This window comes from Streptomyces clavifer, from assembly GCF_036345975.1.
Classification (GTDB): Bacteria; Actinomycetota; Actinomycetes; order Streptomycetales; family Streptomycetaceae; genus Streptomyces; species Streptomyces clavifer.
In genome coordinates, this window is record NZ_CP107793.1 from 1,091,532 (window position 1) to 1,547,637 (window position 456,106).

A 456,106-nucleotide genomic window follows, 5' to 3' on the forward strand; every position below is an offset into this window, starting at 1 on the left:
AGGCGTAGAAGGCATCCATGTCCAGATGCAGGATGGTGGGTGCGGCTCTCACCTCACCGATGCTGCCCTATGCCACTGACAACGGGGCCGCCCGGCGCCGTGCGGCGCGGGGCGGCCCCGGTGCTCAGCCGGCTCGGTTGCGCCGCCGGGCGAGCTCGTCGGCGGGGTTGTTGCCGATCAGGGTCTCGCCGGTGTCGACCCGCTCGCCGTGCAGCTGGGACAGGGCCGCGTCCACGTCACGCCAGACGACCCCCACGGCGATGCCGAAGACCCCCTGGCCCCCCTGCAGCAGCTTCACGACCTCGTCGGGCGAGGAACACTCGTAGACCGTCGCCCCGTCGCACATGAGGGTCATCCGCTCGAGATCCGTGAATCCCCGGTCCCTCAGGTGCTGGACCGTGGTGCGGATGTTCTGCAGAGCGACGCCCGTGTCCAGGAACCTCTTGACGATCTTGAGGAGTACCACGTCCCGGAATCCGTAGAGACGCTGCGTCCCGGACCCGTGGGCCGGACGCACACTCGGTTCCACCAGCCCCGTACGCGCCCAGTAGTCGAGCTGCCGGTACGTGATCCCGGCCGCCGCACACGCCGTCGGCCCCCGATAGCCGATGTCATGTGCCTCTGCCCCACCGTCCGCTGCCATCATCGCCGGCTGAACCGGCTGTCTGATGGTGTGGTCGGCCGCACTGCCGTGCTGCCGGTACGGCTCACCCACAGCCGTACCGTCGCCGCTGCTTCTCACGCCGACCTCCGTCCTTGACCTGCCAACTCGAAGGTAGGCAGTCACCAGGGGTGCGTCAACGATCGCCACACTCGGCACGCCGAGTGATAATCACCCTGAGGGTGGTTTCCCGTGACCGGCTTCGGGGAACGGCTTCTCGGATGCGCTGACAGAGGCCCTTGCGGGACGGTCACTGACTGTTGGTACCGAAGTCCTCCGGAGAGATCTGGTCGAGGAACTCGCGGAACTTCTCCACCTCGTCCTCCTGCTCGTCCGGGATCGCGATCCCGGCGTCGTCCAGCACCCCGTCACTTCCGTAGATCGGTGTGCCGGTGCGCAGGGCGAGCGCTATGGCGTCGGACGGCCGCGCGCTCACCTCGACCCCACTGGCGAAGACCAGCTCCGCGTAGAAGACCCCTTCCCTGAGGTCCGTGATACGGACCTCGGTGAGCTCCTGGCCGACGGCCTCGAGCACATCCTTGAAGAGGTCATGGGTCAGCGGCCTGGCCGGAGCCATGCCCTGCTGGGCGAAGGCGATCGCTGTCGCTTCCCCAGGGCCGATCCAAATAGGGAGGTACCGGTCGCCTCCCACTTCACGCAGGAGCACGATCGGTTGGTTGGAGGGCATTTCCACCCGGACACCCACAACGTCGAGCTCGTTCACACAGCAACCCTAGGACGTGCCCGCCATGTTTGGATAGTCGGGCTCCCCCGCGGTCAGTGGAAACGGACCTTGAGCGCGGTCTGGACGAGCGCGGCGTGGAGCCGGACGGACAGCTCCGCGAGCTCCCTCGCAGTGGCCTCCGCATGGGCCCTGGTCTGCGGATTCCGGTGCAACCGCAGGGGCGCGACCACCTGCTCGACGAGACCCGCCTCACGCTCCGCAGCCGCCTTCACCGCCCGCAGGTGCCGAGGTTCCAGGCCGAAGCGCCCCAGATCCGCCACGAGCCGCGCCACGGTCACCGCACCGGACTCGTAGCTGCCCTCCGGAGAGGGCACGATCAGCCCGTACGACTCCCACTCACCGAGCTGGTCCTCGGTGACCTCCGCCGCGGCGAGGAGCTCGGAGCGCCCGATGCGGGCGGCGGTGGCCCGGCCCGGGTCATGGTCCCAGCGGCCGTCCACGAGGGGGCCCTGGCCGCCGTCAGGAGGCAGCGCGGCCTGCTCGCCCCGGCCCAGGGCGTCGAGGTGCTCACGGATGACCTTGAGCGGCAGGTAGTGGTCCCGCTGCATGCGCAGGACCTGGGCCAGCCGCTCGACGTCGGCGGAGCTGAACTTCCGGTACCCGGAAGGAGTCCGCTGCGGCTCGATGAGCCCCTCGGCCTCCAGAAAACGGATCTTGGAGATGGTGACTTCGGGAAACTCGTCGCGCAGCCGCAGAAGCACCGTGCCGATGCTCATGGCTCGCTCGTCCGCGGCGGCGGTGCCGTGTCCGGCACCGCCTGTCGGTGATCGCAGCATGGACCTTCCTGGGGTTCCCCCGGACATGGTCCGGGGGAGGGTCACACGCCCCGCTGGCTGGCGTAGAAGACCAGCCGGTACTTCCCGATCTGGACTTCGTCGCCGTTGGACAGCGCGACGGAATCGATGCGCTCGCGATTGACGTAGGTGCCGTTGAGGCTGCCGACGTCACCCACGGTGAAACTACCGTCCGCGTTCCGGTGGAACTCCACATGACGCCGCGACACGGTCACGTCGTCGAGGAAGATGTCACTCTGCGGGTGACGGCCTGCCGTGGTCAGGTCGCCGTCCAGGAGGAAGCGGCTGCCCGAGTTCGGGCCACGCCGCACCACCAGGAGCGCGGAGCCCGCCGGCAGCGCGTCAACGGCGGCCTGGGCCTCCGGGGAGAGCGAGGGAGAGGAAGTGGCGGTCTGGCCCGTCACCTCGGCCTCGTACGCCTCGATGCCGGAGATCGAGATGGTCGAGGTGGTCTCCGAGGCACGCTCGGGGACCCCGCCCCGCAGCGGCGCGCCGCAGTTGGAGCAGAAACGGCTGGCCTCGGCATTGCGATGCCCGCACCTCGTACAAACCGGCATGGCCGAGCCCTCCGGGGCGGGGGGAAACCCTCCACCCGTACTTGAGGTCGATGGTGCCCCGAAACCTATGCGTCCGGCACCACCATGGTCAACAGACGACGCGCCGGGCACGCCGGGCACCTCATCGCGGAAGAGCGGGCGTTCCGATCCCTGCTCCTCGGCACCCTGCCCCTGACGCGGAGCACGGTGGCGGGCAGCGCTGTTGCTGTCCTCGCGGGCACTCTTTCCGAACAACTTCGCAAACAACTTCACGGGCGTTTCCCCTTGACCGAAATAGACCCGCCCGTGGGGCAGGACGAACCCTGAATGAACACACCTGCCGACCCGGACATCCTCACAACGTCCGTATCCACCCGACAGTTTCCACCACGCGCCATCAATCCGGTGCGCCGACCCCCCGCAACGTCGTCCCCGTGTCCTCCCGGCCCCGTCCGCGTCGCCCTCACTGGGTCGACGACCGAGCGTAGTCAGGCTCCTTCGCCGGTCGCAAGGCGTCCACGACGATGTCCTCGGAGCGTGTCACACCCGCCGTGGCCTGCTCCTTCTCCAGGGTCTGCACCACTCCGCCCGGGATGTTCAGAGCCGGTTCGAGGTCCTGCGGCTTGCCGATGACCTCGAACTCGTACGGGGCCTTGATCCTGCGCCCGTCGACACCGATGTCTCCCCCGTCACCGGAGAAGTACGTATTGGCGACTACGCGCACCCCGTTGACCTCGATGGCCTCGGCACCGGCCGCACGCAGCTCCTGGACGGTGTCCAGGAGCATATCCGCCTCGACGGCGCCGGTCGGGTCGTCGATGGTCAGGGTGATACCGGGGCCGTGAGCCGCGACCGTGCCCGCGAGGATACCGAGCTGCCGTTCCTTCTCCAGGGTCTGCTTACGGGCCTCCTCCGCCTGGTCGGAGCTGTTCTCCAGCTCGGTGCGCTGGTCGTCCAGGCGCTGCTTCTCGTCCTCGAGGCGCTGGGTGCGGTTGTCGAGCTCGTCGAGGATGCGCACCAGGTCCTCCTGGCGGGCACCGCGCAGTGCGCTGTTGTCGCTGTTCGACCTGACCTGGATGGCCAGCCCCAGCCCGAGGACGAACAGGAGGAGTGCCACGATCAGTTGGGCCCTGCTCACCCTGGGGGGCCAGAGACCGGCGAGCAGCCGCTGACGCCCCGAGATCTCCTTGGGCGCGTCAGCCGGGGCCGGGCCCCGGGCCGGCTGGGGGGCTTCGGGAGGCAGTGCGCCGCCGGGCCGACCGCCGGGCGGATTCTGTTCGTTGGTCATCGGCCTCAAGCCCGGAAGACGTGCCGGCGGATGGCCGCGGCATTGGAGAAGATACGGATGCCGAGGACGACCACCACACCCGTCGAGAGCTGCGCGCCGACGCCCAGCTTGTCGCCGAGGAAGACGATCAGTGCGGCCACCACGACGTTCGAGAGGAACGACACCACGAAGACCTTGTCGACGAAGATCCCGTCGAGCATGGCGCGCAGACCTCCGAAGACGGCGTCGAGCGCGGCGACGACGGCGATCGGCAGGTAGGGCTCGACCACCGCCGGCACTTCGGGCCGGACCAACAGTCCGACCACGACTCCGACGACGAGGCCCAGTACGGCGATCACGATGTGCCCTTCCCTGTGTCTGCCGCACCACTGCCCGTGTCTGCGGCCTGAGGCTCTGCTGTTCGTACGATCAGGGTCGGCGCGGCCGGCAGACGCACCTTCTCCTGTTCGGAGATGCTGGTGCGGATGTCGAAGCTCTCGTGCAGCGCCTGCAGATACAGCCCGTCCGCACTGTCGCGGAACGCGTCGGCGAGCTTCTTGCCGTCCCCCACCGCGAGCACGGTGTAAGGCGGCACGAGCGGCCGGTTGTCGACCAGTATGGCGTCGCCCGCCGCGCGGATCGCCGAAAGTGCCGTAAGGCGCTGGCCGTTGATGGCGACAGCCTCGGCGCCGGACTGCCAGAGGCCGTTGACCACCCGCTGCATGTCCCGGTCCCGTACCCGCCCGGTGTCGGCGAAGCCGGTCGACTCGCGCGGACCGCCGCCGCCCTGATCGGTGTCCTTGGCGTCGTCCACGACCAGCTTGATTCCGGGCCCTTCGACGGCAGTCGCTCCGGAGAGGAGCGCGACCAGGCCGCCCTGATCCCCGCCGTGTTGCTCGAGGGCCTTGCGCTGCCGCTCGCCGACGTCCTTGCGCAGTTCGTCGACGTCCGCCTGGAGCGCGTCGGCCGCGCTGGTCTCCGCATTGACGCGGTTGATGAGTTCCTCGCGTTCCTTGGCCACGACCGGAGCCGCGACCTGCGCCTCGGCGGCACCGAGGGTCACCACGACGGCGGCCAGCACCAGGCCCGCCGCGAGCCCCAGTTTCGACTTCAGCGTGCGGGGCATGCCGGCGCTTCCGTCGGCCTCGCGGCGTGCCGAAGCCTCGGCGTAGCCCTCGTCCAGGCTGTGTTCCATCACCGTGGTCAGCAGCGACATGGAGGCGTCGGGGCGGGGAGGCGGCGGGGCGCTACTCCGATCGGGGGGCGGCTGCGACATGCCGCACATCGTCGCACGTCATGGAGGCTGCCGCCGAATGGCCCCACCGGTGACCCGGAAGCCGCCGCGTACCGGCTTCCGGGTCACCCGCTTCGGGGTCAGTCGCCCGCGCTGTCGACGATCGCCGCCCATTCGTCCAGCAGTGCCTGCGCGGAGGCGTCATCCGGGCCCTCGGCCCACAGGTGGGTCACGGCCTCCGAGGGGTCGGGCAGCACCATCACCCAGCGGCCGTCGGTCTCGACCACCCGGACACCGTCGGTGGTGTCCACGCTGCGCTCCCCCGCCGCCTCGACCACGCGTCGCATGACGAGCCCCTTGACCGCCCACGGCGTCGCGAGGTCGCGGCGCAGGACGTGGGCCCGCGGGATGCGGGCGTCGATCTGGCTGAGCGTGAGCTGTGTCCTGGCCACCAGGCCGATGAGGCGGACGAAGGCCGCGGCGCCGTCGAAGACACTGCTGAACTCGGGGATGATGAATCCACCGCGTCCGTCACCACCGAAGATGGTGGTGTCCTCCCGGCCCACCCGCGTCAGGTCGTCGGGGGACGTGGTCGTCCATTCGACCTGTGTGCCGTGGTACGCCGCGACCTGTTCGGCGACACGTGTGGTCGTCACCGGCAGGGCCACGCGCCCGCTCCGCCGCTCGGCCGCCACGAGGTCCAGCATGACCAGCAACGCCCGGTCGTCCTCGATGATGCGGCCCCTCTCGTCGACGAGCGAGAGCCGCTCACCGACGGGGTCGAACCGCACCCCGAACGCTGCCCGGGCGGACGACACGATCTCTCCGAGCCGCACCAGTCCGGCCCGCCGGGCCTCGGCGGTCTCGGTGGGCCGCGACTCGTCGAGCCCCGGGTTGATGGTCAGCGCATCCACGCCGAGCCGTCCGAGCAGGCTGGGCAGGACGAGCCCCGCACTCCCGTTGGACGCGTCCACGACCACCTTGAGCCCCGCATCGGCGATGCCGGCGGTGTCGACGTTGCGCAGGAGGGAGCCCGTGTAGGAGTCGAAGACACTCGACGGGAAGTGCAGGTCGCCGATCTCCCCGGGGAAGGCCCTGCGGTACTCCTGGCGTGCGTAGACCCGGTCCAGCTTGCGCTGGCTGGCCTGGGAGAGGTCGGCTCCCCGCTCGTCGAAGAACATGATGTCGACCGAGTCCGGAACCCCGGGAGAGGTCCGGATCATGATGCCGCCGGCGCTGCCCCGCGCGGTCTGCTGACGGGCGACGGGCAGCGGCACGTTCTCCAGGTCCCGGACGTCGATGGCGCTGGCCTGCAGCGCCGAGATGACCGCTCTCTTGAGAGCTCGCGCACCGCGGGAGTGGTCACGGGCCGTGGTGACCGTCGCGCCCTTCTTCAGCGTCGTCGCGTACGCCCCGGCCAGCCGGACAGCGAGCTCGGGCGTGATCTCGACGTTCAGGATTCCGGAGACACCGCGGGCTCCGAACAGGTGTGCCTGACCCCGCGATTCCCAGATCACCGAGGTGTTGACGAACGCCCCGGCCTCGATGGTCTTGAACGGGTAGACCCGCACATTGCCCTGAATGATCGATTCTTCGCCGACCAGGCACTCGTCACCGATGACGGCGCCGTCCTCGATCCGGGCCGCACGCATGATGTCGGTGTTCTTGCCGATCACGCAGCCGCGCAGATTGCTGTGATCACCGATGTACACGTTGTCGTGCACCACCGCCCGGTGCAGGAACGCGCCGGATTTCACGACGACATTCGACCCGACGACGCTGTGCTCGCGGATCTCGGCACCGGCTTCGATCTTGGCGTAGTCCCCGATGTACAAAGGCCCACGGAGCACTGCGTCCGGGTGGACCTCGGCTCCCTCGGCCACCCACACGCCGGGGGAGATCTCGAATCCGTCGAGCTCGACGTCCACCTTGCGTTCCAGCACGTCGGCCTGGGCCTTGACGTAGCTTTCGTGGGTGCCCACGTCTTCCCAGTAACCCTCGGCGATGTAGCCGAAGATGGGCTTGCCCTCCTTCATGAGCTGCGGAAACACGTCGCCGGACCAGTCCACCGAGGTGTCGGCCTGGACGTAGTCGAAGACCTCGGGCTCCATGACGTAGATGCCCGTGTTCACCGTGTCGGAGAAGACCTGGCCCCAGGTCGGCTTCTCCAGGAAGCGCTCGACCTGTCCCGCTTCGTCGACGATCGTGATGCCGAATTCGAGGGGGTTCGGGACCCTCGTCAGGCATACCGTGACGAGTCCGCCCTTCTCCTTGTGGAAGGCGATGAGGTCCGTGAGGTCGAAGTCGGTGAGGGCGTCTCCGGAAATAACCAGGAACGTGTCGTCCTTCAGAGCTTCTTCGGCGTTCTTGACGCTCCCCGCGGTACCGAGTGGCTTCTCCTCATTGGCATAGGTGAGCTCCATACCGAGCTCTTCGCCGTCGCCGAAATAATTCTTGACGAGGGAGGCGAGGAACTGGACGGTCACCACGGTCTCGTTGAGCCCATGCCGTTTGAGCAGCCGCAGCACATGCTCCATGATCGGCCGATTTGCCACGGGCAGGAGTGGCTTGGGCATGCTTGAGGTCATGGGGCGAAGGCGGGTGCCCTCACCGCCTGCCATCACGACGGCCTTCATGTCGGAAACGTCCTCCTTGAAGAGACGACGGTCAAGCCGACTTCACCCGTCGGGGTAAACACCTGAGCATTCGTTGCGGGCGTGCGACTCTGCACAGCACGCGCCGACGGGCTAATCGGCTACTTCATCCGCCTTGACGAGCCGGCGGACCTGGATCACATACAGAATCCCTGCCCACCAGTAGAGGGTTGTACCCCACCCGGCGAACGCCCATCCGAAAATAGCGCCCGTTGTGGCAAGCCAACCACTTCCGTCGCTGAGCAGCAACAAGGGGAAGGCGTACATGAGGTTGAACGTGGCAGCCTTGCCGAGGAAGTTCACCTGCGGTGGCGGATAGCCGTGCCGGCGAAGGATTCCCACCATGACGAGCAGCATCAGCTCGCGGGCCAGGAGCGCCGCGGTCAGCCAGAGCGGCAGGATCTCGCGCCAGGTGAGGCCGACGAGCGTGGACAGGATGTAGAGGCGGTCGGCAGCCGGGTCCAGGAGTCGCCCGAGACTGCTGATCTGATTCCACCTGCGGGCGAGCTTGCCGTCGAGGTAGTCACTGATACCGCTCAGCATCAGGACCAGCAGCGCCCAGCTGTCACTGTTGGGCCCGCCGAACACGGGGCGGAGGATCAGCCACAGGAAGAGCGGTACGCCGACGAGGCGAGCCATGCTGAGGATGTTGGGGATGGTGAGTACTCGGTCCGTCTGAACTCGAGTCTCCTGGACCTCCACCCGGGGGCCTCCTGTGAAGAACGTGCCAATGATGCCCCTGACCCTACCCTCAGTCGCCGGCAGCCGGTGCACAGGGGTGTGGGAAACGGCTCCGGAACGCAGAAAAGCCCCGTGCCACAAGGGCACGGGGCTTTCCCGGAATAATTGTTCGGCGGCGTCCTACTCTCCCACAGGGTCCCCCCTGCAGTACCATCGGCGCTGAAAGGCTTAGCTTCCGGGTTCGGAATGTAACCGGGCGTTTCCCTAACGCAATGACCACCGAAACACTATGAAATTAACCAACACCGGATGAAAACACGGCCGTTCGTTATTTCAGAACTAACACAGTGGACGCGAGCAACTGAGGACAAGCCCTCGGCCTATTAGTACCAGTCAGCTCCACCCGTTACCGGGCTTCCACATCTGGCCTATCAACCCAGTCGTCTACTGGGAGCCTTAACCACTCAAGGTGGTGGGAATACTCATCTCGAAGCAGGCTTCCCGCTTAGATGCTTTCAGCGGTTATCCTTTCCGAACGTAGCCAACCAGCCATGCCCTTGGCAGGACAACTGGCACACCAGAGGTTCGTCCGTCCCGGTCCTCTCGTACTAGGGACAGCCCTTCTCAATATTCCTACGCGCACAGCGGATAGGGACCGAACTGTCTCACGACGTTCTAAACCCAGCTCGCGTACCGCTTTAATGGGCGAACAGCCCAACCCTTGGGACCGACTCCAGCCCCAGGATGCGACGAGCCGACATCGAGGTGCCAAACCATCCCGTCGATATGGACTCTTGGGGAAGATCAGCCTGTTATCCCCGGGGTACCTTTTATCCGTTGAGCGACAGCGCTTCCACAAGCCACTGCCGGATCACTAGTCCCGACTTTCGTCCCTGCTCGACCCGTCGGTCTCACAGTCAAGCTCCCTTGTGCACTTACACTCAACACCTGATTGCCAACCAGGCTGAGGGAACCTTTGGGCGCCTCCGTTACTCTTTAGGAGGCAACCGCCCCAGTTAAACTACCCATCAGACACTGTCCCTGATCCGGATCACGGACCCAGGTTAGACATCCAGCACGACCAGAGTGGTATTTCAACGACGACTCCACAACCACTGGCGTGGCCGCTTCAAAGTCTCCCACCTATCCTACACAAGCCGAACCGAACACCAATATCAAACTATAGTAAAGGTCCCGGGGTCTTTCCGTCCTGCTGCGCGAAACGAGCATCTTTACTCGTAGTGCAATTTCACCGGGCCTATGGTTGAGACAGTCGAGAAGTCGTTACGCCATTCGTGCAGGTCGGAACTTACCCGACAAGGAATTTCGCTACCTTAGGATGGTTATAGTTACCACCGCCGTTTACTGGCGCTTAAGTTCTCAGCTTCGCACACCCGAAAGTGCACTAACCGGTCCCCTTAACGTTCCAGCACCGGGCAGGCGTCAGTCCGTATACATCGCCTTACGGCTTCGCACGGACCTGTGTTTTTAGTAAACAGTCGCTTCTCGCTGGTCTCTGCGGCCACCCCCAGCTCACCGAGTAAATCGGATCACCAGTGATGGCCCCCCTTCTCCCGAAGTTACGGGGGCATTTTGCCGAGTTCCTTAACCATAGTTCACCCGAACGCCTCGGTATTCTCTACCTGACTACCTGAGTCGGTTTAGGGTACGGGCCGCCATGAAACTCGCTAGAGGCTTTTCTCGACAGCATAGGATCATCCACTTCACCACAATCGGCTCGGCATCAGGTCTCAGCCTTAATGTGTGACGGATTTACCTACCACACGGCCTACACCCTTACCCCGGGACTACCACCGCCCGGGCTGGACTACCTTCCTGCGTCACCCCATCGCTTACCTAGTACAAGTCTGGTTCATCGGCTCCACCACTACCCTCAACTCCGAAGAGATCGGGCCGGCTTCACGGACTTAGCATCGCCTGATTCAGTATTGGGCGTTTCAAAGCGGGTACCGGAATATCAACCGGTTGTCCATCGACTACGCCTGTCGGCCTCGCCTTAGGTCCCGACTTACCCTGGGCAGATCAGCTTGACCCAGGAACCCTTAGTCAATCGGCGCACACGTTTCTCACGTGTGTATCGCTACTCATGCCTGCATTCTCACTCGTGAACCGTCCACAACTCGCTTCCGCGGCTGCTTCACCCGGCACACGACGCTCCCCTACCCATCCATACGGGCGTTGGCCCTATGTGTATGAATGACACGACTTCGGCGGTACGCTTGAGCCCCGCTACATTGTCGGCGCGGAATCACTTGACCAGTGAGCTATTACGCACTCTTTCAAGGGTGGCTGCTTCTAAGCCAACCTCCTGGTTGTCTCTGCGACTCCACATCCTTTCCCACTTAGCGTACGCTTAGGGGCCTTAGTCGATGCTCTGGGCTGTTTCCCTCTCGACCATGGAGCTTATCCCCCACAGTCTCACTGCCGTGCTCTCACTTACCGGCATTCGGAGTTTGGCTAAGGTCAGTAACCCGGTAGGGCCCATCGCCTATCCAGTGCTCTACCTCCGGCAAGAAACACACGACGCTGCACCTAAATGCATTTCGGGGAGAACCAGCTATCACGGAGTTTGATTGGCCTTTCACCCCTAACCACAGGTCATCCCCCAGGTTTTCAACCCTGGTGGGTTCGGTCCTCCACGAAGTCTTACCTCCGCTTCAACCTGCCCATGGCTAGATCACTCCGCTTCGGGTCTAGAGCGTGCAACTCAATCGCCCTATTCGGACTCGCTTTCGCTACGGCTTCCCCACACGGGTTAACCTCGCTACACACCGCTAACTCGCAGGCTCATTCTTCAAAAGGCACGCAGTCACGACTGCATGTTGCGAAGCACATACAGCGACGCTCCCACGGCTTGTAGGCACACGGTTTCAGGTACTATTTCACTCCGCTCCCGCGGTACTTTTCACCATTCCCTCACGGTACTATCCGCTATCGGTCACCAGGGAATATTTAGGCTTAGCGGGTGGTCCCGCCAGATTCACACGGGATTTCTCGGGCCCCGTGCTACTTGGGTGTCTCTTAAACGAGCCGTTGATGTTTCAGCTACGGGGGTCTTACCCTCTACGCCGGACCTTTCGCATGTCCTTCGCCTACACCAACGGTTTCTGACTCGTCTCACAGTCGGCAGACTATGAAAAAGAGATCCCACAACCCCGTATGCGCAACCCCTGCCGGGTATCACACACATACGGTTTGGCCTCATCCGGTTTCGCTCGCCACTACTCCCGGAATCACGGTTGTTTTCTCTTCCTGCGGGTACTGAGATGTTTCACTTCCCCGCGTTCCCTCCACACTGCCTATGTGTTCAGCAGCGGGTGACAGCCCATGACGACTGCCGGGTTTCCCCATTCGGAAACCCCCGGATCAAAGCTTGGTTGACAGCTCCCCGGGGACTATCGTGGCCTCCCACGTCCTTCATCGGTTCCTGGTGCCAAGGCATCCACCGTGCGCCCTTAAAAACTTGGCCACAGATGCTCGCGTCCACTGTGCAGTTCTCAAACAACGACCAGCCACCCATCACCCCGTTCCTGAGAACGAGTTCACTGGGGCCAGCAACCGAAGATCGTGACTCAACGAGCCCGTACCTTCAGATACCCAACAGCGTGCCCGACCCGATCAACCCGTCCCTGTTTTCCACGCCGAAGCAGTACTCACAACAACTTGCTCATCGTGCCGAATAGTCAACGTTCCACCCATGAGCAACCACCGTCGAACATTTGCCGACGTAATGGTCTCTGGATTCCCCGAAGGAAACCTAGATGCTCCTTAGAAAGGAGGTGATCCAGCCGCACCTTCCGGTACGGCTACCTTGTTACGACTTCGTCCCAATCGCCAGTCCCACCTTCGACAGCTCCCTCCCACAAGGGGTTGGGCCACCGGCTTCGGGTGTTACCGACTTTCGTGACGTGACGGGCGGTGTGTACAAGGCCCGGGAACGTATTCACCGCAGCAATGCTGATCTGCGATTACTAGCAACTCCGACTTCATGGGGTCGAGTTGCAGACCCCAATCCGAACTGAGACCGGCTTTTTGAGATTCGCTCCGCCTCGCGGCATCGCAGCTCATTGTACCGGCCATTGTAGCACGTGTGCAGCCCAAGACATAAGGGGCATGATGACTTGACGTCGTCCCCACCTTCCTCCGAGTTGACCCCGGCAGTCTCCTGTGAGTCCCCATCACCCCGAAGGGCATGCTGGCAACACAGAACAAGGGTTGCGCTCGTTGCGGGACTTAACCCAACATCTCACGACACGAGCTGACGACAGCCATGCACCACCTGTATACCGACCACAAGGGGGGCACCATCTCTGATGCTTTCCGGTATATGTCAAGCCTTGGTAAGGTTCTTCGCGTTGCGTCGAATTAAGCCACATGCTCCGCTGCTTGTGCGGGCCCCCGTCAATTCCTTTGAGTTTTAGCCTTGCGGCCGTACTCCCCAGGCGGGGAACTTAATGCGTTAGCTGCGGCACCGACGACGTGGAATGTCGCCAACACCTAGTTCCCAACGTTTACGGCGTGGACTACCAGGGTATCTAATCCTGTTCGCTCCCCACGCTTTCGCTCCTCAGCGTCAGTAATGGCCCAGAGATCCGCCTTCGCCACCGGTGTTCCTCCTGATATCTGCGCATTTCACCGCTACACCAGGAATTCCGATCTCCCCTACCACACTCTAGCTAGCCCGTATCGAATGCAGACTCGGGGTTAAGCCCCGAGCTTTCACATCCGACGTGACAAGCCGCCTACGAGCTCTTTACGCCCAATAATTCCGGACAACGCTCGCACCCTACGTATTACCGCGGCTGCTGGCACGTAGTTAGCCGGTGCTTCTTCTGCAGGTACCGTCACTTGCGCTTCTTCCCTGCTGAAAGAGGTTTACAACCCGAAGGCCGTCATCCCTCACGCGGCGTCGCTGCATCAGGCTTTCGCCCATTGTGCAATATTCCCCACTGCTGCCTCCCGTAGGAGTCTGGGCCGTGTCTCAGTCCCAGTGTGGCCGGTCGCCCTCTCAGGCCGGCTACCCGTCGTCGCCTTGGTAGGCCATTACCCCACCAACAAGCTGATAGGCCGCGGGCTCATCCTTCACCGCCGGAGCTTTTAACCCCGCCCCATGAGGGACAGAGTGTTATCCGGTATTAGACCCCGTTTCCAGGGCTTGTCCCAGAGTGAAGGGCAGATTGCCCACGTGTTACTCACCCGTTCGCCACTAATCCACCCCGAAGGGCTTCATCGTTCGACTTGCATGTGTTAAGCACGCCGCCAGCGTTCGTCCTGAGCCAGGATCAAACTCTCCATGAATGTTTTCCCGTAATCGGGAGAACACCATAGAAGAGCGGGACAACCAACCGGAATAGGGCTGGTCATCCACAGCGTCCTCGCTGATGTTACCTACCCGCCACATGGGCCAGTAGGACTTCAAAGGAACCACCAACCCACCGAAGTGGGCCGGGGTATCAACAAATTTGGCGTTGACTTTTGGCACGCTGTTGAGTTCTCAAGGAACGGACGCTTCCTTCGGTCCCGTTTCACCGGGGCCCTCCGGGCGCTTCCCTTCGTTCTTGCGTTTCCGACTCTATCAGACTCTTTCGTGTCCGATTCCCGGTCGAAGCGGGCCCCCTGCGAGCAGAGGATTTACGCTTTCCAGTTCTTCGCTTTCGCGTTTCCCTTTCCGGCGAGTCCGACTCTACCAGGCCTTTTCCTATTCCCTTGACCACGTCCTGCAGACATACAGGGGCGCAGATCAGAGTTACAGTCTGGGCTTGAGAGTCGCCGCCGACCCCCGACTCAAAGTCGCGTTGGGGCCAGGCAGGAGTACGACAGTACAGGTCGCTGTGAGGCGAGGCAAATCGTTGCCGGTGCACCCCTAGGGCCGCCAACCGGTAGCTCTCGGGCGGAACCGGGACTTCATATGACTTACGCTGCTGATCAGTACGCCGTCCTTCATCAGCCACGGCGGCGACATACGAATCTCCACCCCTGGGAGGCTCCCATGACCACAGTGACGTCCCCTCTTGCCGGCCGCGCCATCGGGCTCACCGCGGTTCCCGACCCGGTGTTCTCCGGCGCGATGGTGGGTCCTGGTACCGCCATCGACCCCGTGCGCGAGCCGTCCGAGGCCGTCTCACCGGTCGACGGCATCATCGTCTCCCTCCACCCCCACGCCTTCGTCGTCGTGGACGACCAGGGACACGGTGTGCTGACCCACCTCGGGATCGACACCGTGCAGCTCAACGGCGAGGGCTTCGAGCTCCTCGTGAACAAGGGGGACACGGTGACCCGCGGTCAGGGCATCGTGCGCTGGAACCCCGCCGCTGTCGAGGCGGCCGGCAAGTCGGCCATCTGTCCGGTCGTGGCCCTCGAAGCCACCGCGGACTCCCTCTCCGACGTACGCGAGGACGGCGACGTGAAGGTCGGTGACGTGCTCTTCGGCTGGCAGTGACAGCCTCCGCGCAGTAGTGGCGCACCAGTAGGGGCACCAGCCAGTCGGGTATCCACCGCGGTGGCACGGCCGCCGCACAATCGGAGACGGGTCAAATGGAGACAACGCTGCGAGGCGTCGGCGTGAGCCACGGAGTGGCGATCGGCGAAGTTCGGCACATGGGTACGGCCGTACTGGAGCCGCCCGCAAAACAGATTCCCGCGGAGGAGGCCGAGCGCGAACAGGGGCGTGCCCGCCAGGCCGTGGAAGCTGTCGCCGCCGACCTGATCGCGCGCGGCAACCTGGCGGGGGGCGAGGCCCAGCACGTCCTCGAGGCACAGGCCATGATGGCGCAGGACCCCGAGCTGATGGCCGATGTGGATCGCCGTATCGCGGTCGGCAGCACCGCGGAGCGTGCCGTGTACGACGCGTTCGCCTCTTACCGGGCCCTGCTGGCCAACGCCGGGGAGTACCTGGCGGGACGCGTCGCCGACCTCGACGACGTGCGCAACCGCATCGTGGCGCGACTGCTCGGCGTTCCGATGCCGGGTGTGCCGGACAGCGATGAGCCGTACGTGCTGATCGCGCGGGACCTGGCCCCGGCCGACACCGCGCTGCTCGACCCGACGCTGGTCCTCGGGTTCGTCACCGAGGAAGGCGGACCGACCAGCCACAGCGCGATCCTGGCGCGGGCGCTCGGAGTACCCGCCGTAGTGGCCCTCCCCGGAGCCGGCGAGATCGCCGAGGGCACCGTCGTCGCGGTCGACGGCAGCACCGGTGAGATCTTCGTCGAGCCGAGCGAGGAGAAGCGCGCCGAGATGGAGAGCGCCGCGGCGGCCCGCAGGGCCGCGCTGTCGGCCACGACCGGTCCCGGTGCCACGTCCGACGGACACAAGGTGCCGCTGCTCGCCAACGTCGGCGGCCCCGCCGACGTGCCCGCGGCTCTGGAGGCCGGCGCCGAGGGTGTCGGGCTGTTCCGTACGGAGTTCCTGTTCCTGGACGACAGCAAGCAGGCGCCGTCCGAGGAGAAGCAGGTCGCGGCGTACCGCGCGGTGCTCGAGGCGTTCCCCGAAGGTCGCGTGGTCGTGCGGGTGCTCGACGCGGGTGCGGACAAGCCGCTGGAGTTCCTGACTCCGGCGGACGAGCCGAACCCGGCCCTGGGTGTCCGCGGGCTGCGCAGCCTGCTGGACCACCCCGATGTGCTGCGGACCCAGCTGACGGCTCTGTCCAGGGCGGTCGAGGGCCTGCCCGTCTACCTCGAGGTCATGGCACCGATGGTGGCCGACCGTGCCGACGCCAAGGCCTTCGCGGACGCCTGCCGTGAGGCGGGCCTGCAGGCCAAGTTCGGTGCGATGGTGGAGATTCCGTCAGCCGCGCTGAGGGCGCGATCGATCCTGCAGGAGGTGGAGTTCCTCTCGCTGGGTACCAACGACCTCGCGCAGTACACCTTCGCCGCCGACCGTCAGGTGGGTGCCGTGTCCCGGCTGCAGGACCCGTGGCAGCCGGCGCTGCTGGACCTCGTCGCGCTGTCGGCGGAGGCCGCGAGGGCCGAGGGGAAGAGCTGTGGTGTCTGCGGTGAGGCTGCTGCGGACCCCCTGCTCGCCTGTGTGCTGACCGGTCTGGGGGTCACCTCGCTGTCGATGGGGGCCGCGTCGATTCCCTACGTGCGCGCGACGCTGGCGAAGCACACGCTCGCTCAGTGCGAGCGTGCGGCCTCCGCCGCGCGTGCGGCGGACTCCGCCGAGGAGGCGCGGGTCGCCGCGCAGGCGGTGCTGTCCGGCGAGTGACGTCTCCGGGCGTGCACGGGCGCGTGTGAGCGGGAGAGGTGCAGGGGGTTCCCGTCGGTTGCGGCCGACGGGAACCCCCTCGCTCTGTCAGTGGTGCGTCTCCGGCTCCTCCGCCCCGATGTCGAAGCCCGCGCGGTACTCGACGCCGGACTCGGGAGAGACGGGTTCGCCCGTGTCGGCGTCGGTGCAGTAGGCGCTGAAGACCTCGCCCGCGGTGAGCGGGACGAGTCCGCCGCGCACCAGGCGCCAGCCGTGCACGCGGTCCGGACCGTCCGGCGCCGTGGTGCGCAGGACGAGGCCGCCCCGGGTCTCGAGGGCGACGCCCACGGCGAGCACGGTGACGAACTCCGTTCCCTCCGACGAGCCGAGCCGGACCGGGCCGTCGGCGTCCCGCTCGGTGTGGACGACGGCGATGAGCTGTTCGTCCTCCGTGGGGGTGCTGCAGACCACGTGGTGCGTGCCCGGTCCCGCCGACTCCAGCAGGCGCGTCAGCAGGTGGGAGGCCCGGTCGAAGGCGGCGCGGCCGACGTCCTGCCCGCAGTCGGCACAGTCCCCGAGGCCGGCGAGGAGCATCGTGGCGTACTCCCAGGTCGCGCGCCGGACGGCTCGGGAGACCAGGAGCGGGATCAGCGAGTCGAGGGGCTGGCCGGTGTACGCCACGGTGGCGCCGGCGGACGCGATGTCCGCGACGAAGCGGCTGCGGCTGGCGAGATCATGCGGATCGAGGCCGGCCTCGGTGCAGAACTCCGCGTAGTCCTCCGGGTCGAAGAGGGCGACCGTGGTGTGCATGCCCTGCGCGGCGAGCGTCCTGAGCAGTCCTTCGATCTGCCGGAGGTAGACGGAGTGGTCGTCGAAGACGAAGCTCCGGTAGTGGCGCATCACCGCGAAGTCCTCGGCGTCGACCAGGAGGCCGACGGTGCTGGACGCTTCGCGGCGCAGTGCGCGCCGCATGGATGTGCCGGAACGGTGCCGGCCGCGCTTCGTCTGCTTGATGTGCGCCATGAGTCCCCCTGTGCCCTGTCGAACAATGCCCACGTCGAACAATGCTCACTCAGAGTAATCAGGGGGACTGACAACGGTGCGCCTGCGGCCGGTCAGCGGCGCTTTCGGGCGAGGTCCTCGTAGAAGTGGAGGAGTTCGAGGTTGTCGACGGAGCCGGGATTGACCGCCTTGGCCAGGGCCGTCCCCTGGAGCAGGCGCTTGACCGGGACCTCGATGCGTTTGCCGGTGAGGGTGTGCGGGACGCCCGGCACTGCGATGACCTCGTCCGGGACGTGGCGTGGGGACAGGTTCTCGCGGATGGTCCGTTTGATGCGGTCGCGGAGGCCGTCGTCGAGCACGGCTCCTTCGGCGAGGTGGACGAAGAGCGGCATCCAGTAGCCGCCGTCGGGTTCCTCGATGCCGATGACGAGGGACTCCCGGATCTCGGGGAGCCGCTCGACCGCCTCGTAGATGTCGGCGGAACCCATCCGTACCCCCTGTCTGTTGAGGGTGGAGTCGGAGCGGCCGTGGATGATGACCGAGCCGTGGTCGGTGAGGGTGATCCAGTCCCCGTGGCGCCAGACGCCGGGATACATGTCGAAGTAGCTGTCGTGGTAGCGGCTGCCGTCGGGGTCGTTCCAGAAGCGGACCGGCATCGAGGGCAGGGGGGCGGTGACGACCAGCTCGCCGACCTCGCCGGTCAGCGGTCTGCCCGCGGGGTCCCATGCCTGGAGGTCGGTGCCGAGGCAGGGGGCCTGCAGTTCGCCGATGTGGACCGGCAGGGTCGGGACCGCGCCGGCGAAGCAGCTGCAGACGTCCGTGCCGCCGCTGACGGAGGCGATCCAGAGGTCCTCGGCGACTTCGTCGTGGAGCCAGCGGAAGCCGTCGGGCGGGAGCGGGGACCCGGTGGTGGCGACGCACTGGACGCGGCTGAGGTCGTGGTCGCGGCCGGGGTGGATGCCCGCCTTGCGGCAGGCCATGACGTAGGCCGCCGAGGTGCCGAAGAGGGTCGCCCCGGTCTGTTCGGCGACACGCCACTGGGCGCTGATGTCCGGGTGGCCGGGGCTGCCGTCGTACAGGACGACCGTGGTGCCGGTGAGCAGGCCGGAGACGAGGAAGTTCCACATCATCCAGCCGGTGGAGGTGTACCAGAAGAAGCGGTCCTCCGGGCCGAGGTCGCAGTGCAGGCCGATCTGCTTGAAGTGCTCCAGGAGGATGCCCCCCTGGGACTGCACGATCGCCTTCGGGAGGCCGGTGGTTCCGGAGGAGTAGAGCACCCAGAGCGGGTGGTCGAAGGGCACCTGCTCGAAGACGGGTTCGGTGTCGGCGGCGGTGAGGGCGGACCATGCGAGGGCGCCCTCGGGCGTGTCGGTGCCGAGCAGCGGGATGTGGACGACCGCGCGCAGGGTGGGGAGTTCGCGGCGGAGTTCGGCCACGGCCGCGGTGCGGTCGTGCTCCTTGCCGCCGTAGCGGTAGCCGTCGACGGTGAACAGGACGACGGGTTCCACCTGCTGGAAGCGGTCGAGGACGCTGCGGGCGCCGAAGTCCGGGGCGCAGGAGGTCCAGACTCCCCCGACCGCCGCGGTCGCGAGGAAGGCGACGACCGCCTGCGGGATGTTGGGGAGGTAACCGCTGACCCGGTCGCCGGGGGTGACGCCGAGCGCGCGGAGTTCGGCGGCCAGCGAACCTACCTGGCGGCGGAGTTCGGACCACCCGACGGGGACCTGCGTATGGGTCTCGTCGACGTACAGCAGGGCCGGGGCTTCCGCGCGCAGGGGGTCTTCCGCGGTGCGCAGGGCGTGTTCGGCGTAGTTGAGGGTGGAGCCGGGGAACCACTGGGTACCGGGCATGGTGCGGTCGCCGATGACGGTCTCGTACGGGGTGGAGAAGCGTACGTCGAACCAGTCGGCGACGGCCTGCCAGAAGGTGTCCAGCTCGTCGACGGACCAGCGGTGCAGCGCCGGGTAGCCGCCGTCGGCGGGTGCTCCGTACCGCTCGGCCGCCCAGCGCTGGAAGCGGGTGACGGCCGCGGCCTCGATGCGTTCGGGGGCGGGCTGCCAGAGGGGGGCTTCGCCGGCTTCTGAGGTCATGGGGGCTCCCTGGCCTTTCGGGTACGCGGGGTGTGCGTGTGTCGCGCGCACGTGCTGGGGTGTGCGCGTGAGCGGCATCCACGGACGATGCCATGTGATCGTCCTTCGCACCAGGGTCGGCCGGACATGGTCGTGTGCGCCGCTGTGTGGTCGGACCACAGGTGAACGGCAGCTGAACGAACCCTGCTCGCGGCCGGGCGGGTGGCAGGGTGGCCTGCATGGATGGTCGTGACCTGGTGCGTTCGGTGAAGATGGTCGGTTCGGTGCAGGGGCTGCGCATGGTGCGTGCGGCCTGGCGACGGCAGCGTGCGGACGCGCGGATACCGGCTCCGCGTGGGGCGGAGCGGGCACGGGTGCCGGGCCTGCTGGTGAGTGCCGAGCCCGGGCCGGGCGGGGGCGTGGTGAAGTTCGCCCGTTCGGAGTTGCTCATCCGTGTGTCCGTCGGCGGTGCGGTGTTCTGGTCGTGGGACGGTGCGGAGCCGCTGCCCTCGTACGCACTGCCGGGCGCCGCGCCCGAGCCGGATCCGCGGGCGGTGCTGGAGCCCGACAAGAACGGCGGATGGCAGGTGGTGTCGGAGCGGCTGACGGTGGTGGTGTCGCGGCACGGGGCGGTGGAACTGCGTACGCCGGGCGGTGTGGTGCTGCGCCGGGAGCTGCCGCCGCGCTGGTGGGAGCCGGTGGGCGGGGGTGCCGCACGGTGGGTGCAGCGGTCCGAGGTGCCGGCTGACGCGCGGTTCTTCGGGCTGGGCGGGCGGGCCGGCGGGCCGCGGCTGCGCGGCGGCACGTACAGGTTGTGGAACACGGATCCGGGCGGGCGTTTCGGTCCCGGGGACGACCCGCTGTACCTGACGATGCCGGTGCAGGTGGTGGTGTCGGACGCGGGGACTCATCTGGCGTTCCACGACAACACGTGGGCGGGGCGGGTGACGCTCCGGGAGGGTGAGGAGGGTGCGGGGTCCGGCCATGACCGGCCGGGGACCTGCGAGGTGCGGATGGAGGGCGGTCCGCTCCGCTGCTGGGTGGTCGCGGGGACGCCGGCCAGGGTGCTGCAGGGCTGGACGGCGCTGAGCGGTGCGCCCGCGCTGCCGCCGTCGTGGGCGTTGGGTCCGCAGCACGCCCGGTGGGGTTTCGGCAGCGAGGCGGAGGTGCGGCGGATCGTGGCGGGGTACCGGGAGCGGGGGCTGCCGCTGTCGGTGCTGCACCTGGACATCGACCACTTCGACGCGCATCGGGTGTTCACCGTGGACCGTGAGCGGTTCCCCGATCTGCCCGGGCTGGCGAAGGAGTTGCGCGAGGACGGGGTGCGGCTGGTGTCGATCGTCGATCCGGCGGTGAAGGCGTCCGCGGGGAACGCGGTGTTCGACAGCGGCCGGGAGGTCGGCGACGCGGGGGCGTTCGTCCGGGATCCGCGGGGCCGCCCGGTGCTCGGTGAGGTGTGGCCGGGCGAGTGCGTCTATCCGGACTTCACCGATCCGCTGGTGCGGGAGTGGTGGGGGGCCCTGTACGAGGAGCGGCTGTCGCAGGGGTTCTCCGGGGTGTGGCACGACATGAACGAGCCCGTGGCGTTCTCGGCGTTCGGCGACCCCTCGCTGCCGCGTTCGGCCCGGCACGCGCTGGAGGGCCGTGGCGGGGACCATCGCGAGGCCCACAACGTATACGGTCTCGCGATGGCACGGGCCGGGTACGAGGGGCTGCTCAGGCTGCGGCCCCAGGAACGACCGTTCCTCTTCTCCCGTTCCGGTTGGGCGGGGATGCAGCGGTACGGGGGCACCTGGTCCGGGGACGTGGCCACGGGGTGGCCGGGGATGCGGGCCTCGCTGGCCCTGGTGCTGGGTCTCGGACTCTGTGGGGTGCCGTACTCGGGTCCGGACGTGGGCGGTTTCGACGGGTTCCCTTCGCCCGAGCTGTATCTGCGCTGGTTCCAGCTGGGTGCCTACCTGCCGTTGTTCCGGACCCATGCGGCCATCGACGCGGGGCGGCGGGAGCCGTGGGAGTTCGGGCCGGAGGTGCTCGCGCACGCGAGGGCGGCGCTGGAGGAGCGGGAGCGGCTGCGGCCGTATTTCGTGACGCTGGCGCAGCTGGCCCGGCTGACGGGTGCTCCGTACGTCCGGCCGATGTGGTGGGGCGCGTCCGCGGACCGGGCGCTGCGGGAGTGCGAGGACGCGTTCCTGTTGGGCGACTCGCTGCTCGTGGCTCCGGTGATGGAGCACGGGGCGGACCGCAGGGCGGTGCGGCTGCCGCGGGGGCGCTGGTACGACACGGCGACCGGGGCGGCGTACGAGGGGCCGGGGCAGGTGCTGATGGATGCGCCGCTGTCCCGGATCCCGGTGCTGGCCCGGGCGGGTGCGGTGATCCCGGTGCGGGGCGCGGACGGGGGTCTCGAGCTGGAGGTGTGGGCTCCGGCGGCCGGCCGCAGCGGGGGCGGGCTCGTCGTGCGGGACGCCGGCGACGGGTGGGCACGGGCGGAGGTCGAGCGGTACACGTCGCGCGTCGCGGACGGGCGCGTGGTGGTCGAGCGGGAGGGCGAGGAGGGGCGGGTGGCGTATCCGGTGCGGGTGCGGGGGCTGCCGGGTCAGCGGTAGCGGCCGGCGAACCAGGAGCGCACGGCCTGGGTGTGCAGGGGGAAGGCGAGTTCGTCCGGGGTGCGCAGTACGGCGTATCCCTCGGTCTCGTCGGTGGGTACGGAGGGCGGGAGGTCTTCTGCGGGGCGGGGCGGCAGGAGGCCGAAGAGGAGGAGGTGGCCGTCCGGGGAGCTCAGGGCCTCGGCGAGACGTACGTCCGTCTCCTCGGCCCTGATGCCGGTCTCCTCGCACAGTTCGCGGACGACCGCGTGGCGCCAGTCCTCGGTGTGGTCGACGTACCCGCCGGGGAGCGCGATACCGCCCGTGCGCGGCGGGACGGTGCGGGTGATGACGACGAGTCCCGTGTCGCCCCCGCCGGTCACGGGCAGCAGGGCGACGGCGACCGGCAGCGGGTTGCGGTAGGCGGTGTGCCCGCAGGAGGCACAGGTGCGCGGCCAGGGTGGGGGTGCGGACGGGACGGCGGAGTACGGGGCTCCGCAGCCGCCGCAGTGGGAGTCCTTCACGGGGCGGACTGTATCCGATCACTCTTCTCCTGCGGCCCCGGAGCTGATAGACGATGTGCCCATGACAGGAATGACTCTCGCGCTCCGCGCCCTGGCCACCGCTGCCGCCGCCCTGCTCGCCGTGACCGCCGTCTCGCCGGCGGCGCGGGCCGAACCCGAACCGAAGGCTCCCCCGGAGTTCGTCGACCTGCGCTCCGTCGATCCGACGATCATCACGGAGATGCGGTACACCACCGCGCACACCTTCATGGGCGAGGCGGTGGACGGGTACCGGCAGCCCGTCTGCATCCTGACCCGCCCCGCGGCCCTCGCGCTGCGTACGGCGCAGCGGGGCCTCCTGCGCCAGGGCTACTCGCTCAAGGTCTACGACTGCTACCGGCCGCAGCGGGCGGTGGACCACTTCGTCCGCTGGGCGAAGGACCTCGACGACCAGACCATGAAGGACGAGTTCTATCCGCTCGTCGACAAGACGCGTCTGTTCGAGGACGGTTACATCGCGGAGAAGTCCGGTCACAGCCGGGGCAGCACCGTGGACCTGACACTGGTGAAGCTGCCCGCGCTGCCCACGAGGCCGTACGTGCCGGGTGAGGACCTGGCTCCGTGCTATGCGCCGAAGGACCAGCGCTTCCCGGACAGTTCGGTGGACATGGGTACGGGTTACGACTGTTTCGACACCCTGTCGCACACGGACGACCCGCGGGTGCAGGGGGTGCAGCGGGCCAACCGGCAGTTCCTCAGGGCGACGCTCACCGGACTCGGTTTCGTGAACCTGGCCGAGGAGTGGTGGCACTTCACCTACAAGCCGGAGCCCTTCCCGGACACCTTCTTCGACTTCCCGGTGGCCAGGCGATCCGTCGCCGGCCACTGACCGCCGGGCGGAACGCCGAACGGGCGACCGGGACCACCCCCGTGGGCTCCGGCCGCCCGTTCTTCTTATCGGACGCGGAACTGCCGTGTCCGGTTGCCGACCGAGCCATTACGGTGCCTCTATGTCTCAGCAGACGTTCGATTCCTACGAAGAGTTCTGGCCCTACTACGTCGCCATGCACTCCAGGGCGGCGACCAGGTGGGTCCATCTGACCGGCACGCTGACGGGTGTCGCGGTCACCGTCTACGGGCTGGCACGCGGCCGGAAGCGGTACGCCGCGGCGTTGCCGCTGATCGGGTACGGGGCGGCCTGGCCGGCGCACTTCCTCATCGAGAAGAACAACCCGGCGACGTTCGGGCACCCCGCCTGGTCGCTGCGCGGCGATGTGCAGATGATCCGGATGATGCTCGCCGGGCGGGACGGGGAGCTGGCCCGGACGGCGGCCGAGTGGCTCGCCGAGAACCCCCGGTGACACGGGGCCGCGCACAGTCTTGACGGTCCGTCACGGCGGGTGAAGACTCCTCCCGCGGCCGTAACCGGTCCGCACCGGACGCGGCCCCTACCCCGGTCGGCGGGGGTACGGGCCGTGTCCGGGCGCTGTCGTCGTCCTCAGGTCCTGGCGGGCTCCGGGCTTAGGCCGGCACGCGCCAGGGCGTGCTCGACGACCGCGACCAGCACATCCCGTACGGACGAGCGGTCGCGTGCGTCGCAGAGCAGCACCGGCACCTCGGGATCGAGGTCGAGCGCCGCCCGGACCGTCTCCGTGGGGAACTGTCCGGCCCCCTCGAAGAGGTTGACGGCGACGGTGAACGGGATACCTCGGCGCTCGAAGTAGTCGACCGCCGCGAAGCAGTCCTCCAGCCTCCGGGTGTCCGCGAGGACCACCGCCCCCAGGGCGCCCTGGGCCAGCTCGTCCCAGAGGAACCAGAAACGGTCCTGGCCGGGTGTCCCGAACAGGTAGAGCACCAGGTCCTCGCGCAGGGTGATCCGCCCGAAGTCCATCGCCACCGTGGTGGTGTCCTTGCCCTCGACTCCGGCGAGGTCGTCCACGGGACGGCCGGCCTCGCTCAGTCGTTCCTCGGTGCGCAGCGGTCTGATCTCGCTGACCGCCCCCACCAGGGTCGTCTTGCCCACACCGAAGCCGCCCGCCACCAGGATTTTCAGGGTAACGGGCTCAACGGGCCGCTTGCTGCGGCTAGAGCGCCCGAAGGCCATTGATCACCTCGCGAAGAATGTTCACGTCCGGCAGCTCGGCCGGCGGAACGGGACGGGTGACATGCACCAGTTCGTCCTCGACGAGGTCACCGACCAGTACGCGGACCACCCCGACGGGGAGGTCAAGTCCTGAGGCGAGCTCGGCGATGGACTGGGGCATGTCGCTGCACAGTTCGACGATCTCCACGTGTTCCGGGGAGAGCGTCTGGTCCCGGCCGGGATCGTCGGCCGCGGGTTCGGGGACGACGATCGCGATCAGGTCGAGTCGGTGGCGGGACGCACTGCTCGTACGTCCCCGGGTCATCGCGTAGGGACGGACCACGGGGCCCGCTTCGGCGTCGTACCAGCGCGAGGAACCCGCGTCGGCGGGAGCGTGGGGTGGTCCGGGAGCGGTGTCCCGGACGGAGTCGGCGCTCATGCCATCCCCTCACCCTCCGGCGGGCATACCGGTCGTCCGGGGGGCGTTGGCCAGGTGGACGCCCACCCGTTTGACCATGAGGGTCATCTCGTACGCCACCTGTCCGACGTCCGAGTCGGAGTCGGCCAGCACGGCGAGACAGCTGCCGTCGCCCGCCGCGGTGACGAAGAGGAAGGCCTCGTCGAGCTCGACGACGGTCTGCCGGACCCGGCCCGCCTTGAAGTGGAGGCCCACGCCCTTGGCGAGACTGTGGAAGCCGGAGGCCACGGCCGCCAGGTGCTCACTGTCCTCGCGGGTCAGGTCCTGGGACGTGCCGGTGGCGAGGCCGTCGCTGGAGAGCACCAGCGCCTTGCGGATGCTCGCGACGCGCTCGACGAGTTCGTCGAGGAGCCAATTGAGTTCGCCGGAGCCCTGGCGTGAGGCGTTGTGTGCTGCGGCGTTCGGTGCGGTCATCGACCGTCCCCTCCCGGAGTGGTTCCTGGTGCTGTCTCGCCGGGGCCGGTCACGTCCTCGGCGTTCTGCCGACGGCCGCGCTGCCAGCCGCGTTGAAGCGAAGCCATGCGATTGCGTACTTCGTCCGCGTCACGTTCGAGGTCATCGGCGCCGTCCGCGGGGACGTGACCGGGAGTCCGCCCTGCGGAGTCCTCCCGGAGCTGTGGGGCGAGGCTGGCCTGCCGGACCCTGCGCGGCAGTCCGCCCACGGTGTCCGGCGCGGAACGCCGGGAGGTGGAGGTGCGCTGCGAGGGAAAGGGCGACGGGGCCCCGGCCGCCGACGCCGCGGGGAATCCGTCCGCGCGCGGGGCCATGGGTACCGGGCCGTCGGGGTCGGCCGCACCGGGGCTCGCGGGGAAGCCTTCGGAGGGCGCGGAGTGGGAACCGCCCACCCCGCCCACCCGGCGGCCCCGGTCGGTGACCAGCGTCGGCGGTTTGCGGCGGGGCAGCGGGACGGGGCCCGCAGGGCGCATCGGGCGGACGTCCGCCGTGCGCCCCTCGGACGGGTCCGAGGCCTGCTGGTGCTGTTCGTTGTCGACGCCCCGGCGCAGGTCGCGGGCCCGGAAGATGCCGCCGCGCTCGCTCTCGGTGTCCTCCAGGTCGGACACGCCGTCGAGGACGGGACCGAGGGCCGGATCGAGGTCCCGGTCGAGCGCCGGGTCGTCGGTGAGTTCGAGTGGCCCCACCGGGCCTTCGATCTCCACCGGACCGTCGAGGACGCCCGGGTCGGTCGGCCCGGTGGGCACCGGGGAGAGCGCGGAGGGCCTCCCCGGGATGTCCGCGATGCCGTCCCTGCGCGCCTTGTCGCTGCCGGGCACGCCGCTGCCCGGCCGGCCGCCGCCGATGGCCTTCTCGGCCCGGCGGTCGAGCCGGAAGCCGGTGCCGTGCGTGTCGGGCGCGTCGGTGAGGAGCTGCGCCGGGATGAAGACGACCGCGGTCGTCCCTCCGTACGGCGAGGTCTGCAGCGACACCCGGACGCTCTGCCGCTGGGCGAGCCGGCTGACGACGAAGAGGCCGAGGCGATCGGTGTCGGAGAGCTCGAAGTCGGGCGTCTCGGCGAGCCGCAGGTTGGCGTCCAGCAGGATCTCCGGCGCCATGCCGAGTCCGCGGTCGTGGATCTCGAGGGTGAATCCGTTGGCCACGCGTTCGCCGTGCACCTGGACGGCGGTGTGCGGGGGCGAGAACACCGTGGCGTTCTCCAGCAGTTCGGCGATCAGGTGGGTGAGGTCGGCCACGGCGGGGCCGCCGACGCCGATCCGGGGCAGCCGGCGCACCTCGATCCGTTCGTAGTCCTCCACCTCGGCGACCGCGGCCCGCACCACGTCCATCAGCTGGATGGGCTTGCGCCACTGCCGGGACGGGGCCGCGCCGGAGAGGATCACGAGGCCTTCCGCGTGGCGCCGCATGCGGGTGGTGAGGTGGTCGAGCCGGAAGAGGTCGGCGAGTTCGTCGCTGTTCTCGGTGCGGCGCTCCATGGTGTCCAGGAGCGTGAGCTGGCGGTGCAGGAGCACCTGGTTGCGGCGGGCGAGGTTGACGAAGACCTCGGAGACACCGCGGCGCATGTCCGCCTGCTTGACCGCGGCCTCGACGGCGGCCCGCTGGAGGGTGTTGAGCGCCTGGCCGACCTGGCCGATCTCGTCCCGCTCGTACTGGAGGTGCGGGGCCTCGGTCTCGACGTCGACCTGTTCCCCGGCGGCCAGCCGCCGCATCACGCTGGGCAGCCGCACGCCGGACACCTCGTGGGCGTCCTTGCGCAGCCGGGAGAGGTCGCGGATGAGCTCGCGCCCGACCCGGACGGAGACGAAGACCGAAACGAGCAGGGCGACAAAACCGAGGACGCCTGCGACGCCGGCCTGGAGCAGGACCCGGTAGCCGGCGGGTTCGGCGCGGTCCTGGAACCGGTTGGACATCTCGGTGCTGTCGTTGGCGAGGTGCTCCAGGACCGGCGGGGCGACCTCCTGCCAGCGTGCCGCGTCGACGGTGCCCGGCTTCTTGAACGGACCGGCGGCGATGAGCTCCTGCTCGGTCGTGCGCAGCGCCTCGGTGTCGGGGCTGTTCCAGTACTGCTCCATGCGCCTGCGCTCGGAGGCCGGCAGGAGCTCCAGGTTGACCTCGTACAGGAGCTTGCGGCTGGCGGCGAGGTCGGAGACGACGCGGAGCTCGGGGGCGCCGAGCCGGCCGGCGATGAGCCCGGAGACGATCAGCGCGTCCTCGCGGGAGAGCATCTCGCGGGCGCGGGAAACACCGACCAGGGCCCGTACCTGTTTGTCCATCGATACGTTCTCCATCGTGTGGAGACCGTTCAGGAAGCGGTAGCAGGGGTCGACGAGTCCGTTGTAGAAGTCGAGCGCCCGGGTCCGGTCGATGGTGCGCTTCTCGACGGAGTCCCGCAGGGCGTCCAGTCCGTCGACCTCGCTGAGGATGGAGTCGAGCTGCGTCTGCGAGTCCGGGCTCAGCGTGTCGCGGACGTCCTTGCGGTCCGCACTGAGCCTGACGCCGGCCACGACCCCGTCGGTGGCGGCGCGCTGACGGCGCAGGACGGGCAGGGCGTCGGAGGCCCGGGGGTCGGCGAGGTAGACGAGTGTCTGGCGGCGTTCGGCCTGCACGGCGCGGATGGTGTCCTCGAGCGGGTGGCCCACCGTCTCCATGATGGCGCTGGCGTCCAGCAGCTGGCTGGCTTCCCGGCCGGTGACGTAGGTGGCGAAGACCCACAGACCCGTGAGAGAGACGAGCGGCACCAGGAGCAACGCCACGATCTTCCTGCGGATGGACTTCCCGCGAAAGCGCATGGCCTCCCCCAGCTCGACCCCGCACCGCGGGGGTGGTTGTGTCGGTGTTGTTCCGGTGTTCCGGTGCCGGTCCACCGAAGGTCCGTCGGCGTTCCGTCAACAAACGGCGCGAGCCTACTACTGACTTACGGACAACTCGAAGGCCTGTCCGGACGTTTTTCGGCCGCCCTTCCCCGAGTTGATCACCTGTTGTCCTGGTATCACCTGCGAAGAAATTCACGAAAGCGACAGAGCGGGCCCGGCACCATGGCGTTCACCCGCACAGGGCAGTTGGCTGGAATTCTCCGTTCCGTGACCTTCCGGGGCTGGTTGAGGTCGTTCGGCGGGAATCTTCGGGGGGCTGCATTCGTCCAGATGTAGGGGGCAGAAAACAGGACGGGGGCGTGCGCGGCAGGGTGAAGGGCTCCGCCCGCGTAGAACGGGCGCAAGCCGGGCAGCCACCCATGAGTCGGACAGTGGTGGGGAGTTGAAGGTCCTTGGAAACGGATGAACGCCGGGGTACGGCGTCGGAGGCTGCCGCCTCGGCGACGGTGCCGGCGGACGAAGTGGCACCCCCTCGGCAGCTGTGGGTGGAGGAACCCGCGGTGCGTCGAAGGATGCCGGATCCGGTGCGGACAGCGGCCGTGCGCGCCGTCCTCATCATGTCGCTGACGGTCATTCAGGCCGTGGTGGCCTTCCTGTGCACGCTCGCGGGATCGTGGCTCGCTTTCCCGATGGTGCTCAGCGGCGTGGCCAGCACGGTGGTCGCCACCTGGTCCGTGCTGGACGTGTGGGTGACCCGGCAGGTGTGGAACCAGCGGAACGGCGTGGTCTCGGTGCCGAGCAGCACGGCGCGCCGGATGCGACGCGAACGGCGCTCGGCGCGCCGTGCGGCCAGGGCACAGGCGCGTAAGGACACCCGGATACGCCGCCGGGGCGCGGGCGGGCTCTCCCGGGCCTGACCACCTGCGCTCCGGCGTGCCCCAGGAACCGGGCGGCCGTCGGGCCGCGGGCCGGGCGGCCGTTGCCCGGCGGGCCGTGGCCGGGCCGGTCGCGTGGCCGAGCGGGTCCGGGACCGGACGGGCCACCTGGCCGAGCAGACCCACGGCCGAGCGGGCCCACGGCCGAGCAGACCCACGGCCGAGCGGGCCCACGGCCGAGCGGGCCCGGGCCCTGCAGATCCGCGGACACCGTCCCGGGGCACGCCGGGTCACGTGGCCCGGCCCGAGCCTCAGCGGAGGGTCGTCTCCCCGCGCATCTCCGGGACCGGCAGCCCGCCCGCAGCGCCGGGTGTCTGCCCGCTCCGCTTGAACATGCGGGTCGCCGTGATCTCGCCGTGGACGGTCTCGCCTTCCGGGTCATGCTGCGGCAGCCCCGGCCTCAGGTGCTCCTCCACGCTGATGTACTTGAGTCCGGCCCGCAGGTCCGCGTCGTTGCGGAGGCGGATGACCAGCGGGAATTCGGCGAGCGCCGTCGTGTCGAACAGCCCGGTCGTGTAGAGCAGCTGGACGCCCAGCGCGTCGGAGACGGCGCGCTGGAGCTCCAGCAGATACGTGGCGTTGGCACGGCCGATGGGGTTGTCGAGGAAGAGCGTGCCCGCGTGGCGGTGCTTGTCGCGGCCCCGGTCGTTGCTGCGCAGGGCCGCCATCGTGCAGTACAGCGCGATCGCCGCGGTGAGCAGCTGGCCGCCGGAGAAGACGTCTCCCATCTGCCCGACCGGGACGCGCTCGGCGCGCAGCACCGCGTCCGGCTTGAGGATCTCCACGGCGATCCCCTTGGGCTGCAGCGCCGCCTGCACGCCGCGCAGCAGGAGGGACATGCCGTCCCTGCGCAGGTCGGAGTTCTTCTTGAGCGCCGCGTGCGTGGCCTCGTCGACGACCTCCCCGAGCCGCTCGGTGAGGGTGGTCTGATCGGGCTCCTCGAAGCGGATCCGGAGGAACTCCTGGCCGGACCACTCGCCGAGTCCTTCGGGGAGCTGGGAGAGCCGCTGGGCGGAGCGGAGGGTGGTGAGGGCGGACTCCACGAGCCCGCGGAGCCGGTCGACGATGGAGTCGCGGTTGCGCTCCAGCTGGGCGAGCTCGTCGGTGAGCACCCGGAGCCTGGGGGCGAACGCCGTGGCCCACTTCTCGGCGTGGTCGGGCAGGGCGGCTGCCGGGAGTTCGCGGATCTGCTGGCGGGCCGGGGTGCGGACCTGTTCGTACCGGTTGGAGTTGGCGTGCCGTACGAGCACGTCGCTCGCCTCCCGTACGGAGCTCTCGGCCGCCGACAGGTCGGTGGCGCAGCCGCGCAGTGAGCGCCGGGCCTCGGCCGCGGACTGCCGGGCCTCGTCGAGGGTGCCGGGGTAAGGGTCGGGGGCCTCGGCCTCGTCGTCCGTGCCGTGGTCCCTGAGCAGGTCGCGCAGGAGTGCGCCGGTCTCCTCGAAGCCGCTCACCGACTCCTCGGCGGTGCGGTGGGCGCGCTGCAGGTCCGCGTGCGCGGACCGGGCGGCGTCCAGGGCGGCGGTGGCGGAGGCCAGTTCGGCCGTCGCCGTGCGGAGCAGGGCCTGGGCCTGCTCGGCGTCGGCCGGGGCCATGTCCGCCGGGAGCTCGGTGTGCCGGGGTTCCTCGTCGGCGGGTGCGAGCCGCTCCGCCTCGCCGCGCAGCCGGCCGAGCTGCTCGCTGGCGGTGGAGGCGCGGGTCTCCAGGAGCTGGACGAGGGACTCGGCGCGGGCCGCCGCGGCCTGACGGGAGGGGCCGTCGGAACCGTCGGTCCCTTCGAGGAGCTGGGCGGCGCGCGTACGGACTTTGTTGGTGAGGCGATCGAGCTCCGCCAGGGCGGCGCTCTCGTCGCTCTCCGCGCGGGCCTGCTCGGCGCGCAGGTCGGCGCCGACGCCCACCTTCTCGTACAGCTGGGACGCCGCCCGGTAGGCCTCGCGCAGGGCGGGCAGGGAGGTGCGGACGGTGTCGGCGGAGGCTTCCGGGAGCGTTTCCGGGGCTCCCGCGATCTCGGCGCGTTCGGCGCGCAGGGCACGGGCCGTGCGGTGGGCGTCGTCGGCGGCCCGCTGGGCGGCCCGGCGGTCCTCGTCCGCGGCGCGGGCCCGGTCCAGGCAGACGGTGGCGCGTGCTTCGGATTCGGCTGCCTCATCGGTCAGTTCACGCAGTCGGGCCTGCCAGGCCGCCCGGTCCCTGAGCCGGTGGGCGAGTCCCGCGAGGGCGTCAGCCGCGCGGCGGGCGCGCTGTGCGGCCTCCTGCCGCTCGTCGCGCACGCGCGCGGCGTCGGCGGCGGCTTCGTCGGCCTCGGCTCGGACGGTGCGGGCCTCGGCGAGTGCGGCCTCGGCCGTCTCGGCGGCGGCGCGGGAGGCACGCGCGGCTTCGCCGAGCTCGGTGAGCATGCCGGGCGGGCAGTCGGCTCGCCAGGACCCGATACGGGCGGCGAGGGAGCGGTCTCCGGCGAGCCGGGCCGCGAGCGTCCTGATGTCCTCGTCCCTCGCGGCGGCGCGGGCCCTGAGTGCCTGCCGTTCCTCGTCGGCGGCGTGTTCGTCGTGCATGGCCGGGTTCGGCGGGACGAGGAAGACGTCGTCGGTGCCGCTGCTGCCCCCGCCGGGTGCGGGGACCGGGGCGAGGAGCGCCGCGGTGGTGCCTACGGCCACGGCGGAGCGGGGCAGCAGGGCGGCGCTGCCGAGGACCTCCCGGGCGCGGGTGTGGGCGTCCGGGTCGGTGATGACGACGCCGTCGACCAGCTCCGGGCGTGCGAGGAGCACGGCGGCGTGGTCGGCGGGGTCGACGGCCTGGGCGAGGTAGCGCCAGCCGGGCAGGGCCGGGATGCCGTGCTCACCGAGGTACTCGACGGTGGCGAGGACGTCCGGGCCGGGTGGCAGCAGTCCTCCGTCGCCGAGCGCCCCGAGGATGCGGGCGTCGTCGGCCGCGGCGGTGCGCAGGTCGAAGAGCCTGCGTTCGGCGGAGGCGATGCCCTGGTCGAGGAGCTCGCGCAGTTCCTCGGCGCTGCTGTCGAACTCCTCGGCGGTGAGGGTCTGTTCGCCGTGGCTGGCGGCGCCGGGTGCGCTGTCGTCCACCCCTGCGGTGGCCCGGCGGGGGCGCGGGACGGCGGCGCCGGACGCCGTGGGGAGCCCCAGGAGGTCGGCCAGGCGGTGTTCGGCGGCGATCGACTCGGCGGCCCTGCGCTCGGCCTCGTAGGACTGCTCGGCGGCCTGTGCGCCGTCGGCGGCGCGGGCCGCCGCGAGATCGGTACGGCTCTCCGCCGCGGCGGCCTCCCGCGCGTGGTCGGCGGTGGTGCGGGCGGCCTCCCGCGCGGTGTCCCAGGCGGCGACCGCCGCCTTCTCGGCGTCGTTCGCGGCGAGGGCGGCGCGGGCCGGGTCGGCGTCCGGCGCGGTGTCGTCGAGCCATCCCGCCCGTACGGCTTCGGCGGTCTCCTGCTCGACCTCGGCGAGGCGCTGGCGCAGGTGGCCGGCCTCGCTGCGGGCGCGCTGGGCCTCGGTGGCAGCGGTGGTGGCGTCACGGTGCGCGGTCTCGCCGGTGGCCTGGAGGGTGGCGGAGCGCTCCTCCTCCTCGTCGGCCACCCGCTCCCCCGCCTCGGCGGCGGTGTGCAGGGCGCGTACGAGATCGGCGGCGGCCGTGGCGCGTGCGGCGAGGGCGGGGGCCGCGTCTCGCTCCGCCTCCCGGATCGCCACGGCGACCCGGGCGGAGCGGTCCGCGGCGGCCCGGTGGCGCAGGACCGCCTCGGCGGCCTGCCAGGCGGCGTGCAGGGTGCGGGCGTCGCCCAGTTCCCGGCGCTGGGCCGCCGCGCCCTTCTCCGCGGCGGTCAGGGCCAGCGAGGCGTGCCGGTAGGCCAGCTCCGCGGCGATCAGGGCTTTCCGCCCGCGCGCGGACTCGGCCTCCGTGACCGTGTCGGCGGTGGCGGTGACCTGCTGGGCGAGCTCCGCGGCGCGGCCACGTTCCTCGGCGGCGCGGGCGGAGAGCCTGCGGGCGAGGGTGCGGGTGCGGCGCTCGGCACCGGCGTGGACGTCGCGGCTGCGCGACCTCGTGGCGGTGGCCTCGACGATCCTGCCGAGCAGGTCGACGGATCCGGCGGTGAAGTCGCGTTCGGCGGTGAGCTCGGCGCGGCGGCCGAGCTTGTTGCCGAAACCGCTGACGAGATCGGCCAGGCCGTCGGTGTCGCGGGTGTCCGTGACGGCCCGCAGCAGCAGGTCGGTGAAGTCGGAGTCCTTCTTGACCGCGAAGAGTCCGGCCGCCTCTCCCTCGTCGGCGTTCATCTCACGCTGGTAGCGGAAGAGTTCGGGATCGAGACCGAGGTCGCCCAGGTGTTCGTTCCACCGGTCGTGGATCTCCTCCCAGTGGACGTCGAGGTGCTGGTAGAACTTCCCGGCGTCCATGAGGGCGTCACGGAAGCCCTTCATGGTGCGGCGCCTTCCCCTGGCGCCCGATACCCCCTCGGTGGGGCGGCCCACCGCGGTGGCTTCGGCGACCGGAAGGCTGTCGAGGCCGAGTCCGGGGCCGGGGCGGAAGGAGTACCAGGCCTCGGCGAACTTGCGGGGGTCGTTGGAGACCTGACGGCCACGCCATTCGCTGACCTTGCCGACCACCACGCACTCACCGGTGAGCGTGTGCTGCCACTCCAGGGCGACGTGCCCGCAGTCGTCGGCGAGCAGGAACTTGCGCAGCACCCCGGAGCTGGCGCCGCCCAGCGTGTTGCGGTGGCCCGGCAGCATCACCGAGAAGATCAGCTTGAGCAGGACGGACTTGCCGCCGCCGTTCTCCAGGAACAGCACGCCCGCGGGCGCCGGACGGCGTGGCGGGCCGACCGGCTCGTCCTCGAAGAACTCCGCCTGGGCCGGGGCCGGCTCGGGCACGGGCTTCCCGACCCCGCGCAGGTCGAGCACGGTGTCGGCGTAGCGCGCACCGGCAGGCCCGATGGAGTAGAGGCGGACCCGGGACAACTCGTACATGGCGGCGGACTCTCGTAGTTCAGGCGGGGGGAGGGCGACGAAGTGGGGTCAGCCGGGCGTGGGCCCGGCGGGGTCAGGAGTGGAAGGGCAGGCCCGCGTCGGCGGCCAGTTCCAGGCTGTCGGGGTCGGGCGGGGGCAGCAGGGTGGCCGAGCCGTCCGTGACCGGGACGACGCCCAGCTCCAGCAGCTCGGCCATGGCGGCGCTGCCCGCCATGTCGCGCACCTGGAGCTGGTAGCGGGCGGTGGTGCGGTAGGTGCCGCCCGCGTCGTCCCCGGTGCGCTGGAGGAAGCCCGAGTCGGTGAGGAAGGCGACGGCCTTGCCGATGATGCCGGTGGTGGACCCGGAGAGCCGGCGGGCGTCCTTGGTCGCCCCGGTGGCGCTGCGCCGGGCGTAGATCCGCCAGCCGGACTCGAGCCCCGGGGCGTCGGTGGCCGGATCGGTGTTGTCGCCCTGTTCCTCGGCCCGCTCCTCCAGGCGGTGGCAGGCCTGGCGGACGAAGGCGTCGACCCCGTTGACCGTGATGCGGCCGATGTAGGCGTCGTCGGCGAGGTCCTCGGGGCGGGGGAACGCCATGGCGGCGACGGCGAGATGGGCGAGGCCGTGCAGGAAGCGGTCGGCGGCGTCGGACGAGGCACGCCGGGCGTAGTCGCCCATGCGTACGGCGAAGACCGAGTCCTCGCCCGCGGTCACGGCCATGCCGGCGCGGGTGGAGACCTCCAGGACGATGAGTCCGAGCCCGGTGGCGACGGCGTCGGCCAGCCGGGCGAAGGCGGACTCCTCCCGGTAGCGGCGGAGCAGTTCCGCGTACCCGGCGTCGCGTGCGGGCAGCAGCTTGGGCTGCAGCCCGAAGGAGACGAGCCGGGCCGCGTCGGCCGCGTCGGCGGGGGTGACAGCGGCGGGAGCGGCCGGCGGCGCGGTGTCGGGCGCGTGGACGGGGTACGGGTCGCCCCACGCGTCGGTGTGCTCGGCGTGCTGCTCGCTCAACTCGGTGACTCCTCGGTGCGGGTGCTGCGCTCTCGGTGGGGCTGGGGTGGCCGGTCGTCCGGGCCGGGGAGGCTCCCGGGTGCGGCCTTCGGCCGCTGGACGCCCAGGAGGTGTCCTCCCGGGAGGGGGATGTTCATGCCTCGGCTTCGCGGTCCGGTCCGCGGGTGGTCATGCGGCGTGCTGCCGAGCGAAGGCGCTCACGACGCGTCCTTCCGGTCCGCGGCCATTCCCGCCGCATCGAGCAGGGCCATGCCCACTATCAGGTCCGCACCGCCGAATTCGTGGTCCTCGAGCGGGGTGCCGTCGTCGACGGCGAACAGCAGCCTGCGCTCGCCCTGACGGTAGGCGGTGCCGACCGGCGGGCTCGCCGCGTGGACCGCGAGCAGCGCGACGAGGTAGGGCAGTTCGGCGTCGCGGAGCCGTGCCTCGGCGAGGAGTCCGGAGAGCCTGCGGGGCGCGTCGTGCTCCAGGTCGAGCAGTTCCATGGCACTGGCGAGCTGCTCCTCGCTGAACCTGCTGTCGTCGGGGGTGGCGATGAGGTCGGGTTCGGGCATCTCCGCGCCGAGGTGCTCCCGCTCCACCGGCGGCATCAGCAGCATGTCGACGAGGTCGCCGACCCGGACCGAGGCGGGGGTGCGCAGCCCGGTGCCCCGCGCGAAGAAGGCGTCGGTGACCCGGGTGGCCTCCTCGACGGGGAGCGGCAGCACGGGTACGACGAGCTGCCCGTACAGGTCGAGGCCCACCCGCGCGGTGGGGGTGGCGAACGCCTGCCGGTCCTGTTCGGCGCGGAAGAGGGGCCCTGCCTCCAGCAGCCTGGACTGCAGCTGGGTGTGGCGGCGGATGCAGTCCTTCACGATGTCGACGAGCTCGGCGGCGCGGCGCTTGTGCTCGGGGTCCTCCGCCTCGTCCCTGGCCTTGCGGATGTTGGTGAGGATCGCGTTCTCGTGGCGGTAGCGGTCGGCGACGTGGTCCAGCGCTTCCGTGATCATGTCGGGTACGGCGTTGAGCCAGTCGACGGCGCGGACGTTGCGCCGGGTCGCCTCCAGAGTCCTGCGGAGCGTCTCGGCGTACTGCACGGTGCGGTAGCGGGCCTGTTCGGCGGCGAGCTGCGCGTCGGCGAGGCGGCCCCGGCTGATGAGGACCTCCAGCTTCACCTCGGCGGCGATCTGTGCGCTGGTGACGTCCGTGTCGAGTGCTCCGACGAGGACGTTGACCGCTTCGTCGGTGGCGCGGAGGTAGACGGTGCCGCCGTGGCCGGGGACCTCTTCGATGAGCTTGAAGTCGTAGTCCCTGCGGACGTAGACCCCGTCGGGGCCGAAGGTGCCGTAGACCGCGCGGAACCCGCGGTCCACGCTGCCCACGTTGATCAGGTTCTCCAGGACCCAGCGCGCGACCCGCTCGTGCTCGGTGACGGGGCGGCGGGGTGCCTGGGCGCCGATCCGCGGAAGGAGTCTGGCCACTATCTGGTCGTGGTCGGCGCCTGTGTCGAAGTCCATGTTCAGCGTGACCAGGTCGATCGCGGCGAGGGCGACCTCGGCCATCGCGTAGACCGTGTACTCGCCGGCCAGATTGGCCTTGCGGACGTCGAGGTCGTGCAGCGGGGCGGTGCAGGCGAGCGCGCGCAGCCGACGCGAGAGCCCCTCGTCGGCGGCCGGGCCCTGGGCGGGCCGCGGTCCCGCGCTGAGCTGGGGCGCAGCGGTTTCGGTGTCGGCGGGCGAAGTCACGCTGAACAGATTAGGTCCTCGCACCGACAACGGTCGAAACGGTGCGGAAGCGACCGGCTACGGAGCCCCGTAGCCGCCCCCGCCCGGGGTGCGCAGCACCAGCACGTCCCCGGTGTCCAGCTCGGTGGTGTCGCAGCCGTTCAGGGGGGTGACGGTCCCGTCGGCCCGCTCGATGTGCTGGCCGCCCAGCGCCCCCGGTCCGCCGCCCGCCATGCCGTACGGCGCCACGCGGCGGTGGCCGGAGAGCAGGGCGACGGTGACGGGCTCGAGGAAGCGGATCCTGCGCTCGGTCCCGCAGCCGCCGTGCCACCGGCCCGTGCCGCCGCTGCCGGCGCGCACCGCGAAGCTCTCCAGCAGCACGGGGTAGCGCCATTCCAGGATCTCGGGGTCGGTGAGCCGGGAGTTGGTCATATGGGTCTGCACGGCGTCGGCTCCGTCGAATCCGTCCCCGGCGCCGGATCCGCTCGCGACGGTCTCGTAGTACTGGACCCGGTCGTTGCCGAACGTGAGGTTGTTCATCGTGCCCGAGCCCTCGGCCTGGACGCCCAGCGCCGCGTAGAGCGCGCCGGTGACGGCCTGGGAGGTCTCCACGTTGCCCGCGACGGTCGCAGCCGGGTGGACGGGCGCCAGCATGGATCCTTCGGGGACGCGTACGTCCAGGGGCTTCAGGCAGCCGCTGTTGAGCGGGATGTCCTCGGCGACGAGTGTCCTGAAGACGTACAGGACGGCGGCCGTCACCACGGACTTCGGGGCGTTGAAGTTGCCGGGCTGCTGCGGTGAGGTGCCGGTGAAGTCCAGGACGGCGCTCCGTGCCGTGCGGTCCACCGTGACGGCCACCTCGATGACCGCGCCGTTGTCGGTCTCGTAGCGGAAGGTGCCGTCGTCGAGCCCGGCCACGATCCTGCGTACGGACTCCTCGGCGTTGTCCTGGACGTGGCCCATGTACGCCTCGACGACGTCCTGTCCGAACTGCGCGGTCACGCGCCTCAGTTCCGCGATGCCCTTCTCCGTGGCCGCGATCTGCGCGCGCAGGTCGGCCAGGTTGGTGTCGGGGTCCCGCGAGGGGTAGGCGGCGGTGGCGAGCAGTTCCCGGGTCTGCGCCTCGCGGAGCCGTCCGTCACGCACCAGCAGCCAGTTGTCGAACAGCACGCCCTCCTCCTGGATGGTGCGGCTGGAGGCGGGCATGGACCCGGGGGTGATGCCGCCGATCTCGGCGTGGTGGCCGCGTGACGCCACCAGGAAGCGCAGCCGGGGCTCCCGCGAGCCCTCCGGCTCATCGAAAACGGGTGTCACGACGGTGACGTCGGGCAGGTGCGTACCGCCGTGGTACGGGTCGTTGACGGCGTAGACGTCCCCGGGTCGCAGGGAGCCGGCGTTGCGGCGCAGCACCTCCTTGATGGACTCCCCCATCGACCCGAGGTGGACGGGGATGTGCGGGGCGTTGGCCACGAGGTCGCCGTCCGCGTCGAACAGCGCGCAGGAGAAGTCGAGCCGCTCCTTGATGTTGACGGAGTGGGCCGTGCTCTCCAGGCGCACGCCCATCTGTTCGGCGATCGACATGAAGAGGCTGTTGAACACCTCCAGCATGACGGGGTCGACCCGGGTGCCGACGGCGGTCCGTCCGGGCCGCGGGCCCACCCGGTGCAGTACGAGGTGTCCGGCGGGCCCCGCGGTGGCCTGCCAGCCGGGGTCGACGACGGTGGTGGCGTCGTCCTCGGCGACGACGGCCGGGCCGTTCACGGTGTCCGAGGGGCGCAGTTCCCCGCGCCGGTACAGCCGGGTGTCCTGCCATCGGCCCCCGGTGTACGTCCTGACGGTGCCGAGGGACCGCGGCGGCGTGCCGTCGCCGGGTGCCTCCGCGACCGGGTGGGGGGCGTGCGGTCCGGCCGTCCCGGTCGCCTCCACGATGACCGCCTCGACCACCAAGGGCTTGTCCATGGTGAATCCGTAGCGGGTCCGGTGGGCGTCCGTGAACGCGTCGCCCATGGCGGCGACGGTGCCGAGGCCGACGGGCAGGCCGGCGTCCGTACCCGCGTAGCGCAGGAGGACCCGTGCCCGGGTGCCGATGGCCGTGTCCGGGATTCCGTCGGCACGGAGTTCGGCGCGGGTACGCGCCGCCAGGTCGTCGCAGAGGCCGCCCACCCGGCTCCTGGTCTCCTCGTCGAGTCCGGCCTCGACGGACTGCTCGCGCATCGCGGTGGCGTCGGCAAGCCCGAGGCCGTACGCGGAGAGGACCCCGGCGAGCGGCGGTACGAGGACGGTGTCGATGCCCAGGGCGTCGGCGACGGCGCAGGCGTGCTGCCCGCCGGCTCCGCCGAAGCTCGTGAGCGCGTAGCGGGTGATGTCGTGGCCGCGCTGGACGGAGATCTTCTTGACGGCGTTCGCCATGTTCAGCACGGCGATGTCCAGGAAGCCCGCGGCGGTCTCCGCCGCGGTGCGGGGCCGTCCGGTGACGGCGGCCACCTCATGGGCCAGCTCCTCGAAGCGCTCGCGTACGACGTCCTCGTCGAGCGGCTGGTCGCCGTCCGGCCCGAAGACCGCCGGGAAGTGGGCGGGGCGGATCCGGCCCAGCATCACGTTGGCGTCGGTGACGGTGAGCGGTCCGCCCCGGCGGTAGCAGGCGGGACCGGGGTCGGCGCCGGCCGAGTCGGGGCCCACCCGGTAGCGCCGTCCGTCGAAGTGCAGGACCGATCCGCCGCCCGCGGCGACGGTGTGGATGCTCATCATGGGGGCGCGCATCCGTACGCCGGCCACCTGCGTGCCGAGCTCCCTCTCGAACTCGCCCGCGTAGTGCGACACGTCGGTGGAGGTGCCGCCCATGTCGAAGCCGATGACCCGGTCGTGGCCCGCCTGTGCGGAGGTGCGCACCATGCCGACGACGCCACCGGCGGGTCCGGAGAGCACCGCGTCCTTGCCCCGGAAGTGCGCGGCCTCCCGGAGTCCGCCGTTGGACTGCATGAACATCAGGCGGATGCCGCTCAGTTCGGAGGCCACCTCCTCGACGTACCGGCGCAGGATCGGCGAGAGGTAGGCGTCGACGACCGTGGTGTCGCCGCGCGGTACGAGCTTGATCAGCGGGCTGACCTCGTGCGAGCAGCTGACCTGGGTGAAGCCCGCTTCCCGGGCTGCCTCGGCGACGGCGCTCTCGTGGCCGGGGTGGCGGTAGCCGTGCATGAGGACGACGGCGGCGCTGCGGATCCCCGCCGCCCTGGCCTCGCCGAGCCGCCGGGCGACGGTGGTGCGGTCGAGGGGTTTCACGGTCCGGCCCCGCGCGTCGATCCTTTCCGGGACCTCGATCACCCGGTCGTAGACGGCTTCGGGGAGCAGGATGCGCCGGTCGAAGAGGCGCGGACGGTTCTGGTACGCGATCCGCAGGGCGTCCCGGAAGCCTTCGGTGATGACGAGGACGGTCGGCTCGCCCCGCCTCTCCAGGAGGGCGTTGGTGGCGACGGTGGTGCCCATCTTCACGCCCGCGACCCGGTCGGCGGGGACAGGGTCGTGGGGGCCGAGGCCGAGCAGCAGCCGGATGCCCGCCACGGCGGCGTCGCGGTAGCGGTCCGGGTCGTGCGAGAGCAGTTTGCGGGTGACCAGGTGCCCCTCCGGGTCGCGTCCCACCACGTCCGTGAAGGTGCCGCCGCGGTCGATCCAGAACTCCCAGCGTCCGGTCATCCCTCCATTCTGGCGTCGGGGACGAACCCGTGCAGAAAGGGCGTGCGGGTGGGGTCGGCCGGCGCCTCCGGGAGTACCTGCTCGGAGCCCCGCCCCATCGGTCCGCCGCCCGCCGCGACCAGGGCCGCAGGCGAGACCCGTGCTGCCGCGGCACGGAGAGCCGTGAGCCGAGCAGCAGCACGTCCTCGCCGCGCGGGTGCCGGACACGCGGCTCCGGCGCGGTTCCTCCAGGAGGCGGCGCAGTCCCCGGCGGCCGGGCGGGACACGGCGGCCGCCGCTCCCCCGCGGGCGGCACCCCGCGCTCTTCGCGCCCATTACCGGCGGGCGCAACCGGTCCGGGCCGCGTGTCCGGCCGGGCGGGGTCAGACGGCGGGCGCGTCGGGCCCGATCCTGCTGCGCACCGCCGTCTGCACCTCGACCTCCTCGGCCGGGTCCGCGGCGAGCCGTCGCAGGCGTTCGGCTACCCGGACGTCCCCGGTCTCCGCGTGGTGGGCGGCCAGCTCGCGGGTGGTCTCCTCGCAGTCCCACAGGCATTCGACGGCGAAGCCGGTGGCGAAGGACGGATCGGTGGCGGCGAGTGCGCTGGCGGCCCGACCGCGCAGGTGGGAGGAGGACGTCTCCCGGTAGACGTGACGCAGCACCGGGGCCGCGCAGACGATGCCGAGGCGGCCGGCGCCGTCGACGAGGGTCCACAGGCGCTGGGCGTCGGGGCCGTCTCCCCGGACGGCCTCACGCAGGGCGGCGAGGACGAGCGGGGCGTCCTGTGCGGCGCCGCGGCCGGCGAGCACGCCGGCCGCCGACGCTCCCAGGGCGTCGGGCCGGTGGGCCCAGCCACGGGCCCGGACCACGGCCTCGTCCCCGCACATGCGCTCGAAGGCGGCCACGGCCACCTCGGCGACGGTGGGGGAAGGGCCCGTGGCGGCCTGTTCGATCAGATCGAGTACGGCGGGGTCCCGGGCCTCGGCGAGATAGTGCAGGGCCGCACAGCGGGCGCCTTCGGGGCCGCTGCGGGCGGCCTCGACGATCGCCGGACGGTCCTCGGCCCCCGCAACGGCGGAGAGGCAGCGGGCGGCCGGCACGTGGAGGGCGCTGCCGCGTTCCAGACCCTGCTGGGCCCAGTCGAAGACGGCCTGGACACTCCAGCCGGGCCGTGGGCCGCCATGCCCCATCTGCCGCTGCCACCGGTCGAAGGAGCCCTGTTCCCGGGCCGCCCTGACCCGGGCGCCCACCGTCTCGCGGGGGTCGTCGGCCCACAGCCGCCAGGGGTGCGGTTCGAAGGCGTCCCGCACGGCGGCCGCCAGCTCGGCGGCGCCCTCCGGGGTCGCGGGGAACCGGCCGAGCACCGGCTCGGCGAGGGAGCGCAGCCCCGCGTCGTCGTCGCGCAGGGCCAGCTCGTCGAGGGCCCAGGCCCAGTTGGCCCCGGTGGCGGCGTACCGCCGCAGGAGCACGAGGGCGTCGTCGCGTCCGTACGAGGCGAGGTGGCCGAGGACCGCGAGGGCCAGGCCGGTGCGTGAGTCCTCGGTGTCGAGGTGGTCCTCGGGGTCCCAGAGGTGCCGCTCGATCTCTTCCGTGCCGCCGTCGAGGTCGAGGTACAGGCGCGCGTAGTAGAGGGAACGGTTCTCGAGCTGCCAGTCGTGACGCGGATCGCTCAGGACGCAGTGGTTGAGGGCCGCGAGGGCCTCGGGGCGCGGTGCGGCGAGTGCGTGGAGCGTGCCGTCGCCGCGGCCCCTCTGCAACAGGCCGAGCAGGGTGCCGCTCGGCGCTATGAACGGATCGAACATGGGGAAAGCCTCACATCAAGCTGTCGACGCAACCGGGACTGTGCTGTTCCGAGTGCCGGGAGGCACTAGGCCGCGCAGCAACATGATCGGCCGACCGCCGTCTTCTGCCTGGTGCTCATCTTCCTCTGCCTCTCGTCCGTGGTCCTGAGCGGACCTGCGACGTCATGATGACCCAGCCATTTCGCCGACGCGACCACATTTACGGCGCACCGGTCAGCGGGCGGCCGGGACGGTGCGTCAGCGCGCGCCGAACAGTTCCAGCAGGTCGTCCTTGCCGAACGCGCCCGCGGTGTCCGTCGCGGACGGTGTTCCGGCCGCCGGGTCGGCGCCCGCGGCGAGCAGTGCGCCGATCACACCGCGCTCGTCCTCGAGGACGGCTCCGGCGAGCGGGATCCACCCCCCGGCCATGGGCGCGGTCCGGGTCGGCGCCGCGTCCGGTGAGGGCGGCGACGGTGGCGGCGTGCCCGTGGTGGGCGGCGATCATGAGCAGACAGTCGCCGCGGTCGTCGGTGAGGTGCGCGGGAGCGCCCGCGTCGAGACGGACGGCGAGCGCTCCGGCCTCACCCCGGCGGGCCGGGCCGGGGAGCTTCGCCGCCGGCTCGATCGCCTCCGGGTCGGGGACCTCGCACATCGGACGGACCGCCTTCCATCGCCGTTGTCGCCGTTTCCGACCTGGTGGGAAGTACGGCGTGGGGCCGTACGAGTGAATCGACAGGGTACTGGTCCGCAGTCGACATGAGCCTGCCCGGAAGCGGCGGAAGATCACCGCACGAGCCGCCCGGACCCGGGCCGTTTCCCGGCACTCCGGGCCCGTCCCACCACTTATCGCCCGCCACTCGAGTGAAAACCCGCGATATTCACTCAATTGCACCTTTTATCGTATAGAAACATCTTGTGATCCTGGAAGTACTCATGGTGACTGTCCCCTTCAACCAGGAGAACCGCTCATGATCCTCTCCATCTCGGGCGTGGTACTGCTCGGCATCATCGCCTTCCTGTTCTTCAAGAAGGACGGGCTCAAGGCATCACACGGCCTCATCTGCGCCCTGTTCGGCTTCTATCTGGCGGGCACCGCCATCGCGCCGAGCATCACGGCGGGCGGGGCCAGCCTCGCCAGCATGCTGGGCGGAATCAAGTTCTGACGCTCCGCGACCCCTCCCACCCACCAGGAGACCGACGTGGCCCGGCGACCACTCCCCCGCATTCTGAGCAGCGGCGGCGCATCGATCACTCGCAGTCGCGAGATCGCGCGCACGGCCGCCGACAACGCCACCGACGTCCTCCATCCGCTGATCACGGTCACCCGTGGTCTGCGGCTGCTGGCGGCAGCAGGACGGCAGAAGTGGGCCGCGACGCCCAGGGACCGGCGCGGGCACGTGCTGTTCCTCGTCGCGGCCTGCGTCCTGGTGGTGGCGCTCATCCCCTACGGGCCCCTGCTGGCCCTGATCGCGGTGATGGGCGCCGCCGCGTGGAGGGGGCGGGAGCGGACACCCGCGAGGACCGGCCCCGACGAGGCGGAGACGGCGCGGCTCCGGGCGCTCTACGAGGCCCTGGTGCCGCACTTCTCCACGGCCGACGACCCCGGGCCGCTGTTCTCCCGCGGCGGTGACTGGGAGGAGGCCTTCGGAACCTCGTACGCGTTCGACGCCGACGGCCGCCTCACCCGGCTCCAGGTGCGCTACCCGGCGTACTTCACGGACGGCGAGCCCGACTGCCGGGCCCGGGTCGAACAGGTGCTCCACGCCAAGTCGGGCCGGGGCCGCGAGTACCACTTCGCCTGGGACGAGGAGAGCAACCACCTCCTCATGACCGTCCTCGCGGCGCTCCCCACCACGATCGCCGCCCAGCGCTTCGTCACCGCCCCCGGGGAGACCGTGCTGGGCTTCACCGACGCCGACGCGGTGCAGCGCACCGTCCCGGTGCGGGACGGCGACGTGACGCGCGACGCCTCGCCGGTGATCTGGCGCACCGGCTCCCGTTCGACGGAGCCGCACCTGCTGGCCGTCGGGCACCCCGGCAGCGGCACCACCACCCTGATGCGTTCCCTCGCCCTGCAGGCGCTCCAGTACGGCGACGTCCTCGTCGTCGAGGGCGGCGGGACCGGGGAGTACGGCTTCCTGACCGGTCGGGACGGTGTGCTCGCCGTGGAGTGCGGGCTGGCCGGAGCCCTCTCGACGCTCGAATGGGCCGCGCACGAGACCGAGCGGAGGCTGATCGCCGCCAACCGGGCACGCCAGTCCGGCCACCCCGAGCCCGAGGACATCAAGCGCCCCCTCTGGATCCTGCTGGACCGCCCGAGCGTCTTCGGACACCTGGCGGCGGCCGACGGCAGGCAGGATCCGCAGGAACTGCTCGAGGTGCCGCTGCGGCACGGCCGCGCCGCCGGGGTGACGGTCGTCGTCGCGGACCAGTTCGACAGCCTGGACACCCTCACGGAGGCCGTGCGGACCCGCACGCGGGCCCGCGCCGTCCTCGGTCCGGCCACCCGCGAAGAGGCAGAGTCGGTCCTGGGCGCCTCGCCGCACACCACGCCGACGCCGGACGTACCCCCGGGCCGGGGCTACGCCCGCCTCGGCACCGGACCGGTCCTGCGGCTCCAGGTGCCCGCCACCCCGGACCCGTACGACGGCGCCACGAGCGAGGCGCACCGGGAGGCCGTGCTCGACCTGCTGCCCGGTGGACCGGCCCCGGCCACCCCGGTGGAATCCGGGGCCGCCGAGCCGAAGCGCCTGGACGCGCTGGTCACCGCGCCGGCCGTCGCCGAGGGATGAGAGCCGGGGACCTCAGGCCACGAACGTCCGTGGCACCTCGGCTCCCGCTCCCGCGCCCGACCCGACCAGCTCGGCGGCCGCGGCGAGCCGCAGTGCGGCCTCCTCCGCGAGCGGGCCGCCCACCGTGAACGGCAGGCGCACATAGCCCTCGAAGGCCCCGTCGACCCCGAAGCGGGGGCCCGAAGGGACCCGTACACCCACCCGCTCACCCGCCACGGCGAGCCGCGAACCGGAGAGCCCACCCGTGCGTACCCAGAGGGTCAGACCCCCGCGCGGCACCTCGAACTCCCAGTCGGGCAGCTCCCGGCGCACCGCCCGGACCAGGTCGTCCCTGTTGTCGCGCGCCTGGTCGCGCCGGACCGCGACGGCCTGCTCCCAGCCGCCGGTGCGCATCAGCCAGTTGATGGCGAGCTGTTCCAGGACGGGCGTGCCCATGTCCGCGTACGCACGGGCCGCCACCAGGCTGCGGATGACGTCCGGCGCCGCCCGGACCCAGCCGATCCGCATGCCGGCCCAGAAGGCCTTGCTCGCGGATCCCACGGTCAGGACCGTGCTGCCCGCCGGGTCGAAGGCGCAGACCCGGCGCGGCATCTCGACGTCGGCGTCCAGGTGCAGCTCGTTCATGGTCTCGTCGACCACCAGGACCGTGCCTGCGGAGCGGGCGGCCTCGACCAGCGCGCGGCGCTGCTGTTCGTCGGCGAGCGCCCCCGTGGGGTTGTGGAAGTCCGCGACGACGTAGGCCAGCCGGGGCGCGGCGTCCCGCAGGACCTGCCGCCACCGGTTCATGTCCCAGCCGCCGAGCCCTTCCTCCATCGCCACGGGCACCAGCCTGGCGCCCGCCTCCCTCATCAGCTGGAGGATGTTGGCGTAGCTCGGGGACTCGACGGCGATGCGCTCGCCGCGCCCGGCGAAGAGGTGGCAGATCGCGTCGATGGCACCCATCGCGCCGGTGGTGACCATGATCTGCTCCGGCATCGTGGGGATGCCGCGTTCGGTGTAGCGGTCGGCGATCATCTGCCGCAGCGCGGGCAGGCCAGCCGGGTAGTCGCCGTGGGTGTGCGCGTACGGCGGCAGCTCCTCCAGGGCACCCTGCACCGCCCTGGTCAGCCACGGCTCCGGGGCCGGCAGGGAGGCGCAGCCCAGGTCGATCATCGAGCCGAGCGCCTCCGGGGGCAGGGGTTCGAGGCCGCGGGCGGGCAGCGGATTGCCCGCCGGCACCGCGGTCCAGCTGCCGGCTCCGCGCCGGGACTCCAGGAAGCCCTCCGCGCGGAGCGCCTCGTAGGCCGCGGCGACGGTGGTCCGGCTGAGCGAGAGGGAGAGGGCGAGTTCCCGTTCGGCGGGGAGCCGGGCGGCGACCGGGACCCTGCCCTCCAGCACGAGCAACCGCACACCGTCGGCCAGGGCGCGGTAGGCGGGCGGCTTGCGGCTGCCGGGCGCCACGGGACGCTGTTGCGCCCGGAGCTGCCGGGCGAGCTGCGCCGCACCGACCGTCGAAGTCCACTGCGCCATGGAAATCAGTCCACCTTCCTCGGATTGGCCATAGTTGGCAGCCAATCCCCTGCCACAGAGTGACACACAGCAGTCCACCACCACACAGGGAGCACCACGTGTCCGACACCACTGCCCGGAGCGGGTCCCGTCTCCCCCGGCGGCTGACCCATCTGTACGTGGGTCTGGCCCTGTACGGGGCCAGCTCGGCGCTCCTGGTCCGTGCCGGGCTCGGCCTCGAACCCTGGGGCGTGCTGCACCAGGGCCTCGCCGAGCGGACCGGCATCTCCATCGGAGTCGTCTCGATCATCGTCGGGGCGGTCGTGCTGCTCCTGTGGATCCCGATCAGGCAGCGACCGGGGCTCGGCACCGTCTCCAACGTCTTCGCCGTCGGCATCGCGATGGACGGCACCCTGGCCCTCGTGCCGGACGTCCACGGGCTCGGCGCGCAGATACCGGTGATGGCGGCGGGCATCGCGCTCAACGGAGTGGCCACGGGGCTGTACATCTCGGCGCGCTTCGGCCCCGGCCCGCGCGACGGGCTGATGACCGGACTGCACCGGCTGACCGGGCGTTCGATCCGGCTGGTGCGCACGGCGATCGAGGTGGCCGTGGTGGCGACCGGCTTCCTGCTCGGCGGTTCGCTCGGCGTGGGCACCGTGCTGTACGCCCTGGCGATCGGCCCGCTCGCCCAGTTCTTCCTGCGCGTCTTCGCCCTCCCCTCGCCGGACGCCGGCACCCCCGACGTCGCCGGCCGGACACCGCGAGGGGCGATACTTCCGCGGTGACCACAGCGCCTTCCGCACGCCACCCCTATCTGGACCACCCGTCGACGATTCCGTTCGCCCACCGCGGCGGGGCGGCGGACGGGGTGGAGAACACGGCAGCCGCCTTCCGGCGGGCCGCCGGGGCGGGCTACCGCTACTTCGAGACCGACGTGCACACCACCGCGGACGGCCGCCTGGTGGCGTTCCACGACGCCACCCTGGACCGGGTGACCGACTCCCGCGGCCGGATGGCCGAGCTCCCCTGGAGCGAGGTGAGCCGGGCGCGGGTGGGGGGCACCGAGCCTCTGGCGCTGTTCGAGGAACTGCTGGAGGAGTTCCCCGACGCCCGCTGGAACGTGGACGTCAAGGCGGAGCCGGCCCTCGTCCCGCTCATCGAGCTGATCCGCAGGACCGCCGCCTGGGACCGGGTGTGCGTGGGGTCGTTCTCCGAGGCCAGGGTGGCCAGGGCGCACCGCCTCGGGGGCCCGCGCCTGGCCACCTCCTACGGGGTGCGCGGTGTGCTCGGCCTGCGCCTGCGCTCCTACGGAATACCGGCGGCGCTCCGCGCGGGAGCCGTGTGCGCACAGGTCCCGGAGACCCAGAACGGCATCAGGGTGGTCGACCGGCGCTTCGTCCGTGCGGCGCACGCACGCGGTCTGCAGGTCCACGTCTGGACGGTCAACGAACCGGACCGGATGGCCGCACTCCTGGACCTCGGGGTGGATGGCATCATGACCGATCACATCGAGACGCTGCGCACGGTGCTGAGCGAGCGGGGGGCCTGGGCCTGACGCCGGGCCCTGCCGCGTCCGCACGGTACGAACGAGGGGACTCGGCGTGAGCACCGGTACCGCAGGAACGGCCGACCCGGCGGAACGGCCCCCCGGGGACGCCGAGCGCAGACGCGAACAACGGGGCTGGTACTTCTACGACTTCGCCTGTTCGGTCTATTCGACCAGTGTCCTCACCGTCTTCCTCGGCCCCTACCTGACGTCGATAGCCAAGGCCGCCGCCGACGCGGAGGGCTTCGTGCACCCGCTGGGGATACCGGTGCGGGCCGGCTCCCTCTTCGCCTACGCCGTCTCGGCGTCGGTCCTGGTGGCGGTGATCGTGATGCCGCTCGCGGGCGCCGCCGCGGACCGCACCGGCCGCAAGAAGCCGCTGCTCGCGGCGGCCGCGTACGTGGGTGCCACGGCGACGGCCTGCATGTTCTTCCTGGACGGGCAGCGCTACCTGCTGGGCGCCTTCCTGCTGATCGTGGCGAACGCGTCGATCTCCGTGTCGATGGTCCTGTACAACGCCTATCTGCCGCAGATCGCCGCGCCGGAGGAACGCGACGCGGTCTCCTCGCGCGGCTGGGCCTTCGGGTACACCTCGGGGGCACTCGTCCTCGTCCTGAACCTGGTCCTCTACACGGGCCACGACTCCTTCGGACTCTCGGAGTCCGACGCGGTCCGGATCTGCCTCGCCTCGGCCGGCGTGTGGTGGGGCGCCTTCACGCTCGTACCGCTGCGACGGCTGCGCGACCGGCGGGTGCCGCCCGGCGGCGAGGGCGCGGTCGGCTCCGGCTGGCGGCAGCTGATCGCGACGTTGCGCGACATGCGCCGCCATCCGCTCACGCTCTCCTTCCTGCTCGCCTACCTCGTGTACAACGACGGCATCCAGACGGTGATCTCGCAGGCCTCGCTGTACGGGTCCGAGGAGCTCGGGCTCGATCAGACGACACTGATCACCGCGGTCCTGCTGGTCCAGGTGCTCGCGGTGGCGGGGGCGCTCGGCATGGGGCGGCTCGCCCGCGTGTACGGCGCGAAGCGCACGATTCTCGCCTCACTGGTCGTCTGGACGCTGATCCTCGCCGCCGCCTACCTGCTGCCCGCCGACGCGCCCGTGTTCTTCTACAGCCTCGCGGCCGCGATCGGTCTGGTGCTGGGCGGCAGCCAGGCGCTCTCGCGCTCGCTGTTCTCGCACCTGGTGCCCCGCGGGAAGGAGGCGGAGTACTTCTCGGCGTACGAGATGAGCGACCGGGGACTCAGCTGGCTGGGGCCCCTGGTCTTCGGTCTGGGCTACCAGCTGACCGGCAGCTACCGGGATGCGATCCTCTCCCTGGTGATCTTCTTCGCCCTGGGTTCGCTGCTGCTCGCGCGGGTCCCGGTCCGGGCTGCCGTGGCCGCCGCGGGCAACCCCGTGCCGGACCGTATTTAGACGCAGAAGTGAAAGGCCGGTAGTGTACGCCTTTGGTCTGCCCGGCGGACCGTTACTGCGAGTGGAAGAAGCCGAACCGTTGGGTGACAACTTCTCCCACAAGTGACAAACCGGGCACCGATGGGTAATCAAACCCAGATACAGCAGCGGCACGACGGGCGACGCATGACCGGCAACGGGAATCTTTGCCGCCGACCGGACGTTGACCGGATGACGACGACAGCGACACCTGTCCTGTGGGCGACAAGCCCGGGAGGCACGATTCATGAGTGAGCGAGCTCTCCGCGGTACGCGACTCGTGGTTACCAGCTACGAGACGGACCGCGGCATCGATCTGGCCCCGCGCCAGGCGGTGGAGTACGCATGCCCGAACGGCCATCGATTTGAGATGCCGTTCTCGGTAGAGGCGGACATTCCGGCGGAATGGGAGTGCAAGGCGTGCGGCGCCACGGCACTCCTGGTGGACGGGGACGGCCCCGAGGAGAAGAAGGGCAAGCCTGCGCGTACGCACTGGGACATGCTCATGGAGCGGCGCACCCGCGAGGAGCTGGAAGAGGTGCTGGCCGAGAGGCTGGCGGTTCTGCGCTCCGGAGCCATGAACATTGCCGTGCACCCGCGGGACAGCAGGAAGTCTGCCTGACCGCGTAACACCGCACAGATCAAGAGCCGCGGGCCGTGACACAGCACATGTGTCACGGCCCGCGGCTCGTTCTGTACGGGTCCCCCGATCCGCGGGTGCCCGGGCTCCGCGCTTCGGAGGAGCGCCGGTTCGGCACGACTCCGGCCCGGCAGGCCACAGCCCCCGAAGCCCGGTTCCTCGGAGGGTCGGGCCTCCGGGGAGCTGTGAGAGGGCTCGGGGTGCTGTCATCGGGAGGGTGTTTCCCCGGGAGCCGGCGCCCGGCAGGCCGAGCCGTCGGTGGCTTCCGCGCTCGGGGGACGGCAGGAGTGAGCGGTCGGTGCGCTCCGCTCAGGGGGTCAGAGGCGGCCGGTGCGCTCCGTGGCCGTCATCGGGACCGGGGTGCTGCCGCGTGCCGTCCTCACGGATGACCTCGCCCTGGACCACCTTTCCGTCCGGCCGGTGCATACGGGCCTGCTGGAAGGCGTCGGAGAGACTGCCCGGCGCCGCGGTGCGCGCGATCCGGCGTTCGAGGGAGCGCTCCGCGTACCGGCTCAGCATCGACCGGACGGGGGGCAGCAGGAGCAGCAGCCCCGCTGCGTCGGAGATCATGCCGGGGATCATCAGGAGCAGGCCGCCCAGCATCAGGAAGCCGTTGCCCCTGCCGCCCGACGGGGCGGCCGCGGGGGCGGCGGGTGCGCCGGGCTGCCCCGGCATCTGCTGCAGGGTCTCGGTGAGGTTGCGGAAGGCCCGCCGCCCCGCCCGCTTGATCACCACGGCTCCGAGCACGGCACCGGCGACCAGGATCAGAAGCACGGTGAACCCGTTCGCCGCGTCGGCGACGACGGTCAGCAGCCAGATCTCCAGCACCAGCCAGGCGGCGAGGCCCAGCGGCAGGACGGTACGGGCGCGTGAGCGCTGTGGACGGTTCGGAGGCGGTGTGCCGGTCGTCATGCACCCAGTGTGCCTGTAAGGGCGTGCAGACGGCGTAAGGGGGTGATCATGAGGCTCCGCCGCACCGGCCCCGGAGGGACCTCAGGAGGACTTGCGGCCCATGACCTTGGAGGCCCGGCTGGAGATGCCCCATCCGGTGACCCGCCACAGCGCCTCGACGAGGATGTCGCGGCTCATCTTGGAGTCGCCGATCTCCCGCTCCATGAAGGTGATCGGTACCTCGACGACGTGGTATCCGGCTTCGACGGCCCGGCGGGCCAGGTCGACCTGGAAGCAGTAGCCCTGCGAGGCGACCTCTTCGAGGCCCAGTCCCTGCAGGGTGGGGGTGCGGAAGGCCCGGTAGCCGCCGGTGACGTCCCGGACCGACAGGCCGAGGAGCATCCGGGAGTAGAGGCTGCCTCCGCGCGAGATCATCTCTCGGTGCCTGGGCCAGTTGACCACCCGGCCGCCGGGCACCCAGCGCGAGCCGAGGACCAGGTCGGCGCCCTTCAGGGCGGTGAGGAGGCGGGGCAGTTCCTCGGGCTGGTGCGAACCGTCCGCGTCCATCTCGACCAGGACGCCGAAGTCGTTGTCGGCTCCCCACTGGAAGCCGGCCAGGTAGGCGGCGCCCAGCCCCTCCTTGCCCTGGCGGTGCAGGACGTGCACCTGGCTGTCGGTGGCCGCGAGTTCGTCGGCGACCTTGCCGGTGCCGTCGGGGCTGTTGTCGTCGGCGACCAGGATGTCCGCTTCCGGAACGGCGGCGCGCACCCGGGCGACGATCAGCTTGACGTTCTCGACCTCGTTGTAGGTCGGAATGATCACCAAGACTCTGCCGAGCGGGCCGAACTGCCTCTGACCGCCGTCGTTCACTACTGCCCCTTAAAGTCCGTACGCAAGGTGCACACCATATCCAGCGTGCCGCTGCCGGGCTCCGACGCGGTCGCGAGGCGACGCGTCACCCGTCCGGCCGGGCCGGACAGAAGCATGGAACTGCGGACAGAACTGCGGATCGGGGCCCGGTGTCCTTCGGGCCGACCTGGGACCCGCTGGCTGCGGGTCGACCGAAAGCCGTTGTCTACTGAACCTCCGGGCCCCACCCGGGTCCCACCTGCCGCCCGGACGAACGCTCCCCTCGCCCCGAGGCGCGGGCGCTGAACCTGGCTGTCAGGGATGGTGCGCCGGTGCGGCACACCGCCCCATGACCCAGCGGCGTTCGACGACTGCGTGGAGGTTTGACCGGTCGGACGTCCAGTGGTGGACCCGGCCGAACCTACCGGCCCCTGGGCGCTCTCTGTCAACAGCCGTGCGACCTGCGGTTTTCTCCGAAAGTCCCTGGTCAGTGCGGCGGGCGGACAGGTCGCGGCGGAGTGCCTGCGCCTACGATCGGCGGTACGGCACGCCCCTACGTCACTCGTTCGGCCTTACGTAGACAGTTTGTCCGAAGACCACCGTGCGGAGGCAGACCGGGAGCGCGGCCCCGGGGGTGAGATCGGGCAGGCCAGGGGTGCCGGAGCGGGGGTCGGTCGACCAGCGGGCGACCCGGTCGTCGGGCGCCTGGACCACCAGTTCGCCGGTACGCCAGACGGCGTAGTCGGCGGGGGCACCGGGCACGAGGACCCCCGCGTCGTCGCGGCCCACGGAACGCCAGCCGCCCCGGGTGTGGGCGGTGAACCCGGCCCGTACGGAGATGCGGTGCTCGGGCGTCCGGTGGAAGGCCGCGGCCCGCACGGTTCCCCACGGGTCCAGCGGTGTGACCGGGCTGTCCGAGCCGAAGGCGAGGGGCACGCCGGCGCGCAGCAGCGCCGCGTACGGGTTGAGCGTGGCGGCCCGCTCCGCGCCCAGCCGGGCTGCGTACATGCCGTCCCGGCCGCCCCAGGCCGCGTCGAAGGCGGGCTGCACGGAGGCGGTGAGCCCCAGCTCGGCGAAGGCGGCGACCGTCTCGGGGGTGAGCATCTCGGCGTGCTCCACCCGGTGCCTGGCGGCGCGGACGCGGGCGAGCCCCAGCTTCTCGGAGGCGGCCCGGACGCCGGCCACGACGGCGGAGACGGCGGCGTCACCGATGGCGTGGAACCCGGCCTGCAGTCCGGCCTCGGTGCAGGCCGTCACGTGTGCGGCGATCTGCGCAGCGTCCAGGTGGGAGGTCCCGGTGTGCGGGGCGTCGGCGTACGGCTCGTGCAGGAAGGCGGTGTGCGAGCCCAGGGAACCGTCGACGAACAGGTCGCCCGCCGCACCGGTGGCCCCGAGTTCGCGGATGCGGCGGGCACCCTCCTCGTCCTCGATCCGCTCGGCCCAGTACCCGAAGACCCGGGGGCCCGGCTCCTGGGAGGCGAGCTCCAGCAGGCCGGTGAAGTCCTCCTCGTCCGAGATCTCGGGACCTGCGCACTCGTGGACGGTGCCGATGCCGAGCGAGGCCGCGTGTGCCAGGGCGGCACGCTGGGCCTCGGCACGTTGCCGCGGCGTGACGGCGCCGTGGGCCGCGGAGCGCACCGCGTGGTGGGCGGCACCGGTCAGCGGGGCGTCGGGGTGGTAGCCGGTCAGCGCCGTGACGCCCGGGACGAGGTCCAGGAGGGCCGTGGTGACGACGGCGGAGTGGACGTCCACCCGGGGCAGGTAGACGGGCCGGCCGCCGGCCGCCTCGTCGAGTTCGGCACGCGAGGGGGGTCGCTGCTCGGGCCAGCGTGCCGCGTCCCAGCCGTGGCCCAGGACGACCCGTTCGCCGGAGTGGGTGCGCGTGTGCGCACGCAGGAGGTCCAGTGCCTCGGCCAGCGTGCGGGCGGCGGAGAGGTCCAGCCCCGTGAGGGCGAGCCCGGCCGATGTGGTGTGGACGTGCGCGTCGGTGAACGCCGGGGTGACCAGGGCCCCTTCCAGGTCGATCACCTCGTCGACGCCGCTCGCGAACGCGTCGGCCGCCCCTTCGGATCCCACCCACGCGACATGGCCGCGTTCGACGACCATCGCGGTGGCGAACGGATCGGCGGGGCTGTGGACGTCTCCACCGCGCAGCAGCACGGTGCGGTGTTCGCTCTGGGGGGCGGTGCTCTCGGTCATGGGACCAGTCTCGCGCCTGCCCGGACCGACTCCACCCGCGCCCCCGCCGACAGGCGGCGGGAACACGTCGGATACGGGTGCGCACCCGCCGCGGGTTCGCCGCGGGCGCGCTCGGAGGCGGGGCGCGCACGCCGAGGGCGCGTGGGGCGTCTCAGATGCGCGGGGGGCGCGCCTCGTACGGTGTGGAGAGGACGACCGTCGTGCGGGTGGAGACACCGGCCAGCGACCGGATCCGGGTGAGCAGGTGCTCCAGCTCGAGCGGGCTGGAGACCCGCACCTTGAGGATGTAGTTCTCGTCGCCGGCGACGCTGTGGCACGCCTCCAGCTCGGGCACGTCCGCGAGGCGTTCGGCGATGTCGTCGGGTGCGCTCGGGTCGAACGGTTTCACCGAGATGAACGCGGTGAGGGGCAGGCCGACGGCCTCGGGGTCGACGACCGCGGCGTAGCCGCGGATCACCCCGCGCTGCTCCAGTCGGCGGACACGCTGATGAACGGCCGAGGTGGACAGGCCCGTGGCCTTGCCCAGGTCGGTGTAGCTCATCCGCCCGTCCTTGACGAGCAATTCCACGATCTGACGGTCCAGCTCCTCCATGCGGATCAACCTATGGCCCCGGGTGCCTCCAGGCACAGTCGTGAGGGCTGCGGAACGGCACGTTCGGGGGGCATGTGACGAATGCCACATGTTTACGCGTCAGTAGCCAACGGCCCCGCGGTTAGGGCCGACTTCCCACGGGAAGTGCTTGCTGTGGCCGAGGCCGTGGCGCCTGGCCGGCCCACCCGAGGGGGGAATATCCCATGCAGAGCCTGAAGCTCACCGGACGTACCGAACCGGAGCCCGTCGATCTCGACGAGGACCTCGCTCCCGACGCGTACGACACATTCGAGATGTACCGGGTGATCTGCCCGGACTGCGCGCAGCCGATCGCCCTGCTGGCGGACGAGGACGTCCTGCCGGAGCACGCACTGTGCCCCACTCCGTGGAATCCGTTCGTCCTGACCGTGTGCGCCGGCACCAACCGCGACGCCTCCCGGGCGCGCCCGGCCGACGAGACGCTCGAGGTCCAGGAGCAGGAGACGGCACTGCTGCTGACGCTGCCTCAGGGGCTCGACTGGCGGATGCAGCCGTTCTCGCACGCCGGGGGTCCGGGCTCGCGGCCGCTGCAGGCACCGCAGTTGCGGCGCCACGCGGCCTGACGTACGGACGCACGTTCCTGCCGCACCACAACGGCTCCCCGCTGTGGTGCCGGCGGATCACCGGTCGGCCGGTGGACGCGGCACCCGAGGAACGGGCGCGCGAATCGGCCGGGCAGTGACCCGGACCCGGGGCCCAGCCGCCCGGTGGGGCTCCGCGGGAGGCCGTGCCGCACTGACCCGCCCGCCCACGTGCGCCGCCGCGCCGGCGGGAGGCTGCGGGACGGACACCGCCGGGCCGCCATGACCAGGAGTGGTACCGGATCATGACGACACACGTGCGGCCGCACCCGCCGGCCCGGTTCAGCGCGTTTCGGGGCCCGCGAGGTGCCGGGCGATGACCATGCGCTGGATCTGATTGGTGCCTTCGACGATCTGCAGCACCTTGGCCTCGCGCATCAGCCGCTCGACCGGGAAGTCGAGGGTGTAGCCGTAGCCCCCGAGCACCTGGACCGCGTCGGTGGTGACCTGCATGGCCGTGTCGGTGCAGAACAGCTTCGCCATCGCCGCCTGCCGCGAGAACGGCAGACCCGCGTCGCGGAGCCGTGCCGCCTCCAGGTAGAGGGCCCGCCCCGCCTCGATCCGGGTGGCCATGTCGGCGAGCATGAAGCGCAGTCCCTGGAAGTCCGCGATGGGCCGGCCGAACTGCTGGCGTCCCGTGGCGTATCCGACGGCCTCGTCCAGGGCCGCCTGGGCCACACCGATGGCACAGGCGGCGATGCCCAGCCGCCCCGAATCGAGCGCCGACAGTGCGATGGCGAAGCCCTGTCCCTCGTCACCGATGCGACGGGCGTCCGGGATCCGTACGCCGTCGAAGTGCAGCTGGGCCGTGGGTGAGCCCTTCATGCCCATCTTCTTCTCGGGCACGGCCGCGTTGAGTCCCCCGACGTCGCCGGGGACCAGGAACGCCGTGATGCCGCGGGGGCCCTCCACCCCGGTGCGGGCCAGGACGGTGTAGAAGTCGGCGATTCCGCCGTGCGTGATCCAGGCCTTGGTGCCGGTGAGGACCCAGTCCCCCCCGCTCGTGCGGGAGGCGCCGCCTCCGTCCCGTACGGCCTTCGTGCGCAGCGAGGCGGCGTCGGAGCCCGAGGACGGCTCGGAGAGGCAGTAGGCGCCCAGCAGGCCGCCGCCGAGCATCGCGGGGAGGTGGGCGGCCCGTTGCTCCTCGGTGCCGTATCCGGCGAGCGCGTGGCAGGCCAGCGAGTGGACGCTGACGCCGAGCCCGACGGTGAGCCGGGCCGCGGCCAGTTCCTCCAGGACCTGGAGGTAGACCTCGTAGGGCTGGCCCCCTCCGCCGTACGCGGAGTCGTACGGCAGTCCGAGCAGTCCGGATTCGGAGAGCAGGGTGAAGACCTCGCGCGGGAAGTGGCCGGATTCCTCCTCCTCGGCCGCCCGGGGAGCGATCTCCTTCGACACCATGTCTCGGACGAGCTCGATGAGCTGCCGGGACTCCTCGGTGGGCAGGCGGCGTTCCACCGGCTGCGGGGCACGGTCGGGCATGACGGCGCTCTCCTCCCTGTCGGGGGTTGCGACGGTCGCGCGCGCGGGGTGTGAGCGGCGCCGCCGGGTGGTCCCGGGCGATGCCCGGAAATCTATGACTCCCCAGCCGATCCTGCCTTCTCGGATCACGAGAGGCGCTGGCCAGCGGCTGTGGCGGGTTGAGTATGCCCGATCGGAGCGCGTGCGTCACCGGGTGCGGGGGCCGGGCGGTCCCGGAAATTGGTCCGCACCATTGACCCAACTGGTCTAGTCCTTCTACGGTCTCCCCCAATGCCTCATCGCGTCCATGCCAATCGATGGAGCGAGGGGCACCCCCACGCCCAAGCCCTCCCCCACGAGGAGCCACAATGACCGGACTTCACCGTCCCCGCGCCCGCCTCAGGGCGCTCGCCGCAACCGCGTGCACCGTCGCGCTCGGCGCCGCTCTCCTCGGCGTCGCGGGTACGTCCTCCGCCGGAGCGGCCCCGGCCGCCGAGCCGGCGTCCGCCGCGGAGGCCGCCCCCACCGCGGCCGGTGACAAGGTGGTCGGATACTTCACCAACTGGGGTGTCTACCAGCGCGATTACCACGTCAAGAACATCGAGACGTCGGGCTCGGCCGACAAGCTCACGCACATCAACTACGCCTTCGGCAACGTCCAGGGCGGCAAGTGCACCATCGGCGACAGCTACGCCGACTACGAGAAGGCCTACACGGCCGACCAGTCGGTGGACGGCGTCGCGGACACCTGGGACCAGGAACTGCGCGGCAACTTCAACCAGCTGCGCAAGCTGAAGAAGCTGCACCCGGATCTGAAGATCGTCTGGTCCTTCGGCGGCTGGAGCTGGTCCGGCGGCTTCGGCGAGGCCGCTCAGAACCCGGCCGCCTTCGCCGAGTCCTGCCACGACCTGGTGGAGGACCCGCGTTGGGCCGATGTCTTCGACGGCATCGACATCGACTGGGAGTACCCGAACGCCTGCGGTCTGACCTGCGACACCAGCGGCCGCGACGCCTACGGCGACCTCCTGTCGGCACTGCGCTCGAAGTTCGGCACCGACAGTCTGATCACCTCGGCGATCACCGCCGACGGGTCGGAAGGCGGCAAGATCGACGCCGTGGACTACGCCGGAGCGGCGCAGTACCTCGACTGGTACAACCCGATGACATACGACTTCTTCGGCGCGTTCGCCGCCCAGGGCCCGACGGCCCCGCACTCCCCGCTGACCTCCTACCCGGGCATCCCCACGGAGGGGTTCAACAGCGACGCGGCGATCTCCAAGCTCAAGGGGCTCGGCATCCCCCCGGAGAAGCTGCTGCTCGGCATCGGCTTCTACGGCCGCGGCTGGACCGGCGTCACGCAGTCGGAGCCGGGCGGCACGGCGACCGGGGCGGCTCCGGGCGCGTACGAGGCGGGCATCGAGGACTACAAGATCCTGAAGGACAGCTGCCCGGTGACGGGCACGGTGGCCGGCACGGCGTACGCCCACTGCGGCACCAACTGGTGGAGCTACGACACCCCGTCCACCATTGCCACGAAGATGGACTACAAGAACCAGCAGGGCCTGGGAGGCACCTTCTTCTGGGAGCTCAGCGGTGACACGACCGACGGCGAGCTGATCAAGGCGATCAACTAGCGCCGACGGGGTACACGCCCGACAGGGCGGGCAGGGGGCGGGGTGCCGGGCGGGCACCCCGCCCCTCTCCGTGCCGGGGCGTCACCCGGGCCTTCCGCTCCACGCGTGAGCGCGTCGCACGGGCCGGGCCCGGACGACGAATACGGCCGGGACGACGACGCACGTCCGGCTCCGGACGCACCGCGGCGGGCTCGGCCCGTTGCCGGCCCGACGGGCACGGCCCTGTTTCTCCGCGGCAGCCGCGGTCGTGGCGCCACTGGTTCGGTGCCCCTGGTTCGGCGCCGTCGGCAGCGGGTGGGGCCCCCGGGGGCCCCACCCGCTCGGGCGTTCCCCAGGACGCGACCGCAGTGCACCCGCACGTACCTCCACGGGCGGGGTTCCAGGCCGCGCGGGCCCTGCCGGGGCACGGGATCCGCGGCGGGACCGCCCCGGCGCGGGGCCGGTCCTCCGTTCCGTGACCCACGGCTCCGCCTGACACCCACGCGGCGGCGGGGCCGCCGGGCGCCGGACATCGGCGTCCTCCGGCCCTTAAGCGGCCGTGGGCGGCGTGGGCCGCCCGCCTCCGGCGGCATCCCACGCCCCGCCCCGGCCCCTTCGCGTCATGGCCGTATCAAGGCTTCGGGCGAATCCGTATGGAGTCCGTCAAAGCGGCTCGGCCCCCGGCCCGGGACGGGATTTGCTCTCTCCAGGCCATGCGGCCGATTCCACCTCGTCACTCAATACATCCAGGAGCTCACGATGGCCGATCCGGCCTTCGTCGTCGTCACCGTCGCGGTATTCGCACTGGTGGCTCTCATCGCCAAGGGGGTGGCCAAGCTGTGACTGCGGACCATGTGGTCGGCCTCGTCGTCGCCCTCTCCCTGCTCGGTTATCTCATTGTCGCGCTTGTGTTCCCGGAGAGGTTCTGAGCACCGATATGAGCCCCGAGATATCTGGTGCGCTCCAGTTCCTCGCCCTGGCGGGGTCGCTCGCGCTGGCCTACCGCCCGCTGGGTGACTGGATGGCCCGCGTCTACTCCTCCGACACGCACTGGCGTCCGGAGAAGTGGATCTACAAGGTCATCGGCGCCCACCCGGAGGCGGAGATGCGCTGGCCCGCCTACCTGCGCGGCGTCCTCGCCTTCTCCGCCGTCGGCGTCCTCTTCCTCTACGCCCTGCAGCGGCTGCAGGGCGTTCTCCCCGGGTCGCTCGGCTTCCGGTCGATCGACCCCGACCAGGCCTTCAACACCGCCGCCTCGTTCGTCTCGAACACGAACTGGCAGTCGTACTACGGCGAGCAGGCCATGGGCCACGTCGTGCAGACCGGCGGCCTGGCCGTGCAGAACTTCGTCTCCGCCGCCGTCGGCATGGCCGTAGCGGTGGCGCTCGTACGGGGCTTCGCCCGTTCCCGGACCGGTGAACTGGGGAACTTCTGGGCCGACCTGGTCCGCGGAACCGTACGGATCCTGCTGCCGGTCTCGGTGGCCGGGGCCCTTGTACTGGTCGCCTGCGGCGCCATCCAGAATTTCTCCGGCATTCACGAGGTCGGCCAGTTCATGGGCGGCACCCAGGAATGGAACGGTGGGGCCGTGGCCTCCCAGGAGGCCATCAAGGAACTGGGGACCAACGGTGGCGGCTATTTCAACGCGAACTCCGCCCACCCCTTCGAGAACCCGAATCCGTTCTCGAATCTCTTCGAGATCTTCCTGATTCTCCTCATCCCGTTCGCGATGACCCGCACGTTCGGGAAGATGGTCGGATCGGTCAGGCAGGGTTACGCGATCCTCGGCGCGATGGTGACCCTGTGGATCGGGTTCACCGGGCTGATGATGTGGACCGAGTTCCACCACGGCGGTCCGGCCTTCGACATCGCCGGCGGTGCGATGGAGGGCAAGGAGACACGCTTCGGGATCGCCGGCTCGTCGATCTTCGCCGTGGCCACCACGCTCACCTCCACGGGTGCCGTCAACTCCTTCCACTCCTCGTACACCGGTCTCGGCGGCGGCATCACCATGCTCGGCATGCAGTTGGGCGAGATCGCGCCGGGCGGTGTCGGCTCCGGCCTCTACGGGATGCTGGTCATGGCGGTCATCGCGGTGTTCCTCGCCGGGCTGATGGTGGGCCGCACACCCGAGTACCTGGGCAGGAAGATCGGCACGCGCGAGATCAAGTTCGCCGCCTGCTACATCCTGATCACCCCCGCGCTGGTGCTCTCCTTCACCGCTGCGGCCCTGGCGCTGCCCACCCCGGCCGACTCGATGACCAACTCCGGTGCGCACGGTTTCTCCGAGATCCTGTACGCCTACACGTCCGCCTCCAACAACAACGGTTCCGCCTTCGCCGGGCTCAACGCCGACACGCAGTGGTTCAACAGCACCCTCGGCATCGCCATGCTGCTCAGCCGTTTCCTGCCGATGGTGTTCGTCCTGGCACTGGCCGGATCGCTCGCCCGGCAGAGTCCGGTCCCCGAGACGGCAGGCACGCTGCGCACCGAGAAGCCCCTGTTCACCGGGCTGCTGGTCGGCACGATCATGATCGTCGCCGGCCTGACCTACTTCCCGGCGCTGGCGCTGGGTCCGCTCGCTGAAGGGCTGGCGTCATGAGCAACGACCTCGCGCGGTACGACGACCCCGCGTCCCTGTCCACCGACGTTCCGCCCCACGCGCCCGGTCGGCACGCGTCCGGTCAGCACGCGTCCGCCGGTGCCTGTCCGGCGGCGGGGCGGGCGGGCGGCGGGCTCTTCGACCCCGGGCAGCTGCTCGCCTCCTTCCCGGACGCCGTCCGAAAGCTCGACCCCCGCCTCATGGCCAGGTCCCCGGTCATGTTCGTGGTCCTGGTCGGCTCCGTGCTGACGACGGTCTTCGCGGTCATGGACCCGGGCAACTGGTTCGGCTGGGCCATAGCGGCGTGGCTCTGGCTGACCACGCTCTTCGCGAACCTCGCGGAAGCGGTGGCCGAGGGCCGCGGCAAGGCGCAGGCGGACAGCCTGCGCAAGGCCAGGACCGGCACCGTGGCCCGCCGGCTCACCGGCACGGACGAGGAGCGGGTTCCGGGCACCGATCTGCGCGTCGGCGACCTCGTGGTCTGCGAGGCCGGCGACATCGTGCCCGGCGACGGAGACGTCGTCGAAGGCGTCGCGTCCGTCGACGAGTCCGCCATCACCGGTGAGTCGGCCCCGGTGATCCGCGAGTCCGGCGGCGACCGGTCCGCGGTCACCGGAGGTACGAAGGTGCTGTCCGACCGCATCGTCATCAGGATCACGACGAAACCCGGCGAGACGTTCATCGACCGGATGATCGGCCTGGTGGAGGGGGCGGCCCGGCAGCGCACGCCCAACGAGATCGCGCTGAACATCCTGCTCGCGTCGCTGACCGTCGTCTTCCTGCTCGCCGTCGTGACCCTGCAGCCGTTCGCCGTCCACGCGGGCGCCGAACAGTCGGTGATCGTCCTGACGGCGCTGCTGGTCTGCCTGATCCCGACGACCATCGGGGCCCTGCTCTCCGCCATCGGCATCGCCGGCATGGACCGGCTCGTGCAGCGCAACGTCCTGGCCATGTCGGGGCGTGCCGTCGAGGCCGCGGGCGACGTCTCGACCCTGCTGCTCGACAAGACCGGCACCATCACCCTCGGCAACCGGCAGGCGGCCGGGTTCACCCCGGTTCCGGGGGTCACGGAGGCCGCACTGGCCGACGCCGCCCGGCTGTCCTCACTGGCCGACGAGACCCCCGAGGGCCGCTCCGTCGTCGCCCTGGCGCGGGAGAGGTACGGGCTGCGCGAGCAGCACGAGGGGGATCTGGCGCACGCCGAGTGGGTGGTGTTCACGGCCCGGACCCGTATGTCGGGTGTCGACGTGGGCGGGCGCAGCGTACGCAAGGGCGCGAGCGCCTCCGTCACCGCCTGGGTCAGGGAGCGGGGCGGCACCGTCCCGCCGGACGCCCAGGTGCTCACCGACCGGATCGCTCAAGCGGGCGGCACGCCGCTGCTGGTGGCTCTGGAGGATGCGGAGGGCGCCCGGGTCCTGGGGGTGGTCCACCTCAAGGACGTCGTGAAGGACGGCATGCGCGAGCGCTTCGAGGAGCTGCGCCGCATGGGCATCAGGACGGTCATGATCACCGGTGACAACCCGCTGACCGCGAAGGCCATCGCCGACGAGGCGGGGGTGGACGACTTCCTGGCCGAGGCGACACCCGAGGACAAGATGGCCCTCATCAAGAGGGAGCAGGCCGGCGGCAGGCTCGTCGCGATGACCGGCGACGGCACCAACGACGCTCCCGCACTGGCCCAGGCGGACGTGGGGGTGGCCATGAACACCGGCACCTCGGCCGCCAAGGAGGCCGGCAACATGGTCGACCTCGACTCCGACCCGACCAAGCTCATCGAGATCGTCGGCATCGGCAAGCAACTGCTCATCACCCGCGGCGCGCTGACGACGTTCTCGATCGCCAACGACGTGGCGAAGTACTTCGCGATCATCCCGGCCATGTTCGCGGTGGTGTACCCCGGCCTGGACAAGCTCAACATCATGGGCCTGACCTCGCCCGAGTCCGCGATCCTGTCGGCCGTCGTCTTCAACGCGCTGATCATCATCGCCCTGGTGCCGCTCGCCCTGCGGGGCGTGCGCTACCGGCCGATGAGCGCGGACCGGATGCTGCGCCGCAACCTGGGCCTGTACGGCCTCGGGGGACTCGTGGCGCCGTTCGTCGGCATCAAGCTCATCGACCTCCTCATCTCCACCATTCCTGGCATCGGGTGACGACATGAACACCTCTGTACGCAATACGGCCCGTCTCCTCGGGGCGGGCCTGCGGGCCCTGCTCGTCCTGACCCTGCTCTGCGGCGTCGTCTATCCGCTCGCCGTCACCGGCGTCGCACAGGCCCTGTTCGACGACCGGGCCGACGGATCCGAGATCACGACGGAGGGCGAGGTCGTGGGCTCGGAGCTGATCGGGCAGAGGTACGACCTGCCGAAAACGGATCCGGCCGACGCGGACGAAGCCCCCCGGCCCGACCTCAGGTGGTTCCAGCCGAGGCCCTCCAACGGCCTCGGCTCCAACAGCGTGAATCCGCAGTACACGCTGATCCTCTCCGGCGCGACCAACCGGTCCGGGGACAACGAGGAGCTCATCCGGTGGGTGACGGACGCCAAGGAGGCCGTGGTCGCGGACAACACGGCGGAGGGCTACCGGCCCCGGCCCTCGGAGGTCCCGGCGGACGCCGTCACCTCCTCCGGCTCCGGACTCGACCCGCACATCTCCCCCGCGTACGCGCGGCTCCAGGTGCACCGGGTGGCCGAGAGGAACCACCTCGAGGTCCACCAGGTCGAGCAACTCGTGAGGGACGGCACCGAGGGCCGGACGCTCGGCTTCATGGGTGAGCCACGCGTCAACGTGCTCAGGCTCAACATCGGTCTGAAGGAGTTGGCCGGGGGCTGACGCCGCGGGTCCGGAGCCGGGGCCGGCGGGACGCCTCACATCCCGCCGGCCCCGGCTCCTCCGGTTCGCCGAGACCCCCGCCCTCCGGCACCCGCCCTCCGGCACCCGGCACCCGGCACCCGGCACCCGGTACCCGGTACCCGGCAGGCTCTCCTGGTCCGGTCGCCGTACGTCGCGGGCCGGGTGCCGCGGCGCACGGTGTGCCCCGGGACGAGGGTGAGGCCCTGCCGCACGTCGGCGGTACGCGCCGGCCCCACGCCGAGCGGGTCACGTCCGAACACGCGGGCCGGAGCGGGCCGGTGGGCAGAACCGGCTGACGGGCCGGAAAGTCCGCACACTCCCCCTGGTGTCCGGGACGGGATGCGAGGATGAGCGCGCCATGACTCCCGGCCGGTGCTGTCGCGCGGTGAGGGCTGTGGTGTTCGCAGCCGCCTGCGTGCTGCTCACCGCCCTCGGCCACATCGTCATGTCCGCGACTGCCGTCCCCTGGTGGGTCCTGGCCGTCGCTGTCGCCGCGACGGCCGCGGCAGCCTGGGTGTTCACCCGCCGGGAGCGCGGACTGCTCTTCGTCGCCTCCGCGGCGGTCGTGGTCCAGGCGGTCCTGCACAGTGCCTTCTCGCTGGCCCAGGCAGCGGTCCGTCCCTCGCTGCCGGACGGTGCCTCGTTCGCTCGGCGGTGGACCCGGTACCTGCTCTGCGAGACGCACGGATCCGCCCCCGCGGGGATGGCCGTACCCGGTGCCGGGGAGATGCACCACCCCGGCCCGGACGGCCTGATGGACCACGCGGTGATGTCCGCCGGACACGACATGGCCGGCCTGTCCCCCACCGGGATGCTCGCCGCCCACCTGCTGGCCGCCCTGTTGTGCGGCCTCTGGCTGGCGTGCGGGGAGCGGGCCGTCTTCCGTCTGCTGCGCGCCTGCGCGGGATGGCTGGTCGCTCCGTTCCGGCTCGTTCTCCATCTGCCCGTGCCAGCCGACCGGCCGCGCGTCCGTGCCCGGCGTTCCCACCGGGCTCATCCGCTGCGCCAGTTGCTGCTCGTCCACATCGTCGGCACCCGGGGTCCGCCGTCCCGGATCGCTGTCATCTGACAGCCGATCCCCGACCGGCGCCCGGGACCGACCCCGGCGCGCCCCGGGCACGGCGCGGCCGCCTCCGGCCGCGTCGTCCACAGCACCGGCCCCGCCCACGTGCGGGACGATCCCGGATTCCCGGACCACCGGAATCCCGGAAGGACATCAGGCGATGACCCCTGCCCTGCCCCCACCCCCGGCCACCGGGAAGAGAACGCCGCGGGACCCGCACGGCGCCGACGAACGGGTCACGTGCCTGGCCCTGGCCGCACGTTCCGGGGACGCGGAGGCCGTGGACCGCTTCATACGCGCCCTGCACCACGACGTACGGCGCTACGTCGCCTTCCTGAGCCCCGACCCCCAGGCGGCGGACGACCTCACCCAGGACACCTTCCTGCGCGCGCTGGGAAGCCTTCACCGGTTCGAGGGGCGCTCCTCGGCACGCACCTGGCTGCTCTCCATCGCCCGGCGCACCGTCGTGGACAGCCTTCGGCATGCCGCCGCCAGGCCCAGACTGGCAGACCGCCACGACTGGCAGTCGGCGGCCGAACGGTCGCAGCCGCGCGGTCTGCCCGGCTTCGACGACGGCATCGCTCTGGCCGATCTCCTGGCGGCGGTCCCCGCCGAGCGACGCGAAGCGTTCGTCCTCACCCAGCTCCTGGGGCTTCGCTACGCGGAGGCCGCCGCGGTCACGGGCACTCCCGTCGGAACCGTGCGTTCACGTGTCGCCCGCGCCCGGTCCGCGCTGGTCGAACTGCTGAGGGAGGCCGAGGCCCCAGCGGCTCGCCCCTCCGGGACGGGCCACGGCGGGACGGGCGGCGCTCCGCGTCCGGTGCCCGAGGCTGCCACGGCGGCCTGAACGCCACCTCCCCGGGGCACCGGCAGGCCCGCCTGCCGGTGCCCCGGAGGTCGCGCGTACGTCCCCACGGTTCACCGCGGGCACCATGAGGGGGGCGTGGCGAACGTCTCGGGCCTGCCATGTTTCCGCCTCGCCGGGGAGACGTACTATCACCTGGTCATCACCGCGACGGGAGACAGGAAGCCGGTGCGATTCCGGCACGGTCCCGCCACTGTAACCGGGGAGTTCCCCTCGAACGGCTGCCGCGCACCGCCGCGGTCAGGCCGGGGGAACGTCGATCCGGGAGTCAGCACACTGGCCTGTCGCGGGCCCATTCCGAGGAGCGCGGACTCCCCAGGAGGCTCTACGTGTACGACGGCATGCCCCGTCCCCTGTTCTCCCCCTCCTCCCGCCCGCGACGCCGTGCGCTGCGCGCCGCGGCGCTGGCCGGGGCACTGTCGGCGACCCTGCTGGCCGGCTGCGGCACGGCCGACGACGGCGCCCGGGACCGGAGGGCTTCGGCGTCGTCCGCGAAGGGCTTCCCGGTCACCGTCGACAACTGCGGTACCCGCACCACGTACGACGGGCCGCCGTCCCGGGTGGTCACCGTTCACCAGCACCCGGCGGAGCTGATGCTGGCCCTCGGGCTCCGTGACCGGATGGTGGGGACCGCCTTCCCGGACTCCGCGGTCCTGCCCGAACTCCGGAAGGACTTCGAGGCGGTTCCCGAACTGGCGGAGAAGGAGCCGTCCTTCGAGACGCTCCTGAACGCCGAGCCCGACTTCGTCTACGGCGGCTACGGCAGCGCGTTCGCCGAGAACGAGGGCCGGTCCCGCAAGGCGTTCGCCGATGCGGGCATCGACACCTACCTCAACCGCGAGTACTGCGGGAAGAAGAGGGTGTCGATGAAGGACGCCTACGACGAGATCCTGACCGTCGGCAGCATCTTCGGTGTGCGGGACCGGGCCGAGAAGCTCGTGGCCGATCTGCGGGAACGCGTCGACGGGACCAGCCGGACGGTGGAGGGCGTCTCCCCGGTGTCCGTCTTCGTGTACGACAGCGGCGACAAGTCGGCGTTCACGGCGGGCGGCAAGGGCCTGGGCACCGAGATCATCGCGCTGGCCGGAGGCCGGAACGTCTTCGCGGACCTCGACGACGTCTTCGGGGACGTCTCCTGGGAACAGGTGGTCGCCCGCGAGCCCGAGGTCATCGCGATCTACGACTACGCGGGTGCGGGCAGCGTGGCGGAGAAGAAGAGGTTCCTGCTCTCGCAGCCCGCCCTCGCCGACGTCCCCGCCGTACGGAACAAGCGGTTCGTGGTGCTTCCGCTGACCGCGACGCTGGTCGGCATCCGCCCGCCGCACGCGGTCGAGGACCTGGCCCGCGGGCTGCATCCCGAGTCCTTCCGGTGACGGTGCCGGCCGAGGCCGGGGCTGCGCCCGCCGTTCGTACGGGCCGCCGGGAGCGTCTGCGCTCACGGGCCTTCGCGCCCACGCTGATCTGCCTCGGCCTGCTGCTCGTGGTCTCCCTGACCGCGGGCCTGGCCATCGGTTCGGTGCACGTGCCGCCGGGCGAGGTCTGGGGCATCGTGACGCACGCGTTCGGCGGTGAACTGGCCGAACCGACCTGGTCCCGGGCGCGCGAGACGATCGTCCTCGACGTGCGGGCGCCCCGGGTGCTGCTCGGCGCGGTGACGGGCGCCGGTCTCGCGGTGGTGGGCACCGCCATGCAGGCACTGGTGCGCAACCCGCTCGCCGAGCCGTATCTGCTGGGCGTCTCCTCCGGAGCCTCGCTGGGCGCCGTCGCCGTGATCGTGTTCGGTGTGAGCCTGGCCGGGCCGGTGCCGCTGTCGGCTGCGGCGTTCGTGGGCGCCCTGCTCACCCTGCTGCTCGTGTACTCGACGGCCCGCGCCGGAGGGCGTATCACCTCGGTCCGGCTGGTGCTGTCGGGAGTGGCGGTGGCGGCGGTGCTCACAGCCGTGACGGACCTGCTGCTCCTGACCGCCGGGCGGGGCAACGAGGCACGGACGGTGCTCGCCTGGACCCTGGGCGGACTGGGCGGCGTGCAGTGGTCCACGCTGTGGCTGCCCGGTACGGCGCTGCTGCTGGGCATCGGCGTCCTGCTGGTGCGGGCCCGGTCGCTGAACCTGCTGCTGACGGGCGAGGAGGCGGCCACGACGATGGGGCTGGACGTGGCCCGCTTCCGGGTCCGGATGTTCGTCGTGCTGTCCCTCGTCACCGGCGTCCTGGTGGCGGCGGCCGGCCCCATCGGCTTCGTCGGACTCATGCTTCCGCACATCGTGCGGCTCTTCGTGGGCGGTGACCACCGCAGGGTGCTGCCGACGGCGGCACTGGCCGGGGCGGTGTTCCTCGTCTGGGCCGACATCGCGGCGCGCACGGTCGCCGCCCCGATGGAGATCCCCGTCGGCGTCCTCACCGCGCTGTGCGGCGGGCCCTTCTTCCTGTGGCTGCTGCGCCGGGACGCCCGACGGAACACCGACCGAGGAGTGGGATGACCGCGGCCGAACTCGCCGTCGAGAACGTCACGCTGACCGCCGGCGCGTACCGGCTGGTGCGCGGGGTGTCCCTGACCGCGCGCCCCGGTGAGGTGGTCGGCCTGGTCGGCCCCAACGGCAGCGGCAAGTCCAGCCTCCTGCGCGCCGTCTACCGCGTCCTGCGTCCCGATTCCGGCCGGGTACGGGTGGACGGGGCCGACGCCTGGTCCCTGCCCGTGCGCCGGCTGGCCCGCACGCTGGCCTCCGTGGTGCAGGAGCCGGGCGCCGACTTCGACCTGACCGTGCGGGAGGTCGTCGCCATGGGGCGTACCCCCCACAAGCGGCTGTTCGACGGCGACACCGCGGAGGACGCGCGCATCATCGACACGGCTCTCGCGTCGGTGGACGCCACCCAGCTGACGACGCGTTCCTTCGACCGGCTCTCCGGAGGTGAGCGCCAGCGCGTGCTCATCGCCCGCGCCCTGGCGCAGCAGCCCGGCCTACTGGTGCTCGACGAGCCGACCAACCACCTGGACATCAGGCACCAGTTGGAGGTCCTGGGTGTGCTCAGGCGGCTGCCGGCCACCGTCCTGGTCGCGCTGCACGACCTGAACCTGGCGGCCTACTACTGCGACCGCCTCTACGTCCTGCGCGAGGGTGAGGTCGTCGCTTCGGGACCGCCGGCGGCGGTGCTCACCCCCGGGCTGCTGGCCGAGGTGTACGGCGTGGCGAGCGAGGTCGCCGTCCATCCGCGGACCGGGGCGCCGCAGGTGACCTTCCTGCCGGGAGAACCCCGAGAATCCGGCCGCGGTGGCGCGACAATGCACTGAGCCTCCGCCAACGTGAAGCCACTGGTCAAAGGGCTGGCGTGACAGTCTTTCGGGGTCTCAGCTGGTCGTGGGCGGCCGCCTATCGTGTAGATCATTTGTCAGCCGTTCGCTTGAGGTCCGTCAGGACGGGGGCGGGCAGGTGGTGGCCGTCGTTCGCTGACCGACGGACTTGGCCAAAGCTCTGCGGGCGCGACCACAGTGTGAGCATCTCGAATTCCGCAACCACCAGGCCGTGAACAGCAGCTTCACGGGGCGCTCTGCGTACTGTTCGTGGAGGAGGCCACTGCGGACCTGCGGGAAGACCGGATCCCGGCGGTCACTGTTGTGCGGCGAACGCGGCTTCGATTTCCTTGATCACGAGGTCGGGACGGTCCGTCGGCACCTCATGGGAAGTGCCCTTGGCGGTAACGAGCGTCCGGTTCGGCGCCTCCTGGGCGAACGCGGCGGCGGCGTCACGCCAGCGCTGGGCGTCCTCGGGAGACCTGGCGAACGGAGTCCTCTCGGAAACCATGACCGTAACCGGCACCGAAGCCGGCCACACCACCTTGTGGAATGCCTGGTGTGCTGCGGCGAAACCCTCCGCGGTGGAGATGAGCTGGCGGTTCTCCGGCTTCTCGGGATCCTTCTTCGCCGCGTCGACCTCCGGCTGAGTCCCGGCTACGAGACGGGGGATCTCCTCGTCCGTGAAGAACTGCGGGAGGTTGGCGTCGACCAGCACTGCACCGGAGAGCATCTCCGGGTTGTCCTGGGCGAGGTAGTTGGCGATCTCACCGGCCTGGGAGTGAGAGACCAGGGTCACGTCCTTGGTGACGCCCAGTTTCTTGAGTCCCGCCTTGAGGTCGCTGACGGCGCTCTCGACCTTCCACGCGCCGGGCACCACGTCGCTCTCGCCGAGACCGGCCCGGTCGTACGTGATGACGGTGGCCCCGGTGGCCGCGTGCACCCTGGGGACGATGTCCTTCCACTGCGAGGAGTCCTCACCGCCGCCCGAGTCCAGGACGATGGTGGAGCCGTTGCCCTGGGTGACGTAAAAGGCCAAACGGTGACCACCGTTGTCGACCATGTGAAGCTTCGCTTCGGCCGCCTTGGCGGAGCCCGGGGTGGCGGACGAGGTGGCGGACGACGAGGCCGTGGGGCTCGGGGCGTTGTCGCTGCAGGCTGTGAGGCCGCCGGCGGCCAAGGCCAGCAAGGCGAGGGATGACAGAACGCGGTACGTGGAACGGCTCATACGGGGGGTGTGGGACACGGCTGATCCTTCGACGGCTTGAGGGCGCTGTGGTACCTGTCCCATCATTCGAAAACCTGCCTGCCCACAGAATCCGGCTGGCACGTCTATAGGTGGTGCGGTTGAGGCCAGGGAGCGTGGTGGGGTTAACCCCGGAGCGCGCCACGGTCGCCGGGCGCTCCGGCGCCGGGCCGGTGGCCGGCCGTGCGCAGCCCGTGGCTGCGCACGATCGTCGAGAACCTCACGCAGAGCACCTCGGCCGACCTCTTCTAGGCGTCTGACAATCGAACAGCGCCAGACTCTCGTGCCTCCCGAAGTGGTCGACATCCGCTGTCCGATCTCGGGGTCTGGCCCAAGTTGTGGGAGCCGACTACTCGTTGTAGCTCTTGGTTTTTGTGGCGGAGGTTCGCAAGTCGCCTTGAGTTCGCTCCTTGTATGGCTGATGTGCTCGACATTCGGTCGCCGCGAACGAAGATCCGTCTCCAGCACAGGAGCCGTTGTTCCCGTCGAACACGAAGGTCGTGATCACGTCCGCCGAGACGGACGGCGAGGCGATACGTATCGAGGCACGATGCACCGCAAGCGACGCTCGTTGCCCGGCCTGCGGAGACTGGTCGGCTCAGATTCACGGCTCCTACCTGCGCTTCCCTGCAGAGCTGGCTTGTGCCGGACGGCCTTGCATACTCGCGTCGACGCGGTCGGCGAAGTCGCCGACCGCAGTGGCGAAGGCGGCGGGCGCCTCCTGCGCGACGAAATGCCCGACGTCCGGGATCGTGACCGCGGTGACGTCGTCGGCGACCTGGCGCATCGTCCGCTCGGTGAAGGGGGCGTTGATGCCGTCGACGGCGAGCACGGGAACGGTCAGCGGCCGCGACTCGGCCAGTGCCCGCATCCGGTCGCCGCCGGTCAGGGAGGAACGGTAGAGCCCTTCGGTGCCGCGCCAGCCGCCCGGCCGCGCGTAGGTGCGGGCGAACTCGTCGAGGTCGGCCTCGGTGACCCCGCCCGGCACCATCGTCATCGCGGAGACGGCCCAGTCGAGTATCACTCGCTCGCGGCCGGCCAGGAACAGCTCCGGAATTCCCGGGGCGGCGAGGAATCCCACGTGCCAGGAGCCGCCGTTCCTGACGTCGGCCAGCATCTCCCAGCCGTACCCCGGAAGGATGGTCTCGACGCCGGTGAAGCTGAGGACGTCGCCGGGGTGCGTGGCCGCGAACGCGAAGACCGGCCCGCCGCTGATGTCCTGGCAGGTCACGTGCACGGGCCCGACGCCGAGGTGCGCGACCAGCCGGTGCAGGTCCTCCGCCATGGTGGCCAAGTCGTGGTCGCCGTCGGCGATGCCGGAGTCGCCGAAGCCGCGCAGGTCGACGGCGAACACCCGGTGGGTGGCGGCGAGCAGCGGGATGACGTCGCGGAAGGCCCACCAGGACTCCGGCCACCCGTGCACCAGCAGGATCGGGGAGCCGGTGTCGCCCGCCGAGACGTAGTGCAACGTGGTGCCGTTGACCTCGGCTGTGTGGTGCGTGACGCCCGCCACGGCGGGCGAGGCGGTCACGAAAGAGCTGGTCATGCGATGACTCCCAAGATAGACAACCAGGTTGACTCCAGTATTGGTCAACCCGGTTGTCCAAGTCAAGGGAGATCTAGACTGTGGTCATGTCCTCACGATCCGGCGCCGATCTCGCCCTGCTGCTCCTGGGCAGCTATCGCAATCTGGTGGACGAAGTGGTCCGGGAGCTGGCGACCCGGGGATACCCCGACGCCCGGCCGTCCCACGAGTACGCGATCCGGGCCATCCGAGCCGGCGCCGACAGCGCCTCGGACCTGGCCCGCAGACTCGCCATCACCAAGCAGGCCGCGGCGAAGACGATCGCCGCGCTCGTCGAACGCGGGTACATCACCACCGAGACCGACCCCGCCGACACCCGCCGCAAGAACATCCGGATCACCGATCACGGGATCGGGCTGATCACCGAGAGCACGGCGATCTTCGACGAGGTGCGGGCCCGCTGGGAAGTCCGTCTGGGCGCCCCCGAACTCGCCGAGCTGGAAACGCAGCTCGCCCAATTCGTCGGCGACTCACCCATCAACCTCGACGCTCCGGGCTGGGCAGCGGGACAGGAACTGCGCTAGCGGTCAGCCGAGAGTCGTGGGCGGCCGGTCGGCGCCGCTTTCGGGGCCGCCGGAGACATCTGCGGGGCCCTCAGCCGGCCCCGGACTCACTGTTGAATCCGGGTCGCGGACAATCTAGGGTTCCGTATATGGCGAATCAGATTGCGGCCGGGCCGGAGCTTCTGGAATATGTCAGGGAATTCTCGCTGAGAGAGGACGGGATTCTGCGCGAGCTGCGCCTGACGACCGCGGAGCTGCCCGGCGGGCAGGCGATGCAGGTCATGGCGGAGGAGGGGCAGTTACTCGCCTTCCTGATCGCGGCGACCGGTGTCGTGGACGTCCTGGAGATCGGCACCTTCACCGGCTACAGCACCTTGTGCATGGCTCGCGCCCTCCCGCCGGGCGGGCGCCTGGTCACCTGTGACATCAGTGGGCGATGGCCTGAGATAGGTGCCGATTACTGGCGGCGGGCAGGTGTTCTCGACCGCATCGAGGTGCGCATCGGCGCGGCGACGGAAACGCTCGAGAAAATGCTCGCCGATGACGGTCCCGGTCAATTCGGTCTCGTATTCATCGATGCCGACAAAGCGAATTATCCGCAGTACTACGAGCTGGCGCTGCGACTCGTGCGGCAGGGCGGCCTGCTGGTGGTGGACAACACGCTCTTCTTCGGGCGGGTCATCGATCCGCTCGCCGACGACGCGGACACCGCCGGTGTCCGCGAGGTCAATGCCCGGATCCGGGACGACCGGCGGGTCGACGTCTGCATGCTCCCGATGGCCGACGGCATCACGCTGGTCCGCCGCAGGTGACCGTCACCCCACTGGGCCCGGACGCCGCGCACGGTCCGGAAGGCCCGCGCCGGCCGGCGCCGGGTCGGTGAGGTCCGGCGCGATCAGCCGTACCGTCGTGGGGGCGTCCCGCCGTCCGGCGACGAGGTGCAGCAGCTGGACGTCCTCGCCGGAACCGCCCGAACCGCCCGAACCGCCGGAGACACCGCCCCGGCAGTCGCAGGGCCGGTCGTCGAGGCCGGCGAACCGGTAGGCGATCTCCATCATCCGGTTGCGGCCCGTGACGCGGAAGTCGGCCAGCAAGTGGACACCGGCCCGGGCGGCCTGGTCGGCCAGCCAGTTCAGCAGGATGGTGCCGACGCCGAACGCCACCACACGGCACGAGGTGGCGAGGAGTCTGAGGTGCCATGCACGTGCGTGCTTCTCCAGCAGCACCACGCCCACGGCGCCGTGCGGGCCGAAGCGGTCCTCGAGCGTGGTGACCAGCACCTCGTGGCCGGGGTGGGCGAGGAGCGCGCGCAGTGCCTCGTCCGGGTAGTGCACTCCGGTCGCGTTCATCTGGCTGGTGCGCAGGGTCAGTTCCTCGACCCGAGTCAGCTCGTCGTCCGTGGCCCGCCCGATGGACATCACCATCTCCAGCGAGCGCAGGAAGTCCTCGTGCGAGCCGGTGTGGCGCGCCTGTTCGTCCGTGCGCCGGAAGCCGGCCTGGTACATCGTCCGGCGCTGTCGTGAGTCGACGGTCACCGACCGGGGGCTGAACTCCGGCAGTCCGAGCAGCTTCACGGCGTCCTCCGCCGGGTAGCAGCGCACCTCCGGGAGGTGGTGGGCGACCTCGGCCCGCTCGGCCGGCTGGTCGTCGATGAAGGCGATGGTGGCGGGAGCGAAGTCCAGTTGCTCGGTGATCCGGCGTACGGCGTCCGACTTGCGCCCCCAGCCGATCTCCGGGACGACGAAGTAGTCGGCGACACCGAGGGCCCGGAGCCGGGCCCAGGCGTGGTCGTGGCTGTTGCGGCTGCACACCGACTGGAGGATGCCCCGCGCGTCCAGACCGACGATCACCTCGCGGACCGCGTCGGGCAGGACGACGTCCTCGTCCTCCAGCAGCGTGCCGCGCCAGAGCGTGTTGTCGAGGTCCCAGACAAGGCACTTCACGGTCGCGGGCGGATCCACCGGGGCGGTGTCGCTCATGTTCGGCTCCTTGTCGTGGGGTGCGTCGGCGGCCGGGGCGCGGTCACCGTCTGCTGAGCGCGTGGTCGGCCAGGATCAGCTGGCACACCTCGTTGCTGCCCTCGATGATCTCCATGAGCTTGGCGTCGCGGTACGCCCGCGCGACGACGTGACCGTCCTGGGCCCCGGCCGACGCGAGCACCTGGACCGCGGCCGCCGCGCCTCTGGCCGCATGCTCCGCACCGACGTACTTCGCCAGCACGATGGCGGTGGCCAGATCGGCGGCGTTGTCGTCCCAGCAGCGGCTGGCGTACTCGCAGGCCCGGGTGACGATCTGCTCGGCGGTCCACAGATCGGCCAGGTGCCGGGCGACGAGCTGGTGCTGCGCCAGCGGCCGGCCGAACTGGTGCCTCGTTCCTGCGTGGCCGGCGGCCGCCGCCACGCAGGCCCGCAGGATCCCCACGCAGCCCCAGGCGACGGAGATCCGGCCGTAGGCGAGGGCCGTCGTCACCAGCAGGGGAAGCGGCTGGCGTCCGCCGCCCAGCAGGCTGCCGAGCGGCAGCCGCACCTCGTCGAACGCGAGGTCCGCGTGTCCGGCGGCCCGACAGCCCAGCGGATCGGCCACCCGCCGCACTCGTACCCCGGGGGCAGTCCGGGGCACCACGACCACGGCGCCGCCCTCTGCCATCCGGGCGACGACGAGGAAGAGGTCGGCGTAGTCGGCGGCGGTCACCCACTTCTTGCGGCCGGTGAGCAGCAGGGAGTCCCCGTCGACGGTGACGGTGGCCTCGATGGCCGACAGGTCGCTGCCGGCCTGCGCTTCGCTGAAGGCGACGGCCGCCAGATCGCCGGAGGCCAGCCGCGGCAGCAGGTCCGCCGCCTGCGCCGGGTCACCGAGCCGTTCGACGGTCCACGCGGCCATGCCCTGCGAGGTCATGACGCTCCGCAGTGAGCTGCACAGGCTGCCGACGTGGGCGGTGAACTCGCCGCTGTCCGCGCTGTTCCACCCCGGCCCGCCGTGGTCGGCCGGGATCTGGGCGGAGAGCTGTCCCGCCGCGGCGAGCTTGCGCACCACGTCCTCGGGCAGCCGGCCCGTCCGGTCCCAGTCGCCCGCCCGGTCGCCGACCAGCTCGGTGACGGCCGAGGCCGCCGCTGCGACGGCTTCACGCACCGGGGCCCCCGGAGGCCGGGGGGCGGAGCCGCTCGACCAGCGCGGCCATCTGCAGCACGGTGCGGAAGTTCTCCATCCGCAGGTCTGCGCCGCGGACGGAGATGCCGTAGGTCCTCTCCAGATGCACCACCAGTTCCATGGCGAAGAGCGAGGAGAGCCCACCGGTGCCGAAGACGTCCGCGTCGGTCGCCCACACCCTCCCCGTGCGCTTCTCCAGGAACCGCAGCAGGTCCGTCTGTACGGTGCCGGGGTCGCCGGTGGATTCCGGCGCCGGCCGGTTGGATGACGTGGTCATGCGTGTTCTCCCTCGTACTCGTAGAAGCCGCGCCCGCTCTTGCGGCCGAGGTGGCCGTCCCGCACCATCGCCAGCAGCAGGCCGCAGGGGCGGCACCCTTCGTCGCCGGTGCGGCTGTGCAGCACCCACAGCGAATCGACCAGGTTGTCCAGCCCGATGAGGTCGGCGGTGCGCAGGGGGCCCGTCGGGTGGCCCAGGCACCCCTGCATGAGGCGGTCGACGGACTCGGCGCTCGCCGTGCCCGCCGCCACCACCCGTACCGCGTCGTTGATCATGGGATGCAGGATCCGGCTGGTGACGAATCCCGGTGCGTCGTCGACCACGATCGGCTCCCGGCGCAGGGCGGTGAGCAGCGTCCGCAGCGCGTCGAGGGTCCCCTCGCCGGTGTGCGTGCCCCGGATGACCTCGACCGTCCGGATCAGGTAGGGCGGATTCATGAAGTGGGTGCCGATCAGGTCCGCCGGCCGGGCCGCCGCGCGGGCCAGTTCGTCAATGGGGATCGCCGACGTGTTGGAGATGACCGGGGTGCCGGGCGCGACCAGTGCGGACACCTCCGCGAGGACCTTCGCCTTGGCGTCGGCGTCCTCGGTGACCGCTTCGATCACCGCGGTGGGAGCCGCGTCGTGGCCCGTCACCAGGTCGGTGAGCGACAGGCCGGTGACGAGCGCGCCGGGGGCGGCCCCGTCGGGCAGCGCGCCCATCAGCCGTGCGGTCCGCACCTGGTGGCCGACCCTCTCGGGGGCGTCGTCCAGCCGGCGCCGGTCCAGGTCGATCAGCGTCACCGCGATCCCGTGCCCGATGGCCAGGGCGGCGATGCCCGACCCCATCACTCCCGCCCCGAGCACAGCCAGTCGCTGTCCGGTGGCGGGCGTACCGCTCTCCGCTGCCATGTCGCCTCTCTTTCGGACCCGGCTCGGCCTGCCTCCCGGGCTACGTCTGAACTCTGAACACGGTGGACGCCGACGGCACCGGGGGCGGTTGGGGAGCCTCCGGGCCGTCTTCGTCGGTCACTCCTCCGAGCGGCTCGCTTCGGTCCGCCGGGGCCGCGGCGGCACGAAGCCGCCCGTCGGTTCCGTGTAGAACTGCTGCGCCCACTGCCGGTAGCGGCCGATCGGACCGTCTCCCTGGGCGAGCTTCGGCTGCTCGACGTGCTCCTGGTGGTGCCACATCAGCAGGTCGGCGCCGGTGTCCACGCCGGCCACCCGCTGGAGGACGGAGCTAAGCAGCCGGGCGACGGGCGTCGCCACCGCGCGCCCGACCGTCGCGGGCACGCCGGGGATGCCGTTCAGCTCCAGCTTCGTGCCGAACCGGAGCTGGATGCGTCCCGGGCCGGTCGGGGTCGCGTGCAGCATCACGTAGAGGTTGCCCGCGTCCCGGGGCAGCACGGACCGGGCGGCGATGGTGCCCAGTCCGATCACCGTGAGCGTGTAGGACTGGCGGAACCCTCGCATGACGGTGCCGCGTGCGGTCGCGGTGACGGTGCTGACCGGTTCCCCGGTCACCGGTGTGCCCTCGATGTCGAGGTCCTTGAGACCGTGCAGCGCCGGCAGGTGACCCCAGTCGAACGCGTTCTCGATGACGTCCTGCGGGTGGCCGGCGATGTCGTAGGTGTCGTGGCTGAAGGGCTGCCGGACGTCCATGGGGAAGTCGGGGACGTCCCACTCCGGGGGCAGGCCGAGGGCGTGCCACCACACGTAGACGGAGCCGTTGGCCTCGCACACCGGGTACTGCGCCAGCGAGGCCCTCGGAGGCGGCTTGTCGTAGCCCGTGCGCACGCAGACGCCGGCCGGGTCGAACGCGAACCGGTGGAAGGGGCAGACGATGTCCTCCCCCTCGACCGATCCGCCGACCCCGAGGTGCGCTCCCAGGTGCGGGCACCGGGGCCGGACCGCCCGCAGCACGCCCGCGGTCGTCCGGTAGACGACGACCTCCGCGCCCGCGAGCGGGCGGGTGAGGACCGATCCGGGTCTCACCTCGTCGGCGAAAGCCAGGCAGAACCACCCGTTCGGATAGGGGCGGGAGGGGGCGTGCAGGGTGTCGGCCGAGGCCGCCCCGCCCAGGTCGGCCGCCCGGGAGCGGAGGAGCTGCTTCACTAGGGGCTTCAGGTGAGGCTTCACGTCATCGCTCCTGATGCTTCACCGGGCAGGTGGCGACGCCCGGCTCCGTGGACGGCCGGGCGGGTGCGGGCGCCTCCGCGTGGGCCCCGTGGCTCTCGGCACCGCCCGCCCACCGCTCGCCGAGCCGCAGGCTCAGCCCGCGCGAACTCAGGCTGGTCTCCACCTTCGGCCGGAACGGCTTGTCGCCGACGGGGGTCAGCTCCCAGCGGGCGACGATGGCGGTGAGGGCCAGGATCGCCTCGGTGAGGGCGAACTGGTCCCCGATGCACTTGCGGGGACCGGCGCCGAACGGAATGTAGGTGGCCCGGTCCGGCTGGGCGTCGAGCCAGCGGTCCGGGTCGAACCGGTCGGGCTCGGTGTAGAGGTCGGGGCGGCGGTGCAGGAGGTACGGGCTGAGCACGAGGGTGCTGCCGGCCTTGAGCCGTACGCCGCCGAGCTCGGCGTCCTGCCGGACGGTGCGGGTCATCATCCAGGCGGGCGGATACAGCCGCAGCGTCTCGGTCACCACCCGGCCGGCCAGTCCGAGCGAGGGCAGGTGAGCGGGATCGAGCTTCTCGCCCTTCAGGACGTTGTCGGTCTCGACCTGGAGGCGGTGCTGGACGTCCGGGTCGGTGGCGAGCAGGTGCAGCGCCCAGGCCAGGGTGATGGCCGTGGTCTCCATCCCGCCGAGGAAGAAGGTCAGCGCCTCGTCGGCCAGTTCACCGTCGCTCAGCTGCTTCCGGCCGTCCTCGCTCTCCTCGTCCACCGCCCCGACCAGTGCCGAGAGCAGGTCGGCGTGGTCGGTCGGATCGGCCCGCCGCTCGGCGATGATCTGCGCGATCGTGTCCGAGAGCCGCTTGCGGGCCCGGTCGTACCGCCGCTTCTGCGGGGTCGGTACCTGGCGCAGCAGGGCCGGGGTCATCATCCGGCGGAAGAACGCGCTCACGATGGTGGCGGTGTCGGCCAGGGCCCGCCGCATGGTCTCCTCGGGCAGCGCCCCGCTGAACATCGTCTGCATGGTGGCGCGCGTCGTGAGCGTCATCATCTCCTGGGTGATGTCGAGGACGTCGCCGTCCCTCCAGGATCGCGCCTTCAGCTCGGCCGCCTGGGCGAACACGGCTCCGTACCCCGGGAGCCGGGTGGGGTGGAACGAGGGCTGGCACAGCCGGCGTTGCCGCCGGTGCAGGGTGTACGAGCAGGTGGACAGGCCGTCGCCGATGACCTCGCGGATCCGGTCGTAGATCGGGCCGCCCTTGTCGAAGACGCGGTCGTTCAGGAACACCTGCCGGGTCAGGTCCGGATCGCAGATCATCACCGCGGAGCTCGGACCCAGCCGGACACGGACCATCGTGCGGTACCCGGACAGGGACATGATGAACGCCAGCGGATCGCGGAGCAGGGGCAGTGCGTGGCCCAGCAGCGGCAGACGCTGCGGGGCGAGCGGGACCGACGCGGTGGTCGCCGTACTCGTGTCTGTCATGGACAGCCTCATTCCTTGGTCATCGACCGGCCGGTGCCGCGGCGGGGTCGCGGGTGACTTCGAGCAGCGCGGTCGTCCAGCGGAAGCCGAGGCCGAAGCTGATGACGAGGATGCGTTCCCCGGCCCGCAGCGAGCCGGAGCGGAACAGCCGGTCTAGAGCGAGCAGGACGTCGCTCGGGCCTGCGTGGCCGAGGTGCCGTCCGAAGGTCCAGCTGGTGTCGCCGGAACGGACGCCGAGCGGTGAGCCGGCGAGCACCATGTCGAGCACGACCGATCCGATCGCGATGGCCACGACGTGCGAGATGTCCGCCGGTTTCGACGCGGTCTCGTCGAGGACGGTCTCGACACAGCGGCGGGTCGAGCGTTGCAGCGCATCGATGTGGGGCATGAGTCCGGTCTCCTCGGCGAGGAACGGCCGGCCGGTGCCGGTGTGTCCCTTCCTGGCCCGGGTCAGGAACTCCAGTCGCGGTTCGGCGGCCTGGGCGGTCGCCGCCAGGCGGGCGAAGCCCGTCCCCCGGGTGACGACGGCGGCGGCGCCGGCGTCTCCGGCCACGTAGCCGGTCTCCCGGACGTGGCCCCACCGCCCGGCCGGGAAGCGGGCACCGGCCGTGACCAGCGCGGCGTTCGCGTGCGGCCTCGCGGTGAGGTGTTCGGCCGCGGTGACGAGTGCGGCGGCACCTCCGTCACTTGCGGCGCCGACCTCGATCCCGGTGGTGTCCGGTCCCCCGAGCACCCGCAGCAGGTAGGGCGCGGGGGTGTAGTGGTCCTCGTCCTGGAAGTGGGCGTGCACGAGAAGGCTGAGGTCGGCGCCGGTGACGTCCGCGTGGCGCAGCGCCTTGAGGCCGGCGCGGGCCGCCATCTGCGTCGCGGTGTGGTCCGTCGAGACGGCGGCCGAGGTGAATCCGTTGAGCGCCGCCATGGAGGGCTCCGCGGTGCCGTCCGACGGTTCGTGCTCGCGCTTGACGGGCGGTATCCACGCACCGGTCCCGGCGATCGTGATGTCCTGCCACAACACTGCTGTCTCCTCGGCTGTCACGAAAGGGGCGGCTGGGGAACGCGGGGGTGGGGCCGGACCAGTTCTCCGCTGTGGTCCAGGGCGTGTGCGCTGACCCCGGTGATCCGGGCCAGCACCCGGCCGTCGCCGGTGGCGGCGGTCAGGGCACCGGTGGCGAAGTCGCAGTGCAGCCGGATCTCCGGGTGGTCCGCGCTGAGCCGGCAGTCGTTGCCCGGCCCGCTGAGATCGACCTCGTCGAGGCCGGCCATGGGCCCGACCAGGGGCGGGCTGTCACCGCGGGGTGGCAGCAGCAGCAGGTGCACCATCGCGTCGAGCAGGATCGTCGGTACGGTCGTCCCGGCCAGGGCCGGAGCCCAGGCCTCGTGGTCGAGACGGAACCTGCCGCTGTTGCCGTCCGGCCCGCGGGCGTAGTCGCCGGTGCCGGCGAACGGGCCGGTGAGGGAGATCGGCGGGTCCGGGGAGTAGACGGGCATCGCGAAGTCGGGCTGGGGTTCGTAGGAGGAGCAGTCGGGCGGTCCGGGGAGTTCGGGGAAGCGGTCCGCCAGTACGACCTTGGTCTCGCACAGCAGGTCGTTGAAGCGCAGCACCTTGCCGTTCCTGCCGATCCGGTGCGCCGTCATCCTGACGGCCACCTCGGCCCGGTCGTGCTTCCGGCTCGTGACCCGGGCCTCCACCGCGACGGTGCGCGGCGGCCCGGCGAGCCTGATCTTGATCGACGCCCGGCAGACGAGCCCGCGGAAACCGGTGACCACGAGGCCGGGGCAGAGCGCCGCGGCCGCGCCGGCCGCGGCCTCCAGGGTGAAGGTGCCGGGCAGCGTGTACTCCCCGTTGACGCGGTGGTGGCGCATCCAGCGCCCGTCCTGCTCGGCCAGGGTGCTCGGGTCCCAGGTCTTGGTGAAGACCGCCCAGTCCGTGCCGCGGTACAGGACGCCGTCGAGCAGCGGCGTGGCCAGATCCGGGTCCGGCGGGGCGGGCGGCGGGGCGTCCGGGGCGGGGACGGACAGCTCGCCGGAGGAACCGTGGGTGCTGATTCCGCGTCGGCCCAGCAGGACCCGTTCCTCCTCCCGGATGAAGAACACCACCCCGCCGGCCGGTGGCCGGGTCACGGCGGAGAGGAACTGCGCCTGTCCTTGCGCGGTGCTGATGTAGGCGTCCATCCCGTTGCGTTTGAGGGTCTCCCGCATGGTGGGGCTGCTGGCGACGCCGACCTCCCGCCAGCCGCTCCAGAGGACCGAGACCTCGTCGTGGCCGTCCGGTGCGTGCCGCTGGGCCCGGGCGCTCGCGTACGCGAGGTACTCGTTGACGGCGCAGTAGTCGATGTCACCGGGTGCGGGAGCGAGCGTCGCGAGGGTGCTGAAGTTGCACCAGATCCGGGGCGCCCGTCCGGCGAGGGCCCGCTTGAGGTTGCGGTAGCCCGTCGCCTTCGTGGCCCGGACCGCCCGGAAATCGGTGAGGGTCTTGGCGTGCAGCGCACGCGAGCGCAGGTCGAGGACGGTGTTGATCAGCAGGTCGATCCGTCCGTGCCGGTCGTGGACCTCGTCGAGGACGGCGGCGGTGCGCTCGGCGTCGAGGACGTCGCACACCCGGTGGTGGACACGGTCCGGGCCGCACAGTTCGGCGAGCCGCCGCACCGTGCCGCGTACCTCCAGGCGTGCCCGGGCCTTCTCGTAGGCGGCACGCAGCTCGGCCACCGACACCTCGGGCCGTCTGCGGCGTTCGGCGGCCATGAACTCGGCCTGCGGCGGTAGTGCGTCACCGGACTCCGGCAGCGGGGTGCGGCCGATGACGTACACGTGGGGCCGGTCGCTGGTGCGGGCTACGGCGTGGAGGAGCTCGGGGGTGATCCCCCGGGCGCCGCCGAAGGCGACCACGACCGCACCGGGTGGCAGGGACGCCTCCCCGGGCGGGGGCGGTACGGCGGGGTCGTCGACGACGGCCGGGGTGAACCAGTCGCCGCCGCGGCAGGCCAGCGTGTGCGTCGGCACCTGGGCGGTGGCCGCCCGCGCGAGCTGGTCCAGGGCCGTCGCGGCGTCCGGTGCGTCGCTGAGCAGGGTCACCCCGCCGCACTGCGGGACCTCGGCCCGGACGGAACGGACGAGGCCGGTGAACAGACCGCTCAGCGGGGCCGGCAGATCGTCCGGCACCTCGCCGAGCAGGACCGCGCCGAGCGAGCCGCCGCTCCTCAGGGCGGGCAGCGCCGCCTGGAGCGTGGTGAACGTGAGGTCCTGGAGCTCTTCCATCCGGGCGGCCCCGGCGTCGTCGTCGTTCCCGTCGTCGTCGACGGGCAGCCGCGACAGGACCCGGATGTGACGCGGGACGAACGGCAGGCCGGTGAGGGCGGCGGGCGCGTCCTCGGGCGGTACGTGGGTGGCGGCGCCGAGGCCCGGCCGCGGTGACCAGACGGCGGTGTCGGGGCCCGTCACCGCCTGGGCGAGGTCCGGGGCGTCGGTGATGACGATGGTGCCCGGCGGGATCGGAGCCCCGGCCGGAGCACCGGGCGGCGGGGGCGTCGGAACGAACCGGAACGTCTGGCGGCGCCCGGTGACGCCCTCATCGGCGTACACCGGCGCGGCCGGGGTGGACCCGACGTGCTCCGCCGCGGCCGGGGCGGGTTCGGTGTGCTCCGGAGCGACCGGGGCGGGTCCGGTGTGCTCCGGGGCGCGTACCGCCTGCTCCGTCTCTTCCCGGCCCGGACCGCGGTGATGCGGGGCGGCCGGCCCGGTGAACCGGATCAGCGGTGATCCGGGGGCGGCGGGCGTCACCACGGTGTCCGTTCGGGTGACGACCGCTTCGACGACCGCCAGCAGCGCGTCCAGGGACAGGTAGGTGTGTCCGGCGCCGGCCAGCGCGGGAAGGGCGTGCGCGGGTGTCGCGGGCTGGGCGGAACCCCGACCGGCGGCCGAGGTGGAGAGGGTCCCGAGGACGGGCAGGCCGTGCTCCAGCGCGGTGGAGCGGCGCGCGACCGCCAGGACGGCGGCGCCTTCCGCGATGGACCGGCCCTCCGGTACGAGTCCGGAGAGGTGGCGGTCCCAGCCGCTGATCGGCCGCTGGGACACGGCACCCACGAGGGCCAGGTCGCAGGCCCGGTGCCGGAGTTGGCGCAGGGCCAGGTCGACGGCGCTGTGCGCGGAGTCCCGCTGGGCGTAGACGCTGGTCCCCATGGCCTGGAAGTCGTAGTAGTTGGCGGCCCGGCCCGACAGGATGCAGGAGACCGCGCCGGTGAAGTCGTCCTCGTTCAGGTCGCCGGGGATGACCCCCTTGGCCTCGGCCATCCCCTTCGCGAGGTAGTCCTTCAGCGTCTGCGCCTGCACGGGGTCGGGCAGGATGTCGAACGTGGTGGCACACTCCGCGGCGTGCACCCGCAGCGCGGCCCGGGTGTTGTGCGTGGTCGGCAGCGTCGCTCCCACCAGCACGGCCGTGGTGGGCCGCAGAGCGGTGCCCGGCTCGCCGAGCTGCTCCAGGAGCGGGCCGAGGGTCTGGAGCACCATCAGGTGGGCGGCGTCCATGTGTCGCATCGTCAGGGGCGGTATACGCACCTCACGCGGGGACGGCAGGGGGTACGGCGTCCCGAAGCCGGCGTCCGGGCGGGGGCCCTCACCACCCAGCCAGGCGGGCACCTGGGCGGTGTCCAGGCCGGGCAGGTGGGTGTTCCAGCCCACGACGACCAGGTCCTCCGTGTCGGCGGACACGTCGCCGCCCCGCCTCTTCGCGGGGACGGCCTGCGGCACGCGGTCGGACAGGACCACGTGCGCGTCCGCTCCTCCGAGGCCGAACGACGACACCCCCACCACACGCGGCCGTGCGTCGCCCGTCGGCCAGGGAGCGTCCTCGACCGGGACGGTCAGCCGCTCGCCGCCGCCCAGCAGCGGGTGCGGATCGGTGACCACGGGCTGGCCGGGGACCGCCCCGCGTTCGAGGGCGACCAGGGCGTGCGCGACCGAGACGAGGCCCGCCAGTACACCGGTGTGCCCGAAGACCTGCTTGTTCGAGGTGAGGAGGCAGGCCCGCTCACGCGGCCCGAGCCGGGAGAGCAGCGAGCGGAGTTCGATCTCGTCGCCCACCGGCGTGCCGGTGCCGTGCGCCACGACCCAGTCCACGTCGTCGGCCTCGACGCCCGCGTCGGCCCAGGCCCGGGAGATCGCCAGTTCCTGTCCGCGCGTGGCGGGAGCGTGGATGCCCTTGCCCCGGCCGTCGGCGGCGAGTCCGGTGCCCCGGATGACGCCGAGCACCCGGTCGCCGTCGGCCACGGCCCGCTCGTAGGACTTGAGGGCCAGCGTGATGGCGCCCTCACCGATCAGGGTCCCGTCGGCCGCCTGGTCGAAGGGGCGGATCCTGCCGCTCATCGAAATGCCCTGGGCGCGGCAGAAGAGGGTGAATCCGATCGGTTCGATCACCGAGGTGCCCCCGACCAGCGCCACGTCGACGGAGCCCTCGCGCAGGGCCTTGACCGCCGCGTCCACGGCGAACAGTCCGCTGGCACAGGCCGCGTCGAGGGTCAGGTGCTGGGCGTCCTCGGGGATCAGCCCGCGCAGCGCGTTGCGGGAGACGGACGCGGGCAGGTAGGCCTGCGGGTCGCCGCCGTCGCCGCCGTAGTGCGCGGTGATCGCGTGGTCGGCGAGCTCGGCCAGCCAGTCGCCGTCCCCGTCGGCGGGGAGTGCCTCACGCACCATGCGCCGGTATTCGTCGCCCAGCACGACGCCTTGGGTGCCGAGCCCCGTCTGGTCGTGGATCCCGGTGGTCGCGGCGAGCCAGCGGTCCGTCGGCCGCCGGTGTACGCCCTCCAGGGCCTGGACGGTGCAGTGCCGCAGCCAGCGCGTGGTCCTCGGCCATCCGGGGTGGTCGGCGTTGCCGTCGGGTTCGGCCACCGAGGCGGGCTCGGGGACGAAGTTCTGGATGTACCCGGCCTCACGGACGTAGAAGGCGTCGGTGTCCTCGCGGGTCGGCGCCCAGAAGTGCTTCAGGTCGAAGGCGGACGGCTCGCTGGAGAGCAGGGCGCCCTCCCGTAACCGGTCCCAGAACTCCGCCGCGTTGTTCGCGCCGGGCAGGGCCAGTCCCAGCCCGACCACGGCGACGGCTCCGGGGTCCGTCTCCGCCGACGGCTCCGGCTCCGGCGCGCGGGGTGCCACCGGAGCGGGTGCGGGCGGGGGCGGAGCGGCTCGTACCTGTGCGGGCTCGGGGGCGGGGGCCTGTGCCGGGTGGGCTGCTGCCGGTGGTTCAGGAGCGGGGCGTTCCGGGGAGAGCGGGCTCGCCCCGGGCGGCGCTGCCACTGCCGCTCCGGCCGCTCCTGCTGCCGACGGGGCCGGCTGGTGACGGGCGGGTACGGTCACCTGGTCCGCCAGCCTGCTGTGCAGCCGCATGCCCTGCATCCCGCCGATGCTGATCCCTCCGTCGGCGACGAGGGTCTGTCCGGTGACGAACCCGAGGTCCTCGTGCAGGAGGTGGACGATCAGCTTGGCCGCATCCGGTGTCGAGAGGGTGCGGCGCATCAGCTCGCCGGTCCCGGCCGGGCCGCCGAGAGCTGTCGCGGGGGCGTCGAGATTGACGACGATCTCGCTGGCGACCGAGCCCAGCAGCACCGTGTTGACCCGGATCTCCTGGTCGGCCAGCTCGAGCGCCAGATAGCGGACCAGCGACTCCAGTGCGGCCTTGGTGACGCCGCCCGGGCCGTATCCCGGGACCGGCTGGTGCGCTCCGACGCTGGACAGGCAGAGGATGCTCGCGCCCTCGCGTCCCGCCATCAGCGTGGCCGCCCGGCGCGAACAGTGGTAGGCCGCCATCACGTTGGTGGACCACGCCCGCTGCCAGTACGTGTCATCGACGTCGAACAGCGGCAGGAACGCCCCGCCCGCGGCGTTGTTGATCAGAATGTCCAGGCCGCCGTGCCTCTCCTGGATCAGGTCGAACATCCGGTCGATCTCACTGGTCTTGGCCACCGAGGCGCGGATGAACTCGCAGCTGTGTCCCGCCTGTTCCAGCTCCGCCTGCAGCGACTGGGCCTGCTCGACCGAGTGGAAGTAGTTGACGATCACGTGCGCACCCCCTCGGGCCAGACGGCGGACGATGTCCGCACCGAGGCTCTTCGCGGCCCCGGTCACGAGGGCGACCCGGCCGTGCAGGCTGTCCGTGGAGGTCATCGCGCGGCAGCCTCCGCCCGGGCCTGCACGACGGTCTCCGCGATCCGGCGCAGTGTGCCCACGGTCAGCAGGGAGGAGTTCGCCCGCAGGTCGGGCAGGTCGAACCGGTCGGACACCCGCCCGAGCAGGACGACCTGTTTGAGCGACTCGACCCCCAGCTCGGACTCCAGACCGTCGTCCTCACCGAGCAGATCCGCCGGGTAGCCGAGGAAGTCACCGTACAGAGTGCGTAATTCGGTCAGCACCGAGTCGTAGTCCAGCCCGGCGGACACGGGCGGGACGGCCGGGGCGACGGCGGCCGGGGCCGCGGCAGCCACGACGACCGCGGCCTCCTGGGCCGGGGCGGCGGGGGCCGCATAGGTGACGGGGGCCGTGTAGGACGCGGGGGTCGTAGCCACCCCGGCCGACGGAGCGGGTGCGGGGGGCGCCGACACCGACGCCGCCCGCACCGGGGCGGGGGCGCTCACCCGCACGGCGGGACCGTGACCGGTACTCGAAGGCGACGGCCGCGACCGGAACCGGCCGACGTCGGCGGACTCGGCGAGCAGCGCACGCACGGCCTCGACCGGATCGCCCTCGCTCAGTGGGACGACGCACTGCACGCCCGGGATCGAGGCCTCGACGAACTTGGTGACGACGGGCCACTCCCCGCACTCCACGAAGGCGTCGGCGCCCGCGGCGTGCAGCTCACGGATCGTGTGCAGCATCCGGACCCGGGCGGTGAGTGCGCCGGCGACCAGGTCGACCGGGTCGTCGTCGCCGATGTCCCGTCCCAGCCAGGGGGAACACACCCGCCAGCGCCCCGAACCGTAGGGGACCCGTGGCGCGGTCGCCCTCAGGTCGCGGGCGGCCTGCGCCATCGCCGGAGTGTGGGTCGGATGCGGGACGTCCAGCGGAAGGCTCGGCCAGCCGAACGCGTCGGCCACCCGCTCCACCTGCTCGATCAACCGTTCGGGGCCACTGATGACACTCTGCCGAGGGGCGTTCTCGCAGGCCAGTACCAGGTCGGGGTGGTTCATCAGCCCGGCCAGCGATTCCGCCCGGCGGCCGTCCACACCGACCGCGAGCATCTTGCCGTCCCAGTTCTGCCGGGTCAGCACCTGGGAGCGGGCCACGGCCAGGCGGGCGGCGTCCTCCACGGACAGGTGCCCCCCGGCGGCCAGGGCCCAGAGTTCCCCGATGCTCTGTCCGACGATCGCGACGGGCTTCACGCCCTCGGCGATCAGCATGTGGTGCGTCGCGATGCTGACCGCGAAGATCTCCAGGTACTGCACCTCGGGCCCGCGGCCGTCGTTCGTCCCGTCGCGCTCGATCAGCCGGGCGCTGATGGGGGGCAGCCCCATCTCCCCGGCTGCCTTGTCGATGCGTGACAGCGCTTCTCGTACGGTCTCGTAGCGGTGGTGCAGCTCGGACAGGACGCCCGCGCGCGGGGCAGCCACCGTACCCGGCATGACAAAGACGGAATCCACCACGTGCATCACCCTCATCTCCGTCCCGACCGGTGGCGACAGTGCATCGGCCGGCCGGGCCCTGATACGCCACAACGGCGCGACGAAATCAACGACTTACGTGCGCTTGCCTCGCTGTACCAGAGGGACGGGTCCGCCCGAATACGGCCCGTCGTGAATGTCGTTCCCTCACACCTGGGACCCCGCGCAGAATTCTTCCTGCCGAACGGGGCCCCGATTGAAGGTAACCGGGCCGCTTCCTGAGGGTCAATGATCTCAAGGTTCTACTTTCAGCCTAAACATAGCGAGTTCATTGTTTACGAAGCAGGTAATGTCAGACGGCAATTGCACTCTTGTCGCTGCGCAAGGTCTCGTGTTAGCCGCAGGCCGACCAATCGCTCCATAGCCGCCCCTAGGGCGCACTTCACCCCAACACGGCCATGGCGCTGGAACATCACTCGTCCGAGCTTTCGAACACAATCCGACGAGCCGCATTGGCCGAGACCCGGCACGGGAACCGGATCACCTGAGGAGCCGGGCCGTGCGCGATACGGGGGACCAGGCGGCCTTGCACGCAGGAGCCGCGATCGTCGCGCACGGGGCACCAACAGCGGACGCGCGGGCATCGGCGCAGGTGCGTACGGTGACTCCCCGGCCAGCCACGCCGAGGAAGGTGCAGTCCCCGCACGGCATCGGCATCGGCGCACAGGCCCTGACGCACCCGCGCACGGGGTCCCCCGCGGCCGACCGCATCTCACCGACCATGGGCCGCCCCGCCCCGCCCGGCGCTGCGGGGAGCGAACCGCCGACGGCACGGGAGGCCCGGGCCCGACCCGTCGGATCGCCGGCCACCTCCCGCCGCCCGGCCCCACTCAACCGCCCGACGGTGAACCGCATTTCCCGCGAACCACCGGCACCAGGACCACGAGAACGCCACGCCGATTGATTCACCACCAGGGCATGGACAGAAAGGAAACATTGCAGCGCACTTCTGGATTTCCGGAAAGAAGAAGGAGTGGCGCAACAGACCGAAACATGCCCGGTATTCCCACCCGCCGAGCAATTCGGGCAGGCAGCGGGCATCGACGCCCGGTTTCCTTCCGCATTTACGGGATCGCACCGTCGAACAGTTCCCGCCGCCCGCATACGATCCGAACAGCCTGCCCCATACCTCGCATCGCGACGGGAGTGCGCGCGCCCGGCCCTCACCCTCCGGGAGCAGTAGCGGAACGGACGGCGCACCGGCTGGTCACCTTGCGCAACCCTTCGGGCTTCCGGGTCCCGGACGTCATCCACGGTGGCGGCGAGGCCGCGCAGCCCGACGAGTGCACGGGCCTCGGCGAGGTGGACGAGTTCCGGCACGGCGGCCATTTGGAGAGTGCCTGGAGCGGAGGCAGCGCTCAGCTGAAACGGTGGCGGACGGCCACCGAGCAGCCACGCTCGCCCTCACGGAGCCCTCGCCCCGCACACCGGCGCACGGGCAGGCTGGACGGCGGCGGTCACACCCACGACAGGACATGCGGGACGGGGCGGTTCCGACCTGCACGCCTCCGGTGGGCAGCGGAGGCGTGCAGGTCGGGCTACGCGGAGCTCCGACACATCCCGACCCGCAGTCGGCCGCGTCTCCCGCGGAACCCACAGGGCACCGGAGGCGGACCGGCGTCACTCCCGGTCTTCTCCGTCCGGGCGGCCGGGCACCCGGACGTCGGCCGGCCGTCTCCGCCGGTCAGGACCACCGCGATGCAGCTCGTGTTGCGCCCGGCCACCGGACAGAGCACCGGAAGCACGGCGCGCAGACCGCCGTTCCGGGTACTAGACGAGGCCGAGCCGGCGGAGAACCGCCCGCTGACGCGCGGAGACCTGCGTCGGCCAGTACACGTAGCAGACCCCGCCCGTACCGCTCCTGACCTTGCCGGTGGCGTCGTAGCGCTTCGTGCGCAGCCAGATGTTCTCCCATTCGCGCCTGCGGTAGACACGGCGCACGGCGTCGTTGTCCGGCGATGCGGGATCGTTGGCGATCACGTCGCCGTCGGCGGTGAAGCCGATGACGGTCATCAGATGGCCGGAGGTCCCGTAGCCCGCGCCGGTCAGTTCCTCCTTGAGGAAGGACTGGGACGTGATGACCGGGATGCCCGCCCCGACCAGCTGCTCGAGGTCCGTCAGTGATCCGAGCCGGGTGACGACCGCGCTCATGTCCTCGTACGTGGCGGCGTACGCGGCGTTGAAGGGCCAGTTGCCACAGCCTTCGTACTGGTAGTCGAAGGTGAAGCGGGCCGCATGGCAGACCTGCGGGTCCGCGATGCCCGGCCTGACCCAGCCGAGGTCCTCCGGGGTGGGCCCGCGCCCCCAGTACTCGATGATCATCTGGGAGGAGGTGGGACTGCACCAGGCCTCGCCCCCGTTGTCGTACTCGGGGTACTGCCCCACGTGGACGTTCTGCGAGTAGCGGGGCACCGCCAGTTCGCGGGCGAGCGCGGGGGTGCCGGCCGGGACGGTGAAGCGGTCCGGGACGTCCGAGGCCATCGCGCCGACGCGGTGGACCGTGGGCGTGAGCCTGCTGCCGGGGGTCCGGTGCAGGGTGAGCCGCAGCCGGTACGAGACCAGGCGCAGTCCGCTCGCCGTGTCGTCCACCGAGAAGGTGTCGGTCCAGACGGTGCTCCGGCCGTCGGTCTGGTCGTCGACGGACGTGCGGCGGATGTCCGTGTCGCCCGAGGCCCAACGACCCATCACGTACCAGGGGGTGTCCGTACCGTCGGTGTAGCGGCCCCGGAGTTCGATCTGGATCCAGGTGCCCGCCGGCGTGTGGGCGTTCCAGGAGGCGATCACCTCGGCCGCCGGGACGGTGGAGCGGTGCACGGGCGAGGTCCAGGTGGCGTACTCCCAGCTGGTGGTCGTGCCGGTGTGCGGGTCGGTGTAGTCGGTGGTCCCGGCGGGGACGGAGAGCACCAGGCCGGGCCGGCGGCCGGCGACGGCGCGGGTCCCTGCGGCGGAACCGCAGCGCCATTCGGTGTACGTGCTCCAGAAGCGGTTGTCCACGAGCGAGGCCGCCGCCGGGGAGGGGGAGGAGGGAGAGGACGGTGAAGCGGTCGCGGGGCCGGCGGAGGCCACCGTGCCCGCCCCGGCCGCTGCCGCGAGAGCAGCGGTGAGGACGGTCCTGCGCGAAGTCGGTCCGGTCATGGGCGAGACCCCCGGTCGTGGGCGGATTGGGACTGCGGGTGGCGATAGGTGCGCCAACTATCGCGGGTCCGGGACGGATCCGGCCAGCGATTCGTCCCGCGCCGCTGAACCAATATTGGTCTGGTCCACTGATGTGACCTGCGACGGATCCGGGCCCGCTCCCCTGTTCTCGTAAGGTGGGGGGATGAACGACCTGGCGGACCGCGCCCGCCGCCTGCGCGCCCTTCCGCCGTCCTGCGGTCCGGTACGGCTGATCGCGGTCGACGGCCACGCGGGATCCGGGAAGACCACCTTCGCGGGGCGGCTGGCCGCGGCACTCGGCGGTGCCCCGGTCCTGCATCTGGACGACCTGGCCACCCACGAGGAGCTCTTCGCCTGGACGGACCGGCTGCGGGCGCAGGTCCTGGACCCGCTGTCGCACGGCGAGCCCGGACGCTACACGCCGTACGACTGGACGGCGCGGCGGTTCGGGCCGGAGCGGACGCTGGACCCGGCCCCCGTGTTGCTGATCGAGGGTGTGGGGGCCGGCCGCGCCGCGGTGCGGCCGTACCTCGCCGGGCTGCTGTGGCTGGAGCTGGATCGCGAGAGGTCCTGGGAGCGGGGCCGGCACCGCGACGGACCCGGGCTCACTGACTTCTGGGACGGGTGGACGGTCGCGGAGCAGCGGCATTTCGCCGACGACCCCTCTTATCCGTTCGCGGGCACGGTGATACGGCAGATGCCTGAGGGATACATGTGGCTTGAAGGGCCTCGTGCGACCGCAGTACCGAGTCGGTTCCTCACGCAGGGTGAAGCCTGAGGGGCACTGTTCGGGACCGTCGGAAACCGCTCCGGAACCAGCTCGAACGCGGCTTGACCGAGCGCCCGTACAGGTCCTACGTTCGATGTGCGGCTCTTCGGAGCCCCTCGGACGCGAAGCCCCCGGTTGTTCCCCCGTGACCGGGGGCTTCGTTCTGCCCCCGCACCCCCTCTTCCACCTCCGGAAAGCCTCTTCCACTCACCCTCGGTGACGGCCCCCGAAGCGCCGGTATCACCCTTAACCGCTCGCCGGGCGCGCGGGTACGATGCATGCCGGTGCGGTCAATTCCCGTCCTGTGAACAGTGATTCAACGCGCTCCGATGGGCATGCTGTGCGGGCGGGACATTCTGGGGGCACGGTTTGTGGGGGACCTGATGGACATCGGCACGCAGGGCGCACAGGCCCCGGCCGACCTTGCCTGGCTGCGTGGCGTGGACGCCTACACGATGGGCGCGTACCCACAGGCCGAAGAGGAGTTCAGAACCGCGGTGCGCTTCGATCCCGGTATGGCGGACGGCTGGCTGGGCCTCCATGCGCTGCGGGTCGACACCACCACGGCACTCTTACGCATGTACCGTCATCGCGACCGCTTCGGCGAGCAGCGGACCCGCCACCGCCGTACCCTCAACTCCTGGTACTGGCTGGGCTGGTGGGTGCAGCCGGTGCTGGAGAGCCCGCGCGATCTGCTCCTCGCGCACGCCTCGCACTGGCTGGACGGCCGCCATGTGCCGGAGCTGGACCGGGCGCTCGCGGGGCTCCCGCCGATAGACGCCGATCCGCAGGTGCGCTTCCTGCACGCCTGCCGCTCCTATCTGGTCAAGGACTGGGAACAGCTCGTACGCACCACCGAGCCGCTGGTCGACGATCCACTGCTCGGCATCGAGGCGGGCCTCTTCGGCGGTATGGCCCGGGTGCGCCTGGAGATGTACGGGCAGGCCGAGCCCCTGCTGTCGGCCTCCCTGATGCGATGTCGCAGCGAGCAGCCGCAGCGCAAGGAGCTGCGCTACTGGCTGGCGCGGGCCCATGAGGGCACCGGCCGCAGTGCGGCGGCCCTGCCGCTGTACCGGGCGGTGCACCGCGTCGACCCGGCCTTCATGGACACCTCGGCCCGGCTTGCCGCGATCTCCGAGGGCGACGGGTACGACGAGGCGGCCGACCTGGCCCCCCTGTCCCTGGCGGGCTTCGGATCGGACGGTACGGGCATGGAGGCCCAGGCGGACGGGGACGCGCTGCTGGGCACGGACCTGGTGGACGGCCGTGAGCCCTGGTCCGGCAGGGAGCCGCAGGTCATGCCGGGAGCCACGGTGCCGCCGCCCCGCACCGGCGGAGTGCGGGAGAGGTCGGGGACGGCTGCCCCGTCGGCCCCCGCGCCGTTCCCGGCGGGGCCCAGCGATCCCGCACTGCTCGCCGAGGCCTTGGCCCAGCTGGAGCGCATGGTCGGACTCGAACCAGTGAAACGCCAGGTCAAAGCCCTGTCAGCACAGCTGAACATGGCGCGGCTGCGAGCCGACCAGGGTCTGCCGGTGCAGCCGCCGAAGCGTCATTTCGTCTTCTCCGGCCCCTCCGGGACGGGCAAGACCACGGTCGCCCGGATCCTCGGCCGGGTGTTCTACGCGCTGGGGCTGCTCGGGGGCGACCATCTCGTGGAGGCCCAGCGCTCCGACCTGGTCGGCGAGTTCCTCGGCCAGACCGCCGTGAAGGCCAATGAGCTGATCGACTCGGCACTCGGCGGGGTGCTCTTCGTCGACGAGGCGTACAGCCTCTCCAACACCGGCTACAGCAAGGGCGACGCGTACGGGGACGAGGCCCTCCAGGTCCTCCTCAAGCGGGCCGAGGACAACAGGGACCGTCTCGTCGTCATCCTCGCGGGCTACCCGGAGGGCATGGACCGGCTGCTCTCCACGAATCCGGGGCTGTCCTCCCGCTTCACCACCCGGGTGGACTTCCCCAGCTACCGTCCGCTGGAACTGACCGCGATCGGCGGAGTACTGGCCGCGGAGAACGGCGATGTGTGGGACGAGGAGTCCCTGGACGAGCTGCGGAGCATCAGCGGGCACGTGGTCGACCAGAGGTGGATCGACGAGCTGGGCAACGGGCGCTTCATCCGCACGCTGTACGAGAAGAGCTGCGCCTACCGTGACCTGCGACTCTCCGGCTACAGGGCCGAGCCGACGCGGGACGATCTGGCCACCCTCCGGCTGCCGGACCTGATGCAGGCGTACGGCGAGGTGCTGTCGGGGCGGGGGCCGGTGGACCGGGGGACGCAGGAGCCGGGGGCGCTGTGACGGCGGCCGGCTGCGGTCGTGGGAGCCGGGTGCCCAGCTGCCGGGCGGACTCTCCCGTGCCCGCCCGGCGCTGGTTCACCCCGTCCTGAGGCGGGTCACCGTGTGAGCCCCATGGGGGCCATGACCTTCGGCACGTCCACCGTGCGGCGGGGGACCGAGACGCGGTGCGCCGGGTCGCGGACCTCGCCGACGAGCATCTCCAGGACGTCCTCCATGGCGACCAGGCCGAGCACCTTGCCGGAGGCGTCGGCGACCTGGGCCAGATGCGTCGCGGCGCGGCGCATCACGGTCAGGGCGTCGTCCAGCGGGAGCTCCGCCCGTACGGTCGCCATCGGACGCCAGACCTGCTGCGGGACGGCCCGTTCGACGTCCTCCAGTTCCAGGACGTCCTTGACGTGCAGGTAGCCCATGAAGGGGCCGCCGCCCTCCGCGCAGACGGGGAAGCGGGAGTACCCGGTCCGTACGGTCAGCTCCTCGATCCTGCGCGGGGTGACGGACGGGTCCACCGTCACCAGGGACGCCCGGTCGAGCAGCACGTCGGTGACGGGCCTGCTGCCCAGTTCCAGTGCGTCCTCCAGCCGCTCCTGCGCCTCCGGCTCCAGGAATCCGGCCTGTCCGGAGTCCTCCACCAGGCGGTTGAGCTGTTCGCTGGTGAAGACGGCCTCGACCTCGTCCTTCGGCTCGACGTTGAAGAGCCGCAGGACGAGCCGGGCGCAGCTTCCGAGAGCCGAGGTGACCGGCCGGCAGAGCCGGGCGAAGCCGACCAGGCCGGGGCTGAGCCACAGCGCGGTCTTCTCGGGGGCGGCCATCGCCAGGTTCTTCGGGACCATCTCGCCGATGACGAGGTGCAGGACGACGACGGAGACGAGCGCCAGGGCGAAGCCGAGCGGGTGGATGAACCCCTCGGGCACGTGTATCGCGTGGAAGACCGGTTCCAGGAGGCGGGCCACGGTCGGTTCGGCGACGGCGCCGAGGGTGAGCGAGCAGACGGTGATGCCGAACTGCGCGGCGGCCATCATCTGCGGCAGGTTCTCCAGGCCGTGGAGCACCTGCCTGGCCCGGGTCGAACCGCTCGCCGCGAGGGGTTCGATCTGACTGCGCCGTACGGAGACGAGCGCGAACTCGGCGCCGACGAAGAAGCCGTTCGCCAGCACGAGGACTCCGGCGAAGAGCAGCTGCACGAGGCTCATCGCACGGCCTCCAGCAGACCGCGGGCGGGCTCCTCGGCCACGGGTCCGGGCAGGTCCGTCAGCCGGACGAACCGGACCTGTTCGGCACGGTAGTGGCCCACCTGGCGGACCGAGATCCGCCAGCCGGGCAGTTCGGCCCGGTCGCCGGGGGCGGGAATGCGTCCCAGCAGGTCGGCGACGAGACCCGCCACGGTCTCGTACGGCCCTTCGGGCACGTCGAGGCCTATCCGGAGCAGGGTCAGGACCCGGCAGCTGCCTTCCACGTCCCAGCCGGGGCGGCCGTCGTCGGCGACGACGGACGTCAGCTCGGGACGGTCGGCACCCTCGGCGTCGTGCTCGTCCCTCACCTCGCCGACGAGCTCCTCGATGATGTCCTCGAGGGTGACGACACCGGCGGTGCCGCCGTACTCGTCGACCACGACGGCGATCGGCTGGTCGTGGCGCAGCTGGCGGAGCAGCTGCTCGACGGGCAGGCTCTCGGGCACCAGCAGCGGCGGTACGGCGATCCGTCCCGCCGGGGTGCGCAGCCGGTCCTGTGCGGGGACGGCGAGGGCGTCCTTGAGGTAGACCATGCCGACGACCTCGTCGATGCGGTCCCGGTAGACGGGGAAGCGGGAGAGGCCGGTGGCCCTGGTGAGGTTGAGGACGTCCGCGGCGGTCGCCGACGACTGCAGTGCGCTGACCTTCACCCGCGGGGTCATGACGTGCTGCGCGCTGAGTCCGGCCAGGGACAGGGTCCGTACGAAGAGGTCGGCGGTGTCCTGTTCGAGGGTGCCGGCCTCGGCGGAGTGCCGGGCGAGCGAGACCAGTTCGCCCGGGGTCCGGGCGGAGGCCAGCTCGGCGGTGGGTTCGACGCCCAGCAGCCGCACCAGCCGGTTGGCGAAGGTGTTCAGCGCGGTGATCACCGGCCGCAGGAACGTGGAGAAGCGGTGCTGTGGTCCGGCGACGAACCGGGCGACCTGGAGCGGCCGGGAGACCGCCCAGTTCTTCGGTACGAGCTCGCCGATCACCATCTGGACGGCGGAGGCGAGCAGCATGCCGATCACGACGCTCACGCCGGGAACGGCCCCCGCGGGCAGTCCGGTGGCGGTGAGCGGTCCGGCGAGCAGCTGGGCGAGTGCCGGTTCGGCGAGCATGCCGACGACCAGTGAGGTGATGGTGATGCCGAGCTGGGTGCCGGAGAGCTGGAAGGAGAGTTCACGCAGAGCCGCGACGACGGTGCGGGCCCGGCGGTCGCCTTCGGCGGCGGCGCGTTCGGCGTCCGGCCGTTCCACCGTGACGAGCCCGAATTCGGCTGCCACGAAGAATCCGTTGGCGAGGATGAGAAGGAATGCCGCGCTGAGCAGCAAGAGGGGGGTGGTCATGCCGCCGCCTCCGGGGAGGGGGCGGCGCAGGTACTACCGGACGATCCGTCCATTGCTGGAGGGAGTCACTCCTTGGGTCGCAGGAATGCCCCGCGGGCCTGGTGGCCCTCTCGTGCGGAGCGGGGCGCGCGTGGCGCCTCCGCCCTACAGAGTAATCAAGACGGGTCGCTGCGGGGCAGGGGGCTCAGCCGTTCTCCGCGGCCTCGTCCACTCCACTGCCGTGGAATTCGACGAGTGCGCGGAGCGTACGGGCGTCACGAATGGCCTGTTCCCTGGCGATTCCGGGCTGGATGCCGAGGGCGGGGTGGCTGGTGCCGTCGCTGAGGTCGAGAAAGACCCACGGGTCACCGGCCCGCAGGTTGACGCGCACGATCTCCGCCCAGGCCAGCCGCCGGGTGCGGGTGATGTTGACCACGGTGATCCCGGTCGCGTCGGCGACGACCCTGGGCCTGCTGAGCAGGGCGAGGACACCGAAGAAGAGCAGCGCGACGAAGACGAAGCTGGTCCGCTCCCCCGGGCTCAGGTGCTCCAGGATCATGGCGATCGCGGTGATCACCACGAACATCATCGCTCCCACGGCCAGCAGGACCACCCGGCTGCGGGTGGGCCGGAAGGTGGCCGGCAGGGCGGGGAGGCCGGTGGGACGGGGCGTGGGGGCGGACATGTCGCGCTGTCGTCCTTGTCCTTGGGCGTTCTCTGCTGCGGGGGTCTCGGGATCCGGTGTCAGAGGCGGCAGGCGTGGATGGCCGTCGTGAGGATGGCGCGCGCCCCGAGCTCGTACAGGTCGTCCATGATCCGCTGGGCTTCCTTGGAAGCGACCATGGAGCGCACGGCGACCCAGCCCTCGTGGTGCAGCGGGGAGATGGTCGGGGACTCGAGGCCCGGGGTGAGGGCCACGGCGCGCTCCAGGTGCTCGACGCGGCAGTCGTAGTCCATCATCACGTAGCTGCGGGCCACCAGGACGCCCTGCAGACGGCGCAGGAACTGCTGCACCTTGGGCTCGTCGTCCGGGGCGCCCTTGCGGCGGATCACGACGGCTTCCGACGTCATGATCGGCTCGCCGACGACTTCGAGGCCGGCGTTGCGCATGCTGGTGCCGGTCTCGACCACATCCGCGATGACCTCGGCGACGCCGAGCTCGATGGCGGTCTCGACGGCACCGTCGAGGTGGACGACGGAGGCGTCGACGCCGATGTCGGCGAGGTGCCTGGCGACGATGCCCTCGTAGGAGGTGGCGATCGTCATGCCGCCGAAGTCCTGCGGGCCGCCGGCCGTGCCCGGCTTGGTGGCGTAGCGGAAGGTGGAGCGGGCGAAGCCGAGCTGGAGGATCTCCTCGGCCTCGGCGCCGGAGTCCAGCAGCAGGTCGCGGCCGGTGATGCCGATGTCCAGGCGGCCCGAGCTGACGTAGATCGCGATGTCGCGCGGCCGCAGGTAGAAGAACTCCACCTCGTTCGTCGGGTCGACGAGGACGAGCTCCTTGGACTCCTTGCGCTGCCGGTAGCCCGCCTCATGGAGCATCGCCATCGCAGGCCCGGAGATTGCACCCTTGTTGGGGACGGCGATGCGCAGCATGAGGTCGGGTTTCCTTTGTGCGGAGGGGGTTCCGGGAACGTGCGGGGGTGTGCTCAGAGGTGGGCGTAGACGTCGTCGAGCGAGATCCCGCGGGCGACCATCATCACCTGGACGTGGTACAGCAGCTGCGAGATCTCCTCGGCGGCGGCTTCCTTGCCCTCGTACTCGGCGGCCATCCAGACCTCGGCGGCCTCCTCGACGACCTTCTTGCCGATGGCATGCACGCCCTTGTCCACCAGCTCGGCGGTGCGGGAGGTGGAGGGGTCGCCGTTGGCGGCCTTGAGCTGCAGCTCGGCGAAGAGCTCTTCGAAGGTTTTGTTCGCCATGATGGTCCTTAGAATACGGGGTCCCGGACCCCCGCTCAGCGCCAGGGTTCGCTGACGGTGCGCAGCGTGGCCGCGGTGGCGACGGCCGCGGTGACCGCTTCGTGCCCCTTGTCCTCGTTGGAACCCTCGAGTCCGGCCCGGTCCAGTGCCTGCTCCTCGGTGTCGCAGGTGAGGACGCCGAAGCCGACGGGCACTCCGGTGTCGACGGTGACCTGGGTGAGTCCGTTGGTGACGCCCTGGGACACGTACTCGAAGTGGGGGGTCCCGCCACGGATGATCACTCCGAGCGCGACGATCGCGTCGTAGCCGCGTCCGGCGAGGACCTTGGCGACCACCGGGAGCTCGAAACTGCCGGGGACCCGGAGGAGCGTCGGCTCGTCGATGCCGAGGTCGTGCAGGGCGCGCAGGGCACCGTCGACGAGCCCGTCCATGACCTTCTCGTGCCACTGGGCCGCGATCACCGCCACCCGCAGGTCACCGCAGTTGCTTACGGACAGCTCGGGTGCGCCCTTGCCGCTCATGTCTCTCCTACCGTTCGTGGGTTCGTTCCGGTTGCCGCGGGCGGCCGTGCGGGCCCGCCCGCGGTGCTCACTGGTTGACGCAGGTCGACGCGGCGGTGGCGTCGAGCCAGGGCAGGTCGTGCCCCATGCGGTCCCGCTTGGTGCGCAGGTACCGCAGGTTGTGCTCACCGGCCTGTACGGGCATGGGTTCGCGTCCGGTGATCCCGAGCCCGTGCCGTACGAGCGCGGCGGTCTTGTCCGGGTTGTTGGTCATGAGACGCACACTGCGCACGCCGAGGTCCTGGAGGATCTGTGCGCCCGCCGCGTAGTCCCGTGCGTCGGCGGGCAGGCCCAGTTCGAGGTTGGCGTCGAGGGTGTCGACACCGCGCTCCTGGAGTTCGTACGCGCGCAGCTTGGACAGCAGTCCGATGCCGCGGCCCTCGTGGCCGCGCAGGTAGACGACGACACCGCGGCCCTCGTCGGTGATGCGTTCCATGGAGGCGTGCAGCTGGGGGCCGCAGTCGCAGCGCTGGGACTGGAAGATGTCGCCGGTCAGGCACTCGGAGTGGACGCGGACGAGGACGTCCTCGCCGTCGCCGATGTCGCCGTGGACGAGTGCGACGTGCTCGACGCCGTCGACGGTGGAGCGGTAGCCGTACGCGGTGAAGGCGCCGAAGGAGGTGGGCAGCCGGACCTCGGCCTCGCGGCGGACGGTCGGCTCGGAGCTGCGGCGGTAGGCGATCAGGTCCTCGATGGAGATGATCGTCAGGCCGTGCTTGCGGGCGAACGGCACGAGTTCGGGCAGCCGGAGCATCACCCCGTCCTCGCCGGCGATCTCGACGATCGCGCCGGCGGGGCGCAGTCCGGCGAGCCGGGCCAGGTCGACGGCGGCCTCGGTGTGGCCGTTGCGGACGAGGACTCCGCCGGACCGGGCGCGGAGCGGGAAGACGTGTCCGGGCCGGACGAAGTCACCGGGGCCCGCCCGGCCGCCCGCCAGCATCCGGAGCGTGGTGGCACGGTCGGCGGCGGAGATCCCGGTGGTCACCCCGTGCTCGGCGGAGGCGTCCACGGACACGGTGAAGGCCGTCTGCATCGACTCGGTGTTGTGGGTGACCATCTGCGGGAGTTCGAGGCGTTCCAGCTCGTCGTTCTCCATGGGCGCGCAGATCAGACCGCGGCACTCGCTCATCATGAAGGCGACGATCTCGGGGGTCGCCTTCTCGGCGGCGATGACGAGGTCGCCCTCGTTCTCCCGGTCCTCGTCGTCGACGACCACGACGGGCCGTCCGGCGGCGATGTCGCGGATCGCCTGTGCCACCGGGTCGAGCGAGAGGTCTTCGAGGGGGCGGTCGTGCAGCCAGGTGGGCTGGGCAGTCATGCCGTGGCTCCTTCCAGAGCGGGTGTCCGCGTACGCAGCCACCAGTCGCGCATGCCCCACAGGACGAGGGCGCCGTAGACGACGTAGATGAGACCGGAGAAGGCGAGTCCGCTGTGGAAGTTCAGCGGCACGCCGACGAGGTCGACGAGCAGCCACGCGAACCAGAACTCGACCATGCCGCGGGCCTGGGCCAGCATGGCGACGAGCGTGCCGGCGAAGATGTACGCGTCCGCCCACGGGCTCCAGGAGAGCGAGGGGAAGGCGGTGAAGAGCCCGCCGACCGCGAGGGTTCCGGCGACGGCGCCGCCCAGCAGGTACCCGCGCTCGCGCCAGGTGGCGAAGCGCACGGCGATGGAACCGTCCTGGGCCTGCTGCCTGCCGCGGGTCCACTGCTGCCAGCCCCAGACGGCGACGGCGACGACGATCACCTGCTTCCCGACGCTGCCCGCCTGCTGCACGGAGACGTTCGCCGCGATCAGGACGACGCCGGACAGGAGTTGGGCGGGCCAGGTCCAGACCGAGCGGAGCCAGCCGAGGGCCAGGGCGACCAGGCCGATCGTGTTGCCGATCATGTCCGACCAGATGATGTGCTGCCCGAAGGCGGTGAACGCCTCCGAATTCAGCCAGTCCAGGGCGTTCATGCGACCGGCTCCCCGGGATCCTGCGCCGCCGCCGTGCCGCCGAGCAGCCGCTCGACGTACTTCGCGATGACGTCCACTTCGAGGTTGACCGGGTCGCCGGGCCCCTTGATGCCGAGCGTGGTCAGCGCGAGGGTGGTCGGGATGAGGCTGATGGTGAAGTGGTCGGTGCCCGCGTCGACGACGGTCAGGCTCACGCCGTCGACCGTGATCGAGCCCTTCTCCACCACGTAGCGGGTCAGTTCGGCGGGCAGGGAGATCTTCACGATCTCCCAGTGCTCGGAGACCGTGCGCTCGATGACGCGGCCCGTGCCGTCGACGTGGCCCTGGACGATGTGCCCGCCGAGCCGGCCGCCGAGGGCCATGGGGCGTTCCAGGTTGACCCGGGAGCCGGCCGCCAGCGCGCCGAGGCTGGAGCGGTTGAGCGTCTCCGCCATCACGTCGGCGGTGAACTCGTGTTCGCCGAGGTCCACGACGGTGAGGCAGACGCCGTTGACGGCGATGGAATCGCCGTGCTTGGCGCCTTCGGTGACCACGGGGCCACGCAGTCGGAAGCGGGAGGCGTCGTCGAGCTTCTCGACGGCCGTGACCTCACCCAGTTCTTCGACAATTCCGGTGAACACTCAGTTTCCCTTCCGAGCAGGGACGGGGACGGCGGTGATGCGCAGATCGGGGCCGATACGGACGGTCCCGGTCACGTCGAGGCGCAACGCCTGGGAGATGGTGGAGATTCCGGCGTCGGCGAGGGCCGCCGGGCCCGCGCCGAGGAGGACCGGGGCGAGATAGCCGACGACGGTGTCGACCGCTCCCGCGGCGACGAAGGAGCCGGCCAGGACCGGACCGCCTTCGAGGAGTACGGAGCGGATGCCCCGCTCGTGCAGGGCGGCGAGCAGAGCCGGGATGTCCAGACCGGGGCCGGCGGCGGCGCGTGGCAGGCGCAGCACGGTGTCCTCGGGGAGGTGTGCGCTGTCGGCGTCGTCGGCGACCGCGATCAGGGTGGGCGCCGTGCCGTCGAGGACCCTGGCTCCGGGGCGGACGGCGGTGGCGCCGGTGTCGACGACCACCCGGAGCGGCTGGGTGGCGCCGTCGATGCCGCGTACGCCCAGCTGGGGGTCGTCCGCGCGGACGGTTCCCGAACCGACGACGACGGCGTCGGCCTCGGCCCGCAGCCGGTGGACGTCGGCACGGGACTCGGGCGAGGTGATCCAGCGGCTGGTGGCGTCGGCGGCTGCGATGCGGCCGTCGAGGGTGGCCGCGTACTTCCACAGGACGTGCGGGCGCCCGAGCCGTACCGAGGTGAGCCAGGCGGTGTTACCCGTCTCGGCCTCGTCGGCGAGGAGGCCCCGCTCCACCTGGACGCCCCCGGCTCGCAGGGTGTCCGCACCACCGGTGGCCTGCGGGTTCGGGTCGCCCACGGCGTACACCACCCGGCGGACGCCGGCGGCCAGGAGTGCCTGGGCGCAGGGGCCGGTGCGTCCCGTGTGGTTACAGGGTTCGAGGGTGACGTAGGCGGTACCGCCACGGGCCCGGTGGCCGGCCGCGCGCAGGGCGTGGATCTCCGCGTGCGGCCCTCCGACGCGCTGGTGGAAGCCCTCACCGGCCTGCTGTCCGGTGGCGTCGAGGATGACGCATCCGACGACCGGATTGGGGCTGGTGGAGCCGAGTCCGCGGGCTGCGAGCGTGATCGCCCGCCGCATGGCGTCCATGTCGGCTGCGGTGGCCACCGGGTCCTCCTGCCTCTTCGGGCACGGACTCCGGGGCCTGTCGATGACGACAGATGAAGCGGAACGCAACAGGGAACGCCGCGACCGAGGACACGGATGCAGCCGTCCCGGGAGATCCCGGAACGCATCCGCCGACGGCGGCGTACCTGTGACGGCCCGCCGCGCACTGCCTCCCATCCGGACTTTAACCGTCGGTCCAGGAATCCCACCTGGTCAACCGGCCGCTGGATGCGGACGGGTCGCGGACTATAACCGCCGGTTCGGAATTACACCGACCCCGGAGTGCGCTGCTACTGGTACAGCACACATTGTGCCACGACAGGGCGTGGGCCGAACGAGGTACTTCTGTAACACCGCTCACAGACCGGGTCGCACGGCCGGTTCCCGCGCACGGATGGCCGACCGGTTCGCACGCACAGCCGCCGAGCCTCCGGCGCGGCGGTCACCGCGGTCACCCCGCGCCCGCCCGTCACGCCGGGGACCTGCCGCCTTCCGCCCGGTCCCGGGATGATCCGCCCGGTGCGAACAGCACGTCCTGTGCGGCCTCACGGGCAGCCAGCAGCGCGCCGCGCAGGACCGCGCCGCCGCCCAGGGTCCCGGCCCTGACCTCCGTGCGCAGCGGCGACATGCGGGCGAGCCGCTCCTCGACCCGGGCGGCGAGCGCGTCGCCGCCGGCGCGGCCGACCTCGCCCGCCAGGACGAGGCAGCCGGGGTCGAGCACTGCCACGACGGAGGCGGCGCCGAGCGCGAGGCGGTCGGCGAGGGCCGACAGGAACGCCTCCGCGTCGGGCCCTCCGTCGGCGAGCGCGGCCCGGACGGCGAAAGCGGCGGCGGGGTCCTGCTCAGCCGCCTCCCCCGGGGGCACGCGGACCTTGATGCCGTGGTCGGCGGCCAGGTCGCACACGGCGACGGAGCCCACCAGCGAGTGGAATCCGCCCTCGCAGTTGAGCGCTGAGGGCACCCCTGCGGTTCCGGGCACCGGCAGGAAGCCGATCTCGCCCGCCCCTCCCGAGGCTCCGCGGCGCAGCTTCCCGTCCAGCATCACGGCGGCGCCGACGCCGTGGCCGAGCCAGAGCAGCACGAAGGTGTCGCGGTCCGGGGCGGCGCCGGCGCGGTGCTCGGCGACGGCGGCGAGGTTGGTCTCGTTCTCCACGAGCACGGTCGCGGGCAGCCGCTGCTGGAGCTCCTTCACCAACCCGCGGTGCCAGGCCGGGAGCCCGGTGGTGTCACGGAGCTCGCCGGACACGGGGTCGATCAGGCCGGGGGCACCGATGCCGACGCTGTGCAGCGGGGCCGTGCCCGCACTGCGGGCGGTGCGTTCCAGGAGCGCGACGGCCGCCTCGACGGCCGACTGCGTCCCGGTGCCACCGCCGATGGGCAGGGTGGCCTCGGCGAGCGTGACGCCGAGCAGGTCGGCGACGACCACGCCGACGCTGTCGGTACGTACGTCGAGGGCGGCCAGGTGCGCCCGGTCGGCGACGATCCCGTAGAGCCGGGCGTTGGGGCCCCGCCGGTCCGAACCGCTCTCGCCGACGACCCGGACCAGCCCGGCCTCCTGGAGCCGGTCCACCAGGTCGGCGACCGTGGGGCGGGACAGCCCGGTCCGGGTCTTCAGCTGCGTGGCCGTCAGCGGGCCGTCCTGCTGGAGCAGTCGCAGGGCGAGCCGGTCGTTGATGGCCCGGGCGGTGCTCGGGGATGCGGGCATGCCGGGATCCTTCCAGATCACTGCGGAACCGCCTTCATGCGCTATTTATCAGGCAGGGTTCCTGATAGTTTACGGCGCGCATCGCGAACACGGACGCCGGAGGCACCGGTGAACCGTCACTTCCAGGGGAGGGCACGGCATATGACGACGAAACCCGAGGTCACGGGCTTCGGCACAGAACAGGTCCGACGGGCGCGCTACGCCGTCGCCGCGGTCTTCGCCGTGCACGGCGCGGTCACAGGAAGCTTCGCGACCCGGGTCCCCTGGATCCAGGACCATGCCTCGGTGAGCGCCGGCCAGCTCGGTCTCGCCCTCGCCTTCCCCGCCATCGGCGCCTCGCTGACCATGCCGCTGGCCGGCCGGGTCAGCCACCGGTTCGGCGCCCGTACGGCCCTGCGCGGTCTGCTCGCCCTGTGGACGCTGGCGCTGATCCTGCCCGCGCTGGCCCCGAACCTGGTGACGCTCTGCGCGGCGCTCTTCGTGTACGGGGCGACCGCCGGGATGTCGGACGTGGCGATGAACGCACTGGGCGTCGAGGTCGAGAACCGGCTCGACAAGTCGATCATGTCCGGGCTGCACGGCATGTGGAGCGTGGGCGCCCTGCTCGGTTCGGCGGCCGGCACGGTCGCGGCCCACCTGGGCACCGACGCGCGGCTGCACCACACGATCGCCGCACTGGTCCTCACCGCGCTGGCCCTGGCCGCCTGCCGGAACGTGCTGGACCTGCGCAGCGAGCCGGACGAGGAGCCGCCGCCGCGCTTCACCCTGCCCCCCAGGTCGGCGCTGGTCATCGGCGCGGTGGGCTTCTGCGCGGTGTTCGCCGAGGGGGCCAGCATGGACTGGTCGGCGGTCTACCTCAGGGACATCATGGGCAGTTCCGCCGGGCTCGCCGCGGCGTCCACCACGGCGTTCGCCCTGATGATGGCCATCGCCCGGATCGCCGGCGACCGGGTCGTCGACCGCTTCGGCGCGGTGCGGACCGTACGGGTCAGCGGTCTCCTGGCCACCGTCGGCGGGCTGCTGGTGGTCCTGGCCCCCGGGCCGGCGGCGGCACTCTGCGGCTTCGGGCTGCTCGGGCTGGGCGTCGCGGTCGTCGTACCGCTGGCGTTCGCCGCGGCCGGGCGCAGCGGGGACAACCCGAGCCGGGCCATCGCGGGCGTCGCCACCATCACGTACACCTCCGGGCTCATCGCCCCGTCCGCCGTCGGCTCCCTCGCCGAGGCGACCTCACTGCTCGCGTCGTTCGGTCTGGTGACGGTGCTGGCGTTCGGACTGGTCCTGGGCGCCGGGGTGCTGCGGGCGAGCGACCGCAAGGTCGCGGCGGGGGGCGTGCCCGCGCCGGCCCCGACCGGCAGCCCCACCGGAGGCTGACGGCCGCCCGGGATCGCGGCCCTGCGGCGGACCGTCGTGGGGCCGCACGCGAGGCCACCGCCGTGCGGCACTAACATGGCGCTGATCTTTTTCCGCGGGTGGACACGCGGGTGGACACATGGGATGCCCCTGCCGACCACCTCCGCGGTGCACACCGCACACAGAACAGGGAGCGACCATGGGCGGCCTCGGCGTGCGCTGGACCTTGCACGGCGACGGGAAGACCCCCGCACCGGGGGCTGTCGTGCGCCCCGACGAACGGCTCTCCTGGCCCCGTACCTTCGGGCTCGGCGCCCAGCACGTGGTGGCGATGTTCGGTGCCTCGTTCGTCGCTCCGGTGCTGATGGGCCTGGACCCGAATCTCGCGATCATGATGTCCGGCGTCGCGACCGCCATCTTCCTGCTGGCGACGCGCGGCCGGGTGCCCAGCTATCTCGGGTGCTCGCTCTCCTTCGTGGGGGTGGCCGCCACGATCCGGGCCAGTGGCGGGAGCAGTGCCACCATCACCGGCGCGGTGCTGGTGGTCGGTGCCGTGCTGTTCCTCGTGGGCCTCCTCGTGCAGCGGTTCGGTGCGCGGATCATCCACGCGGCGATGCCTCCCGTGGTCACCGGAGCCGTCGTCATGCTGATCGGCTTCAACCTGGCGCCGGTCACCGCGTCGACGTACTGGCCGCAGGACCAGTGGACGGCCCTGCTGGTGATGCTGTTCACCGGGCTGGCCGTGGTCTGCCTGCGGGGCTTCTTCTCCCGGATCGCGATCTTCCTCGGGCTGGTCTTCGGATACGTCCTGTCCTGGGTGCTCGACCTGGTCCTCGGGAAGATCCACTCCCCGGCCGGCGGAGCAGAGGCCGTCGACCACTGGCGGCTGGACCTGTCCGCCGTGGCGGACGCCGACTGGATCGGGCTGCCGTCCTTCCATGCCCCGGCCTTCGAGTGGTCGGCGATCCTGGTCGCGCTCCCCGTCGTGATCGCCCTGATCGCCGAGAACGCGGGGCACGTGAAGGCCGTGGGCGAGATGACCGGGGACTCGCTCGACGACAAGCTGGGCACCGCCATCGCGGCCGACGGCGCAGCGTCCATGCTGTCCACGGCCGTGGGCGGGCCGCCCAACACCACGTACTCCGAGAACATCGGCGTGATGGCGGCGACCAGGGTCTACTCCACCGCCGCGTACTGGGCCGCCTCCTGCTTCGCACTGCTCTTCGGCCTCTGCCCCAAGTTCGGCGCGGTCGTCGCGGCGATCCCGGGCGGTGTCCTCGGCGGCATCACGGTCATCCTGTACGGCATGATCGGCCTGCTGGGCGCCCAGATCTGGCTGAACGCGAAGGTCGACCTGCGCAACCCGCTCAACCTCGTACCGGCCGCCGCGGGCATCATCATCGGCGTCGGCGGGGTCAGCCTGAAGATCACCGACAACTTCGAGCTGAGCGGTATCGCGCTCGGCACCCTCGTGGTGATCACCGGCTACCACGCGCTGCGGGCGTTCGCCCCGGCGCACCTCAAGACCCAGGAGCCCCTCCTGGACTCGGGCACCTCGGCGTACGACGACGAGACGCCGACCGGGAAGGCCTGACCCCGGACGTTCCCCGTCCGGCGGCCGGGGCGTAGGCGCTGTCCGGGCTGAACGAGCCGGCCGCACCCGTGCAGCCGTCGGACTCCCCCGGCGGTTCCACCCAGAGGTACGCGTCGCCGGTGTTCCGTCCTGCCTCGTGCGCGTACGCCCAGCACGGTGCTTCACCTCCCCCGGCGCCCGGTGTTCGCCCGTTCCGATGAACGCTCCGGCCCGGCGGCTCCGCGGCGAGCCCAGGGCTGGGAACCTGCCCGCATGTCCCAGATCGAGCAGTTCGCAGATCCGGCCGGTCCGGCCGGCAGGGTGACCGGCGTCGGCGCGGTGATCGAGCGGATGCGTACGTTCCGCTCCGCCTGGCCGACCGGCGACGGGGTCGCGGTCTTCAACCAGGTCTATCTGACGGTCACGGAGGCGGTCGGCGGGCGGATCCCGGACGGTGCGTTACCGGACCGGGAGACCGTGTCCGCGCTGGACGTGCGGTTCGCCGAGCACTACCTGGCGGCGGTCGACACGCACGCTTCGGGCGGGCGGGCACCGGACTGCTGGCGGCCGCTGTTCCAGTTCCGGCACCATCCCGGCGTACGTCCACTGCAGTTCGCGCTCGCCGGTATCAATGCGCACATCGGCCACGATCTCGCCCTGGCGGTGGTGGACACCTGCCGCACGCTCGGCTGCGCTCCGGCGGACCTGGAGGAGGAGTTCGACCGGGTGGGCGACCTCCTCGCGATGCTGGAGGAGCGGATCCGCGATGATCTGATGCCGGGTCCCGACCTGCTGGAGATCACCGATCCGCTCACCCATCTGGCGAGCACCTGGAGCCTGGAGCGGGCTCGTGAGGCGTCGTGGTCGGCGGCGCGGCTGCTGTGGCGGCTGCGCGGGGTGCCGCCGCTGGCCGAGGAGTACCGCACCCGGATGGATGCGGGGATCGGCCTGGTGGGGCGCTTTCTGCTCACCCCGTGCCGCTGATACGTTTCGCCGGCCCGGGGGGTGGGGGCACGGGACGACGGCGGCCCCGGAACCCCGGGAACGGCGGTCCCCCGCGCCCCGTGGGCCGGCGCCGGCCCACGGCTCGGTCCCTCCGGCAGTCCGCGCCGGCCACTGCTCAGTCCTCCGGCAGTTCGACCGGGGCGATCTCGTCGAAGACGTCACCGGGACCGGGGTTGGTCGGATCGGTGCTGCCACCGAACTGGCTCATCACGCCCCACACGGCGTTGAGCGCGGTCTGCACCGCGCCCTCGGCCCAGCCCGCCGTCCACGAGATGTCGTCGCCGGCGAGGAACAGGCCCCGCTTGTCGGCGGGAAGGCGGTCCTGCATGAAGTGGGTGAACAGGCGTCGCTGGTAGCGGTAGTGCCCGGGCAGATTGGCCTTGAACGCCCCCATGAAGTAGGGCTCGTTCTCCCAGGAGACGGTGACCGGATTGCCGATGACGTGCTTGCGGATGTCGACGCCGGGATAGATCTCGCCGAGCGACTTGAGCATGACGTCCATGCGCTCGTTGGGTGAGAGCGGCAGCCACTTCAGGCTGTCGTCGCACCAGGTGTAGGACAGGCAGATGACCGCGGGCCGGTCAGGACCCTCGTCCAGGAGGTACGTGCCCCGGGTCATCCGGTCCGTGAGCGTCATCGACATGGTGTCCCGGCCGGTCACCTCGTCCTTGTCCAGCCAGAACGGCCGGTCGACGGGGACGAACAGCTTGGACGACTCCATGTAGTGGGTGCGCTCCATCGCCGTCCAGTGGTCGATCGGGAAGAGTGCGTCGTCGCAGGCGATCTTGGAGAGCAGCAGCCAGGACTGCCCGGTGAAGACCGCGGCGCGGTAGGTGCGGATGTCCCCGGTGGCGTCGGTGACCGTGATGCGGTTCCCCGCCGTGCGGTCGAGCCGGGTCACGGCGGGGCGGGGCTCCCCGTCGTGCAGCGAGGCGAGGGATGTGCCGAGCGGCCAGTGCACGATCTTCTGCGGTTCGCGGTCCCACAGGCGTAGCGGCAGCTGCTGGCTGCCGCCGACGATGCCGCGGTGGTGGTCGTCGGCCTCGGTGTAGACGACCCGGAGGATCTCCAGGATGGAGTTGGGGAAGTCGGTGTCCCAGCCGCCGGTGCCGAAGCCGACCTGGCCGAAGATCTCGCGGTGCCGGAACGACTTGAAGGACTCGGAGGCGCAGAGGAATCCGTAGAAGGTCTGGTTGTCGAGTTTCTCGACGAGCTCCGCCCAGATCTCCCTGATGCGGGGGACGTCACGCTCGCGCATCGCACGGTTCATGTCGGCGAAGTCGGCGCCCTCCTCCAGACAGGCGTTCCAGGCGTTCATGACATCGCGGTAGACCTGGGGCAGGTCGTCGATGGACGTCGCGTAGTGGGATTCTCCCTTGAGGTCGACGACGGTCGACGGGGTGGCGGCGGAGAGCGGGTTCGGGAACGGCCTGGTCTCCAGCCCCACCAGGTCGATGTAGTGCTGCAGCGCCGTGGACGAGGGCGGGAAGCGCATGGCGCCCATCTCCGCGGTCAGCGTGGGGTCGCAGCCCTCGAAGCCGACGGTGCGCAGCCGGCCGCCGATGCGGTCGGCCTCGTAGACGACGGGCTTCAGGCCCATCTTCATGAGTTCGTACGCGGCGATGATCCCGGAGAGCCCGCCGCCGATGACGGCGACCTCGGATCCGTGTTCGGTTGCGGGTATCTGCCCGATGCCGGCGGGGTGGGCGAGGAAGTCGTCGTAGGCGTAGGGGAAGTCCGGCCCGAACATGGTGATCGGCGGCTGCGCGTCGGTGTGCTGGACGGCATTGGGCACCGTGGACGTCATGGGCTGAGGGCTCCTTGGAGGAAGGCGCGGGAGAGGGGAGGGTGCGGAGGGCTCAGACCAGGGAGCCGTACAGACCGGGGCGGCGGTCGGTCAGATACGGGTTGGCGGCGCGCGAGGCACCGAGGAGGCCCGGGTCCACGTCTCCGACGACGAGTTCCTCGCCGCGTCCGGCGCGGGCCCGGACGGCGCCGTCGGGGCCGGCCAGGCAGCTCAGCCCGGTGAACTCGAACTCGCCCTCCGTTCCGGTCCTGTTGACGTAGGCGATGTACATCTGGCTCTCGAACGCGCGGACCGGTACGACGGATTCGGCGACGAACGGGAAGGGGTGCATCAGCGCGGTCGGCACCAGCAGGAGGTCGGTCCCGGCCAGGGCGTGCGCCCGGACGTTCTCCGGGAATTCCACGTCGTAGCAGATCAGCAGGCCGATCCGGACGCCGTCCAGTTCGGTCTGCACCACGGCCTGCTCGCCCGGGGTGAACCATTCCCGTTCGAAACGGCCGAAGAGGTGGGTCTTGCGGTAGCCGGCGAGCGTCGTCCCGTCCGGGCCGATGAGCTGCGCGGCGTTGAAGACCGCCTCGCCCGCGCGCTCCGGGTAGCCGTAGTGGACGGCGATGCCGTGCCGTACGCAGATCTCGGCGACGGCTCGCGCCCCGGGGCCGTCCGCGGGTTCGGCGAGCCCGGCGACGGCGTCGCCGATGGCGTAGCCGGTGAGGAACAGCTCCGGGCAGACCAGCAGCCGGGCACCCGCGGCGGTGGCCCGCCCGGCGGCCTCGTCGAGCGCCGCGAGGTTCTCGTCCGGGGAGCCGGGGCGTCCGGAGCTCTGGAGCAGGGCGGTACGCAACGACGGCATGGCTGACCTCGGGCGGTGCGGGCGGGGGCGGGGACGTTATGACGGTACGGGGCGCCCGTCGGGCCCGACAAGGCGCGAGTGTTGCGCGTGCACCGTCGATCCGTTGCGTGGGACGGCCCCCGGACGGCGATTCGTTGCGCCGCGTGTCCTCGCAGGTCAGGAGGGTGATCTGGGTCTCGGCCCGATGGCTCGCTCGGTCGGCCGTGCACGGGGGGCGGAGCGCGACCGGTGGTCCCGCTCCGTCAGCCCGGTGTGCCGGACGAGTACCTGCGCAGCAGCGGGGACAGGACGAGGACCGACTTGGTCCGCTCGACGTACGGCTCACCCGCGATCCGTTCGAGCACCTGCTCGAAGTGCCGCATGTCGGCGGCGAAGACCTGCACGATCGCGTCGGCCTCCCCCGTCACCGTGGAGGCCGACGCGACCTCCGGGTAGCGGGCCAGGCCCCGCCTGATCGCTTCGGGGGCGGTGTTGCGGCTGCAGTAGATCTCGATGAAGCCCTCGGTCGCCCAGCCGAGCGCCGCCGGGTCGACCCGCACGGTGAAGCCCGTGATGGCGCCGTCGGCGCGCAGCCGGTCCACCCGGCGCTTCACCGCGGGCGCGGAGAGGCCGATGAGGGCGCCGATGTCGGCGTAGGAGCGGCGGGCGTCCTCGGCGAGGGCGTGGACGATGCGTTCGTCGAGGTCGTTCAGGCGCACGTCTGGTGGATCACTTCTCTGCGACGGACGGATTCGGGGGCGGCGCGGGCCGCCCCCGAAGTAGACCATGACGCCCCGCGGGGCGCGCTCACCGCAGAGGGCGCGGCAGGATCAGAAGGGGAACTGCGAGCGGCCGTGCTGCACCGAGATCCACTTCTGGGTGGTGAAGGCCTCGACGGTCGCTTCGCCGTTCAGCCGTCCGAGGCCCGAGTTCTTCTCCCCGCCGAACGGGACGATGGGCTCGTCGTGGACCGTGCCGTCGTTGATGTGGATCATGCCGGTACGGACGCGCTGCCCCACGCGCACGCCGCGTTCGATGTCGCCGGTGTGGACCGCGCCGCTGAGCCCGTACGGGGTGTCGTTGGCGATCCGGACCGCCTCGTCCTCCCCGTCGAAAGGCACCAGGAGTGCCACGGGGCCGAAGATCTCCTGGTGCAGGACGGGGGAATCGGCGGCAAGGCCGGTCAGCACGGACGGGCTCACCACATTGCCCTCGGCGCGGCCGTGCAGCAGCGCCGTGGCGCCGTCGGCCACGGTCTGGTCGACGAGCTTGGACACCGCGTCGGCCTGCGAGGAGTTGATCAGGGGGCCGATCTGGGTCGAGGGGTCGGCCGGGTCACCGACCCGCAGGGAGGCGACCTTGGCGACGAACTTCTCGGTGAACTCCTTCTCGACCGCGCGGTCGACGAGGATCCGGTTGGCGGCCATGCAGACCTGGCCCTGGTGGACGTAGCGGCTGAAGACGGCCGCGTCGACGGCGTAGTCCACGTCCGCGTCGTCGAGGACGATCAGCGCGCTGTTGCCGCCGAGTTCCAGGACGGTCTGCTTGAGGTTCGCCGCGCACACGGTCGCGACGTGGCGCCCCACCTTGTCCGAACCGGTGAAGGAGATGAGCTGCGGAATGGGGTGCTCCAGCAGTGCGTCGCCGATCTCGGCGATGTCGGTGACCACGACGTTCAGCAGCCCGGCGGGCAGCCCGGCGTCCTCGAACACCTTGGCCAGCAGCGTGCCGCCGCAGACGGGGGTGTTCTGGTGCGGCTTGAGGACCACGGCGTTGCCGAGGGCCAGCGCGGGCGCGACCGACTTGAGCGACAGCAGGAAGGGGAAGTTGAAGGGGCTGATGACGCCCACGACGCCGACCGGCACGCGGTAGACGCGGTTCTCCTTGCCCTCGGTGGGCGACGGAAGGAGCTGGCCGGTGGGCCGCAGGGCGAGCTGGACCGCCTCCCGGAGGAACTCCTTGGCCAGGTGCAGCTCGAAGGCGGCCTTCAGCCGGGTACCGCCCAGCTCCGCCACGATCGCGTCGCCGATCTCGGCCTCGCGCTCCTCGACGATGCGCAGCGCCTTCTCCAGGACGGCGCGGCGGGCGTACGGGTTGGTGTCCGCCCACGCCGGCTGGGCCTGCTCGGCCGCCCGGTAGGCCTGGTCCACCTCGTCGGCCGTGGCGACGGTGATCGACGCGAGCTTCTCCCCGTTGTACGGATTGAAGTCGATGATGTCCCAGGACCCCTTTCCCGGCCTCCACTCGCCGTCGATGTACTGATGGGCCAGGTCGGTGAAGAAGGAGGACATGAGATCCCTTACCGCAGAGAGGCAGGCAGCTGATTGCTGTTCATATTACTTACAGTGCAACCGAGTTGAAGGCGAAAAGAAACGCTCAGCGATTGACTACAAACGAACGCATGCGGCCATCCGCTCTCCCTGCACACGCAGGTGCCCCTCCCGGAGCGAACACCCGGGAGGGGCACCGATGGCCAAGGACCGCGGGGTCAGTTCCAGCTGGCGTGCAGCGGCTTGCCCTCCGCGTACCCTGCGGCGCTCTGCACACCGACGATCGCCTTCTCGGCGAACTCCTCGAGCGAGGCGGCGCCCGCGTAGGTGCAGGAGGAGCGGACACCGGCGATGATCGAGTCGACCAGGTCCTCCACCCCGGGCCGGGCCGGGTCCAGGAACATGCGCGACGTGGAGATGCCCTCCTCGAACAGCCCCTTGCGGGCGCGGTCGTAGGCGGACTCCTCCGACGTGCGGTTCTTCACCGCGCGCGCCGAGGCCATGCCGAAGGACTCCTTGTACCAGCGGCCGTCGGCGGACTGCTGGAGGTCGCCGGGCGACTCGTACGTCCCGGCGAACCAGGATCCGATCATCACGTTCGACGCACCGGCGGCGAGCGCCATGGCGACGTCGCGCGGGTGCCGGACGCCGCCGTCGGCCCAGACGTGCTTGCCGTGCTTCCTCGCCTCGGCGGCGCACTCCAGCACGGCCGAGAACTGGGGCCTGCCGACTCCGGTCATCATCCGGGTGGTGCACATCGCACCGGGGCCGACACCGACCTTGACGATGTCGGCGCCCGCCTCGATCAGGTCGCGCACGCCCTCGGCGGCCACGACGTTGCCCGCGACGACCGGCACCCCGGGGTCGAGCGCCCGTACCGCGGCGACCGCCTTGAGCATGGATTCCTGGTGGCCGTGCGCGGTGTCCACGACGAGGGTGTCGGCGCCCGCGGCGATGAGCTGCGCGGCCTTTCCGGCGACATCGCCGTTGATGCCGACGGCGGCGGCGATGCGCAGCCTGCCGCCGGTGTCCGTCGCCGGGGTGTAGAGGGTGGCGCGCAGTGCGGCCTTCCGGGTGAGGATGCCGACGAGCCGGCCGTCCGCGTCGACCGCGGGGGCGAGCTTGCGGTTGGCGCCGTCGAGCTTGTTGAACGCGTCCCTGGGGTCGATGTCCGCGTCGAGCAGCACCAGGTCCCTGGACATGACCTCGGACAGCTGGGTGAATCGGTCCACGCCGGTCAGGTCGTGGTCGGTGACGACGCCGACGGGCCGGTACTCCGCGTCCACGACGACGCCCGCACCGTGGGCCCGCTTGTGCAGCAGGGACAGGGCGTCGGCGACGGTCTGGCCCGGGGCCAGCACGATCGGCGTGTCCAGCACGAGGTGGCGCGTCTTGACCCAGCCGATGACCTCGGTGACGACCTCGATCGGAATGTCCTGCGGAATGACGACCAGCCCGCCCCGCCGGGCGACGGTTTCAGCCATTCGGCGGCCCGCGATCGCCGTCATGTTGGCGACGACGAGAGGAATAGTGGTCCCGGTGCCGTCGGGCGAGGAGAGATCCACGGCCTGCCGGGAGCCGACTGCGGAACGTCCGGGAACCATGAAGACATCGTCGTACGTGAGGTCGTAGGGGACCGAGGGGGAGGCCGAGTGATGACCAGTGCCGGGCTCAAGAAAACGCATAACACTCATTTTTTCATACGAAACGGTGCAGGTCGTTTCCACGAAGACACAGCAATGGACCCCGGCATTGGTTCGTTCCTCCAAGGAGGAGCTCGGGGTCCGGGCAAGTGGAACCTGCCTTACCTGCAGACCCTACCCGAACAGGATTCAACCATTCACGATCACTATCCCTGGACCGGGTGACGGAGGGTCAGGTAGCTTGAAAATTTGCAGGCCGCCGTGGTATCCCCCACACCACTGATGAGCGCCAGGAACACCCGCAACACGTTCGACCGGAGAGGATCCAGATCCGCCTGTGGAGAGTGAACTGCCGGACATCTACTGCCCGTTCCCGCAACGGAGCAATCCGCATGTGGGGCACACCCGTGAACACCTCACCACGTGGACACGACAGACCGGACTGGTACACCGCGAGTCCGCCAGGGACCGTTTCGAACAGGCCGACTTCGGCGCGTTCGTCGGAATGGTCTATCCGACGGCGAATGCCGAGCACCTCGACCTGGTCGCCGACTGGTTCGTCTGGCTCTTCCTCGTCGACGACCAGCTGGACGACGGGCACCTGGGCCGGAGCCCTGAGCGAATACAGGACGTGGTGGCACGGATGCGCGCCGTCGTGGAGGGCACCGTTCCCGGCCCGTGGCCGGGCGAGGAGCTCCCCACCGCCGTCGTCGCACTGGCCGACCTGTGGGAACGTACGGTTCCCCGGGCCGCCCCGCACTGGCGCACCCGCTTCGCATGGCACCTCATGACGTATCTGACGACTGCCACCACCTGGGAGGCGGGCAACCGGGCCGACGACGTGGTGCCGTCCGAGGCGACGTACATCGCCAAGCGCCGGCACACCGGGGCGATCCATGTGTGCATGGACCTGATCGAGATCGTCGCGGGCATCGAGGCACCGGAGTCGCTGCACAACGACCCCCGGTTCATCACGGCGCTGGAGGCGTCCTGCAACGTCGTGTGCTGGGCCAACGACGTCTACTCCTTCGAGAAGGAGCAGGTGCTCGGGGAGATCCACAACCTCGTGCACCTGGTCCGCCACCACCGCGGCTACGGGGAGCGGCAGGCGCTCGAACACGTCTGTGCCGAGATCGCCGCCGAGACCGAGCGGTTCCTGGGGGCCGAGGCCGAGCTCCTCGGCACGTATCCGCAGCTGTCCGGCATGCTCGCTCCGTACCTCGACGGGATGCGGAGCTGGATGCGCGGCAATCTGGACTGGTCGCGGCAGACGCCCCGCTACAACCCGGCCGACGTCAGCCAGTACGCGCAGCCCGGTGAGTACCTGGAGGAGACGGTCCTCGGCGTGGCCGCCGAGCACGCGGCACCGGCGAAGGACCCGGCCGAGGCGCGCCGGAGCTGAGCACGACGGAGGCCGGGCACCGCGTGCGGTGCCCGGCCTCCGTCGTGTCGTGGTCCGCGCGGTCAGGCGTCGGGGTCCGCCCGCTCCAGCGCCGGGCGCTGTCCGGCGGGGGACTCCGTCAGGAGGTAGTCGGCGGCCGCCGTGTCCGTGACGAGGCTGGTGACGAGACCGGAGCGCAGCACGGCACCGATGGCCGCCGCCTTGCGCTGTCCGCCCGCGATGGCCACCACCTCGGCGATCCGGCGCAGCCGGTCCGCCTCCACGGTGATGCACCGCTCGCCCAGGTCCCGGCCGACCCGCCGCCCGTCGGAGTCGAAGAGGTGTGCGGACATCTCCGCCGCCACGCCGAGCGACGCGTAGTGGGCCCGCTCCTCGTCCGAGAGCATGTCGTGGACGGTGGAGATGCCCGGTTCCCAGGAACCGATCGAGACCGCGGCGACCGTCACCTTGTCGAAGTACTCGAAGGCGCGGGCGATGCCCGTCTGATGCCGCAGTGCCGCCGCCGTCGCCGGATCGGGCAGCAGCATCGGGGCGTAGATCGGGTGCGCCTCGCCGCCCGACACCTGGGCCGCGCGGCGGACCGCCTCGACCGAACCGCGCTCGGCCGTCCCGGCGTCGTAGACCCCGGTCAGCTGCACGACCGTGCAGGGCGGCAGACGGTCGAGCGCCGCCGCCATGTGGATGGTGGACCGGCCCCAGGCCAGGCCCAGCACATCGCCCTCGTTCACCAGCTCGCCGAGCAGGTCGGCCGCGACCTCACCGAGGTTCTCCGGATCGGCGGCGTCGTCCTGCTCCTCCGCCGGGGACTCGACCACGACCGCGTGCCGCAGGCCGTAGCGGGCCCGGAGCGCGTCCGACCGCTCCGCGTCCAGTTCCGCCGGAACCCGGATCTCGATGCGTACGAGATCACGTTCGAGGGCCGTCTCCAGGACCCGGGCCACCTTGAAGCGGCTCACGCCGAACTCCTCGGCGATCTGGATCTTCGACTTTCCCTCGAGGTAGAACCGGCGGGCCATGGCCGCCGCCTGGACCAGCTCCGCGGGTCCCATCCGCATGGCTGACCGACCCGCCGAGATGCCAGACACCGCGATCTCCTCACTGCTGTTCACGCGATCCGTACGCCGACCATCCTGTCAGATGCGGCGATCATTGATCCGGCCCGTCGGGCCGCGTTCATCCGACCTTTGTTCAGTGGCCGCACGCCCAGGGGGCGGCGGCGGTGGCCGCGTCCGCCTGGGCGCGCAGTGCCCGCACCGCCTCGGCCGGGTCCTCGGCCCCGTACACCGCCGATCCGGCGACGAAGACGTCCGCGCCGGCCTCGGCGCACCGCTCGATGGTGGTGGCCGAGACACCGCCGTCGACCTGGAGCCACAGCTCCAGGCCGTGCTTGGAGATCAGCTCACGGGTACGGCGGATCTTCGGCAGCATGATGTCGAGGAACGCCTGGCCGCCGAAGCCGGGCTCCACCGTCATGATCAGCAGCATGTCGAGCTCGGGGAGCAGGTCCTCGTACGGCTCGATGGGGGTGGCGGGCCTGAGCGCCATCGAGGCGCGCGCCCCCTTCGCCCTGATCTCCCTGGCGAGCCGGACGGGCGCCGCCGCGGCCTCCGCGTGGAAGGTGACGGAGCCCGCGCCGGCCTCGACGTACTGCGGTGCCCAGCGGTCCGCGTCCTCGATCATCAGGTGGCAGTCCAGCGGGGTGTCCGTGGCCCTGCTCAGCGCTTCCACGACGGGCACGCCGAGCGTCAGGTTCGGGACGAAGTGGTTGTCCATGACATCGACATGGAGCCAGTCCGCGCCTTCGACGGCCTTCGCCTCCTCGGCGAGACGCGCGAAGTCCGCGGACAGAATGCTGGGGTTGATCTGGGCCATGCACCCAAGCCTGCCATGCCCGGCGCCACTTCCTCGCCCCGGTGCGCCCCAAAGCCTCACGGGATCATTACGGTTCGTGCATTCCCGGCGTTTTCGCCCCGCGATTCCGTCCTCCGGTCCTCGGCCGCTGCCGGGGGCCGGGGCCGGGTCGTCCGGTGTACGGAGTGACCGGCCCTCGTGACGTCCCCACGCGATCCGCAGACGAGCCGGCCCGGCGGGCCCGGCGGGCGGGGGTGCCGGACCCGGCGTGGTGGGCCGGAGGACCCCGGCGGGCGGGGCCACCGGGTCCGGCGCGCCCGCCCGGTCCGTACCAGGGCGCGGACAGCCTCTGGTGCCCGCCCTGAGGCTGTGTTAGAAACTCCCCGTGATCAGCGACCAGTTCCTGAAGGAGCGCCTCAGCATCGATCTCTGCCGTGTGACCAGCTGCTCCTGTTGAGCCTGGCCCGGCAGCGCTGAGCGCTACCAGAACTGTGCGGCGTCGTCCGCCCGCCTTCCGGCCGCCCCTCGGGTGAGCCGGCGGTCTCCCTCCAGAACCCTGTCCGCGAACCGGACCTGACGGTCGCCGTCCGCGTCCGGCCCACCGGCCGCACGTTCTGCGGGGATTCCTCCCCCTCGCCCGCGGACGACTGCCGTCCGCCCGGCGTTCCCCTGCCCGTCCCTGTCCCGGCCCGGTCCGCCCCTCCGGCGGACCGGTGCCGCGGCACCTCCCGACGGAGTCCGCCATGACCACGCCCACCACCACGGAAAAGCGGCCGGCCGACCCGGCGCTCTCCGCCGGACCCGCTCCCGCGCCCCCGCCACGCCGCCGCTCCCCGGAGCGGGCCGCGCGGCTGCGCAGGGTGGGACTGCGGCTGCTCGCGCTGGCCGTGCTGCTCGCCCTGTGGCAGCTCGTCACCGCCCTGCGCCTGTGGTCGCCGTTGCTGGTGCCGCCGCCGTCGGCCGTCTGGGACGCGCTCGTCCAGACGTCCGGCACCCATGACGGGGTGCGCGGCTACCAGGGCCACACCCTGATCGAACATCTGGGCATCAGCCTGCGCCGGATCGCGATCGGTGCGGGCGCCGGTGTCCTCGCCGGGCTGGTGGCCGGGGTGCTGATGGGCACGCTGCCATGGGTGCGGGTGGTGTTCGAACCGGCGGTGGCCTTCCTGCGGACCCTGCCGCCGCTCGCCTACTTCAGTCTGCTGATCATCTGGTTCGGCATCGACGAGGCGCCCAAGCTGTGGCTGCTGGCGATCGCCGCCATGCCGCCCGTGGCCGTGGCCACCGCGTCCGCCGTCGCCTCCGCGCCCGCCTCGCTGGTGGAGGCCGCACGGGCCATCGGGGCGCGCCGTTCGCAGGTGGTGGCCTCCGTCGTCCTGCCGTCCGCGCTGCCGGAGATCCTGGTCGGCGTGCGCCTCGCGTTCGGGATCGCCTACTCCTCGGTGGTCGCCGCCGAGACCGTCAACGGGCTGCCCGGCATCGGCGGCCTGATCCGTGACGCGCAGCGCTACAACCAGTCCGACGTCGTCGTCCTCGGCCTCTTCGCGATCGGCGTCTCCGGACTGCTGATCGACGCGCTGCTGCGGGGCGCCGAGAACCGGCTCGCGCCCTGGCGCCGGCTGTCGTGACCCTTCTGCCCCGCCTCCCCGCCTCCTTTCCGCACTCCCTCCCCAGCGATCAACGAACGAAGGACCATGCCATGTCCGGAACACGCGGTCTGCGCCGCACCTCCCTGCTCGTCGCGGCTCTGGGAGCACTGGTCGTCGTCACCGCCTGCGGTTCCGGCGGTGGCGGGGGCGGTGACGACGGGGGCGACGGGGGCGACGGCAGGACGATCCGGATCGCCTACCAGGCCTTCCCCAGCGGCGACTTGATCGTGAAGGAGAAGGGTCTGCTGGAGAAGGCCCTGCCGGACCACACGATCAAGTGGATCAAATTCGACTCCGGCGCGACCATCAACACCGCCTTCGTCGCGGGCTCGGTCGATCTGGCCGCGATCGGTTCGAGCCCGGTGGCGCGCGGCCTGTCCGAGCCGTTGAACATCCCGTACAAGGTCACGTGGGTGCTGGACGTCGCCGGTGACAACGAGGGGCTGGTGGCCCGTGACGGCTCCGGCGTCGAGGACGTCGAGGACCTGGCCGGCCGCAAGGTCGCCACCCCCTTCAGCTCCACCTCGCACTACAGCCTGCTCGCCGCGCTCGACAGGTCGGGCGTGGACGCGTCGAAGGTGCAGCTGCTCGACCTCGAACCGCAGGACATCGTCGCGGCCTGGTCGCGCGGGGACATCGACGCGGCCTACGTCTGGCTCCCCACGCTCGACGAGCTCGGGAAGACCGGGAAGACCCTGGTCTCCAGCCGGGAACTGGCCGCGGCCGGCAAGCCCACGCTCGACCTGGGGGTGGCGTCCACCGCCTTCATAGAGAAGCAGCCCGAGGTCATCACCGCCTGGCGCAAGGCCCAGGCCCAGGCACTGGACCTGATCCACGACGACCCGTCGGCCGCCGCCGAGGCCGTCGGCAGGCAGCTCGGGATCAGCCCGCAGGACGCCGCCGCCCAGCTGAAGCAGGGCATCTTCCTCAAGCCCGCCGACCAGTCCGACGCCAAGTGGCTGGGCCGCCCGGGCCGGGTCGGCGGTCTGGCGGAGAACCTGCGGAGCGCAGCGGAGTTCCTGGCGGGCCAGAAGCAGATCCCGGCCGCGCCGGAACTCACGGAGCTGGAGAAGGCCGTGTACGTGGAAGGGCTGAGCGATGCCGTCACCGGATGACCGCCGGACAGGTGCCCGGGAAGCCGGTCCGGCCGGGGCCGGGGCCGCTCCGTCGGACGTCACGCCCGCCGTGGCCGTACGCGAGGTGACCCACCGCTACGGTCGCGGCGCGGACGCCGTGACCGCCCTCGGCCCCCTGTCGCTCGACATCCCCGCCGGCGAGTTCCTGGTGCTCGTGGGCCCGTCCGGGAGCGGGAAGAGCACACTCCTGCGGCTGATCGCCGGCTTCGAACACGCCTCCTCCGGCGAAGTCACCGTGCACGGCCGGACGCCGGAACCGGGACGTCAGGCAGGAGTCGTCTTCCAGCAGCCCCGGCTGTTCCCCTGGCGCACGGTCGGAGAGAACATCGCCCTGGCGCTGCGCTACGCCGGAGTCCCCCGGGCCGAACGCCCCGCCCGCGTCGAGGAGCTCCTGGAGCGGGTCGGGCTGGCCGGTACCGCACGCCGCAGGACCTGGCAGATATCGGGGGGCCAGCAGCAGCGGGTGGCCATCGCCCGGGCCCTGGCCGGCGGCAAGGACCTGCTGCTGCTCGACGAGCCGTTCGCCGCCCTGGACGCACTCACGCGTGAACGGCTCCAGGAGGACCTGCGGACGGTCAGCTCCCGGACCGGGATCACCTCGGTCTTCGTCACGCACAGCGTGGACGAGGCCGTCTTCCTCGGCACCCGTGCCGTCGTCCTGAGCGCCGGTCCGGGCACCGTCGCGCTGGACGTCCCCATCCCCCTCCCCCGTACCGGGAGTGAGGACCCGGACGGGCTGCGGGGGCTGCCCGAGTACGCCGCGCTGCGCGCCGAGATCGGCGCGGCGGTACGCGACGCGGCCCGCTGAACCCGACGGGCCGCCCCCGGCGGGCGGCCCGGCACACCCCCACGCAGACAGGAGTTCCCATGTCCCCCACCACGTCCGTCGTCCCCGGTTCCGCGCTGCGCGCGTCCAGGCTTCCTCCGGACGGGCTGTACGAGGGCCCCCGCGAGCTGCGCAGGCTGGCGCCGGGACAGCCCGACCGGCCCTACGCGCTGTTCGGCGTCCGTCCGCTCGGCCCGCTGATCGGGGCCGAGATCGGCGGTGTCGACCTGACCCGTCCGCTCGCTCCCGCCGTGCGCGCGGAGCTCGACCGGGCACTGCTGGAGTGGAAGGTGCTCTTCTTCCGCGGGCAGCACCCCACCTCGGCCGAGCAGCGGGCCTTCGCCCGCAACTGGGGCGAGCTGGAGACCAATCCCCTGCTGGCCGCCGGGGACGATCCGGAGGTGGCGCGCTTCGACCGCTCGTCCGCACCGGCCTTCGAGAACGTGTGGCACACCGATGTGACGTTCCGCGAGCGGCCCGCGCTCGGCGCGGTCCTCCAGCTCCGCGAGGTGCCCCCGTACGGCGGCGACACGATGTGGGCCGACATGGCCGCCGCGTACGACAATCTTCCGCCGCGGGTGAAGGCGCGACTCGAGGGTGCGCGCGCGGTGCACGACTTCGTACCGGGATTCGCCCGGTTCACCCCCGAGGAGCGGCTGATCCCCTTCCAGGACCGGTTCCCGCCGGTCGAACACCCGGTGGTGCGGACGCATCCCGCCACCGGACGCCGGATGCTCTTCGTCAACACCTCGTTCACCACCCGGATCGTGGGCTGGGACCGGGAGGAGAGCGACCGCATGCTGCGCCTGCTGTTCCAGCAGGCGCACGTGCCCGAGTACCAGGTGCGCTTCACCTGGCGCGCGGGGGACGTCGCGTTCTGGGACAACCGGGCCACGCAGCACTACGCGGTGAACGACTACGCCCCGCACCGCAGGGTGGCCGAGCGTGTCGCCGTCGCGGGCGACCGCCCGCGCTGACCGACCGCCCGCGCGGCGCCACAGGGGTCAGCCCGTGCGGCGCAGCAGGGCCAGGTACATCGCGTCGGTGCCGTGGAGGTGGGGCCACAGCTGGACGTCGGGCCCGTCGCCCAGCGCGGGGACTCCGGGCAGCAGCGGCCGGGCGTCGACCCACTCCGCCTCGACCGGTGCTCCGCCGCGTCCCTTGAGCACGTCCTCGACGACGACACGCGTCTCCGCGAGATGCGGTGAGCAGGTCGCGTAGCCGACGACCCCGCCGATCCGCACGGCCTTCAACGCCTCGCGCAGCAGGCCGCGTTGCAGGGGCGCGAAGCTCTCCAGGTCCTCGGCGCGACGCCGCCAGCGGGACTCCGGGCGCCGGCGCAGCGCACCCAGGCCCGAGCACGGGACGTCCATCAGGACCCGGTCGAAGGAGCCGGGCTGCCAGGGCGGCCGGGTGCCGTCGGCGGTGATCACCTGGTAGGGGCCGGGGTTTCCGGCCAGGGCGCGCTCGACGAGCCGGGCGCGGTGCGGCTGCTTCTCGGCGGCGAGCAGGGTCGCGCCGCGTCCGGCGGCGAGCGCGGCGAGCAGGGCTGCCTTGCCTCCCGGGCCCGCGCAGCCGTCCAGCCAGCGGGTGTCCGTGCCTTCGACGGGTGCCAGGGCCAGGGCGGCGGCGACGAGCTGGCTGCCCTCGTCCTGCACGCCGGCGCTGCCGTCCCGGACGGCGGCCAGGGCACCGGGCTCGCCGCCCTCGGCCATGCGCACGGCGTACGGCGACCAGCGGCCGGGGAGGCCGCTCTCCTCGCCGAGGGCGTCCAGCAGCTCGTCGGTGGTCGAGCGGCCGGGGCGGGCGACCAGCGTCACCTCGGGCCGTTCGTTGTCGGCCTCCAGCAGGTCCTCGATCCCGGCGCGTCCACCGCCCAGGGCGTCCCAGAGGGCGGAGACGATCCACCGGGGGTGCGAATGGACGATGGAGAGGTGCGCCTCGGCGTCCTCGTCGTACGAGGGGGCGACACGCTCCACCCAGCCGTCGAGGTCGTGCGCGGTCACCTTGCGCAGCACCGCGTTGACGAACTTGGCACGCCCCTCGCCCAGCACGACTCGGGCCAGCTCCACGCTGGCGGAGACGGCCGCGTGGGTCGGGATGCGGGTGCCGAGCAGCTGGTGGACGCCCATGTTGAGGACGTCGAGCACCGGCGGGTCGACCTCGCGCAACGGCCGGTCGATGCAGGCGGCGACGATCGCGTCGTACGTGCCCTGGCGGCGCAGGGTGCCGTAGACCAGCTCGGTCGCCAGCGCCGCGTCCCGGCTGTCGAAATCGCCCTTGGCGCGTGCCTTCTTCAGCAGCGGGGGCAGGATGAGGTTGGCGTACGCGTCGCGTTCGTCGACGGCCCTGAGCGCCTCGAAGGCGAGGAACCGGACGGGATCCTTCTGCGGGCGGCGGTGCGGCTTGGCGGGACGGCGACGCTGCTGGTCGTTCACGTGAAAGGTGCTCCGCTGAGGGTGAGGGGGCGAACCGGTCCAGCCTACGTCGCCCGCCCCCGCCCCCGCTCCGGACCGCCGGGCCGGCTCAGAGGCCCAGCAGCTCGCCGTGGACGATGCGGACACCGCGCGCCCAGTCGGCGGCCTTCATCGGCTTCTTGCCCTGCGGCTGGACCCAGAGGAGCTCCACCGCGTGGGAGCCGGTGCCGACGTGGACGTTGTTCTTGCCCGCGGACAGCTCCCCCGGTGCGAGATCGGTGCGATCCACGACGGGCGCCGCCTGGACCAGCTTGAGCCGTTCCCCGCGGAACAGGGTCCACGCGCCGGGTGCCGGCGTGCAGCCGCGCACCACGCGGTCGACCCGCAGCGCGGGCGCGGACCACTGCACCTGGGCGTCCTCGACGGTGATCTTGGGCGCCAGGGTGACGCCCTCGGCGGGCTGCGGGACGGCGTGCAGGGTGCCGTCCTCGATGCCGTCCATGGTCGCGGAGAGCAGCCCGGCACCGGCGAAGGCCAGCCGGGTGAGCAGGTCACCGCTCGTGTCGGTGGGCCGCACCTCCTCGGTCAGGACGCCGTAGACCGGGCCGGAGTCCAGCCCCTCCTCGATCAGGAAGGTCGACGCGCCGGTGACCTCGTCCCCGGCCATCACCGCGTGCTGCACGGGTGCGGCGCCGCGCCAGGCGGGGAGCAGGGAGAAGTGCAGGTTGACCCAGCCGCGGGCGGGGACGGCGAGGGCGGCCTTGGGCAGCAGCGCGCCGTACGCGACGACGGGGCAGCAGTCCGGCGCGATCTCCCGCAGCCGCGCCAGGAAGTCCTCGTCCCGGGGCCTGACCGGCTTGAGGACCTCGATCCCCGCCTCCTCGGCGCGGTCGGCCACCGGACTGGCGACCAGCCGGCGCCCCCGGCCCGCGGGTGCGTCGGGCCGGGTGACGACGGCGGCCACCTCGTGGCGGCCTGAGGCGATCAGGGCGTCCAGGGCGGGGACGGCGACCTCGGGGGTGCCTGCGAAGACGAGCTTCATGGGTGGCGGACTGCCTCTCGGGCCGGAACGTACGGTGGCGTGGCGAGCAGCACACCAGTCTAGGCGGTGCCGCGGGACCGCCGCCTGCCGCACCGCGAGGGTGGTCCCGCGACACGGCCCGGTGGCCTCGTGGCCGGGGGGCGTACGCATGTCCGTGCGCTCTGTGCATATGCGCATACGCCCCTACAGCGTGACCACATCGACGGGTGAGGCGTTGGTCAAGTGAGATTGACCGAAGTGGGCCGCCCCCAGCGCGGTCCGATCCTTTCAACTTCCACGCCGGTTCGAGAGGCTTGTTCATGGCCGACCACGCAACCCACGACGCCCAAGCGCGTGCCAGTCTGCACCTGTTGGTGCGGGACATCGAGCGGGTCCGGCGGCAGGTGGACGCGCTGCGCACCCTCACTGCGCAGCTGGGCAACGTCTACCGTCCACGCCGTTCCGGCCCGTCCGCGGGCTTCGTCGTCTACGGCAGGGCACCGGCTCCGACGGTCCGGCTCGCCCAGGAACTGCGGGACAGCGTCGAGACGCTGGTCACGGCGGCGGTGGACTTCGACCGCTCGCTGGGCTTCTCCTGGGACGCGGTGGGTTCGGCGCTCGGGGTCACGAAGCAGGCGGTGCACCGGCGTTACGGCGCGCGCCGCAACACCCCGCCGCCGGAGACCGCCGAGGACCCCGCGGAGAGCGTGGCCCGTCCGCAGCCCGCGCCCGCCTCCTCCCCCGCACTGCCTGTCGTACCCGCGGCCCGCTCCATGCCGCCGCAGCCGTCGGCGGACCGTCCCTCACCGCGCGAGGAGCTGCGTCCCGGAGCCTTCCCGGGTCCGCGCAACGGCTGACGGACGGGCGGGGCGCGGGAGGATTGGGCCGGCCTGATCCGGCCCTTCCGCGTGTCAGCCGATGTCCGGCGGATCGATCCTGATGCGTACCGGATCGCCGGTCCCCCGGGCCGTCCGCGCCGCCTGCGCCGCCTTCAGGGCTGCGGCGAGTGCCGCCCCCCGCCCCGGCGGGACCCTGACCAGTGCCCGCTCCCAGGTTTCGCCGGGCGGGGCGTCACCCTGTCTTCGGGGCCTGCCCGAGGCCGCCCCCGGCAGCGGGACCGGGCCGAGGACCTCCGCCTCGGGCGGCAGTCCGGTGGCGGCGAGGTACGCGGCGATGGCCTCCGGCGGCCCGGTGACCGAGGCCATCCGGGACACCGGCGGGAAGCCCAGCTCGGCCCGCTCCGCGAGCTCGCGGCGGGCGTGGCCGACCGGGTCCCAGCGAACCAGGGCCTGGACGGGGCGCAGGGTCGGCTCGGCCACGATCACCACTGTGCCGCCCTCGGGCTGTCCCCGCACCAGTGCGGCGGCGGCCGTCCAGCGGCGCAGTGCCTCCTCGCCCGCCCGCAGGTCGGGCCGTCCGACCATCGCCCAGCCGTCCAGCAGCAGCGCCGCGGCGTAGCCACCCTCGGCCACGGGCTCCGCCCCGGGGGTGCTGACCACCAGGGCGGGCTGTCCGGGTACGGAGTCCAGCACGTGGTCCCGGCCGGACGTCCGCACCGGAACGGCGGGGAAGGCCCGGCCCAGCTCCTCGGCGGTCCGCCGGGCACCGACGATCTGCGCCCGCAGCCGCACCCCACCGCACGCGGCGCAGCTCCAGGCCGTCTCGGCGCGCCCGCACCAGGCGCAGTTCAGATCCTGCTGGTCCGGGGCCTCGATCGGTCCCGCGCAGTGCCTGCAACGCGCGGGCTCACGGCAGCGCTCGCAGGCGAGCCGGGGCGCGTAGCCGCGGCGCGGCACCTGGACCAGCACCGGGCCGCTGCGCAGCCCTTCGCGTACGGTCTGCCAGGCGAGGCTGGGCAGCCGCGCCGAGCGCGCCGCACCGTCCCGCGCGAGCTCGCCGTCGCCGACGGTGCGCACCAGCGGCGCGGCGATCCGCAGCTGGTCCCGGTCGGCGCGCAGGGGCAGCGCCCAGCCGTTCTCGACGAGCTGGGCGGCCTCCACCGTGCAGCTCGTCGCCCCGAGCAGGAAGGCGCACCGGCCGTGCGCCGCGCGCAGCTCCAGCACCTCGCGGACGTGCGGGAACGGGGCGTTGTCGTCGCTGTGGCTCGAGTCCCCGTCGTCCCAGACGGCCACCAGTCCCAGATCGGGGACGGGTGCGAACATCGCGGCCCTCGTCCCGACCACCGCGCGCACGGAACCGCGCCGGACGGCGAGCCACTCCCTGTACCGCTTCTCGGGCCCTGAGTCCGCCGTCAGGAGTGCGTGGCGCCCCTTGCCCATCACCTCGGTGAGCGCGGCGTCCACCCGCCCCGCGGTCCGCCCGTCCGGTACGACGACGAGCGCGCCGCGGCCCGAGGCCAGGGTCGCGGCGACGGCCCGGGCGATCTCTCCGGGCCAGTGCGGCCCCGGCAGCGCGGTCCACACGGCTCTGGGCGCGCCGCCCTCGGCCAGCGCCCGCAGGAACGCGGGCCCCTGGGCGTACCGCTCCCAGGTCCCGGGGGAGGGGGCGGGCGGTGGCGGCAGGGGCGCGGGCGAGGGCTTGGACTCGGCCCTGCCGTTCCTCGGCGGCACGGCGAGCTGCAGCACATCGGCGAGGCTGCCCGCGTACCGGTCGGCGACGGCCCGGGAGAGCGCCAGCAGCTCGGGGCCGAGCACCGGCTCGGGCGAGACGACGTAGGCGAGGGCCGCCAGGGCCCCCTGGTAGTCCGATTCGGCTCGCCGCTCGATGAGGAATCCGTCGATGAGCCCGCCGCCCTCGCGCCGGCCGCCCCGGACCTGCCGCCCGCCGGCCCCGAACCGCACACGCACCCGGACGCCGGGCTGCGCCTCGGCGTCGAGCTCCTCGGGGACGGCGTAGTCGAAGTACTGATCGAGGTGGAGCGCGCCCTTGTTCACCAGGACGCGGGCCACCGGCAGGTTCTCGGCAAGCGCCGCACCCCGCCAGGTGCGGGGTTTGGCCCGCGGCACCTTGGCCCGGCGCACCGTCTCCCGGATGAGCGCAAGCTGCTCCGGTGCCCCGGCGTCGGGCTCGTCGGACTGCTCGTTGTCGCTGCTCACAGCCAAATTCCTACCAGACGGCACTGACAGCGGTGGCGGCCCCGGCAGCACGGAGGCCGGGGCCCCGACACCGCGTACGGCATCCGGGCCCCGGCCTGCGGGCCGACGACAGCGTGCCTAGAGGCCCGCGGCCTTGCGCAGTGCTTCCACGCGGTCGGTGCGCTCCCAGGTGAAGTCGGGGAGCTCACGGCCGAAGTGGCCGTACGCCGCGGTCTGGGCGTAGATCGGGCGGAGCAGGTCGAGGTCCCGGATGATCGCGGCCGGGCGGAGGTCGAAGACCTCGCCGATGGCGTGCTCGATCTTCTCGGTGTCGACCGTGGCGGTGCCGAACGTCTCGACGAACAGGCCCACCGGCTCGGCCTTGCCGATCGCGTAGGCGACCTGGACCTCGCAGCGGGCGGCGAGGCCGGCCGCGACGACGTTCTTGGCGACCCAGCGCATCGCGTAGGCGGCCGAGCGGTCGACCTTGGACGGGTCCTTGCCGGAGAAGGCACCGCCGCCGTGACGGGCCATGCCGCCGTACGTGTCGATGATGATCTTGCGGCCGGTCAGGCCGGCGTCACCCATCGGGCCGCCGATCTCGAAGCGGCCGGTCGGGTTCACCAGGAGGCGGTAGCCCTCGGTGTCCAGCTTGATGCCGTCCTCGATGAGCTGCCCCAGGACGTGCTCGACGACGAACTCGCGGATGTCGGGTGCGAGCAGCGAGTCCAGGTCGATGTCGGACGCGTGCTGCGAGGAGACGACGACCGTGTCGAGGCGTACGGCCTTGTCCCCGTCGTACTCGATGGTGACCTGGGTCTTGCCGTCGGGGCGCAGGTACGGGATGGTCCCGTTCTTGCGGACCTCGGACAGGCGGCGCGAGAGCCGGTGCGCCACGTGGATCGGGAGCGGCATCAGCTCGGGCGTCTCGTCGCAGGCGTAGCCGAACATCAGGCCCTGGTCGCCGGCGCCCTGCTTGTCGAGCTCGTCCTCGTCGCCCTCGACCCGCTGCTCGTACGCGGTGTCGACACCCTGGGCGATGTCCGGGGACTGCGATCCGATGGAGACCGAGACGCCGCAGGAGGCTCCGTCGAAGCCCTTCTTGGAGGAGTCGTAGCCGATCTCCAGCACCTTGTTGCGCACGAGGTTGGGGATGTCGGCGTAGGCCTTGGTCGTGACCTCACCCGCGACGTGCACCAGTCCAGTGGTGATCAAGGTCTCGACGGCTACGCGCGAAGAGGGGTCCTCGCGCAGGAGCGCGTCGAGAATCGTGTCGCTGATCTGGTCAGCGATCTTGTCGGGGTGGCCCTCGGTGACGGACTCCGAGGTGAAGAGACGGCGGGACACATCGCTCCCTGGGGTTGCAGCGGCTGCTGGCTGATCATTGATGGACCTCCGGGAGCTGCGCCCGGCATGTTCCGTCGACCAGTTTATCGGTCGCTTCCGGCGAATGGGCCACGCGTCTCGCCCCTTGGGAGCTCTGTGACCGGCGGCACTGTTGACGGCGGTACGACAATCCCTCCTTCCAGGGGCGAGGAATGACCGAATATCCTGAGCTTTCTTCCCGCCGGAGCGGCGAATACGCAATCTAGCGGAACCGTGCCGCAACCAGGTCCCAGACCGTGTCGGCAAGTGCCTCTTTGGGCCCGTACGGCACAGCGGTCTCGCCTCCGTCCGCCCCGAGCACCACGGCCTCGTTCTCCTCCGAGCCGAAGGTCTTGCGCTCCCCCACCTCGTTGACCACGAGGAGGTCGCAGCCCTTGCGGCGGAGCTTGTCACGGCCGTTGGCCAGCACGTTGTCGGTCTCGGCGGCGAATCCGACCACGATCTGCCCCGGGCGCGCCCGGTCCGCCGCGACCTCGGCGAGGATGTCGGGATTACGGACGAGGGTGAGGGGGGCGGGCTCCTGTCCGTCCTTCTTCTTGATCTTGCCCGTGGCGTAGTCGGCGGGCCGGAAGTCGGCGACCGCCGCAGCCATCACCACCACGTCGGCGTCGGAGGCCGCCTTCAGCACGGCCTCGCGCAGTTGTACGGCGGTCCCGACGCGCAGGACGTCGGCGCCCGCGGGGTCGGGCAGTCCGGTGTTCGCCTCGATCAGGGTCACCAGGGCGCCGCGGGCGACGGCGGTGCGCGCCAGCGCGTACCCCTGCTTTCCGGAGGAGCGGTTGCCCAGGTACCGGACCGGGTCCAGGGGCTCGCGGGTCCCGCCCGCGCTGATCACCACATGGCGCCCGGTGAGGTCGGGAGCCTCGGCACCGCGGGCCAGCACGCGGCGGCAGACCTCGAAGATCTCCCCGGGATCCGGCAGCCGGCCCTTGCCCGTGTCGGCGCCGGTGAGCCGGCCGACGGCGGGCTCGACGACGACCGCGCCGCGGCGGCGCAGGGTGGCGACGTTCTCCTGGGTGGCCGGGTGCTCCCACATCTCGGTGTGCATCGCCGGCGCGAAGACGATCGGACAGCGGGCGGTGAGGAGCGTGTTGGTGAGGAGGTCGTCGGCGAGGCCGTGGGCGGCCCTGGCCAGCATGTCGGCGGTGGCGGGCGCGACCACGACGAGATCGGCCGCCTGACCGATCCGGACGTGCGGCACCTCGTGCACACCGTCCCAGACCTCGGTCGACACGGGGTGGCCGGAGAGCGCCGACCAGGTCGCGGCCCCCACGAAGTGGAGCGACGCCTCCGTCGGGACGACCCGCACGTCGTGGCCGGACTCCGTCAGCCGGCGCAGCAGTTCGCACGCCTTGTAGGCGGCGATGCCCCCGCTGACCCCCAGGACGACCTTCGGCTTGTCCACTGCGTCTCCCCGCACTCGTCACGCTGCGCCCTCGGCCGGTGCGCAGCCCTCTTCCGTACGCACTCCATGCTGCCTCACCGCACTCCGCGGGCCCCGGCGGGCCCGGCACCGGACACACCACAGGCCCGGCGGATGCTGACCGCCGGGCCTGTGGTGAAGGTGCTTCTCCTGATTACTGCGCGGGGCCCTCGATGGCCTCGGAGGTCAGCAGGCCCGCGTTGATCTCGCGGAGTGCGATCGAGAGCGGCTTCTCGTGCACGTGGGTGTCGACGAGCGGACCGACGTACTCGAGGAGGCCTTCACCGAGCTGCGAGTAGTACGCGTTGATCTGACGCGCGCGCTTGGCGGCGTAGATCACAAGGCTGTACTTCGAGTCGGTGGCCTCGAGGAGCTCATCAATCGGCGGGTTGATGATGCCCTCGGGCGTGGTGATGGAAGAGGACACTCTCTGCCTTCCGAAGGGGATAGAGATCAAAGAGATCTTTGATCATGCTGGTTCCGCAGTGGTGATGCTCTGCGTCCGTGCGAGTCCGGCGAGGTCAGTCGTCGGTGCCACGGAGGCCGGAAGCCTGCAGCATCAACGTTAGCAGCTCACGTGCCACGTCCTCGACGGAGGTGTTGACGAGCGTCGTATCGAACTCCGCCTCGGCGGCCAGTTCGACCTTCGCGGCGGCGAGCCGGCGCTCGATCACGTCGGGCGCCTCCGTCCCGCGGCCGGTGAGCCGGCGCACCAGCTCGTCCCAGGTCGGCGGCGCCAGGAAGACGAGCTGCGCCTCGGGCATCGACTGGCGGACCAGCCGGGCACCCTGCAGATCGATCTCCAGCAGCACCGGCTCGCCCGCCTCCAGGCGGTCCAGCACGGCCCGGCGCGGAGTGCCGTAGCGGTTGCCCGCGAACTCGGCCCACTCCAGCAGCTCGCCGTTGGCGATCAGCTTGTCGAACTCCTCGTTGTCCACGAAGAAGTAGTGGACTCCGTTGCGTTCACCGGGGCGTGGCTTGCGTGTCGTCGCCGACACGGAGAGCCAGACCTCCGGGTGAACCTTGCGCATATGAGCGACGACCGTGCTCTTGCCGACCCCTGAGGGGCCGGAGAGCACGGTCAGCCGCGGACGTACGTCCGGGGGTACGGGGGACGTCCCCCGGGATGTTGCAGCCATGGAGCGATTATCCAGGTTCTCAGGAGTGCCTGAGAACGTCAGGCGGCGCTGCCGCCGAACTCACGCTCCAGAGATGCGATCTGGTTGGAGCCGAGACCCCGGACCCGACGGCTCTCGGAAATGCCGAGCCGCTCCATGATCTGCTTGGCGCGGACCTTGCCCACGCCCGGCAGGGACTCCAGCAGGGCGGAGACCTTCATCTTGCCGATGACGTCGTTCTCCCGTCCGGACTTGATGACCTCGTGGAGGGATGCGCCGGAGTGCTTGAGTCGATTCTTGACCTCGGCCCGCTCCCGGCGAGCCGCGGCGGCCTTTTCGAGCGCGGCTGCGCGCTGTTCAGGGGTAAGGGGCGGAAGAGCCACGCCTACGTCACCTCGGATGTCGATCTGTCGGATACGGACCGATGTGGAACCTGGTGGTCCCACACCTGGTGAGCAACGAACAACCTGTGCTCGTTGGCTCTCGACGGAGACTAGCGGCCTGGGCCGCCTGAGTCAGCGAGAACAGACGAAAAGTCCTGGTCAGCCTGAGCCGACCAGGACATTTCAGTCATAACAACCCGGATTCGTGGTCAGGATTACGTCAACGCGTTGTCACGTGGCATGGTCAGCCGTCCGAGACGGCCGCGCGGACCTCGTCCGCGAACCGTCCGGCGGCTTCGCGCAGCCCCGACGCGTCCGGTCCGTGGCGCAGCACGCCCCGGCTCACGCTGGGCACCACGTTGCCGGCCGAGGCACCGAACACACGGGGCAGATCCGCGGGGGTGGCGCCCTGGGCGCCGATCCCGGGAGCGAGCAGCGGGCCGTTGATCGCGAGGTCGGCCCCCGTGTCCCCGAGCGTGGCGCCCACGACCGCGCCGACGGAGCCGAGCGGGGCGGCCCCCGCGTTCTCGGCGGCCATGTGGTCGAGCATCACCTGGGCCAGCGACCTGCCGTCCGCGACGGTGGCGCGCTGGACCTCGGCACCCTCCGGGTTGGAGGTGAGGGCGAGCACGAAGACACCGGAGCCGGAGGCCGCGGCGGCGTCGAGCGCCGGGCGCAGCGAACCGAAGCCGAGGTACGGCGAGACGGTGACGGCGTCGGAGAAGAGCGGCGAGTCCTTGTCGAGGTAGGTGGCGGCGTAGGCCCCCATCGTGGAGCCGATGTCGCCGCGCTTGGCGTCCATGAGGACGAGTGCCCCGGCGGCCCGCGCCTCCTCGACGGCCCTCTCCAGGACGGCGGTGCCGCGGGAGCCGAACCGCTCGAAGAACGCGGACTGCGGCTTGAGCACGGCGACCCGGTCGGCCAGCGCCTCGACGACCGTGCGGGTGAAGCGCTCCAGGCCCGCGACGTCGTCGTTCAGACCCCAGGAGGTGAGCAGCGAGGCGTGCGGGTCGATCCCCACGCAGAGCGGCCCGCGGGTGTCCATGGCGTGGCGCAGGCGCGCGCCGAAGGGTTCGGGGCTCACTGCGTGGCCTTCCGTGTCTCGGCGCCGACGGCTTCGGCGAGGGTGGCGTACGGGGAGGCGGCCAGGCGGGCGGCCAGACCCTTGTGGATCGCGCGGGCGTAGAACGGGCCCTCGTAGACGAAGGCGCTGTAGCCCTGGACCAGCGTGGCGCCGGCCAGGATGCGCTGCCAGGCGTCCTCGGCGTTCTCGACGCCCCCGACGCCCACCAGGGTGATCCGGGTCCCCACGCGGGCGTACAGGCGGCTCAGGACCTCCAGGGAGCGCTCCTTGAGGGGCGCGCCGGAGAGTCCGCCGGTCTCCTTCACCAGGGACGCCTCGGACTTCAGGCCGAGGGTGTCGCGGGCGATGGTGGTGTTGGTGGCGATGATGCCGTCCAGGCCGAGCTCGACGGCGAGGTCGGCGACCGCGTCGACGTCCTCGTCCGCGAGGTCCGGGGCGATCTTGACGAGGAGCGGGACCCGCCGGTCGGTGACCGTGCGGTCTGCGGCCTCGCGCACCGCGGCGAGCAGCGGGCGGAGCGCCTCGGTGGCCTGGAGGTTGCGCAGCCCGGGGGTGTTGGGCGAGGAGACGTTCACGACGAGGTAGTCGGCGTGGGCGGCGAGGCGCTCGGTGGACTTCACGTAGTCGCCCACGGCTTCGGCCTCGGGGACGGCCTTGGTCTTGCCGATGTTGACGCCCACGGTCGTACGGAAGACCGGGGTGCGGGTGGCGAGGCGCTCCGCCACTGCCGCTGATCCCTCGTTGTTGAAGCCCATGCGGTTGATCAGCGCCCGGTCCGCGACGAGACGGAACAGCCGCTTCTTCGGGTTGCCGGGCTGGGGCTCGCCGGTGACCGTGCCGATCTCGACGTGGTCGAATCCGAGCATCGCCATGCCGTCGATCGCGACGGCGTTCTTGTCGAAGCCGGCGGCGAGCCCGAACGGGCCGTGCATCCGCAGGCCGAGGGCCTCGGTGCGCAGCTCCTCGTGACGGGGGGCGAGCGCCGCGGCGGCGAACGTGCGCAGGACGGGGACGCGGGCCGCGCGACGGATCCAGCGGAAGGCCAGGTGGTGGGCCTGCTCCGGGTCCATCCGCTTGAAGACCAGCTGGAAGAAGAGTTTGTACATCACTGGTGTCCTCATGAAGAGGGGGACACCGTCTCCGGTGTCCCCCTGTGGGCTTCCTAGTCGCGGGCCGCGGTCAGATGTTCCGCGTGTTCCTGGAGGGAACGCACGCCGACGCCGCCGTGGTTGAGCGCGTCGATGCCCTGGACGGCCGCGGCGAGCGCCTGGACCGTGGTGAGGCAGGGCACCGACCGGGCGACGGCCGCGGTGCGGATCTCGTAGCCGTCGAGCCGGCCGCCCGTTCCGTACGGGGTGTTGACGATGAGGTCGACCTGGCCGTCGTGGATCAGCTGGACGATGGTCTTCTCGCCGTTCGGGCCCTCGCCCTCGGACTGCTTGCGCACGACGGTCGCGTTGATGCCGTTCCTCTTGAGCACCTCCGCGGTGCCGGAGGTGGCCATCAGCTCGAAGCCGTGCGCGACGAGCTCGCGGGCCGGGAAGATCATCGAGCGCTTGTCGCGGTTGGCGACGGAGATGAACGCGCGGCCCTTGGTGGGCAGCGGGCCGTACGCTCCGGCCTGCGACTTGGCGTACGCCGTGCCGAAGGCCGCGTCGATGCCCATGACCTCGCCGGTGGAGCGCATCTCGGGGCCGAGGACGGTGTCCACGCCGCGGCCGTGGATGTCGCGGAAGCGCGACCACGGCATGACGGCCTCCTTGACGGAGATCGGCGCGTCGAGCGGCAGGGTGCCGCCGTCGCCGTGCTTCGGCAGCAGGCCCTCCTCACGCAGCTCGGCGACGGTCGCGCCCAGCGAGATGCGGGCGGCGGCCTTCGCGAGCGGGACCGCGGTGGCCTTCGAGGTGAAGGGGACCGTCCGCGAGGCACGCGGGTTCGCCTCGAGGACGTAGAGGATGTCGCCGGAGAGCGCGAACTGGATGTTGATCAGACCGCGTACGCCGACGCCCTTGGCGATGCCCTCGGTGGAGGCCCGCAGCCGCTTGATGTCGTAGCCGCCGAGGGTGATCGGGGGCAGCGCGCAGGCGGAGTCGCCGGAGTGGATGCCGGCCTCCTCGATGTGCTCCATGACACCGCCGAGGTAGAGCTCGGTCCCGTCGTAGAGCGCGTCGACGTCGATCTCGATGGCGTCGTCGAGGAAGCGGTCGACCAGGACCGGCCGGGTGGGGCTGATCTCGGTGGACTCGGCGATGTACGAGGCGAGGCGGGCCTCGTCGTACACGATCTCCATGCCGCGGCCGCCGAGCACGTACGACGGGCGTACGAGGACGGGGTAGCCGATCTCGTCGGCGATGGCCTTTGCCTCGGCGAAGGTGGTGGCGGTGCCGTGCTTCGGGGCCGGCAGTCCGGCCTCGGCGAGGACCCGGCCGAAGGCGCCGCGGTCCTCGGCGGCGTGGATGGCCTCCGGGGAGGTGCCCACGACCGGCACGCCGTTGTCCTTGAGCGCCTGCGCCAGACCGAGCGGGGTCTGCCCGCCGAGCTGGACGATGACTCCGGCGATCGGGCCGGCGAGTGTCTCGGCGTGCACGATCTCCAGGACGTCCTCGAGCGTGAGCGGCTCGAAGTACAGCCGGTCGGAGGTGTCGTAGTCCGTGGAGACGGTCTCCGGGTTGCAGTTGACCATCACGGTCTCGTAGCCGGCGTCGCTCAGCGCGAAGGAGGCGTGGACGCAGGAGTAGTCGAACTCGATGCCCTGGCCGATGCGGTTCGGACCGGATCCGAGGATGATCACCGCGGGCTTGGTGCGGGGCGCTACCTCGCTCTCCTCGTCGTAGGAGGAGTAGAAGTACGGCGTGTTCGCGGCGAACTCCGCGGCACAGGTGTCGACGGTCTTGTAGACCGGGCGGATGCCGAGGGCGTGCCGGACCTCGCGCACGACGTCCTCGCGCAGACCGCGGATCTCGCCGATCTGGGCGTCGGAGAAGCCGTGCCGCTTGGCCTCGGCGAGCAGCTCGGGGTCGAGGCGCTCCGCGGAGGCCAGCTCGTCGGCGATCTCCTTGATCAGGAAGAGCTGGTCGACGAACCAGGGGTCGATCCTCGTGGAGTCGAAGACCTCCTCCTGGGTGGCGCCGGCCCGGATCGCCTGCATGACGGTGTTGATGCGGCCGTCCGTGGGGCGGACCGCCTCGGCGAGGAGCTCGGCCTTGTCGCCCGGGTCGCCGGTGAAGGCGAACTGCGAGCCCTTCTTCTCCAGGGAGCGCAGGGCCTTCTGCAGGGCCTCGGTGAAGTTGCGGCCGATCGCCATGGCCTCGCCCACCGACTTCATGGTGGTGGTGAGGGTGGAGTCGGCGGACGGGAACTTCTCGAAGGCGAAGCGCGGGGCCTTGACGACGACGTAGTCGAGCGTCGGCTCGAAGGAGGCCGGCGTCTTCTCGGTGATGTCGTTGGGGATCTCGTCGAGGGTGTAGCCGACGGCCAGCTTGGCGGCGATCTTGGCGATCGGGAAGCCGGTGGCCTTGGAGGCGAGCGCCGAGGAGCGGGAGACGCGCGGGTTCATCTCGATGACGATGATCCGGCCGTCGGCGGGGTCGATGGCGAACTGGATGTTGCAGCCGCCGGTGTCGACGCCGACCTCGCGGATGATCGCGATGCCGATGTCGCGCAGCCGCTGGTACTCGCGGTCGGTGAGCGTCATCGACGGGGCGACGGTGATCGAGTCACCGGTGTGGACGCCCATCGGGTCGAAGTTCTCGATGGAGCAGACGACCACGACGTTGTCGTTCTTGTCGCGCATCAGCTCCAGTTCGTACTCCTTCCAGCCGAGGATGGACTCCTCCAGGAGCACCTCGGTGGTCGGCGAGAGCGTGAGGCCCTGTCCGGCGATGCGGCGCAGCTCCTCCTCGTCGTGGGCGAAGCCGGAGCCGGCGCCGCCCATGGTGAAGGAGGGGCGGACGACGACGGGGTAGCCGCCGAGGGTGTCGACACCGGCGATGACGTCGTCCATGGTGTGGCAGATGACGGAGCGGGCGGACTCGCCGTAACCGATCTTCGCCTTGACGGCCGCGACGACGCCCTTGAAGAGGTCGCGGTCCTCGCCCTTGTTGATCGCCTCGACGTTGGCGCCGATGAGCTCGACGCCGTACTTCTCCAGGACACCGTTCTCGTGCATGGAGATCGCCGTGTTGAGCGCGGTCTGGCCGCCCAGCGTGGGGAGGAGCGCGTCGGGGCGCTCCTTGGCGATGATCTTCTCGACGAACTCGGGCGTGATCGGCTCGACGTACGTGGCGTCGGCGATCTCCGGGTCGGTCATGATCGTCGCCGGGTTGGAGTTCACCAGGACGACGCGCAGGCCCTCGGCCTTGAGGACACGGCAGGCCTGGGTACCGGAGTAGTCGAATTCGGCGGCCTGGCCGATGACGATCGGACCGGAGCCGATGACCAGGACGGACTGGATATCGGAGCGCTTAGGCACGCTGGCCCTCCATCAGGGATACGAAGCGGTCGAAGAGGTACGCGGCATCGTGCGGGCCGGCGGCCGCTTCGGGGTGGTACTGGACGCTGAAGGCGGGTCGGTCGAGCAGCTGCAGCCCTTCGACGACCTGGTCGTTCAGGCAGACGTGGGACACCTCGGCGCGGCCGAACTCCGTGTCGGAGACCTTGTCGAGGGGTGCGTCGACGGCGAAGCCGTGGTTGTGCGCCGTGACCTCGACCTTGCCGGTGGTGCGGTCCTGCACGGGCTGGTTGATGCCGCGGTGGCCGTACTTCAGCTTGTAGGTGCCGAAGCCGAGGGCGCGGCCCAGGATCTGGTTGCCGAAGCAGATGCCGAAGAGGGGGGTCCCGCGCTCCAGGACGCCGCGCATGAGGGCGACCGGGTGATCGGCGGTGGACGGGTCGCCGGGGCCGTTGGAGAAGAAGACCCCGTCGGGCTCCACCGCGTACACCTCGTCGAGGGTGGCGGTGGCGGGCAGGACGTGTACCTCGATGCCGCGCTCGGCCAGGCGGCGGGGGGTCATGCCCTTGATGCCGAGGTCGATCGCGGCGACGGTGAACTTCCTGGTGCCGACCGCGGGGACGACGTACGCCTCCTTGGTGGCGACCTCGGCGGAGAGGTCGGCGCCGCTCATCTCGGGTGCCTGGCGCACCTTGGCGAGCAGTATGCCCTCGTCCTGGACGGCGTTGCCGGAGAAGATGCCGACGCGCATGGCGCCGCGCTCACGCAGGTGGCGGGTCAGGGCGCGGGTGTCGACGCCGCTGATCCCGACGATGCCCTGGCTGACGAGCTCCTCGTCCAGCGAGCGCCGGGAGCGCCAGTTGGAGGGGGTGCGGGCGGGGTCGCGCACGACGTAGCCGGCGACCCAGATCTGCTTCGACTCGGGGTCCTCGTCGTTCACCCCGGTGTTGCCGACGTGCGGGGCGGTCATGACGACGACCTGGCGGTGGTACGAGGGATCCGTCAGCGTCTCCTGGTAGCCGGTCATGCCGGTGGAGAACACCGCCTCGCCGAAGGTCTCCCCCACGGCCCCGTAGGCGCGGCCGCGGAAGGAGCGGCCGTCCTCCAGGACGAGTACGGCGGGAGCCCTGCCGGCTCCCCGGGTGGAGATCGTCATCGTGCGGTGCCTTCCGTAGTGCTGGTGAGGTGGTTGACGGTGTCGACCCAGGCCTGGTGCTCGGCCGCGTGGTCGGAGCGGAAACCGGAGTCGATCAGCTGGTCGCCGTGCGCCCAGGTGATGACCAGGAGGCCGCCCTCGGGGAGGACCTTGCCCGCGAGGGCCTTGTCGAGCCGGGCCTCGCGGAGTGCGGCGGCCGGCACGAAGAAGTCGGCCGCGCCGGGACGTACGACGTCGAGGCCCTGCCCGGTGAGGGTCAGCTCGACCCGGCTGCGGGTGCCGAGGCCGTGGGCGACGATCCGGTCGAGCCACTGCCCGGCGGTCGTCGACGCGTGGTAGCGGCCGGTCAGCGTCAGCAGCTCCTCGCCGTCCGCGAACCCTTCCGGGGTGGTCGCGAGCTCGGGCAGACCGGACTGGAGGCTGGCCCGCCACTTCCATCCCTGGCGCATCAGCCAGTAGACGAAGGCGACGAAGACGGCCAGTCCGAGGACCCAGCTGATGCGGGCGGACCAGTCCGTCACTTCGGCCGACCTCTGCTCGGCGGCCAGCTGGTACAGGGGGTTGAGTGTTGTCACGCGAGCTTCCCGTCGACGACCGTGGCACGGCCCCGCAGGAAGGTGTGCGTCACTCGGCCCGGCAGCTCACGACCCTCGTAGGGAGTGTTGCGGCTGCGGGAGGCGAAGCCCGCGGGGTCCACGGCTCCACGGTATGCCGGATCGACCAGGGTGAGGTTGGCGGGCTCACCCGCCGAGACGGGCCGGCCGTGTCCTTCGAGCCGGCCGATGGCCGCGGGCCGGAACGACATGCGGTCCGCGACACCCGCCCAGTCGATGAGTCCGGTGTCCACCATCGTCTGCTGGACCACGGAGAGCGCGGTCTCCAGGCCCACCATGCCCATGGCGGCGGCGGCCCACTCGCAGTCCTTGTCCTCGTGCGGGTGCGGGGCGTGGTCGGTGGCGACGCAGTCGATCGTGCCGTCCGCGAGTGCCTCGCGCAGGGCCATGACGTCGGCCTCGGTTCGCAGCGGCGGGTTGACCTTGTAGACGGGGTTGTAGGAACGCACGAGCTCGTCGGTGAGGAGCAGGTGGTGCGGGGTGACCTCGGCGGTGACGTTCCACCCCTTGGACTTGGCCCAGCGGACGATCTCGACGGAGCCGGCGGTCGACAGGTGGCAGATGTGCACCCGGGAGCCGACGTGGGCGGCGAGCAGGACGTCACGGGCGATGATCGACTCCTCGGCGACGGCGGGCCAGCCGCCGAGTCCGAGCTCGGCCGAGACGACGCCCTCGTTCATCTGGGCGCCCTCGGTGAGGCGGGGTTCTTGGGCGTGCTGGGCGACGACACCGTCGAAGGCCTTCACGTACTCCAGGGCGCGGCGCATGATCACGGCGTCGTCGACGCACTTGCCGTCGTCGGAGAAGACCTTCACTCCGGCGGCGGAGTCGTGCATGGCGCCGAGCTCGGCGAGCTGCTTGCCCTCCAGGCCGACGGTGACGGCGCCGACGGGCTGGACGTCGCAGTAGCCGGACTCCTTGCCGAGCCGCCAGACCTGCTCGACGACACCCGCGGTGTCGGCGACGGGGAAGGTGTTGGCCATGGCGTGCACGGCGGTGAAGCCACCGGAGGCGGCGGCCCTGGTGCCGGTGAGGACGGTCTCGGAGTCCTCGCGGCCGGGCTCGCGCAGATGGGTGTGCAGGTCGACGAGGCCGGGCAGCAGGATCTGGCCGGCGGCCTCGACGACGGTGGCGTCGCCGGCCTCGATGCCGGTGCCGACCTCCGCCACGGTCTCGCCGTCGATGAGGACGTCCTGCGGCTCGCCGCCGAGGATCTTCGCGCCGCGAATAAGGATCTTGCTCATGGTTACTTGTTCTCCTCGGTGCGTGCGGCGGAGGGCAGGGCGGTCTCGGAGCCGCCCAGCAGCAGGTACAGGACGGCCATGCGGGTGGAGACCCCGTTCGCGACCTGCTCGACGGCGGTGCACCGGTCGGAGTCGGCGACCTCGGCGGTGATCTCCATGCCGCGGACCATCGGTCCGGGGTGCATGACGATGGCGTGCTCGGGCATCCGCGCCATGCGCAGGCCGTCCAGGCCGTAGCGGCGGGAGTACTCGCGCTCGGTCGGGAAGTACGCGGCGTTCATGCGTTCGCGCTGCACACGGAGCATCATCACCGCGTCGGACTTCGGCAGCACCTCGTCGAGGCCGTAGCTGACGTCGCAGGGCCACTGCTCGACTCCGACCGGCACCAGGGTGGGCGGGGCCACGAGGGTGACGTGCGCGCCGAGCGTGGTCAGCAGGTGGACGTTGGAGCGGGCCACGCGGCTGTGCAGGATGTCGCCGACGATGGTGATCCGGCGGCCCTCGAGGTCCTTGCCGATCCCGGCGTCGGCCCCGACCAGCCTGCGGCGCATCGTGAACGCGTCCAGCAGCGCCTGGGTGGGGTGCTCGTGCGTGCCGTCACCGGCGTTGACGACGGCGCCGTCGATCCAGCCGGACGTGGCGAGGCGGTAGGGGGCGCCGGAGGCACCGTGCCGGATGACGACGGCGTCGGCGCCCATCGCCTCCAGGGTCATGGCGGTGTCCTTGAGGGACTCGCCCTTGGAGACGGACGAGCCCTTCGCGGAGAAGTTGATGACGTCGGCGGAGAGGCGCTTGGCGGCGGCCTCGAAGGAGATGCGGGTTCGCGTCGAGTCCTCGAAGAAGAGGTTGACGACGGTACGGCCGCGCAGGGTGGGCAGCTTCTTGATCGGCCGGTCCGCGACCCGGGCCATCTCCTCGGCGGTGTCGAGGATCAGGACGGCGTCGTCGCGGGTGAGGTCTGCGGCCGAGATGAGGTGGCGGGGGGTCCGGGGGTTCCCACCGGGAAGGCGCAGCATCTGGGAGTTCTCCGTGGATGGTGGAGGAATCAGGCATGGGGGCGTGCAGAAGCGGCCGTACGGCCGACGTGGCGTACGGGACGGGGAAGCAGCTACTGCTCGCCTGCCGGGACGGTCTGCTGGAGGCCGAGCAGCACGGCGTCGCGGCCGTCCTCCTCGGCGAGCTGCACCCTGACCGTCTCCCGCAGCGACGTGGGGAGGTTCTTGCCGACGTAGTCGGCACGGATCGGGAGTTCGCGGTGGCCGCGGTCGACGAGGACCGCGAGCTGCACGGCGCGGGGCCGGCCGATGTCGCCGAGCGCGTCGAGTGCGGCGCGGATCGTGCGGCCGGAGAAGAGCACGTCGTCGACCAGGACGACGAGCCGGCCCTCGATGCCCTCGCCGGGGATCTCGGTACGGGCCAGGGCGCGCGCGGGGCGCATCCTGAGGTCGTCGCGGTACATCGTGATGTCGAGCGATCCGACCGGCGTCTTTCGGCCGGTGATCTCTTCGAACTTTCCGGCGAGCCGACGGGCGAGGAACACCCCTCGCGTCGGGATGCCGAGCAGCACCACGTCGTCGGCACCCTTGGCGCGTTCGACGATCTCGTGGGCGATCCGGGTCAGAACCCGGGCGATGTCGGGAGCCTCGAGAACGGGGCGTGCCGCATTGCCGGTGTGGTCGTGCTGTGCGTCCATAAGAAACGGACCTCCTTCTCCGCCTCACTGGACGGACGTTAAAGGACGTCGGATTTGCGTCGTCCACGTTACCAGGGGTCGAACGGGCCCCGGTCGCACCCCCGGGAGGTGGGAGTACGGAACCTTTCAGCTTGACGCATCCAAGTAACGCTGCGTAACCTCACAGTGAGTTACCAGCCACGCGGCGGAGCCGCAGAATGTTCCAGCGTCCGGGGAGCCTTATGTCCAGCGAATACGCAAAACAGCTCGGGGCCAAGCTCCGCGCCATCCGCACCCAGCAGGGCCTTTCCCTCCACGGCGTGGAGGAGAAGTCCCAGGGCCGCTGGAAGGCCGTCGTGGTCGGTTCGTACGAGCGCGGCGACCGTGCCGTGACCGTGCAGCGCCTTGCCGAGCTGGCGGATTTCTATGGCGTCCCCGTGCAGGAGCTCCTGCCCGGCACGACGCCCGGCGGGGCTGCCGAGCCGCCGCCGAAGCTCGTCCTGGACCTGGAGCGCCTCGCCCACGTCCCGCCGGAGAAGGCCGGACCGCTGCAGCGTTACGCGGCGACGATCCAGAGCCAGCGCGGCGACTACAACGGCAAGGTGCTGTCGATCCGGCAGGACGACCTGCGCACCCTGGCCGTGATCTACGACCAGTCGCCGTCCGTGCTGACGGAACAGCTGATCAGCTGGGGCGTGCTGGACGCCGACGCGCGTCGCGCGGTGGCCCACGACGAGGGCTGACCGCCCCCGAAGAAACGTACCGCCGGGTAGGCGGGGCCTTGAGCCCCGCCGGCCCGGCGTTTTCGTTGCCCGGGGTTCCCCGCGCCCACTGCCCCGCCCGGTGGCCTGGTTGGCGCCGCCCCGTCACCCGCTCGGCGGCAGCGCGCCCGAGCGGGCCGGCCGGGAACACGCGGCTGCGCCGAAGGGCCCACGGTCGCGTCGACCGTGGGCCCTTCGTTCGGCTGAAAGCCGCCGGATCACTGCTCCCGGCGGAGGTTCGGCTTGAGGTCCTTGAACCGGGCCAGCAGGCCGTTCACGAAGGACGGGGAGTCGTCCGTGGAGAACTCCTTGGCGAGCTGGACCGCCTCGTCGATCACCACGGCGTCCGGGGTCGAGTCCATCCAGATCAGCTCGTACGCGCCGAGCCGCAGGATGCTCCGGTCGACGACCGGCATCCGGTCGATCTCCCAGTCCACCGCGTAGGTGACGATGAGGTCGTCGATGCGGTCCGCGTACTGCGCGTACCCCTCGACGAGCTCCATCGTGAATTCGCCGACCGGCGGCTGACGGTCGTCGGTCCGCGAGAGCCGGACCCAGTCCGCGAGGACCGTCTGCACGGACTCACCGCGCTGGTCGGCCTCGAAAAGGATCTGGAAGGCGCGCTTGCGGGCCTTGTTCCGGGCAGCCACGGTTAGCTGTTCACCCGGCCGAGGTAGTCGCCCGTACGGGTGTCGACCTTGATCTTCTCGCCGGTGGTGATGAAGAGCGGCACGCCGATCTCGTAACCGGTCTCCAGCGTGGCGGGCTTGCTGCCGCCGGTGGAGCGGTCACCCTGGACACCGGGGTCGGTGTGCTGGATGGTCAGCTCGACGGCTGCGGGCAGCTCGACGTAGAGCACCTCGCCCTCGTGCTGCGCCACGGAGGCGGTGAAGCCCTCGATCAGGAAGTTGGCCGCGTCGCCGACGGCCTTGCGGTCGACCATGAGCTGGTCGTACGTGTTCATGTCCATGAAGACGAAGTACTCGCCGTCCATGTACGAGAACTGCATGTCCCGGCGGTCGATGGTGGCCGTTTCGACCTTCACACCGGCGTTGAACGTCTTGTCGACGACCTTGCCGGAGAGCACGTTCTTGAGCTTGGTGCGCACGAAGGCGGGGCCCTTGCCGGGCTTGACGTGCTGGAACTCGACGACGGACCAGAGCTGGCCTCCGTCGAGCTTGAGAACCAGGCCGTTCTTGAGGTCGTTCGTGGAAGCCACGGTTGCGGAATCTCCTGGACTGAAGCTGGTGGACGACCGAGGATGCGCGCTAGAGCGCGAGCAGCTCCTTGGTCGTAATGGTGAGTAGCTCGGGTCCGCCGTCCGCCTCGGGGCGCACGACGAGCGTGTCATCGATCCGGACACCGCCCCGGCCCGGGAGGTGGACCCCCGGTTCGACGGTGACCGGCACACAAGCGTCCAGTTTACCCATGGCTGTCGGTGCCAACTGCGGGTCCTCGTCGATTTCGAGCCCGACCCCGTGCCCGGTGCAGGCCTGAAGGCCTTCCGCGTGGCCCGCGGAGTCCAGCAGATGACGGGCCGCGCGGTCCACGTCCCGGTAGGCGGCTCCGGGCACGAGGGCCTCCCTACCGGCCCGCTGAGCGGCGAAAACGAGGTCGTAGAGCTCGATCTGCCACTCCGCGGGAGCGGTCCCGATGACGAAGGTCCGCCCGATCTCGCACCGGTACCCGCGATAGTTCGCGCCGAGGCAGACCGAGAGGAAATCACCTTCCTCGACCCTCCGGTCCGAGGGCCGGTGACGCCCCTGCCCCGAATGGGGCCCCGTCCCCACGGAGGTGGGGAAGGCCGGGCCGTCCGCGCCGTGGTCGACCAGGCGGCGCTCCAGCTCCAGCGCGAGGTGGCGTTCGGTGCGGCCCACCAGGATCGATTCAAGGAGCTCGCCGAGGGCCTGGTCGGTGATCTCGGCGGCGATCCGCAGGCAGGCGATCTCCTCCTCGTCCTTGACGAGGCGCAACTGCTCCACCGTGAAGCCGAGGTCGGCCAGGCGCAGGTGCGGGGCGACGGAGGCCATGGCGCGGTGGCGGGCGACGGTCAGATCGTGTTCCTCTACGGCGAGGGAGTCCGCGTCCAGCGAGCGGACCAGGCCCGCGGCGGCGACGACCGGGTCGCCGTCGGGTGCGGGCAGCACCGTCAGCCGCAGCTGTTCGTCGGGGCGCCCCCGCGCGGGGTCACCGGCCGGGGGGCGGGGGCAGAGCAGGACGTCCTCGCCGGGACCGAGCAGCAGCACGGCACCGGGCGGGGCCGCGCCCGCGAGATAGCGGACGTTGGCGGGGCGGGTGACCAGGGCGGCCGCGGATCCGGCGGCGGAGTACCGGTCTCGCAGCAGCCCGCGTCGGACGGCGTACACCTCTGACATGTTCCGAGCCTACGAGCGCCCGCGGCGGCCCGCCCGGTCAGCGCAGCCGACCGGGGGTCTCGCACCGTGGGCGCTACCAGGCCGGAGGGCTGGCTATGGAGCGGGCCAGCACGTCGTCCAGGACCCGGGCGGTGGTCTCGACGTCGTACGTGGAGTTGTCGATGATCGGCAGGCCGGAGCCGTACCAGCCGGCCATCCGCCCGTGGATCCGGGCGACTTCCTCGTCGGAGAGCCGGCGGTTGCCGCTGCGGGCCGCGTTGCGCTCCAGGACGACCTCCAGGCCGGGCAGGAGGACGACGGGCAGCAGTCCCGGGCCGACATGGCGCTTCCAGCCGCCGAGCCCGATGACGGGCCGGTCCGGGAAGACCGCGTCGTCGAGGATGCAGGAGATGCCGTTGGCCAGGAAATTGCGGGCGGCGAATCCGCAGGTGCGGCGGGCCAGGCGGTACTGGGCCTCGGAGTGGTCGTTCCATCCGGCCTGCGGGTCGGCGAAGCCGGAGCAGACCCACTCGCGGACGTCGTCGAGGGAGACGTGCGCGGTGGGGACCCGGCGGCGGCCGGCCCAGAGCTTGGCGACCGTGGTCTTGCCGGCCCCGGCGGGCCCGATCAGGAGCACGGCGAGGGTCGTGGTGCCGGTGCCGGGTTCGGCCGGCGGCGCGGGCAGCGGGACGGGACCGCCCGGCGGGAGCCGGACGTGTCCGGTGGTCTCCCGTGAGGGTGGCACGGGGGCGTGCTGGGGCGCGGGGCCGGTCCAGCCCTGCCCCTGGGGCGCGGGAGGTATCGGCGGCGGCGGTCCCGGCGGGCCGGGATGGCCTGGGGGCTGGGCCTGGTGCGCCCACGGTCCGTTTCCGGGACCCTGGGGCGGCGGCAGCGGGGCCCCCACTGCGTGCTGCATCCGGTGCCACTCCGTCTCGTACAGGCAACTGACGCTGGTCGACGGCAACCGTACCCTCCCCGGCCGCCCTGCGGTGAACGCCCGGGGAAGGTGCGAAGTGCCGGCTGTCGGCCCGTCAGCTCTCCAGCTCGTCGGCCAGGGCCCGCAGTGCGAGACGGTAGGAGCCGATGCCGAATCCGGCCACGGTGCCGGTGGCCACCGGGGCGACCACGGAGGTGTGGCGGAATTCCTCCCGCGCGTACGGATTCGAGATGTGCACCTCGATCAGCGGCGCGGTGCGCTGGGCCGCCGCGTCACGCATGCCGTACGAGTAGTGCGTGAAGGCGCCCGGGTTGAGAACGACCGGAATCGATCCGTCGGCGGCCTCGTGGAGCCAGCGGATCAGTTCGCCCTCGTCGTTGGTCTCGCGGACGTCGACGTCGAAGCCGAGCTCCTTGCCGAGGGTCCGGCAGGTGTCGACGAGTCCGGCGTAGGACGTCGCCCCGTACACGTCGGGCTCGCGGGAGCCGAGCCGGCCGAGGTTCGGGCCGTTGAGGACGAGGACCCTGCGGGTCGTCATGCGGAGACCTCCCCGTAGGCGGCGAGGAGTACGGCCGGGTCGGGTCCCTCCAGCACGGTGGGCTTGCCGATGCCGTCCAGGACGATGAAGCGCAGCAGGTCGCCGCGTGACTTCTTGTCGACCTTCATGTTCTCCAGGAGCTTGGGCCACTGGTCGCCGCGGTAGGTGAGCGGCAGTCCGACGGACTCCAGGACGGCGCGGTGCCGGTCCGCCGTGGCGTCGTCCAGGCGTCCGGCGAGCCGGCCCAGCTCGGCGGCGAAGACCATGCCGATCGAGACGGCGGCTCCGTGGCGCCACTTGTAGCGCTCGTTCTTCTCGATGGCGTGCGCGAGGGTGTGGCCGTAGTTGAGGATCTCCCGGAGGCCGGACTCCTTCAGGTCGCTGGAGACGACCTCGGCCTTGACCCGGATGGAGCGCTCGATCAGCTCCGCGGTGTGCGGCCCCGCGGGCGTACGGGCGCCCTGCGGGTCGGCCTCGACGAGGTCGAGGATGACCGGGTCGGAGATGAACCCGGCCTTGATGATCTCGGCCATGCCCGACACGTAGTCGTTGACCGGCAGCGAGTCGAGCGCGGCCAGGTCGCAGAGCACTCCGGCGGGCGGGTGGAAGGCACCGACGAGGTTCTTGCCCTCGGCGGTGTTGATGCCGGTCTTGCCGCCGACGGCCGCGTCGACCATGGCGAGGACGGTCGTCGGGACGGCGATCCAGCGCACCCCGCGCAGCCAGGACGCGGCGACGAAGCCGGCCACGTCGGTGGTGGCACCGCCGCCGACGCCGACGATGACGTCGGTGCGGGTGAAGCCGGTCTGGCCGAGCGCCTTCCAGCAGTAGGCGGCGACCTCGACGGTCTTGGCCTCCTCCGCGTTCGGCAGCTGGATCGCGATGGCCTCGTAGCCCTGGGCGGCGAGGTCCTCGCGGACCGCTTCACCGGTCTCGGCGAGCGCCTCGGGGTGCAGGACGGCGACCCGCTTGGCGCGGTCGCCGATGAGCTGCGGCAGCTCGCCGAGGAGCCGGCGGCCGACGAGTACCTCGTACGGGTCGGTGCCTGCCGTACCGGCGATCCGGATGCGGGTGGTGCCCTGCTCGGTCATGGGTGTGTTCTCCCGGCCGGACGGCACGGTCTGGCCCGTGTGCTCCGGCAGTTCCAGTGCGTCGAGGATCGCCCGGGCGACCTCTTCGGGGGTGCGGTCGTCGGTGGCGACGGTCGTGCGGGCCACTTCTTCGTACAGGTGGCGCCTGGCGTCCATCAGCTCGCGCCACTGACGCCGTGGGTTGACGGCGAGCAGCGGGCGGGCGGTGTTCAGCCCGACGCGCCTGACGGCCTCGTCGACGTCCATCGAGAGGTAGACGACCGGCAGGCCGGCGAGCAGGGTGCGGGTCCCCTCGTCGAGCACGGCACCGCCGCCGAGCGAGAGGACGCCCGTGTGCCGGGCGAGGGAGTCCTGCACGGCCTGCCGCTCCAGGTCCCGGAAGCGCTCCTCGCCCTCGTCGAAGAAGATCTCGGAGATCGCCTTGCCCGCGGTGGCCACGACGTCCGCGTCGGTGTCCCGGTAGGTGGTGCCGAGCCGCTCGGCGAGCAGCTCACCCACCGTGGACTTGCCGACCCCCATGGGGCCGACGAGGACGATCAGCGGGCCGCTCACCGGATCTGCAGGTGGGCGAGGTACGACTGCACGTTGCGGTGGGTCTCGGCGACGCTGTCCCCGCCGAACTTCTCCGCGACCGCGTCGGCGAGCACCAGGGCGACCATCGCCTCGGCGACGATCCCGGCGGCCGGGACGGCGCAGACGTCGGAACGCTGGTGGTGGGCCTTGGCGGCCTCGCCGGTGACGACGTCGATCGTGGCGAGGGCGCGGGGCACGGTGGCGATGGGCTTCATCGCGGCGCGGACGCGCAGCAGCTCACCGGTGGTCAGCCCGCCCTCGGTGCCGCCGGAACGGCCTGAGGTGCGCCGGATGCCGTCCGCGGTGGCCACGATCTCGTCGTGCGCCTCGGAGCCGGGCACCCTGGCGAGGTCGAACCCGTCGCCGACCTCGACGCCCTTGATGGCCTGGATGCCCATCAGCGCGGCGGCGAGCCGGGCGTCGAGCCTGCGGTCCCAGTGCACGTGCGAACCGAGACCGACGGGCACGCCGTACGCGAGCACCTCGACGACGCCGCCCAGGGTGTCGCCGTCCTTGTGGGCCTGGTCGATCTCCGCGACCATCGCCTGCGACGCGTCGGCGTCCAGGCAGCGCACCGGGTCGGCGTCGAGCCGCTCGACGTCGGAGGGCTTGGGGTGGACGCCGTAGGGCGCCTTGGCCGCGGCCAGCTCGACGACGTGGGAGACGATCTCGATGCCCGCCGTCTCCTTGAGATAGGAGCGGGCGACGGCACCGAGGGCGACACGGGCCGCGGTCTCCCGGGCGCTGGCGCGCTCCAGGACCGGACGGGCCTCGTCGAAGCCGTACTTCTGCATCCCGGCGAGGTCGGCATGACCGGGCCGGGGACGGGTCAGGGGGGCGTTACGGGCCTGGGCGGCCAGGACGTCGGGGTCGACCGGGTCGGCCGACATGACCTGTTCCCACTTGGGCCATTCGGTGTTGCCCACCATGACGGCGACGGGTGAGCCCATGGTGAGCCCGTGCCGGACGCCGCCGAGGAAGGTGACCTCGTCCCTCTCGAACTTCATCCGCGCGCCGCGCCCGTAACCGAGCCGTCGCCGGGCGAGCGCGTCCGCCACCATCTCCGTGGTGACCGGGATGCCGGCGGGAAGACCCTCCAGCGTCGCCACCAGTGCGGGGCCGTGGGACTCCCCCGCGGTCAGCCAGCGCAACCTGCTCAACGGTGCTCCTCATGCTCGCGCCTGAAAATCCAACGGCGCGACCGGGTGCGCGGCCCTGGCCCGCCGCCCCCGATCCTCCCACGCCCGGGACGCCGATCCGCCGCAGGTCCAGCAGCCGGACGCCGGGCCACGTTCCGCGGGCCCGTCCGCCCCGGCGAGGAGGAGGCACGGCGGACACGTCGGCCGCCAGTTCGCACGCAGGTTCCGGGCGGCGGACAGCGGGACTAGTGCCCGGGTCCCGCCAGGGCCTGCTCGCCCGCCGCCCGCATGACCGCGAGCGGTGCCGCGGCGCACCCCGTCATCTGTTCGACCTGCAGAACGGCTTGGTGCACCAGGAGATCGAGCCCGCCCACCAGTGCGGCACCGGTGGCCGACCAGCGGGAGGCGAGGGCGGTGGGCCACGGCTCGTACAGCACGTCGAACAGCGTGCCGGGCCGGTCGGGTACGGCATCCGCCAGAGCGTCCGTCGCCCCGGCCGGGGTCGTGGCGACGACCAGCGGTGCGTGCAGGGCCTGCGCCCCGTCCGCCCAGTCGGCGATCCGGACGTCGACGCCGAGGCGTTCGCCCCACGCGCGCATCTCCGCGGCCCGTACGGGACTGCGGACGTAGGCGGTCACCGGCCCGGTACAGATCTCCGCCAGGGCGGCCAGGGCGGAGGAGGCGGTGGCGCCGGCGCCGAGGATCGCGGCGGACTCCACCTTCTCGACTCCGCGCTCGTGCAGGGCCGCGACCATTCCGGGGATGTCGGTGTTGTCGCCGAGGAGGCGGCCGTCCTCCGAGAGGACGACGGTGTTGACGGCCTCGACCGAGGCCGCCGTCCCGCTCACCTCGTCCAGGAGCCCAATGACCGCCCGCTTGAGCGGCATGGTCAGAGAGAGCCCGGCCCAGGACGCGTCCAGACCCCCGATGAAGCCGGGGAGCGCCGCCTCGTCCACCTCGAAGCGGTCGTACGACCAGTGATCGAGGCCGAGCTCCGCGTAGGCGGCCCGGTGGAGGACCGGGGAGAGGGAGTGGGCGATGGGCGAGCCGAGGACGGCTGCCCGGCGAGCCTCAGTCGAGGGCATCGAACTTTTCCTTGAGCTTCAGGAACTCGTCGTAGTCCTTGGCGAACTCGGTCTTGTGCTGCCCGTCCGTCGCCACGAAGTAGAGCCAGCCGTCCGCGGTGGGGTTCAGCGCGGCGGCCAGCGCGTCGGCGCCCGGGTTGCTGATGGGACCCGGTGTCAGGCCCGGCTGCGTGTAGGTGTTGTACGGGTCCTTGTTCTTATGAATTTCAGAAACGCCGATATTGATCTCGCTCTGATTCTTAAGATAATTGAACGACGAGTCGAATTGGAGCAACTGATTCGTCTGGGTGTTGGTGGGCTTGAGACGGTTGTAGACGACTTCTGTCATTTTCCGGAAGTCGTCGTGCGTCTTACCCTCGACCTGCACGAGGCTCGCGACGGTGATCACCTGCCAAGGGCCGTCCAGATCGTACTTCTTGGCAGCCTTCTCGAGATCGAGCTTCTCGTACTCGGAATTGGCCCGCGCGACCATTTTCTTGAGGACCACCTCCGGCTTCGTGCCCTTGGAGACCGGGTACGCGGCCGGGTAGAGGAATCCCTCCATCGGGTCCTTGATGAGAGGGTCCTCGTCCGCCCAGTCGGGGAGACCGAGACTGCCCGACTTGGTTTTGGCGACGTCCGCGGTCGTGCCGACCTTGAGGCCCAGCTTCTTGTCGATCATCTCGTAGATGGCGATGTTCCGCATACCCTCGGGAATGACCAGGGCGTTCTGGCTCTTCGGGTCGAGCATCATCGTCAAGGCACTGTCCGCGGACATCTCCTTCTTCAGGAGGTACACACCGGCCTGGAGGGACTTCCCCTTGGGATTCCCGTTCTGGGCCGAGACGAAGGCGTCGGCCGACTTCACGACGCCGGCCTTCTTCAGGATGCTCGCGATCTCGTTCCCGAGTGCACCCGTCGGGATCTCCACCTCGACCGAGCCGCTGCCCCCGCCCGCGTAGTCGGGCGCCGCACCGAACTGGCTCTGGTAGTAGGAGTAGCCGAGGTAGGTGACCCCGCCGAGGCCACCGACGAGGACCGCCGCGACGCCCAGGCAGGCGCAGCCGTTGCGGCTCTTCTTCTTCCCCTTGCCGCGGCGCTCGCCGCCGCCCTGGCGGGATTCGCGCGGGTCGTCGTCGTACTCGTCCTCCAGGGAGTCCCTGTCGTCACGGGAGTCCCTGTCGTCACGGGGGTCCCGGCGCGCGGCCGGCTCGTCCGCACCGGTGAAGAAAGGATGCGTCTCCTCCTGCGGCACGTCCGGATCCCAGTCCGGGTTCTGCTGCTGCGGCTCCGGAGCCTGCTCACGGCGGCCCGGGGGCTGCGGCGGCGGGTAGGCCTCCGGCGTGCCGTAGTGGTCCGCCTGCTCGCCGTAGCCCCCCGGGGCGCTGCCGTACGGAGGCTGGTGCTGGGGCTCGTACGGCATAGCGGCCTGCTGACCGGTGTCCCAGCCGCCGTTGTACTGGGGCTGCTGCTGGGCGTAAGGATCCTGCGGGGCGCCGTAGTGGGGCTGTTGGGGCTGCTGCCCGTACGGGTCCTGCTGCTGTTGCTGGTGCTGCCCGTACGGGTCCTGCTGATGCTGTTGCTGCTGCGCGTACGGGTCCTGCTGCTGCGCGTACGGATCCTGCTGGTGCTGCTGCGCGTACGGGTCCTGCTGCTGGGTATAGGGGTCCTGGGGGTAGGCCTGCTGAGGCTGCTGCTGGGCGTACGGGTCCGGCGCATAGGGCTGCTGCTGGCCTTCGTACGGGCCCTGGCCGTGGGCGGCCTGCCGGCCTTCCCATCCCTGGTCCCCGTACAAGGGGTCCTCGGGATGCCACGGTTCGGAGCCGGGGCCCCGGCCATACTCAGTCATCGATCCCCTAGAGCCGCGAGACGACGTTCCGTCTCTTCGCTTGGCTGTGCGGTGTTTGTTCGAACACCGACGCATCGCGCGGAACGTTACCGTATCGCGATCAGACAACCACTTCGACGCCCTCGCCCGGAGGCCGTCCAGACGCCCGTTCGGACTCCAGAGCGTTCTGAAGGATCACCACAGCGGCAGCCTGGTCGATGACAGACCGGCCCTTCTTGGACTTCACGCCCGAAGCGCGGAGTCCCTGACTGGCCGTCACTGTGGTCATCCTCTCGTCCACCAGTCGCACCGGAAGGGGTGCGACCGAGCGGGCGAGCACCTGGGCGAAGGCCCTCACCTTGGCCGCCGCCGGGCCCTCGCCGCCGCCCAGGGAGCGGGGCAGCCCGACGATGACCTCGATCGGCTCGTACTCCTCGACGATCTGGCCGAGCCGCCGGTGGGCGGCCGGGACATCGCGTCCCGGCACGGTCTCCACCGGCGTGGCGAGGATCCCGTCGGGGTCGCACGAGGCGACCCCGATACGGGCGTCCCCGACGTCGACGGCGAGTCGGCGGCCACGGCGCATCCGCGTCATGCCCGGCGTCACGCCGTCTCGGTGACGAGACGTTCGACAGCTGCGACGGCGTCGCCGATCGCGCCCACGTTCTGGCCACCGCCCTGGGCGACGTCCGGCTTGCCGCCACCGCCGCCGCCGAGGGTCTTGGCGGCGGTGCGGACCAGGTCCCCGGCCTTGAGACCGCGCTCGCGGGCGGCCTCGTTGGTGGCGATCACGGTCAGCGGGCGGCCGTTGGCCGTGGTGAACAGGGCCACGACGGCCGGCCGGCCGCCCTGGATGCGTCCACGCACGTCGAGGACGAGCCTGCGCAGGTCGTCGGCCGAGGTACCGTCCGGAACCTGTCCGGTGACCAGGGCGACGCCCCGTACGTCCTTGGCGGAGTCGACGAGCCCGGCGGCGGCCTGGAGGACCTTCTCCGCGCGGAACTTCTCGATCTCCTTCTCGGCGTCCTTCAGCTTGCCGAGCATGCCCGCGATCTTCTCCGGGAGCTCCTCGGACCGGCCCTTGACCAGCTCCTGGAGCTGGGCGACGACCGTGTGCTCCTTGGCGAGGAAGTTGTACGCGTCCACGCCGACCAGCGCCTCGATACGGCGCACACCGGAACCGATGGACGACTCACCGAGGAGCTTCACCAGGCCCAGCTGGGAGGTGTTGTGGACGTGCGTGCCGCCGCACAGCTCCTTGGAGAAGTCGCCGATGGTGACGACCCGGACGCGCTCGCCGTACTTCTCGCCGAACTCGGCGATGGCGCCCTGCTTCTTGGCCTCGTCGATCGACATGACCTCGGCCTGGACGTCGAGTTCCCGTGAGAGGACCTCGTTGATCCGCTGCTCGACGTCGGTGAGGACCGTGCCGGGTACGGCGGCGGGCGAGCCGAAGTCGAAGCGGAAGCGGCCGGGTGAGTTCTCCGACCCGGCCTGGGCGGCCGTCGGGCCGAGGGCGTCGCGCAGCGCCTGGTGCGTGAGGTGCGTGGCGCTGTGGGCGCGGGCGATGGCCCGGCGCCGCGTGTTGTCGATGGCGGCGTACGCGGAGGCACCGACCGTCACCTCGCCGACCTGGACGACACCCTTGTGCACGTGGACGCCGGGGACCGGCTTCTGTACGTCGCGGACCTCGATGACGGCGCCGGTGTCGAGCCGGATCCGTCCCTGGTCGGCGATCTGGCCGCCGCCCTCGGCGTAGAAGGGCGTGCGGTCCAGGACGACCTCGACCTCGTCGCCCTCGGTGGCGGCCGGCGAGGGCACACCGTCGACGAGGAGGCCGACGATCGTCGACTCGCCTTCGGTCGAGGTGTAACCGGTGAACTCGGTGGCGCCGGAGTTGTCGGCGACCTCGCGGTAGGCGGACAGGTCGGCGTGACCGGTCTTCTTGGCGCGGGCGTCGGCCTTGGCCTTGTCCCGCTGCTCCTGCATCAGGCGGCGGAAGCCCTCCTCGTCGACGGAGAGGCCCTGTTCGGCGGCCATCTCCAGCGTGAGGTCGATCGGGAAGCCCCAGGTGTCGTGGAGCAGGAACGCCTTGTCGCCGGCCAGGACCTTGCCACCGGCGTCCTTGGTCTCGGTGACGGCGGTCTCGAGGATGTTCGTGCCGCCCTTGAGGGCCTTGAGGAAGGCGGCCTCCTCGGCGACGGCGACGACCTCGATGCGCTTGCGGTCGGTGACGAGCTCCGGGTACTGCAGGCCCATCGTGTCGATCACGACGCCCACCAGCTGGTCGGCCACCGGCCCGGTGGCGCCCATGAGCCGCATGTTGCGGATGGCGCGGCGCATGATGCGGCGCAGGACGTAGCCGCGTCCCTCGTTGCCGGGGGTGACACCGTCGCCGATGAGCATCACGGACGTGCGGATGTGGTCGGCGACGACGCGCAGGGAGACGTCCGAGCCCTGCTCGGCGCCGTAGCGCACGCCGGTGAGCTCGGTGGCCTTGTCCATGACGACGCGCAGGGTGTCGGTCTCGTACATGTTCTGTACGCCCTGGAGGATCATGGCGAGGCGCTCGAGGCCGAGACCCGTGTCGATGTTCTGGGACGGCAGGTCCCCGAGGATCGGGAAGTCCTCCTTGCCGTCGCCTGCGCCGCGCTCGTACTGCATGAAGACCAGGTTCCAGATCTCCACGTAGCGCTCGTCGTTGACGGCGGGGCCGCCCTCGGCACCGAACTCGGGGCCGCGGTCGTAGTTGATCTCCGAGCACGGGCCGCAGGGGCCGGGGACGCCCATGGACCAGAAGTTGTCCTTCTTGCCCAGGCGCTGGATGCGCTCGGCGGGGACGCCGATCTTCTCGCGCCAGATCTGCTCGGCCTCGTCGTCGTCGAGGTAGACCGTGATCCACAGGCGCTCGGGGTCGAGGCCGAAGCCGCCGTCCGCCACGGGGCTCGTGAGGGCCTCCCAGGCGAGCTCGATCGCGCCTTCCTTGAAGTAGTCCCCGAAGGAGAAGTTGCCGCACATCTGGAAGAACGTGCCGTGCCGGGTGGTCTTGCCGACCTCTTCGATGTCCGGCGTACGCACGCACTTCTGCACGCTGGTGACGCGCGGGGCGGGCGGCTTGACCTCACCGAGGAAGTACGGCTTGAAGGGGACCATGCCCGCGGGGACCAGCAGCAGAGTCGGGTCGTCCGCGATGAGCGACGCCGAAGGGACGACGGTGTGACCGCGCTCCTCGAAGAAGCTCAGCCAGCGGCGGCGAATTTCAGCCGACTCCATTAGTGGTCCTCATTCCGGTTGTCCGAGTTGTAGGGGAGCGTTCGGTGCGTGGGGGTGCGGCCGGTGCGGGCCGCTTCGACGGCGATGTGGCGGGTGACCGGGAGTTCGGGGTCGACGGGCGTCCGGAGGCCCAGTGCCCCGCCCAGTTCGGCCTCGCGCCGGACCATCCCCTCGCGCACGTCGAGGGCGAAGTCCTTCAGCTTGTGGCCCGCTTCGATCGCCTTGTCGGCGGCCTGCGCCGCGAGGCTCTCGGGGGTCAGCTGCTTGATCTTGCGGTTGACCTTGGTGGTGGCCCAGACACCGGCGGCTGCGCCGGCGGTGAACCAGAACGTACGGCGGAACATCGCTGCGTCAGTCCTTCTGTCCGCGGGAGCTTCGGCCGGTCCGCTTCCTGCGGGCGGACGGCACGGTACGGCCGACGATCACGGTGCGGCGGGGGGTCCGGGGGGCCTGCTCCGGTTCGGGAGCGGTCCGGCGGCCGAGCGCCTGGCGTACCCCGTAGCCGAACGCGGCGACCTTGACCAGCGGCCCGCCGAACGTCGACGCCACCGTGGTGGAGAGCGCGGAGGCGTTGGAGGTGACCTCCTGGACGTCACTCGCGATGGCGTCGACCTTGTCGAGCTGGGTCTGCGCGGAGCGCAGGGTCGCGGAGGCGTCGGCGAGCAGCGGAACGGCCTGCTCGGTCACTTCCGCCACCAGCGCGGTGGTCGCCCTGAGCGTCTGGGCCAGCCTCACCAGCACCACGGCCAGGAAGGAGACCAGGATCGCCCAGAAGACGGCCACCAGGATTCCGGCCACCTCTCCACCGGACACAGTCCACCGCCTCTGCTTGTCGCTCGCCCGCCCCGGCCGGGGCTCGGCCTCTGCCTGTCTCGACCCGGCCGGTGCGTACCGCCACCTCAGCCGATCGTCGTCCCTCGACCCTATCGCGCCGGGTGCCGGGCCCCGTACCGCATTACGGGCGGGCGGAGCGCCCCCGGAGGCACGGAGATTGTACGGAGTGCTCACGTGTCGGTACTCTGCGTGTTTCATGCGACGCCCCCAGTGCCCCTCCCCCACACCCGACGACGCGGATCCCGTGCCCGGTACCGCGGGGCACGCGGCCGACGGAGCGGAACTCGCGGCCGGGTGCGCGGAGCACACGTCCGGAGCCGCGGAAGCGGGGCACGCGCCCTCTCCCGTGCGGGGAAACCTCCCGGCCGAACTGAACGCCTTCGTGGGACGAGAGGACGAGCTCTCCGAGCTGGAGGCGCTTCTGCGGGACTCCAGGCTGGTCACGGTGGTGGGGGTGGCCGGTGTCGGCAAGACCCGCGTGGCCGCCAGGATCGCGGCGCTCATGGAGAAACGGTACTGCGACGGGGTCTGGATCGCCGAGCTGTCGGCCCTCCACGATCCCGGCCTCCTCGAACACGCGTTGGTCGACGCGCTGGGGCTCACCGACCACACCAGCAGGCCGCCCCGCACCACGCTGCTCGCTCACTGCGCCCCGCGCCGACTCCTGCTCGTGATCGACGGGTTCGAGCATCTGATCGACGCGTGTGCCGAGGTCGTACGGGAGTTGCTGCGCCGGGCACCGCAGGTGCGCGTGCTCGCCGCCGGGCGCCGGCCGTTGCGGGTGGACGGCGAGGTCGCCCTCGTGCTGAAGCCGATGGCGGACGACGATGCCGTGGAGCTCTTCGCCCGGCGCGCCGGCGCCGTGCAGCCCGGGTTCCGGCTGACGGACGGCAACAGGGAGACCGCCCGGGAGCTGTGCCGGAGGCTCGACGGCATCCCGCTCGCGCTGGAACTGGCCGCCGGGCGGCTGCGGGCCCTGTCGATGGATCAGGTGCTGCACCGTCTCGACGACCGGTTCCGGCTGCTGACCGGGGGCAGCCGCAGCGCGCTGCCCCGCCACCAGACCCTGCGTACGGCCATCGGCTGGAGCCATGAACTGTGCGCCCCCGAGCAGCGGCTGCTCTGGGCGCGGCTGTCCGTGTTCGCCGGCCAGTTCGACCTGGAGGCCGTCGAGTACATCTGCAGCGGACCCGGCCTGCCCGCCGACGCGGTGCTCGACGCACTCGACGAACTACTGGGGCAGTCCGTCGTGGTGCGTGAGGACTCCCCCACCGGCAGCCGCTACCGCCTGCTGGACACCGTGCGGGAGTACGGCGCCGAGTGGCTGAGCGCGACGGGGGACTCGGAACGGCTGCGCCGCAGGCACCGGGACTGGTATCTGGGGCTCGCGACCTGGTGCGAGCTGGACTGGTTCGGCCCGCGGCAGGCTGAGGCGGCGGCCCGGATCGACAGCGAGCTGCCCAATCTGCGCCGGGCGATGGAGTGTTCGCTGGAGAGCCCCGACGAAGTGCATCTCGCGCAGTACCTGGCGGGCACGCTCTGGTTCTACTGGGCGGGCTGCGGCCGGCTCGCCGAAGGCCGCCACTGGCTCGGCCTCGTGCTGGAGGAGGAGTCCCCGCACGATCCGTCGCGGCTGAAGGCGCTGTGGGTGCTCGGCTACGTCGCCGTACTGCAGGGGGATCCGGTCGCCGCGGTGTCCGCCCTGCAGGAGTGCCGGGAGGAGGGCGAGCGCTCGGGGGACGCGACGGCCGTGGCCTACGCGGTGCACCGCACCGGCTGTCTCGCCCTCGTCACGGACGATCCGGCCCGCGCCGAGGAACTGCTGCGCGAGGCGCTGGGGCGCTACCGCGCGATCGGCGAGCTCAACAGCAACGTACTGATGGCCCAGGTCGAGCTGGGTATGGCCGTGGCGTTCCGCGGGGACCTGGACGGGGCGGCGGAGATCTGCGACGAGGTGCGCGGGATCTGTGAGGACCACGGGGAGCGGTGGGCGCTCGCCTACGCGCTGTACGTCCTGGGCTACGCGGCCCTGCAGTGCGGCGAGGGCGGGCGGGCACGGCGGATGCTTGGGGAGTGCCTCTCGATCGCGTACGCCTTCCACGATCTGCTCGGCACGGTTCTCTCGCTGGAGCTGCTGGCCCTGGTCACGGTGGCCGACGGCGACGCGGCGGAGGCCGCGGTGCTGCAGGGGGCCGCGGCACGGATCTGGCCCTCGGTGGGTCTGCCGCTGTTCGGGTCGGCCCATTACGGCAGGCCGCGCGCCCAGTGCGAGGAGCGGGCCCGGGCGGAGCTCGGCGATGTGCGGTACGAGCAGGAGCGGCGCTCCGGGAGCCGGCTGGACACGGAGGGCGCGGTGGCGCGGGCACTGCGCGAAGGAGCAGGAGGCCAGGGGACGGCGATCCGGGGTGACGCCCCCGGGGACACGCGAAGGCCCGCCGCCTCCCGGACAACAGAGAGGGGCGGGCCCGAGCTCGGACGGTAGCTACGCCTGGATCAGCGGGCGTAGTACTCGACGACGAGCTGCTCGTCGCAGATGACCGGAATTTCCTTGCGGTTCGGGTCACGGTCCAGGCGGAAGGCCAGGGCCTTCAGGTTCACCTGGAGGTAGCGCGGGGTCTCACCGTCGGTGTCGTAACCACCCTCGCGGGCCACCTGGAAGGGGACCTTGGTGCGGCTGCGCTCACGGACCTGGATGACGTCGTCGGGGCGCACGCGGAAGGACGGCTTGTCGACCTTGCCACCGTTGACCTCGATGTGGCCGTGGACGACCATCTGACGGGCCTGGTAGATGGTGCGGGCGATGCCCGAACGCAGGACCAGGGCGTCGAGGCGACGCTCGAGCTCGACGACCAGCGCCTCGCCCGTCTTGCCTTCGGCCTTCTTGGCGCGGTCGTAGGCACGCGCCATCTGGCGCTCGCTGATGTCGTACTGCGCACGCAGGCGCTGCTTCTCCAGCAGACGGACCTTGTAGTCCGAGTTCTGCTTGCGGCCACGGCCGTGCTCGCCCGGCGGGTACGGACGCGCTTCGAAGTACTTGACAGCCTTGGGCGTCAGAGCGATGCCGAGGGCACGCGACTTCTTGACCTTGGGACGCGACTGGTTAGGCACGTTCTCCAGACCTCCGTTGTAGGTTAGGTTAGGCTTACCTTACTCAAGGAGATCGCATGTCTCGCCCTGGGAACACCACTCACGTCACGGACAGCACAGACAGCGGCAGCACACCCATGGGTGCTGCTACGACGGAAGGCCGATCTGATCGTGGTCAGCCGCGTCCCAGCGGGCTTGAAAACACTCGGTTGCCGTCAGCAGCCGAGCGCACACGAACTCTCGTACAGAGTACCTGCTCCGCCGTGCTGCTCGTACCGGGGCTGGTGGTGATCCACCCGGACCAGCTGTTGCCCGCCGCCCGGAGCGTCAGTCCGGAAGGGGATCTGCTCCTCGAATTCCCCGCCGGTTCCCCGGTCGTGCGGGCCGCGACCCGTGCCCGGGGCGACGAGCTGACGGCTGTGCTGGACATCACCGACGTCGCCCCCGTCTCGGTCCCGCACCGGATCCGCGGCCGTGCCCGGATCGCAGGCCGGCTCACGTCCGTGCCCGGCCGGGCGGAGCCCGGCCGGATCGTGCTGGGGCTGGAGATCGTGGAGGTGTCGGTCGACGACCTGTGGGGAGCGGAGGAGGTCGAGCCGGACGCCTTCCGGGACGCCGTCGCGGACCCGCTCGTCGCCCATGAGGCCGAGCTGCTCCAGCATCTGCACGCGGCCCACAGCGAGGAGATGGCCACGCTGTCCGCACTCCTGGGGGACCGGTCCGGGCAGCCGGAGTGCGCCTGCGCCGCCCACCGGCCCGCCGCCGTCCCGGTCGCGCTCGACCGCTTCGGGCTGCGGGTGCGGTTCGTGGAGAGCGGCGGGGACTGCTTCGACGCCCGTTTCGAGTTCCCCGATCCCGTACGCGACATCGGCGGGCTGCGGCGCGCCATGCACACGCTCTTCGAAGCGGCGTCCTGCTGAGCACCGCCGGTCACGACGGTGCCGTACCGCCCGGTTCGCCGCGGCCGAGGCGCTCGCGGACCCGGTCCGCGACGTCCGCGTACCGCGCCTCCGCGCCGTACCGCGTGGGTTCGTAGTAGCGCCTGCCGCGGACGGCGTCCGGGGCGTACTCCTGGGCGGCGATGCCGCCGGGCACGTCGTGCGGGTAGACGTAGCCCTGGGCGTGGCCCAGCTTGGCGGCGCCCTTGTAGTGGCCGTCGCGCAGATGGGCCGGGACCGGGCCCGCGAGGCCCCTGCGCACGTCGTCCTGCGCGGCGGAGATCGCCAGCGTCGCCGCGTTGGACTTGGGGGCCAGCGCCAGTGCGATCGTCGCGTGGCTGAGGGTGAGGGCCGCCTCCGGGAAACCGATCATCGCCACGGCCTGGGCGGCCGCCACCGCGGTGGGCAGCGCCGTCGGGTCGGCGAGTCCGATGTCCTCGCTGGCGGAGATCATCAGCCGCCGGGCGATGAAGCGCGGGTCCTCCCCCGCCTCGATCATCCGGGCCAGGTAGTGCAGGGCCGCGTCCACGTCCGACCCGCGGATCGATTTGATCAGGGCGCTCGCCACGTCGTAGTGCTGGTCGCCGTCACGGTCGTACTTCACGGCCGCGCGGTCGACGGTCTCCTCGAGCGTCGTGAGCGTGATCTCCGCGTCCTGCTTGGCGAGGGCCGCGCCCGCCGCCGCCTCCAGTGCGGTCAGCGCCCGCCGGGCGTCGCCGCCCGCGATCCGCAGCAGATGCCCCTCCGCGCCCTCGGACAGGGTCACGGCGCCGCCCAGTCCCCGCTCGTCGGTCAGCGCCCGGCGCAGCAGTGCGCGCAGGTCCTCGTCGGTGAGCGGCTCCAGGGTGAGCAGCAGGGAGCGGGACAGCAGGGGGGAGATGATCGAGAAGTACGGATTCTCCGTGGTGGCCGCGATGAGCGTCACCCAGCGGTTCTCCACGGCGGGGAGCAGGGAGTCCTGCTGGGCCTTGGAGAAGCGGTGGATCTCGTCGAGGAAGAGGACGGTCTCCTTGCCGAAGCCGCCGGTGGCGCGGCGCGCGCCCTCGATGACGGCCCGGACCTCCTTGACGCCGGCGGTGATCGCGGAGAGCTCGACGAAGCGCTTGTTGGTGGCCTTGCTGACCACGTACGCCAGGGTCGTCTTGCCGGTGCCCGGCGGCCCCCAGAGGATCACCGAGGAGGGGCCCGCGGGGCCACCGCTCCCCTCGCCGACGAGGCGCCGCAGCGGCGAGCCGGGCTTCAGCAGATGCTGCTGGCCGACCACCTCGTCCAGCGTACGGGGGCGCATCCGGACAGCGAGGGGGCTGCTGGACGGATCCTTCTCCTGGCGGTCTTCGGCTGCTGCGGTAAAGAGGTCGGGCTCCACGCTGGAAGCCTATGCCACCCCACCGACAACGCCTCCGGGGCCGCCGGAGGACCGTCAGCTGGTCCAGAAGTCCCACCAGCGGGTCAGGATCAGCATGCCGATGATGCCGATCCAGAGCACCGGCGGCACCCAGTGGAATTCGGTGAGCCCGTTCCGCAGCCAGGCGGGGGCGGGAAGGATCCGGTGCTTGACGTTGTGCGTGGTGACGTAGCAGAACATGAAGATCGTGGCGACCCAGGCCAGGCAGCACCACAGGCAGAGCGAGTTGATGTTGTACAGCGACTGGTACTGCAGCCAGGTGCAGAAGCCGACACCGAACAGCGTGCCCGCGTTGAGGCCGAGCCAGTACCAGCTGCGGAAGCGCGCGCCCGCCAGGAGCGCCATGCCGATGCCGATGACCACCGAGTAGGTGGCGATGCCGAGCATCGGGTTGGGGAAGCCGAAGGCGGCCGCCTGTTCGCTCTTCATGATGTTGCCGCACGCGACCACCGGGTTCAGGCTGCAGCCCGGGGTGAAGCTCGGGTCCTCGAGCAGCTTGAACTTGTCGATCGTGATGACCCAGGCGGCGAGCAGTCCGGCCGCTCCGGTGATCACCAGCAGCAGTGCGAACGCCCGACTGCCGCCGATGGTCCTCTTCCCGCCGTCCTCGTCCTGGTCGGAGGAGGGGTGGTCTACCGCTGCAGTCGTCATATCGCCGTTCCATCACTGAGTGGCCAGCCGGGCACGGTCATTGTGCCGCACCGTGCGCTCGGTCAGCCGTTCTCTCCACATAAAGGTGTGCGCACCGGAGGCCCGGAGCGCGGGGGTCGCCGGGCGCCGGCCGCCGGACCGGAAACTGCGGCGCGAGCCCACGGGTCGCGCACCGGGTGGGGCGGACCGGCCCCGGTGTACCGGCTTCGACCTGGGGTTCCGGCCCGGCGGGCCGCTCGGCGGCCGCGGTCCCCCACGGGCCGGTGACGAGCGCCGCCGCGGATCTTCCCGTGTCCGCCCCGGCTGCGGCGGGGGCACGGTGTCCGCACCCGTGGCCCGCGTCGCCGGTGACGTTCGCGGATCGTGGTCGCCCGGCGGGATGAATCGTCTGCCGCCGCATTGACGGGGGTGGCACGGCCCGGGGGCCTCGGACCGGCGGGCACCGGCCGGTGAACGGACGGTGCCCGCCCGGGCGGACCGGGCGGGCACCGTGCGGGTCGACTGCCGGATCAGGCGGTCCTGGCCCGCACCACGGCCACGAGCTCGTCGAGCGCGACAGCCTGCTGCTCGCCCGATTCCATGTCCTTGAGCTGGACCGTGCCCTCGGCCAGATCACGCTCGCCGGCCACGATCGTGAAGCGGGCGCCGGAGCGGTTCGCGCTCTTCATCGCGCCCTTGAGGCCCCGGCCGCCGAACGCGAAGTCGGTGGCGACACCGGCCCTGCGCAGCTCGGTGACCAGCCCGAAGAGCACGCGTCGGGCCTCCTCGCCGAGCGGGACCGCGTACACGCTGGTGGTGGCGGGGATGTCGAGCTCGACGCCCTCGGCCTCCAGCGCGAGCACCGTACGGTCCACGCCGAGCGCCCAGCCGACGGACGGCAGTGCGGGGCCGCCGATCATTTCGGACAGCCCGTCGTAGCGGCCGCCGCCGCCCACCGCGGACTGGGAGCCCAGACCGTCGTGGACGAACTCGAAGGTCGTGCGCGTGTAGTAGTCGAGTCCGCGGACCAGCTTCTCGTCGTCCTCGTACACCACGCCCGCCGCCGTCAGCAGGTTCCTGACCTCCTCGTGGTACGCCTTGCAGGCGTCGCAGAGGTAGTCGCGCAGCATCGGCGCTCCGCCGAGCTGCTTCTGGACGTCGGCCCGCTTGTCGTCGAGTACCCGGAGCGGGTTGATCTCGATGCGGCGGCGGGTCTCCTCGTCCAGGTCGAGGTCGCGCAGGAACGTCTGGAGCGCCTCCCGGTAGACGGGGCGGCACTCCTTGTCGCCCAGCGAGTTCAGCAGGATGCGGAACCGGGTGAGGCCGAGGGAGCGGTAGGCCTGGTCGGCCAGGATGATCAGCTCGGCGTCCAGTGCCGGGTCCTCGGTGCCGATGGCCTCCGCGCCGACCTGTGAGAAGTGGCGGTAGCGGCCCGCCTGCGGACGCTCGTAGCGGTAGTAGGAGCCGGAGTACCAGAGCTTGACCGGAAGGTTCCCGGCCTTGTGCAGGTTGGCCTCCAGCGCCGCGCGCAGGACGGAGGCGGTGCCCTCGGGGCGCAGGGCGAGCTTGTCGCCGCCCTTGGTCTCGAAGGCGTACATCTCTTTGGAGACGATGTCGGTGGACTCACCGACACCGCGCGCGAACAGGGCGACGTCCTCGAAGCCGGGCGTCTCGATGTAGCCGTAGCCGGAGTTCTTCAGGGGTGCGGAGATCGCCGCGCGGACCGCGAGGAACTTCGCGGAGCGCGGCGGGGTCAGGTCGTACGTGCCCTTGGGGGCCTGGAAGGTACTCACAGGGATTTCTCTCGTCACATTCCTCGGCGGGGCGCGTCCATGCCGTGCAGATACGGGTTGGAGGCGCGCTCGCGGCCGATGGTCGTCTGGGGGCCGTGGCCGGACAGCACCACGGTCGAGTCGTCGAGCGGCAGGCACACGCGGGCCAGCGACGCGAGCAGCTCGGCGTGGTCACCGCCGGGCAGGTCGGTGCGTCCGACGGAGCCGGCGAAGAGCAGGTCGCCCGAGAAGAGAACCTGCGGAACATCCGCGGCCTCGGGCATCCTGAACGTCACCGACCCCTTGGTATGGCCGGGGGCGTGCGCGACGCCGAACTCCAGGCCCGCCAGCTTCAGCAGGGCGCCGTCGGCCAGCTCCTTGACGTCGTCCGGCTCGCCCACGGTGAGCTCTCCCATGAGCGGCATCCCGATGGAGCGGCCCAGGGCCTTCTCCGGATCGCTCATCATGTACCGGTCCTCGGGGTGGATCCAGGCAGGGACGTCATGGGCGCCGCACACGGGGACGACCGAGGCGACGTGGTCGATGTGGCCGTGGGTGAGCACGACGGCGACGGGCTTGAGCCGATGCTTCTTCAGCGTTTCCTCGACGCCCTGGGCGGCCTGGTGGCCCGGGTCGATGATCACGCACTCCTCGCCTGCGGCGGGGGCGACCAGGTAGCAATTGGTCCCCCAGGCCCCGGCGGGGAACCCGGCAATGAGCACGATCGTCCTTAGTGTTCGTCCGACGAGGGAGGGCCGCGCGGAGGGTTGCGGCAGATCAGAGCCTACCGGCGCTCCTCATTCCACAGCTAACCCATATACCGTACGGGGCAACCCAGGCCCGATCACACGACGTACAAGGAGACCAACCGGTGGTCAGCAGCGATCAGCGGCGGCGGCAGCTCGCCCGGGAGAAGTTCGAGCGGCAGCAGCAGCGTCGGGAGGAAGGGCGCCGGAAGACCAGGCGTCTCACGGTGATCATCGCGTCATCGGTGGCCGTGGTGGCGGTCATAGGAGCGGGCGCGTACGTCTCCCTCGACGGCGACGACGCGAAGAAGAAGGACAGCGCGGACGCCGCGGCGAGCCCCTCCGCGTCCCCGTCGGCGAGCGAGAGCGCGGCGCCCGAGCCCGCGATGAAGATCGACAAAGAGGCGAAGTACTCGATGTCGATGAAGACCAGCCAGGGCGACATAGGGATCGCGATGGATGCGGCGAAGACCCCGCACACCACGAATTCCTTCAAGGCGCTCGCGGACAAGGGGTACTTCGACGGTACGAAGTGTCACCGGCTGACCACGGACGGGATCTTCGTCCTGCAGTGCGGTGACCCCAAGGGCGACGGGACGGGCGGTCCCGGCTACACGATCCCGGACGAGAACCTGACCGCGCTGGGCAAGGCGGGCGACGACGGCTCGGTGACGTATCCGGCGGGCACGGTCGCGATGGCGAACACCGGCCAGCCGGGTACCGGCGGCAGCCAGTTCTTCCTCGTCTACAAGGACACCAAGCTGCCGCCCAGTTACACGCCGTTCGGCACCATGGACGATGCCGGCCTGAAGGCGGTCAAGAAGATCGCGGCGGCGGGTGTCACCGGTGGGGCGGCCGACGGTGCGCCGAAGAAGGCGGTCACGGTCGAGAAGGCGGCCGTCGACAAGGCCTGACCGGCCGGGCGGCCGGTCCGCCCCGGGTGCCCGGCACGGACCGGAGAATTTCGGCCGCGCGGAGTGCGGACAGCCGGGTGGCCGGTCGCCTAGATTGGCGTTGTGCAGGGCGGGCGCTGCCCGCCCCAGGAAACTGTGGACGATGCACGGGGGGCGAACCCTCCCGGCATCAGGTGGAGGAGGCGCTGTGAGCAGCGACCCGTGGGGCCGTGTCGATGAGACGGGCACCGTGTACGTGCGTACGGCCGAGGGCGAGCAGGTCGTCGGATCGTGGCAGGCCGGTTCCCCCGAGGAGGCCCTGGCCTATTTCGAGCGCAAGTACGAGGGCCTGGTGGTCGAGATCGGCCTCCTCGAACGGCGGGTGAAGACCACCGATCTGTCCGCCAAGGACGCGACGGCGGCGATCGAGCACCTCCGTCAGCAGGTCGATGAGCACCATGCCGTCGGTGACCTCGCCGCGCTCGGCAAGCGGCTGGACGCGCTCGTCGCGACGGTCGACTCGCGGCGCGAGGAGCGCAAGGTCCAGAAGGCGAAGCAGACCGACGAGGCCAGGCAGGCCAAGGAGGCGCTGGTCGTCGAGGCCGAGGAGCTCGCGCAGAGCGAGCAGTGGCGTTCCGCGGGTGAGCGGCTGCGGGCGCTCGTCGACACGTGGAAGGGGCTTCCGCGCCTCGACCGCAAGTCGGACGACGAGCTGTGGCACCGGTTCTCGCACGCCCGTTCCGCCTTCTCCAAGCGGCGCAAGGCCCACTTCGCCTCGCTGGACGCCCAGCGCGAGGACGCCCGCAAGGTCAAGGAGAGGCTGGTCGCCGAGGCCGAGTCGCTTTCCGGGTCGACGGACTGGGGCACGACCGCTGCCCGTTACCGCGACCTGATGACGGAGTGGAAGGCCGCGGGCCGTGCCCAGCGCGAGTCCGAGGACGACCTGTGGAACCGCTTCCGCGGCGCCCAGGACGTGTTCTTCGCGGCACGCAGCGGTGTTTTCGCGGAGCGTGACGCGGAGCAGGGCGAGAACCTCAAGCTGAAGGAGGAGCTCGCCGTCGAGGCCGAGAAGCTGGCGCCGGTGACGGATCTGAAGGCGGCCCGGGCCGCGTTCCGCACCGTCAACGAGCGCTGGGAGGCCATCGGCCATGTGCCGCGTGACGCCCGCCCGAAGGTCGAGGCCAGGCTGCACGCGGTGGAGCGGGCGCTCCAGGAGGCCGAGGAGTCCGAGTGGCGCCGGACGAACCCGGAGGCGCGGGCCCGCGCCGAGGGTCTGACCGGCCAGCTCCAGGCGGCCGTGGACAAGCTGCGTACGCAGATCGACACGGCACGCGCGTCGGGCAACAACGCCAGGGCCGACAAGCTGTCCCGTGAACTCGAGGGCCGGCAGGCGCTGCTGGACCAGGCGCTGAAGGGCCTGGAGGAGTTCGGCGGCTGACACTCCCCGCCGTGCCCGAGGGGCTTTCCCGCGTTCCGCGCGGGGGAGCCCCTCCCGCATGTCCCGGCGGGCGGCCTCCCGCATGTCCCGGCGGGCGGCCGGACGGAGTCCGCCGTGCCATGGCGGTGCGCCTCCGCGGAACGGCCGGTACGAGGCCGTCGCATGACGGGACGGCGCCCGCCGGCGACGTGGCCCGGGGCCTCGTCGCCGGCGGTGGGGAGCGGCTGTCTACGGCCGGCGGGCCGAGGTGACCCGGTAGACGTCGTAGACGCCCTCCACGCCCCGTACGGCCTTCAGGACGTGTCCGAGGTGCTTGGGGTCACCCATCTCGAAGGTGAAGCGCGAGGTGGCGACCCGGTCGCGGGACGTCTGCACGGCCGCCGACAGGATGTTCACGTGCTGGTCGGACAGGACGCGGGTGACGTCGGAGAGCAGTCGCGAACGGTCCAGTGCCTCGACCTGGATGGCGACGAGGAAGACCGACGACTGGGTGGGAGCCCACTCGACCTCGAGGATCCGCTCGGGCTGCTGCGAGAGCGAGTCGACGTTCACGCAGTCCGCGCGGTGGACCGAGACCCCGCTGCCGCGGGTGACGAATCCGATGATCGGGTCACCGGGAACGGGCGTGCAGCAGCGGGCCAGTTTGACCCACACGTCCTCGACACCCTTGACGACCACGCCGGGATCCGCCTTCGCCCGGCGCTTGTTGCGTCCGTGCGAGGGCGGGGAGCTCTCCGCCAGGTCCTCGTTGGCCGCGTCCTCGCCGCCGAGCGCCTGGACGAGCTTCTGGACGACGCCCGCCGCGGCGACGTGCCCCTCCCCGATCGCCGCGTACAGCGACGAGATGTCGGGGTAGCGCATCTCGTGGGCCAGGGTGACCAGGGAGTCGCCGGTGAGGATCCGCTGGATCGGCAGGTTCTGCTTGCGCATGGCCCGCGCGATGGAGTCCTTGCCCTGCTCGATCGCCTCGTCGCGGCGCTCCTTGGAGAACCAGGCGCGGATCTTGTTGCGCGCCCGGGGCGACTTGACGAACTGGAGCCAGTCCCGTGAGGGCCCGGCGCCGGCCGCCTTGGAGGTGAAGACCTCCACCAGGTCACCGTTGTCGAGCGTGGACTCCAGCGGTACGAGCCGCCCGTTGACCCGGGCTCCTATGGTCCGGTGGCCGACCTCCGTGTGGACCGCGTACGCGAAGTCGACCGGCGTCGCGCCGGCGGGCAGCGCTATCACGTCGCCCTTCGGTGTGAAGACGAAGACCTCGTTGCGCGACAGGTCGAAGCGCAGGGACTCCAGGAACTCGCTGGGGTCCTCGGTCTCCTTCTGCCAGTCCAGGAGCTGGCGCAGCCACGCCATGTCGTTGACGGTGTCCTGGCCGCGGCCACCCGCGTGCTTCGGGACGTCCGTGCGGACCTTGGAGGCGCCCGCGACGGCCTCCTGCTTGTACTTCCAGTGCGCGGCGATGCCGTACTCGGCACGGCGGTGCATGTCGAACGTACGGATCTGGAGTTCGACGGGCTTGCCGCTGGGGCCGATCACCGTGGTGTGCAGCGACTGGTACATGTTGAACTTGGGCATCGCGATGTAGTCCTTGAACCGCCCCGGCACCGGATTCCACCGGGCGTGCACGGTGCCGAGCGCCGCGTAGCAGTCGCGGACGGTGTCGACCAGGACCCGGATGCCCACCAGGTCGTAGATCTCGGCGAAGTCCCGGCCCCGCACGATCATCTTCTGGTACACGCTGTAGTAGTGCTTCGGGCGACCGGTGACGGTGGCCTTGATCCGGGCGGCGCGCAGGTCGGACTGGACCTCGTCGGTCACTATGGCGAGGTATTCGTCGCGCTTGGGCGCACGCTCGGCGACGAGGCGGACGATCTCGTCGTACATCTTGGGGTAGAGGATCGCGAAGGCGAGGTCCTCGAGCTCCCACTTGATGGTGTTCATGCCCAGGCGGTGGGCCAGCGGGGCGTAGATCTCGAGGGTCTCGCGGGCCTTCTTCTCCTGCTTCTCCCGCTTGAGGTAGCGCATGGTGCGCATGTTGTGCAGCCGGTCGGCGAGCTTGATGACCAGGACCCTGGGGTCCTTGGCCATGGCCACGACCATCTTGCGCACGGTCTCCGCCTGGGCGGCCTCGCCGAACTTGACCTTGTCGAGCTTGGTGACCCCGTCGACGAGCAGCGCGACCTGGTCGCCGAAGTCCTTGCGCAGCGTGTCGAGGCCGTACTCGGTGTCCTCGACCGTGTCGTGCAGCAGTCCCGCCATCAGCGTCGCGGGGTCCATGCCGAGCTCGGCGAGGATCGTCGTGACAGCGAGCGGGTGGGTGATGTAGGGGTCGCCGCTCTTGCGCTTCTGCCCACGGTGCCAGCGTTCCGCGACCTGGTAGGCACGCTCGATCTGGCGCAGCGTGGCGGACTCGATCTTGGGGTCGTTGCTGCGGACGGTGCGCAGCAGCGGTTCGAGGACCGGGTTGTACGGGCTGGAGCGCTGCACACCGAGGCGGGCGAGGCGGGCACGGACGCGGTTGGAGGAACCACCGGTGCGGGACGGCGTGGCCGGTGCTGCTGCGGCGGGCCTGGCCGGGGGCTTCGAGACGGGGGCCGGGGGCTTCGGCGCGACAGGCTGCGCGGACGGCGCCGGGCTCACCGGGGCCGCGGATTCCGGCTCGGGCTTCACCGGGGCCGGGGACGCGGGAGTCGGCTTCGCCGGGGCCGGGGATTCGGGAGCGGGCTTCACCGGTTCCGCGGGGGCAGCCTTCGACCCGGGCGGCGGAGCCGGCTTCGCCGGAGCCGGAGCGGCAGCCGGAGTCCCGGTCTCCGCCCCCGCCGCCGGCTCGGAGGCCGGGGTCCGTGCCGGGCCGTCCGCGGACCCGCCCGCCGCGGGCTCACCCGCGTGTGCGGACTGCGCCTTCTCGGGCGTGGCGGCGTCCGCAGCGGGCTCGTCGGGCTGCGGGGCTGCGACTGGCTGGGCCTCGTCTGGCAAGTGCGCTCCTCGTGCGGATCCGGGCTACCCGGAAAGCCCATGGTATCGATCCCCCGGCGCGGCCTCTCCCGGGGACGGTGGACCCCCGACAACGCAGGACGGGCACCCGGATGTTCCCGGGTGCCCGTCCTGTACGGCCGTACGCTGCCGCTGCTGCGGCGCGGCGCAGGTCAGAGGGTGATCAGAGCCTCCAGCGGGGCGCCCCGCAGCGCTGCCTCGAGCCGGGCCCGTCCGGCGAGGAAGCCGAGCTCCATGAGGACCGACACCCCCGCGACCTGGGCTCCGGCCCGCCGGATCAACTGCAGCGAGGCCTCCGCGGTGCCACCGGTGGCCAGGACGTCGTCGATGACCATGATCCGGTCGTCGGCCGACAGGTCCTCGGCGTGGATCTCGATCTCCGCCGTGCCGTACTCCAGCTCGTACGCCTGCCCGAGGGTCGCCCCGGGCAGCTTGCCGGCCTTGCGGACGGGTACGAACCCGAGCCCCGCCCTGACCGCGACGGGCGCCGCCAGGATGAAGCCGCGCGCCTCAAGACCGACGATCTTGGTGGCCCCGTGCCGCACGCACAGCTCCGCGAGGGAGTCCGTGAGCGTGGTGAAGGCGACCGGGTCGGCCAGGAGCGGGGTGATGTCCTTGAACAGCACTCCCGGCTTCGGGTAGTCCTGCACGTCGCGGATGCGGCTGAGCAGGAGTTCCCGGGTGGACTCGGCGGTGCTGTTCATCGGCGGTTCCCCGGCGTGCGGCCGTGGCCCCTCGGCTGCCGGGGCTGACCCACGACGGCTCCGGCGGTCTCACCGTCCTCGGAGTCACGATCGTCGCGCTCGTCCTCGACGGACTCGCCCTTGGCCGCCGCTGCGGCACGCTTGGCGAGGATCCGCTTCTTCAGTGCCTTTATCTGCGGCTCGCGTTCCTTGAGGTCGGCGACCAGCGGGGTGGCGATGAAGATCGAGGAGTACGCACCGGCGGCGAGACCGACGAAGAGCGACAGCGAGATGTCGTTCAGCATGCCCGCGCCGAGCACACCGCCACCGATGAAGAGCAGACCGGCGACCGGCAGCAGCGCCACGACCGTGGTGTTGATGGAGCGCACCAGCGTGCTGTTGATGGAGCGGTTGGCGATCTCGCTGTACGTCCACCGGGTCTGCTTGGTGATCCCCTTCGTGCCCTCCTTGAGGCTGTCGAAGACGACGACCGTGTCGTAGAGGGAGTAACCGAGGATGGTCAGCAGACCGATCACGGTGCCCGGGGTGACCTCGAAGCCGACGAGGGCGTAGACACCGACCGTGATGGTGATGTCGTGGATCAGCGCGATGAGGGCCGCGACGGCCATGCGCAGTTCGAAGGCGATGGCCAGGTAGACCACCACGAGGACCATGAAGATGCCGAGGCCCGTCCAGGCCTTGTTGGCGATCTGCTCACCCCAGCTGGGGCCGACCAGGTCCGCGTTGATCTTCGCCTCGGGGATGCCGAGCTCGTTGGAGAGCTCGGTCTTGATCTCGTCGGCCTTGGCCGTGTCGACCTCGGTGATCTGGATCCGGAGCCCGCCGTTGCCGAGCTCCTGGACGATCGCCTCGTGGCCGGACGCCTCGGCCGCCACCTCCTGGGCCTGGGAGACCGAGATCTTGGCCTTGGTGTCGGTCGTGAAGACCGCGCCGCCCTTGAACTCGATGCCCATGTTGAGCCCGCTGACCACCACGCCGAGGATGGCCGTGATCGTGATCAGGATCGAGACGCCGTACCAGATCTTGCGCTTGCCGATGAAGTCGTAGCCGACCTCGCCTCGGTAGAGCCGGGCGCCGAGATTGCCGAGTCGCGACATCTCACGCCTCCTTCGGGTGGTCGGTGGGGGCGTTGACACGGCGTGAGCGGCGCAGCGGCGGCTTGGCGCCGAGACGCTTCGGGTCCAGACCGGACCACGCGTTGCCGCTCGCGAAGAACTTCGTGCGGGCCATCAGCGTCATGACGGGCTTGGTGAAGAGGAACACCACGACCACGTCGAGCAGGGTCGTGAGACCCAGCGTGAAGGCGAAGCCCTGGACCTTGCCGACCGTGACGAGGAACAGCACGGCCGCGGCGAGGAACGACACGAAGTCGGAGACGAGGATCGTGCGCCGGGCCCTGGGCCAGGCGCGCTCGACGGCCGGACGCAGCGTACGGCCTTCGCGGATCTCGTCCCGGATGCGTTCGAAGTACACGATGAAGGAGTCCGCCGTGATGCCGATCGCCACGATGGCACCGCAGACGGCCGGCAGGTTCAGCGCGAAGCCGATGGCCGGGCCGAGGAGCGCCATGATCGTGTAGGTCAGGATGCCGGAGGCGAGGAGGCTCAGGAGCGCGATGAGCGCCAGTCCCCGGTAGTAGGCCACCAGGTAGATGACGACCAGGGCCAGTCCGATGGCACCGGCGATGAGGCCGGCCTCCAGCTGCTCGCCACCGAGGGCGGCGGTGACGGTGGTGACCGTGTCCTCACTGAAGGACAGCGGGAGCGCACCGTACGAGAGGACGTTGGCCAGGTCCTCGGCGGACTGCTGGGTGAAGCTGCCGGAGATCTCGGCGCTGCCGCTGAGGGTCTCGTTCACCTGGGGTGCGGAGACGACCTCGCCGTCGAGGGAGATCGCGAACTGGTTCTGCGGGGACTGCTGCGCCGACAGCTTCTTGGTGATCGCCTGGAACTTCTTGGAGCCCTTGTCCGTGAACTCCATCGAGACGAGCCAGATGCCGCGCTGCTGGTCGAACTGCCCCTTGGCGTCATCGACGTCCGTACCGGAGACCTCGGCCGGGCCGAGGAGGTACTTGGCGTCACCCTCGGAGCTGCACGCGACCGTGGGGTCCTCGGGCTTGACGCCGTCGCCGGCCTTGGCACGGGCGGCCGCGTCGGTGCAGTCCAGCGCGGTGAACTTCTTCTCCAGCGCGGCGGTGGCCGCGTCGGGCGTCTCGGTGGCCGCGGGGGTCTCCCCGGCGCCGGAGCCGCTGGGGGTGGGCGTCTCGTCCTTCTTCAGGGCGCCGGTGACCGCGCGGCCCTGGGTGGTGGTGCTCGCCGAGGGCTTGCTCTCCCCGTCGGAAGCGGTGTCCGGGCTGCTCGCCTTCGCACTGGGCGTGGCGCTCGGCTCCCCGGAACCGCTCGCGGAGGGACTCGCGGAACCGGTGGGCGTGGGTCCGCCGCCGGTCACGGTGAGCACGGGCCGGAAGTAGAGCTGGGCGGTCGTCCCGACCTGTTCCCGAGCCTGCTTCGAGTTCGTGCCCTTGGGAATGTTGACGATGATGTTGGACGTGCCCTGGGTCTGAACCTCGGCCTCGGAGACACCCAGACCATTGACACGGCGTTCGATGATGCTGACCGCGGTGTTCATGTTGGTCTCGTTGATCGCCTCGGGCTTGCCGGGCTGGCTCTTCGCCTTGAGGGTGATCGACGTGCCACCTGCCAGGTCGATACCAAGCCGGGGCGTGGTGTGACCGGACAGGAACATCCCGCCGGTGAGCGCGACCATGGCAATGAGGATCAGAGCCAGGGCACGGCCCGGCTTGCTCTGTCCACCGGAAGATCCCCGGCCCTTCTTCGGTGCTGCCACCTTTTTGCTTCTCCCTGTCCAACCGCCCCGCGCCGGGTACGCGCCCGAGCGGCCATGAAGTGTAGTGGGGACCCGCCCCCGAGAAGACCGCACGGCCCATGAGACGCCGGACCCCTGTGGGTGTCCGGCGTCTCGTGGATCGTGGAACTACTTGGTGTCGCCCTCGCTGTCGGCCTTGGTGTCCTTGGCCTCTGCGCCCTTCGGCTCGGCGTCGGCCTCGGCCTTCTTGCCCAGGTCGATCTTCGCCACGTCCGCGTCGTCGTCCTTGTCCGCCGGCTCGGCGGCGGTCAGCGAGGAGGCGTCGTCGGGCACGACGGCGTCGCCGACCTCGAGGTCGGCGTCGTCACCGTGGACGATGCGGTTGTACTCCGCGTCGTCCAGGACCGCGCCGATGGCGTTCTTGGCGTAGATGGCGTGGACGCCGGGCGCGACCTCGAGGAGAACCGTGTCTTCCTGAATCTCCTTGACGGTGGCGTACATGCCTCCGATCGTGCGGACGCCGGTGCCCGGCTGCATGTCGTTGCGCATCTGCGCAGCCGCCTGCTGCTTCTTCTTGGCGGACCGGGTCATCAGGAACATGGCCCCGATGAGCACGATGAAGGGGAGGAGGGTCACGAGACTCACGGGACGGAACTTCCTTCGCACGACCGCGCTGCTGTGCGGCCTGGTCTACGGGGGTGGGTACACCGACCTGTACGGGCGGCATCGGCGGAGTCTAAGCGAGTCCGCATCATTGGAACAACGCCCAGCATGGCACCGTGGTTCCCCTGGACGCCAACCTGTGACGCGTCACGCCCCGAACAGGCCCTGTTGTCCCTTTGCGCCGTGCTGCGGCGGTACGAGACCGAGGTGCGCCCACGCCGCGGGCGTGGCGACCCGCCCGCGCGGCGTCCTGGCCAGCAGCCCCTCCCGTACGAGGAAGGGCTCGGCGACCTCCTCGACCGTCTCCCGCTCCTCCCCCACCGCGACCGCCAGGGTCGACAGACCGACGGGGCCGCCGCCGAAGAGCTTCAGCAGGGCGCCGAGCACGGCGCGGTCCAGGCGGTCCAGGCCGCGGGCGTCGACCTCGTACACCCGCAGGGCGGCGGCCGCGATGTCCCGGTCGATCCGTCCCTCGGCCTTGACCTGTGCGTAGTCCCGGACGCGGCGCAGCAGCCGGTTGGCGATGCGGGGCGTGCCCCGGGAGCGTCCGGCGATCTCGGCGGCGCCCTCGGTGTCTATGGCCACGTCGAGGAGGCCGGCGGAGCGGTGGATGACGCGCTCCAACTCGGTGGGGGCGTAGAACTCCATGTGGCCGGTGAAGCCGAAGCGGTCGCGCAGCGGGGGCGGCAGGAGTCCGGCCCTGGTGGTGGCGCCGACCAGGGTGAACGGCGGCAGTTCCAGCGGAATGGCGGTGGCGCCGGGGCCCTTGCCGACGATCACGTCGACGCGGAAGTCCTCCATGGCCATGTAGAGCATCTCCTCGGCGGGCCGGGACATGCGGTGGATCTCGTCGAGGAAGAGGACCTCGCCCTCCTGGAGGGAGGAGAGGATCGCGGCGAGGTCTCCGGCGTGCTGGATCGCGGGGCCGGAGGTGATCCTGATCGGCGCCTCCATCTCGGCCGCGATGATCATGGAGAGGGTGGTCTTGCCGAGCCCGGGGGCTCCGGAGAGCAGGACGTGGTCGGCCGTGGCTCCGCGGGCCCGGGCCGCCTTGAGCACCAGGTCGAGCTGTTCGCGCACCTTCTCCTGGCCGACGAACTCGTGGAGGTCCTTGGGGCGCAGGGCGGCCTCGACGGCCGTGTCCTCGCCGTCGGCGCCGGCGGCGACCAGCCGGTCCTCCAGCCGCTCGTCCTCCAGCTCGCCCGTGTCGGCTCCGGTCTCGTCCCAGTTCATCTCGTCAGTCCCGCCTCGGGTGTTTCGGTGCCGGGCCCTGCGGTGCGCCGGCCGGCGTACGGGGCGTCGTGCCCCTGCGGTCAGCGTGCGCGGTTGAGGGTCTGCAGGGCCGCGCGCAGCAGCTGCGGCACGGGCGGCTGGGCGCCCGCGGCGAGCGCGGCCTCGGCCTGCGGTGCCACGGCGGTCACCGCCTCGTCGGCCTCACGCGTCGCGTAGCCGAGGCCGATCAGGGCGGCCTGCAGCTGGTCGCGCCAGGAGGAGCTGACCGCGGTGCCGATGCCCTGCTGCCCGATGTGCGCCCCGACCGGCTCGCCGAGCCGGTCCTTGAGCTCCAGGAGGAGCTTCTGGGCACCCTTCTTGCCGATGCCGGAGACGGCGGTGAGCGCCTTCTCGTCCCCGGTGGCGACGGCGATGCGCAGGGCGTCCGGACTGTGGGTGGCGAGCATGGCCTGGGCGAGCCGGGGGCCGACGCCGCTGGCGGTCTGGAGGAGCTCGAAGACCTGCCGCTCGTCGTCGTCGGCGAAGCCGTAGAGGGTGAGCGAGTCCTCCCGTACGACGAGGGAGGTGGCCAGCTTGGCCTCCTGGCCGATCCGCAGGCCCGCGAGGGTGCCGGGGGCGCACTGGACGGCCATGCCGATGCCGCCGACCTCGATCACGGCCGTGGTCGGAGCGAGGGCGGCCACCGGGCCGGAGACGAAGGCGATCATGCGGTACGGCCTTTCAGCGTGCGGTGGGCGGCGACGGCCTGCTGCAGTCGGTTCTGAGCGGGCGCGCGCCAGATGTGGCAGATGGCGAGGGCGAGGGCGTCGGCGGCGTCGGCCGGCCTGGGCGGCGCGTCGAGCCGGAGGAGGCGGGTCACCATCGCCCCCACCTGCGCCTTGTCGGCGCGCCCGGATCCGGTGACGGCCGCCTTGACCTCGCTGGGCGTGTGCAGGGCGACCGGGATGCCCCGGCGGGACGCGCAGAGCATGGCGACGGCACTGGCCTGGGCGGTGCCCATCACCGTGCGCACGTTGTGCTGGGCGAACACCCGCTCCACCGCGACGAACTCGGGCCGGTGTTCGTCGAGCCACTCCTCGATGCCCCGCTCGATGGCGACCAGCCGGTGGCCGAGCTCGGCGTCGGCCGGGGTCCGCACGACACCGACTCCGATCATCGTGAGCGGCCTTCCGGCGACGCCCTCGACGACTCCGACACCGCACCGGGTCAGCCCCGGGTCCACGCCCAGCACCCGCATGACAGGGCCCCCTCCACCACTCGGTCAACTGTTCCCGCAGGCTATCGGCTCCCACCGACAATGCGGCGGGCCGACGGGGTGTGTCCCCGTCGGCCCGCCGCGGCCGTGCTGTCCGCCTCAGGCGTCGACCTTCTCCATGACCTCGTCGGAGACGTCGAAGTTGGCGAAGACGTTCTGCACGTCGTCGCTGTCCTCCAGTGCGTCGATCAGCTTGAAGATCTTGCGCGCGCCCTCTTCGTCGAGGTCGACCTGCATGGTGGGCAGGAAGTCGGCCTCGGCCGAGTCGTAGTCGATGCCGGCCTCCTGGAGCGCGGTACGGACCGCGACCATGTCGGTGGCCTCGCTGACGACCTGGTAGGTCTCACCGAGGTCGTTGACCTCCTCGGCGCCCGCGTCGAGGACCGCGTCGAGGACGTCGTCCTCGGACAGCTCGCCCTTGGGGACGATGACGACGCCCTTGCGGTTGAACAGGTACGAGACCGAACCCGGGTCGGCCATGGAACCGCCGTTGCGGGTCATCGCGACACGCACGTCCGACGCGGCGCGGTTGCGGTTGTCGGTGAGGCACTCGATGAGCACCGCGACACCGTTCGGGCCGTAACCCTCGTACATGATCGTCTGGTAATCGACGCCGCCCGCTTCGAGACCGCCACCGCGCTTGACCGCGGAGTCGATGTTCTTGTTCGGGACGGAGCTCTTCTTCGCCTTCTGAATGGCATCGACGAGGGTCGGGTTCCCCTCGGGGTCCACACCTCCGGTGCGGGCCGCTACCTCGATGTTCTTGATCAGCTTCGCGAAGAGCTTGCCGCGCTTGGCGTCAATCACGGCCTTCTTGTGCTTCGTCGTAGCCCATTTAGAGTGGCCGGACATCTGCCTTCTCCTTCGCGTCACCAGAATCGATCCGAACCCGAGAGATCCTACCGGGATCGAGTCGGCCCACGGCGCGCACCATGTCGACGAAGAGTGCGTGCACGCGGTGGTCCCCGGTCAGTTCGGGGTGGAACGAGGTGGCGAGGGCGTTTCCCTGGCGGACGGCCACGATATGGCCGCCGTGCGTCGCGATGACGTCCACCGCGGCACCCACCGACTCCACCCAGGGAGCCCGGATGAAGACGCCCTCGACGGACCCGCCGGGCACACCGTCGACCTCGACGGCCGCTTCGAAGGACTCGTTCTGCCGCCCGAAGGCGTTACGGCGCACGATCATGTCGATGCCGCCGACGGTCTCCTGGCCCGAAATGGGGTATCCCCCGCTCGAACGGGAGGGAGAGCTCGGGGAAGGGCCGAGGATCTCGTCGGCGAGCAGGATCATTCCGGCGCAGGTGCCGTAGACCGGCATCCCCGCGGCGACCCGGGCCCGCAGGGGTTCCATCATGCCGAACAGGACGGCCAGCTTGGACATCGTGGTGGACTCGCCGCCGGGTATGACGAGCCCGTCGACCTCGGCGAGCTCCTCGGGCCGTCGGACCGGCCTGGCCACGGCGTCCGCCGAGGCCAGGGCGATCAGGTGCTCCCGTACGTCGCCCTGGAGGGCCAGGACTCCGATGACAGGGGTGTCGGTCATCAGTGGTTACCAGCCGCGGTTGGCGTAGCGCTCGGCCTCGGGCAGCGTGTCGCAGTTGATGCCGACCATGGCCTCGCCCAGGTTGCGGGAGGCGTCCGCGATGACCTTCGGGTCGTCGTAGAAGGTGGTGGCCTTCACGATGGCGGCGGCGCGCTTGGCCGGGTCGCCGGACTTGAAGATGCCGGAACCCACGAAGACGCCCTCGGCACCGAGCTGACGCATCAGGGCCGCGTCGGCGGGGGTGGCGACGCCACCGGCGGAGAACAGGACGACGGGCAGCCTGCCGAGCTCGGCGACCTCCTTGACCAGCTCGTACGGGGCACGGAGGTCCTTGGCGGCGGCGTACAGCTCGTTGTTGTCGTAGCCGCGCAGACGGGCGATCTCGTTCTTGATCTGGCGCAGGTGGCGGACGGCCTCGACGACGTTGCCGGTGCCGGCCTCGCCCTTGGAGCGGATCATCGCGGCACCCTCGGCGATGCGGCGCAGGGCCTCGCCCAGGTTGGTGGCGCCACAGACGAAGGGGGTGGTGAAGGCGAACTTGTCGCTGTGGTTGACCTCGTCGGCCGGGGTGAGGACCTCGGACTCGTCGATGTAGTCGACTCCCAGGGACTGCAGTACCTGCGCCTCGACGAAGTGCCCGATGCGGGACTTGGCCATGACGGGGATGGAGACGGCCCCGATGATCTCCTCGATCATGTCGGGGTCGGACATCCGGGCCACGCCGCCGTCCTTGCGGATGTCGGCCGGGACCCGCTCCAGGGCCATGACGGCCACGGCGCCCGCGTCCTCGGCGATCTTCGCCTGCTCGGCGTCGACGACGTCCATGATCACGCCGCCCTTGAGCTGCTCGGCCATGCCGCGCTTGACGCGGGCGGTGCCGGTGGCCGGGGACTCGGTGGACTGGGTGCTGGGGAGCGTGGACACGGATCGACCTCACTGGGGAGAAGACGCTGGATGCTGCACCTGAGCAAACGCTCCGGGACCAGTCCACAGCAAGGGCCAATGAACACCGCGTGGATCGTTTTGCCGCCCACCGCCCCGCGGCGGGACCTGCTCCGCGCCCCGCTCCCTCAGGTACCGGGCCGGTCGGCGAGGGCCACCGGCGGCTCGTCGTCCATCTCGAACGCCAGCGGGAACGGGGCGTGCCCGGCGAGCCGGAACAGCCGCACCGTCCGGTGCCTGCGCAGGGCCCGGGCGGCGCGCACCGAGTCGTTGTGGAAGCGGCGCGCCATCGGTACGCGCCGTACGGCGGCGGCGAGTTCCCCGGCCGCGTCCTCACCGCCGGGGACCTGCTTCACCGCTTCGACCTGGGCCGTCTCGCCGAACACCGCCCGCAGCGCGGTGCTCAGCTCGCTCTCGGCGACCTCGCGCCGCTCCTCCTCGGCCTGCCGGGCGGCGTGCGCCGCCTCGTACAGCACGATGGAGGCCGCCGGGTCCAGGACTCCGGAGGTGGCCAGCTCCTGGGTGACCGAGGCGCGGCGCAGCAGCTGCGCGTCCAGGGCCGCGCGGGACGCGTCGATACGGGCGTGGAGCCGGTCGAGCCGCCCGGCGGTCCAGCTGAGGTACAGGCCGATCGCGAGGAGCGCGACGGCAATCCAGATGAGGGTTTCGATCACGGGCGGCAAGGCTACCGTCGGTGCGGGCGCCATAGGCCCCCCGGTACGCCGCAGCGGCCCCGGCGCCCCGGCCCGGAGCGGTCCCCCGGCTCAGGTCCCCGTCCCGGCGCAGCCCCACCGCTCACGCCCCCGGCGGCGGGCCCGCGCTCAGTCCTGGGCCCAGTCCCCGGTCCGGTCCTTGGCCAGACCGAAGCGGGCGCGCAGGCCCGTGCGTTCGTCCGTGTCCACGGACGCGGCCCCCTCCGTCACCGTCTCGTACACCGCGAGGATGTCCGCACCGACCGTCGCCCAGTCGAAGCGCCGTACGTGTGCGCTGCCCCGCTCCCGCAGCCCCGCACGCCGCTCCGGGTCGCCGAGCAGCCGGATCGCGGCCTTGGCGAGCGCGTCCGCGTCCTCGTTGGCGAAGAGGTCGCCGGCCGCACCCTGGTCCAGCACCTGGGCGAACGCGTCGAGGTCGCTGGCCAGCACGGGTGCCCCCGCCGACAGGGCCTCGACCAGGATGATGCCGAAGCTCTCGCCGCCGGTGTTCGGCGCGACGTACACGTCGACGCTGCACAGCAGCCGCGCCTTGTCCTCGTCGCTCACCATGCCGAGGAACTCGACGTGCCCACGCAGCTCCTCCGGCAGCGAGGCGACCGCTTCCTCCTCGTCACCGCGGCCCGCGACCAGCAGCCGGGTGTCCGGGCGGGCGGCGACGATCGCGGGGAGCGCCCTCATCAGGACGGGCAGTCCCTTGCGCGGCTCGTCGATGCGCCCTATGAAGCCGAGCGTGCCCCCCTGCCACTCGGCCTTCGGCTCCGCACCGGCGAAGAAGCCCACGTCCACGCCGTTGGGGATGAGCACGGCGTCACCACCGAGGTGTTCGACCAGGGTCCGCCGCGCGTACTCGCTCACCGCGATCCGCGCGCTGATCTTCTCCAGCGCCGGCTGGAGGATCGGGTACGCGGCGATCATCGCGCGGGAGCGCGGGTTGGACGTGTGGAACGTGGCTACGATCGGCCCCTGCGCCGCCCAGCAGGTCAGCAGGCCCAGCGAGGGCGCGGTGGGCTCGTGGATGTGGATGACGTCGAAGGTGCCGTCGTGCAGCCAGCGCCGTACCCGCGCGGCGGACAGGAACCCGAAGTTCAGCCGTGCCACGGAGCCGTTGTACGGGACCGGCGTCGCCCGGCCCGCGGACACCACGTACGGCGGCAGCGGCGTCTCCTCGTCGGAGGGCGCCAGGACCGAGACGTGGTGCCCGAGCCGGATCAGGTGCTCGGCCAGGTCCCGGATGTGGAACTGCACGCCGCCCGGGACGTCCCAGGAGTAGGGGCAGACGATGCCGATCTTCACGGAGCTTCCCCCTGGGGTTCCAGATCGGAGATCCATAGCCGCTGCAGCATGTGCCAGTCCTCCGGATGCTCGGCGATCCCGGTGGCGAAGGCATCGGCCAGCGCCTGTGTCATGGAGGACGTGTTCTCGGCGCGGGTACCTGCCTCCGGTACGGGGACCGGCGGATGGATCCGTGCCCGCATCACCGGGCCGTCGTACCAGAGGGTGACGGGCAGCAGCAGCGCGCCCGTCTGCTGGGCGAGCAGCGCGGGTCCTGCGGGCATCCGCGCGGTGTCGCCGAAGAAGGTCACCTCGACGCCGGTGGCCGACAGGTCGCGGTCGGCCACCAGGCAGACCAGGCCGCCCGCGCGCAGCCGCCGTGCGAGGGTCCCGAAAGCGGCCCCGCCGCTGTGCGGCAGGACCTCCATGCCCAGACCCTGGCGGTAGGCGACGAACCGGTCGTACAGGGTCGCCGGCTCGAGCCGCTCGGCGACGGTGGTGAACGGCATCTTCAGGTCGGTGGTGACCCAGGCACCGGCCAGGTCCCAGTTCCCCAGGTGCGGCAGAGCGAGGACGACCCCGCGCCCGGCGTCCATGCCCTCGGTGAGCCGGTGGACTTCCTGGACGTCGATGCCGGCCCTGATCCGCTCCGGGGTCCAGGCGGGCAGCCTGAAGGACTCCATCCAGTAGCGCATGTACGAGCGCATGCCGGCCTTCGACAGCTCGGCGAGGCGGGCCGGGCCCGCGTCCGGCACCACGCGGGCCAGATTCGACTCGAGCCGCAGCACCGCCTTCCCCCGCCGCTTCCACACCTGGTCGGCCAGGGTCCGGAAGAGCGCCCCGGCGGCCTGCTCGGGAAGCCTCCTGACCGCGCCCCAGCCGAGCCCGTAGAGTCCGTCGGTCAGCCGTCCCCGGAGTCCGGGTCCGGTGCCGCTCACTGCGCGGCCCCGCTCCCCTGCTCCGTGGCCCCGTCCACGGCGGCGGCCGCCGCGTCGGCCTCGGCCGACTCCCGCCGGACGGTCACCACACGCTGGACCAGCGTCACCAGACTGCCCGCGGCGACGATCCACAGCGCGATCGGCAGCAGGACCTGGATCCCGGGCACGCCGAAGCCGTGCAGCCCGGCCAGTCCCGCCGCGACCAGTGAGATCACCAGGCGCTCGGCGCGTTCCACCAGTCCGTTCACCGCTACCGGGAGTCCGATCGACTCACCGCGCGCCTTCGTGTACGACACCACCTGGCCGCTGGCCAGACAGAAGATCGCCACCGCGCACAGCGTGTTGTCGTCGCCGCTGCCCGCGTACCAGAGCGCGAACCCGGCGAAGATCGCCCCGTCCGCGACCCGGTCGAGCGTCGAGTCCAGGAACGCTCCCCACCGGCTGGAGATCCCCGCCTGCCTGGCCATGTTGCCGTCGACCAGGTCGGAGAAGACGAAGACCGTGATCACGATCGTGCCCCAGAAGAACTCCCCCATCGGGAAGAAGACCAGCGCACCCGCCATCACTCCGGCCGTGCCGACGAGTGTGACCGCGTCGGGACTGACCCCGAGCCGGAGCAGCAGAGCGGCGAACGGTGTGAGGACACGCGTGAAGAATGCACGCGCGTACTTGTTCAGCATGGCCTTCCCGAAGGTTCGTCGGGCCGCGCGACCCCGTCGGCCACCGGCTGGCCCATCGTAGTCACGAGCCGCACACTCCCACGGCCGGGCACCCCCGTCCCGGCGGATCTCCCGCACTTCCCCGGCCCGGCATCCCGGTCCCCGCGGGGTCCCGCACTCCCGCGGCCGGGCGCCCCTCCCCCGCCGACGTCCCGAAGTCATGGCGGGCCGGGTGCGACGTATGGACGGCGCCGGGCGTGAGTGGAAAGCTCGAAGGACCGCGGGCGTCGCCGAAGCCGCCGTGGCGGCTCCCCGTCGCCCGTGCACCTTTCTCCCCCACCGCGCCGGTGCCGACCCGGCACCGCGCCACCCCCACGGGAGGCACGCATCATGGGCGACAGGACACACGCGCACACCGGGGCCGCCGGCAGGGCGACGGCGGCCGACGGGCCCGCTTCCGTACGGAACGTGGTGCTGGTCGGCCACAGCGGCTCCGGCAAGACCACCCTCGTCGAGGCCCTCGCGCTGACGGCCGGGGCACTCAACCGGGCCGGCCGGGTCGAGGACGGCGGAACCGTCTCCGACCACGACGAGATCGAGCGGCGGCGGCAGCGCTCCGTACAGCTCTCGCTGGTCCCCGTCGAGTGGCGCGGCCACCGGGTCAATCTGCTGGACACCCCCGGCTACGCCGACTTCGTCGGGGAGCTCAGGGCCGGTCTGCGGGCGGCGGACGCGGCCCTCTTCGTCGTCTCGGCGGCCCAGGAGGCCGACGCCGTGGCGGGTACCGCCCGTGCCGCGTGGGAGGAGTGCGCGGCCGTCGGGATGCCGCGCGCGATCGTCGTCACGCACCTGGACACCGCACGCACGTCCTTCGACGAGATGACCAGGGTCTGCGGCCGGCTCTTCGGGGGAGACGACCCGGATGCCGTGCTCCCGCTCTACCTGCCGGTGCGCGGCCCCGAGGGCCCGGACGGGCATGCCCGGCTCACCGGTCTCACCGGGCTCCTCACCCAGCGGGTCCTGGACTACTCCTCCGGGGAACGGACCGAGCGCCCGCCCGCCCCGGACCGGCGCGCGCCCCTCCTGGAGGCCCGCAACCGGCTCGTCGAAGGGATCATCGCCGAGAGCGAGGACGAGACCCTGATGGACCACTACCTGGGCGGCGGCGACATCGCCGTCGAGACCCTCGTCGAGGGCCTGGAGCGCGCCGTCGCGCGTGCCTCCTTCCACCCCGTGCTCACCGCCGCGCCGGCCGCCGACGGTGCGCGCCAGGGCGTCGGCACCGTCGAACTCCTCGATCTCGTCACCCGCGGGTTCCCCTCCCCCCTGGAACGCGCCCTCCCCTCCGTCACCACGCCCGAGGGCGCCCCGCGCGCCGTTCCGGTCTGCGACCCGGAAGCACCCCTGGTCGCCGAGGTCGTCAAGACGTCGTCCGACCCCTACGTCGGACGGGTCTGCCTGGTCCGCGTCTTCTCCGGCACCCTGCGCGCCGAGGACACGGTGCACGTCCGCGGCCACGGCCTGACCGACCCCGGCCACCCGGCCCGCCCCTTCCACGACGCCGACGTACGGGTCGGAGCGCTCACCTCCCCGTTCGGCGGGCAGCAGCGTCCCCTGGACGAGTGCGTCGCCGGGGACCTGGCCTGTGTGTCCCGGCTGGGCGGAGCCGAGACGGGTGACACCCTCTCCCCCGCCGGTGACCCGCTGCTGATCGAGCCCTGGACCATGCCGGACCCGCTGCTGCCGCTGGCGGTGCGCGCCCACGGCAAGGCGGACGAGGACAAGCTCTCCCACGGCCTGGCCCGGCTGGTCGCCGAGGACCCCACCATGCGGCTGGAGCAGAACCCCGACACCGGTCAGCTCGTCCTGTGGTGCATGGGCGAGGCCCACACCGATGTCGCGCTGGAGCGGCTGCGCAGCCGGTACGGCGTCCAGGTCGACGCGGTGCCCCACCTCGTGCCCCTCCGGGAGACCTTCGCGTCCCGGACCGTAGGGCGCGGCCGGCACGTCAAGCAGTCCGGCGGCCACGGCCAGTACGCCGTCTGCGAGATCGAGGTGGAGCCGCTGCCGCCCGGCGCGGGCATCGAATTCGTCGACAGGGTGGTCGGGGGCTCGGTTCCCCGCCAGTTCATCTCCTCCGTGGAGAAGGGCGTACGCGCCCAGGCCGCCCGCGGCCTCGCGACCGGACACCCGCTCGTCGACGTGCGCGTCACCCTGCTCGACGGGAAGTCCCACTCGGTGGACTCCTCCGACGCCGCCTTCCAGACCGCAGGTGCGCTCGCCCTGCGCGAGGCCGCCGCCGGCACCCGCGTCCAGCTGCTCGAACCGGTGGCCGAGATCCACGTGCTGGTCCTCGACGCCTACGTGGGCGCCGTGATGAGCGATCTCGCGGGACGCCGCGGCCGGGTGGTCGGCACCGAACAGGAATCCGGTGAGCGCACCCGCATACGCGCCGAGGTGCCCGAGACCGAGATCGGCAGGTACGCCGTCGATCTGCGCGCCCTGACGCACGGCACCGGACGGTTCGACCGGGCGTACGCCCGGCACGAACCCATGCCCTCCCAGCTGGCAGAACGCCTACGCGAAAGGGAGGAAAACCACGCGAGCGGGACCTAGTTGTCCGGATTTGGCTCCCGCCGACCGTCCATGAGCCCGATGCCGGGCGACGCCGCGTTCCGGACGATACGCTGTGGTCCCAGCTCAGAAGGTGTGCGACGTACGGTAGTTGGGAACAGCCGCAGGAGCAGACCGTGCGGGCGAGTGGGGGCGGCAGTGGCCAACGACGGATTCGATTTCTCTCCCGGAGCGCAGATCCCGCTGCAGGGTTCCGGCGGGCAGGCGGTGGCGACCAACGCCCTCGCCTCCGCCGCGTACCGTGACAGCGATGTGGCCGAGATCCTCAAGGCCAACAGCGAGTGGCACAAGTCCGAGGTGAAACCGGGCAGCTCCAAGCTCTTCAAGTCCGATTACTTCAAGCCGAATCTCGGCGAGGCGTTCTCCCGTGCCGTCCAGGAGCGCATGCTCGGCGGTGCCCGCGGCGCCCTCATCCAGTCCTTCGGCAGCGACCCGCAGACCGTCGTCGAGCACTGTCTGTCCGCGACCCGGCTGCGCAAGGCGCGGGACACCAGACTGACCATGGTCACCGCCGTCTTCGGTCTCGCCTTCCTGCCCGGACTCGTCCTCTGGGTCCTGGCCTTCCGGCTGCGCGACTCCCTCAACAAGTCCAAGGACAAGGCCTTCCAGGCCCTGGGCGGCGTCCTGCTCGTGGCCGTCGGCGGCGTCGCCGCCTTCTTCCTGATCACCATGCCCCTCACCGGGCTCCTGGCCCTCTACCTGCGCGCCATGGTCATCGCCCCGCTGATCGGCTGGGTGCTCGCCAAAAGGATCGCGGAGTCCTCCGCCAAGGACATGCGCGCCCGCTGGGAGGGGCTCCTCTCCGGCGCCGGCGTCAGTGCGAAGATCCCCGAGGCCGTGCCGAAGAACCCCAACGAGACCGCACGCGAGGCGCTGCGCCAGGGCCTGGAGAAGCTCTCCGCCGAACAGCAGTCGAACTCGGTCTTCTACGCGGGCGCCAAGGGCGTCCTCGGCATGGGCACCCGCTGGGGCAGCTGGCAGCTCGCCGAGGAGCTGGTGCCCAAGGACCCGACCAAGGAGATCCACCAGTTCCGCAGCTGGGACGTGGTGCGCGCCATCCACGACCAGCTGAAGATGCTGGAACGCGGCCCCCTGAACACCGGCGGCTTCCCCACCCCGTCCGTCAAGCACTGGATCGTCTCGCCCGTCGGGGAGAACGCGGACTCCGTCTCCCGCCCCTCGGGCGAGGACGTGGCCACCTTCCAGATCAAGCCCCACGAGATACAGCGCATCTGCAACCACCAGCAGTTCAGCAGCGGTGACCGGCACTACCTCGGGGTCCAGTTCACCCTCTGGGACGGCCAGCTGGTCATCACCATGCTGATCACCGTCACCGTGCTCCACGAGACCCTGCGCGTCGAGGTCACCGGACACGCGCTCGGCCCCGTCCACTCGCTCTTCCTGTCCAAGCCGGCCGCCGAGACGAGGACCGTCAAGAAGTCCGTCCGCTTCTGGGAGACCCGCACGATCACGCTCCCCCTCGTCAAGGCGAACGAGGTCGTCAGGCTGGCGCTGCGTGCGCCCCTCACCTGGTACCCGCCGCTGCTCGACTACTTCGGCGGCAAGATCGTCCTCCCCGAGCCCTTCGGGCTGCGCCACGCCTGGGCGGCCAAGCCCTGGGGCCACCGCTTCATGGCGGACGACGCCATGCGGGCGGCCACGCCCGTCCTGCGCGTCGTGCACTCCGCGGCGATGCGGGTCCTGGAGGACCACGGCGTCGACACCGAGCGCTTCAACAACCGCTCCATGGCCCTCAGCGGCATGGTCCAGGACGCCGCGCCGAAGAAGGCCGACGTCTACGACGCGTGAAACAGCGGGTGGGGCGCCCCGGCCGGGGCGCCCCACCCGCTGCGACGATCCGCTCAGACGGCGGGCAGCTCCGCCGGCCACGCGCCGGCCAGCATGGCCCGGGTGTCACCCAGCAGCTGCGGGAGCACCTTCGTGTGCCCGACCACCGGCATGAAGTTCGTGTCCCCGCCCCAGCGCGGCACCACGTGCTGGTGGAGGTGGGCGGCGATCCCGGCGCCCGCGTCGGCGCCCTGGTTCATCCCGATGTTGAAGCCGTGCGCCCCGGAGGCCGCCCGCAGTGCGACCATGGCCCGCTTCGTGAAATCGGCGAGCTCCGCCGTCTCCGGACCGTCCAGCTCCGTGTAGTCGGCGACGTGCCGGTAGGGCACCACCATGAGGTGCCCGCCGTTGTACGGATACAGGTTCAGCACCGCGTAGACCTTCTCGCCCCGGGCGACGACGAGCCCGTCCTCGTCCGACTTGGAGGGAATCACGCAGAACGGACAGCCGTCCCCGGACTCCGGGCCGCTCGGCTTGTTCTCACCCTGGATGTAGGCCATCCGGTGGGGCGTCCACAGACGCTGGAACGCGTCGGGCGTCCCCACTCCGATCTGCTGCTCCGGCTCACTCGTCATGCCCGTCAGCATATTGCTTCGTCCGGGCCGCGCGTGTCGCCGGGTCCTCACCCCGCGGCGCACCGCGATGCTGGCGCCATGAGCGACCGCCCCACGGATCCCGTCCCCCGCCGGCTCACGGAATGGGAGCAGCGCACGGAAGTACCGCTCTTCGCCGCGTCGCTCCTCTTCCTCCTCGGCTACGCGGTGCGCGTCCTCTCCCCCCACGGCTCCGAACCCTGGCGGGACATCGCGCTCGCCCTCGTCGCGGCCACCTGGTCCGCCTTCGTCGTGGACTACGGCGTACGGCTCCGGCTGAGCGGGCAGGGCCGGCGCTTCGCGCGCACCCACTGGCTGGACACGCTCGTCCTGCTGCTGCCGCTGCTGCGCCCGTTGCGCGTGGTCCGGGTCTACTCGGCGGTCCAGAAGCGCCGGGAGCAGCCGCGGCTGAGCCTGTACGCCCGCGTGATCGTGTACGCGGGCCTCACGTCCGTGCTCCTGGGCTTCTCCGCCGCACTCGCCGTGTACCAGCAGGAGCACGGGGCGCCGGGTGCCTCGATCCGCACGTTCGGCGACGCGGTGTGGTGGGCGTGCGCGACGCTGACGACGGTGGGGTACGGGGACGCCGTGCCGGTGACACCGGTGGGCCGGCTGATCGCGGCGCTGCTGATGGCCTGCGGCCTCGCGCTGCTGGGGGCGGTGACGGGCTCGTTCTCGTCGTGGCTGCTGCAGGTGTTCTCCCGGGAGGACGAGAAGGGGCCCCCGGCGAGCGGGTAGCTCACCGGGGGCCCTCTCGTGTCCGGGTCAGACCTGGACGCGGTCCTCGACGGCCTTCGCGATCTTGGCGATGGCCTCGTCGACCGGGATGCCGTTCTCCTGCGAACCGTCGCGGTAGCGGAAGGAGACGGCGCCGTTGGCCATGTCCTCGTCGCCGGCGATGATCATGAAGGGGACCTTCAGCTTCTGCTGGTTGCGGATCTTCTTCTGCATGCGGTCCGAGGAGGCGTCCACGTCGACCCGCAGCCCCTGCTTGCGCGCCTTGGCGGCGAACTCCTGCAGGTACGGGATGTGGCTGTCGCCGATCGGGATGCCGACCGCCTGGACCGGGGCCAGCCACACCGGGAACGCGCCCGCGTAGTGCTCCAGCAGCACAGCGAAGAAGCGCTCGATGGAACCGAACAGCGCACGGTGGATCATGACCGGGCGCTGCTTGGTGCCGTCCGGGCCGGTGTACTCCAGGTCGAAGCGCTCCGGGAGGTTGAAGTCGAGCTGCACGGTCGACATCTGCCAGGTCCGGCCGATGGCGTCCTTGCACTGGACCGAGATCTTCGGGCCGTAGAACGCGGCGCCGCCCGGGTCCGGGACCAGCGGCAGGTTCTGCTTCTCGGCGACCTGGCGCAGCGTCTCGGTGGCCTCTTCCCAGACCTCGTCCGAGCCGACGAACTTCTCCGGGTCCTTGGTGGACAGCTCCAGGTAGAAGTCGGTCAGACCGTAGTCGCGGAGCAGGTTCAGGACGAAGGTGAGCGTCCTGTCGAGCTCCTCGGCCATCTGCTCCTTGGTGCAGTAGATGTGCGCGTCGTCCTGCGTGAAGCCGCGCGAGCGGGTCAGCCCGTGGACGACACCCGACTTCTCGTACCGGTAGACCGTCCCGAACTCGAAGAGTCGCAGCGGCAGTTCACGGTACGAGCGGCCGCGCGCGTCGAAGATCAGGTTGTGCATCGGGCAGTTCATCGGCTTGAGGTAGTAGTCCACCCCGTCGTCGAGCTGCATGGGCGGGTACATGCCGTCGGCGTACCAGTCCAGGTGGCCGGACTTCTCGAACAGCTTGCCCTTGGTGGCGTGGGGGCTGTAGACGAACTCGTAGCCCTCCTCCTCGTGGCGGCGCCGCGAGTAGTCCTCCATGGCCCGGCGGATGACGCCGCCCTTGGGGTGGAAGACGGCGAGGCCGGGGCCGATCTCGTCGGGGAAGGAGAAGAGGTCCAGCTCGTTGCCGAGCTTGCGGTGGTCGCGCTTGGCGGCCTCCTCCAGGAACTCCAGGTGCGCCTTGAGCTCGTCCTTGGTCGGCCACGCGGTGCCGTAGATGCGCTGGAGCATCGGGTTCTTCTCGCTGCCCCGCCAGTACGCGGCCGCGTTCCGCATCAGCTTGAACGCGGGGATGAACCGGGTGGTGGGCAGGTGCGGGCCCCGGCAGAGGTCCTTCCAGCACAGGTCGCCGGTCTTGGCGTCCAGGTTGTCGTAGATGGTCAGCTCGCCGCCGCCCACCTCGACGTCGGCGCCGTCGTCCGAGGAGGCCGAGCCCTTGATGCCGATCAGCTCGAGCTTGTACGGCTCGTCGGCGAGCTCCTCGCGGGCGGCCTCGTCGGTGACGACCCGGCGCGAGAACCGCTGCCCGCGCTTCTGGATCTCCTGCATCTTCTTCTCGATGGCCTTGAGGTCCTCGGGCGTGAACGGCTTCTCGACGTCGAAGTCGTAGTAGAAGCCGTCCTTGACCGGCGGGCCGATGCCCAGCTTGGCCTCGGGGTGCAGCTCCTGCACGGCCTGGGCCATCACATGCGCGGTGGAGTGCCGCAGGATGTTCAGGCCGTCCTCGGAGGAGATCTCGACGGGCTCGACGACCTCGCCGTCCTTGAGCTCGTACGCGAGGTCGCGCAGCTCACCCTCGATACGTGCGGCGACGACGGTGCGCTGCCCGGGGAAGAGCTCGCCGGCCGTCGTACCCGTCGTCACCACGTGCTCTTCCCGCTCGGAATCGCGTTGGATGATCACACGGACGTCTGACACCGGTCTCTCCTGACTGAGGGGGTGCGTCGCTTTCCTTCTGCGCGCGCAGGGGGAATCGTACCGAGCCGGAGCCCCCGGACGCGAAAGGGATACCGCGGGGCTACCCCTCGTCCCCCGTGCAGGCCTCCTCGAAGAAGTCGACGTTCTCCTGGAGTGACTTCATCAGCCGGTCCCGCTCCGCCTCGTCGACCTGGACGGGAGCCACCTGGGAGGCGCCGGTGAGCCGCCGGAAGCCGCCCCGGCTCTCCAGCCGGCCCTCCACCCGCAGCGGCAGTCCGACGAGGTGGGCGTGGCCCGCGATCCGGTACGCCTCCTCGTCGAGCTCGATCCGCACGTGCGCGACCTCGGCGCCCGCCAGCACCCGCAGCCGCACGACGCCGGGGCCGCGTGGCCCGGAGCGGCGCAGCCGTACGACGGCTCCGGTGATCCGCACCCGGACGGAGGGCTCGTCCCGGAGGTAGCGCGCCCCTGCCAGACGCAGGGCGGGCAGGTCGCCCGGGGAGAATTCGACGGGCTCGGGCCGCGCGGGGCAGCCTGCGGGGGTTCCCGCGGCGGGTGCCCAGTCCAGGCTGATCCCGGCACCCTCGGATCCCCGGACCAGGTCGGTCAGCGCCTTGGTCAGCTCACGGCTGACCCCGGCCGCGACGGCACTGTCGAACGCCTCCATGCCCCCGGTGGCGCGCTGGTAGTCGACGGCCTCCCGGGTGGCGTGCAATGCCTGGTGGAGCCGCACGGCGACGGCCCGCCCGGAGGCGACGGGGACGAACACCGTGAGCCGGCTGCCGACCGGCGCGGGACCGACGAGTATGCCGTCCAGAGCCGCCCGCGCCTTCACCCGGTGGCGCGCACCGTGGTGGCCGGCGAGGCCGCGTGCGGCGAGTGCTCCGGCGAGCAGGATCTTCCGGGCCGCCGTCCGCAGTTGTTCGGTCTCCGTCCAGCCGGCGGCGCCGGCCGTCCCCTCGGGCACGTCGCGCCACCAGCGGATCTCGTCGCTGGGAACGGCGAGGGAGACGAGGATCTCGCGGGCGGACGGGGCGGCGCAGTGCACGAGTGCGCTGAGCGCCTCGGCCAGCAGGTCCTCGCTGTCCGGGTAGGAGGCGGTGTCGGGCACGAGCAGGCTGGGGCCCGCCGCGGCGGGTCCGGGCGGGGTCCAGCGGCTGTAGTGCCCGGCGACCGCCCCGCGGCGGCGCCAGCCGTGCCGGCCCAGGAGGGAGCCGAGGACGGCGGGGTCGACGAGGGCGGGGTCGGGCCCCTGGCGCGGGTCCGGGTCCTCGACACAGGGGTGTGCGCGCGTGCCGGCAGGTGCCGCCCGGTCGGCGGGCTCGTCCATCGGTCGGTGCATCAGGGTCTCCCTCCCGCCCCGACCCGGGCCATGATCTCGCAGAGTGCTCGGTCGTCGAAGATCCGCGAGGTCGGGATCCGGACAGTGGTCCTGTGCCGTCCCGTCACCGCGTGGCCGGCCAGGTTGGTCCAGTAGCAGCAGTGCCTCAGGTCGAGCCGCTCGTGTCCGGCCCGCAGCCAGTCCTCTTGGCTGCGGGGCACGAGCATCACGACCAGGATCTTGTGCACCGAGACGGGCGTCCGCGCGAGCTTCACCAGATGGGCGTTGTCGAGGGTGAAGGAGAACGCCTCGCCCGGTGGGTGCGGCGGGATCTGGTAGGTGCACTTGAGCTGCACCTTGATGGTCACTTCGTCGTCGACGGTGTGCTCGGGGGCGCTGTGGCTGACGTGCCAGTCGATGCCGTTGTCGGGAAAGGGCTGCGAGAGGGAGCATCCCGCCGCGGCGGCCACCGCGTGCAGGTAGCCCACCTGGAGGGTCTCCATGCACGCGGTGGTGGCGAGGGTGCCGCGCGACGGTGGTGCGATCCGCTGGGGTGGCGGTCCTCCCCCGTGGTTTCCGGTGCGGGCGGGACCCCCTGGATTCGGCTGCGCGAGCGCCATGGCTCCGTGTGCCTTCCGGGCTGTGCCGACCGGTTGCCCGGTCTCCGCTGACGGGACGGCCAACTTCCTTACCCGTCATCTGTGTTGTCACCGCAGGAGGGCGGCCGCAAACGGCGTATCAGGCAAAGGGCGCGGGTATCACCGGATCGGGCAGAGGAATCCCGCCATCTGCCAAGCAGGTGCGAGGAGTTCGGGGATGATGCACTGGTTCGAAGGGCCGCTGGCGGCTTTTGACACAGAGACGACGGGCGTGGACGTCGAGGAGGACCGGATCGTTTCGGCTGCCCTCGTCGTCCAGGACACCGCGGGCGGACGGCTCCGCGTCACCCGCTGGCTCGTCAATCCGGGGATCCCGGTGCCCGTCGGGGCGACCGAGATCCACGGTCTGACCGATGACCATCTGCAGCGCAACGGCCGGTGGCCCGCGCCGGTGGTCGAGGAGATAGCCCGGGCGCTGGCCGAGCAGTGCGCGACGGGGCGGCCGCTCGTCGTGATGAACGCACCGTTCGACCTGACGCTGCTCGACCGGGAGCTGAAGCGTCACCGGGCGTCGTCGCTGGCCGGCTATCTGGGGAACGCACCGCTGTGCGTGCTGGATCCGCGGGTCCTGGACAAGCATCTGGACCGCTACCGCAAGGGCCGTCGCACGCTGACGGATCTGTGCGCGCTGTACGAGGTGGTGCTGGACGGGGCGCACGACGCGGCGGCCGACGCGGCGGCCTCGCTGGAGCTGGTGCGCGCGGTGGGGCGGCGGTTCTCCGCCCGGCTGGAGCGGCTGAGTCCGGCGGAGCTGCATTCCCTGCAGGCGGTGTGGCACGCGGCGCAGGCACGCGGGCTGCAGGCGTGGTTCGAGAAGAGCGGTGCGCCGGAGGCGGTGGACCCGGCGTGGCCCATGCGTCCGGGGCTGCCCGCGGCGGCCTGATCCGGGTGCGGGTACGCGAGAGCCGGTCCGTCGGTGGTGCTGACGGACCGGCTCTTCCCGGGTGGGCGATACTGGTTTCGAACCAGTGACCTCTTCGGTGTGAACGAAGCGCTCTCCCACTGAGCTAATCGCCCGGGAACGGGTTGAACCATACAGGGCCCCGAGGGGTACGTTCAAACCGCTTCGCGGAGTGAAGGTCCCGGGCGCTCGTGAAGCGGTGGTGGTCCCGGTCCGAGGGTCCGGTCCGCGCGAGCGGGACCTACTCAGGGACGGAACTGAGTATCCGAGCGCATGTACGAGGCTGTGGCCGCCGCCACACTCCCGTACATGGAACATGTGCCGCCGCCCGCCGAGGAACTGGCGCTCCTCGACCGAGAACTGGTCCGGCTGGACGCCCACAGGCTGCAGCTGCTGAACCGCCGCGCCTGGCTGCTGAGCGTGCTGCGGCCACCGGTCGCGCCGCCGTACGGGGCACCTCCCGCGGGGCCCCCCGCCGGGCCGTTCGCCTGGGGGCCGCCGAGCGGTGCGGCGCCGGCGGGCCGTGCGGCCCCGGCGGCCGCTTCGTCGGGTGTGCAGAACGTGCTGCTGGTCCTCGGTGGGCTGCTGCTGACGATCGCGGCGATCGCCTTCACCCTGTTCAGCTGGGGCGAGATGGGCATCGCGGGCCGTTCGGCGGCGCTGGCGGCGGTCACGGCGGGCGCCCTCGTGGCACCCGCGACGCTGCTGCGCCGGGGGCTGACCTCGACGGCCGAGGCGCTGGCCGCGCTGGCATCGGTACTGATGGTGCTCGACGCGTACGCGCTGCACGCGGTGGCGGCGCCGGACACGGACGGGCCGGCGTTCTCGGCTGTCGCGTCCGCCGTCCTGGCCTCGGTGTGGACGGCGTACGGACTGTGGCTCGGGCGGCTGCGGCTGCCGCTGCCCGCGGCCGTGGTGGCGGGTCAGCTGCCGCTCCTGCTGTGGGCGTGGGCCGCGGGCGCGCCCGCGGTGGTCTTCGGATGGGCGCTGCTGGTGACGGCTGCGGCGGATGTGGCGGTGGCGCTGCGGGGCCGTGGGCTCGCGGTGCGGGTCACGGCGGCTGTCGGGGCGTCGGCGACCGGGCTGGTCGCGCTGCTCATCGGTCTGGGTCTGTCCGTGTCGGCCGGTGCTCCGCCGGCAGCGGTGGGTCCCGGGGCCCTGCTGCTGGCGGGTGCGGGGCTGGCCGTGGCCGGGGCTTGGCGCGCGCCGCAGGGGTGGGCCGTGGCCGCGGGTGTGGTGGCGGGCCTGGCCTCGGTGGCCGCGGTGGGCGGTGTGCTGCGTACGGGGCTGCCGTGGGACTGGGCGGTCCTCGTACATCTGCTGTGCGGTCTCGCGTTGCTGCTGGTACTGCGGCTCCGGATCCCGCGACCGGTGGGCCGGGGTGTGGTGGCGGCGTCCGCCGCGGTCACGGCGGTTGCGCTGCTGTGGGCGTTGCCGGTGGTCGCCGCGGTGCTGCTGGGGCCGGTGTCGGTGGGGGCGGACGTGTGGTCCGGGGCACCGGAGGGGTTCCGGGAGGCGCTCGGGCTGTCGACGGCGTGGCCGGCGTCGGCCGCGTCCCCGGTGGTGCTCGTGGTGGTGGCGGCCGTGCTGACGGCGCTGCACTCCGGGTGGAGGCGGATGCCTTGGACGTTCGTGTCGCCCGGTCCGGGGTGGCGGATCGCCGCGGGGGCGGGCGCACCGGTTCTGGCCTGGGGTGCGGTGCTGGCCCTGCTCGCGGTGTCGGACGTGCCGTACGCGGTGGCGGTGGGCGTGGAACTGCTGCTGGTGGCGGGGCTCCTGGAGCTCGCCGTGCGGCGGGCGCCCGGCGGCGCGTCCCTGACCGCTCTGGTCTGCGGGCTCGTGGGCGCGGTGGGTGCGGGGCTGCTCGCGTCGGCCGCCGAGCCGGCCACGTACGTGGTGTTCGGGGGGCTGCTGGTGCTGTTCGCGGGTGCGGCGGCACGGTCGGGGGCCGGCGTGGTGCGGTCGGTGCCGGCCGTCGGCTCGGTGCTGTGCGCGATCGTGGTGGCTTCGGCGGCGGGGGCTTCGCTGGGATGGACCGCGCCGCAGGCGGCTCCGGTGGTGCTGGTCGTTCCGGCGGTGACGGTGCTGCTCGGGGCCCGGCTGCGGGGGGCGGCGGTGGCGGCACCTCTGGAGGCCGCCGGGGCGTTCGGTGCGCTGGTGGCGGTGGGGCTCGCGGTGACGGAGGCGCCGTTCCTCGCGCTGGTGCTGGGGTTGTGCGGGGTCCTGGCCGCGGCGACCGCGGTACGGCCCGAGCGCCGGCCGGCTGCGGGGTATCTGGCGGCGGTGCTGTTCGTGCTGGCGGCGTGGGTGCGGATGGTGGCTTCGGGGGTGTCGGATCCGGAGGCGTACACCCTGCCGGTGTCGGTGGCCGCCTTCGCGGTCGGGTGGCTGCGCCGTCGCAGGGACCCCGCCGCCTCCTCCTGGGTGACGTACGGTCCGGCCCTGTCGATCACGATGGTGCCCAGCCTCGTGGTGGCGTGGGCCGACCCCGGCTGGCTGCGGCCCCTGCTGCTCGGTGCGGCGGCGCTGGTGGTCACACTGGTGGGGGCCCGCCGGCGGCTCCAGGCCCCGCTGGTGCTGGGCGGTTCGGTCCTGGCGCTGGACGGGCTGCACGAGCTGGCGCCGCACGTGGTCCAGGTGTTCGACACGCTTCCGCGGTGGGTGTTCCCGGCGCTCGCCGGGCTGCTGCTGCTCGCGGTCGGTGCGACGTACGAGCAGCGGCTGCGCGACGCGCGCCGGGTGCGGGAGAGCCTGGGCCGGATGCGTTAGGGCATCCTGTCGCCGACGAGCGCGAGGTTCTGGATCGCCGCGAGTCCGTACAGGGCGGTGGAGTTGGTGCTCACCCAGGCCGCTTCACCGCCCTCGACGGGCCCGGTCGGTCCCTCGATCCTCTTGGTGCTCCAGTCGGTGCTCTCCTTGTAGTCCCAGGCGTCGGTGCTGCTGTAGAACTGCTTCCAGGCCCGGGTGGCGAGGGTGACGTCGCCGGTCTGGGCGGCGGCGTAGGCGTCCTGCCGCGAGTGGCCCTGGAACAGCAGGAGGCTGCCGAAGTTGCTGCCGTAGCGTGCGGCCTGCTCGGCCTTGGTGGCGTTGAAGTAGCGGCAGTAGTCGATCCAGGCGGCCTTGAACGCCGGCATGTCGATCATGTCGATGAGTTCGGCGTTGAGTTCGACGAGGCCGAACATGGCCGACAGGTGCGAGACGCCGACCTCGGCCTTCTCCGCGATGGCGAACCTGCCGGTGTCGAGGTCGTAGAGGCCGGTGCCCTGGACGAAGCCGTTGGGCTGCGCGGCGATGGTCTCCATGGTGGACAGCACCCGGTCCCTGGCCTTCTCCCACTTGGGTCCGCGGCGCTCCCACTCGGTGAGCCAGGCGGAGACGAGGCCGCTCCAGTCCGTGCCGAAGCCGATGGACAGGGCGTGGCGGTCGGGGGTGTACGGCTCGGTCCGGATCTTGCGGATGGGGTCGAGGGCCAGGAAGGTCTCGTCGGAGTCGACGTTGGCGTGCATGAGGTCGCCGACGCGCTCGTCCGCGGTGAGGAAGTAGAACATCCGGCGGTAGGTGGTGTTGGCGATGCGCTGCTGCTTGGCGCTGTCGGCGTAGTGCTGGACTCCGTGGCGGGTGCCGAGTCCGGCCCATTCGCCGAGGTGGTAGACGTCCACCTCACCGGTGTGCCGGGTCATGGCCTCGGCGAAGCGGTAGATGTCGGCGCGTCCGGAGCGCATGTACGCGTACCAGAGCCAGAGGTCGGGCGAGAGCTCGGAGTTGTCCCAGGCGTACCCCCCGACGTCGTAGCACCACTGGTGACGGGTGGGGTCGTAGGTGTGCATGATGTCGCCGTAGTCCCAGAAGCCGTACCACCGGCGCATCTCCACCTGGTCCTTGTAGTAGGTGAAGAGGAAGTCCAGGTGGTCCTCGATCTTCGACTTGGCGGCGGTGGACCGGTCGGGTTCGGCGAAGAGCCCGCCGAAGACCTTGGCCTCGACGAGCTGCCTGGGCGGGGCTGCGAGCTGGGGCGGCGTGCGGACGGCGTCGACCTGCTGGGCGAGCACGTCGGGGGCGGGGGTGGATTCGTTGGCCCAGAAGAGCAGTTCGCTCGTCCTGGCGATGCCGTACGGGGTGCCGAAGCCGGGTTCGTAGTCCTCGTAGGTGATGTTGAGGCCTTCGAGCTGGTCGGCGTGGGTGTCCTGGTCCATGCCGTCGTGGTAGAAGCGCAGGTCCATGGGTCGGGCTTCGGGTGACCAGAGCCAGAGGGTGACCTCCGCGCTGTCGGTGTGGGCGTCGCGGATGTCGAGCTGGGCGGGGTGCTTCTCCCAGAAGTCGCGGAGCCCGAAGGAGAATCCGCCGGTCGGCCCGCCGACATATCCGAAGCCGGAGGCCCGCCTGCCGCCTCCGGCGGGGATCCAGCCGTGGCCCTTCTTCGTGCGCTTGCGCAGTCCGAAGCCGTCGGCGGACAGCTGCGAGAGGGTGTAGTCGCCCCATTCGGGGATGTACTTCAGTCGGGTGGTGACCCGCTGGTCCCAGGTGCCGGGGTCGGGGAGCTTCTGTCCGGCGAACTGGGCCTCGCGGACGGCGGCGCCGGGGTCGCGGCGCAGTCCCGTGATTCCCTTCACGGCTTCGCGCAGGAGCCCCGTGCCGTCGCCGCCGATGCGGATGTGGCGGTCGTACGCGGCGTCGCGCATCGGGACGGTGAAGCGGACTCCGAGGCCGCGGATGAAGTCGCCGCTCGGCTTGCCGGGTTCCTGGGTGCCGTCGTAGGTGATGGTGTGCACCATGCGGAAGGAGTCGGCGCCCGCGTAGAAGTAGAAGCGTACGGAGAAGGGCATCCAGGAGCGGGAGCCCTTGCGGTGCTTGCCGTCGATACGGACGACGGCGCGGACCGGGCCGTCCTGTTCGATCGCGGCCTCGTCGATGACGCTCTCGAAGCGCTCGTACTTCTCGTTGCCCTGGTCGCCGTCCTCGATCTCGTTCTGGCGCAGCAGGACGAGCCGGCCGTTGCCGGCGATCTCGGTGGAGCCCCGCGTGACGGTCTTGACGAGGGCGGAGCCGTTCGTGCCGAGCCTGACGGTGATCACCCCGGTGGAGACGGTGATGGTGCCGCCCGAACGGGTGGCGCCGACCTTGTTCCGCGGGGCGGCGGGGGTACCGGCGGTGAGCGCGAACTTCTCGGCGGTGACCTCGGGGCCGACCGCGTGGGCGGTCCACTTGAGCGAACCGTCCGGCCAGTAGCCGATGGGCCAGGTCTGCACGGGGACGTCCCTGCCGTCCTCGGTGGCCAGGGCGAAGGTCTGGTTGTCCGTGTACTGCCCCTTGGGCCAGGGCACGCCGAGGGTCGATCCGGGGGCGGCGCCGAGGCCGGCGGACTCCAGCCAGGTGAGGGGGACGGGCTCGGCGGTGCTGTCCGCGCTCTGGGCGGCCGTCGCGGTGGCGGAGCCGAGGGACCAGCTGAGCTGGGCCGCCGCTCCGGCCGCCGCTGCGGCCTTCAGGAGCGTTCTGCGGGGCATTTCGGACATGGTTGTACCTCTCTCCGTGCACATCGGGGACATCGAGGAGGTGGTGCGAGGGGTCAGCGGGCGAGCCGCCGTGCCTCCACGGCGGTGGCGGCGGCTGCGACGGCCCCCACGACGGGTACGGCCAGGGGCAGCACCAGGGCCCCGGAGAGCACGACGACGGCCATCCCGCAGACCAGCAGGAGCGAGCCGGCCGGGTCGCGGACCGTGTGCCGGCCGGCGTCGGCCAGGAGCGGGCGCCAGGCGGCGCCGGGCTCCCAGCACGCGGCGGCGCGGACCACGGCGACCAGGTATCCGATCAGGGCGAGGATGCCGATGGCCCCCACGAACGGGCCGCCGGGCAGCCCGGCCCGTACCGCTGCCAGGTCCAGCCACAGCAGGGCTCCGGCGGCCCCTACGGAGACGCCGACGAGCCAGCCGCCGCGGGCCGCGGCGAGGGCGTCGGCGGCGAACTCCCGCAGGCCGCCGCGCTCGCCGGCCAGATGGCGGCGCAGGTGCCGGGTACCCGCGGCGAAGGCCGCGGGGAACGTGAGGAGCGGCAGCGCCGCGACGGCGATCCACACGCCGGTGAGCAGGCATTCGGAGAACAGGCCGAAGCGGTCCATGACGTGCGAACGCCGGTTCGCGGTGCGGGTCTTCGTCGTCACGGCGCGCCTCAGCCCTTCAGGCCGGAGGTGGCCATGCCGTCGATCAGGTAGCGCTGGAAGGCCAGGAAGAAGGCCAGCACCGGCAGGAGGGCCACCAGCGACATGGCGATCATGCCGCCGTAGTCGGCGACGGCGTCCTGGTCGATGAACATCTTGAGGCCCATCGACACGGTGTACTTGTCGGGCTCGTTCAGGTAGAGCAGCGGGCCCATGAAGTCGTTCCAGGCGTTGATGAAGGTGAAGATGGCGCTGGTGATGAGCGCGGGCCGGCAGAGCGGCATGACGATCGACCAGTAGATCCTCAGGTGCCCGCAGCCGTCGAGCCGTGCCGCCTCGTCGAGCTCCTTGGGCAGGCCGCGCATGAACTGCACCATCAGGAAGACGAAGAAGGCGTCCGTGGCGAGGTACTTGCCGATCAGCAGCGGGGTGAAGGTGTTGATCAGCTCCAGCTTCTGGAACAGCACGTACTGCGGGATGATCAGCACGTGGTATGGCAGGAGCAGGGTGCCGATCATGATGGTGAACATGGCGTTGCGGCCGGCGAAGCGGACCTTGGCGAAGGCGTAGGCCGTCAGCGAGCAGGACAGCACCACCCCGATCACCGAACCGACGGCGATGTACGTCGAGTTCAGGAAGAAGGTCGAGATCGGGATGTCGGCGATGCCCTCGGTGAGGCGGGTGTAGTTGTCGGTCACCGGGTCGGCCGGGAACAGGTCCAGGGCGCCGATGATGTCGGCGCTCGGCTTGAACGAGGCGCCGAGCGTCCACACCACGGGGTAGAGGACCACGGCTAGGAGCACCAGGGCTCCGAGGTGCCAGGCGAGCGCGCCGGGGCCCCGGCGTCGTACAGCAGCTGCCAGGAGACTCATCGGCCGCCCTCCTCGTAGTGCACCCAGCGCTTCTGGGACCAGAACAGCACGGCGGTGACCAGGCCCACAGCGACGAGCAGCAGCCATCCCATGGCGGAGGCGAAGCCCATGCGGCTGTTCACGAAGCCCTGGTCGTACAGGTAACAGGTGTAGACGAGCGTCGCGTCGGCCGGTCCGCAGGAGCCGTTGCTGACGATGTAGGCCGAGCCGAAGATCTGGAAGGAGTGAATGGTCTCCAGCAGGACGTTGAAGAACAGCACGGGCGAGATCATCGGAAGGGTGATGTGGAAGAACCTGCGCCAGCGGCCGGCTCCGTCCACCTCGGCCGCCTCGTACAGCTCCCTCGGGACCTGCTTGAGGCCGGCCAGGAAGATGACCATCGGGGCGCCGAACTGCCAGACGGTGAGGGCGACCAGCGCGTAGATGATCATCTCGGGGTCGCCGATCCAGCCGCCGGTCTCGACGCCGAACAGTTTCTGCGTACGGTCGACGACCGCGTCGTCCGAGAACAGCGCGCGCCAGACGATGGCGGCGGAGACGCTCGCGCCGATCAGCGACGGGGCGTAGAAGGCCGCCCGGTAGAAGGACTGGCCCCACCGCTTCTGTGCGAGCAGCATGGCGACGGCGAGAGCCGCGGCCAGTTTGACCGGGGTGCCGATCAGGACGTACCAGGAGGTGACCTCGACGGACTGGCGCCACCGGGGGTCGGCGAACATGTCGGTGAAGTTCTGCAGGCCGACCCAGCGGGGCGCGTCGAACAGGTTGTACTCGGTGAACGAGAGGTACAGCGAGAACACCATGGGTCCGGCGATCAGGAACAGGAAGCCCGCGATCCAGGGCGACATGAACAGGTAGCCGGCCAGGTTGTCACTGCGGCCGGGCCGCTTCGGCCCGACGGGTGACGCGCCGTCTCCGGGACCGTTCCGCCGCCCGGCGGAACGGTCGCTCCCGGAGGCGCGGGCGCCCGGGGAGGTCTGGATGTGAGTCACCGCGTTCCCCTCAGTTCGAGCCGAGGGCGGTCTTCGCCTCGGAGAAGAACTGCTTCACGGAGTCCTTCGGCGAGGCCTTGCCCAGGGACAGGTCACCGGCGATGCGCAGGAAGGCCGCCTCGATCACGTCCGCACCGGCGGGGTGCGGGGTGATGGGCTCCAGGACACCCGCTTCGGCGATCGCGGTCTCGTACGCCTCGATGGCCTTGCTGGGCGCGTCGGTGGGCCGGTACGCCTCGAACTGGGCTGTGGTGGCGGGCACTCCGCGGTCGTAGCCCATGATGCGGGCGACTTCGGGCTCGTGCGTCATGAAGCCGATGAAGGTCGCGACCTCGGCGGGGTGCTTGGTGCGGGCGGAGCCGCTGAGCATCAGGGACCCGAGGTACTGGCCGGTGCGCTTTCCGTCGGTGCTGGGGATGGGGGCGAGCCCGTAGCGGCTCTTGCCCTCCGCGCTGTAGCGGATGGAGAAGTTGTCCCAGGTGAACTCCCCGGAGGCCATTCCCCGGGCGAGTGCGGAGGCGGGCTTGATCTGTTCGACCTTCTTGGGATCGGCGTAGATGCCGGACTTCACCCGGGCGAGGGCCTCGGTCCAGTACGGCAGCAGCTCGGCCTCGCCGAAGCCCATGCCGTCCTCGGTGAAGAAGGCCTTGCCGTTCTGGCGGAGGATCAGGTCGTACAGGTACATCACACCGTGCGGCCCGACATCACCGGCGACCTTCTGGCCGTCCCGGATCTTCTCCATGCCCGCGTACCACTCGTCCCAGGTCCAGCCGGTCTCCGGGGTGATCCCCGCCTTCTCGTAGACCGCCTGGTCGATGACCAGGGCCATCGAGTTGCTGCCGACCGGCACGCCGAGCAGCTTGCCGTCGATGTCCGCGAACTTCTCCAGACCGGCACGGAAGCCGTCGAGGCTGAGGTTGCCCTTCTCCACCTGGGGGCTGAGGTCGAGGAGCACGTTCTTCGCCTCGTACTTGCGCAGGAACGTCACGGCGTTCTGGATGACGTCGGGCGGGTTGCCGCCGGCGGCCTGCGTGTTGAACTTCTTCCAGAAGTCCGGGTACTGCTGGAAGTCCGTCTTGACCTTGATCTTCGGGTGCTTCTTCTCGAAGAGGGTGACGCACTGCTGGATCTTCTTCGCCCGGTCGTCGGCTCCCCACCAGGAGTGCCTGATCGTGACGGGACCTCCGGAACCGCTGCCGCCGGAGCCGCAGCCGGCCGCGGTCAGCCCGAGACCGGCCGCCGAGAAGCCTGCCAGCTTCAGCATCTGCCGCCGGTCGATGCCGTTGTTCCGAGACATAGCTCGCCCCCACCATTCGCGATTGAATCGTTTTAGAAAGCGCTTGCTGGGTCAAAGTAAGGAGCGGCACCGGGCGCGTCAACGGTTAGGACGAAATTTCGGTGGCCTGACGACGGGCCGAACACTCGGCGCGGGCAGCGGCTCGGGGCGCACATGGAAACGCCGATGGCCCGGAAGCTTCTGAGAAGCTTCCGGGCCATCGGTCCGGGGTGGGCGATACTGGGTTCGAACCAGTGACCTCTTCGGTGTGAACGAAGCGCTCTCCCACTGAGCTAATCGCCCCGGCGCACCGCAAACATTACCCCATGTCAGCGGTGCGTCCGGACCACTGGCGGGTCAGCGCCGGGTCACTGCTCGATCTTCCAGGGCATCGCGATGCCGAACTTCCAGACGTAGATCCCGACCAGCACCGCGATGATCACGAGCCCCAGCGTGGTGAGGATGATGTTGCGTCGCCGGACCTTGGGATCGAGGGCCCTCTGGGCGGCCTCGGTGACCTTGCGCCTGGTCCAGCGCAGGACGAGCTGCGCCCAGACGAACTCCGTCGCCCAGATCGCCATGCCGCCGAAGATCACCAGCCACCCGGGACCGGGCAGCGGCAGCATCACGATGCCCGCCCCGACCACGGCGAGGCCAACGATGAAGATCCCGACCTGCCAGCTCAGATGGAGAACCCGGGACGCCCGGATGAACCCGGGCGCCCGAGACCCCAGCTCGCGCTCGGCCTTCGACCCGTCCCCCGCAGCGGAGACAGGGGCCACCGTCGCGGCGACCCCTTTCCGCTCGTCACTCTCCGCGTTCATGAAGCCAACCTACCCGAACCTCGATCGTCACCGGAATGGACGCATGACCCAAAGTTACACACCCCCGCACGGGCGACCCGAAGCATCACAAATAGGTCAGAGGGGTTTACAACGCCACCGTAGGTGGCATGTCGATTTCGCCGACGTGCGAATCCCCGAGCGCACACTGAGCGAAAGGCCCTGGCGCTTATGAACACCACGGTCAGCTGCGAGCTGCACCTGCGCCTCGTTGTGTCGAGCGAGTCCTCACTGCCTGTACCCGCGGGCCTGCGGTATGCCACGGCCGATCCCTATGCCGTGCACGCCACCTTCCACACCGGAGCGGAGGAGACGGTCGAGTGGGTTTTCGCCCGTGACCTCCTTGCCGAGGGGCTGCACCGGCCCACCGGCACCGGAGACGTCCGCGTCTGGCCATCCCGTAGTCACGGCCAGGGCGTCGTCTGTATCGCACTGAGCTCCCCGGAGGGCGAAGCCCTGCTGGAAGCCCCGGCCAGGGCCCTGGAGTCGTTCCTGAAGAGGACCGACGCCGCGGTCCCGCCCGGCACCGAGCACCGTCACTTCGACCTCGATACGGAGCTCTCGCACATCCTGGCCGAGAGCTGAGCCAGGCCCGGAGCTGCGGGACGCCGTCCGACTCGGGGAGACGGCGTCACGCGGACAACCTCATACGGCAGGAACCGGCGCCGTCGCCGCGGAACCCACCGCGGCGACGGCGTCGGCGCGCGCACCGGCGGCGGGCCGAGGCCGCGCGTCCCGCCCGCCTGCCACCTGCGACCTGCGACCTGCGAGCCGACACCCTCGCGGCTCCGGCCCCATGGCCTCGCGGCCCTGGTGGGGCGCCTCCCCCACCGCCGACGCCACGGCCCCTCCACGACGTGGCGCCCGCGTCGGCCGCCTCGCGCTGCGGAGCCCGGCGGTGGCCGGCAACGGCTCGGCACCGCGGGCCCCGGCGGGCGGCGACAGGTGCCGTGCCCGGCGGCGGCCGGGTGCCGCAGCTACCGGCGGAACACGGATGCATGCGTCACATACACCTCATCCGCATCACGGACACCGGGTATGGCTGCCGGAGCAGCCGCTGAAGCCACCAGGCGGCCGCCTCGCGCTCGCCCGGCGGACCCCCTCGGCGAAGTGCCACCCCCTCCGCCGTGAGCCCGCACCGGGCCCTGAGCGCGTTCGCGAGCCAGTAGAGTCAGCCCGCATCGGTGGACACCCGTCCGCCGGAGGCCAGGGAGCGAAGCGTGCTGATCCCACACGACACCCGGATCGCCCTCGACACGGTGGTCGATCTGGTGAACACCGCACCGGAGAGCGAGCCGGGTGACGGGCTCGCCGACACAGGGGCGCTCTACGCCTTCGCGGAACGCCACCTCATCAGCGGCGTCGGTGTGCTCGGAGAGAAGGACCTGCGCGCCGTACAGGACGTACGGAGCCGGTTCGCGGAGATATTCGCGGCGCCCGACGCCCGCACCGCCGCCGACCTCGTCAACGGACTGGTGGCCGCCGCGGGCACCACCCCGCAGCTCACCAACCATGACGGCTACGACTGGCACGTCCACTACTTCGCACCGGACGCCTCGATCGCGGACCACCTCGCGGCCGACTGCGGCATGGCCCTGGCCTTCATCGTCGTGGCCGGCGAGCAGGAACGGCTGCGGCGGTGCGAGGCGCCGGACTGCCGGCGCGCCTTCGTGGACCTGTCGCGCAACCGCTCCCGCCGCTACTGCTCGAGCCGCACCTGCGGGAACCGGCTGCACGTCGCCGCGTACCGGGCCCGGCGCAAGGAGGCGGCCGGCTGACGGTCCGCGCGCACGGGTACGCGGGAAGCCGCCGGCCTGCCTTGCACCCGCACGGATCGACGAGGGTCCGGCGGGGATCGGTACAGGTACCCGCGGGGACGGCGGCCGACGGCCCGGCGGGCCCGCGGACGACTCGGGCCGGGTGCGCGGGCGGTGCCCCGGACCACCGGACACGGTGCCCGGTCACAGCAGGAACAGATCATGCAGCGCGGCCATCAGCAGCAGACCGCCGACCACCGTCAGGAAGATCATCAGGGGTGGCTGGGACAGCGCGAAGAGGCAGCCACGCGGCTCTTCGGCAGGGGATACGGGGGCTTCGCCCCGGGATACGTCCACCATCTCGTAGTGATCATGACGCAGAGGCAACCCGGTTGGCGATCAACAGCGCTTTTCACCTGGTGAGTTCACCCCTTGCGGGCTGTTCGGATTCGCTCCGGCGTCCGGTTCTGCCACACGTATTCGCCTCGGGACCCCACCGGCCGCCCCACGGCCCGCCGGTCAGCGAGGGGCGGCGCTGGACGCGCGCACGACGAGCTCCGGCTGGAGCACCACGCTGCGGTGCCGGTGGCTGCCGCCCTCGTCGTCCGCCTCCTCCAGGAGGAGTTCCGCCGCCATCTTTCCCATCACCACGGCGGGCTGCCGCACGGAGGTGAGCGGCACGGCCGCGGCGGCGGCGAACTCGATGTCGTCGTAGCCGACGATCGCGACGTCCTGCGGCACCCGCACCCCTGCCGCGTACAGCGACTGCAGGACACCGAGCGCCAGCAGGTCGTTCGCGCAGAAGACGGCGGTCGGCCGCGGCACGAGGCCGAGCAGGCGGGCGCCCGCGTCCCGTCCCGCGGCCACGTCCAGGCGGTCGGAGGGGATCTCGACGAGGCTCTCGGGGCCGAGCCCGGCCTCGGCGAGTGCTGCGAGCGCCCCCTGCCTGCGGTCCCTGATCTGGTGCAGGTCACCGGGGCCGCTCACGTAGGCGACCGAGCGGTGGCCCGCCGAGACGAGGTGTCCGACCGCGAGCATCCCGCCGCGCACGTCGTCCACGGAGACGGCGCAGGTATCGGTGCCCGACGCGACCCGGTCCACCAGCACGTAGGGGATGCGGTGGCGGGCGAAGGCCTCGAGGTTGCCCCCCGTGGCATCGGCGGGGGTGACCAGCACGCCGCACACCCGCTGTTCGGCGAAGAGCCCGAGGTACTCGGCCTCCTCCTCCTGGCTCTGGCCGCTGTTGCAGACCATGACGCCGAGTCCGGCCTCCCGGGCCGCGCGCTCGGCACCGCGGGCGATGTCGACGAAGAAGGGGTTGCCCATGTCGAGGACGAGCAGCGCCATGATCCGGCTGCGGCCCGCCCTGAGCTGCCTGGCCGACTCGCTCCGTACGTAGCCGAGCTCCTCGATCGCGGCCAGCACCCGGGCACGGGTGTCCGGAAGCACCGCCTCGGGGCGGTTGATCACGTTGGAGACCGTGCCCACCGAGACTCCGGCCTGCCGGGCCACGTCCTTGATCCCTGCCACACGCGCCACTTGCCCTGCCCCACTGATGCACTCGGCCGCCGCGCGTCGGCACGGCGTGTCCCTGTCGTACGGACGGAGTCGTGCAGAACGGAGCCGTACGGACGTCCGGCGAGGGTCCGTCGCGTGCCGTCTTCCAGGCTCCACGCCCTGGGATTGAATTGTTTCAATCCGTCCGGGACGCTAACCGCATCCCCGGGACACCGTCAAGATCGAGGGGATGCACCCCGAATATACCGACGCGGGACGCCGAGGCGCGGAGCGCGGGTGTGCGGGGCAGGCCCCGGAGCGGCATGAATCGATTCATGAGGCCGTCACCACTCCTCGCCACGGACACGGGAGGAATCAGATGCCGTGCTTCTTCAGAATGGCCTCGATGTCGCTGAAGTCGTCGCCGGGAGCCGGCTGCCGCTTCTTCTCGGACCCGCCCCGCGTCTGCGGAGACGATCCGGCGGCACCGGACACCGCCGGGGGCGCCGATGCGGCGGGGGCGACCGCGGCATCCCGCGACGCGGCCCGCGCGGCCCGCCGTTCCTTGCGGGTCCCGCCACCGCGGCGCTCCACCGCCCGCGTGGTCATGAAGAGCAGCCAGGCCGACGCGAGCAGGGCGAACCCGATCCAGACGCTCGGCTCGAACACGATGCCGGACAGCCAGTCGACGACACCGGTCATCACGAGTCCGACCGGCACGAGCGAGTAGGCGGCGATCCGGGTGGCCGCCAGGAAACGCCTGCGGTACGCGGTGATCGCCGCGATACCCAAGCCGGCGGCCGACACCGCGGAACAGATGGTCTCGGCGAGCATCGGGGCCTCCTGCGGTCGGGACTGTCCCCTCCATCCTGCACCGACCACCGCCGCGGAGGCCACGGTCCGGGGCCGCATCAGGGACATTTCAGGGCCGCGCTCCTCCCCAGGTGCCGATTGGGACGCGCCGTTCCGGCCTGAAAGACTGATTCCATGAGCGAATCCACCTCCGCAGCACCGGTCGTCCTCGACATCTGGTGCGAGCTCGAATGCCCCGACTGCCATCAGGCCCTCTCCGACGTCCATGCCCTGCGCGCCCGCTACGGCGACCGGCTGGAGGTCCGGTTGCGCCACTTCCCGCTGGAGAAGCACAAGCACGCGTACGCCGCGGCGCAGGCCGCCGAGGAGGCCGTGGAGCAGGGCAAGGGGTGGCCGTACATCGAGGCCGTACTGGCCCGCACCGCCGAGCTCGCCCGCACCGGCGAGCCCCTCCTGCTCGATGTTGCACGCGAACTGGGCCTGGACGCAGAGGAGTTCGACACGGCACTGATCGACGGCCGGCACCTGCTGATCGTCGACGCGGACCAGGCCGAGGGCAAGGCGATCGGCGTCACCGGCACTCCGACGTACGTGATCGGTGACGAACGGCTGGACGGCGGGAAGAGCCAGGAAGGGCTGCGCGAGCGGATCGAGGAGATCGCCGACCGGCTGCTCGCCGGCCGGGACTGACCTCCGGAGGCGGCCGGTGCGGTACGCGGGCGGGGGCGGGGGCGGGGGCACGGGCCCCCGTTCGGACCGCGCGGGGCTCGCGTGCCCCGATCCGAAGCGCTAAAGGGCCTTCGCCAGGTTGTACTGGGTCGTCCCGTAGCCGAGCGACTCGTACAGCCGGAGCGCCGGCGTGTTGGACGCGAAGACGTGGAGGCCGAGCACGTCGAGGCCCGCGTCGAGCGTGAGGTTCTCCGCATGGTGCATCAGCGCGCGTCCGTGACCGCGGCCCCGGTACTCCTCGCGCACCTCCACGTCGAAGACGTAACCGGTCGGCTCCCCCTCCGGGGTCCCGTGCCGGGCGACCCAGACGTGGCCGACGACGGCGTCGCCGTGGACGAGCACGTGGAAGCGCATCCCCTCGGTGGCCATGCCGTCCGGGAGCGCCGTGGCGTGGTCCGTCTCGGACTTGCGCCGGGCCTGGCCCTCGGGGACACCCTGCTCGATCCAGTCCTGTGCGTACGCCTCGACGCAGGTGGCCGCCCACGCGGCGAACTCCTGCCCGGTCATCGGGCGTCCGGTGGACCCGTCGGGCAGCGCGGGGGCGGCCCCGCCGAGGGGCTTGGCCATGTTCCGGCTGCGCTCGGTGTAGCCGAGCACGCCCGCGAGGCGTCGGGCGGCCTCGTTGCCCGCGGGCGCCACCAGGCGGACCTGGGTGCAGCCCCAGCCGCGCAGGACCTCCTCCGCGGCGAGGGCGGCGATCGTCCCGCGGCCCCGGCGCCGGTCCGGCTCCTCGATCCGCAGCGAGTGGAGGACGCCCGCGGACGGGCCGAACAGCGGGTCGGTGTGGATGCCGACGGCGCCGACGGGACGCCCGTTGTCGCACACGTCGTACGTGCGTGCCCGCGCGCCGTCGGCGCCTTGCTGGATCGGCCCGGTCGGCCGGAGGGTCGTGGTCATCACCGGTGTTCTATCCACTGGACGGCGGTCCGTCACCCGCTTTTACGCATCGGGTGCCCGGAGCCGGCTCACGGATCGACGTCGTCACCGGCGCGCTCGTCGAAGACGCGCACGGCCTTGGCCGTCACCGGCCCGGGCGCGCCCGGCAGGTTCCGTCCGTCGACCCGGTGCACGGCCTGGACGTCGCGGAGCGTGGAGGTCAGGAAGATCTCCTCGGCCCGGTCCAGGACGTCCAGGGGAAGGTCCGTCTCCTGTGCCCCGGTCCACTCCACGGCCAGGGCGCGGGTGATCCCGGCCAGGCAGCCGGAGGTGACGGGCGGGGTGTGGATCCGGCCGTCCAGCACGACGAAGACGTTGGAGCCGGTGCCCTCGCAGAGCTGCCCGACCGTGTTGGGGAACAGCGCCTCGGACGCACCGTGCTCGTGGGCGCGTGCGAGGGCGACGACGTTCTCCGCGTACGAGGTGGTCTTGAGACCGGCCAGGGCGCTGCGTTCGTTGCGCGTCCAGGGCACGGTGATCACCGCGGTGCTGTCCGGGCGGCGTTCGGCCGCGCTCTGGGCGACGACCAGGCTGGGCCCGGCGTCGCCGCGGTCGGAGCCGAGCGGGGAGAGGCCGCCGGTGTACGTCATCCGCAGGCGTCCGAGGGGCATGGGGTTGGCCTCGATGACGGCGGCCGACGCCCGGCGCACCTCGTCGAGGTCGGGGTCGGGCAGCCCCAGGCCCCGGGCCGAGCGGGTCAGCCGGTCGAGATGCCTGGTGAGGGCGAAGGGGCGGCCTCCGGACACCTTGACCGTCTCGAAGACGCCGTCCCCCACGGTCAGTCCGTGATCGAGCACGGACACCCGGGCGTCATCGGCTTCCCGCAGTCGGCCGTTGACCCAAATCCTCATGGCGTGGTCCTTCCTGTCACCCCGTGGGCATCCTCGTAGGTACCCGACGCTACCGCGAGCAGCCGGGACGCCTTCAGCTCGGTCTCCGCCCACTCGCGCTCCGGGTCGGAGCCCCAGGTGATTCCGGCTCCGGTCCCGAAGCGGAGCAGGGGCGCGGGGCCGGTGCGGTCGATCCAGAACGTCCGTATGCCGACGGCCAGTCCTGCGGTGGCCCGGTCGGCGTCGACCCATCCGATCCCTCCGCAGTACGGTCCGCGCGCCGATGTCTCGAGGGCCTCGATGATCCGCAGCGCGCTGGACTTGGGCGCGCCGGTGACGGACCCGGGCGGGAACGCCGCGCCGAGCAGTTCCGGCCACCCGGCGCCGTCGGCGAGCCGGCCGCGCACGGTGGAGACGAGGTGGACGAGCCCGGGGTGCTTCTCCACCACGCAGAGGTCGGGGACGCTCACGCTCCCGGCCTCGCAGACACGGCCCAGGTCGTTGCGGACCAGGTCCACGATCATCACGTTCTCCGCGTGGTCCTTCTCCAGCAGGTCGGCCTCGGTGCGTCCGGTGCCCTTGATCGGCCCGGACTCGACGGTCCGGCCCCCGCGCGCCAGGAAGAGCTCGGGGGAAGCCGTCGCGATCTCCACCCCGTGCGAGGGCAGCCGGATCGTTCCCGCGTACGGGGCGGGGTTGCCGCGGGCGAGCAGCGCGGTGAGGGCGTCCACGTCGGCGTCGTGGTCGGGCAGGGGCGCGGACAGCACCCGGCAGAGGTTGGCCTGGTAGACCTCGCCCGCCGCGATGTGTTCACGGATCCGCCGCACGCCGGCCAGGTAGGCGCTCTCGTCGAGTGACGACGTCCAGTCCTCCGCCGTCGGGCCCTGCCAGGCCCCGGGTACGGGGAAGGGAACGGGCTCGGTCCGCACGGTGGCGAAGCGGGCGCAGACGAGACGGCCCTCGAAATCAGCAGATACCGCCCAGAAACCGGATGATTCAAGCGCCGCAGGATCGCTGGTCACATCCTGCAGACCGAAGGCGACGAGGCCGCCGAAGCGGGCCATGGGGGCGAGGTCGTGCACGTGGATGAGTCTAGGACGGGACGCGGTGACCTGCGGCGGACCGGTGGTGACGCAGCACGCTGCGCAAACGCGTTTTTGTGCTGGCCCGGGAATCCGCTAGAGTTCATCACGTCGCCGGGACGCGCAAGCGCCCCGGGAATGACAAGCGGACGTAGCTCAGTTGGTAGAGCGCAACCTTGCCAAGGTTGAGGTCGCCAGTTCGAACCTGGTCGTCCGCTCGCAGAAGGTGGGGGATCTTCCCGAACCCCCATCCCTGGTGGAGTGGCCGAGAGGCGAGGCAACGGCCTGCAAAGCCGTCTACACGGGTTCAAATCCCGTCTCCACCTCCAAGGACGATTAGCTCAGCGGGAGAGCACTTCCCTGACACGGAAGGGGTCACTGGTTCAATCCCAGTATCGTCCACTTGTCCGCAAGGACACCCGCGCGATTAGCTCAGCGGGAGAGCACTTCCCTGACACGGAAGGGGTCACTGGTTCAATCCCAGTATCGCGCACGCAGAACACGCAGGTCACCCTGCGCGATTAGCTCAGCGGGAGAGCGCTTCCCTGACACGGAAGAGGTCACTGGTTCAATCCCAGTATCGCGCACCAGCCGAAACCCCCGGTCGTCTCGACGACCGGGGGTTTTGTCGTGGGCGTGCGGGCCGGATCAGCCGGTGAAGAGCTGGGTGGCCTTGCGTGCGAGCTCGTACAGCCCGTAGCCGAACGGTACGGCGACCCAGAGCCAGACGAACACCATGAGCGGCTTACGACTGCTGGTGGACACGGGGGCTCCCTTCCGGTGCCTCGTGGAAGCGTGCGTGGACCGGACGGATGCATTCGTTGGCGACGAAGCCGACGACGAGCAGCCCGATCATGATGGTCAGGGAGGTCGTGTAGAGGCTGGGACCGCTGTGTCCGGCGCGCTCCCCCGCGTCCGCGACGCGGTTGACGATCAGCGGACCGAGCACGCCGGCCGTGGACCAGGCGGTCAGCAGGCGGCCGTGGATGGCCCCCACCTGGTAGGTGCCGAAGAGGTCCCGCAGGTAGGCGGGGGCGGTCGCGAATCCGCCGCCGTAGAAGGACAGGATCACCAGCGCGCAGCAGATGAAGAGCGGCTTGGAGTCGTTGCCGAGCTGGGCGATCACGACGTACATGAGGGCGCCGACGCCGAGGTAGACGCGGTACATGTTCTTGCGGCCGATCAGGTCCGAGGTGGAGGACCACAGGAGCCGGCCGCCCATGTTGGCCAGCGAGAGCAGGGCGACGAAGCCCGCCGCCGCGGAGACCGAGACCGGGGCGGAGGTGTCCGCGAAGAAGTCCTGGATCATGGGCACGGCCTTCTCCAGGATGCCGATGCCCGCCGTGACGTTCATGCACAGGACCACCCACAGGCACCAGAACTGCGGGGTGCGCAGGGCGTTGCGCGCGGAGACCTGGGCGGTGGTGACGAGCGTACGGGTCTCCTGCTTCGGCTCCCAGCCCTCCGGGAGCCAGCCGTCCGGCGGGACGCGCACGAGGAGGACGCCGAGGGCCATGAACGCGGCGTAGACGACACCGTGGACGAGGAAGGCGGAGGCGATGCCCGAGCGGTCGGCGCCGAAGCTGTCGAGCATGCCCGTGGACCAGGGCGAGGCGATGAGGGCGCCGCCGCCGAAGCCCATGATCGCGATGCCCGTCGCCATGCCGGGGCGGTCGGGGAACCACTTGATGAGGGTGGACACCGGCGAGATGTAGCCGATGCCCAGCCCGATCCCGCCGATGAAGCCGTAGCCGAGAACGACGAGCCAGTACTGACCGGCGGCCGCGCCGAGCGCGGCGACGAGGAAGCCGGAGGAGAAGCAGATGAGGGACACGAACATCGCCCAGCGCGGGCCGTTGCGTTCGACGAGGGTGCCGCCGAAGGCCGCGGAGAGGCCCAGCATGACGATGCCCAGCTGGAACGGGAGAGCGCTTGCGGTACCCGAGAGTCCGAGGGCGGATTCGAGTGGGGGCTTGAACACGCTCCAGGCGTAGGCCTGTCCGATGGAGAGGTGTACGGCCAGCGCGGCGGGCGGTACGAGCCAGCGGCTCCAGCCCGGGGGTGCGACAGTTCGGGACCTGTCGAGGAAGTTCATGGTTCAGCACACTAGACACGAGCCATGTGCATGACTAGATCATGGGCGGAATTCGATCATCCGCATGGACTGCGGGCCGCCCCCGGGCGCGGGGGCGGCCATGCCCCGCTCAGGAGGAGAAGAGCATCCGGCCGAAGCTCTTCTGACGGTGGTGACCCCCGTGGTGCCCGCCCTGGTGCGGCGCACCCCAGGCCGGGGCCTGGGCTGCGGGGTAGGCCTGCGGCACCTGGCCGGGGTACGGCTGCGGGGCCGGAGGGGCGGGCGGCGCCTGCTGCGCCCACTGCGACTCCAGCCGGGTCAGCGACTCGAGCTCGCCGTAGTCCAGGAATATCCCCCGGCAGCCGCTGCACTGCTCGATCTGCACTCCGTTGCGGTTGTACGTGTTCATCTGGGCGTGACACTTGGGGCACTGGATCATCGGTTCGGCTCCTCACCGTCGATTCGCTTCGCCGGAATGCATGCCCGGCGGCGGTCGGTTCACCCTACGACGCGCGCTCGGACGTCAACTCGGGCGGGAGGGAGGCAATGCGGACACAAGCATCGATCATCAGCTGTTCCACCACATCCGGACTACGGCCCTCCGCCGCGGACTTGGCGAGGGCCAGCGCGGCGGTCTGCACCGTGAGGGCGCGCGCCGGAACGTCCAGGTCGGGCCAGGGGTCGCCCGGAACGCGCAGCGCGGGCCCGCCCCCGCCGCGGTAACCGTCCAGGAAGCGCTGCCACGTCTCGGGGGCGAGGAGTCCGGCCGCGTACCAGGCTGCGGGCCGCGCGAGGTCCCAGGCGGGGTCTCCGAGGCCCGCGTCGTCGATGTCGATCAGTACCCAGGGGCCGTGCGGGGCGGGGTGCCGGACGAGTTGGCCGAGGTGCAGGTCTCCGTGGCAGAGGAAGCCGGCCCGGTCCGGGGGTGTTCCCTCCTCGGCACGGGCCCAGGCGGGCAGACCGCGCCACGCGGCGAGCACGGGAGCGGTGTCCGGGTCCCCCGGCCGGGCCCGGCACATCCGCGCGACGGCCCGGGCCGCCTTGGCCGGGCCTCGCATCGGTGGGAGCGGCCCGGGTGGCACGGTGCGGTGGAGCCGGGCCAGGAGCGCGGCAGCGGCTTCCCAGGGGGCGGCATCGGGGTCCGCGGGGTCGACGGGTTCGCCGTACGGCCAGAGGCTCACGGTGCGGTGGCCGGCGCCGGGGGCGTACCCGCCGCTCGTCCCGGAGCCGGTCATGCCGGTGGGCTCCTCGACGCGGGCCTGCGGGGCGGTGCCGAGCGGGGCGAGCAGGACGCCCGCGAGCCAGGGTGAGGCCGCGAGGGCCAGACGGGAGGCCAGGGCAGCCGTATCGGCGTCCGGGGCATGGGCCTTGGCCACCACCGGGCCGCTGCGGACCACGGTGCCGTCGGGGCGGTCCGCGAGGACCAGGGGCGGGTCGCAGTCGCACCGGGCGGTCGTTGCGTGGGCGCGGTCGTGCGCCAGCTCGCCCAGTGCGCGTACGACAGGGGTGGTGGTCATCGGCTCGGCTCCCCCGGCGGTGATCGGCCGGCTCCACGGCCGGTCCCGGCGACGAGCGTACGGCTGTGGGCGGCGCCGTGGTCGGGAAGGGGGCCGCGCGGCGACGGGGCCCGGGGTGACGCACCTGTCCGGCGTACGGGCTCCGGTGCTCATGGCCCGGCGGGTGCGGGAAGCACCCGGCTCTGCCCCGGTGTCCGCACCCGGCCCGCCTTCCCCACCCTCGGGAACAGCCGGGACGGCCTCGCCCGCCGGAAGGGCCCGGACAGCGCGATGTCCGGCCAGCTCCCCAGCTGGCCGGACAAACGCTGCCGTCCGCCGCACCCCCGTCCCCACGGGGCTGTTGGCCGGATGTCCCGGTCCGAACCGCTCTTCCGGACCCGGGGCGCCGCTCAGCGCCCCAGCATCACGCCCACGGACGACGCCTGTGTGACCACTGCCTCCCAGCCGCCGAAGACGACTACGAGCAGGGCCGCCAGAGGAAGGACCATGGCTGTCGCCACCAAGGGGTGACGACGCGACGGGCGGGTACCGAACGAGGCGTACGCCCTGCTTCCCCGCGTACGGATCATGGTCCGCGCAGCGGTGTCCGCCATGGTTCCTCTCCTGACCTGTTCCGGAGCGGCGGGCGTCTGGCCTCGGGGGACGAGTTCCGCACCCGCCGCTTGACTTCAACATTAGGGAGGCGGGAGGCGTCCGGCGTCATGCCCGCGTACCGATTACCGGGCCTCCCGGAGGATGAGCTCGCCGCCTCCGGTGTACTCCCCTGGGTGGAGACGTGGTGCGGGAAGGACACCGGAGGGCCCGGTCCGGTCAGGGAGCGACGCCCCGCACGCGCGGCCGGGAGGCGCGGCGTCCGTCCCCTGACGGACGGACGCGGCAGGTGCGGCAGCGCGGTGAAAGCCGGGTCTCCCCTGCTCCGACGGGGAGCGGCGCCCGGGGAGGAGCCGGGTCGGCCGGCCCGCCGCCCGTGGGCCTGCGGGACTCCGCCGGCCCGGTCTAGGACTCGGGGTCGTCCCGTAGGGGGTGCTCGGAGGCGTCCTCCCTGGGGACCGGCTGTTCGACCAGGGCGAGCACCCTGGTCGCCATGAAGCGGGCAGTGCGGACAACTGATCCACTTCGGGTGACTTCACTCACTTCCACCACCCCCCGACGGACCGCTGTCTCCACCCGGCGGCCTGCCCTGGAGGCCACCACCTCGTACGTCCGCGTCGTGTCTCCCGCGTCCACCACTATCTCCACGCGATCGCCCTTCACTGATCCAATCCCCCTTCTGCGACGGTCCTTTGAGATCTCGCACGGGCCACAGAGCCTGGATCCCCGGCTCTCTGACCACTCCTCAATTCTCCCACCGGGCACTGACAATCGATGGGTCGGCGAGGGCGCGGCCTGAGAGCGCGCCGCGCCACGGGTACGTAAGCTGTGCCTCGTCAGGCGGACCAGGCAGCGGGGATGGGCAGACGATGGCGATGATGCGGCTCCGGCGCGAGGACCCGCGTGTCGTCGGCTCGTTCCGGCTGCACCGCCGGCTCGGCGCGGGCGGCATGGGTGTCGTCTATCTGGGCTCCGACCGCCGTGGCCAGCGGGTCGCGCTCAAGGTGATCCGGCCTGATCTCGCGGAGGACCAGGAGTTCCGTTCGCGTTTCGCGCGCGAGGTGTCCGCCGCCCGGCGCATCCGCGGCGGCTGTACGGCACGCCTGGTCGCCGCCGATCTGGAGGCGGAGCGCCCGTGGTTCGCGACGCAGTACGTACCCGGTCCCTCACTGCACGACAAGGTCGTCGAGGAGGGTCCGCTGTCGGCGGCCGAGGTGGCCTCGATCGGTGCGGCGCTCTCCGAAGGACTGGTGGCGGTGCACGAGGCAGGGGTCGTCCACCGAGACCTGAAGCCGTCGAACATCCTCCTTTCGCCCAAGGGCCCCCGGATCATCGACTTCGGCATCGCCTGGGCCACCGGCGCCAGCACGCTCACCCACGTCGGCACGGCGGTCGGGTCGCCCGGCTTCCTGGCGCCGGAGCAGGTGCGCGGTGCGGCCGTGACGCCGGCCACGGACGTGTTCTCGCTGGGCGCCACACTGGCGTACGCGGCGATGGCCGATTCGCCTTTCGGCCACGGCAGTTCCGAGGTGATGCTCTACCGGGTGGTGCACGAGGAGCCGCATCTGTTCGACGTGCACGATGCGCTCGCTCCGCTGGTCCGGGCCTGTCTGGCGAAGGACCCCGAGGACCGGCCGAGCACCCTTCAGCTGTCCATGCGGCTCAAGGAGATCGCGGCGCGCGAGGCGCAGGGACTGCAGGAGCGCCGGCCTCCCGCGCAGCGGACCGAACAGGAGCTGGACCGGCCGACCGGCCGGCTGGACGGCCCGCCCCACACCGAGCAGCACACCCGGCGGGCCGGTGGTCCCACCCCCGCACCCCGTCCCGCGGCCCGGCGCCCGTCTCCGTCGCGCTCGGGCGCGCCCCGCACCGGCGGTTCCCGCCCCCAGGCCGCTCGGCCCGGGGCGCGCCCGCACGGGACGAACGGCGCGAACGCCACGAACGGCCGTCCGGGGACCCGTCCCGGGGTACGGACGACGTCGGCGGGGAGGAACGGGAAGCGCCGCCCGGCGAATCCGCGGCTGCTCCGGCAGCGGCTCGTGGTCTTCGTCGTGGTGACGCTGCTGGTGGCGCTGGGTATCGCCGCCGCCCAGGGCTGCCAGGGCCCGGCCCAGGGGCTGGGCGACAGTCCCGCAGGGACGCACGACCGGGCCGCGCAGCACCCGCACGGGCAGGGGCGGTAGGCGTCAGCCGGACGTGAGGCGCGTCGCGTAGAAGGCGACGGCGGAGGCGGCGGCGACGTTGAGCGAGTCGACTCCGGCGTCCATCGGGATCCGGACGTGTTCGTCGGCCGCGACGAGTGCCTCGGGGGTGAGCCCGTCCCCCTCCGTACCGAAGACGAGCGCCAGCTTCTCGTAACGCCGCCCGACGAGTTCGTCCAGGGTGATCGACCGGTCGCTGAGGCAGAGCGCCGCGGTGGTGAAGCCGGCCGCGCCGAGCAGTCCGGCGTCATCGGGCCAGGACCCGAAGCGGGTCCACGGGACGTGGAAGACGGACCCCATCGAGACCTTCACGGCACGCCGGTACAGCGGGTCGGCACAGCGGGGCGTGAGCAGGACGGCGTCGACACCGAGTGCGGCCGCGTTGCGGAAGGCCGCGCCGAGGTTGGCGTGGTCGACGATGTCCTCGAACACGGCGACCCTGCGGACGTCCCCGGACGCCGGGGCCAGCAGCGTACGGACGTCCGGCAGCGGCTCGCGCTGCATGGACGCGAGGGCGCCGCGGTGCACGTGGTATCCGGTGACGCGCTCGGCGAGCTCGGGTGCGACCAGATACACCGGGGCCGTGGCCTCGTCGATCACGTCGCGCATCACATCGGTCCACTTGGCGGAGAGCAGCATGGAGCGCATCGCGTACCCGGCGGCCGCGGCGCGCCTGATCACCTTCTCGCCCTCGGCGATGAAGAGGCCCTCGGCGGGTTCCCGCCTGCGCCGGAGCGCGACGTCCGTGAGGCCGGTGTAGTCGCCCAGGCGCGGGTCGTCGGGGTCGTCGACGGTGATGAGTTCAGCCACGGGAATGCTGCCTTGTCCGGTGTGCGGGATGCCGGCGGTGTGCCGGCCTCCCCGTGTGCGGGATGCCGGTGCGCGGTGTACCGGCCGTCTGCTCTGCGGTGCTCTGCTACTCGGCGGAGTGCCCGGACGGCTCCGGGCCCACGGCGACGACCTCACCGATGACGATCACGGCCGGAGGGCGTACGTCCTCCGCGGCGGCGCGTTCCCCGACGGTCGCGAGGGTCGCGTCGACCCTGCGCTGAGCGGCCGTGGTGCCCTCCTGGACCAGGGCCACGGGGGTGTCCGGGGACTTGCCGTGGTCGATGAGGGCGCGGGCGATGGAGCCGATCTTGTCGACCGCCATCAGGAGGACCAGTGTGCCGCGCAGCTGCGCGAGGGCTGCCCAGTCGACCAGGGAGCGCGGGTCGTCCGGGGCGACGTGGCCGCTGACGACGGTGAACTCATGGGCGACACCGCGGTGGGTGACGGGGATTCCCGCCGCCCCCGGCACGGAGATCGAGCTGGAGATCCCGGGCACGACGGTGCAGGCGATGCCCTCGGCGGCCAGTGCCTGGGCCTCCTCCATGCCGCGGCCGAAGACGAACGGGTCGCCGCCCTTGAGCCGGACGACGGCCTTGCCCGCCTTGGCGTGGTCGATCAGCGCCTGGTTGATCGCCTCCTGCGCCATGTAGCGGCCGTACGGGATCTTCGCGGCGTCGATCACCTCGACGTGCGGCGGGAGCTCGTCGAGCAGGTCGCGGGGGCCGAGCCGGTCCGCGATGACCACGTCGGCCTCCGCGAGGAGGCGGCGGCCTCGGACCGTGATCAGGTCGGGGTCGCCGGGGCCCCCACCCACCAGTGCGACGCCGGGGGCACGGGTGCGGTGGTGCGGGGCGGCGAGGGTTCCGTCGCGCAGGCCCTCCACGATGGCGTCGCGGACCGCGGCGGAGTGGCGGGGGTCGCGGCCCTGCGAGGTCGTGGTGAGGACGGCGACGGTGATGCCCTCGCTGCGGCCGGTGGCCGGCGTCCAGGCGGTGGCCGCTTCCGCGTCGTCGCTGCGGACGCACCAGGTACGGGTCCGCTCCGCCTCGGCCGAGGCCGCGTCGTTCGCCTCGGCGTCGGAGGACGCGACGAGGGCGTACCAGGTGTCGGTGAGGTCGCCGTCCTGGTACCTGCGGCGCTCCCAGCGGATCTCCCCGGTGTCGGCCATCGCCTCGACGGAGGCGGTCGCGGACGGGGAGACCAGGGTGATGTCGGCGCCGGCGGCGATGAGCGCGGGCAGCCGGCGCTGTGCGACCTGGCCGCCGCCGACGACGACGACGCGGCGCCCGTTCAGGCGCAGTCCGACGGGGTAGGCAGGGTGATCGTCGTACTCGGCCATGGTCGTGCGGGCTCCTCGTGCAGGGTGCGGTGTGCTGCGGGCCGCTGCGGCGGTGGAGCGGCTGTGACGTACGGCTGTGCGAAGTGTGGGACCACGATACGGGGTGGCCCGGGCGGGGGTGGGTGCGGAACCGGCCCGGGCCACCCGCCCGCTTCCTCCGTCCGGCGCCCGGTCACCGAGCTCCGGACGGGCTCGAACGCGCGCCCCGGCCCGTGCCGGGCGCCCGCTACTTCTCCGTCACTCCCGCCGAGTCGAAGGTCGCCACGTCGTGCATCGCGCGGGCCGCGCTCTGCACGATGGGGAGCGCGAGCAGCGCGCCCGTACCCTCGCCGAGCCTGAGGTCCAGGTCGACCAGGGGGCGCAGCCCCAGCTTGTTGAGGGCGGCGACATGGCCAGGTTCCGCGCTGCGGTGTCCGGCGATGCAGGCGGCGAGCGCCTCGGGGGCGATCGCCCGGGCGACCAGGGCAGCGGCCCCCGCGCTGACTCCGTCGAGGATCACGGGGGTGCGGAGCGAGGCACCGCCCAGCAGGAAGCCCGCCATCGCGGCGTGCTCCAGGCCACCGACCGCGGAAAGGACCCCGATCGGGTCCGCGGGGTCGGGCTGGTGCAGCTCCAGACCACGCCGGACCACGTCGACCTTGCGGGCGTGCATCTCGTCGTTGATCCCGGTACCGCGACCGGTCACCTCAGCCGGGTCCATTCCGGTGTACACGCAGATCAGCGCGGCCGAAGCGGTGGTGTTGGCGATGCCCATCTCGCCGGTGAGCAGCCCCTTGTTGCCGGCTGCGACCAGGTCCCGGGCGGTCTCGATGCCGACCTCGATCGCCGCGAGCACCTCTTCGCGGGTGAGGGCGGGCCCGGTCGTGAAGTCGGCCGTCCCGGGACGGACCTTCCGGGGGAGCAGGCCGGGCGTCGCAGGCAGCTCGGACGCGACACCGACATCGACCACGCAGACCTCGGCGCCGACCTGGGCGGCGAAGGCGTTGCAGACGGCGCCCCCGCCGAGGAAGTTGGCGACCATCTGGCCGGTGACCTCCTGCGGCCACGCGGTCACGCCCTGGGCGTGCACCCCGTGGTCACCGGCGAACACCGCGACGGCCGCGGGCTCCGGGATCGGGGGCGGGCACATCCGGGAGAGGCCGGCCAGCTGGGCGGAGATGATCTCCAGCATGCCGAGCGCGCCGGCCGGCTTCGTCATCCGCTTCTGGCGCTCCCACGCCTCGCCGAGCGCCTTGGCGTCCAGCGGGCGGATGGCGGAGATGGTCTCCTGGAGCAGGTCGTGCGGCTCCTCCCCGGGCAGCGCACGACGGCCGTACGTCTCCTCGTGGACGACCCAGGACAGCGGGCGCCGCTTGGACCAGCCGGCCTGCATCAGCTCGGGCTCGTCGGGGAACTCGTCGACGTACCCCACGCAGAGGTACGCGACGACCTCCAGGTGCTCGGGCAGACCCAGCGCACGGACCATCTCACGCTCGTCGAAGAAGCTGACCCAGCCGACGCCGAGGCCCTCGGCCCGGGCGGCGAGCCACAGGTTCTCGACGGCGAGCGCGGACGAGTACGGCGCCATCTGGGGCTGGGTGTGCCGGCCGAGGGTGTGCCGCCCGCCGCGGGTGGGGTCGGCGGTGACGACGATGTTCACCGGCGTGTCGAGGATGGCCTCGATCTTCAGTTCCTTGAACTGCTTGGCCCGGGCCTTGGGCAGCGACTTCGCGTACGCCTCGCGCTGACGCTGTGCCAGCTCGTGCATGGAGCGCCGGGTCTCCGCGGAGCGGATGACGACGAAGTCCCAGGGCTGCGAGTGGCCGACGCTCGGGGCGGTGTGCGCGGCCTCGAGGACGCGGAGGAGGACCTCGTGCGGGATGGGGTCGCTGCGGAAGCCGTTGCGGATGTCGCGGCGCTCACGCATGACGCGGAGGACCGCTTCACGCTCGACGTCGTCGTAGCCGGGCGCGGGGGCGGAGGCGGCCGGCCCGTCGGACGGGGCCGGGGCCTCCGGCGTCTCCGCTTCGGGGGCGGGGACCTCGGCCTCCTGCACCACCGCCTCGGGGGCCGCGGCCTCCGGCGTCTCGATGATCTCGGGGCCGGTGCCGGGCTCCGGCTCGGTGGTGGCCCCGGCCGGCGGGGCGGCGACGGGACCGGACAGCGGGACCTCCGCCGGCACGGGCGCGGCGGCCTCGGGGGACTCCGCGGCCTCGAGGACCTCCAGGGAGTCCAGGGACTCCGGGGCCTCGGCTGCCACCGGTTCCGGAGCGGCCGGAGCGGGCTCGGGCTCGATGACGACCGGTGCGGTCGGGGTCGCGGGCTCAGGTACGGCGACGGCTTCCGGCTCGGTCACCGCAACCGCTTCGGGCTCGGGCGGTGCGACCGCTTCCGGCTCGGGCTGCGCGGGGGCCGGTGTGAGGGCTTCCGGCTGTGCGACCTCGGCGGGGGCCGCCGGTGCGTCGGCAGCGGGCGCGGGCTGTCCGACGGGCACGGGCTCCGCGACGGGCGCGGGCTGTCCGACGGGCACGGGCTCCTCGACGGGCGCGGCCGGAGCCGCTGCCTCGGCCGGTACGTCCACGGCCGGGGGCATCTCGGCGGCAGCCGGCAGGAAGGGGGCCTCGACGGCGGCCTCGGCCGGAGCGGCCGCCACGGGTACCACCGGCTCGGCGGGCGCCTCCGGCGCCACAGCGGCGACCGGCTCCGGGACGACCGTTTCTGCGGGAGCCACCGGCTCGGGAAGGGGGGCGGGCTCGACCTCGGGAGCGGGAGCGGGCTCCTGCTGGACGACCGGCTCCGTCTGCACCGCGGGCTCGACGGGCTCGAACGGGACGACCGGCGCCGCCTCGGCAACGGGCTCCGGCGGGGCCATGGGCGCCACCTCGGCCACCGGCGCCGCCTGAGCGACGGGCTGCGGCGGGGTCACCGGCTCGGGTGCCGGTGCGCCCCACGGGGCCGCACCCTGCGGCGGGATCTCTCCCAGCTGCGGGCCGGGCAGCCGGGAGGGGTCCTCCGCCGGGACTCCGTAGTGCTCGCGGCCGGTCGTCGGAGGTCCGGCCTGCCGTACCGGCGCCGGGCTGTGCGGTGCGCCGGCCGGACCCCGGTCCGCGAGCGAACGGACCACTCCCCCGCTGGGCGTCCCCCCGTAGGAAGGGGCCTCGGGGGATGCGGGACCACGGTGCAGCGGGCGACGGGCCGGGGCGGCGGCCTGGGCGGCCACCGGGACCTGGGCGGGTGCCTGCGCGGGCGCGGGAATCCGTACCCCGCCGAGGTCGAAGGAGCCGGACGCGTGCGCCCCGCCCGTGGCGGGGCCCTGCGCCGGAATCTGCACGGAGGACTGCGACTGCTGCTCGGGAACGGCCGGCGCGTCGCTCCAGGCGCCCTGGGGTGCGGGCATCAGCAGGAGGTCGTCGTCCTCGGGGGCCTGCTCGGAGGGGTCGAGGAAGGTGTAGGCGTCCGGGGCTGCCGGCTGCTCCACCATGCCTGCGTCCTCCGGCAGTCCCTCGCCCGGGATCTGGCCGGTGTCAGTCATGCGTACCCCTCGCCCATCGTCAGTGCTCCTTCGGCCCTTCGCCCGGGATGCCCGAACCACGGCACGCCGGTGCTCGTCAACAAGAACGAGCGGGCTCGCCGCGCGGCACGAAACGCGCGCGGAGCTGTACATTCTCGCGGTCGTTCGCCGCCGCGGCAGACACTTCTGCCACGGCTCGCTGTGGACTGCGCCACGTTGCGCGTCCCCCGGTTGCGCCGTACCACATCGCGGACCAAAACGGTCCACTTTTCCGGACATTGACGAACGAACCGTCGAACGGCCAGGTGCGGTACAACAATCGGTCAGCCTACCTCGCGCTCGGCCGCACCACCTCAGGGGGCGAGGTCGGAACGCACCCCGGACAGCAGGAACACGACGGAGCGTTCACGTTCCGCCCAGGCGGAGGTGTCCAGTTCGACCGACTGGAGCAGCGCGCACTCGACGGTGTAACCGTTCTCGGCGAGGGCGGAGCCCAGCGCCTCGGCCTCGTCCCGGTTCGAGGCATGGGTGACGATACGTTCCGGCCGCCGGTCGGCGACCGCCGTCACGACGGGGACACCGCCGCCGCCGATCCGTACGACGTCGGGTTCCGGGAGCCGCTCCAGTACGTGCGGGGCACTGCCCCGGACCACCTGGACCGCCACCTGGAAGGTGCGGGCGGCGGCGGCCGTGCGGGCGCAGGCGTCCGGATCGCTGTCCACGGCCAGCACGGCCGCGCCGAAGCGGGCCGCCTCCACCGCGAGGGCGCCGCTGCCGGAGCCGATGTCCCACACGAGGTCGCCGGTGCGCGGTCCGAGGCGGGCCAGTTGGGCGGCGCGCAGGCCGGGCGCCTCGCCCTCGCCGCTCTCCGCCCGGTCCGGCCCGTACGCCCCGGTGGGCAGGGCCCAGCCCCGGACGCCTCCGGGGAAGGCGGGGGTACGGCCGGCGATCCAGGCGCCGGTGGCGGTGGTTCCGGGGCCGCTCCCGATGACGATGACGACGTTGGGGTCGCGCCAGGTGTGGTCGGCGGTCTTGTCCGAGGTGAGGACCGTGACCCGTTCACGCTCGGTGCCGAGCTCCTCGCAGATCACGAAGGTGCGGTGGACGTCGTCGAGGAGCAGGGCGAGCTCGGCGGGGCCCGCGCCCGGGGAGGTGAGGACGGCGACCTTGTGGTGGGCGCGGCAGACGTTGACGGCGCGGCGCAGGGTGCGGGGGTGGGCGACGACGACCTGGGCGTCGTCCCACGGCATTCCGGCGCGTGCGAAGGCGGTGGCCACGGAGGAGACGGCGGGGACGACCTCGACCTCCAGGCCGTGTTCGGGTGCGCGCAGGGCCCGGACGACGCCGAAGAAGCCGGGGTCGCCGTCGGCGAGCACCACGGGACTGCCGCGGTGGCCGGCGATCCGGCGGCCGGCCAGGTCGATGCTGCCGAGACGGATGCGTTCGGCGCTCTCCGGGATCTCGGGGAGCGCGAGGTGGTGGGCGGCTCCGGCGACGAGCGTGGCGGCCGAGAGCGCCGCCCTGGCCGCTCTGGTCAGTGGCGAGCCGTCCCAGCCGATCACCGTGACCCGGTCGGCCATCGTCGTCAGTCTCCTGGGTGTCTGCGGGCGGGGCTCCCCCGCGGGGTGGACGGAGCAGGGTGAGCGTATCCGGTCCGTACCCGGGCCCGGCCGGGGGTTCCTGCGGCCGGGAGCAGGACGTCAGTTCCAGTCGTTGTAGGTGCCGTAGCCGCCCGCGTCGGCCAGCTGTTCCGCGACGCCTTCGAGGTCCTCGGGGAGGAGTCCCCAGACGATGAGGTCGGTCCTGATGTCGGTCCAGCCGCCGTCCGTGCCGTTGTCGGTCCGGGTCCGGGCTATCCGGGCGTTGCGCAGGACTCCCTCGCTGATGCAGCCCAGCTTCTGGGCGACCTGCTGGGCGGAGGTGTTGTCCGCGGGCGTACGCAGCTCGATGCGCTCGAACTTCTGGTCCCGGAAGAGCCATTCGGCGAGGGCGAGCACGGACTCGGTGGCGTACCCCTCGCCACGCGCCCAGGGGGCGGTGATGTATCCGACCTCGGTGGACAGGGTGCGCCAGTCGGTGTTGAGGAGCCGGACGGAGCCGACGAGGCGCTGGGTGAGGAACTCGGTGACGGCGAAGACGATGCCGTTGCCCTGGGTGCGTTCGGCGGGTGCGATCCTGCGGACCCACCGTTCGGCGTCCACCTGGGTGTAGGGGTGCGGTCCGTCGATCCAGGCCGTGACGAGCTCGTCGTTCATCATCTCGATGTGCGCCGGGACGTCCGCCATGTCGAAGGGGCGCAGCACCAACCTGTCCGTGCTGATGGAGATGGACGGGAAGGTGTGAGTCATGCGCAGCTCCATGCCGAAGACCGTGTTGATACACAGCATGCAGCATGGAGGCGGTGACGCGCATGGGCGGGTCCGCACGGCGGAGCCCCGCACACCGTGCCGCGGGTGTGCGGGGCTCGCCGGACAAGTGCCTTACGGGATTCAGGACTTGGCGGGCTCACCGAAGGCGGGGATGATCGAGCCCTGGTAGGTGTCCTCGATGAACTTCTTGACCTCGTCGGAGTTGAGGAGCTTCGCGAGCTTCTGGACGCGGGCGTCCTTCTCGTTGCCCTCCTTGACGGCGAGGAAGTTGGCGTACGGGTTGTCGTCGGCGCTCTCCAGGACCAGGGAGTCCTTGCCCGGCTCGAGGTCGGCCTCGATGGCGTAGTTGCCGTTGATCACCGCGGCGTCGACGTCGTCCAGGGCGCGGGGCACGGTTGCGGCCTCCAGCTCCTTGAACTCCAGACCCTTCTTGTCCGTGATGTCGCTGAGCTTGGCGTTGGTGCCGACGCCGTCCTTGAGGGTGATCAGCCCGTTCTCGGCGAGGAGCTGGAGCGCGCGGCCCTCGTTGGTGGTGTCGTTGGGGACGGCGACGGTCTGGCCCGCCTTGAGGTCCTTGACGTCCTTGACCTTCTTGGAGTAGAGGCCGAGGGGCTCCAGGTGCACGTTGACGACCGGCACGATGTGGGTGCCGTTCTTCTCGTTGAAGTCGTCGAGGTACGGCTTGTGCTGGAAGAAGTTGGCGTCGACCTGGCCGCTCTCGGTGGCGGTGTTCGGCAGGACGTAGTCCGTGAACTCCTTGACCTCGAGCTTGAGGCCCGCCTTGTCCGCCAGGTTCTTCTTGACGTAGTTCAGGATGTCGGCGTGCGGCGTCGGGGACGCGGCGACGACGAGTGCCTTGGAGGTGTCGGCGCCGGCGCCGGACCCGCTCTTGGCTGCCGGGTCGGAGTCCGTGCCGCAGGCGGTGAGGCCGAAGGCGAGGGCGGCGGTGGCGGCGGCTGCAGCGGTGATCTTGATGTTCTTGCGCACGAAGAGTGCCTCTTTCCGGTGGTGATGGTGGTACGCCCGGACAAGGAGTTCGGGCTCGTTGGGTGACGGGGCTCAGGAGGTGGTGCGGCCCCGGCGGGCCAGCAGGCGTACGGCTCCGTCGCCGATCAGCTGGATCACGGTCACGATGACGATCAGCAGCACGACCGTGATGAGCATGAACTGGTTGTCGAAGCGCTGGAATCCATAGGTGACTGCCTTGGAGCCGAGCCCTTCGCCGCCGACCGCACCGGCCATCGCGGAGTAGCCGATGAGCACGATGACGGTCGTGGTGACGCCGGAGACGATCGAGGGCAGCGCCTGCGGCAGCAGGACCTTGCGGACGATCGTGGGGATGGATCCGCCCATCGACTGGACGGCTTCGACGAGTCCGTGATCGACCTCGCGGACGGCCGTCTCGACGAGCCGCGCGAAGAAGGGGATGGCGCCGATGGCCAGCGGGACGATCATCGCGGACGGACCGATGAAAGTGCCGACGACCCACGTGGTGAAGGGGATCAGGGCGATCAGCAGGATGATGAACGGCAACGAGCGGCCGATGTTCACGATCACGCCGATGACCTTGTTCACCAGGACGTTCTGGAGCAGTCCGCCCTTGTCCGTGAGGACGAGCAGGATGCCGAGCGGCAGCCCGCCGGCGACGGTGACGACCGCGGACCAGAGCACCATGTAGAGGGTGTCGATGGTTCCCTGGGTGAGCAGTGGCTGCATTTCGGACCAGGTCACTTCGCCACCTCCTTGCTGTGCGGGGCGGGGGTCTGGGCGGGGATGCCGGCCGGACCGGCGGGTTCGCCGTCCACGACCTCGGCCTGCAGTCCCTGCTCGCGCAGGAAGCCGATCGGCACGACGTTCTCCTCGAAGCGGCCGGGCAGCTCGATGCGCATCCGGCCGATCTGGTTGCCGCCGACGGTGTCCATCGCGGCGCCCAGGATCGAGATGTCGATGTTGTACGTACGGGAGAGCTGCGAGATCACCGGGCGGGCGGCGGCCTCGCCGTGGAAGGTGACGTCGACGACCGTGCGGTCGGGGCCGGAGGCGGTGCCGCCGACGGGGAACAGCTCATGGGCCAGCTCGGAACCGGGCGTGGCCAGCAGGCCGGTGACCGTGCCGGACTCGACGACGCGGCCGTTCCTCATCAGCGCGGCGGAGTCGCAGATCGTCTTGACGACGTCCATCTCGTGCGTGATGAGCAGGACGGTGAGGCCGAGCTCCTGGTTGAGGTCGCGCAGCAGCTGGAGGATGGAGCGGGTGGTCTCGGGGTCGAGCGCGGAGGTCGCCTCGTCGGAGAGCAGCACCTTGGGGTCGCCCGCCAGGGCGCGGGCGATGCCGACGCGCTGCTTCTGGCCGCCGGAGAGCTGGCCCGGGTAGGACTTCGCCTTGTCGGCGAGGCCGACGAGGTCGAGGAGCTCGAGTGCCTTGCGGGTGCGTGCCTGTCCGGAGACGCCCAGGATCTCCAGGGGCAGTTCGATGTTGCCCTGGACGGTGCGCGAGGCCAGCAGGTTGAAGTGCTGGAAGACCATGCCGATGCGGCTGCGCGCCTCGCGGAGTTCCTTGCCGGCACGCCTGCCCCGGCCGGCGAGGGCGGTGAGGTCCTGGCCGGCGACGGTCACGGTGCCCGCGGTGGGGCGTTCGAGCAGGTTGACGCAGCGGATGAGGGAGGACTTCCCGGCGCCGCTCTGTCCGATGACGCCGTAGACCTCGCCCTCACGGACGTGCAGGTCGACGCCGTCCAGGGCGGTGACCTCACGGCCGCGTGACTGGTAGACCTTCGTGAGGCCCGTCGTGGTGATCACAGGGGTTTCCGTCACTGTCGAGTGCGCGGCGCGGTGTCCGCCGGGCACGGGGCATACGTCTGAAGAGGCTGGTTCTCAGCGGTATCAGCGGTCTCGGTGGCCGACCGGCGGGAGTCCCGGCGCGGTCGGCACAGGGATCGGCACATGCCCGGGCAGGCTCGATCCGCTGGATGCGGACGGCGCGGGCTCGGTCTCGCTTCGGGGCGCGAGGCTCGGGCGGGGACCCTCAGAAGGCGCGCATTCGACACATACAACGAGCACCGGGCGTCGTGATCGCCTCGGTCGCAGGGCTGCGGTAGCTCGTCGTGGTCATGGGCCCCAGTAAAACAGACGTGACGTTCCGGCGATCCAGCCTGTCCGTATAGCGGACAGCCGTGGATGGGGTCGCCGCTCACCTTCCCGACCCGGTCGGCCTCCGGCGCGCACCGCCGTGACCTGCGACGACAGGGTTCCCGGCCCGGCGTCCGTCCGGGGTGCGGTCCACCCTCGCCGTGCGGGCGCTGTGGCCAAGGCCACCCTTCCGGTACCGCTCCGCGCCCTCCACGGCGCCCGGCCCGGCACCGGCCCGCCGCCGGGCCCGCAGGCGGAGCGTCCACGGCGCCGTAATACCCTCACTGCATGCTTGACGCCCTGACGGTCGCGGTCGCCGTGACCGCGCTCGCCCTCGCCGCCTGGTGCGGACTCGCCGCCTACCGGGACCAGCCCACGAAGGACTGGCACTTCATCGGCATGGCGGTCGTCTCCGTGCTGGCGCTGGCCCAGCTGCTGGTGGGGATCGTGCAGCTGGCCCGGGGCGAGCGGCCGGAGCAGGGCATGACGATCTTCATCGCCTATCTGATCGGCTCGTTCGCGGCCGTGCCGGCGGCGGGCTTCCTGTCGCTGACGGAGCGGACCCGCTGGGGTTCGGTCACGGTGGCGGCGGGCGCGGTCGTGCTGGCCGTGCTGGAAGTACGGCTCTACGACATCTGGGGAAGCTGACCGTGACCGACACCGACCGCACCGGGGCGCCCGCCTCCCCCGCTCCGCAGAGGCAGCAGTTCGAGCTGGGCTCCGGGCCCGGACGCGTACTGGTCTGGTTCTACGGGGTGTTCACCGTGGCCGCGGCGTCCCGCTCGATCGTCGAGATGATCATGGATTTCGGCAAGGCCCCGCTGGCGTACGTACTGTCCGCCGTCGCCGCCGTCGTGTACGGCTTCATCACGTACTCGCTGGTGCGGGGCGGGGAGAGAGCGCGCAGGGCGGCGCTGGTGTGCTGCGCCGCCGAGCTCGCGGGCGTACTGGTCGTGGGCACCTGGACGCTGGTGGAGCCCACCGCCTTCCCCGATGCCACGGTGTGGTCGGACTTCGGCATGGGCTACCTGTTCATCCCGGTGATCCTGCCGGTCACCGGGATGATCTGGCTGCGCCGCGCACGGACGGCGTGACCCGCCGCCCCCTCGCCGTCGCTCAGGCGCTGGCGGCGTAGGCCGCTGCCGCGGCCTCCTTCTCCAGCAGGATCAGACGGACGCCGTCCTCGCCCGTGGCGTCGCCCACCCGGGCGTAGCCCGCCTTCCGGTAGAGCCGCAGATTGCCTTCACTCCGCTCACCCGTGTGCAGCCGGAAGCGGGTGGCCGAACGCCCGTCCGCCAGGCCCGATTCGGCGGCGCGCAGGAGGCGGGTGCCGAGGCCGTGCCCGCGCAGGCGGGGGTGGACGCAGAGCTTCCCGATCCGGCCGATGCCCTCGGCGTCGGTGAAGCCGCGTACCGAGCCGACGACTTCCTCCCCCAGCCGGGCCACGAACACCAGGTCCGTGGCCACTTCGCCACGGACGGATTCGAGGGTCTGGACGAGTGGATCGATCCGGTAGTTGCCGTACAGCTCCGCCTCGCTCTGGAAACAGAGGTACTGGAGCCTGAAGATCTGCTCGACGTCCTGTGCCGTCGCCGCCGAGATGGTCACACTCGTGCCCATGTGTGCACGCCTCCCGCTCACCTGGTCCGCCGGTTGTCTACCGCTCCTTTCCCCGCAGTTCAGGAGCTACAACCTCCGCCGCGAGCATTCTGCGCAGACATCCGAGGCATCGGGAACGCATCGGTCCCAAACTGCCCTGTGACATACCCAACTCGCCCGCGAGCTCCCGGTACGTCGGATCGTGGGGGGCCAGCATCGCCGCCAGCAGCCGGGGACAGCGTCCGGGCAGCCGTCCCACCGCGGCGCGCAGCGCCCGGCGTTCGTCGGCGCCCACGGCGATCCGCTCGGGGCAGCCGGCCCGCTCGTCGACGGGCCCGCCCGCGGCGTACGCGTGCTCGCGCCGGGCCCTGCGGCGTGCGGTGCGCGCCTCGGCGCGGACGACGGAGCGGACCCAGCGGGCGGGGTCGACGGGCAGGCCCCGGGCCGCCGGACGTTCCAGCAGCCGCAGCCACACGGTCTGTTCCAGGTCCGCGGCGTCGATCCCGGCGGCGGGGGCCTCGGCCGTCGCCTCCGCGTGGACCAGCGGGCCCAGGGTGCGGACGGCGGCTCGCCGGGCTGTGTCCGAGGCCGGGGGAGCATGATCCGGAAGCGTCATGCCCCGTCAACGCGCACCCCGCCGGGGCGGTTGCCCCGCGCGGGGAGCTCCACCCGACCGGGGCATCCCGGCCGGGCGGCTGACGGGCGTGCCTCAGTCCCTCGCGAAGTCGGCTGCCGCGAGCAGGGCGGTGTCCGGGTTGTCGGAGAAGATCCCGTCGATGCCCGCCTCGAAGTACGTGCGGAGGGCGCCGAACACGTCGCCGTAGGCGTTCGGGTCCGTGCCGCGCCGGAACTCCGCGGGCAGGAAGGTGTTCTCGTTGCGCATCGTGTACGGGTGCAGGACGAGGCCCCGTGCGTGCGCGTCCGCGACGAGGGCGGTGGGCGACGTCAGCCGTCCCGCGCCGTCCCTGGGGATGACCAGGTCGAGGGTGGGGCCGATGCCCTGCGCGAAGGACGCGATCCACTTCAGCCCCGAGGGCTTCACCAGGTCGGCGACGGTGCGCGGGTCGCCGGACTCCACGAAGTCCCACGGCCGCGACGTGGGGCCGGACAGCAGGACGACCCGCGGGGTGGCGACGAGCCCGGCCAGCCGCAGCATGGAGCCCGGCTCGAAGGACTGCAGGATCAGCGGGGAGTTCGCCCGGTGCCGGCCGTAGCGGCGCAGGAGCCGGGCGAGCGGCTCCTCCAGACCGAGACCGAGGCCCCGGAAGTACGAGGGGTGCTTGGTCTCGACGTAGAGCCAGACGGGCTTGCCGCGCCGGCGTCCCTCCCGGTCGGCCCAGCGCAAGACCTCCTCGAAGGTGGGGATCTCCCAGCGGCCGTCGTAGAGGGTGTTCTCCTGCCGGTTGCCGGGGATGCGCTCCGTGGCGCGGAGGGTCTTCAGCTCGGCGAGGGTGAAGTCCTCCGTGAACCAGCCGGTGAGCGGGACGCCGTCGACTTTCTTGGTGGTCCTGAGGCCCGCGAACTCGGGGTGGTCGGCGACGTCCGTGGTCCCGGTGATGTCGTTCTCGTGGCGGCAGACCAGGTGGCCGTCCCTGGTGGGCACCAGGTCCTGCTCGACGATGTGCGCGCCCATGTCCAGGGCCAGCTCGTAGGAGCCGAGGGTGTGCTCGGGCCGGTAGCCGCTGGCACCGCGGTGGCCGATGACGGTCGGCCTGGGCAGGTCCCGGTAGGAGCCGTGGCCGCTGCCGCCCCGGCTCCTCTCGGCGGCGTCCGCCGTACCGGTCAGTCCGAGGGCGGCCGTGCCCAGCACGGCCGCCCCCAGGAGGGTCCGGCGGCCGGGGCTCGTCTGCGCCTGCTCTGTCATGAATGCTCCTCGCATGTGATGTCTGGCACGTGTCGAGCCGGGGTCTTCCGTCCGGACCGGGCAGAATCGGCTGGTGGGTCCCCTGCCGTGGATCGCGTCACCGCAGAGCCGTTGCGGCCGGCGGCTGCCCGCCGGGACGCGGTACCGGGGCAGGTCGGGGCCGCCCCGTCCGGTCGGGAGGTCCCAGGGCGTGATCGTAGGGAGCTACGTCATCGGAGGGGCGGCACGTGGACGAACATGGCGGAAACACACGTCAACACTGCGTATCCGCTCCGTGAACCCGATGTGCGAGCGGGCAGGACCCGCGAGTATCGTCCTCACCTGCACAGACCCTTGCCAGAACCCGACCCGGCCGGCCCGGCCACTACACCGGAGGATGCGTTGTCCCGACTCACCGTCATCAAGGCAGTGCTCGGACCGATCCTGCGCCTTCTGTTCCGCCCCCAGGTGGAAGGCGCCCAGAACATCCCGGGAACCGGGCCGGTGATTCTCGCGGGCAACCATCTGACGTTCATCGACTCGATGATCATGCCTATCTGCTGCGACCGGCCGGTGTTCTACATCGGCAAGGACGAGTACGTGACCGGCAAGGGCCTCAAGGGCCGGCTGATGGCCTGGTTCTTCACGGGGTGCGGAATAATCCCGGTGGACCGGGACGGGGGCCGCGGCGGCGTCGCCGCGCTCATGACGGGCCGCCGGGTGCTGGAGGAGGGCAACGCCTTCGCGATCTACCCCGAGGGCACCCGCTCCCCCGACGGGCGTCTGTACCGGGGCCGTACGGGTATCGCACGGCTGACGCTGATGACGGGTGCGCCGGTGGTGCCGTTCGCGATGATCGGCACGGACAAGCTGCAGCCCGGCGGCGCCGGCCTCCCGCGTCCGGGCAAGGTCACGGTCCGCTTCGGTGAGCCGATGGAGTTCTCCCGCTACGAGGGCATGGACCGCGACCGCTATGTGCTGCGCGCGGTCACGGATTCGGTGATGGCCGAGGTGATGCGGCTGTCCGGCCAGGAGTACGTGGACATGTACGCGACGAAGGCCAAGGCCGCCTGACCCTCGCGCGCGAGAGGGCCCGTACCCCGGATGGCGGGGTACGGGCCCTTTCGCGTGCCCGCCGTCCGGGTGGACTCCGGGCCTTGTGCTATCCGTGCTCGACGCCGTCCTCCAGCTTCTGGCCGCGCAGCAGGTACCAGGCGGCGACCGCGGTCGCGAGCAGCACCGCGGCGCCGACGCCCGCGGCGACCCTCAGACCGTTGACGAACGCCTCCTGCGCGGCCCAGACCAGTGCGTCCGCCTGCTGGGGCGGGAGCCCCTCGGCCGCCTCCACGGCGCCGCCGAGGGATTCGTGGGCCGCGGCGGAGGTGGCCGGAGCTACGCCGTCCGGGGTGGCGAAGCCCTGGTAGACGCCGGTGACGATGGAGCCGAGCAGCGCGATGCCGAGGGCCGCGCCGAGCTCGTACGCCGTCTCGGAGACCGCGGACGCCGAGCCCGCGTGCTGCTTGGGGACGCTGGAGAGGATCACATCGGCGGTGACGGTGAAGGAGAAGCCCGCGCCGACGCCGACGACCAGGAGCACGAAGCCGAGCAGCGGATAGCCGGTCTCCTTGTGGATGAGGGTGACCACGGCCAGGGCCAGGCCGATCGCCCCGAGTCCGCCGGCCACCACGGAGCGCACCGAGAAGCGACGGGCGGCCCTGCCCGCCAGGAGGCCGGCGGTCACCGCGCCGATGGCCGCGGGCAGCTCGGCGAGACCGGCCTCCAGGGGCCCGCGTCCCTGGACCAGCTGCAGGAACTGGGAGAGGAAGAAGACCAGGCCGGACAGGCCGAGGATGGTGAGCAGATCGGCGAGCACCGCCCCCGAGAAGCCCCGGTGGTGGAAGAGCCGCATGTCCAGCAGGGGGGCGGGGAGCCGGAACTGCCTTCGCACGAACCACACGAGCGCGAGGACACCTCCCACGGCCGCGACGGCGACGGGCCAGTCGGCCCCGTGCGCCGCGAGGTCCTTGATGGCGTACACGATCCCGATCATGCCGATGAGGGAGAGACCGACACTGGGGACGTCCCACGGGCCGGGGGCGGGGTCCTTGGACTCGGGGATCATCTTGACGCCGACGGCCACGAGCACCGCCATGACGGGCAGGTTGATCAGGAAGACGGACCCCCACCAGAAGTGCTCCAGGAGCACACCGCCGACGACGGGGCCGACCGCGGCTCCGGCGGAGGCCATCGCGCCCCAGATGCCGATGGCGAGACTGCGCTCGCGCGGATCGTGGAAGAGGTTGCGGATCAGCGCGAGGGTGGACGGCATGAGGGTGGCACCCGCGACACCCAGCAGGGCCCGGGCCACGATCATCATCTCGGGGGTGGTGGCGTAGGCGTTGAGGACCGAGACGGCACCGAACGCGACGGCGCCGCACAGCAGCAGCTTCTTGCGGCCGATGCGGTCACCGAGGCTGCCCATGGAGACCAGGAGGCCGGCGATGACGAAGGAGTAGACGTCACCGATCCACAGCAGCTGGGTGCCGGTCGGTTCGAGGTCCTCGCTGAGGAACGGGGTCGCCAGGCCGAGCACGGTGGCGTCGACGGCCACCAGCAGCACGGCCAGCACGAGGACGGTGAGGGCGATCCACCGCCCCGGGTGGTACAGGTCGTCCGAGGTGTCGGGCTGCTCGTGGGTACTGCTCATTCCTCCACGCTCCGGCGTGCTCCGCCGAGCAGCAACTCGACGATCATGTACTGGAAGTCCTGCCCGGCGACCCGCCCCACCTGTACGGCCCACGCTCCGGTGCCGATCAGTCCGTACAGGGCTTCGGTCAGCCAGGCCGGGGTGAGGTCGATCCGGAGTTCGCCGCGCTCCTGCCCGCGCCGGAAGAAGGCGGAGACCCGCGCGTCGAGCCGGTTCCAGCCGTCGTTCACCTCGTCGCCCTCGAAGAGCTGGTTCTCGGAGACGAGGAAGGACAGCAGCCCGGCCACGGGCTCCACGGCGGCGACGAGCCTCCGCAGGCCCTCTTCGGCGGTGCCCTCGTCGAGGACGGCCGCATCGAGCGCCGCCTCGAATTCCTGGATGCCGAGGTCCTCCAGCGCTCTCACGAGGGCGTCACGCCCTGCGAAGTGACGGTGCAGGGTGGCGCGGCCGATGCCTGCGGCCCGGGCGACCTCGTCCATGGTCGCGGTGGATCTGCGGGTCAGCAGGGCTGCGGCGCTCCGCAGCACCTGCTCACGATCGAGAGTCATGAGACGACACTATCCCAAGTGAGACAGAATCGTCTCACGGGTGGATGCGTCATCCTCTGTCCGTCCCGTCCCGCCGGAGGAGGGCACCATGAGGTGATGAAGCCGCTGCTGCTGATCGACATCGACGGCCCACTCAACCCGTACGAGGCGCTGTCCCGCCGCAGGCCGCCGAAGGGGTACCGGCGGCACAGCATGCGGCCCACGGGGTGGACCGCCGGGCCGGCGCTGCCTGTCCTGCTCAACCCGGAACACGGCGACGAGCTGCTGGCCCTCACCGGCCTCTACGAGCTCGCCTGGGCGACCACCTGGAAGAACGAGGCCAACGAGTGGATCGCCCCGCGTCTGGGGCTGCCGCCCCTGCCGTACATCGACTGGCCGCGGATGCACGGCCTCACGGGGAACGGGACGTACTGGAAGACGCGCTACGTCGTCGAGTACGCGGCCGGCAGGCCGTTCGCCTGGGTCGACGACGAGATCACGGACCTGGACACCGGCTGGGTGGCGGGGCACCACCCGGGGCGGGCGCTGCTGCGCCCGGTCGACCCCCGGGTGGGGCTGGTGCGGGCGGACTTCGACGCACTCGCCGCCTGGGCGTGACCGCGTGACCCGGGCTCAGCTCCAGGGCAGCGAGGAGCGGTGGCGCCAGTAGGCCTCCGGCTCCTCCACCAGGGCGTCCAGCCGGTCCAGCCGGTCCGCGTCCAGGTCGAGGAGGGGGGCGTGCAGATTGCCGGCGAGCTGGGTGACGGTGACCGCCCCGGACAGGACGACGCCTGCCCACGGCCGGTGGAGCACGAAGGCCAGGGCGACGGAGTCCGCACCCAGTTCCGCCTCGGCGGCGATCTCCTGGGCGACGGCGGGGGCTTCGGTCCCTGCCAGCCTCCCGTTGGCCATGGCCTCCTTGACGATGACGGTGAGCCCGGCGTCGTGCGCCTCCGCGAGCGCCGGGCCGGCGGAGGTCTCCAGGGCGTTGTAGGTGGCCTGGACGGTGCGGAAGAGTGGCTCGCCGTCCACCGTCACGGCAACGGCGGCCCGGATGGCGTCGGCCTGGGCGGGCCCGCTGGTGGAGAACCCGACGGTGGTGCCCTCCGCCGCCAGCGCGGCCAGGCGGGCGTGCAGTTCCTTGTCGCCCAGTGCCGGGCTGTCGGCGGTCACCGAGTGGATCTGGTAGAGGTCCAGCCGCTCCCCGAGCAGCCCGGCCGTCTCGGCGCGCTGCCGTTCGAACGTGGCGAGGCCGTGGTCCTTCACCTCGTGCGCCTCGGCGTCGACGCGCCAGTCGGCGGTGTAGGTGTAGCCCCACTTGCTGCCGACGACCACGTCCGTGACGTCGGGACGTGCGGTCAGCCAGCCGGCGAGGAACTCCTCGGAGCGGCCGTAGGAGCGGGCCGCGTCGAAGTAGCGCACGCCCTGCGCGTAGGCCGCGTCCAGGAGTTCATGGGTGCGGGCGCGCAGGACCTCGACACCGCGGTCGGCGGGGAGGTCCCGGTCGCGGTGCAGGTTGATGTAGCCGGGCCTGCCTACCGCGGCCAGGCCCAGCCCGATGTGCGCGGTCGGAGTGGTCGCTCGGTTCAGGCGGGCGAAGGGCATCGCGGACTCCTCCTGGTCGGTTTCACGTGCCTGCCCGACCAACGTAGCCCGCGATGCCGCCGGATCAGCCCCGCGCGGTCGCCCAGGCGTGCTGCGTCGCGAGATCGGCCTTCACCTCGGCGAGCTGTACGGCGACGGCCGACGGGGCCGTGCCGCCGCGGCCGTCGCGGGAGGCCAGCGCGCCGGGCACGTCGAGCACCGCGCGCACCTCGGGGGTGAGGTGCTCGGAGATCCCGGCGAACTGCTCGTCCGTCAGTTCGTCGAGCTCGATGCCCTGCTGCTCGCACACCTTGACGCACTCGCCCGCGACCTCGTGCGCGACCCGGAACGGCACGCCCTGCTTGACCAGCCACTCGGCGATGTCCGTGGCGAGCGAGAAGCCGGCCGGGGCCAGTTCCTCCATGCGCTCCCGGTGGACGGTGAGCGTGGCCATCATGCCGGTGAAGGCGGGGAGCAGCACCTCCAGCTGGTCGCAGGAGTCGAAGACGGGCTCCTTGTCCTCCTGGAGGTCGCGGTTGTACGCGAGCGGGAGGGCCTTGAGCGTCGCCATCAGCCCGGTCAGGTTGCCGATGAGGCGGCCCGACTTGCCGCGGGCCAGCTCGGCGATGTCGGGGTTCTTCTTCTGCGGCATGATCGAGGAGCCGGTGGAGAAGGCGTCGTGGAGGGTGACGAAGGAGAACTCCTTCGTGTTCCAGATGATGACCTCCTCCGCGATGCGGGAGAGGTTGACGCCGATCATCGCGGTGATGAACGCGAACTCGGCGACGAAGTCCCGCGACGCGGTGCCGTCGATGGAGTTGGCCACGGAGCCGCGCTCGAAGCCGAGGTCCGCCGCGACGGCCTCCGGGTCGAGCCCGAGGGACGACCCGGCCAGCGCGCCGGAGCCGTACGGGGACACGGCGGTCCGCTCGTCCCACTGCCGCAGCCGCTCGGCGTCCCGGATGAGGGGCTGCACATGGGCCAGGACGTGGTGGGCGAACAGGACGGGCTGGGCGTGCTGGAGGTGGGTGCGGCCGGGCATGGCCACGTCCGCGTGCGCCTCGGCGAGGCCGACGAGGGCGTCCTGGAGCTCGGCGATCAGCCCGCCGAGGATCCGGGCGTGGTCGCGCAGGTACATCCGGAAGAGCGTGGCGACCTGGTCGTTGCGGGAGCGGCCTGCCCGCAGCTTGCCGCCGAGGTCCGGGCCGAGGCGCTCCAGGAGACCGCGCTCCAGCGCGGTGTGCACGTCCTCGTCCGCGAGGGTGCCGGTGAAGGAACCGTCGGCGACGGCGGCTTCGAGGTCGTCGAGTCCGGCGGCCATGCGCGCCAGCTCGTCGTCGGTGAGCAGGCCCGCCTTGTTGAGCACACGCGCGTGGGCGCGGGAACCGGCGATGTCGTACGGGGCGAGCCGCCAGTCGAAGTGGACGGAGGCGGACAGCCTGGCCAGCGCCTCGGCGGGGCCGTCGGCGAAACGGCCGCCCCAGAGCCGTACGTCGCTGTTGCCGGTGCCGTTGCTCACTGCGTGCTCCTCGGGAGTGCAAGGGGTGGGTGTGCGATCGCCTCCCCGCCGGCGCGCGGAGGGGAGGCGGTGGTGACGCCGTGGATCGGACGCGGTCACGCACACGGCCGCGATCCTCGAGGACAAGGCATAACTATGCAATCCTCCGTATGCTTTGTCAAAGGTGCTGGTGGGAGGGGTGCGTGATCCCTAGGCTGGACCCATGCGCCCCCTCGTCCCGCTGTCCCCCACGCTGTATCTCCCGCCCCAGGACCGACTGCTGCTGGGCAAGCCCCTGACCGCGGCGCTGGACACGGCCGAGCCGGATGCCTGGGTGGACCTCGACCGGCGGATCGCCACCGCGACCGCGTGGCGGACCGGGGTCAGGCCGCTGCGGTATCTGCTCAGGGAGCGGTATGCCGACGGCAACGGGTCGGTCGACTGGGCCGCCGCCCCCCGCTGGGACGAGGAGGCGCACGACGTCACCTGGTCGCGGTTCCCGCCCTCCGAGGCGGAGACCGCACTCGTCCTCTGCCACGACCGGTGGCAGGCACGGGAGGCGGCGCTGGCCCTCACCCCCGGGCGGCCGGCCCTCCTGCCCCTGCTGCTGGTGCGCTGCGCCGACTCCCGGCCGCGGGTGCGCGAGCGGGCCCGCAGCGTGCTGGCGGCGGACCTGGACGGGCCCGCGGCGGCGGAGCTGGTGCCCCTGGCCCTGCGGCTGAGCATGCGCCCGCGCGGCGACTGGGCCCTGGAGCGGGTCCTGGCCGTGGCCGGGCCCCTGCCGCCCTCACTGGCTCCCCGGATCCTGACGAGCCCGCTGGCACAGGTCCGGGTCCTCGGGGTGCGGCTCTGTCTGGAGCGGGGACTCCTCACACCCGCCGGGCTCACGGATCTCGTCCTCACCGCCCCGGACCGGGCCGTCCGCCGCCTGTGCACCGACGCGCTGCTGGCCCGGGTGTCCCCCGGCGACCCGGAACGGCTCCTGGACCCTCTGCTCGCGGCCTCCTCGGCCGTGACGCGGTCCTCCGCGGTGACGGCACTGCACCGGGCGGGCCGTGGCCGGGAGGCCGCGTGGCACGTGTCGGACCCCTCGGCCGGGGTGCGTTCCGCCGCCCGCCTCGTCCTGCGGATGGAGGGCCGTGAATCCGGGGAGCTCTACCGGGCGCTGTGCGCCGGCCCCGACGTGCCGGGCCTCGCCCCGGGGGCCCTGTTCGGCCTGGCCGAGTCCGGGGCGCCCGGGGCGGCGGCCCTGCTGCGGCCGCTGACTGCCCACCCGGAGGGCCGCGTGCGTGCCGCGGCGCTCGCCGCGCTGCGGATGCTGGACGCGGTCTCGCCCGACACGCTCATGGCCGCCATGGACGACCCGCACCCACCCGTGGTGCGGACCGCCCGCAAGGCGCTCGTCCCGTACGTCCTGCTCGTCCCGGAGGAGTGGCTGGCCGCCCTGGTGGCCCCCGGCCGGCCCCGGCACGTGCGGCGGTCCGGCCTGCGGCTGCTCTGCGCCCACAGCCTCGCCCTGCGCAAACGCGTGCTGGCCGCACTGGAGGAGGACGAGGACCCCGAGGTCGCCCACGAGGCACAGCGCGCCCGGTACGAGCCGTTGCCCCCGGCCGGTTCCGATGGCTGAGACCCGCTGCCCACGGGGCACCTGACGACGGATAATTCATGCCATGGGAAAAACGCATGAACGTATCGACGGACGGCTGCGCACCTTCATCGAGGAGCAGCACGTCTTCTTCACCGCGACCTCGCCCCTGGACGCCGACGGCACGGTCAACCTCTCCCCGAAGGGCGTCAACGGCTCGTTCGCCGTCCTGGACGAACGGACCGTGGCCTACCTGGACTTCGCCGGGAGCAACGCGGAGACCATCGCCCATCTCCGGGAGAACGGCCGCATCACCCTGATGTGGTGCGCCTTCCAGGGGCCGCCGAACATCGTCCGGGTGCACGGCCGCGGTGAGCCCGTCTTCCGCGACGACCCCCGGTTCCCCGGTCTCCTCGGCCGTTTCCCCTCGGTCGACCCGACCGCGCACGGGCTGCGCGCGATCATCGTGGTGAGCGCGGAACTGATCCGGGACACCTGCGGTTACGGGGTGCCCTTCATGGCGTACGACGAGGACCGGACCCTGCACGCCGACCGCTTCCGGCGTGAGGACGACGCGAGTCTGAGCGCGTACTTCGGGAAGAAGGAGGACATCGCCACCAGCATCGACGGGCTGCCGGGCCTGCCCCTGCCGCTGCCCGGCCTGCCCGCGCCGGCGTCCGCGGGGTAGGCACGGGCCCGGTGTACGGCGCTGGGCCGAACGGAGCAGGTGCGGTGGGGCGGGGCGGGCACGGGCCGTACGGTCCGGAGCATGCGCAGACCCTTGGTGACCGCGTCCGTCCTGCTCGCGCTGGCGTCGCTCGCGGCGCGGCCGGCGGAGTCGCCACCCCTTCCGGAACGGCTGGCCGACACGGGCGGCGGCAGCCAGCTGATCACCGCCGAGGCCGCCGGCACGGACTCCACCACGGGCACGGTCACCTGGTGGGACCGGCGGCGGGGGACGTGGGTGGCGGCGGGTTCGGCTCCTGCCCGCTTCGGCGCGAACGGCCTGGCCGAGGGCACCACCCGTACGCAGGGCACGAACACCACGCCGACCGGCCTGTTCGACCTGCCGTACGCCTTCGGCACCGGGACGGCCCCGGCCGGGACCCGCTATCCGTACCGCCGGGCCGGCGACCGCTCGTGGTGGTGCCAGGACAACGCGTCCCCCGCGTACAACCGCTGGGTGGAGCCGCGCCCGGCCCACTGCCGGGCGGGCGAGGCCGAGCACCTGGTCGCGTACCGCGCGCAGTACGCCCGCGCGCTCGTGATCGGCTTCAACTACCACCGGCCGGTCCGGGGCCGGGGCGCCGGGATCTTCCTGCACGTCGACGGCAGGGGAGCGACCGCCGGCTGCGTGTCCGTACCGGCCACCGGCATGGAGCGGATCCTCGCCTGGGCCGATCCGGCACGGCGGCCGCACATCGCGATCGGGACCGGGTCCGGCCCGACGGCGATCACACGCTACTGACGGCGGCCGCTCAGCGGTCGTTCTGGGCGAGCCGCAGCAGGTGGTCGGCCAGTGCCTGGCCGCCGTTCGGGTCACGGCTGATCAGCATCAGCGTGTCGTCGCCCGCGATCGTGCCGAGGATCGCCCGGAGTTCGGCCTGGTCGATGGCCGAGGCGAGGAACTGGGCGGCGCCCGGCGGGGTCCGGAGCACCACCAGGTTGGCCGAGGCCTCCGCGGAGATGAGCAGCTCGGCGGAGAGCCTGCGCATCCGCTCCTCCTTCGCGGACCCGCCGAGCGGTGCCTGCGGAGTGCGGAAGCCGCCCTCGCTGGGCACCGCGTAGATCAGCTCGCCGCCGGTGTTGCGGATCTTCACCGCGCCGAGCTCGTCCAGGTCGCGGGAGAGCGTCGCCTGGGTGACGCTCAGCCCGTCGTCGGCCAGGAGCTTGGCCAGCTGGCTCTGCGAGCGCACCGGCTGCCGGTTGAGGATGTCCACGATCCTGCGGTGGCGTGCCGTGCGGGTCTGCGGCACCGACGGCCCGCCGTGCTCGGATTCCTGCGCCTCGGTCATCGTCGTCGCCTCAATCTCCGGATCGTCACTCTGCGGACCGTCCGTCCCCGTAGGCCGCGTCGAGAGCTCCCGGCAGGATCCGCAGGAACGCGTCCACCTCCGCGTCACCGATGATCAGCGGCGGCATGAGCCGTACGACGTCGGGGGCGGGAGCGTTCACCAGGAGTCCGGCTTCCTGAGCCGCCTGCTGCACCTTCGCCGCGAGGGGCCCGGTGAGCACGATACCCAGCAGCAGGCCGGAGCCTCGGACGTGGGAGACCAGCGGGTGCCCCAGGCCCTCGACGCCGTCCCTGATCCTCTCGCCGAGCCGCTTCACCTCGTCCAGGGTGCCGTCGGCGGCGAGGGTGTCCAGGACGGCGAGGCCGGCGGCGCAGGCGACGGGGTTGCCGCCGAACGTCGTGCCGTGCTGACCGGGCTTCAGCAGGTCGGCCGCCGCGCCGAACGCCACGGTGGCGCCGATCGGCAGTCCGCCGCCGAGGCCCTTGGCGAGCGTGACGAGGTCGGGCTCGACGCCCTGGTGGGCCTGGTGCTCGAACCAGTGGCCGCAGCGGCCGATCCCGGTCTGCACCTCGTCCAGGACCAGCAGCGTGCCGGTGGCCCGGGTGATCTCCCGGGCGGCCTCCAGATAGCCCTTGGGCGGGACGACCACACCGTTCTCGCCCTGCATGGGCTCGATGATCAGCAGCGCCGTGTCGGTGGTCACCGCGGCCCGGAGCGCCTCGACGTCTCCGTACGGCACGTGGGTGACGTCGCCGGGCAGCGGGAGGAAGCCCTCGCGCTTCTTGGGCTGGCCGGTGAGGGCGAGGGCGCCCATGGTCCGGCCGTGGAAGCCGCCGTCGGTGGCGACCATGTGGCCGCGGCCGGTGAGCCGGCCGATCTTGAAGGCGGCCTCGTTGGCCTCGGCACCGGAGTTGGAGAAGTAGACCCGGCCCGTGCGCCCGAAGAGCTGGAGCAGCCGCTCGGCGAGCTCGACGGGCGGTTCGGCGATGAAGAGGTTGGAGACGTGGCCGAGCGAGCCGATCTGGCGGGAGACGGCCTCGACGACGGCCGGGTGGGCGTGACCGAGGGCGTTGACCGCGATCCCGCCGACGAAGTCGAGGTATTCGGTGCCGTCGGCGTCCCACACCCGGGCTCCGGCACCGCGCACCAGGGACAGCTGCGGCGTGCCGTAGTTGTCCATGAGTGCGCCCTGCCAGCGCTGTGTGAACTCCTGGTTGCTCATGACTCCCCCTGTGCGGTCCGTGCGTCGGGCACGACCATCGTGCCGATTCCCTCGTCGGTGAAGATCTCCAGCAGGATCGAGTGCTGGACCCGGCCGTCGATGACACGGGCCGTCTCGACCCCGTTGCGTACGGCGTGCAGGCAGCCCTGCATCTTGGGGACCATGCCGCTGGACAGGTCGGGCAGCAGCCTCTCCAGCTCGGTGGCGGTGAGGCGGCTGATCACGTCGTCGCTGTTCGGCCAGTCCTCGTAGAGGCCCTCGACGTCGGTGAGGACCATCAGCGTCTCGGCGTTCAGCGCGGCGGCGAGTGCGGCGGCGGCGGTGTCGGCGTTGACGTTGTAGACGTGGTTGTCCTCGGCCGAGCGGGCGATGGAGGAGATGACCGGGATCCGGCCGTCGTCGAGCAGCGCCTGGATGGCCCCGGTGTCGATGGCGGTGATCTCGCCGACCCGGCCGATGTCGACGGCCTCGCCGTCGATCACCGGGCGGTGCTGGGTGGCGGTGATGGTGTGGGCGTCCTCGCCGGTCATGCCGACCGCGAGCGGGCCGTGCTGGTTGAGCAGGCCGACGAGCTCACGCTGGACCTGCCCCGCCAGCACCATCCGCACGACGTCCATCGCCTCGGGCGTGGTGACGCGGAGTCCGGCCTTGAACTCGCTGACCAGGCCCTGCTTGTCGAGCTGGGCACTGATCTGCGGGCCGCCGCCGTGCACGACGACGGGCTTGAGGCCGGCGTGCCGCAGGAAGACGACGTCCTGCGCGAACGCGGCCTTCAGCTCCTCGTCGATCATGGCGTTGCCGCCGAACTTGATGACGACGGTCCTGCCGTTGTGGCGGGTCAGCCAGGGCAGTGCCTCGATGAGGATCTGTGCCTTCGGCAGCGCGGTGTGCTTCCTCGCGGCGCTCATGAGCTGTACGCGCTGTTCTCGTGGACGTACTCGGCGGTGAGGTCGTTGGCCCAGATGACGGCCGCCTCGCTGCCCTCGGCGAGGTCGGCGGTGATCCGGACCTCCCGGTAGCGCATGTCGACGAGCTCGCGGTCCTCACCGACGCTGCCGTTCCTGCAGACCCAGACGTCGTTGATGGCGACGTTCAGCCGGTCCGGGTCGAAGGCGGCCTTCGTGGTGCCGATCGCGGAGAGGACCCGGCCCCAGTTGGGGTCCTCGCCGTGGATGGCGCACTTGAGGAGGTTGTTGCGGGCGATGCTGCGGCCCACTTCGACGGCGTCGTCCTCGGTGGCCGCGCCCACGACCTCGATGCGGATGTCCTTGGAGGATCCCTCGGCGTCGCCGATCAGCTGGCGGGCGAGGTCCGCGCAGACGGTCCGCACGGCTTCGGCGAACTCCTCCTGCCCCGGGGCGACTCCGGCGGCCCCCGAGGCGAGCAGCAGCACGGTGTCGTTGGTCGACATGCAGCCGTCGGAGTCCACCCGGTCGAAGGTGGTGCGGGTGGCGTCGCGGAGTGCGGCATCGAGCGCGGGGGCCTCGACGTCGGCGTCGGTGGTGAGGACGACCAGCATCGTGGCGAGGCCGGGGGCGAGCATGCCCGCACCCTTGGCCATCCCGCCGACGGTCCATCCCTCGCCGCCCGCCACGGCCGTCTTGTGCACGGTGTCGGTGGTCTTGATGGCGAGGGCGGCGCGCTCGCCGCCGTGCTCGCTGAGGGCGGCGGCCGCCGTCCCGATGCCGGGCAGCAGCTTGTCCATCGGGAGCGGCAGGCCGATGAGCCCGGTCGACGCGACCGCGATCTCGCCGGCGCTGTGACCGGTGAGGACCTCGGCGGCCCTCTCGGCGGTGGCGTGGGTGTCCTGGAAGCCCTTGGGGCCCGTACAGGCGTTGGCGCCACCGGAGTTGAGGACGACGGCGGTCACTTCGCCGCCCCTGAGGACCTGCTCCGACCAGAGGACGGGCGCGGCCTTGACGCGGTTGGAGGTGAAGACGCCCGCGGCGGCGCGGCGGGGACCGTTGTTGACCACGAGGGCCAGGTCCGGTCCGCCGCTCTCCTTGATCCCGGCGGCGATGCCCGCCGCCGTGAACCCCTTGGCTGCCGTGACGCTCACGGTGCGACTCCGATCGTGGAAAGACCCGTGTCCTCGGGAAGTCCGAGGGCGATGTTCATGCTCTGCAGGGCACCCGACGCGGTGCCCTTGGCGAGGTTGTCGATGGCGCTGATCACGATGATCCGGCCGGCCGCCTCGTCGAGGGCGACCTGGATCTGGACGGCGTTGGATCCGTACACGGCCGCGGTGGCGGGCCACTGGCCCTCGGGCAGCAGGTCGACGAACGGCTCGTCCGCGAAGGCCTTCTCGTACACGGCGCGGAGGGACTCGGCGCTCACGCCCGGCTTCGCCTTCGCGCTGCACGTGGCGAGGATGCCGCGGGGCATGGGCGCGAGGGTCGGTGTGAAGGACACCGTGACCGGCTCGCCCGCCGCGGCGCCGAGGTTCTGGATCATCTCCGGCGTGTGCCGGTGGACGCCGCCGACCCCGTAGGGCGACATGTTGCCCATGACCTCGGAGCCGAGCAGGTGCGGCTTGGCCGCCTTGCCCGCGCCGGAGGTGCCGGACGCGGCGACGACGACGGCCTCGGGCTCGGCCAGGCCTGCCCCGTACGCCGGGAAGAGGGCGAGGGAGACGGCGGTCGGGTAGCAGCCGGGGACGGCGATGCGCTTGGTCCCCGCCAGGGCCGCACGGGCCCCGGGCAGCTCCGGCAGGCCGTAGGGCCAGGTGCCGGCGTGCGGCGATCCGTAGAACTTCTCCCAGTCCGCGGCGTTCTTCAGCCGGAAGTCGGCGCCCATGTCGACGACGAGCACCTCGTCACCGAGCTGCTCCGCGACGGCGGCGGACTGCCCGTGGGGCAGGGCCAGGAAGACGACGTCGTGCCCGGCGAGGGCGTCAGCCGTGGTCGGCAGGAGCACACGGTCCGCGAGCGGCCTCAGGTGCGGTTGGAGCGCGCCGAGCTTCTGCCCCGCGTTGGAGTGGCCGGTGAGGGCGCCGATCTCGACCTCCGGGTGACTGAGGAGCAGACGGAGCAGCTCCCCGCCGGCATATCCGCTCGCCCCTGCCACTGCCGCACGTACCACCATCGATATCCTCCTCGTCGATGGCATGACTATACGCAGCTATGCACTTTTATGCAAAGATTTTCGCTGTACGGAAGCCGGCTCAATCTGCCCGGCCGCCGGATCGGCGGCGGTTCCCGGGGGAGCTCCCGCCGAAGGACCGCCCGGCCCGACGGCACTCCGGTGGACGCGACGTGGCGCACCGGTGCGGCGGGCGGACTGCGCGCAGGCGGCTCCCCGCCGAAGCCGTCGCCGCCGGCGCACCGATCGAGGTCGCCAGGATCTCCGCGCCGCCCCGGTCGAGGCCCTGCCCGGCGGCGAGCAGCACCGCTGCGGCTTCGCACCGGTCCGGGGTTCAGGGCGTACGAGGACTCGCCGACCGGGCCCTGTGCGCGGCGGCGTTCCGCTTCATGTGTCGTGGGGTGGGCATGCGCGGGGTCTGCGTGTCGGCCGTGCCGGTGCGGGCGGCTCCCACCCCTGGAGCATGGGCGGGGCGCCGCCGACCGGCCCTGTTCCGCTGCCGCCGCTCGTACAGCTGCGCCGCGTCGAGCCCCCTGAGGCCGCCCGGTCGTACACGGCCCGGATGCGAGTTGCCGGTCCCCGTCGCCGAGCAGTCCCGCACGAGCGCCGGTGATCCGGCCCACGCATGCGGCGAGCCGCGGGCGCGCGCCCGGGCGTACGTCGGCGCCGGCGCCGCGCGCCGGGACGAGCATCGCTGCCGGCGCCTCGGTAGGTCGTACGCGCCGGGCTCCGGGGGACCCACGCGTGCAGTGCGTCCGGATCGGCGGAGTGTCCGGCGCCTCGGCTGCGTCCTACTCGCGCACGGCCGCCGCGAGTCCGGCGTTCACCACGAGCCCGGCGCACGCCGGGAGCGCGTCAGGAACGCGCGTCGCCGGTCTCCTCGGACCGCGCCGCGTTCTTCTCCTTGATGCGCACGGCTTCCTTGCGGACCTCGGCCTGGGTGGCCCGCTCCTTCTGCAGCCACTCGGGGCTCTCGTTCTTCAGCTCGTCGATCTGCTCGGTGGTCAGCGGCTCGGTGACTCCGCCCCGCGCGAGGCCGGCGATGGAGATGCCCAGCTTGGAGGCGACCACGGGCCGGGGGTGCGGGCCGTTGCGCCGCAGCTCCTGCAGCCACGCGGGCGGGTCGGCCTGCAGCGCGTTCAGCTCGCCGCGCGAGACGACGCCCTCCTGGAACTCGGCGGGGGTGGCTTCGAGGTACACACCCAGCTTCTTCGCCGCGGTGGCGGGCTTCATGGTCTGGGTGGTCTGGTGCGACGTCATGGTGCCCAGGGTATCGAGCATGTGCGCCCCCTCCGACCACGCCCGGTAGCCTGGCGGGGTGACAGGCTCGGAAACCCCCTCCTCGTTCCGGCTCGCCTACGTCCCGGGCGTGACCCCGACCAAATGGGTGCGGATCTGGAACGAACGGCTGCCCGGTGTCCCCCTGACCCTCGTGGGCGTACCCGCCGACGAGGCGGCCCGCACGCTGCGCGGCGGCGACGCCGACGCCGGTTTCGTGCGCCTCCCGGTCGACCGTACGGATCTGAGCGCCATCCCCCTCTACACCGAGACGACCGTCGTCGTGGTCCCCAAGGACCACCTCGTGGCGGCCGTCGACGAGGTGTCGGCCGCGGACCTCGCCGAGGAGGTCGTCCTGCACCCCCTCGACGACACCCTGGAGTGGGACCGTCCGCCCGGCCTGCCGGCGCTGGAACGCCCCGCGACGACGGAGGACGCGGTCGAGCTGGTGGCCGCGGGGGTGGGACTGCTCGTCGTCCCCCAGTCGCTGGCCCGGCTGTACCACCGCAAGGACCTCACCTACCGGCCGCTCTCGGACGTCCCGGAGTCGCGCATCGCGCTGTCGTGGCCGGAGGAGAGGACCACCGACCTGGTGGAGGAGTTCATCGGGATCGTCCGCGGGCGGACCGTGAACAGCACCCGGGGACGCCCCCCGACACCCCCGCAGCCGAAGGCCAAGCGCTCCGAGAAGAAGGGGGGCGCGCCGCGCAAGCCCGCGGCCGGCAAGGCGACGGGCAAGAACCCCCGCGGCGCGTCCGGCGGTGGCAAGCGCGGCAAGCCCCGCCGCCGCCCCTAGGGCCTCGGCGGCGCACCACCCCGTACCCGTAGTACTCCAGAGCTACGGGACAGGTGCACTCCATGGCGGGACGCGGACCACACGGGACGCTCCATAGCTTCGGTACCGGATTCACCAGGAACATCCGGTACGGAAGGACCTCCCCATGGCGTCCCGCCCACGCAGCAGCCGCTTGCGTCGCGCCCTGCTCACCGCGCTCGTCACCGCGTCCGTGGCCCTGCCGGTGTCGGGGGCGGCCCGCCCGGCCGCCGTTCCGGCTCCGGCGCCGGCCGACCTCGGCCCGCTGGGAGCCGCGACCCCCGCCGCACTCGGCGCGCGGTACGCGGCCGGCCGCGACGGCATCCGGGCGGCCGGGCAGGCGGCCCTGCGGCACGGTGACCGGCAGCGCGCCGCCTCCCTCCGGGCCATGGCCGCGCCCGGACGGCACTTCCTCGCGTTCGACGGACGCGACGGCGGCCGTACCGCCGAGGTCTTCGGGGATCTCTCCCGGGCCCACCGGATCGCGGTGCTGGTGCCGGGGGCCGGCGTCGACCTCGACCACTACGCGCGCCTGCGGCACGGTGGCGAGGCGCTCCTCGGGGAGCTGGGCGGCGGTTCGGCCGTCGTCGCCTGGCTCGGGTACCGGACCCCGGCCACGGTGAGCCCGGGGGCGCTGACGGCGGGGCGGGCCGACGAGGCGGCCCCGCTGCTGCGGTCCTTCGTGCGGGAGCTGGGAGCGGCTCGGCCCGCCGCCCGGGTCGCCCTCCTCTGCCATTCCTACGGTTCCGTCGTGTGCGCCCGGGCCGCCTCCGGGCTGGAGGTCGCGGACCTCGTGCTGTTCGGCAGCCCCGGCACGGGGGCGGAGAGTGCCGCGGCTCTGCACACCGGGGCGACCGTCCGGGCCGGCCGCGCCACCGGCGACTGGATCGCCGGTGTACCCCACGTGGAGCTGGACCTCGCCTTCACCACCGTCGGGTTCGGGGCCGATCCGGTCTCGCCGGAGTTCGGGGCGGAGGTGTTCGACGCGGGCGACGGCGGGCACGGCGACTACCTGGAGCCGGGCTCCGTCCCCCTGCGCAGCATCGCGGCGATCGTGGCGGGACGGGCGGGCCGCCATGCGTGACCTGGTACGGCGTATCGAGTCCGCGACGCCCCCCGGCCGCGACCGGGCGGTCGACGCCCTGCGCGCGGCGGCCATCGTGGGTGTGGTGGGCGGCCACTGGCTGGTGACCGCGCTGGTCGCCGACAGCGGCACGGTGCGCGGGGCGAGTCCGCTGCGGTACATGCCGGAGTTCACCCCGGTCTCCTGGGTGTTCCAGACGCTCGCTGTCTTCTTCCTGGTGGGCGGGCAGGTGGGCGCGGGGGGATACGCCTCCGCCCGCGCGAGGGGCGATTCCTACGGCCGGTGGCTGCGTACCCGGATGGGGCGGCTGTTCCGCCCGGTCGCCGTGGTCCCGGCCGTGTGGGCCGTGGCGGCGGGCGTGATGCTGGTCTCCGGGGTGGACCGGGGGACGGTGCGCGCGCTGGGCAAGCTGGTGTGGTCGCCGCTCTGGTTCCTGCTGGTCTTCGCGGCGCTGACGGCGGCGACACCGCTGGTGGCACGCCTGCACCCGCTGTGGCCGCTCGCCGTGGTCCTGCACGTCGATCTCTTCAGGCTGGGGCTGGACGGCCCGTCCGCGCTCGGCTGGATCAACGTGGCCGCGGGCTGGCTGGTCCCGTACTGCCTGGGGGCCGCCCGGGCCCGGGGCGCGCTGGACAGCCGGCGGACCGGGTGGGCGCTGCTGATCGGAGGCGCGGGAGCCACCGCGGGGCTCGTGCTGTTCGCCGGCTACCCCGCCTCCATGGTCGGGGTGCCGGGCAGCGGGCTCTCCAACCTCGACCCGCCGACGCTCGCCGTCGTCACCTTCGGTCTGGCCCAGTGCGGTGGCGCCCTGCTGCTCCTCGGTCCGCTGCGGCGGGTAATGGCGCGGCCCGGGGTGTGGGCGGTGACGGCGCTGGTGAATCTTTCCGCGATGACGATATTCCTGTGGCACCAGACGGCGATGATCGTGGTGACCTCGACCGCCCTTCTCGTGGCCGGCCCGCTCCCCGGCCTGCACGACCTGCCCGAAGGACCGGCCTGGATCCTCGCGCGGCTGGCCTGGCTGCCGGTGTTCGCCCTGGTCCTGCTGGTGTGCCGGGCCGCGTTCGGCACGTACGAGACGCGCGGCGGCGGCCGTTCGACGGTCGTGCGGAAGGCCTCCCCCGCCCCTGTCACGGAGTCGCGCCATGCATAGGCTGAGGGCCATGACGGGGGCGGCGGGGGCCTGGCGACGGCTGAGGGAACGCCTGCGCGGGCTGCCGCGCGGACTGTACGGGGACCTGTGGGCGCTGCCCGTCGACCCGGTGCCGGCCGCGGGCCGGCCCGGAGCGCCGGCCTGGCGCCCGGTGTTCGGGATGCTGTTGGCCTTGGGTGCGGGGGCAGTCGCGCTCTTCCACGTCTACGACCTGATACCGCACGGCGCGGGCATCCCGCTCTACGCGGTGCTGCTCGCCGTGGGCCAGTCCGCGGCACTGATCGCCGGGATGTCCCGGCCGCTGTACGCCTGGTGGGTGTCGCTGGCCCTGATGCTCGTCAGCCTGCGGCTCGCGGAACCGGCGCTGGCCCACGACGCGTTGTTCCCGACCGTGCCCGAGATCGCCCTGCAGGCCGGGTCGTTGTTCCTGCTGGCGCTCCGGGTCCACCCGCGCCGGGCGGCGACCGCGCTCGTGATCGCCCTTATGGCGGTGGCGTTCTCGGTGTCGTTCACCACCGGGCCCCACGACCACGCCCTTGACCGTGCTTCCCTCGCCGCCGTCACGGCCGTGGTGGTCGGCGCCGCGCTGCGGGCCCTGCGGGTGGCCCGCACCGAGCTGGTCGAGCAGTCGGAGCTCACGGCGGAGGAGCGGTCCCGGCGCACCCTGCTGGAGGAGCGCAACCGGATCGCCCGTGAGCTGCACGACGTGGTCGCCCACCACATGTCGGTGATCTCGATCCAGGCGCAGGTCGCCCCGCACCTGGTCGAGAACCCGTCGGACGAGCTCAGGGAGAACCTCGCGGGTATCCGGGAGAACGCCGTGGAGGCGCTCGCCGAGCTGCGCCGGGTCCTCGGCGTGCTGCGCTCCGAGGACGCCGTCGCGGACGGGGTGCGGCACGCCCCGCAGCCGACCCTCGACCGGCTGGACGAGCTGACCGGCAAGGTCCGGGGCGCCGGGGTGGCCGTGACCGCGGAGACGACGGGCGCCCGGCAGCCGTTGCCGCCGGGGGTCGAGCTGTCGGCGTTCCGCATCGTGCAGGAGGCGCTCAGCAACGTGATGCGGCACGCCCCCGGGGCGCGGGCCCGGGTCGAGATCGGCTACCACTCGGCCGCCGTCACCGTCAGGATCACCAACACCGCCCCGGAGAGCCCGCCCGCACGGTCCGCCGGTGTGGGACACGGACTGCTCGGGATGCACGAACGGACCGCCATGCTGGGCGGTGACCTCGTGCACGGCCCGACGCCCGGCGGGGGTTACGAGGTCATGGCGACTCTTCCCCTGGAGGAACCCGTATGACCATCCGCGTGCTGATCGCCGACGACCAGATGATGGTCCGTCAGGGTTTCACGGTACTGCTGAACGCGGAACCGGGCATCGAGGTCGTCGGCCAGGCCGTCGACGGCCTGGACGCGGTCGGGAAGGTCGCCGAACTGGCCCCGGACGTCGTCCTGATGGACATACGGATGCCCCGCCTGGGCGGGATCGACGCCACGCGCAGCATCACCGGGGCACCCGGCTCCACCGTCAGGGTCCTCGTCCTGACCACGTTCGACCTCGACGAGTACGTGTACGAGGCCCTGCGCGCGGGCGCGTCCGGGTTCCTGCTCAAGGACGCCTCGGCCGCCGAACTCGCCCGGGCGGTGCGGGTGGTGGCGGCCGGCGACGCACTGCTCGCCCCGAACATCACCAAGCGCCTGATCGCCGAGTTCTCCCGGGTGAGCAGCGCCCCGCGCGCCCCGAGCAGGGACCGCGTCGGCGACCTGACGGGACGTGAGACGGAGGTGCTGTCCCTCGTCGCGCAGGGGCTGTCCAACGCGGAGATCGCCGGGCGGCTGGTCGTGGCGGAGCAGACGGTGAAGACCCATGTGAGCCGGATCCTGGTCAAGTTGGGGCTGCGGGACCGGACCCAGGCCGCCGTGTACGCCTACGAGTCGGGGCTGGTGCGTCCGGCCGGTTACTGAGCGGGCGGGAGGGCTGCGTACAGGGCGTCGACCAGTGCCGTCCTGCGCGGGTCATCGGCGATGTGCGGGCCCATGCGGTTCATGACGTAGCCGAGCGCGACTCCGGCCTCCGGGTCGGCGAGACCGCAGGAACCGCCCGCCCCGTCGTGGCCCACCGCCCGCGGGTTGGGGCCGTACGAGGCGTTCGGGCCGCTGAGCCAGAGCCCGAGGCCCAGCTCGGTGTCGTGGGCGAAGCCCGCGCCGAGCACCAGGTCCCGGCAGCTGCCCTGACCCTCGCGGACCCGTTCGGCCGCCTCCTCGGACAGGACTCGGTGGCCCCGGAGGCTGCCGCGTCCTGCGACGATGCCGTAGAGCGCGGCGACGGCGCGGGCGGTTCCGTGCCCGTTGGCGGCGGGGATCTCGGCGGCCCGCCACTCGGGTGTGTTGGCGGCGGCCGTGCCCGTGACCGGGTTCAGGATCGAGGCGATGGCCACCGGCTCCATCCGGTCGAAGAGGGCGGCCTGCGCACGGGCGTCGGTCCTGGGCTGGACGAGCTCGGCGACCCGGCCGGCGTCCTTCTCCGGGAACCCGATGGTGAAGTCGATGCCCAGGGTCCCGGTGATCTCCTGGCGCAGGAACTCCCCGGGCAGCAGGCCGGTAATGCGGCGGACGACCTCTCCGACGAGGAAGCCGTACGTGATCGCGTGGTACCCGGAGCGGGTGCCCGGCTCCCACCACGGCGCGGTCGCCGCGAGGCGGGCGGTGGTCAGCTCCCAGTCGTACAGCTCGGCCAGGGTGTGCGGATCCCGCAGGCCCGCGAGGCCGGCCCGGTGGGAGAGCAGATGGCGTACGCGTACGGATTCCTTGCCGGCGGCGGCGAATTCGGGCCAGTACAGGGCGACGGGGGCGTCCAGGTCGAGGAGGCCCCGGTCGGCGAGGAGGTGGGCGCAGAGCGCGGTCGGGCCCTTGGTCGTGGACCAGACGTTGACCACGGTGTCGCGTTCCCACGGGCGGGTCCGGTCCTTGTCGGCCCAGCCGCCCCAGAGGTCCACCACGGGCGAACCGTCGACGAGGACGGTGACGGCCGCACCCAGTTCGTCGCGCTCCGTGAAGTTCGCCGCGAAGGCGTCACGCACCGCCGCGAAGCGGTCGTCGCAGTGGCCGTGGATGTGCGGCACGGGTCGCTCCTCGCCTCGGGAGTACGCACCGTACCGACTGGTCGGACCGGCGGGAAGACGCCGTACGCGCCACTCCCCCCCCGTCGAGGCCCTCCGGTCAACGAGTGGACGCCTCGAGACTCAGGCTCCAGCTGCCCGCCAGACCGGTGAGGGTGATGGTGGACAGTGGGCGGACGTCCACGTTCCAGTACGCCGACGGCGGGGCCCGCAGCGCGTAGACGAGGGCGGCGCGGACCACGGCGGGTTCGGCGACGGCGACGATGAAGCCGTCGCAGGCGGGGCGGGTGTCGAGCCAGCCCCCTATCCGCGAGATGAAGGCGAGCAGCGGTTCGCCGCCGTGCGGGGCGGCGCGGGGGTCGGCGAGCCAGGCGTCGACGGAGGCCGGTTCGCGGGCGGCGACGTCGGCGAGGGTCAGGCCGCGCCAGCGGCCCATGTCGCAGTCGCGCAGGGCGGGCTGGGCCATGGGGGCGAAGCCGAGCGCGTCACCGGTGGCGCGGCTGCGGGGCGTGGGCGAGCAGTAGCGCAGTTCGGCGGCGGCGAGCGGGACCAGGGCGTGCGCGGCGAGCTGTACCTCGTGCCAGCCCGTGTGGTCGAGCGGCCGGTCGTCGTCGAAGCGCTCGGTGAGCAGGGTGGAGCTGCGTGCTGCGGCGACCAGTGAGACGCGAACACTCATGGGCGGATCGTGGAGCCAACCGCCGCGCCGGTCAAGAGGCCGGCACGGCGGTTGTGGACACGTCCGGATCAGCCCAGTTGGAGGCACATCCACTTCGCGGGGGTTTCGAGCGGCCGGAAACCGGCCTTGGCGTACACGCCGTGGGCGTCGTCGGTCGCCAGGAGGAGCCTGCGCACCCCCGTGGGGGCCAGCAGGTCCCGGACCGTGGTGACGAGCCGGATGCCGATGCCGAGGCCCCGGGCGGAACGGTCGACGTACACGTCGCAGATCCAGGCGAAGGTGGCGTGGTCGGTCACCACCCGGGCGTACGCGAGCTGTTCGCCGGACTCCGGGTCGTAGGCACCGAAGTTGAGGGAGCCGGCTATCGCCCGGTCCTGGTGCTCGCGGGTGCGGCCGAGGGCCCAGTACGCGTCGGTGGAGAGCCAGTGGTGGATGCGGGCGTGGTCCAGCCGGGACGGGTCGTGGGAGATCTCGTAGCGCTGCTCGGACAGGTCGGTGTCGGTCATGGGCGCAGGCTATCGGCCGGGCCCCGGCGCCCGAACACCTCGTCGCAGGCGGTGCGCAGCCGGCGGACGCCCTCCGCGATCTCGGCCGGCCCGGCGACGGCGGCGAAGCTCAGCCGGATGTGACCGGCCGGGGGTTCGGCGCAGTGGTAGGGGCGGCCGGGGGCGACCGCGACGCCGGCCCGCAGCGCGGCGGAGACCAGAGCGGGCTCGTCGGCTCCCGGTCCGGGGAGCCGGAGCCACACGCTGCCGCCGCCCGACGGCACGTGCGCCGGGGCGAGTTCGGGAAGCCGGGTGCGCACGGCTGCGGTGATCGCGGTGCGGCGGCTGCCGAGTTCGGCGGACACCGCGCGCAGATGGCGGGCCCAGGCCGGGGCGCCCACGAGTTCGAGTGCGGTCTCCTGGAGAGGGCGGGGCACGAAGAAGCTGTCGACGACCTGGATGGCGCGCAGCCGCTCCCGGACGGGCCCGCGGGCGGCCAGCGCGCCGACGCGGAGACTGGGTGACGTGATCTTGGTGAGGGAGCGCACGTGGATCACGACCCCGTCCGGGTCGTGGGCGGCCAGCGGTTCGGGCAGGGGCCCGGCGTCGTCGTGGACGAGGCGTCGGGCGAAGTCGTCCTCGACGACGAAGGCGCCTGCCCGCCGGGCGGCCCGGACGACGCGCTCGCGCCGCTCGGGGGCGAGGATCACGCCGGTCGGGTTGTGGAAGAGCGGCTGGCAGACGAAGACCTTGGCCCCGGTGGCGCGGAAGGCGGCTTCCAGCAGGTCGGGCCGCACCCCGTCCGCGTCCATCGGCACGGGTACGGGCCGCAGGCCGGTGGCGCGGGCGGCGGCCAGCATGCCGGGGTAGGTGGGCGATTCGACGAGCACGGGGGCACCGGGCGGGGCGAGCGCGCGCAGCGCGGTGGCCAGGGCGCTCTGCCCGCCCGCCGTGATCAGGACGTCGGATCCGGTGAGCGTGCCGCCGATGTCCCGGGCGAACCAGGCGCGGAGCTCGGCGAGCCCGCAGGTGGGCGGCCGGCCCCACGCACCCGGCCGACGGCCCGCCCGGGCGAGGGCGGCGGCCAGGGCGCGCTCGGGCTGCAGGCCGGGGTGGAGGTAGCCGCCGTTGAATTCGATGACCCCCGAAGGGGGCTCGGCGAGCGTGACGAGGACGCCCGAGGCGTCGACGGTGCGCGGCACCACCTCGGGTCCGCCGGTGCTGCTGAGCGACACCTCCTGCCACGAGGTGTCGCCCGGGTCGGGGAGGGCGGTGTGTGCCTCGGCCCGGAAGGCACCGGAGCCGGGCCGGGTGACGACGAGCCCTTCGGAGGCGAGCTGCGCGATGGCCCGGGAGACGGTCACGGGGCTGACCCTGTAGTGCTCGACGAGCACCCGGCTGGACGGCAGCTTTCCACCAGGAGAGTAGCGGTTGAGCTCGTCCCGCAGGGAGTTCGCCAGTTCGGCCACACTGCTACGCTCATGCATGACAGCACAGAATAGCGCTACTGCACCCGTCGCGATAGCGGTCGGCTCCGCCCCCACGGTGCGCGGGCACCCCGGCGGCGGTGCCGTCCTCGCCGGGCTCGGCGTCGTCGCCTTCTCGCTGACCTTCCCGTCCACGGTCTGGGGGCTGGAGAGCTTCGGCCCGTGGTCCCTGGTGGCGCTGCGCAGCCTGCTCGCCGCGCTACTGGCGGGCTGCTTCCTCCTGGCGGGCCGGGTCCCGGTGCCGGATCGCCGCCACTGGGGCGGTCTCGCCGTCGTCGCGGGGGGTGTCGTGGTGGGGTTCCCCCTGCTGACGACGCTCGCCCTGCGGACCTCCACGAGCTCGCACGCGGCCGTGGTCGTGGGGCTGCTGCCCCTGACGACGGCGCTCTTCGCGGCGCTGCGCACCGGCTCCCGCCCGCCACGCGCGTTCTGGGCCGCGGCGCTGGCCGGGGCCGCCGTGGTCATCGTCTTCACGGTGCAGCAGAGCGGCGGCTCCCTGTCCGGCGGCGATCTGTATCTGTTCGGCGCGCTGCTGGTCTGTGCGGCGGGTTACACCGAGGGCGGCAGGCTGGCCCGTGAGATGCCCGGCTGGCAGGTGATCGGCTGGGCGCTGGTCCTCGTCCTGCCGCTCGCGGTGGCCGGCACGGCCGTGGCACTGCCCTTCGAGCCGGTGCACCTGACGGCACGCGGGATCACCGGGCTGGTCTGGGTGGCCGCCGGGTCCACCTTCCTCGGTCTGTACGTCTGGTACCGGGGCATGGCCGAGATCGGGGTCGCGCGGGCCAGTCAGCTCCAGCTGGCCCAGCCGCTGCTCACCCTGGTCTGGTCGTTCCTGGCGCTGGGCGAGCACGTGTCCGCCGCCGCCCCCGCGGCGGCCGTGGCCGTCCTGGTGTGCATCGCCGTCACGCAGTACGCGGGCCGGGGGGCGCGCGGGACGGGCCGTACGGGAGGCGGAACGGGCACCGCGTCATAGACTTGTCGACAAGGACCGCCACCCGTGAGGAGGTAACTCCCGATGGAGGCACACGCGGGCGACCAGCTGCTGACACACGGCAGGACCGTGGGCCGGCACGACCGCGTCGCAGAGATCGTCGAAGTGCTCGGCGAGGGGGGCAGCCCCCCGTACCGTCTGCGCTTCGAGGACGGGCACGAATCGATCATGTCCCCCGGCCCCGACAGCGTCGTCCGGCACACCGCCCCCGAGGACCGGAACCGGTGACGCGCGTCCGCGCCGGAGACCCCCGCGGGTCTCCGGCGCGGACGTGCGGTCAGCGGGGGGTGCGGACCCGCACCTGGTAGTGGTCGGCCACCACACGGGCCATCGCGCCGATCCGGTCGGCCTTCACGTGCTTCGCCGAGAAGTAGACGTGACCACCGACCTCGGGGTGACCGGCCGCGAGGTCGAGGTGGCGCGAGAGTTCGGCCGGGTCCTGCCAGGCCGCGGGCTGGGCCGGGTCGCCGGCCTTGTGGAGCGCCTCCCCCACGTACAGGCCGACGCCCGTTCCCCGGACGGTCTCGGCCCACCAGGGCAGCAGTTTCGCGTAGTCGGCGGCCGCGAGGCCGATGTTCCAGTAGAGCTGGGGGCAGATGTAGTCGATCCAGCCCTCCTTCACCCACTTCCGGGTGTCCGCGTGCAGATCGTCGTACGTCTGGACACCGGCCCGGGTGTCCGAGCCGAGGGGATCGGTCGCGGCGTTGCGCCACACCCCGAAGGGGCTGATCCCGAAGCGGACACCGGGCTTGGCCGCCTTGATCCGATCGGCCGTCTCCCGCACGAGCCGGTCGGTGTTGTCACGGCGCCAGGCGGCCCGGTTCGGGAAGTCCGCGCCGTACCGCGCGTACGCGTCGTCGTCGGCGAAGACCTGGCCCGCCACCGGGTAGGGGTAGAAGTAGTCGTCCCAGTGGACGGCGTCGATGTCGTAGCGGGTGACCGCGTCGAGCATCGCGTCCTGGACGAAGGTCCTGACCTCCGGAAGCCCCGGGTTGTAGTAGAGCTTCCCGCCGTACGGCAGTACCCATTCCGGGTGGAGTCTGGCGGGGTGGGTGGCGACGAGCCGCGAGGGGTCGGTGTGGTTCGCCACCCGGTACGGGTTGAACCAGGCGTGCAGCTCCAGACCGCGGGCGTGCGCCTCGCGCACCGCGGTCCCCAGCGGGTCCCAGCCCGGGTCCTTGCCCTGTACCCCGGTGAGGTACTGCGCCCACGGCTCGTACGGGGAGGGCCACAGGGCGTCCGCCGTCGGCCGGACCTGGAGGATCACGGCGTTCAGCCGGAGCTCGACGGCCCGGTCCAGGTGGTCCAGCAGCTCCGCCTGCTGGGCGGCCGCCGTCAGGCCCGGCGCCGACGGCCAGTCCACGTTGGCGACCGTGGAGATCCACACGCCGCGCAGTTCCCCCGCCGCCGCCGTGTGGCGCCGGGCGGTGTGCCACCGGGGCGCCGCGACGGCGTCGCCCGCCGTCATCAGCGCGGCCACCGTACCGGCCGCGCTCAGTACGAATGCCCTTCGGCCGAATCGCCGCATCTCGTACACCTTTCGTTCCTCTGCCCTGGTGTGTCACTCCGGCTGCGGTGCGTGACACGGATGATGCCCGCCCCGGGACCGCACGACCCGCAGGTCACCGGGACCGGATCGCGGAGTAACGTCGTGGGGTCGGGGCGGGCACCGGAATCAAACGGGACTGCCGCACGGAGATCAGCGAAAGGCACGAGGTGACGGACTCTATGGCCGACATTGCACGCGTCGGAGTGGTGGGCTGTGGCCAGATGGGCGCAGGCATCGCGGAGGTGTGCGCCCGCAGCGGCCTCGAGGTCAAGGTGGCCGAGACCACCGGCGAGGCGTTGGAGATCGGCCGCACCCGGCTGCACAACTCCCTCTCGAAGGCCGCCGAACGCGGCAAGATCACTGCGGAGGAGCGCGACGAGACGCTCGGCCGCCTCAGCTTCACGACCGATCTCGGCGAGTTCGCCGACCGCGATCTCGTCATCGAGGCCGTCGTGGAGAACGAGCAGGTCAAGACCGAGATCTTCCAGGTCCTGGATCAGGTGGTGACCCGGCCGGACGCGATCCTCGCCTCGAACACCTCCTCCATCCCGCTGGTGAAGCTGGCCGTGGCTACCTCCCGGCCCGACCAGGTCATCGGCATCCACTTCTTCAACCCGGCCCCGGTGCAGCGGCTCGTCGAGCTGATCCCCGCGCTGACGACGTCCGACGAGACGATAAAGCGTGCCGAGGCCGTGGTGCAGGACGTGCTCGGCAAGCATCCGATCCGCGCCCAGGACCGGTCCGGTTTCGTGGTCAACGCCCTCCTGATCCCGTACCTGCTCTCGGCGATCCGGATGTTCGAGTCGGGCATCGCCAGCCGCGAGGACATCGACAACGGCATGGAGATGGGCTGCGCCCACCCGATGGGCCCGCTGAAGCTCGCCGACCTGATCGGTCTGGACACCGTGGCCTCGGTCGCCGACTCGATGTACGCGGAGTACAAGGAGCCCCTGTACGCCGCTCCCCCGCTGCTCCAGCGCATGGTCGACGCGGGCCGGCTCGGCCGCAAGACGGGCTCGGGCTTCTACGCCTACTGACCGTCCTACTGGCGGGTCCGGCGCGCTCACGTCGCCGGGCCCGCCGGGGCACGTTACTCGAGGTCAGGACCGTGTGCGGCCCCGAAGAGCCTCGTCTGCTGCTGCCGACCCGACGCCGTGCCGGAGCGCTACAGAGCGACGGCGCGGATGCGCGGGTCCGGAGTCCGGGCGCAGCAATCAGAGGTCGTTGACCGTGGGCGCCGGTGGTGCTGGCATCACGGGCCGGCTGGCTCCCGAGGCCGTCTGGAGGAAGCGGGTGTCGGAGGTCCTTGCGGACTCGGCCCGCCTGAGCGACCTTTCCGCCATGTTCACCAGTGCGGCACCCGAGGAAGGGCCGCCCACGCATCTGCACTTCCACGTGGCGCGGATTCTGCAGGGCACGGTGGGGATCCCGGAGACAGGCGGGATGTACCGGGTCGCGATCGAGGACGTCAGCGCCTGGACGATGGGCGACTTCAGCTACTCCGGCCACTGACCCGCTGCCTCGCCGGGGCACCTCGATACGCGGTGAGGGTCCGGCCGGAGTGCTCCGGCCGGACCCTCACCAATGCTTGCCGACAGCTAGCGCCTGCCTGTCTGTTCAGGCGGCCACAGGGGCGCCGAGCATCACGGATGCCTTCTGCACCGGGTTGAGAACGCGGGTGGGTGCGGGGACCGGGGTCAGGTCGCGGCAGGTGAAGCCGAGCTGGGTCATGGCCCGCAGGACTTCGCCGGCACTGAAGTCGCGGCGGTCCTGGCGTGTGATGACCTGTCCGACCTGCTTGACGGGGTAGGTGCGTCGGCCGATGATCACCGATTCGCCAGAGGCGTGCTCGGGCTTGATGCCCTTCATCGATTCCAGGACGCCGCTCCTGGTCAGGTCGAACGGGAAGCGGGCGATGACACAGCGCATGATGCCTCACAGGGAGAGAAACGCGGATGGAGTGGTCCTGCCGCGGATGGGACGGCTCAGCGGGCGAGGGCAAGTACGCCCAGGGCACTGCCGTGTTCGTCGACCACAGGCAGGGCATCGACGGCGCTGTGGCGCATCATGTGCCCGGCTTCGGCCATCGTGGTCACCGGTGAGGTGAACGGTCCCCGGTCGCCGAGGATGTCCCGCAGCTGGACCCTGTCCGAGTACGCCGAGCTCTCACGGACTGCTGCGAGCCGGGTGTGGGTGACCAGGCCGATGCACAGGCCGCTGTCGTCGCAGACGAGCAGATGCCGGGTACGTGCACTGGCCATGACGGACAGGGCCACCTCGACGGTCATGTCGTTACAGACCTGCGGCCCGGCGGTTTCCATCACGTCGGCCACCGTCCTGCCTACAGCTGTGGGATCCGTCGAGCCCGGCTTCATCTGGACCAACGTCAAAAGGTGCCTCCTGCACAGATGGGTCAGCTTCCGGATCACGAAGTTCTTCAGGCCGCGGCGTCGAAGGAGGACTGATGCGCGGTTACGCGCCGGGCCGTGGAGGCGGGGCTGCGCCGGCCTCGTGAGGGCGCGCTGCGCCGGCGCCGCTCGACCACCGGCGCGGTGATCGTCACGGGAATGCCCGAGGGCGTCTGGGCGCCGGTGATGCGGCCGAGTGCCTCTTCGCCGGAGCGGACCTGGGTGGTCTGGGGCACGATGCCGGCAGCGGTCATGAGGCGGGTCATGTCGCGGCGCTGGTTGGGGGTGACCAGGGTGACGACGCTGCCGGACTCCCCCGCCCGCGCGGTCCGGCCGCCGCGGTGGAGGTAGTCCTTGTGGTCGGTCGGCGGGTCGACGTTGACGACGAGGTCGAGGTTGTCGACGTGGATGCCGCGAGCGGCGACGTTCGTGGCCACGAGTACGGTGACGTGCCCGGTCTTGAACTGGGTCAGGGTCCGGGTGCGCTGGGACTGCGCCTTACCGCCGTGCAGTGCGGCGGCCCTCACTCCGCTGGCCAGCAGGTGGTCGGTGAGCTTGTCCACGGCGCGCTTGGTGTCCAGGAACATGATCACCCGACCGTCGCGGGCTGCGATCTCGGTGGTCGTACGGTTCTTGTCCGCGCCATGCACGTGGAGTACGTGGTGCTCCATCGTGGTGACCGCACCGGCGGAGGGGTCGACGGAGTGGACGACCGGATCGCTGAGATAGCGGCGGACCAAGCGGTCGACGTTACGGTCCAGGGTGGCGGAGAACAGCATCCGCTGGCCCTCGGGGCGGACCTGGTCCAGCAGCGCGGTGACCTGGGGCATGAAGCCCATGTCAGCCATCTGGTCGGCCTCGTCCAGCACGGTGATCGCGACCTGGTCGAGTCGGCAGTCACCCCGGTCGATGAGGTCCTTGAGCCGGCCCGGTGTCGCCACGACGACCTCGGCGCCGCCGCGCAGCGCGTTGGCCTGCCGGCCGATCGACATGCCGCCGACGACGGTGGCCATGCGCAGCCTCACCGAGCGGGCGTACGGCGCCAGGGCGTCGGTCACCTGCTGGGCCAGCTCACGCGTCGGCACGAGGACCAGGGCCAGCGGCTGTCGGGGCTCGGCGCGCTGACCGGCGGTGCGGGCCAGCAGAGCGAGGCCGAAGGCAAGGGTCTTGCCGGAGCCGGTGCGCCCACGTCCCAGGGCGTCGCGGCCGGCGAGGGTGTTGGGCAGGGTCGCCCCCTGGATCGGGAAAGGAACGCTCACCCCCTGGGCGGTCAGCGCCGCCAGCAGCTGCCCCGGCATGTCGAGGTCGGCGAACGCCTCGACGGCGGGCAGCGCGGGAGTGACCGTGATCGGCAGGGCGAACTCACCCTGAACCGCGGCGGGACGCCGCCCATTGCCGGCCGAGCGGCCCGAACCGCCGGAACGGGCCGGGGCAGCGGAACGGGTCGAGGCGGTCGAGTTGAAGCGGCTACCGCCCCGGCCGGAGTCGGCGGCACGGCTGCGGGAAGAGCGATTGTTCGTACGTGTGGGGTTCATTCAGAACCTTCCTTGATACGGCGCGCATCAAGGAATTCTCGCAGCGGAAGAACAGCGCGGGGAATCACAAGAACGGGCCGAAGCGGAATCCGAAATAAAATGAGATCTGCAATTGGTCCCGGGCGGGATGCAGACCCTGGAATGAGTAACGCCACATGGGCGAGGAATCCGATTCCACCGACAGGTGGGCTCGGAAGGAGTGGACAGCGAAAAGTCTCTGCGGGCGGAGATTCACCGCAGGTGGCACCACTCCCGGAGAATACCCGGAGCTGGGGCCCGCACCCCGGAGGATGCGGGCCCCAGCTACGAAGTGCGCGGCAGCGTCAGGCGGGAACGATGTTCTCGGCCGTCGGGCCCTTCTGGCTCGGCGCGATGTCGAAGGTGACTTTCTGCCCTTCGAGCAGCTCGCGGAAACCCTGGGCGGCGATGTTCGAGAAGTGGGCGAACACGTCAGCGCCGCCACCGTCCTGCTCGATGAAGCCGAAACCCTTGGCCGCGTTGAACCACTTCACAGTGCCTGACGCCATGTCATGCCTCCTTCGGGGGCAGATACGTCGGAATCCGTGATGTACGGACGCCGCGTCGCCGCGATGATGACCCGCCCGGAGAAAACCGGAAATACAATGAAGCTTCCACTGGTCGAAAACACCCACGCAGAGGCTTGAAGTTTTGGGAACCATGACTGCAACCGAGATCGACAGTAGCATGTCGTAACGGTCCGCGTACGGTGAACAATTCCATTCTCTTCACTGCGGTAAAAACACTCCCGGCACGACGCATTGAACCCTCACGCCGTGGCCGTAGATATCGGCCCGCCCCGAGCACAGCGTTCCAGGAAGGATGCGCACCTACACAGCGCGGTTATGCCGACCGCTCGGATGCAGGTCGGCCCTCCAGCGCGTCGCCCGTCGGAACGAAGGGTCAGGGAGGGGACACCTGTCGCCCAACAACCCAGGGGCGCGGCCTGAGTTCGTGGACTGGGGCTATGCGGCCCGGATGTCGTCAGACATCACGGCCTGACCAGCCTGGGGCTCCCGGTAGCCCGAAGGGCACATCACGAACTGTGCGGTACGCGTCCGGGAACCTGCGAGTAACAGCGGCACGACAGAGCACCCACGCCGAAGACGAGAGCATCCTTTCAAGCGTGACAACCGCAGGGGGAACGGCCCTTGAGCGCACTTCGGGCAGGCGGGTTCGCCATGCATGCGTATCCCCGGCCTGAACGGTGACACCGGAGGCTTCGGTTGCACCGTAATCGCGCGGTTCGCCCCCCACCGGGGTGGCTCACCGACCAATTGCACTTCGCCGAGTACAAGGAGCCCCTGTACGCCGCTCCCCGCTGCTCCCCCGCTGCTCCCCCGGATGGTGGACGCGGGCCGGCTCGGCCGCGAGACGGGGTCGGGGTTCTACCCGTACGACTGACCGCCCGCACGCACGCGGGGCCGGCCTGGGGTTCCCCGGCCGGCCCCGCGTGTGCGCTCAGCCCAGCAGCATATGACGCAGCATCAGCAGACCGGCCGCCATGTTGGCGGCCGGGACCTCGCCGCGCGCGATCATGTCGGGCACCAGCTTGAGCGGGATCCATTCACGGCGCGAGGACTCGAAGCCGTCCGCCGGAGGACCGGTGTACGTCGCCTCCCGCGCCCAGAAGAGATGGTGCCGGGCGTCGGTCAGGCCGTTGGCCGGCTCGACCGTCATCAGCGGACTCAGCTCGCCGGGGCGCCAGCCCGTCTCCTCCTCCATCTCCCGGGCCGCCGCGACCGCGACCTCCTCGCCGTCCTCGACCACACCCGCGGCGAGCTCCCATCCCCAGCTGTCCGTGATGAACCGGTGGCGCCACAGCAGCAGCACCTCGTTGGCCTCGTTGACGACCGTCGCCGCGGCGACGGGACGGAGCCGGATGACGAAGTGGTCCAGGTGCCTGCCGTCGGGGAGGACGACATCCGCCAGATTGACCCGGAACCAGCGGTTCGCATACACAGCCTGTTCGTTTAAGTTCACCCAATGCACAGTTTTGCCACCTTCCGACTGGTCGATGGCAACATCGGAGCAGGGTCGGCTCCGCAGCGGAACGCGCGGAGGCAGGCGGGGCGAGGCTCACAGAGGCACGCGCAGCGCCCCGTCGATACGGCCGGCCGCCGCTTCGGCATCGGCGGAGCCGCTCGCCGCCAGGTGCTCGCGGACGGAGCGCAGCCGGTCCCGCAGACGCCGGGATTCCATGCCGCGGGCGCGTTCGGCCATCTCCGAGGCCGTACCGGCCGCCTTGTCCGCCTCCCCCTGGAGCAGTTCGAGATGGGTGAGCATGGCCAGCCGGTGCACCCTGCCGCGGTCGTGCGCCGGGGAGCGTACGGCAGCCGCCGCGTGCTCCCGGGCCCCGGTGAGATCCCCGAGACTGAGCAGAGCCTCGGCCACCTGGACGTTGACGAGACCCGGCTGGACGTATCCGGTCTCGTCGGGTTCGCGGCCCGGGTGGATGCGGCCGGCCTCGGCCTCGGCACGGCGGATGCGCTCCAGGGCGCTGCGGGGGTCGCCGAGCCGGGCGTACGCCTTGGCCTGCATCGCGTACAGATCGGCCGCCAGGGCCGGGGAGATGTGCGGGCCCGCGGCACGCAGGGCCGCCTCGGCGAAGGCGACGGACCGCCGGTAGTCGGCCAGGTGCAGGGACTGGTTGACCAGCAGCGCGATCACATAACCGCCGAGGCCCCGGTCCCCGCTGGCCTTGGCGAGGCGCAGCGCCTGGTGGAAGTAGCGCTGGGCCAGCCCGTGGGCGTCGGAGTCGTACGCGCAGATGCCGGCGACGGCCACCAGCCCGCCCGTCGCCCGGTGCAGCCGGCGGCCCGTGGCGTCGCTGTACCCGGCGCGCAGCAGCGGTGCCGTCTCGGCGTTGAGGAAGCCGACGACGCGGGCCCTGGTCGCGATGCCGCCGGTCTTCCGGTACATCAGCTCGTAGTGGGCGCGGGCCTCTCGGAGCATCGCGATGTCCGCCGGGCCCACCCGGGACGGTCCCGGACGGGAGACGTCGGTGTCCTCGGGCGGGTTCTCCCATTCCCAGACCGGCATCACCGCCGTCGTTCCGGTGACGGCGGTGATCGTGGCGAGGTGGGCGCGCTGCTGCTCGTCGGAACGCCAGAGGGCCGTGGCGTGCTCGACGAAGCCGGAGAGGCCGGTGCCGTGCGACGTCGTGTGCGCGCCCGAGGTTCCCATGCCGATGTCGTCGAGGGTGACGGACCTGTGCAGCCGGCTCCCGAGGACCTCGCAGATCAGGTCAGGCACCTGCCCTCGCGGGCGCTGGCCCTTGAGCCAGCGGGCGACCGCCGTGTGTTCGTACCGCAGGCGCAGGCCCCGGGCCCGGCCGGCGTGGTTGACGTGTCCGGCGAGTCCCGCACGGGACACACCGGCCTCGTCGATCAGGGATTCGAGCAGGACGTTGGGCTCCATTGCCCCCCCATGTGCGCGTCGCGACGACCCTAGTGGAGCACGATTCACACGGGGTGTGAACGGAATGCCCGAACCGTCCGGCTGTGCGCTCTGCCGCGCCGGGGCGCCGGTCGCTTGAATGAGTGCCTCGCAAGAGGCGGCCGGGTCGTCGGCTCCCCCTCGTACAGTTGACGACCCGCCCCGCGCCGTCCGTTCTGCCGGCCTGCCCGACACTCCGTGGCAGGGCGGACGGCGCCGGATCGCACCGTCTGCTGCCCCGATGGCAGGAGGATGTGGCCGCGGGTCGGGCCGGGCGGTTCCCCGGCGCCGCTCCCGGGCCGTGTGCGGTCCCCGGGCCGTCCGGCGGGACAGGAAGAAGGGGCGTGTCCGGTGGCCGGATACGCCCCTTCTCGGTGTCCGCGGGGTCTTACGCGCCGCGCAGCACCGCGCCGGTGCGCTGGGCGGCCAGGGCGACCGCGGTGTCGCGGGCGGCCGAGGCCTCCTCGACGGTCAGCGTCCGGTCCGCGGCACGGAACCGCAGCGCGTACGCCAGGGACTTCCTGCCCTCGCCGATCTGGTCCCCGGTGAAGACGTCGAACAGCCGCAGCGATTCGAGGAGCTCACCGGCACCGTCGCGCAGGGCCCTCTCGACCGCGTCGGCGGGGACGTCCTCGGCGACGACGAGCGCGACGTCCTGGGTCGCCACCGGGAAGGTGGAGATCCGGGGCGCCTGGAGCGCGCCGTCGACGGCCTGCTCCAGGACGTCGAGCTCGACCTCCATGGCGCAGCTGCGCTCGGGCAGGTGGAGGTCCTTGATGACGCGCGGGTGCAGCTCGCCCGCGTGCCCGAAGAGGGTCTCCTCGCCGTTCACCGTGACGTACAGCGCGGCGCAGCGGCCGGGGTGCCACGGCGCGTGCCGGTCGGCGCGGACCGTCGGCTCGACCCCCGCCTCACGGGCGATCGTGCGGGCCGCCTCGACGGAGTCCGCCCAGTCGGCGGGACGCCCCTTGCCCCACCAGCCGGCCTGCTCGCGGGCGCCCGCGAGGACGACGGCGGCGCGGCGCGGCTGGCGCGGGAGTGCCGCGTCCAGGCCGGCGATCTCCTCGTCGGTGGGACGGCGGTCGACAGGCAGCCGTACGGCCTTCGTCTCCTCGCCGGCCAGTGCGGTCTCCCCTGCTCCGGCGAGGCCGGGAGCCTGGGGAAGGAAGACCAGTCCGGTCTCGAAGAGCGCGAGGTCGTGGCTGCCGCGGCCGTCGTTGCGCCGCAGTGCGCCGAGCAGGCCCGGCAGCAGCGTGGTGCGCAGCGCGGGCTCCTCGTCGGAGAGCGGGTTGACGAGCTTCACCGTACGGCGGCGCGCGTCGTCCGCGTCCAGGCCGAGCTGGTCCAGGACGGCGTCGCCGATGAACGGGTAGCTGAGCGCCTCGACGTATCCGGCGCCGGCGAGTGCCCGGTCGATGCGGCGGTGCAGCCGCTGGCGGTCGGTGAGCCCGCGGCCGGACGGCGGCGTCGGCAGGGTGGAGGGGAGGTTCTCGTACCCCTCCAGCCGGATGACCTCCTCGGCCAGGTCGTTCGGCGCGGCGAGGTCGGGGCGCCAGGACGGCACCGTGACGATCAGCTCGTCCTGCCCGTAGACGTCGCAGCCGACCTGCTGGAGCCGGCGGACGACGGTCTCGCGGCCGTAGGAGACACCGGCCACCTTGTCCGGGTGGTCCGCGGGCATCGCGATGGTGTGGGGCGCGGACGGGGCGCTGAACTCGGTGACGCCCGCCTCCGCCGTGCCGCCCGCGAGGAGGACCAGCAGGTCGACGGTGCGCTGCGCGGCAGCGGCGGCGGCCTGCGGGTCGACACCGCGCTCGAAGCGCCGGGACGCCTCGGAGGACAGCTTGTGGCGGCGTGCCGTCCGGGCGATCGAGATCGCGTCGAAGTGCGCGGCCTCGATGACGACCTCGGTGGTCCCGGCGTCCTCGGCCGCATCGGCGATCTCGGTGTGGGCGCCGCCCATGACGCCCGCGAGGCCGATCGGCCCGCGGTCGTCGGTGATGACCAGGTCCTGGGCGTCCAGGACGCGCTTGACGCCGTCGAGCGTGACGAGCTTCTCGCCCTGCTCGGCGCGGCGCACCCCGATCGGCCCGTCGATGCGGGTGCGGTCGTAGGCGTGCAGCGGCTGGCCGAGCTCCAGCATCACGTAGTTGGTGATGTCGACGGCGAGCGAGACGGTGCGCATCCCGGCCTTCTGCAGCCTGCGCTGCATCCAGATCGGGGAGCGGGCCTCGGGCCGCAGGCCGGTGACGGTACGCGCGGTGAAGTTGCCGCATCCGATCGGGTCGGACACCTTCACCGGGTAGCCGTACGCGTTGGGCGCGGGCACGTCCAGGAGCGCCGGGTCGCGCAGGGGCAGCCCGTACGCGACGGCGGTCTCACGGGCGACACCGCGCATCGACAGGGCGTAGCCGCGGTCCGGGGTGACGGCGATGTCGAGGACCTCGTCGACGAGTTCCAGGAGCTCGATCGCGTCGGTGCCGGGCTCGTACTCGGGCGGCAGCACGATGATGCCGTGCGTGCCGTCGTCGCCCATGCCGAGCTCGTCGGTGGAGCAGATCATGCCGTGCGAGGTCTTGCCGTACGTCTTGCGCGCGGCGATCGCGAAGTCACCGGGCAGGACGGCACCCGGGAGGACCACGACGACCTTGTCGCCGACGGAGAAGTTGCGGGCACCGCAGACGATCTCCTGCGGTTCGCCGGTGCCGTTGGCGGTGCCGACGTCGACCGTGCAGAAGCGGATGGGCTTCTTGAAGCCCTCCAGCTCCTCGATGGTCAGGACCTGTCCGACGGCCAGGGGGCCCTTGAGGCCGGCGCCGGTCTGCTCGACGGTCTCGACCTCGAGGCCCACGGCGACGAGCTTGGCCTGTACGTCACGGCCGGTCTCCGTCGCCGGCAGGTCGACGTATTCCCGCAGCCAGGAAAGCGGGACGCGCATCAGATCTCCATCCCGAACGGCCGGGTGAACCGGACGTCACCCTCGACCATGTCTCGCATGTCTTCGACGTTGTGGCGGAACATCAGCATCCGCTCGATGCCGAACCCGAAGGCGAATCCGCTGTACTTCTCGGGGTCGACGCCGCAGGCGACGAGCACCTTGGGGTTGACCATGCCGCAGCCGCCGAGCTCGATCCAGCCCTCGCTGCCGCAGGTGCGGCAGGGCCGGTCGGGGTTGCCGACGGACTCGCCGCGGCAGACGTAGCAGACCATGTCCATCTCGGCGGACGGCTCGGTGAACGGGAAGAAGTTCGGCCGGAGCCGGGTCTTCATGTCCGGGCCGAAGAGCGCCTGGACCATGTGGTCCAGCGTGCCCTTGAGGTCGGCCATGGTGAGGCCCTCGTCGACGGCGAGCAGCTCGATCTGGTGGAAGACCGGGGTGTGCGTGGCGTCGAGCTCGTCGGTGCGGTAGACCCGGCCGGGGCAGACCACGTAGACGGGGGGCTTGCGGCTGAGCAGCGAGCGGGCCTGGACCGGAGAGGTGTGCGTGCGCAGCACGATGCCGGACTCGTCACCCGTCGTGGGCTTCCCGTCGGGCGTCGTGCCCTGGACGAAGAAGGTGTCCTGCATCTGCCGGGCCGGGTGGTCGGGCACGAAGTTCAGGGCGTCGAAGTTGAACCACTCCGCCTCGGCCTCGGGGCCCTCCGCGATCTCGTAGCCCATGGCGACGAAGACGTCGGCGACGCGCTCCATGATGGTCGTCAGGGGGTGGCGCGCACCTGCCGGGACGCGGTCGTAGGGCAGCGTGACGTCCACCGCCTCCTCGACCAGCACGCGGGCGTCACGCTCGGCCTCCAGCTCCGTCTGGCGGGCTGCGAGCGCCTTGGAGACGGCGCCGCGGGCCTGGCCCACGCGCTTGCCCGCCTCGGCCTTGGCCTGCGGCGGCAGGGCGCCGATCTCGCGGTTGGCGAGCGACAGGGGCGAGGTTCCACCGGTGTGCGCGGTCTTCGCCTGGGCGAGCGCGTCGAGGTCGCCCGCGGCGGCGAAGGCGGCGAACGCCTCGTCCCGCAGGCGCTCGATCTCTTCCGGTTTCAGTGCCTCGACCTCGACTGGGTCGTACGACTTGTTCGGTGCCGACATCTCTTCCCGTGCTTCCGATTGGCTGGTGGCGACCTGGCTCGACGACTGAGGGCGCAAAGGTGCCAAAAGTCGAGTCTACGGGCCGCCGGGAGGCGAAGAAGCCCGTGGGCGGCTCAGGCCAGGTAGGCCGGGGCGCTCACGGGCAGGATAAATCGGAACTCGGCGCCGCCGCCGGGCCCCCGGTCCACCGTGATGGTGCCGCCGTGCGCCTCGACGATGCCCTTGACGATGTAGAGGCCCAGGCCGGTCCCGCCGCGCTTGCTCCCCCGCCAGAAGCGGGTGAAGACGCGGCCCATCGACTCCTCGGGGATGCCGGGACCTTCGTCGCTCACGGTGACTGCCGTTCCGATCTCGTCGCTCTTGCCCGGCGCGGACGCGGGGGCCACCTCGATGGTGACGGTTCCCTCGCCGTGGCGCACCGCGTTTTCCAGGAGGTTGCCGAGGACCTGGTCGACCTTGTCGGGGTCGGCCCACAGGTCGGGCAGGGGCTGCCTGGTGCGTACGAGGAAGCGGTCGGGCGCCTGGCCGTTCGCCGTGAGGGCCTGGACGTGGCGTTCGACGGCCGCGGAGACGTCCACGGGCTGGCGGCGCAGCTCGAGGCGCCCGGAGTCGATGCGGGAGATGTCGAGCAGCTCGGCGATGAGCCGGTTGACGCGGTTGGCGTCGGCGTCGACGGTCTCCAGCATGAGCCGTTTCTGGTCGTCCGTGAAGCGTTCCCACTTGGCCAGCAGCGTCGCGGTGAACCCCTTGACGGAGGTCAGCGGGGAGCGCAGCTCGTGGGCGACGATGGCGATCAGCTCGGCGTGGCTGCGCTCGGTGCGGCGGCGGGCCTCGGTGCCGCGCAGCGAGACGACGAGCCGGCGCACCGGCCCGGTCGGGGTGTCGCGTACGTACCGTGCGGAGACCAGGACCTCACGGCCGCCGGGGAGCAGCAGGTTCCGCTCGGGCTGGCCGACGCGGGTGGCGAGTCCGCCGTACGGGTCGGTCAGGTCCCACCAGCGCCGGCCCTTGAGGTCCTCGAAGGGCAGCGCGTGTTCCACGGAACGGCCGAGGGCGGCGGCCCGGGGGGTGGCGGTGATCCTGACCGCGGCCCTGTTGAAGCAGATGACCCGGCCGCTCTCGTCGGCGACGACGAGTCCGTCGGGCAGGTCGTCCGGGTCGAGGCCGGTGGCCGGGTCGCCGCCGATGACCGGGCTCGTGGAGGCCGCGTCGTCGATGGCGCGCACAGCGGCCGCGTGCGTCCTGCCCGGCCTGCTCATGCCGACAGCCATATTCCCGTACCCCACCTCTCGAACCGGTGCAGTGGGCCCCCGAGTTCGTCACCCTACTAGGCGTCGGACGGCCGGCGACACCCTGAGGGAGCGCGCCGGCCCGTGTGGCCGGTATCGATCGGCGGGTGGCCCGCCGGGGGCTGCCTCAGCCGGTGCGGCGGGGGCGCTGGGCGCGCGCGGAGGCGTAGAGGCAGACGGCGGCGGCGGTGGCGAGATTGAGGCTCTCCGCCCTGCCGTGAATCGGGACCCGGACCACGGCGTCGGCCAGTGCCCGCGTCTCCTCGGGAAGCCCCCAGGCCTCGTTGCCGAACACCCAGGCGGTGGGTCCGCCCATGGTGCCCGCGTCGAGCTCGTCGTCGAGATCGTCGGTGCCCGCGCCGTCCGCCGCCAGGATGCGCACACCGGCGTCGCGCAGCCCCTGCACGGCCTGTTCCACGGGTACGCCGACGGTCACCGGCAGATGGAACAGTGAACCGGCCGAGGCCCGGACCGACTTGGGGTTGTAGAGGTCCACGGACGCGTCGGTGAGCACGACCGCGTCGGCGCCGGCCGCGTCGGCGCAGCGCAGCACCGTGCCGGCGTTCCCCGGGTCGCGTACGTGGGCGAGGACGGCGACGAGCTTGGGCTTCGCCGCGAGGATCTCCTCGAAGGGTGCGTCCAGGAAGCGGCAGACACCGATCAGGCCCTGCGGGGTGACGGTCTGCGAGACGTCGGCGAGCACGTCGGCGTCCGCGAGGTGCACCCGGGCGCCGGAGGCCCGGGCGGCCTCGACGATGTCGGCGTACCGCTCGGCCGCCTCGGCGGTGGCGAACAGTTCCGTCAGTGTGGGCTCGCCGTCACTGCCCCGGTGTCCTGCGGCCTCCCGCACGGCCTGCGGCCCCTCGGCGAGGAATCTGCGTTCCCTGCCGCGGAAGTTGCGCCTGGCCAGCCGTCGTGCGGCGGCGACGCGCGGCGACCGCGCGGAGATCACTTCGGGGGTGCCCATGGTCGGCGGCGAGCCTCTCTGCGTCACTCTGGTTCTCTGCGTACGTTTCTCCGCGCACGGACGGCTCCGTGCACGAAGCGTCCTTCAACGCACCGGACCCGCAGACGGCTTGCGCCTGCGGGTCCGGCTGACTACCTCTGGAAGAACTGCCTGGATCAGGCGGCCTTCGGGGCGTTGACGTCGCTCGGGAGGGCCTTCTGAGCGACCTCGACGAGAGCGGCGAACGCGTTGGCGTCGTTGACCGCGAGCTCGGCCAGGATCTTGCGGTCCACCTCGATGTTGGCGGCCTTCAGACCCTGGATGAGGCGGTTGTACGTCATGCCGTTCTGGCGGGCAGCCGCGTTGATGCGCTGGATCCAGAGCTGACGGAAGTCGCCCTTGCGCTTCTTGCGGTCGTTGTAGTTGTAGACCAGGGAGTGGGTGACCTGCTCCTTGGCCTTGCGGTACAGGCGCGAACGCTGACCGCGGTAGCCCTTGGCGGCCTCGAGGATCGCCCGGCGCTTCTTGTGGGCGTTTACTGCCCGCTTGACGCGTGCCACTTTTAACTCCTTGCAGCGGGGCTGGGAATCACGTTGTCGACTCACCAAGCCCGGAAACGAATTGGTCCCGGTCGGATCGAGGTCGGGCCTCCGGACGCACCGGAGGCCGCGTCCTCACTTGCCGAGAAGCTTCTTGACCTTCTTGACGTCGGCCGGAGCCACGACGACCGTGCCGGTCAGCGAGCGGGTCTTCTTGGACGACTTGTGCTCGAGCAGGTGGCGCTTGCCGGCCTTCTCGCGGAGCACCTTGCCGGAGCCGGTGATCTTGAAGCGCTTGCTGGCACCGCTGTGCGTCTTGTTCTTCGGCATCGCGCCGTTCTCTCCTCGTCAGTGGCGCCCCTCTCGGTGCGGGCACCGGACTGCAGGGGCGTCAGATCTCTGGGTGGTTCCCGAGGGACCCGGGGGCGCCTGGATGGCAGCCCCCGGAGGTCACGCCTCGGAAGGTGTCTCTGCCGGAGCCTCGGCCTCGGCCGGGGCCTCGGCGGTGTCACCCTCGGACTCGGCGTCCGGGGTGGTCCCCTGACGCTCCGCCTTGCGGGCGGCCTGGGCCTCGCGGGCTTCGGCCATGGCTTCGGTCTTCTTCTTGTGCGGGCCCAGAACCATGATCATGTTCCGGCCGTCCTGCTTCGGGTTCGACTCGATGAAGCCGAGGTCCTCGACATCCGAAGCGAGACGCTGGAGCAGTCGGAAACCCAGCTCCGGGCGGGACTGCTCACGACCACGGAACATGATCGTGATCTTGACCTTGTCCCCTTGCTTGAGGAACCGGACGACGTGACCCTTCTTGGTGTCGTAGTCGTGCGGGTCGATCTTCGGCCGGAGCTTCATTTCCTTGATGACCGTGTGCGCCTGGTTCTTGCGCGCCTCACGGGCCTTCATGGCCGACTCGTACTTGAACTTCCCGTAGTCCATGAGCTTGCACACGGGGGGACGGGCTGTCGCCGCCACCTCGACCAGGTCGAGGTCGTACTCCTGTGCGAGTTCCAGGGCCTTGGCAAGCGGAACAATCCCGACCTGCTCGCCGCTGGGACCGACAAGTCGCACCTCGGGAACGCGAATCCGGTCGTTGATGCGGGGCTCGGCGCTGATGGATCCTCCTCGGTAGCACCACGCGACTACCTGGAGGGAAGCCGCGTAACGTCTTTCGTGTGACCAACCGAGCCGGGAACGAGAAAATGCCCCGGACGGGACACAGGCGGGGCTCCTGGAAATACCGGAACACCGCCGCGGTCAACCGCGGGGCGCATCGAGCAGCTCCATCGTCCGTACGGAACGATGGTCGCCACCAGACCGGTGACCTGCCATCCGTGAGGACGGTCAGGTGGGAGATCGGAGCCTCCACTTGTGGGCCGAGCACATAGGTGTCCGGCCGGTCGTTACACAAGGTTAGCAGCTCCCGCGACCGGCGGCGAACCCGCTGTACCGCCGCACCGCCTGCCCGTGCGCGCCCGTCCCCCGGCCACTCCCGCAGGCGGAGGCGGGCGGACGTGGCCTTATCGTGTGGGGCATGAGTGACGCGACCACCCCCAGCACCGAGACCCCCGGCTTCGACGACATGGCCCGCGACATCGCGGAGGTCCCCGCGGTCGAGGTGATCGTGACCGTCGCCGTCAATCTGATGAGCGCCGCCGCCGTGAAGCTCGGCCTGACCGAGGAGGGTGAGCAGCACAAGGACCTGGACGAGGCCCGGAAGCTGGTGCAGGCCCTGGCCGGTCTGCTCGACGCGAGCACCACCGAGATCAGCACCTTCCACGCCTCGCCGCTGCGCGACGGTCTGAAGTCGCTCCAGCTGGCCTTCCGCGAGGCCTCCCTCGTACCGGACGAGCCCGGCCGGGGACCCGGCGAGAAGTACACGGGCCCCGTCTACGGCTGAGGGCTTCCCCCGCGGCCGGGGAGGAGCGGGGTCCCCGGTGCCGCACCGCGCGAGCCGGAGCGGCGATCCATCCGTGGCGTGACGCCTCGGGGAGCACGCGAGCCCCGCACCCTGCGGACCAGAGGCCCCGCTCCGTCCTCTGCGCCCCGCGCCGGACCCATGAGCCCGCTGCCTGCGACAGGTGGCGGGCTCCCGCGTGTGTCAGCGGGTGAAGAGCGGCTCGCCGGGGGCCTCGGCGCCGGCGGGCAGGAGGGCGAGGTCGATGCCGCGCACCAGCCTGGCGCGGAGCACCTCACTGGCGGACAGGGCGTCGGCGACCCGGCGGGCGGCCTCGGCCACCACCGCGTCCGGGGCGAGGACCAGGGCCAGGGTGCCGTCGGCCCGGCCCGGGCCGAGGTGGGCGCGGAGCACCGCGGCTTCCGCGGCGACGGCATCCCGTACGGCGGCGATCACGGCGGGGTCGTCGAGCGGGTCGGTGCTGGTGCGGTTCTCGGCGAGGGCGAGCAGCGCCGGGCCGGTCAGCTCGAAGGCCACCGGCCCCGCCAGGTCGAGCACGACGGTGTCGGCCTTCTCGTGCGCGGCGGCCTGCAGGGCCTGGTGCAGGGGTACGGCCACGGGGCGGGCCTGCGGATCCCAGAGGGCCAGAGCGGCGGTGGAGGTGAAGGCGGGCAGGGCGCGCCGGTCACCGGCCTGCAGCGTGGGCACCGCCATGTCGCTGGTCTTCTCGCGGCGCAGCCCGTTCTCGTCCTCCTCCACCTCGCCGAGCACGGCGACGACGGGGACGAGCAGCCGGGCGCCGCGCAGCGCCGCCAGTACGGGGCCGACGGCCGTGCGGTCCGCGGACCACGCGGCGAGCGCCGCCGTCAGTTCGGGAGCGGCCGTGCCGTCGTCGTCGGAGAAACCGGGGTCCGGGATGTTCTTGAGCGCCACACCAGGAGCGTAGTGGACCGGTTCTCTCATCCGGGCGACAGGTCGGGCACAGGCCGCTGCCAGCTGCGGTTCCTACCGTCCGGACCATGCCCCGACACAGAACGCGCAGGTCCGCGTTGTCCGCCGCCTCCGTGACCGCCGTCGTGCTGCTGGCGGGCTCCGCCGCGGGCGGCGCGTACCTGGCGGGCCGCTCGCCGGATCCCTCGCCCGCCGCCGTGGCGTCCGTATCCTCCGCATCGGGCCCGCCGGCCGCGGCGGCCACGAGTGAGGAGCCCCAGGTGGATCTCGACGCGGAGCTGGCCGACGTGCTGGCGCCCCTGACCGCCGGCGCCGACGTGTCGGTGGCGGTGCTGGACACGGAGAGCGGGCGGAGCGCGGTGTACGGGGACGGGGCGTACGACACCGCCAGCATCGTCAAGGTCGACATCCTTGCGGCGCTGCTGCTCCTGGCCCAGGACGAGGGGCGGGAGCTGAGCGGCGCCGAACACGCCCGGGCGGACGCCATGATCCGGCGCAGCGACAACACCTCGGCCACCGAGCTCCTGAGGGCGGTGGGCGGCGAGGAGGGGCTGGACGCGGCGAACGTGCGGCTGGGGCTGACCGGGACGACGGCCGCGCACGCGTGGGGGCTGACCCGGACCACGGCGGCGGACCAGGTGCGGCTGCTGCAGGCCGTGTTCGGTACGGAGTCGGAGCTGTCCGCCGCTTCCCGTGCCTATCTGACGGACCTGATGGGCCGGGTCGAGGCGGACCAGCAGTGGGGGGTGTCCGCTGCGGGTGACGGCTGGGCGCTGAAGAACGGCTGGATGCCCCGGACGACGACCGGGCTGTGGGACATCAACAGCATCGGACGGGTGGAGAACGGCGGGCACACGTACCTGGTGGCGGTGCTGTCGTGCGGGCACGCGACGAAGGAGGCCGGCGTCGCCCTCGTGGAGGAGGTGGCGAAGGCCGCGGTGGACATGACCGGGGAGGCGTTGAGCGGCACCCGGTGACGTGCGCGCCGTCCCGGGATTCCGGCGTGCCCGGCCCGCGGGGCCCTCAGCGACGGCCGGTGATGCCCGTGGCGAAGGTGTTGTTCCGGCGCGGTGCGGTGTTCCCGCCGCGCCACAGCACCACGGCCAGGGCGAGCAGCACCGCACCGAGCCCTCCGGCTGCCGGGGCGAGCCAGTCGGCCGGGTCCTCGTCCTGCCGCTCCGGCGCGGGACCGGGGCCGAAGTACTGCTCGCGGTGGCCGGCCGCGGCGGATCCGGCGCCCGCGGGGTCCCGGCGCAGCTCCGCCCCGGCCTCGATCGCGGCGGCGGGATCGGCCATCCCGTAGCCCCGGGCGTCGTCCCTGCCGTTCGAGGGGGAGTCGCGGGCGGTCTGCGCGAGCAGGGTCTTGATCTGGGCGGGCGACAGGTCCGGGTGGGCGGCGCGTACGAGGGCGACGGCTCCGGAGACGAACGCCGAGGCGGCGGACGTGCCCCACTCGATGTAGTAGTGCCGGTCGGGGTTGGCGACGACGATGTCGACGCCGGGCGCGCTGACCGTGGCGTACCAGCGGCGGGTGGAGAACGCGGCGTGCGTGCCGTACTTGTCGACGGCGGCGACGGCGATCACACCGGGATAGGCGGCGGGGTACGAGACGCGGTCGCCCTTCTCCCCGCTGTTGCCCGCCGAGGCGACGACGGACACGCCCTTGCCGAGGGCGTACTGGACGGCGGCGTCCTCGCTCGGCTCGGGATGGGCGGACTTGCTGTCGTCCCCGAGCGAGAGGTTGATGACGTCCGCGCCCTGGTCGGTCGCCCAGCGGATGCCCTCGGCGAGGGCGGTGCCGCGGGACTCGCGGGCCTTGGTGCGGGACGGGTCGTTGGACTCGAGGATCACCCGACCGGGCAGGATCTTCGCTCCCGGTGCCACGCCGAGCACGCCGTCGCCCCGTCCGGGGCCGTTGCCCCGGCCCGCGATGATGCCGGCCATCGCGGTGCCGTGCAGGGCCCAGGAGCGGTCGCCGCGTCCTGCGCCGAAGCCGATCAGGTCCTTGCCGGGGAGCACCTGGCCCTCCAGGTCGGGGTGGCTGTCGTCGACCCCGGTGTCCAGGACGGCGACGGTGATGCCCTCGCCCTTCGTCGTCTGCCAGGCCCTGTCGGTGTGCAGGGCCTCCAGGCCCCACTGCTGGTCGCGGATGGCGTCCGCGTGGGCGGGGACGGCGGGCAGCAGGGTGAACGCGGTGGCCGTGGCCGCCGTCACGAGGGCGCGGTACCGGCGGGGACGGGTCATTCCGGCTTCTCCACGAGATCGGTGACCGTCCTGCGGAGCGTGCGCTCCACCCGGTCGGCGACCCCCTTCGCCTCGTGGCCGAGTCCGGCCAGGGCCGGGGTCGTCGTGGCGCCCGCCGCCATGGCCGCGGCGGCGGGCTGGGGTTCGGCGACCGGCCGTCCGTCGGCGAAGCCGGAGACGGCGAACACGACGGCGGGCACCTCCGTCAGGACGTGCACCGTCCAGCTGGCCCGCTGCCCGTCGCCGAAGCCCGCGGCGACGGTGCCCTCGGCCGGGTAGGTACGGGGCATGAGGTCGGCCCGGGCGTCGAGGCGCTGATCGGTGAACCGGGTGCTGAGCGCGCTCATCTTCGCGGCGTCCCCCTCGGTGAGGACCAGACCGACGGTGGTGACGCTGCTGCTCGTGGCGTCGGTGTAGGTGGCCCGCACCATGCGTGCGCAGCCGACGGGGCGGAGCGTCTTCAGGAGCAGCGGGTCCAGTCCGGCCGCGCAGCCGCTGTCGGGGGCGACGGCGAGCCGGGTCCAGGTCCGGTCGGTGGCCCCGGGCCCCGCGCCGTCGCCCTTGAGGGTGCGGGGGAAGAGGGTGTCGACGGGAACGCTGTGCCACACGGAACGGCCCACGGTGTACGCGTCGTCGTCCCCGGGCTCCGCCGCGGACCTCCCGGTGAGCCAGCTGCCGGTGACGGCGCCGCCGATCAGCCCGAGGCCGAGCACCACGCAGGCCGCCGCTGCGGCCGTCCTGGCCGGGTGGCGGGTCTTCACGGGGCGCAGGCGCGTGGTGGTCTCGACGGGTGTCTCGGCGTAGGCGTAGTACGCGCCCGGCGGGGCGGGGGCCGCACCGGGGCGCGGGGTGAGGTCCACCGCGCCGACGGGCCTGCGCCGGGTCGCGGGCGGCGGCGGTGCGGCAGGGCCGGTGGGCGGCACGACGCGCAGCCGGGCCGTCGTCTCCACGGGCGGGGGGTCCGCGGGCAAGGTGGCCCTCGGCGGCGGATCCGCCGGGCGGGTCCCGGGGGCCTGCGGCGGCAGGTCGCCGGCCGGTGGTGCGGACGGAGCGCCCGTGGGCGAGGGGGCCGGCGGGGGGACGGCCGGGCCGGGCGGCACGGGAGCGCGCTGCGCTTCGGTACTCATCCGGCCCCCTGGTCCACGTCCCCGTACCGCCTGCGGATCACCGTGCCGGACAGGCCGACGGTCATGCGCGTGCCCGTCACTCTACGGGGTGAGCGGCGTCCCCCGGGAACGGGACGGAGGGCGCCGGGGGATCTGCACCGAACGTCCCCCTACCCAGCGGTACGGCGGTCTGGCAAGCTGCGGCCATGACTGCCCGCGCCGCTGACCGGACCCGGTACGACCGGGCCACCGCCCATCTCGACGCCCCTGTGGCCGTGGTCGATCTCGAGGCCTTCGACGCCAACGCCGACGACCTCGTGCGCCGGGCGGGCGGGAAGCCGGTCCGGGTGGCGAGCAAGTCGGTGCGCTGCCGTGCCCTGCTGGAGCGGGTCCTGGCACGCCCCGGCTTCGCCGGGATCATGTCGTTCACCCTCGCGGAGTCGCTGTGGCTGGCCCGGGCCGGTTTCGACGACGTCCTGCTGGCCTATCCGTCGGCCGACCGGGCCGCGTACGCCGAGCTGGCGGCCGATCCCAAGCTGGCGGGGTCCGTGACCGTGATGGTGGACGACCACGCGCAGCTGGAGCTGATCGACGCGGCGCGGGCCGGCGGCACCGAGGAGATCCGGGTCTGCCTGGAGCTGGACACCTCGCTGCGGCTGTTCGGCGGCCGGGTCCGGATCGGCGCGCTGCGCTCCCCGCTGCGCTCCCCCGCCCAGCTGGCCGAGCTGGCCCGCTCGGTGGCCCGCAGGCCGGGATTCCGGCTGGTGGGGCTGATGGCGTACGAGGGTCATGTCGCCGGCGTCGGCGACGCGGTGGCCGGGCGTCCGCTGCGGTCGCGGGCGGTCCGGCTGATGCAGGCGACGGCCCGCAGGGAGCTGGCGGTCCGGCGGGCGGAGGTCGTGCGGGCTGTCCGGGCGGTGACGCCGGACCTGGAGTTCGTGAACGGGGGCGGCACGGGCAGCGTGCAGCACACGGCGGCCGAGGCCTCGGTGACCGAGATCGCGGCCGGTTCGGGGCTGTACGTCCCGCGGCTGTTCGACAACTACACCTCGTTCACGGGCCGTCCGGCAGCCCTGTTCGCACAGCCCGTGGTCCGCCGGCCCGGGGTCGGCGTGGTGACGGTGCTGGGCGGCGGCTACCCGGCCTCCGGAGCGGCGGGCCCGGACCGGCTGCCGGTCCCGTACCTGCCCGAGGGGTTGCGCTACGACCCGCAGGAGGGGCCGGGAGAGGTGCAGACGCCGCTGCTGGGCCCGCCCGCCGACGATCTGCTGATCGGGGACAAGGTGTGGTTCCGGCACGCCAAGGCCGGTGAGCTGTGCGAGCGCTTCGACGAGCTGCGGCTGATCGAGGGCGACCGGATCACGGCGACCGTGCCGACGTACCGCGGCGAGGGCCGTACGTTCCTGTAGGCCTCGCCCGGACTGTGCCGGGCCCGCGGGGCCGGTGCCGGTCACCGCGGCCGGCCCGCCCGCCCCGCCGCCTGCCTCACTTCGCGACGGCCGGCTCCGCCGGGCGGCCGCCCAGTACGGCGGAGAATCGGTCCGTCACCTGGTCCAGTGCCTCGGCGGACCCCGGTGCCACGGTCAGTGTGCCGTCGGCGCCGACGGTGATGTCCTGGTCGAGCGTGAACCATCCCGGGACGATGTGCGCGGCGCCCATCGAGCTGAGCACGGGGCGCAGCGCGTAGTCGATCGCCAGGACGTGCGCGGTGCTGCCCCCGGTGGCCAGCGGCAGCACGGTCTTCCCGGTCAGGGCGTACTGCGGGAGCAGGTCGAGCAGGGACTTGAGCAGACCGGAGTAGGCGGCCTTGTAGACGGGGGTGCCGATCACCACTCCGTCCGCCTGCTCGAACAGCTCGGTGGCCGCGGCGACGGCCGGGTGCCGGAAGTCGGCGCCGAGCAGCGCGCCGGGTGGCAGGGTGCGGACCTCCAGCGAGGTGACCTGGTGGCCCTGGAGCCTGAGCCGGTCGTCGAGATGGCGCAGGAGGCGTGCGGTGCGGGACGTCGCGGAGGGACTTCCGGAGACGGACAGAATGGCGGCCATGGGGCGACCTTCCGGGTTCGGGGTTTCGGGGTTCACGGGAGGGCGGGGCGGGCCCGGTGCCACGCGGGCGTCCCGGGGACGGGGACGCTCACCAGGTGCTCGCCTCCACGGCGATCACCGGCACGAGTTCGTTGCGCAGTGTCTCGAGGAACGTGACGATCTCGGCGGCCACGGAGCGGTGCTGCACGTCGTTGAGGACGTCGTGGTGAGCCCCGCGGACCACGGAGAGCCGGGCCCGGGGCAGCGACTTCGCGATGCCGGCCAGCGAGTCGCGGTCCGCGAGCGGATCGGCGTCGCCGACGAGGAGCAGGGCGGGGACGGCCGGTTCGGCGGCGAGGGCCGCGTCGAGCAGCGTGTCCGGCACCGCGTCGCCGAGCGTGCCATGCCGGACCTGCGCGTCGTCGGTGAGCGTCTGCCGGTGGGCGGGGCAGGAGGTGCGCGCGTCGAGTTCCTCGTCCCACGGCCCGGCGGTGGTCGCGGCGTGGCCGGGGAGCCCGGCGAGGACGACGGCGTCCGGCAGCCCGGCCGCCGGGATCTCGTCGCGTCCGAGGAGCGCGGCGACGGCGACGGCACCGGTGTCGGCGCCCAGCAGGACGACGGGGCGGACGGTCCCGTCCTCGGCCGCGGTGCCCTCGACGGCCGTCGTGAGCCGGGCGCCGAAGCGGGTCAGCGAGCCTGCCACGTCGTCGGCGTCGAGGTCGGGGGCGTCGACGACGCGTACGCGGTAGGCGTCGGCGGCGAGCCGCCGGCCGAGCCGGGCGTAGGTGGCCCGGGTCTCCCCCCTGCCGGGCACGACGACGACGGTGGCACGTGTGCGGAGGCCGTCGGGGGCGTAGTGGTCGGTGTATTCGGTCATGTCACTCTCCGGAGGGTTCGGGCTCGGTCGCCGGTGTCCGGCCGAGGGCGGGTGCCACGTCGGACGCGACGGGTTCGAGGGCGAGGATCGCGGTGTCGTGGTCGGGGACGGCGGCGGGGTCGGACCGGGTGACCGGGTCCGTCGCCACGGGAGGGGCCTGCTCCCGGAGGAGAGCTGCCGCGATCTCCCCGATGAGCCGTGGAACGAGTGGACGCGGCGCGGCGCCCCGCCCCCGGTCCGTTCCTTCGGGGAAGGCCCCGGGCCCTGCGGTGGGCCGGGTCCGGATCGTCGTCGCGGCCTGGCCGTGGGTGAGGCAGCCGGGCCGGAGTCGCGGCTCGGCCTGCTGCGCGCTCACGGCCCCCGCCCCTCAGTCGTTCGCGAGTCGGGGCTCGCGAGCGTGGCGGTTGGCGGGAACGGGCAGGCCGAGGTTGCCGCGCAGGGTGTCGGCCGTGTACTCGGTGCGGTACAGCCCGCGCTTCTGCAGCAGGGGGACGACACCGTCGACGAAGAGGTCGAGGTCCTCGGAGGTGCGGAAGGCGAGGTTGATCCCGTCGAACGTGCCCGCGGCGAACCACTGCTCGATGGTGTCGGCGACGGTCTCCGGGGCCCCGACGAAGGGCGACCGGTGGAACGCGTTGACCGACTCGGCGACCTGACGCAGGGTGAGGTTCTCCGCCCGGGCGCGCTCGATGAGCTTGCCGGCTCCGGTCCGGCCGCCCTTCTCGGCGAGGTGGGCGACGTCCGGGAACGGTGCGTCCAGGTCGTGCGTGCTGAAGTCGTACGCGCCGAAGGAGCGGCCCAGGAGCGCCAGGTTGCGGTCGAAGTCGTTGTCCTCCTCGAAGATCTCCCGTTCGCGCCGCCTCGCGGCCTCGTCCGTCGCGCCGACGACCGGGCCGCCGTGGATGAAGATCTTGATGTGCTCGGGGTCCCGGCCGTAGGACGCGGTACGCCGCTTGACGTCGGCGTAGTACTCCTGGGCCTGCTCCAGCGAGCCGCCCGGTGCGTAGATCCCCTCGGCGACCTGCGCGGCGAGGTCGCGGCCCTCGGCCGAGACCCCGGCCTGGAAGATGACCGGCTGGCCCTGGGGCGAGCGGGAGATGTTGAGGGGGCCCGCGACCTGGAAGTGCTCTCCGGCGTGGTCGAGGGCATGGAGCTTGTCCGGGTCGAGGAAGAGGTCGCGCTCCACGTCGGCCGGGAAGGCGTCGTCCTCGTAGGAGTCCCACAGACCGCGGGCCACCTTGACGAATTCGAGCGCGCGGCCGTAGCGGGTGGCGTAGTCGAGGTGTTCGTCGAGCCCGAAGTTCCTGGACGTTCCGGTGTCGAAGCTGGTCACCACGTTCCACCCGGCGCGGCCGCCGCTGATGTGGTCGAGGGAGGCGAACCGGCGGGCGAGGTTGAAGGGGGAGTTGTACGTCGAACTCGCGGTGCCGACCAGGCCGATGTGCCGGGTGTGGGTGGCGACCGCGGACAGCAGGGTGAGCGGCTCCAGGCGGTTCAGGTAGTGGGCGGGATAGGTGGCGTTGATGAACTGGCTGTCGACGATGAAGAGGGCGTCGAAGAGCGCGTGCTCCGCAGCCTGGGCCTGCCGGATGTAGTGGTTGATGTCGATGCTGGAGTTCTTCGCCACGCGCGGGTCCTTCCAGAGGCCGTGCTGGCCGGGGCCTCCGACTCCGTACGGGTGCAGTGCGAGGTGGATCGTGCGGGACATGGCTTGTTCCTTCCGAGGGGTGTTCAGGCGTCGAGCAGGGCGCGCAGGGCTTCGCGTTCGGCGCGGCTCGCGGGAGCGGTGCGCAGGGTGGGCGCGGAACCGACGAGCAGGCGGGTGTAGGCGTGCCGGGGTTCGTTGATGACGTCGCGGGCCGCACCGGTCTCGACGAGCTCGCCGCGGTGGAGCACGGCGATGCGGTCGGCGGTCCCGGCGACGGATCCGAGGTCGTGGGAGATGAGGACGAGGGCGACCCCGGCGGCCCCGAGCTCCTTGAGGATCTCCAGGACCTGGACGCGGTTGGCGGAGTCCAGGGCGCTGACGGGCTCGTCGAGGATGACGAGCCGCGGCTCGGTGATCAGCGCGCGGGCCACGGCGACCCGCTGCCGCTGTCCGCCGGAGAGCTCTCCGGGCAGCCGGCCGAGCAGGTCCTCCGAGAGGCGGACGCGATCGAGGAAGGAACGGGCCAGCGGGGCCGCCTCCTTGCGCCCCGTTCCCTGGATGAGCAGGGGTTCGATCAGGGAGTCCTCGATGGTGAGGTCCGGGTCGAGACTGCGCAGCGGGTCCTGGAAGACGTACTGGACCACTCCGCGGCGGCGCAGCGCGCGCCACCGGCGGTTGCCGTACGCGGTGACGTCCTCGCCCCCGACGGTGACCGAGCCGGCCGAGGCGCGCACCAGCCCGAGGGCGGCGCGGGCGAGGGTGGACTTGCCCGACCCGGTCTCGCCGATGACGCCGACGGTCTCGCCGGGTGCGACGCTCAGCGAGACCCCGCACAAGGCGTGGTGGCGCCGGCGGCCCCGGCCGTAGTGCACGTCGAGGCCCGTGACCTCCAGGGCCGGCTCGGGGGCGACCGTGTGGCCGGACGTGTCCGTCCCCGGGGGTGTGGTGGTCATGACGCCTCCTTCGGCGTGAGGAACTTCTCCAGGCCGTACTGGTCGTGCTCGGCGATGAGCAGCCGGGTGTACTCGTGCTGCGGGTCGTACAGCACCGCCCGGGTCGGACCGTGCTCCACGACTTCGCCCTGCCGCATCACGAGGACCTCGTCGCACAGGTGGGCGACGACGGCCAGATCGTGGGACACGACCACGAGCGCCAGCCCGGAACGCTCGCGCAGTTCCGCGAGCAGGTCGAGGATCTCGGCCTGGACGGTGACGTCGAGCGCGGTCGTGGCCTCGTCGGCGATCAGGGCCCGCGGGTCGGCGGCGATCGCGGCCGCGATGAGGACGCGCTGGAGCATTCCTCCGGAGAGCTCGTAGGTGTACTGGCCGTAGACCAGCTCCGGGTCGCTCAGACGGACCGCCCGCAGCAGTTCGACGGCGCGGTGCCGGGCCTCGCGCCGCTTCAGTCCCTTCTTGACCCGGACGACCTCGGCGATCTGGGCGCCCACGCGGATCGAGGGGTTGAGGTAGGACGCCGGGTCCTGGAAGACCGCGCTGATCGTGGATCCGCGCAGGGCCGCCCACTGCGGGGGCGTCAGGGTCGCGATGTCGGTGCCGTCGATCTCCACGGAGCCGCCGGTGACCTCGAAGTGCGGGGGAAGGATGCCGAGCGCGGCCCGGCAGGTGAGGGTCTTGCCGCTGCCGGACTCTCCGACGATGCCGACCGCCTTGCCGGGGGTGAGTTCGAAGCTCACCCCGCGCACGATCTCCCGCTCGGTGACCCGGTCGCTGATGCGTACGTCGCGGACGGCGAGCACCGGCGGGGCACTCGGGCCGACGGTCGCGACGGTCCGGGTCTGCTCGGGGGCGGTGTGCTGGGACAGCAGCGTCATCGGGCACCTCCTGCGGGAACGGGGCGGCCCTTGCCGAGCCGGTTGGCGCGGACCGTGCGGTTGTCGGCCAGGGTCCGGCCCGCCTCGCCGGAGACGTCGCGGATCGCGTCGGCCAGGAGGTTGCTGGCCCAGACGGTGACCATGATCAGCAGGGCGGGTGGGACCGGGGCCCACGGCTGGTGGCTGAGGTAGCCCAGGTCCGAGGCGAGCAGCCCGCCCCAGGTGGGCGCGGGCGGCTGGACGCCGATACCGAGGAAGGTCAGGCTCGACACGATGACGAAACCGACGCCGATGGTCTGGGCGAGCGCGACCGCGATCGGCGGCAGCACCTTGACCCACACGTGGCGGCGCACGACCCAGCCGGTGGAGGCTCCGGAGATGAGCGCCGCCTCCACGTACGGGGAGCGGGCGACGGCCAGGGTGGCGGCGCGGGACACCCGGTAGAAGAGGGGGGAGACCAGCGCGCCCGTGACGAGCATGGCCTGGGTGAGGCCGTTGCCGAGCAGCGCGATCACGGCGACGGCGAACAGCAGGAACGGCAGGGCGACCAGGGTGTCCGCCAGACGGAGCGTGAGCCACTCGAAGACGCGGCCGAGGTAGACCGACAGGATGCCGGGGACCACGCCGACGGCCAGCGCCGTCAGGGCGACTTCGAGCGAGCCGAGGACGCTGACGCGGGAGCCGTCCAGGAGGCGGCTGAACACGTCGCGGCCGAGGTAGTCCGTGCCCAGCCAATGGGCTCCCGAGGCTGCCGCGAGGGTGTTGTCGCTGGTGGCCAGGGGATCCTGCGGGGCGAGCCACGGGCCGAGGATCGCGAGCAGCGCGATCACGGCGAGGATGACGACGGCGATTCGTCCGGACGTGAGTGAGAGAACGCGGCGCACCATGGGTCACACCCCCCGCTGAGAGGCCGGCGTCACGCGTGCCAGCACCAGGTTGACGATCAGGTTGAAGGAGACGACCAGGACGATGGACACGACGAGGACGCCCTGGACCGCGGGAACGTCGCCGGCCTGGGCGGAGTCGTTGGCGAACCTGCCGAAGCCCTGCAGGCCGAAGATCCACTCCGTGACGACGGAGGCACCGACGAGGGCGGGGAACTTCAGGCCGAGGGTGGCGAGCGTCGGGCCGAGGCCGTTGCGCAGGATGTGACCGAAGAAGACCCGACGGGGGCTCAGTCCCCGCACCACGGCGCCCGTCACGTAGTTCTCGCTGTGGGCGGCGACGAGTCCGGTGCGCAGCTGACGGGCGACGTCGGCGATGACGTCGCAGCTCAGGGCGAGGGCGGGCAGGGTGATGTGGGCGAGCCACGGGCCGATCCCCTGCTCGGCGGGTAGGTAGCCGGCCGAGGGGAACACATCGAGTCCGACCGCGAGGACGGCGACCAGCACGATGCCGACGACGAAGGGCGGCATCACGGAGATCACGGTGACGAATCCGGTGATCGCCCGGTCGATCCAGGTCGTGCGCCGGAGCGCCGCCAGCGTGCCGAGGGCGAAGCCGACGACGACTCCGATGACCAGCGCGAACGTCGCGACCGAGAGGCTCACGCCCAGGCCGAGTCCGATGAGGGTGGAGATGTCGGCGCCGTTGACCCAGCTGACGCCGAGCTCGCCGTGCAGGACGCCGGTGAACCAGTCCCCGTACTGGGCCAGGAAGGGCTTGTCGAGACCCCATTGGGCCTCGACCCGCTGGATCGCCTCGGGGGTCGCGTTCTCGCCGAGCTGGATCCGCGCCGGGCTGAGCCCGCTCAGCGACCGCAGCGCGAACGTCACGAAGGTGGCCACCAGGAACACGGGCACGAAGATCCCGGTCGAGCGGGCGATCACGCCCAGGATCCGGCCGAGCGCGTGCCGCGTCCTGGCTGCGGCGGCCCCTCGGCGCCGGGCGGGCACGACCTGGAGCGCGGTCGTCGTCATCGGTCTGCCTCCTATCTGTCGGATGTGGGCGGGGGGTCAGCTGCCGGAGATGGTCACGCCGGTCCAGTCGATGTGGGCCGGGTTGTTCGGCAGCCCGGAGACCTTCTTGCTCTTGGCCAGCAGGTTCGGCGAGGAGTACGTGAAGATGAGCGCCTTGCTCGCGAGCCCCGCCCGGGTCGCCGCCCGCAGCGCCTCGGTGTAGTCCGGTGCGTCGAGCGGCGTCTGACGGACCTTCGCGGTGGCCGCCGCGAAGCCCTCGGGCTCGTACGGGGTGCTGAGGTTCAGTGGGCCGTTGGGACCGAAGTGGGCGGTGAGGGTCTGCACCGCGGAGTCGCGGCCCGTGGTCGAGTACAGCGAGAAGGCCAGGTCCTTGGCGAAGAACGGGGTGGCCCAGTTCTTGTCGATCTTGATGGTGACGGTGACGCCGACCGCGGCCAGCTGCGACTGGACGATCTCCGCCTGCGGGTCCTCCGCGGGGATGACCAGGTCGAGCTCCAGGTCGCCGGCCCCGTGTCCCGCTTCGGCGAGGAGCTTCTTCGCCTTCGCCGGGTCGTAGGGGTAGGCGTTCTCCGACGTCGGGTCGTACGCCTCGTATCCCTTCGGGAACGGCTGGTCGGTCGTCTCGCCGTAGCCGAAGGTCAGTTTGTCGACGAACTCCTTGCGGTTGAACGCGTGGCGGAAGGCCTCGACGACCTTGTCGTCGTCGAACGGCGCCTTGTTGATGTTGAGGCTGATGTTGGAGGCGTTGAATCCGGGCTGGACGAAGACGTCCAGGCCGGCCTTCTCGGCCGCGTCCGCCTGGCTCGGGTCGAGGTCGGCGAAGTTGTAGACACCGGTCTGCAGCCCGGAGACGACGGTCGACGCGTCGGGGGCGGACACCAGCTCGACGTCGTCGATGTGGATGTTCTCCGCGTCCCAGTAGTCCGGGTTCTTCTTCAGGACGACCTTGGTGCCGGGGACCAGTTGCTCGACGACGAACGGGCCCGCGCCGACGGGGTTCTGGTCCAGCTTCTCCGGGGTCTCGGCCGCCTTGGGACTGGCGATCTGCAGGACGCGCTGACCGAGCAGCTGCGGTATCTGGTAGTCGACCTGGGAGAGTTGGAGCACCGCGTCGAGCCCGTCCGCCTCCACCGACTTGATCGAGGTGAGGTCACCGAAGAGCGCGGAGTTCTTCTGCTTCTGCGCCCGCTCGATCGCCGCCTTGACCGCGGTGGCGTCGACCGGCTCGCCGTCGCTGAACTTCAGACCGGGACGCAGGTGGAAGGTGATCCGGTCGCCCCTGTCGTTGTACTCCCAGCTCTCCGCCAGGTCGGGAACCGCCTTGCCGTCCTCGTCCGTACGGGTCAACGAGGCGTAGACCAGGGCGAGTTCACGGAACTGGGCGCCACTTCCGGAGACCACCGGGTCCCAGTGGGCGGGGAAGTACGAGGAGGCCCACTTCAGCGTGGAGCCGCCGGTCGCCGAGGAGGCCTCACCCCCGCAGGCGCTCAGGGCGGGGACGAGCAGGGAGACGAGGGCGGTTCCGAGGACCGCGGCCCGTCGGGCGGGCCGGACGGGTGCTGCGGGGCGGCGGATCGTGCGTCGTGCGGACATATCGCTCTCTCTGTGGTGGGTCCCGACCCGGACCGGGGCATGCGGGACCAGGGGAAGGAGGGGACGGATCGCCAGATACCCGCATGAATCCACCGGGCCGCAACCGCATGGAACCGTCGGCCCCGCCCCGGACGGGCAGGCCGGCGTACGCCTCGGCGCGTCCTGGGGCGGGCCGGGTCGGGACAGCCGGGATCGGCGGTCTCGCGGGGCGACCGGGACACGGGGAAGGCGCGCGGTGGGGCACGGGGGCACAGGCGCGGGGAGTTGACGGGCGTGGCCGCTGGAGCGTCGGGCAGCAGGTGCTGACGGCAGTGGTCAGGCGGCGCCTGCGGGCCGGGGTCGGCGGGCGGTCAGCGACAGAGAGCGCTGGAGGTGCGCCGCAGGTCCACGTAGCGGCACACCACGCCGGGGTGCGTCGTGAGCATGGTGACATCCTGTGGGCACCGATCGCCGGCTGTCAATGGACACCAATTGGTGTCTCATTCCGCGAAACGGCGTCGCCCCGCAGCTCAGGGCCCCGTGGTGGCGGGAGGGGCGGCCGCCGGATGCACCGCGGCCTCCTCGGGGTCCAGCCACAGCGGCCCGTTCGCGGTGTCCACGCGTACCGCGCCGGGTGGCGGCCAGGGACCGCGTGCCAGCACCAGGCGCTCCGGCTCCGTCAGGCTCCGGTAGTGCTCCAGCGCCACCGCCGGGGCGGTCGGTCCGACGGTGGCGAGGAGCCCCGGGCAGAGCTCGTCGACGGCCGTCGCGTACGCCTCGAAGGTCCGCCAGCCGGGCACGGCGCGGTGTCCCGCGGGGGTCCGGAACAGGAGCGTCGGCAGTGCGTAGCGGCGTCCGCCGTCGGCGGTCTCCTTGGCCGTGCCCGGATGCGGTGACCCGCCCCGGCCGGACAGGACTTCGGGAACCGGGCGGCGCGCCTCCGCACGGTCGGCACGCACCCGCTCCAGCGTCTCGGCGGACACGGCGTCGGCCCTCAGCCGCGCGGGGTCGAGGCCCCGCACACCCTGTACCGCGGACAGGGCCGACGCGGTGGTGTCCGCCGGTTCGCCGAGTACGAACACGGTCTCCCGCAGCCGCCGCAGCACCGGCCCGGCCACCTCGGGCCCCTGGAGCTCCGCGGCCTTGGCGACCAGCGAGGAGGGCCAGGAGCTGACCGCGACACGGCTGAGCCGGGCCGCACGGGGGGCCAGGGTGTGCCCGCCGATCTCCGCCAGGTGGCGTGCGTACCAGGCCGTCTCGGCAGCCGGGTCGGGCGGCGGGTCGTCGTCGTGGTCGAAGAGGACGGCGTACGCCCTCCGCCAGCGGACCCGGGCGGGCAGGGCGGCCCGCAGCCTGCGGAAGACGGGTTCCGAGCCCCAGGCCCACGGGCACATCGGGTCGGTGTACTCCACCACCTCCAGCGGGGGTTCCGAAGCGGGTCCGGCACTCACGCGGCGTCGGCCCTGGACTGCCCGAGCGCACCGGAGGGCAGCAGCGAGGTCAGGGACTGCCCGCCCAGGAGCGCCACCGCACTCGCCTCGACCTGCCGCCACAGAGCGGGCAGTCCCGCCGCGGGGCCGGGGTAGTCGAGCCCGCCCAGCGACTCGCCGCGCAGGGTGATCACCTCGCCGTCGACGGCGCGCACGATGTCGAGGAGGGTGATCTCCCCGGCCGGCCGGCCGAGCCAGTAGCCGCCTTCGCAGCCACGCTGACTGCGCACCAGACCCGCCTTGCGCAGCTCGCCCACGACGGACTTCAGGAATCGGAACGGGATGTCCTGCGAGGAGGCGATGGCCTCGCAGGTGAGCGGACGGCCAGGCTCACAGGCGAGCTCCAGGAGAGCACGCGTGGCGTAGTCCGCCTTCGCGGAGATATGCATGGCCTCATCATGCCCAAAGGACCCGTCCGGGGTGAGCGCTTCACCGGTTCCGCTCCTACGTTGCGGCAACATTGCCGCAGGTGAAGGGGAAAGGACACCTCTTGACATCCTTTTCGGCGCCGCTCTAGCGTCCCTGCCATGAGCGAGCCGTTGACGACCCCCGGTGAAGGGTTCCACCCTCATCTCCATGACGCCCCGGGCCGCCCCGCGGCACCACTCCACACCCGTCTGCACCACATTCGCGCGGACTCCCTGGACGGGGACACCGCGCAGACCGGCGGCATGCGCAGGTTCGCCGCCGTCAGCGGCAGGACCGTCGGTTCCGAGAAGCTGTGGATGGGCCAGACCCATGTGGCCCCCTCGACGTCCTCCTCCGACCACCACCACGGCGAGTCCGAGACCGCCATCCACGTGGTCGCCGGACACCCCGAGTTCGTCTTCGTGGACGACTCCGGTGGGACGCCCGAGGAGGTCCGGCTGCGCACCTCGCCCGGTGACTACATCTTCGTCCCGCCGTTCGTGCCGCACCGGGAGGAGAACCCCGACCCCACCGAGGAGGCCGTGGTCGTCATCGCCCGCAGCACGCAGGAGGCGATCGTGGTGAACCTCCCCCGGCTGTACGCCCTCCCGGCCGAGGACGCCTGACGGGCGGCGCGGGCCCGCCCCGGGCTCCGCGCCGCCGCCTCGCGTACCGGGTCCGGGGGCCCGCCGGACGACACCGGCCGGCCGGGGGTTCGCCGTCCTGAGCGTGCCGGGGTACGCGAGCCCGGTAGCGCTCCGGACGACGGGTCCCGGTAGGCCCTGTCCGACACATGACCACGCAGTGATCAGGAATCCAGCGTTCAGGGGACCGGGGCGAGCTCACTTGTCCTCATGGTCGAGGGCGCTGGTGATGCGTTCGGCGAGGGCGCGGCGTAGTTCGGGAGTCAGCCGCTCGGCGGTGAGGGATTCGTACAGCCACAGGCCGTCGGCGGCGAGCCGGGCGATGAACCGGTCGAGCGCGACCGGGTCGCCGGCGTCGGTGGTGGGCGATGGTGGGGCCCACCGTTCCATGACGGCGCCCCAGGGGGCTGCGTGTTCGGGTGTTGTGGATCCTTCGAGCATGAAGAGGAGTTCGGCCCGTGTGGCGCTGTGCGTGGTGACTCGGGTATAGGCGGTGAGCCGCTCGGTGGGGCTTGCCTCGCGGGCCGGTCTTCCGGCTGCGGCGGTCATCTGCGCCTCCCATTGGTCGGCGAGGTGCTGGTGGATGGCCTGGACGAGGTCCTCGCGGGAGGTGAAGTGGTAGAGGAGCCCGCCCTTGGTCAGGCCGGCTTCGGCGGCGACGGAGTCGAAGGTGACGCTCTTGACACCTTCGCGCTCCACGACGCGGGCTGCTGCTTCGAGGATCTGGGTTCGTTTGCTGGTCCGCATGGGTGCTCCCGGGTCGGGGTGTCAGTGGTGCGTGGGGGCGGACAGGGCCGATCCCGGTCCGTGGTGGCGCAGGAGGAGACCGGTCGTGACCGCGCCGACGGCGATGACGGCGGTGACCACGATCATCACGGTGAAATAGGCGCCGTCGAAGGCGTTGGACGCCGCGGTGATCAGTGTCGGGTCGTTCCCGGCCAGTGCGAGCGTGCTGTCGAGGCTGTCGCGCGCGGAGTCCGGGACTCCGGCGGGCAGGTCGACGGTCGATGTGTAGACGGCGGCCAGGAGACTGCCGAGCAGGGCGACGGCGATGAGGCTGCCGAACTCGTAGGACACCTCCTCCACGGAGGAAGCCATACCGGCACGGCGGGCCGGAACGTTGCCGATGATCGCGCTGGAGGCGACGGACATGGCCGCACCCAGGCCGGCACCCGTGATGAGCAGCCCGGTGATGAGCAGTCCCATGCTGGTGTCGAAGTTCAGCAGGATGAGCACGGAGCCGACCGCGCTGAGGGCCAGACCACCCGCGACGATGGGCAGCAGCCCCACCCGGTGCAGGCTCGCGCCGCCGGCCAGGGCTGTCGGGAGCGCCCCCACAGCGACGGCTGCGACCAGGACGCCGGCGCGCAGCGGGGTGAAGCCCTCCACGAGCTGGAACCGCTGTGTGGTGATCAGCTGAACACCGGCGATGGCGAACATGGAGAACCCGGCGGCCAGGACTCCGGCGAGGAAGGCCCGGTTTCGGAAGATCGAGAAGTCCAGTAGGGGGTAGGGCAGGTGGCTCTGGCGCCGTGCGAACGCCCAGCCACCGATGACGGCAGCCAGGGCGGCGGCAACGATGAGCAGGGGGGCGGGCTCCGTCTTCGCGGTTTCCTTGATCGCGATCACGAGGCCGACCAGGGCGACGAGCGCGAGAAGCGAGGAGGGCAGGTCCCACCGCTTCGTGGGGTCGGCGTCGTTGGGCGGCGCCAGGACCCGTGTGGCGACCAGTGCGGCGATGACGACGGGGACGTTGATCAGGAAGACCGATCCCCACCAGAAGCTCTGCAGCAGGAGCCCGCTGATGATCGGGCCCAGCGCGCTGCCGACGATCGCCAGGGTTCCCCAGATGGCGATGGCCACGTTGCGCTCGCGCTCGTCCTCGAACGTGATGCGGATCAATGCGAGCGTTGCGGGCATCATCGCCGCCGCGCCTACGGCCAGGAACGCCCGAGCCGCAATCAAGGTTTCCGGGGTCGGGGAGAACGCGGCAGCCAGCGAGGCGACACCGAAGACCGCCAGGCCGATCAGAAACATTCTTCGGTGCCCCACCCGGTCGCCCAGGGTGCCGCTGCCCAGCAGCAGCCCGGCCATCACCACCGGATAGGCGTTGATGATCCACAAGCCCTCGGAGCCGTTCGCGCCGAGCTCCTCCACAAGCGTCGGCAGCGCCGCGTACAGGATCGAGTTGTCCAGGGTGATCAGCAGAAGTCCCGCACTCACCACCGCCAGCAGCAGCCAACGCCGCCCCGCACTCGGAATCATTCCCGCACACCTCTCGATCAGCACCAGCGTTACCCTCATAACTGTACCTTTCGAAAGGTACAGTTATGAAACCACTGTGCGCCCGTACGTCGTCCCTCTCTGATGACCCGTACCGGCACGCACGCCGGTCCGCCGCCGACCTCCGGGCGGGGCCTGCCGGGGTCATGGCCCCGGCCGGAAGGGCCCGTCCGACGACCGGCCCGATGGCGGGGCGCGGCGGGCCGGTGCTGGACGTCCTCGTCACAGGCCCGAGGCGGTCATCATCCTCGTCACAGGCCCGAGGCGGTCATCATCGAGTCACTGATCACCATCCGGAGCAGCCTGCCGTGCACCCACGGCTGTGATCACCCCTCCACGAAATTCCGCGGAGCAGCACCGGCTCGGCCCCACGGTGCTGCCGACACCGCCGTTCGTGGTGCCGTCGCCCAGCGGTCGGATGCCCCCGGTGATGGTGTCCATGAGGGAGAGCGGCAGCTCGTCCCGTCCGGCGTCGAAGGCGAAGCGCACGATGACCGGCGTCTCGCTGCCCACCGCTGAGGGGAAGACGAGCGACTGCACGAACCCGCCGGGCCCCTTGCCGGTGGTGACCCGCCACCGCACCAGGTGGCCGGTGCGCCCCGCCACGCTCACGGATTCGGACGCCAGCACCTGGTGGGACCTGATCCCGCCGTGGGCCGGGTCCCCGACGGCGTTCTCCCCGTAGGCGGCTTCGGCGGCCGTCCCGACGTCCTCCCGGGCCAGCTCCTCCATGGACGTGAGGTCGCCGCTCGCCGTCCGCACGGTGACGGTGCCGCGGTGGCAGTAGCTCCCCGAATCACCTGGGCAGGTGTAGGAACCGGCCGTGCGCATCGTGGAGGCGTCGTCGAGGGTGTTCTCCGGCTTCTCCCAGCCTTCGGGCACCCGCAGGGTGACCCCGTTGAGCTGGTCCGTGAGGATCCGCGGGTCGCCGTCGCCGGGCGACGGGGCGGCGGGACCGCCGGTCTCCGTGGGGGCGGGCGGCGGCGCGGTACCGCTGGGCGCGGACCTCGGCGCCGTACCGCCGCCGCCGTCCGTGCCCAGCACCGCGAATCCGGTGACGGCCGCGGCCACGACCGCCAGGGCGGCCACGGTGACCGCGACGGCCCTGGTGGTGCGGCCGCTCCCCCGGGCCGGCACCCCGGGCCCCCGGGGAGCGGACTGCGGCTGGAGCGCCATGGGCTGCGTCACGGCGGACGACCGGGTGTGCCCGGTCCACGCCGTGCCGTCCCACCAGCGCTCCGCGCCCGGCACGTTCGCGTCCGGGTACCAGCCGGGTGGTGTCGCGTTGCTCATGCCCTCCACTCTAGGGAGCGGTCCTCCGGCGGGGGCCGTTACAGCGGGGTCACGTAGGCGCCCGAGATCCCGCCGTCGACGAGGAAGTCCGTGGCGTTGACGAACGAGGAGTCGTCGCTCGCGAGGAAGGCGACGGCGGCGGCGATCTCCGTCGCGTCGGCGAACCGGCCGAGGGGGATGTGCACGAGCCGGCGGGCTGCGCGCTCCGGGTCCTTGGCGAAGAGCTCCCGCAGCAGCGGGGTGTCGACCGGTCCCGGGCACAGGGCGTTGACCCGGATGCCCTCGCGGGCGAACTGCACCCCGAGCTCGCGGGACATGGCGAGGACCCCGCCCTTGGACGCGGTGTACGAGATCTGGGAGGTCGCCGCGCCCATCCGCGCCACGAAGGAGGCGGTGTTGATGATGGAGCCGCGTCCCTGGCGCCGCATGTAGGGGAGGGCCGCCTTGCAGCAGAGGTAGACGGAGGTGAGGTTGACGTCCTGGACGCGCTTCCACGCCTCCAGCCCGGTGGTGAGGATGGAGTCGTCGTCGGGCGGCGAGATCCCGGCGTTGTTGAAGGCGACGTCGACGGAGCCGTAGGTGTCGTACGCGGCCTTGAACAGCGCCTCCACCTGTTCGGGGTCGGTGACGTCGACGCGTACGAAGGTCCCGCCCACCTCCTCCGCGGCCGCCCGCCCCGCGCTCTCGTCGATGTCGCCGCAGACGACGTGGGCGCCCTCGGACGCCAGCCTGCGCGCGGTGGCGAGGCCGATGCCGCTTCCCGCTCCGGTGACGACGGCGGTGCGGCCGTTCAGGCGGCGGCAGATGTACCCGGGGTCGGTGGTCATGCGCGTTCAGGCCTCCGTGCCGATGAAGACGTTCTTGGTTTCGGTGAATGCCGCGAGGGCGTCGGGCCCCAGTTCACGGCCGAGTCCGGACTGCTTGACGCCGCCGAACGGTGTCCAGTAGCGCACCGCCGAGTGGGAGTTGACGGAGAGGTTCCCGGCCCGGACCGCCCGGGAGACCCGCAGGGCACGGCCCACGTCACGGGTCCAGACCGAGCCGGCCAGGCCGTACTCGGTGGCGTTCGCCAGCCGGACCGCGTCCTCCTCGTCCTCGAAGGGCAGCACGACCGCGACCGGGCCGAAGACCTCCTCGGTGGCGACGGGCGCGTCCGGGCGGACGTCGGTGAGGACGGTCGGCGGGAACCAGAAGCCGGGGCCGTCGGGGGCGCCGCCGCGGATGCCGGCCGCGCCGTCGGGGACGTACGAACGGACCCGGTCGAGCTGTGCCCGCGAGATCAGGGGCCCCATCTGCGTCCTCCCGTCGCCGGGGTCGCCCACGACGACCGATTCGACGGCGGGGGCGAGGAGTCCGAGGAAGCGGTCGTACACGGACCGCTGGACGAGGATCCGGGTGCGGGCGCAGCAGTCCTGGCCCGCGTTGTCGAGGAAGGACATGGGCGCGGCCGCCGCTGCGGCCTCGATGTCGGCGTCGGCGAAGACCAGCGTGGGGCTCTTGCCCCCGAGTTCGAGGGTCAGCCGCTTCACGCGGTCGGCGCACCTGGCCATGATCTGCTTGCCGACCCGGGTGGAACCGGTGAAGACGATCTTGGCGACTCCCGGGTGCTCGACCAGGGCGTTGCCGGTCACCTCGCCCGCGCCGGGCAGCACCTGGAAGAGGTGTTCGGGCAGGCCCGCGTCGAGGGCCAGCCGGGCCAGGTGCAGGGCGGTGAGCGGGGTGGTCTCGGCGGGTTTGAGGAGTACGGCGTTCCCGGCTGCCAGGGCGGGTGCGGTGCCCCAGGCGGCGACCGGCATGGGGAAGTTCCAGGGGGCGATCACCCCCACGACCCCGAGGGGTTCGAGGAAGGTGACGTCGATCCCGCCGGGCACGGGGATCTGACGCCCGGTGAGACGCTCCACTCCCCCGGCCGCGTAGTCGAGCAGGTCCCGGACGTTGCCCGCCTCCCAGCGGGCGTTGCCCAGGGTGTGGCCCGCCTCGGTGACCTCCAGCCGGGCCAGTTGCTCGGCGTGTTCGTCGACGAGGACGGCGAAGCGGCGCAGCAGCCGGGCCCGGTCGGCCGGGGCCAGGGCCGCCCAGGTCCGCTGGGCGGCCGCGGCCCGGGTGACGGCGGCGTGGACCTCGCCGACGGTGGTGGCGGGGACGGTGGCGACGAGCTCCTCGGTCGCCGGGTTCAGCACACGGTGCTCGGTGATCACGGGGTCCCGGGACTCGGAGTCGTCGGTCCCGGGCGTCACGGTCACGGGCGTCACGGTCACGGGCGTCACGGTCACGGGGTCGGGGGTCACGGGGTCGGGGGTCACGGGGTGCCTCACAGGCGTTCGAAGGAGCGGCGGAGCTCCCAGTCGGTGACCGCGGCGTCGAAGGCCTCCAGTTCGACGCGCGCCATGTTGCGGTAGTGCGCGACGATCTCGTCGCCGAACGCCTCCCTGGCCACGTCGCTTTCCTCCCAGAGGGCGGCGGCGTCGCGGAGAGTGGTGGGGACCTGGTCGTAACCGGCGGTGTAGGCGTTGCCCTCGCACGCCTCGGGGAGCTCCAGCCCGCGCTCGATGCCGTGGAGCCCGGCGGCGACGAGGCCGGCGACCGCGAGGTAGGGGTTGACGTCCCCGCCGGGCAGCCGGTTCTCGAAGCGCATCGAGCGGCCGTGTCCGACGACCCGCAGGGCGCAGGTGCGGTTGTCGTGGCCCCAGGCGACGGCGGTCGGGGCGAAGGAGCCGGGCTGGAAGCGCTTGTAGGAGTTGATGTTCGGCGCGTAGAGCAGGGAGAAGTCGCGCAGGGCGGCGAGCTGCCCGGCGAGGAACTGGCGCATCACCGGCGACATGGTGCCGTCCTCACCGGCCATGACGCTTCGCCCGTCGGCGTCCTGGAGCGAGAGGTGGATGTGGCAGGAGTTGCCCTCGCGCTCGTTGAACTTGGCCATGAAGGTGAGCGCGACCCCTTCCTGGGCGGCGATCTCCTTGGAGCCCGTCTTGTAGACGGCGTGCTGGTCACAGGTGACGAGGGCCTCGTCGTAGCGGAAGACGATCTCGTGCTGGCCGGGGTTGCACTCACCCTTGGCGGACTCGACCGTGAGGCCCGCGCCCCTCATCTCGTTGCGGATGCGGCGCAGCAGGGGCTCGATGCGGCCGGTGCCGAGGACGGAGTAGTCGATGTTGTACTGGTTGACCGGGGTCAGGTCGCGGTAGTTGCGGTCCCAGGCCTGCTCGTAGGTGTCCTTGAAGACGATGAATTCGAGCTCGGTCCCCACGTGCGCCGTGAGGCCGTGCCCGGCGAGGCGCTCCAGCTGCCTCCGGAGGATCTGGCGGGGCGCGGCGGCCACGGGCGAACCGTCCTCCCAGGCGAGGTCGGCCATGACCATGGCGGTGCCCTCGTGCCAGGGGATGCGGCGGAGGGTCGCGAGGTCGGGACGCATGGCGAAGTCGCCGTAGCCGTTGGACCACGAGGACATCGCGAATCCGTCGACCGTGTTCATGTCCGTGTCGACGGCGAGCAGGTAGTTGCAGCCCTCCGTGCCGTGTTCCAGCACCTCGTCGAGGAAGAAGGCCGCCGCGAAGCGCTTTCCCTGGAGCCGGCCCTGCATGTCGGGGAAGGCGAGGACCACGGTGTCGATCTCACCGCTCCGGACGAGGGCGCGCAGCTCCTCGGTCCCGAGCGGGGGTGTTCGGTCTGCCACGGGGGTACTCCTCGCTCGGCCGGCGGGAAGGCACGGCCGGTCGGTCTAAGGTATGGGAGAAAACCATTGGGGGGAAGGGAATCGGGACGTGGCGGAGGAGAACGGGGAGCCCGGGGTCTTCGAACGGCTGCTGCCCGTGCTGCGGCCGGTCCGCGCGGGCAACGGCTTCGAGGAGGCCCTGGAGCAGATCCTCCAGGTCGTCCGGCTCGGCCTGGTGCCCGCCGGCGGCCGGCTGCCGGCCGAGCGCGAGCTGGCCGAGCACCTCCGCATCAGCCGCGTCACCCTGCGGGAGGTGCTGAAGGTGCTCCAGGACCAGGGGCTGATCGAGGCGAGACGCGGCCGGTACGGCGGTACGTTCGTACTCCCCCGCACCGGTTCGGCCGACGGCGACGAGCTGCGCCGCCGGGTGGCGGGGGCCGACATCGAGGACATCCTGCGTTTCCGCGAGGTACTGGAGACGGGCGCGGCCGGACTGTGCGCGGTGCACGGCCTCGACGACGAGGGCGTGGACCGGCTGCGGACGGCTCTGACGGCGACTCACGAAGCACCTCTGCCCGACTACCGCAGGCTCGACACCCTCTTCCACCTCACGCTGGCCGAGCTCTGCGGCTCCCCCTCCCTCACCGCCCAGTACGCGGCCGTACGGGCGACCGTGAACGACCTGCTGGACTGCATACCCCTGCTCGTGCGGAACCTGGAGCATTCGCAGCACCAGCACACGGCGCTCGTCGAGGCGGTGCTCGACGGCGACGAGGAGGCGGCGCGCGCGGTGATGCGCGAGCACTGCGCGGGGACGGCGGCGCTCCTGCGGGGATTCCTGGCCTGAACCCGCCCTTCCGGATCATCTCTCTTGCGCGGCGGCCCGCCACGCACAAAGGTATGACGCAACACCATTGCACTGGGCCGGTCCGCGTGCCGCCCGCCGGAAGGACCGCACCATGCACGAACCGCTCATCGGCGTCACCACCTATCTGGAGCCGGCGGCTCGCTGGGGTGTCTGGGAGCTCCCCGCGGCGGTGCTCCCCTCGGCGTATCCGCGGCTGGTGCAGCGGTCCGGCGGCCTGGCGGCCCTGCTGCCCCCGGACGACCCGGAGCGGGCCGCGGCCGTCGTGGACCGGCTGGACGGTCTGGTGATCGCGGGCGGCGCCGATGTCGATCCCGGGCTGTACGGCGCGGAGCGCGACTTCCGGACCGGGCCGCCCGCGCACGAACGCGACGCCTGGGAGCTGGCACTGCTTCGCGCCGCGATGGAGGCGGGCACCCCGGTGCTCGGCATCTGCCGCGGCATGCAGCTGCTCAACGTGGCGCTGGGCGGCACACTGACCCAGCATCTGGACGGGCACACCGGTCCGTTCGGCAAGGCGGGCGTCCTCGGTGAGCATCCGGTGGCCCCGGTGCCCGGGACGCTGTACGCCTCACTCGTCCCCGAGGACGCGTCCGTACCCACGTACCACCACCAGGCCGTGGAGCGGCTGGCGCCCGGCCTCGTGGCGTCCGCCCACGCGGCGGACGGCACGGTGGAGGCGGTCGAACTGCCGGGCGCGCAGTGGGTGCTGGGGGTGCAGTGGCATCCCGAGATGGGTGACGACCTCCGGATCATGCGGGCGCTCGTCGCGGCGGTCCGCGCGCGGCGGGGACCGTCGGACGCGGCCGCGCCGACCCGGCGGAGCCCGTCCGGCGTGTGAGGTCACGCCCCCGCGGTCCGGCCAGGATCCGCCGGGGCGGATGAGGTCACGCCACCGCGGTCACGCCCCGGCCAGCCGCGGGGCCCGATGCGGGCCGGGGCGGGCAGCAGGCCCGGCCAACCGTCGACAACACGCCTCAACGGCCCGCCGTCAACGCGAGCAGATCGCGGGCCGGGCCGGCGGGGCGGTGGCCCGAGGGCCAGACCGCGCGCAGCTGGCGCCGCAGGTGCACGCCCGGCACCGGGACGGTGACCAGGCGCCGGGCCGACAGCTCCTCGCCCAGTGCCAGTTCGCTCAGCACGCAGGGGCCCGCCCCGCTCTCCGCCGCCCCCTTCACCGCGGTGGTCGAGGAGAGTTCGAGCAGGGGCCGTGCCAGTCCGCCGTGCACGGCGAGCGCGGCGTCCAGGACCTGACGGGTGCCCGAGCCGTGCTCGCGCAGGATCAGGGGCGTCCCGGCGAGCTCCTGCGGCGTCAGCCTGCTGCGCCGGCGGGCCCAGGGGTGGGACGGGGCGACCACGACGACGAGCCGGTCGTGCGCGATGACCGTGCCGTCGAGCCCCTCCGGCACGGACAAGCCCTCGACGAAGCCCAGATCGGCCTCACCGGCGAGCAGCCGCTGGGCGGCCACGGCCGAGTTGCCCGCGAGCAGCGACACGGCGGTGCCGGGCCGTTCGGCGCGCAGCGCGATCAGCCAGCCGGGCAGCAGGTACTCCGCGATGGTCATGCTCGCGGCGACCCGGAGCCGGGAGTCGCGCCGGTCCCGCAGCGCCTGCGCCCCCGCGTCGAACGCCTCGGCGGCCTCGACGACCCGGCGCGCCCAGTCGGTCACGAGTGCTCCCGCGTCGGTGAGCCGGGAGCCGCGCGGCGAACGGTCCAGGAGTGCGACACCGAGCTGCCGTTCCATCGACCGGATGCGGCTGGAGGCGGCGGGCTGGGTGATGCCGACGTCCCGCGCCGCCCGGCCCAGGCTCCCGTGCCGGGCGACGGCCAGCAGCAGCACCATCGCGCCGAGGTCCGGAACCCGGTGGGACAGCGGGGAAGCCTGCTCGGGCACGGTGCGGGCGGCCGGGGCGGAAGCGGGTTCGGAGCCGGTTCCGTCACCCGGCGAGCCCGATGCGGGGTCGGACACGGAGCTGGACATACATTCAGCTTATGACCTCATAGACCGGGACTCCCTGGTGGGTCGCGGTCCGCCCGCCGAAGATCGTGGCATGGCCATCCTTCCGCAGATCCGGACCCCGGCGCCCGCCCTCCCTCCCGCCCTCCCCCGGCTCCCCTCCCTGCGGCACCTCGGCCCCAATTGGTACGCGACGGTCATGGGCACCGCGATCGTCGCGACCGCCGGCGCCACGCTCCCCGTCCGGCTGCCCGGCCTGCGAGCCGCCTGCGTCGCGGTGTGGGCCCTGTCCGCGGTCCTGCTCGCCGTCGTCCTGGTGGCCCGCGCCGGGCACTGGTACCTCCACCGCGACCAGGCCGGGGCCCACCTCCTGGATCCCGCCGTCGCCCCGTTCCACGGCTGTCCGCCCATGGCACTGCTCGCGGTGGGCGCGGGCACGCTGGTGGTCGGCCGGGACGTCATCGGGCACCCGGCGGCCGTCGCCGTGCACACGGTGCTGTTCACCCTGGGCACGGTCGCGGGTCTCGCCGCCGCGGTGGCGATCCCGTACCTGATGGTCGTGCGCCACCGCCCGGCGCCCGGCACCGCGTCACCGGTCTGGCTGCTGCCCCTGGTGGCCCCGATGGTCTCCGCAGCGGTGGGTCCGCTCCTGGTGCCCGAGCTGCCGCCCGGTCAGTGGCGCGAGGCGCTGCTGCTGGCCTGCTACGCGATGTTCGGGCTGTCCCTGCTCGCCACGCTGGTGGCCCTCCCCCTGGTCTTCGCCACCCTGGTGCACCGGGGCCCGCCCCCGCTCGCCCTGACCCCGACGCTGTTCCTGGTGCTCGGCCCGCTGGGCCAGTCCACGACCGCCGTCAACCAGCTCGCCGATGTGGCACCGGGTGCGATCGCGGCCCCCTACGCCTCGGCCCTCGGCGCGTTCGCCGTGCTGTACGGGGTGCCGGTGATGGGATTCGCACTGCTGTGGCTGGCCCTGTCCACCGCGCTGGTGGTGCGGGCGGCGCGCCGCGGCATGGGGTTCACGATGACGTGGTGGGGGTTCACCTTCCCGGTCGGTACGTGCGTCACCGGCGCGGCCGGGCTGGCCCGGCACACCGGACTGGCCGCGTTCACCTGGCTGGCCGTGGCCCTCTACGTGCTGCTGGTGGCGGCTTGGGCGGTGGCGGGCGTACGGACACTGCGGGGGCTGGCCGGCGGAGCGCTGCTCGCAGCGCCCCGGCCGCCGGGACCAGTGACGGCCCGTACCACGTGAGGTGGCGGCCGTCGACGAGCGCGGCCGGCACCCCGGGGAAGGCCTCGGGGCCGTCGAGGGCGGTGAAGCGGTACGGCTCGTCGGGCAGCACCACCAGCTCCGCGCCCGCCGCGTTCAGTTCGGCGAGCGGGATGCGGGGATAGCGCTCGGGATGGTCCGCGTACACGTTGCGCACCCCGGAGCGGGCCAGCAGGTCGCCGGCGAACGTGTCGCGGCCCAGCACCATCCACGGCCTGCGCCAGACGGGCACGATCGCGGGGCGCGGGTTCCCGGGAGGCGGCAGCGCCGCCCACGCGGCCTCGGCCTCGTCCAGCCAGCGGGGCCGGCTCAGTCCGCACCCGGTGACCAGGACCCGCTCCAGCTCGGCGAAGGCCTGGCCGAGGGTACGGACCTCGGTGACCAGGACGTCCAGACCGGCCTCCCGCAGGGCTGCCAGGTCGGGTTCCCGGTTCTCCTCCTCGTTGGCGACGACGAGATCGGGGCGCAGCGCCACGACGGCCGCGACGTCCGGGTTCTTCGTGCCGCCGATCCGGGCGGCGGTGAGCCCCGCCGGGTGCGTGCACCAGTCGGTGGCGCCGACGAGCATCCCGGGGCCGGTGACGGCGACGGCCTCGGTGAGCGAGGGGACGAGGGAGACGACACGCACCGCCGGGTCCTCCTCAGCGCCGTGAGTCGTACGTCGCGTCGATGTGCTCGGCGACCGCGACGACCAGCAGCCGGGTGTCGGGGACGGTCGCCCGCCACCGGTGCCGGACCCCGCCGGACAGGAAGAGGGTGTCGCCCCGGCCGAGGCGGTGCGCCTGCCCCTCGGCCTCGACCTCGACGGCGCCCTCGACGACGTACATCACCTCGTCGTTGCGGTGCTGGAACTCGCGCCCGAGGTCCTGCTCGCCGACGAACTCCAGGGCGCTGAGCTGATGACGGCCGCGCACGAGGCGGCGTACGCCGTCCCCGGCGCCCGCCCGCACGACGTCCACGGCGCGCGCCGAGTCCGCCGCGGCCCGCAGCCGCTCGGTCGTGGTCTCCAGCGCCTCGGCCACCCGGTCCAGCGACCGGGGGCTGGGTCTCGCCCGCTCGTTCTCGATCTGGCTGAGAAACGGTACGGACAGGCCGCTGCGCCCGGCCACCACGGCCAGTGTGAGCCCGAGGGTCCTGCGCCGTCGGCGAACCGCGGCACCCACCCGAAGGCCTTCCTTGTCGTCCATGTCCGGCTCCCTCCCCGGATCGCCATCCTCCCGGTTGCCAGCACCCTACGCATGTCGTTCGCGGGATGGAGCGGAAGTGAGTGGACGGGAGACCCTCCGAGGACTCCTTGGAACAAGCCTGAGGGGGACGGCGCCGGTTCGCTACCGGGGCCGTCCCCCTCGGGGGGACTGCGGGTGGATCAGCTGCCGACGGGCGCCAGCTGGTCCACCACGTCGGGGTTGGCGTCCATCCAGGTGCGGGCGGACTCCTTCTCCTTGCCCGCACCGCCCTTCTGGATCTCCACCTCGAGCGAGGCCAGCTGCGCCTCACTCAGCTTGAAGTCCTTCAGCCAGCCGGTGAACTCCGGGAAGTCCTGGGCGAAGTCCTTCTTGGCGACCGTGTGGATCTGCTCGCCCTCGCCCCAGGCGCCCTTCGGGTCCTCGAGCTTCTTCAGGTCGTGCTTCCCGTAGGCCCAGTGCGGCGACCACAGGGTCACCACGACCGGCTCCTTCTTCTTGATCGACCGGTTCAGCTCGGCGAGCATCGAGGAGGTGCTGGAGGAGACGACCTTGTACTCGCCCTCCAGGCCGTACTCCTTGAGCACCTTCTTGTTGAGCGTGCCCATCATCCCGGCGCTCGACTCGATACCGATGATCTTGCCGTTGAACTTCTTGCCCTGGCCCTTGAGGTCGGCCAGCGAGTCGATGCCCTCGACGTACGACGGGACGGTCAGCTCCAGCGAGGTCGGCCCGTACCAGGAGCCCAGGTCGGTGAGGTCGTCCTTGTAGCGGTCCCAGTAGTCCTTGTGCGTCGTCGGCAGCCAGGAGTCGAACTGGACGTCCAGCTGTCCCTGCGCGAGACCGGTGTAGAGCGGACCCGGGTCGAGCTGCTTGACCGTGGTCTTGTAGCCCCGGTCCTCCAGCATGTTCTGCCAGAGGTAGGTGGACGCGATGGCCTCGTCCCACGGGAAGTACCCCATGTTGACGGTCTTGCCCGCGTCCTTGCCCTCCTGGGTGCCCCCCGCGCCGCCGGGCAGCGGGGCCAGCGTGTCGACGAGTCCCGGGTTCTTCTTCAGCCAGCTGCGTACGCCGTCCTGCTCCTTGCCCTGGCCGGCGTCCTGGATCTCGTTCTCCAGGCTCGTGAGCTGCTTCTCGGTGAGCTTGAACTTCTTCAGCCAGTCCGCGACGGCGGGGGCCTTCTTCGCGAAGCCCTTGTGGGCGACGGTGTGGACCTCTTCGCCCTTGCCCCAGGCGCCCTTCGGGTCCTCGAGCTTCTTCAGGTCGTGCTTGCCGTAGGCCCAGTGCGGCGACCACAGGGTCACCACGACCGGCTCCTTCTTCTTGATGGAGGCGTTCAGCTCGGCGAGCATCGAGGAGGTGCTGGAGGAGACGACCTTGTACTCGCCCTCCAGGCCGTACTCCTTGAGCACCTTCTTGTTGAGCGTGCCCATCATCCCGGCACTGGCCTCGATGCCGATGATCTTGCCGTTGAACTTCTTGCCCTGGCCCTTGAGGTCCGCCAGCGAGTCGATGCCCTCGACGTACGACGGGACGGTCAGCTCCAGCGAGGTCGGCCCGTACCAGGAGCCCAGGTCGTCCAGCTGGTCGCTGTACTTGTCCCAGTAGTCCTTGTGCGTGGTCGGCAGCCAGGAGTCCGTCTGGAAGTCGATGTCGCCGCGGGCGACGCCGGAGTAGAGCGGGCCGGCGTCGAGCTGGGTGATGCCGGTGGTGTAGCCGCGCTGCTCCAGGATCTCCTTCCAGAGGAAGGTGGAGGCGATGCCCTCGTCCCACGGGATGTAGCCCAGGTTGATCTTCTGGCCCTGGCCGACGTTCCCGTCGGAGGCCTGGCCCTTCCGGGCGTCGTCCGAGCCGGAGCCCGCGATGTTCAGACCGCCCGCGACGAGCGCGAGCACGACGACACCGGTCATCGCGACGGCGGTTCCCGGCTTGTAGTGCGTGAACTTCAGGCGACGCGCACCGGCGGCGACCTTCGCCGCGGCACGGCGGCCGAGCGGGGAGACCCGCTCGTTGAGCGCGCCCGTCATCCGGTCCAGGTACATGGCGAGGATGACGACGGCGATGCCGCTCTCGGCGGCGAGGCCGACCTGGAGCTGGGTGATCGCGGCGTAGACCTTCTCACCGAGTCCGCCCGCGCCGGCCATGCCGCCGATGACGACCATCGACAGGGCCAGCATGATGACCTGGTTGATCCCGGCCATGATCGTCGGCAGGGCGAGCGGCAGTTGCACCCGGGTCAGGGTGTCCTTCGGCGTGGTGCCGAACGCCTCGGCCGCCTCGACCAGCTCGCTGTCGACCTGGCGGATGCCCAGCTCGGTCATCCGGACGCCGGGCGGCATCGCGAAGACGATGGTGGCGATCACGCCGGGGGTGACGCCGACGCCGAAGAACATGACGCCGGGGATCAGGTAGACGAAGGCCGGCATCGTCTGCATGACGTCGAGCACCGGCCGCAGCGCGGCGCTGACCCTGTTGTTGCGCGCGGCCCAGATACCCATGGGCACGGCGATCACGATGGTGATCACGGCCGCCACGACGACCAGCGAGAGCGTGGCCATGGCCTCGTCCCAGAGGGCGAGGGAGTCGATGAGCGCGAAGCCCACGAAGGTGAGCGCCGCCGGGACGACGCCGCGCAGCCAGAACGCGATGACGGCGAAGATCGCGGCCATCAGCAGCGGTTCACCGCCGCCGAGGACGGCGTTGACGCCGTCGTACATGCCGCCGAGGACGGCCTTGATGGCATCGAAGATCCAGGTGAGGTTCGACTGGAGCCAGTCGACCGCGCTCTCGACCCACTCGCCGAAGGAGACCCTAGGCACCGGCGTTCACCTTCTTGATGTCACGGGGGGCCGGGACCGCGGCCTCGACCTGCGGTTCCTCGCCGAGCGCGGCCAGCAGCCGGCTGCGCGGCACGACGCCTATGACGCCGCCGTCCGCGTCGGTGACGGCGACGGCGACCCCACTGGTGGAGCAGGGGGTGAAGAGCTCGGCGATGGGCGTCTCGGCGGACACCGTCGCGGGGGCCCCGGCCATCAGGTCCGCGTCGGAGCGGCCCGCTTCGGGCTCCTCCATGATCGAACCGGCGGTGAGGACGCGGGAGCGGTCGACGTCCTGGATGAAGGAGGCCACGTACTCGTTGGCCGGCCGCACCAGGATGTCCTCGGCGGTGCCCTGCTGGACGATCTCGCCGTCCCGCATCACGGCGATCCGGTCCCCGAGGCGCATGGCCTCGTTGAGGTCGTGGGTGATGAAGACGATGGTCTTCTTCAGACGCTTCTGCAGTTCCAGGAGCTGGTCCTGCATGTCGCGGCGGATCAGCGGGTCGAGCGCGCTGAAGGACTCGTCCATCAGCAACAGGTCGGCGTCGGTGGCGAGAGCGCGGGCCAGACCGACACGCTGCTGCATGCCGCCGGACAGCTCGTCGGGCCAGGACTTCTCCCAGCCGGCGAGGCCGGTCAGCTCCAGCGCCTCGGTGGCGCGCTTCTCACGCTCGGCGCGTGCCACGCCCTGGACCTCCAGGCCGTAGGCGGCGTTCTCGAGCACGCTCCGGTGCGGGAAGAGCGCAAAGTGCTGGAACACCATGCTGATCTTCCTGGATCGGACCGTACGCAGGTCACGGGGGCTCAGCGCGGTCAGGTCCTGCCCGTCGAACAGCACGCGTCCGGCCGTGGGCTCCAGGAGGCCGTTGAGCATCCGCAGCAGTGTGGACTTCCCGGATCCGGAGAGCCCCATGACGACGAAGATCTGGCCCGGTTCCACGGTGAACGATGCGTCGATCACCGCTGCGGTCGTTCCGTCGGCGCGCAGCTCGTCGCGGTGGGTCCCGCTCTCGAGCTTTCGCACGGCTTGATCGGGTCGTCTGCCGAACACTTTGTACAGGTGCTCCGCTTGCAGCCTTGACACATACACCTCACGCGTTGAACCGAAAACGGTCTGCCACCCCCGCCGGCAGACCGAGGAGCGGTGCGGATCCGGTCCGCAGAACACGTACATCAGTTGCAAAATGGACGTGGTCCGCTCCATTGGCGCGCCTGCCCCCACTTACGCCACCCAAACACATGTGTGATCCAGCTCACCCTTCACGGCCCGCCGGCCCTGGAACCGCGGCGTCCGCGGCGGCCGTGTCGGAGGGGTGCGGCATCATCGGGGTGTGACGCGACGCCTGATGCTCCTCGACACCGCCTCCCTCTACTTCCGCGCCTACTTCGGCGTGCCGGACTCGGTGCGCGCACCGGACGGCACACCGGTCAACGCCGTGCGCGGGCTGCTCGACTTCATCGCCCGGCTCGTCCAGGACCACCGGCCGGACGACCTGGTCGCCTGCATGGACGCCGACTGGCGCCCGCACTGGCGGGTCGAACTGATCCCGACGTACAAGGCGCACCGGGTCGCCGCCGAGACTCCCGCGGGCGTCCCCGACGAGGAGGAGACCCCCGACACGCTCTCCCCGCAGGTCCCGGTCATCGAGGAGGTGCTGGACGCCCTCGGCATCGCCCGGGTGGGCGTCTCCCCGTACGAGGCGGACGACGTGATCGGCACCTTGGCCGGCCGGGCCACCGGGCCGGTCGACATCGTCACCGGGGACCGGGACCTCTACCAGCTGGTCGACGACGCCCGCGAGGTGCGGGTGCTGTACCCGCTGAAGGGCGTGGGGACGCTCCAGGTGACGGACGAGGCCTGGCTGCGGCAGAAGTACGGCGTCGACGGGGCGGGCTACGTCGATCTGGCACTGTTGCGCGGGGACCCGAGCGACGGCCTGCCGGGGGTGCCCGGCATCGGCGAGAAGACGGCGGCGAAGCTGCTGGACGCGTTCGGCGACCTGGCCGGGATCATGGCCGCGGTGGACGATCCCGCGGCCCGGCTGACCCCGTCGCAGCGCAGGCGGCTCGACGAGGCGCGGGACTACGTGGCGGTCGCACCGAAGGTGGTCCGCGTCGCCGGTGACGTACCGCTGCCCGGCTTCGACCCCGCGCTCCCCCGGGAGCCCCGGGACCCCGAGGCCCTTGAGGCCCTGGCGGCCCGGTGGGGCCTGGGCGGCTCCCTGCAACGCCTGCTCCTGACGCTCCAGGCGTGAAGATGCTAGCTTAGGTATACCTAAGTAAGTGGAGCCTCGTAGAGGTCGGAAGCAGGGAGAACCTCGTGGCAGAGCGGCCGGCACGGCAGGCACCTACGGCACAGGGAGCGCAGGTCGTACGCACCGAGCAGATCACCCCGCACATGGTGCGCGTGGTCCTCGGCGGCGACGGTCTGGCGGATTTCACCCTGGAGGGCTTCACCGACCACTACCTGAAGCTGTGCTTCGCCCCTGAGGGCGCGGACTACGCACACCCCTTCGACATGGCCAGGATCCGTGAGGAGTACCCGCGCGAGCTGTGGCCCACCACCCGCACGTACACGGTGCGCTCCTGGGACCCCGTCGCCCGCGAGCTGGCGATCGACTTCGTGGTGCACGGGGACGAGGGGCTGGCGGGGCCGTGGGCGAGCCGGGCCCGTGTCGGCGACCAGGTGACCTTCCTGGGCCCCGGCGGCGGGTACGGGCCGCAGGCTTCGGCCGGCTGGCACCTGCTGGCCGGCGACGAGAGCGCACTTCCGGCGATCGCCGCCGCGCTGGAGCAGATGCCGGTGGGCGCGGTGGTGCACGCCTTCGTCGAGGTGTCCGACGCCTCGGAGGAGCAGAAGATCGTGACGCCGGACGGGGTCGAGGTGACCTGGCTGCACCGCGGCGACCGTCCGGTCGGCGAGGCACTCACCGCGGCGGTGAAGGGGCTGGACTTCCCCGAGGGCGAGGTGCAGGCCTTCGTCCACGGTGAGGCGGGCTTCGTGAAGGAGATCCGCCGGCACCTGCGACTGGAGCGCGGGATCCCGCCCCGGCAGCTGTCGATCTCCGGTTACTGGCGCCTCGGCCAGAACGACGACGCCTGGCGCGCCGTCAAGCGCGAGTGGAACGAGCAGGTGGAGCGGGAGCAGGAGAGCGCCGCTTAGCGCCGCACCCACCCCCGCACCCGGAGCCCGGTCACCGTCCACCACGGCGACCGGGCTCCGTGCCGTTCTCACCCCTGTCCGCCCTCGTCCCGGTACGCGCGGGCGGACGCGTCCACGTGCGCGAGGCGGCGCAGCGCCGCGAACATGGCCTCGCCGAGCACCGTACCGACGACCACGCTCTCCACCAGGTCCTCGCGGGCGACCCGCCGTCCGACGTAGTCGAGGTCCGCCCGGGCGACCGGCTCCGCGGCGTCCGCGTAGACGTCGAGCAGTTCGACGAAGCCGCCGTGTCCGGCCCTGCGCAGAGCGGCCAGCACCCCCGCCAGCGCCTGGCCCGCCGGGCAGTCCGCCTCGGCCCGCCAGCCGCGCCGCTCCAGCAGCGCGGCCACGTCCTCGCGGGCGTCGATCAGCTCGGGCCCCACCTCGTCGCCCTCCGCCGGGGTGATGCGCTTCGCCGCGACCCCGAGCACCTTGTGCACCGGCTGGGCCGGATCGTCGACCGCGCCCAGCACCTCCGCGATGGCCGAGAGGGAGAGTCCGCCGACGTCGAGCAGGGCGCGGATCAGCCGAAGCCTGTTCTCGTGCCCCTTGTCGTAGCTCGCCTGGTTCGGGCTGGTCAGCCGGCCGGGAGGCAGCAGGCCCTCGCGTACGTAGTACTTGACCGTCGGTACCGGGACCCCGGACCTGCGGCTCAATTCACCGATGCGCACTGTGCGTTCATCCTCCGGAGCTTGCCAGGCCGACCCTCGTCACTCATAGTACCCCTACCGGATAGTGGACAGCACTACTATCCATAATGGTTCTGGGGGTATCCATGTCTTCATGGCGCACGTGGCACCGGCCGTTAGTCCTCTTCTCCGCCTCGATGGCCGTGATGGCCGTCGTCGGAGCACTGGGGCTCCTGGTCGACGACCGGGTCGTCGCGGGAGCGCCGATCTGGGCCAAGCCGTTCAAGTTCGCCGTCTCGTTCGTGCCGTACACACTGACCCTGGCGTGGATGCTGACACTGCTCACCCGCGGCCGGCGGGCCGGCTGGTGGGCCGGCACCGTCGTCGCGCTGGCCTGCCTGGGCGAGATGGTGCTCATCACCGGACAGGTGGTCCGGGGGAAGCGCAGCCACTTCAACTACGAGACGCCGTTCGACGCGATGCTCTACAACGCGATGGCCGTCACCGTCGTGGTCCTGTGGGCCGGCACCCTCGCCATCGCGGTGCTGCTGCTCCGTTCGCGCATCGCCGACCGCGCCTCCGCCTGGGCCGTGCGGTCCGGGGTGCTCATCGCCCTGGTGGGCGCGGGCGTGGGATTCCTGATGTCGCAGCCCTCGGCCCAGCAGCGGGCGGCCGGCGATCTGGACGGCGCCGACGTGATCGGCGCGCACTCCGTCGGCGTACCGGACGGTGGGCCCTCCATGCCGCTGACGGGCTGGTCGACGACCGGCGGCGATCTGCGCATCCCGCACTTCATCGGCATGCACGCACTGCAGGCGCTCCCGCTGTTCCTGCTCGCCCTGATCCTTCTCGCGCCCCGGACCGACCGGCTGCGTGACCCGCGCGTGAGGCTGCGGCTGGTGCTCGTCGCCTCGGGCGCGTACGCCGCGGTCGTCGCCCTGGTCGCCTGGCAGGCGCTGCGCGGCCAGCCACTCGTCCACCCCGACGGGGCAACGCTCACCGCGGCCGCCCTGATCCTCGCCGCCACCGCGGCCGGCGCCTTCGCGGCGCTGCGGCCGGCCACGTCCCTCACGGCAGCCGACGCGTTCGACAAGGAGCCTGTGTCATGACCGGTGCACTCTTCGAGATCACCTTCTTCCTGGCCGCGCCGTTCTGGCTGCTCATGATCTTCGCGCCGACCCGGCGCGTCACCGCCCGAGTCGCCGCCTCACCCCTGACGGTGCTGCCTCTGCTGACCCTCTACGCGGTCCTGGCCGCCCCGGTGTTCCCCGAGCTCTGGGCCGCTGTGAGCAGCCCGGACATCGACACCTTCCGCGAACTCACCGGCCTGGCGAACGGCGCCGCGGCCGTCTGGGCGCAGGTCATCGCCTGGGACCTGCTGCTCGGGCAGTGGATGTTCCTGGAGGCACGGCGACTGGGGGTGTCCCCGTTCGTGATGGGGCCCCTGCTCGTGCTCACCGTTCTGCTCGCGCCGATCGGCCTGTCGGTCTTCCTCGCCGTCCGGGCGGCCAGGGGATCGGGCGCCCGCTCCGCGCGACGGCGGAAGGACGGCGCGCCGGTGCCCGGCTGACTCGCCCACGGGGTGGGCACGGCTGTGCGAGGTTCGTGCGAGGATTTCGGCCCATCGACCAATCCGCAGCGTTGTCGGCTCCGAATCATCCCAGGAAGCAGATGCGTGCCCCGGGAGGAACGTCCGCGTGAAAGAAGCCGTACACATCAGTGGGGCCCCTTCGCCGGGGCCCGATCTGCAGGAGCTGCTCGTCCTGGTCGCCCGCGGTGACCAGGACGCCTTCACCCAGGTGTACGACCAGGTCAGCGGACCTGTCCTCGGCCTGGTGCGAAGCGTCCTGCGTGATCCGGCCCAGTCCGAGGAGGTGGCTCAGGAGGTGCTCGTCGAGGTGTGGCGCACCGCCCCCCGCTTCCAGCCGTCGCGCGGCAGCGCCATGAACTGGGTGCTGACGCTGGCCCACCACCGCGCGGTGGACCGGGTCAGGTCGGCCGAGGCCGCGGCGGCGCGGGAGCACCGGGCCGCGCTGCTCGACCGCACGCCGGACTTCGACGAGGTGTCGGAACAGGTCGAGACCCGGCTCGAGAGGGAACAGGTCCGACGCTGTCTGCGGACGCTCTCCGAGCTCCAGCGGCAGTCGGTGACCCTGGCGTACTACCGCGGGCTGACCTACCGCGAGGTCGGCGAACTGCTGTCCGTACCGCTGGGAACGATCAAGACACGGCTGCGCGACGGGCTGATCCGGCTGCGCGACTGCCTGGGGGTGAACGCATGAGCACGGCCGAGCTGCACACGCTCACCGGGGCCTACGCCCTGCATGCGCTGCCGGAGGACGAGCGCCTCGCGTTCGAGCGCCATCTGGGGGCCTGCGAGGCCTGCACCCAGGAGGTACGGGAGCTGTCCGCCACCGCCGCCCGGCTCGGCCTCGCGGTGTCCGTCGTCGCTCCGCCCGCGATGCGGGAGCGGGTGCTGCGGGAGATCACGACCGTACGGCAGGAGGCTCCGTCCCACGGCCGGAGCGGGCGCTCCGGTGCCCCGGCGGGGCGGGCCGGGCGCTGGTCGACGTACGCCCTCGCCGCGTGCGTCGCCGCCGCTGCCGCCTTCGGCGGGGTCGCCGTGTGGCAGAACCAGGTCGCACGGAACGCCCAGGAGGAGGCGGCCCAGGCCCGGCAGCAGAACGAGCAGCTGGCCCGGGTGCTGGCGGCTCCGGACGCGAGGACGAGCTCGGGCGCACTGGAGGGTGGTGCCCGGGCCGCGGTCGTCGTCTCGCCGAGCGTGAACCGCGCGGTGTTCCTGGCCTCCGACATGGACCGGCCGCCCGGCGGCAAGGTCTACCAGCTGTGGTTCAACGACGACGGGAGCATGCGCTCGGCGGGGCTGATGGACCCGTCGGCGACCGACGACACGGTGCTGCTGGACGGGCCCGTGGACGGCGCCTCCGGCATGGGCATCACGGTCGAGCCCGCGGGCGGATCGAAGCAGCCGACCACGCCACCCGTTGCGCTGATGGACTTCCCCAAGGCCTGACCCGCGCTCTCATGACGGTGCCCCGGCCCTGCGGGCCGGGGCACCGTCATGAGGTCAGCCGTGCCGGACCGTGCCCGGCGGCAGGGGGAAGAAGCCGCTGGTGCGGGCCCGGTACTCCGCGAACCCGGGCCGGCCCTCCATGTGCCGCTCCAGCAGTGCCTTCCCGCTGCCCCTGGTCAGCAGGAGGCTCATCACGACGGGGGACACCAGCGTCGCCGCCGCCACCGCGGGCGCGGTGCAGACGATGAGGAAGAGTCCCCACCAGACGCAGAAGTCGCCGAAGTAGTTCGGATGGCGGGTCCAGGCCCACAGCCCCCGGTCCATGATCCGGCCCTTGTTCGCCGGATCGCGCTTGAAGCGGGCCAGTTGAGCGTCGCCCACCGCCTCGAAGCCGATCCCCACCGCCCAGAGCGCGGTCCCCGCCCAGGCCCACCCGCCCGGAGGTCCGGTCAGGTAGGACGCGGCCTGCACGGGCAGGGAGATCAGCCAGACCAGTGCCCCCTGCAGCAGGTACACCTTCCGCAGGGCGTACAGGTCGGGGTTGCCCGGCGCCTTGGCGAGCATGGCCGCGTACCGCGGGTCCTCCCCGTGGCCGCGGCCGCGCCGGCCGATGTGCACGGCGAGCCGCAGGCCCCAGACGACGGTCAGCGCGGTCACCAGGAGGCGGGTCGTACCGTCCCCGTGGTCGCCCGGCATCGCGTACGGGACGAGGGCGACGGCCGCGAAGCCGAGACCCCAGGCCACGTCGACGATCCGGTGCAGGCGCTTGCGCAGGGCGATCAGGAACGTCACGAGCATGACGGCGAGGGCGGCGCCCGCCGCCGCTGCCAGGTTCAGCCCGAAGGCCCCCCATGCGAAGCCGTTCACCGTCCGGCCCCCTTGTCCCGGTCGGCCCCGTCCGCGGGGGTGGCCGCGCCGTCCCCGCGCTGCGCGGGCACCGTGCCCGGCTCCGTGTACCAGCCGTGCCGGGAGGCCGGCATTCCGGCCGAACCTCCCGCGCCGGGCCGCACGGAGAGGATCTGGTCGACGCCCATGCGCCGTTCCTCGAAGGCGAGGGCACCGCCCACCAGGTAGAGCCGCCACACCCGGGCGGTCTCCTCGCCGACCAGGGCCACGAACTCGGGCCAGCGCTCCTCCAGGGTGCGGTGCCACGCCTCGACCGTCAGCACGTAGTGCTCACGCATGGATTCGACGTCGCGGACCTCGAGTCCGGCGCCTTCGAGGAGTTCGACCGTCTCGCCGAGCGGACGCATGTGCATGTCGGGTGCGATGTACGACTCGATGAAGGCCCCGCCGCCGGGGGCGGTGGAACCGCGGGACATCTGCTGGACCAGGGCACGCCCCTGCGGCCGGAGCACCGCGTGCAGCAGCGCCGTGAAGGCCGGGTACTCGGCGTCGCCGACGTGCTCCCCCATCTCGACCGTGGACACGGCGTCGTACCCGCCCTGGAAGCCGGGCAGGCCTGCGACGTCGCGGTAGTCGCAGCGGTGCACCTCCACGAGGTCCTCCAGGCCGCGGGCCCTCACCTCGCCGCGTACGTACGCTGCCTGTTCCGCGGCCAGGGTGACGGCGGTGACGCGGACTCCGTGCCGGGCCGCCGCGTGGAGCGTCAGGGATCCCCAGCCGCAGCCGATGTCGAGGAGCCGCGCCCCCGGCCGCAGGCCGAGCTTGTGGCAGATCAGCTCCAGCTTGTCGCGCTGCGCGTCGGCCGGCCCGTAGTCCGGGGCGTCCGAGGTCCAGTAGCCGCACGAGTAGGCCATGGTCTCGTCGAGCAGCAGGGCGTAGAAGTCGTTGGACAGGTCGTAGTGGTGGCTGATCGCGGCGCGGTCGCGGGCCTTGCTGTGCAGCGCGCCGCGGAGCCCCGCGCGGGCCGCCGGAACCGGCGGGCGCGGCCCGACCGCCCCGAGGCGCAGGGCGGTGCCGGCCGCCCTGACACGGTCGGCGAGCCCGGGCCGGGGCGCTTTGAGGCCCTGCTCGCGCGAGGCACGGCGCATCGCGCGGAGCCCGTCGGCGAGGTCGTCGGCGAGGTCGATGTCCCCGGAGATGTAGGCCTCGGCGAGACCGAGCTCACCGGGCTGCCAGAGGAGCCGGCGCAGCGCCCGGCGGGAACGGACGTGCACCGTGGGCGCGTCCGCGGGGCCGGTCTCGCTGCCGTCCCACATCCTGATCCTGACCGGCGGCGGGCCGCCGAGGAACTGCTCGATGACGGGCGCGATCCGCTGCGCGGCGCACGCCGGGGTGCCGGTGGTGGTGTTCACGCGGGGTCCTCACGGGTCAGGAGAATCTGCTGCACATCGAGGTAGCCGGACCGGAATCCGGCCTCGGAGTAGGCGAGGTAGAAGGTCCACATACGGCGGAAGGTCAGGTCGAAGCCGAGGGCGTCGACCTGCGCGGCCCGCTCCCCGAAGCGTTCCCGCCACAGCCTCAGGGTCTCGGCGTAGTGCGTGCCGAAGCTGTCGCGCCGCTGTATCCGCAAACCCGTGTGGCCGGTGGTGACGCGGTCCAGCGCCTCGGTGGAGGGCAGCAGCCCGCCGGGGAAGATGTACTTCTGGATCCATGTGTACGTGCTGCGGCTGGCGAGCATCCGGTCGTCCGGCATCGTGATGGCCTGGAGGGCGATCCGCCCGCCCGGTGCGAGACACCGCTCGAGGGTCCGGAAGTAGACCGGCCAGAACTCCTCACCGACCGCCTCGATCATCTCGACGCTGACGATCGCGTCGTACTCCCCGGTGACGTCGCGGTAGTCGCAGAGCCGCACGTCGACCCGGTCCTCGTGGCCGGCCTCGCGGATCCGGTGGCGGGCCAGCTCCTGCTGTTCCCGGGAGAGCGTGAGGGTGGTGACGCGGGCGCCCCGCGCGGCGGCGCGGAGGGCGAGTTCGCCCCAGCCCGTGCCGATCTCCAGCAGCTCGGTGCCGGGGCCGGCCCCCGCCTGGTCCAGCAGCCGGTCGATCTTGCGGTGCTGGGCCGCGGACAGGAGGTCCCGCTCCGCCGGGAAACCGCGGAAGACGGCGGCGGAGTAGGTCAGGGTCTCGTCGAGGAAGAGGGCGAAGAGGTCGTTCGACAGGTCGTAGTGGTGGCTGATGTTGTCGCGGGAGCCCTCGGGGGTGTTGGCCTGCGCCGCGGGCTGCCGCAGCGCCCACAGCCGCCGCAGCTTCTGCAGCGGTGCGGGGACGAGTCCGGCGGCGTTCCCGGCGAGTACGGTCAGGACGCCGACGAGGTCGGGGGACTCCCATTCGCCGGCCATGTAGGACTCACCGAAGCCGATCAGCCCGCCCGCGCCGAGCCTGCGGAAGAACGCGTCGGGTTCGCGGATGTCCATCAGTGGTCCGCCCAGGCCGATGCTGTCGCGGTCCGCGAGTCTGACGCGCAGCGGAAGGCGGGCGAGGGCGCGCCGTACGAGCCGTTCGGCCACGGCGGTCCTGGCTCCCGACGCCCTGGGCAGGGCGACGACATCGGGCCAGCGCTCGGGGTCCGCGCCTTTGGGGCGGGACGGGGCGGGAGCCGCCGGGACGGGGGCGCGGGGGGCCGGGGCGAAGGGCGCTCCGGGCGCTACGGGCGGGATGGGAGAGGTGGGCACCTTCACTGCATGCCTTCCTGGGTACGGTGACGGGGGCGTGGCTGCACGGGCAGCCGGCGCAGGAACAGCCGGATGCCGTGCAGCCGGATCGCGGCGGAGACGACCGCGGTGGAGAAGGGGTGTCGCAGGAACAGCCGGACCAGCTGGGGGGCCGTGGCACGACGCCGGGTGCCGCGCACGGTCGCGGTGAACGGCCGTCCGCCCTCACGCTCCAGATGGATCGTCAGGGCGAGGCGCGGGCCTGGTTCGGGCAGCCGCATCCGGTACCGGCCGTCCACCGGGAAGAACGGCGACACGTAGAAGTCCTTGCCGGTCACCGCCCGGTCCGCCGCGTCCGGGCGCAGCAGGTAGCCGTGGCGTTCCCCGTAGGTGTTGTGCACCTCGGCGACCACGCAGAGCGGGGTGCCGTCGGGGCGGTGGCACCAGTAGACGGTCAGCGGGTTGAACACGTGGCCGAACACCCGGGCCTGGGTGAGCATCGTGACGGTGCCGTCGGCGAGGTCGACCCCACGGGCCCGGAGGAACCGTTCGAGACCCGCCCGGATGGTGGGGGCCGTACCGCCGAAGTGGTCGCGGGCGTCGAAGCGGGCCAGCGGGCGCAGGACGGCGGGCAGCCGTGGCGGGTGGTCCGGGTCTATCAGCCACAGGTAGGTGCGGTGCCGCAGGGAGTACGTGCGGGGCGCGGTCCGTACGTGGGTGATGGTGCACGGGTAGAGGGCACCGGTCACCAGGTCACTCCCAGTGCGGCTGCCGCCTCGGCACCGGAGCGGCAGCCGTCCTCGTGGAAGCCCCAGCCGTGGTACGCCCCGGCGTAGGCGGTGACCGGCCCGGAGAGGGCGGGCAGCCGTGCCTGGGCGGCGACCGATTCCGTGGTGAAGACGGGGTGTTCGTAGACCATGCGGGCCCGGACGAGGTCCGGGTCGACCCGGTCGGCGCCGTTCAGCGTGACGACGAACCGCTCGGGGGCGTCCAGCCGCTGGAGCCGGTTCATGTCGTAGCTGACGGTGACCCGGTCGGCGTCGGCCGTGCAGGACGGCATCAGGTAGTTCCAGGAGGCCGCGGCCCCCCGGCTGCGCGGCAGCAGGGTGGTGTCGGTGTGCAGGAGTGTGGGGTTGCGGGAGTAGCGGAACGCCCCGAGTGTGCGCCGTTCCTCCTCGGTGGGGTCGGCGAGCAGCCGGAGCGCCTGGTCGGGATGGGTGGCGATGACCACCTCGTCGTACTCCTGCGTGGCGCCGTCCTCGGTGACGATCTCCACGCCGTCGCCGTGCCGGCGCACGGCCCGTACGGGGGTGGACGTGCGTACGGAGTGGACCTGCTTGACGACGCGGTCGACGTAGGAGCGCGATCCGCCGGTGACGGTCCGCCAGACCGGGGACCCGCCGATCGAGAGCATCCCGTGGTGGTCCAGGAAGCGGAACAGGTAGCGGGCCGGGTAGCGCGTCGCGGTCACCGGATCGCAGGACCAGACCGCGGAGACCACCGGCGTGAGGAAGTGGGCCGTGAAGTAGGGGGAGAAGCGGCCACGGGCGGCGAACTCCCCCAGGGTCATGACCGCCGTGCCGGGGTCCTGGGCGAGGAGCGCCCGCGCCGCCCGGTGGAATCGGAGCACTTCGGCCAGCATCCGCAGGTACCGGCCGCGCAGGACGAGACCGGGCCGGGCGAACAGCCCCGCGGCTCCCCGGGCACCGGCGTACTCGAGGCCGCAGCCCTCGCAGCGCACGGACATGCTCATCTCGGACTCCTGGGTGGCCACACCCAGTTCGTCGAAGAGCCGGAGCAGATGGGGGTACGTGCGCCGGTTGTGCACGATGAAGCCCGAGTCGACGGAGTGCGTGCTGCCGTCCGACGCGGTCAGGTCGTGGGTGTGCGCGTGGCCGCCGACGCGCTCGTCGGCCTCGTGGAGCGTCACGTCCCTGGCCCTGCCCAGGACATGCGCGGCCGTCAGCCCCGCCACCCCACTGCCCACCACGGCTGTGCGCCGCCGCTGCGTCGTCATGCGTGTTCCTCCTCGTGTCACACGGCCGTCCGGGCCTTGCCGGAGAGCCGCTCAGAGGTCATTCGGTGCAGGTCGGCCCGCGGATTGGCCGTGCGGAGAAATTCCTTCGATCGAGTGAGCGACCAATCCGCCGGGCGCCCGGCGTCGAACTCCCGGTGTGAGAACAGACCGATACGTTTCGCAGAAGCACGGGGCCTCCGGGTCCCGGCGATCCCGCTGGGCACGTGCCTCGTGCGCCGCGCTCAGCGGTCTGATCGCCGGGTTCACGGCCCTGTGCGTCGCCGAACTCGTCGCGGCCGCCGTACGCCCCGAGGCGGGTCCGGTCACGGCGGTGGGCGGGGCGGTCATCGACCGCACTCCCGCGGCCGTCAAGGACTTCGCCGTACGGAATTTCGGCACCGACGACAAGCTGGTCCTGCAGCTCGGGATCCTGGTCCTCCTGGCGCTCTTCGCCATGGCGGTGGGGGTCCTCGCGCTGCGGCACCGGTGGAGCGGCGCTGCGGCCGTACTGGTCTTCGGCGTGGTCGGGGCAGTCGCCGCGGCCGGGCGGCCGGAAGGCCGCCCGGCCGACGCGCTGCCTTCGGTCGTGGGCGCGCTGGTGGCCGCGGGAGTGCTGTATCTCCTGGCCGCACGGCTGGCCCCGGCACCCGTTCCGCCTCCCGCGGCTGGGGAGACGGACGGCGGGGTGCAGGGCGCCTTCGACCGCCGCGGCTTCGTGGTCGCGGCGACCACCGCAGCGGCGGCCTCGGCCGGTGCGGGGCTCCTGGGCCGTCGGCTCCAGGCGTCCCGACTGGCCGGGGTCTCCGCCTCTCGCGAGGGAGTCACGCTCCCGGCGCCGGCCTCGCCCGCACCGGCGATACCGGACGGCGCCGATCTGGGAATCCGGGGACTGAGCTCCTTCGTCACTCCGAACAAGGACTTCTACCGGGTGGACACCGCGCTGGTGGTCCCCCGCGTAGACGCGGGCCGGTGGCGGCTGCGGATCCACGGCGAGGGGGTCCCACGCCCCGTCACCCTCGGCTTCCAGGACCTTCTGCGACGTGAGCTCGTCGAGCGGGACATCACTCTGACCTGCGTGTCCAACCAGGTGGGCGGGCCCTACGTGGGCACCGCCCGGTGGATCGGCGTACGACTGGCCGATCTGCTGAGCGAGGCCGGGGTGAAGCCGCCGTCGAAGGGCGGCCCGGCGGATCAGATCGTGGCGCGTTCCGTGGACGGCATGACGATCGGCACTCCGGTCGAGGAGGTCATGGACGGCCGCGACGCACTGCTCGCGGTCGGCATGAACGGCGAACCCCTGCCGTTCGACCACGGTTTCCCCGTCCGGATGGTCGTCCCAGGTCTGTACGGGTACGTCTCGGCCTGCAAGTGGATCCGGGACATCGAGCTCACGACGTTCGACGCGTACGACGCCTACTGGGTGAAGCGCGACTGGTCGCGCGAGGCTCCGGTCAAGACCCAGTCACGCATCGACACACCCCGCCCCTTCGCTTCCCCGCGTGCGGGGACCGTGCCGGTCGCCGGCGTCGCCTGGGCCCAGCACCGGGGCATCGCCCGGGTGGAGGTCCGGGTGGACGGCGGCGCGTGGCACACGGCGCGGCTCGCCGCCGAGGCCGGCCGCGACACCTGGCGCCAGTGGGTGTGGGAGTGGCCCGCCACGACCGGCCACCACACCCTCGAGGTCCGCGCGACGGACCGTACCGGCGCCACCCAGACCGACGAGCGGGTCGGCACCGTGCCCGACGGTGCGACCGGATGGCACTCGGTGGTGGTCGACGTGACCTGACCACCCCTCCGGCCCGCCGGACCACCCGCTCCTTTCCCCCTGTTGTACCGACAATCCATTCAGGAGAACACCATGAACACCCGTCACCTCCGCCGCGTCGCCGTCGCCGTGTCCGCCGCCGCCCTGCTGCCGCTGGCCCTGACCGCGTGCTCCGGCGACTCCGACACCTCCGCGTCGGGCTCCGGTGCGGACAAGGCCGCGTCGAGCGCTCCGGCCGAGGAGACCGCGCCCGCGTCCATGGACGAGCCGTTCGGCCCGGGCTGCGCGACGGTCCCGAAGGACGGCGCGGGCTCCTTCGAGGGCATGGCGCAGGACCCGGTCGCCACGGCGGCCTCGAACAACCCGGCCCTCTCCACGCTGGTCGCCGCCGTCAAGCAGGCCGGCCTCGTCGACACCCTGAACAGCGCCGAGAACATCACGGTGTTCGCCCCGACCGACGACGCCTTCGCCAAGATCCCGAAGGCCGACCTGGACAAGCTGCTCGCCGACAAGGCGGCGCTCACCAAGGTGCTCACCTCGCACGTCGTGGGCGAGAAGCTCGCGCCCGCGCAGCTGGACAAGGGCTCCTTCGACACCCTGGCCAAGACCCCGCTGACGACGTCCGGTTCGGACAAGTCGTACACCGTGAACGACTCCTCGAAGGTCGTGTGCGGCAACGTCCCGACGGCCAACGCCACGGTGTACATCGTCGACACGGTCCTGATGCCGGCGGCCTGACGCACTGATGCGGGGCCGGTTGTGCTCGTACGCTGACCGTATGAGCACAACCGGCCCCGAGGGCCCCGTCCATGGGACGCACGGCACGGGCAACGCGGCCCGGAGCGACCGGGCGGCCGGGGCGGTGACCGGCTCCGCGGCCGGTGACGCACTGGGCGCCCCCTTCGAGTTCGGGGCGCCCGGTGTGTTCTCCGCCCGCTTCCCGGACGGCGTGGGGACGCTGTGCGGGGGCGGCGGCTGGGATCCGGGCGAGGCCACGGACGACACACAGATGGCCGTGCTCGTCGGGGAGTCGCTCCTGGACAACGACGGCCTCGAACTCCCCGACGTGTTCGCCCGGTTCCGGCGGTGGGCAGCCGCAGAACCCAAGGACATAGGGCTGCAGACCGAGGACGTCCTGACGAGCGGGGACCCCTGGGACCTGGCCGCCGCACTGCACTTCCAGATCAACGCGCATGCCGCGGGCAACGGTTCACTGATGCGGGCGACCACGTCGGCGGTGTACTTCGCGCGACAGGGTCGGACGGCGACCATGGACGCCGCCCGCCGCATCGCCGCCCTGACCCACGGCGACCGGGCGGCGTGGGAGGGCACCGCCGTCTTTCACGAGCTGGTGCGTGTCGCCCTCGACGGGGACGACCCCCTCACCGCCGTGCCGGCCGCCCTGGCCGAGGTGCATCCCGCCCACCGGGCCCGCTGGGCGGCCGTGCTCGCACCGGACTGGCATCCGGACGACGCCACCGAGTTCAACGGCGCGGTGTGGCCGTGCCTCGGCACCGCGCTCTGGGCACTGCGCACCACGTCCGGCTTCGAGAGCGCACTCGCCGCGGCGGTCGACGTGGGCGGCGACACCGACACGGTGGCGGCGGTCACAGGCGGACTGGCGGGAGCGGTGTACGGCCTGGGCGCCGTGCCGGAACGCTGGACGCGTGACCTCCACGTGCCGCTCCCGGGGTACGGGGGCCGGGTCCTGCGAACCGCCGACCTGGTGTCCCTGGCCCTCCGCCTTGACGGATCCGCAGGATTCGACCACCCGAACAACTACACATAAGGGTCATATAAGAGCACACTGGTCAGGAGAGCTGATGGCCGTGATCCTGACAGCGGCCGCTCCAGCAAGTGCGAAGGAGACCATCCTCATGAGTAACATCTCGCACACCGGGAGGGACATCTCCGCCCACCCCGATGCCGAAGAAATGCGGGCGCGCCACGACCGTGTGGTCAGCGGACGCCGCACCACGGCAGGCGCCGACGCACCGGTGTTCCTGCTCGGTCTGTACTGCGCCGTCTCGCCGTGGGTGCTCCACTTCACCGCGAGCCAGCCCTCCCTCGTGACACACAACCTGGTCATCGGAATCGCGATCGCCGTGCTGGCACTCTGCTTCACCGCCATGCCCGAGCGGATGACCGGGATGAGCATCGCCATCGTCGCCCTGGGCGCGTGGCTCGTCGTGTCGACGTGGGTCGTGGGCCAGAGCCCGGACATGGGCGTCATCCTCAACAACGTCATCGTCGGTGGTCTGGCGATCGTGCTGGGGGCGGCCTGCGCGGGACTTTCGATGAAGAACAGCAAGAAAACCTGACGGAAGGACACACGGAGGAGTGGCCACGGGCGCGCTCGGCGCGCCGGTGGCCACTCCTTCGTTCGCCGCGTCCGCACATCCCGGCGGAACGCCGGCTCATCCCACGGAGCTGTACGCCACCACGCCCCGCAGCACCGCGTCGACGGCCTTGTGCGCGTTCTTCGCCACCGAACTCCCGTCCCGCGGCGCGGCGGCCGCGATCTGGCCGAGCACGTCGATGACCTGCTTGCACCACCGGACGAAGTCACCGGCCGGCATCTCCGCCTCGCGGAGCACCTCGTCCAGCGTCCGGCCCGAGGCCCACATGTAGACCGCCCAGGCGAAGCCGAGGTCGGGCTCGCGCTGGCCGACCCCTTCCGTCTGGCTGATCTTGAAGTCCTCCTCCAGGGCGTCGAGCCTGCCCCAGATGCGGACCATCTCCCCGATCGCCGCCTTCGCCGGGCCCGACGGCAGCTTGGGTGCCACCGCGTCGTCCGCCTGGCGCGCCTCGAAGACCAGCGCGGAGACGCATGCGGCCAGCTCGGCCGGGTTCAGCCCCTCCCAGACACCCTCCCGCAGGCACTCGCTGGCCAGCAGGTCGAGCTCTCCGTAGAGCCGCGCCAGCCGTCGGCCGTTGTCGGTGACCTCGCTGCCGCGCAGGTAGTCGAGCTCGGTCAGGAGCGCGACGATCCGGTCGAAGGTCCGGGCGATGGTGTTCGTCCGTCCCTCGATCCGGTGCTCCAGCTGACGGGTGTCGCGCTGCAGCCGGTGGTACCGCTCGGCCCACCGCGCATGGTCCTCGCGCTCGTCGCACCCGTGGCAGGGGTGCGCGCGCAGTTCCGTGCGCAGCCGTGCGATCTCCCGGTCGTCGGCCGCCGCGGCCCGCTCCTTGCGGTGGCGTCGCGGGTCGAGGTGCCCCGCCTTGCTCCGTAGCGCGGAGGCGAGATCGCGGCGCGACTGCGGGGAACGCGGGTTGAACGACTTCGGCACCCGCATCCGCTCCAGCGCCTCGACCGGCACCGGGAAGTCGATCTGGGCCAGCCGCTTGACCTGGCGCTCGGCTGTCAGCACCAGCGGGCGCGGGCCGTCGTGGTACTCCAGCCCACGATGTCCGTTGGTACGCCCCGCGGGCAGCCCCGGGTCGAGGACCAGTGCGAGTCCGGCGAACTTCCCGGTCGGCACGTGGATGATGTCACCGGGCTTGAGCTTCTCCAGGGACGAGGAGGCGGTGGCCCGTCGCTGGGCGGCGCCCTGCTTGGCCAGATCCGTCTCCCGGTCCTTGAGGTCGCGGCGCAGTCGCGCGTACTCCTCGAAGTCCCCGAGATGGCAGGTCATGCCCTCGCGGTACCCCTCCAGGCCCTCTTCGTTGCGCTGGACCTGCCGGGAGATGCCGACGACCGACCGGTCCGCCTGGAACTGGGCGAAGGACGTCTCCAGCAGCTCGCGCGAACGGTGCCGCCCGAACTGCTGCACGAGATTGACGGCCATGTTGTACGACGGCCGGAAGCTGGAACGCAGCGGGTAGGTGCGGGTGCCCGCCAGGCCGGCGAGCGCTCCGGGGTCCATGCCGCGCTGCCACAGGACCACGGCGTGGCCCTCGACGTCGATGCCCCGGCGGCCGGCCCGTCCGGTCAGCTGGGTGTACTCGCCGGGCGTGATGTCGGCGTGCTGTTCGCCGTTCCATTTGACGAGCTTCTCCAGCACCACGGAGCGCGCGGGCATGTTGATGCCGAGCGCCAGCGTCTCCGTCGCGAAGACCGCCTTGACCAGGCCCCGTACGAACAGCTCCTCGACGACCTCCTTGAAGGTCGGCAGCATTCCGGCGTGGTGCGCGGCGATGCCCCGCTCCAGGCCTTCGAGCCACTCGTAGTAGCCGAGGACGTGCAGGTCCTCGCCGGGGATGGACGCGGTCCGCTCCTCGACGATCTCACGCACCAGCCCGCGCTTGTCCTCGTCGTTGAGCCGGAGACCCGCCTGGAGGCACTGCTGCACGGCCGCCTGGCAGCCGGCCCTGCTGAAGATGAACGTGATGGCCGGCAGCAGCCCCTCGGCGTCGAGCCGGTCGATGACCTCGGGCCTGGACGGCGTCCAGATGCGGCTGCGCTGACGGCGCTCGCGCTCGCGGTCGGCCTCGCGCACCATCTTCCCGCGCCGGCGCTCCCGCGGGTTGTAGCCCCGCTGGTTCTCCATCCGGGCGAGCCGGACGAGGTCGGGGTTGACCTCGCGCCTTCCGGTGCCCCGGCCGCCGTGGTCCGTCTCCTCCTCGAAGAGGTCGTACATCCGACGGCCTGCCATGACGTGCTGCCACAGCGGCACGGGCCGGTGCTCGGAGACGATCACCTGGGTGTCGCCCCGGACCGTGTCCAGCCAGTCGCCGAACTCCTCGGCGTTGGACACGGTCGCCGACAGCGACACCAGGGTCACCGACTCCGGCAGGTGGATGATCACTTCCTCCCACACGGCGCCGCGGAAGCGGTCGGAGAGGTAGTGCACCTCGTCCATGACCACGTAGCCGAGGCCAGTGAGCGCCTGGGAGCCCGCGTAGAGCATGTTGCGCAGCACCTCGGTGGTCATGACGACCACGGGTGCGTCCGCGTTGACGCTGTTGTCCCCCGTCAGGAGTCCGACCTTGTCCGCGCCGTACCGTCTGACGAGGTCGGTGAACTTCTGGTTGGACAGGGCCTTGATGGGTGTGGTGTAGAAGCACTTGCGGCCCTGGCGGAGGGCCAGGTGCACCGCGAACTCGCCGACGATCGTCTTGCCCGACCCCGTGGGGGCCGCGACCAGCACCCCCTTGCCCGCTTCCAGTGCCTTGCAGGCCTCGATCTGGAACGGGTCCAGTCCGAACTCGTACATCTCGCGGAAGGGCCCGAGGGCCGTGGCCTGCTCGGCCGCACGGACCCGAGAAGCCTGGTATCGCTCAGCTGGTGAGAGGTCCTCTGTCATCTTGGTACGAGCCTACCCGCCGGGTATGACAGTCAGCCCGATCTTTATTTCACGGTGCGAGGACCCTCACGGCGTCCGGCACGCAGGTCGCCGTGAGGGGCAGCGCGCCCAGCGGCTCGCCGTCCGCGTACGCGGTGACGTCCGCGGCGGCCAGCTCGATGGACGCGACGCGGTGCACGGTCACCTTCGGGTGGCCGAGGTGCGTGCCCCGGTACACCCGGGGGAAGACCTTGAGCAGTGTGGTCCGGCTGCAGTCGCCGACCACGGTCACGTCGAAGAGCCCGTCGTCCATGACGGCGTCGGCGCAGATCCGCATGCCGCCCCCGTACGTGGAGCCGTTGCCCACGGCGATCAGCGTCGCCTCGATCTCCCGCACCGAGCCGCCGTCCAGCCGGACGCGGTACGGGATCGGCCGGAAGGCCGCCAGCTCGGCGAGGATCGCCAGGTCGTACGTGAACCGCCCGGCTACCCGGCGCATCCGGTTCCCGCGGTCGTTGACCCGTGAGTCGAAACCGGAGGCGAGCACGGAGCCGAACCAGCGCCCGCCGACCCGGCCGAGGTCGATGCCGCGCGCCGTCCCCGCTGTGAGGACCTCGGCGGCGAGCCGTCCCGCCGCGGCCGGATCGCGGACCGGCAGCCCGAGCGCGCGGGCGAAGTCGTTCCCCGTGCCGACGGCCACGACCCCCAGCGGCGTCGCCGTTCCGGCGACGGCCTGGAGCGCGAGGGACGCCATCCCGTCCCCGCCCACGGCTATCAGCGCGCCGGTTCCGCCGGCCACGGCCTCACGGGCCCGGCGCAGGGCGTCACCGGCGTCCTCACCGAGCACCGTGCGCACGGAGAAACCCGCGTCCCGCAACGCGGAAGCGGCCGGCTGCGCGGCTCGCGCGCCCCGGCCGCGTCCTGCGGTGGGATTGACGAAGAGCGTGATCTCGCTGGTCACTGGGGGTCCCCCTGGACGAAGATTGGGGAGACCCTACAAGGTCAGGTGATGTCGTCGTAACCGTTGAGCCGGTGGGACCGGCCGCCGTCCGACTCGCCGCCTGCCTGCTCGGGCAGGGCCGCCCTGGGAGCGCCCACGCCCTCGATGGCGCCGATGTTCTGGGGCGTGAGGTCCAGCTTCGAGGCCTCGTCGTCGTCGAGCTCGGCGTCCGGGTTCTTACGCTGCCTGCGCTTGTCGTTGAGGAGGGAGAAACCGACCGCGACGAAGTACAGCACCGCGAGCGGGCCCGCCAGCAGGAGCATCGAGATGGGCTCACCACCCGGCGTCGCGATGGCCGCGAACGCCGTGAGGCCGACGATCATCCCGCGCCACCAGCGCAGCATGCGGACACCGGACAGGACCCCGGTCATGTTGAGCAGGATGAGCAGCAGCGGCAGTTCGAAGGCCAGCCCGAAGACGATCACCATGCGGGTGATCAGGTCGAGGAAGTCGTCGAGGGGCAGCAGGTTCTTCACGTTGTCGGGCGTGAAGCCGAGCATGATCTCGGCGGTCTGCGGCAGGATCGTGTAGGCCAGGTAGGCACCGGCCAGGAAGAGCGGGACCCCCGCGGCCACGAAGGCCATCGAGTAGCGCTTCTCCTGCTTGTGCAGGCCCGGGGCGACGAACGCCCACAGCTGGTAGAGCCAGACGGGGGTGGCCACCAGCACACCTGCCATCAGGGACACCTTCAGCGCGATGGTGAAGGGCGACAGCAGACCGTTGGTGGTCATCTCCGCGCAGGGCCGGCCGTTGACCATGGTCACGGCGCCGTTCTTGCAGCCGACCGAGTCCAGGATCGGCTTCATCAGGAACTCGAAGATTTCCTTCTGGAAGAACGCTGCCGCGATCACTGCGATCACGATGGCCAGGACCGACTTCAGCAGTCGGTTGCGCAGCTCACGCAGGTGATCGAGGAGGGGCATCCGCCCCTCGTCGTCCTTCTCCTGCTTGCGGGCAGACTTGAGCAACCCACTTCCCTCGTCTCGTGCGGCAGCTGTCGGTGAAGCGAATCAGCTGTCAGCTCTGGGTGGTGGGCTTGGCCTCGCTGACCGGGCGGGAGCTGGTGACGTCCCCGGGAGCGGCCTGGATGGTACGGGCGGGGGTCGCCGGCGGAGGGGTGTCCGCGACGGTCTCCGTGGTGGGCGCCGCGGGCTCCGCGTCGTCCTTCTTCATGGCCTTGGCCTCGCTCTTGAGGATGCGGGCCGACTTGCCGAGCGAACGCGCCATGTCAGGAAGCTTCTTGGCACCGAAGAGCAGCAGGATGACAGCGATGATCAGAACGATCTCGAGGGGCTTCAGATTGCCGATCATGTGCGACTTCCTTCTCACTGAGGCGACTGGAGGGTGGGCTCGCTACCCGTTCGACCGGACATACGTCCGACCTTGACGCTGGCAGCGATCGTAACCCGCAGGGGTGAACGCGAGGCAATGCCCGCGCGTACCCCCGGTTGCGGCCCGCACCTCCCTGCCTGGGCCGACCTCAGCAGCGTACTCCCCGAACCCGTGAAAACGGAGGGCGCTCCCTTCCTATCGCAGGGCCTCCCCGGTCTCCGCGAGACCGGTGGCCGCTCGTTCGAGATCCTCGGCCGCTCGGTTGATCCGCTGCGTGGTCGCCGCGACCTGCCTGCCGAGCCGTTGCGCCTCGACGAAGACCTTGACGGCCAGGACGCCGAGCACGGCCAGGCCGAGGAATCCCAGGGCGATGGCGAGCATGGGCCAGAACATGGACGGTGCCTCGATGTCTTCTCGTTGCTGGGGGACGGCCCGCGGGCGCTACCGGAGGGCGGTGTGGAGGCGCAGGGTCCGCACTCCGCCGCCGGAGAGGAGTTCGATGATGCGCTCCCCGGCCGGCTTGCGGACCGCGGAGCCGCACTCGGGGCAGGTGAAGGTGTAGAAGGTCGTACGCCGGCTGGCGCCTATGGCGAGGCGCAGGGCTCCCGCCCCGAGCTCGAAGCGCCCCCGGCAGTCCGGGCACGCGGCCCTGAACCGTACGGCGCCGGGCACCGGCACGGGTGCGGGACCGTGCTGCCTGCCACGCCCGCCCGATATCGCCGCCATATGACCTTTGTCTCCCCGGTGCACCGCCGGCCCCCGCTCAGAGCGCATCGTCGTAGGCGGCCAGTGCCTCGCGCGCGGCCAGCCTGGCACTGTGCGCCAGGTCCTGCGGAGCCGTGATGCGCCCTTCCCCGCCGAGCCGCAGCGCGAGCCTGCGCAGCGAGGCCGGGTCCGGAGTGCGGAGGGTGATCCGCATACCTCCGTCGGGCAGCTCCTCGGCGCTGTCGTGCGGGTAGTACTCGGCGACCCATCTGCCCCCGGGCCCCACCTCGACCACGACCTCCGGGTCCTTGGCGGCCGGCTGCACCAGCCCCTCGGACAGGTCGCGCAGCTCAATCTCCGGCGGCGCGGACGGGGCGTCGAGCAGCCGGATCTCCGCGACCCGGTCGAGCCGGAACGTACGCCGTGCCTCGGAGAGCCGGCACCAGCCCTCCATGTACGTGTGGCCGACGGCGAACAGGCGGATCGGGTCCACCTCGCGCTCGGTCAGCTCGTCGCGCGCGGGCGAGTAGTACCGCAGCCAGAGCCTGCGCCGCTCGGAGATCGCCCGGTCGACGTCGGCGAAGACACCGCCCTCGGACTCGAAGGTGACCGAGAGCCGTGAGCTGGCGGCTCCCACCTCGCCGGCCGCGGTCTCCAGCTTCGCGGTCGCGCGCACCAGCGCCTGCCGGTCGCTCTCGCGCAGGCCCGGCAGTGTGGCGACCGCGCGGGCCGCGACGAGGAGCGCGGTGGCCTCGTCCGCGGCCAGCCGCAGCGGCTCCGCGACGTCGTCCGGGTTGTGCCACCAGATGCGGTCGCCGTCGGTGTCGATGTCCAGCAGGTCACCGCCGCGGAAGCTGGTCCCGCACATGGGGAGCACGTCGAGGTCGGAGATCAGCTCGTCCTCGGTGATGCCGAAGGCCCGGGCGACGTCCTGGACGTGCGCGCCGGGGCGCTCACGGAGATACGTCACCAGGGAGAGCATCCGCCGGGTCTGGTCGATCGCGTTCGTGGCCACGAGTTGCGGGTCCCCCTCAGTCCTTGGCCACGGCGCGCAGCCGGTCCATCACATCGACCCGCAGATCGGCGGGTTCCTCCACGACGACGTCCGGTCCGAACTCGACGAGCCAGGCGTCCAGTCCGTGTCCGTACGGAATCTCCAACTCGTCCCAGCCGTCGCCGAGTTCCCGTACGGCTGTCGCACGGGAGCGCAGGGGGTATCCGGACCCGGCGCGCAGCCTGATCCGGGCGGTCCTGGTCGCGGTCTCCCCCGCCCAGCTCTCCACGGTCTCGCGGACGGTGACCACGTCGGGCACCTCGGCCGTGAAGGCTCCGGCACGGGAGCGGACCCGTCCGGAGATCCGGGACAGCCGGAAGACCCGCTCGGCGCCCCTGCCGCGGTCCCAGCCGGCCAGGTACCAGTGGCCGCGCCAGCACTCGAGCGTCCAGGGCTCCACCTGGCGCTGCTCGGGGCGGGCGGCGTTTGCCTTGCGGTAGTCGAAGGTGACGGGACGGCGGTCCCGGCAGGCGAGCATCAGCGGCTCGAAGGCGGCCTCGTGGACCGGGATACGGGGTTCGAGGGCGCTGTGCACCTCGTACGCGTCCTCGGCCTCGGGCATGCCGGCCGCCCTCAGCTTCTGCAGGGCGCCGCTGGCGGCGCCGGCCAGCCGGGCCTGCTGCCAGACCTTGGCGGCGAGCCCGAGAGCCGCTGCCTCCTCGGCGTCCAGCGTGATGGGCGGCAGCCGGTTGCTGTCGCGGCGCGCGAGGTAGCCGGTGTCCCCGTCCAGGTTCTCCACGGTCTCGATGACCAGGCCGAGTTCGCGCAGGTCGTCCTTGTCGCGCTCGAACATCCGGTTGAAGGATTCGTCGGAGCCCGCTTCGAGATAGGCCTCGATGGACCCTCGGAGCTCACGTTTGCTGAGCGGGCGCCGGGTACCCAGCAGACACAGTGCCAGGTTCATCAGCCGTTCGGCCTTGGCAATCGCCATCGACGCCCTTTCTCGACGTGCTCTACGACCGTCGACCGTACCGCTCCGGGGTGCCCGGACCAAAGCGAGGGCCCGCGCCTCGTGGCACGGGCCCTCGCTCCTGTCATCGGACGGATCAGACGGCGACCAGGTCGCAGACGAAGATCAGCGTCTCACCCGGGGCGATGGAGCCGCCGCCCGCGCCGCGGTCGCCGTAGGCGAGGTGCGCGGGGATGGTCAGCTGGCGGCGCCCGCCGACCTTCATGCCCTGGACACCCTGGTCCCAGCCCGCGATGACCTGACCGGCACCGAGCTGGAACTGCAGCGGGGTGCCGCGGTTCCACGAGGCGTCGAACTCCTCGCCGGTGGAGAACGCCACACCGACGTAGTGGACGGAGACGGTCTGGCCCTTCTCGGCCTGCGCTCCGTCGCCTTCCCAGATGTCCTTGATCTCCAGGTCCGCCGGCGGCTCGCCACCCGGGAAGTCGATCTCGGGCTTCTCGATGCTCACTGAACTGCTCCTCAGGATGATGAACGGGCAACCGGGACAGTCTTACATCTTTGTCAGGATGTCCACGGACCACACCAGCGTCGAGTTGGCGGGGATGGTCTGCTGCGCCTTGTCACCGAAGGCCTGGTCCGGCGGGATGACGAGCAGCACACGGCTGCCGACCTTCTTGCCGACGAGCCCGTTCTTCAAACCCTTGACCGTGATCTGGGCCAGCGGGAAGGTCGCGGTCTTGCCCGTGTCGTAGGTGCTGTCGAACTTCTTGCCGCCCTTCCACAGGAAGGCCTCGTAGTTCACGACGACGCTGTCGGTCTCCTTGATGACGGCCCCGTCGGACTCGAGGACGTAGCTGGAGACGAGCTTCTTGGGCGGGTCGGCCTTGGGGAAGGTGACCTTGGGCGCCTTGCCGTCGGTGTTCGTCCCGACCTTCGGAAGGTCGATGTTGTCCTGCGCGACCTCGCTGCCCTCGGCGGACTTCGGGACCTGGGTCGCCTTCACCACGTCGACGACGAAGACGAGGGTGGCGTTGGGCTTGATGTCGCCCTGGCCCTGCTCGCCGTAACCGAGGTCCGGCGGAATGACCAGCTCGACGCGGCTGCCGACCTTCTGGCCGACGAGGCCCTTGTCCCAGCCCTGGATGACCATGCCCGCACCGAGCGTCAGATCGAAGGGCTGCTTGCGGTCGAAGCTGTTGTCGAACGGCTTGGTGGAGTCCCACGCCTGGCCGAGGTAGTTGACCTGGATCGCGTCGCCGTTCTTGAGCTTCGCGCCGTCACCCTCACTGATGACTTCGGTCTTCAGCTCCTTGGGCGGATCGCCCTCTCCCTTCGCCAGGGTGGGCTTCTCGCCGAACTTCGCACCCGCGGTGATCGCGGGGACGCCGTTCTTGGGCGAGGCGGAGTCGGAGGCCTTGTCGTCGCCGCATGCCGCAGTGGACAGCAGCAGAAGGGGGACGGCGAGAAGGCCGGCAAGTCGGCGCACTGGTTCCTCAGATCTCAGACGGCACGTGAATGGGTCCCCGACACTCTAGGCCGCGCGAAGGGCCCCGTACGAGGAACGTACGGGGCCCGGTCGCATCCGCAGCGGGACCTGTCCTGTCCGGTCACATGCCCGCGATGAGCTTCTCCACCCGCTCGTCCACGGAACGGAACGGGTCCTTGCACAGCACGGTGCGCTGCGCCTGGTCGTTGAGCTTGAGGTGGACCCAGTCGACGGTGAAGTCCCGCCGCTGCTCCTGGGCCCGGCGGATGAAGTCGCCGCGCAGCCTCGCCCTGGTCGTCTGCGGGGGCACGGACTTGCCCTCGAAGATCTTCATGTCGTTGCAGATGCGAGCGACCTGCCCCTTGCGCTCCAGCAGGTAGTAGAGCCCTCGGCGGCGGTGGATGTCGTGGTAGGCGAGGTCTATCTGGGCGACCCTCGGGTTCGACATGGTCATGTTGTGCTTGGCCCGGTACCGCTCGATGAGCTTGTACTTCATGACCCAGTCGATCTCGGTGCCGATCCGGTCGAGGTCCTCGGCCTCGATGGCGTCCAGGGTGCGGCCCCACAGCTCGAGGACCTGGTCGACCGTGCCGGTGCGGATGCCCCGGCGCTCGACGAAGTCGACGGCCTTCTCGTAGTACTCGCGCTGGACCTCGACGGCCGAGGCCTCACGGCCGCTGGCGAGTCGCACCTTGCGCTGCCCGGTGATGTCGTGGCTGACCTCGCGGATGGCCCGGATCGGGTTCTCCAGGGTCAGGTCGCGCATCACCGTGCCCGCCTCGATCATGCGGAGCACCAGATCGGTGGCGCCGACCTTGAGCAGCATGGTCGTCTCGGACATGTTGGAGTCGCCGACGATGACGTGGAGGCGGCGGAACCGCTCGGCGTCGGCGTGCGGTTCGTCCCTCGTGTTGATGATGGGACGGGAACGCGTCGTCGCGGAACTGACGCCCTCCCAGATGTGCTCGGCACGCTGGCTCACGCAGTAGACGGCTCCGCGCGGGGTCTGCAGCACCTTGCCGGCACCGCAGATCAGCTGTCGGGTGACGAGGAAGGGAATGAGGATGTCCGCGAGCCGGGAGAATTCCCCGTGCCGTGCCACGAGGTAGTTCTCGTGGCACCCGTAGGAGTTTCCGGCCGAGTCGGTGTTGTTCTTGAAGAGATAGACGTCGCCCGCGATTCCCTCCTCGTGCAGGCGGCGTTCGGCGTCGACGAGCAGGCCTTCGAGAATGCGTTCGCCTGCCTTGTCGTGCGTGACCAGTTCGGTCACGTTGTCGCATTCGGGTGTCGCGTATTCCGGATGCGATCCCACATCGAGGTACAGGCGGGCGCCGTTCCGCAGGAAGACATTGCTGCTGCGGCCCCATGACACAACACGGCGGAAGAGGTAGCGCGCCACTTCATCAGGTGACAGTCGGCGCTGTCCCCTGAACGTGCACGTGACGCCGTACTCGTTCTCCAGCCCGAAAATGCGGCGGTCCATGACTGAACATTACGCCTTATGGCCTGAGCTGAAACCGGGTTCGGCAGCACCGTTTCGATCATTTTCCGAACCGGCCACGACTTCCGGCCCGCGTACGGGAACTGCGAGGACCCTCCCGGTGGCCAGCAGAACCAGCAGCGCGGCCACTCCCCCGGCCCCCGCGACGGCGAAGCTCCACGCCGTCCCGCCGAGTTCGACGGCCGGACCGGCGACCGCCGTGCCGGCCGCCGCGCCCACCCCGAACGTCGTCACGAGCCAGGAGAACGCCTCGGTCACGGTGCCCCGCGGGGCGTGCCGGTCGACGACGATGAAGGAGCAGGCGATCGCCGGGGCCAGGAACACCCCGGCCAGGGCGGCCAGCGCGGTCATGGCGGGCACGCCGGGGGTCAGCGTCAGCGGAAGGTATCCCAGGGCCAGCAGGCCGACGATGACCCGCAGCCGCTTCTCGGGCGCCCCGGCCCACTGCCGCGCCCCGTAGGCCGCGCCGCCGATCAGCGCACCGAGTCCGAGCGCGGCCATCAGCCATCCGTACACGGACTCCCGGCCGTGGTCGTCGGCGTAGGCGACTCCGGCCACCGTGATCGAGCCGAGCGCGAGGCCGACGAAGAAGAACGCCCCCAGCAGGGCCAGCAGCCCCGGCGAGCGCAGGGCTCCCAGCCAGTGCGCCTCCCGGGGCGCGGAACGCCAGGTGCGGGAGGGCTCGGAGAGCACCACCGAGAGCGCGCCGAGGACGCCTATGGCGTTGATGACGAGGAGCGCGGCGGCGGGCGACCACAGCGAGACCAGGACCGTCACGAGCAGCGGCCCCAGCGTGAACATGACCTCCTGCGCCACGGCGTCCATGGCGTAGGCCCGGTGCACCCGGTCCTCCCGGCCGAGGACCGTCGGCCACAGGGCCCGCAGGCCGCCTTCGAGCGGTGGCGTGAAGACACCTGCCACGATCACCGCGGCGTAGGCGGGCAGCAGCCGGTCGAGGCCCAGCAGGGCGAACGCCGCCATACCGAGCGCGGAGAGCACGGCGGCCGGGAGCTGGACGCGCGGCTGCCCGTACAGGTCCACGGCCCTGCCCAGCAGCGGCTGCCCCACGGCCGTGGCCAGGCCGTACGCGGCGGCGAGGGCGCCCGCCAGCGTGTAGCTGCCGCCCTCGGCCCGGGTGAACATGACGATCGCGATGTGGGCCGTGCCGTTCGGCAGGCGCCCCACCAGTGTTCCCGTCAGCAGCCGTGCGGCGTGCCGCGTCCGGAGGATGTCCAGATATCCCGCGGCCATGTCCGCCCCTCTCGTCCGGTGGCGTCGCACCCCAGAAGTTTTACGTATAACGTCAGGGTGCATACGTACCATGTGCGCAGTCCGCGAGTCCATCCCACGGCATCTGGCCCGCCCAGCACGGAGGCATGAGTGAGCAGCCCGCAGCAGCCCGCCCCACCCCGGCCCACCAGCCGCGACGTGGCCCGGGCCGCAGGCGTGTCGCAGGCCGCCGTCTCGCTCGTGCTCGGCGGAAAATGGCGTGGAAGGGTCTCCGCGGCGACCGCGGAGCGGGTGCGTGGGAGCGCCCGGGAGCTCGGCTACCGGCCGAATCTGGCCGCCCGCAGTCTGCGGCTGGGCCGCACCCGCACCGCGCTCCTCGTCGTGCCCGCGCTCACCAACGAGTTCTTCGCCCGCGTGTACGCGGGCGCCGCCGCCGTCGCGGCGGAACACGACTTCGGCGTGGTGCTCTACCCCTCGCCCGACGGGACGGGGCCGGCCAGGGACCCGTTCGCCTCCGCCCGCGCGGCGCTCGACGGCGTGATCGCCTCGTCCATGGCGGCGGACGCGCTGGGGGCTCTGCGAGGTGCGGACCTGCCGCTGGTGATGCTGGACAGCGACCCGCGGGACCACGGTACGGCCGCACGGGTGAACCTCGAGATCGCGGACGGCATGCGGCAGGTGGCGGAGCACCTGGCGGGCCTGGGCCACCGGCGGTTCGTCCACCTGGCCTCCGCGGTGGACACCTGGACCTTCGCCGTGCGCGCCCGGGCCCTCGCCGACGCGGTGCGGGACGTCCCCGGGGCCACCGTCCACCGGGTGGCGGCGCCGCTCGACGTACGGGCCGGGCGCGAGGCGGCCGAGGCGGTCCTGGCCGCTCCGGGGCCGCTGCCGACGGCGATCGTCTGCGACGACGACATCCTGGCCGCCGGTGCCTGCAAGGCCGTCCGCAGACGGGGGTTGCGCGTGCCCGACGACATCTCCGTGACCGGCTTCGACGACCTGGCCCTGGCCACGGCGGTGGAGCCCGAACTCACCACGGTGCGGCTGCCGGCCGAACAGGTGGGCGAGCGGGGTATGACGGCCCTGCTCGCCGTCCTGGAAGGCCGCCCCGCGGAGCAGGCCGGTCTCCCCGTCCACCTGGTGGTGCGCGGCTCGTCCGCGCCCCCGCCCGCCTCATGACGGTGCCCCCGGCCGCCACGTGCGGCGGCCGGGGGCACCGGACCGGATCACGTCCGGGACGGACTACTCCTTCGCGGACCCGTCGGCGTCGGAGTCCGGGGTCACGGTGCCGGGGGTCTCGGTGCCCGGGCTCCCGGCGTCCTCCGTCTCCGAGTCGGACGGGGCGTCCGTCGGGGTCGCCCCCGCGCCGTCCGCGTCCAGCAGCCTGGTCAGCTGCCGGCCGACGATCCGCTTGAACTTGCGCTGCTGCGGCCTCGTGCGGTCCAGGACCGCGACCTCGAGCCGCTCGGCGGGAATCTCCCGCTCGTTGCCGTTGGCCTCCCGGGAGAGCGCCTGGACGGCCAGCTTCAGTGCCTCCGCGAGGGACATCCCGTCACGGTGGCGCTGGTCCAGGAAGCTGCTGATCTGCTCCGCGTTCCCGCCGACCGCGACCGAGCCGTGCTCGTCCACGATCGAGCCGTCGTGCGGCAGCCGGTAGATCTGGTCGCCCTCCGGCCCCGCCCCGACCTCGGCGACCACCAGCTCCACCTCGTACGGCTTCTCTGCCGCGCTGGAGAAGATGGTGCCGAGCGTCTGCGCGTAGACGTTGGCCAGGCCACGGGCCGTCACATCGTCGCGGTCGTAGGTGTATCCGCGCAGATCGGCGTAGCGCACGCCGCCGATGCGGAGGTTCTCGTACTCGTTGTACTTGCCGGCAGCGGCGAAGCCGATCCGGTCGTAGATCTCGCTGAACTTGTGCAGCGCACGGGACGGGTTCTCGCCGACGAACACAATGCCGTCGGCGAACTGCAGCACAACCAGGCTGCGACCACGGGCGATGCCCTTCCGGGCGTATTCCGCCCGGTCGGCCATGGCCTGCTGGGGTGAGACATAGAACGGCGTCGACACCGGCTATCCGTCCCTTTCTGTCAGTGACGAGTGCATCGGAGAGGCATCGGTCCGGTCAGAGCAGCGCGGCGCGCGGGCCGTCGGGCTGCTCGAGCCGGCGCTCCAGGATCGAGCGCGCGATCTCGGAGGATTCCGTGTCGTCCAGCTTCCGGAAGCCCTCGTCGGTGATGACGGTGACGATCGGGTAGATCCGGCGGGCCACGTCCGGGCCGCCGGTCGCCGAGTCGTCGTCGGCCGCGTCGTACAGCGCCTGCACGACCAGGGTGAGCGTCTGCTCCTCCGTCAGGTCCTCGCGGAACAGCTTCTTCATCGACCCTCGGGCGAAGATGGAGCCCGAGCCGGTGGCCGCGTATCCGTGTTCCTCGGAGCGCCCGCCGGTGACGTCGTACGAGAAGATCCGGCCCTTCCCGCGGTCGACGTCGTATCCCGCGAACAGGGGGACGACCGCCAGGCCCTGCATGGCCATCGCCAGATTGCTGCGGATCATCGTGGAGAGCCGGTTGGCCTTGCCCTCCAGGGAGAGCGTGGCTCCCTCGACCTTCTCGAAGTGCTCCAGCTCCAGCTGGAACAGCTTGACCATCTCCACGGCGAGACCCGCCGTGCCGGCGATCCCCACCGCCGAGTACTCGTCGGCCGGGAACACCTTCTCGATGTCGCGCTGAGCGATCATGTTCCCCATGGTCGCCCGCCGGTCACCGGCGAGCACCACCCCGCCGGGGAACGACGCCGCCACGATGGTCGTCCCGTGCGGCGCCTGGATGGCCCCCTGCAGCGGTGGCAGGCTGCGGTTGCCGGGGAGCATCGAGGGCGACTGCTCGGACAGGAAGTCCATGAACGAGGACGAACCCGGCGTCAGGAAGGCAGCTGGTAGACGCCCGGTGCTACGAGTGTTGGCTTCCACGCGTTTCCCTCCAGGTATGCGATGGCCCTGCGCAGAGAGTCAGGATCATCCCCCAACTTGCCGATGGCCGAATTGCGGTTGAAGCACAGTACGCCTCGGACCCTACCCGTCTCGTGGCAGTGATCCACATGTACAGCGGGAGCAGATAGACAGATCGTGCAGACGCCCGCCTGTGACGAGATCATGTCGTCGCGCTGGGCCTCGGTCATGCCGTACTGACGCTTCAGGTGACCTGCTCTTCCCTGAATTGCCTTGCACGCTTTGCAGCGCGTCGCCAAGCCGTCGGGGGCAGTCGCGTTACGGTGCCACTCGCTGTGTGGCTTGACTTCGCCACACGGCCGACACTCCTTGTGCCCCTGCGGAACCTCCGCGCGCTGCCGTACCGGCTTACCTTGAGCCTCCCGGCGGCGCCGGTAGTGGGCGGCACCGTAAGCAGCCACGCACTCCCGACACCGCGGCTGAAGTCCGTCGCGCCGGTTCCTGTCCGACGCGAAGGCGGGAAGTGGTAGTTCCCTCTTGCAGCCGGAGTACCACTTCTCCTCACCCAATTCGGACATCTGCCCTACTGTCCGCCTTTTTGTACGAAGCTTCGAACGAAGTCCTCAGCGTTGGCCTCGAGGACGTCGTCGATCTCGTCGAGGACGTCGTCGACGTCGTCGCTCAGCTTCTCCTGTCGCTCCTGCAGGTCCTCGGAGACCTGCGCGTCCTGCGCCTGCTCCTCGGTCCCCTCGGTGGAGCGTGTTGCCTTCTGCTGTCCGCCGCCGGTGTCCTTGGTCGCCATGTAGCTCACCCCGCTCGGTTCGAAGCACGTGATCAGACCCTACCTACGGGGTCCGACATTGGCCCGGTACTTGTCTCAACGTCCGGAGGTCTCTTGATTGATTCCCAGCCGAGGGGCCTTTCAGCCGCCCGACAGCGTCCGGACCAGCTCTTCCGCGGTACGGCAGCGGTCCAGGAGGTCCTTGACGTGCTCGCGGGTCCCGCGCAGCGGCTCCATCGTGGGCACCCGCTGCAGCGAGTCGCGGTCGGGCAGGTCGAAGATGACCGAGTCCCAGGAGGCCGCCGCGACGTCGTCCGCGTACTGCTCCAGGCAGCGGCCCCGGAAATAGGCCCTGGTGTCCTCGGGCGGCTTCGTACGGGCCCGCCCGACGTCGCTCTCGTCGAGCAGGCGCTTCATCTTGCCCCGGGCGGCCAGCCGGTTGTACAGGCCCTTGTCGGCCCGCACGTCGGCGTACTGGAGGTCCACCAGGTGCAGGCGCGGGGCGTCCCAGTCCAGGCCGTCCCTGCGCCGGTAGCCCTCCATGAGCTCCTTCTTGGCGACCCAGTCCAGCTCGCCCGCCAGGCTCATCGGATCGTTCTCCAGGCGGTTCAGGGTGTCCTCCCAGCGGACCAGGATGTCCCGGGTCTGCTCGTCGGCGTCCGCCCCGTACCGCTCCTCGACGTATTTGCGGCCCAGCTCGAAGTACTCCATCTGCAGTTGTACAGCGGTGAGTGTCCGGCCGCTGCGGAGCGTGACGAGCTGGTGCAGGGTCGGATCGTGCGAGACCTGGTGCAGGGTGCGCACCGGCTGGTCGACCGCGAGGTCGACGTTGATGAAGCCGTCCTCGATCATGGCGAGGACCAGCGAGGTCGTACCCAGCTTCAGATAGGTCGAGATCTCGGAGAGGTTCGCGTCGCCGATGATCACGTGCAGTCTGCGGTACTTCTCGGCGTCGGAGTGCGGTTCGTCGCGGGTGTTGATGATGGGGCGCTTGAGCGTGGTCTCCAGGCCCACCTCGACCTCGAAGTAGTCGGCGCGCTGGCTGATCTGGAAGCCGTGCTCACGGCCGTCCTGGCCGATGCCGACCCGGCCCGCACCGGTGACGACCTGGCGGGAGACGAAGAACGGAGTCAGATGGCGCACGATGTCCGAGAAGGGGGTTTCCCGCTTCATCAGATAGTTCTCGTGCGTGCCGTAGGACGCGCCCTTGTTGTCGGTGTTGTTCTTGTAGAGGTGGATCGGCTGGGCGCCGGGGATCGCGGCCGCACGCTCGGCGGCCTCGGCCATCACGCGTTCGCCGGCCTTGTCCCAGAGCACCGCGTCGAGCGGGTTCGTGATCTCCGGTGAGCTGTATTCGGGGTGCGCGTGGTCGACGTACAGCCGGGCACCGTTGGTGAGGATGACATTGGCCAGGCCGATGTCCTCGTCGGTGAGCTGGCTGGAGTCGGCGGTCTCGCGGGCGAGGTCGAAGCCTCGCGCGTCGCGCAGCGGATTCTCCTCCTCGAAGTCCCAGCGGGCGCGGCGCGCCCGGTGCATCGCCGCCGCGTAGGCGTTGACGATCTGGGACGAGGTGAGCATGGCATTGGCGTTGGGTTGACCGGGGACGGAGATCCCGTACTCCGTCTCGATGCCCATCACTCGCCGTACGGTCATGCGGCCCTCCTTGCCCGGCGGTGCTCCCGTCCGGGAGCCCCGCTCAAGTACCGCTGCTGGTCCGGTACGCGTGCGGTGCCCGTCCCCGCACTGCGCGACTCGGCGGTACGGCAGAGCCTAGAGCGCCTCTGCGCCGGTGGGGAGATCAATTGCGTCATTGTTCGGGTGTGGCCGGACCTGCCGGGAAAACGGCCGGCTGCGGATGCCCTCCCGGGCATCCGCAGCCGGTCTGCGTTTTACAGGTACTGTCCGGTATTTGCCACCGTGTCGATGGAGCGACCGGTGTCCGCGCCCTGCTTTCCGGTGACGAGTGTGCGGATGAACACGATCCGCTCGCCCTTCTTTCCGGAAATCCTGGCCCAGTCGTCCGGGTTCGTGGTGTTGGGCAGGTCCTCGTTCTCCTTGAACTCGTCCACGCACGCCTGGAGGAGATGGGAGACGCGCAGGCCCTTCTGGCGCTGCTCGAGGAATGCCTTGATGGCCATTTTCTTCGCCCGGTCCACGATGTTCTGAATCATCGCTCCGGAGTTGAAGTCCTTGAAGTACAGGACTTCCTTGTCGCCGTTGGCGTACGTCACCTCGAGGAAGCGGTTCTCCTCGGATTCCGTGTACATCCGCTCCACGACGGACTGGATCATGGCGTGGGCTGCGGCTTCCTTCGAGCCGCTGTGCTCGGCCAGGTCGTCCGCGTGCAGCGGCAGCGAGGGCGTGAGGTACTTCGCGAAGATGTCCTTCGCGGCCTCCGCGTCGGGACGCTCGATCTTGATCTTCACATCGAGGCGGCCCGGCCGCAGGATCGCGGGGTCGATCATGTCCTCGCGGTTGGAGGCGCCGATGACGATGACGTTCTCCAGGCCCTCCACCCCGTCGATCTCGGCGAGCAGCTGGGGGACGATGGTGTTCTCCACGTCCGAGCTGACGCCGGAACCACGGGTGCGGAAGAGGGATTCCATCTCGTCGAAGAAGACGATGACGGGAGTGCCCTCGCTCGCCTTCTCCCGGGCACGCTGGAAGACGAGCCGGATGTGCCGCTCGGTCTCGCCGACGTACTTGTTGAGGAGCTCGGGGCCCTTGATATTGAGGAAGTAGCTCTTCCCCGTGGGCTGTCCGGTGACCTCGGCGACCTTCTTGGCCAGCGAGTTGGCGACGGCCTTGGCGATGAGTGTCTTGCCGCAGCCGGGGGGACCGTAGAGCAGGATGCCCTTCGGCGGGCGCAGTTCGTGCTCCTTGAAGAGGTCCGGGTGGAGGTAGGGGAGCTCGACCGCGTCGCGGATCAGCTCGATCTGGTCGCCCAGACCGCCGATCTTGTTGTAGTCGATGTCCGGAACCTCTTCGAGGACGAGCTCCTCGACCTCGCTCTTGGGCACCACTTCGTAGACGTAGCCGGACCTGGGTTCGAGCAGGAGGGCGTCGCCGGGACGGATGGTGATGTCCAGCAGCGGCTCGGCGAGCCGCACCACCCGTTCCTCGTCGGTGTGCCCGACCACCAGGGCGCGTTCGCCGTCCTCGAGGATCTCCTTGAGGGTGACGATGTCCCCGGCCCGCTCGAATGCCATGGCCTCGACCACGTTGAGCGCTTCGTTGAGCATCACTTCCTGGCCTCGCCGGAGGCCTTCGAGCTCGACACTGGGACTGACGTTCACCCGGAGCTTGCGTCCCCCGGTGAAGATGTCGCAGGTGCCGTCCTCGTTGACCTGCAGGAAGACACCGAAGCCGGCCGGGGGCTGGGCAAGCCGGTCGACCTCCTCCTTGAGGGCCACGATCTGGTCGCGGGCCTCCCGGAGCGTACTCGCGAGCCGCTCGTTCTGCGCGGACACGCCTGCCAGGTTGGTCTGCAGCTCGACGATCCGCTCTTCGAGAATCCTCGAATGACGCGGAGAGTCGGCGAGCTTACGTCGCAGGACGGCGATCTCCTGCTCGAGATAGGCAACCTGGCCGGCTGGGTCATCTGACCCCCGCGCGGGCCGGATGCCGCGGTTGATGTCGTCGTCGTGGGCTGCCACGGTCCTCACCTCCTCCAAGGGGAGCTGGACGCTTCCTGACCCTACCTGCGTGGGTGATGATTGAAACCCCTAGATCACAAAGACCCGGGGGTGTGTCCGATCTTCACCCTTGCGCTCTCCCTCACGCCAAGGGAATACCCACCCTTCGGCATCGGAAAGCCGCCGGTTGTATCGTCGAACCGACCAACACCCGTCAGGGCTGGCTCCAATTGGTTCAGATACGCAGGAAACGGCAGGACTCATGACCGTGCGGCAGGACGCTCCGGGCGACAGCGACACACAGGACCTCGAGGTCTGGATCGACCAGGACCTCTGTACGGGCGACGGCATCTGCGTGCAGTACGCACCCGAGGTGTTCGAGCTGGACATCGACGGTCTGGCGTATGTGAAGAGCACCGAGGACGAGCTCCTCCAGGACAAGGGCGCCACCACCCCCGTGCCGCTGCCGCTCCTCCAGGACGTGGTGGATTCGGCCAAGGAATGTCCCGGCGACTGCATTCATGTACGTCGCGTCTCGGACAATGTGGAAGTCTTCGGACCGGACGCGGCGTAACCGGCTCAGGCGCTCCGGTCGGCGTCCCCGGCCGACGCCGACCGGACGAACGCGTTGCCCTTCCACTGCCAGACGGCGCTCTCCTCCTCGTCCGGACAGCAACGCGGCACCGCGGCCGACGAGTAGCCCAGCAGGGTCGCGGAGACCCGGCCGTCGCGGACGGCGAAATCGGTGACCGTCAGCTTCTCGGCGGGGTCCACCAGGGTCGCGACGACCCGGGGTGCGGCCCCGCTCGTGCGTGTCAGGACGTAGACGCCGCTGGGCGGTGTCCCGGAGCCCGCGTCGCAGCGCACGACCGCCACGGTCTCGGGCCGGCCGTCGCCGTCGAGGTCCCCGGGCGCTCTGTGGGTCACGGTCTGCCCGGCGCCGCTGCAGTCCAGGGGGAAGTCGACACCGGCCGGATCGGGTGCGGCGGCCGGTGCGGCGCCGTGCGAGGCGCCGGTGCGGTGCTCGGACGCCGAGGCCGTCGCGGTGGCCGCCTCGGGCTGGAGCAGTCCCGCGCCCGCGACGACGGCGGCCATGGCCGCGGCCGTGGCGAGCCAGTGCACCGGCCTGGTGTCGGTGTGCGCGAGGTCCGGGAGAGCGGAGGTCTGCACGCGCTGTGTCTCCTGTGGTTCATGGGTGCCTGGGACAGGCAGTGCCGAGCGGATGTCGGCGGGCGGGGGTGGCCAGCATCGTGCCACACCTCACACCGGAGGGGAACGGTGGGGTCGCTCCGTCCCTGCCACGGGTGACGAAGAGGCGCCGCCGCCGGGCCCCCGGGTCGGTCCGGGGAACTCGGCGGCGGCGCCTGCGCGTTGTCGTGGGCGGCGTGGCCCGGGCGGGCCGGACCACGGACCGGGTCAGTCCTCGGCGGGGGCGGATCCGCTCCGGCTGCCGGGGCCCTTGTAGTCCTCGCCGTACGCGCCCTTGGAGGGGCGGCGGCGGCGCAGGGGCGGCTCGACGCCGTCCGCGAGCCGGCGGGCGGTCACGAGGAATCCCGTGTGGCCGATCATCCGGTGGTCGGGACGGACGGCCAGTCCCTCGACGTGCCAGTTGCGGATCATCGACTCCCACGGCTGCGGTTCGGCGAAGCAGCCGATCTCGCGGATGGATTCGACGGTCCGCGAGAGCTGGGTGGTCGTCGCGACGTACGCGCAGAGGATGCCGCCGGGCACGAGTGCCTTGGAGACGGCCTCCAGGCATTCCCACGGGGCGAGCATGTCCAGGACGACACGGTCGACGTCGGTGTCCGACAGGTTGTCCTGGAGGTCGCCGACGGTGAGCTGCCAGGCGGGGTGCGGGGAACCGAAGTAGCGCTCGACGTTCTGCTGGGCGATCTCGGCGAAGTCCTCGCGGCGCTCGTAGGAGTGCAGCATGCCCTGCTCGCCGATGGCGCGCAGCAGGAAGGTGCTCAGCGCTCCGGAGCCGACGCCGGCTTCCACGACGCGGGCGCCGGGGAAGATGTCGCCGAAGGCCAGGATCTGCCCCGCGTCCTTGGGGTAGACCACGGCGGCGCCGCGGGGCATGGACAGGACGTAGTCGGGGAGCAGGGGGCGCAGCGCGAGGTAGGCGACGTTTCCCGTGGTACGGACAACACTGCCCTCGGGAGCACCGATCAGCTCGTCGTGGGGGAAAGAACCCTTGTGGGTGTGGAAGTTCTTTCCGGCCTCGAGCGTGAAGGTGTAGTGGCGTCCCTTGGGGTCGGTGAGCTGGACCTGGTCCCCGACTTTGAATGGGCCGCGACGGCGGGCGGCACCGGTCGGTTCGGACATGTGGCCAGCCTACCGGTATTTCGGCGGCCTCCCTCGCGGGGTCCCCGGCGCCGGGGGACGCGGTCAGGCCGAGGGCCGGGCCATGGCGGCGACGAAGGCGCGTTCGACGTCGACGGTGGACAGGACGCCGTAGATCTCGCCGGTCTCCTCGATCACCAGGTACTCGGTGGCGGGGGTGGCCTTGAGCCGGTCCAGGAGTGCTTCGCCCGCGAGTTCGGCGGGGACCTTCATGCCCTCGGTGAGGTCCTGGGCGAGTCCGCTGACGGCCACCCAGGGCCGGCGGTGCTCGGGGACCCCGACGATGGCCGCTTCGCGGACGACGCCCTTGGGGTTGCCCTGCCCGTCGACGACGACGAGGGCGCGGGCACCCGCCTCGTTGGCCCGGCGGAGCGCCTCGGACAGCGGGGTGGCGGACTCCACGGGGACCGCGCGCCGGGTGAGGGTGCGGGCGCGCAGGTCCGGGAGGTGCTCGCGCAGCCGGGCCATGCGCAGGCTGTTGCCCGCGCCGGTCCAGATGATTCCGGCGAGGATCGCGGCGAGCAGGGCGTCGGTCACGGTCTCGAAACCGCTGATCTCACTGGTGGCGTTGCCGAGGGCGCCGGTGTGGGTGAGCAGCGGCAGGCCGACGAGGACGGCGACGGCGAGGCCGCGGCCGACCCACGCGGCGGCGATGGTACCGCTCATGGGCTTGCCCGTGATCTTCCAGACCACGGCGCGGAGCATGCGTCCGCCGTCGAGCGGCAGGCCGGGCAGCAGGTTGAAGGCGGCCACGATGAGGTTGGAGATCATCAGCCCGGCGAGGAGCACTCCGGGGATGGTCCCCGCCTCGACGAACTGGAGGGGGACGTAGAAGACGCCGCCGAGGACGAGGGAGAGCAGGGGGCCCACGAAGGCGAGGACGAACTCGCGGCCCGGTGTCTCGGACTCCTTCTCGATCTCGGAGACGCCGCCGAAGAACTGGAGCTGGATGCGGCGGACCGGGAGCTTGTAGCGCAGGGCTGCGACGGTGTGGGCGAGCTCGTGGACGAGCACCGAGGCGTAGAACGCGATCGCGAAGAAGAGCGCGACGAGGTAGCGGGCGGCGCCGAGCCCGGGCAGGACCCGGTCGAGCTGTCCGCCGAAGACCCAGGTGATCAGCGCGGCGACGACGAACCAGCTGGGCGCCACGTACACGGGCACGCCGAAGGGACGGCCCATCAGGAGGCCGCCGCCGGGGTCTGCCGGGCGCCGCGGTTTGCCCTTCCCGGGCCCGGTGCCGGGGTCCGTGCCCCCTGCGCCGTGCTGCGGGCGCCCGCTGTCGCCGCTCTCGTCCACGTGGTCCCTCCGGTCGGTGGCGTCTGCCACGATCATGCTGCGTGCGAGCTCTGTGGTCGATGGTATGCCGCGGGGTGTCGGTGGCGGGCCGTAGGGTCTGCGACATGACCTCCGTACCGCGCCCGCACCGGCCACCTTCGTCCCTGTCGCCGTCGCGCGCGAGCGATTTCATGCAATGCCCCCTGCTGTACCGCTTCCGGGTCATCGACAGGCTGCCCCAGAAGCCCAGTGAGGCGGCTACCCGGGGCACGCTGGTGCATGCGGTGCTCGAGCGGCTGTTCGACGCCCCTGCGGAGGAGCGCACGGCACCGCGGGCCAGGGCGCTCGTACCCGGTCAGTGGGACCGGCTGCTCGAGTCGAAGCCGGAGCTGGCCGAGCTGTTCTCCGGCGAGGGGGCGGGCGAACGGCTCGCCGGGTGGCTGGACCAGGCGGAACAGCTCGTGGAGAAGTGGTTCTCGCTGGAGGACCCGACGCGCCTGGAGCCGGCCGAGCGGGAGCTGTTCGTCGAGACCGAGCTGGACTCCGGGCTGCGCCTGCGCGGTGTGATCGACCGGATCGACGTGGCCCCGACGGGCGAGGTCCGGATCGTCGACTACAAGACGGGCAAGGCGCCGCGGCCGGAGTACTCCGAGGGCGCGCTGTTCCAGATGAAGTTCTACGCGCTGGTGATCTGGCGCCTGAAGAACGTGGTGCCGCGGCGGCTGCAGCTGGTGTACCTGGGCAGCGGTGACGTGCTGACGTACGACCCGGTGCCGGCCGATCTGGAGCGGGTGGAGCGCAAGCTGCTCGCCCTGTGGGAGGCGATCACGCTGGCGACGGAGACGGGTGAGTGGCGCCCCCGGCCGACGAAGCTGTGCGGATGGTGCGACCACCAGGCCGTCTGTCCCGAGTTCGGCGGGACTCCCCCGGTTTATCCGCTGTCGGTCCGCCCGGCCGAGTCGGTGGAGGGTGTGCAGGGCAGAATGGAGCCGGTCCGGGCCGAGGCCGGCCAGCCGGCGGCCCTCGAAAGCCCTTAAGGAGAATCCGTGGCAATCCGCGTCCTGCTGGTCGATGATCAACCGCTGCTGCGCACCGGCTTCCGGATGATCCTGGAGGCCGAGGGCGACCTCGCGGTGGTCGGTGAGGCCGGTGACGGCCTGCAGGCCATCGACCAGGTGCGGGCCCTGCAGCCCGACGTCGTGCTGATGGACATCCGGATGCCGCGGATGGACGGTGTCGAGGCCACCCGCCAGATCACGGGTCCGGGACGGGACGGTCCGGCGAAGGTACTGGTGCTGACGACCTTCGACCTCGACGAGTACGTGGTCGAGGCGCTGCGCGCGGGCGCCAGCGGCTTCCTCCTGAAGGACGCTCCGGCCGTCGAGCTGGTGCAGGCCATCCGGGTGGTGGCGGCCGGCGAGGCGATGCTGGCGCCGAGCATCACGCGCCGGCTGCTCGACAAGTACGCGGACCACCTGCCCTCGGGCGAGGACCCCGTCCCGGACGCGCTGCACACCCTGACCGACCGCGAGGTGGAAGTGCTGAAGCTGGTGGCGCGCGGCCTGTCGAACGCGGAGATCGCCGCTGACCTTTTCGTGAGCGAGACGACGGTCAAGACGCATGTGGGCCACGTGCTGACGAAGCTGGGCCTGCGCGACCGGGTGCAGGCAGCGGTCTACGCGTACGAGAGCGGCCTGGTGCGTCCCGGGGCGCAGTGAGCGCGAGCGGTACGGAAAGGCCGATGCGGTCCGGAGCCAGTGGCTCCGGACCGCATCGGCTTTTCGGTGTGCCGGCTCAGCCGGTGCTGTTCTTGAGCTCCCAGAGCTGCAGGTCGGCCGAGGAGGTGACGGCCCACTCCACGCCGGTCAGGCCGTCGCGGGAGGCGACGTACTGCTTGCCCTGCCAGACCGGGAGGACGGGGACGTCGGTGGCGACGATGTCCTGGATCTTCGAGAAGGTCTCGGCCGCGGCGCTGCGGTCCGCCACCCGCCGGGACTCCGGGATGAGGGTGTCCTGGATGAGGGTGGACTCGTAGGGCGAGTTGAGGAAGTTGTTCTTGTCGAGGAACGGCGCCGTGTAGGTGTCGGGGTCCGGGAAGTCGGGGAACCATCCCATGCCGTAGACCGCGTAGTCGCCGTTGCTCTGCGCGGCCCGGTACTTGGCCCAGGGAGTGCCCTTGACGTCGACCTCGAAGAGCTTCGAGTCGTTGAGCTGCTTGCCCAGCGCCTTGTACTCGGCGGCGGTGGCGGGACCGTAGTGGTCCGTCGTGTAGTGCAGCGTGAACTTCACCGGCGTCGAGATGCCGGCCCTCTCCAGGATCTTCCCGGCCTCGTCGACGTCGGGCTCGCCGTACTTGTTGAAGAAGGAGTTGGTGTGGTTGGTGATGCCGCTCGGGATCAGCGAGTAGAGCGGTTCGGCCGTGGTGCCGTACACGCCGCTCGCGATGGCGCCCCGGTCGATGATCTGGGCCATGGCCTGGCGCACGGCCTTGTCCTTGACCGCCGGGTCCTCGGTGTTGAAGGCCATGTAGCTGATGGCGAGGCCGGGCATCTCCGTGAGCTTGATGCCGTCCACCGGATCCTGGAGCATCTTCTGGGCCTGCTCGGGCGACATGGTGCGCGTCATCATGTCGATCTCCCCGTCCTCGAGCGCCTTGCCCATGGCCACGGCGTCGGGGTAGAGGTCGAGCTCCACCTTGTTGTTGAGGATCTTCACGTCGCCCTTGTACTTGGGGTTCTTGGTGAAGACCATCTTGACGACCTGGTCGCCCTTGACCTCGGGCTTCATGGTGTACGGGCCGGACCCGTCGACCTCGAAGCCCTCGCGGGGGCTCTTCGCCGGGTACTTGTCCTTCTGCACGATGCCGGCGGCCGGGGTCGCGAGCTTGTACGGGAAGGTCGCGTCCGGGGTCTTCAGGTGGAAGACGATCTGGTCCTCCCCCTTGGTCTCCATCGTGTCGATGTTGGCGAGCAGACCGACGGGACCGGCCTCGTCCTCGATGTCGAGCACGCGCTGGATGGAGTACTTCACGTCGTCCGGAGTGACGGGCGTGCCGTCCGCGAAGGTCAGGCCGGCGCGGAGGGTGCAGCGGTAGCTCTCGTTCTCCGTGTCGGTGAACGCGCAGCTCCGGGCCGCCTCGGGCACGGGCTCACCGCCGCCGCGCGGGATGTGGGTCAGCGTCTGCACCGTCTGGCGCAGCACGTTCCAGACTCCCGCCTCGTAGCCGATCGCCGGGTCGAACGGCGCCGGCGCCTCGGAGGAGGAGGAGAACTGGTCCGTCGTCCCGACAACGATGGCATCGCCCTCGCCTTCCGACCCGCCACAGGCGGCGAGCACGGGCGCCAGCAGGCCCACTACGGCCGGCAGCACCAGCGTCTTGCGGTTCATCTGGACGTTCTCCACTCATTCCGGCCTGTGAGAAATCCGAGATTAGTAGGCGCCGCGAGGCGACTTGACCGGTGCTCGCGGGCCCCGTATCCACTCGGTGATCGCTCATGACCGCGCGTCTATGTCACGCTCGGGAATGATTCGTACAGTGATCCATGAAACCGGACGTATGGGTGCGTGAAACGGGCAGCCGGGCTTGGAACGGGCTCCCGCGGACGTGACACCAAGTGACGAAGGTCACTCTCCCGGCGGACGCCCTTCGTTGACATGCACCTGGCTTGTGCGCTGTGCCCGGGGAGGTCGCCGCCTGCCGCGCACGCCGCGGGGCGACGCTCGGTGCTCGGATCAGGGCGTTTCGGTGACCAGGGCGCGCAGGAAGGCGAGGTCCACCTGTTCGAGCGACGGAACGACCACCCGTCCCGGCGCGACGGCGATCGGTGCCACGGACGGCACGGCGACCACCCGGCAGCCCGCGGCCTCGGCTGCGGCGACTCCCGTCGCGGTGTCCTCGACGACCGCGCAGCGCCACGGGTCCGCCCCGAAGCCGGCCGCCGCGGCGAGATAGGGCTCGGGGTGGGGCTTCGTCCGGGCCACCTCGTCACCCGCGATCGTGAGCGCGAAGTGGTGGCGGCCCACCGAGTCCAGCACCCGCTCGATGATCCTCCGGTGGGACGCCGAGACCAGGGCCGTGGGCACCTCGTGCGCGGCGAGCTCGGCGAGCAGCCGGGCGGCGCCGGGCATCAGCGGCACCCCGCGGCCGATGCGCTTCTCGAAGCGGTCGTTGAGCAGGACCGTGAGCTCCTCGATGGCGATGTCGGCGCCGGTGACGTCGATGAGGTAGCCGGCACTGCGGGTCATCGGCCCGCCGACGACCACGTCGCGCCATGCCTCGTCGAGCCGGTGCCCGAGGTCGGCGAAGACCTCGACCTCCACGTCCCACCAGAAGCCCTCGGTGTCGACCAGGGTGCCGTCCATGTCGAGAAGAACCGCCTGCAGGGCGGAGCCTTCGGCCGTGCGGGTCAAGGACGCGGGGACCGTACTGGTCATCCGGCACACCTCCGTGAGGGACGAGAAGGCCGGCCGCGTTCCCGGTGGGAACGGCGACCGGCCTGCACTGGACCGACCATTCTACGACTCGTCCGGCTACGGCGCGGGGTACGGCGCCCCACCGTGCGTCGAACGGCTCACTACCGTGCGTTGAAGTACTTCGCCTCGGGGTGGTGGATGACGATCGCGTCCGTGGACTGCTCCGGGTGCAGCTGGAACTCCTCGGACAGCTTCACACCGATGCGCTCGGGCTCCAGGAGCGCGGCGATCTTCGCCCGGTCCTCCAGGTCGGGGCAGGCACCGTAGCCGAGGGAGAAGCGCGCTCCGCGGTACTTCAGCGCGAACATCTCCTCGACGTCGGACGGGTCCTCCCCGGCGAAGCCCAGCTCGCTGCGGACGCGCGCGTGCCAGTACTCGGCGAGCGCCTCGGCCAGCTGCACGGACAGGCCGTGCAGCTCCAGGTAGTCGCGGTAGGAATTCGCTTCGAAGAGCTCGGCGGTGGCACCGCCGATCTTCGAGCCGACCGTCACGACCTGGAGTCCGATCACGTCCGTCTCCCCCGACTCCTCGGGACGGAAGAAGTCCGCGAGACAGAGGCGGCGGCCGCGGCGCTGGCGCGGGAAGGTGAAGCGGGTGCGCTCGGAGCCGTCCTCGTGCAGCAGGATCAGGTCGTCGCCCTTGGAGACGCACGGGAAGTAGCCGTAGACGACGGCGGCCTCCAGCAGGTTCTCGGTGTGGAGCTTGTCGAGCCAGCCGCGCAGGTGCGGACGGCCCTCGGTCTCCACGAGCTCCTCGTACGTCGGCCCGTCGCCCGCGCGGGCCTGCTTGAGGCCCCACTGGCCCTTGAAGAGGGCGCCCTCGTCCAGCCAGGAGGCGTACTCCTTGAGCTGGATCCCCTTCACCACGCGGGTGCCCCAGAACGGCGGCTCGGGGACCGGGTTGGTGACGGACACGTCGGAGCGCACCCCCTCCTCCGTCTCCTCGGCCTCCGGCACGGCGATGTCCCGCTTGGGCACCCTGCGCTGCTTCAGCTCGGGCAGGGTGGCGCCCGGGACGCCCCGCTTGACGGCGATGAGGGCGTCCATCAGGCGCAGCCCCTCGAAGGCGTCACGGGCGTAGCGGACCTCGCCCTCGTAGATCTCGTGCAGGTCCTGCTCGACGTAGGCCCGGGTGAGGGCGGCGCCGCCGAGGATCACCGGGTAGTCGGCCGACAGCTTGCGCTGGTTCAGCTCCTCCAGGTTCTCCTTCATGATCACGGTCGACTTCACCAGGAGACCGGACATGCCGATGACGTCGGCCCGGTGCTCCTCGGCGGCCTCCAGGATCGCGGAGACGGGCTGCTTGATGCCCAGGTTGACGACGTTGTAGCCGTTGTTCGACAGGATGATGTCGACGAGGTTCTTGCCGATGTCGTGGACGTCGCCGCGGACCGTGGCGAGCACGATGGTGCCCTTGCCGTCGGCGTCGGACTTCTCCATGTGCGGCTCGAGGTGCGCCACCGCGGTCTTCATGACCTCGGCGGACTGCAGCACGAAGGGCAGCTGCATCTGGCCGGAGCCGAAGAGCTCGCCGACGACCTTCATGCCCGCGAGCAGGGTGTCGTTGACGATGTCGAGGGCGGGCCGGGTCCGCAGGGCCTCGTCGAGGTCGGTCTCCAGGCCGTTCTTCTCGCCGTCGATGATGCGGCGCTGCAGGCGCTCGTCCAGCGGCAGGGCGAGGAGTTCCTCCGCCTTGCCCGCCTTCATCGACTTCATGTTGACGCCCTCGAAGAGCTCCATGAGCCGCTGCAGCGGGTCGTAGCCCTCGGCGCGCCGGTCGTACACGAGGTCGAGGGCGACCTTGACCTGCTCCTCCTCCAGCCGGGCGATCGGCAGGATCTTGGAGGCGTGCACGATCGCCGAGTCCAGACCGGCCTTGACGCACTCGTCGAGGAAGACGGAGTTCAGGACGACGCGGGCGGCCGGGTTCAGGCCGAAGGAGATGTTGGACAGGCCGAGCGTGGTCTGTACGTCGGGGTGCCGCTTCTTCAGCTCGCGGATCGCCTCGATCGTGGCGATGCCGTCCTTGCGGGACTCCTCCTGGCCCGTACAGATGGTGAAGGTCAGGCAGTCGATGAGGATGTCCGCCTCGTGGATGCCCCAGTTGCCCGTGAGGTCCTCGATGAGGCGCTCGGCGATGGCGACCTTGTGCTCGACGGTGCGGGCCTGGCCCTCCTCGTCGATGGTCAGCGCGATCAGCGCGGCACCGTGTTCGGAGGCCAGCGCGCTGACCTTGGCGAAGCGGGACTCGGGGCCGTCGCCGTCCTCGTAGTTGACGGAGTTGAGGACGGCTCGTCCGCCGAGCTTCTCCAGACCGGCCCGCAGCACGGGGAGTTCGGTGGAGTCCAGGACGATGGGGAGGGTCGAGGCGGTGGCGAAACGGCCGGCCAGCTCCTCCATGTCGGCGACGCCGTCGCGGCCCACGTAGTCGACGCAGAGGTCGAGCATGTGCGCGCCCTCGCGGATCTGGTCGCGGGCCATCTCCACGCAGTCGTCCCAGCGCGCGCCCAGCATGGCCTCGCGGAACTTCTTCGACCCGTTGGCGTTCGTGCGCTCGCCGATCGCCAGGTAGGAGGTGTCCTGGCGGAACGGGACGGTCTGGTAGAGCGAGGCGGCGCCCGGTTCGGGGCGCGGCTCGCGGACGGTGGGTGCCATGCCGCGGACCCGCTCGACGACCTGCCGCAGGTGCTCGGGGGTCGTGCCGCAGCAGCCGCCGACCAGGGAGAGGCCGTACTCGCGCACGAAGGTCTCCTGGGCGTCCGCGAGCTCGGCCGGGGACAGCGGGTAGTGCGCGCCGTTCTTGCCGAGCACCGGCAGGCCGGCGTTCGGCATGCAGGAGAGCGGGATGCGGGAGTGCCGGGCGAGGTAGCGCAGGTGCTCGCTCATCTCGGCGGGGCCGGTGGCACAGTTCAGGCCGATCATGTCGATGCCGAGCGGCTCGAGCGCGGTCAGCGCGGCACCGATCTCGGAGCCGAGCAGCATCGTGCCGGTCGTCTCGACGGTGACGGAGCAGATGACCGGCAGGTCGGCGCCGGTGGCTTCGAGGGCGCGCCGGGCGCCGATGACGGACGCCTTGGTCTGCAGGAGGTCCTGGGTGGTCTCCACCAGGAGGGCGTCGGCGCCGCCGGCGATCATGCCTTCGGCGTTCTGCTGGTAGGCGTCGCGGAGCTTGTCGTACGGGGCGTGGCCCAGGGTCGGCAGTTTGGTGCCGGGGCCCATGGATCCCAGTACCCAGCGCTGCTGCCCGGTGGACGCGGTGAACTCGTCGGCCACCTCGCGTGCGATGCGCGCGCCGGACTCGGAGAGCTCGAAGACCCGCTCCGGAATGTCGTACTCGCCGAGGGCCGCGAGGTTCGCGCCGAAGGTGTTGGTCTCGACGCAGTCGACGCCGACCGCGAAGTACTCCTCGTGCACCGAACGGACGATGTCGGGCCGGGTCGCGTTCAGGACCTCGTTGCAGCCTTCGAGGTTCTGGAAGTCCTCGAGGGTGGGGTCCTGGGCCTGGAGCATCGTGCCCATGGCACCGTCCGCCACGACCACTCGGGTGGCGAGAGCCTCCCGTAGGGCCGCGGCACGGGTCCGGCTGTCAGCGGAAGGGGTCGGCAACGAGGCCATGGATGTTCTCCCTGGAATGCGACGGCTGTCGGCTTTGCGCCCTTCTGCGGAGGAGGGCACGCGGCCAGCGTAGCCGGGCGGGGCGCAGGGCGGTCGTAGCGTCCCACGGGGCGGACTGCATGCTGTGCGGACGGCGGGGCCCGGTCGCGTGGTGGCGCGGAATCACCGCGCCGCCGGACAGGGGTCGGCATCGACCGATAGTGTTCAGCATTGTCGAACCGAGGTGGAGGAGTACGGCGCGATGGCCAAGAACATCCAGTCGCTCGAGCGGGCGGCGGCGATGCTGCGTCTGCTGGCGGGCGGTGAGCGCCGGCTCGGGCTCTCCGACATCTCGTCATCGCTGGGACTGGCCAAGGGCACCGCACACGGCATCCTGCGGACGCTGCAGCACGAGGGCTTCGTGGAGCAGGACGCGACGTCCGGCCGCTACCAGCTCGGCGCCGAGCTGCTGCGCCTGGGCAACAGCTACCTCGACGTCCACGAGCTCCGGGCCCGCGCCCTGGTGTGGACCGACGACCTGGCCCGCTCGAGCGGCGAGAGCGTCCACCTCGGCGTGCTGCACCAGCACGGCGTGCTCATCGTCCACCACGTCTTCCGGCCCGACGACAGCCGCCAGGTGCTGGAGGTCGGCGCGATGCAGCCGCTGCACTCCACCGCCCTGGGCAAAGTGCTCTCCGCCTACGACCCGGTCGCGCACAGCGAGGTCGTCGAGGCGGAACGGCGGCCGTTCACCCCGCACACCGTCACCGGCGAGCAGGAGTTCGAGTCGCTGCTCGACCTGATCCGGGCGCAGGGCTGGGCGTCCGACGTGGAGGAGACCTGGGAGGGCGTGGCGGCGGTGGCCGCCCCGGTCCACGACCGGCGCGGCATGCCGGTCGGCGCGGTGGCCGTGACGGGCGCCGTGGAACGCGTGTCGCCGGGCGGCGACCTGCGCCCCGAGCTGATCGCCGCCGTGCGGGACTGCGCCCGCGCGGTCTCCCGGGATCTGGGCGCCGGGCGCTTCTGAGCGCCCACCGCGCCGACGGTAACGATCGAGTCCCGCACCGAGTCCCACGTCACAGAACTCTTGACGCTTCCTTCATTCGGGAGAAACATTGCCGTTCACCGGTCGGCATTGTCGAACGCTTAACGGCAATACGCGTTAGGGTGTGACAGTGCCGAGGGCCGGTCAAGCCCTTGCAGGTGACGCACTCGTACGGACGAGTACCCACCTGGGGCGCGATCCACCGGAGGGACCCGGTGTTTCGCCTTCCCCTGGACGAAGGACAAAGGAGTCGCGGTGTCCAGCTCCGACATCTTCATCGGCGAGACCATCGGTACCGCCGTACTCACCCTGCTCGGCGGCGGTGTCTGTGCCGCCGTCACGCTCAAGCGCTCCAAGGCGCAGAACGCCGGCTGGCTCGCCATCACCTTCGGGTGGGGTTTCGCCGTACTCACCGGCGCCTACCTCGCCTCCGGTGTGTCCGGCGCCCACCTGAACCCCGCGGTCACGCTCGGCCTCGCGATCCAGGGCGGCACCGAGTGGAGCGACGTACCCCTGTACTTCGCCTCCCAGCTGCTCGGCGCGATGATCGGTGCCGTGCTCGTCTGGGCCGTGTACTACGGACAGTTCCACGCGCACCTCACCGATCCCGAGATCGTGAAGGCCCAGCCCGCCGTGGAGGGCATGGTCGACCAGTCGGCCGCCCCCAAGGCCGGCCCCGTGCTCGGCGTCTTCTCCACCGGTCCGGAGATCCGGCACGCGGTGCAGAACGTGGTCACGGAGGTCATCGCCACCGCTGTGCTGATCCTGGCGATCCTCACTCAGGGGCTCAACAACGAGGGCAACGGACTCGGCACGCTCGGCGCGCTGATCACCGCCCTGGTCGTCGTCGGTATCGGCCTCTCGCTCGGCGGCCCGACCGGCTACGCGATCAACCCGGTACGTGACCTCGGTCCGCGCATCGTGCACGCGCTGCTGCCACTGCCGAACAAGGGTGGTTCCGACTGGAGCTACGCCTGGGTACCGGTAGTGGGACCGCTCATAGGCGCCGCTCTGGCCGGCGGGCTCTACAACCTCGCCTTCGCCTGAGCCGTGATCCTTCACACCACACAGACCTCCGGGAGCACACCGTGACCGACGCACACACCACCGGCCCGTTCATCGCGGCCATCGACCAGGGCACCACGTCCAGCCGCTGCATCGTCTTCGACAAGGACGGCCGGATCGTCTCCGTCGACCAGAAGGAGCACGAGCAGATCTTCCCGAAGCCCGGCTGGGTCGAACACGACGCGACCGAGATCTGGGAGAACGTCCAGGAAGTCGTCGCGGGGGCGATCGTCAAGGCCGGCATCACCTCGGCCGACGTCAAGGCCATCGGCATCACCAACCAGCGCGAGACGACCCTGCTCTGGGACAAGAACACCGGTGAGCCGGTCCACAACGCCCTCGTCTGGCAGGACACCCGCACCGACGCGCTCTGCAAGGAGCTCGGCCGCAACGTCGGCCAGGACCGCTTCCGCCGCGAGACGGGCCTGCCGCTCGCGTCGTACTTCGCGGGCCCGAAGGTCCGCTGGCTGCTCGACAACGTCGAGGGGCTGCGCGAGCGGGCCGAGCGGGGCGACATCCTCTTCGGCACCATGGACTCCTGGGTCATCTGGAATCTGACCGGCGGCACCGACGGCGGCGTCCACGTCACCGACGTCACCAACGCCTCGCGCACCCTCCTGATGAACCTCCACTCGATGCAGTGGGACGACAAGATCGTCCAGTCGATGCAGATCCCGAGCGCGGTGCTGCCCGAGATCCGGTCCTCCGCCGAGGTGTACGGCAACGCCAAGGGCGGAGTCCTCGACGGGGTCCCGGTGGCCTCCGCGCTCGGCGACCAGCAGGCCGCGCTGTTCGGCCAGACGTGTTTCGCCCAGGGCGAGGCCAAGTCCACGTACGGCACCGGCACCTTCATGCTGATGAACACCGGCCACACCCCGGTGAACTCGTACAACGGGCTGCTGACGACCGTCGGCTACCGGATCGGCGACCAGAAGCCGGTCTACGCCCTCGAGGGGTCCATCGCCGTCACCGGTTCGCTGGTGCAGTGGATGCGCGACCAGATGGGCCTGATCAAGTCCGCCGCCGAGATCGAGACGCTGGCCTCGTCGGTCGAGGACAACGGCGGCGCGTACTTCGTGCCCGCCTTCTCCGGCCTGTTCGCCCCCTACTGGCGCCCCGACGCCCGTGGTGTCATCACCGGTCTCACCCGTTACGTGACCAAGGCGCACATCGCCCGTGCCGTGCTCGAAGCCACCGCCTGGCAGACCCGTGAGATCAGCGACGCCATGACGAAGGACTCCGGCGTCGAGCTGACCGCGCTCAAGGTCGACGGCGGCATGACCTCCAACAACCTGCTGATGCAGACGCTCTCCGACTTCCTGGACGCGCCCGTGGTGCGCCCCATGGTCGCCGAGACCACCTGCCTCGGCGCCGCCTACGCCGCCGGTCTCGCCGTCGGCTTCTGGCCGGACACCGACGCGCTGCGCGCCAACTGGCGCCGGGCCGCCGAGTGGACACCCCGAATGGACGCGGGCACCCGCGACCGCGAGTACCGGAGCTGGCTCAAGGCCGTGGAGCGTTCCATGGGCTGGCTCGACGAAGACACTGCTGAGGAGTAATCGATATGACCACCCTGCAGAGCGTCCCCGCCCTCGGGACGCATCCGGCCTCCGGCTCCCTTCCGAGCCGCGCCGAAACCCGGGAGCAGCTTTCCAAGGCGACGTACGACCTCCTGGTGATCGGCGGCGGCATCCTGGGCATCTCCACCGCCTGGCACGCCGCGCAGTCCGGCCTGCGGGTGGCCCTGGTGGACGCCGGCGACTTCGCCGGCGCCACCTCCTCCGCCTCCTCCAAGCTCCTCCACGGCGGTCTGCGCTACCTGCAGACCGGCGCGGTGAAGCTGGTCGCGGAGAACCACTTCGAGCGGCGCGCGGTGTCCCGTGAGGTCGCCCCGCACCTGGCCAACCCGCTCACCTTCTACCTGCCGGTCTACAAGGGCGGGCCGCACAGTGCGGCCAAGCTCGGTGCGGGCGTCTTCGCGTACTCGGCCCTGTCCGCGTTCGGTGACGGCGTCGGCCATGTGATCAGCCCGGCCCGGGCGCAGCGCGACGTGCCCGAGCTGCGCACGGACAACCTCAAGGCCGTCGCGGTCTACGGCGACGACCAGATGAACGACGCCCGGATGGCACTCATGACGGTCCGGGCGGCCGTCGACGCCGGTGCCGTCGTGCTCAACCACGCCGCGGTCACCGGTCTGCGCTTCACCCGGGGACGGGTCACCGGGGCCGAGCTCGAGGACCGTCAGGACGGGACGGAGTTCGGCGTGAACGCCCGCCTCGTGCTGAACGCCACCGGTCCGTGGGTCGATCACCTGCGGAAGATGGAGAATCCGGACGCCGCTCCGTCCATCCGTCTGTCCAAGGGCGCGCACCTGGTCCTCAAGCGCACGCGTCCGTGGAAGGCGGCCCTGGCGACGCCGATCGACAAGTACCGCATCACGTTCGCCCTGCCGTGGGAGGACATGCTGCTGCTCGGCACGACGGACGAGGAGTACGAGGGCGATCCGGCCGATGTCTCGGTCACCGAGAAGGACACGGCCCAGATCCTGGACGAGGCGGCGTTCTCCGTCCGGGACCAGCAGTTGTCCCGCGACCTCATCACGTACTCCTTCGCGGGGCTTCGGGTGCTGCCGGGCGGTCCCGGGGGCACGGCGAAGGCCAAGCGCGAGACGGTCGTGTCCGAGGGGCGCGGCGGGATGCTGTCGGTCGCGGGCGGGAAGTGGACCACGTTCCGCCACATCGGCCGCACGGTGATGAACAAGCTGGCCGCGCTTCCCGGGCACCCCCTCGCCGAGGACATGGAGCCGATGGCACGGCTGCCGCGGAAGCTGCCGCTGCCCGGTATCGCGAACCCGAACGCGGTCGCGCACCGGCTGATGGTCGACGGCGGGACCCCGGGTCCGCGGATGGCGGCCGACACGGCCCGCCACCTCGCCACGCACTACGGGTCGCTCTCCTTCGACATCGCGCGGCTGGCCAACGAGAACCCGGCGCTGGCGGACCGCATCCACCCGGACGCACCGGAGATCTGGGCGCAGGTGGCGTACGCCCGCGACCGCGAGTGGGCCGAGACCGCGGACGACGTGCTGCGCCGCCGGACGACGCTGACGATCCGGGGCCTGGCGACGGACGAGATCCGGGCCGGGGTCGAGGACGTGCTCGCCGACCGGCACTGACGGTCCGTACGGAACACAGGGGCGGCTCCGGGAGGAGCCGCCCTTCCGCGTGCGCCCCTGCCGTGCCATACCGCCGCCACACCGGTGCGATGTGACGTGGGGACAGTGGAGGGATGACCGTACAGGGGGTCTTCACCTGTCGGCGGCGCTCGACGGTGCCGTCATCGACGAGATCCTCGGCTGCCACGCGGTGTACCGGCACGACCTGCAGTCGATCACCGTGGACGGATTCGGCCTGACGCACGGCGAACAGCTGGAGACCTTGCAGCGGTTCGCCGAGGAGATCGCCCCGGTCCTGCGACGCGAGGCGGCCTCCACGCTCTGGGAGTGACCCGGGCCGCGCGGCACCCCGGGGTGCCGGAACCCGGCCGTCGCCCCGCTGCCCCGTCGCCCCGCGGCCGGGTCGCCGGGCCCGGTTCTCAGGCCCCCGCAGGCCCCCCTGATCGAGCCTGCGCGAAGGGGGCCCGGGCGGGGCCGTCCGGGTGGGCCCACAGCCCGCGGGCCGCGAGCCTGGGCAGGACGCCCTCGCCGAACCAGTACGCCTCCTCCAGGTGCGGGTATCCGGAGAGGATGAACTCGTCGATGCCGAGCCGGTGGTACTCCTCGATGCGGTCGGCGACCTCCTCGTGGCTGCCGACGAGCGCGGTCCCCGCGCCGCCGCGGACCAGGCCGATGCCCGCCCACAGGTTGGGGTGGATCTCCAGACCGTCGCGGCCGCCGCCGTGCAGGGCAAGCATGCGCTTCTGCCCGTCGGACTCACTGCGGGCGAGCCCCTCCTGGACGGAGCGCACGACGGCGGGGTCGAAGCCCGCCAGGAGGCGGTCCGCCTCGCCCCACGCCTGCTCCGCGGTGTCCCGGGCGATGACGTGGAGCCGGATACCGAAGCGCGGGGTGCGACCCTCACGCTCGGCGAGCCCGCGTATCCAGGCGATCTTCTCCGCGACCTGGGCGGGCGGTTCACCCCACGTGAGGTAGACGTCGGCGTGCCGGGCGGCGACCACACCGGCGGCGGGCGAGGAGCCGCCGAAGTACACCTGGGGCACCGGGTCGGGGACCCGGGTGAGCCGGGCGTCCTCGACGGTGAGGTGCTCGCCCTTCAGATTCACCGTCCTGCCGCCCCACAGGTCCCGGACGATCTCCAGGAACTCGCCGGTACGGGCGTAGCGCGCGTCCTTGTCGAGGAAGTCCCCGTACGCGCGCTGCTCGCGGCTCTCCCCTCCGGTCACCACGTTGAGCAGCAGCCGGCCCCCGGTCTGGCGCTGGTAGGTGGCGGCCATCTGCGCGGCGAGCGTGGGCGAGACGAAGCCGGGCCGGAACGCCACCAGGAACTTCAGCCGCTCGGTGTGCTGGCTGACCATGGCCGTGGTCAGCCAGGCGTCCTCGCACCAGGCGCCGGTCGGGGTCAGGACCCCTTCGAAGCCGAGGTCCTCGGCGGCGCGGGCGATCTGGGCGAGGTAGCGGACGGTGGGCGGTCGGTCGCCGCCCGCGGCGGTGACGGGGGTGCCGTGGCCACCGCCGACGACGTGGCGGCTGTCGCCGTTGGTGGGCAGGAACCAGTGGAACGTGAGAGGCACGGGGTTCTCCGATCAGGGGTGGCACAGCAGGCCGCGGCAGGGCGGGGCGGGTGCCGTCGAGGGCGTGGCGGCCGAGGTACTGGATCTTCCAGCGGGCCGGGTCGGGGAAGGGTCTTCGGCAACCCCGGGTGGGCGGCCGCGCAGACGGGCGTGCCGATGGTGACGCCGTCAACCACCGCGAACGGGTCCGTGGCCCCGGCCACCGCCGGAGTCCGAAGCCGGCGCCCGGCTCTGCGCCGGCGGGCAGGGTGCGGACGTCGAGCGGTACGACCGTGTGGCCCCGGTCGGCGAGGGGCGCCGGGTCACCGGTGGGGAGAGGTCCCTGGAACGGGCAGGACCGTCCTGGTCAGGACGGCTCCGGACAGCGCACGAAGGAGGGAACCCTCAGACTTCGCGACAACAGAACGCGCTGGCGACACGTGCGAGGTCGATGTGACGTCGCTGCGTGAGATTCCGTCGGTCCTTCATGCCGGTCAGACTAGCCACCCCCGGCCCCGGCAGTCGAGTGGGCGATCGCTGCGCGGTGCTGGGGTTTCCCTTCCACCGGCCCTGCCGGTGGACGACCGGCCCGGTCCGGGGGTAGGTGGTCGTGCGCGTGGAACCGCCCGGGCACACCGAGGCGGTGACGCGGCAGGGCTCGCTGCCCGGGCCGCCGAGGAGCCCTCTCCCCCGGCCCGCGGTGAACGAGACCGTGCGCACCCTCGAACGCGAGCTCGGGGCGGACCCCAGGTGATGTCATGCACCGGTTCACACACCGGCGGCTCGAGGACGCCGGCGGGGGTGTCCTGCTGGTGCTTCAGCACCGCGGGCCGGGCTCGGTCCCGCGCGTGGCACGCGCTGGGGCCGCCTCCATGTGGAGCGCGCCCGGGGCCCGCGACCGGGCGGGGAGATCGCGGCACGCTCCGGGGCCGCATAATGAGGCTGATACATCGGATGTCTTGTGTGCGAGGAGGCCCTGCATGGCCGTCACCGACGAAGCGATCGAGAAGATCAAGGGGATGATCGTCTCGGGCGCTCTGGGGCCGGGCGACCGGCTTCCCAAGGAGAGCGAACTCGCTTCCGAGCTGGGGCTTTCCCGCAACTCGCTGCGCGAGGCGGTGCGCGCGCTGTCGCTGATCCGGATTCTCGACGTACGCCAGGGCGACGGCACCTATGTCACCAGCCTGGATCCTCAGCTCCTGCTGGAGGCGCTGAGCTTCGTGGTGGACTTCCACCGTGACGACACGGTGCTGGAGTTCCTCGCGGTCCGCCGGATCCTGGAGCCCGCCGCCACGGCGATGGCCGCACTGCGCATCGAGGAGGCCCAGCTGGACGTGCTGGGCGCGCAGCTGGACGCACTGGGCGATGCCCCCTCGGTGGAGGAACTGGTCGCCTGCGATCTGGAGTTCCACCGCGGGATCGTCCGGTCCTCCGGCAACGCGGTCCTGTGCTCGCTGCTGGACGGCCTGTCCGGGCCGACCACCCGGGCCAGGGTGTGGCGCGGGCTGACCCAGGAGGACGCGGTGAGCCGGACCCTGCACGAGCACCGGGCGATCCTCGCCGCCCTGCGGGACCGGGACGCGGAGGCGGCCCGGTCCTGGGCGACGGTGCACGTGGCGAGCGTGGAGCAGTGGCTGCGCTCGACCCTGTGAGGCGCGTTCCCGGCGTACCGGCAGGGACACCGGCCCTCCGGCTCAGCGGGCGGGGCGCAGCCGCAGGCCCTGCATGCCTCCGTCGACGGCGAGCGCGGTGCCGGTGACGGACGCTGCCGCCGGGCTCGCCAGGTAGACGACGGCGGCGGCGACCTCGTCGGCGGAGACCAGCCGTCCCAGCGGCTGGCGGGCGTCGAGGGCGGCGCGCTCGGCCGCCGGGTCCTCGGCCTGTCCGAGCAGCCGGCCGATCCACGGGGTGTCGGCGGTGCCGGGGTTCACGCAGTTGACGCGGATGCCCTCGCGGACGTGGTCGGCGGCCATGGCCAGCGTCAGCGAGAGCACCGCGCCCTTGCTCGCGCTGTAGAGGGCGCGCTGCGGGAGACCCGCGGTGGCGGCGATGGAGCAGGTCTGGGTGATCGACACGGCGCCGGGGCGGGCGGCCGCCGCCCGCCGCAGATGGGGCAGGGCGTGACGGGCGGCGCGGACCATGCCGAGGACGTTGACGTCCAGGACGCGGGTCCATTCCTCGTCGGTGTTGTCCTCGACGGTGCCGATGGAGCCGATCCCCGCGTTCGACACGAGGGTGTGCAGTCCGCCCAGCTCACCGGCTGCCCGGTCGACGGCGTTGCGTACGGCGGCGTCGTCGGTCACGTCGGCCTCGATCGCGAGGACACCGCCGGGGGCCCCCTTCGTCTCACGGTCGACCACGGCGACGCGTGCCCCGCGGGCGAGCAGGAGGGCGGCCACGGCGGCACCGATGCCGGACGCGCCACCCGTGACCAGGGCGGACAGCCCGTCGAAGTCCTGTGTACCGGTCATCAGTGGGTCTCCTCGGCGGTGAGGCGGGCCTGCCAGACGGGGCCCCGCGGGTAGATGTGGGCGGCGATCGAGTCCGGGAGCATCCGGGCGGAGAAGCCCGGCGTGCGGGGGGCGACGTAGTGGCCGTCCCGTATGACGACCGGGTCGGCGAAGTGCTCGTGGAGATGGTCGACGTACTCGATGACCCGGTCCTCCCGGCTGCCGGAGACCGCCACGTAGTCGAACATCGAGAGGTGCTGGACCAGTTCGCACAGTCCGACGCCTCCGGCGTGCGGGCAGACGGGAACGCCGTACTTGGCGGCGAGCAGCAGGATCGCGAGGTTCTCGTTGACGCCCGCGACCCGTGCGGCGTCGATCTGGACGAAGTCGACCGCGTCGGCCTGCAGCAGCTGCTTGAACACGACCCGGTTGGCGACGTGTTCGCCGGTGGCGACCTTGACGGGCTGCCCCGCCCGCACGGCGGCGTGCCCGAGCACGTCGTCGGGGCTGGTCGGTTCCTCGATCCAGTACGGATCGTACGGCGCGAGGGCGCGCATCCACTCCACCGCGGCGGCCACGTCCCAGCGCTGGTTGGCGTCGACCGCGATGCGGATTCCGGGACCGACCGCGGTGCGGGCGAGCGCGAGCCTGCGGATGTCGTCGTCCAGGTCGGCGCCGACCTTGAGCTTGATCTGCGTGAAGCCGTCCGCGACGGCCTCCTCGGCCAGGCGCACGAGTTTGTCGTCGTCGTAGCCGAGCCAGCCGGGTGAGGTCGTGTAGGCGGGGTAGCCCTCGGCGAGCAGCCGTTCGGTGCGCTCCGCGCGGCCCGGCTCGGCGGCCCGGAGCAGGGCGAGCGCCTCGTCGGGGGTGAGCGCGTCCGTGAGGTAGCGGAAGTCGACGAGGGAGACGAGCTCCTGCGGTGTCATCCCGGCGAGGAACTGCCAGACGGGCTGCCCCGCCAGCTTGGCCGCGAGGTCCCAGGCGGCGTTGACGACCGCACCGGCCGCCATGTGCATCACGCCCTTCTCGGGCCCCAGCCAGCGCAGCTGTGAGTCGTGCGTGAGCTCGCGGTACAGGGCGCCGAGAGCGGCGGCGTCGCGCGGCACGGGGCGCCCGACGAGGTGGGTGCGGAGCGTCTCGATGGCTGCGGCCATGACATCGTTGCCGCGGCCGATGGTGAAACAGAAGCCGTGCCCCTGCGCGCCGCCGGTGTCCGTACCGAGGACGACGTAGGCGGCCGAGTAGTCGGGGTCGGTGTTCATGGCGTCCGAGCCGTCCAGCTGCTCCGAGGTCGGGAAGCGGATGTCGTGGACCTCGAAGTCCGTGACGGTCTGACTCATGTGCGCCCCCAGGGGAATAACATCGGACCTCTGCTTGGTCATCCGATGTATAGCGCCGGATACCACCGATCGTCCAGGGTCTGACGGAAATTCGATCAGTTCCGGATCCGCACAGCTCGGATGAATCAAGCTCTGGCACGGATCATTCATGCACGCAAACGGGCTGCGGCCGGGGAGGGCCGAAGCCGTAAGGTTGGCCCGTACACAAGGGAACTTCGGAAGGAGGCCTGGGTGATCGAGCTCGAGGGGGTACCCGAGCTGGTCGACCCGGTCATGGTGGCCGCGTTCGAAGGCTGGAACGACGCCGGTGACGCCGCCTCCACAGCGGTCGGACATCTGGACCGGGAATGGAAGGGCGAGGTGTTCGCGGCGCTCGACGCCGAGGACTACTACGACTTCCAGGTCAACCGGCCCACGGTGTGGCTGGACGGCGGGGTACGGAAGATCACGTGGCCCACCACGCGGCTCTCCGTGGTCCGCATCGGCGGGGAGAAGCCCCGTGACCTGGTGCTGGTCCGGGGCATCGAACCCTCCATGCGATGGCGCTCGTTCTGCAACGAGATCCTCGGCTTCGCCCATGAGCTGGGCGTGGAGATGGTCGTCATCCTGGGGGCGTTGCTGGGTGACACCCCGCACACCCGGCCGGTGCCGGTGAGCGGAGTGACCTCGGACCCCGACCTGGCCAGGACCATGGATCTGGAGGAGACCAAGTACGAGGGCCCGACGGGCATCGTCGGCATCCTCCAGGAGGCCTGTACGCACGCGGGGGTGCCCGCGGTGAGTCTGTGGGCAGCGGTGCCGCACTACGTGTCGCAGCCGCCGAACCCGAAGGCGACGCTGGCCCTGCTGAACCGTCTCGAGGACCTGCTCGGTCTGCGGATCCCGCTGGGCGAGCTGCCCGAGGACGCCCGCGCCTGGCAGCTCGGCGTCGACCAGCTGGCCGCCGAGGACAGCGAGGTCGCGGAGTACGTGCAGACGCTGGAGGAGGCGCGGGACACCGCGGAGCTGCCCGAGGCGTCCGGCGAGGCCATCGCCCGGGAATTCGAGCGGTATCTCAGACGCCGTGACGTCGGGGGTCCGGGCCAGCCGCCCGGCGGCCACGCCACGGAGGGCGGCGACGTGCCCTATCTGCGGGACACGTCGAGCGGCCGCACGAGACCGCCGAAGCCCCAGCGGCCGGAGGCGGAGCGCCCCGGGACGCCCCGGCCGAAGGACGGGGACGAGCCGGAGGACCCGCCGACCGGGCCGGACGAGAACCCGTCCGAGGACTGACACACACGCCGGCCCCCCATGACGCGGACCGGCCCCGGACTTCACTCGGAAGTCCGGGGCCGGTCCGCGTCATGGGGGTCGCGGGACGGGAACTACAGCGCGACGCCCAGGAGGGCGTCGACGGTGCGTGACACGAGGCCGGGCGCACCCTCGTCCGTACCGCCGTCGGCGGTCTGCGCGGCGGCCCAGCGGTCCACGGCGGCGAGTGCGGCCGGGGTGTCCAGGTCGTCGGCCAGGGCCTCCCGCACCTCCTCGACCAGGGCGTCGGCACCGAGCCCGTCGGGCCGGGAGACGGCGGCACGCCACCGTGCGAGGCGCTCGACAGCGTCGGCGAGGACCTGGTCGGTCCACTCCCAGTCGGCCCGGTAGTGGTGCGAGAGCAGCGCGAGCCTGATCGCCGCGGGGTCCACGTCGTCCCGGCGCAGCGCCGACACGAAGACGAGGTTGCCCTTGGACTTGGACATCTTCTCGCCGTTGAGGGCGACCATGCCGGCGTGCACGTAGGCACGGGCGAACGGGTGCTCGCCGGTCAGCACCTGGGCGTGCGAGGCGCCCATCTCGTGGTGCGGGAAGACGAGGTCGGAGCCGCCGCCCTGGACGTCGAAGCCCATACCGAGGTGGTCCAGTGCGATGGCCACGCACTCGATGTGCCAGCCGGGGCGGCCGAGACCGAGGGTGCCGCCGTCCCAGCTCGGCTCGCCCTCACGGGCGGCCATCCAGAGCATCGGGTCGAGCGGGTTCTTCTTGCCGGGGCGCTCGGGGTCACCGCCGCGCTCGGCGGAGAGCAGCCGCATGGCCTCGGCGTCGAGGCCGGAGACCTCGCCGAAGTGCGGGTCGGACTCGATGGCGAAGTACACGTCCCCGTCGAGTTCGTAGGCCGCTCCCGCGTCGCGGAGCCGTTCGACGAGCGGGACGATGCCGGGTATCGCCTCCACGGCCCCGATGTAGTGCTGGGGCGGAAGCATGCGCAGGGCGGTCATGTCCTCCCGGAAGAGTGCCGTCTCGCGCTCCGCGAGCTCGGTCCAGTCCTCGCCGTCGCGCACGGCCCGCTCCAGCAGCGGATCATCCACGTCGGTCACGTTCTGGACGTAGTGAACCTGCCGCTTGGTGTCGAGCCACACGCGCTGAACGAGGTCGAACGCGTTGTAGGTCGCCGCATGACCCATATGGGTCGCGTCGTACGGCGTGATGCCGCAGACGTAGATGCGGGCGACGGGACCGGGGTCAAGGGTGATCCGTCCGCCGGTCGCGGTGTCGTGGATCCGAAGGTCGCGGCCCTTGCCAGGCAGGGCGGGGACCTCAGAAGCGGGCCAGGCATGCATGTCACGAGCGTAACCGGACGATGCCTACGGATACGAACCGGACCCGGGATCGTGGCCGAAGAGGCGGTCTTGCGCGGACAGCCCTTTTCCTCTAACGCCCGCCCCCGAGCGGGCTCCACCGGACGCGGGGACCCGCCGCCCGTGCCCGTCCCGGGCCTCCGGACGCCGGGGCGTCCCGGGTCCGGAAAACGGCTCCGGCCCCGGCCCTGCGGCCACGGGCGCCGGTTCCGGCGTCACACAGGGGGCCACGGAATGGCCGGCCACTCCCCGCTCGGCTGCGGATGGCACCCGGCCTCCCGGAGCACCGCCACCCGGCCCCGCAGCGCGTCGAGCTCGGCCATCGTGATCAGTTCCGCCAGCCGGGTGGCGAGCGCCGTCCCCGGCTCCAGGCCGGCGGACAGCAGGCCGAGCACCTCCACGGCCTCCGTCGTCAGCGGTTCGCCCGCCCACCCCCACAGCAGGGTGCGGAGCTTGTCGTCCGCGTTGAAGGTCACCCCGTGATCGATGCCGTACAGCCGGCCGCCGGGTGCGGGCAGCAGGTGCCCGCCCTTGCGGTCACCGTTGTTGATCACCGCGTCCAGGACCGCGAGCCTGCGCAGGCGCGGGTCGTCGGCGTGCACGAGCAGGGCGGTCCGCCCCTCCCCCACCTCGGCGAAGCAGACGGCCTTCCAGCCCTCACCCGGCTTCTCGTCCTCGACGAGCGCGAGCAGCGGAGGCAGCCCGTGCGCACCCGGGTCGCCGGCCTCCGGGCCGTCGTCGCTCCCGTCCGCGGCGTCCGCCTCGTCCGCCTCGATCCACAGCTGGCACATTCCCGGACCGTACGGGCCCTCCCGCAGCACCGTGGGCGGCACGAGTCCCCACCCGGTCGCTTCGGAGACCTCGTACGCCGCCACCTCGCGCTGGGCGAGCGTGCCGTCCGGGAAGTCCCAGAGCGGCTGCTCCCCGGCGACCGGCTTGTAGACGCAGGGGCGCTCCTCGCCCTCGTACGCGACCGTGCAGTAGAGCACCGCGTTCGACGCGCCCCGTACCCGGCCGAGGACCGTGAGCTCCCCCTGGGCCAGCAGGGTGCGCAGTCCGGCCTCCGTCAGGCCCCGCGACGGTATCCGTTCTGGCGCGGGCATACGTGTCCTTCCGGATCGAGGGGCAGGCTGCAGAGCGGGCACGGCGGCCGGCCGGCGTTCACGACGTCCAGGGCGCGCTTGGCGAACGCCCGTGCCTGGGCGCCGCTCAGCCGGACGCGCAGCATCGGCGGGCCGTTCTCCTCGTCCTGCAGGAGCCGTTCCTCGGCCTCCGCCAGATCGTCGTCGGAGTCGGCGTCCAGCTCGACGAGCGCCTGCGCTTCGACGATCATGCGCTGTTCCTCGCCGTCCCAGGCGAGGGCCATCGTGCCGACCCTGAACTCCTCCTCGACGGGGGCGTCCAGCGGGGCGGTGTCGGTGACGTCCATGGGTGCCACGGCGGGCACCGGTGAATTGCCGCCGGTCCGCCGGACGACCTCGTCGAGGAGTTCGTCGATCCGTTCGGCCAACGCGGCGACCTGGGTCTTCTCCAGGGCCACGCTCGTGACCCGGCCCCTCGAGGACGCCTGCAGGAAAAACGTACGGCGGCCAGGCAGCCCGACCGTACCGGCCACGAAACGGTCCGGGGGGTCGTAGAGGAACACCTGACGGGACACGTCCTGTCTCCCTTGAGAATGGGGGCGGATGGAGGGTGGCCGGGGCCCCGGGGGGAGTGCCCCCACACGGCCGCTACGGCGCGTCCACCCTACTGCGCGGAGCGATCACGGCGCCCCAGCGCCGCCCCCGACGGCCGCGTCCGTCGCCGTGCCCCCCGTCGCGTCGGCCCCGATGGCCTGTTCGCGCGGTGCCAGGGACGCGAAGTCGCCGGTGTCACCGAGGCGGAGGAGGAACGGGCGCAGCCGGGTGTAGCGGATCGCGGTGACCGAGCAGGGGTCGGCGTGGATGCGCTGGAAGAGGTCGAGGTGCATGCCGAGCGCGTCGGCGACGAGCGCCTTGATGATGTCGCCGTGCGAGCACATCACATAGGCGGCGTCGTCCCCGTGCTCCGCCTCGATCCGGGCGTTCCAGTCCCGTACGGCGTCGACGGCCCTGGCCTGCATGGTCCGCATGGACTCCCCACCGGGGAACGCGGCGGCCGAAGGGTGCTGCTGCACGACGGACATCAGCGGTTCGTCGGAGAGCTCGGCGAGTTTGCGCCCCGACCAGTCCCCGTAGTCGCATTCGCTGATCCGGTCCTCGGTGTGCAGCGCCAGGTCCGGGCGGGCGTCGAGCAGCGGCCGGAGCGTCTCCCTGCAGCGCTGCAGGGGACTGCTGACGGCCGCGACGAGCGTGAGGGCGGCCAGCCGTCCGGGCAGCGCGGCGGCCTGTTCGGCACCGCGTTCGTCGAGGGCGATCCCGGGGGTCCGCCCCGCGAGCACTCCGGCGGTGTTGGCGGTCGAGCGTCCGTGGCGTACGAGGATGAGCGTGGGCATACCCGCCAGCGTAGAGGGCAGGACTCAGGTGCGAGGAGGCCCGGGGCAGGAGAGAATGCGCGCGTGATCGTGGACTGTGGCATTTATCGGGACGGGCGCCGGACGGACGGCCCCGCCGACTTCTCCGACGCCCTGGACGAGGCGCGGGCATCCGGCGACGGGTTCGTCTGGATCGGACTGCACGAGCCGACGGAGCAGGAGTTCGGCCTCGTCAGCAGTGAGTTCGGGCTGCACCCGCTGGCGGTGGAGGACGCCCTGCGTGCGCACCAGCGGCCCAAGCTGGAGATCTACGACGACTCGCTGTTCGTGGTCGTGAAGCCGGTGGTCTACGAGCAGGAGAGCGACACGGTCACCACCGACGAGCTGATGATCTTCATGGGCGACTCCTTCGTGGTGACGGTCCGGCACGGCGAGGGTGCCCCCCTGGCGGCGGTGCGCAGCCGTCTGGAGGCCGAGCCCGAGGTGCTCAGGCACGGCCCCACGTCGGTGCTGTACGCGGTCAGCGACGCGGTGGTGGACCACTACATCGAGGTCGCGGCCGAGCTCCAGGTCGATCTGGAGGAGCTGGAGGCCCAGGTGTTCGCGCCCAGCGGAACGCGCGACTCGAAGAACACCGCCGCACGCATCTACACCTTCAAGCGGCAGGTGCTCGAGTTCCGCCGGGCGAGCGGCCCGCTGGCGGCGCCCACGGCCCGGCTCGCGAGCGCGGGCGTGCCGTTCGTCGACAAGCACTCGCAGCCGTTCTTCCGCGATGTGAACGACCACCTGACCCGCGCCAACGAGCACGTGGAGGGCCTGGACCGGCTCCTCTCGGACATCCTGGCGGCGCATCTCGCCCAGATGGGGGTCCGGCAGAACGACGACATGCGGAAGATCTCGGCGTGGGCCGCGATGGCCGCCGTACCCACCATGGTGGCCGGCGTCTACGGCATGAACTTCGACCACATGCCGGAGCTGCACTGGGCATGGACGTATCCGGCGGTGGTCGCGCTGATGGGGTGCGCGGTCTTCGGCCTGTACCGCACGTTCAAGCACCGCGGCTGGCTGTAGCCGGGGCCCGTTCCCGGGGGCCTCAGGCGAACTCCGCCTCGGCCACCGCCGGCCCGCCCAGCGCGTCGCGCCGGGCGGGCGGCGCGAGGCTCACCATGCGCCGCCATCCGGCGAGCCGCTCGTAGGCGTACGCGGCGTGGATGCCCGCCGCGAGCACGGCCGCCTTGGGGCGGGGCCAGCCCAGCAACCGGCCCATGTGGCTCATCACGGCGAGGCTGACGTCGCGGTACACCCGGATCTCGGCACGGGCGCACTCGTGCAGGACGGACTGGATCGTCCTGCCGTGACCGGCCCGGGCGAATCGGAGCAGTTCCTCGTGGCAGTACGCGAGGTGGTTGTCCTCGTCGCGCGAGATCATCTTCACCGCGCGACCGAGGGAGGGATGCTCGGCGAAGTGCCTGACCAGGAGCCTCATCTGCTCGGAGGCGCGCTGTTCGGTGACCCGGCTGTGGGCCAGGTAGACGATCACGTCCCGCTCGGTGAGCGGTTGCTCACGGTTGAGCCGGTCGTGGGCGAGACCGATGCCGTGACGCTCCAGGAGCAGGGTGTAGTCCGTCTCGTAGGGCACCGCGACCGGCTGCAGCCCGCGCTGCTTCAGCAGGGCGTTGAAGATCCGGCCGTGCTTGTCCTCGTCGGCCCCGTGCCGGGCGACCTTGGGGGCGAGGTCGCGCAGGCCGGCCGGGACGAGCGCGGCGATACGGCCGTTCTCCCAGCCGCCCTGGGATTCCCCGCCCGCGGCGATGGAGCAGAACAGCCGGAAGGACTCGTCGTGGTCGAGGATCTCCTCGAACAGACTCTTTACCGAGAACATGACTGCCACCCTTCGTACCGGTGTCCGCAGGGACACAGTCAAATTCGGTACGGGACGGTAGGCAACACGAACGGGGCCGGGCGGGGTAGCGGGCGTGACCGGGGGACGTGCCGCGCGTTGTTCCGGATGACGGCCGTGGCGGGGAGGGCCCCCGAGCCCCCACCACGGCCGTAGTGCTCTTCCGGGACGGCCCCGCGGTCAGGCGGCCAGGCCCGAGCGCTCCAGGGCATCGGTGCCGGCGCGCAGGGCCGCGAGCCGTTCGTCGAGCGTGAAGCCCGCCGGGGCCAGGGTCAGCGTGGTGACACCGGCGGCCGCGTACGCCTGCATCCGCTCCGCGATCCGCTCCACCGGCCCGAGCAGCGTGGTCTGGTCGATGAGCTGGTGCGGCACGGCGGCGGCGGCGCCGCTCTTGTCCCCGGACAGGTACGCGTCCTGGATCTCGGCCGCTTCCTTCTCGTAGCCCATGCGCTGGGCGAGCTGGTTGTAGAAGTTCTGCTTGCGGCTGCCCATGCCGCCGACGTACAGCGCGGTGTACGGGCGGAACATGTCGGCGAGGCCGTGGACGTCGTTGCCGACCGCGAGGGGCAGTGTCGGGCAGACGTCGAAGCCGTCCATCGTCTTCCCGGCCTTCTCGCGCCCGGCCCGCAGATGCTTCACCGCGGTCTCCTCCAGGTGGTCGGCGGACGGGAAGATCAGCAGGGCGCCGTCGGCGATCTCGCCGGTCTGCTCCAGGTTCTTCGGGCCGATCGCGGCGATGTAGAGCGGGATGTGCTCGCGCTGCGGGTGGACGGTCAGCTTGATGGGCTTGCCGGGACCGTCCGGCAGCGGCAGGGTCCAGTGCGCGCCGTCGTACGACAGACGCTCCCGGGACATGGCCTTGCGCACGATCTCGACGTACTCCCGGGTGCGAGCCAGCGGCTTGTCGAACTTGACGCCGTACCAGCCCTCGGAGACCTGGGGTCCGGACACGCCGAGACCGAGGCGGAAACGGCCCCCGGAGAGCGAGTCGAGGGTGGCGGCGGTCATCGCCGTCATGGCCGGCTGGCGGGCCGGGATCTGCATGATGGCGGAGCCGACGTCGATCGACTCGGTCTGCGCCGCGACCCAGGCGAGCACCGTCGGCACGTCGGAGCCGTAGGCCTCCGCCGCCCAGCAGACGTCGTAGCCGAGCCGGTCGGCCTCCTGGGCGACGGCGAGGTTGTCACCGTCCATGCCCGCGCCCCAGTAACCGAGATTGATGCCGAGCCGCATGGCCACGCTCCCTCTACCGATCAGTAACGTCTCTGTGTCCCGGACTCTAGCGCGGGGCTCCGGGATACGGCAGGCCCGGTTGACGGCTGTCGGGTTGTCCACACGCTTCCACCCCGTGGAGCAGTGGCCAGTAATCTCAGCGCCCATGGAGCAGAGGCATCTCGGCCGAACCGGCCTTCGCGTGTCCCGGATCGGGCTCGGCACCCTCACCTGGGGCCGGGACACCGACGAGCACGACGCCGCCGAACAGCTGAAGGCCTTCTGGGACGCGGGGGGCACCCTCGTCGACACCGCCGACGTGTACGGCGCGGGAGAGGCCGAGTACCTGCTCGGCCGGCTCACCGGCACGCTGGTGCCGCGCCAGGATCTGGTCATCGCGACCAAGGCGGGCAGCGTCCCCGACCCGTACCGCCGCGTCGACGGATCGCGCGGACACCTGCTCGCCGCGCTGGACGCGTCCCTGGAGCGGCTCGGGACGGACTACGTGGATCTGTGGCAGATCCACGCCTTCGACCCCGTGACGCCGCTGGACGAGACCCTGCAGGCGTTGGACCTGGCCGTGTCGTCGGGGCGCGTGCGGTATGCGGGGGTGTCGAACTTCAGCGGATGGCAGCTGGCCAAGGCGGCCACCTGGCAGCTCGCCGCGCCCGGACTGCGCACCCGGCTGGCCTGCACGCAGATGGAGTACTCGCTGCTGCAGCGGGGGGTCGAGCGCGAGGTACTGCCTGCGGCCCTGGACCTCGGGGTGGGGCTGCTGCCCTCGTCCCCGCTCGGCCGCGGAGTGCTGACGGGCAAGTACCGCACGGGCACGCCGTCCGGCTCGCGGGGCGCGTCGGAGCAGCTGGCGCCGTTCGTCGAGCCGTACCTCGACGATCCGGCGCGCCGGATCGTCGACGCGGTGTCCACGGCCGCGGACGGTCTGGCCACGACGGCCCTGAACGTCGCGCTCGCCTGGGTGCGGGACCGGCCGGGGGTGGTGGCCCCGGTCATCGGCGCGCGCAACGCGCGGCAGCTGACCGAGGCGTTGTCAGTGGAGACGCTTAGTCTTCCTGACGAGATCTGCCGGGCGCTCGACGATGTGTCGGCACCCGTGCACCGTTATCCCGACCAGGACTGGAGCACGCTGTGACTGCGCTTCCCCGGGGGGAAACCCCGGAACCCGCGGCCGAGAACGACGAGGACCGCGGCCCCGGCGCCGTCGCCGCCGACACGCCCGGCGAGGACCGTGCCCCCGGCGAGGACGGCGGGGAGGACGCGGACAGGGCTCCGGTGACCGCCGAGGACGGCCCCGCGGCCGGGGAGGGGGCTGCCACGACCGCGGAGGGAGCCGCGGACACTGCGGGGGACGGGGCCGCCGCCACCGACGCGCCTGCCGCGCTCTCCGAGGCCGAGGCCGAGCTGGCCGCCCAGCGCGAGCTGCACGAACGGATCGAGAAGCGCAAGGCCGGCAAGGAAGGGCCCATCCCGGCGGGCACGAAGCTGAGCGGCCCGGCCGCCGACCTGCTCGCGGCCGTACGCGCGGTCGAGAGCGGCGAGAAGCCGGGCACGGCCTTCTTCGACTCGCCCGCCGCGGCACCCGCTCCCCGTCGGGCGGTCCCCGCCGGCCCGGGGCCCGCCCGGCCGTCCCCCGCCCCCGCCGAGCCCGCCGCACGCAGGGCGTCCCCGGAGACGGCGGCGGCGGTCGCGGCCGTGCTCACCGAGGGCGGGGCGCCCGAGGCGCTGGCCCTCCCGGCGGCGGCGACGCTCGGGGAGCAGGCCGCACACCTCCTGCGCGAGGACCCGTGGCAGCTGCTGGCCGTGCCGGGTGTCCGTCCGGAACAGGCCGACGGCTTCGCGCGCGCCCTGCTGGGCGCGGAGTGCGGGCCGGACGACGAGCGGCGCACGGCGGCGCTCGTCGGCTGGCTGATGGAACGGGCCGCGCTGCAGGGCCACACCGCGCTGGACGCCGCCGAGGTGCGCGCGGCGCTGGCCGGGCGCGGGGTGACCGACCCCGAGGCGGCCGTGCAGCACGCAGTCGCCGAGGGCGTCGTCCTGGTCTTCCAGGACGGGCTCGACCCTGCGGAGGCGCTGGACGCCGCGGAGGGGACGGACGGCGAGGAGAGCGGCGAGGAGGCGGGCGAGGCACCCGAGCCGGTGCCGGTCCTGCTGGGCCTCGACCGGTACGCCCTGGCCGAGGAGAGCCTCGCCGACGGCCTGGGGCGCCTCATCAACTCGTGCGGGAAGGGCACCGACTGGGCGGACGCCGCTGCCGCCGCCCCGTCCCCCTCGGCGGGCGAGCTGATCCGGACCGTCGCGTCCGCCGGCCTGGTCGCCCACAGCGGCGGCGAGAGTGCGCGGGCCGAGCCTGCCGCCCTGATCGCCGCCGCGCGCGGCCTGGGTCTGCGGGCCCTCGCCACGGCCCACAGCGTGGACGGGGTGCACAGGCTGGCCGCCGAGGCCGGTGACCCGCGGGCCGCCGTGACCCTGTCCGGCCTGCTGTCCGGCACGGCCGGTCCGGGACGGGACGCGGACGGTGCGTTCGCCCTCGACCTCCTGGTGGTGCTGGACGCCCCGCAGCTCGACGTGGAGACGGCAGCGATGCTGGTGGAGTCCCTGGCGGACGGCACGCGACTGGTGCTCAGCGGTGACCCGCACGTGCTGGGGTCCGCGGGTGCCGGCCGGGTGTTCGCGGATGTGCTCGCGGCGCGCGCCTGCCCCCAGGTGGTGTCCCGCACCCCGGACCCGGGACCGATCGGGGAGCTGGTCTCGGGCATCGGCATCGGTGAGATCGGCCGGGTCGACGCACCCGGCAGGGAAGTCGTGATCGTCCCTGTCCGCGATGCGGGCGAGGCCGTCCACCGCACGGTGCAGCTCGTCGCCGACTCGGTGCCGCGCGCCATCGGCGTGCCCTCCTCCGACACCCAGGTGATCACCGTCGGGCACGGCGGTTCGGCGGGCACCAAGGCGCTGAACGCGGCGCTCAAGCAGCGGCTCAACCCCGGCTCCGGCCGGTTCGGCGGGTTCGATCCCGGCGACCGCGTCGTCCACGTGCCCGCACCCGGCAGGGCCGTCCCCGGGTCGGTCGTCTCGGCCGATGCCGAGGGACTGCACCTGGACTGCGCGGGCACACCGGTCGTCGTGCCCCAGGACCGGGTGGAGTCGTCGGTGCGGCACAGCTGGGCGCTCAGTGCCCATCAGGCGGCCGGGATGCGCTGGCCCGCGGTGGTGGTCGTGCTGCCGGGCGACGCGGCCCAGGGCCTGAGCCGGCCGTGGGTGTACACCGCGTTCAGCCGCGGCGAGCGGCACCTGTCCGTGGTGCACGGCGTGGACCAGGCCCTGCCGCGCGCGGTGGCCGAGATCCCCGCGCAGGAGCGGACGACCCGGCTGCGCCCCCTCCTGGAGGCGCTCCCGACCCCGGACGCCGTCCAGGCCCCGTAGGAGGCCGGGCCGGGAAGGGCCGGACATGTCCGACGGCCCCGGTGCGCTGCGCACCGGGGCCGTCGGACATGTCCGCTCTCAGACGCGTTCCACCGCCGAGGGCTCGGGGTCCTCGTCCGCGTCGTCCTCCTCGTCGAACACCGCACTGACGTCGAAACGGCACACGACCAGGGCCGGATCCGCGTCGTCGAACGGCGCCCCGAGCCACTCCCCCGGCTCGGGAAGCTCCTCCACGGCGGAGACCCAGAGGGTGGAGTCGCCCTCCTCCAGACCGAACTCCTTGTGCCGGGAGGCGATCTCGTCGGCCTCGTACTCGCCGAAGAGCACCCCGAGTGCGGCGTGCACCCCGGCACCGACGGCGGGCACGGCGAAGCTGTCGTGCCCCTCCGGGTCCAGGTCGGCGAGGCGCCGTGCCTGGGCGAGCAGCCGCGGCGGTTCGACCACCGCGTAGTCCCGCCTGATCAGCACGCTGACGGCATGCGGCTCCTCCGGTCCGGCGTACGGCGGCAGGGAGTCGTCCGCACCCGGGATCTCGAAGGGGGTGACTTCGTCGTAGCGGTCGTAGAGCAGTTCGTCGTAGACCTCGGCCGCAGCGGCCAGTGCGTTGAACGCGTCGTAGACAGCGGGGTCGTCGTCCCCGGTACGGCGTTCGACGGCCTCGAGGTGGCGGTCGAGCGCGGTTTTGACTGCATCGGCGGCGGCGCGTACCTCGGCAGCGGTGGGCTGCGCAGCATCAGACATAGTGCAGACGCTATCCGTACCGGGGCTCTGCCCGCACAATAGATGCGATGCCGGAATACGAATTTGTCGACGTGTACGTGCCACGCGGGGTGTCACGCAAGGAAGCGACCCGCCTGCTGACCGACCATGCCGAGTACGGGCACTGGGAGTTGGACCGGCTGACGCTGCGCCGTGACGGCAGCCGCCGCGTGCGGTTGCGCCGCCGGATCATCCGCCAGCTCCGCGCCACCTGGTAGCACGGAGCGGGTTCCGCGCACGCGGAACCCGCTCCTCTGATCATGCCGTACGCGCTGTCACAGCATCCTTACGCGGCGCTGCGGGAGCGCCGGTAGAGCACCGTGCCCGCGCCCGCGAGCAGCAGTCCCGCACCGGCCGGGACCAGCAGATCGAGGCCGCCCGCACCGGTGTGGGCGAGCTGCTCGGTCACGAGCCGGGCCTCGGGAGCCTGCGGCGCGGCCGGCGTGTGGGCGGCCGGCCGGACCGGCTCCTGCGCCGGGGTGTGCGGCGTCGGCGGGACGACGGGCGGGAGGGCCTCCGCCTCGTTCTCGCAGCTGTTGCCGAAGACCGGGTTGAGCAGTCCGCCGATGGTGATGCTGTTACCGCAGGCGTTCACCGCGATCTCGACCGGCACCTGCACCTGGTTGCCGGAGGCGATACCGGGCGAACCCTTGGCCTCGCCGTGTGCCGTGGCGCCGGAGGCGCGGTGCCTGCCGGTCCCCGCCCCGCTGTCCCGGGCCTCGGGCCCGGACGCGTGGCTGCCGGACCCGGACGTGCCCGAGCCGCCGCGGCCGTGACCGGACGGGGCGCTGTCGTCCGACGCGTGTCCGTGCCCGGCTCCCGTCGATCCGTTTCCGCAGTCGTTGCCGCTCGTGGGATTGAGCAGACCGACGACGTTCACGGAATTTCCGCACACATTGACGGGAATGTCGATCGGGACCTGGATCGAATTCCCCGACAGCACTCCCGGTGAGTTCGACGCACCGCCGGACGCTCCCGCGTCGGCATGTGCGTATCCGCCACTGAGCGCGAGCACTCCGCCCGCCGCCGCCATGGTGATCAGGCCTTTACGAGTGACCTGTCGCATAGATTGCTTTCCTGCCTTCTGCCTTCCGAAATGCCCCCGGACACAGCTTGTCCGGGCGCCCAAATGCCCGGCAGCCCCGGAGTGCATGGCGCGCACTCCGGGGCCGACCGGACCACACCCTTACGGGTTGGTGTTCAACGTCAGGCGTTGACGCAGGTGTTGCCGAAGGCGGGGTTCAGCAGCCCGATCACGGAGACCGTGTTGCCGCACACGTTCACCGGGACGTGGACCGGCGCCTGGACGACGTTGCCCGAGAGCACGCCGGGGCTGCCGATGGCGGCACCCTGGGCACCGGAGTCGGCAGCAGCCATACCCGCACCAGCAAGCACGAGACCACCGGTAGCAGCCGCGATTGCGACGACCTTCTTGATCATGATTCCTCCTCGTTGACAAGTGCGATCCCAGCCGCGGACCGCATCACCTGTAACGAGGAGGAGAGGGCGGGGCTACGAGCGCACGACCCCTTTCACTCTTTCTGGTTATGTACGTACACGCTGGCGAATTTCGGCCGCCGGGACGTTCAGGAATGGTCGATGAACCGGTCGAGCACCCGGGCACCGAACTTCAGGCCGTCCACCGGTACCCGCTCGTCCACACCGTGGAACATGCCCGCGAAGTCCAGCTCCGGCGGCAGCTTCAGCGGCGCGAAGCCGAAGCAGCGGATGCCGAGGTCGTCGAAGGACTTGGCGTCGGTACCGCCCGACAGCATGTAGGGCACGGCGCGGGCGATCGGGTCCTCGGCCTTGAGCGCGAGCTGGATCGCGTCCACCAGGGACCCGTCGAAGCTCGTCTCCAGCGCCTTGTCGCCGTGCACGTCCTCGCGCTTCACCCGAGGCCCGAGGATCCGGTCGAGGTCGGCCAGGAACTCCTCCTCGTACCCGGGCAGGAATCGGCCGTCCACGTGCGCGGTGGCCTGTCCGGGGATCACGTTCACCTTGTAGCCGGCGCCGAGCATGGTGGGGGCGGCGGAGTTGCGGAGGGTCGCGCCGACCATCTTGGCGATCCCGCCGAGCTTGGCGAGCGTCGCGTCCATGTCCTCCGGGTCGAGCGGGGTGCCCAGAGCGTCGGACAGCTCGTCCAGGAAGGACCGCACGGTCTTGGTCACCCTGACCGGCCACTTGTGCCGCCCCAGCCGGCCCACGGCCTCGCAGAGCTCGGTGATGGCGTTGTCGTTGTTGGTCATCGAGCCGTGCCCGGCCGTGCCGTCCACGGTGAGCCGCATCCAGTGCATGCCCTTCTGCGCGGTCTCCACCAGGTAGAGCCGCAGGTTCTCGTTCACGGTGAAGGAGAACCCGCCGACCTCGCCGATCGCCTCGGTGACGCCGTCGAAGAGGTCGCGGTGGTTGTCGACGAGGTGGCGGGCCCCGTACGTGCCGCCCGCCTCCTCGTCGGCCAGGAAGGCCAGCACGATGTCGCGCGGGGGCTTGCGGCCGCTGCGCATCCGGTCGCGGACGACCGCGAGGGTCATCGCGTCCATGTCCTTCATGTCGACCGCGCCCCGGCCCCACACGCACCCGTCGGCGATCTCGCCGGAGAACGGATCGTGCGTCCAGTCCGCCGCGTTGGCCGGCACGACGTCGGTGTGCCCGTGGATCAGAAGCGCCGGCCTGGACGGGTCCTCGCCCTCGATCCGGGCCACGGTGGAGGCGCGGCCCTTGTGGGACTCGATGATCTGCGGTTCCAGCCCGACCTCGGCGAGCTTCTCGGCGATGTACTCGGCGGCGAGCCGCTCCCCGGGGCCGGAGTGGTCGCCGTAGTTGCTGGTGTCGATCCGGATCAGGTCACGACAGAGGTCCACGACCTCATTCTCGGCGGACTCGCTGATGCCGGCCCGGGCCGTGTTGGTCTCGCTCACGCTGCTTCCTTCCACTGTCGCGGTGGTGCTCCCCCTCATCCTCGCGCGCCTGCCCCGCGCACCCAAGACCGCCCGCCCCCCGTCACGTGCCTTTCACATGCCATGGGGCGTGATCGAGCACCCCCGATTGTTTGCTATGGTTTTCCACGTCGGAACGGGCACGGCCCGGACGGCGGACACCCGGTCCGGGTGGCGGAATGGCAGACGCGCTAGCTTGAGGTGCTAGTGCCCTTTATCGGGCGTGGGGGTTCAAGTCCCCCCTCGGACACCAGCACGAACCCCAGGTCTCCTGGGGTTTTTTGCTTTTCGGCCCACCCTGGCCGGATGAAGGTCACGGAGCGCGCAAGGAACGACACGATGAGAGGACGGGCGAAGCCCCCTGCCGCACCGCTGCCGCAGCACGCGGGGGTCGATCCGGTGCGGGTGCGGCTGCCGGAGGACCCGGCCGGGGCCTGGCGATGCGTCCGGGACCACCTGCTGCACCGGTTCGCGGAGGCTATCGGGGCGGAGCGGGTGGACGCCATGCTCGCCGGGGGCCGGTTCGTCGGGGCCGACGGCGGTGCGGTGCGGGGCGACGAGCCGTACACCGTGGGACGGTACCTCTGGTTCCACCGGGACTTCGCGCCGGAGGAGCCTGTGCCGTTCCCGGTCGGTGTGGTGTACCGCGACGCGCACCTCGTCATCGCGGACAAGCCGCACTTCCTGGCCACCACCCCGCGTGGCGGGCACATCACCGAGACGGCCACGGCGCGGCTGCGCAGGGAGCTGGGTCTTCCCGGGCTGCAGCCCGCGCACCGGCTCGACCGGCTGACCGCGGGCCTGGTGCTGTTCGTCGTACGGCCGGGTGACCGGGGCGCGTACCAGACGCTGTTCCGGGACCGGCTGGTGCGCAAGGAGTACGAGGCGGTGGCCCCGTACGACCCGGGGGTGGCGCTCCCCCGCAGTGTGCGCAGCAGGATCGTCAAGGAGCGCGGGGTCGTCGCCGCACGCGAGGAGGCGGGCGAGGCGAACAGCGAGAGCCGGATCGAGCTGCTGGAGCACCGGGGCGGGCTCGGCCGCTACCGGCTGCTGCCCGCCACCGGGCGTACCCATCAGCTGAGGGTCCACATGAACGCGCTGGGTCTGCCGCTCGTCCACGATCCGGTCTATCCGGTGGTGGAACCGGAGGCCGGCCGGGAGGACTACGGGCGGCCCCTGCAACTGCTGGCCAGGGTGCTGGAGTTCACCGATCCCGTCACCGGCCGGCCGCACCGCTTCGAGAGCGGGCTGAGGCTGTCCTCGTGGCCGGAGCGGTGAGCCGCGGCCCGGCCCGGGAGCCCGTGACGGGGCTCCGGGGCCGGCCTGCGGTCAGTGGCCGCGGGCGATCCACTCGTCCAGGTGCGGGGCCTCCGCGCCGATCGTGGTGGAGTCTCCGTGTCCGGTGCGGACGGTGGTCTCCGCCGGCAGGGCGAGCAGCCGGTCCCTGATCGAGTCGACGATCGTCGGGAAGTGGGAGAAGGACCGCCCGGTGGCACCGGGCCCGCCCTGGAACAGGGTGTCACCGCTGAAGACGGTGGCCAGCTCCGGGGCGTACAGGCAGACGGCGCCGGGCGCGTGGCCCGGGGTGTGCAGGACCTCCAGGCGCGTCCCGGCGATCTCCAGCACCTGGCCGTCGGCCAGTTCGGCGTCGGGGGTGCGGTGCGGGTGGGTCTGCTTCCAGAGCGGCAGGTCGTCGGCGTGCAGCAGGATCGGCGCCCCGGTCGCGTCGGCGAGGGCGGGGGCCGCGTCGATGTGGTCGTTGTGCGCGTGGGTGCAGATGATGGCGCGCAGCGTACGGCCGCCGAGTGCGGCCTCGATCGCGGCGGCGTCGTGGGCGGCGTCGATGACGACCGCCTCGGTGTCGTCGCCGACGATCCAGACGTTGTTGTCGACGTCCCACTCGCCGCCGTCGAGGGCGAACGTGCCGGAGGTGACCAGGTGGTCGACGCGGGCGGCCATCAGAGGATCACCACCGAGCGCAGGACGTCGCCGTCGTGCATCCGGGCGAAGGCCTGCTCGACGTCGCCGAGGCCGATGGTCTCGGTGACGAACGCCCCGAGGTCGATGCGGCCCTGCTGGTGCAGGTCGATGAGCATCGGGAAGTCGCGGGAGGGCAGGCAGTCGCCGTACCAGGAGGACTTGAGCGAGCCACCGCGGCCGAACACGTCGAGCAGCGGGAGTTCGAGCTGCATCTCGGGGGTGGGTACGCCGACGAGGACGACGGTACCGGCGAGGTCGCGGGCGTAGAAGGCCTGCTTGTACGTCTCCGGGCGGCCGACCGCCTCGATGACGACGTCCGCGCCGTTGCCGCCGGTCAGCGCGCGGATCGCCTCGACCGGGTCGCCGGAGCGGGAGTTGACGGTGTGGGTGGCACCCATCTTCTTCGCCGTCTCCAGCTTGCGGTCGTCGATGTCGACCGCGATGATCTTCGCCGCGCCCGCGAGCCGGGCCCCGGCGATCGCCGCGTCGCCCACGCCGCCGCAGCCGATGACGGCGACGGAGTCGCCGCGGCCGACCTGGCCGGTGTTGATGGCGGCGCCGATGCCCGCCATGACACCGCAGCCGAGCAGCCCGGCGACGGCCGGGGAGACCTCGGGGTCGACCTTGGTGCACTGGCCGGCGGCGACGAGGGTCTTCTCGGCGAAGGCGCCGATCCCGAGGGCCGGGGAGAGCTCGGTGCCGTCCAGCAGGGTCATCTTCTGCTTGGCGTTGTGGGTGTCGAAGCAGTACCACGGACGGCCGCGCAGACAGGCGCGGCACTGGCCGCACACCGCACGCCAGTTGAGGACGACGAAGTCACCGGGCTCCACGTCGGTGACACCGTCGCCGACGGACTCCACGACGCCCGCGGCCTCGTGGCCGAGGAGGAAGGGGAAGTCGTCGTTGATGCCGCCCTGCTTGTAGTGGAGATCGGTGTGGCAGACGCCGCACGCCTGGATCTTCACTACGGCCTCACCGGGGCCCGGGTCGGGCACGATGATCGTCTCGACCCGTACCGGCTCGTTCTTCCCCGGTGCGATGACACCTTGTACCTGCTGCGCCATACCGTGGTCTCCCATCCCGACTGTTCGTGTCCTGCTGCAGATGTACTGCTGAAATCGTCGCGCCGAGATCGTCGTGCCGACGATGTCGCGCTGAAGATCGTTCACCGACCACCGTACCGGGGCGGCGCCCCGGCTCAGGGCGCGAGTACGTCCAGTTCGTGCAGCGCGCCGACCGCGATCTCCTTGGTCAGCCGCTCGGCGCCCACCGCGTCGCCTTCGCGTACGGCTTCGGCGAGCCGGACGTGCAGGGTGACGGCGGCCGGGTCCGGGTCCTCGAACATCACCTGGTGGTGGGTGCGGCCCGCGAGGACCTCGGCCACGACGTCACCGAGGCGCGCGAACATCTCGTTGCCGGATGCGTTGAGCACGATCCGGTGGAAGGCGATGTCGTGCCGCAGATAGCCCTCCAGCTGCTGGCCGCGCGAGGTGGCGACCATGCCGAGGGCGCATTCGGTGAGGGCGGCGCACTGCTCCGCGGTGGCGTGGCGGGCCGCGAGTCCGGCGGCGACGGGTTCGACGGCGGACCGCAGCACGGTGAGCGACCGCAGCTGCCGGGGGCGGTCCGATCCGGCCAGCCGCCAGCGGATCACCTGGGGGTCGTAGACGTTCCACTCCTCGGTGGGCCGCACGGTCACTCCGACCCGGCGCCGGGACTCCACCAGGTGCATGGACTCCAGCACGCGGATCACTTCGCGTACGACGGTGCGGGACACGTCGAAGCGCTGGGCCAGCTCGTCGGTGCGCAGGACGCGGCCGGGCGGGCAGTCGCCCGCGGCGATCTCCAGGCCCAGGGCGTCCAGCACATGTGTATGCAGCCCCTGGCTCTGTGTGGTCACGCCCACCAGCCTACGGTGCGGCCGTCGGCAACAAAAAGTACGACGTTTATGTCACAGCCTCTTGAATAAGTCGTATGTAATGGGTTTCAGTAGCGCGACGGACCGATGTCGAAGAAGACAGCGAGGCACCAATGAGCACCCCCCACGTCGTCGTGGTGATGGGCGTAGCAGGGACCGGCAAGACCACGATCGGTCCCCTGCTCGCCGCCGCACTCGGCGTTCCCTACGCCGAGGGCGACGACTTCCACCCGCCTGCCAACATCGCCAAGATGTCGGCGGGCACCCCCCTGGACGACGACGACCGCTGGCCCTGGCTGGACTCGATCGGGCAGTGGGCGCACGGCCGGGCGGGGCTCGGCGGAGTGGTCAGCAGCTCGGCGCTCAAGCGGGTCTACCGTGACCGGCTGCGCGCCGAGGCACCTGGTGCCGTCTTCCTTCACCTGACCGGCGACCGGGCTCTCATCGAGCGCCGGATGGCGGGCCGCAGGAACCACTTCATGCCGACCGCGCTGCTCGACTCCCAGTTCGCGACCCTGCAGCCGCTGCAGGAGGACGAGCCGGGCGTCGCCGTGGACGTGTCCGGCACCCCCGAAGAAATCACCGAAAGGGCCGTCGCCGCGCTGCGCCGGCTCGACTCCTAAGGATTCACCGTGACCAGTCTCAGCGTCGAGATGCTGGCAGCGGATGCCGTCGAACCGATCACTTCGGCCGGCAACGCTCAGTTGGGCATCGCCGTACTGGCGGGCATAGCCGTCATCGTCGTACTCATCACCAAGTTCAAGATGCACGCCTTCCTGGCGCTGACCATCGGTTCGCTGGCGCTCGGCGCCTTCGCCGGTGCCCCGCTGGACAAGACGATCACCAGCTTCTCCACCGGCCTCGGCTCCACCGTCGCGAGTGTCGGTGTGCTGATCGCACTCGGCGCGATCCTGGGCAAACTGCTCGCCGACTCGGGCGGTGCCGACCAGATCGTCGACACGATTCTCGCGAAGGCGAGCGGGCGGGCCATGCCCTGGGCGATGGTGCTGATCGCCTCGATCATCGGTCTGCCGCTGTTCTTCGAGGTCGGCATCGTGCTGCTGATCCCGGTGGTGCTGCTGGTCGCCAAGCGCGGCAACTACTCCCTGATGCGGATCGGCATCCCCGCGCTCGCCGGGCTCTCGGTGATGCACGGCCTGATCCCGCCGCACCCCGGCCCGCTGGTCGCCATCGACGCCCTGGACGCCAATCTGGGTGTCACGCTGGCCCTGGGCGTGCTCGTCGCCATCCCGACCGTGATCATCGCGGGCCCCGTCTTCTCCCGGTACGCCGCCCGCTGGGTGGACATCCAGGCCCCGGAGAACATGATCCCGCAGCGGCCGTCGGAGGACCTGGACCGGCGTCCGGGCTTCGGCGCCACGCTGGTCACCGTGCTGCTGCCGGTGGTCCTGATGCTGGCCAAGGCCCTCGTCGAGATCGTGGTGGACGACCCCGAGAACCACGTCCAGCGGGTCACCGATGTGATCGGCTCCCCGCTGATCGCCCTCCTCGCGGCCGTGATCGTCGGTATGTTCACGCTGGGCAGGGCCGCCGGCTTCACCAAGGCGCGGCTCTCCACGACCGTCGAGAAGTCCCTCGCCCCGATCGCGGGCGTGCTGATGATCGTCGGCGCGGGCGGCGGCTTCAAGACGACGCTGATCGACGCCGGTGTGGGCCAGATGATCCTGGAGTTCTCGGAGAACTGGTCGATACCCGCCCTGCTGCTCGGCTGGCTGATCGCCGTCGCGATCCGGCTGGCGACGGGCTCGGCGACCGTGGCCACCATCTCGGCGGCCGGCCTGGTCGCTCCGCTGGCGGCCGGTATGTCCACTCCCGAGGCCGCGCTGCTCGTCCTCGCCGTCGGTGCCGGTTCGCTCTTCTTCAGCCACGTCAACGACGCGGGCTTCTGGCTGGTGAAGGAGTACTTCGGCATGGACGTCGGTCAGACGATCAAGACCTGGTCGGTGATGGAGACCATCATCTCCGTCGTCTCGCTCGGCTTCATCCTGCTGCTGTCCCTGGTCCTCTAGCTACTCCTCGGGATCCCGCCACAGCGGGTGCTCGGAGCGGGCCCAAGGGCGCTCGACCGACCCGGTGCGCATGCCACGGCGTACCTCCGGGTCGGCGAGCGCCTTCGCCATGTGTCCGGCGAGGACGATGCCGACGGCGAGCGCCAGCCAGTCGTGCACGAAGGTCGCGCCGGTGCGCCACACCAGCGGGGCGAGGTCCGTGAACCACATCAGCAGGCCCGTGCCGAGCATGACGAGCACGGCGCCCGCGATCCAGGCGGCATAGAGCTTCTGGCCCGCGTTGAACTTCCCGGCGGGCCGTGCGCCGGGCGTACGGTCGCGGCGCAGCGCTGCCTTCAGCCACCGCCGGTCGTGCGGCCCGAACCGGTTGAGCCGGGACAGGTCGGCGCGCAGGGCCCGGGAGGCCAGCCCGGCGAGCAGCGGTACGGGGATGAGCAGCCCGGACCATTCGTGGACGGTGACCACGAGGTGGCGGCGGCCGACGAGTTCGGCGAGCTGGGGGACGTACAGGCAGGCCGCCGTCAGCACGCAGAGCAGCGTCAGCCAGGCGGTGGTGCGGTGGACCAGGCGCTCGGCGCGGGTGAAGCGCCGGATCCTCGTGGGGCGTTCAGGCGGTGGGGGCGTCGTCGCGGCCGTTGGACCGGCCGACCCAGGCGTCGACGTCATAACCGAGCTCCTCCCAGTAGCCGGGGCGGACGGAGTCGGTGACGGTGATCCCGGAAAGCCACTTGGCCGACTTGTAGAAGTACATCGGGGCCACGTAGAGCCGGACCGGCCCGCCGTGGGAGTGGGACAGCGGTTCGTCCCGCATGCGCAGCGCGACGAGGACGTCGGCCCGGCGGGCCTGTTCCATCGTGAGGCTCTCGCTGTACGCGCCGTCGAAGCACGTGAAGCGGACCGCCCTGCCCTCGGGCCGTACGCCGGCGGCGTCCAGGAGCGCGGAGAGCCCGACCCCCTCGAAGGGGGTCTCGGGGACCCGCCAGCCGGTGACGCACTGGACGTCGCGGACCATGCGGGTCTGCGGGAGCGCCTTCAGGCCGTCCAGTGTGTACGTGGCGGGGTGGTCCACCAGGCCGTCCACGGTGAGGCGGTAGTCGGCGGCGGACTTCCTCGGTACGGAGGTGGCGACGGAGTAGTAGCGGAAGCCGCCGCCGTTGGGCAGGAGCCCGGTCAGGCCGGTGGGGTCCTTGTCGGCGACCGCGCCGAGTCCGGCCTCCAGTCCCCGCTGGAGCGCGGGTGCGGCCACGACTCCGGCCGCGCCCAGGCCCAGCATGGTCAGGACGAGGCGGCGGCCGACGGGGGTGCCGTGCCCGTCGGCGGGGTCCTCGCGGTGGGCGACGTCTCCCCCGGTGGGTGGGACGTCGCCCGAGGGTGGGCCCGTGCGACCGGGAGGACGACTGTTCACCCGTCCATGGAACACCCGCGGCCGTCCCGTCACCAGGGGCCGCGGGTGTCCGTCACACCGCCGTAAGGACTACAGCGGAGCCGGGGCGTTCTCGGCGGCCTTCTCCAGCTGGAACGCCTCGTTGCCGAGACCGATCCTGGCGTGCACGTCCGGCTTGGTGGAGCGCAGCACCGCGCCGTACACGAGACCGGCGACGAGGGCGGCGCCGATGACTCCGGGCAGCAGCCAGTGGAGCGTCGAGCCGGGGCCCGAGCCGACGAGTACGTCGAAGTCCCGGACGGTGAAGACGGCGATGGCCAGCAGGGCGGTCCCGGCGAGGCCCGAGGCGACCAGTCGGGGGGCCTGGGCGCGTCCTGCGCCGCGGCGCAGGAAGAAGGCGATGACCGCGAAGGACGCCGCCGCCATCAGCAGGATGACGCCGAGGGCTCCGACGTTGCCCATCCAGGTGAACAGGCGCAGGACGGGCGCGGTGGGGTCCCCGACCGGGTGGCCGTCGGTGAGGGCGAAGGCCAGCACGATCACGACGGAGACCAGGGACTGGAGCATCGACCCGGTGGCGGGGGCGCCGCTGGTCCTGCTGGTCCGGCCGAAACCGGCGGGCAGCAGGCCTTCACGCCCCATCGCGAAGGCGTAGCGGGCGACCACGTTGTGGAAGCTGAGGAGGGCCGCGAACATGCCGGTGACGAAGAGGACGTGCAGTACGTCGGTGAAGGTGGCGCCGAGCCGCTCCTCGGTGAGACCGAAGAGCATGCCCGGGCCCTGTTCGAGGGAGGTGCCCGCGATGGAGCCCGGGCCCGCGGCGACGGTGAGGGCCCAGGAGCTGACGGCGAGGAACAGTGCGGCGTAGCCGACGGCCAGGAACATCACCCGGGACACGACGACCTGCGGGCGGCTGGTCTCCTCCGCGTACACGGGTGCCTGCTCGAAGCCGACGAACGCGGCGATGCAGAAGCAGAGTGCGGTGCCCAGGCCCGCACCGGTGAGGGTCTCCGGGTTGAAGGCGTGCAGGGACAGGCCCTCGGGTCCGGGCTTGCTGACGGCGGCGATGTCGAAGATCACGACGAGGGCGCACTCGATGACCAGCAGGACACCGAGCACCTTGGCGTTCAGGTCGATCTTCAGCCAGCCGAGGACACCGACGACGGCGACGGCGGCGAGGGCCGGGAGCCACCAGGGCACCGCCATGTCGAGATAGGTGGCGAAGAGGCCGGAGACCTCGAAGCCGAGGATGCCGTAGATGCCGACCTGCATGGCGCTGTAGGCGACCAGCGCCACGAGCGAGGCGCCCGCGCCGGCCGTCGGGCCGAGGCCCCGGGCGATGTACGCGTAGAAGGCCCCGGCGTTGTGGACGTGCCGGCTCATCTCCGCGTAGCCCACGCCGAACAGCATCAGGACGACACCGAGGATGACGTACAGCAGGGGCTGTCCGACGATGCCCATCACACCGAAGACCGTGGGCATGACCCCGGCGACGACCATCAGCGGGGCGCTGGCGGCGAGGACCGAGAGGAGCAGTCCGGGGGTGCCGAGCCGGTCCGCGCGCAGCGCGCGGTCCTCGCCCTTGTAGGTGTTGATCCCGCCGGTGCCGCCCGTCGTGCTTCCGGTGCCGGCCTCGCTCGAGTGTGTTCTGCCCGTCGACATGGCGGGGGTGATCCCTTCGTTGGGAGCAGCGTGCATCACGGGGTACCGAGCGCGAAGGTGCGCGCGGCAAGGAACGCGGGGTAGGGGTCGCGGCCGGAGTACGACCAGGGGGCGGCGGTGGCGTGGGAGCCGATGCGGTGGAAGAGGGCGGCGGCCTCGGCCGGGCGGCCCTCGCAGATCTTGGCGTGGGCGAGGAAGTTGAGGTCGGCGCGGTGGCGGGGGTGGTCCTCGCGTTCCCATTCCAGCCACCAGTCGAAGGCCGCCTTCATCACCTGCCGGGCCCTGCGTCCGGTCCAGTGGCCCGATGCCGCCGGGTCGTCCGAGGCGTGTCCGGCCTCGACCAGGACGCGGTAGCGCTCGGCGTGCGCGATGACGGGGAGCACGGCCAGCGGTGAGTCGGCGGGGGCCTGCTCGGCGGCCCAGGAGGCGAAGTCGTAGACCTCGTGGAGCGGGTCGCCACCGCTGCCGGCCTCGGCCAGCCGGGCCGTCATGAGGTGGTGTGCCTGGTGGTGTTCGGGGTGGCGGGCGCGGATCTCCTCGAAGTGTCCGGCGGTCTCCTCCTGGGTGCCGTGCGCGCGGTCCAGCAGCATCAGGGCCAGCCACGGGGTGGGGTCCGCGGCATCGAGGGCGGCGGCGGCCAGACAGGCCTCGCGGGCCCGGACCCGCTCGCCGGCGCCGGCCTTGGGGCGCAGGGCGCGGGTGACGTCGGCGCAGGCGAGGAGCGTGGCGGCATCGGAGCTGTCCGGTTCGGCGAGCAGCCATTCGCGGGCCCAGCCGGCGGCGGACGGCACTGCGGCGAGGGCGAGGAGGCGGTGGCCGCGGCGGTCCCAGTCGGCACCGGTCGCGACGAGCAGGGAGCGGGCCCTGGTCCAGCGCCCCTGGGTGAACTGGCCGCGTACGGAGATGAGTTCGGTGTCGCCGAGAGCCGGGTCGAAAGCATGGTCCGAACGGGCGCCCTTGCGGCGGGCGCGGCCCAGAGGCGGCGGAGGCGGAGACATCCGCAGGCTTCCTTTTCGACGCGGCGTGCGAAGCGGTTCGATGCTGTGTGCGAGCAAACGATCGCGCACAGCAAAGCGTTAGGTAATGGTCCGAGTCAAGGGCGACCCTCCCGCAACTGCATTCACCCTTCGAGCAGTTGACGTATCCAGGCGGGCGGTCCGCACCCTTCGCGCAGCTCGCCGCAGGGGTGCGTGGGGGAGCCGGAGCGACCGGGGGTGACGCGTGCCACACTGCCCGGATGGACGCACACGAACCCCTCAAGCCGTTCCTCCTCGCCTTTCCCGGGCCGCTGCGCGACCGGTTGGTGGCCGCCGTGCTCTCCGGCGAGAAGGTGTCGACGTCCGGCCTCCTCGTGGAGTACGAGACGGAGAAGGAGGAGCTGCCACCGGTGGGCGAGCGGTCCGCGCTCATCGACTCCGAGGGGCGGGAGACCGCGGTGCTCGAGGTGACCGAGGTGCGGGTGCTGCCGCTGGGTGCGGTCGATCTGCAGCACGTGCTCGACGAGGGCGAGGGCTACACGTCGGTGGCCCAGTGGCGTGCGGGGCACGAGGCGTTCTGGCAGGGCGAGGAGATGCGGGAGGCGCTGGGGGATCCGTCGTTCACGGTGGACGACGACACGATGGTGGTGGCGGAGAGGTTCCGGGTCGTCGAGCGGCTGCTCTGACACGGAGGCGGGGACGCGGCCCCCCGGGCCGGGCCCGCGGGGTCCGGTGGAGGCCCGCCCGGCCCGGTGGAGGCCCGCCCGGCCCGGGGAGCGCCGGGCACCCGGGCCCGTCGTGAACCGGCCCGGGGGAAGGACCCCGCCCCGCCCGGCCGCGTGTGCCGTCGTCGCGGGCGGGGCGGGGGTCGTCACACGGCGGGGAGCGCGTAGAGCCGCTTGCCGTGCATCACGGCCAGCCGGTCGCCCGCCGCGGCCACGTACCACTGTTGGATGTCGCCGGTCCCGTCGTTGTACGTCCAGCGCAGCTTCCCGGTCGCCGCGTCGAAGGCGTGCACGCCGCCGTCCTTGTCGAACTCCGTGGCGCCGTAGAGGGTGCCGCCCGCCTTGACGAACTGCCAGGCCTGCGTCGCCGTGTCCCGCAGGTCCTCGTTGTGCCAGATCTTCTTGCCCGTGGCGGGGTCCACGGCCCACAGGGCGCGCGCCGTGTCGGAGGCGTAGAGCACCCCGTCCAGGAGGTGCGGGTCGTTGAACCTGCTGAACTCCTCCGTCGTGAGCGACCAGCGCTCCTTGCCCCCGGACAGTGCGAACGCCCGCAGGTGCTGTCCGTCCGCCACGACCACGAGCTCGTCGTGCACGGCGAAGTGACGGCGGTTGGACTGGCTGATCTTCTTCGTCCAGATCTGCCGGCCCGTGGCCGTGTCGCGGACGGTGACGTTCTCCCGGTAGTCCGTGTAGACGAGACGTCCGCCGACGACCGCGGCGTTGATGCCGTACTCCTCGGTCCCCGCGTCGCGCTGCTCGCGCCAGGTGACCTCGCCGGAGGCGGTGTCGATCGCGGCCAGCACGTTGTTCGGCGTGGAGAAGTCCTTCTCCAGGATGCCGGCCAGGACGTAGACGTGGCCCTCGTCGGCCGCGATGGGGCGCGGCTGCTGGTACTCGTCACCCAGCCGGCTGCGCCAGGTCTCCTTGCCCGTGGCCGGATCCAGACCCACCACGTCGCCGTCGTACTCGGCACTGGCGAGGTAGAGCGTCCCGCCGCCGATGATGAGCCCGGCGCCGGGCGTGGTGACGCCGGTGCGCTTCCACTTCTCCTTGCCGCTGACGGCGTCCCGGCCCACCAGGGGGTCGCCCGACACCAGGACCAGGCCGTCGACCACGGCGAGCGCCGCGCTGCCGGACAGGACGGTGTTCGCGGTGTCCGCCTGCCAGAGCGGCTCGGGCGCGGTGCCGGGAGGCGGGGTGGTGAAGGCGTCACCTTTCTTGTCCCCGCCCGGTGTGGCACTGCCGGCCGGTTCGGGCTCGTCCGCCCCGGGACCGCACCCCACGGCCCCGGCACCGAGCACGGCCAGCCCCAGCCCCGTCCCCGCCAGCCTGAGTATCTGCCTGCGCGACACCGCGTTCCCGCCACGTACGCCCACGTCTGTTCCCGCTTCCGTCCACCTGGTCCGACGCCCTCCGGGACGCCCTGAGCGCCGCCAGGCTAACCGTCGAATTTCGGCCTTCCGCCGAACGGCACACAATCGGGACAGGCTCGTGAAGCGCTCGTCACCGCAGGGGCGCTCCGGACCGTGACGGGACCGCGGCGCCCTGCGGGGCGGGGTCCGGTCAGCCGGTGGCCTCGGCCGCCGCGCGGCCGGCGGCGCGGCCGGAGAAGATGCAGCCACCGAGGAACGTGCCCTCCAGCGAGCGGTAGCCGTGGACGCCGCCCCCTCCGAATCCGGCCGCCTCCCCCGCCGCGTACACCCCGGGCAGCACGGTGCCGTCCTCCGTCAGGACGCGGGAGGACAGGTCCGTCTCCAGTCCGCCGAGGGACTTGCGGGTCAGGATGTTGAGGCGCACGGCGATCAGCGGACCCGCCGCCGGGTCGAGGATGCGGTGCGGCCGGGCCGTGCGGATCAGCCGGTCGCCGAGGTAGGCGCGTGCACCGTTGATCGCCGTGATCTGGAGGTCCTTGGTGAAGGGGTTGGCGACCTCGCGGTCGCGTGCGGTGATCTCGCGGCGCAGGTCGTCCTCGTCGATCAGCGGTTCGTCGGTCAGCGCGTTCATCCCGCGGACCAGCGCGCCGAGGTCCTTCTCGACGACGAAGTCCACGCCCTTGTCCATGAACGCCCGCACCGGTGCGGGGACGTCGGCGCGCGCCCTGCCGATCACGTCACGGACCGACTTCCCGGTCAGGTCCGGGTTCTGCTCGGACCCGGAGAGCGCGAACTCCTTGCCGATGATCTTCTGGTCCAGCACGAACCAGGTGTAGCCGTAGCCGGACCTCATGATGTGTTCGAGGGTGCCCAGCGTGTCGAAGCCGGGGAAGAGCGGGACCGGGAGCCGCTTGCCGCGGGCGTCGAGCCAGAGGGAGGACGGGCCGGGGAGGATCCGGATCCCGTGCTTCGCCCAGATCGGGTTCCAGTTCTCGATGCCCTCGGTGTAGTGCCACATCCGGTCACGGTTGATGTGGTGGGCGCCCGCGTCCTCGGCTATGCCGAGCATCAGCCCGTCGACGTGGGCCGGGACGCCGGAGAGCATCTTCTCGGGCGGGGTGCCGAGCCGCTCCGGCCACTGGGCGCGAACGAGGTCGTGGTTGCCGCCGATGCCGCCGGAGGTGACGATCACGGCCTGTGCCGTGAGCTCGAAGGCGCCGGTGGCCTCGCGGCCGCTCGCCGTGCCCCGCTCGGCGCCGCTCGCTTCGAGTACCTCACCGGTGACCGTGTCGACGGTCCCGGCCGAGCGGCCGAGGCCGGTCACCCGGTGGCGGAAGCGCAGCTGGACGAGCCCCTTCGCGACGCCCTCGCGCACCCGTCGCTCGAAGGGGGCGACGACACCGGGGCCGGTGCCCCAGGTGATGTGGAAGCGGGGGACGGAGTTCCCGTGGCCGTTGGCGTCGTAGCCGCCGCGTTCGGCCCAGCCGACGACGGGGAAGAGCCGCAGCCCCTGGGCGTGCAGCCAGGAGCGCTTCTCACCGGCCGCGAAGTCGACGTACGCCTCGGCCCACTTGCGGGGCCAGTGGTCCTCCTCGCGGTCGAAGCCCGCCGTGCCGTACCAGTCCTGGAGGGCCAGCTCCCGGCTGTCCTTGATCCGCAGCCTGCGCTGCTCGGGCGAGTCGACGAGGAAGAGGCCGCCGAAGGACCAGTGCGCCTGACCGCCGATGGACTGCTCGGGTTCCTGGTCGAGCAGGATCACCGTGCGGCCCGCGTCGACGAGCTCGGCGGTGGCCACCAGTCCCGCGAGCCCCGCCCCGATCACGATCACGTCAGCGTCGTACGCCATGGGTTCCATCCTTCGGGGCGGTGCGGGGCGGGTACGGGGTATGCGCGGTACTGCGAAGTTACTTGTGCGTCAGATCTTCGGTACGGGCCGCTCCCACGTCAACCGCCCTGCCGGTGGCGCCCTCACGGCTCCCGTACCGATGCGGGGCTATCGTCGGACCGTGTCCGTGCTGGTTGTCCTGCTCGCCGTGGGTGCCGCCTGCTGTCTGGGCCTCGGCTTCGTCCTCCAGCAGGACGCTGCCCGGCGCGCGCCCCTGCGCGACTTCCTCTCGCCCCGGCTGCTGCTGGACCTGATGCGGGTGCCGAGCTGGCTGGCCGGTATCGGCCTGATGGTCTGCGGCATGGTGCTGGGGGCGCTGGCGCTCGGCAACGGCGAGCTGTCCGTCGTCGAGCCGCTGCTGGCGACCAATCTGGTCTTCGCGCTGGCCCTCTCGCGCCGTCTCACCGGCCAGCGGCTGGGCCGGCAGGGATGGGGCGGGCTGTGGCTGCTGGCGGGCGGGGTCACCGCGTTCCTGCTGGCCGGGCAGCCGCAGGGCGGCCGGGCCGACACCGACCCGCTGCGGCACTGGCTGGTGGTCGGCACGGTGGCGGGGCTCGCGCTGCTGCTCACCGCCTTCGCCAGGCATCCCCGGACCCGGGGGACGCCCGTGCTGCTGGGGCTCGCCGCCGGACTGCTGTACGGACTGCAGGACGCCCTGACCAGGGTCAGCGGGGAGAAGCTGACGGAGGGCGGCTGGCCGGCCCTGATGGCGGGCTGGCAGCCGTACGCGGTCGTCGTCCTCGGGGTGACCGGGCTGATCCTGGTCCAGAGCGCGTTCGAGGCGGGGCCGCTGCGGGCCTCCCTGCCCGCGCTGACCGCCGCGCAGCCACTCGCCGGGATCGTCTGCGGGATCGGTTTCCTCGGCGACCGGGTGCGTACGGACACGGGTGCCCTGGCGTGGGAGGCGGCCGGACTCGCGGCGATCGTGGCGGGGATCGTGCTGCTCGGGCTGCATCCGGCGATGCCGGAGGGCAGGGAGCGGCACGGGTCAACGGCTGTCGGTGGCGTGGGGTTGGATGGGCCGCATGACTCCGGCAGATGAAATCCTGGACATCGTCGACGAGAACGACGAGGTCGTCGGGCAGGCGACGCGCGGCGAGGCGACCGCGCGCGGACTGCGGCACCGGTGCGTCTTCATCGAGGCCAGAGACGCCGGGGGCAGGATCTTCGTGCACCGCAGGACCGCCGACAAGCTGGTCTTCCCCTCGCACTACGACATGTTCGTGGGCGGGGTGGTCGGCGCGGGCGAGTCCTACGACGACGCGGCCCTGCGGGAGGCCGAGGAGGAGCTCGGGGTATCGGGTCTCCCCCGCCCCGAACCGCTGTTCACGTTCCTCTACACGAGCGCCGAGCACAGCTGGTGGTCGTACGTCTACCGGGTGCGGTGCGAGCTGCCGGTGCGCCCGCAGGCCGAGGAGATCGCCTGGCACACCTTCCTGACCGATGCGGAACTGGAGCGCCGGCTCGGCGACTGGACGTGGGTGCCGGACGGGCTGGAGACGTACCACCGGCTGCGGGCGATGCGGGCCGGGGAAACCGGGTCGGCCACGTGAGCCGCGGCGGCGACTTCGCGCGGGGCGTGCGGCTGTGGCTCGCGCCCCAGCGGATCCGGGCGGAGGGCGACACCCCGGACTACCGCTTCTCGCTCGCGAACGAGCGCACCTTCCTGGCCTGGATCCGCACGGCGCTCGCGTTGATCGGCGGCGGTTTCGCCGTCGACCAGTTCCTGCCCGGGCTGGCGTGGGGCATCCGGTCCGGTCTCGCTCTCGCGCTGCTGGCGGCCGGTGTGCTCTGTGCGCTGCGGGCCGTCAACCACTGGGTGCGGTGCGAGCGGGCGATGCGCCGCGGTGAGGATCTGCCGGTGTCCCGGTTCCCCGCGCTCCTGAGCCTCGCCGTCGCCGTGGTCGCGGTGGCCATGGTGGTGGTGGTCCTGTTCGGCTGGGAGGGCCGGTGACCGCCGTGGGGCGGGATCCGGGGCTGCAGCCGGAGCGGACGCGGCTGGCCTGGCGTCGCACCACGCTGTCCTGCACGGTGGTGGCGCTGCTCGCGGGCCGGCAGGCGCTGGACAGCGGGGTGAGCGGGGCCGGGGTGATCGCCGTGGCGCTGAGCCTGCTGGCCTGGCTGGGGTTCCTCGGGGTGGCGCACCGGCGGGTGACGGGCCTGGGTACGGCGGAGCCCGTGCCGTTGTCACCGCGCCGCGCCCTGACGGCCGCGGCGTGCACCGTGGCGCTCGCGGTGTTCGCCGCCGCGACGCTCTTCTGAGCCGGGCCGGGTCCCCGGCGTACCGGGGTCAGTCCTCCCAGGCCACGGTGACGACGATCTTGCCGCGGGTGCGCCCCTGCTCGTTGAGCCGGTAGGCGTCCGCCGCCTGCTCCAGAGTGAAGACCTGGTCGACGTGGACGGAGATGATCCCCTGCTCGGCCAGTTCCGCCAGCTGGGCGAGGTCCTGGGCGTCGGGACGCACGAAGGCGTAGCGGCCGCCGTAGGAGAAGACCTCGGCGTCCGCGATGGAGGCGAGCCGGCCGTCGGGGGCGAGGGTCTCGGCGGAGACCCGCAGGGCCTCCCCGCCGACGGTGTCGAAGGCGGCGTCGATGCCCCCGGGTGCCAGGGTCCGCAGCCGGTCGGCGAGCTCGTCGCCGTACTCCACCGGTTCGCCGCCGAGCTGCCGGACGTACTCGTGGTTGTGGGCGCCGGCCGTGCCGATGACCCGGCAGCCGGCGTGCCGGGCGAGCTGGACGGCGAGCGAGCCGACCCCGCCGGCGGCCGCGTGGACGAGGACGGTCTCACCGTCCCGGACCTTCAGGGTGCGGTGCAGCACCTGGTGGGCGGTGAGACCGCACAACGGCAGGCCCGCGGCCTCCTCGAAGCTCAGGCTCAGGGGTTTGCGGGCGAGGGTGCGCACGGGGGCGGCGACGTACTCGGCGAACGTGCCGCGTGAGAGGAAGTCCTCGCGCACATAGCCGATGACCTCGTCGCCCACCTCGAACTCGTCGACGGCGGCCCCGGGTTGCACCACGACACCGGAGACGTCCCAGCCGGGGATGACGGGGAAGACCGCTTCGAGGCCCGCCTGGAGGTACCCCTCGCGGGCCTTCCAGTCGACGGGGTTGACGGCGGCGGCCCGCACCTTCACCAGCACCGAGTCGGGGCCGACCTTGGGGTCCGGCCGCTCGCCGTACTCCAGGACGTCGGCCGAGCCGTACCTGCTGTAGCTGATCGCCTTCATCCTCCGACGATCGGCGCAGGCCGGGGTCACCGCAACTCAGGCCGTGACGGTGCGGGGCGGCGGCGGGGTTGCCGGGGAAGTCCCGGGGAGGCCCGGCCCGGGCGTCCCGCCGGCGGTCGGGAGCACACGCGGGACGGACCCCGCGCGAGTCCCGTACGGGCCTCGCCCCCCGCCCGCGGGCCTCACCAGCGCGGAATCGGCGGGGTCACCCACTCCGGGTCGGCCTTGCGCATCGCCGCCGCGTCGTCGCGCGCCCGCATGGTGCCGTCGTCGTCGAGCCAGCGCCGGTGCAGTGCGGCCAGCCGGTCGCGGTCCAGCTCGACGCCCAGTCCGGGCGCGTCGGAGACGGCCAGGCGTCCGTCCCGGAAGGTGTGGCGGGTGGTGATGACGTCCTCGGTCTGCCACGGGTAGTGGCTGTCGCAGGCGTAGTCGAGATTGGGCACGGTGGCGGCGACGTGCGTCATGGCGGCGAGACTGATGCCGAGGTGGGTGTTGGAGTGCATGGAGAGTCCGACGCCGAACGTGCGGCAGATCGCGGCCAGTTCGCGGGTCCGGTGCAGTCCGCCCCAGTAGTGGTGGTCGGACAGGAGGACCTGGACGGCGTCACGGGCGAAGGCCTCGGGGAGTTCCGCGAGGGTGGTGACGCACATGTTCGTGGCGAGCGGGAGGCCGGTCCCCGCGGAGACCTCCGCCATCGCCGCCGTACCGCTCGCCGGGTCCTCCAGGTATTCGAGTACGCCCTCGAGCTGGTCGGCGACGTACAGCGAGGTCTCCACGGACCAGGCCCCGTTCGGGTCCAGACGCAGCGGCTGCCCGGGGAAGGCCTCGGCCAGCGCGCGGACGGCGGCGATCTCCGCGTCGGGTTCGAAGACCCCGCCCTTGAGCTTGAAGGAGGTGAATCCGTGGTCGCGGGCGAAGCGCCGGGCCTGCGCGACGACTCCGTCGGGGTCGAGCGCGGCGCCCCAGTCGTCGCGTTCGCCGCCCTCGGGGTGTGCCGCCCAGCGGTAGAAGAGGTACCCGCTGTACTCGACGCTGTCGCGGACCTTGCCGCCGAGCAGGGCGTGCACGGGCAGTCCGAGGGTCTTGCCGAGGGCGTCCAGGCACGCGACCTCGAAGCCGGAGACGACGGACAGCCGCAGCTTGTCGGCGGTCTGCACGCCGCGCAGCCCGCCCGCGTCGACCCGCTCGTCGGCGGCGCGTGAGTCGCCGCACACCTCGTCGGCGAGGGCGAAGAGGCCGTTCAGATCACTGACCGACCGGCCGGGGAGGGCACGGGAGAGGGGTTCGGCCAGGTCGAGGTAGGTGCCGTCGCCGTAGGTTTCGCCGATTCCGGTCACACCGCCGCGGGTGACGACTTCCACGATGAGCCGCGGGGTGTACGGCTGGTGGACGCCCTGGGTGTTCAGCAGCGGCGGATCGGCGATGAGGATCGGGGTCAGCCGGACGTCGTCGATCAACAATGCTGTATCCATACATGAACTCTATTCACCCATGCGACTGAGCACCAGACTCCGCACCGAGTTCCCCTCCCGGATTCCGGGACGGCACTGGACGACATACCGACTGGTCGGCATCATGGTCCCGACCGTCCACACGCCCCGGAGGTGCGCACCATGAGCCCAGTCCACCCGCCAGGTCTCGACCTCGACCTGCTGCGCGGATATCTCGACCGCGAGCGGCCGGGGCTGGTGAACGGACCGCTCGAGGCCCGGCTCATCGAGGGCGGACGCTCGAACCTCACCTACGTCGTCTCCGACGGCAGTGGACAGTGGGTCGTCCGCAGACCGCCGTTGGGCCACGTACTGGCCACCGCGCACGACATGAAGCGCGAGCACCGGGTGATCAGCGCACTGCACCCGACGGCGGTGCCGGTGCCCGAGCCGGTGCTGCTCTGCGAGGACGACACGGTCATCGGCGCGTCGTTCTACGTCATGGAGTACGTCGAGGGCACTCCGTACCGTACGGCCGAGCAGCTCGCCCCGCTCGGCGCCGAGCGCACCCGCGCCGCCGTACTGGGGCTCGTCGACACCCTGGTCGACCTGCACGCGGTGAACCCGGCGGCCGTCGGCCTCGGCGACTTCGGGCGCCCGGAGGGGTTCCTGGACCGCCAGCTGCGGCGCTGGGGCAAGCAGCTGGACGCCTCCCGCAACCGTGAGCTGCCCGGCATCGACGAGCTGCACGCCGCGCTGGGCAGGGAGCTCCCCGACTCCCCCGCGCCCACCGTCGTGCACGGGGACTACCGCCTGGACAACGTGCTGCTCGGCCGGGACGACAGGATCAGGGCCGTCCTGGACTGGGAGATGTCCACGCTCGGCGATCCGCTGACCGACCTCGGGCTGCTCGTGATGTACAGCTCCGACCTGGACCTCCCGGCGTCCCCGGTGTCCACCACCAGCGGGGCCGCCGGCCACCCCACCCCCGCCGAGCTGATCGAGCGCTACGCCGCCCGTTCCGGCCGCGACACCTCCGCCATCGCCTGGTACACGGCCTTCGCGTGGTTCAAGCTCGCCGTGATCCTCGAGGGCATCCACTACCGCTACACCCTGGGCCGGACGGTCGGCGCCGGCTTCGACCGCATCGGCGACCTGGTCCCCGTCTTCATCTCGCACGGCCTCACCACCCTCCAGGAAGGCTGATCACCCCATGGACTTCGCATTCGACGCCCGTACCGAGGAGCTGCGCACCCGGCTGCTCGCGTTCATGGACGAGCACGTCTACCCGGCCGAGGAGGTCGCCGAGGAGCAGCGGGCCGGGCTCGCCTCGCCGTGGGACACCCCGCGGGTCGTGGAGGACCTCAAGGCGGAGGCCCGCAGGCAGGGCCTGTGGAACCTCTTCCTCCCGGACGCGGAGTACGGCGCCGGGCTGACGAACCTCCAGTACGCCCCGCTGGCCGAGATCACCGGCCGCAGCCCGCACCTGGCACCGACCGCGCTGAACTGCGCGGCGCCGGACACCGGGAACATGGAGGTGCTCTCCCAGTTCGGCTCGGACGCGCACAGGAAGCAGTGGCTGGAGCCGCTGCTGGCCGGGGAGATCCGCTCGGCGTTCGCGATGACGGAGCCCGACGTGGCCTCGTCGGACGCGACGAACATCGAGACGCGGATCACGCGGGACGGCGCGGACTACGTCGTCAACGGGCGCAAGTGGTACATCTCCGGGGCGATGAACCCGGACTGCGCGGTCTTCATCGTGATGGGCAAGACGGACCCGGACGGCCAGGACATCCGCCGCCAGCAGTCCATGATCCTGGTCCCGCGTGACACCCCCGGCCTGGAGGTGCGCCGTGCGATGCGGGTGTACGGCTACGAGGACCACTCGCACGGCGGCCACGCCGAGGTCGTGTTCACCGACGTACGCGTGTCCGCGGCGAACCTGATCGGCGAGGAGGGCGGCGGATTCGCCATCGCGCAGGCGCGGCTGGGCCCGGGCCGCATCCACCACTGCATGCGGCTGATCGGTATGGCCGAGCGCGCGATCGAGCTGATGTGCAGGCGTGCCGTGGCCCGTACGGCCTTCGGCAAGCCGCTCGCCCAGCAGGGCGTCGTGCAGAACTGGATCGCGGACGCCCGGGTGACGGTGGAGCAGCTTCGGCTGCTGGTGCTGAAGACGGCCTGGCTGATGGACACCGTGGGCAACCGCGGGGCCCACACCGAGATCCAGGCGATCAAGATCGCCACTCCCCGCGCGGTCGTCGGCATCCTGGACCAGGCCGTGCAGCTGTACGGCGCGGGCGGGGTCGGCCAGGACACCCCGCTGGCCGAGCTGTGGGCGTCGGCACGGACCCTGCGGCTGGCGGACGGGCCGGACGAGGTCCACCAGCGGTCACTGGCACGGCGTGAGATCAAGAAGTACCTCTGAGCCCGGTACGGGGAGGCGCGGAGCGCCTCCCCGGCGGGGTCAGAAGGTGAGCTGCCAGCTGTCGATGTAGCCGGTGTCCTGTGCCGCGACGTCCCTCACCTGGAGCTTCCAGGTGCCGTTGGCCGTCTCGGCGGAGGCGTTGACCGTGTAGGTCGCGATCACGTTGTCGGCGGAGTCGCTGCTGCTCGAGTTCTTCAGCCGGTACGCGGTGCCGTCGGGGGCGAGCAGGTCGACGACGAGGTCGCCCCGGTAGGTGTGCTTGATGTCGACCGCCGCCTTGAGCGTGGCAGGGGCGTTACCGGTACGGCCGGTGACCGCGACCGACGAGGTCACCGCGGCCCCGTTGTCCGGGACGGCGACGTCGGTGGCGTTGCTGAACACCGTGCCGGTCGGCGGGGTCACCGTCCCGGCGGACAGGGTCCAGACCGCGTGGGCGACGGCGTCGCTGTTGCGGTCCAGGGCCGTGTCGTTGATGTTCGCGGTGGTGTCGCAGGACGAGTGGTAGCAGCGGTCGAAGGACTGCCCCGCGGTACCGCCCCACTTCTGGGCCTGCGCGCTCGACTTCGTGTTGCTCGCTCCGGTGAACAGGCCGCCGACGGGTACGCCCGCGCTCTTGAACGGGGCGTGGTCGGACCGGCCGTCGCCCTCGGTCTCGATCTCGGTGGGCACCGACAGGCCGGCGAAGTAGCTCTTGAAGGTCTGCTCGATGACCGGGTCGTCGTCGTAGACGAAGTAGCCGGCGTTCGGCGAGCCGATCATGTCGAAGTTGAGATATCCGGAGAGCTTGGCCCGCTCGGTGGACGCGAGGTTGTTGACGTAGTACTTCGAGCCGACGAGCCCCAGCTCCTCGGCGCCCCACCAGGCGAAGCGCAGGTGCTTGTCCGGAGCGAGCTGGGCACGGGAGACCGCGAGGGCCGTCTCGAGCACGGCGGCGGATCCGGAGCCGTTGTCGTTGATACCGGCGCCGGAGGTCACCGAGTCGAGGTGGGAACCGGCCATCAGGACCTGGTTCGGGTCACCGCCCGGCCAGTCGGCTATCAGGTTGTAGCCGGTGGCTCCGCCGGAGGTGAACTGCTGGAGGGTGGTGGTGTATCCGGCCGCGTCCAGCTTGGCCCTGACGTAGTCGACGGAGGCCTTGTAGCCGGTCCGGCCGTGTGCCCGGTTGCCGCCGTTGGCGGTGGCTATCGACTGGAGCTGGGTGAGGTGTGCCTTGACGTTGGCAAGAGGGATGTCGGGGGCTGCGGCAGCCCGTGCCGGCGCCGCCTGGACGGCGGGGGCGGCGGTCGCCAGCAGCGCCGCGACGGCGACCGCGGCGGCGGACAGGGATCTGAGGCGTGCAGGTCTCATCGGTGGCTCCGGATTCCGTTCGGGGACTGACGGAACGTGCGGGGGTCCCGGGACCGTGGACGGCCCTGGGCCTGGAGCGGTGGGGCTGGAAGTGCGCCCCCGATGCTCGGGTAGGTGACCGAGCACCGTCAAGAGTGGAATCCGGACAGGCGCGTTCGCTCACCGGACGTCGGGGGAGGGCGAGGACACGGGTCCGCGGAGCCGCGCCGGCCCGTCGGAGGAGGCGGTCAGGACCCCCGGACCACCGTGCTCCGTGGGACGAGCGCCGCGCGTGCCGGAGCGCACGGTGGCAGGCCTCGCACGGATACCGGTGCCCCCCTGACCTCGTACGTGGTCGATTTCGAGCTGGCGGGCAACCCCGCGTGGGCGCCCGCACTGAAGACGGGCGAGCTCGGAGTCGCCGGTGTCCCCGTGACGACGTTCGCGTTCGACATCACCGGCCACGGCTTCCGCGACATGGGCTGCACCCGGCAGACCGCCGTAATCACCAACCTGCTGAAGACCTCCGTCACCCTCACCTTCGCCGGCACCACCCCCGGCGTCGGAGGCCCGGTCATCGACGACGTCCGGATCCGGAGCTGCCTGCTGGTGCTCTGCCCGCCCGTCTCCTGACGCCGGCTGCGCCGGGGGCGTGTCAGTGCCCTCCCATAGCCTCGGGGGCATGGGAAATGCTGGTGGATCACTGACGGTCCGTTCCACGGCCGACCTTCGCGGCCCCGTGGAGAGGGCCGGCTTCACGGATGCGGAGGACGCCGGGTCCCCGGCGGACGGCTGGCAGGTGCTCGAGGTCGCGGAGTCGGAGGAGCGCGGCGTCGCGGACCTCGTACGGAGCACCGGCGCGCCGGTCCTCCTGGTCACCTACCTGGACAGCGACGTCGGCTTCGTGGAGGCCGCCGCTCCCGGAGGCGGGGCCTGGGAGGCCCTGCTCAACCGCGCCGTGGCCGAGGACTACGACATACCCCTGGACCAGTTCCCGGTCGAGCACGCCGTGGGGGCCGCGGCGGCCTGGGCGCTCGCGGCAGGGCTGACTCCCGACGAGGATCTCGTCCGCCGGGCCCTCACCGGCTCGGCGGTCTTCGCGGAGGAGCTCGCCTCGCTGCTGCTCGCAGCTCTGGGTGTGCGGGAGGGGAGCTGACCGACGCCGCCCGGGCAGACCGTCAGGGGCGCAGGGCCCTCAGCAGCAGGTCCGCCAGGTGGTCCGCGACCTCCTGCTGGGTGAGCGGGCCGTCCGGCCGGTACCACGTGGACAGGTGGTGGACCGAGCCGAAGTGGTAGTCGACGACCAGGTCGGCGGGGGTCGCCGAGGAGAACACCCCGGCTCGTTGGCCCTCCTCGACCAGGGCCCGGAAGCGCTCGTGGTAGCGGCGCCGCTCCATCCGCACCTGCTTGTTCTTCTCCGGGCTCAGGTGGTGCATCGAGCGGAAGAAGATGGAGGCGTCGTCGAGGTTCTCGATGGTCGTGACGACGACGTCCGCCGCCGCTTCCCTCAGCCGCTCCTCGATCGGGGCGTCGGCGTTCGCGTAGGCGTCGAGCCGCTCCTGCTGGAGCCGCAGCACCCTGGCGTAGACCTCCTGGAGGAGGTCCTCCTTGGAGCCGAAGTAGTGGTAGAGCGCCCCCTTGGTGACACCTGCCGCCTCGACGATCTCCTGCACCGAGGTGCGGTCGTAGCCGCGCTCGGCGAAGAGCCGGGTGGCGGCGGCCAGCAGCCGTTGAGGGACGGGCGTGCCGTCCCCGTCCGTCGCCTTGGCCATTGCCGCCACCCGCCCTTTCGTCTGTATCCGGAGTCCCTAACGGGGGGAACGCAGTTCCCGCCTGAGGATCTTCCCACTTGCCGTCTTCGGGAGTTCCTTCAGGATCTCCACCTCGCGCGGGTACTTGTACGCGGCGAGCCGCTCCTCGCAGTACGCGCTCAGCTCCCCGGGGTCCGCCTCGGCCCCGGGGCGCAGGCTGACGTAGGCCCGTACGGTCTCTCCGCGGTAGGAGTCGGGGACGCCCACGACGGCTGCCTCGCGGACCGCCGGGTGGGTGTAGAGGACGTCCTCCACCTCCCGGGGCCAGACCTTGAAGCCGGAGGCGTTGATCATGTCCTTCTTGCGGTCGACGACGTAGAGCCAGCCGGCCGCGTCCATGAAGCCGATGTCGCCCGTGCGCAGCTCACCGCCGGGGAAGGCCGCCTCGGTGGCCTCGGGGAGGTTCCAGTAGCCGGAGACGACCTGGGGTCCCCGCACGGCGATCTCGCCCTGTTCGCCGAAGGGCACGTCGTCGCCCTTCTCGTCGATGATCCGGACGACCGAGTCGGGGCCGGGCAGGCCGACGGACAGCGTCCCGGAGACCGGGTCGACGGGAGCCTCGTGCTCCGGCGGCACGGCGGCGCACGGTGCGGTGCACTCGGTGAGGCCGTAGCCGTTGCGGATGTACGGGCCGAGGCCCGCGCGGAACTTCTCGACCAGGGCGGGCGGCAGCGGCGCCCCGCCCGAGGAGATCACCTCGAAGGAGGCGAAGTGCTCGCGGGTGACGCCCGGGTGGGCGGCGAGCGCCATGAAGGCGGTCGACGGGCCGACGGTGTAGGCGGGGCGGTGCTCCGCGAAGGCCTCCAGGACCACGCTCGCCTCGAAGCGGTACACGAGGACCAGGGTGCCCGCGTTGGCGATACAGGTGGCGAGCTGGCACACCATGCCGGTGATGTGGAAGAGCGGGGCGAGCGCGAAGTAGGCCGCTCCCTCGGCGATGGGGTGGCCGGTGCGCTGCCGCTCCGCGTTGACCATGATGTTGCCGTGCGAGTTCAGGGCCCCCTTGGGGGTGCCGCTGGTCCCGGAGGTGTAGCTGATCAGTGCGACGTCCGAGGCGGTGAGCTCCCGGCCCTCCGGGGCGGCGAGACCGCGCCGGGCGACGGTCACCAGGTCGGCCTGCCGGTCTCCGGGGCCGGGGGCGGGGAGCCGCTCGAAGCCGAGCACCCGCGGGTCGTCGGTGCTCTGGAGGTCCAGCTCGCATGCGGTGACGGCGATGCTCACGCCCGGCGCCGCCTCGGCGGTGTCCCGCAGATAGGACGCCCAGGCCCGGTCGGAGCAGATCAGCGCGGTCACACCCGCGTCCTTCAGGACGTGGCCCACCTCGCCGGACTTGTACATCGGGTTGAGCGGGACGACGGTCGCACCGGCCTTCCAGGCGCCGAGCAGCGCGAGGACGAAGTGCGGGGTGTTCTGCAGCATGATCGCCACGCGGTCGCCGTGCCGCAGCCCCTCGGCGGCGAGATGCCCGGCGACGGAGTCGGAGAGCTCGTCGGTCTCGCGGTAGCTGAGGCGTCCGTCGAAGTAGGCGAGCGCGGGGTGATCCGGGGCCCGGCCGACGGCGTCGCGGAAGGCGTGCACCACGGTCTCGGCCGGATGGACGGGGCGTCGCTGGACCTCGCTGAGCAGGGCGGTCCAGGGCTTCGCCGCGTAGATCGACCGGGTCATGCGCCGGACCCCTCCCACTTCTGCTGCAGGTGGTTCATGTTGCCGAGCCAGTGGTCGGGGTCCTTGGCACGGGCCCGGTAGTAGCCGGCCACCTCGGGGTGCGGCAGGACCAGGAAGCGGTCCTGCTCCATGGCCTCGAACAGGGCGTCGGCGACGGCCTCGGGCTCGATCGCGGTGGGCGCGAGCACGAGGTCGCCCGCGGAACCGGCCGCGGTGAGCATGTCCGTACGCACGCCCTGCGGGCAGATCGTGTGGACCTTGACGCCGCGGTGCCGGTAGGTCAGCGAGAGCCACTCGGCGAAGGCGACCGCACCGTGCTTGGTCACGCTGTACGGGGCGGCGCCGATCATCGTGAGCAGTCCCGCCGCGGACGCGGTGGAGACGAACCGGCCGCTGCCGCGCTCCAGCCAGTCCGGCAGCAGTGCCTTGGCCGCGCGGACGTGCGCCATCACGTTGACGTCCCAGGCCCTGGCCCAGACGTCCTCCTCCGCGAAGGCGTCCCCGCCCGACGCGAGGCCCGCGTTGGCGCAGTAGACGTCGATCGTGCCGTCGAGCGCGTCGCGTGCGGCGTCCACGACGGTGGAGGCGTCGCCCGCCACGACGATGCCGCCGATCTCCTCCGCGAGGGCCTCGACCCGGCCGGCGTCGAGGTCGTTGACCACGACCCGGGCACCCTCCGCGGCGAAACGGCGTGCCAGAGCGGCGCCGATGCCCCCTCCCGCCCCGGTCACCACTACGCCAGCGCCTTGCACCGTACTCATCGGTCCCGCCTCTCCCAGCCGTCTTTCCCGGCAGACTAACCAGTCGGTATGTGATCCGGGAAGGGGTCCGGGGCAGGACTGGGATTCTGCCCGGTCAGGGCCGTTCCGTGCGGCCCGCACCCGCGCTAGCGTGCGTGACCATGACAGTCGGCGCGATCATGGAGGTACCGGAATGACCCTGTCCAGGCGTGGTTTGCTCGCGGCCGGCGGAGCGGTGGGGGCCTTCGCGGCCACCGCGGCCGGTACCGGAACGGCGGCGGCAGCGGGCCGGGGCCACGGCTCCGGACGCCCGGGTGTCCGGACCGGCTTCGAACGGCTGGCGGCCGACGGCTACCGGCTGCTGGCGGGTCAGAAGGTCGGCGTCGTGACCAATCCCACCGGGATCACCGCCGACGTGCGGCACCTCGTCGACGTGATGCACCCCGACGACCGGGTGAACCTGACCGCGGTCTTCGGACCCGAGCACGGTTTCCGCGGGACCGCTCAGGCGGGCGGGTCCGAGGGCCGCTACGACGACCCGGCGACCGGGCTGCCCGTCTACGACACGTACCTCAAGAGCGGGCAGCCGCTCGCCGACATCTTCACGGCGTCCGGCGTGGACACGGTCGTCTTCGACATCCAGGACGCGGGAGCCCGCTTCTACACGTACATCTGGACGCTGTACGACTGCATGGAGGCGGCGGCGCTCGCGGGCAAGCGGCTCGTGGTCCTCGACCGGCCCAATCCGGTGACCGGGCGGGCGGCGCTGGGCCCGGTGCTCGACCCGGCCTTCGCCACGTTCGTCGGGCGCAGGGAGATCGCCCAGGCGCACGGCATGACGGTCGCGGAGCTGGCACTGCTGTTCAACGCCGAGTTCCTGGCGGCGCGACCGGTGGAGCTGGACGTCGTGAAGATGTCGGGGTGGCGGCGCTCGGACTTCTTCGACACGACGGGCCTGCCGTGGGTGCCGCCGAGCCCCAACATGCCGACGCCGGAGACGGCGCTGGTCTACTCGGGGACGTGCCTGTTCGAGGGCACGAACCTGTCCGAGGGCCGGGGCACGACGCGGCCGTTCGAGCTCCTCGGCGCGGAGGGGATCGACCACCGGTGGGCGGCGGCGGCGAACGCGCTGGAGCTGCCCGGGGTGGCCTTCCGCGAGGCGTACTTCGCGCCGACGTTCTCCAAGTTCCAGGGGAGGACGGTGGGCGGGGTGCAGGTGCACGTCCAGGACCGGGAGGCCTTCGACCCGGTGCGCACCGGCATCGCGCTGCTGGTGACGGCGAAACGGACCTGGAGCGGGTTCGCGTGGCGTTCGGACAATTGGATCGACAAGCTCACGGGCAACACGCGGGTCCGCACGATGATCGACGCGGGCGCCGACACGGATGAGGTGGTGGGGGCCTGGGGGGCGGATCTGGCGGCCTTCCGGTCGGTACGGAAGTCGCACCTGCTGTACCGGTGAGTGCCGGGGCGGCCGTCGGCCGGTTCCTCGTCCCTGCCGGACGGGCCGGGGCCCCGCACAGGGTGCGCCGCCCCCGGCGCACCGCTCCGTCCTCGGGCGCCGGACGGACCGGGTGCCGGGCGGGCCCTGACGGACCGCCGGAGTCCGCTGCCCCGTGCGCACGGGGCAGCGGACTCCGGCGTACTGCGCTGTCCTCGAAAGCCGGACGGGCTGTTCCGGTCTGCCGGACGGGCCGGGAGGGCCCGTCCGGCGGTCGGGGACGGGAGTCAGCGGTGGGAGGGGAATTCCACGACCTGCTGGTACGTCGGCCGGTTCTGCCAGTGGATCGTCTTGTGCGTGATCCCGCCGAGCGCGCGGTGGATGATGGCGTCGCTGCACCACTGCTCCCCCGCCTTGCAGCTGTCGTCACCCGGGTACACCGTGGTCGCGGGCACCGCGGCCGCCTGCTTCAGCGTGCTGAGCAGCGCCTCGCGGCACGCGCTCAGGTCGCCGTTGCCGCAGTACGTCTTCGCCAGCGGCCCCTTGACGGTCTGCCCGAGGACCTGGCGCAGGTCCTTGTCGGCGAAGCCCCACCAGCCGTACTGGAACGCCGAGCCGCTGTGCGCCCCGCTCGGTCCGTGGCTCGCCGCCGGTGACTCGTCGGTGGCAAGGTTCCCGGTCAGGGCGGTGAAGAGGCCGTCGCCCAGGCCCGGACGGAATTCCGCCTCGATCAGTTTCGGCCACCAGGCGTCCATGATGCGTACCGCGTCCGCATGCGTGTACGTGTGCGATCCGGAGCTGGTCTCCTTGCGCTGCGCGCCGGAGGCCCGCCACGAGTCCAGCTGCTGCACCACGGTGTTGAGCGCCGGATCGGTGACCGGCTGGGAGCGCAGCACCTTCAGCAGCTCGGGCAGCAATTGTTCGCCGCGCAGGTCGGTGAGTGCCGCCTCCGCCATGGCGCGGGTGAGGGAGGCGCGGGTCACTCCGCCGTTCGCGACGAGTGCCGCAACCCGGTCGTCGAGCAGGTCGCCGCGGTGGACGGAGCCGAAGCCGAAGGCGGCGGTGGCGTAGTCCTTGGCCTGACGGTTGTTCCAGGAGATGTAGTAGTCCTGGCCGCTGGAGTGCGGGTGCTCCGCGAACGGTGTGTACGTGGCGGTGTTGGCGGCCGGGTCGTAGCCCTTCCACTCGTACGCCTTCTCGGCCTTGACCGGCAGCGCCGGGTCGACTCCGGCGGCGCGCACCGGGTTCATGCCGCTGTTGTAGAAGGCCGCGGTGCGGGAGTCGGCGTAGAACCAGTTGAAGGCGTAGTCGATGTGGCCGGCCGCCTGCTGGAAGGAGGCCGCGTCCGTGACGAGGGCCGGGTCGTTGAGCATCTGGAAGCCGATGATCGAGTCGGCCTCGTGCCGGTAGGTGGTGCGCAGCGAGGTGTACGCGACGGGCTTGCCGCCCACCGTGGCGCGGTGGGTGACGATGCCGTAGTCCGTGCGCCACACCTGCATCCGATAGGAGCCCTTGGCGGTGGAGTCGGCGACGGTGGGCTTCCAGGAGTTGGTGCGCTCCATCTTCTCCATGGGCGTGCAGACACCGTCGTTGCGGTAGTGCGTGGAGCTCTTGGAGGGCGCGGAACCGTTGGCTTCACAGAGCTCGACGGCGTACGTGTCGGTGATGTCCTGGCCCGCCGAGGTGGCGCTCCAGGCGTAGTCCTGGCCGCGGCCCATCTGGATGTACATGCCGACACCCGCGAAGGAGACGCCGCGGGCGCTGATGCCGGGCCCCTGGAGCTCCTGGAGCATCATCAGCTGCGGGGCGAAGTAGCCGGTCTGGGGACCCATGACGGCGATGGGGTTGCCGCTCGCGGTGTGTTTGCCCGACACCAGGAGGGCGTTGGACATGCCCCGCTTCTGGGCGCCGTCGCCGGTTCCGGGCAGGGATCCCCCCGGGACGACTCCGTCGTCGTACATGCCCTGCAGCGGCTCGAGCGCGGCCGGCGCCTTCACGGGGGTCTTCGCGTTGGTGCCCGCCGAGCCGGTGCGGTCGTATATCAGCGGTTCGGGGGTGACCGAGCCCGCGTCGGGGAGGGCGGTGCCGCGGGCCTGGTCGGGCTTGCCCGCGTAGGGGAACGAGGTGCCGTCGTGGACGGTGAGGACGGCTTCCGGGTCGTTGCGCTGGCGGAAGGACTCCCAGACCCTGGTGCCCTCCTCGACACCGTACTTCTGCTGGGCGGCGAGCAGGGAGAGCGCGGCCTGCACCTCGCCGCCGCCTCCCCCGCCGAACTGTCCGCCGACGACCGAGGCGATCGAGATCAGGTCGGTCAGCTTGAACGGCTGGATCTCGCCCACGTTGGTGATGGAGTCGATCTTCCCGGTGAGGACGTACTCCCCGGGGAAGTAGCGGCCGTTCTTGGACTTCTCCCGGTAGGAGTTGATGCCGTCGACGTAGGCCTGCGCATCGGCCATCGCCTGCTCACCGCGCGGGCCCTCGGACGTCCGGATGAAGGCGACCTGGGCCTCCAGGTCCGCCTCGGTGTACGGGGCCTGCGGCCAGAACTGCTGTTCCAGCCCCTGGTTGGCGAGCGCCCCTCCGGCGAACGAGGTCAGCTGGCCGCGTCCGATGTGCCGGAAGAGGTCCATCAGCCAGAGCCGGTCCTGCCCCGCCGCGTACCCGGCGCCGAATTCGGTGCCGTAGCGGGTGGTGCCCTTGATGTGGGGAACGCCGCTCTTCTTGTCGCGGGTGATGGTCACGTCCGAGCGCGGCGAGGTGACGGACTCGACCTGGTCGGCGGCGACCCCGAACGAGGCGTCGTTGAAGAAGTCGGTCAGCTTCTGGTCGGTGAGGCCCGTGTGACCGGCCACCAGGCCGTTGTAGCGGTCGAGCTGGTCGTCGCTGTGGGCGGGGTGGGTGCCGAAGGCCTTGTTGCCGAGGATCTCGACGAGGGTGGCGTTGCCGTTCTCGCCGGGCGGCAGGATGTCCGCGCACCGGCCCTGGCAGTGGTCGGTGACGGCGACGGGTTCCGGCTGCGCCGCCCCGGCCGGGGGCGCCGAGGCGAGAAGGGACGTACCGAGAGCGAGGACGGCCGCGACTGTGGCGGCTCTGAGCGTGTGGGTGCGAGGGGGCATGCGTGCTCCTCCGGGTGGCCGATGCGCCGGAGGTTACCGCCGGTAGGCCACCCCGGTAAGATGAACATCAGTCACTTTTTCCGAATCGCCACACGCCGCCACACCGTCTCTCGGGAAACCGTCTCATTCCGTGGACGGTTATCACCTTTCGATGGAGCCGAATCGGGCAGTCGTACGTCCATCCCTTGACGCCGAAGTACGAGCGACGGAGGTGGCAGTGCCATGGCCGGTTTCCGGAGTCTTGCGAGACAGGTCCGCGATCAGCGGGGCGATCTGGCTTTGCGGCGGTATTCGCTGCGCAAATGCCTGGAGCGGTTCGCCCCCTACGGTCACCGCGCGACCTGGGATCACCTGTGTGCCCGGCACGGGATCGAGCCCGAGGACCGGGCTCCCGACCCGGTGCGTCTGATCCGCGCACTGGAGGAGCTGGAGGACGCGCGGGCCGTCTGGCTCGCGTACGAGACGGGCTTCGCCGAGCGGCGGCGCCGCGAGAAGCACGACGGGCTGCGCCGGCCGGGCACGTTCGACGACTGGCACCGGCGCACTTGGGGCGGCAACGGCGTCGCCCCCTGCGACGACCCGGAGATCCACCCGACCGCACCGCTGGCCGAGGTGCTGGGGCGGCTGATCGCCGCCCTCGGCTCGGAGCCGGGCGCCGCCTGCCCGGTCTGCGCGGGAACCGGCATCGCCTGGCGGCAGGACCTCGACCGTGAACCCTGGTCCGGGCCGGTCTGCACGGGATGCGGCATCGTGGTCCCGCGGCCCGTGCTGACCGAGCGGGCACTGGCGAAGGCCCGGGGGGGACGGACGAGGAAGCTGGCATCGGCGGCCTGAGGGGCCCGGGGCGCCGGGCCGCATCGCACCCCCTCGGGACCCGGACCGCCGCAACCCGCGCGGACCCGGACCGCCGGAGCACGGGAGCCCGACAAGCCCGACGTGACGCGGCCACCGCAACGCCTCGCACCCACGCGACCCGACCGCGGCAACCCACGCGACCCGGACCGCCGCACCACGGCACACCCCGCGTGGGCCTGAGCCGCGGTCGGCATCCGGGCCCCGTGCGCCCGGGCACGGCACGGGCGCGCCTACGAGCGGTCCGCAGCCCTGCGCTCGGGCATCAGACGCGACCCGGTGATCCGCTCGCCGGAGATGTCGCCGGGGTTGGACAGCACGCAGTTCTCCAGCGACAGGCACCCGCAGCCGATGCAGTCGGTGAGGTGGTCGCGCAGCCGCCCCAGCTGCTCGATGCGCTCGTCCAGCTCCGAGCGCCACGCGTGGGAGAGCCGCGCCCAGTCCTCGCGGTTCGGAGTGCGCTCCTCCGGAAGCTCGGCGAGCGCGTTCCTGATGGTGGCGAGCGGAATCCCCACCCGCTGCGCGGCGCGGACGAACGCGACCCGCCGCAGGGCGTCCCGACTGTAGCGGCGCTGGTTGCCACTGGTGCGGCGGCTGCTGATCAGGCCCTTGGCCTCGTAGAAGTGCAGGGCCGACACGGCGGCGCCACTGCGCGCGGAGAGCTGGCCGACTGTGAGTTCATGAAGTGTCTGCGGGATCTGTGGCACTCCCCGAACCCTACTGGCCCCGTCTCGGCCGCCGCCGCCCACTTGGAATACCCGGGACGGTCCGTCGTTGACAGGGGCGCACTGCCCCACCATGCTGAGCAAGCGCTTAGACACCGCTCGGGGCGTGCGCCTCGGGGCTGACAGCCGGAAGGCAGGGACCAGGAACATGGCAGAGCCGAAGATCTTCACGTCCGCACAGGAGCTGCGGGACGGAGTGGGCCAGGAGCTCGGTCACAGCGATTGGCTGGAGATCGAGCAGAAGCGGATCGACCTGTTCGCCGAGGCCACCGGCGACCACCAGTGGATCCATGTGGACCCGGAGCGCGCCGCGGCCGGCCCCTTCGGCACGACGATCGCCCACGGCTATCTCACGCTGTCGCTGCTGCCCGTGCTCGTCCCGCAGATCCTCCGGGTCGAGGGCGCGAAGATGGGCATCAACTACGGGACCAACAAGGTCCGCTTCCCCTCCACCGTCCCGGTCGGGTCGCGGCTGCGCGCCACCGCCGTGCTCAGGAGCGTCGAGGAGGCGGGCGGCGGGGTGCAGGTGACCGCCCTCGTCACGGTCGAGCGCGAGGGCGGCGACAAGCCGGCCTGCGTCGCCGAATCGGTGTCGCGCTACTACTTCTGAGCCGTACGGGCGCGCGGCACGCTCCGGGTACTACTTCCGGGGGCCGACCATGCGCAGGACGAGGTCGGCGTAGAGCGTGCCGACCTCGTCCGGCGTCCGGCTGCCCTGCGCGTTGAACCAGCGCGCCACGTCGATGCAGAGCGACAGCACGGCCAGCGTGGTGCCCGGGACGTCGGGGACGTCGAACTCCCCCGTCCGGACGCCCTCGCTGATGATCCGGCGCACCGCGGCGTCGCTCTTCCGGCGCAGCTCGACGATCTCCGCACGGTGTTCGTCGCTGAGGGCTTCGAGCTCGTACTGGACGACCCGGGCGGTGGTGTGGCGCTCGGCGTGCCAGCGGACGAAGGCCTGTACGGCACCTGCGAGCCGCTCGGCCGCGGTGCCGTCCCTGTCGGCGGCCGTCTCCAGGAGGAGCAGGGCGCGGTCGTGGCCGATCCTGCTGATCCGGTGGAGCAGCTCCTCCTTGGTCTTGTAGTGGATGTAGAGCGCGGCCGGGCTCATCCCGGCCCGCCCCGCGATGTCCCGCGTGGTGGTCGCGTGATACCCGCGCTCGGCAAAGGCCTCGACGGCCGCGACGAGCAGTCGCCGGGCCGCCTCGGGCGTGACCTCGCTCCACGGCGTGTTCTCGCCGTCGGTCTCCTCCGCCGTGCTCATGTTCACGTGCCCCTTTCCCCTCGCAGGACGAACACCATACCGCGAACCTGAGCAAGCGCTTAGGGGACGCCGGTGGCCGGGACCGTCAGAGCTTCTGGAAGGGGTCGTGCTCGGCGAGGATCTTCTCCAGCCGGGCCTGGTCGACGCGGTTGGTGATCTGCCCCGCCTCCTGGCGGTCCCTGATGACCTTGGCCAGAGTGAAGCACGAAGTGACGAGGTAGAGAACGCCGATGGCGAGGAAGGCGCGCACCCAGCCGTCCGCGTCGAGGAAGAAGATACCGAGGGCCACCGCGCCCATGGCCACCCCGAAGGAGAGGACGGCCTGGCCGTAGAAGGCCGCGGTGCTCTGCTGCTTGACCGATGTTGTCTCACTCATGCTGCACAGCATCGGGCGAGGGGGCGCACGCCACATCCGTAGGCGTACTCAGTCGGTACTCATCCGTCCTGACCGCAAGGGGGCGAGGGGGCCGGGGCGGCACCGGCGGTCAGAACGCGGAGACCCCGGTCAGCGCGCGGCCGATGATCAGCTTCTGGATCTGGCTGGTGCCCTCGTAGAGGGTCATCACGCGGGCGTCCCGCACCAGCTTGCCCACCGGGTACTCGTCGATGTAGCCGTAGCCGCCGAACACCTGGAGGGCGTTGTTGGCGGCCCGGACGGCCGCCTCGGAGGCGAAGAGCTTCGCCGTGGACGCGGCGGTGGCGAAGTCCTTGCCGCGGTCGACGAGGTCGGCGACGCGCCAGGTCAGCATGCGGGCCGCGTCGACGTCCACGGAGATGTCGCTGATCAGCTCCTGGACGAGCTGGTAGCTCGCGATGGACTTCCCGAACTGCTCGCGCTCACCCGCGTAGCGCACAGCGGCGTCGAGGGCCGCCTGGGCGATGCCGACGCAGCCGGCCGCCACCGACATCCGGCCCTTCGCCAGCGCGGACATGGCGATGGAGAAGCCCTTGCCCTCCGGCCCCAGGAGGGTGGCGGCGGGGACGCGGACGTCCTCCAGCACCAGCTCGGCCGTGGCCTGGCCGCGCAGCCCGAGCTTGCCGTGGATGGTGCGCCGGGTCAGGCCCGGGCTGTCGGCGGGCACCAGGAAGGCGGAGACACCCCGGTGGCCGGGGGCGTCGCCGGTGCGGGCGAAGAGCAGGACGACGTCGGCCCAGGTGCCGTTGGTGATGAACATCTTGGAGCCGTTGATCACGTAGTGGTCACCGTCGCGCACGGCCTTCGTGGTCAGGTTGCCCGCGTCGGAGCCGGTGCCCGGCTCCGTGAGGCCGAAGCAGCCGACGGCCTCGCCCGCGGTGAGCCCCGGCAGCCACTGCCGCTTCTGCTCCTCGCTGCCCCAGGAGGCGATCGTCTTGGCGACCAGGCCGAGCGAGACGGACACGATGCCGCGCACCGAGGAGTCGCCGCGCCCGAGCTCCTCGGTGACCAGGCAGTAGGCGAGGTGGTCGCCGCCCGAGCCGCCGTACTCCTCGGGGACGGTCAGACCGAGGAAACCGAGGTCTCCCAGCTTCTTCACGATCGACTTGTCGACGCTCTCGGCCCTGTCCCACGCGACGGCGTGCGGAGTGATCTCCCGTGCGACGAAGTCCTCGGCGAGCTGCCGTGCGGCTTCCTGCTCCTCGCTCAGCTCCAGGTTCATCCTGCCACCCACTTTTAATTAGCACTGCTAGTTTTCTGTTGGCAGGCCCTACTATGTGCCGCATGGCCCGACCGCGCAAGCCCCTCCTCAGCAGAGACCGCATCGTCGAGGCGGCGAGCGCGCTCGTGGACGCCGAAGGGCTCGACGCCGTCTCGACCCGCCGCCTCGCGGCCGAGCTCGGGGTGAGCGGCCCCTCGCTCTACAACCACTTCCGGAACAAGGACGAGATCCTCGACGCGGTCGCCGACGCCGTGTCCGCCCAGGTCGATCTGTCGATGTTCGAGGAGTCCGACCCCCGCGACTGGCCCGCCGCCCTGCACGACTGGGCCGTCTCCTACCGAGCGGCTCTCTCCGCGCACCCGCACATCGTCCCGGTGCTGGCCCAGGGCCCGGGGCGCCGGCCGGCCGGGCTGCGGGTCGCCGACGCCGTGTTCGGCGCCATGGTCCGGGCCGGCTGGCCGCACGCCCAGGCGACGTACATCGGCGCGCTCATGCGCTACTTCATCACCGGATCCGCGCTCGGTTCCTTCGCCCGCGGCTTCGTCGACGACGAGACCGCCTACGACCCCGCCGACTACCCCCACCTCGGCCAGGCCCATCTGCTGGCCGACCGCCGCCAGCAGGTCGACGAGGGCGCCTTCGAGACGGGGCTGCGGGCCCTGCTGGACGGCCTGGCGCTCCAGTACGAGCAGACCGTGGCGACCGGCACCGCCGCGTCGGGCACGGCAGGGGTGACGGTTCGGCACTCGCCGAACCGTTCCTGACGCATCCTGGACGGTATGGCCCGTACGCCGTCGCACGACCCCGCCGCACCCCGCCTCGCCGCTCTCGCCTCGCTGCTCGCGGACGAGACCCGCGCCTCCTTCTGTCTCGCCCTGCTCGACGGCCGGGCCTGGACGGCGGGCGAGCTGGCCCGGCACGCCCGGGTGGCCCCGTCGACCGCGAGCGAGCACCTGGGGAAGCTGGTCGCGGGCGGTCTGCTGGCCGAGGAGCGGCAGGGCCGCCACCGCTATGTGCGGCTCGCCGGAGCGCGTGCCGCCCGGCTCGTCGAGGAACTCGCCGCGCAGGCCGCCCCGGGCCCGGAGGAGACGCACCCCAGGACTCTGGGCGCCGCGGGCCTGAGCAGCGCACTGGCCAGGGGACGCACGTGCTACGACCACCTGGCCGGGCGGCTCGGCATCGCGATCACGGACGCGATGACCGCCCGGGGGCTGCTGCGGCAGGACACCGGCTTCGCGCTCACCGAGGACGGGCTGGACTGGTTCGGCGCACTCGGTGCGCCTCTGGACACGGCGTCACGACGACCCCTCGCGCGCGGCTGCCTGGACTGGACCGAGCGCAGGCCGCACCTGGCGGGCGCCGCGGGTGCCGCCCTCTGCGGGCACGCGCTGGACGCCGGATGGTGCGAACGGATCGGATCGGGCCGAGCGGTCCGGGCGACGCCCACCGGACTGCGGGCGCTGTCGGAACTCCTGGGCATCGACCCCGCCACGATTGACGGGCCCTGACAATTCGGTGGGTGCCGCAGCGTTTGGGACCTACGGTCGTGGCCATGACGACGACACCCGCACCACCTGCGGCTTCCTCACCCGTCCGGGACTGGCGCGCCCCGGCGGCCGTGTGCACCACCGTGGTCCTGTGGGCCTCCGCCTTCGTCTCGATCCGCAGCGCCGGCGAGGCGTACTCGCCCGGCGCGCTGGCCCTGGGCCGACTGCTCGCGGGCACGCTGACACTGGGCGCGATCCTTCTCCTACGCCGTGAAGGGCTGCCGTCGCGGGCCGCCTGGCCGGGCATCCTCGCGTCCGGGCTGTTGTGGTTCGGGCTCTACATGGTGGTGCTCAACTGGGGCGAACAGCGGGTCGACGCGGGTACGGCGGCCATGATCGTGAACATCGGACCGATCCTGATGGCGCTGCTGGGGGCCCGGCTGCTCGGAGAGGGGCTGCCGCGCCGGCTCCTCACGGGCATGGGGGTCTCGTTCGCCGGGGCCGTCGTGGTGGGCCTCTCCATGTCCGGGCACGGCGGCTCCTCGGTGCTCGGCGTTCTCCTGTGCCTGCTGGCCGCGGTGTCGTACGCGGGCGGGGTGGTCATCCAGAAGCCCGCGCTGCGCCACGGATCACCTCTGCAGATCACCACGTTCGGCTGCCTGGTCGGTACGGTCGCCTGCCTGCCCTTCACGGGGGTGCTGGTCTCCGAGGCGGCCGACGCCCCGCTCTCCGCCACACTGAACATGGTCTATCTCGGTGTCTTCCCGACGGCTCTGGCCTTCACCACCTGGGCCTACGCCCTGGCCCGGACCACGGCGGGCCGGCTGGGCGCGACGACGTACGCGGTGCCCGCCCTGGTGGTGCTGATGTCATGGCTGCTGCTCGGCGAGGTGCCGGCGCTGCTCACCGTCGCGGGCGGGCTGCTCTGCCTGACCGGGGTGGCGATCTCCCGGACCCGGGCGCGCACGGCCTCCCGCACGGACACGGACGGCGAGGAGCCGGCGGCGGCCCGGGCCTCCTGAGCCGCCGCCGACCGCCGTGCGGGGTCCGGGGCCACCGCCCCGCGCGGTCCCCGGGTCCCCTGCGTCCCTGTCCCCCGCGTCCGGATCTAGAAAATGACCAGCGCGCGGCCGCCCCTGCCCGCGATCATGTTCTCGAAGGCTGCCGGAATGCCGTCCAGGCCGATGCGTTCCGTCACCATCATGGAGAGGTCGAACCGGCCGGCCCGGATGTGTTCGGCGAGCACCGGCAGATCCCGCGCGGGATCGCTGTTGCCGTACACGCAGCCCGTGAGGGAACGGCCCCAGTGGAAGATCTCCAGGGCGTTGAAGGTCACCGGCTGGTCCTTGCCGCCGATGCCGACGACCGTGGTGCGGCCGCCGCGGCGGGTGGACTCCCAGGCCGCGCGGATCGTGGCGGCCCGTCCCACGCACTCGACGGCGACGTCCGCCCCCTGGCCACCGGTCAGCTTGCGGATCGCGCGCGGGGTGGTGTCCGAGGCGACGACGTAGTCGGTGGCCCCGGCCCGGCGGGCGAGCTCCTCCTTCTCCGGCGACACGTCGACGGCGATGATCCTCGACGCCCCCGCGATGCGGGCGGCCTGGAGGACCGCGAGGCCCACCCCGCCGATCCCGTGGACGACGACGCTCTCGCCCTCACGGACCCGGGCGGAGTGGTGCACCGCCCCGTATCCGGTGAGGACCGCGCAGCCGAGCAGGGCCGCGTCGGTGAGCGGGATGCCGGCCGGGGCGGGCAGGACGCAGTTGGCCGCCACGACGGTCTCCTGCGCGAAGGCCGCGACGTTCAGTCCGGGGTGGAGCTCCGTGCCGTCGGCCGTACGGGCGTGGACGGCGGCCGCGCCCTTGAGCGCGTCGGCGCAGAGCCAGATCTCGCCGATCCCGCAGTGGAAGCATTCTCCGCAGGACGGCGCCCAGTTGAGGACGACCTGGTCGCCGGGACCGACCTCGGTGACGCCCTCGCCGACGGCGAGGACCGTGCCCGCCCCCTCGTGGCCGAGGACGGCGGGGACGGGCAGCCGCATGGTGCCGTTCGACAGGGACAGGTCGGAGTGGCAGACCCCGGCGGCGGCGAGGCTGATCCTCACCTGGCCGGGGCCGGGCTCCGGGAGGGTGATGTCGGTGATCTCCAGGGGAGCTCCGACGGCGGGCAGTACAGCGGCGCGGACCACGAACAGACTCCTCGGTGGATCGGAGGGGGACTCAGAACTGGAGGGACTTGGTCTGGAGGTACTCGGAGAGGCCGTGCGGGCCCAGTTCGCGCCCCACGCCCGACTGCTTGTAGCCGCCGAAGGGCGCCAGCGGGTTGAAGCGGCCGCCGTTGATGTCCACCTGGCCGGTGTCCATGCGCCGGGCGAAGGCCACGGCCTCGGCGTCGTCGGCGCCCCAGACGGCACCGGCCAGCCCGTACACGGTGTCGTTGGCGATCCGCAGGGCGTCGTCCACGTCCTCGTACCGCAGGATCGAGAGCACCGGGCCGAAGATCTCCTCCTGCGCGATGGTCATGCCGGGCGTGACGTCGGCGAAGACGGTGGGGCTGACGTAGTAGCCCTGCTCCTTGGGTGCCTCGGGGCCTCCGGCGACGAGACGGGCGCCCTCCTCGACGCCCTTCTCGATGTAACCGCGCACCCGGGCCTGCTGCTTGGCGTTGACGACCGGGCCGACCCTCTCCCCGGGGACGTACTTGGCGACGGCCGCCGCCGCGAGGGCCACGGCCTCCTCGTAGCGCTCGGCGTCGACCAGCATGCGGGTCCAGGCGCTGCACGTCTGGCCGGAGTTGGACATCACGTTGGCGACGCCGACGTTGACCGCCCTGGCGAGGTCGGCGCCGGGCAGGATGACGTTGGCGGACTTGCCGCCGAGCTCCAGCGCGACCCGCTTGACCGCCGCGCCCGCCGTGGCGCCGATCTGCCTGCCGACTGCGGTGGACCCGGTGAAGGACACCAGGTCGACGCCCTCGTGCTCGGCGAGCGCCTGTCCGGCGACCGCGCCGAGGCCGGTGACCAGGTTGAAGACGCCGGCCGGCAGGCCCGCCTCCCCGGTGGCCTCGGCGAAGAGCTGGGCCGTGAGCGGGGTGTCCTCGGCGGGCTTGAGGACGACGGTGCAGCCCGCGGCGAGCGCGGGGGCCACCTTGGCGACGATCTGGTGGAGCGGGTAGTTCCAGGGGGTGATCGCGCCGACGACGCCGACGGGCTCCAGCAGGACGGTGGAGTTGCCCAGCCGCTCCTCGAAGGAGTGGGTGGCGGCCAGTTCGGCGTACGAGCCGGCGACCAGCACCGGTACGGCCGCGTGCACCGCGCGGGACAGCGGCAGCGGCGAGCCGAGCTCGGCGGTGACGGTCTCGGCGATCTCCTCCTGGCGGGCGGCCAGGACGTCGCGCAGGGCGCCGATCCGGGCGGCACGCTCGGCGGGCGGGGTGGCGGCCCAGCCGGGGAACGCGGCGCGGGCGGCGCGTACCGCGGCGTCGACGTCCTCGGCGCTGCCCGCCGGGACATGGCCGATGACCTGTTCGTCGGCCGGGTTCACGACCGCGATCGTGTCCCGGCCCGAGGCGGGCCGCCACTCCCCGCCGATGTACATCCCGTCATGCGCCTTCATGGCTGTTCCTCCCGGGCTTCGCTGTGCCTGCCGCCGAAGCAGTGCGTACGGACCGATGCCGTCCCGGCCCCAAACTAGCGCTGTTAGTTTTTCGGCGCCAGGGAACGGCTGGAGACACAGGTCACGCGCGGCCGCGGGCAGCGGTCACACGTCGAGCCCGGGGATGTCCCTGGGCAGGGGGCAGATCCGGCGCCCGGAGTGGTCGAAGACGTACAGGTGCGCCAGGTCGACGAGGAGCGGCACCTGGCCCCCGGTGCGCAGCCGCAGGTCGGGGCCGGTGCGGACCACGAGGTCGCTCGCCGTGACGGCCGGACGGTCGGGGCCGCGCACGGCGTACCGCTCCGGGGCCGGGGGGTCGAGTACGGCGACGGAGCCGGCGGCTCGCTGCCTGAGGCGTTCCAGCACACCGGTTCCGCCGCCCCCGGCACGGCGGCGCTGGGGCGTCCGCGGCCGGGCGGACTCCAGGTCGGGCACCACGGCGGGCCGCGAGCCGGTGTTGAGGTGGACGAGCGCCTCGTGCCCCTGGTACTCGACGTGCTCGACGATGCCGCTGAGGGCCACCTCTCCGGGGCGGGCGTGGCTGGGCGGGGCGATCCGGACGGCCTCGGAGCGCAGGCCGACGATGACCGGGCGGCCCTGCTGGATGCGGAGCAGCTGGTGGTCGGGGCTGAGCGGTTCGGGCAGCGCGAGGCGCTGGCGGCCCAGGTCGATCGACATCCGGCCCTCCAGCGGGGCGTGGACGACGGCCTGGAGCAGGTTGATCCTCGGGGTGCCGATGAACGCGGCGACGAACACGTTCTCCGGCAGCGCGTAGACCTCGCGCGGCGAGCTGACCTGCTGGAGCACCCCGCCGCGCATCACGGCCACCCGGTCGCCGAGCGACATCGCCTCGGCCTGGTCGTGCGTGACGTACACGGTGGTGACGCCCAGCTCGGCGGTGAGCTGGGCGATCTCGGCGCGCAGGTGGTTGCGCAGCTTGGCGTCGAGGTTGGAGAGCGGCTCGTCCATCAGGAAGGCGGAGGGCCGGCGCGAGATGGCGCGGCCCATCGCGACCCGCTGGCGTTCGCCTCCGGAGAGCTGGCGGGGGTAGCGGTCCAGCACGCTCTCGATGCCGAGCATCCTGGCGGTGGACTCGACCCGCTCGGTGTGGTCGCGGCGGGAGTTCTCCAACTTCAGCGGGAAGCCGATATTGGCTCGATTGGTCATGTTCGGATAGAGCGCGAAGTTCTGGAAGACCATGGCCATGCCGCGTTCGCGCGGCGTCAGGTCGTTCGCCGGCTCGCCGTCGAGCAGCAGCTCTCCCTCGGTGATCTCCTCCAGGCCCGCGATCATGCGGAGCACGGTCGACTTTCCGCAGCCCGAGGGGCCCAGCAGCACCACGAACTCGCCGGGGGCGACGGAGAGCGAGAACCGGTCGACCGCGCGCGGGGACCGTCCGTACGTCTTGCTGACACTGCGCAGGGAGATGGCACGACTCATGTTTCCGCCCGGGAGGGAAGGGTGGCTGCGCGTGGGGAGTGGCTGCGTGGCCTGAAGTTAGCCCACCGGGCGGGGTGTGGGAATGATTCGTGCAAGGTTGATCGGTTCCGGGATGTGTCAGGCGGGATTCCGGTTCGCGCGGGGTTCCTCGGCGTCCGGAGCGGGCTCGGCCCGAACGGGGTCCGCGGCCGGGTCGGGGGCCGCCACCGGGGCGGGAGCGGGCTCCGCGGCCGGGACCCGGCCGCTGCGTAGGCCGAGTCCGGCCGCCCCGACCAGCAGCGCTCCCAGCATCACGAACGGCGCGGCGCTGCCTGCGACACCGGCGATCAGCCCGGCCGACGCGGGGGCCGCGACCTGGCCGAGGCGGTTGCCGGTGAGCCTGAGGGCGAGCGCGGTGGAGCGGGCCGCCGCGGGGGCGGCCCGGACGACCGTGGTCATCGAGAGCGGCTGGCCGACCCCGAGGCAGAAGCCCATCGCCGCGAGCATCACGGCGAGCGCCCAGACGGGCACCGGCAGGGCGATCCCCGCGCACAGCAGACCGCCGAGCAGGCAGGTCGTGGTCAGCAGGGCCGTCCTGCCGAAGAGGCGCAGCATCGGTGTCATGACGAGCCGGCACGCGATGGTGGCTGCGGCCCGCAGGCTCAGCAGCAGTCCGACCGTGGCGGGCGCGATGCCCCGGTGCTCTCCGACGACCGGCAGGTAGGCGGTGAGGATGTCGGTGGCGGAGAGCACGGCGAGGCTGATGAAGATGCCGGCCGGCACGCCGCGGGTCCGCAGGATCCGGCCGACCGGGACCTTGTCCGCGGCCGGCTTGGGGGAGCCTGCGGCCCTGCGGTGCTCGATGCGCCACAGGGCGGTGAAGGAGACGGCGGCGACGGCGGCCGACACGAGGAGCGCGAGGGCGCTCGTACGGGCCATGGCGCCGTCCCGCTCCGAGACGAGGTATCCGGCGGCGATCGGTCCGACGAGCTGTCCGAGGGAGGCCCCGATGGTGAAGTGGCCGAAATTGCGGTCCTGGTCGGCGGGGGCCGACTGCCGGGCGACCAGCGACTGGGCGCCGATCACGAAGCAGAGGTGTCCCAGGCCCATGACCCCACTCCAGGCCGCGAGCGCCGGGAGCGAACGCGCGCCGCCGCTCAGCGCGCAGCCCCCGGCGATGAGGACGACGCCGAGGGGCAGCAGGGGCGCGCACCGGCCGTGGTCGGTCCTGCGGCCCAGCGGCACGGCGGCGAAGAGCGGGAGCAGCGCGTACGCTCCGGCGATGACGCCGATCGCGCGCTCGTCGGCCCCCAGGGACAGGGCCCGGTAGGAGACGGCGGGCCGCGCCATCGAAACCGCCCCCTGCGCGAAGGCGAAGGCGATGACGAGGCGCAGCAGCCAGCCCCTGCCGGGCCGTGACGGGGTGGGCATCAGATGATGCCGAAGAGGATTCCGGCGCCGAGGACCACCAGCGAGGTCAGCGCGGCCCACTTGACGGTGAACCTGGTGTGGTCGCCGAATTCGACCTTCGCCATGCCGACCAGGACGTAGACGGCGGGGACGAGCGGGGACGACATGTGGAGCGGCTGGCCCACCAGGGACGCGCGGGCGATCTCCAGCGGGGAGACGCCGTGGGCGGCGCCGGCCTCGGCGAGCACGGGGAGGACCCCGAAGTAGAAGCCGTCGTTCGACATGAAGTAGGTGAGGGGCAGGCTCAGGAGGCCGGTGACGAGGGCCATGTGCGGGCCCATCGCCTCGGGGATGGCGCCGACGAGCCAGTCCGCCATGTGTTCGACCATGCCCGTACCGGTGAGGACACCGGTGAAGACCGCGGCGGCGAAGACCATGCCGGAGACGTTGAGGACGTTGTCCGCGTGGGCGGCGAGCCGGGCCCGCTGGTCGGGCATGTGGGGGAAGTTGACCGTGAGGGCGAGAGCCGCGCCGAGCAGGAAGAGCACCGGGATCGGCATAAGTTCGAGGATCATCGCCGCCAGCAGGGCGACGGTGAGGCCGGCGTTGAACCAGTAGAGCCTGGGCCGCAGCGTGGACCGGTTGGGGTCCAGCCCCTTGAACTCCTCGTCCGGCTCGTCCGACTCGTCCGGACCCGCCGGCTTCCCGGACTCGTGCGGCCCGTCCGCGGTGCCGCCCGTACCGCCGCCCCCGGCCTGTGGCGTTCCCTTGGCGAGCGCCCCGCCGCCCGTCCCCACGAGGACGGTCTCGGGTTCCCGCACGAGCACCTCGTCGAGCGTGAGCATGCCCAGACGCTTGCGTTCGCGGCGCCCCAGGACCCAGGCCAGCAGGATGACGGCGAGCAGTCCGACGGCGAGCGCCGGGATCATCGGGACGAAGATGTCGCCCGCGTCCAGCTTGAGGGCGGTCGCCGCACGGGCGGTGGGGCCGCCCCAGGGCAGGGTGTTCATGACGCCGTTGGCCGTGGCCGCGATGCCGGTCATCACGACCAGGCTCATCTTCAGCCGCTTGTAGAGCGGGTACATCGCCGAGACGGTGATCATGAACGTGGTGGAGCCGTCGCCGTCGAGCGAGACGATCGCGGCGAGCAGCGCGGTGCCGATGACGATGCGCATCGGGTCGGCCTTGCAGAAGCGCAGGATGCCCCGGACGATCGGGTCGAAGAGGCCGACGTCGATCATCACGCCGAAGTAGACGATGGCGAACATCAGCATCGCCGCGGTCGGCGCCAGTGTGCCGACGCCTTCGATGACGTAGTCGCCGAGCTTCGCGCCCTGCCCGACGGCGACACAGAAGAGTGCGGGGATCAGGACCAGCGCCGCGATCGGCGACATCTTCTTCATCATGATCAGGACCAGGAAGGTCGCGATCATGGCAAATCCGAGGATTGTCAGCATGTGTGGGATACCTCACGTTCACCATTGAACTCGCACCGAGGTCGGCGGTTCGGATGACGTTAGGGGCCCCGTCACGGCGTTCACAAGATGTTGACGTGTGAGCAATACGAGCAAAACACCAGGTCAGGGAGCTGGTGATACAGAGACCGGCACAGCGTTGAGCACCGAGGTGCCGGACAGCGGGTCCATGAGGGTGCCGTCGAGCAGCTGGTTCACGTTGACTCCCGGCTCCGCCTCCGCGACGGACATACGAGTGCCGGGACGGCTGTGCCCCCAGCCGTGGGGAAGGCTCACGACCCCGGTCCGGACGGCGTCGGTGATCTCCGCCGGTGCCTCGACCTCGCCGCCCGCGGCGGTGATGCGGGCGGTGTCGCCGTCGGAGAGTCCGACGCGGGCAGCGTCGTCGGGGTGGATCTGCAACGTGCAGACGTTCGAGCCGCCGCGCAGCGAGGCGACGTTGTGCATCCAGCTGTTGTTGGAGCGCAGATGGCGGCGGCCGACGAGGACGAGCCCGGTGGGCCCGGTGCCGAGTGCCGCACGCAGCCGGGGCAGGTCGGCGGCGATCGGCGCCGGGAACAGCTCGATGTGACCGCTGCGGGTCTTCAGCACCTGCGGGAGGCGGGGCTTCAGCGGACCCAGGTCGATCCCGTGCGGATGCGCGAGGACCCGCTCCAGCGTGAGGTCGTACGGGCCCAGGCGCAGCATCAGGTCGAGGCGCCGCTCCGCCCCGGTGTCGCCCGTCAGCTCGGCGGCGAGCGCCGCGGGGGCCCCGGCCCTGGTCAGCGCAGCGGCGATGACCTGGTCGTCGACGGCCTCGGGCGATGCTCCGTGCAGGCCGCCGACGGCGAGGACGAGGCGGGCGAGGATCTCGCTCTCGTCCATCCCGCCGTCCTCCAGGGGCACGGCGGGACGGCTGTAGCGGACCTGGTTGCGGACGGCGAAGGAGTTGAAGGCGAAGTCGAAGTGGGCACTCTGCGAGGGCGGCGGCGGGGGCAGCACCACGTCCGCGTGGCGTGCCGTCTCGTTGAGGTACGGGTCGACGCTGACCATGAAGTCGAGGCCGGCCAGTGCCCGGTCGAGACGGTCCCCGTCGGGGGACGAGAGCACCGGGTTGCCGGCGACGACGATCAGGGCGCGGATCCGCCCCTCCCCCGGGGTCTCGATCTCCTCGGCGAGCGCCGCGGTGGGCAGTTCGCCCTTGGCCTCGGGGTGGCCGGAGACCCGGCTGCTCCAGCGGCCGAGGGCGAAACCCTTCCCGGGGGCGGCGGCCCGGGGGGCGCGGGCGGTGGCGGAGAGCGGGAAGAGGGCGCCGCCGGGGCGGTCGAGGTTGCCGGTGAGGATGTTGAGCACGTCGACGAGCCAGCTGGCGAGGGTGCCGTGTTCGACGGTGCAGCTGCCGATGCGCCCGTACACGGCCGCGGCGGGGGCGGCGGCGAGTTCGCGGGCGACCGTGCGGATGGTGCCCGCGTCGAGGTCGCAGGCGGTGGACACGGCTTCGGGGGTGAAGTCGGCTATCGCGTGGGCCAGTTCGTCGTAGCCGTCGAGGTGGTCGGCGAGCACGCCGGGGTCGGCGAGCTTCTCCTCGATGAGCACCTGGGTGAGCGCGGCGAGCAGGAGGGCGTCGGCACCCGGCCGGATCGCGACGTGCCGGTCGGCGAGGCGAGCGGTGCGGGTGCGGCGCGGGTCGACGACGGTGAGGGTGCCGCCGCGCCTGCGCAGCGCCTTGAGCCTGCCGGGGAAGTCGGGGGCGGTGCAGAGGCTTCCGTTGGATTCGAGCGGGTTGGCGCCGATCAGCAGGAGGTGGGCGGTGCGGTCCAGGTCGGGTACGGGGATGGCGTGCGCATCACCGAAGAGCAGTCCGCTGGAGACGTGCTTGGGCATCTGGTCCAGGGTGCTCGCGGTGAAGACGTTGCGGGTGCCGAGCGCGGACAGCAGCAGCGGCGGGTAGAGCGCGCCGGCCATCGTGTGGACGTTGGGGTTGCCCAGGTAGACGCCGACCGCCTGTGTGCCGTGTGCCTCGGCCAGCGCCGGGAGCTTCGCGGCGATCGTGTCGAACGCCTCGTCCCAGGTCGCCTCGCGCAGGACTCCGTCCTTGCGCACGAGCGGGCTGCGCAGCCGGTCGGGGTCGGCGTCGAGGCCGCCGAAGGACGCGCCCTTGGGACAGATGAAGCCCTGGCTGAAGACGTCGTCACGGTCGCCCCGGGCTCCCGTGACCGTGGTCCCCTCGATGGTGAGGGTGAGTCCGCAGGTGGCTTCACAGAGCGGGCAGACACGCAGAGCGGTGCGGGAATCGTGGGACATGGGCCCTCCCCGGGGCGGCGACAGCGGTGGCGCGCGGGCGTGCGGCGGTGCACCGCGGCCCGCGGGGCGGGCGCGGTTCCCGGCGGGACCGAGCATACCGACCGGTACGGATGCTGGCGAGGGTGTGGACGCCCGCCTTCTCGCCCTCCGGCCCGCCGGCCGGGCGGGAGTTGCCCGCCGGCCGGGTCACACCGCGGGCGGGGGCCCGTCGAGGACGCCGGCCAGATAGGCCTGGAGCAGGATCCGGGTCTCGGCTATCAGGGCCGGGTCGCCCGACGGGTCCGAGCGGAAGGCGAGCCGGAGCAGCGCGTCGGCCGCCTCCACGCAGACCAGGACCGTCCGGAGCAGATCCCCGTCGGTTCCGGAGCGATGGCCGAGGTGACCGGAGAGCAGGGCGGCCAGCCGGTCCGCCACCCGCTGGTTCGCCTGGTCGAGGAGATCGGCGACCGGGACGGGCGGACCGAAGTCGACGAGGGCGAAGCCGGGGACGGAACGCTTCATCGCCAGGTACTCGTCGAGTACGGCGTCGATGGCCGCACGCCACTCCTGTGCGGGGATGACCGCGAGACGGTCGACGATCCGCTCGGCGTAGAGGTCCAGGTTCCGCTCGGCCAGGGCGTCGACCAGGGCCCGTTTGTTGGGGAAGAAGCGGTAGACGGAGCCGATGGGCACCCCGGCACGGTCAGCCACCGCCCGGGTGGACAGCTGTTCGTAGCCGGTCTCGTCGAGGAGTCCGGCACCGGCGTCGAGGATCCGGGCCAGGCGGTCGGCGCTTCGCTGCTGCACCGGGACGCGCCGGAGGTTCGTATTCGCAGGGGACACGCCCACCATGATGCCGTGAGCCCCGACAGGGGTTCGATCCCCCCACGAACTGCTCACGGGCCGCCCACCTCGGGCGCTCCCGGCGGGAGCCCCTTCCGCACCCTTCGTCCCGCCCGTTACACCCGAGTGCACCACGTATGCCGTTGACGGGCCGCGTTTCCATTCCTACGGTTGCCCATAGGATTCCTCGTCGGGGATCCACAGGATTCCTTTTCTCACCGGGAGCGCATGATGAGCGGCATCGAGCAGGCGAGGAAGACCGCGGAAGAACTCACCTACGGGGCCGGATTCGGCAACGAGCACAGCTCGGAGGCCGTGCGGGGCGCCCTGCCGCACGGCCGCAACTCGCCGCAGCGCGCCCCGCTCGGGCTGTACGCGGAACAGCTGAGCGGCTCGGCCTTCACGGAACCCCGGGCCCGCAACCGCAGGTCCTGGCTCTACCGGATCCGCCCCTCGGCGGCCCATCCCGCCTTCGTCCGCATCGACAACGGCACACTGCGCACCGCCCCGTTCACCGAGGCGGTCCCCGACCCCAACCGGCTGCGCTGGGACCCCCTCCCCGACGCCGCACCGGGGACGGACTTCCTGACGGGCCTGTGGACGCTGGGCGGCAACGGCGACGCCGCGCAGCGCAGCGGCATGGCCGTGCACCTCTACAGCGCGAACTCCTCCATGACCGACCGGGTGTTCAGCGACTCCGACGGCGAGCTCCTGATCGTCCCCGAGCACGGCGGCCTGCTGCTCCGCACCGAGCTGGGCCTGCTCCGCGCGGAGCCGGGCCACGTCGCGCTGATCCCGCGCGGGGTCCGCTTCCGCGTCGAGCTCCTCGGCACCACCGCCCGCGGCTACGTCTGCGAGAACTACGGGCAGCCGTTCGTACTCCCCGACCTGGGACCGATCGGGGCCAACGGCCTGGCCAACGCGCGGGACTTCCTGGCGCCCGTGGCGGCGTTCGAGGACCGTGAGGGCCCCGTCGAGGTGGTCAACAAGTTCTGCGGGAACCTCTGGTCGGCGACCTACGGCCACTCGCCGCTCGACGTCGTCGCCTGGCACGGGAACCACACCCCGTACGTCTACGACCTGCGCCGCTTCAACGTCCTCGGCAGCATCAGCTACGACCATCCCGACCCGTCCATCTTCACCGTGCTGACCTCGCCGTCCGACACCCCGGGGCTGGCCGGGGTCGACTTCGTCGTCTTCGCGCCCCGTTGGCTGGTCGGCGAGGACACCTTCCGCCCGCCGTACTTCCACCGGAACGTGATGAGCGAGTACATGGGCCTGATCGAGGGCGCGTACGACGCCAAGGCGGGCGGCTTCGTACCGGGCGGCGGTTCACTGCACAACATGATGTCGGCACACGGCCCGGACCGTGCGACCTTCGACCGGGCGAGCGCGGCGGCGCTGAAGCCGCAGAAGATCGACGACGGACTGGCGTTCATGTTCGAGACCCGCTGGCCGGTCACGGCGACCGCCCAGGCGGCCGGCGCGGTCCATCTGCAGCGCGGGTACGACGACGTGTGGCAGGGTCTGAGCCGCAACTTCCGGCCGTGAGACCCGCGGCCGGCCCTGCGGAGAGAGTCCAGGTGAACCGGATGGATCAGGTGAACGAGGTGCGTCACACGCCCGCCTTTGCCCCCGACTCCCTGGTGCTGAACCGGAAGCTGCCCCTGTGGTACCAGGTCTCGCAGTCGCTGCGGGCCTCCATACTGGGCCGGCCCCAGGACGCGTCGCCCCGGCTGCCGACCGAGGAGCAGCTCGCCGTGCACTACGGCGTCAGTGTCCTCACCATGCGCCAGGCCCTCAAGGAGCTGGAGTCCGAGGGCCTGATCAGCAGGCACCGGCGGCGCGGGACCTTCATCGAGCCGCGCGCCCGGCGGGTGTCGCCGGTCCGGCTGCTGGGGTCGATCGACGCGATCGTCGCCCAGCAGTCGGGCGAGCGGACGACCGTCCTCGGACACGGCCCGGCCGCCGTCCCCGGGGACCTCGCCGAGTTCTTCCCGGACTGCCCCGAAGTGGTCAACTACCGCCGGCTGCGCTGCGACGACGACACGGGTGAACCCACGAACTGGGCGGAGAACTCGGTGCGTCCCGAGATCGCGGCCCGGCTCGACGTGGCCGATCTGGAGCGGTGGCCGATGACCAAGGTGCTGCGCGACGCCGTCGGCGTACGGATCTCCCGGATCACGGACACCGTCGAGGCCCGCCTCGCCGACCCGGCCACGGCCGAACTGCTCCAGGTCCCGCTGCTCAGCCCGATCCTGCACTACACCGGGGTGACGTACGACGAGGGCGGCCGGGTGGTGGACGTGGCACGGATCCGGTACCGCGGGGACCGCTTCTCCTTCTCCGTGACGGTGGAGGCGCACTGACGGCGGCCCGCCGCCACGGCCCGGCCGCCGTTACGATGCCGGGGGCGGCGGACGTGGCGACGGGGAGGACGACACGGTGGCAGCACGGGTGGCGGCCGGAGCCGGCGGGGGCGCGGCACCCCCGTTGCTGGACGACCTCATGCCCTGGTCCGTACGGCCCCTGAGGACGGGCCGCTCCTGGGTGACGGCCCCGGACGCGGCCTCCCTGCGGGCCCGTTGGGACCTGCTGGCGGGAGCCGAGGGCGCCGAGCAGGAGCGCCTGTTCCGGCCCAGCCGCTCCCGTACGCCGCTGACCCCGGCCGCCGCGCTGCCGGGCCGGCCCACCGGCACGGGCGGCTTCGCCCGGGACCCGGGGCCGTATCCGGAGCCGGTACGCATCCTGCACGGCCCCTTCGACGAGCACTGGCTGATCCCCGACCACCGGCTGATCGACGCGGCCCGACCCGAGCTGTGGCGGGTCGCCGACGCGCACCAGTTGTTCGCCGTCGAGCACGGGTACGTGCCGCGGGGCGGCGGACCCGCCCTGTCCGTGACGGCGTTGCTGCCCGACGGGCACGCACCGGCGGGCCGCCCCGGCCGGATACGGCCCCTCTACCGCCGTCCCGGCGCGCAGGAGCCCAATCTCGCACCCGGCCTGCCGGACCTGCTGCGCTCCCGGTACGGGGACGCAGCAGGTGCGGAGTCCGTGCTCGCCTGGACCCTGGCCGCCGCCCTCCCCTCCGCGGCGGGCCCCGTCGTACCGCTGCCGGCGGACGGCGCCCTGTGGGCGGAGGGGGTGGCGCTGGGCCGGGAGCTGCTGAGGGTTCAGCTGCGCGGGGCGCACGGCGGGGAGCGCCCGCGGCTGCCGGGCGGCCGGCGCCCGTATGTGCGGGCGGCGATCCCGCCGCGGCCCGAAGGACTGGACTACGACCCGGCGACCGGGACACTGGCCCTCGGCGCCGGCCGGGTCTCCCCCGTGCCCGCCGGGGCCTGGGAGTTCCGGGTGAACGGGATGCGGATGCTGGAGCTCTGGTTCGCACGCCGGACCGCACCGGACGGGGCGGAGGGCCTGGCGGCCGTGCGGGCGCCCGGCTGGCCGCAGGAGTGGACCTCCGAGCTGCTCGAACTGATCACGGTCCTGGCCCTGCTCGGCGAACTGGCGCCCCGGCAGGCGGCGTTGCGGGACCGGCTCGACGGGGACCCGGGGCCGACCCGGGACGGGCTGCGCGGGGCCGGGGTGCTACCCGTCCCCGCGTCGGCGCGGCGGCCCGCCTCCGTACTGGACCACCACGAGGAGGGCCCCGAGGGGCAGTTCGCCCTGCTGTGACCCCGGGCGGCCGGGCGGCTTCCGGCCCGGCCCGGCGGCTCCGGGCGGATACCGGCTACCTGTCGAACGAGTCCAGCACCCGGCCGAGAGCCCGGTCGAAGACCCCCTCGAGGTCGATCGGTCCGGGGTCCTCGGCGAATCCGGCCGCCATGCGCGGATACCTGCCGGTCGCGATCTGGCTCATCAGGTAGCGGGTGCGGATCTCCTGTTCCTGCTCCGGTGACCAGGGGAGCGAGCGGCCGCGTTCCGCCGTGGCGATCTCGTTGGCCACGTAGGTGGTGATCACGCCGTTGACCATGGCGATGAGTTCCATCTTCTCGCCGAACCGGGCGTCGAAGCCGTCCAGACAGCTGAGCGCGTACTCGAGGTAGGCCAGGGCGTTCGGGCTGAATCCGTAGACCGGGGACATCAGCCGGGGCACCCAGGTGTGACGGTGCATCATCGCGCGCGCCTGGTGGGCGAGGGCCAGGATGTCGGCACGCCAGTCGCCGGAGGGCTTCTCCGGCAGGTCGTAGCCGGCACTGACCGCGTCGAACATCAGCTCGTACAGGTCCTCCTTGCGCGGGACGTAGTTGTAGAGCGACATCGTGCCGCAGCCGAGCTCGGCGGCCACCTTCCGCATCGACACGGCGTCGAGGCCCTCCGCATCCGCGATGCGCACGGCCGCCGCCGCGATGTCGGCACGACTGAATGCGGGCTTGGGCCCGCGCCCCGCACGCTCGGGGCGCGCCCAGATCACTTCGGGTACAGCGGGTCGCCCCACCATCGATCACCACCTCTCCCACCATCGTAGTTACGTACACCGTACGTAGTGCGCTACGGTGGACCCATGGAAACTACGTACGCTGTACTTAGTGAAGGTCTGGAGAAGCGCTACGGAGACGTCCACGCGCTGCGCGGACTCGATCTCGCCGTCGCCGAGGGCACCGTCTGCGGCGTGCTGGGGCCGAACGGCGCGGGCAAGAGCACAGCCGTCCGGGTGCTGACCACGCTGACCGGGCCGGACGGCGGCAGCGCCCGGGTCGCCGGTCACGACGTGGTCCGGGAGGCGGCAGCGGTGCGCGCCGCGATCGGCGTCACCGGACAGAGCACCTCGATCGACGGCGAGCTCTCCGGACGGCAGAATCTGCGGCTCTTCGCGCGGCTGCTCCGCTACCGCGGCGCGGCGGGCCACGCACGCGCCGAGGAACTGCTGGAGCGTTTCGGGCTTACCGAGGCCGCCGGCCGGCCGGCCCGCACCTACTCCGGCGGCATGCGCCGCCGCCTGGACCTCGCGGTGGGCCTGCTCACCCGCCCGCAGGTGCTCTTCCTCGACGAGCCGACGACCGGACTCGACCCGCACAGCCGCAACCAGATCTGGGCGGCCGTCCGCGAGCTGGCCGGGCGGGGCACCACGGTCCTGCTCACCACGCAGTACCTCGAGGAGGCGGACCGGCTGGCCGACGACATCGTGCTGATCGACCGGGGCCGGGCCGCGCACCGCGGCACCCCGGCCGAACTCAAGGCGCTCATCGGCGCCTACGCGGAGGTCGTCGTCGCCGACACGTCGGCGCTCGGGGCCGCGGCCGCGGTGCTCGACCAGCTGACCGGCGCGGAGCCGGTGCTCGACCACGAGCACCGCACCGTCGGCGCGGTCGCCACGGACCCCACGTTGACCCTGCCCCGCATCGTCCGCGAACTGGACGCGGCGGGCGTCCCCGTGATGGACGCGAGCCTGCGTCCGCCCACCCTCGACGAGGCCTTCCTCCGGCTGACCGGCCGGGAGGACACCCACACGGTGAAGGAGCCGGCGGCATGAGCACCACGACCCTGGTCCCCGAGCACAACCCGGAGCCCGCCGCGGGCGGCACCCTGCCGGCCGACGGCCTGGCGATGACCGGCCGCCACCTGCAGAAGATCAGGGCCGCGCCCGGCGTCCTGATCCTGACCCAGACCATGCCGATCACCATGCTGCTGTTCTTCGGCTACGTCTTCGGCAGCGCACTGGCCGTACCGGGGCAGGAGTACCGCGCGTTCCTGGTGCCGGGGCTCCTCGCCGCGACGGCCGCCAACGGGCTGATGACCGGCATGTTCATGGCGGCGCAGGACTGCGACCGCGGGGTGATGGACCGCTTCCGTACGCTGCCGATGAGCCGGGCCGCGGTGCCGCTCGGCGCCACCGCCTCCGAACTGCTGACCACCGCGGTCGGCCTGGTCCCCCTGACGCTCGTCGGACTCGCGGCCGGCTGGCGGATCGAGGGCGGCGCCGCCGCGGCCCTGGGAGCGTTCGGGCTGCTGCTGCTCTTCCGGTTCGCCACGTCGTGGGCCGGCTACTGGCTCGGCCTGCTGATCCGCAACGAGGAGGCCGCGGGTCAGGTCGGCAGCGCGACGTTCGTCCTTCCGCTGCTCTCCAGTGCGTACATCCCGACGGACGGCATGCCCGGATGGCTGCGGGCGGTCGCCGAGTGGAATCCGATCAGCGCCCTGGCCGCGGCCACCCGCGACCTCTTCGGCAACGCGGCCCCGGTGGCGGACGCCGCCTGGCCGTCCGCACACCCCGTCGCGGGAACACTGGCGTGGGCGGCGGTCCTGCTCGCGGTGTTCGTCCCGCTGACGGTCCGGCGGTACGCCGGCGGCGGCAGGGGGTGACAAGGGCGCCGCGTGCACGGTAAGCACGGTGCCCATGAGCACCACGCAGCCCCTCCCCCTGGACGGCGTCACCGTCGTCGCCGTCGAACAGGCCGTCGCCGCCCCGTTCGCCACCCGGCAGCTGGCCGACCTCGGCGCCAGGGTCATCAAGATCGAGCGTCCCGACGGCGGCGACTTCGCCCGTGGCTACGACACCGCCGCGCACGGGCTCGCCTCGCACTTCGTCTGGTGCAACCGCGGCAAGGAATCCGTCGCGATCGACCTCAAGGACCCACGGGGCCTGGACCTGGTGCGCCGGCTCGTCGCGGACGCCGACGTGTTCGTACAGAACCTGGCACAGGGTGCGGCCGCACGTCTCGGCCTCGACGCGGCCACCCTCTGCGCCGCTCATCCGCGGCTGGTGGCCGTGGACATCTCCGGATACGGCGCCGGAGGGCCGTACGCGCACAAGCGCGCCTACGACATGCTCGTCCAGTGCGAGGCGGGCCTGGTATCGGTCACCGGCACTCCGGAGCAGCCGGTGAAGGCGGGAGTGCCCGCCGCCGACATCGCCGCGGCGATGTACGCCTTCTCCGGCGTGCTGGCCGCTCTGCTGCGGCGGGCGGCCACGGGACGCGGTGGCCCGGTGGAGATCTCGATGCTGGACTCACTGGCCGAGTGGATGGGGCATCCGCTGCACCACGGGATGCACGGGGGCACGACTCCGGCACGCACCGGGCTCGCGCACGCGGTCATCGCCCCGTACGACGCGTATCGCACCGCGGACGGGGAACAGCTGCTGCTCTCCGTGCAGAACGACCGGGAGTGGCGGCGGCTCGCCGAGCAGGTGCTGGAGCGGCCCGGGCTGGCCGACGATCCCGACTTCGCGACGAACACGGCGCGGACGGCGAACCGGGGGCGGACGGACGCGGTGGTGGGCGACGCGCTCGCCGGGCTGACCGGGAAGGAGGCGCTGGCCCGGCTGGACGCGGCGGGAATCGCCTGCGCCAGGTTGAACACCGTCGCCGATGTGGCGGCCCATCCCCAGCTGGCCGCGCGGGACCGGTGGCGGGAAGTGGAGTCACCGGTGGGGCCGCTGCGTGCGCTGCTGCCCCCGATCACACTGCCGGGTGGGGCGCAGACGCCGATGGGTGCCGTACCGGCGCTGGGTGAGCACACCGGCGCAACGCTGCGGGCCCTGGGGATGACGGACGAACAGACAGCAGCACTGCGCCGGGACGGAGTGATCTCGGATTCGGCCCTGAGCGGTGGGCCGGATCAGTCGTGACGTGGGATCAGCGGCGGCTGCCGAAGAGCGAGCGTCGCAGTCGCCGCAGCGGCGCGAAGAGCGAGACACGCGCGCCCCTGCTCCTGCGGGTGTGCGCGGCGTCGCGCGAGGTCAGCTCGAGCATCAGCAGCGTCGCTTCCGCGGACTCCCGCTGCGGAACGGCAGGGCCGCCCAGCACCGCGAGATGGCGATCGAGGCGCGAACTGGTCGCACTGCTCCCACACGTGATGGCAGGCACACGCGGCCTGCTGCGCATCGTTATCTGTTCCATGTCACTCCCCACCCGTACGAGGGCACCCGGCCCGGGCAGGTTAACCCTATCGTCCCGTGACGACACTCGTGTATCCCGCCCGCAGGATTGCCCGCACGTGTACGGAGGTTGACGGCCCGTTACCGAACTCGGCGGACTCCGGGCGGGGTTGAGCTAAATTGGAGGGGATTCGTCCGTACTGCACGCCGCTGCTGAGGGAGGATCACCGTGAACGATGTATCGAGCAACGACCGCGTGGTCGCGGACCGCTACCGCCTGCTCGGGCTGCTGGGCGAGGGCGGGGCGGGCATCGTGTGGCGCGCCCGCGACGAGGTGCTGGGACGCGAGGTCGCCGTGCGGGAGGTCCGGACGCCCGCCGGGCTGCCCCCCGCCGACGTCGGGCGGCTGCACACCCGGCTGGAGCAGGAGGCCAGGGCGGCCGGCCGCATCTCGCACCGTAACGCCGTCGCCGTCCACGACGTGGCCGTGCAGGATTCCCGGCCCTGGATCGTGATGGAGATGGTCCGCGGTCTCGCCCTGTCCGATGTGCTCGAGGCCGACGGCCCGCTGCCCCCGCGGCGCGCGGCCCGGATCGGCGCGGAGGTCCTCGCGGCGCTGCGCGCCGGACACGGGGCGGGGGTGCTGCACCGCGATGTGAAACCGGGCAATGTACTGCTGGGCAACGACGGGCGGGTGATGCTGACCGACTTCGGTATCGCCGCGGCCGGGGACCTGTCCGCACCCACCGGTACGGGTGAGCCGATCGGTTCGCCGGAGTTCGTCGCTCCGGAACGTGCGCTGGGGCGCACGCCGGGGCCCGAATCCGACCTGTGGTCACTGGGTGTGCTTCTGTTCGCCGCCACCGAGGGACGGACCCCGTTCGGCCGGGGTGCTCCGGCGGACACCCTCCGCGCCGTGGTCGAGGAGGAGCCGCCGCCGTTCCGTCGGGCGGGTCCGCTCGCTCCCGTCATCGAGGGGCTGCTGCGCAAGGACCCGGCCGAGCGGCTCATCGCCGAGGAGGCCGAGCACCGGCTGCGGATCCTGGCCGCGGGCGGGACGGGCCCGGCCGGGGGCGGGACCGCGGAACCGCCGGGACCACCTGCTCCGGCCCCCGAGGGCCCCGGCCCCTCCGGCTCCTCCGGCGAACCGGCCGGGGCGCCGGACGCCGCCACGCACCCGGCGGACCGGAGCGTGCGGGTGGGCGCACTGCTGGCCGTCGCCCTCGCGGTCGTGGCCCTGCTCGTCCTCGGACTGGTGGTCCGGGCGCTGTAGGGCGACGCCTGCGCGGACGAGGAGGCCCCGGCGGACCGGGACCTCCTCCCCTCGCGGTCGGGCGCGCAGCCTGCGGTACGGGCGCGTGCGGGGGTGCGGCTCAGGACGTGGGTGTGTGGGCAGGCACGTGCGGTGCGGACGCGTGCGCGGGTGCGGTCAGGCCTTCGCGTTGAGGACGGGCAGATATCCGCCCGACTGTCCGGCTGCGGTGGGGTGGTAGGACTCGCCGATGTTCAGCCAGTTCACGCTGTGCAGCCAGGCGCTCCCCGAGCAGATCTCGTGCCCGGTGAAGGTCGGGGCGACGTCGCCGAAGGTGAAGCCGTGGTCGGCGGCCCGCTTGGCGGTCGCCGCGTTGAGGTAGTCGGCCGCGCTGTTGATGGCCGTGCGTTCCTTCTCGCTCAGACCGGTGAGGCAGCTGCCGCCGAGTTTGTAGAAGCGGGGGTACCCGAGGACGACGACGCGGGCGGCGGGCGCCTTGGCGCTGATCGCCGCGTACACCGAGTCCAGCCTGCCGGGCAGGGTCGAGTCGACGTAGCCGCGGGCGGTGGCGATCCGGCTCAGGCAGGTGGCCTCGGACTGCAGGACACAGGTCGTCATGACGTCGGCGAACCCCGCGTCGTTGCCGCCGATGGAGATCGAGACGAGGTCGGTCGAGGAGTCGAGAGGAGCGAGCTGACCGGCCGTGACATCACCGGTCCTGGCCCCCGAGCACGCGGTGAAGGCGAACGAGGCGGGCGCGTTGGCCGCAGCCCACAGCGCGGGGTACGCCCGGGTGCTGCGTTTGCAGTTGCCGCTGGCGCTGTCGTAACTGCCCGCTCCCACACCGGAGGAGTAGGAGTCGCCGAGCGCCACGTAGTCGACCGCCTGTACGGATTCTTCGGCGTTGGCGACGCCGGCGCCCGTCAGAGCGAGAACGGTGCCGAGCAGGAGAGAGGACGAGAACGCCACGAGTCTGGACATTTTCATGGAACCTCCTTGGGCAGGATCTCTGCCTACTCCGTGGTAGCAGTCCCGGCACCAATTTCGGAAGTGTTCATGCCAAGAACGTTCCACGAGAGCCCCTTGGCGCCCCTCTGGCGCTCCCTCACATGAAAGTCGGGCATCCGGAGCACGGGGGAGCAAAGCCCTCGACCCGGATCATCGCCGATGATCCGGAGTCACTTCGGGCACACGCGGCGCCGCTTCCAGCAGCCTGCGCCGCGGCAGTGGCGGGGGTGGGCGGGGCTCCGGCGCTCAGCGGTATCGATTCACCACTGCGTGCGCCTCTCGCGCTCATTCACCTCTTCGCAACTCCGTCGGCCGCCTTCTCCGTGGGGCTGCGGGGTATGGAGTGGACGGGCCGGCCGCCGGGTCACCGGCCGTCAATTCCCCGACGGCACGGACCCGCTCGGCCCTGAACAGCAGGTCGGCGCGGAATGGAGTGCTGATCATATCCGTTTCCGCCCTGATCATTCACCTGTCGGCGCGACTCCCGAAGATCCGGAATGCACACATGAACGGGAAGTCGCAATTCCGTGCCCGTAGGTGACAGTCCGGTCAAAATCCCAGAAATGCGAGACCGTGGTGCGGGTCTTGCCATACAGTTCCCATCGTTAATACCGTCGTACATCCACCCGCGACGATCCATCACGCAGTACGGCGCCGGGGAGGGCTCGGGCAGCCACGGTGGATATCGGAGCGGGGCGCGGTAGGGGGGTGCCGTGCCCAGCGGCCGTACTCAGTCGAGTCGGCCGCCGTGCGGCCAGTTGTGCCAGCTCATCCAGCCAGCTCGGAGTGGTATGCCGTCATGGCCGGGGTGAGAACCCCCCTTTCGAACCGGACCTTTATCCGGACAGCCCGGGGGCGGGCCGTCCACCGGACGAGAGGGAAATGAGTCATGAGTTCAGTTCTGCCTTCCTCGAACAGATCCGCCGCCGAAGGGATCGAAATCGCTCAAATGGAGAGCGAATACCGACCGATCTCTTCCCATCTCGCGATAGCGCCGCCGGTAAGTGTCGTGATCCCCGCCATGAACGAGGCGGAGAATCTCCCCCATGTGTTCAAGACCCTGCCCGACTGGATTCACGAAGTCGTGCTCGTCGACGGGAATTCCACCGACGACACGGTCCGGGTCGCCCGTGAACTGCGCCCGGACGTCGTGGTCGTCAAGCAGGTCGGCAAGGGAAAGGGCGACGCCCTGATCAGCGGCTTCGCCGCCTGCACGGGCGAGATCATCGTGATGGTCGACGCGGACGGCTCGGCCGACGGCCAGGAGATCGTCAGCTACGTCTCGGCCCTGGTCGGCGGCGCCGACTTCGCCAAGGGCTCCCGCTTCGCCAACGGGGGCGGAACGGACGACATGACGCCGGTCCGCAAGCTGGGCAACTGGGCGCTGTGCACCGCCGTGAACCGCAAGTTCGGCGCCCGGTACACCGACCTCTGCTACGGCTACAACGCCTTCTGGAAGCACTGCCTGGACCGGATCACCCTGGACTGCACGGGCTTCGAGATCGAGACCCTGATGAACATCCGGGTGGTCAAGGCGGGACTCAGGGTCCAGGAGGTGCCGAGCCACGAGTACAACCGGATCCACGGGGTCAGCAACCTCAGCGCCGTACGGGACGGGATCCGGGTGCTCAAGGTGATCCTCCGGGAGAAGCGCGTGCGCCGTACCGGGCGCCGGGCGGCGGTCCCCGCCGTCATCGGCCGGAGGCCGGTGCTGTGAGCGGGCGTGACTTCTCCGTGGTCGTCTGCGTCTACACCGAGGACCGCTGGGACGACATCCTCGCGGCCGTCGGTTCGGTGCGCGCGCAGACCCGGCCCGCGGCGGAGATCCTGCTGGTGGTGGACCACAATCCGGCTCTGCTGGCGCGTCTGGACGAGGAGTTCACGAGCTCGGGCGGATACGGGGGCCCCGGGACAGTGCGGGTGCTCGCGAACGCGGGCCCCCGCGGACTGTCGGCCGGTCGCAACACGGGCATCGCCGCCGCCCGGGGCGAGATCGTCGCCTTCCTCGACGACGACGCGGTGGCCGAGCGCGACTGGCTGCGCCACTTCGACGGGAACTACGGCGATCCGGACGTGATGGCCGTCGGCGGCAGGACCCTGCCGTCCTGGGCCTCGGGCATCAGACCGGTGTGGTTTCCCGAGGAGTTCGACTGGGTCGTCGGATGCACGTACCGAGGGCTGCCGCCCGGCAGGGTCCGGGTCCGCAACGTCCTCGGCGGCAACGCGTCCTTCCGGCGCGCGGCGTTCGACGCGTCGGGCGGCTTCGCCATCGGCATCGGGCGGGACGGCGGCAGGCGTCCGCTGGGCGGGGAGGAGGCCGAGCTGTGCATCCGGCTGGCCCGGGCGCTCCCCCGCGCGGTGCTGCTGACCGACGACCGCGCGGTGATCCACCACAAGGTCCCCGCGGTGCGGGAGCGGTTCGGCTACTTCCGCACCCGTACGTACGCCGAGGGGCTCTCCAAGGCGCTGGTCTCCCGAAGTGCGGGTGTGGGCAAGGGGCTCGAGTCCGAGCGCCGCTACACCACGCGGGTGCTCCCGGCCGGGGTGCTGCGGGGCCTGCGGGACGCACTGCGCGGCCGGCCCGGGGGCGCGGGCCGGGCGGGCGCCATCCTGACCGGCGTCCTGGCCGCCGCGGCCGGATATGCCGTGGGGACCGTCCGGGCCCGGCGCGCCGGGCCCGCCTTCACCGTGCCGGCGGTCGGCCGGTCCGCCCGGGGCGGCGAGCCGGCCCCCGCCGCACGGGAGGAGGTGGGGTGAGCGCGGCCGTGCCGATCCTGATGTACCACGCCGTGGGCCACCGGCCGGCCGACGCCGTGTACGGCCTGTCGGTGTCGCCCGGCGCGTTCCGGGCGCAGATGGAGATCCTCGCCGGGCGCGGCTTCACCCCGCTCACCACGGCCGCGCTGGGCGAGTGCTGGCGTCTGGGACGGCCGCTGCCGCCCCGGCCGGTACTGATCACGTTCGACGACGGCTACGAGGGGGTGCACCGCCACGCCCTGCCGGTGCTGGCCGAACACGGTTTCGTCGCCACTGTCTTCGTCTCCACCGGCTGGCTCCGCGGTGCGCACGACGAGGGCGGAGCCCCGGACACGATGCTCGACTGGGGCCAGGTGCGCGAAATCGCCTCGACGGGGGTGGAGATCGGCGGTCACAGCCACACCCACCCCCAGCTGGACCAGATCGACGCCACCGCGCTGCGGGCCGAGACCGTGCGCTGCCGCGAGATCATCACCGGGGAGCTGGGCGGGAGTCCGGTCTCCTTCGCGTACCCGTACGGCTACTCCGGCCGCCGGGTACGGCACGCGGTGCGGGCGGCGGGGTTCGCCCAGTCCCTCGCCGTGGGCAACGGCCTGGCGCGCCGCCGCCAGGGACCGTACGCCCTGGAGCGGGTGACGGTCCGGCGCAGCACCGGGACCGCCGCGTTCGCGCGGCTGGTCGAGGGGCGGGCGGTCACCCGTGCGTTCCTCGTGGACCGGGCGCTCAGCCAGGGGTTCGCCGTCGTACGCGGCGCACGCCGGGCACGACGCGCGTTCGACGGATCCGCGTCGGCGCGTCCGGCCTGACGCGGGGGTGGCCGGGCCCACGGACAGGCGCGGTCGCCCGTCCGTGGGTCCGGCCGCCCGCCCCCGAGGCCGAGGGGGACGCGGCGGGCTGTCGAAACCTGGGTGCGCGGGCTGCCGCTGTGCCGGATCATGGGCGCCATGTCTGCCAACCCCGAGTCCGCTCTGCCGATCCGGCTCAACGTCGACGACGGTGATTCGCCGTCCGACATCGTCGACGCGCTGTTCCTCGGCCGCTTCACGACGGGCGAGCAGCCGTACTCGCACAGTTCGACCCTCGACCGGGTGCGTTCGGGGGCGACCCTGATGCCACCGGCTGCCAGGGTGCTGCGGGCCGCCCGCGACGGCGACCGCAGTGCCACGCTCGCCGAGGGCGAGGGGTGGACACTGCTGATCTCGCGGTGGAACCGGGGGGCCGACGTCACGGTCACCGCCACCAGCGCCGAGCTGGCGGAGGAGGTGCTGGCCCGGGCGACCGACGGCGCGCAGGACGAACCGGAACCGCAGCCGGACAACGTGGCGATGGGCTTCTGGTACGTCTCCCCGCGACGCGGCCCGAACCGCACCACCCGGCAGATCACCGCCGGCACGTGGGACGAGATCAGCGCCAACTACACCGCTCCGGTCGCCGATGCCATGGGCCGGCTGATGAAGGTGACCCCGGACGACATCGCGGGCCGGCTGCTCCTGCTCCACGGCCCCCCGGGCACCGGCAAGACCTCCGCGCTGCGCACCCTCGCCCGGTCCTGGCGCGACTGGTGCCAGGTCGACTGCGTACTCGACCCCGAGCAGCTCTTCAACGACGTCGGCTACCTCACGGACATCGCCATCGGCGAGGACGACGGCTCGGCCGGGGGACGGTGGCGCCTGCTGCTCCTGGAGGACTGCGACGAGCTGATCCGCGGGGAGGCGAAGCACACGGCGGGCCAGGCGCTGTCCCGGTTGCTGAACCTGACGGACGGCCTGCTGGGCCAGGGCCGCAAGGTGCTGGTGGGGGTGACGACCAACGAGGACCTGGAGCGGCTGCACCCCGCGGTCGTGCGCCCCGGCCGTTGCCTGGCCCGGATCGAGGTGGGCTCGCTGACGCGCGAGGAGTCGGTGTCCTGGCTGGGCACGGAGGAGGGCATCGGCCGTGACGGCGCGACGCTCGCGGAGCTGTACGCGCTGCGGCGGGGCAGCGCCCCCGCGTCCGTGCCGAAGCAGGACGCGGGGGCGAACGCCGGGCTGTACCTCTGAGCGCCCGCTGAACGGCGGGGATCCGCTCGTCGGGGCCGTCTCACTCCTCGTAGGCCGCCCGTACCGCGTCCCGGGCCAGGGAGAGCGCGTCGGCCCTGGACAGGCCGAGGCGCCTGGCCTCTCCGGCGTACACCTGCGCGGCCGTCGCCGCCCTCTGTGCGGCGGCGTCGCCCGCCGCGGCGACGAACGTGCCGTTGCGGCCGCGGGTCTCGATCACCCCGTCTGCCTCCAGCGCCCGGTAGGCCTTGGCGACGGTGTTGGCGGCGAGGCCGAGGTCCTCGGCGAGGCCGCGCACCGTCGGGAGCCGGTGGCCGACGGGCAGGGCACCGGAGCGGGCCTGGTCGGAGAGCTGGGTGCGCAGCTGCTCGTACGGGGCGGCTGCGGAGTCCGGATCAATGGCGATCTTCAGGGTCACGGGCCGATTCTCCCCCACCACCGGAAATCCGGAGGCGGCCGGCGGGGCCACCCACGTACCGTCCGCCGCACGGGTGTGCGCGTGCCCGCACGGGCACCCGACGCGGGAACGGCCCGACAGCGACGGCCAACCGGTGGTCCGGCCGCGAGAACTGCGCCACGGAGGTACGCCATGTCCACCGTCCCACCTGGGACCGCCCTGTTCGTCACCCTCGTCAAGGCGGGCAGCACCAAGATCCGCTACCCGGCGGACCTCGTCCACGACGACAGCACCCGCGTCACCGTCCGGGCACCCTGGGCTGCGCCGCACACCCGGGACTTCGGCTTCGTACGGTTCGAGCCGGGCGACGTCCTCATCGAGCACTACTGGCGCGACCGGTGGTTCGCGGTGAAGGAGGTGCGCACCGGCGACGGGGAACTCAAGGGCTGGTACTGCGACATCACCCGGCCCGCCGTCCTCCGGGACGCCGAACTGCTGGTCGAGGACCTGGATCTCGATCTCTGGGTGTCCGCGGACGGCTCGTCCGTACTGCGTCTCGACGAGGACGAGTTCGAGGAGAGCGGCCTGGCGGACCGGGACCCGGTGGCGGCGGAGGCGGCCGTGCGGGCACTGGACGAGCTGGAGCGGCTGGCCCGCGCCGGGGGCCTGACGGAGCTCCTGAGCTGAGGCGTGTCCGCGTGCGGGGTGGGCAGGCCCTCCCCGCACCCCGGGGCGGGGCGAGCCGCACCGCAGGCCCTTGGCCCTGCGCTAGGGCACGACCAGCTCCACCTCGTACCCCGCCGCGTTCTCCAGGTACGCCGCGTGGTGCCCGTCGACGGTGTGCGCGGGGCGGTCGGGGAGGAGCGGCTGCCAGCCGTGCCCGGGGGCCCGGCGCACGAGCGCGTCGAGCGTGTCGCGGTCCCGGACGTGGAACGCCAGGTGGTTGAGGCCCGGGCGCAGCCTGTCGTACGTGTCCCCGGACAGGTCCGGGGACTGTTCGACCACCACGTAGCTGTCACCGCGCCGCCAGCTGCGGCCCCGCGCCCAGCGCTGGTACGGGGCGTGGCCCAGCTCGCCCAGCAGCCAGCCCCAGTCCGACTCGGCCGCCGCCAGGTCGGGCACCCACAGCTCGATGTGGTGCACCCCGCCGGTGGGGGCCGTCGCAGGCAGCGGGACGGCACGCCGTACACCGTGCGGCACGTGCCCGACGGGGTCGCCGTCCTCGTGCCAGTGGAGCAGGAAGCGCTCCCCCGCGCGGTAGCCGTCGAGGCCGGCCCGGCTGTACGCCACCATGTCGTCCGGCAGCGCGTCCAGGGGGAACCAGCCGAGCTCGGAGCACTTCTCCGGCTCGGCGTTGCGGGGCGGGCGCCCGGGGTCGTACGCCGCCTCGAAGAACCAGCCCGTCCTGGGGCTGCCGCCGGGACCACGGTGCTGCATGACCAGGGCCACCCGGAGCTCGTCGGGATCCAGCACGACGCCGGTCTCCTCGGCCGTCTCCCGGATCATCGCCTCGCGGACGTCCTCGCCGTCCTCGACGTGGCCGGAGGGTGCGTGGAGCAGCCCGTCCGCGTACCCCGTGCCCGCCCGCCGGGCGAGCAGCACCTCGGCGCCGCGGCGCAGGACGAGGTGGACGTCGACCACCTCCGTGTGCCGGTGCGCGGGCTCGGCGCGGGCCACCAGCGCGTACCGCTCGTCGTGGACCTCCTTGCCCCAGAGCCGGTCGTCACCGGAGAGCGGCTCGTGGTGGATGCGCTCCGTGTGCGGGGTGAGCAGTCCGGTGAGACGGGCCGCGGAGAGTCCGACACCGCCCCACACCCCTTCGATCAGCACCAGCCGCCCGCCGGGCCTCAGCAGGCCGAACCAGTGGTGCAGGGCGGCCACCGGGTCGGGGAGCAGCCACACCACGTGCCGGGCCAGGATCACGTCGAACCGCTGTGTGCCGACGGGCGGTTCGCCCGCGTCGCCGACGAGTACCCGGGCACCGGTCCCGGAGAGCTTGGCCCGCGCCTGCCCGGCCATGCGCGGCGACCGGTCGACGGCGGTGACCCGGTGTCCCTGACCGGCGACCAGGAGCGCCAGACTGCCCGTGCCGCACCCGAGGTCGAGCACCTCGGAGCACGCCGCGGGCAGCCAGGTCTCCATCCGCTGCGCCCAGGCGCTGCGGACGGCGGGATCGAGGAGTCCGTGGTCGGGCTCCTCGTCGAAGGAGTCGGCGGCGGCGTCCCAGTCGATCGTCGTCATGGGACCGATCCTCTCAGCCGCCGCCGACAGCCCGTCAGGACCGCAGCCGCACCACCAGCTTCCTCACCAGCGGCCACGCCAGGATCAGCAGGACGATCGCGTACACGGATACGGAGAACGGGGTGTTGACCAGACCCGTCACGCTGCCGTCGCTGATCTGCAGGGCACGGCGCAGCTGCTGTTCCGCGGCCGGGCCGAGGATCACGGCGATGATCGCCGGAAGCACCGGCAGCCCGTAGCGCCGCATCCCGAAGCCGATCAGGCCGATCACCAGCAGGATCACCAGGTCGACGGCCTCGCCACCGACCGCGTACGCGCCGACGGCGGCGAAGAACAGGATGCCCGCGTAGAGGTAGGGGCGCGGGATCTTCAGCAGCTTCGCCCACAGCGGTGCCAGGGGCAGGTTGAGCGCGAGCAGCAGCACCATGCCGACGAAGAGGGAGGCGATCAGGCCCCAGACCAGCTCGGGTTCCCGCTCGAACAGGAGGGGGCCCGGCTGGATCCCGTACTGCTGGAAGGCGGCCAGCATCACGGCGGCGACGGCGGTCGTGGGCAGCCCGAGGGTGAGCATGGAGACGAGGGTTCCCGCGGCGGACGCGGAGGCCGCGGACTCCGGGCCGGCGACGCCCTCGATGGCACCCTTGCCGAACTCGTCGCGGTGCTTGGAGAGCCGCTTCTCCGTGACGTACGAGAGGAACGTGGGGATCTCCGCACCGCCCGCCGGGACGGCGCCGAAGGGGAAGCCGATGAAGGGCCCGCGCAGCCAGGGCTTCCAGGTGCGGCGGACATCGGCCCGGCCGAGCCAGGGGAGGCCGACGGGGATCGGCCTCTCCGAGGAGCGGCGCAGGTGGGCGGCGACCCACAGGGCCTCGCCGATGGCGAAGAGCCCCACCGCGACGATCACCACGTCGATGCCGTCGGCCAGTTGGAGCGAGCCGAAGGTCAGCCGCTGCTGCCCGGTCATCGCGTCCAGGCCGACGAGGCCGATGGTGAGCCCGATGAGGAGCGAGGCGAGACCGCGGATACGGGAGGAGCCGAGGACGGAGGTGACGGCGATGAACGCCAGCACCATGATCGCGAAGTAGTCCGGAGCGCCGATGTCGACGGCGAGCGAGGCGACGGTCGGGGCGAGGACGACCAGCAGGATCGTGCCGATCATGCCGCCGGTGAAGTGGCCGATGGCCGCGGCGGCCAGGGCCTGCGCCCCGCGCCCGGCCTTCGCCATCGGGTTGCCCTCGATGGCGGCGACGACGGCCGCGCTCTCCCCGGGCGTGTTGAGGAGGATGGAGGTGGTGGAGCCGCCGAACATCGCGCCGTAGTAGATCCCGGCGAACATGATGAAGGCACCGGTCGGTTCGAGTCCGTACGTCACCGGCAGCAGCAGGGCCACTGCCATGGCCGGGCCGATGCCGGGGAGCACCCCGATCGCCGTGCCGAGCAGGACGCCGAGCGCGGCCCAGAGCAGGTTGACCGGCGTGAGCGCCGTGCCGAAACCGTCGATGAGGGAGTTGAGGGAGTCCATCGGTCAGAGCACCCCCATCAGCGGGCCGCCGGGGAGGGGCACCCCGAGCAGGTGGTCGAAGACGAAGTACGTCACGAACGAAAGACCCGCCGCGATGAGCGGGTCGCGGTCGTGGTGGCGGCTGCCGAGCGCGTACGCGGAGCCCCAGAAGAGGAGCGCCCCGGCGATGGGGAAGCCGAGCGGGCCGATGAGGACGGCGAAGGCGAGGAAGACCCCGGTGAGGAGGGCGACGGTACGCCGGTCGGCCGGCTCGGCGAGGTCGACGTCCTCGCCGGCCTCCGCTTCGCCGCGACCGCCGCGCAGGACGTCGACGGCGAGGAGCACCGCGACGACGAGCAGGCCCGCCCCGACGACGACCGGGACGGTCCTGGGGCCGACGGGCCCGCGCTGGGTGAGGTCCACGTCCATCGTGAGGGCGTCCGTCAGGACGAGGACGCCCAGCACGAACAGCAGGACGCAGACGCCGAGTTCGGAGCGCTCACGGAGCCAGGAGCGGGTGGGGGCGGGAGGGGGCGCGGTCACAGTCCCAGCTCCTTCAGCACGGTGGCGACACGCTGGTCCTGGGCCTCCAGGAAGTCGCCGAAGGCGTCACCGGTGAGGAACGCGTCGTCCCAGCCGTTCTTCTTCATGGAGTCCTGCCACTGCTGCGAGGTGTGCAGCCCCCGCACGAGGGAGACGAGCTTGTCCCGTTCGGCGTCGGAGAGGCCCGGCGGGGCGACGATGCCGCGCCAGTTGGTGAAGTCGGTGTCCAGGCCGGCCTCGCGGAGGGTGGGCGCGTCGAGACCCGGGACCCGCTTCGGGCCGGTGACGGCGAGCAGCCGCAGCTCTCCGGCCCGGATCTGGTCCAGGTACTCGCCGACGCCGGAGACACCGAACCCGACCTTGTTGCCGAGGATCGACGCGAGGAGTTCGCCGCCGCCGTCGAAGGGGATGTAGTTGACCTCCCTGGGAGCGATGCCGGCGGCCTTCGCCATCAGCATGGGCGCCAGATGGTCGGGCCCGCCGGGCGAGGAACCACCGCCGACGGGAATGCGGCCCGGGTCCTTCTTCCAGGCGGTGAGCAGCTGGTCGATCGTCCGGTACGGGGAGTCCTTGGCGACGACGACGATGTCCTGCTCCTCGGTGAGCCGGGCGATCGGGGTCGTGTCGGCCAGGGTCTTGGGCGACTTGTTGGTGTGTACGGCGCCCACGACCCCGAGGCCCATGGACATGGCGAGTTTGCCGTTGCCGTGCTCGCCGGCCAGCCGGGCCAGTCCGACGGTGCCGCCCGCGCCGGGCAGGTTGAACACCTCGATGCTGTGGGTGAGCCCGGCGTCCTCGGCGTTCTTCGCGGCGGTGCGCGCCGTGATGTCGTACCCGCCGCCGGGTGTGTTGGGAACCATGAAGCGCAGTCCGGGAATCTGCGTGCCGGTGTCGGAGTCGCTGCCCGCGGAGAGCAGCGGCGGTCCCACGACCACCAGCAGCGCCGCCCCGAACAGGGCGAGTGGAGTGCGCAATCGCACCGGGTGCCACCTTTCGAGCCATGCGTGGACGGGTGTGAGGTGGCCCACATGTTGCCGGTGCGTCAACCAACTGTCTCCGTTCCGGAACCAATGGACGTTGTGGTCGTTGTGGTCGCGGCCTACCGTGTCGGCGTGACGAGAGTGCTGGTGGTGGACGACGACTTCATGGTCGCGAAGCTGCACGGCCGCTATGTGTCCGCGATGGACGGTTTCACGGTCGTCGGCGTGGCCCACAGCGGTGCCGACGCCCTGCGCGCGGCCCGTCGGCTGCGCCCGGATCTGGTGCTGCTCGACATCTACCTGCCCGACATGGACGGCATCGCCGTACTGCGGGAACTGCGCGCGGCGGAGGAGCGGAGCGGCGACACGCGCAGCGCGGACGCGCTGTTCATCACGGCCGCACGCGACGCGGGCGTGGTCAGGGCGGCCCTGCGCGCCGGTGCCCTGCACTATCTGATCAAGCCGTTCCACCGCTCGGCGCTGGAGGAGCAGCTGCACCACGTGGCATCGCTGCGCAACCGTCTGGACGCGCTCGACGAGGCCCGTCAGGAGGCACGCCAGGAGGACGTGGACCGCATCTTCGGAACCCGGCCCCCCGGCTCGCGCGAACTCCCCAAAGGGCTCGCGGCGCGCACCGCGGACCTGGTGGAACGCATCCTGCGCGCGCACCCGGCCGGCCTCTCCGCCTCCGAGTGCGCCGAGGCGGGCGCCCTGTCCCGCGTCAGCGCGCGCCGCTATCTCGAGTACTTCGCGGAAACGGGGCGGGCCGAGGTGTCGCTGCGGTACGGGGGGACGGGGCGGCCGGAGCGCCGCTACCGCGCGCTGTCCTGACCTCGCGGGCCGTGCACGCCCCCGTCGCTCCTAGGTGTTCCGGATCGCGTTCACCAGTCCGGCGGCGAGGTGCGCCCGCTCCTCCATGGCGTCGATCACCAGGTACTCGTGGTCGGCGTGGGCGCCGCCCCCGACCGCTCCGAGACCGTCGAGTGTCGGCACTCCCAGGGCGGCCGTGAAGTTGCCGTCGCTTCCTCCGCCGGCCGCCCGTCCTCCGATCCCGGGGAGCAGCCGCTCGGCCACCGCGAAGAGTTCCGCGGACGCCGACTCGGGCATCGGGGGCCGGCCCACGGAGCCCCGGACCTCGATCCGCGCCCCGTCGAGGTGCGGAACGAGTGCGGCGAGGGCGGCTTCGACGCGTTCCTTCTCGTCGGCCGATTCGACCCGGACGTCGACGACGACGGTCGCCCCCGCGGGAACGACGTTGTCCAGGGTTCCCGCCGACGCGACGGTCGGCGTGACCGTCGTGCCGATGGCGGGGCGGCCGAGCGCCGCGATGTCCAGGACCTGGTGCGATGCCTCGATCAGGGCGTTGACTCCGGCCTCCGGTTCGAGGCCCGCGTGCGAGGCCCGGCCCGTGACGGCGACGTGGAACGTGCCGCAGCCCTTGCGGCCGGTCTTCAGCGCGCCGCCCTCCGCGGCTCCCTCGAACACGAGGACGGCGCCGCACGCGAGGGCCCGTTCCTCGATGAGGGCCCGGGAGGAGCGGGAACCGACCTCCTCGTCGGCGGTCACCAGGATCTCGACGCCCGACCGGTCCTCGAGCGCCGCCAGCCCGTGAACGGCCTGGACCAGGCCGCCGAGCATGTCGAAGACCCCGGGGCCGGTCGCATGCCCGTTCTCGACCCGGAACGGGCGGCGTTCGAGGGTGCCGAGCGGAAACACGGTGTCGTGGTGGCCGAGGATCAGTACGCGGGGTTCGCCGCCGCCCGACCAGTGGACGTGCGGCCCGGCCTCACTCGCGACGAGGACGGCCTGACCGCCGAGGCGGCGCTCGATGACACCGGCGACGGCCTCGGCCGAGGCCTTCAGGGCGTCGAGGTCCCGCGAAGGGGACTCGGTCTCGACGAGGATCCTGAGGTCCTCGAGCATCGCGTCCACACTCACATCGACCATCTCGCGCATCGTCACTTCTCCCCCGGGGTGCCTGCAGGTGCGCGGCCATCCTCCGCCATCGGCCCCGTCGGGGACCAGTCGAAGGGTCGGGCCCGCCCCGGACAGCCGGCTCGCGGGCCCGGACGGACCGGCCGCGAGGAACCGGCCCCGCCCCGGGCGTCTTTCGGGGAGCACTTCCTCAGCCCTCCCCTAACCGTCCCTTAAGTGCGCCATAACGATCGCCACCTGCGCCTTTCCACGGCCGGATCCGCCCTGTCCGGCGGCTAGTTTGCTGATCACCGGGACGGGGTCCGTTCCGTCGGTGCCGCCGGCGGCACCGTGGTAAGGGCCCTGTGTCGCGCCCCTCGCAGACGTGTCCGTCGAAGGAGAACCGCCACCATGGCCGTCATCATGACCGCTCGCCGCAGGCTCGCCGGGAGCATCGTCGCGCTCGGCGTCGCGCCGCTCGCCCTGACCGGGCTGTCCGCCGCCCCCGCCGCCGCGCACGGTTCGCTGACCGACCCGGTGAGCCGGGTCTCGGCGTGCTTCGCCGAGGGGCCGGAGAGTCCGAAGTCCGCCGCGTGCCAGGCGGCGGTGGCAGCCGGTGGCACCCAGGCGCTGTACGACTGGAACGGCGTGAACATCGCCAACGCGGCAGGCAAGCACCGTGAGCTGATCCCGGACGGGAAGCTGTGCAGCGCGGGCAACGACAAGTTCAAGGGGCTCGACCTGCCGCGCGCCGACTGGCCGTCCAGCCCGATGAAGGCGGGCAGCCACACCTTCCGGTTCCGGGCCACCGCACCGCACAAGGGCTCGTTCGAGCTGTACCTCACCAAGGCCGGATACGACCCGTCGCAGCCCCTGAAGTGGTCGGACCTCCAGGAGAAGCCGTTCGCCGAGGCCACCGATCCGCAGCTGGTGGACGGGTCGTACGTCTTCGACGGCACCGTCCCGGAGGCGTCGGGGCGGCAGTTGGTCTACACCGTCTGGCAGCGGTCCGACTCCCCCGAAGCCTTCTACGCCTGCTCCGACGTGGTCTTCGGCGGCGAGGGAAGCGGCAGCGGCAGCGGTTCCGTCGCCGCCGTCCCGGCCCCGTCCGCGTCCGCACCGTCCGAGCAGGACATCGACGAGGGCTCCGACAAGTCGTCCGTCGAGCACAACGGCCACGGTGACGACGACGCCTCCACCGGCGCGGAGGTCACCGAGGCGGCCCCGGCCGGCGGTGAAGCGGCCGGTGAGGACACGGCGAACGCCCCCGAGCCGAACAGTGCCGCGGTGGCCCCCGCAGCGGCGGCGGCGGACGAGACCCTCGCCGAGACGGGTGGCAGCGGCAGCACCACGTACCTCGCGGTCGGCGGAGCAGCCGCGCTGGCCGTCGGCGCGAGTGCGCTGTTCGCCTCGGTCCGCCGCCGGGCGGCCACCGGGACCCACCGCGGCTGACCGCGCGCGGCCGTCGCGGGCGGCCGCCGTGACCGTCGCCGGCCGCGATGAGTGCCACGGCCACAGGGACCCCTTGCGCGCCCCACCGCGCAAGAGGTCCCGGCACGTCCCGGCATGCGTCTCAGCCGATCACCGAGGCGCAGGTGGTCGGGGTGGCGCGCGCCGGGTCGAGGGCGTTCCCGACCTCGTGGAAGGCGATCCGGTCGATGGTCCCGATCGCGACGTGCTCGGACAGGTCGACCGGGCACAGGTCCTGGAGCAGGACGTTGCGTACGTTCGGCCCGCTCAGGTACTGGGTGCGGTACGGGGTCACGACCTCGTCGTACTGGGTGGCGATGACGGTGTAGCGGACGCCGGGGACGGTGTCCCCGCCCGCGTTGAGTCTGGTCATGAAGGGGGATCCGGCGACCTGGTCGGCCAGGGCGGGAGTGTTCGTCGTGAGGAGGTCCTCGATGCCGGGGAAGTACGGCAGCAGCCTGGTGAGGCCCAGGAGCGTCGTGCCGTGGTTGTCGGGGGCGATCCCGATCAGGGCGTTGACCTTGTCGGCGCCGCCGAGGAACTTCAGGTAGTAGTGGGGCATCATGCCGCCCTGGGAGTGACCGACGATGTCGGCCTTCGTGGTTCCGGTGGCGCCGAGCACCTTGTCGACGAACACGTCGAGCTGTCCGGCCGACTTGTCGATCGGGCCCAGGCCGTTGAAGAAGGGGACGCCCGGGAGCCGGCCGTAGTCGAGCGAGAAGACGCAGTAGCCCCGGTTGACGAGGTACGGCGCGAGGACGAGCCAGTTGTCGATCGAGTTCCCGAAGGTTCCGTGGACCAGGACGACCGGGCGCGGGTGGGCTGCCGAGGGCTTGCAGGAGTAGTCGTTCCAGCCGCGGGACGAAGCGGCGGCCTCCACGGTGGGGGTGGCCGCGGTCGCGGTCGCCGTGGGGGCGACCAGTGCGACGACGGCGAGGAGCAGTGCGGTGAGCGTCCGGCGTGCGCGTGGGGTGCGCGAGGCTCGGGTCCAGGGCAGCATCGTGTGGTCTCCTTGCGGCTCAAGGGAGTTGCGATGGCGGTGCACCCTGTGGTCCGGACCACAAGTCGAACGTGCTGAGGTGCGGTGCGGGGGTGGTTCCGTGTGGAGTGGATCCGTGTCGGGTGATTCCGTACGCCGTGATTCCGTACGCCGTGGTTCTGGGTACGGCGACTCCACGGTCGGCATTTCTGTGTGCTCATGCCAAATTACGCGCCAGTAAGGTGGTGCGGGAAGTTACGCGTCGGTAAAAAGATGGGCGGCGGTCAGGCGGCGAGCCTTCCCGGCTTCACGGCCTGCGGACCGAACCTGGCCCGCAGCCGGTCGGAAACCGCCTCGATCCGCCGGGCCCGCTCGTCCACCG

General features: G+C 71.7%; 404 protein-coding genes, 8 tRNA genes, 3 rRNA genes, 4 pseudogenes and 2 riboswitches (2 of these 421 only partly in view). Of the genes and pseudogenes, 138 read left to right on the forward strand and 281 right to left on the reverse strand.

Translation table 11 applies throughout. The features are described 5' to 3' along the window. From OG927_RS04445 to OG927_RS04505, 13 genes are all read right to left on the reverse strand, one after another. On the reverse strand, positions 1-52 hold the start of the coding sequence (locus OG927_RS04445) for a DNA polymerase IV (RefSeq protein ID WP_079099235.1). Its footprint begins 1,442 nt before the window's first position; only the first 52 of its 1,494 coding nucleotides appear in the window; the start codon lies at positions 50-52; the stop codon falls past the left edge of the window. Positions 53-124: 72 nt separating this feature from the next. Beyond that, the gene (locus tag OG927_RS04450) at positions 125-742 is read right to left on the reverse strand and encodes a MerR family transcriptional regulator (protein ID WP_056795940.1); all 618 of its coding nucleotides are present in this window, start codon (positions 740-742) and stop codon (positions 125-127) included. A gap of 169 nt (positions 743-911) precedes the next feature. Next, positions 912-1,385, reverse strand: a complete 474-nt coding sequence (locus tag OG927_RS04455) for a bifunctional nuclease family protein (protein ID WP_006123076.1) — start codon at positions 1,383-1,385, stop codon at positions 912-914. A 53-nt stretch (positions 1,386-1,438) separates the two neighbouring features. Continuing rightward, positions 1,439-2,182, reverse strand: coding sequence for a transcriptional regulator FtsR (gene ftsR, locus OG927_RS04460; RefSeq protein WP_056795943.1), 744 nt, complete (start codon positions 2,180-2,182; stop codon positions 1,439-1,441). A gap of 41 nt (positions 2,183-2,223) precedes the next feature. Continuing rightward, the gene (locus OG927_RS04465; RefSeq protein WP_372450648.1) at positions 2,224-3,009 is read right to left on the reverse strand and encodes an FHA domain-containing protein; all 786 of its coding nucleotides are present in this window, start codon (positions 3,007-3,009) and stop codon (positions 2,224-2,226) included. 190 nt (positions 3,010-3,199) lie between these two features. Beyond that, entirely contained in the window at positions 3,200-4,024 is an 825-nt protein-coding gene (locus OG927_RS04470; protein WP_056795950.1) for a DUF881 domain-containing protein, read from the reverse strand. Positions 4,025-4,029: 5 nt separating this feature from the next. Beyond that, positions 4,030-4,362 carry a small basic family protein gene (locus OG927_RS04475; RefSeq protein WP_003970459.1) on the reverse strand — a complete coding sequence of 111 codons (333 nt, stop codon included), beginning with the start codon at positions 4,360-4,362 and terminating at the stop codon, positions 4,030-4,032. Further along, positions 4,359-5,279 (reverse strand): DUF881 domain-containing protein, encoded by a 921-nt coding sequence (locus tag OG927_RS04480; RefSeq protein ID WP_056796063.1) that lies wholly within the window; start codon positions 5,277-5,279, stop codon positions 4,359-4,361. The genes OG927_RS04475 and OG927_RS04480 overlap by 4 nt, the downstream gene beginning before the upstream one ends. A gap of 98 nt (positions 5,280-5,377) precedes the next feature. Further along, positions 5,378-7,873: a mannose-1-phosphate guanyltransferase gene (locus tag OG927_RS04485; RefSeq protein ID WP_056795952.1), complete on the reverse strand. Its 2,496-nt coding sequence runs from the start codon at positions 7,871-7,873 to the stop codon at positions 5,378-5,380. A gap of 111 nt (positions 7,874-7,984) precedes the next feature. Beyond that, positions 7,985-8,593 (reverse strand): CDP-alcohol phosphatidyltransferase family protein, encoded by a 609-nt coding sequence (locus OG927_RS04490; RefSeq protein WP_056795954.1) that lies wholly within the window; start codon positions 8,591-8,593, stop codon positions 7,985-7,987. A gap of 146 nt (positions 8,594-8,739) precedes the next feature. After that, a 5S ribosomal RNA gene (gene rrf, locus OG927_RS04495) occupies positions 8,740-8,856 on the reverse strand. 79 nt (positions 8,857-8,935) lie between these two features. After that, positions 8,936-12,062: ribosomal RNA gene (locus OG927_RS04500) — 23S ribosomal RNA — on the reverse strand. A gap of 303 nt (positions 12,063-12,365) precedes the next feature. Continuing rightward, positions 12,366-13,891: ribosomal RNA gene (locus tag OG927_RS04505) — 16S ribosomal RNA — on the reverse strand. Together the 16S, 23S and 5S rRNA genes form the textbook arrangement of a ribosomal RNA operon. Before the next feature lie 691 nt (positions 13,892-14,582). Here OG927_RS04505 and OG927_RS04510 point away from each other — a divergent pair. Next, positions 14,583-15,032 (forward strand): PTS sugar transporter subunit IIA, encoded by a 450-nt coding sequence (locus tag OG927_RS04510; protein WP_056787396.1) that lies wholly within the window; start codon positions 14,583-14,585, stop codon positions 15,030-15,032. 95 nt (positions 15,033-15,127) lie between these two features. Next, positions 15,128-16,798 (forward strand): phosphoenolpyruvate--protein phosphotransferase, encoded by a 1,671-nt coding sequence (ptsP, locus tag OG927_RS04515; protein ID WP_056787393.1) that lies wholly within the window; start codon positions 15,128-15,130, stop codon positions 16,796-16,798. A gap of 87 nt (positions 16,799-16,885) precedes the next feature. On the opposite strand, the gene OG927_RS04520 is transcribed toward ptsP, so the two are convergent. After that, positions 16,886-17,800, reverse strand: a complete 915-nt coding sequence (locus OG927_RS04520; protein WP_056787389.1) for a hypothetical protein — start codon at positions 17,798-17,800, stop codon at positions 16,886-16,888. A gap of 92 nt (positions 17,801-17,892) precedes the next feature. Then, positions 17,893-19,869, reverse strand: coding sequence for an acetoacetate--CoA ligase (locus OG927_RS04525; RefSeq protein ID WP_330319746.1), 1,977 nt, complete (start codon positions 19,867-19,869; stop codon positions 17,893-17,895). 218 nt (positions 19,870-20,087) lie between these two features. Here OG927_RS04525 and OG927_RS04530 point away from each other — a divergent pair, with 218 nt between their 5' ends. Beyond that, positions 20,088-22,451 carry a glycoside hydrolase family 31 protein gene (locus OG927_RS04530; protein ID WP_330319747.1) on the forward strand — a complete coding sequence of 788 codons (2,364 nt, stop codon included), beginning with the start codon at positions 20,088-20,090 and terminating at the stop codon, positions 22,449-22,451. Here OG927_RS04530 and OG927_RS04535 read toward each other — a convergent pair. Continuing rightward, a complete protein-coding gene (locus OG927_RS04535) occupies positions 22,442-22,954 on the reverse strand; it encodes an NUDIX domain-containing protein (RefSeq protein WP_330319748.1) in 513 nt (170 codons plus the stop codon). The genes OG927_RS04530 and OG927_RS04535 overlap by 10 nt on opposite strands. Before the next feature lie 70 nt (positions 22,955-23,024). Here OG927_RS04535 and OG927_RS04540 point away from each other — a divergent pair, with 70 nt between their 5' ends. Both OG927_RS04540 and OG927_RS04545 read left to right on the forward strand, forming a co-directional pair. Continuing rightward, complete coding sequence (locus OG927_RS04540) at positions 23,025-23,822, forward strand: M15 family metallopeptidase (protein WP_388201478.1); 798 nt, start codon at positions 23,025-23,027, stop codon at positions 23,820-23,822. A 121-nt stretch (positions 23,823-23,943) separates the two neighbouring features. Further along, positions 23,944-24,294 carry a DUF962 domain-containing protein gene (locus OG927_RS04545; protein WP_056787368.1) on the forward strand — a complete coding sequence of 117 codons (351 nt, stop codon included), beginning with the start codon at positions 23,944-23,946 and terminating at the stop codon, positions 24,292-24,294. A gap of 137 nt (positions 24,295-24,431) precedes the next feature. On the opposite strand, the gene OG927_RS04550 is transcribed toward OG927_RS04545, so the two are convergent. The 4 genes from OG927_RS04550 to OG927_RS04565 are packed head-to-tail and all read right to left on the reverse strand — an operon-like array spanning position 24,432 to position 28,736. After that, positions 24,432-25,037, reverse strand: a complete 606-nt coding sequence (locus OG927_RS04550; RefSeq protein WP_056787365.1) for a GTP-binding protein — start codon at positions 25,035-25,037, stop codon at positions 24,432-24,434. Beyond that, positions 25,018-25,455, reverse strand: a complete 438-nt coding sequence (locus OG927_RS04555) for a DUF742 domain-containing protein (RefSeq protein ID WP_056787361.1) — start codon at positions 25,453-25,455, stop codon at positions 25,018-25,020. The genes OG927_RS04550 and OG927_RS04555 overlap by 20 nt, the downstream gene beginning before the upstream one ends. Before the next feature lie 9 nt (positions 25,456-25,464). Beyond that, entirely contained in the window at positions 25,465-25,908 is a 444-nt protein-coding gene (locus OG927_RS04560; RefSeq protein WP_056787357.1) for a roadblock/LC7 domain-containing protein, read from the reverse strand. Then, positions 25,905-28,736 (reverse strand): sensor histidine kinase, encoded by a 2,832-nt coding sequence (locus OG927_RS04565; protein ID WP_330319749.1) that lies wholly within the window; start codon positions 28,734-28,736, stop codon positions 25,905-25,907. Before OG927_RS04565 ends, OG927_RS04560 begins: the two co-directional genes overlap by 4 nt. Before the next feature lie 476 nt (positions 28,737-29,212). Here OG927_RS04565 and OG927_RS04570 point away from each other — a divergent pair, with 476 nt between their 5' ends. Beyond that, positions 29,213-29,677: a hypothetical protein gene (locus OG927_RS04570; protein WP_209470925.1), complete on the forward strand. Its 465-nt coding sequence runs from the start codon at positions 29,213-29,215 to the stop codon at positions 29,675-29,677. A gap of 269 nt (positions 29,678-29,946) precedes the next feature. Here OG927_RS04570 and OG927_RS04575 read toward each other — a convergent pair whose 3' ends face one another. The 6 genes and pseudogenes from OG927_RS04575 to OG927_RS04600 all read right to left on the reverse strand — a co-directional run bounded on the left by OG927_RS04575 (position 29,947) and on the right by OG927_RS04600 (position 43,446). Beyond that, positions 29,947-34,656 (reverse strand): coiled-coil domain-containing protein, encoded by a 4,710-nt coding sequence (locus tag OG927_RS04575; RefSeq protein ID WP_330319750.1) that lies wholly within the window; start codon positions 34,654-34,656, stop codon positions 29,947-29,949. A gap of 73 nt (positions 34,657-34,729) precedes the next feature. Then, positions 34,730-35,641: a hypothetical protein gene (locus OG927_RS04580; RefSeq protein WP_330319751.1), complete on the reverse strand. Its 912-nt coding sequence runs from the start codon at positions 35,639-35,641 to the stop codon at positions 34,730-34,732. A gap of 197 nt (positions 35,642-35,838) precedes the next feature. Continuing rightward, entirely contained in the window at positions 35,839-37,365 is a 1,527-nt protein-coding gene (locus tag OG927_RS04585) for a hypothetical protein (protein WP_319100890.1), read from the reverse strand. Positions 37,366-37,422: 57 nt separating this feature from the next. After that, positions 37,423-41,034: a hydantoinase B/oxoprolinase family protein gene (locus OG927_RS04590; protein WP_330319752.1), complete on the reverse strand. Its 3,612-nt coding sequence runs from the start codon at positions 41,032-41,034 to the stop codon at positions 37,423-37,425. A 362-nt stretch (positions 41,035-41,396) separates the two neighbouring features. After that, positions 41,397-42,815 carry a HEAT repeat domain-containing protein gene (locus tag OG927_RS04595; protein WP_124282973.1) on the reverse strand — a complete coding sequence of 473 codons (1,419 nt, stop codon included), beginning with the start codon at positions 42,813-42,815 and terminating at the stop codon, positions 41,397-41,399. A gap of 237 nt (positions 42,816-43,052) precedes the next feature. Then, positions 43,053-43,446, reverse strand: a pseudogene (locus OG927_RS04600) (ankyrin repeat domain-containing protein). Positions 43,447-43,762: 316 nt separating this feature from the next. Between OG927_RS04600 and OG927_RS04605 the strand changes: the two are divergent. Together OG927_RS04605 and OG927_RS04610 are read left to right on the forward strand one after the other, a co-directional pair. Continuing rightward, positions 43,763-43,957, forward strand: a complete 195-nt coding sequence (locus OG927_RS04605) for a hypothetical protein (protein WP_056787333.1) — start codon at positions 43,763-43,765, stop codon at positions 43,955-43,957. 36 nt (positions 43,958-43,993) lie between these two features. Next, the gene (locus tag OG927_RS04610) at positions 43,994-45,586 is read left to right on the forward strand and encodes a hypothetical protein (RefSeq protein WP_408058037.1); all 1,593 of its coding nucleotides are present in this window, start codon (positions 43,994-43,996) and stop codon (positions 45,584-45,586) included. Between the two features lie 12 nt (positions 45,587-45,598). Here the strand turns inward: OG927_RS04610 and OG927_RS04615 are convergent, their stop codons facing one another. Continuing rightward, on the reverse strand, positions 45,599-47,095 hold the full coding sequence (locus tag OG927_RS04615; RefSeq protein ID WP_330319753.1) for an SCO1417 family PLP biosynthesis transcription factor: 1,497 nt from the start codon (positions 47,093-47,095) through the stop codon (positions 45,599-45,601). A gap of 98 nt (positions 47,096-47,193) precedes the next feature. Here OG927_RS04615 and yczE point away from each other — a divergent pair, with 98 nt between their 5' ends. From yczE to OG927_RS04635, 4 genes are all read left to right on the forward strand, one after another. Further along, a complete protein-coding gene (yczE, locus tag OG927_RS04620) occupies positions 47,194-47,862 on the forward strand; it encodes a membrane protein YczE (protein WP_124282971.1) in 669 nt (222 codons plus the stop codon). Then, positions 47,859-48,632, forward strand: coding sequence for a glycerophosphodiester phosphodiesterase family protein (locus tag OG927_RS04625; protein ID WP_056787319.1), 774 nt, complete (start codon positions 47,859-47,861; stop codon positions 48,630-48,632). Before yczE ends, OG927_RS04625 begins: the two co-directional genes overlap by 4 nt. 46 nt (positions 48,633-48,678) lie before the next feature. Beyond that, complete coding sequence (locus OG927_RS04630) at positions 48,679-50,043, forward strand: MFS transporter (RefSeq protein ID WP_056787314.1); 1,365 nt, start codon at positions 48,679-48,681, stop codon at positions 50,041-50,043. Positions 50,044-50,308: 265 nt separating this feature from the next. Continuing rightward, positions 50,309-50,683, forward strand: coding sequence for an RNA polymerase-binding protein RbpA (locus OG927_RS04635; RefSeq protein WP_056787310.1), 375 nt, complete (start codon positions 50,309-50,311; stop codon positions 50,681-50,683). Between the two features lie 327 nt (positions 50,684-51,010). Here the strand turns inward: OG927_RS04635 and fxsA are convergent, their stop codons facing one another. The 4 genes from fxsA to OG927_RS04655 form a co-directional block, all read right to left on the reverse strand. Continuing rightward, the gene (gene fxsA, locus OG927_RS04640) at positions 51,011-51,613 is read right to left on the reverse strand and encodes an FxsA family membrane protein (protein WP_056787306.1); all 603 of its coding nucleotides are present in this window, start codon (positions 51,611-51,613) and stop codon (positions 51,011-51,013) included. Positions 51,614-51,694: 81 nt separating this feature from the next. Next, positions 51,695-52,462 carry a polyprenol monophosphomannose synthase gene (locus tag OG927_RS04645; protein ID WP_056787302.1) on the reverse strand — a complete coding sequence of 256 codons (768 nt, stop codon included), beginning with the start codon at positions 52,460-52,462 and terminating at the stop codon, positions 51,695-51,697. Positions 52,463-52,999: 537 nt separating this feature from the next. Next, the gene (locus OG927_RS04650; RefSeq protein ID WP_330319754.1) at positions 53,000-54,640 is read right to left on the reverse strand and encodes an amidohydrolase; all 1,641 of its coding nucleotides are present in this window, start codon (positions 54,638-54,640) and stop codon (positions 53,000-53,002) included. A 151-nt stretch (positions 54,641-54,791) separates the two neighbouring features. Then, positions 54,792-55,232, reverse strand: a complete 441-nt coding sequence (locus OG927_RS04655; protein WP_056787292.1) for an Lrp/AsnC family transcriptional regulator — start codon at positions 55,230-55,232, stop codon at positions 54,792-54,794. 203 nt (positions 55,233-55,435) lie between these two features. Between OG927_RS04655 and OG927_RS04660 the strand changes: the two genes are divergently transcribed. Further along, entirely contained in the window at positions 55,436-55,834 is a 399-nt protein-coding gene (locus OG927_RS04660; protein ID WP_056787287.1) for a hypothetical protein, read from the forward strand. A 300-nt stretch (positions 55,835-56,134) separates the two neighbouring features. Here OG927_RS04660 and OG927_RS04665 read toward each other — a convergent pair whose 3' ends face one another. Next, positions 56,135-57,331 carry an acyl-CoA dehydrogenase family protein gene (locus OG927_RS04665; protein ID WP_057573593.1) on the reverse strand — a complete coding sequence of 399 codons (1,197 nt, stop codon included), beginning with the start codon at positions 57,329-57,331 and terminating at the stop codon, positions 56,135-56,137. A 347-nt stretch (positions 57,332-57,678) separates the two neighbouring features. On the opposite strand from OG927_RS04665, the gene OG927_RS04670 reads away from it, so the two are divergent. The 10 genes from OG927_RS04670 to OG927_RS04715 all read left to right on the forward strand — a co-directional run bounded on the left by OG927_RS04670 (position 57,679) and on the right by OG927_RS04715 (position 69,588). After that, entirely contained in the window at positions 57,679-58,944 is a 1,266-nt protein-coding gene (locus OG927_RS04670) for a glycoside hydrolase family 18 protein (RefSeq protein WP_330319755.1), read from the forward strand. A gap of 818 nt (positions 58,945-59,762) precedes the next feature. Continuing rightward, positions 59,763-59,852, forward strand: coding sequence for a K(+)-transporting ATPase subunit F (kdpF, locus tag OG927_RS04675; protein WP_056787281.1), 90 nt, complete (start codon positions 59,763-59,765; stop codon positions 59,850-59,852). A gap of 8 nt (positions 59,853-59,860) precedes the next feature. After that, positions 59,861-61,525, forward strand: a complete 1,665-nt coding sequence (kdpA, locus tag OG927_RS04680; protein WP_330319756.1) for a potassium-transporting ATPase subunit KdpA — start codon at positions 59,861-59,863, stop codon at positions 61,523-61,525. Continuing rightward, positions 61,522-63,675: a potassium-transporting ATPase subunit KdpB gene (gene kdpB, locus OG927_RS04685; RefSeq protein WP_056787271.1), complete on the forward strand. Its 2,154-nt coding sequence runs from the start codon at positions 61,522-61,524 to the stop codon at positions 63,673-63,675. The genes kdpA and kdpB overlap by 4 nt, the downstream gene beginning before the upstream one ends. A gap of 4 nt (positions 63,676-63,679) precedes the next feature. Then, a complete protein-coding gene (locus tag OG927_RS04690) occupies positions 63,680-64,354 on the forward strand; it encodes a potassium-transporting ATPase subunit C (RefSeq protein WP_056787266.1) in 675 nt (224 codons plus the stop codon). A gap of 415 nt (positions 64,355-64,769) precedes the next feature. Further along, positions 64,770-65,444, forward strand: a complete 675-nt coding sequence (locus OG927_RS04695) for a hypothetical protein (RefSeq protein ID WP_330319757.1) — start codon at positions 64,770-64,772, stop codon at positions 65,442-65,444. Between the two features lie 154 nt (positions 65,445-65,598). Beyond that, positions 65,599-66,285 (forward strand): sigma-70 family RNA polymerase sigma factor, encoded by a 687-nt coding sequence (locus OG927_RS04700; RefSeq protein WP_124282962.1) that lies wholly within the window; start codon positions 65,599-65,601, stop codon positions 66,283-66,285. A 137-nt stretch (positions 66,286-66,422) separates the two neighbouring features. Further along, positions 66,423-66,602: riboswitch (cobalamin riboswitch) on the forward strand. 30 nt (positions 66,603-66,632) lie between these two features. Further along, positions 66,633-67,676, forward strand: a complete 1,044-nt coding sequence (locus tag OG927_RS04705; protein ID WP_056787255.1) for an ABC transporter substrate-binding protein — start codon at positions 66,633-66,635, stop codon at positions 67,674-67,676. Positions 67,677-67,678: 2 nt separating this feature from the next. Next, positions 67,679-68,779: an iron chelate uptake ABC transporter family permease subunit gene (locus OG927_RS04710; protein ID WP_435878009.1), complete on the forward strand. Its 1,101-nt coding sequence runs from the start codon at positions 67,679-67,681 to the stop codon at positions 68,777-68,779. After that, positions 68,776-69,588: an ABC transporter ATP-binding protein gene (locus OG927_RS04715; protein ID WP_330319758.1), complete on the forward strand. Its 813-nt coding sequence runs from the start codon at positions 68,776-68,778 to the stop codon at positions 69,586-69,588. The genes OG927_RS04710 and OG927_RS04715 overlap by 4 nt, the downstream gene beginning before the upstream one ends. A 316-nt stretch (positions 69,589-69,904) precedes the next feature. On the opposite strand, the gene OG927_RS04720 is transcribed toward OG927_RS04715, so the two are convergent. Both OG927_RS04720 and OG927_RS04725 read right to left on the reverse strand, forming a co-directional pair. Further along, a complete protein-coding gene (locus OG927_RS04720; RefSeq protein ID WP_330319759.1) occupies positions 69,905-70,816 on the reverse strand; it encodes an alpha/beta fold hydrolase in 912 nt (303 codons plus the stop codon). Positions 70,817-71,447: 631 nt separating this feature from the next. Further along, on the reverse strand, positions 71,448-72,380 hold the full coding sequence (locus OG927_RS04725; RefSeq protein WP_056787243.1) for an alpha/beta fold hydrolase: 933 nt from the start codon (positions 72,378-72,380) through the stop codon (positions 71,448-71,450). 86 nt (positions 72,381-72,466) lie between these two features. Between OG927_RS04725 and OG927_RS04730 the strand changes: the two genes are divergently transcribed. Continuing rightward, a complete protein-coding gene (locus tag OG927_RS04730) occupies positions 72,467-72,943 on the forward strand; it encodes a MarR family winged helix-turn-helix transcriptional regulator (RefSeq protein ID WP_124282957.1) in 477 nt (158 codons plus the stop codon). Positions 72,944-73,071: 128 nt separating this feature from the next. Beyond that, positions 73,072-73,734 carry an O-methyltransferase gene (locus OG927_RS04735; RefSeq protein ID WP_056787239.1) on the forward strand — a complete coding sequence of 221 codons (663 nt, stop codon included), beginning with the start codon at positions 73,072-73,074 and terminating at the stop codon, positions 73,732-73,734. Positions 73,735-73,737: 3 nt separating this feature from the next. Here OG927_RS04735 and OG927_RS04740 read toward each other — a convergent pair whose 3' ends face one another. The 10 genes from OG927_RS04740 to OG927_RS04785 all read right to left on the reverse strand — a co-directional run bounded on the left by OG927_RS04740 (position 73,738) and on the right by OG927_RS04785 (position 91,696). Further along, on the reverse strand, positions 73,738-74,901 hold the full coding sequence (locus OG927_RS04740) for an HAD-IIIC family phosphatase (RefSeq protein WP_330319760.1): 1,164 nt from the start codon (positions 74,899-74,901) through the stop codon (positions 73,738-73,740). A gap of 43 nt (positions 74,902-74,944) precedes the next feature. Next, entirely contained in the window at positions 74,945-76,051 is a 1,107-nt protein-coding gene (locus OG927_RS04745) for an acyl-CoA dehydrogenase family protein (RefSeq protein WP_056787232.1), read from the reverse strand. Further along, entirely contained in the window at positions 76,044-76,346 is a 303-nt protein-coding gene (locus OG927_RS04750; RefSeq protein ID WP_056787228.1) for an acyl carrier protein, read from the reverse strand. The genes OG927_RS04745 and OG927_RS04750 overlap by 8 nt, the downstream gene beginning before the upstream one ends. Next, positions 76,343-77,236 carry a 3-hydroxyacyl-CoA dehydrogenase family protein gene (locus OG927_RS04755; protein ID WP_124282954.1) on the reverse strand — a complete coding sequence of 298 codons (894 nt, stop codon included), beginning with the start codon at positions 77,234-77,236 and terminating at the stop codon, positions 76,343-76,345. The genes OG927_RS04750 and OG927_RS04755 overlap by 4 nt, the downstream gene beginning before the upstream one ends. A 117-nt stretch (positions 77,237-77,353) precedes the next feature. Beyond that, complete coding sequence (locus OG927_RS04760) at positions 77,354-78,463, reverse strand: Rieske 2Fe-2S domain-containing protein (protein WP_330319761.1); 1,110 nt, start codon at positions 78,461-78,463, stop codon at positions 77,354-77,356. A gap of 1 nt (position 78,464) precedes the next feature. After that, a complete protein-coding gene (locus tag OG927_RS04765) occupies positions 78,465-79,922 on the reverse strand; it encodes a cytochrome P450 (protein WP_330319762.1) in 1,458 nt (485 codons plus the stop codon). A gap of 19 nt (positions 79,923-79,941) precedes the next feature. Beyond that, on the reverse strand, positions 79,942-80,937 hold the full coding sequence (locus OG927_RS04770; protein ID WP_157862868.1) for a 3-oxoacyl-[acyl-carrier-protein] synthase III C-terminal domain-containing protein: 996 nt from the start codon (positions 80,935-80,937) through the stop codon (positions 79,942-79,944). Between the two features lie 17 nt (positions 80,938-80,954). Further along, positions 80,955-87,071 carry an SDR family oxidoreductase gene (locus OG927_RS04775; protein ID WP_330319763.1) on the reverse strand — a complete coding sequence of 2,039 codons (6,117 nt, stop codon included), beginning with the start codon at positions 87,069-87,071 and terminating at the stop codon, positions 80,955-80,957. Next, entirely contained in the window at positions 87,068-88,543 is a 1,476-nt protein-coding gene (locus OG927_RS04780; RefSeq protein WP_199862738.1) for an acyltransferase domain-containing protein, read from the reverse strand. The genes OG927_RS04775 and OG927_RS04780 overlap by 4 nt, the downstream gene beginning before the upstream one ends. A 1,788-nt stretch (positions 88,544-90,331) precedes the next feature. After that, the gene (locus OG927_RS04785) at positions 90,332-91,696 is read right to left on the reverse strand and encodes a peptidase C39 family protein (protein ID WP_124282949.1); all 1,365 of its coding nucleotides are present in this window, start codon (positions 91,694-91,696) and stop codon (positions 90,332-90,334) included. Positions 91,697-91,880: 184 nt separating this feature from the next. Between OG927_RS04785 and OG927_RS04790 the strand changes: the two genes are divergently transcribed. Both OG927_RS04790 and OG927_RS04795 read left to right on the forward strand, forming a co-directional pair. Beyond that, positions 91,881-92,495, forward strand: coding sequence for a uridine kinase family protein (locus OG927_RS04790; RefSeq protein ID WP_330319764.1), 615 nt, complete (start codon positions 91,881-91,883; stop codon positions 92,493-92,495). Between the two features lie 374 nt (positions 92,496-92,869). Beyond that, on the forward strand, positions 92,870-94,780 hold the full coding sequence (locus OG927_RS04795) for an AAA family ATPase (protein WP_056787549.1): 1,911 nt from the start codon (positions 92,870-92,872) through the stop codon (positions 94,778-94,780). 95 nt (positions 94,781-94,875) lie between these two features. Here OG927_RS04795 and OG927_RS04800 read toward each other — a convergent pair whose 3' ends face one another. From OG927_RS04800 to OG927_RS04850, 11 genes are all read right to left on the reverse strand, one after another. After that, positions 94,876-95,970, reverse strand: coding sequence for a hemolysin family protein (locus OG927_RS04800; RefSeq protein ID WP_124282948.1), 1,095 nt, complete (start codon positions 95,968-95,970; stop codon positions 94,876-94,878). Beyond that, complete coding sequence (locus OG927_RS04805; RefSeq protein ID WP_330319765.1) at positions 95,967-97,334, reverse strand: hemolysin family protein; 1,368 nt, start codon at positions 97,332-97,334, stop codon at positions 95,967-95,969. Before OG927_RS04805 ends, OG927_RS04800 begins: the two co-directional genes overlap by 4 nt. Positions 97,335-97,518: 184 nt before the next feature. Continuing rightward, positions 97,519-97,998, reverse strand: coding sequence for a PH domain-containing protein (locus tag OG927_RS04810; RefSeq protein ID WP_124282946.1), 480 nt, complete (start codon positions 97,996-97,998; stop codon positions 97,519-97,521). Between the two features lie 59 nt (positions 97,999-98,057). Further along, positions 98,058-98,906, reverse strand: coding sequence for an ATP phosphoribosyltransferase (gene hisG, locus OG927_RS04815; protein ID WP_056787181.1), 849 nt, complete (start codon positions 98,904-98,906; stop codon positions 98,058-98,060). Between the two features lie 53 nt (positions 98,907-98,959). After that, positions 98,960-99,232, reverse strand: coding sequence for a phosphoribosyl-ATP diphosphatase (locus OG927_RS04820; RefSeq protein ID WP_056787177.1), 273 nt, complete (start codon positions 99,230-99,232; stop codon positions 98,960-98,962). A gap of 35 nt (positions 99,233-99,267) precedes the next feature. After that, positions 99,268-99,753: a 6,7-dimethyl-8-ribityllumazine synthase gene (gene ribH, locus OG927_RS04825; RefSeq protein ID WP_056787172.1), complete on the reverse strand. Its 486-nt coding sequence runs from the start codon at positions 99,751-99,753 to the stop codon at positions 99,268-99,270. A gap of 67 nt (positions 99,754-99,820) precedes the next feature. Continuing rightward, the gene (locus OG927_RS04830; protein WP_056787167.1) at positions 99,821-101,110 is read right to left on the reverse strand and encodes a bifunctional 3,4-dihydroxy-2-butanone-4-phosphate synthase/GTP cyclohydrolase II; all 1,290 of its coding nucleotides are present in this window, start codon (positions 101,108-101,110) and stop codon (positions 99,821-99,823) included. Then, on the reverse strand, positions 101,107-101,751 hold the full coding sequence (locus tag OG927_RS04835) for a nicotinamide mononucleotide transporter family protein (protein WP_124282945.1): 645 nt from the start codon (positions 101,749-101,751) through the stop codon (positions 101,107-101,109). The genes OG927_RS04830 and OG927_RS04835 overlap by 4 nt, the downstream gene beginning before the upstream one ends. Beyond that, on the reverse strand, positions 101,748-102,371 hold the full coding sequence (locus OG927_RS04840) for a riboflavin synthase (protein ID WP_056787161.1): 624 nt from the start codon (positions 102,369-102,371) through the stop codon (positions 101,748-101,750). Before OG927_RS04840 ends, OG927_RS04835 begins: the two co-directional genes overlap by 4 nt. Further along, entirely contained in the window at positions 102,372-103,472 is a 1,101-nt protein-coding gene (ribD, locus tag OG927_RS04845; RefSeq protein WP_330319766.1) for a bifunctional diaminohydroxyphosphoribosylaminopyrimidine deaminase/5-amino-6-(5-phosphoribosylamino)uracil reductase RibD, read from the reverse strand. It lies immediately after the preceding gene. A gap of 159 nt (positions 103,473-103,631) precedes the next feature. Next, positions 103,632-103,762, reverse strand: a riboswitch (FMN riboswitch). A gap of 179 nt (positions 103,763-103,941) precedes the next feature. Continuing rightward, positions 103,942-105,177: an ROK family transcriptional regulator gene (locus OG927_RS04850; RefSeq protein ID WP_330319767.1), complete on the reverse strand. Its 1,236-nt coding sequence runs from the start codon at positions 105,175-105,177 to the stop codon at positions 103,942-103,944. A gap of 141 nt (positions 105,178-105,318) precedes the next feature. On the opposite strand from OG927_RS04850, the gene OG927_RS04855 reads away from it, so the two are divergent. The 3 genes from OG927_RS04855 to OG927_RS04865 all read left to right on the forward strand — a co-directional run bounded on the left by OG927_RS04855 (position 105,319) and on the right by OG927_RS04865 (position 109,084). Continuing rightward, the gene (locus tag OG927_RS04855; RefSeq protein WP_056787154.1) at positions 105,319-106,548 is read left to right on the forward strand and encodes an MFS transporter; all 1,230 of its coding nucleotides are present in this window, start codon (positions 105,319-105,321) and stop codon (positions 106,546-106,548) included. A gap of 178 nt (positions 106,549-106,726) precedes the next feature. Beyond that, positions 106,727-108,121, forward strand: a complete 1,395-nt coding sequence (locus OG927_RS04860; RefSeq protein ID WP_056787149.1) for a uracil-xanthine permease family protein — start codon at positions 106,727-106,729, stop codon at positions 108,119-108,121. Positions 108,122-108,373: 252 nt separating this feature from the next. Beyond that, positions 108,374-109,084, forward strand: coding sequence for a DUF5995 family protein (locus OG927_RS04865; protein ID WP_330319768.1), 711 nt, complete (start codon positions 108,374-108,376; stop codon positions 109,082-109,084). A 136-nt stretch (positions 109,085-109,220) separates the two neighbouring features. On the opposite strand, the gene OG927_RS04870 is transcribed toward OG927_RS04865, so the two are convergent. The 5 genes from OG927_RS04870 to OG927_RS04890 all read right to left on the reverse strand — a co-directional run bounded on the left by OG927_RS04870 (position 109,221) and on the right by OG927_RS04890 (position 115,696). Beyond that, positions 109,221-110,912 carry a flavin monoamine oxidase family protein gene (locus tag OG927_RS04870; RefSeq protein ID WP_124282942.1) on the reverse strand — a complete coding sequence of 564 codons (1,692 nt, stop codon included), beginning with the start codon at positions 110,910-110,912 and terminating at the stop codon, positions 109,221-109,223. Between the two features lie 52 nt (positions 110,913-110,964). Beyond that, positions 110,965-111,762: a carbon-nitrogen hydrolase family protein gene (locus tag OG927_RS04875; protein ID WP_056787138.1), complete on the reverse strand. Its 798-nt coding sequence runs from the start codon at positions 111,760-111,762 to the stop codon at positions 110,965-110,967. A 242-nt stretch (positions 111,763-112,004) separates the two neighbouring features. Further along, on the reverse strand, positions 112,005-112,460 hold the full coding sequence (locus OG927_RS04880; protein WP_056787134.1) for an Lrp/AsnC family transcriptional regulator: 456 nt from the start codon (positions 112,458-112,460) through the stop codon (positions 112,005-112,007). A gap of 111 nt (positions 112,461-112,571) precedes the next feature. Next, on the reverse strand, positions 112,572-114,032 hold the full coding sequence (locus OG927_RS04885; protein WP_330319769.1) for an aldehyde dehydrogenase family protein: 1,461 nt from the start codon (positions 114,030-114,032) through the stop codon (positions 112,572-112,574). A gap of 197 nt (positions 114,033-114,229) precedes the next feature. Beyond that, a complete protein-coding gene (locus OG927_RS04890; protein ID WP_056787126.1) occupies positions 114,230-115,696 on the reverse strand; it encodes a GuaB1 family IMP dehydrogenase-related protein in 1,467 nt (488 codons plus the stop codon). 295 nt (positions 115,697-115,991) lie between these two features. Here OG927_RS04890 and OG927_RS04895 point away from each other — a divergent pair, with 295 nt between their 5' ends. Beyond that, positions 115,992-117,056 carry a terpene synthase family protein gene (locus tag OG927_RS04895; protein ID WP_056787122.1) on the forward strand — a complete coding sequence of 355 codons (1,065 nt, stop codon included), beginning with the start codon at positions 115,992-115,994 and terminating at the stop codon, positions 117,054-117,056. Positions 117,057-117,118: 62 nt separating this feature from the next. Here OG927_RS04895 and OG927_RS04900 read toward each other — a convergent pair whose 3' ends face one another. Beyond that, complete coding sequence (locus tag OG927_RS04900) at positions 117,119-118,105, reverse strand: sugar-binding transcriptional regulator (RefSeq protein ID WP_199862748.1); 987 nt, start codon at positions 118,103-118,105, stop codon at positions 117,119-117,121. 139 nt (positions 118,106-118,244) lie between these two features. Beyond that, positions 118,245-118,928, reverse strand: a complete 684-nt coding sequence (rpe, locus tag OG927_RS04905) for a ribulose-phosphate 3-epimerase (protein WP_056787113.1) — start codon at positions 118,926-118,928, stop codon at positions 118,245-118,247. 722 nt (positions 118,929-119,650) lie between these two features. Here rpe and OG927_RS04910 point away from each other — a divergent pair. From OG927_RS04910 to OG927_RS04925, 4 genes are all read left to right on the forward strand, one after another. Beyond that, on the forward strand, positions 119,651-120,535 hold the full coding sequence (locus OG927_RS04910; RefSeq protein ID WP_056787108.1) for an ABC transporter permease: 885 nt from the start codon (positions 119,651-119,653) through the stop codon (positions 120,533-120,535). 71 nt (positions 120,536-120,606) lie between these two features. Further along, positions 120,607-121,671, forward strand: a complete 1,065-nt coding sequence (locus OG927_RS04915; protein WP_209470900.1) for a taurine ABC transporter substrate-binding protein — start codon at positions 120,607-120,609, stop codon at positions 121,669-121,671. Then, positions 121,655-122,500, forward strand: coding sequence for an ABC transporter ATP-binding protein (locus OG927_RS04920; protein ID WP_056787103.1), 846 nt, complete (start codon positions 121,655-121,657; stop codon positions 122,498-122,500). Before OG927_RS04915 ends, OG927_RS04920 begins: the two co-directional genes overlap by 17 nt. Before the next feature lie 59 nt (positions 122,501-122,559). Then, on the forward strand, positions 122,560-123,495 hold the full coding sequence (locus OG927_RS04925; RefSeq protein ID WP_124282939.1) for a TauD/TfdA dioxygenase family protein: 936 nt from the start codon (positions 122,560-122,562) through the stop codon (positions 123,493-123,495). Between the two features lie 27 nt (positions 123,496-123,522). Here OG927_RS04925 and OG927_RS04930 read toward each other — a convergent pair whose 3' ends face one another. Together OG927_RS04930 and fmt are read right to left on the reverse strand one after the other, a co-directional pair. Further along, positions 123,523-124,956: an RsmB/NOP family class I SAM-dependent RNA methyltransferase gene (locus OG927_RS04930; RefSeq protein WP_056787099.1), complete on the reverse strand. Its 1,434-nt coding sequence runs from the start codon at positions 124,954-124,956 to the stop codon at positions 123,523-123,525. Positions 124,957-125,044: 88 nt separating this feature from the next. Further along, entirely contained in the window at positions 125,045-125,977 is a 933-nt protein-coding gene (gene fmt, locus OG927_RS04935; RefSeq protein WP_124282938.1) for a methionyl-tRNA formyltransferase, read from the reverse strand. A 299-nt stretch (positions 125,978-126,276) separates the two neighbouring features. On the opposite strand from fmt, the gene OG927_RS04940 reads away from it, so the two are divergent. Continuing rightward, a complete protein-coding gene (locus OG927_RS04940) occupies positions 126,277-126,813 on the forward strand; it encodes a hypothetical protein (RefSeq protein ID WP_274922909.1) in 537 nt (178 codons plus the stop codon). A 54-nt stretch (positions 126,814-126,867) separates the two neighbouring features. Here OG927_RS04940 and OG927_RS04945 read toward each other — a convergent pair whose 3' ends face one another. From OG927_RS04945 to pyrR, 14 genes are all read right to left on the reverse strand, one after another. Then, positions 126,868-129,012, reverse strand: a complete 2,145-nt coding sequence (locus tag OG927_RS04945; protein ID WP_056787087.1) for a primosomal protein N' — start codon at positions 129,010-129,012, stop codon at positions 126,868-126,870. Between the two features lie 117 nt (positions 129,013-129,129). Then, entirely contained in the window at positions 129,130-130,338 is a 1,209-nt protein-coding gene (gene metK, locus OG927_RS04950) for a methionine adenosyltransferase (RefSeq protein ID WP_056787082.1), read from the reverse strand. A 241-nt stretch (positions 130,339-130,579) separates the two neighbouring features. Further along, on the reverse strand, positions 130,580-131,782 hold the full coding sequence (gene coaBC / locus OG927_RS04955; RefSeq protein ID WP_330319770.1) for a bifunctional phosphopantothenoylcysteine decarboxylase/phosphopantothenate--cysteine ligase CoaBC: 1,203 nt from the start codon (positions 131,780-131,782) through the stop codon (positions 130,580-130,582). 172 nt (positions 131,783-131,954) lie between these two features. Next, complete coding sequence (gene rpoZ, locus OG927_RS04960) at positions 131,955-132,227, reverse strand: DNA-directed RNA polymerase subunit omega (RefSeq protein WP_003970369.1); 273 nt, start codon at positions 132,225-132,227, stop codon at positions 131,955-131,957. Positions 132,228-132,321: 94 nt separating this feature from the next. Next, positions 132,322-132,939: a guanylate kinase gene (gene gmk / locus OG927_RS04965; RefSeq protein ID WP_056787074.1), complete on the reverse strand. Its 618-nt coding sequence runs from the start codon at positions 132,937-132,939 to the stop codon at positions 132,322-132,324. Between the two features lie 38 nt (positions 132,940-132,977). Then, positions 132,978-133,301, reverse strand: coding sequence for an integration host factor (locus OG927_RS04970; protein WP_056787057.1), 324 nt, complete (start codon positions 133,299-133,301; stop codon positions 132,978-132,980). Between the two features lie 244 nt (positions 133,302-133,545). Then, positions 133,546-134,385: an orotidine-5'-phosphate decarboxylase gene (pyrF, locus tag OG927_RS04975; RefSeq protein WP_056787052.1), complete on the reverse strand. Its 840-nt coding sequence runs from the start codon at positions 134,383-134,385 to the stop codon at positions 133,546-133,548. Continuing rightward, positions 134,382-135,491: a quinone-dependent dihydroorotate dehydrogenase gene (locus OG927_RS04980; RefSeq protein ID WP_056787050.1), complete on the reverse strand. Its 1,110-nt coding sequence runs from the start codon at positions 135,489-135,491 to the stop codon at positions 134,382-134,384. The genes pyrF and OG927_RS04980 overlap by 4 nt, the downstream gene beginning before the upstream one ends. Positions 135,492-135,547: 56 nt before the next feature. Beyond that, positions 135,548-138,856 carry a carbamoyl-phosphate synthase large subunit gene (carB, locus tag OG927_RS04985; protein ID WP_056787046.1) on the reverse strand — a complete coding sequence of 1,103 codons (3,309 nt, stop codon included), beginning with the start codon at positions 138,854-138,856 and terminating at the stop codon, positions 135,548-135,550. Beyond that, positions 138,849-139,991 carry a glutamine-hydrolyzing carbamoyl-phosphate synthase small subunit gene (carA, locus tag OG927_RS04990; RefSeq protein WP_056787043.1) on the reverse strand — a complete coding sequence of 381 codons (1,143 nt, stop codon included), beginning with the start codon at positions 139,989-139,991 and terminating at the stop codon, positions 138,849-138,851. Before carA ends, carB begins: the two co-directional genes overlap by 8 nt. After that, complete coding sequence (locus OG927_RS04995; protein WP_056787039.1) at positions 139,988-140,566, reverse strand: PH-like domain-containing protein; 579 nt, start codon at positions 140,564-140,566, stop codon at positions 139,988-139,990. Before OG927_RS04995 ends, carA begins: the two co-directional genes overlap by 4 nt. Further along, the gene (locus OG927_RS05000; protein ID WP_056787035.1) at positions 140,563-141,849 is read right to left on the reverse strand and encodes a dihydroorotase; all 1,287 of its coding nucleotides are present in this window, start codon (positions 141,847-141,849) and stop codon (positions 140,563-140,565) included. Before OG927_RS05000 ends, OG927_RS04995 begins: the two co-directional genes overlap by 4 nt. 2 nt (positions 141,850-141,851) lie before the next feature. Then, positions 141,852-142,865, reverse strand: a complete 1,014-nt coding sequence (locus OG927_RS05005; RefSeq protein WP_056787031.1) for an aspartate carbamoyltransferase catalytic subunit — start codon at positions 142,863-142,865, stop codon at positions 141,852-141,854. A 92-nt stretch (positions 142,866-142,957) separates the two neighbouring features. After that, a complete protein-coding gene (gene pyrR, locus OG927_RS05010) occupies positions 142,958-143,542 on the reverse strand; it encodes a bifunctional pyr operon transcriptional regulator/uracil phosphoribosyltransferase PyrR (protein WP_330319771.1) in 585 nt (194 codons plus the stop codon). 221 nt (positions 143,543-143,763) lie between these two features. On the opposite strand from pyrR, the gene bldD reads away from it, so the two are divergent. Continuing rightward, a complete protein-coding gene (gene bldD, locus OG927_RS05015; RefSeq protein WP_014157378.1) occupies positions 143,764-144,264 on the forward strand; it encodes a transcriptional regulator BldD in 501 nt (166 codons plus the stop codon). 236 nt (positions 144,265-144,500) lie between these two features. Here bldD and nusB read toward each other — a convergent pair whose 3' ends face one another. The 13 genes from nusB to OG927_RS05080 all read right to left on the reverse strand — a co-directional run bounded on the left by nusB (position 144,501) and on the right by OG927_RS05080 (position 157,877). Beyond that, positions 144,501-144,932: a transcription antitermination factor NusB gene (gene nusB, locus OG927_RS05020; RefSeq protein WP_056787023.1), complete on the reverse strand. Its 432-nt coding sequence runs from the start codon at positions 144,930-144,932 to the stop codon at positions 144,501-144,503. A gap of 2 nt (positions 144,933-144,934) precedes the next feature. Next, positions 144,935-145,501, reverse strand: a complete 567-nt coding sequence (gene efp, locus OG927_RS05025; protein ID WP_031097761.1) for an elongation factor P — start codon at positions 145,499-145,501, stop codon at positions 144,935-144,937. A 49-nt stretch (positions 145,502-145,550) separates the two neighbouring features. Continuing rightward, positions 145,551-146,657 (reverse strand): aminopeptidase P family protein, encoded by a 1,107-nt coding sequence (locus OG927_RS05030; protein WP_209470895.1) that lies wholly within the window; start codon positions 146,655-146,657, stop codon positions 145,551-145,553. Between the two features lie 73 nt (positions 146,658-146,730). After that, positions 146,731-147,552 (reverse strand): Pro-rich N-terminal domain-containing protein, encoded by an 822-nt coding sequence (locus OG927_RS05035; RefSeq protein ID WP_056787016.1) that lies wholly within the window; start codon positions 147,550-147,552, stop codon positions 146,731-146,733. Positions 147,553-147,667: 115 nt separating this feature from the next. Beyond that, positions 147,668-148,111: a type II 3-dehydroquinate dehydratase gene (aroQ, locus tag OG927_RS05040; protein WP_056787011.1), complete on the reverse strand. Its 444-nt coding sequence runs from the start codon at positions 148,109-148,111 to the stop codon at positions 147,668-147,670. Then, the gene (gene aroB, locus OG927_RS05045; protein ID WP_079099351.1) at positions 148,108-149,754 is read right to left on the reverse strand and encodes a 3-dehydroquinate synthase; all 1,647 of its coding nucleotides are present in this window, start codon (positions 149,752-149,754) and stop codon (positions 148,108-148,110) included. The genes aroQ and aroB overlap by 4 nt, the downstream gene beginning before the upstream one ends. Further along, positions 149,751-150,935, reverse strand: coding sequence for a chorismate synthase (gene aroC / locus OG927_RS05050; RefSeq protein ID WP_056787007.1), 1,185 nt, complete (start codon positions 150,933-150,935; stop codon positions 149,751-149,753). Before aroC ends, aroB begins: the two co-directional genes overlap by 4 nt. Positions 150,936-151,159: 224 nt before the next feature. Beyond that, on the reverse strand, positions 151,160-151,999 hold the full coding sequence (locus tag OG927_RS05055; protein ID WP_330319772.1) for a shikimate dehydrogenase: 840 nt from the start codon (positions 151,997-151,999) through the stop codon (positions 151,160-151,162). Next, positions 151,986-153,827 carry an endolytic transglycosylase MltG gene (gene mltG, locus OG927_RS05060; RefSeq protein WP_330319773.1) on the reverse strand — a complete coding sequence of 614 codons (1,842 nt, stop codon included), beginning with the start codon at positions 153,825-153,827 and terminating at the stop codon, positions 151,986-151,988. Before mltG ends, OG927_RS05055 begins: the two co-directional genes overlap by 14 nt. A 100-nt stretch (positions 153,828-153,927) precedes the next feature. Then, the gene (ruvX, locus tag OG927_RS05065; RefSeq protein WP_199862749.1) at positions 153,928-154,401 is read right to left on the reverse strand and encodes a Holliday junction resolvase RuvX; all 474 of its coding nucleotides are present in this window, start codon (positions 154,399-154,401) and stop codon (positions 153,928-153,930) included. Positions 154,402-154,409: 8 nt separating this feature from the next. Then, entirely contained in the window at positions 154,410-157,079 is a 2,670-nt protein-coding gene (alaS, locus tag OG927_RS05070; protein WP_330319774.1) for an alanine--tRNA ligase, read from the reverse strand. Further along, on the reverse strand, positions 157,079-157,423 hold the full coding sequence (locus OG927_RS05075; RefSeq protein ID WP_124282928.1) for a DUF6167 family protein: 345 nt from the start codon (positions 157,421-157,423) through the stop codon (positions 157,079-157,081). The genes alaS and OG927_RS05075 overlap by 1 nt, the downstream gene beginning before the upstream one ends. 7 nt (positions 157,424-157,430) lie before the next feature. Next, positions 157,431-157,877, reverse strand: coding sequence for a DUF948 domain-containing protein (locus OG927_RS05080; protein WP_330321296.1), 447 nt, complete (start codon positions 157,875-157,877; stop codon positions 157,431-157,433). A gap of 232 nt (positions 157,878-158,109) precedes the next feature. Between OG927_RS05080 and OG927_RS05085 the strand changes: the two genes are divergently transcribed. After that, positions 158,110-160,395: an ATP-binding protein gene (locus OG927_RS05085; protein ID WP_330319775.1), complete on the forward strand. Its 2,286-nt coding sequence runs from the start codon at positions 158,110-158,112 to the stop codon at positions 160,393-160,395. An 11-nt stretch (positions 160,396-160,406) separates the two neighbouring features. Here OG927_RS05085 and rpsD read toward each other — a convergent pair whose 3' ends face one another. Beyond that, positions 160,407-161,021 (reverse strand): 30S ribosomal protein S4, encoded by a 615-nt coding sequence (rpsD, locus tag OG927_RS05090; RefSeq protein WP_056786978.1) that lies wholly within the window; start codon positions 161,019-161,021, stop codon positions 160,407-160,409. Positions 161,022-161,209: 188 nt separating this feature from the next. On the opposite strand from rpsD, the gene OG927_RS05095 reads away from it, so the two are divergent. Beyond that, the gene (locus OG927_RS05095) at positions 161,210-161,920 is read left to right on the forward strand and encodes a DUF2470 domain-containing protein (protein ID WP_330319776.1); all 711 of its coding nucleotides are present in this window, start codon (positions 161,210-161,212) and stop codon (positions 161,918-161,920) included. Between the two features lie 10 nt (positions 161,921-161,930). On the opposite strand, the gene OG927_RS05100 is transcribed toward OG927_RS05095, so the two are convergent. From OG927_RS05100 to OG927_RS05115, 4 genes are all read right to left on the reverse strand, one after another. After that, a complete protein-coding gene (locus OG927_RS05100; RefSeq protein ID WP_056786971.1) occupies positions 161,931-163,304 on the reverse strand; it encodes a replication-associated recombination protein A in 1,374 nt (457 codons plus the stop codon). Between the two features lie 54 nt (positions 163,305-163,358). Next, the gene (locus OG927_RS05105; protein WP_056786968.1) at positions 163,359-163,994 is read right to left on the reverse strand and encodes a vitamin K epoxide reductase family protein; all 636 of its coding nucleotides are present in this window, start codon (positions 163,992-163,994) and stop codon (positions 163,359-163,361) included. A 509-nt stretch (positions 163,995-164,503) separates the two neighbouring features. Then, positions 164,504-165,766 carry a histidine--tRNA ligase gene (gene hisS, locus OG927_RS05110; RefSeq protein ID WP_124282926.1) on the reverse strand — a complete coding sequence of 421 codons (1,263 nt, stop codon included), beginning with the start codon at positions 165,764-165,766 and terminating at the stop codon, positions 164,504-164,506. 14 nt (positions 165,767-165,780) lie between these two features. Continuing rightward, positions 165,781-166,467 carry an MBL fold metallo-hydrolase gene (locus tag OG927_RS05115; protein ID WP_056786961.1) on the reverse strand — a complete coding sequence of 229 codons (687 nt, stop codon included), beginning with the start codon at positions 166,465-166,467 and terminating at the stop codon, positions 165,781-165,783. Positions 166,468-166,616: 149 nt separating this feature from the next. On the opposite strand from OG927_RS05115, the gene OG927_RS05120 reads away from it, so the two are divergent. After that, positions 166,617-167,405: a peptidylprolyl isomerase gene (locus OG927_RS05120; protein WP_056786957.1), complete on the forward strand. Its 789-nt coding sequence runs from the start codon at positions 166,617-166,619 to the stop codon at positions 167,403-167,405. Between the two features lie 187 nt (positions 167,406-167,592). Beyond that, positions 167,593-168,822, forward strand: coding sequence for a DUF349 domain-containing protein (locus OG927_RS05125; RefSeq protein ID WP_330319777.1), 1,230 nt, complete (start codon positions 167,593-167,595; stop codon positions 168,820-168,822). 228 nt (positions 168,823-169,050) lie between these two features. Here OG927_RS05125 and OG927_RS05130 read toward each other — a convergent pair whose 3' ends face one another. The 15 genes from OG927_RS05130 to pgsA all read right to left on the reverse strand — a co-directional run bounded on the left by OG927_RS05130 (position 169,051) and on the right by pgsA (position 184,585). Beyond that, positions 169,051-171,795 (reverse strand): RelA/SpoT family protein, encoded by a 2,745-nt coding sequence (locus tag OG927_RS05130; RefSeq protein ID WP_403089087.1) that lies wholly within the window; start codon positions 171,793-171,795, stop codon positions 169,051-169,053. A gap of 170 nt (positions 171,796-171,965) precedes the next feature. Beyond that, positions 171,966-172,517: an adenine phosphoribosyltransferase gene (locus tag OG927_RS05135; protein WP_056786947.1), complete on the reverse strand. Its 552-nt coding sequence runs from the start codon at positions 172,515-172,517 to the stop codon at positions 171,966-171,968. Then, the gene (secF, locus tag OG927_RS05140) at positions 172,514-173,614 is read right to left on the reverse strand and encodes a protein translocase subunit SecF (protein ID WP_124282923.1); all 1,101 of its coding nucleotides are present in this window, start codon (positions 173,612-173,614) and stop codon (positions 172,514-172,516) included. The genes OG927_RS05135 and secF overlap by 4 nt, the downstream gene beginning before the upstream one ends. Before the next feature lies 1 nt (position 173,615). Next, entirely contained in the window at positions 173,616-175,364 is a 1,749-nt protein-coding gene (gene secD / locus OG927_RS05145) for a protein translocase subunit SecD (RefSeq protein WP_056786940.1), read from the reverse strand. Between the two features lie 147 nt (positions 175,365-175,511). Then, the gene (gene yajC / locus OG927_RS05150; RefSeq protein WP_056786936.1) at positions 175,512-175,988 is read right to left on the reverse strand and encodes a preprotein translocase subunit YajC; all 477 of its coding nucleotides are present in this window, start codon (positions 175,986-175,988) and stop codon (positions 175,512-175,514) included. Between the two features lie 165 nt (positions 175,989-176,153). After that, positions 176,154-177,239 (reverse strand): Holliday junction branch migration DNA helicase RuvB, encoded by a 1,086-nt coding sequence (ruvB, locus tag OG927_RS05155; RefSeq protein WP_056786934.1) that lies wholly within the window; start codon positions 177,237-177,239, stop codon positions 176,154-176,156. Between the two features lie 80 nt (positions 177,240-177,319). Further along, a complete protein-coding gene (ruvA, locus tag OG927_RS05160; RefSeq protein WP_056786931.1) occupies positions 177,320-177,946 on the reverse strand; it encodes a Holliday junction branch migration protein RuvA in 627 nt (208 codons plus the stop codon). Beyond that, positions 177,943-178,476, reverse strand: coding sequence for a crossover junction endodeoxyribonuclease RuvC (ruvC, locus tag OG927_RS05165; RefSeq protein WP_056786929.1), 534 nt, complete (start codon positions 178,474-178,476; stop codon positions 177,943-177,945). The genes ruvA and ruvC overlap by 4 nt, the downstream gene beginning before the upstream one ends. Before the next feature lie 117 nt (positions 178,477-178,593). After that, positions 178,594-179,346, reverse strand: a complete 753-nt coding sequence (locus OG927_RS05170; RefSeq protein WP_056786926.1) for a YebC/PmpR family DNA-binding transcriptional regulator — start codon at positions 179,344-179,346, stop codon at positions 178,594-178,596. Beyond that, positions 179,330-180,040 (reverse strand): pyridoxal 5'-phosphate synthase glutaminase subunit PdxT, encoded by a 711-nt coding sequence (gene pdxT, locus OG927_RS05175; protein ID WP_241191975.1) that lies wholly within the window; start codon positions 180,038-180,040, stop codon positions 179,330-179,332. The genes OG927_RS05170 and pdxT overlap by 17 nt, the downstream gene beginning before the upstream one ends. A gap of 6 nt (positions 180,041-180,046) precedes the next feature. Further along, entirely contained in the window at positions 180,047-180,964 is a 918-nt protein-coding gene (pdxS, locus tag OG927_RS05180; RefSeq protein WP_056786924.1) for a pyridoxal 5'-phosphate synthase lyase subunit PdxS, read from the reverse strand. 146 nt (positions 180,965-181,110) lie between these two features. Then, entirely contained in the window at positions 181,111-181,689 is a 579-nt protein-coding gene (locus OG927_RS05185; RefSeq protein WP_056786921.1) for a hypothetical protein, read from the reverse strand. A 114-nt stretch (positions 181,690-181,803) separates the two neighbouring features. After that, positions 181,804-182,988 (reverse strand): glycosyltransferase family 4 protein, encoded by a 1,185-nt coding sequence (locus tag OG927_RS05190; RefSeq protein ID WP_056786918.1) that lies wholly within the window; start codon positions 182,986-182,988, stop codon positions 181,804-181,806. After that, complete coding sequence (locus OG927_RS05195) at positions 182,985-183,905, reverse strand: phosphatidylinositol mannoside acyltransferase (RefSeq protein WP_330319778.1); 921 nt, start codon at positions 183,903-183,905, stop codon at positions 182,985-182,987. Before OG927_RS05195 ends, OG927_RS05190 begins: the two co-directional genes overlap by 4 nt. Next, positions 183,902-184,585, reverse strand: coding sequence for a phosphatidylinositol phosphate synthase (pgsA, locus tag OG927_RS05200; RefSeq protein ID WP_056786913.1), 684 nt, complete (start codon positions 184,583-184,585; stop codon positions 183,902-183,904). Before pgsA ends, OG927_RS05195 begins: the two co-directional genes overlap by 4 nt. A gap of 369 nt (positions 184,586-184,954) precedes the next feature. Between pgsA and OG927_RS05205 the strand changes: the two genes are divergently transcribed. Both OG927_RS05205 and OG927_RS05210 read left to right on the forward strand, forming a co-directional pair. Then, positions 184,955-187,180: an elongation factor G-like protein EF-G2 gene (locus OG927_RS05205; RefSeq protein WP_056786909.1), complete on the forward strand. Its 2,226-nt coding sequence runs from the start codon at positions 184,955-184,957 to the stop codon at positions 187,178-187,180. Between the two features lie 156 nt (positions 187,181-187,336). Then, complete coding sequence (locus tag OG927_RS05210) at positions 187,337-189,007, forward strand: hypothetical protein (protein ID WP_056786905.1); 1,671 nt, start codon at positions 187,337-187,339, stop codon at positions 189,005-189,007. A gap of 53 nt (positions 189,008-189,060) precedes the next feature. On the opposite strand, the gene OG927_RS05215 is transcribed toward OG927_RS05210, so the two are convergent. After that, positions 189,061-189,633 (reverse strand): HIT family protein, encoded by a 573-nt coding sequence (locus tag OG927_RS05215; RefSeq protein WP_056786900.1) that lies wholly within the window; start codon positions 189,631-189,633, stop codon positions 189,061-189,063. 66 nt (positions 189,634-189,699) lie between these two features. On the opposite strand from OG927_RS05215, the gene OG927_RS05220 reads away from it, so the two are divergent. Then, positions 189,700-190,377, forward strand: coding sequence for a potassium channel family protein (locus OG927_RS05220; RefSeq protein WP_319100145.1), 678 nt, complete (start codon positions 189,700-189,702; stop codon positions 190,375-190,377). 27 nt (positions 190,378-190,404) lie between these two features. Here OG927_RS05220 and thrS read toward each other — a convergent pair whose 3' ends face one another. The 3 genes from thrS to OG927_RS05235 all read right to left on the reverse strand — a co-directional run bounded on the left by thrS (position 190,405) and on the right by OG927_RS05235 (position 194,322). Continuing rightward, the gene (gene thrS, locus OG927_RS05225) at positions 190,405-192,381 is read right to left on the reverse strand and encodes a threonine--tRNA ligase (RefSeq protein ID WP_124282920.1); all 1,977 of its coding nucleotides are present in this window, start codon (positions 192,379-192,381) and stop codon (positions 190,405-190,407) included. A 100-nt stretch (positions 192,382-192,481) separates the two neighbouring features. Further along, positions 192,482-193,723, reverse strand: coding sequence for a hypothetical protein (locus OG927_RS05230; RefSeq protein ID WP_330319779.1), 1,242 nt, complete (start codon positions 193,721-193,723; stop codon positions 192,482-192,484). Next, positions 193,723-194,322 (reverse strand): DUF4365 domain-containing protein, encoded by a 600-nt coding sequence (locus OG927_RS05235; protein ID WP_319100149.1) that lies wholly within the window; start codon positions 194,320-194,322, stop codon positions 193,723-193,725. The genes OG927_RS05230 and OG927_RS05235 overlap by 1 nt, the downstream gene beginning before the upstream one ends. A gap of 196 nt (positions 194,323-194,518) precedes the next feature. Between OG927_RS05235 and OG927_RS05240 the strand changes: the two genes are divergently transcribed. Beyond that, positions 194,519-195,244, forward strand: coding sequence for a 3'-5' exonuclease (locus OG927_RS05240; RefSeq protein WP_124282918.1), 726 nt, complete (start codon positions 194,519-194,521; stop codon positions 195,242-195,244). A 62-nt stretch (positions 195,245-195,306) separates the two neighbouring features. On the opposite strand, the gene OG927_RS05245 is transcribed toward OG927_RS05240, so the two are convergent. After that, a tRNA-Val gene (locus tag OG927_RS05245) sits at positions 195,307-195,378 on the reverse strand. 193 nt (positions 195,379-195,571) lie between these two features. On the opposite strand from OG927_RS05245, the gene OG927_RS05250 reads away from it, so the two are divergent. Continuing rightward, positions 195,572-198,031, forward strand: a complete 2,460-nt coding sequence (locus tag OG927_RS05250) for an SCO7613 C-terminal domain-containing membrane protein (RefSeq protein WP_330319780.1) — start codon at positions 195,572-195,574, stop codon at positions 198,029-198,031. On the opposite strand, the gene OG927_RS05255 is transcribed toward OG927_RS05250, so the two are convergent. The 7 genes from OG927_RS05255 to OG927_RS05285 all read right to left on the reverse strand — a co-directional run bounded on the left by OG927_RS05255 (position 198,028) and on the right by OG927_RS05285 (position 205,374). Beyond that, entirely contained in the window at positions 198,028-200,772 is a 2,745-nt protein-coding gene (locus OG927_RS05255; RefSeq protein ID WP_056786868.1) for an exo-rhamnogalacturonan lyase family protein, read from the reverse strand. The two genes, OG927_RS05250 and OG927_RS05255, sit on opposite strands and share 4 nt — an antisense overlap. 53 nt (positions 200,773-200,825) lie before the next feature. Continuing rightward, entirely contained in the window at positions 200,826-201,374 is a 549-nt protein-coding gene (locus OG927_RS05260; RefSeq protein ID WP_056787535.1) for a hypothetical protein, read from the reverse strand. A gap of 50 nt (positions 201,375-201,424) precedes the next feature. After that, entirely contained in the window at positions 201,425-202,285 is an 861-nt protein-coding gene (locus tag OG927_RS05265; RefSeq protein ID WP_056786862.1) for a carbohydrate ABC transporter permease, read from the reverse strand. Beyond that, complete coding sequence (locus tag OG927_RS05270) at positions 202,282-203,274, reverse strand: carbohydrate ABC transporter permease (RefSeq protein ID WP_330319781.1); 993 nt, start codon at positions 203,272-203,274, stop codon at positions 202,282-202,284. The genes OG927_RS05265 and OG927_RS05270 overlap by 4 nt, the downstream gene beginning before the upstream one ends. Before the next feature lie 10 nt (positions 203,275-203,284). Beyond that, the gene (locus OG927_RS05275; RefSeq protein ID WP_056786854.1) at positions 203,285-204,571 is read right to left on the reverse strand and encodes an ABC transporter substrate-binding protein; all 1,287 of its coding nucleotides are present in this window, start codon (positions 204,569-204,571) and stop codon (positions 203,285-203,287) included. A gap of 210 nt (positions 204,572-204,781) precedes the next feature. Continuing rightward, positions 204,782-204,853: transfer RNA gene (locus OG927_RS05280), tRNA-Val, on the reverse strand. A gap of 65 nt (positions 204,854-204,918) precedes the next feature. Continuing rightward, a complete protein-coding gene (locus tag OG927_RS05285; protein WP_056786851.1) occupies positions 204,919-205,374 on the reverse strand; it encodes a TIGR02611 family protein in 456 nt (151 codons plus the stop codon). Positions 205,375-205,563: 189 nt separating this feature from the next. Between OG927_RS05285 and OG927_RS05290 the strand changes: the two genes are divergently transcribed. Both OG927_RS05290 and OG927_RS05295 read left to right on the forward strand, forming a co-directional pair. After that, the gene (locus OG927_RS05290; protein WP_030589699.1) at positions 205,564-205,977 is read left to right on the forward strand and encodes an SsgA family sporulation/cell division regulator; all 414 of its coding nucleotides are present in this window, start codon (positions 205,564-205,566) and stop codon (positions 205,975-205,977) included. 635 nt (positions 205,978-206,612) lie between these two features. Next, a complete protein-coding gene (locus tag OG927_RS05295) occupies positions 206,613-207,170 on the forward strand; it encodes a CGNR zinc finger domain-containing protein (RefSeq protein ID WP_056786848.1) in 558 nt (185 codons plus the stop codon). Positions 207,171-207,353: 183 nt separating this feature from the next. Here the strand turns inward: OG927_RS05295 and OG927_RS05300 are convergent, their stop codons facing one another. The 3 genes from OG927_RS05300 to OG927_RS05310 all read right to left on the reverse strand — a co-directional run bounded on the left by OG927_RS05300 (position 207,354) and on the right by OG927_RS05310 (position 209,480). Further along, positions 207,354-207,509, reverse strand: coding sequence for a hypothetical protein (locus OG927_RS05300; protein WP_164494215.1), 156 nt, complete (start codon positions 207,507-207,509; stop codon positions 207,354-207,356). Between the two features lie 159 nt (positions 207,510-207,668). Further along, positions 207,669-208,688: a LacI family DNA-binding transcriptional regulator gene (locus OG927_RS05305; RefSeq protein ID WP_056786844.1), complete on the reverse strand. Its 1,020-nt coding sequence runs from the start codon at positions 208,686-208,688 to the stop codon at positions 207,669-207,671. A gap of 333 nt (positions 208,689-209,021) precedes the next feature. Then, positions 209,022-209,480 carry a hypothetical protein gene (locus OG927_RS05310; RefSeq protein WP_209470879.1) on the reverse strand — a complete coding sequence of 153 codons (459 nt, stop codon included), beginning with the start codon at positions 209,478-209,480 and terminating at the stop codon, positions 209,022-209,024. A gap of 153 nt (positions 209,481-209,633) precedes the next feature. Here OG927_RS05310 and OG927_RS05315 point away from each other — a divergent pair, with 153 nt between their 5' ends. Continuing rightward, the gene (locus tag OG927_RS05315; RefSeq protein WP_056786841.1) at positions 209,634-210,149 is read left to right on the forward strand and encodes a DsbA family protein; all 516 of its coding nucleotides are present in this window, start codon (positions 209,634-209,636) and stop codon (positions 210,147-210,149) included. 99 nt (positions 210,150-210,248) lie between these two features. Here OG927_RS05315 and OG927_RS05320 read toward each other — a convergent pair whose 3' ends face one another. The 3 genes from OG927_RS05320 to OG927_RS05330 all read right to left on the reverse strand — a co-directional run bounded on the left by OG927_RS05320 (position 210,249) and on the right by OG927_RS05330 (position 213,018). Then, positions 210,249-211,085, reverse strand: a complete 837-nt coding sequence (locus OG927_RS05320; RefSeq protein ID WP_330319782.1) for a GNAT family N-acetyltransferase — start codon at positions 211,083-211,085, stop codon at positions 210,249-210,251. 68 nt (positions 211,086-211,153) lie between these two features. Further along, positions 211,154-211,975: an aminotransferase class IV gene (locus OG927_RS05325; protein ID WP_330319783.1), complete on the reverse strand. Its 822-nt coding sequence runs from the start codon at positions 211,973-211,975 to the stop codon at positions 211,154-211,156. Next, positions 211,972-213,018 (reverse strand): chorismate-binding protein, encoded by a 1,047-nt coding sequence (locus OG927_RS05330; RefSeq protein WP_330321298.1) that lies wholly within the window; start codon positions 213,016-213,018, stop codon positions 211,972-211,974. The genes OG927_RS05325 and OG927_RS05330 overlap by 4 nt, the downstream gene beginning before the upstream one ends. 163 nt (positions 213,019-213,181) lie before the next feature. On the opposite strand from OG927_RS05330, the gene OG927_RS05335 reads away from it, so the two are divergent. The 5 genes from OG927_RS05335 to OG927_RS05355 all read left to right on the forward strand — a co-directional run bounded on the left by OG927_RS05335 (position 213,182) and on the right by OG927_RS05355 (position 213,626). After that, positions 213,182-213,254, forward strand: a tRNA-Gly gene (locus OG927_RS05335). A gap of 37 nt (positions 213,255-213,291) precedes the next feature. Then, positions 213,292-213,365 (forward strand) — tRNA-Cys (locus tag OG927_RS05340). A gap of 1 nt (position 213,366) precedes the next feature. Continuing rightward, positions 213,367-213,438, forward strand: a tRNA-Val gene (locus tag OG927_RS05345). Positions 213,439-213,457: 19 nt separating this feature from the next. Then, positions 213,458-213,529 (forward strand) — tRNA-Val (locus OG927_RS05350). Positions 213,530-213,551: 22 nt separating this feature from the next. Further along, positions 213,552-213,626: transfer RNA gene (locus tag OG927_RS05355), tRNA-Val, on the forward strand. A 58-nt stretch (positions 213,627-213,684) separates the two neighbouring features. Here OG927_RS05355 and OG927_RS36185 read toward each other — a convergent pair. The 6 genes from OG927_RS36185 to OG927_RS05380 all read right to left on the reverse strand — a co-directional run bounded on the left by OG927_RS36185 (position 213,685) and on the right by OG927_RS05380 (position 217,881). After that, the gene (locus tag OG927_RS36185) at positions 213,685-213,774 is read right to left on the reverse strand and encodes an MFS transporter small subunit (protein ID WP_415925071.1); all 90 of its coding nucleotides are present in this window, start codon (positions 213,772-213,774) and stop codon (positions 213,685-213,687) included. Between the two features lie 7 nt (positions 213,775-213,781). Next, a complete protein-coding gene (locus OG927_RS05360; protein ID WP_056786832.1) occupies positions 213,782-215,131 on the reverse strand; it encodes an L-lactate MFS transporter in 1,350 nt (449 codons plus the stop codon). Between the two features lie 109 nt (positions 215,132-215,240). Continuing rightward, positions 215,241-215,549 carry a TFIIB-type zinc ribbon-containing protein gene (locus OG927_RS05365; protein ID WP_056786830.1) on the reverse strand — a complete coding sequence of 103 codons (309 nt, stop codon included), beginning with the start codon at positions 215,547-215,549 and terminating at the stop codon, positions 215,241-215,243. Between the two features lie 64 nt (positions 215,550-215,613). Continuing rightward, positions 215,614-216,627 carry a phosphotransferase family protein gene (locus OG927_RS05370; protein ID WP_056786828.1) on the reverse strand — a complete coding sequence of 338 codons (1,014 nt, stop codon included), beginning with the start codon at positions 216,625-216,627 and terminating at the stop codon, positions 215,614-215,616. Positions 216,628-217,016: 389 nt separating this feature from the next. Then, entirely contained in the window at positions 217,017-217,220 is a 204-nt protein-coding gene (locus OG927_RS05375; RefSeq protein ID WP_056786825.1) for a hypothetical protein, read from the reverse strand. Positions 217,221-217,623: 403 nt separating this feature from the next. Next, positions 217,624-217,881, reverse strand: a complete 258-nt coding sequence (locus OG927_RS05380) for a hypothetical protein (protein ID WP_056786822.1) — start codon at positions 217,879-217,881, stop codon at positions 217,624-217,626. 206 nt (positions 217,882-218,087) lie between these two features. Between OG927_RS05380 and OG927_RS05385 the strand changes: the two genes are divergently transcribed. Next, positions 218,088-219,401 carry a serine/threonine-protein kinase gene (locus OG927_RS05385; RefSeq protein ID WP_209470876.1) on the forward strand — a complete coding sequence of 438 codons (1,314 nt, stop codon included), beginning with the start codon at positions 218,088-218,090 and terminating at the stop codon, positions 219,399-219,401. A gap of 3 nt (positions 219,402-219,404) precedes the next feature. Here OG927_RS05385 and OG927_RS05390 read toward each other — a convergent pair whose 3' ends face one another. From OG927_RS05390 to OG927_RS05425, 8 genes are all read right to left on the reverse strand, one after another. Further along, positions 219,405-220,229: a TrmH family RNA methyltransferase gene (locus OG927_RS05390; protein ID WP_056786816.1), complete on the reverse strand. Its 825-nt coding sequence runs from the start codon at positions 220,227-220,229 to the stop codon at positions 219,405-219,407. A 106-nt stretch (positions 220,230-220,335) separates the two neighbouring features. After that, complete coding sequence (gene cobA, locus OG927_RS05395) at positions 220,336-221,589, reverse strand: uroporphyrinogen-III C-methyltransferase (RefSeq protein ID WP_056786814.1); 1,254 nt, start codon at positions 221,587-221,589, stop codon at positions 220,336-220,338. Positions 221,590-221,815: 226 nt separating this feature from the next. After that, positions 221,816-225,100 carry a nicotinate-nucleotide--dimethylbenzimidazole phosphoribosyltransferase gene (cobT, locus tag OG927_RS05400; RefSeq protein WP_330319784.1) on the reverse strand — a complete coding sequence of 1,095 codons (3,285 nt, stop codon included), beginning with the start codon at positions 225,098-225,100 and terminating at the stop codon, positions 221,816-221,818. Positions 225,101-225,432: 332 nt separating this feature from the next. After that, complete coding sequence (gene cbiE / locus OG927_RS05405) at positions 225,433-226,659, reverse strand: precorrin-6y C5,15-methyltransferase (decarboxylating) subunit CbiE (RefSeq protein WP_056786811.1); 1,227 nt, start codon at positions 226,657-226,659, stop codon at positions 225,433-225,435. Between the two features lie 120 nt (positions 226,660-226,779). Next, the gene (locus OG927_RS05410) at positions 226,780-227,466 is read right to left on the reverse strand and encodes a GNAT family N-acetyltransferase (RefSeq protein ID WP_209470874.1); all 687 of its coding nucleotides are present in this window, start codon (positions 227,464-227,466) and stop codon (positions 226,780-226,782) included. A gap of 102 nt (positions 227,467-227,568) precedes the next feature. Continuing rightward, the gene (locus tag OG927_RS05415; RefSeq protein ID WP_056786807.1) at positions 227,569-228,435 is read right to left on the reverse strand and encodes a MetQ/NlpA family ABC transporter substrate-binding protein; all 867 of its coding nucleotides are present in this window, start codon (positions 228,433-228,435) and stop codon (positions 227,569-227,571) included. A gap of 72 nt (positions 228,436-228,507) precedes the next feature. Then, a complete protein-coding gene (locus OG927_RS05420) occupies positions 228,508-229,179 on the reverse strand; it encodes a methionine ABC transporter permease (protein ID WP_056786804.1) in 672 nt (223 codons plus the stop codon). After that, on the reverse strand, positions 229,176-230,246 hold the full coding sequence (locus tag OG927_RS05425) for a methionine ABC transporter ATP-binding protein (RefSeq protein WP_056786801.1): 1,071 nt from the start codon (positions 230,244-230,246) through the stop codon (positions 229,176-229,178). The genes OG927_RS05420 and OG927_RS05425 overlap by 4 nt, the downstream gene beginning before the upstream one ends. A gap of 618 nt (positions 230,247-230,864) precedes the next feature. Here OG927_RS05425 and OG927_RS05430 point away from each other — a divergent pair. After that, complete coding sequence (locus OG927_RS05430) at positions 230,865-231,224, forward strand: hypothetical protein (protein ID WP_319100171.1); 360 nt, start codon at positions 230,865-230,867, stop codon at positions 231,222-231,224. 2 nt (positions 231,225-231,226) lie between these two features. Next, positions 231,227-231,670 (forward strand): hypothetical protein, encoded by a 444-nt coding sequence (locus tag OG927_RS05435; protein ID WP_056786792.1) that lies wholly within the window; start codon positions 231,227-231,229, stop codon positions 231,668-231,670. Positions 231,671-231,692: 22 nt separating this feature from the next. On the opposite strand, the gene OG927_RS05440 is transcribed toward OG927_RS05435, so the two are convergent. From OG927_RS05440 to OG927_RS05450, 3 genes are all read right to left on the reverse strand, one after another. Further along, the gene (locus OG927_RS05440) at positions 231,693-232,196 is read right to left on the reverse strand and encodes a GNAT family N-acetyltransferase (RefSeq protein WP_056786789.1); all 504 of its coding nucleotides are present in this window, start codon (positions 232,194-232,196) and stop codon (positions 231,693-231,695) included. A gap of 37 nt (positions 232,197-232,233) precedes the next feature. Continuing rightward, positions 232,234-232,791: a sigma-70 family RNA polymerase sigma factor gene (locus OG927_RS05445; protein ID WP_056786786.1), complete on the reverse strand. Its 558-nt coding sequence runs from the start codon at positions 232,789-232,791 to the stop codon at positions 232,234-232,236. Positions 232,792-232,884: 93 nt separating this feature from the next. Then, positions 232,885-234,039, reverse strand: a complete 1,155-nt coding sequence (locus OG927_RS05450) for a glycerophosphodiester phosphodiesterase (RefSeq protein WP_124282906.1) — start codon at positions 234,037-234,039, stop codon at positions 232,885-232,887. A 381-nt stretch (positions 234,040-234,420) separates the two neighbouring features. Between OG927_RS05450 and OG927_RS05455 the strand changes: the two genes are divergently transcribed. Beyond that, positions 234,421-235,092, forward strand: a complete 672-nt coding sequence (locus OG927_RS05455; RefSeq protein WP_330319785.1) for a lysophospholipid acyltransferase family protein — start codon at positions 234,421-234,423, stop codon at positions 235,090-235,092. An 88-nt stretch (positions 235,093-235,180) separates the two neighbouring features. On the opposite strand, the gene OG927_RS05460 is transcribed toward OG927_RS05455, so the two are convergent. Together OG927_RS05460 and OG927_RS05465 are read right to left on the reverse strand one after the other, a co-directional pair. After that, positions 235,181-236,725 carry an MFS transporter gene (locus tag OG927_RS05460; RefSeq protein WP_056786778.1) on the reverse strand — a complete coding sequence of 515 codons (1,545 nt, stop codon included), beginning with the start codon at positions 236,723-236,725 and terminating at the stop codon, positions 235,181-235,183. Beyond that, positions 236,722-237,273 carry a TetR/AcrR family transcriptional regulator gene (locus OG927_RS05465; protein ID WP_056786775.1) on the reverse strand — a complete coding sequence of 184 codons (552 nt, stop codon included), beginning with the start codon at positions 237,271-237,273 and terminating at the stop codon, positions 236,722-236,724. Before OG927_RS05465 ends, OG927_RS05460 begins: the two co-directional genes overlap by 4 nt. 96 nt (positions 237,274-237,369) lie before the next feature. Between OG927_RS05465 and OG927_RS05470 the strand changes: the two genes are divergently transcribed. Continuing rightward, the gene (locus OG927_RS05470) at positions 237,370-237,870 is read left to right on the forward strand and encodes an HAD domain-containing protein (protein WP_056786772.1); all 501 of its coding nucleotides are present in this window, start codon (positions 237,370-237,372) and stop codon (positions 237,868-237,870) included. 15 nt (positions 237,871-237,885) lie between these two features. On the opposite strand, the gene OG927_RS05475 is transcribed toward OG927_RS05470, so the two are convergent. Both OG927_RS05475 and argH read right to left on the reverse strand, forming a co-directional pair. After that, positions 237,886-238,857 (reverse strand): aldo/keto reductase, encoded by a 972-nt coding sequence (locus OG927_RS05475; protein ID WP_124282904.1) that lies wholly within the window; start codon positions 238,855-238,857, stop codon positions 237,886-237,888. 64 nt (positions 238,858-238,921) lie between these two features. Next, on the reverse strand, positions 238,922-240,355 hold the full coding sequence (gene argH, locus OG927_RS05480; RefSeq protein WP_330319786.1) for an argininosuccinate lyase: 1,434 nt from the start codon (positions 240,353-240,355) through the stop codon (positions 238,922-238,924). Between the two features lie 202 nt (positions 240,356-240,557). On the opposite strand from argH, the gene OG927_RS05485 reads away from it, so the two are divergent. From OG927_RS05485 to OG927_RS05495, 3 genes are all read left to right on the forward strand, one after another. Continuing rightward, complete coding sequence (locus OG927_RS05485; RefSeq protein WP_330319787.1) at positions 240,558-241,961, forward strand: HEAT repeat domain-containing protein; 1,404 nt, start codon at positions 240,558-240,560, stop codon at positions 241,959-241,961. 43 nt (positions 241,962-242,004) lie between these two features. Beyond that, entirely contained in the window at positions 242,005-242,607 is a 603-nt protein-coding gene (locus OG927_RS05490; RefSeq protein ID WP_056786761.1) for a pyridoxamine 5'-phosphate oxidase family protein, read from the forward strand. Positions 242,608-242,688: 81 nt separating this feature from the next. Further along, positions 242,689-243,387 carry a L,D-transpeptidase family protein gene (locus OG927_RS05495; protein ID WP_330319788.1) on the forward strand — a complete coding sequence of 233 codons (699 nt, stop codon included), beginning with the start codon at positions 242,689-242,691 and terminating at the stop codon, positions 243,385-243,387. Positions 243,388-243,397: 10 nt separating this feature from the next. Here OG927_RS05495 and OG927_RS05500 read toward each other — a convergent pair whose 3' ends face one another. From OG927_RS05500 to OG927_RS05525, 6 genes are all read right to left on the reverse strand, one after another. Beyond that, complete coding sequence (locus OG927_RS05500) at positions 243,398-243,934, reverse strand: arginine repressor (RefSeq protein ID WP_056786755.1); 537 nt, start codon at positions 243,932-243,934, stop codon at positions 243,398-243,400. A gap of 25 nt (positions 243,935-243,959) precedes the next feature. Further along, the gene (locus OG927_RS05505) at positions 243,960-245,156 is read right to left on the reverse strand and encodes an acetylornithine transaminase (RefSeq protein ID WP_330319789.1); all 1,197 of its coding nucleotides are present in this window, start codon (positions 245,154-245,156) and stop codon (positions 243,960-243,962) included. Beyond that, the gene (gene argB, locus OG927_RS05510) at positions 245,153-246,064 is read right to left on the reverse strand and encodes an acetylglutamate kinase (RefSeq protein WP_056786750.1); all 912 of its coding nucleotides are present in this window, start codon (positions 246,062-246,064) and stop codon (positions 245,153-245,155) included. Before argB ends, OG927_RS05505 begins: the two co-directional genes overlap by 4 nt. Further along, entirely contained in the window at positions 246,061-247,215 is a 1,155-nt protein-coding gene (argJ, locus tag OG927_RS05515; RefSeq protein WP_330319790.1) for a bifunctional glutamate N-acetyltransferase/amino-acid acetyltransferase ArgJ, read from the reverse strand. The genes argB and argJ overlap by 4 nt, the downstream gene beginning before the upstream one ends. Next, the gene (gene argC / locus OG927_RS05520; protein ID WP_056786744.1) at positions 247,212-248,240 is read right to left on the reverse strand and encodes an N-acetyl-gamma-glutamyl-phosphate reductase; all 1,029 of its coding nucleotides are present in this window, start codon (positions 248,238-248,240) and stop codon (positions 247,212-247,214) included. The genes argJ and argC overlap by 4 nt, the downstream gene beginning before the upstream one ends. Positions 248,241-249,092: 852 nt before the next feature. After that, positions 249,093-249,497 carry a DUF5997 family protein gene (locus OG927_RS05525; protein ID WP_056787528.1) on the reverse strand — a complete coding sequence of 135 codons (405 nt, stop codon included), beginning with the start codon at positions 249,495-249,497 and terminating at the stop codon, positions 249,093-249,095. A gap of 58 nt (positions 249,498-249,555) precedes the next feature. Here OG927_RS05525 and OG927_RS05530 point away from each other — a divergent pair, with 58 nt between their 5' ends. From OG927_RS05530 to OG927_RS05550, 5 genes are all read left to right on the forward strand, one after another. Continuing rightward, positions 249,556-250,311 carry a LysR family substrate-binding domain-containing protein gene (locus OG927_RS05530; RefSeq protein ID WP_330319791.1) on the forward strand — a complete coding sequence of 252 codons (756 nt, stop codon included), beginning with the start codon at positions 249,556-249,558 and terminating at the stop codon, positions 250,309-250,311. A gap of 145 nt (positions 250,312-250,456) precedes the next feature. Beyond that, positions 250,457-251,413, forward strand: coding sequence for an alpha/beta hydrolase (locus tag OG927_RS05535; protein WP_209470864.1), 957 nt, complete (start codon positions 250,457-250,459; stop codon positions 251,411-251,413). Then, positions 251,406-252,566, forward strand: a complete 1,161-nt coding sequence (locus OG927_RS05540) for an acyltransferase family protein (protein ID WP_330319792.1) — start codon at positions 251,406-251,408, stop codon at positions 252,564-252,566. The genes OG927_RS05535 and OG927_RS05540 overlap by 8 nt, the downstream gene beginning before the upstream one ends. Continuing rightward, positions 252,559-253,863: a sensor histidine kinase gene (locus OG927_RS05545; RefSeq protein WP_107103185.1), complete on the forward strand. Its 1,305-nt coding sequence runs from the start codon at positions 252,559-252,561 to the stop codon at positions 253,861-253,863. Before OG927_RS05540 ends, OG927_RS05545 begins: the two co-directional genes overlap by 8 nt. Further along, positions 253,860-254,528 (forward strand): response regulator, encoded by a 669-nt coding sequence (locus OG927_RS05550; protein ID WP_056786726.1) that lies wholly within the window; start codon positions 253,860-253,862, stop codon positions 254,526-254,528. The genes OG927_RS05545 and OG927_RS05550 overlap by 4 nt, the downstream gene beginning before the upstream one ends. Here the strand turns inward: OG927_RS05550 and OG927_RS05555 are convergent. The 4 genes from OG927_RS05555 to OG927_RS05570 all read right to left on the reverse strand — a co-directional run bounded on the left by OG927_RS05555 (position 254,522) and on the right by OG927_RS05570 (position 258,330). Further along, positions 254,522-255,685: a serine hydrolase domain-containing protein gene (locus OG927_RS05555; protein ID WP_330319793.1), complete on the reverse strand. Its 1,164-nt coding sequence runs from the start codon at positions 255,683-255,685 to the stop codon at positions 254,522-254,524. The genes OG927_RS05550 and OG927_RS05555 overlap by 7 nt on opposite strands. A gap of 97 nt (positions 255,686-255,782) precedes the next feature. After that, entirely contained in the window at positions 255,783-256,358 is a 576-nt protein-coding gene (locus OG927_RS05560; RefSeq protein ID WP_056786718.1) for a histidine phosphatase family protein, read from the reverse strand. Between the two features lie 68 nt (positions 256,359-256,426). After that, positions 256,427-256,864, reverse strand: coding sequence for a GNAT family N-acetyltransferase (locus tag OG927_RS05565; protein WP_056786715.1), 438 nt, complete (start codon positions 256,862-256,864; stop codon positions 256,427-256,429). Next, a complete protein-coding gene (locus OG927_RS05570) occupies positions 256,861-258,330 on the reverse strand; it encodes an aminotransferase-like domain-containing protein (protein ID WP_199862739.1) in 1,470 nt (489 codons plus the stop codon). Before OG927_RS05570 ends, OG927_RS05565 begins: the two co-directional genes overlap by 4 nt. On the opposite strand from OG927_RS05570, the gene OG927_RS05575 reads away from it, so the two are divergent. Both OG927_RS05575 and OG927_RS05580 read left to right on the forward strand, forming a co-directional pair. Beyond that, positions 258,329-259,303, forward strand: coding sequence for a DMT family transporter (locus OG927_RS05575; RefSeq protein ID WP_124282899.1), 975 nt, complete (start codon positions 258,329-258,331; stop codon positions 259,301-259,303). The genes OG927_RS05570 and OG927_RS05575 overlap by 2 nt on opposite strands. Before the next feature lie 42 nt (positions 259,304-259,345). After that, a complete protein-coding gene (locus OG927_RS05580) occupies positions 259,346-259,549 on the forward strand; it encodes a DUF1918 domain-containing protein (protein WP_056786705.1) in 204 nt (67 codons plus the stop codon). A 49-nt stretch (positions 259,550-259,598) separates the two neighbouring features. Here the strand turns inward: OG927_RS05580 and OG927_RS05585 are convergent, their stop codons facing one another. Beyond that, positions 259,599-260,849, reverse strand: a complete 1,251-nt coding sequence (locus OG927_RS05585) for a glycoside hydrolase family 10 protein (RefSeq protein ID WP_330319794.1) — start codon at positions 260,847-260,849, stop codon at positions 259,599-259,601. Positions 260,850-261,049: 200 nt separating this feature from the next. Between OG927_RS05585 and OG927_RS05590 the strand changes: the two genes are divergently transcribed. After that, positions 261,050-261,907, forward strand: coding sequence for a 3-hydroxybutyryl-CoA dehydrogenase (locus OG927_RS05590; protein WP_330319795.1), 858 nt, complete (start codon positions 261,050-261,052; stop codon positions 261,905-261,907). Between the two features lie 187 nt (positions 261,908-262,094). Further along, complete coding sequence (locus OG927_RS05595) at positions 262,095-262,382, forward strand: hypothetical protein (RefSeq protein ID WP_330319796.1); 288 nt, start codon at positions 262,095-262,097, stop codon at positions 262,380-262,382. 105 nt (positions 262,383-262,487) lie between these two features. Here OG927_RS05595 and OG927_RS05600 read toward each other — a convergent pair whose 3' ends face one another. From OG927_RS05600 to OG927_RS05615, 4 genes are all read right to left on the reverse strand, one after another. Continuing rightward, positions 262,488-262,799 carry an SCO5918 family protein gene (locus tag OG927_RS05600; protein WP_319103126.1) on the reverse strand — a complete coding sequence of 104 codons (312 nt, stop codon included), beginning with the start codon at positions 262,797-262,799 and terminating at the stop codon, positions 262,488-262,490. A gap of 56 nt (positions 262,800-262,855) precedes the next feature. After that, entirely contained in the window at positions 262,856-263,260 is a 405-nt protein-coding gene (locus OG927_RS05605; protein WP_124282898.1) for a CBS domain-containing protein, read from the reverse strand. Between the two features lie 47 nt (positions 263,261-263,307). Next, positions 263,308-264,813 (reverse strand): DEAD/DEAH box helicase, encoded by a 1,506-nt coding sequence (locus OG927_RS05610; RefSeq protein ID WP_056786688.1) that lies wholly within the window; start codon positions 264,811-264,813, stop codon positions 263,308-263,310. Positions 264,814-265,136: 323 nt separating this feature from the next. Next, the gene (locus OG927_RS05615) at positions 265,137-265,340 is read right to left on the reverse strand and encodes a cold-shock protein (protein ID WP_056786685.1); all 204 of its coding nucleotides are present in this window, start codon (positions 265,338-265,340) and stop codon (positions 265,137-265,139) included. A gap of 774 nt (positions 265,341-266,114) precedes the next feature. Here OG927_RS05615 and OG927_RS05620 point away from each other — a divergent pair. Beyond that, positions 266,115-266,235: pseudogene (locus OG927_RS05620) on the forward strand (3-hydroxyacyl-CoA dehydrogenase family protein); the annotation flags it as partial. 57 nt (positions 266,236-266,292) lie between these two features. Here OG927_RS05620 and OG927_RS05625 read toward each other — a convergent pair. The 9 genes from OG927_RS05625 to infC all read right to left on the reverse strand — a co-directional run bounded on the left by OG927_RS05625 (position 266,293) and on the right by infC (position 276,230). Further along, positions 266,293-266,823: an NUDIX hydrolase gene (locus OG927_RS05625; RefSeq protein ID WP_056786682.1), complete on the reverse strand. Its 531-nt coding sequence runs from the start codon at positions 266,821-266,823 to the stop codon at positions 266,293-266,295. 87 nt (positions 266,824-266,910) lie between these two features. Beyond that, positions 266,911-268,251, reverse strand: coding sequence for a hypothetical protein (locus OG927_RS05630; RefSeq protein WP_056786679.1), 1,341 nt, complete (start codon positions 268,249-268,251; stop codon positions 266,911-266,913). A gap of 406 nt (positions 268,252-268,657) precedes the next feature. Beyond that, positions 268,658-271,207, reverse strand: coding sequence for a phenylalanine--tRNA ligase subunit beta (pheT, locus tag OG927_RS05635; protein ID WP_330319797.1), 2,550 nt, complete (start codon positions 271,205-271,207; stop codon positions 268,658-268,660). Further along, the gene (gene pheS, locus OG927_RS05640) at positions 271,207-272,346 is read right to left on the reverse strand and encodes a phenylalanine--tRNA ligase subunit alpha (RefSeq protein WP_056786673.1); all 1,140 of its coding nucleotides are present in this window, start codon (positions 272,344-272,346) and stop codon (positions 271,207-271,209) included. Before pheS ends, pheT begins: the two co-directional genes overlap by 1 nt. A 113-nt stretch (positions 272,347-272,459) precedes the next feature. Beyond that, complete coding sequence (locus tag OG927_RS05645; protein ID WP_056786668.1) at positions 272,460-273,617, reverse strand: sensor histidine kinase; 1,158 nt, start codon at positions 273,615-273,617, stop codon at positions 272,460-272,462. 145 nt (positions 273,618-273,762) lie between these two features. Further along, positions 273,763-274,602 carry a TrmH family RNA methyltransferase gene (locus OG927_RS05650; protein ID WP_056786665.1) on the reverse strand — a complete coding sequence of 280 codons (840 nt, stop codon included), beginning with the start codon at positions 274,600-274,602 and terminating at the stop codon, positions 273,763-273,765. A gap of 155 nt (positions 274,603-274,757) precedes the next feature. Next, positions 274,758-275,141 carry a 50S ribosomal protein L20 gene (gene rplT / locus OG927_RS05655; RefSeq protein WP_007457565.1) on the reverse strand — a complete coding sequence of 128 codons (384 nt, stop codon included), beginning with the start codon at positions 275,139-275,141 and terminating at the stop codon, positions 274,758-274,760. Positions 275,142-275,255: 114 nt separating this feature from the next. Then, positions 275,256-275,450, reverse strand: a complete 195-nt coding sequence (gene rpmI / locus OG927_RS05660; RefSeq protein WP_031097481.1) for a 50S ribosomal protein L35 — start codon at positions 275,448-275,450, stop codon at positions 275,256-275,258. 120 nt (positions 275,451-275,570) lie between these two features. Next, positions 275,571-276,230: a translation initiation factor IF-3 gene (infC, locus tag OG927_RS05665; protein ID WP_079099353.1), complete on the reverse strand. Its 660-nt coding sequence runs from the start codon at positions 276,228-276,230 to the stop codon at positions 275,571-275,573. Positions 276,231-276,648: 418 nt separating this feature from the next. Here infC and OG927_RS05670 point away from each other — a divergent pair, with 418 nt between their 5' ends. Then, positions 276,649-277,014: a DUF1844 domain-containing protein gene (locus tag OG927_RS05670; protein WP_056786660.1), complete on the forward strand. Its 366-nt coding sequence runs from the start codon at positions 276,649-276,651 to the stop codon at positions 277,012-277,014. Positions 277,015-277,215: 201 nt separating this feature from the next. On the opposite strand, the gene OG927_RS05675 is transcribed toward OG927_RS05670, so the two are convergent. After that, entirely contained in the window at positions 277,216-277,944 is a 729-nt protein-coding gene (locus OG927_RS05675; protein WP_124282894.1) for an SseB family protein, read from the reverse strand. An 86-nt stretch (positions 277,945-278,030) separates the two neighbouring features. Here OG927_RS05675 and OG927_RS05680 point away from each other — a divergent pair, with 86 nt between their 5' ends. Next, entirely contained in the window at positions 278,031-278,939 is a 909-nt protein-coding gene (locus tag OG927_RS05680; protein WP_330319798.1) for a serine hydrolase, read from the forward strand. Positions 278,940-278,985: 46 nt separating this feature from the next. Here the strand turns inward: OG927_RS05680 and mycP are convergent, their stop codons facing one another. Together mycP and OG927_RS05690 are read right to left on the reverse strand one after the other, a co-directional pair. Continuing rightward, positions 278,986-280,206 (reverse strand): type VII secretion-associated serine protease mycosin, encoded by a 1,221-nt coding sequence (gene mycP, locus OG927_RS05685; RefSeq protein ID WP_124282892.1) that lies wholly within the window; start codon positions 280,204-280,206, stop codon positions 278,986-278,988. Further along, positions 280,203-281,066, reverse strand: a complete 864-nt coding sequence (locus tag OG927_RS05690) for a hypothetical protein (RefSeq protein WP_056787519.1) — start codon at positions 281,064-281,066, stop codon at positions 280,203-280,205. Before OG927_RS05690 ends, mycP begins: the two co-directional genes overlap by 4 nt. A gap of 452 nt (positions 281,067-281,518) precedes the next feature. Between OG927_RS05690 and OG927_RS05695 the strand changes: the two genes are divergently transcribed. After that, a complete protein-coding gene (locus OG927_RS05695; RefSeq protein WP_056786652.1) occupies positions 281,519-282,721 on the forward strand; it encodes an amino acid deaminase/aldolase in 1,203 nt (400 codons plus the stop codon). A 76-nt stretch (positions 282,722-282,797) separates the two neighbouring features. Here OG927_RS05695 and ssuE read toward each other — a convergent pair whose 3' ends face one another. The 11 genes from ssuE to OG927_RS05750 form a co-directional block, all read right to left on the reverse strand. After that, positions 282,798-283,355, reverse strand: a complete 558-nt coding sequence (gene ssuE, locus OG927_RS05700) for an NADPH-dependent FMN reductase (protein ID WP_056786650.1) — start codon at positions 283,353-283,355, stop codon at positions 282,798-282,800. An 88-nt stretch (positions 283,356-283,443) separates the two neighbouring features. Then, positions 283,444-284,211, reverse strand: coding sequence for an alpha/beta hydrolase (locus OG927_RS05705; RefSeq protein WP_209470853.1), 768 nt, complete (start codon positions 284,209-284,211; stop codon positions 283,444-283,446). Position 284,212: 1 nt separating this feature from the next. Continuing rightward, a complete protein-coding gene (locus OG927_RS05710; RefSeq protein ID WP_124282890.1) occupies positions 284,213-284,566 on the reverse strand; it encodes a hypothetical protein in 354 nt (117 codons plus the stop codon). Positions 284,567-284,578: 12 nt separating this feature from the next. Further along, a complete protein-coding gene (locus tag OG927_RS05715; RefSeq protein WP_330319799.1) occupies positions 284,579-285,919 on the reverse strand; it encodes an NtaA/DmoA family FMN-dependent monooxygenase in 1,341 nt (446 codons plus the stop codon). Between the two features lie 23 nt (positions 285,920-285,942). Next, the gene (locus OG927_RS05720) at positions 285,943-286,812 is read right to left on the reverse strand and encodes an ABC transporter ATP-binding protein (RefSeq protein ID WP_330319800.1); all 870 of its coding nucleotides are present in this window, start codon (positions 286,810-286,812) and stop codon (positions 285,943-285,945) included. Then, positions 286,809-287,690 (reverse strand): ABC transporter ATP-binding protein, encoded by an 882-nt coding sequence (locus OG927_RS05725; RefSeq protein WP_124282888.1) that lies wholly within the window; start codon positions 287,688-287,690, stop codon positions 286,809-286,811. The genes OG927_RS05720 and OG927_RS05725 overlap by 4 nt, the downstream gene beginning before the upstream one ends. Next, positions 287,687-288,577, reverse strand: a complete 891-nt coding sequence (locus tag OG927_RS05730; RefSeq protein ID WP_056786625.1) for an ABC transporter permease — start codon at positions 288,575-288,577, stop codon at positions 287,687-287,689. The genes OG927_RS05725 and OG927_RS05730 overlap by 4 nt, the downstream gene beginning before the upstream one ends. A 3-nt stretch (positions 288,578-288,580) precedes the next feature. Beyond that, positions 288,581-289,609 carry an ABC transporter permease gene (locus OG927_RS05735; protein WP_330319801.1) on the reverse strand — a complete coding sequence of 343 codons (1,029 nt, stop codon included), beginning with the start codon at positions 289,607-289,609 and terminating at the stop codon, positions 288,581-288,583. A gap of 36 nt (positions 289,610-289,645) precedes the next feature. Further along, positions 289,646-291,202 carry an ABC transporter substrate-binding protein gene (locus OG927_RS05740; protein ID WP_330319802.1) on the reverse strand — a complete coding sequence of 519 codons (1,557 nt, stop codon included), beginning with the start codon at positions 291,200-291,202 and terminating at the stop codon, positions 289,646-289,648. A gap of 509 nt (positions 291,203-291,711) precedes the next feature. Further along, complete coding sequence (locus OG927_RS05745; protein WP_330319803.1) at positions 291,712-292,632, reverse strand: DsbA family oxidoreductase; 921 nt, start codon at positions 292,630-292,632, stop codon at positions 291,712-291,714. Further along, a complete protein-coding gene (locus OG927_RS05750; protein ID WP_056786616.1) occupies positions 292,629-293,060 on the reverse strand; it encodes an RrF2 family transcriptional regulator in 432 nt (143 codons plus the stop codon). The genes OG927_RS05745 and OG927_RS05750 overlap by 4 nt, the downstream gene beginning before the upstream one ends. 138 nt (positions 293,061-293,198) lie before the next feature. On the opposite strand from OG927_RS05750, the gene OG927_RS05755 reads away from it, so the two are divergent. Continuing rightward, positions 293,199-293,705, forward strand: coding sequence for a cupin domain-containing protein (locus OG927_RS05755; RefSeq protein ID WP_056786614.1), 507 nt, complete (start codon positions 293,199-293,201; stop codon positions 293,703-293,705). 216 nt (positions 293,706-293,921) lie between these two features. On the opposite strand, the gene OG927_RS05760 is transcribed toward OG927_RS05755, so the two are convergent. The 6 genes from OG927_RS05760 to OG927_RS05785 form a co-directional block, all read right to left on the reverse strand. After that, positions 293,922-294,470, reverse strand: a complete 549-nt coding sequence (locus tag OG927_RS05760; protein ID WP_056786611.1) for a TetR/AcrR family transcriptional regulator — start codon at positions 294,468-294,470, stop codon at positions 293,922-293,924. Positions 294,471-294,491: 21 nt separating this feature from the next. Continuing rightward, positions 294,492-295,988 (reverse strand): MFS transporter, encoded by a 1,497-nt coding sequence (locus tag OG927_RS05765; protein WP_056787514.1) that lies wholly within the window; start codon positions 295,986-295,988, stop codon positions 294,492-294,494. Positions 295,989-296,285: 297 nt separating this feature from the next. After that, positions 296,286-297,299, reverse strand: coding sequence for a DUF2510 domain-containing protein (locus OG927_RS05770; RefSeq protein ID WP_330319804.1), 1,014 nt, complete (start codon positions 297,297-297,299; stop codon positions 296,286-296,288). A 38-nt stretch (positions 297,300-297,337) separates the two neighbouring features. Beyond that, positions 297,338-298,126, reverse strand: coding sequence for a 3-oxoacyl-ACP reductase (locus tag OG927_RS05775; protein ID WP_330319805.1), 789 nt, complete (start codon positions 298,124-298,126; stop codon positions 297,338-297,340). 6 nt (positions 298,127-298,132) lie between these two features. Continuing rightward, complete coding sequence (locus OG927_RS05780) at positions 298,133-299,497, reverse strand: aldehyde dehydrogenase family protein (protein ID WP_056787510.1); 1,365 nt, start codon at positions 299,495-299,497, stop codon at positions 298,133-298,135. A gap of 113 nt (positions 299,498-299,610) precedes the next feature. Further along, the gene (locus OG927_RS05785) at positions 299,611-300,972 is read right to left on the reverse strand and encodes a glutamine synthetase family protein (RefSeq protein WP_209470850.1); all 1,362 of its coding nucleotides are present in this window, start codon (positions 300,970-300,972) and stop codon (positions 299,611-299,613) included. A 52-nt stretch (positions 300,973-301,024) separates the two neighbouring features. Between OG927_RS05785 and OG927_RS05790 the strand changes: the two genes are divergently transcribed. Beyond that, on the forward strand, positions 301,025-301,798 hold the full coding sequence (locus tag OG927_RS05790; protein WP_056786604.1) for a FadR/GntR family transcriptional regulator: 774 nt from the start codon (positions 301,025-301,027) through the stop codon (positions 301,796-301,798). A gap of 112 nt (positions 301,799-301,910) precedes the next feature. After that, positions 301,911-302,657 carry a gamma-glutamyl-gamma-aminobutyrate hydrolase family protein gene (locus OG927_RS05795; protein WP_056787507.1) on the forward strand — a complete coding sequence of 249 codons (747 nt, stop codon included), beginning with the start codon at positions 301,911-301,913 and terminating at the stop codon, positions 302,655-302,657. Positions 302,658-302,793: 136 nt separating this feature from the next. Here OG927_RS05795 and OG927_RS05800 read toward each other — a convergent pair whose 3' ends face one another. Beyond that, positions 302,794-303,660: a LysR family transcriptional regulator gene (locus OG927_RS05800; protein ID WP_242413096.1), complete on the reverse strand. Its 867-nt coding sequence runs from the start codon at positions 303,658-303,660 to the stop codon at positions 302,794-302,796. 313 nt (positions 303,661-303,973) lie between these two features. On the opposite strand from OG927_RS05800, the pseudogene OG927_RS05805 reads away from it, so the two are divergent. Beyond that, positions 303,974-304,891 (forward strand): annotated as a pseudogene (locus OG927_RS05805) (TDT family transporter); the annotation flags it as partial. Here OG927_RS05805 and OG927_RS05810 read toward each other — a convergent pair. From OG927_RS05810 to OG927_RS05825, 4 genes are all read right to left on the reverse strand, one after another. Continuing rightward, a complete protein-coding gene (locus OG927_RS05810; RefSeq protein ID WP_307840670.1) occupies positions 304,881-305,669 on the reverse strand; it encodes a helical backbone metal receptor in 789 nt (262 codons plus the stop codon). The pseudogene OG927_RS05805 and the gene OG927_RS05810 overlap by 11 nt on opposite strands. Positions 305,670-305,682: 13 nt before the next feature. After that, on the reverse strand, positions 305,683-306,228 hold the full coding sequence (locus OG927_RS05815; protein ID WP_056786599.1) for a helix-turn-helix domain-containing protein: 546 nt from the start codon (positions 306,226-306,228) through the stop codon (positions 305,683-305,685). A 179-nt stretch (positions 306,229-306,407) separates the two neighbouring features. Then, a complete protein-coding gene (locus OG927_RS05820; protein WP_209470848.1) occupies positions 306,408-309,044 on the reverse strand; it encodes an ABC transporter permease/substrate binding protein in 2,637 nt (878 codons plus the stop codon). Next, positions 309,037-310,128, reverse strand: coding sequence for a quaternary amine ABC transporter ATP-binding protein (locus OG927_RS05825; RefSeq protein ID WP_079099354.1), 1,092 nt, complete (start codon positions 310,126-310,128; stop codon positions 309,037-309,039). The genes OG927_RS05820 and OG927_RS05825 overlap by 8 nt, the downstream gene beginning before the upstream one ends. 262 nt (positions 310,129-310,390) lie before the next feature. Between OG927_RS05825 and OG927_RS05830 the strand changes: the two genes are divergently transcribed. Both OG927_RS05830 and OG927_RS05835 read left to right on the forward strand, forming a co-directional pair. Next, positions 310,391-311,299: a 5'-3' exonuclease gene (locus OG927_RS05830; RefSeq protein WP_056786593.1), complete on the forward strand. Its 909-nt coding sequence runs from the start codon at positions 310,391-310,393 to the stop codon at positions 311,297-311,299. 65 nt (positions 311,300-311,364) lie between these two features. Continuing rightward, positions 311,365-312,207: a siderophore-interacting protein gene (locus tag OG927_RS05835; RefSeq protein WP_124282884.1), complete on the forward strand. Its 843-nt coding sequence runs from the start codon at positions 311,365-311,367 to the stop codon at positions 312,205-312,207. Between the two features lie 68 nt (positions 312,208-312,275). Here OG927_RS05835 and OG927_RS05840 read toward each other — a convergent pair whose 3' ends face one another. After that, on the reverse strand, positions 312,276-312,917 hold the full coding sequence (locus OG927_RS05840) for a MerR family transcriptional regulator (RefSeq protein ID WP_330319806.1): 642 nt from the start codon (positions 312,915-312,917) through the stop codon (positions 312,276-312,278). A gap of 155 nt (positions 312,918-313,072) precedes the next feature. Between OG927_RS05840 and OG927_RS05845 the strand changes: the two genes are divergently transcribed. From OG927_RS05845 to OG927_RS05860, 4 genes are all read left to right on the forward strand, one after another. Beyond that, entirely contained in the window at positions 313,073-313,984 is a 912-nt protein-coding gene (locus OG927_RS05845) for a hypothetical protein (RefSeq protein ID WP_199862752.1), read from the forward strand. Then, positions 313,981-314,445 carry an ABA4-like family protein gene (locus tag OG927_RS05850; RefSeq protein WP_124282882.1) on the forward strand — a complete coding sequence of 155 codons (465 nt, stop codon included), beginning with the start codon at positions 313,981-313,983 and terminating at the stop codon, positions 314,443-314,445. Before OG927_RS05845 ends, OG927_RS05850 begins: the two co-directional genes overlap by 4 nt. Before the next feature lie 127 nt (positions 314,446-314,572). Next, positions 314,573-315,157, forward strand: a complete 585-nt coding sequence (locus OG927_RS05855) for a sigma-70 family RNA polymerase sigma factor (RefSeq protein WP_056786578.1) — start codon at positions 314,573-314,575, stop codon at positions 315,155-315,157. Continuing rightward, positions 315,154-315,909 carry an anti-sigma factor gene (locus OG927_RS05860; RefSeq protein WP_056786575.1) on the forward strand — a complete coding sequence of 252 codons (756 nt, stop codon included), beginning with the start codon at positions 315,154-315,156 and terminating at the stop codon, positions 315,907-315,909. Before OG927_RS05855 ends, OG927_RS05860 begins: the two co-directional genes overlap by 4 nt. Positions 315,910-315,963: 54 nt before the next feature. Here the strand turns inward: OG927_RS05860 and OG927_RS05865 are convergent, their stop codons facing one another. The 5 genes from OG927_RS05865 to OG927_RS05885 are packed head-to-tail and all read right to left on the reverse strand — an operon-like array spanning position 315,964 to position 321,482. Continuing rightward, entirely contained in the window at positions 315,964-316,776 is an 813-nt protein-coding gene (locus OG927_RS05865) for a DUF1295 domain-containing protein (RefSeq protein ID WP_330319807.1), read from the reverse strand. Next, entirely contained in the window at positions 316,773-318,167 is a 1,395-nt protein-coding gene (locus OG927_RS05870; RefSeq protein WP_124282881.1) for an SAM-dependent methyltransferase, read from the reverse strand. Before OG927_RS05870 ends, OG927_RS05865 begins: the two co-directional genes overlap by 4 nt. Further along, positions 318,164-319,486: a class I SAM-dependent methyltransferase gene (locus OG927_RS05875; protein WP_372450646.1), complete on the reverse strand. Its 1,323-nt coding sequence runs from the start codon at positions 319,484-319,486 to the stop codon at positions 318,164-318,166. Before OG927_RS05875 ends, OG927_RS05870 begins: the two co-directional genes overlap by 4 nt. 2 nt (positions 319,487-319,488) lie before the next feature. After that, positions 319,489-320,214, reverse strand: a complete 726-nt coding sequence (locus OG927_RS05880; protein ID WP_107103184.1) for a DUF1365 domain-containing protein — start codon at positions 320,212-320,214, stop codon at positions 319,489-319,491. Then, complete coding sequence (locus OG927_RS05885; protein ID WP_056786563.1) at positions 320,211-321,482, reverse strand: NAD(P)/FAD-dependent oxidoreductase; 1,272 nt, start codon at positions 321,480-321,482, stop codon at positions 320,211-320,213. Before OG927_RS05885 ends, OG927_RS05880 begins: the two co-directional genes overlap by 4 nt. Before the next feature lie 250 nt (positions 321,483-321,732). Between OG927_RS05885 and OG927_RS05890 the strand changes: the two genes are divergently transcribed. The 4 genes from OG927_RS05890 to OG927_RS05905 all read left to right on the forward strand — a co-directional run bounded on the left by OG927_RS05890 (position 321,733) and on the right by OG927_RS05905 (position 325,568). Beyond that, positions 321,733-323,268 carry a molybdopterin-dependent oxidoreductase gene (locus OG927_RS05890; protein WP_056787498.1) on the forward strand — a complete coding sequence of 512 codons (1,536 nt, stop codon included), beginning with the start codon at positions 321,733-321,735 and terminating at the stop codon, positions 323,266-323,268. Positions 323,269-323,340: 72 nt separating this feature from the next. Next, on the forward strand, positions 323,341-323,985 hold the full coding sequence (locus OG927_RS05895) for a fasciclin domain-containing protein (RefSeq protein ID WP_056786560.1): 645 nt from the start codon (positions 323,341-323,343) through the stop codon (positions 323,983-323,985). A gap of 40 nt (positions 323,986-324,025) precedes the next feature. Then, positions 324,026-325,036, forward strand: a complete 1,011-nt coding sequence (locus OG927_RS05900) for an ADP-ribosylglycohydrolase family protein (protein WP_079099356.1) — start codon at positions 324,026-324,028, stop codon at positions 325,034-325,036. An 88-nt stretch (positions 325,037-325,124) separates the two neighbouring features. Further along, positions 325,125-325,568 (forward strand): SPW repeat protein, encoded by a 444-nt coding sequence (locus tag OG927_RS05905; protein ID WP_056787492.1) that lies wholly within the window; start codon positions 325,125-325,127, stop codon positions 325,566-325,568. Between the two features lie 96 nt (positions 325,569-325,664). Here the strand turns inward: OG927_RS05905 and OG927_RS05910 are convergent, their stop codons facing one another. The 12 genes from OG927_RS05910 to OG927_RS05965 form a co-directional block, all read right to left on the reverse strand. Beyond that, positions 325,665-328,493, reverse strand: coding sequence for a DEAD/DEAH box helicase (locus OG927_RS05910; protein ID WP_056786555.1), 2,829 nt, complete (start codon positions 328,491-328,493; stop codon positions 325,665-325,667). Positions 328,494-328,542: 49 nt separating this feature from the next. Then, a complete protein-coding gene (locus tag OG927_RS05915; RefSeq protein ID WP_209470845.1) occupies positions 328,543-329,433 on the reverse strand; it encodes a YegS/Rv2252/BmrU family lipid kinase in 891 nt (296 codons plus the stop codon). A gap of 41 nt (positions 329,434-329,474) precedes the next feature. Next, entirely contained in the window at positions 329,475-330,440 is a 966-nt protein-coding gene (gene tatC, locus OG927_RS05920) for a twin-arginine translocase subunit TatC (protein WP_056786546.1), read from the reverse strand. A gap of 49 nt (positions 330,441-330,489) precedes the next feature. Continuing rightward, on the reverse strand, positions 330,490-330,783 hold the full coding sequence (tatA, locus tag OG927_RS05925) for a Sec-independent protein translocase subunit TatA (protein ID WP_056786543.1): 294 nt from the start codon (positions 330,781-330,783) through the stop codon (positions 330,490-330,492). 216 nt (positions 330,784-330,999) lie between these two features. Further along, positions 331,000-331,197, reverse strand: coding sequence for a hypothetical protein (locus OG927_RS05930; protein WP_056786540.1), 198 nt, complete (start codon positions 331,195-331,197; stop codon positions 331,000-331,002). Between the two features lie 48 nt (positions 331,198-331,245). Continuing rightward, entirely contained in the window at positions 331,246-331,530 is a 285-nt protein-coding gene (locus OG927_RS05935; RefSeq protein WP_209470844.1) for a hypothetical protein, read from the reverse strand. Between the two features lie 37 nt (positions 331,531-331,567). After that, the gene (locus tag OG927_RS05940; RefSeq protein ID WP_330319808.1) at positions 331,568-332,524 is read right to left on the reverse strand and encodes a helix-turn-helix transcriptional regulator; all 957 of its coding nucleotides are present in this window, start codon (positions 332,522-332,524) and stop codon (positions 331,568-331,570) included. Positions 332,525-332,540: 16 nt separating this feature from the next. After that, positions 332,541-333,494 carry a helix-turn-helix transcriptional regulator gene (locus OG927_RS05945; protein ID WP_330319809.1) on the reverse strand — a complete coding sequence of 318 codons (954 nt, stop codon included), beginning with the start codon at positions 333,492-333,494 and terminating at the stop codon, positions 332,541-332,543. Positions 333,495-333,609: 115 nt separating this feature from the next. Further along, positions 333,610-333,984 (reverse strand): FKBP-type peptidyl-prolyl cis-trans isomerase, encoded by a 375-nt coding sequence (locus tag OG927_RS05950; RefSeq protein WP_056786522.1) that lies wholly within the window; start codon positions 333,982-333,984, stop codon positions 333,610-333,612. 42 nt (positions 333,985-334,026) lie between these two features. After that, positions 334,027-334,962: an FKBP-type peptidyl-prolyl cis-trans isomerase gene (locus OG927_RS05955; protein ID WP_209470843.1), complete on the reverse strand. Its 936-nt coding sequence runs from the start codon at positions 334,960-334,962 to the stop codon at positions 334,027-334,029. 121 nt (positions 334,963-335,083) lie between these two features. Next, complete coding sequence (gene pafA, locus OG927_RS05960; RefSeq protein WP_056786514.1) at positions 335,084-336,445, reverse strand: Pup--protein ligase; 1,362 nt, start codon at positions 336,443-336,445, stop codon at positions 335,084-335,086. 9 nt (positions 336,446-336,454) lie between these two features. Then, on the reverse strand, positions 336,455-337,714 hold the full coding sequence (locus tag OG927_RS05965) for an MFS transporter (RefSeq protein WP_330319810.1): 1,260 nt from the start codon (positions 337,712-337,714) through the stop codon (positions 336,455-336,457). Positions 337,715-337,843: 129 nt separating this feature from the next. Between OG927_RS05965 and OG927_RS05970 the strand changes: the two genes are divergently transcribed. Further along, complete coding sequence (locus OG927_RS05970) at positions 337,844-338,872, forward strand: LacI family DNA-binding transcriptional regulator (protein WP_056786507.1); 1,029 nt, start codon at positions 337,844-337,846, stop codon at positions 338,870-338,872. 63 nt (positions 338,873-338,935) lie between these two features. Here OG927_RS05970 and prcA read toward each other — a convergent pair whose 3' ends face one another. The 6 genes from prcA to arc all read right to left on the reverse strand — a co-directional run bounded on the left by prcA (position 338,936) and on the right by arc (position 345,077). After that, on the reverse strand, positions 338,936-339,760 hold the full coding sequence (prcA, locus tag OG927_RS05975; RefSeq protein WP_209470841.1) for a proteasome subunit alpha: 825 nt from the start codon (positions 339,758-339,760) through the stop codon (positions 338,936-338,938). Positions 339,761-339,815: 55 nt separating this feature from the next. Then, on the reverse strand, positions 339,816-340,661 hold the full coding sequence (gene prcB / locus OG927_RS05980; RefSeq protein ID WP_124282876.1) for a proteasome subunit beta: 846 nt from the start codon (positions 340,659-340,661) through the stop codon (positions 339,816-339,818). Further along, entirely contained in the window at positions 340,613-341,218 is a 606-nt protein-coding gene (locus tag OG927_RS05985; protein ID WP_330319811.1) for an endonuclease VII domain-containing protein, read from the reverse strand. The genes prcB and OG927_RS05985 overlap by 49 nt, the downstream gene beginning before the upstream one ends. Positions 341,219-341,223: 5 nt before the next feature. Continuing rightward, a complete protein-coding gene (locus OG927_RS05990) occupies positions 341,224-341,442 on the reverse strand; it encodes a ubiquitin-like protein Pup (protein WP_330319812.1) in 219 nt (72 codons plus the stop codon). A 120-nt stretch (positions 341,443-341,562) separates the two neighbouring features. Then, on the reverse strand, positions 341,563-343,074 hold the full coding sequence (gene dop / locus OG927_RS05995) for a depupylase/deamidase Dop (RefSeq protein ID WP_056786499.1): 1,512 nt from the start codon (positions 343,072-343,074) through the stop codon (positions 341,563-341,565). A gap of 236 nt (positions 343,075-343,310) precedes the next feature. Continuing rightward, positions 343,311-345,077 (reverse strand): proteasome ATPase, encoded by a 1,767-nt coding sequence (gene arc, locus OG927_RS06000; RefSeq protein WP_056787482.1) that lies wholly within the window; start codon positions 345,075-345,077, stop codon positions 343,311-343,313. A gap of 241 nt (positions 345,078-345,318) precedes the next feature. Here arc and OG927_RS06005 point away from each other — a divergent pair, with 241 nt between their 5' ends. Continuing rightward, on the forward strand, positions 345,319-345,630 hold the full coding sequence (locus OG927_RS06005; RefSeq protein WP_056786496.1) for a ferredoxin: 312 nt from the start codon (positions 345,319-345,321) through the stop codon (positions 345,628-345,630). Between the two features lie 5 nt (positions 345,631-345,635). Here OG927_RS06005 and OG927_RS06010 read toward each other — a convergent pair whose 3' ends face one another. The 3 genes from OG927_RS06010 to OG927_RS06020 form a co-directional block, all read right to left on the reverse strand. Continuing rightward, positions 345,636-346,226 carry a hypothetical protein gene (locus OG927_RS06010; protein ID WP_124282875.1) on the reverse strand — a complete coding sequence of 197 codons (591 nt, stop codon included), beginning with the start codon at positions 346,224-346,226 and terminating at the stop codon, positions 345,636-345,638. 246 nt (positions 346,227-346,472) lie between these two features. Then, on the reverse strand, positions 346,473-347,384 hold the full coding sequence (locus OG927_RS06015) for a tRNA (adenine-N1)-methyltransferase (RefSeq protein WP_056786491.1): 912 nt from the start codon (positions 347,382-347,384) through the stop codon (positions 346,473-346,475). Between the two features lie 63 nt (positions 347,385-347,447). After that, positions 347,448-348,698 carry a site-2 protease family protein gene (locus OG927_RS06020; protein ID WP_056787478.1) on the reverse strand — a complete coding sequence of 417 codons (1,251 nt, stop codon included), beginning with the start codon at positions 348,696-348,698 and terminating at the stop codon, positions 347,448-347,450. A gap of 170 nt (positions 348,699-348,868) precedes the next feature. On the opposite strand from OG927_RS06020, the gene OG927_RS06025 reads away from it, so the two are divergent. Both OG927_RS06025 and OG927_RS06030 read left to right on the forward strand, forming a co-directional pair. After that, positions 348,869-349,714: a RecB family exonuclease gene (locus OG927_RS06025; protein ID WP_307840674.1), complete on the forward strand. Its 846-nt coding sequence runs from the start codon at positions 348,869-348,871 to the stop codon at positions 349,712-349,714. 9 nt (positions 349,715-349,723) lie between these two features. After that, positions 349,724-350,395 (forward strand): response regulator, encoded by a 672-nt coding sequence (locus tag OG927_RS06030; RefSeq protein ID WP_056786485.1) that lies wholly within the window; start codon positions 349,724-349,726, stop codon positions 350,393-350,395. Positions 350,396-350,471: 76 nt separating this feature from the next. Here the strand turns inward: OG927_RS06030 and OG927_RS06035 are convergent, their stop codons facing one another. From OG927_RS06035 to metH, 3 genes are all read right to left on the reverse strand, one after another. Beyond that, positions 350,472-352,064 (reverse strand): ABC transporter substrate-binding protein, encoded by a 1,593-nt coding sequence (locus OG927_RS06035; RefSeq protein WP_056787472.1) that lies wholly within the window; start codon positions 352,062-352,064, stop codon positions 350,472-350,474. Between the two features lie 345 nt (positions 352,065-352,409). After that, positions 352,410-353,111, reverse strand: a complete 702-nt coding sequence (locus OG927_RS06040) for an HAD family hydrolase (protein ID WP_056786482.1) — start codon at positions 353,109-353,111, stop codon at positions 352,410-352,412. Positions 353,112-353,251: 140 nt separating this feature from the next. Next, positions 353,252-356,764, reverse strand: a complete 3,513-nt coding sequence (gene metH, locus OG927_RS06045) for a methionine synthase (protein ID WP_124282873.1) — start codon at positions 356,762-356,764, stop codon at positions 353,252-353,254. Positions 356,765-357,005: 241 nt separating this feature from the next. Between metH and OG927_RS06050 the strand changes: the two genes are divergently transcribed. The 5 genes and pseudogenes from OG927_RS06050 to OG927_RS06070 form a co-directional block, all read left to right on the forward strand. Further along, positions 357,006-357,770: an IclR family transcriptional regulator gene (locus tag OG927_RS06050; protein ID WP_330319813.1), complete on the forward strand. Its 765-nt coding sequence runs from the start codon at positions 357,006-357,008 to the stop codon at positions 357,768-357,770. A 273-nt stretch (positions 357,771-358,043) separates the two neighbouring features. Continuing rightward, a complete protein-coding gene (locus OG927_RS06055) occupies positions 358,044-358,835 on the forward strand; it encodes an MIP/aquaporin family protein (protein WP_056786474.1) in 792 nt (263 codons plus the stop codon). Positions 358,836-358,876: 41 nt separating this feature from the next. Then, positions 358,877-360,412 (forward strand): glycerol kinase GlpK, encoded by a 1,536-nt coding sequence (gene glpK / locus OG927_RS06060; protein WP_056786472.1) that lies wholly within the window; start codon positions 358,877-358,879, stop codon positions 360,410-360,412. 5 nt (positions 360,413-360,417) lie between these two features. After that, a complete protein-coding gene (locus OG927_RS06065; RefSeq protein ID WP_330319814.1) occupies positions 360,418-362,028 on the forward strand; it encodes a glycerol-3-phosphate dehydrogenase/oxidase in 1,611 nt (536 codons plus the stop codon). Between the two features lie 160 nt (positions 362,029-362,188). After that, positions 362,189-362,359 (forward strand): annotated as a pseudogene (locus tag OG927_RS06070) (LLM class flavin-dependent oxidoreductase); the annotation flags it as partial. 88 nt (positions 362,360-362,447) lie between these two features. Here OG927_RS06070 and OG927_RS06075 read toward each other — a convergent pair. Continuing rightward, complete coding sequence (locus OG927_RS06075; RefSeq protein ID WP_319103060.1) at positions 362,448-363,602, reverse strand: LLM class flavin-dependent oxidoreductase; 1,155 nt, start codon at positions 363,600-363,602, stop codon at positions 362,448-362,450. A gap of 384 nt (positions 363,603-363,986) precedes the next feature. Beyond that, a complete protein-coding gene (locus OG927_RS35970; protein WP_352265432.1) occupies positions 363,987-364,070 on the reverse strand; it encodes a putative leader peptide in 84 nt (27 codons plus the stop codon). A gap of 121 nt (positions 364,071-364,191) precedes the next feature. On the opposite strand from OG927_RS35970, the gene OG927_RS06080 reads away from it, so the two are divergent. Both OG927_RS06080 and OG927_RS06085 read left to right on the forward strand, forming a co-directional pair. Then, a complete protein-coding gene (locus OG927_RS06080; protein WP_330319815.1) occupies positions 364,192-364,335 on the forward strand; it encodes a hypothetical protein in 144 nt (47 codons plus the stop codon). Positions 364,336-364,561: 226 nt separating this feature from the next. Further along, complete coding sequence (locus OG927_RS06085) at positions 364,562-365,233, forward strand: FadR/GntR family transcriptional regulator (RefSeq protein ID WP_056786458.1); 672 nt, start codon at positions 364,562-364,564, stop codon at positions 365,231-365,233. 42 nt (positions 365,234-365,275) lie between these two features. Here the strand turns inward: OG927_RS06085 and OG927_RS06090 are convergent, their stop codons facing one another. Together OG927_RS06090 and OG927_RS06095 are read right to left on the reverse strand one after the other, a co-directional pair. Next, positions 365,276-366,052 carry an SDR family NAD(P)-dependent oxidoreductase gene (locus tag OG927_RS06090; RefSeq protein ID WP_330319816.1) on the reverse strand — a complete coding sequence of 259 codons (777 nt, stop codon included), beginning with the start codon at positions 366,050-366,052 and terminating at the stop codon, positions 365,276-365,278. Continuing rightward, a complete protein-coding gene (locus OG927_RS06095) occupies positions 366,052-367,371 on the reverse strand; it encodes an L-fuconate dehydratase (protein ID WP_056786452.1) in 1,320 nt (439 codons plus the stop codon). Before OG927_RS06095 ends, OG927_RS06090 begins: the two co-directional genes overlap by 1 nt. 231 nt (positions 367,372-367,602) lie before the next feature. Here OG927_RS06095 and OG927_RS06100 point away from each other — a divergent pair, with 231 nt between their 5' ends. Beyond that, positions 367,603-368,643, forward strand: a complete 1,041-nt coding sequence (locus OG927_RS06100) for a PAC2 family protein (protein ID WP_056786448.1) — start codon at positions 367,603-367,605, stop codon at positions 368,641-368,643. A 92-nt stretch (positions 368,644-368,735) separates the two neighbouring features. Here OG927_RS06100 and mshC read toward each other — a convergent pair whose 3' ends face one another. The 4 genes from mshC to OG927_RS06120 all read right to left on the reverse strand — a co-directional run bounded on the left by mshC (position 368,736) and on the right by OG927_RS06120 (position 372,456). Continuing rightward, positions 368,736-369,965, reverse strand: coding sequence for a cysteine--1-D-myo-inosityl 2-amino-2-deoxy-alpha-D-glucopyranoside ligase (gene mshC, locus OG927_RS06105; RefSeq protein ID WP_124282868.1), 1,230 nt, complete (start codon positions 369,963-369,965; stop codon positions 368,736-368,738). A gap of 233 nt (positions 369,966-370,198) precedes the next feature. Then, positions 370,199-371,086, reverse strand: coding sequence for an SCO1664 family protein (locus OG927_RS06110; RefSeq protein WP_319103065.1), 888 nt, complete (start codon positions 371,084-371,086; stop codon positions 370,199-370,201). Continuing rightward, positions 371,050-371,640, reverse strand: coding sequence for a DUF3090 domain-containing protein (locus OG927_RS06115; RefSeq protein WP_056786440.1), 591 nt, complete (start codon positions 371,638-371,640; stop codon positions 371,050-371,052). Before OG927_RS06115 ends, OG927_RS06110 begins: the two co-directional genes overlap by 37 nt. A gap of 105 nt (positions 371,641-371,745) precedes the next feature. After that, positions 371,746-372,456, reverse strand: a complete 711-nt coding sequence (locus OG927_RS06120; protein ID WP_056786438.1) for a histidine phosphatase family protein — start codon at positions 372,454-372,456, stop codon at positions 371,746-371,748. 63 nt (positions 372,457-372,519) lie between these two features. On the opposite strand from OG927_RS06120, the gene corA reads away from it, so the two are divergent. Further along, positions 372,520-373,506, forward strand: coding sequence for a magnesium/cobalt transporter CorA (gene corA / locus OG927_RS06125; RefSeq protein ID WP_056786435.1), 987 nt, complete (start codon positions 372,520-372,522; stop codon positions 373,504-373,506). A 22-nt stretch (positions 373,507-373,528) separates the two neighbouring features. Here the strand turns inward: corA and OG927_RS06130 are convergent, their stop codons facing one another. Together OG927_RS06130 and OG927_RS06135 are read right to left on the reverse strand one after the other, a co-directional pair. Next, on the reverse strand, positions 373,529-374,317 hold the full coding sequence (locus tag OG927_RS06130; RefSeq protein ID WP_330319817.1) for a ferritin-like domain-containing protein: 789 nt from the start codon (positions 374,315-374,317) through the stop codon (positions 373,529-373,531). Positions 374,318-374,515: 198 nt separating this feature from the next. Further along, positions 374,516-375,568: an LLM class F420-dependent oxidoreductase gene (locus OG927_RS06135; RefSeq protein WP_056786429.1), complete on the reverse strand. Its 1,053-nt coding sequence runs from the start codon at positions 375,566-375,568 to the stop codon at positions 374,516-374,518. A gap of 145 nt (positions 375,569-375,713) precedes the next feature. Between OG927_RS06135 and OG927_RS06140 the strand changes: the two genes are divergently transcribed. Both OG927_RS06140 and OG927_RS06145 read left to right on the forward strand, forming a co-directional pair. Continuing rightward, entirely contained in the window at positions 375,714-376,697 is a 984-nt protein-coding gene (locus tag OG927_RS06140) for an aldo/keto reductase (RefSeq protein WP_056786426.1), read from the forward strand. Further along, a complete protein-coding gene (locus OG927_RS06145) occupies positions 376,694-378,985 on the forward strand; it encodes a helix-hairpin-helix domain-containing protein (protein WP_330319818.1) in 2,292 nt (763 codons plus the stop codon). The genes OG927_RS06140 and OG927_RS06145 overlap by 4 nt, the downstream gene beginning before the upstream one ends. A gap of 78 nt (positions 378,986-379,063) precedes the next feature. Here OG927_RS06145 and OG927_RS06150 read toward each other — a convergent pair whose 3' ends face one another. Next, the gene (locus OG927_RS06150; protein ID WP_056786421.1) at positions 379,064-379,726 is read right to left on the reverse strand and encodes a hypothetical protein; all 663 of its coding nucleotides are present in this window, start codon (positions 379,724-379,726) and stop codon (positions 379,064-379,066) included. A gap of 47 nt (positions 379,727-379,773) precedes the next feature. Between OG927_RS06150 and OG927_RS06155 the strand changes: the two genes are divergently transcribed. Then, positions 379,774-379,962: a DUF5703 family protein gene (locus OG927_RS06155; protein WP_056786418.1), complete on the forward strand. Its 189-nt coding sequence runs from the start codon at positions 379,774-379,776 to the stop codon at positions 379,960-379,962. 68 nt (positions 379,963-380,030) lie between these two features. Here the strand turns inward: OG927_RS06155 and OG927_RS06160 are convergent, their stop codons facing one another. From OG927_RS06160 to OG927_RS06170, 3 genes are all read right to left on the reverse strand, one after another. Next, positions 380,031-380,810 carry a chaplin gene (locus OG927_RS06160; RefSeq protein WP_330319819.1) on the reverse strand — a complete coding sequence of 260 codons (780 nt, stop codon included), beginning with the start codon at positions 380,808-380,810 and terminating at the stop codon, positions 380,031-380,033. Between the two features lie 140 nt (positions 380,811-380,950). Next, complete coding sequence (gene chpH / locus OG927_RS06165) at positions 380,951-381,184, reverse strand: chaplin ChpH (RefSeq protein ID WP_056786414.1); 234 nt, start codon at positions 381,182-381,184, stop codon at positions 380,951-380,953. Between the two features lie 146 nt (positions 381,185-381,330). Beyond that, complete coding sequence (locus OG927_RS06170) at positions 381,331-382,665, reverse strand: M20/M25/M40 family metallo-hydrolase (RefSeq protein WP_056786411.1); 1,335 nt, start codon at positions 382,663-382,665, stop codon at positions 381,331-381,333. Positions 382,666-382,848: 183 nt separating this feature from the next. Here OG927_RS06170 and OG927_RS06175 point away from each other — a divergent pair. Together OG927_RS06175 and OG927_RS06180 are read left to right on the forward strand one after the other, a co-directional pair. Continuing rightward, positions 382,849-382,936, forward strand: a tRNA-Leu gene (locus OG927_RS06175). An 86-nt stretch (positions 382,937-383,022) separates the two neighbouring features. Further along, positions 383,023-383,961, forward strand: a complete 939-nt coding sequence (locus OG927_RS06180) for a pseudouridine synthase (protein WP_330319820.1) — start codon at positions 383,023-383,025, stop codon at positions 383,959-383,961. 51 nt (positions 383,962-384,012) lie between these two features. On the opposite strand, the gene OG927_RS06185 is transcribed toward OG927_RS06180, so the two are convergent. From OG927_RS06185 to OG927_RS06195, 3 genes are all read right to left on the reverse strand, one after another. Then, complete coding sequence (locus OG927_RS06185; RefSeq protein WP_056786404.1) at positions 384,013-384,642, reverse strand: MBL fold metallo-hydrolase; 630 nt, start codon at positions 384,640-384,642, stop codon at positions 384,013-384,015. Beyond that, entirely contained in the window at positions 384,642-385,727 is a 1,086-nt protein-coding gene (locus OG927_RS06190) for an S-(hydroxymethyl)mycothiol dehydrogenase (RefSeq protein WP_056786400.1), read from the reverse strand. The genes OG927_RS06185 and OG927_RS06190 overlap by 1 nt, the downstream gene beginning before the upstream one ends. 134 nt (positions 385,728-385,861) lie before the next feature. Further along, positions 385,862-386,563 carry a FadR/GntR family transcriptional regulator gene (locus tag OG927_RS06195; protein ID WP_056787467.1) on the reverse strand — a complete coding sequence of 234 codons (702 nt, stop codon included), beginning with the start codon at positions 386,561-386,563 and terminating at the stop codon, positions 385,862-385,864. A gap of 131 nt (positions 386,564-386,694) precedes the next feature. Here OG927_RS06195 and OG927_RS06200 point away from each other — a divergent pair, with 131 nt between their 5' ends. Continuing rightward, on the forward strand, positions 386,695-387,204 hold the full coding sequence (locus OG927_RS06200; protein WP_056786397.1) for a gluconokinase: 510 nt from the start codon (positions 386,695-386,697) through the stop codon (positions 387,202-387,204). 9 nt (positions 387,205-387,213) lie between these two features. Beyond that, the gene (locus tag OG927_RS06205) at positions 387,214-388,611 is read left to right on the forward strand and encodes a GntP family permease (RefSeq protein WP_056786394.1); all 1,398 of its coding nucleotides are present in this window, start codon (positions 387,214-387,216) and stop codon (positions 388,609-388,611) included. Here the strand turns inward: OG927_RS06205 and OG927_RS06210 are convergent, their stop codons facing one another. From OG927_RS06210 to OG927_RS06225, 4 genes are all read right to left on the reverse strand, one after another. Continuing rightward, a complete protein-coding gene (locus OG927_RS06210) occupies positions 388,612-389,277 on the reverse strand; it encodes a cytochrome b/b6 domain-containing protein (protein ID WP_330319821.1) in 666 nt (221 codons plus the stop codon). Next, positions 389,219-390,016, reverse strand: coding sequence for a molybdopterin-dependent oxidoreductase (locus OG927_RS06215; RefSeq protein WP_408058042.1), 798 nt, complete (start codon positions 390,014-390,016; stop codon positions 389,219-389,221). Before OG927_RS06215 ends, OG927_RS06210 begins: the two co-directional genes overlap by 59 nt. Before the next feature lie 69 nt (positions 390,017-390,085). Continuing rightward, positions 390,086-391,657, reverse strand: coding sequence for an APC family permease (locus OG927_RS06220; RefSeq protein ID WP_056786391.1), 1,572 nt, complete (start codon positions 391,655-391,657; stop codon positions 390,086-390,088). A gap of 35 nt (positions 391,658-391,692) precedes the next feature. Beyond that, the gene (locus tag OG927_RS06225; RefSeq protein ID WP_330319822.1) at positions 391,693-392,655 is read right to left on the reverse strand and encodes a hypothetical protein; all 963 of its coding nucleotides are present in this window, start codon (positions 392,653-392,655) and stop codon (positions 391,693-391,695) included. 239 nt (positions 392,656-392,894) lie between these two features. On the opposite strand from OG927_RS06225, the gene OG927_RS06230 reads away from it, so the two are divergent. Next, positions 392,895-393,320 (forward strand): ASCH domain-containing protein, encoded by a 426-nt coding sequence (locus OG927_RS06230; protein WP_056786385.1) that lies wholly within the window; start codon positions 392,895-392,897, stop codon positions 393,318-393,320. Positions 393,321-393,505: 185 nt separating this feature from the next. On the opposite strand, the gene OG927_RS06235 is transcribed toward OG927_RS06230, so the two are convergent. Together OG927_RS06235 and OG927_RS06240 are read right to left on the reverse strand one after the other, a co-directional pair. Next, positions 393,506-394,735, reverse strand: a complete 1,230-nt coding sequence (locus OG927_RS06235; RefSeq protein ID WP_241191972.1) for an outer membrane protein assembly factor BamB family protein — start codon at positions 394,733-394,735, stop codon at positions 393,506-393,508. Positions 394,736-394,922: 187 nt separating this feature from the next. Next, the gene (locus tag OG927_RS06240) at positions 394,923-396,578 is read right to left on the reverse strand and encodes an FAD-binding dehydrogenase (RefSeq protein WP_056786379.1); all 1,656 of its coding nucleotides are present in this window, start codon (positions 396,576-396,578) and stop codon (positions 394,923-394,925) included. Between the two features lie 160 nt (positions 396,579-396,738). On the opposite strand from OG927_RS06240, the gene OG927_RS06245 reads away from it, so the two are divergent. The 4 genes from OG927_RS06245 to OG927_RS06260 are packed head-to-tail and all read left to right on the forward strand — an operon-like array spanning position 396,739 to position 398,879. Beyond that, positions 396,739-397,659: a DMT family transporter gene (locus OG927_RS06245; protein WP_056787454.1), complete on the forward strand. Its 921-nt coding sequence runs from the start codon at positions 396,739-396,741 to the stop codon at positions 397,657-397,659. Continuing rightward, positions 397,643-398,170 carry an NUDIX hydrolase gene (locus tag OG927_RS06250; RefSeq protein WP_056786375.1) on the forward strand — a complete coding sequence of 176 codons (528 nt, stop codon included), beginning with the start codon at positions 397,643-397,645 and terminating at the stop codon, positions 398,168-398,170. Before OG927_RS06245 ends, OG927_RS06250 begins: the two co-directional genes overlap by 17 nt. Continuing rightward, on the forward strand, positions 398,167-398,571 hold the full coding sequence (locus OG927_RS06255; protein WP_056786372.1) for a YidH family protein: 405 nt from the start codon (positions 398,167-398,169) through the stop codon (positions 398,569-398,571). The genes OG927_RS06250 and OG927_RS06255 overlap by 4 nt, the downstream gene beginning before the upstream one ends. Further along, positions 398,568-398,879, forward strand: a complete 312-nt coding sequence (locus tag OG927_RS06260) for a DUF202 domain-containing protein (RefSeq protein ID WP_056786369.1) — start codon at positions 398,568-398,570, stop codon at positions 398,877-398,879. The genes OG927_RS06255 and OG927_RS06260 overlap by 4 nt, the downstream gene beginning before the upstream one ends. Before the next feature lie 28 nt (positions 398,880-398,907). Here OG927_RS06260 and OG927_RS06265 read toward each other — a convergent pair whose 3' ends face one another. Further along, on the reverse strand, positions 398,908-399,843 hold the full coding sequence (locus OG927_RS06265; protein ID WP_056786366.1) for an NADP-dependent oxidoreductase: 936 nt from the start codon (positions 399,841-399,843) through the stop codon (positions 398,908-398,910). A gap of 182 nt (positions 399,844-400,025) precedes the next feature. Beyond that, positions 400,026-401,315 carry a glucarate dehydratase family protein gene (locus OG927_RS06270; RefSeq protein WP_124282860.1) on the reverse strand — a complete coding sequence of 430 codons (1,290 nt, stop codon included), beginning with the start codon at positions 401,313-401,315 and terminating at the stop codon, positions 400,026-400,028. Between the two features lie 141 nt (positions 401,316-401,456). Between OG927_RS06270 and OG927_RS06275 the strand changes: the two genes are divergently transcribed. Together OG927_RS06275 and OG927_RS06280 are read left to right on the forward strand one after the other, a co-directional pair. Beyond that, positions 401,457-402,479, forward strand: a complete 1,023-nt coding sequence (locus tag OG927_RS06275; RefSeq protein ID WP_330319823.1) for a phosphotransferase family protein — start codon at positions 401,457-401,459, stop codon at positions 402,477-402,479. A 7-nt stretch (positions 402,480-402,486) separates the two neighbouring features. Next, complete coding sequence (locus OG927_RS06280; protein WP_330319824.1) at positions 402,487-403,701, forward strand: acyl-CoA dehydrogenase family protein; 1,215 nt, start codon at positions 402,487-402,489, stop codon at positions 403,699-403,701. Between the two features lie 39 nt (positions 403,702-403,740). Here OG927_RS06280 and OG927_RS06285 read toward each other — a convergent pair whose 3' ends face one another. After that, a complete protein-coding gene (locus OG927_RS06285) occupies positions 403,741-405,048 on the reverse strand; it encodes a M28 family metallopeptidase (RefSeq protein ID WP_330319825.1) in 1,308 nt (435 codons plus the stop codon). Between the two features lie 330 nt (positions 405,049-405,378). Between OG927_RS06285 and OG927_RS06290 the strand changes: the two genes are divergently transcribed. Both OG927_RS06290 and OG927_RS06295 read left to right on the forward strand, forming a co-directional pair. Continuing rightward, entirely contained in the window at positions 405,379-405,660 is a 282-nt protein-coding gene (locus OG927_RS06290) for a hypothetical protein (RefSeq protein WP_330319826.1), read from the forward strand. Positions 405,661-405,709: 49 nt separating this feature from the next. Continuing rightward, entirely contained in the window at positions 405,710-406,183 is a 474-nt protein-coding gene (locus OG927_RS06295) for a hypothetical protein (protein WP_157862872.1), read from the forward strand. A gap of 22 nt (positions 406,184-406,205) precedes the next feature. Here the strand turns inward: OG927_RS06295 and OG927_RS06300 are convergent, their stop codons facing one another. From OG927_RS06300 to OG927_RS06310, 3 genes are read right to left on the reverse strand one after another with little or no spacing between them, the layout of a single operon-like run. Then, positions 406,206-406,799: a TetR/AcrR family transcriptional regulator gene (locus OG927_RS06300; RefSeq protein ID WP_056786348.1), complete on the reverse strand. Its 594-nt coding sequence runs from the start codon at positions 406,797-406,799 to the stop codon at positions 406,206-406,208. Between the two features lie 36 nt (positions 406,800-406,835). After that, complete coding sequence (locus OG927_RS06305; RefSeq protein ID WP_330319827.1) at positions 406,836-408,503, reverse strand: AMP-binding protein; 1,668 nt, start codon at positions 408,501-408,503, stop codon at positions 406,836-406,838. Then, complete coding sequence (locus tag OG927_RS06310) at positions 408,500-409,264, reverse strand: SDR family oxidoreductase (protein WP_056786345.1); 765 nt, start codon at positions 409,262-409,264, stop codon at positions 408,500-408,502. Before OG927_RS06310 ends, OG927_RS06305 begins: the two co-directional genes overlap by 4 nt. A gap of 172 nt (positions 409,265-409,436) precedes the next feature. Here OG927_RS06310 and OG927_RS06315 point away from each other — a divergent pair, with 172 nt between their 5' ends. Then, positions 409,437-410,705, forward strand: coding sequence for an exo-beta-N-acetylmuramidase NamZ family protein (locus tag OG927_RS06315; protein ID WP_056786343.1), 1,269 nt, complete (start codon positions 409,437-409,439; stop codon positions 410,703-410,705). A gap of 266 nt (positions 410,706-410,971) precedes the next feature. On the opposite strand, the gene OG927_RS06320 is transcribed toward OG927_RS06315, so the two are convergent. Then, positions 410,972-413,800 carry a penicillin acylase family protein gene (locus OG927_RS06320; protein WP_209470822.1) on the reverse strand — a complete coding sequence of 943 codons (2,829 nt, stop codon included), beginning with the start codon at positions 413,798-413,800 and terminating at the stop codon, positions 410,972-410,974. A 222-nt stretch (positions 413,801-414,022) separates the two neighbouring features. Between OG927_RS06320 and OG927_RS06325 the strand changes: the two genes are divergently transcribed. Beyond that, a complete protein-coding gene (locus OG927_RS06325; RefSeq protein ID WP_056786339.1) occupies positions 414,023-414,634 on the forward strand; it encodes a hypothetical protein in 612 nt (203 codons plus the stop codon). A 251-nt stretch (positions 414,635-414,885) separates the two neighbouring features. On the opposite strand, the gene soxR is transcribed toward OG927_RS06325, so the two are convergent. Beyond that, entirely contained in the window at positions 414,886-415,359 is a 474-nt protein-coding gene (gene soxR / locus OG927_RS06330; protein ID WP_056786336.1) for a redox-sensitive transcriptional activator SoxR, read from the reverse strand. A gap of 166 nt (positions 415,360-415,525) precedes the next feature. Here soxR and OG927_RS06335 point away from each other — a divergent pair, with 166 nt between their 5' ends. Next, entirely contained in the window at positions 415,526-415,987 is a 462-nt protein-coding gene (locus OG927_RS06335; RefSeq protein WP_056786333.1) for a MaoC family dehydratase, read from the forward strand. Between the two features lie 30 nt (positions 415,988-416,017). On the opposite strand, the gene OG927_RS06340 is transcribed toward OG927_RS06335, so the two are convergent. From OG927_RS06340 to OG927_RS06350, 3 genes are all read right to left on the reverse strand, one after another. Continuing rightward, positions 416,018-416,641 (reverse strand): TetR/AcrR family transcriptional regulator, encoded by a 624-nt coding sequence (locus tag OG927_RS06340; RefSeq protein WP_056787447.1) that lies wholly within the window; start codon positions 416,639-416,641, stop codon positions 416,018-416,020. 85 nt (positions 416,642-416,726) lie between these two features. Next, a complete protein-coding gene (locus OG927_RS06345) occupies positions 416,727-417,017 on the reverse strand; it encodes a YiaA/YiaB family inner membrane protein (protein WP_056787444.1) in 291 nt (96 codons plus the stop codon). A 109-nt stretch (positions 417,018-417,126) separates the two neighbouring features. Further along, positions 417,127-418,278, reverse strand: a complete 1,152-nt coding sequence (locus tag OG927_RS06350) for an acyl-CoA dehydrogenase family protein (RefSeq protein WP_056786330.1) — start codon at positions 418,276-418,278, stop codon at positions 417,127-417,129. A gap of 62 nt (positions 418,279-418,340) precedes the next feature. Between OG927_RS06350 and OG927_RS06355 the strand changes: the two genes are divergently transcribed. The 3 genes from OG927_RS06355 to OG927_RS06365 are packed head-to-tail and all read left to right on the forward strand — an operon-like array spanning position 418,341 to position 420,787. Next, positions 418,341-419,042 (forward strand): TetR/AcrR family transcriptional regulator, encoded by a 702-nt coding sequence (locus tag OG927_RS06355; protein WP_241191971.1) that lies wholly within the window; start codon positions 418,341-418,343, stop codon positions 419,040-419,042. Positions 419,043-419,057: 15 nt separating this feature from the next. Beyond that, a complete protein-coding gene (locus tag OG927_RS06360; RefSeq protein ID WP_056786328.1) occupies positions 419,058-419,786 on the forward strand; it encodes an ArsR/SmtB family transcription factor in 729 nt (242 codons plus the stop codon). Positions 419,787-419,830: 44 nt separating this feature from the next. Beyond that, a complete protein-coding gene (locus tag OG927_RS06365; protein WP_330319828.1) occupies positions 419,831-420,787 on the forward strand; it encodes a DMT family transporter in 957 nt (318 codons plus the stop codon). Between the two features lie 86 nt (positions 420,788-420,873). Here the strand turns inward: OG927_RS06365 and OG927_RS06370 are convergent, their stop codons facing one another. From OG927_RS06370 to OG927_RS06400, 7 genes are all read right to left on the reverse strand, one after another. Further along, positions 420,874-421,953, reverse strand: coding sequence for a Zn-dependent alcohol dehydrogenase (locus OG927_RS06370; RefSeq protein WP_056786324.1), 1,080 nt, complete (start codon positions 421,951-421,953; stop codon positions 420,874-420,876). Positions 421,954-421,984: 31 nt separating this feature from the next. Continuing rightward, on the reverse strand, positions 421,985-423,379 hold the full coding sequence (locus OG927_RS06375; protein WP_056786322.1) for an aldehyde dehydrogenase family protein: 1,395 nt from the start codon (positions 423,377-423,379) through the stop codon (positions 421,985-421,987). A 144-nt stretch (positions 423,380-423,523) separates the two neighbouring features. Then, a complete protein-coding gene (locus tag OG927_RS06380) occupies positions 423,524-424,858 on the reverse strand; it encodes an ABC transporter ATP-binding protein (RefSeq protein WP_056786319.1) in 1,335 nt (444 codons plus the stop codon). Positions 424,859-424,975: 117 nt separating this feature from the next. Further along, on the reverse strand, positions 424,976-426,268 hold the full coding sequence (locus tag OG927_RS06385; RefSeq protein ID WP_056786316.1) for an MFS transporter: 1,293 nt from the start codon (positions 426,266-426,268) through the stop codon (positions 424,976-424,978). Further along, positions 426,268-427,704, reverse strand: a complete 1,437-nt coding sequence (locus tag OG927_RS06390) for a CitMHS family transporter (protein ID WP_056786313.1) — start codon at positions 427,702-427,704, stop codon at positions 426,268-426,270. The genes OG927_RS06385 and OG927_RS06390 overlap by 1 nt, the downstream gene beginning before the upstream one ends. A gap of 123 nt (positions 427,705-427,827) precedes the next feature. Next, complete coding sequence (locus OG927_RS06395) at positions 427,828-430,005, reverse strand: molybdopterin oxidoreductase family protein (RefSeq protein ID WP_056786310.1); 2,178 nt, start codon at positions 430,003-430,005, stop codon at positions 427,828-427,830. Between the two features lie 186 nt (positions 430,006-430,191). Then, complete coding sequence (locus OG927_RS06400) at positions 430,192-430,836, reverse strand: TetR/AcrR family transcriptional regulator (RefSeq protein ID WP_330321300.1); 645 nt, start codon at positions 430,834-430,836, stop codon at positions 430,192-430,194. Positions 430,837-431,058: 222 nt separating this feature from the next. Here OG927_RS06400 and hmgA point away from each other — a divergent pair, with 222 nt between their 5' ends. The 3 genes from hmgA (at position 431,059) to OG927_RS06415 (ending at position 434,502) form a co-directional block, all read left to right on the forward strand. Further along, positions 431,059-432,378, forward strand: a complete 1,320-nt coding sequence (gene hmgA / locus OG927_RS06405; protein WP_330319829.1) for a homogentisate 1,2-dioxygenase — start codon at positions 431,059-431,061, stop codon at positions 432,376-432,378. 41 nt (positions 432,379-432,419) lie between these two features. Further along, positions 432,420-433,196: a GntR family transcriptional regulator gene (locus OG927_RS06410; protein ID WP_241191970.1), complete on the forward strand. Its 777-nt coding sequence runs from the start codon at positions 432,420-432,422 to the stop codon at positions 433,194-433,196. Positions 433,197-433,272: 76 nt separating this feature from the next. Further along, on the forward strand, positions 433,273-434,502 hold the full coding sequence (locus OG927_RS06415) for a type ISP restriction/modification enzyme (protein ID WP_274922916.1): 1,230 nt from the start codon (positions 433,273-433,275) through the stop codon (positions 434,500-434,502). Positions 434,503-434,557: 55 nt separating this feature from the next. On the opposite strand, the gene OG927_RS06420 is transcribed toward OG927_RS06415, so the two are convergent. Continuing rightward, positions 434,558-435,268, reverse strand: coding sequence for a TetR/AcrR family transcriptional regulator (locus OG927_RS06420; RefSeq protein WP_056786299.1), 711 nt, complete (start codon positions 435,266-435,268; stop codon positions 434,558-434,560). 63 nt (positions 435,269-435,331) lie between these two features. Between OG927_RS06420 and OG927_RS06425 the strand changes: the two genes are divergently transcribed. From OG927_RS06425 to OG927_RS06435, 3 genes are read left to right on the forward strand one after another with little or no spacing between them, the layout of a single operon-like run. Next, on the forward strand, positions 435,332-436,300 hold the full coding sequence (locus OG927_RS06425; RefSeq protein WP_056786296.1) for an ATP-binding cassette domain-containing protein: 969 nt from the start codon (positions 435,332-435,334) through the stop codon (positions 436,298-436,300). Further along, positions 436,297-437,130, forward strand: coding sequence for an ABC transporter permease (locus OG927_RS06430; protein WP_403089122.1), 834 nt, complete (start codon positions 436,297-436,299; stop codon positions 437,128-437,130). The genes OG927_RS06425 and OG927_RS06430 overlap by 4 nt, the downstream gene beginning before the upstream one ends. A gap of 34 nt (positions 437,131-437,164) precedes the next feature. Beyond that, entirely contained in the window at positions 437,165-438,397 is a 1,233-nt protein-coding gene (locus tag OG927_RS06435) for a CaiB/BaiF CoA transferase family protein (RefSeq protein WP_056786290.1), read from the forward strand. A gap of 7 nt (positions 438,398-438,404) precedes the next feature. On the opposite strand, the gene OG927_RS06440 is transcribed toward OG927_RS06435, so the two are convergent. After that, positions 438,405-438,668, reverse strand: a complete 264-nt coding sequence (locus tag OG927_RS06440; RefSeq protein WP_079099361.1) for a hypothetical protein — start codon at positions 438,666-438,668, stop codon at positions 438,405-438,407. A gap of 207 nt (positions 438,669-438,875) precedes the next feature. Between OG927_RS06440 and OG927_RS06445 the strand changes: the two genes are divergently transcribed. Continuing rightward, positions 438,876-439,919: a serine/threonine-protein kinase gene (locus OG927_RS06445; RefSeq protein ID WP_408058043.1), complete on the forward strand. Its 1,044-nt coding sequence runs from the start codon at positions 438,876-438,878 to the stop codon at positions 439,917-439,919. A gap of 156 nt (positions 439,920-440,075) precedes the next feature. Here OG927_RS06445 and OG927_RS06450 read toward each other — a convergent pair whose 3' ends face one another. Further along, positions 440,076-440,885: an SGNH/GDSL hydrolase family protein gene (locus OG927_RS06450; RefSeq protein ID WP_330319830.1), complete on the reverse strand. Its 810-nt coding sequence runs from the start codon at positions 440,883-440,885 to the stop codon at positions 440,076-440,078. A 970-nt stretch (positions 440,886-441,855) separates the two neighbouring features. Here OG927_RS06450 and OG927_RS06455 point away from each other — a divergent pair. From OG927_RS06455 to OG927_RS06470, 4 genes are all read left to right on the forward strand, one after another. Then, positions 441,856-442,623 (forward strand): glycosyltransferase family 2 protein, encoded by a 768-nt coding sequence (locus OG927_RS06455; protein WP_241192018.1) that lies wholly within the window; start codon positions 441,856-441,858, stop codon positions 442,621-442,623. Further along, positions 442,620-443,663: a glycosyltransferase family 2 protein gene (locus tag OG927_RS06460; protein ID WP_124282846.1), complete on the forward strand. Its 1,044-nt coding sequence runs from the start codon at positions 442,620-442,622 to the stop codon at positions 443,661-443,663. The genes OG927_RS06455 and OG927_RS06460 overlap by 4 nt, the downstream gene beginning before the upstream one ends. Before the next feature lie 20 nt (positions 443,664-443,683). Continuing rightward, positions 443,684-444,469, forward strand: a complete 786-nt coding sequence (locus OG927_RS06465; protein WP_209471351.1) for a polysaccharide deacetylase family protein — start codon at positions 443,684-443,686, stop codon at positions 444,467-444,469. A 138-nt stretch (positions 444,470-444,607) separates the two neighbouring features. Then, the gene (locus OG927_RS06470) at positions 444,608-445,702 is read left to right on the forward strand and encodes a DUF5925 domain-containing protein (protein ID WP_057573597.1); all 1,095 of its coding nucleotides are present in this window, start codon (positions 444,608-444,610) and stop codon (positions 445,700-445,702) included. Positions 445,703-445,742: 40 nt separating this feature from the next. Here OG927_RS06470 and OG927_RS06475 read toward each other — a convergent pair whose 3' ends face one another. Continuing rightward, positions 445,743-446,117: a GntR family transcriptional regulator gene (locus OG927_RS06475; RefSeq protein WP_330319831.1), complete on the reverse strand. Its 375-nt coding sequence runs from the start codon at positions 446,115-446,117 to the stop codon at positions 445,743-445,745. Between the two features lie 171 nt (positions 446,118-446,288). On the opposite strand from OG927_RS06475, the gene OG927_RS06480 reads away from it, so the two are divergent. Then, positions 446,289-446,783 carry a DUF402 domain-containing protein gene (locus OG927_RS06480; protein ID WP_056786262.1) on the forward strand — a complete coding sequence of 165 codons (495 nt, stop codon included), beginning with the start codon at positions 446,289-446,291 and terminating at the stop codon, positions 446,781-446,783. A gap of 81 nt (positions 446,784-446,864) precedes the next feature. On the opposite strand, the gene OG927_RS06485 is transcribed toward OG927_RS06480, so the two are convergent. Genes OG927_RS06485 through OG927_RS06500 form a run of 4 tightly spaced genes read right to left on the reverse strand, consistent with a single transcriptional unit; the run spans position 446,865 to position 451,361 of the window. After that, positions 446,865-448,337 (reverse strand): trifunctional class I SAM-dependent methyltransferase/NUDIX hydrolase/VOC family protein, encoded by a 1,473-nt coding sequence (locus OG927_RS06485; protein ID WP_330319832.1) that lies wholly within the window; start codon positions 448,335-448,337, stop codon positions 446,865-446,867. Between the two features lie 34 nt (positions 448,338-448,371). Beyond that, positions 448,372-449,859 carry a tripartite tricarboxylate transporter permease gene (locus OG927_RS06490; protein WP_056786258.1) on the reverse strand — a complete coding sequence of 496 codons (1,488 nt, stop codon included), beginning with the start codon at positions 449,857-449,859 and terminating at the stop codon, positions 448,372-448,374. A gap of 3 nt (positions 449,860-449,862) precedes the next feature. After that, positions 449,863-450,381 carry a tripartite tricarboxylate transporter TctB family protein gene (locus OG927_RS06495; RefSeq protein WP_330319833.1) on the reverse strand — a complete coding sequence of 173 codons (519 nt, stop codon included), beginning with the start codon at positions 450,379-450,381 and terminating at the stop codon, positions 449,863-449,865. Continuing rightward, entirely contained in the window at positions 450,378-451,361 is a 984-nt protein-coding gene (locus tag OG927_RS06500) for a Bug family tripartite tricarboxylate transporter substrate binding protein (protein ID WP_124282842.1), read from the reverse strand. Before OG927_RS06500 ends, OG927_RS06495 begins: the two co-directional genes overlap by 4 nt. A gap of 132 nt (positions 451,362-451,493) precedes the next feature. On the opposite strand from OG927_RS06500, the gene OG927_RS06505 reads away from it, so the two are divergent. Beyond that, positions 451,494-452,192, forward strand: a complete 699-nt coding sequence (locus tag OG927_RS06505; RefSeq protein ID WP_056787428.1) for a response regulator — start codon at positions 451,494-451,496, stop codon at positions 452,190-452,192. Positions 452,193-452,222: 30 nt separating this feature from the next. On the opposite strand, the gene OG927_RS06510 is transcribed toward OG927_RS06505, so the two are convergent. Further along, a complete protein-coding gene (locus OG927_RS06510) occupies positions 452,223-453,317 on the reverse strand; it encodes a M20 family metallopeptidase (protein ID WP_330319834.1) in 1,095 nt (364 codons plus the stop codon). A gap of 369 nt (positions 453,318-453,686) precedes the next feature. Between OG927_RS06510 and OG927_RS06515 the strand changes: the two genes are divergently transcribed. Then, positions 453,687-454,727, forward strand: a complete 1,041-nt coding sequence (locus OG927_RS06515) for a lytic polysaccharide monooxygenase auxiliary activity family 9 protein (RefSeq protein ID WP_056786243.1) — start codon at positions 453,687-453,689, stop codon at positions 454,725-454,727. Between the two features lie 121 nt (positions 454,728-454,848). Here OG927_RS06515 and OG927_RS06520 read toward each other — a convergent pair whose 3' ends face one another. Both OG927_RS06520 and OG927_RS06525 read right to left on the reverse strand, forming a co-directional pair. Next, complete coding sequence (locus OG927_RS06520; protein WP_056786239.1) at positions 454,849-455,745, reverse strand: esterase/lipase family protein; 897 nt, start codon at positions 455,743-455,745, stop codon at positions 454,849-454,851. A 263-nt stretch (positions 455,746-456,008) separates the two neighbouring features. Beyond that, a protein-coding gene (locus OG927_RS06525) for a DNA polymerase Y family protein (RefSeq protein WP_330319835.1) crosses the window boundary here: on the reverse strand, positions 456,009-456,106 show its final stretch. It continues 904 nt past the right edge of the window; only the last 98 of its 1,002 coding nucleotides appear in the window; its start codon lies beyond the right edge, outside the window; it ends in the stop codon at positions 456,009-456,011.

Excerpts from the sequence above, each read along its gene's own strand:
- ftsR (WP_056795943.1), bottom strand. The coding sequence starts at position 2,182 with ATGCTGCGATCACCGACAGGCGGTGCCGGACACGGCACCGCCGCCGCG.
- OG927_RS04470 (WP_056795950.1), bottom strand. The coding sequence starts at position 4,024 with ATGACCAACGAACAGAATCCGCCCGGCGGTCGGCCCGGCGGCGCACTG.
- OG927_RS04480 (WP_056796063.1), bottom strand. The coding sequence starts at position 5,279 with ATGTCGCAGCCGCCCCCCGATCGGAGTAGCGCCCCGCCGCCTCCCCGC.
- OG927_RS04485 (WP_056795952.1), bottom strand. The coding sequence starts at position 7,873 with ATGAAGGCCGTCGTGATGGCAGGCGGTGAGGGCACCCGCCTTCGCCCC.
- OG927_RS04510 (WP_056787396.1), top strand. The coding sequence starts at position 14,583 with ATGACCACAGTGACGTCCCCTCTTGCCGGCCGCGCCATCGGGCTCACC.
- ptsP (WP_056787393.1), top strand. The coding sequence starts at position 15,128 with ATGGAGACAACGCTGCGAGGCGTCGGCGTGAGCCACGGAGTGGCGATC.
- OG927_RS04520 (WP_056787389.1), bottom strand. The coding sequence starts at position 17,800 with ATGGCGCACATCAAGCAGACGAAGCGCGGCCGGCACCGTTCCGGCACA.
- OG927_RS04525 (WP_330319746.1), bottom strand. The coding sequence starts at position 19,869 with ATGACCTCAGAAGCCGGCGAAGCCCCCCTCTGGCAGCCCGCCCCCGAA.
- OG927_RS04530 (WP_330319747.1), top strand. The coding sequence starts at position 20,088 with ATGGATGGTCGTGACCTGGTGCGTTCGGTGAAGATGGTCGGTTCGGTG.
- OG927_RS04540 (WP_388201478.1), top strand. The coding sequence starts at position 23,025 with ATGACTCTCGCGCTCCGCGCCCTGGCCACCGCTGCCGCCGCCCTGCTC.
- OG927_RS04545 (WP_056787368.1), top strand. The coding sequence starts at position 23,944 with ATGTCTCAGCAGACGTTCGATTCCTACGAAGAGTTCTGGCCCTACTAC.
- OG927_RS04550 (WP_056787365.1), bottom strand. The coding sequence starts at position 25,037 with ATGGCCTTCGGGCGCTCTAGCCGCAGCAAGCGGCCCGTTGAGCCCGTT.
- OG927_RS04555 (WP_056787361.1), bottom strand. The coding sequence starts at position 25,455 with ATGAGCGCCGACTCCGTCCGGGACACCGCTCCCGGACCACCCCACGCT.
- OG927_RS04560 (WP_056787357.1), bottom strand. The coding sequence starts at position 25,908 with ATGACCGCACCGAACGCCGCAGCACACAACGCCTCACGCCAGGGCTCC.
- OG927_RS04565 (WP_330319749.1), bottom strand. The coding sequence starts at position 28,736 with ATGCGCTTTCGCGGGAAGTCCATCCGCAGGAAGATCGTGGCGTTGCTC.
- OG927_RS04575 (WP_330319750.1), bottom strand. The coding sequence starts at position 34,656 with ATGTACGAGTTGTCCCGGGTCCGCCTCTACTCCATCGGGCCTGCCGGT.
- OG927_RS04590 (WP_330319752.1), bottom strand. The coding sequence starts at position 41,034 with ATGACCGGACGCTGGGAGTTCTGGATCGACCGCGGCGGCACCTTCACG.
- OG927_RS04595 (WP_124282973.1), bottom strand. The coding sequence starts at position 42,815 with ATGTTCGATCCGTTCATAGCGCCGAGCGGCACCCTGCTCGGCCTGTTG.
- OG927_RS04605 (WP_056787333.1), top strand. The coding sequence starts at position 43,763 with ATGATCCTCTCCATCTCGGGCGTGGTACTGCTCGGCATCATCGCCTTC.
- OG927_RS04615 (WP_330319753.1), bottom strand. The coding sequence starts at position 47,095 with ATGGCGCAGTGGACTTCGACGGTCGGTGCGGCGCAGCTCGCCCGGCAG.
- OG927_RS04635 (WP_056787310.1), top strand. The coding sequence starts at position 50,309 with ATGAGTGAGCGAGCTCTCCGCGGTACGCGACTCGTGGTTACCAGCTAC.
- fxsA (WP_056787306.1), bottom strand. The coding sequence starts at position 51,613 with ATGACGACCGGCACACCGCCTCCGAACCGTCCACAGCGCTCACGCGCC.
- OG927_RS04650 (WP_330319754.1), bottom strand. The coding sequence starts at position 54,640 with ATGACCGAGAGCACCGCCCCCCAGAGCGAACACCGCACCGTGCTGCTG.
- OG927_RS04655 (WP_056787292.1), bottom strand. The coding sequence starts at position 55,232 with ATGGAGGAGCTGGACCGTCAGATCGTGGAATTGCTCGTCAAGGACGGG.
- OG927_RS04660 (WP_056787287.1), top strand. The coding sequence starts at position 55,436 with ATGCAGAGCCTGAAGCTCACCGGACGTACCGAACCGGAGCCCGTCGAT.
- OG927_RS04665 (WP_057573593.1), bottom strand. The coding sequence starts at position 57,331 with ATGCCCGACCGTGCCCCGCAGCCGGTGGAACGCCGCCTGCCCACCGAG.
- OG927_RS04670 (WP_330319755.1), top strand. The coding sequence starts at position 57,679 with ATGACCGGACTTCACCGTCCCCGCGCCCGCCTCAGGGCGCTCGCCGCA.
- kdpA (WP_330319756.1), top strand. The coding sequence starts at position 59,861 with ATGAGCCCCGAGATATCTGGTGCGCTCCAGTTCCTCGCCCTGGCGGGG.
- kdpB (WP_056787271.1), top strand. The coding sequence starts at position 61,522 with ATGAGCAACGACCTCGCGCGGTACGACGACCCCGCGTCCCTGTCCACC.
- OG927_RS04690 (WP_056787266.1), top strand. The coding sequence starts at position 63,680 with ATGAACACCTCTGTACGCAATACGGCCCGTCTCCTCGGGGCGGGCCTG.
- OG927_RS04700 (WP_124282962.1), top strand. The coding sequence starts at position 65,599 with ATGACCCCTGCCCTGCCCCCACCCCCGGCCACCGGGAAGAGAACGCCG.
- OG927_RS04715 (WP_330319758.1), top strand. The coding sequence starts at position 68,776 with ATGACCGCGGCCGAACTCGCCGTCGAGAACGTCACGCTGACCGCCGGC.
- OG927_RS04720 (WP_330319759.1), bottom strand. The coding sequence starts at position 70,816 with ATGAGCCGTTCCACGTACCGCGTTCTGTCATCCCTCGCCTTGCTGGCC.
- OG927_RS04725 (WP_056787243.1), bottom strand. The coding sequence starts at position 72,380 with ATGACCAGCTCTTTCGTGACCGCCTCGCCCGCCGTGGCGGGCGTCACG.
- OG927_RS04730 (WP_124282957.1), top strand. The coding sequence starts at position 72,467 with ATGTCCTCACGATCCGGCGCCGATCTCGCCCTGCTGCTCCTGGGCAGC.
- OG927_RS04735 (WP_056787239.1), top strand. The coding sequence starts at position 73,072 with ATGGCGAATCAGATTGCGGCCGGGCCGGAGCTTCTGGAATATGTCAGG.
- OG927_RS04740 (WP_330319760.1), bottom strand. The coding sequence starts at position 74,901 with ATGAGCGACACCGCCCCGGTGGATCCGCCCGCGACCGTGAAGTGCCTT.
- OG927_RS04750 (WP_056787228.1), bottom strand. The coding sequence starts at position 76,346 with ATGACCACGTCATCCAACCGGCCGGCGCCGGAATCCACCGGCGACCCC.
- OG927_RS04755 (WP_124282954.1), bottom strand. The coding sequence starts at position 77,236 with ATGGCAGCGGAGAGCGGTACGCCCGCCACCGGACAGCGACTGGCTGTG.
- OG927_RS04765 (WP_330319762.1), bottom strand. The coding sequence starts at position 79,922 with ATGACAGACACGAGTACGGCGACCACCGCGTCGGTCCCGCTCGCCCCG.
- OG927_RS04775 (WP_330319763.1), bottom strand. The coding sequence starts at position 87,071 with ATGACCTCCACGGACAGCCTGCACGGCCGGGTCGCCCTCGTGACCGGG.
- OG927_RS04785 (WP_124282949.1), bottom strand. The coding sequence starts at position 91,696 with ATGACCGGACCGACTTCGCGCAGGACCGTCCTCACCGCTGCTCTCGCG.
- OG927_RS04790 (WP_330319764.1), top strand. The coding sequence starts at position 91,881 with ATGAACGACCTGGCGGACCGCGCCCGCCGCCTGCGCGCCCTTCCGCCG.
- OG927_RS04795 (WP_056787549.1), top strand. The coding sequence starts at position 92,870 with ATGGACATCGGCACGCAGGGCGCACAGGCCCCGGCCGACCTTGCCTGG.
- OG927_RS04800 (WP_124282948.1), bottom strand. The coding sequence starts at position 95,970 with ATGAGCCTCGTGCAGCTGCTCTTCGCCGGAGTCCTCGTGCTGGCGAAC.
- OG927_RS04805 (WP_330319765.1), bottom strand. The coding sequence starts at position 97,334 with ATGACCACCCCCCTCTTGCTGCTCAGCGCGGCATTCCTTCTCATCCTC.
- OG927_RS04810 (WP_124282946.1), bottom strand. The coding sequence starts at position 97,998 with ATGTCCGCCCCCACGCCCCGTCCCACCGGCCTCCCCGCCCTGCCGGCC.
- hisG (WP_056787181.1), bottom strand. The coding sequence starts at position 98,906 with ATGCTGCGCATCGCCGTCCCCAACAAGGGTGCAATCTCCGGGCCTGCG.
- OG927_RS04820 (WP_056787177.1), bottom strand. The coding sequence starts at position 99,232 with ATGGCGAACAAAACCTTCGAAGAGCTCTTCGCCGAGCTGCAGCTCAAG.
- ribH (WP_056787172.1), bottom strand. The coding sequence starts at position 99,753 with ATGAGCGGCAAGGGCGCACCCGAGCTGTCCGTAAGCAACTGCGGTGAC.
- OG927_RS04830 (WP_056787167.1), bottom strand. The coding sequence starts at position 101,110 with ATGACTGCCCAGCCCACCTGGCTGCACGACCGCCCCCTCGAAGACCTC.
- OG927_RS04835 (WP_124282945.1), bottom strand. The coding sequence starts at position 101,751 with ATGAACGCCCTGGACTGGCTGAATTCGGAGGCGTTCACCGCCTTCGGG.
- OG927_RS04850 (WP_330319767.1), bottom strand. The coding sequence starts at position 105,177 with ATGCCCGCATCCCCGAGCACCGCCCGGGCCATCAACGACCGGCTCGCC.
- OG927_RS04855 (WP_056787154.1), top strand. The coding sequence starts at position 105,319 with ATGACGACGAAACCCGAGGTCACGGGCTTCGGCACAGAACAGGTCCGA.
- OG927_RS04860 (WP_056787149.1), top strand. The coding sequence starts at position 106,727 with ATGGGCGGCCTCGGCGTGCGCTGGACCTTGCACGGCGACGGGAAGACC.
- OG927_RS04865 (WP_330319768.1), top strand. The coding sequence starts at position 108,374 with ATGTCCCAGATCGAGCAGTTCGCAGATCCGGCCGGTCCGGCCGGCAGG.
- OG927_RS04870 (WP_124282942.1), bottom strand. The coding sequence starts at position 110,912 with ATGACGTCCACGGTGCCCAATGCCGTCCAGCACACCGACGCGCAGCCG.
- OG927_RS04875 (WP_056787138.1), bottom strand. The coding sequence starts at position 111,762 with ATGCCGTCGTTGCGTACCGCCCTGCTCCAGAGCTCCGGACGCCCCGGC.
- OG927_RS04885 (WP_330319769.1), bottom strand. The coding sequence starts at position 114,032 with ATGTCCTCCTTCTTCACCGACCTGGCCCATCAGTACATCGACGGCGAG.
- OG927_RS04890 (WP_056787126.1), bottom strand. The coding sequence starts at position 115,696 with ATGCGTTTTCTTGAGCCCGGCACTGGTCATCACTCGGCCTCCCCCTCG.
- OG927_RS04900 (WP_199862748.1), bottom strand. The coding sequence starts at position 118,105 with ATGGGACCCGCGGAGCTGGTCCAGGCGGCGGCCATGGCCCGCCGGTTC.
- rpe (WP_056787113.1), bottom strand. The coding sequence starts at position 118,928 with ATGGCCCAGATCAACCCCAGCATTCTGTCCGCGGACTTCGCGCGTCTC.
- OG927_RS04910 (WP_056787108.1), top strand. The coding sequence starts at position 119,651 with ATGACCACGCCCACCACCACGGAAAAGCGGCCGGCCGACCCGGCGCTC.
- OG927_RS04915 (WP_209470900.1), top strand. The coding sequence starts at position 120,607 with ATGTCCGGAACACGCGGTCTGCGCCGCACCTCCCTGCTCGTCGCGGCT.
- OG927_RS04920 (WP_056787103.1), top strand. The coding sequence starts at position 121,655 with ATGCCGTCACCGGATGACCGCCGGACAGGTGCCCGGGAAGCCGGTCCG.
- OG927_RS04925 (WP_124282939.1), top strand. The coding sequence starts at position 122,560 with ATGTCCCCCACCACGTCCGTCGTCCCCGGTTCCGCGCTGCGCGCGTCC.
- fmt (WP_124282938.1), bottom strand. The coding sequence starts at position 125,977 with ATGAAGCTCGTCTTCGCAGGCACCCCCGAGGTCGCCGTCCCCGCCCTG.
- OG927_RS04940 (WP_274922909.1), top strand. The coding sequence starts at position 126,277 with ATGGCCGACCACGCAACCCACGACGCCCAAGCGCGTGCCAGTCTGCAC.
- gmk (WP_056787074.1), bottom strand. The coding sequence starts at position 132,939 with ATGGCTGCAACATCCCGGGGGACGTCCCCCGTACCCCCGGACGTACGT.
- OG927_RS04980 (WP_056787050.1), bottom strand. The coding sequence starts at position 135,491 with ATGTACAAACTCTTCTTCCAGCTGGTCTTCAAGCGGATGGACCCGGAG.
- carA (WP_056787043.1), bottom strand. The coding sequence starts at position 139,991 with ATGACGATCTCCACCCGGGGAGCCGGCAGGGCTCCCGCCGTACTCGTC.
- OG927_RS05000 (WP_056787035.1), bottom strand. The coding sequence starts at position 141,849 with ATGAGCAAGATCCTTATTCGCGGCGCGAAGATCCTCGGCGGCGAGCCG.
- OG927_RS05005 (WP_056787031.1), bottom strand. The coding sequence starts at position 142,865 with ATGCTGCGCCTTCCCGGTGGGAACCCCCGGACCCCCCGCCACCTCATC.
- pyrR (WP_330319771.1), bottom strand. The coding sequence starts at position 143,542 with ATGGACGCACAGCACGACCACACCGGCAATGCGGCACGCCCCGTTCTC.
- bldD (WP_014157378.1), top strand. The coding sequence starts at position 143,764 with ATGTCCAGCGAATACGCAAAACAGCTCGGGGCCAAGCTCCGCGCCATC.
- OG927_RS05030 (WP_209470895.1), bottom strand. The coding sequence starts at position 146,657 with ATGTCAGAGGTGTACGCCGTCCGACGCGGGCTGCTGCGAGACCGGTAC.
- OG927_RS05035 (WP_056787016.1), bottom strand. The coding sequence starts at position 147,552 with ATGCAGCACGCAGTGGGGGCCCCGCTGCCGCCGCCCCAGGGTCCCGGA.
- aroQ (WP_056787011.1), bottom strand. The coding sequence starts at position 148,111 with ATGACGACCCGCAGGGTCCTCGTCCTCAACGGCCCGAACCTCGGCCGG.
- OG927_RS05055 (WP_330319772.1), bottom strand. The coding sequence starts at position 151,999 with ATGCCCTCGACTGAGGCTCGCCGGGCAGCCGTCCTCGGCTCGCCCATC.
- mltG (WP_330319773.1), bottom strand. The coding sequence starts at position 153,827 with ATGACTGAGTATGGCCGGGGCCCCGGCTCCGAACCGTGGCATCCCGAG.
- ruvX (WP_199862749.1), bottom strand. The coding sequence starts at position 154,401 with ATGACGCGGATGCGCCGTGGCCGCCGACTCGCCGTCGACGTCGGGGAC.
- alaS (WP_330319774.1), bottom strand. The coding sequence starts at position 157,079 with ATGGAGTCGGCTGAAATTCGCCGCCGCTGGCTGAGCTTCTTCGAGGAG.
- OG927_RS05075 (WP_124282928.1), bottom strand. The coding sequence starts at position 157,423 with ATGTTCCGCCGTACGTTCTGGTTCACCGCCGGCGCAGCCGCCGGTGTC.
- OG927_RS05085 (WP_330319775.1), top strand. The coding sequence starts at position 158,110 with ATGCGACGCCCCCAGTGCCCCTCCCCCACACCCGACGACGCGGATCCC.
- OG927_RS05105 (WP_056786968.1), bottom strand. The coding sequence starts at position 163,994 with ATGACGACTGCAGCGGTAGACCACCCCTCCTCCGACCAGGACGAGGAC.
- OG927_RS05135 (WP_056786947.1), bottom strand. The coding sequence starts at position 172,517 with ATGAACAGCACCGCCGAGTCCACCCGGGAACTCCTGCTCAGCCGCATC.
- secF (WP_124282923.1), bottom strand. The coding sequence starts at position 173,614 with ATGTCGCGACTCGGCAATCTCGGCGCCCGGCTCTACCGAGGCGAGGTC.
- ruvB (WP_056786934.1), bottom strand. The coding sequence starts at position 177,239 with ATGAACTGGGACGAGACCGGAGCCGACACGGGCGAGCTGGAGGACGAG.
- ruvA (WP_056786931.1), bottom strand. The coding sequence starts at position 177,946 with ATGATCGCCTTCGTCTCCGGCCCGGTGGCCGCCCTCGCTCCGACCACG.
- ruvC (WP_056786929.1), bottom strand. The coding sequence starts at position 178,476 with ATGCGGGTGCTGGGCGTGGACCCGGGGCTGACCCGGTGCGGTGTCGGA.
- OG927_RS05170 (WP_056786926.1), bottom strand. The coding sequence starts at position 179,346 with ATGTCCGGCCACTCTAAATGGGCTACGACGAAGCACAAGAAGGCCGTG.
- pdxT (WP_241191975.1), bottom strand. The coding sequence starts at position 180,040 with ATGACCGACACCCCTGTCATCGGAGTCCTGGCCCTCCAGGGCGACGTA.
- OG927_RS05185 (WP_056786921.1), bottom strand. The coding sequence starts at position 181,689 with ATGGCGCCCGCACCGACGGTAGCCTTGCCGCCCGTGATCGAAACCCTC.
- pgsA (WP_056786913.1), bottom strand. The coding sequence starts at position 184,585 with ATGCTGAACAAGTACGCGCGTGCATTCTTCACGCGTGTCCTCACACCG.
- OG927_RS05205 (WP_056786909.1), top strand. The coding sequence starts at position 184,955 with ATGGGCGACAGGACACACGCGCACACCGGGGCCGCCGGCAGGGCGACG.
- OG927_RS05215 (WP_056786900.1), bottom strand. The coding sequence starts at position 189,633 with ATGCTGACGGGCATGACGAGTGAGCCGGAGCAGCAGATCGGAGTGGGG.
- OG927_RS05220 (WP_319100145.1), top strand. The coding sequence starts at position 189,700 with ATGAGCGACCGCCCCACGGATCCCGTCCCCCGCCGGCTCACGGAATGG.
- OG927_RS05230 (WP_330319779.1), bottom strand. The coding sequence starts at position 193,723 with ATGCACCGACCGATGGACGAGCCCGCCGACCGGGCGGCACCTGCCGGC.
- OG927_RS05235 (WP_319100149.1), bottom strand. The coding sequence starts at position 194,322 with ATGGCGCTCGCGCAGCCGAATCCAGGGGGTCCCGCCCGCACCGGAAAC.
- OG927_RS05240 (WP_124282918.1), top strand. The coding sequence starts at position 194,519 with ATGATGCACTGGTTCGAAGGGCCGCTGGCGGCTTTTGACACAGAGACG.
- OG927_RS05250 (WP_330319780.1), top strand. The coding sequence starts at position 195,572 with ATGGAACATGTGCCGCCGCCCGCCGAGGAACTGGCGCTCCTCGACCGA.
- OG927_RS05255 (WP_056786868.1), bottom strand. The coding sequence starts at position 200,772 with ATGTCCGAAATGCCCCGCAGAACGCTCCTGAAGGCCGCAGCGGCGGCC.
- OG927_RS05260 (WP_056787535.1), bottom strand. The coding sequence starts at position 201,374 with ATGGACCGCTTCGGCCTGTTCTCCGAATGCCTGCTCACCGGCGTGTGG.
- OG927_RS05265 (WP_056786862.1), bottom strand. The coding sequence starts at position 202,285 with ATGAGTCTCCTGGCAGCTGCTGTACGACGCCGGGGCCCCGGCGCGCTC.
- OG927_RS05275 (WP_056786854.1), bottom strand. The coding sequence starts at position 204,571 with ATGTCTCGGAACAACGGCATCGACCGGCGGCAGATGCTGAAGCTGGCA.
- OG927_RS05285 (WP_056786851.1), bottom strand. The coding sequence starts at position 205,374 with ATGAACGCGGAGAGTGACGAGCGGAAAGGGGTCGCCGCGACGGTGGCC.
- OG927_RS05290 (WP_030589699.1), top strand. The coding sequence starts at position 205,564 with ATGAACACCACGGTCAGCTGCGAGCTGCACCTGCGCCTCGTTGTGTCG.
- OG927_RS05300 (WP_164494215.1), bottom strand. The coding sequence starts at position 207,509 with ATGGTGGACGTATCCCGGGGCGAAGCCCCCGTATCCCCTGCCGAAGAG.
- OG927_RS05310 (WP_209470879.1), bottom strand. The coding sequence starts at position 209,480 with ATGCTCGCCGAGACCATCTGTTCCGCGGTGTCGGCCGCCGGCTTGGGT.
- OG927_RS05315 (WP_056786841.1), top strand. The coding sequence starts at position 209,634 with ATGAGCGAATCCACCTCCGCAGCACCGGTCGTCCTCGACATCTGGTGC.
- OG927_RS05320 (WP_330319782.1), bottom strand. The coding sequence starts at position 211,085 with ATGACCACGACCCTCCGGCCGACCGGGCCGATCCAGCAAGGCGCCGAC.
- OG927_RS05325 (WP_330319783.1), bottom strand. The coding sequence starts at position 211,975 with ATGAGGATTTGGGTCAACGGCCGACTGCGGGAAGCCGATGACGCCCGG.
- OG927_RS05330 (WP_330321298.1), bottom strand. The coding sequence starts at position 213,018 with ATGGCCCGCTTCGGCGGCCTCGTCGCCTTCGGTCTGCAGGATGTGACC.
- OG927_RS36185 (WP_415925071.1), bottom strand. The coding sequence starts at position 213,774 with ATGGTGTTCGTCTGGCTCTGGGTCGCCGTACCGTTCGGCTACGGGCTG.
- OG927_RS05360 (WP_056786832.1), bottom strand. The coding sequence starts at position 215,131 with ATGAACTTCCTCGACAGGTCCCGAACTGTCGCACCCCCGGGCTGGAGC.
- OG927_RS05365 (WP_056786830.1), bottom strand. The coding sequence starts at position 215,549 with ATGATCCAGTGCCCCAAGTGTCACGCCCAGATGAACACGTACAACCGC.
- OG927_RS05370 (WP_056786828.1), bottom strand. The coding sequence starts at position 216,627 with ATGACCACCACCCCTGTCGTACGCGCACTGGGCGAGCTGGCGCACGAC.
- OG927_RS05375 (WP_056786825.1), bottom strand. The coding sequence starts at position 217,220 with ATGGCGGACACCGCTGCGCGGACCATGATCCGTACGCGGGGAAGCAGG.
- OG927_RS05385 (WP_209470876.1), top strand. The coding sequence starts at position 218,088 with ATGGCGATGATGCGGCTCCGGCGCGAGGACCCGCGTGTCGTCGGCTCG.
- cobA (WP_056786814.1), bottom strand. The coding sequence starts at position 221,589 with ATGGCCGAGTACGACGATCACCCTGCCTACCCCGTCGGACTGCGCCTG.
- cobT (WP_330319784.1), bottom strand. The coding sequence starts at position 225,100 with ATGACTGACACCGGCCAGATCCCGGGCGAGGGACTGCCGGAGGACGCA.
- cbiE (WP_056786811.1), bottom strand. The coding sequence starts at position 226,659 with ATGGCCGACCGGGTCACGGTGATCGGCTGGGACGGCTCGCCACTGACC.
- OG927_RS05410 (WP_209470874.1), bottom strand. The coding sequence starts at position 227,466 with ATGCTGTGTATCAACACGGTCTTCGGCATGGAGCTGCGCATGACTCAC.
- OG927_RS05430 (WP_319100171.1), top strand. The coding sequence starts at position 230,865 with ATGCTTGACGCCCTGACGGTCGCGGTCGCCGTGACCGCGCTCGCCCTC.
- OG927_RS05440 (WP_056786789.1), bottom strand. The coding sequence starts at position 232,196 with ATGGGCACGAGTGTGACCATCTCGGCGGCGACGGCACAGGACGTCGAG.
- OG927_RS05445 (WP_056786786.1), bottom strand. The coding sequence starts at position 232,791 with ATGACGCTTCCGGATCATGCTCCCCCGGCCTCGGACACAGCCCGGCGA.
- OG927_RS05450 (WP_124282906.1), bottom strand. The coding sequence starts at position 234,039 with ATGACAGAGCAGGCGCAGACGAGCCCCGGCCGCCGGACCCTCCTGGGG.
- OG927_RS05460 (WP_056786778.1), bottom strand. The coding sequence starts at position 236,725 with ATGAGCAGTACCCACGAGCAGCCCGACACCTCGGACGACCTGTACCAC.
- OG927_RS05465 (WP_056786775.1), bottom strand. The coding sequence starts at position 237,273 with ATGACTCTCGATCGTGAGCAGGTGCTGCGGAGCGCCGCAGCCCTGCTG.
- OG927_RS05470 (WP_056786772.1), top strand. The coding sequence starts at position 237,370 with ATGAAGCCGCTGCTGCTGATCGACATCGACGGCCCACTCAACCCGTAC.
- OG927_RS05475 (WP_124282904.1), bottom strand. The coding sequence starts at position 238,857 with ATGCCCTTCGCCCGCCTGAACCGAGCGACCACTCCGACCGCGCACATC.
- OG927_RS05485 (WP_330319787.1), top strand. The coding sequence starts at position 240,558 with ATGCGCCCCCTCGTCCCGCTGTCCCCCACGCTGTATCTCCCGCCCCAG.
- OG927_RS05490 (WP_056786761.1), top strand. The coding sequence starts at position 242,005 with ATGGGAAAAACGCATGAACGTATCGACGGACGGCTGCGCACCTTCATC.
- OG927_RS05495 (WP_330319788.1), top strand. The coding sequence starts at position 242,689 with ATGCGCAGACCCTTGGTGACCGCGTCCGTCCTGCTCGCGCTGGCGTCG.
- OG927_RS05500 (WP_056786755.1), bottom strand. The coding sequence starts at position 243,934 with ATGACCGAGGCGCAGGAATCCGAGCACGGCGGGCCGTCGGTGCCGCAG.
- OG927_RS05505 (WP_330319789.1), bottom strand. The coding sequence starts at position 245,156 with ATGAGCAACCAGGAGTTCACACAGCGCTGGCAGGGCGCACTCATGGAC.
- argB (WP_056786750.1), bottom strand. The coding sequence starts at position 246,064 with ATGAGCGCCGCGAGGAAGCACACCGCGCTGCCGAAGGCACAGATCCTC.
- argC (WP_056786744.1), bottom strand. The coding sequence starts at position 248,240 with ATGGTGGTACGTGCGGCAGTGGCAGGGGCGAGCGGATATGCCGGCGGG.
- OG927_RS05525 (WP_056787528.1), bottom strand. The coding sequence starts at position 249,497 with ATGACGTCGCACCAGACCACCCAGACCATGAAGCCCGCCACCGCGGCG.
- OG927_RS05535 (WP_209470864.1), top strand. The coding sequence starts at position 250,457 with ATGGCGTCCCGCCCACGCAGCAGCCGCTTGCGTCGCGCCCTGCTCACC.
- OG927_RS05540 (WP_330319792.1), top strand. The coding sequence starts at position 251,406 with ATGCGTGACCTGGTACGGCGTATCGAGTCCGCGACGCCCCCCGGCCGC.
- OG927_RS05545 (WP_107103185.1), top strand. The coding sequence starts at position 252,559 with ATGCATAGGCTGAGGGCCATGACGGGGGCGGCGGGGGCCTGGCGACGG.
- OG927_RS05550 (WP_056786726.1), top strand. The coding sequence starts at position 253,860 with ATGACCATCCGCGTGCTGATCGCCGACGACCAGATGATGGTCCGTCAG.
- OG927_RS05560 (WP_056786718.1), bottom strand. The coding sequence starts at position 256,358 with ATGAGTGTTCGCGTCTCACTGGTCGCCGCAGCACGCAGCTCCACCCTG.
- OG927_RS05565 (WP_056786715.1), bottom strand. The coding sequence starts at position 256,864 with ATGACCGACACCGACCTGTCCGAGCAGCGCTACGAGATCTCCCACGAC.
- OG927_RS05575 (WP_124282899.1), top strand. The coding sequence starts at position 258,329 with ATGACAGCACAGAATAGCGCTACTGCACCCGTCGCGATAGCGGTCGGC.
- OG927_RS05570 (WP_199862739.1), bottom strand. The coding sequence starts at position 258,330 with ATGCATGAGCGTAGCAGTGTGGCCGAACTGGCGAACTCCCTGCGGGAC.
- OG927_RS05580 (WP_056786705.1), top strand. The coding sequence starts at position 259,346 with ATGGAGGCACACGCGGGCGACCAGCTGCTGACACACGGCAGGACCGTG.
- OG927_RS05585 (WP_330319794.1), bottom strand. The coding sequence starts at position 260,849 with ATGCGGCGATTCGGCCGAAGGGCATTCGTACTGAGCGCGGCCGGTACG.
- OG927_RS05590 (WP_330319795.1), top strand. The coding sequence starts at position 261,050 with ATGGCCGACATTGCACGCGTCGGAGTGGTGGGCTGTGGCCAGATGGGC.
- OG927_RS05600 (WP_319103126.1), bottom strand. The coding sequence starts at position 262,799 with ATGCGCTGTGTCATCGCCCGCTTCCCGTTCGACCTGACCAGGAGCGGC.
- OG927_RS05610 (WP_056786688.1), bottom strand. The coding sequence starts at position 264,813 with ATGAACCCCACACGTACGAACAATCGCTCTTCCCGCAGCCGTGCCGCC.
- OG927_RS05615 (WP_056786685.1), bottom strand. The coding sequence starts at position 265,340 with ATGGCGTCAGGCACTGTGAAGTGGTTCAACGCGGCCAAGGGTTTCGGC.
- OG927_RS05630 (WP_056786679.1), bottom strand. The coding sequence starts at position 268,251 with ATGGAGCCCAACGTCCTGCTCGAATCCCTGATCGACGAGGCCGGTGTG.
- pheT (WP_330319797.1), bottom strand. The coding sequence starts at position 271,207 with ATGCGCGTCCCGCTTTCCTGGCTGCGGGAATACGTCGACCTGCCGGCG.
- pheS (WP_056786673.1), bottom strand. The coding sequence starts at position 272,346 with ATGTCGGCACCGAACAAGTCGTACGACCCAGTCGAGGTCGAGGCACTG.
- OG927_RS05645 (WP_056786668.1), bottom strand. The coding sequence starts at position 273,617 with ATGGCTGTCGGCATGAGCAGGCCGGGCAGGACGCACGCGGCCGCTGTG.
- OG927_RS05650 (WP_056786665.1), bottom strand. The coding sequence starts at position 274,602 with ATGGGCACCCCCGAAGTGATCTCCGCGCGGTCGCCGCGCGTCGCCGCC.
- rpmI (WP_031097481.1), bottom strand. The coding sequence starts at position 275,450 with ATGCCGAAGAACAAGACGCACAGCGGTGCCAGCAAGCGCTTCAAGATC.
- OG927_RS05670 (WP_056786660.1), top strand. The coding sequence starts at position 276,649 with ATGAGTGACGCGACCACCCCCAGCACCGAGACCCCCGGCTTCGACGAC.
- OG927_RS05680 (WP_330319798.1), top strand. The coding sequence starts at position 278,031 with ATGCCCCGACACAGAACGCGCAGGTCCGCGTTGTCCGCCGCCTCCGTG.
- mycP (WP_124282892.1), bottom strand. The coding sequence starts at position 280,206 with ATGACCCGTCCCCGCCGGTACCGCGCCCTCGTGACGGCGGCCACGGCC.
- OG927_RS05695 (WP_056786652.1), top strand. The coding sequence starts at position 281,519 with ATGACTGCCCGCGCCGCTGACCGGACCCGGTACGACCGGGCCACCGCC.
- ssuE (WP_056786650.1), bottom strand. The coding sequence starts at position 283,355 with ATGGCCGCCATTCTGTCCGTCTCCGGAAGTCCCTCCGCGACGTCCCGC.
- OG927_RS05705 (WP_209470853.1), bottom strand. The coding sequence starts at position 284,211 with ATGACCGAATACACCGACCACTACGCCCCCGACGGCCTCCGCACACGT.
- OG927_RS05715 (WP_330319799.1), bottom strand. The coding sequence starts at position 285,919 with ATGTCCCGCACGATCCACCTCGCACTGCACCCGTACGGAGTCGGAGGC.
- OG927_RS05720 (WP_330319800.1), bottom strand. The coding sequence starts at position 286,812 with ATGACCACCACACCCCCGGGGACGGACACGTCCGGCCACACGGTCGCC.
- OG927_RS05725 (WP_124282888.1), bottom strand. The coding sequence starts at position 287,690 with ATGACGCTGCTGTCCCAGCACACCGCCCCCGAGCAGACCCGGACCGTC.
- OG927_RS05730 (WP_056786625.1), bottom strand. The coding sequence starts at position 288,577 with ATGGTGCGCCGCGTTCTCTCACTCACGTCCGGACGAATCGCCGTCGTC.
- OG927_RS05735 (WP_330319801.1), bottom strand. The coding sequence starts at position 289,609 with ATGACGACGACCGCGCTCCAGGTCGTGCCCGCCCGGCGCCGAGGGGCC.
- OG927_RS05740 (WP_330319802.1), bottom strand. The coding sequence starts at position 291,202 with ATGTCCGCACGACGCACGATCCGCCGCCCCGCAGCACCCGTCCGGCCC.
- OG927_RS05750 (WP_056786616.1), bottom strand. The coding sequence starts at position 293,060 with ATGCATATCTCCGCGAAGGCGGACTACGCCACGCGTGCTCTCCTGGAG.
- OG927_RS05755 (WP_056786614.1), top strand. The coding sequence starts at position 293,199 with ATGAGCGAGCCGTTGACGACCCCCGGTGAAGGGTTCCACCCTCATCTC.
- OG927_RS05760 (WP_056786611.1), bottom strand. The coding sequence starts at position 294,470 with ATGCGGACCAGCAAACGAACCCAGATCCTCGAAGCAGCAGCCCGCGTC.
- OG927_RS05765 (WP_056787514.1), bottom strand. The coding sequence starts at position 295,988 with ATGATTCCGAGTGCGGGGCGGCGTTGGCTGCTGCTGGCGGTGGTGAGT.
- OG927_RS05770 (WP_330319804.1), bottom strand. The coding sequence starts at position 297,299 with ATGAGCAACGCGACACCACCCGGCTGGTACCCGGACGCGAACGTGCCG.
- OG927_RS05775 (WP_330319805.1), bottom strand. The coding sequence starts at position 298,126 with ATGACCACCGACCCCGGGTACATCTGCCGCCGCCTGAACGGCCGCACC.
- OG927_RS05790 (WP_056786604.1), top strand. The coding sequence starts at position 301,025 with ATGGGAGAAAACCATTGGGGGGAAGGGAATCGGGACGTGGCGGAGGAG.
- OG927_RS05795 (WP_056787507.1), top strand. The coding sequence starts at position 301,911 with ATGCACGAACCGCTCATCGGCGTCACCACCTATCTGGAGCCGGCGGCT.
- OG927_RS05800 (WP_242413096.1), bottom strand. The coding sequence starts at position 303,660 with ATGGTGCTGCTGCTGGCCGTCGCCCGGCACGGGAGCCTGGGCCGGGCG.
- OG927_RS05815 (WP_056786599.1), bottom strand. The coding sequence starts at position 306,228 with ATGGACGACAAGGAAGGCCTTCGGGTGGGTGCCGCGGTTCGCCGACGG.
- OG927_RS05830 (WP_056786593.1), top strand. The coding sequence starts at position 310,391 with ATGCTCCTCGACACCGCCTCCCTCTACTTCCGCGCCTACTTCGGCGTG.
- OG927_RS05845 (WP_199862752.1), top strand. The coding sequence starts at position 313,073 with ATGGCCGTGATGGCCGTCGTCGGAGCACTGGGGCTCCTGGTCGACGAC.
- OG927_RS05850 (WP_124282882.1), top strand. The coding sequence starts at position 313,981 with ATGACCGGTGCACTCTTCGAGATCACCTTCTTCCTGGCCGCGCCGTTC.
- OG927_RS05860 (WP_056786575.1), top strand. The coding sequence starts at position 315,154 with ATGAGCACGGCCGAGCTGCACACGCTCACCGGGGCCTACGCCCTGCAT.
- OG927_RS05885 (WP_056786563.1), bottom strand. The coding sequence starts at position 321,482 with ATGACGACGCAGCGGCGGCGCACAGCCGTGGTGGGCAGTGGGGTGGCG.
- OG927_RS05895 (WP_056786560.1), top strand. The coding sequence starts at position 323,341 with ATGAACACCCGTCACCTCCGCCGCGTCGCCGTCGCCGTGTCCGCCGCC.
- OG927_RS05900 (WP_079099356.1), top strand. The coding sequence starts at position 324,026 with ATGAGCACAACCGGCCCCGAGGGCCCCGTCCATGGGACGCACGGCACG.
- OG927_RS05905 (WP_056787492.1), top strand. The coding sequence starts at position 325,125 with ATGAGTAACATCTCGCACACCGGGAGGGACATCTCCGCCCACCCCGAT.
- OG927_RS05910 (WP_056786555.1), bottom strand. The coding sequence starts at position 328,493 with ATGACAGAGGACCTCTCACCAGCTGAGCGATACCAGGCTTCTCGGGTC.
- tatA (WP_056786543.1), bottom strand. The coding sequence starts at position 330,783 with ATGATCGGCAATCTGAAGCCCCTCGAGATCGTTCTGATCATCGCTGTC.
- OG927_RS05930 (WP_056786540.1), bottom strand. The coding sequence starts at position 331,197 with ATGTTCTGGCCCATGCTCGCCATCGCCCTGGGATTCCTCGGCCTGGCC.
- OG927_RS05935 (WP_209470844.1), bottom strand. The coding sequence starts at position 331,530 with ATGGCGGCGATATCGGGCGGGCGTGGCAGGCAGCACGGTCCCGCACCC.
- OG927_RS05945 (WP_330319809.1), bottom strand. The coding sequence starts at position 333,494 with ATGGCGATTGCCAAGGCCGAACGGCTGATGAACCTGGCACTGTGTCTG.
- pafA (WP_056786514.1), bottom strand. The coding sequence starts at position 336,445 with ATGGACCGCCGCATTTTCGGGCTGGAGAACGAGTACGGCGTCACGTGC.
- OG927_RS05965 (WP_330319810.1), bottom strand. The coding sequence starts at position 337,714 with ATGGCCGCGGGATATCTGGACATCCTCCGGACGCGGCACGCCGCACGG.
- OG927_RS05985 (WP_330319811.1), bottom strand. The coding sequence starts at position 341,218 with ATGTCCGAATTGGGTGAGGAGAAGTGGTACTCCGGCTGCAAGAGGGAA.
- OG927_RS05990 (WP_330319812.1), bottom strand. The coding sequence starts at position 341,442 with ATGGCGACCAAGGACACCGGCGGCGGACAGCAGAAGGCAACACGCTCC.
- dop (WP_056786499.1), bottom strand. The coding sequence starts at position 343,074 with ATGACCGTACGGCGAGTGATGGGCATCGAGACGGAGTACGGGATCTCC.
- OG927_RS06005 (WP_056786496.1), top strand. The coding sequence starts at position 345,319 with ATGACCGTGCGGCAGGACGCTCCGGGCGACAGCGACACACAGGACCTC.
- OG927_RS06015 (WP_056786491.1), bottom strand. The coding sequence starts at position 347,384 with ATGTCCGAACCGACCGGTGCCGCCCGCCGTCGCGGCCCATTCAAAGTC.
- OG927_RS06025 (WP_307840674.1), top strand. The coding sequence starts at position 348,869 with ATGCAATGCCCCCTGCTGTACCGCTTCCGGGTCATCGACAGGCTGCCC.
- OG927_RS06035 (WP_056787472.1), bottom strand. The coding sequence starts at position 352,064 with ATGAACCGCAAGACGCTGGTGCTGCCGGCCGTAGTGGGCCTGCTGGCG.
- OG927_RS06040 (WP_056786482.1), bottom strand. The coding sequence starts at position 353,111 with ATGACCAGTACGGTCCCCGCGTCCTTGACCCGCACGGCCGAAGGCTCC.
- metH (WP_124282873.1), bottom strand. The coding sequence starts at position 356,764 with ATGGCCTCGTTGCCGACCCCTTCCGCTGACAGCCGGACCCGTGCCGCG.
- OG927_RS06050 (WP_330319813.1), top strand. The coding sequence starts at position 357,006 with ATGGCCAAGAACATCCAGTCGCTCGAGCGGGCGGCGGCGATGCTGCGT.
- OG927_RS06065 (WP_330319814.1), top strand. The coding sequence starts at position 360,418 with ATGACCACCCTGCAGAGCGTCCCCGCCCTCGGGACGCATCCGGCCTCC.
- OG927_RS35970 (WP_352265432.1), bottom strand. The coding sequence starts at position 364,070 with ATGAAGGACCGACGGAATCTCACGCAGCGACGTCACATCGACCTCGCA.
- OG927_RS06085 (WP_056786458.1), top strand. The coding sequence starts at position 364,562 with ATGGCCGTCACCGACGAAGCGATCGAGAAGATCAAGGGGATGATCGTC.
- OG927_RS06090 (WP_330319816.1), bottom strand. The coding sequence starts at position 366,052 with ATGACCGGTACACAGGACTTCGACGGGCTGTCCGCCCTGGTCACGGGT.
- OG927_RS06095 (WP_056786452.1), bottom strand. The coding sequence starts at position 367,371 with ATGAGTCAGACCGTCACGGACTTCGAGGTCCACGACATCCGCTTCCCG.
- mshC (WP_124282868.1), bottom strand. The coding sequence starts at position 369,965 with ATGCATGCCTGGCCCGCTTCTGAGGTCCCCGCCCTGCCTGGCAAGGGC.
- OG927_RS06110 (WP_319103065.1), bottom strand. The coding sequence starts at position 371,086 with ATGCCCGCGCCAGAACGGATACCGTCGCGGGGCCTGACGGAGGCCGGA.
- OG927_RS06120 (WP_056786438.1), bottom strand. The coding sequence starts at position 372,456 with ATGCCCACGCTCATCCTCGTACGCCACGGACGCTCGACCGCCAACACC.
- OG927_RS06130 (WP_330319817.1), bottom strand. The coding sequence starts at position 374,317 with ATGTTCTCGGTAAAGAGTCTGTTCGAGGAGATCCTCGACCACGACGAG.
- OG927_RS06135 (WP_056786429.1), bottom strand. The coding sequence starts at position 375,568 with ATGCGGCTCGGCATCAATCTCGGTTACTGGGGCGCGGGCATGGACGGT.
- OG927_RS06140 (WP_056786426.1), top strand. The coding sequence starts at position 375,714 with ATGGAGCAGAGGCATCTCGGCCGAACCGGCCTTCGCGTGTCCCGGATC.
- OG927_RS06150 (WP_056786421.1), bottom strand. The coding sequence starts at position 379,726 with ATGTCTGATGCTGCGCAGCCCACCGCTGCCGAGGTACGCGCCGCCGCC.
- OG927_RS06155 (WP_056786418.1), top strand. The coding sequence starts at position 379,774 with ATGCCGGAATACGAATTTGTCGACGTGTACGTGCCACGCGGGGTGTCA.
- OG927_RS06160 (WP_330319819.1), bottom strand. The coding sequence starts at position 380,810 with ATGCGACAGGTCACTCGTAAAGGCCTGATCACCATGGCGGCGGCGGGC.
- chpH (WP_056786414.1), bottom strand. The coding sequence starts at position 381,184 with ATGATCAAGAAGGTCGTCGCAATCGCGGCTGCTACCGGTGGTCTCGTG.
- OG927_RS06180 (WP_330319820.1), top strand. The coding sequence starts at position 383,023 with ATGAGAGGACGGGCGAAGCCCCCTGCCGCACCGCTGCCGCAGCACGCG.
- OG927_RS06185 (WP_056786404.1), bottom strand. The coding sequence starts at position 384,642 with ATGGCCGCCCGCGTCGACCACCTGGTCACCTCCGGCACGTTCGCCCTC.
- OG927_RS06190 (WP_056786400.1), bottom strand. The coding sequence starts at position 385,727 with ATGGCGCAGCAGGTACAAGGTGTCATCGCACCGGGGAAGAACGAGCCG.
- OG927_RS06200 (WP_056786397.1), top strand. The coding sequence starts at position 386,695 with ATGAGCACCCCCCACGTCGTCGTGGTGATGGGCGTAGCAGGGACCGGC.
- OG927_RS06210 (WP_330319821.1), bottom strand. The coding sequence starts at position 389,277 with ATGACGTCGACGCCTGGGTCGGCCGGTCCAACGGCCGCGACGACGCCC.
- OG927_RS06220 (WP_056786391.1), bottom strand. The coding sequence starts at position 391,657 with ATGTCGACGGGCAGAACACACTCGAGCGAGGCCGGCACCGGAAGCACG.
- OG927_RS06225 (WP_330319822.1), bottom strand. The coding sequence starts at position 392,655 with ATGTCTCCGCCTCCGCCGCCTCTGGGCCGCGCCCGCCGCAAGGGCGCC.
- OG927_RS06230 (WP_056786385.1), top strand. The coding sequence starts at position 392,895 with ATGGACGCACACGAACCCCTCAAGCCGTTCCTCCTCGCCTTTCCCGGG.
- OG927_RS06240 (WP_056786379.1), bottom strand. The coding sequence starts at position 396,578 with ATGGCGTACGACGCTGACGTGATCGTGATCGGGGCGGGGCTCGCGGGA.
- OG927_RS06250 (WP_056786375.1), top strand. The coding sequence starts at position 397,643 with ATGACTCCGGCAGATGAAATCCTGGACATCGTCGACGAGAACGACGAG.
- OG927_RS06265 (WP_056786366.1), bottom strand. The coding sequence starts at position 399,843 with ATGAAGGCGATCAGCTACAGCAGGTACGGCTCGGCCGACGTCCTGGAG.
- OG927_RS06270 (WP_124282860.1), bottom strand. The coding sequence starts at position 401,315 with ATGGATACAGCATTGTTGATCGACGACGTCCGGCTGACCCCGATCCTC.
- OG927_RS06275 (WP_330319823.1), top strand. The coding sequence starts at position 401,457 with ATGAGCCCAGTCCACCCGCCAGGTCTCGACCTCGACCTGCTGCGCGGA.
- OG927_RS06280 (WP_330319824.1), top strand. The coding sequence starts at position 402,487 with ATGGACTTCGCATTCGACGCCCGTACCGAGGAGCTGCGCACCCGGCTG.
- OG927_RS06285 (WP_330319825.1), bottom strand. The coding sequence starts at position 405,048 with ATGAGACCTGCACGCCTCAGATCCCTGTCCGCCGCCGCGGTCGCCGTC.
- OG927_RS06295 (WP_157862872.1), top strand. The coding sequence starts at position 405,710 with ATGGGAAATGCTGGTGGATCACTGACGGTCCGTTCCACGGCCGACCTT.
- OG927_RS06300 (WP_056786348.1), bottom strand. The coding sequence starts at position 406,799 with ATGGCCAAGGCGACGGACGGGGACGGCACGCCCGTCCCTCAACGGCTG.
- OG927_RS06305 (WP_330319827.1), bottom strand. The coding sequence starts at position 408,503 with ATGACCCGGTCGATCTACGCGGCGAAGCCCTGGACCGCCCTGCTCAGC.
- OG927_RS06310 (WP_056786345.1), bottom strand. The coding sequence starts at position 409,264 with ATGAGTACGGTGCAAGGCGCTGGCGTAGTGGTGACCGGGGCGGGAGGG.
- OG927_RS06315 (WP_056786343.1), top strand. The coding sequence starts at position 409,437 with ATGACCCTGTCCAGGCGTGGTTTGCTCGCGGCCGGCGGAGCGGTGGGG.
- OG927_RS06320 (WP_209470822.1), bottom strand. The coding sequence starts at position 413,800 with ATGCCCCCTCGCACCCACACGCTCAGAGCCGCCACAGTCGCGGCCGTC.
- OG927_RS06325 (WP_056786339.1), top strand. The coding sequence starts at position 414,023 with ATGGCCGGTTTCCGGAGTCTTGCGAGACAGGTCCGCGATCAGCGGGGC.
- OG927_RS06335 (WP_056786333.1), top strand. The coding sequence starts at position 415,526 with ATGGCAGAGCCGAAGATCTTCACGTCCGCACAGGAGCTGCGGGACGGA.
- OG927_RS06340 (WP_056787447.1), bottom strand. The coding sequence starts at position 416,641 with ATGAGCACGGCGGAGGAGACCGACGGCGAGAACACGCCGTGGAGCGAG.
- OG927_RS06345 (WP_056787444.1), bottom strand. The coding sequence starts at position 417,017 with ATGAGTGAGACAACATCGGTCAAGCAGCAGAGCACCGCGGCCTTCTAC.
- OG927_RS06350 (WP_056786330.1), bottom strand. The coding sequence starts at position 418,278 with ATGAACCTGGAGCTGAGCGAGGAGCAGGAAGCCGCACGGCAGCTCGCC.
- OG927_RS06355 (WP_241191971.1), top strand. The coding sequence starts at position 418,341 with ATGGCCCGACCGCGCAAGCCCCTCCTCAGCAGAGACCGCATCGTCGAG.
- OG927_RS06360 (WP_056786328.1), top strand. The coding sequence starts at position 419,058 with ATGGCCCGTACGCCGTCGCACGACCCCGCCGCACCCCGCCTCGCCGCT.
- OG927_RS06365 (WP_330319828.1), top strand. The coding sequence starts at position 419,831 with ATGACGACGACACCCGCACCACCTGCGGCTTCCTCACCCGTCCGGGAC.
- OG927_RS06375 (WP_056786322.1), bottom strand. The coding sequence starts at position 423,379 with ATGAAGGCGCATGACGGGATGTACATCGGCGGGGAGTGGCGGCCCGCC.
- OG927_RS06380 (WP_056786319.1), bottom strand. The coding sequence starts at position 424,858 with ATGAGTCGTGCCATCTCCCTGCGCAGTGTCAGCAAGACGTACGGACGG.
- OG927_RS06385 (WP_056786316.1), bottom strand. The coding sequence starts at position 426,268 with ATGCCCACCCCGTCACGGCCCGGCAGGGGCTGGCTGCTGCGCCTCGTC.
- OG927_RS06390 (WP_056786313.1), bottom strand. The coding sequence starts at position 427,704 with ATGCTGACAATCCTCGGATTTGCCATGATCGCGACCTTCCTGGTCCTG.
- OG927_RS06395 (WP_056786310.1), bottom strand. The coding sequence starts at position 430,005 with ATGTCCCACGATTCCCGCACCGCTCTGCGTGTCTGCCCGCTCTGTGAA.
- OG927_RS06400 (WP_330321300.1), bottom strand. The coding sequence starts at position 430,836 with ATGGTGGGCGTGTCCCCTGCGAATACGAACCTCCGGCGCGTCCCGGTG.
- hmgA (WP_330319829.1), top strand. The coding sequence starts at position 431,059 with ATGAGCGGCATCGAGCAGGCGAGGAAGACCGCGGAAGAACTCACCTAC.
- OG927_RS06410 (WP_241191970.1), top strand. The coding sequence starts at position 432,420 with ATGGATCAGGTGAACGAGGTGCGTCACACGCCCGCCTTTGCCCCCGAC.
- OG927_RS06420 (WP_056786299.1), bottom strand. The coding sequence starts at position 435,268 with ATGGTGGGGCGACCCGCTGTACCCGAAGTGATCTGGGCGCGCCCCGAG.
- OG927_RS06425 (WP_056786296.1), top strand. The coding sequence starts at position 435,332 with ATGGAAACTACGTACGCTGTACTTAGTGAAGGTCTGGAGAAGCGCTAC.
- OG927_RS06430 (WP_403089122.1), top strand. The coding sequence starts at position 436,297 with ATGAGCACCACGACCCTGGTCCCCGAGCACAACCCGGAGCCCGCCGCG.
- OG927_RS06435 (WP_056786290.1), top strand. The coding sequence starts at position 437,165 with ATGAGCACCACGCAGCCCCTCCCCCTGGACGGCGTCACCGTCGTCGCC.
- OG927_RS06440 (WP_079099361.1), bottom strand. The coding sequence starts at position 438,668 with ATGGAACAGATAACGATGCGCAGCAGGCCGCGTGTGCCTGCCATCACG.
- OG927_RS06450 (WP_330319830.1), bottom strand. The coding sequence starts at position 440,885 with ATGAAAATGTCCAGACTCGTGGCGTTCTCGTCCTCTCTCCTGCTCGGC.
- OG927_RS06455 (WP_241192018.1), top strand. The coding sequence starts at position 441,856 with ATGGAGAGCGAATACCGACCGATCTCTTCCCATCTCGCGATAGCGCCG.
- OG927_RS06465 (WP_209471351.1), top strand. The coding sequence starts at position 443,684 with ATGTACCACGCCGTGGGCCACCGGCCGGCCGACGCCGTGTACGGCCTG.
- OG927_RS06470 (WP_057573597.1), top strand. The coding sequence starts at position 444,608 with ATGTCTGCCAACCCCGAGTCCGCTCTGCCGATCCGGCTCAACGTCGAC.
- OG927_RS06480 (WP_056786262.1), top strand. The coding sequence starts at position 446,289 with ATGTCCACCGTCCCACCTGGGACCGCCCTGTTCGTCACCCTCGTCAAG.
- OG927_RS06485 (WP_330319832.1), bottom strand. The coding sequence starts at position 448,337 with ATGACGACGATCGACTGGGACGCCGCCGCCGACTCCTTCGACGAGGAG.
- OG927_RS06490 (WP_056786258.1), bottom strand. The coding sequence starts at position 449,859 with ATGGACTCCCTCAACTCCCTCATCGACGGTTTCGGCACGGCGCTCACG.
- OG927_RS06510 (WP_330319834.1), bottom strand. The coding sequence starts at position 453,317 with ATGCGCGAGATGGTCGATGTGAGTGTGGACGCGATGCTCGAGGACCTC.
- OG927_RS06515 (WP_056786243.1), top strand. The coding sequence starts at position 453,687 with ATGGCCGTCATCATGACCGCTCGCCGCAGGCTCGCCGGGAGCATCGTC.
- OG927_RS06520 (WP_056786239.1), bottom strand. The coding sequence starts at position 455,745 with ATGCTGCCCTGGACCCGAGCCTCGCGCACCCCACGCGCACGCCGGACG.